Below are 461,373 nucleotides of genomic sequence, written 5' to 3' on the forward strand. Positions count from 1 at the left end.
GAGCATTAGTCAAATTAGGAATTCTAAAAGAAAAAGATGAAGAGATATATAGGGACCCCTACCAAAACAGAAAATTTGAACAATCCCAACCTCTACCATTAACGCAACAACAACAAGAGGCCATTACTCCGATCCTGGATTCGATTGAACAAAAAAGGCATGAAGCATTTGTTATGTTTGGTGTGACTGGAAGTGGGAAAACGGAGGTTTATATGCAGGCAGTGGATACGGTCCTGCAGCAAGGAAAGGAAGCGATCGTGCTTGTTCCTGAAATTGCCCTTACACCACAGATGGTTAACCGATTCAAGTCCAGGTTCGGCTCTGAGGTTGCAGTTATGCATAGCGGACTTGGTATGGGAGAGAAATATGACGAATGGCGAAAAATTCATCGAAAAGAAGTAAGAGTGGTGGTTGGTGCCAGATCCGCTATTTTTGCACCATTCGAGAATGTTGGGATAATCATCATCGATGAGGAACACGAAACAAGCTATAAACAAGAGGATACCCCGCGTTATCATGCCCGTGACATTGCATTGCAAAGGGGCAAATATCATGAGTGCCCAGTTGTCCTTGGCAGTGCCACCCCCACACTGGAAACCTTCGCACGTGCATCCAAAGGGGTGTACAAGCTTCTAACGATGGATAAAAGAATGAGTGAACAAGGAATGCCGGAAGTGGAAATTGTCGACATGAGAGAAGAGTTGCGGGAAGGGAACCGATCCATGTTCTCTAGGAGTCTAATGGAGAAGCTACAATCAAGGCTTGAACGTGGCGAGCAATCCGTTTTATTTTTGAATAAAAGGGGTTATTCATCTTTTGTAATGTGTCGAGACTGTGGATATGTAGTGGAATGCCCCCATTGTGATATTTCCCTGACCTATCATCGTAGTAGCAATCAATTGAAATGCCATTATTGCGGGTATGAGGAACCTGTCAGGTCCACCTGTCCATCATGTGAAAGTGAACACTTCCGTTTCTTTGGAACAGGGACTCAGAAGGTAGAGGAAGAGTTGACGAAGCTCCTTCCAGAAGCAAGAGTCATTCGGATGGATGTGGATACCACAAGTAAAAAAGGATCGCATGAAAGGCTTTTACAGCAGTTTGGCGACAGGAAAGCCGATATCCTGCTTGGTACCCAGATGATTGCAAAAGGCTTAGACTTCCCCTTTGTAACACTTGTTGGGGTGTTGACAGCGGATACGATGCTCAATATTCCGGATTTTCGTTCCTCGGAAAAAACATTCCAGCTTCTTACACAAGTGAGTGGGCGTGCCGGCAGACACGTACTGGCCGGCGAAGTGGTAGTCCAGACGTATAGCCCGGAACATTACAGTGTGGAGCTGGCAGGAACGCATAATTACTTGGATTTCTATCAAAAAGAAATGCAAGTAAGAAAGCTGCACCAGTATCCGCCTTTTTACTATTTGGCCCTTGTAACCGTGACACATCAAGAATTGACAAAGGTTGTAACGGTCACAGAAAAGATTACCCATTTTTTAAACATGCAATTATCGAAAGAGGCTGTTATACTTGGACCGGTTGCTTCTCCGATTGCGAGAATCAAGGATCGTTATAGATATCAGTGCATTATTAAATATAAAAAGGAACCAAATTTACATGATGCATTAAAAAGAGTGGTGGACAAGTATCAAGCCCAAATGGATCAGGAAAAACTTGCCATCCATATTGATTTGAATCCCTATATGCTCATGTAATAGATGGAGGTAACAAGATTGACTATTTTAGCTATTGTTAAATACCCTGCACCTGTATTGGAGCAGAACTGTGAAGCGGTAACCGTCTTTGATAAAAGGTTAGTTCGACTATTAACCAATATGTATGATACGATGCTTCAGGCGGACGGGGTAGGTCTTGCAGCTCCCCAGATCGGGATAGCCAAAAGAATTGCCATTGTGGATATAGATGATCAACATGGGAAGATCGAGCTGATTAATCCGAAAATAATAGAAGAAGAGGGGGAACAGCTAGGTCTTGAGGGCTGTTTGAGCTTCCCGGATCTTTATGGGGAAGTGAAGCGTTCCAATTATATAAAGGTACGTGCCCAAAACCGAAAAGGTAAGTGGTACGAACTGGAGGCGCGAGGCTTTCTTGCAAGGGCGATCCAACATGAAATTGACCATTTAAACGGTGTATTGTTCACCTCTAAAGTATTGAGATATTTTAAAGAAGACGAGTTGGAAGTAGAAGGGTGATATAGATGAAAAAAATCGTATTTATGGGAACGCCAGATTTTGCTGTCCCTGTCCTGCAACAAATCATTCAAGATGGCTATGAAGTGATTGCGGTGGTCACCCAGCCTGACCGCCCAAAGGGTAGAAAAAAAGTATTAACGCCACCACCTGTGAAAGTGGAAGCGGAGAAACACCGGATCCCTGTTTATCAGCCGGAGAAAATTAAAGAACCTGCAGAATATGAGAAAATCACTTCATTGAAGCCTGATTTGATTGTGACGGCAGCTTTTGGGCAGATTTTACCTAAACCGTTGCTGGATGCTCCTGCATATGGCTGTATCAATGTGCATGCATCCCTACTTCCGAAACTTCGGGGAGGCGCGCCAATCCACTATTCCATCATTCAGGGACATGAGAAGACAGGTGTCACAATCATGTATATGGTAGAAAAGCTGGATGCTGGGGATATGCTGACACAAGTGGAAGTGAAAATTGAAGAGGATGATCACGTCGGGACCTTGCACGATAAATTGAGTGTTGCTGGTTCAAAGCTTCTTTCTGATACGCTCCCGCAATTATTTGATGATAAACTGGAGGCAGTGGTACAGAAACATGAAGAAGCCACTTTTGCTTCCAATATCAAACGAGAGCAGGAAAAGATCGATTGGACGAAAGATGGCGAGGAAATTTATAATCATATTCGCGGTTTGCATCCTTGGCCTGTTGCCTATACAACCATGGAAGGCCAGGTCATGAAAGTCTGGTGGGGTATGAAAGTAGAAGCGGCCAAAGAAGCAGCAGCTGGAACCATCATTGCCATTGAAGAAGATGGATTTATTGTAAAAACAGGCAATACTACAGGTATAAAAATTACAGATTTGCAGCTTGCTGGTAAAAAGCGAATGACCGGAGTGCAATATTTAAACGGCGCAGGAGCTTCTTTATCTGAAGGCACAAAGCTAGGAGACTAAAATGAAAAATGTAAGAGAACTTGCTTTGGAAGCATTGTTGAATGTGGAAAAAAAGCAAGCCTACAGTAACTTATTATTGAACAACTATCTTGATTCAGGGAAGCTGTCCAAAAAAGATGCAGGATTATTCACAGAGATAGTCTACGGTACCATTCAGCGGTCCATCACTATTGATTACTACCTGATGCCATATATCGAAAAACAGAAGAAGTTACAGGACTGGGTGAAAGTGCTGTTAAAAATGACCTTATATCAAATGCTATACTTGGATAAAGTACCAGCCCGCGCAGCCATATATGAAGCAGTGGAAATTGCTAAAAAAAGAGGACACAAAGGCGTGGCCTCTGTTGTAAACGGTGTGCTTAGGTCAATTCAGCGTAATGGAGTGCCAGATCTTGAGACCATGGAGGACGATATAGACCGAATCTCTATTGCAACCAGCCATCCAAAATGGTTGGTGGAAAAGTGGGTGGAGCAATACGGCGTCCATGATACCGAAAGAATGTGTGAGATGAACCTTGTACCTCCACACCAATCCGCCCGGGCGAATACTGCAAAAGCGAAAGTCGAAGAAGTATTGCAAATGTTGACCGATCAAGGGTTCAGTGTGGAAAAAGGGGAACTGGCAGAGGAGAGCATTGTTTCACTAAAAGGAAATATGGCATACTCCAATGCATATAAAAATGGTTATATGACCATTCAGGATGAGAGTTCCATGCTTGTTGCAAAAGCACTGGGTGTTGAGATGGACGACAAGGTCTATGATTGTTGTGCAGCCCCAGGAGGGAAGACCACACATATTGCCGAACTGTTAAAGGGGACCGGTATCGTAATATCCACCGATCTTCATGATCATAAGGTGAAATTGATCAAAGAGCAGGCAGATCGCCTTCATCTATCCAATATAGAAGCACAGGCGCTTGACAGCCGGAAAGCAAAAGAAATATTTAGAGAAGAGCAATTCGATAAGGTGCTTGTGGATGCCCCATGCTCAGGTTTCGGGGTCATTCGCAGGAAACCAGATCTTAAATATACGAAAACGATGGAGGACATCAAGCAATTAGCTTCCATTCAATTGGCTATACTAAAGGAAGTGGCACCTCTTGTAAAAAAAGGTGGAACTTTGGTATATAGTACATGTACAATTGATAAAGAAGAAAATGCTGATGTTGTTCAAGCATTTCTAGAAGAAAACAAGGAATTTGAAATAGATTTCAACATAAAAGATTTATTGCCAGAAAAGCTGAACAGCTATGTTAACGAAGGTATGCTCCAGTTATTGCCTCACTATTTTGGTACGGATGGATTTTTTATTGTTAGATTTAAAAGGCAGGTGTAAAAGATGGAACATAAAACAAAAGAACAGAACAAGCAAGAGGAAGCAACACGTAAACCGTCCATCTATTCTCTACAATTGCACGAATTGGAAGAATGGTTAGTAAGTATCGGAGAGAAAAAATTCAGAACAACACAGATTTTTGAGTGGTTATACCAAAAACGTGTTACTTCGTTTGAGGAGATGTCCAATCTTTCCAAGGGACTAAGGGAAAAGCTTGAAGAGACATATGCGCTCACAACGTTGAAAACAATTGTACAGCAAACCTCATCTGACGGAACGATGAAATTTCTATTTGAATTGCATGATGGTTACTCCATTGAAACGGTTCTTATGAAACATGAATATGGTAATTCCGTCTGCGTGACAACACAAGTAGGCTGCCGAATAGGATGTACGTTCTGTGCCTCCACTCTTGGTGGGTTAAAACGTAACCTCGAAGCAGGTGAGATTGTTGCGCAAGTTGTGAAAGTTCAACAAGCCCTTGATGAAATGGATGAACGGGTGAGCCATGTCGTTATCATGGGAATCGGTGAACCTTTCGATAACTTTGAGGAAATGATGGATTTCTTGAAAATCATCAATCATGACAAAGCACTTAACATCGGTGCCCGTCATATTACAGTTTCAACAAGTGGGATCATCCCGAAGATCTATAAGTTTGCGGATGAAAACATGCAAATCAACTTTGCGGTATCCCTTCATGCACCAAATACGGAGATACGTTCAAGGTTGATGCCGATCAACAGAGCTTACAAACTGCCTGAACTGATGGAGTCCATACGTTATTACATCAAAAAGACAGGCCGACGTGTAAGCTTTGAATATGGTCTATTCGGGGGGGTAAATGACCAAGTAGAGCATGCAGAGGAATTAGCTCAACTCCTAAAAGGGATGAAATGTCATGTAAACTTGATTCCAGTTAACTATGTTCCAGAACGGGATTATGTAAGAACGCCAAAAGAACAAATCAATTTGTTTGAAAAAACCTTGAAAAATCTAGGGGTTAACGTAACAGTCCGTCGTGAGCAAGGCCACGACATTGATGCTGCATGCGGTCAGCTGCGTGCAAAGGAGCGGAAAGAAGAGACGAGGTGACAATTGTTAATGGTCTTTTTAACAGATAGAGGGAGAGTTCGTTCACATAATGAAGACAATGGGGGAATTTTTGTTAATAAAGACGGCACAATGCTAGCAGTTGTTTGTGACGGCATGGGGGGCCATCAGGCAGGTGAAGTGGCAAGTGAAAGAGCTGTAAGCCACATCAAGGAAATGTGGGAGGAGACGATCAACATCTCTTCCCCTGAACCTGCCGAAATCTGGTTGAAGACGTTCATTCTCCAAACCAATCAATCGCTTTTTGAACATGCTAATTCTCATGAAGAATGTCATGGTATGGGAACCACGATTGTAGCTGCTATTTTGGGGGATTCTTTTGTGACCCTTGCACATGTGGGGGATAGCAGAATCTATCTAATTTCAGAAGAGGGTGCCAAGCAATTAACAGAAGATCATACATTTGTTAATGAACTTGTGAAAACTGGGCAGATATCAAAAGAAGATGCAGAGCATCATCCTAGAAAAAATGTTATACTACAAGCTTTAGGGACAGAGAAAACAGTAAAGATTGATATAAAAACCATTACATATGATGACCCTGGATATGTTCTCCTTTGTTCAGATGGCTTGACTGATAAAGTCAATGACCGGGAGATAGTCGAGGTGTTGAACAATGGAAGCCAGGCTTTATCTGCCAAGGCGGAGGAATTGATTAGACGCGCCAACCATTACGGTGGGGAAGATAATATCACGGTAGCCATTTTGGAATTATCTGTCTCCGAAGCTGGGAGTGGGTGATATAGGTGTTAATAGGCAAAAGATTAAATGATCGCTATAAAATTTTGGAAGTCATCGGTGGCGGAGGAATGGCGAATGTTTACCTTGCCCACGACATGATTTTGGACAGAGATGTTGCGGTCAAAGTATTACGATTAGATTTTGCAAACGATGAAGAATTTATTCGCCGCTTCAGAAGGGAAGCACAATCGGCAACAAGCCTGGACCACCCGAATATTGTCAGCATCTATGACATCGGGGAAGAAGACGACATCTACTACATCGTGATGGAACACGTCAAGGGAAAAACCCTAAAGCAATACATTCAACAATATGCTCCTGTGGAACAATATAATGCGGTAGAGATTATGAATCAGCTGACATCTGCCATTTCCCATGCCCATGAAAATGGTATTATCCATAGAGACATAAAGCCTCAAAATATTTTAATCGATGATTATGGGACCGTGAAAGTGACAGATTTCGGTATTGCAATGGCCCTTAGCTCTACTACCATCACACAAACGAATTCACTTTTAGGCTCTGTTCACTATTTGTCACCTGAACAGGCAAGAGGGAGTTTGGCCACAAAGAAATCGGATGTATATGCACTTGGAATCGTCCTGTTCGAATTATTGACCGGTCGACTTCCGTTCAGTGGCGAATCTGCCGTTTCCATCGCGTTAAAGCACCTTCAATCGGAAACACCATCTCCGAAAAGATGGAATCCGACTTTACCACAAAGTATGGAAAATATGGTATTGAAGGCCATGGCGAAGGATCCGCTTCATCGCTTTGCATCTGTAGATGAGATGCAATCGGACCTCATGACGGCACTTGATCCAAGTCGCATGAATGAGCCTAAATTCATCATTCCGGATGATGATGATGATGAAGCAACAAAGGCAATTCCGATTATAAAAGGGAGTCTTGGAAACCTTACGAATGAAGAGGAAACAAGAATCCGACCACCAGAGGAAAAGCCAGTCAAAGAGGAAAAAGGATCACCGCCTCCGAAGCAGAAGAAAAAGAAGAGGAAAAAATGGGTAATCGCCCTTTTGGTTATTCTATTTCTCTTGATAGGTGGAGCGGTCGCGGCATTTACCGTCCTTCCATCCATGCTATTACCGAAAGACGTTACGGTTCCGGATCTGACCGATTATGAATATGACGATGCTGTCAAAGAGCTTATCGATCTTGGTTTTGTTCTAGAGGAACCAAAAGAGGAACCAAGCGATGAGATCGAAAAAGGAAAAGTCACCAGAACGTTCCCTAAAGCAGGGGATGTGGTGAAGGAAGGCAAAGCAATTACCATCTTCAGGAGTCTTGGAAAAGAAGAAGTGGAGATGGAAGACTACACCGGCCTTTCTGTGGAAGAAGCGAGTCAAAGGATAAATGATAAGGACTTTAAGAGAGTTAACGTGGAGGAAGTCCACTCTGATGATGTTCCAGAGGGCAGGGTAATACGTCAGGAGCCTGAAGAGGGTACGATGGTCATTCCGGAAGAGACAGAAGTTAAACTTGTTGTTTCCATGGGATCAAGCCCTATCACTTTGGATAACTATCAAGGATCTTCCATCGATTTTGCTCAAAGACACCTTGCAGGGTTAGGTTTGGTTCCTGATATTTCCAATGAATATAATGATTCCGTTTCAGAAGGAAATATCATCAAGCAGGACCCTCCTCCGGAATCCCAAGTCCGAAGAGGGGATACAATAAAGCTTATTGTTTCAGACGGACCACAGCCAGAGGATAAAACAGTGGATATTCCATTGGAAGTGAAGTATGAACCCGAAGAAGAAGGGGCGGAACAAACGGTTGAAGTTTATGTGGAGGATCTGAATACCACCATGGATGGTGAACCCAAAGAAACCTTCATCATCACGGAAGACATTATTGCTGGGTTTACTGTCACAGTCGCTTATAAGCAACAAGCTAAATATAAAATTGTAGTCGACGGGGAAGAAATCGAAAATGTTACCATCGATTATGACGATATAGAGTAATCAACTAAGGAGTGAGTGTATGCCAGAAGGCAAGATTGTCAAAGCATTGAGCGGTTTTTATTATGTTTTGACTACAGATGGCGATATAACCCAATGTAGAGGAAGAGGGGTTTTTCGAAAAAATAAGATTACCCCTCTTGTTGGGGACTCCGTTGTATTTCAAGCGGAAAACGACCAAGAAGGCTACATTATGGACGTATTGCCTCGCAAGAATGAGCTTGTAAGACCTCCGATAGCGAATATTGATCAGGCGATTCTTGTTTTTTCAGCGTTAGAGCCTGAATTTAGTACGGTTCTTTTGGATAGATTCCTTGTGCTGATTGAATCTAAAGGTGTCAGTCCTTTGATTTGTATTTCCAAGATGGACCTTTTGGATGAAGATGCCAACCTGATGGGATATGCCGCATATTACCGATCCATTGGTTACGAGGTGCTGCTGACTTCCACGAAGGAACCGGAGCAGTTGAAGGAGATACTGCCATACTTGAAAGAGAAGACATCGGTGATAGCTGGTCAATCCGGTGTTGGTAAATCATCTTTACTTAACGTGTTACGCCCAGAGCTGGAATTGAAAACAGACAATATATCATCCCATTTAGGTAGGGGTAAGCATACGACAAGACATGTCGAGCTAATGGAAATCAACCATGGCTTTGTTGCGGATACTCCTGGCTTCAGTTCATTGGAATTCTTGGAGATGGAAGCCGAAGATGTGAAGGATTGTTTTCCTGAGTTCGTAGAAATAAGCCATAATTGCAAATTTCGAGGTTGTACTCACTTGAAAGAACCAAAATGCGCGGTTAAAGCAGCTGTTGAAAACGAAGACATTGCTTCCTACCGTTATAAACATTACGTTTCTTTCGTAGAAGAAATAAAAGATAGAAAGCCGAGGTACTAAAATATGATAAAAATCGCCCCTTCCATTCTGAGTGCTGATTTTGCCCACTTAGGAAAAGACATCCTTGATGTGGACCAAGGAGGAGCAGACTATATTCATATTGATGTGATGGATGGGCATTTTGTGCCCAATATCACCATTGGTCCATTAATTGTGGAAGCCGTACGCCCAATTACAAAGCTTCCATTGGACGTGCACTTGATGATTGAGAATCCTGATGCGTATATCGTTGATTTTGCCAAAGCTGGAGCGGACATCATTTCTGTACACGTGGAGGCATGCCGCCATCTACACCGAACCATCCAGCATATTAAAGCTCAAGGCGTGAAAGCTGGCGTGGTCATCAACCCAGCTACACCAGTAGAAAGCATCATCCCCATTTTGAATAATGTGGATTTAGTGCTTTTGATGACAGTCAACCCCGGGTTTGGTGGTCAGGCTTTCATCCATGATGTACTTCCGAAAATCAAACAGGTTGCTTCCTTAGTGAGGGAAAGAGGATTATCCATCGACATCGAAGTGGATGGAGGCGTCAATCCGGAAACAGCTAAATTATGTGTAGAAGCCGGTGCTAATGTTCTAGTTGCAGGTTCAGCCATTTACAATAAAGAAGATCGCAAGCAGGCAATCTCCTCCATCAGAAGCAATTTGTCATAATTTCTTTATTAGTGATGCAAGCTAATGGTAAATGTGATGGGAGGACTTTGTGATATGAATATTTCGAAGGATGACCAGGCAATTCTTGAACAGGCATTGCATTCCGCATTGGCCAATAGCACGGATTATAATGAAATTGATATGTATGAAAAGCTGCTTAAGAAATTTTCAGCAGTGGAAAATAAAAGCTTGGACGGATTCCGTTATGACTATGACGACTCATCCAGCCTGTAAAAAAGTCTTCGTCATGAAGGCTTTTTTACGTTAAGCTGTTATAAAGAAGAAAAGGGAGAGAAGAAGTTGATTATACATATTGTTGCAGGAGGACCGAGAGACCGGATTCCGGATCTGCACCATTTACATACAGAAAATGTGATATGGGTGGGGGTGGATAGAGGAGTCGCCTACCTGTTAGAGCAGAATATCCAACCAGCAAAAGCTTTCGGAGACTTCGACTCGATTACTAGCCGAGAGCTACATGACATCAAAGAAAAGCTGCCACACGCAGAAGTTTATCCAAGCGAAAAAGATGAAACCGATACTGAAATTGCAGTCAATTGGGCGCTTGAACATGATCCAGAGCTCATCCGGATTTTTGGAGGAACAGGTGGCAGGTTAGATCATTTTCTAGGGAACCTTCAACTATTGTTAAAAGGGATCGAGAGACATACATTGATAGAAATACATGATATTCAAAATCAACTATATGCCCTTAAAGAAGGTACCTACTGTATAACGAAAGATAATTCATTACCATTCGTTTCTTTCATGCCGATCACCCCTCATATTAAAGGCATCACGTTAAAGGGATTCAAATATCCTTTAGAAAAAAAGCATATTCGCTTTGGAGACACACTATGTATTAGTAATGAACTTGAAGTGGAAAGTGGTACTTTTTCATTTGATGAAGGCATATTAATGGTGATAAGGAGCCGTGATTATCATTCATTATCTTAAGACGGTCCCAGCGATCCGCTAATTTGCAACTTGATAAAATAAAAAGGTAAAAGTTCGGAGGAGGGAATGTAATGAAATTTTATACAATCAAGCTACCTAGATTCTTGGGGGGAATAATCCGGGCTATGCTTGGGTCGTTTAAGAAGGAGTAAGGCACCTCGAAAGGGTGCTTTTTTTATAAATGCAACTATGAAATGTATCCCCTAGAGGCTTTGAGTAAGGTGAATGTCCGAACCGAATTTCCAAGCGTCCGAACGGCATACTATTCTTGTCCAAACATTCAAGTCTAATGTCCGACCACCCCTTAAAAATAGGAATCTAATTTCCGAACCCACAAGAACCATGTCTGAACCGTTTAAATATGCTCAAAAAACAAGTATTTCTTGAACAAATCTTTATATATTCCAGTAAAGATTGTACGATAAGATTATTATGTAAACCAAACCACGATCCAAACAAAAGTAAAAAGAGACAGGGCAAACCTCCCTGTCTCTTTCGTATGTGCGCTAGATTAAACGCGCTCCACTTTACCTGATTTTAAAGCTCTTGCAGAAACGTATACACGCTTTGGCTTACCATCTACTAAGATGCGAACTTTTTGAAGGTTTGCACCCCAAGTACGACGAGTAGAGTTCATTGCGTGTGAACGTGCGTTTCCAGAACCAGTCTTTTTGCCTGTGATTACACATTTACGTGCCATGTTCAATTCCCTCCTAACTACAAAGAAACATCATTCAATATTTTCATTAGTAATAAGAAAGTACCTTCTTATTATTGCGAGAAAAACCCTACATAAGGTCTACGTCTGAAGAAGTACCCTTCTGCACCGTTTTTCTTTACCAAAATAATCTCTTGAAAATACTTATATAATTTAACATACTACCCTCCACTTTGCAATAGTTCTAAGGAAAGCTTTCAAGAAAAAAACCTTGACATACATGTTTTTAGCATTCAGTATAATAATAGTATTGTTACAATAGTATCCGCCTGCTTTTAAAATGAATGAATTTATAGTAAAATAGCGAGTAGACTAGGTGATAAATCCAATCGAAGGGGGAACCTTTATGTCCATTGAACTAAAAACATCTTATGGTCAAATAGATATTTCTAACGATGTAGTTGCTACCATCGCTGGTGGAGCTGCAATAGATTGTTATGGAATTGTAGGTATGGCTTCTAAAAGCCAATTGAAAGATGGGTTATCCGAGATACTTAGAAAAGAGAATTTCACAAAAGGCGTCATCGTGCGCCAAGAAGAAGATCAGCTACATATTGATATGTACATCATCGTAAGCTATGGAACAAAGATTTCCGAAGTGGCTCATAATGTACAAACGAAAGTAAAATATACCCTGAATCAAATGCTCGGTCTTTCCGTTGATTCATTAAATATTTTTGTACAGGGAGTTCGAGTTACGAACCCGTAATAAGGAGGAAATATTAGTGTCAGTAAAAGTTCTAAATGGGAAACGTTTTGCACAAATGGTCATCCAAGGTGCAAATCATTTATCAAACAACGCCAAAACAGTGGATGCGTTGAACGTTTTTCCGGTTCCGGATGGAGATACGGGAACAAATATGAATCTTTCCATTACTTCAGGAGCTAAAGAGGTAAAAGCCAATGTTTCTGAGCATATCGGAAAGGTTGGTTCTGCTCTGGCTAAAGGCCTACTTATGGGGGCAAGAGGTAACTCAGGGGTTATTCTTTCTCAATTATTCCGTGGATTCTCAAAGCATATCGAAGCAAAAGAAACCATTACAAGTAAAGACTTTGCACAAGCATTGGAAGCAGGTGTCCAGACAGCATATAAGGCTGTCATGAAGCCTGTGGAAGGAACGATTTTGACGGTGGCAAAAGATGCAGCCAAAAAAGCGGTCGCTGTCGCAAAAAATGAAGAAGACATCATTGTATTGATGGAAGAAACGTTAAAAGAAGCGAATGCTTCCCTTAAACGCACACCGGACCTTCTTCCTGTTCTGAAAGAAGTAGGAGTAGTGGATAGTGGTGGACAAGGACTGGTTTATGTCTATGAGGGATTCTTGGCAGAGCTGAAAGGCCAAAGAATAGAGGATATCGTACCAACTACGACCATGAACGAGCTTGTTAATGCAGAACACCATAAGAGTGTCCATTCCGCCATCAATACGGAAGATATCGAATTCGGCTATTGTACAGAGTTCATGGTCAAGTTTGAAGAGGACAAAGTGAGGGATAATCCTTTCACAGAGGAGAACTTCCGTAACGACTTATCTCAATATGGGGATTCCCTTTTAGTTATAGCCGATGAAGAAATAGTTAAAGTACACATTCATGCTGAACAACCTGGTGATGTTTTGACTTATGGTCAAAAATACGGAAGCCTGATCAACATGAAGATTGAAAATATGAGAGAGCAGCATAGCAACCTACTTTTTGAAGAGGACGCTTATCCTGCCCCAAAACCAGAAGTAAACAAAAAGCGTGAGAAATTTGGAATCATCACTGTTGCAATGGGTGAAGGTATTGCCGAGCTATTCAAGAGCATCGGTGCGAAGGCTGTCATTGAAGGCGGCCAGACGATGAACCCGAGCACAGAGGATATCCTAAAAGCAATCGATGAAGTGAATGCTGATAACGTGATCATCCTACCAAATAACAGCAACATCATCATGGCTGCAAAACAGGCTGCAGAAGTTGCTGAGCAAAATGTGGCAGTTGTGGAAAGCAAAACAGTTCCACAAGGGATGGCGGCTATTCTAGCATTCAATCCTACGGGAGATCTTGCTGACAATGAAGCAACAATGAAGGAAGCTTTGGGTTCAGTTAAAACTGGTCAAATCACCTTTGCTGTCAGAGATACGAACATTGATGGCGTGGAAATCCAAAAAGATGACTTCATGGGAATTGCGGACGGCAAAATTGTCCTGACGAATAAGGACAAAAAAGCGGCAGCAAAAGAACTTCTTTCTACCATGATGGATGATGATGCAGAAATCCTCACTGTTATCTACGGGGAAGATGTGTCTGAAGAAGATGTGGAAGAGCTTGTGAGCGAGCTTGAAGAAACTTATCCAGATGCCGAAGTGGAAGTTCATAATGGCAAACAACCACTATATTCCTTTATCTTTTCGATAGAGTAGGCTACTATAATATTTGAAAACAAAAGAAGGGGTAATACCCTTCTTTTGTATGTGATAAAAGAAATATGAGTAATTAACGACGATAGAATTCAACAAAGGGGAGTGGGCAGACATGAAATATAGAAGTGTGTTTGATATAATTGGCCCAATCATGATAGGACCTTCAAGTTCCCATACGGCAGGAGCCGCGCGTATAGGACGAGTTGCGAGAAGTCTGTTTGGAAGACAGCCTAAATGGGCAAACATCTCGTTTTACGGATCATTTGCAAAAACGTATAAAGGTCACGGTACAGATGTAGCGATTGTAGGTGGCTTACTAGACTTTGATACGTATGATGAGAGAATCAAGACTTCTCTTCAGCTAGCAGATTCTCTGGGGGTCAGCATTTCATTTCATGAAGAAGATGCTATAACCGATCATCCCAATACTGCCAAAGTCGTAATTGGTGATGAAGACGGAGAATTGGAGCTGGTAGGGATATCGATTGGTGGAGGAAAGATAGAGATAACCGAGTTGAACGGTTTTGCTTTAAAGCTATCTGGAAATCATCCGGCCATACTGGTGGTACATGACGACCGCTATGGTGCCATTGCGGGAGTGGCAAATGTGTTAGCGAAATTTGCCATCAATATTGGCCATATGGAGGTTTCACGTAAGGAAAAAGGCAAAAAAGCCTTGATGACGATTGAAGTGGACCAGAATATTGATGATAAGGTAATCCAAGAATTATCTGCATTGCCTAATATCACACAAGTTACAAAAATTGTAGACTAGTTTTCGGAATAATAATGATAGCGCTTTCATTAGGGTGTAGCTCATAGGAGGGAAAACAATGTTTCGTAATGTGGCAGAACTTATTGAAATTGCGGAGAGTACGAATAAGAAGATTTCCGAGATTATGATAGAACAGGAAATGGAGTTTACAGGCAAGAGCAGGGAAGCTATTTTTGCCCAGATGGATAAGAACCTGGAGATCATGGAGCAAGCTGTGGAAAGAGGCCTTGAAGGAGTAAAATCCGTATCAGGTTTAACTGGTGGGGATGCGGTGCTCCTTCAGAAGTATATCGAAAAAGGTAACTTTCTTACAGGGAAGAACATTCTGGATGCTGTCAGCAAAGCGGTTGCCACTAATGAAGTGAATGCAGCCATGGGGACGATCTGTGCCACTCCGACTGCCGGTTCTGCAGGAGTCGTTCCGGGGACACTGTTTGCTGTAAAGAATGTACTTAACCCTACAAGGGAAGAGATGATCAATTTTCTTTTCACATCAGGAGCTTTCGGGTTCGTTGTCGCAAATAATGCGTCCATCTCCGGAGCGGCAGGAGGTTGTCAGGCTGAGGTAGGTTCCGCTTCTGGAATGGCAGCAGCGGCAATAGTTGAAATGGCAGGTGGTACACCTGATCAATGTGCACAGGCAATGGCCATCACCCTCAAAAACATGTTAGGATTAGTGTGTGACCCTGTGGCAGGTCTTGTGGAAGTTCCGTGTGTGAAACGTAACGCCATGGGAGCGGCAAATGCAATGGTTGCAGCAGATATGGCACTAGCCGGAATTACAAGCACGATTCCTTGTGATGAAGTAATTGACGCTATGTACAAGATCGGCCAGACTATGCCTACTGCACTAAAAGAAACTGCACAAGGAGGGTTGGCGGCAACACCAACTGGACGTGAGTTAGAAGCGAAAATATTTGGTGTTCCCTTACAAAAAGGTGACTAATTTATCCGATATTACTGTAACAACCTTAAAAGGTATTGGGGAAGAAACCGCAAATTCCCTGCATGCAATGGGGATATTTTCTGTGGAAGACCTGCTTATGCACTTTCCATACCGATATGAAGATTACCGCTTGAGAGACATATCAGAAGTCAAACATGAAGAAAAGATAACAGTAGAAGGGAAGGTTCATGGCGAGCCTTCTCTTATGTATTTTGGAAAAAAGAAATCAAGGCTTACTTTCCGTTTTTTTGTGGGCCGATTTCTAGTCAAGGCTGTCTGCTTCAATCGTCCCTATTATAAAAATAAACTTTCCATCAATGACACAATCACTATAACGGGAAAATGGGATCAACATCGTCAAACCATCACTGTGATGGAGATCCATTTCGGACCTTTTTTGAAAGAAAGTGAAGTGGAGCCTGTCTATTCGGTAAAGGGCAATATCACGGTCAAGCAAATGCGCAAATTTATCGCAAATGCACTTAATGCCTATGGTGACCAGCTTGATAGTTCCCTTCCGCATTCCTTGCTTCAAAAATATAAGCTTCCCTCGAAGAGTGACTCTGTCAGGGCGCTACATAATCCTGTCAATCAAGATTTATTGAAACATGCGAGAAGGTACTTTGTTTATGAGGAATTTCTACTTTTTCAATTGAAAATCCAAGCCTTGCGCAAGTACAAGCGAGAGCAGACAGAAGGATTGGTACATCATTTTTCAAAAGACGCACTAGATCAATTTATCCACACTCTGCCTTTTCCCCTTACAGGAGCACAGGAAAGGGTATTAGATGAAATTATAGGTGATTTGACATCGCCATTCCGGATGAATCGTCTCTTACAAGGTGATGTTGGTTCAGGTAAAACGGTGGTGGCAGCCATAAGTCTCTATGCGGCCCATCTATCAGGCTATCAAGGTGCATTGATGGTTCCGACTGAAATCCTGGCAGAACAGCATGCGCAATCGTTGACAACCCTTTTTGAAAAAACGCCAGTGAACATAGAACTGTTAACAAGTTCTGTCAAAGGAAAGAGGAGAAGGGAGCTATTGGAAAGACTTCAACAAGGTGAAGTTCATATCCTGGTAGGTACCCACGCATTAATTCAGCAAGAAGTGAACTTCCTGAAGCTTGGGTTGGTAATAACGGATGAACAGCATCGTTTCGGGGTAGAGCAGCGAAGAGTCCTTAGGGAAAAGGGGTCAAACCCTGATGTTCTGTTCATGACGGCTACCCCTATTCCAAGGACGCTTGCCATTACTGCGTTCGGGGAAATGGATGTCTCCATCATCGATGAGATGCCTGCCGGTCGAAAAGCCATCGAAACATATTGGGCTAAGCACCAGATGATTGATAGAGTACTTGGTTTTGTTGAAAAAGAACTGCAAAAAGGAAGACAGGCATATGTAATCTGTCCTCTTATTGAAGAGTCTGAAAAGCTGGATGTCCAAAATGCCATTGATGTTCATGATATGCTTACCCACTACTATCGGGGCAACTGGAAGATAGGCTTAATGCACGGGAGATTAAGTTCGGATGAGAAAGAGAAAGTGATGGAAGCCTTTAGTAAAAATGATGTACAGTTGCTAGTATCCACAACTGTCGTCGAGGTCGGTGTGAATGTGCCGAATGCGACGATGATGGTTATCTATGATGCCGAACGTTTCGGGCTCTCTCAACTTCACCAGCTCCGTGGGCGTGTGGGACGGGGAAGTGAACAATCATATTGTATTCTTCTTGCCGATCCTAAATCGGAAGTGGGAAAAGAACGAATGAAAATCATGACAGAAACGAATGACGGTTTCGTGCTCTCTGAGAAGGATCTGGAGTTAAGGGGGCCGGGGGATTTCTTCGGGAGGAAACAAAGCGGAGTTCCTGAATTTAAAGTGGCAGACATGGTGCATGACTACAGAGCCCTTGAGGTGGCCAGGCAGGACGCTCACAAACTTTTGTACTCTCAATGGTTTTGGGAGGATGAGGAATACAAAGGATTAAGAGAGATGATTGAAAAGTCGGGGATTCTTGATGGCGATAAATTAGATTAACCAAAGCAGAGGCACGTCATGGGATGGCGGACCTCTGTCTTTTTGACTCTTGTAGCGATATTTTTTCCTTGCAATCTCCTTTTTAAGTATATATACTACTATTAGTACCTAGTCATAATAGTTCGGATGGTGTGTTATTTATGAGAAGAAATAAAAAGGAGCGCCAGTTATCTTTAAAGGATAAGATACAGGAGAACCCTTTCATAACAGATGAAGAACTTGCCGATTTTTTTCAGGTAAGCATCCAGACTGTTCGTTTGGATCGCCTGGAGTTAAACATTCCTGAATTGCGTGAGCGAATAAAAAACGTAGCAGCGCGTACACTCGAAAAAGAGGTAAGGTCTCTGCCCCTCGATGAAGTGATCGGTGAAATAATCGACCTGCAGTTGGACGAGAGTGCCATTTCCATTTTTGATGTACAAACCGAGCATGTCTTTAAAAGAAATCAGATTACACGAGGACACCACTTGTTTGCCCAGGCCAATTCATTGGCAGTTGCAGTAATCAATGATGAGCTGGCACTGACGGCAAAAGCGACCATTCGCTTTACAAGGCCGGTAAAACTAGGTGAGAGAATTGTCGCAAAGGCAGTTGTGAGTAAGGTAGATAAAGAAAAAGGAAGAACAACTGTTGAAGTGAAAAGCTCTGTCGGAAGTGAAAAGGTTTTTCACGGAGAGTTCGAAATGTTCCGTTCAACAAGTTCTTAATCAAAGGTAGGTTAAAGCTATGAGAATTGCCATAGATGCAATGGGTGGGGATCATGCGCCGAAATCGATTGTCGAAGGCGTCATGAAAGCCGTGGAGAAATACAATGACGTTACATATACCCTTGTTGGGGACGAAAATAAAATACGACCATTTTTAACAAATGATAAGAATATAAGCATCATACATACAGAAGAAGTCATTTCAGGGGATGAAGAACCGGTCAGAGCGGTTCGCCGTAAAAAGAATTCTTCCATGGTCCTGATGGCCAAAGAAATTAAAGAAGGAAGAGCGGATGCATGTATCTCAGCGGGAAATACCGGGGCTTTAATGACAGCAGGGCTATTGATTGTTGGTCGCATCAAAGGAATTGAGAGACCTGCCCTCTCACCTACCTTACCTACAGTCGATGGAAAAGGGTTCGTGATGCTCGATGTCGGTGCAAATGCAGATGCAAAGCCAGAGCACTTATTTCAATATGCATTGATGGCTTCCATATATGCGGAGAAAGTGCGAGGAGTGAAAGCGCCTCGGGTAGGTCTGCTGAACGTCGGGACCGAGGATAAAAAAGGAAACGAGCTGGCAAAGGCCGCTTTTGAATACATCAAAGAGTCCAATATGGTCCATTTTACTGGAAATGTGGAGGCTCGGGACTTGTTAAATGGGGTAGCGGATGTCGTAGTCACAGATGGATTTACCGGGAATGTTACGTTAAAAGCGATTGAAGGTACGGCATTATCCGTATTTGCCATGCTAAAAGAAGCACTGACAAGTGATCTGAAAAGTAAGATGGCCGCAGCAGTACTAAAGCCGAAGCTGAAAACGATTAAAAATCAAATGGACTATTCCGAATACGGTGGAGCAGCCCTCTTTGGTCTCAAAGCACCGGTTGTAAAGGCACATGGTTCGTCTGATGCGAATGCTGTGTTCAATGCAATCCGACAAACCAGGGAAATGCTTGAAACGGATATGGTCGGAACAATCGCACAAACAATTGAGAAAATGGAATTTGTGACAACACAAGAGAACGGGGGAGAATAATGGGAAAGGTCGCGTTTGTTTTTCCTGGTCAAGGCTCACAAATTGTAGGTATGGCCCAGGAGTTAGCCAAAGACTTTAATGAAGTTCAACATGTGATTGCACAAGCGGATGAAAAGCTTGGCTACAAGCTGTCAACGCTGATGTTCGAAGGTCCTCAAGAAGAACTTACTCTTACTTACAACGCCCAACCAGCCCTTTTGACTTCAAGCATAGCGATTTTGCAGATGCTGAAAAAGGCGGGAATCAAGGCTGATTATGCTGCAGGTCACAGTTTGGGTGAATATTCTGCCTTGGTGGCCGCAGAAGCTATCCGTTTCGAAGATGCCGTTCAAACAGTTCATATGCGAGGGAAGTATATGGAAGAAGCAGTTCCGGCAGGCGTTGGTTCCATGGCGGCTGTATTAGGCCTCGAGGAGCAACTTTTAAAAGAGGCGTGTGAGGATGCATCTAAAGAAGCAGGTCCTGTTCAACTTGCAAATCTGAATTGTCCAGGTCAGATTGTGATCTCAGGTACTACAGAAGGTGTAACTGCAGCCTCTGAAAAAGCAAAGGAGAAGGGTGCAAAGCGGGTTATTCCATTGGTGGTCAGTGGCCCATTTCACTCCAGTCTGATGAAACCGGCTGCCTCCAAGCTTGAAGACACACTATCATCGATTGAAATAAATGATGCAATCATTCCGGTCATAGCAAATGTGGATGCCGGTGAGATGACTAGCGCTGCTGAGATCCCCGTTAAATTGGTGGAACAGCTTTATTCACCTGTAAGATGGGAACAATCGGTTGAAAAAATGATAGACCTTGGGGTTGATACTTTTATTGAAGTAGGTCCAGGAAAGGTGCTGTCAGGCTTAATTAAAAAAGTGAACCGAAAAGTGACAACGATCCCGGTATACGATAACGAAACATTGCAAAAAGCAATCGATCACTTTAAAGAGGGGGACACATCCAATGCTTAAAGGAAAAACTGCGGTTGTAACGGGGGCTTCTCGTGGAATCGGACGTGCTGTTGCACTAGAACTGGCGGAACAAGGTGCCAATGTGGTTGTCAACTACTCAGGAAGTGAAGCAAAAGCACATGAGGTAGTGGAAGCGATCAAAGAGATGGGTGGCGAGGCCATCGCAGTCCGTGCAAATGTCGGTAACATGGAAGATGTGCAAGCGATGATGAAAGAAGCGCTTGCTCAATTCGAAACCATTGATATATTGGTGAATAATGCAGGAATTACACGTGATAACCTATTGATGCGCATGAAGGAAGACGAGTGGGATGATGTGATCAATATCAACTTGAAGGGTGTCTTCAACGCGACAAAAGCGGTAACGCGTCAAATGATGAAGCAGCGTTCGGGAAGAATCATCAATATCGCATCCATCGTTGGAGTAATGGGAAATGCCGGGCAAGCTAACTATGTTGCGGCAAAAGCAGGTGTAATCGGGCTGACGAAATCTACTGCCCGTGAACTTGCTTCACGCCACATTACAGTAAATGCCATTGCACCAGGCTTCATCACAACGGATATGACGGACAAATTAACAGAAGAAGTAAAAGCGGAAATGCTGAAGCAGATCCCCCTTGCACGATTTGGAGAAGCGAAAGACATCGCATCAGTCGTATCTTTCTTAGCTTCCGAAAAAAGTGCCTACATCACCGGCCAGACCCTCCATGTCGACGGCGGAATGGTGATGTAATCACTAAAAAAATCTAAATATAAGAGTTCCCCCTGTTGACTGAAGTGCAGGGTGAGAGACTCCTGCGGGAGGTAGCGTTTGGTTGAGACCCCGCAGGCGAAGCCGAGGAGGCTCAAGCACCGTCCCGCGGAAAGCGAACACCTGGAACGGAAGTCATCTGGAGTGTGAAAGCAATAAACACTAGTTTTTTAAAACCAAATTCACTATAATACTTGAGGGGAGGTGAAAGTTATGGCAGATGTATTAGAGCGTGTAACAAAGATCATTGTTGATCGATTAGGTGTAGACGAGTCCGAGGTGAATCTTGATTCTAAATTCAAAGACGATTTAGGTGCTGATTCTCTTGATGTAGTTGAACTAGTGATGGAGCTTGAAGATGAGTTTGATATGGAAATCTCAGACGACGAAGCGGAAAACATTACAACAGTTGCCGATGCGGTGAACTACATAAAAGCGAACGCTTAATAGCTTTCTTTCTTGTCCCACTCAGTGGGACTACTTTCTTGTCCCACTCAGGTGGGGCTTTTTGTTTTTTCAGGGGATAATTAATCTTATAGATGTCAAATCCGTTACAACTATCCGTAAAAGTTAAAGGATTCTGCCCAAATCTGAAACTTGCTATTTGTATCCTCTTCATAATTTGTTAAAATAGTAATGTTATACAACTTTCATCATCCCAAAGAGAATGTTGCCATCTTAGTGAAAGAAGATTGTATGTTGGAGGCTCCTTTATATGACTAGGAACAGAAGTAGAATAAATGAAATGAAAAATGAAGCAATTAGAAAGAATTTTGCTTTTCTACAAGATAATTTAGGAGTTCAGTTTCAAAATGAGAAACTGTTATATCAAGCTTTCACCCATTCATCCTATGTGAATGAGCATCGGAGAAAACCTTACGAAGATAATGAACGACTGGAATTTCTAGGAGATGCTGTTTTGGAGTTGACTATTTCACAGTTTCTTTATAAGAAATACCCTATGATGAGTGAAGGTCAATTGACAAAACTTAGAGCATCGATTGTTTGCGAACCATCTCTCGTTTCATTTGCAAATGATCTTTCGTTTGGTAAGTATGTATTGCTTGGAAAGGGAGAGGAGATCACTGGTGGACGGGCCAGACCAGCTTTGCTTGCCGATGTATTTGAAGCATTTATCGGTGCCTTATATCTGGATCTTGGACTGGATACCGTATTCCAATTCCTTGAAAAGTATGTATACCCTAAAATTAATGAAGGTGCTTTTTCTCATGTGATGGATTTTAAAAGTCAGTTACAAGAGATGATCCAGCGTAATGCGCTTGGTGTCATCGAATATGAAGTGCTTGAAGAAAAGGGACCGGCGCATAACAGGGAGTTTGTATCCAAAGTCTCCTTGAATAAAGAAGAGATGGGTATAGGAGTGGGCCGTTCCAAGAAAGAAGCGGAACAACACGCCGCTCAGTTTGCTCTTCAGAAGCTGAAACAAGCCAAAAAATGAAAGTGGGCGATCCGAGGGTGCACAGGTGTGCCCATACGGTCGCTTTCCTTTTCCAATTGGCTCTGTTAAAGCATACTGTTGATTTTTGCAGCAACATAGCTGTTGATTGGAGCAATAGGCGAAGACTCCTGAGGGAGATAGCGTTTTAGGGGAGACCCCGCAGGCCCAAGCCGAGGAGGCTCCCCAAACGCCCCTAGGAAAGCGAAGCCTAGTGCGGAAATCAACAGCGGTGTTTAACAGAGCTTTCCATTACATAATTATAGGCAATAACCAACCAAAGAAATTTTTATTAGTGTAGATGAGGTGAGGAGTATGTACCTCAAACGATTAGAAGTAGTAGGATTTAAGTCGTTTGCTGAAAAGATATCCGTTGACTTTGTCCCTGGCGTCACAGCTGTGGTAGGGCCGAACGGAAGCGGAAAAAGTAATATTATAGATGCCATCAGGTGGGTTCTTGGGGAACAATCAGCGAAATCCCTGCGTGGTTCCAAAATGGAAGACATCATTTTTGCCGGGAGTGATAGCAGGAAGGCTTTGAATATGGCAGAGGTGACCTTGACACTTGACAACAGTAACCGCATCCTTCCGATTGATTATATGGAAGTGAGTGTCACAAGGAGAGCCCTCCGTTCAGGAGATAGTGAATTCCTGATAAACAAGCAGACATGCCGTCTCAAGGACATTGTAGATCTGTTTATGGATTCAGGTCTTGGCAAGGAGGCTTTCTCCATCATCAGTCAGGGGAAAGTCGAAGAAATCCTTAGCAGTAAATCGGAGGAGCGCCGCAGTATTTTTGAAGAGGCTGCAGGAGTCCTCAAATACAAGTCCAGAAAAAAGAAGGCCGAAAGTAAGTTGTGGGATACACAAGAAAACCTGAATCGAGTATCCGACATTTTACATGAATTGGAAGGTCAGGTCGAGCCACTGAAAATCCAGGCATCCATTGCTAAGGACTATCTGGAGAAAAAAGAAGAGCTTGAACAGATTGAAGTCGGTGTGACAGTCTATGAAATTGAGGAGTTGCACCAAAAGTGGGAACAGAATTCCTTGGAAGTGAAGAACAGTTCAGAAAAAGAGCTGCACCTATCTGCCGAGCTATCCCAAAAAGAAGCTACCCTTGAAAAATATAAAGATCAAGTAGCTGCTCTGGATGAATCCATCGATTCCTTGCAACAGGCCCTACTTGTAGCAAGTTCAGAACTTGAGAAACTTGAAGGCAGGAAAGAAGTACTCAAGGAACGCAAAAAGAATGCAACTACGAACAGAGCACAATTGGAAAAAACGTCAGTGGAACTTGTCGAATTCATCCAAGCCCAAAAGGAAAAACTTACAACGGAAAGCGGTATGTTGGATGCGCTCCGTAAGGAATTGGTATTAACCGAACAGAACCTGAAAGAAAAGCAGGTCATCAACGAACAGTTCGACCAGAACATCGAAGAGAAAATTGATGCGTTGAAGAGCGAATATATTGAACTGCTAAATAAACAGGCTTCCATTCGTAATGAATTTTCCTATTTGGAACAGCAGGAAAAACAAGAAGGGTTGAAAGTGTCCCGTCTTGATGAGGGCAATCGGAAGTATGTGGAGATGCGCACTGAAACACAAGCGAAAAAGGAAAAGGTGCTCACAGACCAGAAAAAAGTTCAAGAAGAGCTGAATCAAACAGTCGACCTCTACAGGACAGAGCAGGGGGCACTTGAGCAGTACAAGCAATCCTATCAGAAGAAGGAGACCACCTTGTACCAGGCCTATCAATTCCTGCAACAGACCCGTGCAAGAAAAGAAATGTTAGAGACAATGCAAGGAGATTTCACTGGCTTTTTCCAAGGGGTTAAAGAAATCCTGAAGGCCAGGGATGAAAGCAGGCTCACGGGGATCAAGGGGGCTGTTGCGGAGATCATCCAAGTAAAACAGGATGTAGAAACAGCTATCGAGATTGCTCTAGGTAGTGCGACCCAGCATATTGTAGTGGATAATGAACAGAATGCTAGGACTTCCATCCAGTACTTAAAGAAGAATGGTTTTGGCCGTGCGACTTTCCTCCCGATGACAGTCATGAAGCCTCGTACATTATCTGACTATCAATTGAACCAAATCAGCCAGCATGAATCCTTTGTAGGAATAGCGGCCACCCTGGTGGATTATGATCAATCCTTTGAAAATATCGTTTATAATCTTTTGGGGACAATCGTCATAGCGAAAGATTTAAAAGGGGCGAATGCACTTGCTGGAATCCTTCAGCACCGCTTCCGAATCGTGACTCTTGAGGGGGATGTTGTCAATCCTGGTGGTTCCATGACAGGCGGAGCTGTTAAGCAGAAATCGAACTCGCTATTGAGCCGGGGGCGGGAACTTGACTCTATCTCAGCAAAGCTGGAAGAGATGGAAAATAAAACAGCTCTCTTAGAAGATCAGGTAAAGACGTTAAAGAAGAAAATTGAAGAAAAAGAAACACAAGTGATGGAGCTTAAAGTCTCTGGGGAAGACCTGAGATACAAGGAACAGCAAGTTACTAGCCTTCTTAGGGAAGTGGAACTAGAAGAGAAGAACATCAATGAACATTTAAGCTTGTATGATTATGAGAAACAACAACTAACTACTTCGATACAAGGTGCCGGTGACAGAAAAGTAAAACTGGAAACAGAACTGAAAAACGTAGGGGTCCAGATAGTCGCCTTAGATAAGGAAATTGCAGACCTCAACTCTTTGAAAGTGGAGCAGCACGCAACCAAAGAAACTGTTCAACAAGAATTAACACAGCTAAAAGTCGAGTATGCGGGCAAGAAAGAAAAGCTTCTTAATCAGTCAGAAAAGGTGGAGACGTTAGAAACTGACCTTGATCATGCACAAGAAAGGCTGACAGACATACAGGAGGATCTTGCTCTGTTGCAAAGCGAAATGAATGATAATTCTTCCGGGGAACAGAAATTAGAAGTGGCAGCAGAGGAAAAGCTCCAAGATAAAAACACCACCATGAAGTTGATAGCAGAACGCCGTGCAGAACGCTTATCCTTTTATGAAAAAGTAGAGCAAGAGGAACTTGAACTTAAAGACTTGAAGCGTCAGTACAAGCAGCTTGCAGAGGTGCTGAAGGCAGAAGAGGTGAAGCTTAACCGTCTAGATGTGGAGCTAGATAATAGACTTCATCATTTAAGGGAAGAGTATATGCTGTCCTTTGAAGCGGCCAAAGAAGAATATCCACTAGAAATCGATATTGACGAGGCGAGGAAAAAAGTGAGGCTGATCAAGCTTGCAATCGAAGAGCTGGGGACGGTCAACATAGCGGCAATCGAGGAATATGAGAGGGTCAGCGAACGCTATACTTTCCTAAAGGAACAGAAGGATGACCTTCAGGAAGCAAAAGATACGCTATTCCAGGTCATCGGAGAGATGGACGAGGAAATGAAAAAGCGCTTTGAAACGACCTTTATCAATATCCGTGCACATTTTCATGATGTATTCAGATCCTTGTTTGGTGGGGGAAGAGCGGATCTTGTCTTAACCGACCCATCAGATATGTTGAATACTGGTGTCGATATCGTGGCCCAGCCTCCTGGCAAAAAGCTTCAGAATCTTGGCCTTTTATCAGGGGGAGAAAGAGCATTGACGGCCATAGCATTACTATTCTCCATCCTGAAAGTGAGACCCGTGCCATTCTGCATCTTGGATGAAGTGGAAGCGGCTCTTGATGAAGCCAACGTTCATCGTTTTGCCCAGTATTTGAAGCAGTTCAGTGAAGATACACAGTTCATCGTCATTACCCACCGTAAAGGCACAATGGAATTCAGTGATGTCCTATATGGAGTGACAATGCAAGAATCGGGTGTCTCGAAGCTGGTTTCAGTCCGTTTGGAAGAATCAAAAGAACTTGTTCAATAGAGAGGAAGAGAATGGAAAATGAGTTTTTTTAAAAAGCTGAAAGACAAACTTACTAATCAAACAGAGTCCGTGACGGAAAAATTCAGAGAGGGATTAACCAAAACCCGTGACTCTTTTTCTGGTAAAGTAAATGATCTTGTTGCACGCTATCGTAAAGTAGATGAGGATTTCTTTGAAGAATTGGAAGAGATCCTCATCGGAGCGGACGTTGGCGTGAATACAGTGATGGAATTGATCGACGAGCTTAGAATGGAAGTGAAACGCCGTAATATTCAAGATCCACGTGAGGTACAGAGTGTCATTTCTGAAAAGCTTGTGGAAATTTATGAGTCCGGTGAAGATATTTCCCCGACCATCAATTTTCAGCAGGATGGCCTGACTGTCGTACTTGTAGTAGGGGTTAATGGAGTCGGCAAAACCACTTCGATTGGAAAGATCGCCAAAAAGCTGAAGCAGGAAGGCAAGAGTGTCCTGCTTGCAGCAGGAGATACATTCCGAGCAGGTGCGATAGAACAGCTTGAAGTATGGGGGGATCGTGTAGGCGTCGACGTTATCAAGCAATCAGCTGGTTCTGATCCGGCGGCGGTCATGTATGATGCCCTCCAAGCGGCAAAAGCGCGTAAAGTGGATGTACTACTTTGCGATACAGCCGGGCGTTTGCAAAATAAAGTAAACCTGATGAAGGAACTTGAAAAGGTGAAGCGGGTAATTGAACGCGAAGTACCTGGAGCACCACATGAAGTCCTGCTTGTATTGGATGCAACCACTGGTCAGAATGCCCTTAGTCAGGCAAAGATTTTCTCTGAAGCAACGAATGTAACTGGAATTGTGTTGACGAAGCTAGACGGTACAGCAAAAGGTGGAATTGTTCTGGCTATACGAAATGAAATGCGCATCCCAGTCAAATTTGTCGGCTTGGGAGAAAAAGCCGATGACCTGCAGGAGTTCAACGCAGAACAATATGTGTACGGCTTATTTGCAGATATGATGGAAAAAGAAGAAGCACAAGAAAGCTAATAAACGATATTTTTACTGACCGCCCTCTATTATAGACGGGCGGTTTTTTAAATAAGAAAGCATGTGAAACTGTTGATTTCCGTTCCAGGCACTTCGCTTGCCTGGGGGCGGTCCGTGAGCCTTCTTCGGCTTGCGCCCTACGGGGTCTCGCCTGTCCCATCCTCCCGCGGGCGTCTGCGCGCCTTCCACTCCAATCAACAAGGTGACTTCATTCAACTAAGGGTAATGAAAGCCCATTTAATCGAGTTATCTGAAAAACATGAACGTTTCTTAACGTAAATTCTAGCTGTGTATTGGAGCAAATGGCGAAGACTCCAGTGGGGGGAGTAACGGTAGGGTGAGGACCGTGCAACGAAGTGAGGAGGCTCAAGCGCCGTCCTGCGGAGAGCGCAGCCATTTGCGGAAAGGAACAGCGGCGGTCAACCAACAAACTAAAGTCATTTTGTCTAATTTTTTTCATATTCTCGCTTTTTTACCAGGTCAAGAAAAAAACTTGACATTCCCAATCCCACCCTGTAAACTAAGCTATTGTAAAGGCATTTCACTTAACAAGGGAGAGTGAAGAGGATGCTTGAAAAAACAACGAGAATGAACTATCTTTTTGATTTCTATCAGTCGTTGTTAACACCAAAGCAACGAAGCTATATGTCTTTGTATTACTTAGATGATCACTCCCTTGGTGAGATAGCAGAGGAATATAACATAAGTCGTCAAGCAGTGTATGATAACATAAAACGTACAGAACAGATGCTTGAGCAATATGAAGAAAAGCTTTTGTTATTTCAAAAGTTTCAAGAGCGGCAGTCGCTTTTGCAGCAGTTGAAGGAGGAAGTCGAAAAGGCGGATGATCCGTTGAACGGCCAATCCCTTACGGCGCTGATCGAGTCGCTTGAGAAATTAGATTAGGGGGCGGCATACATGGCATTTGAAGGTTTAGCCGACCGTTTGCAAAATACGATTCAGAAGATTCGCGGGAAAGGTAAGGTAAGCGAGCAGGACGTTAAAGAGATGATGCGTGAAGTTCGACTGGCTTTACTTGAAGCGGATGTAAACTTCAAAGTAGTGAAAGACTTTGTGAAACGCGTAAATGAGCGTGCAGTTGGACAAGAAGTCATGAAAAGTCTTACACCCGGTCAGCAAGTTATCAAAGTGGTTAAAGAAGAACTCACCGCACTTATGGGTGGGGAACAAAGTAAAATCGCTGTAAGCAGCCGACCGCCGACCGTCATCATGATGGTAGGTCTTCAAGGTGCAGGTAAAACGACGACAACAGGAAAGCTTGCAAACCTATTGCGCAAAAAGCACAATAGAAAGCCGCTTTTAGTTGCAGCGGATATTTACCGACCGGCGGCTATCAAGCAGCTTGAAACACTTGGGAAACAGCTAAGCATGCCTGTTTTCTCTTTAGGAGATCAGGTAAGTCCAGTTGAAATCGCCAAGCAGGCCATCCAAAAAGCAAAAGATGAGCATCATGATTATGTGCTGATTGATACCGCTGGGCGCTTGCATGTGGATGAGACACTTATGGACGAGCTTAAGCAGGTAAAAGAGCTCTCCAAACCGGATGAAATTTTCCTTGTAGTGGATGCGATGACAGGACAAGATGCTGTAAATGTGGCACAAAGCTTCAATGAACAGCTGGGCTTGACTGGTGTCGTATTAACGAAACTGGATGGAGACACCCGTGGTGGAGCGGCATTATCCGTCAAAGCGGTAACGAATACTCCTATCAAGTACATTGGTATGGGAGAAAAGTTGGATGCCATAGAACCTTTTCACCCTGAACGTATGGCTTCCCGTATTTTAGGTATGGGAGATGTGCTGACTCTTATTGAGAAAGCACAATCGAATGTGGACGAAGAGAAAGCCAAGGAGCTGGAACAGAAGCTGCGTACGATGAACTTTACGTTCGATGATTTCTTAGAGCAGCTGGGGCAAGTGAGAAACATGGGCCCGCTCGATGAAATTCTGGGAATGATACCTGGAGCCAACAAGATGAAAGGCTTAAAAAATGTCCAGGTGGATGAAAAGCAGATTGGTCATGTCGAGGCGATCATACAATCGATGACCAAAACGGAAAAAGAAAACCCGGATTTGCTTAATGCTAGCCGCAAAAAACGGATAGCAAAAGGTAGCGGACGTCCTATACAGGAAGTAAACCGCCTACTTAAACAATTTGAAGAGATGAAAAAAATGATGAAACAGATGACAAGCATGCAAAAAGGGAAAGGCAAAAAAGGCGGCTTCAAATTTCCTTTCATGTAAGCAATCACACCATTTTTTCTCTTAATAAATGAAGTGACAAGAAAAAACACTTTACAAACAAGTAACTACTTGTTATCATACTATCTTGTGTGAAATATTTTCGGAGGTGCTATATTAAATGGCAGTAAAAATTCGTTTAAAACGTATGGGTTCTAAAAAATCCCCATTCTATCGTATTGTAGTAGCAGATTCTCGTTCTCCTCGTGATGGACGTTTCATTGAAACAGTTGGAACTTACAACCCAGTATTGCAACCAGCTGAAGTTAAAATCAATGAAGAACTAGCTCTTAAGTGGTTACAAGATGGCGCGAAGCCTTCTGACACAGTTCGTAACCTTTTCTCTAACGAAGGTATTATGGAAAAATTCCACAATGCTAAATTAGGCAAGTAAGAGGCAAAATGACAGAATTAATCCAAACAATTGTGACGTCGTTGGTAGATCATCCAGAAAATGTAGTGGTTACGGAAAAGGAAACAGGTAATGCCCTCACGTATCAACTTACAGTGCATCAAGATGATTTAGGGAAAGTGATTGGCAAGCAGGGTAGAATTGCTAAAGCAATCCGGACAGTCTTGTTCGCTGCCGCTTCTCACGAGAATAAACGAGTGCAATTAGAGATTATGGAGTAGGGGAGGCTTTAGAGCTTCCCCTTTTCTTATGGTTTAACACTCATTAAAAGCTTTAAGTGTCCCCTCAAAAGGGTACGCTATTGATACATAGAGAACAGTCAAAATTTGCGCGTGGAGGTGCAAGAAATGTCAAAGTGGTTTAACGTAGGTAAGCTTGTCAATACACACGGCATAAAAGGTGAGGTGCGTGTTGTTTCCAGAACGGATTTTCCTGATGAACGTTACAAAAAGGGTAATCATCTCTATTTATTCATGCCAAATGAAAAGGAACCCGTTGAAGTGAAGGTATCATCTAGAAGGGTGCATAAGTCATTTGATCTTCTAACGTTTGAAGGCTACCATAATGTAAATGAAGTGGAGAAGTTTAAAGGTGCCATTGTCAAGGTTCCGGAAGACCAACTCGGGGACTTAGAAGAAGGCGAATATTATTTCCATGAAATCGTCGGCTGTAAAGTTATTCTTCAGGAAAGCATGGAGGAGTTAGGGTTGGTCAAGGAAGTCTTGACTCCTGGTGCAAACGATGTCTGGGTGGTTAAAGCGAAAAAGGGGAAAGACATTTTGATTCCTTATATCGATCAAGTAGTCAAGAAAGTGGATGTTAAGGAAAAAACAATCATCATTGAGCCGTTAGAGGGGCTGTTTTAATATGAAGATTGATATTCTTTCCATTTTCCCTGAAATGTTCAAAGGAGTATTGGAATCTTCCATCTTAAAAAAAGCGGCCGAAAAAGGTGCCGTGGAATATAGCGTAACGGACTTCCGGGAGTTTGCTGATAACAAGCATAAAACGGTGGATGATTATCCTTATGGTGGCGGGGCGGGGATGGTACTGAAAGCCCAGCCCATCTTTGATGCTGTTCTATCCCTTACAGAAGGCCAACCTTCCGTTAAAAAGCCCCGCGTCATCCTTATGTGTCCACAGGGAGAACGCTACACGCAGAAAAAAGCGGAGGAGCTTGCAGAAGAAGAGCACCTGATCTTCATCTGTGGTCATTATGAAGGCTATGATGAACGGATAAGAGAGCATGTAGTGACAGATGAAATTTCCATCGGTGACTATGTCCTGACTGGTGGAGAGTTGGCGTCGATGGTGATCGTGGATAGTGTGGTTCGTCTTTTGCCGGATGTACTAGGGAAGGCGGCATCTCATGAACAGGACAGCTTCAGTACCGGACTTCTGGAACACCCCCATTATACAAGACCTGCTGATTTTCGGGGAATGAAGGTTCCGGATGTCCTTCTTTCAGGAAACCATGCACATATAGAAAATTGGCGGACGAAAGAGTCCTTACGAAGAACTTGGAGCAGAAGGCCTGACCTATTTAATATGTATCCGTTGACGGAAGAGCAGCAGGAGTGGTTGCAAGAAATTAAAAAAGAGGATAAGTCATATTGATTTTATTCTTTCAATATGCTATTATACTCTTTGTGACTTAGCTATTGCTATGTCTAAAAACGATGTTCCGCTGCATCAAACAAGTATGGTATGAGCATCTGTGGAAAAGGAGTAGAAAACTATGCAAAAACTAATTCAAGAAATTACTCAAGAGCAGTTAAAAACTGATCTTCCTTCTTTCCGTCCTGGTGACACTGTACGTGTTAACGTTAGGGTTGTAGAGGGTACACGTGAGCGTATCCAGGTGTATGAAGGAGTAGTAATCAAGCGTCGTGGCGGCGGTATCAGCGAAACATTCACAGTACGTAAGATCTCTTACGGTGTAGGTGTTGAGCGTGCATTCCCTGTACATTCTCCAAAGATTGAGGGAATTGATGTTGTTCGTCGTGGTAAAGTACGTCGTGCGAAACTTTACTATCTACGTGCATTACGTGGTAAAAAAGCGCGTATTAAAGAAATTCGATAATAGAAAGGGGAGCTTGGTGACAAGCTCTCTTTTTTTACTAAAAAAAACTTCAAAAAGGCTATTGGTTTTCCATCTGCGAATACAAAGTATATAATAGAATAAGGCTCTTTTCTCAAAGATTGTTGCTAATTCAACTAGTAAAAAGTCGGCAATTGGACTTTTTACAGCTTGGATACTCTCGATATGCATGAAATATAATTAGTGTTACAGCGAAAAGAGCACGACAGTAAATAATAATAGGGATGGTTTAAAAATACGTAAAAGCAACAAAGTTTACGAAAACAGCCTAGAATAATTAATGGTACATATAGATTCTCGATAACTTACGAGAAACATAAAGGAAACGGCGGAGGAACAAATATGGCACGTTCTAAAAATGAGCTCTGGGAATGGATCAAAGCGTTAGCTATCGCAATAATTTTGGCAGCGGCAATTCGTTATTTCTTTTTTGCTCCGATTGTGGTGGATGGTGATTCCATGATGCCGACTCTTCATGATCAGGATCGAATGATTGTAAACAAAATAGGTTACAAAATAGGTGAACCGGACCGTTTTGACATTGTTGTATTTCATGCCACAGTGGACAAGGACTATATCAAACGTGTCATCGGCTTGCCGGGTGATGAAGTCGAGTATCGGGATGATGTCCTTTATATCAATGGAAAAGCATACGATGAACCGTATCTGGATGAATTTAAGGCGCAATATCCAGATGGTCCTTTGACAGAGGATTTCACATTGGAAGAAAAAACAGGTCACAAAGTCGTACCGGAAGGGCATATCTTTGTACTTGGCGATAACCGCAGGTTCAGTAGAGATGGGCGCCATATAGGTACCGTTCCCCAAGAAGAAGTATTAGGGAAAACAAATATCGTCTACTGGCCAATTTCAGATCTGCGAAGGGTAAAATAAATAGGCTCTTTTCTCAAAGTTTGTTGCTATTTACTTGTAAAAAGTCGGCAAATTAGATTTTTTTTAGCTTAAATACTCTAAAGGTTGCAAGTAGTATTTTAAAGTACTGTAGGGAAAAGAGCACCACAGTAAGGAAAATAACGGGTTATGTATGAATACGAAAAGCAACAAAGTTTACGAAAACAGCCAATAAATATAATATAATAGACAATCAGCTGTTGGTTGGAGCCCAGGGGGGAATTCAAAAACGGCGTTTGTCAGATACTATAAATAGCTTTAATTGTGCAAGGACTTCAGGAGGCAATTTTCATGACAATACAATGGTTTCCAGGGCATATGGCAAAAGCCCGCAGACAAGTGACAGAAAAACTCAAATTGATTGATATCGTATACGAGTTGGTGGATGCGCGTATTCCCGTATCATCCCGGAACCCGATGATCGATGAAATCATCTCCAATAAGCCGAGAATCATTCTTTTGAATAAAGCGGATATGGCAGATGCAAAAGTCACGAGAGAGTGGCTGGACTATTTCAATTTGCCCGGCTCCACTACAAAAGCAATAGCAATTGATTCACAGACAGGTAAAGGGATTCAGCAGATTGCAACCTTATCCAAAGAACTGCTTAAAGAAAAATTCGATAAAATGCAGTCGCGCGGTATCAGGCCAAGAGCAATCAGGGCGTTGATAGTAGGTATCCCTAACGTAGGTAAGTCAACGCTGATCAATAGGCTTGCTAAGAAAAACATAGCTCAAACCGGCGATAGACCTGGTGTTACCAAAGCTCAGCAATGGGTGAAGGTCGGAAAAGAGCTGGAACTGCTTGATACTCCTGGAATTCTCTGGCCAAAATTTGAGGATCAGGAGGTCGGCTATCGCTTAGCAACGACTGGGGCGATTAAAGATACGATAATCAACCTTCAAGATATTGCTGTATTTGCCCTAAGGTTCTTGACGGACGCATATCCGGAGCGGTTGATGGACCGATATGGACTCGAAGAAATACCAGAAGATATCGTGGAACTTTTTGATGCGATAGGCTCTAAACGCGGATGTAAGATGAGTGGTGGGCTAATCGATTATGATAAGACCGCTGAGTTGATTATACGGGAGATCCGTTCCGAGAAACTGGGCAAGCTCAGTTTGGAAAGACCGGAAAAACTTTAGAAAAAGGCTGTTATCATGCAGCCTTTTTCTTTTGGGGAAATGGAGTTAAATACATGGAAAAGAAGTCGATAAAAGAAATAGAGAGAATGCTGGTTGGAATTGAAAGTGAAAAAGACCCTTTCCTTTTATCCATCAGAGAGGACGAGCGGAAAGGCGTCCAAGCCCTTCTGAAAAGGTGGGAAAAGAGAAGATTGGAAAAGGAGCAGCTTCTCGAGCAGTTTGAAGAAATGAAAAAATATGAACTTCTTCATTGGGAAAGAGGGTGCCAGTATATCGCCGGCATTGACGAAGTGGGACGCGGTCCTCTCGCAGGACCAGTGATAGCTGCTGCCGTTATTCTGCCGAAAGATTTTTACCTGCCGGGACTTACTGACTCCAAGAAGCTGAGTGCGCAAAAAAGGGAACACTTTTTCCACTATATTAAAGAACATGCTATCAGCTACGGGATAGGCATAATAGATTCAAAAAGAATTGATGAAGTCAATATTTATGAAGCCACAAAGCTTGCGATGATGGAAGCGGTGGAAAATCTCCACCATATACCTGACCATCTATTGATTGATGCGATGAAGTTGGATCTTGACATGGAGCAGACCTCCATTATAAAAGGGGATGCAACCAGCATATCCATTGCTGCAGCCTCTGTGCTGGCAAAAGAGACAAGGGATACATACATGAAGGACCTTGCACATGAATTTCCGCAGTATGGATTTGAAAAAAATATGGGATATGGTACACAGGAGCATCTTCTTGCTTTACATGAGGTAGGGGTGACCCGAGAGCACCGTCAATCATTTTCACCGGTAAAAGAAATGGTGGACTAAAGAAAAAGGAGTTAGCTATGAATATCTGGCAATTGATCCAGCATAAAGTAACTGCTACACAAAATATGTCTTCATTCAACAGGCCTCCCTCATTAGTTGAAAAAGATACTGGAGTTATGTCAACTGCCTTATCAACGGAGAAATCAGCACCTCCTCAAACAACACAGGAACGCATTCAGGCAATCTTTTCACAAAAAGGGGATAATACGCTTACTGGCACTATTAGAGAACTTGTATCGGTGATAGACCGCCTGCCAACGGTTGATAAGGAGAGAGCCATAGAATTGCTGAAAGTGCTTTCTAACCGGACCGGAATCACGAACATCCCTGAAAAGTTGCAAATGATCCTATCAAGTTTAGCTGATAATGAGACAACCTTACAGACACTAGCAAAAGTGGAAACAAGTCTCCGGAACCTAACCATGCCAACACCTGCACAGCAAAAGCTTATGGAAGTCATTCAACAAATGCAACAGCCGCTAACAATCCATACAAAAAAGGAAGCGTTGCAATTTATCAGGCATGCATTGTCCTTGCTGGGTCTAGACTTTGAAAAAGGTCTAAATGATATGATGCGGCAGGGGCAGCCTTTTTCTGAGGAGAAAGTAGGGCGGTTAAAACCTTTATTGATGAATTATTTACAACAAGTGGAAACTCCTGAAGAGAAAGCGGCGATTACACAGCTCCTTTCCAGATTGACTAGTTTCCAACTGCTTTCAAGGGAAGAAGGTAATCTTCAACATATCTTTTTACCACTCCCGATTAAAATGCATGAAGAAGCGAAGGAATGGTATGTACATCTAAGCTCCAAGAAAAAAGAAGGTATGCTTGATCCGGATTATTGTCGTGTTGTCTTTCTGTTAGATATGCCTGTATTTTCTTCTGTGATGGTGGATGTATTCATCCAACAAAAAGTGGTCAGTATATCCTTACATCATTCCTATCAGGGGATGGAGGAATTGTTAGAAAAAAGCTCATCGCTTCTTAGGAAGAGCCTATCCGTTAAAGGTTTTACTTTAAGCGCCATTAAAGCGGAGTGGAAGGAGCAGGAGAAAAAACCTGGTATACCTGTTGATTTTCTGAAGGCAATTCTTCATCCTAATGAGAAAGGATTGGATGTAAAAATATGAAAGAGCACCTAGACAAGAGGAAAAAAGCAGTTGCTATAAAATATGACCAGGCGAAAACAGTTGCCCCTGTTGTTAAAGCGAAAGGTGCAGGAATTATTGCAGAAAATATTTTGGAAGAGGCAATAAAACATAATGTTCCGGTCCAGGAAGACAAGGCGCTTTTGGAGATCTTGATAGAACTCGAACTGAATGAAACCATCCCTGAAGAGTTATATGAAGTGGTAGCAGAGGTTCTAGCGTATGTTTACAACCTCCATGAAGTAGCCGTAAAGAATGTGAAATAATCCACGTGAAAGTTTTTCAGCATAATGAAAGAAGATTGAATTATCTGTCAAATTGTACACGTTTTTGCGTTATATGTTGGTTTTGTCGACATAATCAGATGTCAATCTATTAATTTTTTGAAAATAGTATAATATTTTTGCAGAAAGGTAGACATTTGTCAGTGCATTTAATAAAATGAAAGCGCAGTCTATTTTTATATAATGTTCTGTTATACATAAGATTGGAGGATGGGAAATGAATATCCATGAATATCAAGGAAAAGAGATCCTCAGAAAATACGGGGTAGCTGTTCCAAACGGCCGTGTAGCATTTACTGTGGAAGAAGCAGTTGAAGCTGCAAAAGAACTAGGAACACAAGTTTGTGTAGTGAAGGCGCAAATTCACGCAGGTGGCCGCGGTAAAGCGGGCGGTGTGAAAGTTGCCAAGAACTTGGATGAAGTTCGTGAATACGCGGGTGAAATTCTAGGCAAAACGTTAATTACTCATCAAACTGGTCCAGAAGGTAAGGAAGTAAAACGCTTACTTATCGAAGAAGGGTGCGACATCAAGAAAGAATACTATATCGGACTTGTTTTAGACCGTGCAACTTCCCGAGTTGTGTTAATGGCATCTGAAGAAGGCGGTACAGAAATTGAAGAAGTGGCAGAGCAAACGCCTGAAAAAATCTTCAAAGAGGTAGTGGATCCAGTTGTAGGTTTAACTGGCTTCCAAGCTCGCCGTATTGCATTTAACATCAACATTCCGAAAGAATTGGTTGGACAAGCAGTTAAATTCATGATGAGCCTATACACTGCATTTGTGGAAAAGGACTGCTCTATCGCAGAAATCAATCCTCTAGTGGTTACAGGTGATGCGAAGGTAATGGCACTGGATGCGAAGCTTAACTTTGATGCTAATGCTCTATACCGTCATAAGGACATCGTAGAATACCGTGATTTGGAAGAAGAAGATGCAAAAGAAATCGAAGCTTCCAAATACGATCTAAGCTATATTTCACTTGATGGAAACATCGGATGTATGGTAAATGGTGCCGGTCTTGCGATGGCAACTATGGATATTATCAAACATTATGGTGGAGACCCTGCTAACTTCCTGGACGTTGGGGGCGGAGCAACTGCTGAGAAAGTAACAGAAGCTTTCAAGATTATCCTTTCTGATGATAATGTAAAAGGAATTTTCGTTAACATTTTCGGTGGAATCATGAAGTGTGACATCATCGCTACAGGTGTTGTGGAAGCAGCGAAACAAGTAGGACTTGAAGTTCCTCTAGTGGTACGTTTGGAAGGTACAAACGTAGACTTAGGGAAACAAATCTTACGTGAGTCTGGCTTAAACATCGTAGCAGCAGAATCCATGGCTGATGGTGCACAAAAAATCGTAGCGCAAGTAGGATAAGAAAGGCAGGGGACATTCATGAGTGTATTCATTAATAAAGATACAAAAGTAATCGTACAAGGTATTACTGGTTCCACAGCGTTGTTCCATACAAAGCAAATGCTTGAGTATGGTACACAAATCGTTGGCGGGGTTACACCAGGTAAGGGCGGCACTGAAGTTGAAGGTGTACCTGTATTCAATACAGTAGAAGAAGCTGTCAAAGCTACTGGTGCAAATGCATCTGTCATCTATGTACCGGCTCCATTTGCTGCAGATGCAATCATGGAAGCGGTAGATTCTGAGCTTGACTTGGCTATTTGTATTACTGAGCATATTCCTGTACTTGATATGGTAAAAGTGAAGCGTTATATGGAAGGGAAGAAGACTCGTCTAGTTGGTCCTAACTGCCCTGGCGTTATCACTCCTGGCGAGTGTAAAATCGGAATTATGCCTGGTTATATCCACACTAAAGGCCATGTTGGGGTCGTTTCCCGTTCTGGTACATTAACGTACGAAGCGGTTCACCAATTATCTCAAGAAGGCATCGGTCAATCTACTGCAGTAGGTATCGGTGGAGACCCGGTTAACGGAACTGATTTCATTGATGTATTAAAAGCATTCAATGAAGATGAAGATACTTATGCAGTTATCATGATCGGTGAAATCGGCGGAACAGCTGAAGAAGAAGCGGCTCTTTGGGTAAAAGAGAACATGACTAAACCTGTTGTCGGCTTCATCGGCGGTCGTACTGCACCTCCTGGTAAACGTATGGGTCACGCAGGAGCAATCATCTCCGGCGGTAAAGGTACTGCAGATGAGAAGATTCGTGTGATGAATGAGTGTGGCATTGAAGTAGCAGATACTCCATCTGTTATGGGTGAAACACTTATTAAAGTCATCAAGGAACAAGGCATTTACGACAAATGTAAAACACATTGATAGATCAGAAAGTGGGATAGTCGAGCAGACTATCCCTATTTCTGTTTAATTAAAAGCGGAAGAGGTGCATCATTTTATGCAATTGTTGAAAGAGAGATTAATAACCCTTCACCATTGTCCCCAACTAAGCTGCAAAACCATAAAACACCTTCTTAGACACGACCCTACGTTAGAAAATCTTTATAAGCACGCCCCATCAGATATTGCTTCCTTTTTCTCCATCAACCACCAACAGGCAGACGCAATCCACCAGTTCATAAGAATAAATAACATGGTTAAACTCCATTCCATTTATAAGGAGCAAAATATCCAACTAATTACCATATTCGATCATGAATATCCTTCACTTTTAAAGGAAATCTACGATCCTCCTCTTGTATTATATCTGAAAGGCAACCAGCATCTATTGAATACTAGGAAGCTAGGGGTGGTAGGTGCAAGGAATATGTCTTCCTATGGGAGAGAGGCACTAGGGTCATTGATACCCCCACTTATAAGAGAGAATTTTACGATAGTCAGTGGGTTGGCAAAAGGGGTAGACATCCATGCACATTGTCTAGCGATGAAAATGAAGGGGAATACGATCGCTGTTCTTGGAAGCGGTATATTCAACATTTACCCCAAAGAGCATAAGGAACTTGCATATTCCATATCTCAACATCATCTCCTCCTTTCAGAATATCCTCCATATACTGCTCCAACAAAATGGAATTTTCCGATGAGAAACCGCATTATCAGTGGATTAAGTGAAGGTGTGATTGTGGTCGAAGCCAAAGAGAAAAGCGGGTCCCTCATAACCGCCGATCAAGCGATGGATCAGGGAAGAGAGGTATTCGCAGTGCCAGGATCAATTCTTTCGGAAACCTCAAAAGGAACGAACTCTTTGATAAAGCAAGGAGCAAAGCTTGTTGCAGATACAAATGATATTCTTGAAGAATTAAATGGCTTTAAATCGGTTAATTAAAATAAAATTCAAATAAATTACACGGAAGTGACAAAAAACTTTCACTTTTTTGATAGAATTTTTGATTTTCACTTTACAAATGAATATATGTCTATATTATTATAGGGTACAATGATATTGCGGATTGTACCTTCTTTAATTCCTACATTTTTTAAACTCACTTTCATCTACAGCACGACAAAAGTTAAGTAAGTCGAGTATATAAAGTACATTCTGTGTCTACATATAATACATAAGGTTTAACGTAATGTTTATGGAATGGGAAACTAGGAAAATAGAATAAATACGAACAGTCCTGTTTGACAAAGTGTTACATAATATTTGATAATGGTGAAGATTTCTAACGGGAATGAATAAAAAAACCTTAACATACCTAAAAAATTAAACATAGAAGCTAAAAACTTTGAGAAAACTCTACACCATGTTTTTTCTAAGAATTTACCCTCTTGAGGAGGATTATTGAATGTCAGATTACTTAGTTATTGTGGAATCACCAGCGAAAGCGAAAACGATTGAACGTTATCTAGGAAAAAAATATAAAGTAAAAGCATCCATGGGACATGTAAGAGATCTACCTAAAAGCCAAATGGGCGTGAATGTGGATCATGAGTTTGAACCAAAGTATATCACCATCCGAGGTAAAGGACCTGTACTGAAAGAACTCAAGACCGCTGCTAAAAAAGCGAAGAAAATCTTTCTCGCGGCTGACCCGGATCGTGAAGGGGAAGCGATTGCTTGGCATCTCGCCCACAGTTTGGATATCGACATCACTTCAGACTGCAGAGTAGTGTTTAATGAGATAACCAAAGATGCCATTAAAGAGTCCTTTAAGCATCCTAGACCAATCAATTTGGATGTGGTGGATGCCCAACAGGCCAGAAGGATCCTTGATCGTCTTGTTGGTTACAATATCAGTCCTTTACTATGGAAGAAAGTGAAAAAGGGTTTAAGTGCAGGTCGGGTTCAATCCGTTGCGGTCAGACTTGTGATTGAAAGGGAACAAGAAATAAATGCTTTTATCCCAGAAGAATATTGGTCCATTAAAAGTTCATTCCTAACAGGCAAGTCCAAGGAATTTGAAGCAAACTTTTATGGTATAGATGGTAAAAAGACGGAACTAAAGTCAGAAGCGGAAGTAAAAGATGTATTAGGTAAGCTGGAAGGCAATTCATTTGAAGTGAAAAATGTTACCAAAAAGGAACGAAAACGAAATCCCGCCCTACCTTTCATCACCTCTTCTCTGCAACAGGAAGCAGCACGTAAGCTGAATTTCCGTGCAAAGAAAACGATGATGATGGCACAACAGTTGTACGAGGGAATTGAGCTGGGTAAAGAAGGAACGGTAGGTCTCATTACTTATATGCGTACAGATTCGACACGTATTTCTGAAACAGCCAAAAAAGAAGCGGTGGAATATATCGAAAAAACCTATGGCAGTCAATTTGTCTCCAAAGAAGAGAGAAAAGAGACGAAAAAAAGCAATGCACAAGATGCCCATGAAGCGATACGTCCAACTTCTACAATGAAGGACCCTCTGTCTATCAAAGAATATCTGTCAAGAGATCAATATCGTCTATATAAATTGATTTGGGAACGATTTGTTGCAAGTCAAATGGCACCTGCCATCTTGGATACAGTAAGTGTGGATCTTATACAAAACAATGTCCAATTCCGTGCGACAGGTTCAACCGTTAAGTTCGCCGGCTTTATGAAAGTGTATGTGGAAGGAAATGATGATCAGCAGGAAGAAAAGGAAAATCTTCTCCCTCCATTGGAGAAAGGGGATACAGTTTTTTCAAAAGATATCGATCCTAAGCAACATTTCACTCAACCACCTCCAAGGTATACAGAAGCGAGATTAGTTAGGACGCTTGAAGAATTGGGCATCGGCAGACCATCAACCTATGCTCCTACGCTTGATACTATTCAAAAGCGGGGCTATGTGGCTTTGGATAATAAACGGTTTGTCCCAACCGAGCTTGGGGAGATTGTTATTCAACTTATCCTGGAATTCTTCCCTGAAATTATTAATGTGGAATTTACAGCGGACCTTGAAACCAACTTGGATAATGTGGAAGATGGGAAAGTTAACTGGGTCGATATCATAGACGGTTTTTATCACGAATTTGCCAAACGTCTTGAAAAAGCAGAACAGGAAATGGAAGAGATCGAGATCAAGGATGAACCGGCCGGTGAGGATTGCGAACTATGCGGTCATGAAATGGTGTTCAAAATGGGAAGATACGGTAAGTTCATGGCATGTTCCAATTTTCCAGATTGTCGTAATACGAAACCAATCGTAAAAGATATCGGTGTACCTTGTCCCAAGTGTGAAAAAGGGAACATTGTGGAAAGAAAAAGTAAGAAGAAACGGATATTCTATGGTTGTGACCAGTATCCCTCTTGTGAGTTCCTCTCATGGGATAAGCCAATCGCCAGAAAATGTCCGAAGTGTGAGTCCTTATTGGTGGAGAAAAAGCTTAAAAAAGGTGTACAGGTACAATGCGTAGAGTGTGACTATAAAGAAGAACCACAAGGATAAGCAGATAGGTAGAGGGGACTGACACACATGCGGTTATGTCAGCCCTTTTTCCTTTGTGATGAAATACCTTGTAGCAACGAATTTTTAAACGTATTTGGAGGAATCTAGTGATGACAACAACAGTTAATGTAATCGGTGCCGGTCTTGCAGGCAGTGAAGCTGCATGGCAGCTGGCTAACAAAGGGATCCAAGTTAACCTGTATGAAATGCGACCGGTGAAACAAACGCCGGCTCATCATACAGATAAGTTTGCTGAGCTTGTTTGCTCGAATTCGCTTCGTGCCAACAATCTGACGAATGCAGTAGGAGTATTAAAAGAAGAAATGCGGATATTGGATTCTGTCATCATACGCTCTGCAGATGACTGCGCTGTACCGGCTGGCGGTGCCCTAGCAGTAGACAGGCATGAATTTGCTGCAAAAGTAACGGAACGTGTCAAAGAACATCCAAATGTGACGGTTTTCAATGAAGAAATGGACCAGATTCCAGAAGGGCCGACCGTCATTGCAACCGGACCGCTGACTTCCAAATCCCTATCCGACCAGCTCCGTTCATTAACAGGAGAAGAATACCTTTATTTCTATGATGCTGCTGCACCGATTATCGAAAAGGACAGCATCAACATGGATATCGTGTATTTGAAATCCAGATACGATAAAGGGGAGGCGGCATACTTAAACTGCCCAATGACGGAAGAACAGTTTGATCGTTTCTACAATGCATTAATAGAGGCGGAGACAGTTCCTTTAAAAGAGTTCGAGAAGGAAATCTTCTTTGAAGGCTGCATGCCGATTGAAGTAATGGCTAACCGTGGAAAGAAAACAATGCTGTTTGGACCTATGAAACCAGTAGGACTCGAAGACCCTAAAACGGATAAACGCCCATATGCTGTAGTACAGCTTCGTCAAGACGATGCTGCTGGGACTTTGTATAACATTGTTGGTTTTCAGACACATTTAAAGTGGGGCCCACAAAAAGAAGTGATCCGTTTAATACCAGGTTTGGAAAATGCGGAAATTGTGCGATATGGCGTGATGCACCGAAACACCTTCATTAACTCTCCAAACCTCCTTAAGCCAACCTATCAATTCAAGGCAAGGGAAGACCTGTTTTTTGCCGGACAAATGACAGGTGTGGAAGGGTATGTGGAGTCTGCAGCATCAGGACTTGTAGCTGGGCTTAATGCGGCGCGTCTCGTACAAGGCCTTGAGCCACTTGTTTTCCCTAAGGAAACTGCTATTGGAAGCATGGCGAACTATATTACTTCTACAAATGCGAAGAACTTCCAGCCGATGAATGCAAACTTCGGTCTCTTCCCGGAGCTTCCAAAGAAAATCAAGAACAAGCAGGAACGTAATGAAGCTCATGCTAGGAGAGCGTTGGAAACAATTCAGAATTTTGTAAAAAATTAATCAAATTAATTGCAAGGGCTACTAAATTGTGATAATATTTAGTAGCCCTTGTGAGGTGATAAGTATGCAAAATGTTAACGTTTCGTTAATTTCTTTTCTGGAATATTTACAAATTGAGAAAAACTATTCAAAATATACTGTTGTATTTTATCAAAAGGATATTGAAGATTTTTTTGATTTTATGAAAGAGGAAGCCATTTCAAGCATCAATGAAGTCACTCATACAGAAGCACGTTTGTATTTGACCAAGCTACATCAAAAGAAATATGCAAGAAAAACGGTTGCAAGGAAGACCTCCAGTTTGCGAAGCTTTTATAAGTATCTGCTTCGTGAGGAAAAAGTGGAGCAAAACCCCTTTACCGTGGTTTCGTTACCAAAGCAGGAAAAGCGTCTACCGCAGTTTTTGTATAGCGAAGAGTTGGAGAAATTGTTTGCTGCTTCCGATCTTTCAACGCCTCTCGGACAGAGGAATCAAGCCTTGCTTGAATTGCTCTATGCTACAGGTATCCGAATAAGTGAATGTTGTCACATACAAGTGCAGGATATCGATTTTCAAGTAGGCACCATCCTTGTTACAGGAAAAGGAAACAAACAACGGTATGTTCCTTTTGGCAGTTTTGCGCAGGATGCATTGAAAACCTATATGGAGGATGGTCGCATATCATTGCTTGAAAAGCAAAAGGCATCAACCCCGACTAAGCATCTATTTCTCAATTTTCGGGGTGACGCACTTACTCCGCGTGGGGTCAGGGTCGTCCTGAACGATCTGGTAAAACAAGCATGCACAACCTTACATATTAGTCCGCATATGCTTCGACATACCTTTGCTACACATATGCTGAATGAAGGGGCAGATCTTCGTGTGGTTCAGGAACTGCTTGGACATGCCAGCCTTTCATCCACACAGATTTACACACATGTGTCAAAAGAACATCTACAAAAGACGTATAATCAATTTCATCCTCGTGCATGAGGATCGAACGGAGGGTCACTGATGTCAACATTTCATGCTACTACGATATTTGCAGTCCAGCATAATGGACAAAGTGCAATGTCAGGTGACGGTCAAGTTACATTTGGAAATGCGGTTGTTATGAAGCATACAGCACGAAAGGTGCGAAAGCTTTTTAATGGGAGGATCTTGGCCGGCTTTGCAGGATCCGTAGCAGATGCTTTCACCTTGTTCGAAATGTTCGAGGCAAAACTTGAGGAATACAACGGAAACATCCAACGCTCTAGCGTCGAGCTTGCCAAAGAGTGGAGAAGTGACAAAGTACTGAGGAAATTGGAAGCAATGTTGATTGTAATGGATGAGTCCAGCATGTTATTGGTATCTGGGACTGGAGAAGTAATTGAACCGGATGATGGGATACTGGCGATAGGCTCAGGTGGGAACTATGCACTTGCTGCAGGCCGTGCATTGAAAAGGTATGCAGGAGAACACATGACTGCACGTGAAATTGCAAAGGCTTCCCTGGAGACTGCAGGAGAGATTTGTGTGTACACTAATGACAATATCATTGTAGAAGAACTATAGAAAAGGCGGTTGTGGACATGAGTACAAAATTGACCCCTAGGCAAATAGTAGATATGCTTGATCAATATATTGTGGGCCAGACGAATGCCAAAAAAGCTGTTGCTGTGGCGTTGAGAAACAGATACAGAAGAAGCTTGCTCAAAGGCAGTCTCCGGGACGAAGTGGTGCCTAAGAACATTTTGATGATCGGGCCGACCGGTGTCGGCAAGACGGAAATTGCCCGCAGGATTGCCAAACTTGTGGGAGCACCATTCATAAAGGTCGAAGCGACGAAATTTACAGAAGTAGGATATGTAGGTCGCGATGTGGAGTCTATGGTCCGTGACTTGGTGGAAACTTCCGTTCGTCTTGTAAAAGAAGAAAAAATGGCAAGTGTCAAAGATAGAGCTTTGGAAAATGCAAACAAACGAATTGTAGAACTCTTAGTACCTGGCAAGCAAAAAAACACCTCCTACAAAAATCCTTTAGAGATGTTTTTTGGAGGCAACGCGCCGACCAATGAAGCGGAGGAGCAGGAAAAACAGGAAGAGGTCTCCATTAAAGAGCAGCGAAGAAGGATGGCCCACCAACTTGCATTGGGGGAGCTTGAGGACCGATATATCACGGTGGAAGTGGAAGAACAGCAGGGCTCCATGTTTGACATGCTTCAAGGGTCGGGTATGGAACAAATGGGCATGAACATGCAGGATGCTCTTAGCAACCTGATGCCAAAGAAAAAGAAAAAAAGAAAGCTCACGGTACGTGAAGCAAGACCGGTGTTGACCCATGAAGAAGCGCAAAAGCTTATAGATATGGATGAAGTGACACAGGATGCAGTGATGCGTGCGGAACAGAGCGGAATCATCTTCATCGATGAAATTGATAAGATAGCCAAAAAGAACAGTGGCTCTTCTGCAGATGTTTCCCGCGAAGGAGTACAACGTGATATTCTTCCCATTGTGGAAGGTTCCACTGTTGTCACCAAGTATGGACAGGTGAAAACCGATCATGTTCTTTTCATATCCGCAGGTGCCTTTCATATTGCCAAACCGTCCGACCTCATTCCCGAACTGCAGGGGCGTTTTCCGATTCGTGTTGAATTGACGAAACTGTCCATTGAAGATTTCGTGAGGATATTGGTGGAGCCGGATAATGCATTGTTGAAACAATATACGGCATTATTGGAAACGGAAGGTATAAAAGTCGAATTTTCTGACGATGCTATTCGTAAAATAGCCGAAGTTGCGTTTCAGGTGAACCAGGATACGGATAACATCGGAGCAAGACGCCTACATACGATTCTCGAAAAACTCTTAGAGGATCTATCCTTTGAAGCGCCAGACATCAATCTCGAAAAGATTGTCATCACCCCGCAGTATGTAGATGAAAAACTAGGAAATATCGTAAAAAACAAAGATTTAAGCCAATTTATTTTATAGAAGTAGATTCTAGGAGGAAATAAGATGCCATTATTACAAAAAACAAGAACAATCAATGCAATGTTACAAAGAGCAGCAGGAAAACCGGTTAATTTCAAAGAGATGTCTGAAACATTATGTAATGTAATCGAAGCTAATGTATTTGTGCTTTCCCGCCGTGGAAAGCTATTGGGATATTCCATCAATCAACAGATTGAAAACGAACGTATGATTAAAATGCTTGAAGACCGCCAGTTCCCGGAGGAATATACAAAGAACCTGTTCAATATCTCTGAAACATCATCCAACCTGGATGTAGAGAGTGAATATACTGCATTCCCTGTAGAGAACAAAGAATTGTTTCAATCAGGTTTAACGACCATCGTACCAATCATCGGTGGTGGAGAGCGTCTTGGTACACTGATTCTTGCTCGCCTGCAAGAACCATTCTCTGACGATGATCTTATCTTGGCTGAATATGGTGCGACAGTGGTAGGGATGGAAATTCTTCGTGAGAAAGCGGAAGAGATCGAAGAGGAAGCCAGAAGTAAAGCTGTCGTACAAATGGCGATCAGCTCGCTATCGTACAGTGAGCTAGAAGCGATTGAGCATATTTTCGAAGAGCTTGACGGAAAAGAAGGTCTGCTAGTGGCAAGTAAAATTGCCGACAGAGTTGGGATTACACGTTCTGTCATCGTAAATGCATTACGTAAACTAGAAAGCGCAGGAGTAATAGAGTCGCGTTCATTAGGAATGAAAGGTACTTACATTAAAGTGCTTAACGACAAATTCTTGTTTGAACTTTCAAAATTGAAATCACACTAATTATTAAAAAGTAGGGTCTGACCATTGGTTGCTAAAATAGCAACTGGTCAGACCCTTTTTTGTTCATTTCAAGAGCTTTTTCTATTCCTTGAAACCTAATAGGTCTATATACCCATAATGAAAAATGAGTCAAATTATCGATTTTTTTTAACAATTGACACATAGACATATGTGTTACCTTAATTTACAATACAAATATACATATTTCGACAAACTTATATAATTCGTTACAAAAGATTTATTTGTGGGGGTACTAATGAAGATTTTTTCGACATCCATCCAAGCATTGGAAAAAGGGATTCAATACTCAGGGGTAAAACATAAAGCGATTTCTCATAATATCGCAAACGTAGATACACCGAATTTCAAGCGAAAAGAAATTACACCGAATTTTGGAGAGACTTTTCAAAAAGCACTAAAGTCACATAAAACAGATGCCAGGCATCAGGATTTCTCGGGGACTACGAATCTCCCATACAAAGCAGATAAAACGTCCCATTCCTATTCGCATAATGGCAATAATGTGGACATCGATAAAGAAATGTCAGACTTGGCTGAAAATCAAATTTATTATTACACTTTGATTGACCAGATGAATGGGAAGTTTCAATCCCTGCAATCCGTGATTAAAGGAGGTAAGGCATAATGTCAATGTTTAAAAGCATGAATATTTCTGCCTCCGCGCTGACTGCACAGAGACTCAGAATGGATGTCATCTCTTCTAATATGGCAAATGTCGACTCTACAAGAGGAACATACCGTAATGGTCAATGGGAGCCATACAAGAGGAAGGTCGTGGAAACTGCAGCAAAAGAGAACAGTTTCCAGTCGTTCTTACAGAAAGCCTCCGGTACAAATAATGGAATTGGCAATGGAGTGAGTATTACGAGAATTAAAGAAGATGATGCTCCATTCCGAGTGGTTTTTGACCCAGAACATCCGGATGCCAATGAAGAGGGTTATGTAGAACTGCCAAACGTGGATCCATTGAAAGAAATGGTGGATCTTATGAGTGCTTCAAGGTCATATGAAGCAAACGTTACAGTTTTCAATGCCTCCAAGGGAATCATGATGAAAACTTTGGAGCTTGGTAAATAAATGGGAGGGTTTTAAATGATTTCCAAGATAACTAACACCAATCAAGTCGTCCAACAGACAAACAGCCTTCAGAAAACGAGCGGTGATGTGCATCAGCAATTTTCGACCTATCTGAAGAACGCAATCAATGAAGTGAACAACTCTCAAGTTGCTTCCAATCAAATAACGACAAAGCTGGTCAACAATGAAGGAGTCGAGCTTCATGATGTCCTGATTGCCCAACAAAAAGCAAGTGTTGCCATGCAATTGACGATGGAAGTGAGAAATAAAGGCGTTGAAGCCTATCAAGAAATCATGAGAATGCAAGTTTAATCACTAGAAAAATAGATGCGGTTATTCACTGCATAATCGTGCTGCAAGATAATAACCGGGGGAATTGACGTAATGAAAGAAAAATTACAAGAGATAAAGATAAAAACTACTTCCTTTTGGAGAGACAGAAATAAAACCCAAAAGACAGCGATAATAAGTACGATGGTCGTATCATTCTTTGCAATATTTTCCATCATTTATTTTTTAACAAAAACGGATATGGCACCCTTATATAAAGACCTGACAGTCCAGGAAACTGGACAGATCAAAGAAGTATTGGACGGAAGAGGAATCCAATCACAAATAACGAGTAATGGTACAGCCATTCTAGTTCCCGCACACACAGTGGATTCCTTAAAGGTGGAACTGGCAGCAGAAGGGGTACCAAAAAGCGGAAGTATCGATTATGGCTTTTTCGGAGAAAGATCAGGGTTTGGCATGACCGATAACGAATTTCAAATCATGAAGCTCGATGCCATGCAAACGGAATTGGCCAATCTAATCAAAGGAATAGATGGGGTTAGAGATGCTCAAGTAATGCTTAGTCTTCCAGAGGAAGGCGTTTTCGTAAGAGAATCCAATCAGGAGGCATCTGCATCCATTGTCATACATAATGAAGCTGGTTATCAGTTTGATCAGAATCATATAAATGCACTCTACCACCTTGTATCCAAAAGTGTTCCGAACCTATCTACGGATAATATCGTCATTATGAATCAAAATTTTGAGTACTTTGATTTGAAAAATAATCAAAATAATGGAAATTCTTTCAACGTGGCAACACAGCTTGAATTAAAAAAAGAGATTGAAAGAGATATCCAAAGGCAAGTGCAACAAATGCTCGGCATGATGATGGGTTATAACAAAGTGGTCGTTTCTGTTACAACCGATATTGATTTTACCCAGGAAAACAGAGAAGAGAATCTTGTCTCGCCGGTTGATTCGGAAAATATGGAAGGTATTGCAGTTAGTGTGGAACGGATCACAGAAACCTACACCGGAAGTGAAGACGCAGCAGGGGGAGTTCCAGGTACTGGAGAAGCAGACATCCCAGCATATGTTGCCGGTGGAGGAAGCGGTAGTGGCGATTATGAACGAATGGAAGAACGAATCAACAATGATGTTAATAGAATCAGAAAAGAGATAGTGGAGAGTCCTTACAAAGTAAGGGACATGGGTATCCAGGTAATGGTGGAACCGCCGATTGCAGATGATCCCCTATCCATGCAGGAAACCACGGTAGATGATATCAGACAGATTTTGAGCACGATTGTGCGTACTACCATTGATAAGAACATGTTAGGGGAAGATCCTCAAAATGCAAATATTGATGATAAAGTCGTGGTATCTGTGCAACCGTTCAATGGAAAAGTGGATATGGAAGAAGCGACTGCCTCCGCTATCCCTATGTGGGTGTATATCGCTGCAGGAATTTTACTCGCAGTAATTCTTCTTTTATTGTTCCTGCTATTGAAACGAAATAGGAATGAAGAAGAAGAAGAGGATATTTTTGTGGAAGAAGAAACGGTCCAGATAAATGTGCCGGATATAAACAATGAAAAAGAATCAGAAAGCACAGCGCGTAGAAAACAACTTGAGAAAATGGCAAAAGAGAAGCCGGATGAATTTGCAAAATTGTTACGCTCATGGCTCTCTGAATAAAGGGGAGATATAAATGGCAAAAGCAGCCCAGTCAAAAGTCTTTTCAAATAAACAAAAAGCGGCCATATTATTGATCTCGCTCGGCCCGGATGTATCGGCTTCCGTATACAAGCATCTATCAGAAGATGAAATCGAGAAGCTGACACTTGAAATTAGCGGTGTAAGAACGGTCGATAGTCACATTAAGGAAGATGTTCTTGAAGAATTTCATCAAATTGCTCTTGCACAGGATTATATATCACAGGGTGGAATCAGCTATGCTAAAACAGTTCTCGAAAAAGCTTTGGGGAAAGAACAGGCCGCAGCGATCATTACCCGCCTGACGTCATCCCTACAGGTGAAGCCATTTGATTTTGCGAGGAAAGCGGATGCATCGCAGATCCTTAATTTCATCCAGACCGAACACCCACAGACAATTGCATTGGTGTTATCGTATTTGGAACCGACAAAGTCTGGTCAGATCCTTTCGGAATTGCCTCAGGAGCTACAGGCGGATATAGCGAAAAGGATAGCGGTAATGGATAGCACCTCTCCGGAAATAATTAATGAAGTGGAACAGATACTCGAACGGAAGCTTTCGACCACTGTTACACGGGATTACACCAATACTGGTGGCATCGATTCTGTCGTGGATGTGCTAAATCAAGTGGATAGAAGCACGGAAAGAACCATTTTGGACTCTCTTGAAATTCAAGACCCCGAACTGGCGGAAGAAATCAAGAAACGCATGTTTGTATTCGAAGATATTGTCACATTGGATAATATGGCCATCCAAAGGGTCATCCGTGATGTGGAAAATGAAGATCTGATGCTTGCGTTGAAGGTCGCAAGTGAAGAGGTCAAAGACATTGTCTTTAAAAATATGTCCAAGAGAATGGTAGAAACGATGAAGGATGATATGGAATATATGGGGCCAGTCCGTCTGAAGGATGTGGAGGAGTCGCAATCCCGTATTGTTGGTATCATCAGGAAGTTGGAAGAAGCAGGGGAGATCGTCATTGCCCGTGGTGGAGGAGATGACATCATTGTCTAGACTTATAAAATCCTCCCGTTTAGGTGATGTGGGAGCCGGTTCGGTATCCATTAAGGTCGCTCCTATCTTTTCAAGGAAGCAATCAGAGGCTCCATCAGAAACTGGAGTAGGCCATAGTATTGATTTTATCAATCAAACGATTGAAAAAGCCAAAAAAGAAGCGGCAAGTATTGTGGAACATGCAACCAAGGAACGTGAAAAGGCTTTCTTGCAGATAGAAAAAGATAAAAAGGATTGGGAAAAAGAAAGAGAAACATGGAAGCAGCAAGCTTACATGGAAGGACATGAGCAAGGATATCAGGTTGGTGAAAAGGAAGCGCTCACCGAATACGAAGCTAGATTGGCAGAGGCGCAAAGAATCATAGACTTAGCAAAAGTGGAGCATCACAACAAATTAGACAGCTCCATAGAGTTCATCGTGACACTTAGCATGAAGGTCGCAGAAAAAGTTCTGGGATGTACGCTGGAAACAGACCCTTCCTTCTATACAAAACTAGTTCAAACCGCATTGAAAGAAGTGAAAGAAAAAGAAGAAATAAGAATTTATGTCAGCCCAACACAATACCCGAATATCCTGCAACATAAACAACTTCTCCAAAATATTATTAACAGTCAATACGATCTTGCCATCTATCCTGAATCTGACTTGGCCGAGGATGGCTGCTGGATTGATTCCTCCGCTGGAAGGATGGAGGTTTCCGTCCAAACTCAACTGGCAGAGATAAAAAATCACTTACTGCAATTGGTAAGGATGGATACAGAGTGATGATTAGCATTGAAGAATTGCTGCAAGAGATAGAAGGCATAAGCCCCTATAAACGCTACGGGAAAGTTAAAAGGGTTATTGGTCTGATGATAGAATCCAAAGGGCCAGAGAGCTCAATTGGCGACGTTTGTAATATTATCATTAATAAGAAGAAAAATCGAATTGTGCAGGCAGAAGTTGTAGGCTTCAGGGATGAACATGTGATTCTGATGCCATTTACAGAAATTCAGGACATCGGTCCAGGATGTATAGTGGAAGCTACAAACAACGCACTAGAGATCCGGATTGGCGAAGAGCTCAGAGGCATGGTGCTAGATGCTTTGGGAAGACCTTTGAACCCTGAGGAGGAATTGCCATTCGGGCTGGGTAAATACCCGACAGACCAAGCGCCGCCAAATCCGATGACAAGGCCTTCCATTTCCGAGGAATTGGAAGTGGGGGTCAAGGTGATCGATGGACTCCTGACAGTCGGCAAGGGGCAAAGGGTAGGTATATTTGCAGGCAGTGGTGTCGGAAAAAGCACCCTTCTCGGGATGATTGCAAAAAATACACATGCTGATCTAAATGTAATTGCTCTTATAGGAGAAAGGGGAAGAGAGGTTCGGGATTTTCTGGAACGAGATTTAGGTCCTGAGGGATTGAAAAGGTCTATTGTCATCGTTGCAACCTCCGATCAGCCTGCCCTAATGCGAATAAAGGGGGCTTACACCGCAACTGCCATTTCCGAATATTTTCGTGACTTGGGATATAACGTGATGTTGATGATGGACTCTGTTACAAGGGTGGCGATGGCCCAGAGGGAAGTAGGCTTGGCTGTAGGAGAGCCACCAACCACAAAAGGATACACACCTTCCGTCTTTTCCATGCTGCCAAAGTTGTTAGAGAGGACTGGGACGAACAAACATGGATCCATCACTGCTTTTTATACGGTGCTTGTAGACGGTGATGACATGAACGAGCCGATTGCGGACACTGTCCGGGGAATCTTGGATGGACATTTTGTTTTGGATAGGGAACTAGCAAATAAAGGCCAATATCCAGCGATAAATGTACTGAAGAGTGTAAGCCGTGTGATGAATAACATCGTTGGACCTGAACATAAGAAAGCAGCAGAATCCATGCGCGAAAAGCTGTCTAAGTATTATCAAGCAGAGGATTTAATAAATATTGGTGCGTATAAACGCGGTAGTTCGAGGGAGATAGATGACGCAATACAATCTTATCCCTTCATCATTCAATACCTGAAGCAAGAAGTAGAGGATAAATGGAGCTTTGCAGATAGTAAGGCGGAACTTACGAAATTAATGAATTAGAGTAGGTGAAAGGCATGGCTGTTAGAAAAGGACGCCTGGAGAAAATCTTAGTTGTAAAAAAAGCAGAGAAAGATCAGGCAAGTTCGGAGTACCAACAAGCGATTTCCACATTTGAAACAGAAGGACAGGCATTATACGACCTATTAAAGCAAAAGGAAAAGCTGGAAGAGTCATTGCAAGGGAAGCTCAAGGCGGGAATACCGATCGAAATTCTCAAGCAACAGCAATTCTTTATGGGGAACTTGGAAAAGAACGTCTTTCATCAACAGAAAAAGGTTAGCCATGCCAGAGCCTTCATGAATTTAAAGGAAGAGAAACTGAAGGAGCATTCCGTGGAATGTAAAAAATACGAAGTGTTGGATGATAAAGAGAAGCTTTTCTGGAAGCAAAATGACCTTAAAGTGGAGGCAACTTATATAGACGAACTCTCCATTCTTCAATATTCGCAACACACAAATAGGTGAAAAAACCATGAAAAAAGACAATCAATTCGAAGAAAAAGAAGAGAAATACACCTTCATGCAAAAACTACTTTACCTTTTTATCATACCACTTCTTTTTACAGTGGTAGTTGTGCTTGGGTATCTGACATACGAAGGCAAGAATGTATTTGAAGTAGCCCAAAGTTTCCTGCCTGAAAAGGAAGAAGTGAATATTTCTATAGAAGGTCAGGTAGAACAGGAAACAACCTCCCCTGAGGAAAATAAGAAAGGAAGTTCTTCTCAAGATGTCATCCTTCTAGAGCGAAAGGTCAGCGAGAAGGAAAGGGAGATAACCAAGCTTGTTTCCCAGTTAGAACAAGCAAACAAGCGGATAGAGGACCTAGAACAGCAGCAACAACAGGTGAGAATTTCCAATCGCGAGTTGGCCAAGTTATATGAAGGAATGTCAACGAAAAAAGCTGCCCAGATCATCATGGAATTGGAGGAAGAGAGGGCACTTCTCATTCTTAAAGAATTGAGTACTTCAAAAACATCCTCTATATTAGGTCAATTGGAACCGAAACAGGCAGCAAGGTTCACTGAACTATTAGCTAAAAATGAATAGAGAAAGGAATGAACGAAGTGAACTTTTTTGTTGCCGGAGATATCGCTGCCATTCATTCAGAACAACTAAGAAAAATGGAGGGAAAGGCGAAACAGGCTTCCATAGAAACAACGGAAAGCTTTAGTTCCACCTTATCACGAAACCTCCTGGATTCATTATTTGCACTATCCAAACCTGAAAACGGAAATATGGATTTGGTGGGAACGGGTAGTGATGAATTACTACTTGAAGTTGAAGACATGGTACAACAAATGGATGAAATCTTGTCTCTGCAACTTTCGATTCTGAATGAAGTACAAGAATTGGAAAGTAAACCAAATCGCTCTATTAATACAGATGGTATTCCAGACGGCTATTATGAATTGCTCGAGGATGTTATGGCCATGGTGAATGTACTTACTACATTGGATAATACAACACAAGGAGAGACAAGGGAGGCGTTTGAATCTTTTGCCCGTCTATCGGAAAGAGTGCTGATGTTTATGAAGGGTTTTCTTCAGACAAAAGAAGAGAAAACAGATCAGTTTGTACTCCCTATGAAAGAGCATAAGAACTTGAAAGAGCTTATGAGTATGATTGAGACAAGGCTTGGTAAGCTGTTGTCGTTTGAAGTTACACAGGGACAGAACTCCACATCTGTAACGGAGAACTCACCCAAACGTCCTGCCTATGCTTCTATTCCCGAAGCGGTTCTGCAAAACGGACCTGTAACAATGAATTTACTACAGCTCCCAAAGCAGACTACGATTCAGTGGACAATCGATACAACAACCAATGAGGCTGCCCGCGAGCAATTGCTTCAAAAACTTGAAGGTATTTTGGCAAAAACCTCAAGTAGACTTGTCAATGGTAATCAGTCCATCACAATCAGATTGGCACCAGAGCATCTAGGAACACTCCATATAAAACTTCAGGAAACACAACATGGACTAATGGCGAAACTGATCGTGCATTCCAAGGCGGCGGCATCCTTGCTTGAAAGCGGGCTGTCAAACCTGAAACAAGCTCTGGTTCATTCGAATGTGAACATGGAAAAGCTAGAGATTGTCTATCAGGACCAAGAACAAAAGTTCACTCAACAAAACAAAGACAACAACGAGGATTCATCCCATACAAGACATTTTTCCAAAAAGGACTCAAACGATGGGGATAATAATCAATCCTTTGAAGATGTACTCTTGGAAGAATTGGAAATAAAAAACGCTGTAGGTGACGGAGAATGACAAATACCATTTCATCTGATCTTTATATCCAAAATAGGCCGGTTGACACATCCAAGCAAAACAATGTCATGGGGAAGGATGATTTTCTTCGCCTTCTGATTGCACAGCTACAAAATCAGGATCCGCTTAATCCGATGGAGGACAGGGAGTTCATTGCACAGATGGCTAATTTCTCCACACTCGAACAAATGGCCAATCTAAATAAGAGTATGGAAGGTTTCATTGATACACAAAACAAAATGAACGTTCTTTCTCTCCAACAATATCTTGGTTCAAACCTCACGTGGCAGCATGTTTACTATGTGGAGGGGGAACCATTTGTCGAACAAAAGAATGGAACGGTGGAGAGTATTTCCATGCAAGACGGTAAAGCAAGACTTGTAATGAATGATGGAACTGAAATTGCAGTGGAACAGATCATAAAAGTGAATCAGCCGGGGGAACAATCTCAGGCAGGAAATTCACAGCTTTTGACTGCTAGTCATCTTATCGGAAAGAAAGTATCGTTTTCTTTTGGTGGGGATAGCTATGAGGACATACCAGTCCAGTCGGTCCTTATGAAAGAAGGAAAAGCGCACCTCATTGTCAACGATGCTCGACTGACAGAAGAGAAGATACCGATGGACTCCATCACTAAAATCACTCAGTAACACTTTTTTTAAAACAGAGGGGGAAAGAGTATGCTACGTTCGATGTATTCAAGTATAGGAGCACTACGTAATTTTCAAACAAAATTAGATGTAATCGGGAATAACATCGCCAATGTAAATACGTATGGCTTTAAAAAGGGAAGAGCAACTTTTCAGGAAATGATGGTACAGCAATTATCAGGTGCAAGTGGGCCAGCAGCAGGAAAAGGTGGAGTCAATGCAAAACAGATTGGTCTAGGATCCATGATCAGTTCGATTGACACTATCCAGACGCAAGGCTCTCTTCAGACAACCGCAAGGCCACTTGACCTAGCACTTTCAGGGGATGGATTCTTCGCAGTAGCTTCCATTGCCGATATTACAAGGGTGAATGTAGATACAAACACATCTTATGGAGATAATCGCATACTTGGCGGTGCCATAAACAACGCAGTAGCGATGAACTACACACGTTCCGGGAATTTCTATCTTGATAACAATGGTTATATTGTTAATTCAAATGGTATGTACTTGATTGGTGAAACTGGAGAGAAGAGGATTCCTAACGATAACATAATGGCCGCTTCGAATGCAGCATTGAATGCTGGAGAAATATTCTTCGGTGAGTACAGGGACTTCCGAAATGTTACGAACAAGTTCCTTGATCTTGCAATGAAGTTCTTGGAAGCACAAAGAACTTTCGAAGATGCAGAGAAAGCTAATACAGAGTCTGGTGGTACAGATCCACAATTGGCTGCTGCAGCCGCTGCAGCCCAAACTGCCAGAAACAATGCAGCAACCCAATTTAATGATTTCAATACTAATATATATGTGGGTGAAAGGGCAGCATTTATTACTTCAGCACGTACAATGAACCAAGGAATTGATAGTTTCATAGCTTCAACAGGTGAGATTGCTTATAGAATGATCGATCCCGTTGTTCAAACTCCTTCTAACCCAATTCCAAATGGAACGACAGCAAATATTAACGACCTTTCAAATCTTGTAAGCTATGCCCAATCAGTGAAAACAAGCTTGGATACAGCATTTAAAACATTTGAGAATTTTGTCGCGAAAGCTGAAATGATTCAACAGCCTACTTGGACGGACTCCTTGAGCGGAAGTCCAGGCCTTATCCAAATACCGCCGAATGCACGAAGCTTCAGTATTTCAGGAGATGGAAAAGTGAATTTCATCGATCAGTTTGGAGACTTGAAAGTGGCTGGGCAGCTGATGCTGGCAAAATTCCCAAATGATGCCGGATTGGAGAGAATCGGAGAAAACCTGTTCCAGCAATCAAACAACTCAGGAACAATGGATAAAAACGGGGACGGAATTCAACTCGAAGAAATGTTCAGACCGGGAGAGAACGGGGCCGCAGCCATCATTTCCGGTACACTTGAAATGTCCAATGTAGACCTATCCGAAGAATTCACCGAGATGATCACTGCTCAAAGGGGATTCCAGGCAAATACGAGAATCATCACGACATCTGATGAAATATTACAGGAGCTTGTCAATCTGAAGCGTTAAGGGGGGAGGGCTAAGTTTAATCGCTTAGCCCATCTATGATGATAAAGCTGACCAAGCTGAATGGGAAAGTGTTTGCAGTCAATGTTTGGCTGATTGAGCAAGTGGAAGAAACACCTGACACCATGATTACCTTGAATAATGGAAAAAAAGTGATAGTAAAAGAGAGAATGCAAGAAGTGATTCTCTTATGCAAAGAGTTCTATGCTCATATGCATCATGGAACACATTTGGAGGCTAAAAAAGATGTTTCGCAATAAATTATTGAATGCCATGATGATTATCCTTCTGGTCATTACACTTTTAGGGGTGGTGGCGCTTGTTACGGTGGATGAATTATATGCAGATGAAAAAGTAGATGAGCCCACGATTGATGAAATTATAAAATACTCGGTGGATTTTGAAGAAATCACCACCAATCTACAAAGCGGAGGCTATATTCGCTTGAAAATGAAAGTTCAAACTGATAGCAAAAAAGCAACATCGGAACTACTGAAAAGGGATTTTCAGGTCAAGAACATAGTCATTCATGAAATTGCTACCAAGTCTGCTTCTGATTTTGATGGTGAAAATGGACTGACACAGTTGGAAAAGGATATTCAAGAGAAAATTAATGAAGTGATGCAGGACGGAGAAATCGTGAAAGTCTATACAACCTCCTTTCTCCTTCAAAATTAATCACCACGAGATCCATGTAAATTAGGAGGTGATGGATTTGTCAACAGAAGTCATGTCACAAAGCGAAATAGATGCGCTTCTCTCTGCTTTGTCAACAGGAGAGATGAATGCAGAAGAACTGAAGAAAGAAAATCAAGAAAAGAAAGTGAAAGTGTATGACTTTAAACGAGCGCTACGATTTTCAAAGGATCAGATAAGAAATCTCACAAGGATCCATGAGAATTTTGCAAGACTTTTAACCACTTATTTTTCAGCACAGCTTCGAACCTACATACAAATAAGTGTAGCATCTGTCGATCAGCTTCCTTATGAGGAATTCATCAGGTCGATCCCGAAAATGACAATCCTGAATGTGTTTGAGGTTGCTCCATTAGAAGGAAGAGTAGTGCTCGAAGTCAATCCGACCATTGCTTATGCCATGTTGGACAGGCAGCTTGGGGGAAAGGGTTCTGGTGTCAAGAAGAGTGATAGTTTAACGGAAATAGAGACAAGGTTGATGACAACATTGTTTGAAGGCGCCATAGAAAATTTCGGAGAAGCATGGGACACCGTGTCTGACATACAACCGTTTCTTTCAGACTTGGAAGTGAATCCTCAGTTCTTGCAACTGGTATCCCCTAATGAAACGGTGATTGTCATTTCGATGAATATCACGATCGGCGAAGTGACAGGCATGATAAATATATGTATCCCCCATGTCGTGTTGGAGCCAGTGATCCCCAAACTCTCTGCACATTACTGGATGGAGGAGAAAAACAAGGTTCGCCAAGATCATGAAATTGCAACCTTGGAGAAAGTTATCCGGACCACTCCTTTGACTGTTACGGCAGAACTTGGCAGTTCGGAAATTACATTTTCAGACCTATTGAATATCAACATGGGTGATGTTCTGGCGTTACATCAAAAAATCGACGAGCCGATTTGTGTCAAAGTGGACAACAAACCGAGCTTCTATGCCCAGGTTGGGCAGGTGAAAAAAAACATGGCAATACAGATCATGGAGAAAATCAAGGAGGGATATGAGAATGATGAGTGATGGGATGTTATCTCAAGATGAGATAGATGCGTTGCTTCGAGGAACAGATAACAACAATGATGAGCCCCTCTTTGTTGATCTTAACATAGAAGAATATCTAACTACGATGGAGCAAGATGCGCTTGGCGAAATAGGAAACATTTCTTTTGGCAGTTCTGCAACGGCCTTATCGACTTTATTAAACCAAAAAGTCGAGATAACGACGCCAAAAGTTTCTTTAGTGGAAAAAAAGCGGTTGGAAAGCGAGTTTCCTGATCCTTATGTGGCGATTCGGGTCAGTTATACAGAAGGATTTACGGGTTCGAATATATTAGTGGTGGAACAGAGCGATGCAGCAATCATTGCGGATTTGATGCTCGGTGGGACCGGGGAAAGTCCTCAATCGGAATTTGATGAGATCCATTTGAGTGCAGTACATGAAGCGATGAATCAAATGATGGGTTCTGCCGCAACTTCCATGTCGACCGTATTTGCAAAAAAAATTGATATTTCTCCTCCATCCGTGATGTTGCTTGATTTTAAAGGTGGCGAGGGTGCAACGGAAATGCCACAGGATGAATTATTGATAAAAGTCGCTTTTTCAATAAAAATCGGGAAGTTGATCGACTCTTCCATTATGCAGATACTTCCCTACCCATTTGCCAAAAATCTGGTGGAGGAGCTTTTGTACCGGGATGACAATTCAGCTGAACCGGCAAGTGCTGAACCAGAAGCGAAAATAGAGGAAAATCATGCTCCTGTTCATACTTTTGAGGAGCAGCATGCAGCACCACCACAATCTTCTTTCTTTCATGAAGAAGAGGCATTGGTGCATGCAGGAGCACCGCAAAGGGAACCTGCCTATGCAGGAGGGGGACAAACAAGGTCCAATGCTCCCGCTAGGCCGCAGCAGCCTGTTAATGTTCAGCCAGCAGTCTTCTCGAATTTCGAAACGACAGCAGTGGAAGAGGCTGAACCGAATAATTTAAACATGCTTCTGGACATCCCACTGCAAGTCACTGTGGAACTTGGAAGAACAAAGCGCTCAGTCAAAGACATTCTGGAATTGTCGACAGGTTCTATTATTGAACTGGACAAACTTGCAGGGGAACCGGTGGATATTCTTGTTAACAACAAACTGATCGCTCAAGGCGAAGTGGTGGTCATTGATGAGAGTTTTGGAGTAAGAGTAACAGATATTGTAAGTCAAACAGACAGAATCAGAAAACTTCGATAGATCCTAGGAGGAAACGACATGAGTAAAAGAATTTTAATTGTGGACGATGCGGCATTTATGAGAATGATGATCAAGGATATCTTGACGAAGAATGGATATGACGTAGTGGGCGAGGCAGCGGATGGGGTCCAAGCTGTGGAGAAATATAAAGAACATCACCCTGATCTTGTCACCATGGACATCACTATGCCCGAGATGGACGGGATAACCGCGTTGAAAGAAATAAAGAGCATTAATCCAAATGCGAAAGTCATCATGTGTTCAGCGATGGGCCAGCAGGCAATGGTCATTGATGCAATCCAGGCAGGTGCGAAAGATTTCATCGTCAAACCGTTTCAAGCGGACCGGGTGATTGAAGCTATCCACAAAACTCTGTCGTAGAGGTGTCTGTTTTGTATGCTACCAAGATATTGCGTATTTTAATTGTGGTCGCCATTCTGTTCATCTTGCCTTCCCATGGTTTTGCTAACAAGAACGTTCAGAAAGAGGGCATCGACGACAGTGTCTTCAATCAGTTTCAAGATCCAACGGGACAATCAGAACAACCGGCAGGGCAATTGGAAACACCTTCGGCTGAACAACAGGATGTTATGGACCATAAACCGCCATCCGTTTCTATTTTTGATTTTATTAAAATGATGTTCGCACTGCTCTTTGTATTGGCCTTACTATACGGAGCTTTGAAACTTATAAATAGCAAAAATAGAGTAGGAAATGGCAGATCAGTTGAAAACATCGGAGGGACAAACCTCGGAAATAATAAATCCCTTCAACTTGTTAAGGTTGGAAACAGTATATTGGTAGTCGGAGTGGGGGACTCTATCAATCTTTTGAAAGAAATTACGGATGAGGAGGAAAGAGAGCAACTCTTACAGTCCTATCAAGATCGGGCTGATAGCGTGACTCTTCGTTCAGATAAGTTAACAGGGTGGATCCAGAAATTAAGAGAAGCAAAGAAATCAAAGAATCAATCGGGTTTCTCCGTGCTTTTACAAGATCAGCTAGGTCAACTATCAAAAGATAGGAAAAAGAAAATGGATCAACTGGATAATAATAAGGGGTTCGGACGATGACGGAATTCATGGACATATTTAGTGGAAATGATGCCTCTACCGTATCTACATCTGTACAGCTTCTTTTATTGTTGACTGTTTTCTCCCTGGCACCTGCCATCCTGATTTTGATGACAAGTTTTACAAGGATTATTATTGTTCTTTCGTTTGTGAGGACGTCCCTTGCGACACAATCTATGCCTCCAAATCAGGTCCTGATTGGATTGGCATTGTTTTTGACATTTTTTATCATGGCACCAACCTTTGCACAAGTAAATGACCAGGCCCTTCAACCTCTATTCAACGAGGAGATTACGTTGGATGAGGCATATGAGCGGGCAAGTATCCCTATGAAGGAATTCATGAGCAAGCATACACGGCAAAAGGACCTAGCGCTCTTCCTTGATTATGCACAAATGGAGAGGCCGGAAAGCATAGAAGATATTCCGCTGACTGTCCTGGTTCCCGCATTTGCCATCAGTGAATTGAAAACAGCTTTTCAGATCGGATTCATGATCTTTATCCCTTTTCTAGTGATTGATATGGTCGTGGCAAGTGTGCTGATGAGTATGGGGATGATGATGCTTCCGCCAGTCATGATTTCCTTGCCGTTCAAGATACTGTTGTTCGTCTTGGTGGATGGTTGGTATCTGATTGTAAAATCTTTATTGCAGACATTTTGAATGAGGTGTAAAAATGAGCCCGGAATTTGTTATATCAATGGCAGAACGAGGAGTATTCACCATCCTTTTAATAAGTGCACCTCTTCTGGTACTGGCTTTAGTTGTGGGCTTAATCGTCAGTATTTTTCAAGCGACAACCCAGATTCAAGAGCAGACCCTTGCTTTTATTCCGAAGATAGTGGCAGTGTTGGTGGGATTGGTCGTTTTTGGTCCGTGGATGTTGTCCAATATGCTTTCTTACGCATTGGAAATATTCAATAACATTCATCGCTTTGTGAGTTAGGCAGATGATAGAATGGTTGAACTATTTTCCCGCATTTTTATTGGTTTTAACGAGAGTGACTGCTTTTTTCGTGACGCTCCCTCTCTTTTCTTATCGGAATGTCCCTTCTACTTTTAAAGTGGGTTTTGGATTTTTCTTTGCACTTGTTATGTCCTTTTCAATGGATCTTCCGATTATCGGAATTGATGGTGCGTATATCCTCCTTGTATTGAAAGAGCTAATGGTCGGATTGTTGATTGGCCTGGTCGCTTACATGGTGCTGGCAGCAATCCAGATTGCTGGAGGCTTCATCGACTTTCAGATGGGTTTTGCTATTGCCAATGTCATTGATCCGCAAACAGGAGTGCAAAGTCCCATCATCGGACAATTCTTTTACATGTTTGCGATGTTGCTGCTATTGGCGGTGAATGGCCATCACATGATGTTGGATGGAATATTTTTCAGTTATGAACTAATATCCCTTACACAGGCATGGATTCCCATTGGGGATGCGGGAGTATTCGAGCTTGTGTTGACGACGGTCAATAGGATGTTCATCATTGCCTTGCAACTTGCCATACCAATTGTCGGTGTCCTCTTTCTGGTGGACGTGGCACTTGGCATCGTTGCACGGACAGTTCCACAGCTTAACGTTTTTGTTGTCGGGCTACCTTTGAAAATTGGTGTAAGCTTTATCACCATCATCTTTTCGCTGACGATATTATTTACGCTTTTTTATAAGCTGTTTGAACTGATGCTTCATACGATGAGAGGTTTAATGGAATTGCTTGGAGGTTTCTAGGATGGCCCAATGGGTGAGGTTGGATTTACAATATTTCAGTGGTGAAAAAACAGAGAAAGCCACACCGAAAAAAAGGCAGGATACCAGAAAGAAGGGCCAGGTTGCAAAAAGTGCGGATGTTAATACCTCATTTGTGTTAATAGCCGTATTTCTGTGCCTGTTGGCTATCGGACCATGGATGAAAGATCAAATCACGACCTTGTTTGTTCAATCCTTCCAGATCTACATGCTAGAGGAAGTGACCATCGATAGGGTGCATACGATTTACTTGGAACTGATCATGCAACTGATTTGGGTAATCGGCCCGATAATGCTTGCCGCCATGTTAGGAGCAATCATTTCCAACTATCTGCAGGTAGGGCCCTTATTTTCAACAGAAGCCATACATATGAAACTCAACAAACTCGACCCTATACAAGGATTTAAACGAATCTATTCGGTCCGGGCCATTGTTGAATTTGTGAAGTCGATGTTGAAAATTGTGTTTGTCGGAGTAATCACTTTTTCGATTTTATGGTTCAGCCTAGAAGATGTTCTTCTTCTTTCTCAAAAGAACCTTCACGAAGCGTTCGCTTTTTTAGGGACATTGACGGTTCGGATGGGACTTTTTGCAGGTGGAGCATTATTGTTTTTATCCATTTTTGATTACTTTTATCAAAAATATGATTATGAGAAAAACATCCGAATGTCCAAACATGATGTAAAAGACGAATATAAAAAAGCGGAAGGGGACCCGCTCATCAAATCCAAAATAAAACAGAAACAGCGTGAAATGGCCATGCAGAGAATGATGCAGGACGTACCCCAGGCCGATGTCATCATAACTAATCCCACCCATTATGCCATTGCATTGAAATATGATGCAGAAAAGGGAGACGCTCCGATTGTGCTTGCAAAAGGTGTAGATTTCATTGCGAAGAAAATCAGGGAAAAAGCAATGGAGCATGATGTTGTTACAGTGGAGAACAAGCCGCTTGCCAGGGCGCTTTATAGCCAGGCTGATATAGGCGACGCCATTCCGGAAGAGTTCTTCCAGGCGGTTGCAGAGATTTTGGCATATGTCTATCGGTTACAGAATCAAGTGAAATGATGGGGAAAGAAAAGGAGAGATAGTAGACTATGTCAGCCAGAGATTTATCCGTATTACTTAGTGTCATCCTTATTATTGCCATGCTTATTATTCCTTTTTATCCTTGGATGCTAAGTATTTTTATCATTATTAATATCTCCCTTGCTTTGATTGTCCTTTTGACAACCATGAATATACAGGAGCCGTTGCAATTCGCCATCTTCCCATCTTTACTTTTATTACTGACATTGTACCGATTAGGTCTAAACGTTTCTACGACAAGATCCATTCTTAGTGAAGGTACGGCGGGTACTGTTGTAGAAACGTTTGGGACATTTGTGGTTGGCGGAAATGTGGTAGTGGGACTTGTAGTCTTTATCATATTGGTGGTTATTCAATTCGTGGTTATTACCAAGGGTGCTGAACGTGTTTCGGAAGTCGCAGCCCGCTTTACCTTGGATGCTATGCCAGGGAAACAAATGAGTATCGATGCAGACCTTAACGCAGGAATGATTTCCGAACAAGTTGCAAAAGAAAGGCGCGAAAAGATTGCCAAAGAAGCAGACTTCTACGGAGCGATGGATGGTGCCAGTAAATTTGTAAAAGGCGATGCCATCGCAGGTATCATCATCGTGTTCATCAATGTCATTTTCGGAATTGTCATTGGTATGGCACAAATGGGTTTAAGCTTTGCGGAGTCCGCTCAAAAGTTTACCCTTCTGACAGTTGGTGACGGTATTGTCTCCCAGATTCCAGCTTTATTGATAGCGACAGCAACAGGTATCGTCGTTACAAGAGCAGCTTCAGAGGGTAATCTTGGTGGGGATATCACGAAACAGTTATTCGCTTATCCACAAATGCTCTATGTAGCAGGGATTACCATCTTGTTATTGGGAATTGCGACCCCTATCGGTCCGTTGCTCACCGCACCGGTTGCTGCTCTCATCATTGTCGGAGGGTATTTGATCGGCAAGAAGCAAAAAGAGGATGTTTATATAGAAGAGGAAACGGAGGAAGAAGTGGTAACCGACGAACTCCGCAGTCCAGATAGTGTAGTGAACTTATTATCGGTAGATCCTGTTGAATTTGAATTTGGCTATGGCTTGATCCCTTTGGCTGACTCCAAACAAGGAGGCGATCTGCTTGACAGGATTGTCATGATCAGGCGTCAACTTGCCCTTGAGCTTGGATTGGTCATTCCGGTCGTCCGCATCCGGGATAATATTCAGCTTCAGCCCAATGAATACCGGTTGAAAATCAAAGGCAATGAAGTAGCAAGAGGGGAACTGCTCCTCGACCACTACTTGGCGATGAGCCCTGGGATGGAGGAAGATAGCATCGAGGGGATCGATACGATTGAACCTTCCTTTGGGTTGCCTGCAAAGTGGATAAGTGATGATATGAAAGACGAAGCGGAGATGTATGGATATACAGTGGTTGATCCTCCTTCTGTCGTTTCCACACATATCACCGAAAAAATGAAACAGCATGCATTTGAACTCCTTGGAAGACAAGAAACAAAGCAGTTGGTAGATCATCTGAAAGAAAGCACCCCCATCCTTGTGGAGGAAGTTACACCATCGCCTCTATCTATCGGGGACGTTCAAAAAGTGCTTGCCAAGCTGTTGAAAGAAAATGTATCAATACGAAATCTACCTATCATCTTTGAGACATTAGCAGACTATGGAAAAATGTCAGCGGATACCGATCTGTTGACAGAGTACGTGCGGCAGGCTCTAAGTAAACAAATCACCAATCAGTATGTGGTAGGAAATGAATCCTTTAAAGTGGTTACTTTATCAGGAAGAGTGGAAAAGCTTATCGCAGATCATATCCAGCAAACGGAACATGGGAATTTCCTATCCCTTGATCCGAACATATCCATGGAAATTGTCCAAAAGGTGGGAGAACAAATGGAACAGTTTTCTGTATATGAACAGACACCGATTCTTTTATGTTCCCCAGCGGTGAGGATGTATGTGAAGCAGTTACTAGAAAGGTATTTACCGCAATTGCCGGTTCTTTCCTACAATGAATTGGAAGCGAGTATAGAAGTGCAGAGCATAGGGGTGGTGAACGTGGAAGGATGAAGGTGAAAAAATATAAAGCAGAAAATATGCAAGAAGCCATGCAGCTGGTTCGTCTCGAACTTGGGGATGAAGCGGTCATCCTAAATTCCAAAGCAGTCAAGACTACTAAATTCTTCGGTCTTCTTTCTAAAAAAAGTGTTGAAGTAATCGCGGCTGTTGATGAGGATGTATCTAAGTCAACTGTGAAAATAAGAAACAATGAATCTCAACATTTCAAAACGGATCAAAAATCTCCGATTAGCAATGATAGAACCCATTCAACATTAACTCAGGATCAATTGCTGGAGGATATCATGGATATGAAAAAAATGATGAAAAGCATGACCAAGGGACATCATAGGGACCCGTCCCTTCCGCCTTTATTTTATGAGCTGGAAGAAAGGGTGGCGCAAAGCGATATTGGAGCTGCCTATGCGGAAGAAATCATGGAAAGAGTCTACCAAAGCTGGCTAAAGCACAAATCGTCTGATAAACGATCGATGCTCGAACTTCTGGAACATGAACTACTTTTTTCATTAGAGGGAATCACCTTCGAGGAAGACCCATATAAAAAGAAATTTGTTTGTCTGGTCGGTCCGACAGGTGTGGGGAAAACGACAACTCTGGCAAAGCTTGCAGCGAATGCCGCACTTAAGCATGGGAAATCAATCGGCTTCATCACCACAGATACCTACCGGATTGCGGCGATCGAGCAATTGAAAACGTATGCCAATATATTGGAAGCACCAATAGAAGTTTGTTACTCTGCCGAGGATTTTAAACTGGCTAAATCTAAACTGTCCAACCTGGATGTCATATTTATTGATACTGCCGGTCGAAATTTTTTAAATGGGGCCTATGTTGAAGAATTAAAGCAAGTACTGGACTTCCAAGAGGAAATGAAAACGTATCTTGTATTGTCACTTACATCTAAAGTGGAAGATATGAAGCAAATCACGGAGCAATTCTGGAGTGTGGGGATTCATCAATTCATTTTCACAAAAAAAGATGAAACAACTTCCTGTGGTGCTATGTACGGGCTTTCAAGAGCATATAAAAAGGGGACGGCATTTGTGACAGACGGACAAAATGTGCCGGAAGATCTTATTCCATTTACGAGCGAACAGTTGATAAGTGCTGTTATTGAGGAAATCAATAATGAATGATCAAGCAAGTCTATTAAGAGAACAAGTGATCCGATCGAGGGAAAGAAAGCTCTCCACAATCAAAAATGAAGCAAAGGCGATTGCAGTCATGAGTGGAAAAGGCGGGGTGGGGAAATCTAATTTTTCCCTTAATTTCTCTTTGACTCTTCAGAAAAAAGGACACAAGGTCCTTCTATTTGATATGGATATCGGCATGGCCAACATTGATATTTTATTGGGCAACACACAAAGGCATAGCATCATCCATCTTTTTGAACCTGGTTTATCCATGGATGAAATTATTCAAAATGGACCGGAAGGCCTTGATTATATTGCAGGGGGATCGGGATTGAATGATATTTTCCATTTCGATGAGCGGAAGCGGAATCACTTTCTTTCCCAACTCCAAGAGCTTTCCTTCCGATATGACTATATTATTTTTGATATGGGAGCGGGCATTACAACAGAAAGTCTTCAACTGATCTTAGCTTGTAATGAAATCATTCTTGTAACATTATGTGAGCCTACTGCGATGACAGATGCCTACTCTGCCCTGAAATTTGTCCACCACCATAATCAAGACATCCCTTTTCAACTGGTCATCAATCGAGCTTTAAATACCAAACATGCCAATAAGACTGCCGGCAGGCTTCAGTCCGTTACCCAGCAATTTCTGAAAAGGGACCTTTTCCACTTAGGATCTTTGCCGGACGATAAATATGTCACCAAGGCAGTCATGGAACAGGCGCCTTTTGTCATCAAATATCCGACATGCCAGGCAAGCAGAGGGCTTGAGGAAATAGCTACCCGTTATTTGAATGAAGGCAACTCTTCTGACACCAAGAACACTTACACATTTATGTATAAGCTGCGTGGCTTGTTTCGTTAGCTTCTAGGAGAGGAGAACGTTTACGATGGAAAAAGTGAAAGTTCTAATAACAGATGATTCCATCTTCATGAGAAAGTTGTTATCGGATCTATTGGATAAACATCCATTGATCGAAGTGGTGGCAACTGCGAAAAATGGAATAGAAGCATTGGAGAAGATCCATGAATATTCCCCTGATGTCGTTACATTGGATGTAGAGATGCCCAGAATGAACGGTTTGCAGGCTTTGGATAAAATAATGCAAGACTACCCTGTACCAATTATCATGCTTTCGAGTACCACTGCAGAAGGATCGTTAAACACCATTATTGCCATGGAAAAAGGAGCAGTGGACTTTGTGGCCAAACCCTCTGGCTCAATATCCTTGGACATTCACAAAGTAAAAGAAGAACTGATCGAGAAAATCCTTCTTGCATCCAAGACAAATGTCCGTGTTTTACATCCGGAAAGGAAAAAAGAGGGGAAAGCACTGTCCAAATTGGTGAAGTATAGTAAAATGGACCTATTGGAAAAATTGGCCAACACCGAACCTTCTTTGGTTTGCGTTGGTACATCCACCGGTGGTCCGAGAGCTTTACAAGCAATATTGACAAAGATGCCCAAGTCGTTTCCTGCTCCTGTATTCATTGTGCAGCATATGCCGAAGCATTTTACAAAATCGCTTGCTAACAGGCTTGACTCCATGAGTGCCATTACCGTGGTGGAAGCGATACATAATCAAACCGTGGAAGCGGGAACAGCTTACATTGCACCAGGAGATTTCCACATGGAAGTAATTAAACACAGAGGGAACTTGGTCATCCAACTTCTTGATTCTGCTCCACTTAAAGGTCATCGCCCTTCTGTTGATGTATTATTTACATCCATCAGCAAGCTTGCGAACCATAAAAAAGTTGCGGTGATTCTAACTGGAATGGGTAATGATGGAACAGCTGGTCTTAGGCAAATGAAGGAAAAGGATGTGGGGTGTACATTGGCACTTGCAGAATCAGAGGGCTCATCCATTGTGTTCGGAATGCCGAAAGCTGCTATCCAGACAGGTTTTGTAGATGAAGTCCTCGATTTGGACGACGTTGCGCAAAGGATTCAACAATACATATATTCATAGGGGTGCAAGGTATGGACTTAAACCAATATTTAGATATTTTTCTAGAAGAGAGCAAGGAGCATTTGCAAACGATCAATAATCGGTTATTGGAGTTGGAGAAACAACCGGAAAACATTGAAATTGTAAATGAGATTTTCCGTTCTGCGCACACCCTTAAAGGAATGTCCGCAACAATGGGGTATGAGGACCTTGCCAGTCTGACCCATCAAATGGAGAATGTGCTCGATATGATTCGTAATAGCAAATTGACTGTCACTGCTAATCTATTAGATGTTATTTTCCGCTCTGTTGAGTACCTGGAAGAGATGGTGATTTCCATTTCAGAAGGAGGGGACGGAAAAAAAGATGTGAAGGATGTGGTCGCTCTCCTTGTTAAAATCGAAAAAGGGGAAGAGTACTTGGCACTGGAAGCATCAGGGGTCAAGGACAGCAATGATCATTCTTTTGACTCCTATGAACTTACAATCATGCAGCAATCAGAAGAACTGGGCTACTTCCCATATGAGGTCACTGTCAGTCTTAGGCAGGATTGCCTTCTGAAGGCTGCCAGAGTATTCATGGTGTTTGAAGTGGTGGAAGGAATCGGGGAAGTGATAAAAAGCAACCCTTCCGTGGAAATGTTGGAAGAGGAGAAATTTGATCACAGCTTCCAGATTACGATGGTCGCAAAAGAAGAGGCAAGTAGCATAGAAGCAAAAATCATGAAGGTTTCAGAACTTGATCATGTGAAAGTTATCAAGCTGGATACTAAATCGCTCTCAACGACAGAAATGGAAAGTCAGACAGAGACAGCCATCCAAGAGGCTATATCGGCCCAGGAAGAAGCAGCTTCAGCAGCCGTCCTTATAAAGAAGCCTGAAGAAAAGGCAACCCCGTCCAAAGGGAATGCTTTATCCAATAAAACCATCAGAGTAAGCATCGATCGTTTGGATGGCTTGATGAATCTATTTGAAGAACTGGTTATCGACAGAGGTAGACTAGAGCAGATCTCCAAGGAACTTAATGAATCAGAATTAACTGAAACGGTTGAAAGAATGTCGCGGATTTCCAATGACCTTCAGAATATCATCTTGAACATGCGTATGGTTCCTATTGAAACAGTCTTTAACAGATTCCCTAGAATGGTAAGGCAATTAGCGAGAGACTTAGGCAAAAAAGTGGATATCGATATTATAGGCGCGGAAACCGAGCTTGATAGGACAGTGATGGATGAAATTGGGGATCCATTGGTCCACCTTTTACGTAACGCGATCGACCATGGCATTGAAACTCCGGAAGTGCGAAATGCAAAGGGGAAGTCTGAGGAAGGAAAAATCACCCTAAAAGCCTACCATAGTGGAAATCATGTTTTGATTGAAATCATCGATAATGGTGCAGGTATTTCGAGAGTGAAAGTACTTAACAAAGCAATAAGTAAAGGGGTCATTGCTGAACAGGATGCAGAAAGGCTGAGTGACCAGGAAGTCTATCAATTGATCCTATCGTCAGGTTTCTCCACTGCGGAAGTCATTTCCGACATATCAGGTCGAGGAGTTGGCTTGGATGTAGTGAAGAACACGATCGAATCACTTGGAGGAAGAATCACGATTGATTCGGCAGAAGGAAAAGGAACGACTTTTTCCATTCAGCTGCCATTAACCCTTTCCATCATCTCTGTTTTATTGACAGAGATTGAAAACGAAAAATATGCGATTCCGCTATCTTCCATCATTGAGACGGCCATTATAAAAAAAGAAGAAATCTTGACAGCTCACAATCAGGAAGTAATTGATTTTAGAGGCAAAATTGTACCGGTAATTCATTTAGATAAAGTTTTCCAGGTGGAAAAAGATAGAAAAGAAGACAATCGACCGGAACTATATTCTCTTGTTCTAGTGAAAAAAGGGGAACGGATAGCAGCATTGGTAGTAGATTCATTTATCGGTCAGCAGGAAGTGGTCCTAAAGGCATTAGGGCAATATCTGAACTCCACATTTGCGATTAGCGGGGCGACCATCCTAGGGGATGGCCAAGTAGCACTTATTGTAGATTGTAACGCGTTGATTAAATAAGCTAGAAGATAGGAGGCAAAGAAGATGCAGGAAACCTTACAGAAGATGAAGCTTATCGTTTTCGAGCTAAAGGGAGAGGAATATGCCATCCCTGTACAGCAAGTACGTTCCATTGAAAAGTTGATGCCAATAACGCGTGTACCCAATGTCGCTCCATATATTAAAGGGGTTATCAATCTTAGAGGAGTCATCATTCCCATCGTAGATCTGCGTTCCCGCTTTGATTTAGAGATAACTTCCCCTTCGGAATCATCCCGGATCATCATTACCGTTATTGAGGATATGGAGGTTGGATTTATTGTGGATGCAGCAAATGACGTCATTGATATAACGGAAGATACAATAGAGCCTGCACCGGATGTTGTTGGCTCTGTGGAGAACAAATATGTAAAAGGTGTTGTGAAAATCGATAAAAGACTTTTCGTATGTCTAGATTTAGATGAAGTCCTCCAACTGGAACAGCTCAAGGGATGAGGGAGGAATAATGAATAATATAGAGAAACTGAATGAATTGGATCTCCTTAAAGAATTGGGAAACATAGGGGCTGGGAATGCTGCGACCGCCTTGTCCCAGCTGCTAGATAAAGAGATAAATATGAATGTTCCACTCGCGCGAATAGTCTCGTTCAACGAAATGATGGACCTCATGGGGGGCTCCGACAGACCTGTTGCAGCTGTATTCTTGCGAATGGAAGGAGAGTTGTCGGGAAGTCTATTCTTTGTCCTTTCCATTGACGATGCCACTAAGCTTGTCAAGCAACTCATACAAGATAATCAGTTAACCGAGCAGAACCTTCCATCCCATGAACTTGGCCTATCCGCTCTTCAAGAGGTTGGAAATATCATATCCGCACATTATTTGACTGCGTTATCAGAATGCATAGGGTTAGTGGTGACTCCTTCAGTGCCACAGGTAACCATTGACATGGTAGGGGCTATTGTTGTCACAGGTCTCTTGGAAATATCCCATTTCAGTGACCATTCTATTTTCATCGATACAGAATTGACGGAAACGACGGATAATCTGGTTCAAAAGACAAAAGGCCATTTTTTCCTTATCCCCTATCCTGATTCGTTCGAGAAAATCCTGGCAGCTTTGGGTGAGAAATAATGCTAGAGCTTGCAACTGTCGTTAAAGTAGGTATTGCAGAAATGGGTATAGTCAAGGCTCCGCAACTTATTCGTACATCAGGTCTTGGCTCCTGTGTTGGGGTTGTTATTTTTGATCCCACCTCTAAAACTGCCGGAATGGTCCATGTGATGCTGCCTGATTCAAGCTTGTCCCGGCTGACAGCTATCAATGTGAACAAATATGCAGATACGGGAATCGTACATCTAGTGGACTCACTCCTTCTAAAGGGGTTGAAGCCTTATAGCATGAAGGCCAAGATTGCAGGTGGGGCACAGATGTTTCAATTCAATAGCCCAACCAGTGAGATGATGAGGATCGGACCGAGAAATGTGGAAGCGGTAAAAGGGAAATTGGCAGCCTTGCATATTCCACTTCTCAGTGAAGATTGTGGAGGAAACAACGGAAGGACCATAGAGTTTAATCCTGAAAATGGGAAATTGATGATAAAAACAGTAAATAAAGGTATTCGTTACATCTAATGCTTTCGGTCTTAGGATTAGGCACTTTTCGAAAACTTTGTTGCTTTTACGTACTTTTAAAACCAACCGTTATATTCCTTATTGTCGTACTCTTTTCCTGCGGTAATAAATTTACTACTGCAATTTTTAGAGTAAGTACGCAGTAAAAGTCCAATTACCGACTTTTTACTAGTTAATAGCAACAATCTTTGAGAAAAGAGCCTAGGATTATATTAGGAGGAAAGCCATGACTACTTCAACTTCAACGAACGATTCCACTTACTGGAATCTGTGGAAAACCAAAAAAGATCCCGACGCTGGAGATTTTCTTGTAAAAAAATATATGCCTCTTGTCCATTACCATGTGCAGCGGATTTCAACTGGCCTTCCCAAAAGTGTGAAAAGGGAAGAATTGAAAAGCTTGGCTTTCATGGGCTTGTTTGATGCTATCGAAAAATTTGACCCTTCGCGGGACCTGAAATTTGATACATATGCTTCTTTTAGGATCAGAGGTTCTATTATAGATGGATTAAGAAAAGAGGATTGGCTGCCAAGGAGTGTAAGGGAGAAGGCAAAACGAATTGAGTCCACTTTGGAGAAGCTTGAACAAAGCCTGATGAGGAATGCGACCTTGGAAGAAGTGGCATTGCATCTCGGTATGCCAGAAGAAGAAGTGGCAACCGTCCTGCATGAGGTATTCTACTCCAACATCCTCTCCATGGACGAAATGCCGAAGGAGAACGATGAAGTGTCCCAAGGCGCATATGTCCTCAAGGACGATAAGACCATCTCTCCTGAGGAGGAACTCATCAAGTCCGAAGCCATACAGCAACTCATCCGTCATATTGAAAGTTTGACAGAGAATGAGCAAATTGTAATCAGCTTGTTTTATAAAGAAGAACTGACACTTACAGAAATTGGACAAGTACTGGGACTTACCACATCCCGTATCTCCCAGATACATTCCAAAGCAATCGTTAAATTAAGGAAGCAACTAGATCCTGTATGGTAAACTGGACATGTAGCCGGCTGTTATTTTAATCATTCAGCCGGCAATTGTAAAAGCTCTTTACTAAAAGATTGTTGCTATTCACCAAGAAAAAGTCGGCAATAGGACTTTTTACAGAATAAGTCGGCAATAGGACTCTTTACTGCTTACATACCCTAAAATATGCAGGCGGCCTTTTTAGTACAACTGGGAAAAGAGCACGACAGTATTACATTTAACGGTGACATCGAAAATACGAAACAATAACAAAGAGTAATTGTAAAAAAGGACTGTGAGAACATGTTAATAATCTTCACCATCGTAAATTTCGCATTAATACTTCTTGCGATTTTTTTTATTATCTTGCTTTACATTAAATTTTCCACCATACAACAGCTTGAACAGGAATATCGACGTCTGCTTCAGGAAGCCGAAGATACTATAAGCAGTTATGTACTGGAAATGAAAGAAGAGAACACTACTTTCCTGAGAAGGCTGAATGAAAATTCCACTGAGACAGAAGACAACAAGATGGAAAGATTTGATGAACGAGAAGACAACCTATCTCCTACGGATGTTAAGGAACTACTTGCACAAGAAAGCCAGGAGATATACGAAGAACCACAACTCGAACAGAAGGCTTTTGAAGATTGGAATATAAAAGATCAGGTGCTGCATCTGCGTAATGAGGGGAAAACATCTGAAGAAATTGCTAGAAAGCTTAACAAGGGGAAGACGGAAATAGAATTACTGCTTAAATTTCGACAATGAAATCTATTTAAAACTTGATTGTAAAAAGTGATTGTGATATATTTATTTTCGGTGTTATAAATTCACACGTTTGCCGATCTAAGCATTGGTGCTGATTCGTCAGTTTTGCTTGGAAATGACGTTGACGGAGGAAAAAAAACCATTAGGAGGAATATAACATGTCAGTAATTTCTATGAAGCAACTATTAGAAGCTGGTGTACACTTCGGTCACCAAACTCGTCGCTGGAACCCAAAAATGAAGAGATACATCTTCACTGAGCGTAACGGCATCTACATCATCGACCTTCAAAAGACTGTTAAAAAGGTTGAAGAAGCTTACAACTTCGTTAAAGAACTTGCAGGTAACGGCGGAACAGTATTATTCGTTGGTACTAAAAAGCAAGCTCAAGATTCTGTGAAGGAAGAAGCAGAACGTTCTGGAATGTACTATGTTAACCAACGTTGGTTAGGTGGAACATTAACTAACTTTGAAACAATCCAAAAGCGTATCTCCCGTCTTAAAGCAATTGAAAAAATGCAAGAAGACGGTACTTTCGAAGTACTTCCTAAGAAAGAAGTTGTAATGTTGAAGAAAGAGCTTGAGCGTCTTGAGAAATTCTTAGGCGGTATCAAGGACATGAAAGGTCTTCCTGATGCATTGTTCATCATCGACCCACGCAAAGAGCGTATCGCTGTTGCGGAAGCAAGAAAATTAAACATCCCTATCGTTGGTATCGTTGACACTAACTGTGATCCAGACGAGATCGATGTTGTAATTCCTGCAAACGACGATGCTATTCGCGCGGTTAAACTATTAACTGGTAAAATGGCAGACGCTATCTTGGAAGCTAAACAAGGCGAAGAGACAGCTACAACTACTGCATAATTTGATTTAAGAAAAAAGGTGATAAGAGGGGAAAGCCTTTTATCACTTTTTTTTGGAAAATATGACATTCGTTATAAAACTATTTACATATCCTAAGGAGGAAATGAACAATGGCTGTTACTGCTCAAATGGTAAAAGAATTACGTGAAAAAACTGGCGCTGGCATGATGGATTGCAAAAAAGCGTTAACGGAAACAAACGGAGACATGGAAAAAGCAATCGATTTCTTGCGTGAGAAAGGTATTGCTAAAGCTGCAAAGAAAACAGATCGTATCGCTGCTGAAGGTCTAACTGCCATCGTAACTAAAGGAAACGAAGCGGTTATCCTTGAAGTGAACTCCGAGACTGACTTTGTTGCGAAAAACGAAGGTTTCAAAACCCTTGTAAATGAATTAGGAGAATTCCTTATCTCCAACAAGCCGGAGTCTGTAGAAGTAGCTCTTGAAGCAAAAATGGACAACGGTGTTGCAGTTTCTGAACACATCAACTCTGCAATCGCTAAAATTGGTGAGAAATTGACTCTTCGTCGCTACACTATCGTAACAAAAACTGACGCAGACGCATTCGGTGCATACTTGCACATGGGCGGACGCATCGGTGTATTAACTCTTCTTGAAGGCACTACTGATGAAGCTGCAGCAAAAGACGTTGCTATGCACATCGCTGCCATCAACCCTAAATACATCTCTCGTGACGAAGTTTCCCAAGAAGAAGCTGACCGCGAGCGCAAAGTATTAACTGAACAAGCTCTAAACGAAGGTAAGCCTGAAAACATCGTAGCTAAAATGGTTGAAGGGCGTCTTGGAAAATACTTCGAAGATATCTGCCTACTAGATCAAACTTTCGTTAAGAACCCTGACATGAAAGTGCGTCAATTCGTAGAAAGCAAAGGCGCTACTGTAAAATCCTTCATCCGTTACGAAGTTGGAGAAGGAATCGAAAAACGTCAAGACAACTTTGCTGAAGAAGTAATGAGCCAAGTTAAAAAATAAGAGGAACAACATATATAAGAGGGGAACACAATATGTGTTCCTCTTTTTAGGAAAAATATTTTATAATGATTCTGTTTAAGTGTAAGTATTAGTCCTAGAGAAAGAACCTAGCTGTTGATTGTCGCCCCGCGGAAAGCGAAGCCATTTGGGGAAATCAACAGCGGAGTTTAACAGATTCGTAAACAAACCCTTTTATTAATGGAGGTTAATATGGCTCAAGCTAAATATCAACGTATCGTACTAAAACTAAGCGGAGAAGCTCTTGCCGGTGAACAAGGCTTCGGCATCAATCCAACCGTCATTAAATCCGTGTCTCAACAAGTAAAAGAACTAACCGAACTTGGTGTAGAAGTAGCGGTTGTTGTAGGTGGAGGTAACATCTGGAGAGGAAAAGTGGGCAGTGAAATGGGCATGGACCGTGCGTCAGCAGACTACATGGGCATGCTTGCAACAGTCATGAATTCCTTGGCACTTCAAGACAGCCTGGAAAACTCTGGTGTTCAGACTCGCGTACAGACTTCCATTGAAATGCGCCAGGTTGCAGAACCTTACATAAGAAGAAAGGCGATTCGCCACTTGGAAAAGAAGCGCGTGGTCATCTTTGCAGCAGGTACAGGGAATCCTTACTTCTCCACAGACACAACTGCAGCATTACGTGCAGCTGAAATCGAAGCGGATGTTATTCTTATGGCAAAGAACAATGTGGATGGAGTGTACAGCGCAGATCCTTCCATTGACGCAACAGCGACAAAGTATGATACTTTATCTTATCTAGATGTTTTACGTGAAGGACTGGCTGTGATGGACTCCACTGCATCTTCCTTATGTATGGACAACGATATACCAATCATCGTTTTCTCCATCATGGAAGAAGGAAATATCAAACGAGTAGTATTAGGTGAAAATATCGGAACGATTGTGAGGGGGAAATAATTATGGCAACTCAAGTTATTGCTCAAACGAAAGACAGAATGGAAAAAGCGGTACAAGCTTATTCCAGAGAATTAGCGACAATCCGTGCAGGGCGTGCTAGTGCTGCATTATTGGACAAAGTAACAGTCGATTATTATGGTGCTCCAACTCCAGTTAATCAATTGGCTTCTATGAATGTACCCGAAGCAAGACTTCTAGTGGTTCAACCTTATGATAAATCTTCATTGGGGGATATCGAAAAAGCAATCATCAAAGCAGACCTAGGATTAAATCCATCCAATGATGGTTCAGTGATCCGTATTTCCATTCCTGCTTTGACTGAAGAAAGACGTAAGGAACTAGTTAAACAGATCAAGAAAATATCCGAAGAAGCTAAAGTGGGAATCCGCAATATTCGTCGTGATGGAAATGATGATCTGAAGAAACTTGAAAAGAACGGTGAGATCACAGAAGACGAATTACGCGGCTATACGGATGACATCCAGAAGCAGACAGATGCGTTTATCGCTAAGGTTGATTCCGTTACAAAAGAAAAAGAAAAAGAAATCATGGAAGTATAAGCGATTTACATGTAAAATAGAAAGATGGAAAGACCCTCTAATGTTTACAGGGGGTTTTTTTGTTAATACTGTTACTATAAATGGACTGAAGCCTTTTTGGTACATCTGTTTATTTTTAATGGAGGATTTTTATGCTGAAGAAAATACAAGAGTGGAGAGGCAAAGAAACCTCTAAATCGCTTAGCTTGAAAGAAGAAATCGAGAAGCACCCCATTCCGGAACATATAGCCGTTATCATGGATGGAAACGGGAGATGGGCAAAAAAGCGTGCACTCCCGAGAGTAGCCGGACATCATGAAGGAATGAAAACCGTAAGGAAAATCACTAAGGCGGCAAATGGCCTAGGTGTAAAAGTTCTGACTATGTATGCTTTCTCTACGGAAAACTGGAAAAGACCCAAGCTTGAAGTGGATTTTCTTATGAAACTGCCAGAAGAGTTCTTAGGGACATTTCTACCAGAACTAATGGAGGAAAATGTGCAAGTCAGGCTTATGGGGAACAAATCCGACCTACCCGAACACACACTGCGTGCGGTTGAAAATGCAATCGAGAAGACAAAGGATAATACTGGACTTATTCTCAACTTTGCATTAAATTATGGGGGGCGTGACGAGATCCTACGTGCCGTCAAAGATGTAGCTGCTGCTATCAAAGATAACGAGCTATCAACCGATCAATTAACAGAAGAGATGTTTTCCGAATATCTTTTCAGCAATTTATTACCAGATCCAGATCTTCTCATACGTACAAGTGGGGAAATACGATTAAGCAATTTCATGCTATGGCAATTGGCATATGCTGAATTTTATTTTACAGACGTACTATGGCCTGATTTTGATGAAAACCACTTATATGAGGCAATTAACAGTTTTCAAATGCGCGGGCGAAGATTTGGTGGTATATAAGAAGGTGTTGGACATACAATGAAACAAAGAATCATTACAGCTGCCATTGCAGCAGCGGTCTTTTTACCAATCGTTATCTATGGGAATTTCCCTTTTGTCATTCTCATCTATATTTTGGCATCTGTCGGTCTATTTGAAGCAATGAGAATGAAGCAGATGTCTATAGCAAGTGTACCAGGTGTACTTTCCTTGCTACTATTATGGTTTCTATTGATCCCTTCGGAAATGGTATCAGGATTGGTTTTAACTAAAATGGAATTTTTGCTTCTTATTTTGCTGTTATTACTTTCCTATACGGTTCTTTCTAAGAATAAATTCACCTTTGATGATGTTGGCTTTTTGCTAATTTCAACATTATATGTAGGGTTAGGATTCTACTATTTCATAGAAATCAGGGAACTTGCTCTTTCTTATGTGTTTTTTGCCTTATTCGTAATTTGGACAACCGACTCAGGGGCATATTTCATTGGTAAGTCAATGGGGAAAACAAAATTGTGGCCTGATATCAGTCCCAATAAGACGGTGGAGGGTTCTCTTGGCGGGGTAATATGTGCGGTTATTGTGGCAATTGCTTTTCAATTAATCGTCGGATTCGAACATTCCATGCTCATTACCATCTTGATTGCATGCCTGCTTTCCGTTTTTGGACAAATTGGCGATTTGGTAGAGTCTGCTTTAAAAAGGCATTACAAAATTAAGGACTCAGGTTCCATTCTACCTGGGCACGGTGGTATCTTGGATCGCTTTGACAGCCTTCTTTTCGTATTACCGCTTTTACATTTTATACATATCTTTCTTTTCTGACACATTTGGTAGAAGAAGGTTCTTGTTTGGAGAGGTGAGTGTTGGTGAGGAAAATCAGTTTATTGGGAGCATCAGGCTCAATAGGGATACAAACAATAGATGTAATAAGACAGCATAACGATCAATTTCAGTTACTGGCCTTCAGTGTAGGCGGCAATATTAAAGTGGCACAAGAATTAATCAAGGAATTTTCTCCTGTTCTCGTCTCCGTCCAAACGAAGGTGGATTGCGAAACGTTAAAACGGCAATTCGCTTCCACACAAACCCGTTTTGTTTATGGAGAAGAAGGGCTGGTCGAAGTGGCGACCCTAAAAGAGGTAGATGTTTTGGTGAATGCCGTGATGGGAAGCGTTGGACTTGTTCCTACATTACATGCCATCGAAAGTAAAAAGGTAATTGCCCTTGCCAACAAGGAGACCCTTGTTACTGCAGGCCATATTGTAATGGCAGCTGCGAGGAAGCATCATGTACCAATCTTACCGGTCGATAGTGAACATTCAGCCATTTATCAATGCCTGCAAGGAGAGCAGGAAAAGAATATCGAAAGTCTCATTTTGACAGCGTCAGGCGGAAGCTTTCGCGACCGGACAAAGGAACAATTGAAGGGGGTAACAAGGGAAGATGCCCTCAATCACCCGAACTGGTCCATGGGAGCAAAAATTACGATCGACTCAGCCACGATGATGAATAAGGGGTTGGAGGTAATAGAAGCCCATTGGCTATTTGATATCCCTTATAATGATATCCAAGTGGTTCTCCATAGGGAAAGTGTCATCCATTCCATGGTGGAATTTCATGATACGAGTATCATTGCACAGTTGGGAACACCGGATATGAGGGTTCCCATCCAATATGCATTGACGTATCCAGACAGGTTGCCACATCCTACTGGGAAACGGCTGAACTTTTTGGAGGTGGGCAAATTGCATTTCGAAAAGATGGACTTTGACCGTTTCCGGTGTCTAGAATATGCCTTTGAGGCAGGTAAAGCAGGCGGTACCATGACTACTGTATTGAATGCAGCAAATGAAGTTGCGGTTGATGCTTTCCTAAACGGAAAAATCGACTTTTTGACCATAGAAACATTTATTGAAAATGCCATGTCAAAACATTCGCTTCAAATGAACCCAGATTTGGAAACCATTAAAGAAGTAGACTTGGAAACACGGCAATATGTTCGTTCACTAATAGATTAGAGGTGGAAATCTAGTGAATACTGTTATCGCTTTTATCATCATTTTTGGGGTGCTCGTGTTTGTTCACGAACTAGGGCATCTTGTATTTGCCAAAAGGGCCGGCATACTTTGCAGGGAATTTGCTATCGGTTTTGGTCCGAAGGTTTTTTCCTTCAAGAAAAATGAAACAGTTTATACGATAAGGCTGCTTCCAATTGGCGGTTTTGTGAGGATGGCTGGTGAAGATCCGGAAACAATTGAAATCAAACCAGGTTATCACATTGGGCTTTTGTTCAATGCCAAAGGGGAAGTCAACAAAGTGGTTGTCAACAACAAAGACAAGCACCCGGATGCAAAAGTCATCGAGGTCGAGCATGCAGACCTTGAAAAGGAACTTGTTATTAGAGGATATGAGTTGAATGAAGAAGAAATTTTGAAAGAATACAAAGTTAGTGAGGAATCCTACTTTGTCATGGATGGCCAGGAAATCCAGAACGCTCCATACAACAGACAATTCGGTTCCAAGACACTTGGTCAACGTACAATGGCTATCTTTGCTGGACCAATGATGAACTTCATTTTAGCCTTCCTCATTTTCACATTCCTGGGTATGGTGCAAGGCTATCCAGTAAATGAATCCGTTATTGGGGAATTAACGCCTGATGGAGCTGCACAGGCAGCTGGACTACAACAAGGGGATAAAGTTGTGGCAATCGATGACACAGGAGTATCAACCTGGGAAGAAGTGGTGAAAATCATTCAGGTCAATCCAGGTGAGGAACTTCAGTTCATGGTGGAAAGAAACGGCCAATCTGTAAACATACCGATTACACCGAAAGCTGAGACCATTGAAGGAGAAACCCGCGGAATCATCGGGGTCTACATGCCAATGGAGAAATCTTTCTGGGGGTCATTCCCTAAGGCTGCTTCAGAAACCTATAACTGGTCGAAAGAGATTGTGATTGGGTTAGGGAAATTGATTACTGGACAGTTCTCATTAGACATGTTATCTGGTCCTGTCGGAATCTATAAATCGACTGAAGTGGTTGCCGAATCCGGTGTGTTCCTATTGATGAGATGGGCTGCCGTCCTTAGCATCAATCTAGGAATCATCAATCTTCTGCCAATCCCGGCATTAGATGGTGGAAGGCTTATGTTCTTCGCTGCAGAAGCAGTCAGAGGAAAACCGGTCGACCGCCATAAGGAAGGGCTTGTGCACTTTATCGGGTTTGCTTTACTTATGCTATTAATGCTAGTTGTAACTTGGAATGACATTCAGAAATTCTTCCTGTAAAATAGAAACATAAGCACATGGACTTGCATCATGAAATGTGGTGCAAGTTTTTTCTATCATTTTAATGCAGTAAAAATAATGTATCTATAGTATTACATTCACCTCCCTGTTGACTTCCGTTCCAGGTGTTCGCTTTCCACGGGGCGGTGGTTGAGCCTCCTCACAACGCTTGGGGGTCTCAACCTACCGCTACCTCCCGTAGGAGTCTCTCACCTTGCTCTTCAGTCCACAGGGGAATATTCCAAAATACATAAAAACTATAAGAAACGGTTATGGGGTGTAGTAAATGAAACAAAGCAATATGCTTATTCCAACACTAAGAGAAGTACCATCAGACGCTGAGGTTAAAAGTCATCAACTACTGCTTAGAGCAGGATATATCCGCCAAAACACGAGCGGTATTTATAGCTTTCTTCCACTTGGGAAAAAGGTGCTAAAGAAAGTGGAAGATATCGTAAGGGAAGAAATGGAGAACGCTGGGGCAGTGGAACTGCTTATGCCGGCGATGCAAGCTGCGGAACTATGGCAGGAATCCGGTAGATGGTATTCTTATGGTCCGGAATTGATGAGGCTGAATGACCGGCACAATCGAGAATTCGCTCTAGGTGCCACGCACGAGGAAGTGATCACAACGCTAGTTAGGGACGAAGTGAAATCCTATAAAAAGCTTCCTTTATCGCTTTATCAAATCCAAACCAAATTCCGTGACGAGAAACGCCCACGTTTTGGACTTTTAAGAGGGCGAGAATTCCTCATGAAAGATGCCTATTCTTTTCACGCAAATGCAGAATCCTTGGATGATACTTACGAAAAGATGTTTACCGCTTATTCCAATATCTTCACAAGACTCGGCCTGAATTTCCGTGCAGTCATCGCTGATTCCGGAGCGATGGGTGGAAAAGATACACATGAGTTCATGGTTCTTTCTGATATCGGAGAAGACACCATTGCCTACTCCAATGAGTCCTCTTTTGCAGCGAATATCGAGATGGCTCCGGTTGTCGCCAACTACGAAAAGAAATCGGACGCTCCTTTGGACAAGGAAAAGGTAAGCACTCCAGGACAAAAAACAATAGAAGAAGTGGCAAGCTTTTTGCAAATGAAGAAATCAGAGCTGATCAAATCCATTGTCTTCAAAGTGGATGAGAAATACGTATTGGTGTTGGCAAGAGGTGACCATGAAATTAATGATGTAAAAGTGAAAAACCTTTACCAGGCATCCGTTGTTGAAACAGCTACAGCTGATGAAGTGCAAAAGGTGATGGGCTGTTCGGTTGGTTCCTTGGGACCTATCGATGTACCGGAATCTGTGGAAATCGTTGCTGATACGGCTGTGGAATATTTGGTCAATGCCGTAACAGGTGCCAACGAAGAAGGAGTCCACTATAAAAACGTGAATCCTTCTAAGGATTTTGAAGTTGCTCAGTATGCAGATCTTCGTTTTATCGAGGAAGGAGACATCTCACCTGATGGACATGGCGTCATCCAGTTTGCGAAAGGGATAGAAGTAGGGCATATTTTCAAGCTTGGTACTCGCTACAGTGAAGCGATGGGAGCGAACTTCCTAGACGAGAATGGCAGAAACCAGCCAATGATCATGGGTTGTTATGGCATTGGGGTTTCCCGTGTCCTCGCAGCCATCGTGGAGCAGTATCACGATGAGAATGGAATCATATGGCCACAAGCAGTTACACCTTTTGAAGTTCATGTGATTCCTGTAAATATGAAAAATGAAGCTCAAGCTTCTTTGGCAGAAGAAATCTATACAGAATTAAGAAATGTAGGGGTTTCTGTTCTGATGGACGATCGCCAAGAACGCCCTGGTGTGAAATTCACCGACTCCGACTTAATCGGGTTGCCTGTTCGAGTAACGGTAGGCAAAAGAGCCGATGAAAAAGTGGTTGAGGTGAAATGGAGAAAAACAGGAGACAAGGAAGAATTAACTGTGGAAGAATTATTACAAAAGCTCCGTTAATCTGTAGTACAATAGAATTGAATAATAAACGAAGGTACCCCCATCTGGCGGTACCTTCCATTATGTCGATAAAGAAAAAAAACCGACCATATAAGTTCAACTATGCAAGGGAAAGGGGACCGAACTTTGCTTGACCAGATGTCTCAAGAGAAAAAAGATAGATTCCGTTTACTACTCCAGCAGCTAGAATTGACAAGTGATGATATTTTTCCTTACTTTGCAGAGGCTGGAATTGAAAAACTGACCGTAGAAAAGACCACTAAAAGATGGCACTTCCACTTTGTATTGGAAAGAATACTGCCAGCGAAAGTATATGACCTTTTTTATGAGAAACTGACAAAAAGTTTTGCACATATTGCAAATGTGTCCTTTTCATTGTCGGTACAGGACCGTTCATTTGAAAACACCTATATCGCGGATTATTGGCCAATCTGTCTAAAAGAGCTGCAAGCATGCTCCCCGCCTTTATTGATGCTTTTAAATGGACAAGTTCCCACTTTGCAAGGAAACAAGCTTTTGCTAAAAGCCAGAAATGAAGCCGAAGCAATCGCGGTGAAAAAAAAGCTCAGTACTACGATCTGTTCCACCTATGAAGGATTTGGTTTCCCAACATTCATACTTGATACAAGCCTTTCACATTCAGAGGAGGAGTATCAGCAGTTTGTGGAGCAAAAGCAACAAGAGGATAAACAGAAGGCTTTGGCTGCAGTTACAGAAATGCAGAAAAAGGATGCTTCTAAGGATGACAATGCAGTCAGCGGACCGGTAATGATCGGCTATACAATTAAGGACGACGCTGAAATTAAGACGTTGGCGGAGATTGTGGAGGAAGAAAGACGTGTAGCGGTACAAGGATACGTTTTTGATGCAGAAACGAAAGAACTGCGTAGTGGCAGAACTTTGTTAACCTTCAAGATTACCGACTATACAAATTCCATCATGGTGAAAATGTTCTCGAGGGACAAGGAGGATGTGCCCCTTTTACAAGCAGTCAAAAAAGGAATGTGGCTAAAGGTTAGGGGAAGCATCCAGAACGATACGTTCGTCCGTGATCTTGTCATGATGGCCAATGACATAAATGAGTTCAAAGGAAAGGAAATAGTGGACACAGCACCAGAGGGGGAAAAAAGGGTCGAGCTGCATTTGCACACCCCGATGAGCACCATGGATGCTGTAAGTTCCATTTCCAACTTGGTGGCACAAGCAAAAAAATGGGGCCATGAAGCCATCGCCGTGACGGACCATGCCGTTGCACAAGCATATCCCGAAGCATATGCGGCAGGTAAGAAGAACGGTGTGAAAATACTATATGGGTTAGAAGCTAATCTGGTGGATGATGGTGTGCCAATTGCCTACAATCCCGCTCATCGTAATCTAGCAGAGGAGACCTATGTTGTTTTTGACGTAGAAACAACAGGTTTATCCGCCATGTACGATACGATTATCGAGCTTGCGGCGGTGAAGGTGAAAGGCGGAGAAATTGTCGACAGGTTTGAATCTTTTGCAAACCCGCATCATGCCCTTTCAGCTACCACCATCAATCTAACAGGCATTACCGATGATATGGTAAGGAATGCGCCGGAAGTGGGAGATGTCTTAAAAGATTTTTCCGAGTGGATGCAAGATGATATTCTCGTGGCGCATAATGCAAGCTTTGATATGGGCTTTTTAAACATCGGATTCCAACGGATAGGCCTTGGCAAAGCCAAAAATCCTGTCATTGATACGCTGGAATTGGGGCGCCTGCTCTTTCCATCCTTGAAAAATCACCGGCTAAACACCCTCTGTAAAAAGTTTGATATTGAATTGACCCAGCATCACCGGGCAATCTATGATGCGGAGGCAACAGGATATCTTTTGGTAAAAATGCTAAAAGATGCTTTTGAAAAAGGAATTACCTATCATGATGAACTGAATGACCATTCCGGTACGACGGATTCCTACAAACGAGCAAGGCCATCACATGTGACATTGCTTGCAATAAATGATATTGGTTTGAAAAACATTTTTAAAATCGTCTCTATCTCGCACATGAACTACTTTTTCCGCGTTCCAAGGATTCCGCGATCTCAGCTACAGAAGCTGCGAGAAGGAATCATTGTCGGCACGGCTTGCGATAAGGGTGAGGTTTTTGAAGGCATGATGCAGAAATCACCGGATGAAGTGGAAGGCATCGCTGAATTCTATGATTATATCGAAGTTCAACCACCAAGCAATTATGCCCACTTGTTAGAGCTCGAACTTGTGAGAGATGAAAAAGCCCTTAAAGAAATTATCACCAATATCGTCAAACTTGGTGAAAAGCTGGAGAAACCAGTAGTTGCGACAGGAAATGTCCATTACTTAAAAGAAACGGATAAAATCCATCGTGAAATCCTTGTACGTTCTCAATCAGGGGCTAATCCGTTAAACAGGCATCAGCTTCCAGATGTCCACTTTAAAACGACGGATGAAATGCTTGCAGCCTTTTCATTTCTGGGTGAAGAAAAGGCGAAAGAGATTGTAGTCACCAACACGCAAAAGATTGCAGGGATGATAGAGGAAATCAAACCGATCAAAGACGACCTTTATACCCCGAAAATCGAGGGTGCTGATGAAGAGATCAGAGAGATGAGCTATTCAAGAGCGAGGAGCATATATGGGGAAGATCTTCCCGAGATTGTGGAAAAGCGAATTGAAAAAGAATTGAAGAGCATTATCGGCCATGGATTTGCCGTAATTTATCTGATCTCCCAGAAGCTTGTTAAGAAATCACTAGATGATGGATATCTGGTTGGTTCACGTGGATCTGTCGGTTCCTCTTTTGTTGCAACCATGACGGAAATTACAGAGGTTAATCCACTGCCTCCGCATTATGTTTGTCCATCATGTAAACTTTCCGAATTCTTCGATGATGGATCGGTTGGTTCCGGATTTGACTTGCCAGATAAAGACTGCCCGAATTGTGGAGAAGCATTTACAAAGGATGGGCATGACATTCCGTTTGAAACCTTCCTTGGTTTCAAAGGGGACAAGGTGCCCGATATCGATTTGAACTTCTCTGGGGAGTATCAGCCGAGAGCCCATAACTACACAAAGGTTCTGTTCGGTGAGGAATATGTTTTCCGTGCAGGTACAATAGGTACGGTTGCTGATAAAACCGCCTACGGTTATGTGAAGGGGTATGCCAATGACCGCAACCTTATCCTCCGTGGCGCAGAAGTAGACAGGCTGTCTTCCGGTTGTACAGGTGTTAGAAGGTCGACGGGTCAGCATCCCGGGGGAATTATCGTAGTACCAGATTATATGGATATATTTGATTTTTCTCCTATCCAGTATCCAGCAGATGACCAGAATTCAGAGTGGAAAACGACCCATTTTGATTTCCACTCCATACATGATAACCTGCTTAAGCTGGATATCCTGGGACATGATGATCCGACCGTTATTAGAATGCTTCAGGATCTTAGTGGCATTGACCCTAAAACCATCCCGACAGATGATCCGTATGTAATGAAAATATTCAGCGGGACGGACTCTCTTGGGGTAACAGAAGAGCAAATCATGTGTAAAACCGGAACACTTGGTATTCCGGAGTTTGGAACCCGTTTTGTCCGTCAGATGTTAGAGGATACGAAACCTTCCACTTTCTCAGAACTTGTACAGATTTCCGGACTATCCCATGGTACGGACGTTTGGCTCGGGAATGCCCAAGAGCTTATCCATAATAAAACTTGCACGCTTAGTGAGGTTATCGGGTGTCGTGATGATATTATGGTGTATCTTATCTATAAAGGGCTGGACCCTTCAATGGCATTTAAAATCATGGAATCTGTCCGAAAAGGGAAAGGGCTGTCAGATGAGTTCAAAGAGGAAATGATCAAGAATGATGTGCCTGCATGGTATATTGATTCCTGTTTGAAAATAAAATACATGTTCCCGAAGGCACACGCCGCTGCCTATGTTCTCATGGCGGTTCGTATCGCCTATTTCAAAGTTCATTTCCCATTGATGTATTATGCTGCGTACTTTACCGTCCGTGCAGACGACTTTGACATCGACACGATGGTAAAAGGGTCTGCCGCAATCCGTAAAGTGGTGGAAGAAATCAATGCGAAAGGCCTGGAAGCATCGCCGAAGGAAAAGTCTTTGCTAACAGTGATGGAACTGGCTCTCGAGATGAGTGAACGCGGATATTCCTTTAAAAAGGTGGACTTGTATAAATCCAGCGCAACTGATTTCTTGATAGAAGGAGATTCCCTTATCCCTCCTTTCAACTCCATTCCGGGGTTAGGGACCAATGCCGCCATCAATATTGTAAATTCAAGGCAGGATGGGGAATTCCTATCCAAAGAGGACTTACAACAAAGAGGAAGAATCTCTAAAACGATTCTGGAGTACCTGGACAACCACGGCTGTCTCGAAGGACTCCCAGATCAAAACCAACTTTCACTATTCTAATGTTTATGGGAATTGAACTGGCTTATTCAATCCACCCTGTTGACTGAGTGGAAGATGTGAGACTCCGGCGGGAGGTAGCGGTAGGTCGAGACCCCCAAGCGTTGTGAGGAGGCTTGAGCATCGCCCCGCGGAAAGCGAACATCTGGAACGAAAGGAAACAGGGAGCTGTATGCTGAAAGGTCCGTCAACCCCTGAAAACACTAGAAAGATTTGCATATTCACAGTGGATATGATATATTTACATTGGAAATGCTATATACAGGTAGTTAGCAGAGAGTGGGGAAACCCACTCTTTCGTATTGTGTTCCCATCTTTCTGGCCACCTTGTTCACTTATGTAATTGGAACAGGAACGTTGGATTTCGTATCAACTGTACATAAGCTTGCTTGTTTATGATTCCCTGCTTATCGGCAGGGTCTTTTGTTCAGATTTTAAACACATCGTCTCGCGCTTGCGAAGGAGGAAAATGATGAGCAAAAATGTGACAGAAACGGTGGAAGAACTTGCTCTTCCTATCGTAAAAGAAATGAATGTTGAATTAGTGGATATTGAATATGTAAAAGAAGGATCCTCTTGGTTTTTACGTGTATTCGTCGATAAAGATGGCGGTATCGACATCGAGGATTGCGGGACTGTAAGTGAGAAACTAAGCGAAAAGCTTGATGAACTAGATCCAATCCCTCACAATTATTTTCTCGAAGTCTCCTCGCCTGGTGCGGAGCGACCTTTAAAGAAAAAGGAAGACCTTGAAAAAGCTGTCGGCAAATATGTAAATATTAAAACCTACGAACCGATTGATGGATTAAAGTCTTTTGAAGGAGATCTTCTTGACTTCGATGGAGATACAATCAAACTCTCCATGACAATCAAAACACGTAAAAAAGAAGTATCCATTCCATATCCAAAGGTTGCGAAAGCACGTTTGGCAGTCAGGTTCTGATAAATTATCCACCTGATAGACCGTCCCATCGCACATTTTATGGAGACTGGTCACTAAAAAATGAAGTATAGGTATATTAAGGGGGACATGGTTGTATGAGCAGCGAGTTATTTGATGCTTTAACCCTGATGGAAAAGGAAAAGGGCATTAGCAAAGATGTAATTATTGAAGCGATTGAGGCTGCACTTATATCTGCTTACAAACGGAATTTCAATCAAGCACAAAATGTACGAGTTGATATGAACCTTGAAACAGGTACAATGCGCGTATTTGCACGAAAAGATGTAGTAGAGGAAGTTTTTGATTCCCGTCTTGAAATTTCCGTTCAAGAAGCACGTCAAATCAATCCGAACTACCAAGAAAACGATGTTGTGGAAATTGAAGTGACGCCTAAGGACTTCGGCCGCATTGCAGCACAGACTGCAAAACAAGTGGTCACACAGCGTGTCAGAGAGGCTGAGCGTGGAGTCATTTATTCGGAATATATCGAACGTGAAGAAGATATCATGACAGGTATTGTTCAACGACTTGATTCCAAGTTCATATATGTGAGCCTAGGGAAAATTGAAGCTTTGCTTCCAGTCAATGAGCAAATGCCTAATGAACATTATAAGCCTCATGATAGAATAAAAGTGTTCCTCACAAAAGTGGAAAAAACCACGAAAGGTCCACAAATTTTTGTTTCCCGTTCTCACCCAGGACTTTTAAAGCGTCTTTTTGAACTTGAAGTTCCAGAAATTTATGATGGTACAGTGGAAATAAAATCCGTTGCGCGTGAAGCCGGAGACCGCTCCAAGATCTCCGTACACTGTGAAAATCCGGAAGTAGATCCGGTAGGCGCATGTGTAGGACCAAAGGGACAAAGGGTGCAAGCAATTGTGAATGAACTTAAGGGAGAAAAAATCGACATCGTACGTTGGTCTAAAGATCCTGTTGAATTCGTTGCCAATGCATTAAGCCCTTCTAAAGTACTGGAAGTTCAAGTTAATGAAGAAGAAAAGGCTACGACAGTCATTGTTCCTGATTATCAGCTTTCGCTAGCAATAGGTAAACGTGGACAGAATGCACGACTTGCTGCCAAGCTAACTGGCTGGAAGATTGATATCAAGAGCGAGTCTGAAGCAGAAGAACTAGGAATCTACCCGAGTCTGTCTTTATCCAAAAACGACACAGATGAGCTCGATGATGATTTCTACGATGAAGAAAATGAGTGATATTAAAAGAAGGTGAACCCGGTGAACAATCGCAAAAAGGTGCCAATGCGTAAATGTGTGGCAAGTCAAGAACTGAAGCCGAAAAAAGAATTGATACGTATTGTACGTTCTAAAGAAGGCGAAGTTTCCATTGATCCTTCCGGTAAGAAATCAGGTAGAGGGGCATATCTTGCAAAAAACAAGGACAGCATCCTCCTTGCTAAAAAGAAAAATATCTTAGCCCGTCACCTAGAAGTAACGATTGATGATTCATTGTATGATGAATTACTTCAACTGGTAGAAACGGAGAACGGCTCAGCACATGAATAATCAATGGCTATCTATTGTCGGTCTTGCCACTCGGGCAAGAAAGACCATAACAGGGGAAGAACTTGTCATTAAAGAAGTAAGGGCAGGAAATGCAAAACTGGTGCTGATTGCCAGCGACGCTTCTGCCAATACCATGAAGAAATTGAATGATAAATGCACGTACTATAAAGTGCCGATAAGAACGGTAGACGATCGGTATGAGTTAGGTCGAGCAATAGGCAAGGATGCGCGAGTGTCTGTAGCCATACTAGATGAAGGGTTTGCAAAAAAACTCCTTACAATGCTCGATTAATCTTTGGGGGTGAATGTATGACGAAATTACGCGTGTACGAATACGCTAAACAAAAGAACGTATCAAGTAAAGATGTCATCACAAAACTAAAAGAAATGAATATTGAGGTATCAAACCATATGGCAACATTAGACGAAGACACTATCCAAAAATTGAACGGTCCAGATAAAAAAGAAGCACCAAAGAAAGCAGCACCACAAAATACTGCTTCTGCACCTAAGAAGCAAAATAACAACCAATCTCAAGGCGGCGGTCAAGGCGGAAAAGGCAAAAACACTTCTTCACCTAAAAAGCCATTTAACAACAGCAATAACAATCATTCCTCTAAAGGGAAAAAGAAACAAAACAATAAACAAAACCAAAACCGTGGACAACAACATGCTCCGCCACAACCTGTGAAGAAAAAAGAAACACCTTCCAAAATTACATTCACTGGTTCCCTGACAGTTGGTGAATTGGCCAACAAGCTAAACAAAGAGCCTTCTGAAATAATCAAAAAGCTCTTGATGCTTGGCGTCATGGCGACCATCAACCAGGATCTTGACAAAGATTCCATCGAATTGATCGCAGGCGAATACAATGTGGAAGTGGAAGAGGAAATTATCTTCGAAGTAACCGATTTTGAGGGCTACGATTCAGAAGATACAGAAGAGGTAATGGAAGAGCGTCCTCCAGTTGTTACGATCATGGGCCACGTTGACCACGGTAAAACAACGCTTCTTGACTCCATCCGTAATACAAAGGTTACTGCAGGTGAAGCAGGTGGAATCACTCAGCATATCGGTGCGTACCAAGTAGAAGTGGAACAAGGCAAAAAAATCACGTTCCTTGATACTCCTGGGCATGCAGCGTTTACAACAATGCGTTCCCGCGGGGCACAAGTTACTGATATCACAATCCTAGTTGTGGCAGCAGATGACGGTGTTATGCCTCAAACAGTGGAAGCAATCAACCATGCAAAAGCCGCAGAAGTACCAATCATCGTTGCCGTTAACAAAATGGATAAAGAAGCTGCCAATCCTGACCGTGTTATGCAGGAATTAACAGAGCATGGACTAGTGTCAGAAGCTTGGGGTGGAGATACTATCTTTGTACCACTTTCCGCTTTAAGTGGAGAAGGCATCGATACATTGCTTGAAATGATCCTTCTTGTATCTGAAGTGGAAGAATACAAAGCTAATGCAAAACGAGCGGCTTCAGGTACGGTTATCGAAGCACAGCTTGATAAAGGTAGAGGTTCTGTTGCTACCCTTCTTGTTCAAAAAGGAACACTCCGTGTTGGAGATCCAATTGTTGTAGGAAACACGTTCGGCCGTGTTCGTGCAATGGTCAATGATCTTGGACGCCGTGTTAAAGAAGCTGGTCCATCTACACCAGTTGAAATAACTGGTCTTAATGAAGTTCCACAAGCCGGAGACAACTTCATGGTGTTTGCTGATGAAAAAACGGCTCGTAACGTTGGGGAAGCACGTGCTCAAAAGCAACTTCAAGAGCAACGCAGCGAAAAAACACGTGTAACACTTGATGACTTGTTTGAACAAATCAAGCAAGGTGAAATGAAAGAAATCAACTTGATTGTGAAAGCGGACGTTCAAGGTTCTGTAGAAGCGATGGCTGCTTCCCTCCAGAAAATTGATGTAGAAGGCGCTAAAGTGAAAATCATCCATACTGGCGTTGGTGCCATCACGGAATCTGATATCATTCTTGCCTCCGCATCCAATGCGATTGTCATTGGTTTCAACGTTCGCCCAGATGCTGGTGCGAAACGTACAGCAGATGCTGAAAACGTTGATATCCGTCTTCACCGTATCATCTATAAAGCGATTGAAGAAATTGAAGCGGCAATGAAAGGCATGCTTGACCCCGAGTTTGAAGAAAAAGTGATCGGTCAAGTGGAAGTACGCCAGACGTTCAAAGTTTCTAAAGTCGGAACAATCGCGGGTGCATATGTAACAGAAGGTAAAATCACTCGTGATTCCAGCATTCGTCTAATTCGTGACGGGATCGTTATTTTTGAAGGAGAACTTGATACACTCAAGCGTTTCAAAGATGATGTTAAAGAAGTTGCGACAAACTACGAATGTGGTGTAACAATCAAGAACTTTAACGACATTAAAGAAGGCGACATCATCGAAGCGTACGTAATGCAAGAAATCGAAAGAAAATGATTGGATATATAGAGTGTGACTGTATGATCTATGATGCTCAATCTTTGAAGGAAAAAAGAGCAGTCCTTCAGCGTGTTATGACGAGGTTGAAGCAGAGGTTCAACATATCCATTTCAGAGATTGATCATCAGGACGTATGGCAACGGACGAAGATTGGAATAGTATCCATCTCTTCTTCCAAATCCATCACCGAGAAAGAATTGCAAAAAGTGCTCGACTATCTGGATTCATTTCCAGAGATAGAGCGGGCAGAAACTTCGCTTGATTGGCTTTAAAGGGGTGAAAGGTATGACACTCAGATCAAACCGAGTTGGAGAGCAAATGAAAAAAGAGCTTTCCGATATCATTGGTCGTAAAATCAAAGACCCTCGTGTAGGCTTTGTAACAGTAACGGATGTACAGGTTACGGGAGATCTTCAACAAGCCAAGGTATTCATTTCTGTGCTTGGAGACGATGATAAAAGACAAGACACATTGATTGGCTTGGCGAAAGCAAAAGGCTTCATCCGCAGTGAGATAGGACGCAGAATTCGCCTGAGAAAAACTCCAGAGCTTTTCTTTGAATTTGATGAATCCATTGCTTACGGTAATCACATCGAAAGCCTGATACATGAATTGAATAAAAAAGACTCCGATTCTGATGATGAAGAGTAACAGAAAAGGATAGGCAGCAGTTGTCTATCCTTTTTGTTGACTCTAATGATTGCTTGGATTAACTCCCTGTTGATTTGCGTTTCTGGTGTTCGCTATCCGCAGGACGATGCTTGAGCCTCCTCACAACGCTTTGGGGGTCTCAACCAACCATTCCTCCCGCAGGACAAGGAAGGCTTCGGCAGCGATTCATCGCACGAAGAAAATGCTTTAGTATTTTCGAGGAGTCTCACACCTTGCACTCTAATCAACCGGGCGAATATGATTTACTTAATTGAATTGTGATATTCCAACTTTAAGGAAAGGGGTGGCTCACCATGGACGGCATTTTGATATTGAACAAGCCTAAGGGATTCACTTCACATGACTGCGTATTCAAAGTGAGAAAGATATTGAAAACAAAAAAAGTCGGCCACACCGGCACACTAGATCCCGAAGTGACCGGAGTCCTGCCTATCTGCATAGGTAGAGCGACCAAAGTTGTTGAATTCCTAACAGCAGAAGAAAAAACATATATAGCGGAAGTGACCATAGGGACTGCTACCACAACAGAAGATCAGACAGGGGAGGTCGTGGAAGAAAAAAGTGTGGACAACCCGATACCAAAGGAAAAGATACTTTCCGTCCTTCATCAGCTAAAAGGGGAGATTGAACAAACACCTCCAATGTACTCAGCTGTAAAAATAAACGGAAAAAAGCTTTATGAGTATGCAAGAGAAGGGAAGGTAATCGACAGACCTTCACGAAAAGTGACGATTCATGATATCTTCCTAACAAGCGACATTACATATATAGAAGAGAGAGGTCAGGTTCGTTTTTCTTTTCAAGTAAATTGCAGCAAAGGTACCTATGTAAGAACTCTTGCCGTACAAATAGGAGAACTGCTCGGTTATCCAGCGCATATGTCATATTTGACAAGGGTATCTTCAGGAAACTTCACCATTGATCATGCGATCACACTGGAACAACTAAGTGAGCTCGCAGAGAAGGGTGCTGTAGGGGAACATCTATTGCCTATGGAAAAAGCATTAAGTTCATTGCCTAAGTTGGACATTAATGATAAAGTAGCAGAGAAAGTGTATAATGGTGCGGTTTTGCCGTATCCAGAAAATATCGATGAATCGAATGAATACTTCAGTGTGTTCCATGATGATAAATGTTTGGCCATCTATATGAAGCATCCATCAAAGCCAGGCCTGATGAAACCGAAGAAAGTATTTCATAACTAATTGGTGTATGAAGGTTCTGCATGATTAATTTAGATTTAGGTGATAAATGATGAAAGTTGTGTATTTGGAACACCCGCATTCCCTGAAAATAGAAGAGTGTATGCCTGCTACAGTCGCTCTCGGTTTTTTTGATGGCATCCATCTCGGGCATCAAAAAGTGATTAGCGGTGCGTTGAACAAAGCGAAAGAATTAGGAACTGCAGGTGCAGTAATGACGTTGGATCCACATCCATCCGTCGTTTTGAGAAGAACCGTCCAGCATGTCCGCTACATCACTCCTCTTTCTGAGAAAATAAGGCTCCTTGCTTCTTTAGGGGTGGATATCTTATATGTGGTGAAATTCGACATGTCCTTTGCATCGCTAGTACCCCAGGATTTTGTAGATCAATATATTATCGGATTGAATATCAAGCATGTGGTGGCCGGATTTGATTATTCATATGGCAGTCTTGGCAAAGGGACAATGGAGACCCTTCCGTTTCATTCAAGAGGGCAATTCAATCAGACTGTTGTTGAGAAATATACCACTAATGACTTGAAAGTAAGTTCCACTTACATAAGAGAACAGTTGAGAGAAGGGAAAGTGGACGAGTTGCCGCATACTTTGGGAAGGTATTATCATGTGCGAGGGAAAGTGGGGCATGGTGAAAAAAGAGGTCGTACGATTGGATTTCCAACAGCCAATGTCGTCCCGGACGATGACTATGTGATTCCTAAGACAGGTGTTTATACTGTTCGCATGTATGTGAATGATAACTGGGTGAATGGAGTGTGCAACATCGGCTACAAACCTACTTTCCATGAGCAAGAAAATGAGAACCTTCCATCTATCGAAGTCCACCTGTTGGATTTTGATCAACAGATCTATGGGGAAGAGGTTATCATAGAGTGGCATAATTGTATCAGGGAAGAAAAGAAGTTTTCTGGTGTGGATGCGCTTGTTACGCAAATCAAAAAAGACAAGGAGAAAGCAGAAGAGTATTTTCAAAAAAACATACACGATACTTGCTTTTTAACCTAAAAAGAGGTATGCTATTAAACGTACTAAAACCATTGCTTGGCAAGTCGAATCACCAACGCTTGCTCGGTAATAGGGGTTTTTACTATTAAGGAGGTGAATAGGATGGCTATTACACAAGAGCGTAAACAAGAACTTATCAATGAGTTCAAGACTCACGAATCTGACACTGGATCTCCAGAGGTACAGATCGCTGTCCTAACAGAACAGATCAACAACCTAAACGAGCATTTACGTACTCACAAGAAAGATCACCACTCACGTCGTGGTCTATTGAAGATGGTTGGTAAGCGTCGTAACTTACTAACTTACCTTCGTAACAAGGATGTAACTCGTTACCGTGAACTAATCAACAAATTAGGTTTACGTCGATAAGTTTGTCAGAAAAAGCGGGAGAATTCCCGCTTTTTTATTAGTATTTTAGAAGATATTTTCAAAAGTTGCTGTAGGGCGTTTTATTTCGGTAATTTTTTTCCTATACATGCTGGAATTCTATTGATATGTAGTAGTTATTTCGTTCATACTATACATAATACTAAATTTTTTTCACATAGACTGTTTTCTTTAGGAAGAAGAAAGTCAATACATATTGGAAGTTAGAGAGGGGTTAGACGAACTCATGGGACAAGATAAACAAGTCTTTTCTATCGATTGGGCTGGAAGAAACCTGACGGTAGAAGTAGGACAATTAGCGAAGCAAGCAAATGGAGCGGTAATGGTCCGTTATGGAGATACGGCTGTGCTAAGTACTGCAACCGCTTCAAAGGAACCGAAGAAACTAGATTTCTTCCCACTTACAGTAAATTATGAAGAAAGATTATATGCCGTTGGTAAAATCCCTGGAGGATTCATTAAGAGAGAGGGACGTCCAAGTGAGAAGGCTGTATTGGCAAGTCGCTTGATCGATCGTCCAATCCGTCCGCTTTTTGCCGATGGGTTCCGTAATGAAGTACAAGTTATCAGCATCGTGATGAGTGTGGATCAGAACTGCTCTTCCGAAATGGCAGCGATGTTCGGTTCTTCATTAGCACTTTCGGTTTCCGATATTCCTTTCAAAGGTCCTATCGCAGGTGTCACAGTAGGAAGAATTAACGACGAGTTCGTCATTAATCCTAATGTAGAGCAACTTGAAAAAAGTGATATCAACTTGGTTGTAGCTGGAACTAAGGATGCAATCAACATGGTTGAAGCTGGTGCTGATGAAGTTCCGGAAGAAGTGATGTTAGAAGCAATCATGTTTGGTCATAACGAAATTAAACGTTTAATTGCATTCCAAGAGGAAATTGTACAGGCTGTTGGAAAAGAGAAAACAGAGGTCACTCTTTATGAAGTGGATAAAAACCTTGAACATGAAATCCGTGCTCTTGCTGAAGAGAAAATGACAAAAGCTGTTCAAGTCTTTGAAAAGCACGCTCGTGAAGCTGCTATCAAAGAGGTAAAGGCAGAAGTTCTTGATCGCTATGAAGAACAAGAAGTAGAAGCGGATGTTCTGAAGCAGGTCAACGAAATCCTAAGCATGCTTGTGAAAGAAGAAGTAAGACGCCTAATCACAGAAGATAAAGTACGCCCAGATGGACGTAAGAGCGATGAGATCCGTCCGCTTGCTTCCGAAGTCGGCCTATTACCTCGTACTCACGGTTCCGGTCTATTTACACGTGGACAAACTCAAGCATTGAGCATTTGTACACTAGGGGCACTTGGTGACGTTCAAATTCTTGACGGATTGGGAATTGAAGAAGAGAAACGTTTTATGCATCACTATAACTTCCCATTATTCAGTGTGGGGGAAACAGGTCCGATGAGGGGCCCTGGACGTCGTGAAATCGGACATGGTGCTCTTGGAGAGCGTGCCCTTGAACCGGTTATCCCTTCCGAGAAAGACTTCCCGTACACAGTTCGTCTTGTATCAGAAGTTCTTGAATCCAATGGTTCCACTTCACAAGCAAGTATCTGTGCAAGCACACTTGCCATGATGGATGCGGGTGTACCTATTAAAGCTCCTGTAGCGGGTATTGCAATGGGACTAATTAAAAAAGGCGAGCATTATACAGTTCTTTCTGATATTCAAGGCATGGAAGATCATCTTGGAGATATGGACTTCAAAGTTGCTGGTACCGCTAAAGGTGTAACAGCACTTCAAATGGACATTAAGATTGAAGGTCTTTCCCGTGCCATCCTGGAAGAAGCGCTTCAACAAGCAAAAATTGGACGCATGCATATTCTTGACTCCATGCTTGCTACAATTGATGAGTCACGTAAAGAGCTTTCTCCATATGCACCGAAGATTTTGATGATGAGCATTAATCCTGATAAGATTCGTGATGTTATCGGGCCTAGCGGTAAACAAATCAATAAGATTATTGAAGAAACTGGAGTTAAAATCGACATCGAACAAGATGGAACGGTATTTATCTCTTCCATTAATATGGAGATGAACGACAAGGCGAAGAAAATCATCGAGGATATCGTACGTGAAGTCCAAGTGGGCGAAATTTACATGGGTAAAGTAAAACGTATTGAAAAATTCGGTGCATTTGTTGAGCTATTCAGTGGAAAAGATGGACTGGTGCACATTTCCGAACTTGCAGAAGAACGTGTGAAACAAGTGGAAGATGTTGTGAAACTTGGAGAAGAAGTTCTTGTTAAAGTAATGGAGATCGATAAACAGGGAAGAGTGAATCTTTCTAGAAAAGTCCTTCTTAAAGAGAAAAAAGAAAAAAATGAGCAAATGTCCTAATATGGAAGCCTGGTTTGACCGCCGGGCTTTTTGCGGTACCTCCCCATAATAAATTGCATTGTGGGGCAGGTGTCTTTCTGCTTTATTCTTTGTTCTACCTTGTCCACTTCCTACATAAATTTTAAGTAGGAAGGAGTGGGTAAAATGAAGAGAAGTACATTTCAACTGTTGGCATTTGTTATTATTGCATTTTTTACATATAAAACGGTGTATCATCCGTTTCCTGGAGATATCACGGATGCCCTGTCTAGTGACTTGTCTGAAGTGACCAAGAATCGGGATTCGCTGTTTACGGAGATAGAGCAGAAAGCATCGGATTTTGAAATTGCACCTCAGGATGCTAAAATTGACAAAGTTTGGAAGGCGCAACCAGGGTTAAATGGCTTGGAAGTGGATGTGGAAGCCTCTTATAAGAATATGAAGAAAAATGGTGTTTTTGATGAGAAAAAGCTTGTTATGAAGCAAATTCCGCCAAACACCCATCTTCAAGATCTTCCTCCATCCCCAATTTACCGTGGACATCCCGAAAAGCCGATGGCAGCATTTCTAATCAATGTGGCGTGGGGAAATGAACACATTCCGGGTATGCTGGAAACCTTGAAGAATCACGGCGTTCAGGCAACCTTTTTCCTAGAGGGTAGATGGGTGAAAGAAAATCCATCGATGGCCAAAATGATTATAGATGCAGGCCATGAAGTGGGGAATCACTCTTATACCCACCCAAACATGAAAACATTGGGTAGTACTGCAGTCAGGGAACAGCTTATAAAAACCAATGAAGTCATAGAGGCAATTTCCGGGAATAAAGTTACCTGGTTTGCCCCTCCAAGTGGCAGTTATCGTGATGAGGTCGTAAATATCGCCCATGAACTGGAGTTAGGTACCATCATGTGGAGTGTAGACACGATTGATTGGCAAAAGCCTACACCAGATGTTCTTGTCAACAGGGTGATGAAAAAAATCCATCCGGGGGCAATGGTCCTTATGCACCCTACGCCTTCCACGGCAGACAGCTTGGAAACCCTTATTATTTCCATTAAAGATAAAGGGCTCGAACTAGGAACTGTTTCTTCCCTTTTAAGTGAAGAAAGAATCGTTCATCACAACTAGATTTGGCAAACTTGAATAGGAGGATTATCGTTGCTTACTAAACATACATGCTCAAATGGAGTAAGAATTGTATTAGAAAATATTCCACATGTCCGCTCTGTTGCAATTGGAGTGTGGATTGGAACTGGCTCAAGAAACGAAGACAACCTTAATAATGGTGTTTCCCATTTCCTTGAGCATATGTTCTTCAAAGGTACAGAAACAAAAAATGCCCGTGAAATAGCCGAAGCCTTTGATTCCATCGGTGGACAGGTAAATGCTTTTACGTCAAAGGAATATACTTGCTACTATGCAAAAGTAATGGATGAACATTCTTCCTATGCCCTTGGGGTACTCGCGGACATGTTTTTCCATTCGATTTTTGACGAAGAGGAATTAAAAAAGGAAAAAAATGTTGTATACGAAGAAATCAAGATGTATGAGGATGCACCTGATGACATTGTTCATGATGTACTGGCTCGAGCTTCCTATGGTAACCATCCACTCGGATACCCGATCTTAGGTACCGAGGATACTTTATCTGCATTTGACGGGAACACCCTCCGTGAATATATGAAAGAAACCTATACTCCTGACAATGTTGTTATCTCTGTTGCTGGGAACATAGAAGACTCTTTTGTCAAAGAGATAGAAGAACTGTTTGGAAGCTATGAAACCGGACATTCCAAAAGGGAGTATGTCAGGCCTTCGTTTGAAACAGGACGTATCGCCAAAAAGAAAACAACCGAACAGGCTCATCTTTGCATCGGTTATGATGGACTTCCGATTGGCGATAAAGATATCTATAACCTGATTGTCCTGAACAATGTACTTGGAGGAAGCATGAGCAGCCGTTTGTTCCAGGATGTAAGGGAAGAAAGGGGATTGGCATACTCCGTCTATTCCTATCACTCCACATTCCAAGACAATGGGATGCTTACCATCTATGGAGGTACTGGCAGCAACCAACTGGATCTACTATTTGATACGATACAACAGACACTTGAAACGTTTAAGCGTGATGGCATCACTAAAAAAGAGCTTGTAAATAGTAAAGAGCAAATTAAGGGTAGTCTCATGCTGAGTCTGGAAAGTACCAACAGCCGCATGAGCCGAAATGGAAAAAACGAGCTTCTGCTTGGCAGACATCGTTCCCTTGATGACATCCTAGACAGAATCAACACCATTACTGAAGAGTCTGTTAATAACTTGGCAACCAAGATTTTTACTGATGACTATTCTGTGGCATTGATCAGCCCAAGCGGTGAAATGCCGAAGTCAATAAAAGGATAAAGCAATATTTATGCCTGCCAATTTCCCTTGGCAGGTTTTATTTTGGACACCTCCTAATATAAATAATACGGGAGGTGTTTTTTTTATGAGGCTTAGTGAAATGAGCGGCAAGGAAATAGTAGATGTAAAACGAGCGGAGAGGTTAGGGATCCTTGGACACACAGATTTGGAGATCAATGAGAACACTGGGGAAATCCGCTCGCTCATTATCCCATCATTGAAATGGTTCGGCTTGAAAAAAGAAGGCAGTGACATCCGGGTGCCGTGGAATCATATTAAGAAAATAGGTACAGATATGATTATTATCGATATACCTGAAGAGGAAGAGTGAACGACTTGGCGCGAGCTGGGTCGTTTTTTTATGTGGGGCAATATTCGACCGAATGCATGAATTCCCATGTCCTTCGGTCAAATAAAAGACCTTTAAAATTCCGAACCCATGAAATTCCCCCCCCACTTCCCAAACTCTTCCCTTTCTCCCCTGATATAAGCACAGATTTTCATTGGGTTACATAAGATGTGGAAGTAAGAAAAACTTGAGCCAGATTTACAAACTTTCACGAAGTAGAAGAAGGTGAACAATTTATGCTGACCGGTTTGCACATAGCTGTCATTGGCGGTGATGCAAGGCAGCTGGAAGTGATACGTAAGCTTATAGAGCTTGACGCAAAGCTTTCGCTTATAGGATTTGATCAATTGGACCACGGCTTTACAGGTGCTTCAAAAGAGCAGTTGAATGAAGTGGATTTCACTACAGTCAGTGCCATCATCCTTCCTGTGCCGGGAACGAACCTGGAAGGACAGGTGGATACGATTTTTTCCAATGAAAAAATTGTACTGACAGAGGAGATAGTAAAAAACACTCCTGAGCATTGTACCATTTATTCAGGTATTACCAACCCTTACTTGAATCAATTGGTAGCCAGTACAAATAGAAAACTAGTTCAATTGTTTGAACGCGATGATGTTGCCATCTATAATGCAATCCCTACTGTAGAAGGTACCATCATGATGGTCATTCAGCATACGGATATTACCATTCATAATTCGAAGGTAGCAGTCCTTGGACTAGGGAGAGTCGGTATGAGTGTTGCCCGCACATTCTCGGCACTCGGGGCAAAGGTTCGGGTAGGAGCAAGAAAATCAGAACACATCGCACGTATTTTTGAAATGGGTGTAACGCCATTTTATCTGAACGAATTATCATCGAACGTTTCCGATGTAGATGTATGTATTAATACCATCCCTCACCAAATCGTCACCTCGGATGTGATTTCCAAAATGCCTGCTCATACCCTGATCATTGACTTGGCATCGAAACCTGGAGGCACCGATTTCCGCTATGCCGAGAAAAGAGGAATAAAAGCGTTATTAGCTCCAGGACTTCCTGGGATTGTCGCCCCGAAAACGGCAGGCCAGATCGTGGCAAACGTATTGGCACAATTACTTAAAGAGGAAATGGAAGGGAGAAAGGGGAATTAACCATGCAATTAAAAGGAAAAAGATTAGGCTTTGGGTTAACAGGTTCTCATTGTACCTATGATGCAGTAATCCCTGAAATACAGAAACTGCTTGATGCTGGTGCAGAAGTCAGGCCAGTCGTAACCTCTACGGTCCAAAACACGAACACTAGATTTGGTCAAGGAGAGGATTGGATCAAGCTGATAGAAGACATGACCGGACATAAGGTAATCGATTCTATTGTAAAAGCAGAGCCGCTTGGTCCGAAAATTCCATTGGACTGTATGATCATTGCACCTTTGACAGGTAATTCGATGAGCAAACTGGCGAATGCATTGACGGATTCCCCTGTCTTGATGGCAGCAAAGGCAACACTAAGAAATCATAATCCCGTAGTACTTGGTATCTCTACTAATGATGCCTTGGGATTAAACGGATTGAATTTAATGAGACTAATGGCTACAAAAAATATCTACTTTATACCATACGGACAGGACGCACCTGAGAAGAAACCAAATTCAATGGTTGCCAGAATGAGTATGTTGATGCCGACTGTTCTGAATGCAATGGAGCATAAGCAAATCCAACCAGTTATCGTAGAAAGATATAAAGACGATTTATAAAAAAATTGCCGGGAAGAGAAGAAAAGTAAGAATTTCTTCTCTTCTTTATTTCAGTAATATGTTAAAATAAAAAATTATGAATCAAAATAAGCTATTTTCGTAAACTTTGTTGCTTTTACGCACTTTTGAACCAACCGTTATATACCTTTTTGTCGTGCTCTTTCCCCGCACGACAAATATATTACGTGCATATCTAGAGTTGGTATGCAGTAAAAAGTCCAATTGCCGACTTTTTACTCGTGAATAGCAACAACCTTTGAGAAAAGAGCTAATTAAAAATGGAGAGGTGCTTAATAGATGAGTGGTTTACATGTAGCAGTAGTAGGCGCAACAGGAGCAGTAGGACAACAGATGCTTCATACATTAGAAGAAAGAAACTTCCCGGTCAAGAAGCTTACGCTATTATCTTCGGAGCGCTCTGCAGGTAAGAAGGTACTTTTTAAAGGTGAAGAAGTTACTATTGAAGTTGCAACACCCGACAAATTTGAAGGTGTTCATATAGCATTATTCAGTGCAGGAGGAAGTGTATCCAAGGAGCTTGCACCGGAAGCCGCGAAACGTGGCGCCATTGTCGTGGATAACACAAGTTATTTCCGTATGGATCCAAATGTCCCATTGGTGGTTCCAGAAGTAAACGAAGAGGCCATCAAATCTCATAATGGGATCATTGCCAACCCAAATTGCTCCACTATCCAAATGGTGGTTGCACTAGAGCCGATTCGTAAATCCTATGGACTGAATAAGATAATTGTCAGCACGTATCAAGCTGTGTCAGGAGCTGGAGCTGCGGCGATTGAAGAACTTGAATCCCAATCACAAGCAATTCTGAATAACGAAACATTCACTCCTAATATTCTTCCTGTAAAAGGTGATAAGAAACACTACCAAATTGCTTTCAATGCGATTCCGCAAATTGATAAATTTGAAGACAACGGTTTTACTTTTGAAGAATTGAAAATGATCAATGAAACGAAAAAGATCATGCACGACCAAAATCTTCAGGTTGCAGCAACATGTGTACGACTACCAGTTGTAACAGGACATTCAGAGTCTGTATATATTGAAGTAGAAGACGAAAATGTGACTGTTCAAGATGTTAGAAGATTGTTGGAAAACGCGCCTGGTGTGGTACTGCAAGATAAACCGGAAGAACAAGTCTACCCGATGCCGGCTGATTGTGTCGGTTCTAACTATGTATTTGTAGGCAGAATCAGACAGGACCTGGATAACAAAAAAGGATTTCACCTCTGGGTGGTATCCGATAACCTGTTAAAGGGTGCCGCATGGAATTCCGTTCAAATTGCAGAAAGCCTAGTGAAACTTGGAGTAATCAACCAATAATAATCACAAAGAATAAGGTCTCTAAAAAGGACCTTTTCTTTTCGGCTGTATTTTTTGATGCCACCATTCTTCAATCTTGAACAGTGTGTGCCATTCCTAAAGGGGCTGGTACTATTTTCTGCACAGCTTTCGTATGTATTAAAGATGTTTCTAAACCGGATGAGGTGTCGATATATGAAAATAATTGTTCAGAAGTTTGGTGGGACGTCAGTCAGGGATGAGGCAAGCAGACTTGCTGCAGTCAAACATATTAAAAAGGCTGTTGATGAGGGATACAAAGTGGTTGTCGTGGTGTCTGCAATGGGGAGAAAAGGGGAGCCTTATGCGACCGATACACTACTCAGCCTAGTAGAAACTGGAAATGATTGCGTTTCAAAACGGGAGATAGATATGCTGTTATCCTGTGGGGAAATCATCTCTTCCATTGTTTTTAGTAACCTCTTACAAAACCATGGAATCTCTGCAACCGCCCTAAATGGTCCTCAAGCAGGGTTCCGTACAAATAATGATCACACAAATGCCCGTATCATAGAAATGAAGTGTGATAGGCTCTTAGAAATGGTAAAATTATATCAAGTGGTGGTAGTTGCAGGCTTTCAAGGTGAAACGAAGAATGGGGACATTTGTACAATCGGGCGTGGAGGAAGTGATACGTCCGCTGCTGCTTTGGGCGCTGCCATTCAAGCGGAGTGGATCGATATTTTTACGGATGTAGAGGGTGTTATGACAGCAGATCCCCGCATTGTAAAAGATGCCTCCCCTTTACCTGTTGTCAGTTATAATGAAATTTGCAATATGGCATACCAAGGAGCAAAGGTCATCCATCCTCGAGCTGTCGAGATTGCCATGCAATCCAAGATACCGATACGGATAAGGTCAACCTATTCCAATTCAACCGGGACGCTTGTAACTTCGCTTGATAAATTAGGAAAGGGTGCGGATGTCAAGGATCGCTTGATAACTGGAATTGCGCATGTCCCTAATGTGACACAAATAAAAGTGTTTGCTAAAGAAGGCGATTATGGGATACAAACGGAAGTTTTCCGGGCCATGGCCAACGAACAGATAAGTGTCGACTTTTTCAACATATCGCCGACAAGTGTCGTTTACACGGTAACAGACGAAAAGAGCGAAAAAGCGATAAATGTCCTAAAGAAGTTGGGATATGATCCGAAAGTAAACCGTCACTGTGCGAAAGTGGCAACAGTGGGAGCGGGAATGACAGGGGTTCCTGGCGTTACATCCAAAATCGTTACTGCTCTTTCAGAACTAGGGATACAAATTCTTCAATCGGCAGACAGCCACACGACAATTTGGGTGTTGGTGAAACAGGAAGATATGATACGTGCAGTGAACGCTTTACACAAAGCCTTCAGTCTGGCGAGAAAACAAGTAACCATCCTACACCCAATCTCAGAAGAAGGAGAGAAAAAAGTACATGATTAACTTTGGTAAAGTGTCAACAGCGATGGTGACACCGTTTGATAATAAAGGAAATATCGACTTTGAGAAAACAACTCAATTAGTAAACTATCTTATAAAAAATGGTACGGATTCCCTTGTTGTCGCAGGGACAACAGGAGAGTCTCCAACGCTATCAACGGAAGAAAAGCTTGCACTTTTCTCACATGTCGTCAAAGTGGTGGAAGGTAGAATACCGGTAGTTGCGGGTACCGGAAGCAATAATACTCGTGCCTCCATCGATCTGACAAAGAAAGCAGAAGCCGCCGGAGTGGATGCCATCATGCTGGTAGCCCCTTATTACAGCAAACCTAGCCAAGAAGGATTGTATCAACACTTTAAAGCGATCGCAGCGGAAACGTCCTTGCCTGTGATGCTATATAACATACCAGGGCGTTCTGTTGTAAATATGTCAGTGGACACCATTGTGCGCTTGGCGGCAGAGAAGAACATCATGGCCATGAAAGAAGCAAGCGGTAACCTGGATGCTATGACAGAAATAATCGCAAACACTCCGGATGACTTTGTGCTTTATAGTGGGGATGATGGATTGACCCTCCCTGTATTATCCATCGGAGGTAACGGAGTGGTATCCGTCGCATCCCATGTGTTAGGAAATGAAATGCAAGCAATGATCCGTGCATTCGAATCAGGAGAGTATGCAAATGCTGCAAAACAGCATCAAAGGCTACTTCCGATAATGAAGGGATTATTCAGCGCACCAAGTCCTTCACCAGTAAAAACCGCCCTTCAGTTAAAAGGATTGGATGTTGGTGGGGTAAGACTGCCGTTGGTTCCCCTAAATGAAGAAGAGAGAAACACGTTAGCAGCCCTTTTACGTACAATTTAACTTTTCATGAATGGTCAAAGCGCTTTTGTGCGCCTTGGCCTTTTTGTTTGCACTTTTCTCCAAATGCCAGTTATTATAATATTTCTTGTATTCCAATTCTTGCATACGTTATAATTATTTCAAATGACATGGAGCGGTTATTAATTTGGCACTTGTAAGCTGAACATTTAATAAATCTCTGGAGGATGCAAAAAAAACGTGCATTATCGTCATATTTCATTTTTACATACATGTAGGAGGTAAAAAAGTGAATACACCACAGATAGAGAAATTAAAAGTTTTTGCCCTCGGGGGGATCGGGGAAATTGGGAAGAACATGTACGTATTGGAAGCCGATGATTCCATCTATATCATGGATACAGGGGTTATGATCCCAGAAGACGGAATGCTTGGAATTGATATGGTTATTCCTGATGTTACATATCTTTCAGACAACAAAGAAAAAATCAAAGGAATATTCCTCACCCATGGACACGAAGAACATATGGGCGGTTTGGCATATATCCTAAGAAAGTTGAAGGCCCCTGTTTACGGTACAAGGCTGACATTGGCACTTGCCAAAGAGCTTGTTAATGGGCTTGGCTCCCCAGGTCATATAGAGTTCAAAGAAGTAGATGAAAATACCGTACTTGAACTCGAACATGCCACAGTCACCTTCTTCAGGACAAATCATAGCATTCCGGATTCTGTCGGCTTATGCTTTCATACTTCACAAGGTGCAATCGTACATACAGGGGACTTTAAGTTCGATCAGTCCCAGCTGTCACAGAATACCGATCTTGGTAAAATAGCGGAAATTGGAAATAAAGGAGTGCTTTGTGTCTTATCCGATAGCACTAATGCTGAAAAGCCAGGTTATACCATTTCGGAATCTGTAGTAAGGCAGGAAATTGCAGACGTAACTTATAATGCCAAGGGACGTGTATTTGCTGCATGCTTGTCAACAAATGTCGTACGGATCCAACAAATTGTTCAAGCAACCATCGACAGCAATAGAAAACTTGTTGTTGTTTCCCACCCGACAGACCGTAACTTCAATATTGCAACGGAATTGGAGTATCTGCACATTCCTGATGATCTGCTTATACCTGTCAATGAACTAGGAAGCATTAATGATGATAAGGTGGTCGTTTTGACGATCGGGACGCATTCCCAACTGATGTCTTCCCTTTTGAAGATGGCAAGGGGTACCCATAAGCATGCGCAAATCAAACCACATGACATCGTGATGATTGCCGCATCCCCATCGCCAGGAACCGAACTGACGGTTGCTAAAGTGATAGATAAACTATACCGTGCGGGAGCAGTTGTGATCTATGGTCAGAAAAAGATCCATTCTTCCGGACATGGTTGCCAGGAAGAGCTAAAGCTGATGATGAATCTCCTCAAGCCTCAATATGTCATCCCTATTCAAGGGGAGTTTAAGATGCAAAGGGCGCTTTCAAGAGTTGCAGAAAGCGTTGGAATAGACAAAGATAACATCTTTTTATTGAATAAGGGTGAAGTGATTGAATTTAATAAGGGTGTAGGAAAATATGCCGGTAAAGTCTATGCAGGGAATGTCCTTATTGACGGACTGGGTGTAGGAGATATCGGGAACATCGTATTACGGGACCGCCGATTATTGTCCCAGGATGGAATCATGGTGGTGGTGGTGTCCATCAGTAAGAACCAAAAAAGAATTGTCGCAGGTCCAGAAATTCTTTCAAGAGGCTTTGTGTATGTGCGCGAGTCGGAAGAGCTGTTGGATAAAGCAAATTCCATCGTAACGGAGATATTGGATAATGCTGTGAAGGAACAGGTTTTGGAATGGTCTAGTTTGAAGCTTAAGATTAGGGAATCCTTGAATCAGCATCTGTATGAGAAAACAAGACGTCGTCCGATGATACTTCCAATTATCATGGAAGTATAATATCGTCAAAATGAACCGCAATGGGATATAGTGCCCATTGCGGTTTTTATATACATTGGTTCAACTCCTGAAGACTTCCGTTTTAGGTGTTCTTATCGCAGGGCTGTGCTTGAGCCTCCTCACATCGCTTCGGTGGTCTCAAACTACCGCTACCCTCCGCTTGAGTCTCACACCATGCACAGTAATGTTCAAGGGGAGTCAAAAGAACTGTTGAGTTACGAATGAAATATGTACTGACGTCAATACTAGAGAAGAATACACAATTTATTTAGGGACGGAAGGAGATCATCATATGCCTGATTTTACATACCAGTCATCTGAACAACCTCAGCAGGAACCGAACAAGCAAGATGCAGGTAAGGATTCCTTGGTCAATAAAATCCAACAACTTGGTCAAACAAATGTAGCACAAATGCCTTCGGATTCAAAAATACATTGCTTGACAATCGTGGGTCAAATTGAGGGCCATGTCCAATTGCCGCCTCAAAACAAAACGACCAAATATGAACATGTCATTCCGCAAATTGTTGCTATAGAGCAAAATCCGAACATTGAGGGGCTGCTTGTCATTTTGAATACGGTTGGAGGGGATGTGGAAGCGGGTCTGGCTATTTCGGAAATGCTAGCTTCCTTATCTAAACCTACCGTTTCTCTTGTACTTGGCGGAGGCCATTCTATTGGTGTGCCAATCGCTGTGTCTTGTGATTATTCTTTCATAGCCGAAACGGCCACAATGACCATCCATCCTGTTCGATTGACAGGTTTGGTTATTGGGGTCCCGCAAACGTTTGAGTATCTCGATAAAATGCAAGACCGTGTTATTAATTTTGTCACCAAGAACTCAGGTATTACAGAGGAAAAATTCAAGGAGCTTATGCTTTCCAAGGGGAATCTTACTCGTGATATCGGTACCAATGTTGTCGGTGCGGATGCGGTGGAGTATGGATTGATCGATCAGGTGGGCGGTGTAGGAGAAGCCATCAAAAAGCTGAATGCCCTTGTGGAAGCGAACCAGGATAAATCAGAAGAAGGGAAGATGCTACAATGATTCTCTATACAACCATGCCCCAGGAGTTGATTTTCCCTGTGGAAAATGGAGAATTTGAAAAGCAACGGGTGGTAGATTTTAATGGAGTGTCACTAATGGTGCAACAAACAGATATGAATGCCTACCAGATTGTACGTAATTTGAGTACAGACCCTGCACACTATTTGAACAGTGAGTATTCTCCAGGACAAACCATTAATTTTCTGTAACACCCTTTCAAGAGTTTGGGCTTATGATATAATACAAGCAACAGAGGAAAAAGCAGCCAGTATTTGTTGGCTGCTTTCTTCTTCTCATTATGGTCAGATAGGTGAGAATAATGTCAAAGCGAAAAAAGAGACAAAGAAAAACCAAAAATCGGGATGAATGGAAACGGACGGTCACCTTTGAAGTGATGGGGTTACTGTTGCTTGCCATTACATGTATAGCAATTGCCAAGCTTGGTATGGTCGGGCATACCTTTGTATTATTGTTTCGCTTTTTTAGTGGAGAATGGTACATGCTAATGCTCCTCGGGCTTTTGATCCTGTCTGGATATATCATCTGGAAAAGAGAGCTACCCACTTTTTTCTCAAGGCAATTGGTCGGTGTATATGTCATCATGATGTCTGTGTTGCTACTTAGTCATGTTACGCTATTTAGAATGCTTTCTCGTGGGGGCTCCTTTGCAGATCCCTCAGTAATCGGCAATACTTGGGAGCTTTTCTGGTTAGAAGTAAACGGAGAAACGAGTACGACAGACCTTGGTGGCGGAATGATGGGGGCTATATTATTCGCTCTGTTTCATCTTCTCTTTGATGCAAGGGGTGCCCAGTGGATAGCCATGATCTTCATTGTAATCGGCATCATTTTGGTGACGGGGAAATCCTTGAATGACACTGTCATAAAAGTTGCTGTGGGGCTGTTTACTTTTGCAAAAAATCAGTGGTTGGCTTTCATGGACGACATGAAAGGCTGGAAAGAAGACAGCAATAAACGCAAAAAAGAAAAGCAAGCGGAAGATAAAAAGCAAAAAGAAGAGAAAAAGGCAACAGCAGCAGAAGAAGTCATGGTCATGGAAAATGAATCTGTGGAAGAGATCATTTCTCCACCTATCATTTCCTCTTTTAATGATAGAGAAGAGGTTATGTTTCAGGAAGAAAAGCAATCATCAACGTCCAATGCACAGGACGGAGAAAATCAGGAAGATTCAGGCGAGCTAATTGCAGGCCCTATGGCATTTACAGAAGTGGAAAACAAGGAATATGTCCTTCCTTCCCTTGAGCTGTTAAACAAGCCCATCACGAATCACCAGACAACAGAGCACGAAAATATATACCAGAACGCAAGAAAACTAGAGAAAACTTTTGCAAGTTTCGGAGTGAAAGCAAAAGTGACAAAAGTACACCTTGGTCCTGCAGTGACGAAATATGAGGTGTATCCTGATGTTGGAGTGAAGGTCAGTAAAATAGTGAATCTAAGTGATGATTTAGCACTTGCACTTGCAGCAAAAGATATACGTATCGAGGCGCCGATACCCGGTAAATCTGCCATCGGGATCGAAGTGCCAAATAATGAAGTTGCAATGGTATCACTACGTGAAGTATTGGATACAAAACAAGCCGAAAAGCCGGATGCAAAGTTGCTTATCGGATTGGGACGTGATATATCAGGGGATTCCGTTGTTGCGGAGCTCAATAAAATGCCACATCTACTTGTTGCCGGAGCGACAGGTAGTGGAAAGAGTGTGTGTATTAATGGTATCATCACAAGTATTTTGGTCCGTGCAAAGCCACATGAAGTAAAAATGATGATGATTGACCCAAAAATGGTGGAATTAAACATGTACAACGGGGTTCCCCACCTTCTAGCACCTGTTGTGACCGATCCAAAAAAGGCTTCACAGGCTTTGAAAAAAGTCGTTAATGAAATGGAGCGGCGCTATGAGTTGTTCTCTCATACTGGCACAAGAAATATTGAAGGCTATAATGACTACATAAAAAGACATAACCAGGATGAAGAAGCAAAACAGCCATCCCTACCATACATTGTCGTTATTGTCGATGAGTTAGCCGACCTGATGATGGTGGCATCATCAGATGTGGAGGATTGCATTACAAGACTCGCACAAATGGCTCGTGCTGCAGGCATACACCTAATTATTGCAACGCAACGACCATCAGTTGATGTCATTACAGGAGTAATTAAAGCGAATATCCCATCAAGAATTGCTTTCAGCGTATCATCTCAAACGGATTCCAGAACTATTTTGGACATGGGGGGAGCGGAGAAGCTACTTGGCAGAGGGGATATGCTGTTCCTGCCTGTAGGTGCCTCCAAGCCAATAAGAGTTCAAGGTGCTTTCCTTTCCGATGAAGAGGTAGAGCGGATTGTGGATTTTGTCATCGATCAGCAAAAAGCACAATATCAGGAGGAAATGATTCCTCAAGATATTAACGAAGACGTGGAAGAAGTGGACGATGATCTTTATGATGATGCCGTTCAGCTCGTATTAGAAATGCAGACAGCTTCCGTATCAATGCTACAGCGCCGTTTCAGAATCGGGTACACAAGGGCTGCCAGGCTCATTGATGCAATGGAAATCAGGGGAGTCGTCGGTCCATATGAAGGAAGTAAGCCACGAACAGTGTTGGTATCGGGGAATCAAAATGAAGATGTAGGATCTTAACGATAGGCTCTTTTCGTAAACTTTGTTCCTTTTACGAATTATTAAACCGTCCGTTACCTTCCATACTGTCGTGCTCTTTTCCCTGCTGTACTGAAGAAATTACTTGCACCTTTAGGGTCTGATAGCAGTAAAAAGTCCAATTGCCGACTTTTTACAGGTAAATAGCAACAATCTTTGAGAAAAGAGCCTAACAATAAAAATGCAGTTGGCAGTAGGGAGCTTTCTCGACTGCCTCTTTTTTCGACAAAAAGAATTAAAAACTTTATTTTCTATTTATTTTACCCTCGAAAAGTGTTATATTATTTTGGATTAATAGGAAAACATGAAAAATGTTTTGTAAACGGTTAATGGGGGATCAGTTATGACGATTCGGTCAGACAGCAGGCATTTATATTTACTGGTTGTAGACAAATTGAAGCAAGATATTGAGAACAAGGTGTATAAAGAAAAAGAGAAATTACCTTCCGAATTCGAATTGTCTCGACGCTTAGGGGTAAGTAGAGCTACATTAAGAGAAGCTTTACGTGTACTCGAAGAAGAAAATATCGTAGTAAGAAGGCATGGGGTAGGTACATTTGTTAATTCCAAACCGGTCTTCTCCTCTGGAATTGAACAATTGAATTCTGTGACAGAAATGATTTCACAAGCGGGTATGAGACCCGGAACAGTTTTCTTGACATCTACCATTGAAACGCCATCCGAAGAAGAACTAACAAAGTTCAATAACCCTGCAATCAAGGAGGTCCTTCATTTCGAGAGGGTACGAACTGCCAACGACCTTCCGGTGGTATATTGTATCGATAAGATTCCGACGACCATTGTCGAGGACTATCAATCTTATAAGAATGAATCCTTATTGAAACTCCTCGAGAAGGAAGCGGGCAGATATATTTCCTATGCGGTCACACATATCGAACCACTTGGATATCATGATAAAATTTCACCAATTCTAGAATGTGAACCTGAAACAGCACTGCTTGTATTGAAACAAATGCATTATGATCAGAATGACGAACCTATTTTGTATTCGCTAAATTATTTCAGGGCTGATAAATTCAGTTTCCATGTATTGAGAAAGCGCCCATAAAGGACAAGAACACCACAAGCTTCATTGCTTGTGGTGTTCTTGTCATGGATCATAATTTTATTATGTAAACCTTTGCCTTCAGGATACCCTCCAACTTGAAAAACTTACTAATTAAGCGTTATATTGGGTTTAGGACTATTTTTTGATTGATAAAGAAAGAATAGTACTGTCTATATTTTTATACGTTTAAATAATATGATGAAATATCGCAAACCTTATGTGACGTGAAGGAGGAGATGTCGTGAAGCTAGTCGATGAAAGAACGTATAGTTTAAATGGTTTAACGGTACACACTATACCGACTGAAAAATTCAAGACGAATACATTAGTTCTAAAAGTAAAAGCGCCATTGTCAGAAGAGGATGTCACAGTGAGGGCGCTTTTGCCATATGTATTACAAAATGGTACAAAATCACACCCGCAACCCTCTCAATTCAGGGCTTATTTGGACGAATTATATGGAGCAAGCCTTGCTGTCGACCTTAGTAAAAAAGGGGAAGACCACATCATCACGTTCCGTTTGGAAATAGCCAACGAAAAATTTCTGAGAGATTCCACCCCACTGCTTGAAAAAGGGATTGAGTTGCTCAGTGAAGTGCTCCTGCATCCTGTCATGGAAGAGAATGCCTTTAAGGCCTCCACGGTAGATAAAGAAAAGCGTGCATTGAAACAGCGAATACAATCCGTTTATGATGATAAAATGCGTTATGCCAGTCAGCGCCTAGTAGAAGAGATGTGTTCTGAAGAGCCTTATCGTCTACCCGCTAACGGGGAAAAGGATAAAGTGGACAGTATTACGTCACAATCTTTGTTCGACTATTATCAGAACATGCTTAAGACGAATGATATCCACCTTTATCTTGTAGGGGATATTAAGGAAGAAGAAGTAGATGGTTATGTGAAAAAGTATTTTCAAATTCCCGATCAGGTAAACAAGGTAACATCAAGCATTTCTGAACCAACTACGATTCGTAAAGATCCGAACGAAGTAATAGAGAAGCAGGATGTGAAACAAGGGAAATTAAATATAGGGTACAGGACAAACGTGACATTCAAGGATGATCTCTATTATGCCTTACAAGTTTTTAATGGTATTTTCGGTGGTTTCTCTCATTCCAAATTGTTTATCAATGTGAGGGAAAAGGAAAGCTTGGCCTATTATGCAGCTTCAAGAGTTGAGAGTCATAAAGGACTGCTTCTGGTCATGTCGGGCATTGATTTCTCCAATTTTGAAAAAGCAGTCACCATCATCCATCAACAGATTGAGGCGATGAAGAAAGGTGAATATAGCGAGTCGGAAATCTCCCAGACGAAGGCAGTCATAAAAAACCAAATTCTTGAAACAATTGATACAGCCCGTGGATTAATCGAAGTGCTCTACAATAACGAAGTTTCAGAAGTAGATAAACCTGTCGATGCATTTTTGGAAGGTGTGGAAAATGTTACAAAGGAGCAGATCCAGGAAGTGGCAAGACTGGTGGAGCTTGATACTATCTATTTCTTGACTGGGAAGGAGGCGTAACATATGGAAAAGATTGAATTTAACCAACTAGCGGAAACTCTGTACCATGAGACCTTGGATAATGGGTTAGAAGTATACCTTTTGCCTAAAGATGGCTTTCATAAGACCTATGCCACGTTTACAACGAAGTATGGTTCCATTGATAATAAATTCGTACCGATTGGTGAAGACGATTTTATAACGGTTCCCGATGGTATCGCTCATTTTTTGGAACATAAACTATTTGAAAAAGAGCATGGGGATGTATTCCAGGATTTCAGCAAGCAAGGGGCATCTGCCAATGCTTTCACTTCCTTTACAAGGACTGCCTATCTTTTCTCCAGTACATCCAATGTGGAAAAGAACCTTGAAACATTGATGGACTTTGTGCAAGCTCCCTATTTTACAGAAAAAACGGTAGAAAAGGAAAAAGGCATCATTGGTCAAGAGATCACCATGTATGAGGATAATGCTGATTGGCGTGCCTATTTCGGATTGATTGAAAGCATGTTCCATCATCACCCTGTGAAAATAGACATTGCCGGGACCATCGATTCGATATCCAAAGTAACGAAAGACCTTTTATATACTTGCTATGAGACGTTCTACCATCCAAGCAATATGCTGTTATTCATAGTTGGGCCGATGAATACGGAAGAAATGATGGGGTTCATCAAGGATAACCAAACCAAAAAGACATTCAAGGAGCAGGAAGAAATAAAGCGTCAATTTGATGACGAGCCTGCTACTGTCAGTGAGAAAAAGAAAGTGCTCAAAATGAACGTTCATACTTCTAAATGCATGATAGGAATTAAAGAATCCAACCCGACGAAACAGGGGGAGGACCTTTTAAAGCATGAACTTACGGTGAATATCCTCTTGGATCTGCTCTTTGGCAAAAGCTCTGATCATTATCAGAAATTGTATGATGATGGTTTAATCGATGAGACTTTTGCTTATGATTACACCGGTGAAAATGGTTTTGGATTTGCCATGCTTGGAGGAGATACCTCCGAGCCGGATAAGTTGGCTGAAAGAGTACAACATATCCTGCTTGAGTTTGACCCAACCTCCATTAAAGAGGAGGAGTTAGAACGGATTAAGAAAAAGAAAATCGGTTCTTTCTTACGGGCTCTTAACTCTCCTGAGTTCATTGCAAACCAGTTTACGCGTTATGCATTTAATGACATGGACCTTTTTGAAGTAACCCCTCAGCTTGAGAAAATAACACTCGAGGACCTTAATAGGGTAGCCACTGAATTTATTAAAGAAGAGGCTTTTACAATCTGTCAGGTTGTGCCAAAATAAAAATAATACGAGGGAGTGCGGTCCTTGATGGAACCGGCTCCTTTATTTTAGTGTAAAAAGGGATGAGGTCAATGAGTGGAACAGCATTAATTATAGGGGCGAGTGGGGATATCGGGAAGGAAATAGCCAAAACACTTTTAGCGGAAGGGTATACTACCTATCTCCACTATAACCGGGATAAAAAGACAATCCTCGAATTGGTGGAGGAGTATGGCGCAGATAAAATAACGCCTATTCAATCCGATTTAACAGAAGATATGGGTGTCCAGTTAATAAAAGAGAGTGTATTTTCTACTATTGATACCATTGTTTATAATGCAGGATTTACCTATTATGGACTTATGACAGATATTGATGAAAAAACAAAGAGAAAGATGGTGTCGCTTAACATAACATCATTATATTCAACCGTTCAGGCTTTTTTGCCGGAGATGCTTAGTAATCGAAATGGAAAAATTGTCGTCATCTCTTCCATTTGGGGGGAAGTAGGAGCTTCATGTGAAGTGCTCTACTCGATGACGAAAGGTGCCCAAATTTCATTTGTGAAAGCACTGGCAAAAGAAGTGGCTCTAAATGGCGTAAGGGTGAATGCCATCGCACCCGGAGCAGTATCAACAAAAATGCTTGAATCCTTTTCAGAGGAAGAAAAGAAGGAAATAAGTGCTGAAATCCCCATGGGCAGGTTGGCTCTACCGCGTGAAGTTGCAGATTCTGTCAGCTTTCTCTTGTCTGAAAAGTCTTCCTACATAACCGGTCAGGTGTTAGGGGTTAATGGCGGTTGGAATTAGTAGGCAATGCATAAATTGAAAAAGACCTTCACATACTAACTCTTGAACATATTGGAAGGAGGAGTTAATATGTCAGTACTTGAAAACTGGGAACAATGGAAAGGCTTCTTAGGAGATCGATTGAACCATGCAGAGCATGAAGGAATGGACAATGGTGCCATTTCTCAACTTGCGTATGAAATTGGTGACTATCTTGCAAAAGAAGTGGAAGCAAAAAATCCACAGGAAAGAGTGTTAGCGGATCTTTGGAAAGTGGCTAGTCCTGAAGAGCAACATGCGATTGCCAATATGATGGTTAAATTGGTTCAAAACGATTCAACGCATTAAGAGAGGCCACAACCTCTCTTTTTTGTTTGCCCTGTTTTTGAAGTCCTGTATAACCCCTGTAGATTTCCGTTCCAGCTGCTCGCTTAACCAAAGGGTGGTGCTTGAGCCACCTCACGACGCTGGGGAGTCTCACAACTTGCACTCCAATCTACAAGGGAATGTTAAAGAAGTCCAAATTTCAGAGGATCGCAAGGAATTGCTTTCTTATTAAGGGATTATTGGATATTATAGAAGTAACATATGACAGGACGAAACGTACTGAAAGGGTGGAGGGGTTTGATGGAGAAAAAAGAGTGGTATTTAGAATATGAGATACATATCAACAGGCCGGGGTTATTAGGTGACATTGCATCCCTTTTAGGTATGTTATCCGTTAACATTGTCACAATCAATGGAGTGGATGATGCAAGGAGGGGAATGTTACTTTTAAGCGATTCAAATGAGCAAATAGTCCGTCTTGAATCTATATTGAATACAATGGATAATATAACTGTTACTAAGCTAAGAGAGCCAAAATTAAGAGATCGTTTGGCGGTAAGACATGGAAGGTACATTCAGCGAGATGCGGATGATAAGAAAACCTTCCGATTCGTCCGGGATGAACTGGGGCTACTGGTAGATTTTCTGGCAGAGCTTTTCAAACAAGATGGACATAAACTAATCGGAATCAGAGGGATGCCACGCGTGGGTAAGACAGAGTCCATTGTTGCTTCGAGCGTCTGTGCCAATAAAAGATGGCTCTTTGTTTCCAGTACTTTGCTTAAACAAACCATCCGGAGTCAATTAATCGAAGATGAGTACAATGTGGACAACTTATTCATTATTGATGGAATAGTATCAACTAAAAGGGCGAACGAAAAGCATTGGCAGCTTATCCGCGAAATAATGCGTATTTCTGCTGTAAAAGTGGTTGAACATCCTGATATTTTCGTGCAAAATACAGAATATAAGCTTGATGATTTCGACTATATCATTGAACTCAGAAATAATGAAGATGAGGAAATCACTTACGATGTGGTTCAACCAAATAATATGTTTGAAGAGAATCCTTTTGGGGGCTTTGATTTCTAAATAACGTTGGAAGGTGTAAGTATTGACAGAATTAGGTAATAGGTTAAAGCAAGCAAGAGAAGAGAAAGGCATGTCACTGGAGGATTTGCAAACAGCGACGAAAATACAGAAAAGATACTTGATTGGTATTGAGGAAGGCAATTACGCCATCATGCCAGGTCAATTCTATGCACGTGCTTTTATTAAGCAGTACTCCGAAGCAGTAGGGTTGGACCCCGAGCTTATCTTTGAAGAATACAAACAGGATATCCCTGCAAATGAAAAAGATGAGATTCCTCCATTATCGAGAGTGAAAACTAGAAAGCAAGTTCCGACAAAAAATAACAAGGTACTAAATTTTATACCAAAAGTATTTATGTTCTTGGCTTTTGTGGCTGTGGTAGCCATTCTCTATATCCTTTTTCAGAACTGGGGAGTGGGAAATTCCACTGATACGCAAGAAGACAACAATCGAGGAGTAGTCTATGATCCTGCTACTACCGATAATGGCGGTGAAGGGGAAGACACCAACGAAGAAAATGTGAACGAGGAAGAACCTGCAGAAGAGCCAGAAGAGGAGCAGGTAGAATCTTCAACCGGCACACTGACAGAGGTTTCTTCAAACCGACCTACTGCTACGCTGGAACTGAAGGATACTGATACATTCGAAGTGGAACTTTCAGCAAAAGGCGGAAACACATGGGTAGGAATCAGCAATTCAGAAGGTGAGTCCTTTCATAGCAAAGAATTGGTTGATGGAGAAACGGAGACATTCAATCTTTCTGAAGAAAATGAAGTAATTTTCAATGTTGGCTGGGTCCCTGCCACTGAAATTAAAATTAACGGCAAAGCATTTGAGTTCCCTTTTCCGGTAGATGAAGTGACAACTCAGAAAGTCACTATTAAATTTGTATCAAATGGACAACAATAAAGTCATCAGGATGATGGCTTTTTTTGTACAGATTTCCCTATCGTTAGACAAACCTGTATATTTTATGTATAGTGGAAAAGCAATATTGAATGCTGGAGGAATGATTGTGAATTTACCTAACAAAATAACTGTTTCAAGAATCCTAATGATACCTATTTTTATGGTACTCATGCTTGTACCTTTCAATTGGGGAGACTTCTATCTCGGAGATCACTCAATCCCATACGCACATCTTCTGGCAGCACTAATATTTATCATTGCATCCATTACCGATTGGGTTGATGGTTATTATGCTAGAAAATTAAATATGGTGACAAACCTCGGGAAGTTCCTTGATCCTCTTGCAGATAAGTTGCTCGTTTCTGCAGCACTTATTGCGCTTGTTGAGCTTCAATTGGCTCCAGCGTGGATCGTTATAGTCATCATAAGCAGGGAGTTCGCTGTTACCGGATTGCGTTTGGTACTTGCAGGTGAGGGGGAGGTTGTCGCTGCAAATATGCTTGGGAAAATTAAAACATGGGCACAGATCATTGCTGTTTCTGCTTTATTACTACATAACCTGCCATTTGCACTTATCGGTTTCCCATTTGATATGCTTGCACTTTGGGTAGCGATGATCTTCACGGTAGTTTCCGGCTGGGATTATTTCTATAAAAACAGACAGGCTTTTATGAATTCCAAGTAAAATCGGACCTTTTGTAAGAGGCTATTTTCGTAAATTTTGTTGCTTTTACGTATTTTTAAACCGTCCGTTATATTCCTTACTGTCTTGCTCTTTTCCCTGCAATACTAAATCTGCTACTTGCATGTTTAGAGTAAGTAAGCTGAAAAAAGTCCAATTGCCGACTTTTTACTGTGAATAGCAACAATCTTTGAGAAAAGAGTTTTGTAAAAAGAGCTTTAAAAAGGGGAGAGTTCCATGATTAAAAACGCAGAGATTATTGCTGTAGGTTCTGAATTGCTGCTCGGGCAAATTTGTAATTCGAATGCACAATTTCTTTCAAAACAGCTTGCCGAACTTGGGGTGGACGTGTATTACCACACTGTAGTGGGAGATAATTCTTCAAGATTGATGGATGCTATCAAAACAGCCAAACAACGTTCCAATCTCTTGATCTTCACTGGAGGTCTTGGACCAACGAAAGACGACCTAACCAAAGAAACGATTGCAAAAGTGTTAGACAAACAATTGGTAATGGATGATGAAGCAATGTCCAACATAGCAGCTTACTTCAAGAAATCAAAGCGAGTGATGAGCGAAAATAATAAAAAGCAAGCTCTCGTATTGGAGGGCTCTGCCATCTTGGCGAATGATTATGGAATGGCTCCGGGAATGGCGCTTAGTGACGGGTCTCATACTTATATGCTATTACCTGGCCCTCCCAAAGAGCTCCAACCGATGTTCTCCGTTTATGGAAGAGAGTACCTGCTAGAAATTCTAGGTGTAAAAGAACAGATTGTTTCCAAGGTTCTCCGTTTTTTCGGGATTGGCGAGTCCCAGCTTGAAACGGATATTTTAGACCTCATAGACAAGCAGACTAATCCTACTATCGCACCGCTTGCAGGGGACAACGAGGTGACATTAAGACTTACAGCAAAGCATCATTCCATCGAGGAGGCTAACCGTCTTATTGATCAATCCGAAAAGGAGATCTTGGATCGAGTCGGTGAATTCTTCTTTGGATACGATGAAGATACCATCTACTCTGTTCTATTTAATAAAATCCAAGAGTCCAAGTACACACTAAGCAGTGCAGAGAGCCTGACTGGAGGGTTATTCTCTGAAAGGATGACAAGCTTCACTGGTGCCTCTGAAGTAATAGAAGGTGCTGTTGTCAGCTATACCAATGGTGTAAAGGATAATGTGCTCGGCGTTAACAAACAAACACTTGAAAAAGATGGAGCGGTAAGTGAGCAGGCTGCAAAAGAAATGGCACTTGGAGTGAAGAAATTACTGCAAACGGATATCGGTATCAGTTTCACTGGGGTTGCAGGTCCAGGAACAATGGATAATCAACCTGTCGGCACAGTGTTTATCGGAATAGCTCTACCAAATGATGAAACCATCGTTCATGAAATCCATTTAGCAGGGACGAGAGATGGCATAAGACATAGATCAGCAAAATATGGCTGTCACTATCTATTGAAAGAATTGTTCAAGTAGTTGAGGGGAACTTCAACTACTTTTATTATTTTGGCTCTTTTCACAAAGTTTGTAGCTATTCACTACTTACACACTCTAAAATTTATAAGTAGTATTTTTAGTACAGCAGGAAAAAGAGCACGACATTAAGTAATATAACGATTGATTTAAAATGCGAAGAAGCAACAGTTTACGAAAACAGACTTTACTTTTGGGGGTTAAACTGGTTGACAGAACTCCATCTTTGGACATGAACCCGAAAACTTCGGACATTTTAATCTGCAACCAAAAGCAAGCGGCCAACCCAATTTAAACAACATCCAATATTTTCGCTCATACAAATAGTTCATCCCCAAAAGTGAATTTTGTATTTTCAATAAAACATTAGTTGGAAAACCAGAATTTTCTCTTATGGAAAATTCATTTTTTATCTTCCTTTTTGGATGTAAAAAAACCGAATGGATGTTCGTTTTTTAGTTGCCAAACGAATTAAAAAAGGGTATAGTAAGAGTAGTTGATAGATACTAATCATTTAGTTTAATAGATAAGAGGAGGAAATTGTGTGAGTGATCGTAAAGCTGCATTAGATATGGCGTTAAAACAGATAGAAAAGCAATTCGGTAAAGGTTCCATCATGAAGTTGGGGGAACAAACGGAACGAAAAATCTCTACTATTCCGAGTGGGTCATTGGCTTTGGACGTTGCCTTGGGGGCCGGTGGATATCCGCGAGGAAGAGTGGTAGAAATATATGGACCGGAATCTTCCGGTAAAACAACTGTGGCACTTCATGCCATTGCTGAGGTACAGCAACAAGGTGGACAAGCTGCATTTATTGATGCCGAGCACGCATTGGACCCTGTTTATGCCCAAAAGCTTGGTGTAAACATTGATGAGCTTCTTCTCTCACAACCAGATACTGGTGAACAAGCATTGGAAATTGCAGAAGCACTTGTGAGAAGTGGTGCGGTTGACATTATCGTTGTCGATTCTGTTGCGGCCCTAGTACCTAAAGCGGAAATAGAAGGGGAAATGGGTGATTCCCATGTCGGTCTTCAGGCACGTCTTATGTCCCAAGCCCTTCGTAAACTTTCGGGTGCCATCAATAAATCCAAAACCATTGCTATTTTCATCAACCAGATTCGTGAAAAAGTCGGGGTAATGTTTGGAAATCCTGAAACGACCCCTGGTGGCCGTGCGCTGAAATTCTATTCTTCCGTGCGACTTGAAGTGCGTCGTGCTGAGCAATTGAAACAAGGACATGATATTGTCGGGAACAAAACAAAAATTAAAGTCGTTAAAAATAAAATCGCTCCTCCTTTCAAAGTAGCTGAAGTGGATATCATGTACGGTGAAGGAATATCCAGAGAAGGTGAAGTAATTGATATGGGATCCGATCTTGATATTGTTCAAAAGAGTGGATCATGGTACTCATATAATGAAGAAAGATTAGGACAAGGTCGCGAAAATGCGAAACAGTTCCTAAAGGAAAATAAGGATGTCCTAAAAGAAATCCATCAGCAAATCCGTGATCATCATGGATTAGATAAAGAAATCAATGCTCCTGCGGAAGAAGAAATGGATCAAGAAGAATTAGATTTTTAATAAATCCCCCAAGGCCCTGTATTTCATTACAGGGTCTTGTTGTTTAATAAGCTATCATATTTCATTAAAAAACATAAAAAACAGGTTTAGTTTACCAAAATGGCCATATCCTTACCAGGACAGGCTTGACAATAATTTTTCACAGATTTACAATTAGTATGTATAATTTACATTTTGTTAGAATTTTAGAGCTATAAAAAAGCAAAAGCCCTTGAGCTGTATATTGACAAACATTGTTACAATGTACATGCCGACAATGAAATCTAGCAAGAAAAAAGTTCATAGCAAGAGGAGGTGTAATGATGGATTATATGCCAATTATTATCTCCGCTTTGCTTGCCCTAATCGTCGGTGTAGTTGTTGGCTTTTATGTTCGTAAATCCATAGCCGAACAAAAGATTGCTGGCGCCAGAAGTGTCGCGGATCAAATTGTGGAAGATTCCAGACGCGAAGCTGAATCGCTTAAAAAGGAAGCACTTTTGGAAGCGAAGGACGAAATTCACAAACTTCGAACTGAAGCTGAACGTGATATTCGAGACCGTAGAAGCGAACTGCAAAAACAAGAAAATCGTTTAATGCAAAAAGAAGAGAATCTTGATCGAAAAGATGAATCGCTTGATAAACGTGAGGTTGCATTAGAAAGGCGTGAAGATTCTTTAAACGATAGACAACAGCATATTGAAGAATTAGAAAGCAAAGTGGATGATATGGTGCGCAAGCAGCAGGAAGAGCTGGAACGCATTTCAGCATTGACGCGAGAAGAAGCCAAAAATATCATTTTGGATCGTGTTGAGAACGAATTGTCCCACGACATTGCTCTGATGGTCAAAGAAAGTGAAAACAGAGCAAAGGAAGATGCGGATAAAAAGGCGAGGGAGATTCTCTCATTAGCCGTACAGCGTTGTGCCGCTGACCATGTGGCTGAAACAACAGTATCCGTCGTTAACTTACCTAATGATGAAATGAAAGGTCGAATCATCGGTCGTGAAGGTCGTAATATTCGTACCCTTGAAACACTTACTGGTATTGATTTAATTATTGATGATACACCAGAGGCAGTTATTTTATCAGGGTTTGATCCAATCAGACGTGAAACTGCACGCATCGCTTTGGATAAGCTGGTCCAGGATGGACGTATTCACCCTGCACGTATTGAGGAAATGGTTGAAAAATCAAGACGTGAAGTGGATGAGTACATTCGTGAAATGGGTGAACAGACTACTTTTGAAGTAGGAGTACACGGTTTACATCCAGATCTTATCAAAATTTTAGGACGTTTGAAATTCCGTACAAGTTATGGACAAAATGTTCTGAAACACTCCATTGAAGTAGCGTTTCTCGCAGGTCTTATGGCTGCAGAGCTAGGTGAGGATGAAACCCTTGCCCGCCGCGCAGGTCTTTTACATGATATAGGGAAGGCTGTCGACCATGAAGTAGAAGGAAGCCATGTTGAAATTGGTGTCGAGTTGGCAACGAAGTATAAAGAGCATCCTGTTGTCATCAATAGTATCGCATCTCACCATGGGGATACAGAACCGACTTCCATTATTGCGGTCTTGGTTGCTGCAGCTGATGCGCTATCAGCCGCAAGACCAGGAGCTCGTAGTGAGACGTTGGAAAACTACATCCGTAGACTTGAAAAACTCGAAGAGATCTCAGAAAGCTATGAAGGTGTTGAGAAATCTTTCGCGATTCAAGCAGGACGTGAAGTGCGTATTATGGTGAAACCTGATACCATCGACGATCTAGAAGCTCATCGACTAGCACGGGACATCAGAAAACGCATTGAAGAAGAACTGGATTATCCAGGACATATCAAAGTAACGGTCATCCGTGAAACAAGAGCCGTAGAGTATGCTAAATAAAGTGGTGCCTTGCACCGCTTTATTTTTTTTGCTATATGACATTTAAATTAACGAAGCGCGAATAATGTAATGAAGTTTTACCTGTAAATTGGAGTGCAAGTTGTAAGACTCCGACTGAAGGTAGCAGTAGGTTGGGACCCAGCAAAGAAGTGAGGAGGCTCCAGCACCACCCCATGGAAAACGAACACCTGGAACGGAAATCTACAGGATTAATTAGATTACCCTATTGTATAGTACTTCGTTTATTTGCATCCTCCGTCTACATATGTAAAACTTAAATAGGAAAATGATTGTTAGAAGGGATTAGTGAACGTGAGAATTTTATTTATTGGAGATGTAGTAGGGTCACCAGGCAGAAAAATGGTGAGTGAATACCTACCTAAATTAAAAAGTAAATATAGACCAGCAGTGACCATTGTAAATGGAGAAAATGCTGCAGGAGGAAAAGGTATTACGGAGAAAATCTATCAGGGCTTCTTGAAGGCCGGTGCCAATCTTGTCACTCTTGGTAACCATACATGGGATAACAGGGAGATCTTTGAATTTATTGAAGGGGCCAAACATATGATTCGCCCTGCTAATTTTCCTAGTTCAAATCCTGGAAAAGGTATTGCATACCTTCCATTTGAAGGGAAGGAGCTGGCAGTCATCAATCTTCAAGGTCGTACATTTTTGCCTCCCATAGATTGCCCATTTAATAAAGTGGATGAACTGGTGGATGAAGCCAGAAAACGTACACCATTTATATTTGTTGATTTTCATGCAGAAGCGACAAGTGAAAAACAAGCAATCGGCTGGTATTTGGATGGAAGAGTGACTGGTGTGGTTGGTACACATACTCATGTACAGACAAATGATTATCGGATTCTACCAGAAGGCACCGCCTATATTACAGATGTTGGGATGACTGGACCATATGATGGTATCTTGGGAGTGGAAAAAGAGGCGGTGCTTAAACGCTTCACAACTGCCCTGCCAGTAAGATTTGAAGTGACAGAAGGAAGAGCACAACTAAACGGTGTTCTAATTGATGTGGATATGAAAACAGGCAAAGCTAAAAAAATCCAACCGCTAATGATAAATGAAGATCACCCATTCTTTGATTAAAGCAGTAGTCTGAATTTTTAGATGCTTATCTGACAACCTAAGGAATACATCGGGCTTCTCCTGAATATAGTAGGAATGAAATTATTAACAATTCATTCATCTATGGATCTTTCACCATATACTGTAAATGTTAAGGAGGAGCTAGAAATGGAGATATTAAAGGTTTCAGCTAAGTCAAACCCAAATTCTGTAGCAGGGGCTTTAGCAGGGGTTTTAAGAGAGCGTGGAAATGCCGAGATTCAAGCGATAGGTGCCGGTGCACTCAACCAAGCTGTGAAGGCGGTGGCCATTGCACGCGGGTTTGTCGCACCAAGTGGGGTGGATCTGATTTGCATCCCGGCTTTTACGGATATTTTAATTGACGGAGAAGAGAGAACGGCAATTAAGCTCATCGTCGAGCCAAGATAAAGATGAAAAATAGTTTCTTACTAAGCCTGTTTGCTTGTTTTTGCAAACAGGTTTGTTTATGGTTATTTCAGTTCCAAGTTGGATTTGAAATGGATCAAATCAATATAAAATTGCGAATAGGGTTAATATCAATTGGTAAGACAGTAGTGGAGGGATTATTTTTGAAAATATTTGATGCCCATTGTGATGTGTTATGGAAAATGTGGGAGAATAGGGAGCTATCTTTTAAAGATAGTGAAGAGTTGCATGTGACCTGGGATGGTTTAAAACAGGCGAATGCGAAAGTGCAATGTTTTGCTGTATATGTCCCAGAGAAGGTGAGGATGGAATCTGCTTTTAATGTGGCTCTCGAAATGATAGATCTTTTTTATGAAAAGATTTTACGGAGATTCCCTAACATGAAACTGGTAACCACTAAAAAAGAAATAGCTGAATTGCAACAAGGGCAGGTTGGTGCCGTCTTGACCTTGGAAGGGTGCGACGCCATAGGAGCTGATGTTGAAAAGCTGCGGATTCTGTATCGGTTGGGTGTGACTTCCGTCGGTTTGACTTGGAATCATGCAAATCCTGTTGCAGATGGCATACTGGAAGAAAGAGGTGCAGGCTTATCCTCTTTTGGTCGGAAAATTGTCAAAATGAACAATGACCACTTTATTTGGACAGATGTTTCTCATTTATCTGTTAAAGGTTTTTGGGACGTGATGGAAGTTGGGGATTATGTGATAGCTTCCCATTCCAATTGCAAGGCCGTGTGTTCAAATCCAAGAAATCTATCAAATGACCAGATTCAAGCGCTCATCCAGAAAGATGCTGCAATTGGTGTCACGTTTGTTCCTCAGTTTTTATCGGGGGGAAAGGATGTCAAGATAACGGATGTTATCAGACATTTAGAGCATTATTGTTCGTTAGGGGCTGTGCACCATATTGGCTTCGGTTCAGACTTTGATGGGATTGATCATACTGTTCATGATTTAGGACGGTACGAAGAGTATTCCAACCTAGTAAACAGTTTATTAAAATACTATTCTGAAACAGAGGTAAAGGGATTTTTGTTTGATAATTTCTATTCCAGATTTCCGCGATAATAAGGTAAATACTAGGTTTCTCAAAGGTTCTAGCCGCACTGCTGAAATATCCAAATTTTTCGAAAGAAATTTATTCAAAGACTTGTATTTTTAAAAAAATAGGTCTACAATGAAAGCGTTTAGTACATATCCAGCGGTTTTTATCCGTGTCATGATCTTATATATTTAATAGTTAATTTCTAGTTATATGATGGGAATAGTGCTACAATAAATATCGTACAATATTCTGATAATGAACGTAATTAAAGGGGTGTAAGGCACATGATCAATCAACTTTCATGGAAAGTTGGAGGGCAACAAGGGGAAGGTATTGAAAGTACTGGTGAAATATTCTCCATCGCATTAAATCGTCTAGGTTATTATTTATATGGCTATCGCCATTTCTCTTCACGTATTAAAGGTGGGCATACGAACAATAAAATTCGTGTTAGTACCACTCAAGTTCGTTCGATCTCTGACGACCTTGATATATTAGTAGCATTTGACCAAGAGACCATCGATGTGAACTATCATGAATTGCGCCAAGGTGGCGTAGTAATTGCGGATGCTAAGTTCAAACCTAGCATACCAGAGGATGGGAAGGCTACATTATATGCAGTTCCGTTCACGGAAATTGCTTCGGAATTAGGCACTTCGTTAATGAAGAACATGGTGGCAGTCGGAGCATCAAGTGCCATTCTTGATCTGGACGCGGAATCCTTCCGTGAAGTCGTCCAGGAGATATTCGGGCGTAAAGGTGAATCCATTGTTGAAAAAAACATGGAAGCAATCCGAGCAGGTGTTCAGTTTGTAAAAGAGCAAGCTGAGAACGTGGAAACAATGCAACTTGAAAAAGCGGATGGCAATAAACGCCTCTTCATGATCGGGAATGACGCCATCGCTTTAGGTGCAGTGGCTGCAGGCTCTCGCTTCATGCCGGCATATCCTATCACTCCTGCTTCTGAAATCATGGAGTATCTAATTAAAAAACTGCCTAAATTCGGTGGTACTGTCATCCAGACAGAAGATGAAATTGCAGCATGTACAATGGCTATCGGTGCCAACTATGCAGGTGTCCGCACATTAACTGCATCTGCAGGACCGGGACTATCTCTTATGATGGAAGCAATCGGGTTATCTGGTATGACAGAAACACCTCTAGTAGTGGTAGATACGCAACGTGGAGGTCCAAGTACTGGCTTACCGACTAAGATTGAACAATCTGACCTTATGGCTATGATCTATGGTACTCATGGGGAAATCCCGAAAGTGGTCATGGCACCAAGTACAGTCCAAGAGGCTTTCTACGATACAATTGAAGCATTTAACATTGCAGAAGAGTATCAAGTGCCGGTAATTCTCTTGACTGACCTGCAATTGTCTTTAGGAAAGCAATCTGTGGAATCATTAGATTACAAAAACATCGAGATCAGACGTGGCAAGCTGGATATCAACCAAGAGATACCTGCGTCTGATGGAAAAGCATACTTCAAGCGTTATGAAGTAACAGAAGACGGCGTTTCTCCACGTGTCATCCCAGGCATGAAAAATGGTATCCACCACGTAACCGGGGTAGAGCACGAAGAGACGGGTAAACCTTCTGAAGTTGCAGCAAACCGTCAAGCTCAAATGGACAAGCGTCTAAGAAAATTAAACAATTTAAAATTCAATACACCAGTACACGTGAATGCAAAACATGAAGAAGCAGACGTATTGCTAGTTGGATTCAACTCGACCCGTGGAACCATTGAAGAAGCGATGGAAAGACTGGAATTGGATGGCATTAAAGCCAACCATGCGCAAGTTCGTCTGATACATCCGTTCCCGACTGATGAAATCGCACCTCTTGTCAAGGCCGCGAAAAAAGTAATTGTTGTGGAGTACAACGCTACAGGTCAGCTTGCCAGCATCTTGAAAATGAATGTAGGCGAGCATGAAAAGATCAGTAGCCTCTTGAAGTATGATGGAGATCCATTCCTACCGAAAGAAATCCACACAAAATGCAAGGAGTTGTTATAAATGGCAACGTTTAAAGATTTTCGTAATAATGTAAAACCTAACTGGTGCCCAGGTTGTGGAGACTTCTCTGTACAAGCTGCCATCCAACGGGCTGCTGCAAATGTTGGTTTAGAGCCAGAAAACCTTGCAGTTGTCTCAGGTATCGGCTGTTCTGGTCGTATTTCAGGTTATATCAACTCTTATGGCTTCCACGGTATCCATGGACGTTCACTGCCAATTGCACAAGGTGTGAAAATGGCGAATAAGGATCTTACTGTTATCGCATCCGGTGGAGACGGAGATGGATTTGCCATCGGACTTGGACATACTATTCATGCAATTCGTCGTAACATCGATGTTACATATATTGTAATGGATAACCAAATTTACGGATTGACAAAAGGTCAAACATCACCGCGAAGTGAAGTTGGCTTTAAGACTAAGTCAACTCCACAAGGGTCCATCGAGTCTTCACTTTCTGTAATGGAGATGGCTTTGACAGCTGGTGCTACATTTGTTGCCCAAAGCTTCTCTACTGATCTGAAAGATCTTACTTCCTTGATTGAGCAAGGAATCAACCATAAAGGATTCTCTTTAATCAACGTGTTTAGTCCATGTGTGACATATAACAAAGTAAACACATACGACTGGTTTAAAGAGAACCTGACTAAATTGGCTGATATTGAAGGATATGACGCTCACAATAAAGTGTCTGCCATGCAGACATTAATGGAGCATAACGGACTTGTAACAGGTCTGATCTATCAGAACAAAGATCAGCAATCCTATCAAGAGCTAGTGCATAATTACAGTGAAGAACCACTTGCAAAAGCAGATCTTCAATTGGATGAAGCACAATTTAACGAACTAGTGAAAGAATTCATGTAACAATCAGAAAGTCCTGGCATATCTGCTGGGGCTTTTCTTTATTTAAGGTGAAGAACACGGCGTATAAGAATTTTAGCTGTTGATTGTAGCCCAGTGCGGAAATCAACTACGGTGGCTAATGGAGATTTCTATCAAAATGTAAACGCTTACTAAATAGCTTAAAAAAATTCTATATTTTTTTCTGACATAATCAGTTGTCCGTCACCAGTGGACAATGCGGTTTACACAAACCCTTATAGATGATACACTCTTACTAGTATTCATGATTATTAGTTAAATATTTATAAGGGAGTGTTCTCTGTGAATGGAAAAATGAAGGCGATAGTGAAGCACCATCGAGGATATGGTGCTGAACTTCAGATGATAGATATACCTAAAATTAAAGATGATGAAGTATTGATAAAAGTGAAAGCTACATCTATCTGTGGGACAGATGTGCATATTTATACATGGGATGAATGGTCCCAAAGCCGTGTAAACCCTCCATATGCATTCGGGCATGAATTTGCGGGTGAAATCGTGGAAGTCGGCGAAAAAGTAACCAATGTACAGTTGGGCGACCAGGTTTCAGCTGAAACTCATATTGTTTGTTATAAGTGTCCACAATGTTTGACAGGTGACTACCACATTTGTAAAGATACGAAAATTATCGGAGTTGACACGCAAGGTTGTTTTGCGGAGTATGTGGCACTTCCTGCGGTCAATGTTTGGAAAAACCCTAAGGATATGCCTTATGATGTGGCTTCTGTCCAGGAACCAATGGGTAATGCTGTTCATACAGTTCTTGCAGGTGATGTAACAGGGAAATCCGTTGCAGTTATTGGTTGCGGCCCAATTGGAATTATGGCGGTCGGTGTAGCAAAAGCAGCCGGGGCTTCTCAAGTGATTGCCATTGACTTGAACGAATATCGCCTAGACCTGGCAACAAAAATGGGTGCGACTACCGTTATTAATGCAAAAGAGGCAAACCCTGTCGAAGAAGTAATGAAGTTGACAGAAGGACATGGAGTAGAAGTGGTTTGTGAAATGTCCGGTCATCCGATTGCGATGAACCAAGGCTTCAAAATGATTACAAACGGCGGGAGAGTTTCCATATTGAGCCTGCCTGTGCGTCCGGTGGAGTTGGATATCACTAATGATATCGTGTTCAAAGGTGTTACTGTACAAGGTATTACAGGAAGAAAAATGTATTCAACATGGCAGCAGGTATCAAGTCTTCTTAAATCAGGACAAGTGGATGTCAAGCCGATGATCACGCATCACTTCCCACTTGAAGATTTCGAAAAAGGCTTTGATTTAATGATTTCAGGTCAATGTGGTAAAGTTGTTTTACACCCATAAAAGAAATTAGGAGGGGTTTATATGAAAGGTTTTGAATACCTACAAGAAGAACTAGATCAAATGAAAGAACAGGGTACTTTTCGTAAATTGGTACCTTTGGAATCAGATCAAGGCTCCAAGGTAGTTATTAATGGAAAAGAAGTGATTCAACTTTCTTCCAACAACTACCTAGGGTTGACAACTCATCCACGCCTGGTGAAAGCTGCTTTGGAAGCAGTAGAAAAATACGGAGCAGGTACAGGTTCAGTTCGTACAATTGCTGGGACTTTTACCATGCATGAACAGCTGGAAGAAAAGCTGGCAAAATTCAAGCATACAGAAGCTTCCCTTGTTTTCCAATCCGGTTTTACCACGAACCAGGGTGTGCTTTCTGCCATTCTTTCTCCAGAAGATGTGGTTATTTCTGATGCTTTAAACCATGCTTCGATCATTGACGGTATCCGTCTTACAAAGGCTGCACGTAAAGTGTACAAGCATGTGGACGTGGAGGACCTAGAACGAGCATTGAAGGAATCCGGTGGGTACCGCAAGCGTCTTATCGTGACAGATGGTGTGTTTTCTATGGATGGAAACATCGCTCCTCTAGATAAAATAGTGGAACTTGCTGAAAAGTATGATGCACTTGTGATGGTGGATGATGCACATGCTTCAGGCGTTCTTGGTGAAAACGGCCGTGGTACGGTTAATCATTTTGGCTTGGATGGCCGTGTGCACATCCAAGTGGGTACATTGAGTAAAGCTATAGGGGTTCTGGGTGGATATGTAGCGAGCTCCCGTTCCTTGATTGATTATCTGATCCATAAAGGACGTCCGTTCCTATTCAGTACATCACACCCACCGGCTGTTACAGCTGCTTGTGATGAAGCCATCCAAGTGTTACTTGAAGAACCCGAACTGATTGAAAAGCTTTGGGATAACGCGAAATTCTTTAAGGATGGATTAGTGAAACTTGGGTTTGACACTGGTGAGAGCCAAACACCTGTAACTCCGGTTATTGTTGGAGATGAAGCACTTTCTCATAAATTCTCTGATAAACTATTGGAATACGGGGTCTTTGCACAAGGTATCGCATTCCCGACGGTTGCCAAAGGGATGGCGCGTGTACGTACAATCGTGACGGCACAACACTCTAAAGACGAGCTTCAAGAAGCATTGGATATTTTTGAAAAAGCTGGTAAAGAGCTTGGGATCATCTCCTAATAGAAGGAACAACAAGAGAGACACGTGAAGGAGTGTCTCTCTTGTTATGTGTTAGAAATATGTAGATTTATGTAATCTTCTCCATAATTATTGTTTAAGAAGCCATAAAATAATATACTATGTTAATGTGTAGGGTTTTATGCGCTCTACTTTTTCTGGAAAGGAGCTATCACAATGAATGAGAAACAAAGAGTGGAAGCAGGACAAGTAGCTGCAGGGAATTCATCGGACAAAAAATCCGAGAAGGATTTCAGCAAATACTTCGAGTCCGTTTATGCACCACCTTCTCTGAAAGACGCGAAGAAGCGCGGAAAAGAAGAAGTTGCTTATCAGGACTTTTCCATTTCCGAGGAGTTTCAAGGTCTTGGAGACGGAAAGAAATTTTATATACGCACTTATGGCTGTCAAATGAATGAACATGACACAGAAGTGATGGCCGGGATTTTTCTAGCCTTAGGCTATGAACCGACATATACAGTGAATGACGCCGATGTGATCCTATTGAATACCTGTGCAATTCGTGAAAATGCGGAAAACAAGGTATTTGGTGAACTCGGTCACCTGAAAACTTTAAAAAAATCAAGACCTGGTCTTCTGATTGGTGTATGTGGCTGTATGTCACAGGAAGAATCAGTGGTAAACAAAATTCTAAAAACTTATCAACAAGTGGACATGATCTTTGGTACCCATAATATTCACCGTCTTCCAAACATTTTAAAGGACGCATATATGTCCAAAGAAATGGTGATTGAAGTTTGGTCCAAAGAAGGCGATGTTATTGAAAACCTGCCAAAAAACCGTAAAGGTGAAATCAAGGCTTGGGTAAACATCATGTACGGCTGTGATAAATTCTGTACGTACTGTATTGTCCCTTACACACGTGGTAAAGAAAGAAGCAGACGTCCCGAGGTTATCATTCAAGAAGTTCGTCACCTGGCGGCCCAAGGATATAAAGAAATCACATTACTTGGGCAGAACGTAAACGCATATGGAAAAGATTTTGAAGATATGAAGTATGGGCTAGGAGATCTGATGGATGAAATCCGCAAAATTGATATCCCGCGTATTCGCTTTACCACAAGTCACCCAAGAGATTTTGACGATCGCTTGATTGAAGTGTTGGCTAAAGGCGGCAATTTACTAGATCATATCCATCTTCCGGTCCAATCCGGAAGTTCCGAAGTGTTGAAGTTGATGGCACGTAAATATGATAGAGAGCGTTATCTTGAACTTGTTGGGAAAATAAAAACAGCAATGCCGAACGCTTCTCTCACTACTGACATCATTGTCGGATTCCCTAACGAAACGGAAGAGCAGTTTGAAGAAACGATGACCCTCTACCGTGAAGTGGAATTTGATACGGCATACACGTTCATCTATTCACCTCGTGAAGGTACACCCGCTGCAAAAATGGTGGATAATGTACCGATGGAAGTGAAGAAAGACCGTCTTCAACGCCTGAATGCACTAGTAAATGAAATTTCTGCAAAGAAATTAAAAGAATATGAGGGTCAGGTTGTAGAGGTATTGGTAGAAGGTGAAAGCAAAAAGAATCCGGATGTGTTAGCTGGATATACAGATAAAAGTAAACTAGTCAACTTCAGAGCCCCTAAATCTGTGATCGGGAAAATGGTCAAAGTAAAAGTGGTCAAGGCAAAAACCTGGACATTGGATGGAGAATTGGTCGAAGAAGTTGCAGAAGAAGCACTGGAGGTATAAAAAATGGCGAAATATACAAGAGCAGACATAGTAGAAAGAGCAAAAGAGCTGGCACAAATGATTGCAGACACAGAAGAAGTGGAGTACTTCAAGCGTGCAGAAGAACAAATCAATGAAAACCAGAAAATTAAAGAGATGGTTGCAAGTGTGAAAAGCTTACAGAAGCAAGCAGTAAATTTTCAACACTACGGAAAGACTGAAGCATTAAAGAAAACAGAAGCGAAGTTGGACGCTCTTTTAGCGGAAATGGATGAGATTCCAATCGTACAAGAATTCAAAACTTCCCAAACGAATGTGAATGACCTTCTTCAATTGGTTTCTTCCTACATCTCCAAAACTGTGACAGATGAAATCATCGTTGCGACTGGCGGAGACGTTCTTCGTGGTGAAACGGGATCTTATGTAAAAAACACCACATACGGCGGAAGCTGCTCATAATTTAAGAATCTAGTTGACATTAGGTTCTTTCAACAAGCCTAGTAGCATGGATGTTATATCCATGCTATTTTTTATTGTCTTTGCCCGTTACAGCTTGCTTTTGATTTTTTCAAAAAATAGGCACATATCCAGAAAAGCTTGCATACAATGAACTATACGTTAATGTGTAAGAAATCATCTTGTTCCGTTTTAGATTCAAGGAAAACACAATTGTCATTTAAACCGCATAGGATGAAATGAAGATTGTAATGAGGAGGGTGTATGCTCGCATGTCTGAATACAGAGAAATTATCACAAGAGCAGTAACTGGCAAGGGTAGAAAGTTTACGCAATCCAAACATACGATAAGTCCCTCGCATCGTCCTACGAGCATTCTAGGATGCTGGGTCATAAATCATACGTATGATGCGAACAAAGTGGATGATACAGTAGAAGTGATAGGTCGCTATGACTTAAACGTGTGGTTCTCTTACAGCGAAAATACCAAAACGGAAGTAGTAACAGAAACAGTTTCCTATAAGGATGTTGTTAGACTGAAATATAAAGATGACAACAGTTTAGGCGATGACCACGAAGTAATCGCCCGCGTCCTTCAGCAACCGAATTGTTTAGAAGCCAGTATTGATGATTCTGGCGCTAAAATCAATGTACAGGTAGAGAGAGAGTTCCTGACAGAAGTTATCGGGGAAACGAAAGTGACGGTCGAAGTGCATCCAGACACATTAGCGGACGATACGGACTGGGATGTAGATGATGAAGATGAGTTTGAAGATCTCAACCCAGACTTCATCGTCGACGGATACGAGGAATAAGAAGAAAACCGGGAAGCGGGAGTGCTTCCTGGTTTTTTTGTGCTTAAATATAAGTATATAACTCTGTTTTTTTCCGCCCGCAGGAGCTTCGCTATCCTGCGCTCGGCCCGGAAGTCTCCTCACTACGTTCAAGGCCACTGAAAAAGTACATTATTTTAGTAATCTGTTTTATACCGCTGTTGATGTTCGCCCTGGTGGGGCTCAAGAATGTCGCTATCCCCCCGCTGGAGCATTCGCCTATTGCTCCAATCAACAAGTTGGCTTTTTCTGCGATAGAAGAAAGAAATGCCAGGGACAGTTTTTGCCTGGTTTTTCTTATGCGCAGTTTTTCCCTTCTCACCTCACTCGACAAAATATGATATAATAAAGCAGCAAAAAACAATAGTTGGGGGATTTTTGATGGCTTCTTATACGCCTATGATACAGCAATATTTACGAGTGAAGGCAGACTATCAAGATGCCTTTTTATTTTTTCGCCTAGGCGACTTTTACGAGATGTTTTTTGAGGATGCAACCAAAGCATCCCAAGTACTTGAAATTACCTTGACTAGCCGCGACGGTGGAGGAAAAGAAAGAATACCGATGTGCGGTGTTCCCTACCATTCGGCTCCAAATTATATAGATCAATTGATAGAAAAAGGCTACAAAGTGGCTATTTGTGAACAGGTCGAGGACCCGAAACAGACAAAAGGGGTCGTAAAAAGGGAAGTGGTCCAATTAATCACACCGGGAACGGTTATGGAAACAAAAGGTCTATCTGATAAACAGAACAACTTTTTGACTACTGTCACTTATTTCGAGGACGAAACTTTTGGATTGGCATATGCCGACCTTTCCACAGGTGAATTACATACGACGATCATCTCCGGTCCTCTGCAGCAGCTGGTGAATGAAGTGTATTCCATTGGTGCAAAGGAAATTGTTGTTTCGGAGCAATTCCCCGTAGATGTATTACAAATGATCAAGGAAAGAATGATTGTCACGTGCTCCCATGAGGAAGCGGTGGACATTCCGCCCGAATTTCATCTTATAGTAGACAACATAGAACAAGAAAAGCTGTTAATCACAGTAGGCAGGCTGTTGCACTATCTGAAAAGAACCCAGAAACGCAGTCTGGACCATCTTCAGCCCGCTAGATTCTTTGAGTTGGACCAATCGATGAAAATAGATCTTTTCTCCAAAAGGAATCTGGAGTTGACGGAAACCATCCGTTCCAAAGGAAAAAAAGGTTCTTTGCTCTGGCTGTTGGACCAGACTGTTACCGCCATGGGAGGCAGGTTGTTAAAGCAATGGGTGGACAGGCCTTTGATTAATCCGGCAAAAATCGAGCAGCGTCATCAAATGGTGGAAACACTCATACAGGAGTATTTTACAAGACAAGAGATAAGGGACTTGTTGAAAGAAGTATATGATCTTGAGAGATTAGCAGGAAGAGTCGCATTTGGTAACGTGAATGCACGGGACCTAGTACAATTACGTAAATCACTTTCCCAGATTCCTCATTTGAAAACACTTGTGGAAAAACTGCCAATGGACTCTGCCGGCATTTTAGACAATATGGATGAGTGCAGGGAGTTGACGACGCTTCTGCATGAAAGTCTTATCGAACAGCCATCTATATCGGTTAAAGAGGGCAACATGATGAAGGACGGGTATCATGAAGAGCTTGATAAATACAGGGATGCCAGACGGAATGGGAAGACCTGGATAGCGGAGCTGGAGAAAAGGGAGCGGGACTTGACGGGGATTCGCTCTTTAAAAATAGGATATAACCGAATTTTTGGTTATTATATTGAAATAACAAAAGTGAATATCGCTTCTCTGCCGGAAGGCCGGTATGAAAGAAAACAAACGCTTGCCAATGCAGAGCGTTATATAACAGAAGAGTTAAAAGAAAAAGAAACTCTGATCTTAGAGGCAGAAGAAAAGATTGTCGCTTTGGAATACGAGTTGTTCCTTCAACTACGCGAAGAAGTAAAGGCTTTTATCCCGAGGTTGCAGAAACTTGCGAAAGCAGTCAGTGAAATGGATGTATTGCAATGTTTTGCCACGATCAGTGAGGAAAGGTTCTACACGAGGCCTACTTTCAATGAGGAAAGAAAGGTGTATATCACGGAGGGACGCCACCCTGTCGTGGAAAAAGTGATGGACGCCAATGAGTATGTACCAAATGATACGTGGATGGATAAGGAAAGTGAAATGTTACTTATCACAGGTCCAAACATGTCCGGTAAAAGTACGTATATGCGCCAAGTGGCTTTAACGGCTATTCTTGCTCAGATAGGCTGCTTTGTTCCGGCAAAGGAGGCATCATTGCCGATTTTTGATCAGATATTTACGAGAATAGGTGCTGCAGATGATTTGATCTCTGGTCAAAGTACATTTATGGTCGAAATGCTAGAAGCGAGAAATGCCATTGTGTATGCAACGCAGAACAGCCTGATTCTTTTTGATGAAATAGGACGAGGTACCTCCACTTATGATGGGATGGCACTCGCACAGGCCCTTATAGAATATATTCATGATAAAATCGGGGCAAAAACGCTATTTTCTACGCATTATCATGAGCTGACCTCTTTAGATAGGGAACTAGACAAGTTAAGGAACATTCATGTCAGCGTCGTAGAACAAAATGGAAAAGTGGTATTCTTGCATAAGATGAAAGAAGGCCCAGCTGATAAGAGTTACGGAATTCATGTAGCAGAATTAGCTGAACTGCCGAAAGAGCTGATTCTTAGAGCGCAATGTATTTTGGAAAAGCTGGAAAGTCAACCTAAGGTGGAACTAAAGGAAGTTGCTTCTGCACAAGAGGCTGTAGAAATAAAAGAACAAGATCCTCTGGCCCAGCTTTCCTTCTTTGACCTAGATAATGGGGAAAAGCAGACCGAAAGAAAATCCAAGGGAGAGAAACTAGCCCTTGAGAAGCTTAAAAAGATGGAATTATTGGATACGACGCCACTGGATGCACTGAACAAATTATATGAAATTCAAAAACTGTTGAAATCGAAATCGTAGAGGAAGGAGGAAATAGAATGGGGAAAATTGTCCAATTAGATGAAAGTTTGGCCAATAAAATAGCAGCTGGTGAAGTAGTAGAACGACCTGCTTCGGTTGTAAAAGAGCTGGTGGAAAACGCAATAGATGCCAATTCCACCATTATCGAAATTGAGTTAGAAGAAGCAGGACTAACAAAAATCCGCGTCTTGGATAATGGCGATGGAATTGAACAGGACGATTGCCTGACAGCCTTTCAACGCCATGCAACAAGTAAAATAAAGAATGAAAATGACCTATTCCGCATCAGAACACTAGGATTCAGGGGAGAAGCGCTGCCGAGTATCGCTTCTGTTTCTCTGTTTGATATCACAACAAGTACAGGGGAAGGTCCAGGCACGCACCTGAGCTTCAAGGGTGGAGTGCTCGAAAAGCATGAGCTTTCCAGCAGCAGAAAAGGAACAGACATTGTGGTCCAGCATCTCTTTTTCAATACTCCTGCACGTCTAAAGTATATGAAAACCATCCATACCGAACTTGGCAACATTTCTGATATGGTAAACCGGCTTGCTTTAGCGCATCCTTCTATTTCCTTCCGCCTTAGCCATAATGGGAAAAGAATGTTGGCCACAAACGGTAGTGGAGATAGTTTGCATGTGCTTGCTGCAATTTATGGGATGAACATTGCCAAGAAAATGGTGCCGATCCGTTTTGAATCATTGGACTTTGAAGTGAAGGGATATATCGCGTTGCCAGAAGTGACAAGAGCTTCCAAGAACTACATTTCCACAATTATAAATGGTCGGTATGTCAAGAACTTTACTGTGGTCAGGGCAATCCAGGAAGGGTATCACACACTTCTTCCTATTGGAAGATATCCTATTGTTTATCTGGAAGTGGATATGGACCCGCTTTTAGTCGATGTCAATGTCCACCCAGCCAAGCTCGAAGTCAGGCTCAGCAAGGAAGATGAACTATACCGACTTATTGCAGATGGCGTCAAGGGAGAATTTCAGCATAAGCAATTGATACCATCCAATGTGCCGAGAAAACAGGACATCTACACAACGGAAGTGAAGCCTACCCAGGAAACATTCAATTTGGAGCAGAGTCGTCCAACTGATATAACTTTCCCTGTCAGAGAGGAAAAACCCACTCTTTTCGATCAAGAAAGGGAAAACGAAGAAAATGCATCAGTGCTGAATGACCCTTCTACTCCGTTAAAGATCTTTACAGAAAAAGAGACATTCTTACCCACTGCATCTGATGTTCCCGCAGAAAATGAAGAAGGGGAAGTTAAACCTTCTTTACATGAGGAAGTGGAAGATCACATAAGGGAGAATACCTCAAAGATAGAGCCGAGGATTCCTGCTCTCTATCCAATTGGTCAGATGCACGGGACCTATATTGTGGCACAGAATGAGAATGGCTTGTATTTAATTGACCAGCATGCCGCACAAGAACGGATCAATTATGAATACTTTTATCAAAAACTCGGAAGGGAAGAGAGAACTCTGCAGGAGCTTCTCGTTCCTTTAACCATTGAATGTTCCTTGGAAGAGTATCTTTTCTTGGAAGAAAATACGAAAGTTTTCGAGGAAGTAGGCATATGGCTTGAGCCGTTTGGTCATCAGACTTTCATTGTAAAAGCACATCCGGTTTGGTTTCCTAAAGGCGAAGAGAGGGAAACCATTGATGAAATGATTAACCTTGTTAAAGACAAAAGAAGAATAAACCTTGCTGATCTGAGAGAAGAAGCAGCCATTATGATGAGCTGTAAAGCTGCCATCAAGGCGAATCACCATTTGAGGCAAGATGAGATTTCAGCCTTATTAAATACGTTGAGAGAGGCGGAAAATCCTTTTACTTGCCCACATGGCAGACCGATCCTCATTCATTTTTCGTCTTATGAGTTGGAAAAGATGTTTAAACGGGTAATGTAAAAAACAAAAAAGTTTTTTATCAACAAGGTTGAGCCCATAAGTAAATGGGTATAATGATATCTTGTGATAAAGATTAATTGAGAGAGTGAGTGAGTGTTGGGAGAGAAACAAAAAATTATCGTGATCATCGGACCGACAGCAGTCGGGAAGACCAAAACGAGCGTGGAATTGGCCAAGGCGTTAAACGGAGAAATCATCAGCGGGGATTCCATGCAGATATACAAGGGTATGGATATTGGTACCGCCAAGGTGAGTAAGGAGGAAATGCAAGGAATTCCTCATTACTTGATTGATATCAAGGAACCAACCGATGCCTATTCCGTTGCTGAATTCCAACAAGATGTCCGTAACCGAATCGACGAGATTGCCTTAAGGGGGCATATTCCCATTATTGTTGGTGGGACGGGTCTTTATATCCAGTCTGTTTTATTTGACTACCAATTTTCCGAAAGTGGCAAGGACGAAGAAGTTCGAAGAGATTTAGAGAAAAGATGTGAAGAGGTAGGTTTCGAAAAGCTTCATGCCGAGCTCGCGGAAATCGATCCGAAAAGTGCTGCGAATATCCATCCTAATAATGTGCGACGGGTCATTCGTGCGTTGGAAATCTTTCATACAACAGGGAAAACTATGTCTGAGTATCAAGAAACACAGCAGCCTGAGCCATTATATGATGTGGCACTTATTGGACTTACGATGGAACGGGAAGAATTGTACGATCGAATCAATCTCAGAGTGGACATGATGGTAGAGGAAGGCTTGTTTGAAGAAGTACAAGATCTTTATGACAAGGGTATCCATGATTGTCAGTCCATCCAAGCTATCGGGTATAAGGAATTGTATGCATTCTTTGATGGGAGAGTTTCAAAAGAACAGGCAATAGAAGATTTGAAACAGAATTCAAGAAGATATGCCAAACGTCAGCTCACATGGTTCCGAAACAAAATGGATGTTACATGGTTTGATATGACGTATGGAGATTTTGAACAAAAGTTATCACAAATTTTTACGTTTATTGCAGGAAAGCTTCAACTTGAAGCGAATAAGTAAGGAAGATAGAGATAAGAGGAGGACGAAAAAATGAAGCAATCGATTAATATCCAAGATCAAGTTCTAAATCAATTAAGAAAAGATGGAACAAGTGTAACGGTATTCTTGCTGAATGGGTTTCAACTTCGCGGATTAATTAAAGGGTTTGATAATTTCACTGTGCTTCTGGAAACGGAAGGGAAGCAACAGTTGATTTATAAACACGCCATCTCTACTTTTTCTCCATCTAAGAATGTACAAATTGAAACAGAAGCATAAAACCAGCCTAAGGCTGGTTTTTTATTTTTACCGTTTTTCCATTTAAATCAGGCTCTATTTCCAAGAGTTTGTTGCTATATACTAGTAAAAAGTCGGCAATTGGACTTTTTGCAGCGTACATACTCTAAAAATGCATTAGAAAAATTATTAATGCAAGGAAAAGAGCACGACAAAAGGAATAGAACGGTTGGTTTAAAAGTACGTAAAAGCACAAAGTTTACGAAAATGGCCTAAAATAAACATATAGCTCCTCTATTTACATATATTTAGTAAATAAATGGAGAAATTCTCTCCATTTGTTTTTGTTCCAAAATAATGGTCAGGAAAAGGAATTATTTCTCGGGAAAGCGCATAATATGACAGGTTTGTCAATAGTTTGTTGAAAATATAAGAAACTTGTAAAAGAAAATCGAATAAAGGAAATGGAAGTGTTAAAAAAAAGAGAGTGTGTCTTTATTACATCGAGATATGTCGGATTTTGGTACGGAAATGAGGTGGACGCTCTTGGATCAATCCATGACAAATCAAAACGGGAAAATAAATATTGTATTGAATGGACAGAAAAAACCTTTGAAAGTGACTCATGTACAAACACAGGTAGAGCCTTATACTCCCGCTAATCATACTATTCTACAAGAAATAGAAAGAGAGCTTGGGGAGCTAGTCGGCCTTCAGGAAATGAAAAAAGTGGTCAAGGAAATCTATGCGTGGATCTATGTGAATAAAAAAAGGGAAGAAGCTGGACTGAAAATAGAAAAACAAGTGCTTCACATGATGTTTAAAGGAAATCCCGGTACAGGAAAAACGACAGTTGCAAGATTGATTGGTAAGTTGTTCTGTGACATGAATGTGCTTTCAAAGGGACATCTGATAGAAGCGGAGCGGGCGGATTTGGTTGGGGAATATATAGGGCATACCGCTCAAAAGACGAGAGACCTAGTAAAGAAAGCGCTTGGAGGGATCTTATTTGTGGATGAAGCCTATTCATTGGCGCGAGGAGGGGAGAAGGATTTCGGCAAGGAGGCCATTGATACACTTGTAAAGCATATGGAGGATAAGCAGCACGACTTCATCCTTATACTTGCAGGCTATCAACGGGAAATGGAGGAATTCCTGAGAACCAACCCAGGGTTAATATCACGATTTCCCATTATTGTCGATTTCCCCGATTATACTGTGGATGAGTTAATGGAAATCTGTCAACGGATGCTTAAAGATCGTGAATATCTCCTAAGCAAAGAGGCGGAATGGAAATTGAGGGAGCATCTGAATCAAATGAAAAGTGTGTTGATGCCATCCGCTTTCAGTAATGGCAGATATATTAGGAATATGCTTGAAAAGTCCATCAGAACGCAGGCGATGCGGCTGTTAATGCATGACAGATTTGATAGAAGTGAATTGATGACAATTGAAGCAAGAGATCTTTTATTAAAGTGGTAATAATAGAAATAGCAGCCCGGTGGCTGCTATTTTCTGGTTATCCAATATTTTTTCCTATTTGTTCCAAATCCTCCTTGATGGCATCTGCGGTCAGTTGCCCAGACAGGGTCACCATCGGAACACCACCGCCGGGGTGAGTGGATCCACCAGTGAAATATAGATTGCTCAAAACTTTGCTGCGGCACGGAATCTTGAAGCCGCCATTCTTTTTCCGGTCTGTAACCACTCCATAAATGGATCCACCGTTAGCTCCATATAAATTTTGTAAATCATTTGGAGTAAAGGAGTATTCGAATTCTATGGAATCCTTTAACCCGCCAAGTCCCATTCTTTCCAACTTGGTAAGGACTTTTTCGCGGTAAATATCTTTATATTCCTCCCATGTTTCCCCTTCCTTCAGAGGAGGAACATGTGTTAGAACGAACAAATTCTCTTTGCCCTCAGGTGCTTGGGTAGAGTCCGATTTAGAGGAAACCCCTAAATAGATCGTTGGATCCTTTGCAGGCAGTCCTTTGTTGAATATGGTCTCAAACTCCACTGCAGGATCTTTGGAAAAGAAAAAGTTATGATGTGCCAACTGTTCATATTGTCTTTTCACTCCTAGTAAGAGGACCAGGCCAGAGACCGTGGGAGAATATTTTACCAGATCGTTTGCTGCCCGCTCAGCCATAGGAACACCTTTCAAGAGAGTTTTATACGCCGGAATCGCTTCAAGGTTGGAGACGACGAAATCGGCAAGGATTTCCTCCCCATCTTCCAACAGCACCCCTGTAGCTTTGCGACCGTCAGTAAGAATTTTCCCGACCGATGCATTCAGTTTATAATCTACCTTCAGTTCGTCAAGGAGCTTCTGCATCGCTTCGGCAATTTTATACATTCCGCCCTTCACATAGTAAATACCAAGCCCTAGCTGTACATGCGTGAGTTGGGAAAGTACGGCAGGTGCGTGGTAGGGGGATGAGCCGATGTACATGATCATAAAATTGAAAAGCTGCTGTAAATGCTTGTCCTCAAAGTATTTCTTTGTGATCTGATCCATGGATTTCATTGGATCCATGCCGATAAGTTCCTTAAGATTATGCAATGCACGCAGTTCTGCTAAACCGGATAGGCTCTTTTTATAAAAACTCTTCAAGCTGTATTCATACATCCTGCTGCAATAGTTCAGGTATTCAAAAAATCCGTTTGCATCTTTTGTAGAGTGCTCCCTGATCTGCTCAAGCATTTTAGGGAGGTCGCTTGTCACATCGATCGTCGTACCATCTTCAAAAAATGTTTTCCACTGAGGTTCGATTCTCTCGATCTTGATGTAATCATGAAGGTTGCGATTTGCGCTCGCAAATAATTGCTCCAACACCCATGGCATCGTCAAGATGGACGGACCGGTATCGAAGGAATAGCCTTTCCCGGAACGAATATTCATTTTGCCTCCTAGCCGCTCGCCCTTTTCAATCACTTTTACTTCATTTCCGTCTGCGGAAAGACGGATCGCGGCAGATAGGCCACCAAGGCCGCCGCCTATTACTACTACTTTCTTTTTCATTTTTTTCCTCCTTATGAAAACCTGGCAGTTTGACTAGACTGTCTAATATTAGTTTTCATGAATGGTTTTTAATTTTTTATTTTGCCCTTTTTTTCCATTTTCATAACTATACTGATTATTTATTGGAGGACTTAACATGGTATGGTTCACAACGTTGATGACACTGTTACTGGGAAGAATCCTGTTTTTTCACATTCCTACTTTCCGCGTACATAATGGACAGTTAGAACATTTAAAGAAAGTGACCGTCATTATTCCCGCTAGAAATGAAGGGGGGAATCTCCCGGCACTTTTACAGTCCTTACAGCCGTATCGTAAAAAAGTAAAAGAAATTCTTGTAGTGGATGATCATTCGACAGATAACACTACGGAAGTGGCGAGGTACTTTGGTGCGAGAGTGATAAAATTAAAAGAACTCCCGGTAGGATGGTTTGGTAAATCATTTGGTTGTTGGAATGGTGCATTACAGGCTAAAGGTGACATTCTTCTTTTTCTGGATGCTGACACGGTGATCAAGGAAAATGGTTTAGAAAATATGCTGGCTGTCTACAAGGGCATGGGGGAGGTTATCTCTGTTCAGCCGTTCCACATTATAAAAGAAAGGTATGAAAGTTTATCTTCCTTTTTTCATCTAGTGATTATGGGATCTCTCGGTGCTTTTCATCTTTTACAAAAGTGGACTTCTGTAAAAGGTGCTTTCGGGCAATGTATGCTCATTCACCGGCAGGATTATTTTAAATACGGTGGACATGAGGCGATACAAGGGGAGTTGATGGAAAACATGGCGTTTGGTTTCATCGTTCAGAATCACGGAGGGAAAGTACGTTGCTTCAGTGGTTTAGGTGCAGTACAGATGAGGATGTACCCGGAAGGAATGGGGGATTTGTGGAGAGGTTGGAGTAAGAGCTTTGCAACCGGGGCCTCAAGAACAAGTATTATGTATTTGCTTTTAGTTTCTTTATGGCTAGGGGGATTAATGACATTTCTGACAAGTTATCAATCCATTCCGATAGAGCTATATATAGGGGTTTACATACTAATAGCGTTACATATTAAGAGAACTTTGTCGACGGTTGGTATGTTTGGGTGGGGAACGGCTTTACTTTTTCCTTTTCACCTACTGTTCTTTATTATGCTGTTTGCTTACTCTTGTTTTCAGACCTTTTTCAAAAGAAACGTTTCTTGGAAGGGGAGGAAAATCGATTTATAGGAGCGTGACGGTGGGATGTTGATGGAACTGGGACCACTCACAGGAACCATAGTGAACATTGTGGCATGGCTCTTTATTCAGCTTGGGATAGCCTACCTTGCTCTAAAAATACCAAAAGAATGGATATCCAATGAGAATGCATGGTTTCGAGAAAAAAGATGGGAAAGTGCCGTATACGCCCTAATTAAAATAAAAAAGTGGAAAGATCGACTTCCAGAGGCTGGCGACATTTTTAAGAGCGGTTTTTCGAAAAAGAGGTTAGAAAGCATGAACAGAGACTATCTCCGCCTGTTTGTAGTGGAAACAAGAAGGGGGGAACTGACACATATCCTGGTGATGCTTCCTGGAGTGCTGTTCTTTCTATGGAATCCCCTTTATGTAGGTTGGATAATGGTATGTTATGGAATTCTAGTTAACTTGCCGTTCGCTTTGTTGCAACGATATAACAGACATCGTTTATTAAATATAATCAACAAACAAAAACAGGAGGCTGTTACCCCTCCTGTGGATCGTTCGCTTGCTGTAATAAAAACAACAGATATTTAAGCTTGAGTTTGCAAGCTTCTATTAGGCAATTTCCATTTATAGGTGTACGATAATACGCGTAAAGTGACAATTCCTATAAATAAGATATAAAGGTGGATTGGAGAACTTGCGATACCAAATGCGATGATGAGGCCTGCTAGGATGGCCCATGCTGCATAAATTTCTGCTCTCAATACAAGCGGTTTCCTGCCTGCAAGCAAGTCGCGGATAATACCACCACCACTTCCTGTCAGAACTGCAGCGACTACTACCGCACTGATTGGGTGGTTCATGCTGGTTGCGTATAATGCCCCTTGGATGGCAAATGCGGCAAGTCCGATGGCATCAAAAAAGTTGCCCCACTTCCGCCAATGCTTTAGTAGGTTGTTTGGAAAAAGGAAGACTGCTGTCATGGCGACGAGGGCTACCTGAAAGAGCATCCCTTGTTCCCACAGTGCAGAGATAGGAACCCCTATCAAAAGATTTCGCACCGCTCCTCCACCAAAAGCTGTCACTATCCCTAATATATAAACACCGAGTATGTCATACTCTTCTTCCATGGCGACTATCGCCCCGCTTATTGCGAATGCGATGGTCCCAATAATGCTGAAAACTTCCCAAGTCATGCGATCACACTCCGTTACTAGGTCAAACATTAAAAGCCTTCCTGATTTTATATAGAAATCAGTAGGAATGCAATAGTTTTAAAGGATTTAATAGAGAAAAAACGTATATTTTGATATGATTATAAGAACTTGTTCAACTTTACATTCATTTTCTATAGAAAAAGGGGTTACGCATTTGAACGAAACACTGAACAAAGACAAAGAACGGGTCATTCTGGTAGGTTGCCAACTGCCAAAAGATGATGACCAAACATTTTTTTATTCGATGGATGAACTGTCATCCCTCACGAAAACAGCCAATGGGGAAGTTATTGTCTCACTTACCCAAAAGAGGGAAAGGGTTCACCCCGCTACATATATAGGTAAAGGGAAGATAGAAGAACTTATCCAGCTTGAGGAAGAGTTGGAACCTGAGATTATTATATTCAATGGGGAATTGGCACCGAGTCAAAACAGAAACCTTTCCAAAGTGCTGAATGCCAGAATCATAGATCGCACTCAGTTGATTTTAGACATTTTCGCCCAGCGTGCTAAATCAAAAGAAGGTAAACTCCAAGTGGAACTTGCTCAGCTTCAATACCTACTGCCACGTCTTGGTGGGAAGGGTGTGGAATTGTCCAGGCTAGGAGGGGGAATTGGAACAAGAGGACCGGGTGAAACGAAATTAGAGTCGGATCGGAGACATATCAATAGAAGAATTGTGGATATCAAGACACAATTATCCTCCATCGTCAGTCACCGTGAACGATACCGTGAGCGTAGAAAGCGTAACCAAGCTTTTCAACTTTCACTGGTGGGATATACAAATGCGGGTAAATCCACCATTTTCAACCGTTTGACTGAAGCTGGGACTTTTGAGGAAAACCTCTTGTTCGCCACACTTGATCCCACAACAAGAAAAATCATGCTGCCCTCAGGCTTTCACGCCCTTTTAACAGATACAGTAGGATTCATTCAGGACCTACCGACCTCCCTTGTTGCGGCGTTCCGCTCTACACTCGAGGAGGTAACAGAGGCGGACTTGATTTTGCACGTGGTAGACAGTTCAAGTCCGGATCATGTTAATCATGAGAAGACAGTGGATAAATTGCTGAAGGAGCTTGGAGTAGAAGGAGTTCCGGTATTAACAATCTATAATAAAAGGGATCAAACGACCGAGGGGTTTACACCAGCATATAATGAAGAGATGTTGCATATAAGCGCCCTCGAAAAGGAAGACATAAAAAGGTTGACTGACAAAATTGAATCATTAATAAAAGTGCAAATGGATCCCTATCATATTAATGTCCCTTCATCAGAAGGAAAATTGATTGCACAATTGAAGCAAGAAACAGTCTTGACAAAATTGGACTTCACAGAAGAGGAAGAAAGTTATACGGTGGAAGGCTATTATTTTAATAACTCAAAATTGGCTTCCGTGATTCAACAAAGAATGAAGAAATAGAGGAGAATACAAATGTTTCATTTATTACAGCATGGGGAAGTCATTGAACCGATTGTACGTAAGATTGAAGAGACGCTCCAAGAAAGCTTTCATCAGGTAGATGCAAATGTAGAAACGAACCAATTCCGCGTATTAAAAAGCTTTCAGGGAAATCGGGTAAGTGATTCTCATTTCATTCCATCAACCGGTTACGGATATGATGATATAGGACGAGATACATTAGAGAAAATCTATGCAGAAGTATTCGGCGGGGAAGCGGGGCTTGTGCGACCTCAAATAATTTCCGGAACTCATGCGATCTCCATTGCTCTGTTTGGAGTGTTGCGTCCGGGAGACGAATTGCTTTATATAACAGGAAAGCCATACGACACCCTTGAAGAAATCGTAGGAATCAGGGGCAGTGGTGTTGGGTCTCTAAAAGAGTACAACATAGGCTACAAGACCATCGATTTAAAAAATAATCGTGGAATAGATTGGGAGAGCGTCAGTAACGCCATCACTCCTTCTACAAAAATGATTGGCATACAACGTTCAAAGGGCTATGCCACTCGTCCTTCCTTCACAGTGGAAGAAATAAAGGAAATGATCCGCTTTGTAAAGGAAATCAAGCCAGATGTGGTAGTGTTTGTAGACAACTGTTACGGGGAATTTGTAGAGCTTTTGGAACCTTGTCATGTTGGAGCCGATTTGATGGCAGGATCACTGATAAAAAACCCTGGTGGAGGAATCGCCAAAACAGGTGGGTATATCGTTGGGAAAAAAGAACTGGTGGAAGCCTGTTCCTACCGGATGACTTCCCCTGGAATCGGTGCAGAAGCCGGTGCGAGCCTATATAGCCTACAGGAAATGTATCAAGGCTTCTTCCTTGCTCCCCATGTTGTGGGACAGGCGTTGAAAGGTGCAATGTTCACTGCCGCCTTGTTGGAGGAGCTTGGAATGAATACTTCCCCGAGTTGGGATGCGCACCGCACTGACTTGATCCAATCTGTACAGTTTGATGATAAAGAGAAGATGATTGCCTTCTGTCAGGCGATTCAATATGCTTCCCCTGTCAATTCTCACGTTACGCCATATGCCAACTACATGCCTGGATATGAAGATGATGTCATCATGGCTGCGGGAACATTTATCCAAGGTGCTAGTATTGAACTGACTGCTGATGGTCCAATAAGGGCGCCTTATGTTGCGTATGTCCAGGGTGGACTTACATATTCACATGTTAAGATTGCGGTTTGTAGTGCTGTGGATCATTTGATTAGTAAGGGATTATTAGATAAATAAAAAAAATTTGTTATGAGCCTTGGGGATCCCGGGCTTTTTTTATGACAAGTGAGGGTTGAAGAGACAATTTTGAGCGGAATATTGGGTTGAGGGGTGCAGCATTAGTGGGATGAGAACAATCTTGGGTGTGATTCTTGGTTGAGATTGTCATTATGAGGAGGATGATGACAATCTCGAATGTGATACTGGGTTGAGATTGTCATTATGGGTTGTACGAGAACAATCTCGAGTATAATTCTTGGTTGAGGTTGTCATTATGAGGGGGATGAGGACAATCTCGAATGTGATACTGGGATGAGATTGTCATTATGGGTTGTATGAGAACAATCTCGAGTATGATTCTGGGATGAGATAGTCATTATGAGGGGGATGAGGACAATCACGAAGGTGATACTGGATTGAGATTGTCATCACGGGTTGTATGAGAGCAAGCTTGAGTAAGAACTAATAAACGGTATGTTTTTAAATGTGCGGAACAGGTTATAGATAAAAGGGACATTAATAATCTTCATACATACTTGTCGCAAGCCGCATTTCACACCTTTATTCCTTAGAATTATAGTCTTATTTAAAAATGATGTCAGAAAACCTAACATAATCTTGACAGATTATCTAACATCGCATAAAATAAGAGTAACTTCATAGGAAATGATGAAAGGAGGATTTGTAGTGAGTGACAATATCAGACGTTCAATGCCGTTATTTCCAATAGGAATTGTCATGCAACTAACGGAATTGTCAGCTCGACAAATCCGTTATTATGAAGAAAATGAGCTTGTGTTTCCAGCACGTTCAGATGGAAACCGCCGACTATTTTCCTTCAATGATGTAGATACCTTATTAGAGATCAAAAACCTCATTGAACAGAAGGTCAATATCGCGGGGATCAAACAGTTAATGGCAGTCAAGCAACAACAGATAGCTCCTTCGCAGGAAGTGACAAAAGAGGCTGCAAAACCAGAGTTATCAGATGACCAGCTACGCAAACTGTTACGTGCGGAAATGATGCAAGCCGGAAGATATAATCGAACGAGTCTTCGTCAAGGAGACATGTCCCGATTTTTCCATTAATTATTTTGAGTTTTTTGGTAAGTTTTTATTAAAACTATAATAGTAAAAATTTCGAGGAGGAACTTATTTATGGCTAAGTACACACACGAGGATATTAAACGTATTGTGCAAGAGGAAAATGTAAAATATATCCGTCTTCAATTTACGGATATTCTGGGAACGATCAAAAATGTGGAGATTCCAGTAAGTCAATTAGAAAAAGCATTAGATAATAAAATGATGTTTGATGGATCTTCCATTGAAGGTTTCGTACGTATCGAAGAGTCCGATATGAACCTTTACCCAGACCTTGACACTTTCGTTGTATTCCCTTGGACTTCTGAAAAAGGTAAAGTTGCTCGCTTCATCTGTGACATTTACAATCCAGATGGAACTCCATTTGAAGGAGATCCTCGTGCTAACCTAAAGCGTATGCTAAAAGAAATGGAAGACCTAGGATTCTCTGATTTCAATGTTGGTCCTGAGCCAGAGTTCTTCCTATTCAAGTTAGATGCAAAAGGCGAACCTACATTAGAACTAAATGATAAAGGTGGTTATTTTGACTTAGCTCCAACGGACCTTGGTGAAAATTGCCGTCGTGATATCGTTCTTGAACTAGAAGAAATGGGTTTTGAAATTGAAGCGTCCCACCATGAGGTAGCTCCAGGGCAACATGAAATTGATTTCAAATATGCAAATGCCATTACAGCTTGTGATGATATTCAAACGTTCAAGCTTGTTGTAAAAACGATTGCTCGTAAGCACGGTTTACATGCGACATTCATGCCTAAACCATTATTCGGTGTGAACGGTTCAGGTATGCACTGTAACCTTTCCTTATTCCAAAATGGCGAAAATGCGTTTTACGATCAAAATGGCGACTTGGAATTGAGTGAAAACGCTAGACACTTCATCGCAGGTATCATCAAGCATGCAACAGCGTTTACAGCGGTAACAAACCCTACTGTTAACTCTTATAAGCGTCTTGTACCTGGATACGAAGCACCTTGTTATGTTGCATGGTCCGCCCGTAACCGTAGCCCATTGATCCGTATTCCGGCATCCCGGGGAATCTCCACTCGTGTAGAGGTTCGTAGTGTAGACCCTGCAGCTAACCCTTACCTTGCAATGGCTGTATTACTGCAAGCTGGACTTGACGGCATCAAAAATAAATTGGAAGCACCAAAGCCGATCGACCGCAACATCTATGTTATGAACAAAGAAGAGCGTGTGGCTGCTGGTATCGCAGACCTTCCTGCAACACTTGCTGCTGCACTTGAAGAATTAAAATCAAATGAAGTTATCCAAGCTGCTCTAGGTGAGCATTTACTTGAGCACTTCATTGAAGCAAAAGAAATCGAGTGGGATATGTTCCGCACCCAGGTTCACCCATGGGAAAGAGATCAATATCTAACTCAATATTAATAAGCGAAACCCCTTGATACGATTGGTATTGAGGGGTTTTTAAATTAATTGGGTTTATTAGCTGAAATCGAATTTTTATGGGCGCACCCATGAAATACCCATAAAATAAGTTACCGTCATTTCTACATAATATAAGGTTGAGATCGTGGCGGTGATAAGATTCTTCTAGGGCGAGTTTTATTCTGATTTTGAAAATTACGATGAAATACTTAGTTATTTACAATGCTTTTCCTTATGGTGATAGTTTTTTTAGAAGTGAATGTCTTAGGATTTCCAAATAAATCCTCGCAAAGTACAGCTGAGCTGAGAATCAAGTGTTTTATTAATATGAATCAAACCTTCTTATAAGTCGATGTCATTCCAAGTAAGAGCAGCTACTTCTCCTTTTCTCATTCCTGTTTCTAATAGCATTTTGAAGAAGAACCAGTATGTGTACCCATATTTGGAATAACCTCGATAGTAACAATACAATTGTTGTTGGTATTGTGCTGTTAGTTGCTGGTGTGCCGAACACTGTGAACAATACCTCAAATTCAGCAAAAGGAAATTTAAAAACATAGGATTGTTGATTCCTTGAGTTCTATTAATCAATCAAGATTCCTCTAATGCGAAACGGGAGAAGATGGCCAAGCAACATGGAATCAGAAATTACAAGGGTACTGCAGCACAGAACCCGAAATTGCTGAGTAGTTTGAAAAAATAAGGATAAGCCCTTCTTTAACTAGAAAGGCTTATGTCGACGTATATATTCTTGAAATTTTTAGGTAATCATTACGCTATTTGTAATACCTTTTCTATCAAGTAGTTGACAACACCATTTTGATATTCTAGTTAAAAGAGTGTAGTACCTGGACCTGACGGAAGTGTAAAAGTTGGTGGAGTAGTTGGTGTTTGACAACGATTAGGGTTCACGTCACACGTGTTACCGTTTTGATCTACAATAATAGGTCTGGTAACTGTAGCGGTAGTGCGTAATATAATTTTAAATAAAATTCCTTCAATTAGGGTAATTCCTGCAGCGTCGAGAACCGGTACTCCCGGTTGGACAAATATCCCCTCTACTTCTAGTGGGGTTTCTTGCAACACATCCTGAGGACAAGCTCCAGGACAATCTGTGTGTGCTTGGAAAGGTAAACTTGTATTAAGAATAATAGGTGCAATACCTAATACAGAAATGGTAATTGTTGCAGGAACAAGCCCAATGTTAACCACCTTATCTTGAATAATTCTGGCATTTTGGGTTATTTCACTCAAATTTGGAACGACATTAATAGAAACAATATCATCGAGAACTCCTAATCCAGCAAATGCTGTTATTGGAAGCGTTATTTCTGCAACCTTTTGTACCATTTTTGAACATACAACGGAATTAACCAACGTACAGGTGCTATTTACTGGCGCCATACTTGTATGGTTAGTAAAGTTGCAAGAACAAGCTGAATCTTTAGATCCACAGCTTTTACATTTTTTTGTATGTTCACAATTTGAAGACTTCTTCTTATATTCATAATAAAATGACATTAAATTTCCACCCTTTCAATTAGCTATTATTAAACATGCAGTAAACCTGCTGCTTAATAATAGTGTATTACCTAATGGGATTTTGGTACATGGATAAAAACCCATTTTATGTATATGGATAAGCATATAGTGAATTTGTAGGATTTTTAATTAAAAAATCTCAGAGAAAATGTGCAACAAAAAAAGCCTGAAAGTCGTTAAGGCAATATACGACTTCAGGTTAAGTCTTTTAATATTGTGAGGGGGCATTTTGTTGTCATATTAGAATATGTAAATGTAGAAATAAAGTGAAAGTGAATAGCATTTAGATTATAAGTAGTAAGGTTGGAGTTTTTACTACTGGTGGTGCATATTCAAAGTGGTATTGACATCCATGTAATCAAATTAATAAAACGCTTAAAATTGGAAAGTCCACACTGTTGGTAAAAGATTCAATTGTCTTAATTCTCTTCTAATGTATCAGCAAACGGTATTAATTATATAACCTAATTGTACAACAAACTATATTATCGATTTTACCCATATTTGTTTAATTGGTCGATCAAGCTTTTTCTCCAAAACTAAGCTGAAGGAACTAAATCAAAATTTAATCGGGAGTACAAAATGTAGTCGGCAGATTAAAATAATAAAATTCTCTAGTTGATCGCAGTGGAAGGATCGAAGACTCCTCGAAAATGCTTACGCATTTTCTTCGTGTGATGAATTGCTGTCGAAGTCTTCATTGTCATGCGGGAGGAAAGGACATGGAAGACCTCCCAGTAGCCCGAGGAGGCTACCGGACTGCCCGCGGAAACGAAGCTCCTGCAACAAAGATCAACTCTTCCAACAGATAGCCTAACTAGTTTATAGTTTGTCAACAGTGTGAACCTTTGCACATACTCGTGTAAAGGTTTTTTATGTTTTGTGATTTTTGTTCTGTCATAATATCCCTTTTAATCAAATATGCTTTAGTAGTAAGTGTACAAAGGAGTGGCTATATGGCAAAAGTGAATCATCCTACCGTAACTGCTGAAATGATAGAAAAGTATTATGAGTGCAATAAACAGAAGAAAGAAATAGAGAAAGAGATGGAAGAGCTGAAGGAACGATTTCATCTTTATTTTGACAAGAGCTTTGGAGCGGATGAAAAAGCTGAAGTGATTATGGGAGGGTACAAGCTGCAAAGACAGGTCAGGGTATCAGAAAGGTATTCGGATGAAACGGTCCTTAAGCTTGAAGCTCTGAGCATGAATGAATTAATAAAGACTGTCAAAAAGCCTGACGATGCAAAAATCAAAGCCGCCATAAAGCTGAACCTTCTAAAAGAAGAGGATATAAAAGGCTGTTTGGTTTCCACATCATCATTGGCTATATCAGTAAAGCCACTTACGCCAAAATAATTGAGAGGGGGATTGTACTATGACAGAACAAAGACAAATCAGACCGGTTTCTAAAGGTGCATGGTTCCGAATAGTGTTTCTGGCATTTGCTCTTCTTAACCAATTGTTGGTCGTTTACGGGAAATCACCGTTACCTTTTACGGAAGCGCAGTTGGAGCAATTATTTAGTATAATCTGGACTTCTGTGGCGGCGGTTATTGCATGGTGGAAGGACAATGACTGGACAGAAAAAGCTAGAAGTAGGGTGAAGTAATGTATATGTGGGACCGAGGTGACATCACCTTGGTTTTTGTTATTTAATTTGAAAGTCAAAATGCCTAAATGGAGGTGAATAGAATGAAGATATTACTTTTTGCAGATCCCGGAATTGACGACTCATTAGCAATTATCTATGCATTGCTTCATCCTGAAATAGATCTGATGGGAATTGTGACAGGGTATGGAAATGTCTCAGTGTTCGATGCAACAAGGAACGCTGCCTATCTATTGGAACTGGCAGGAAGGTCTGATATTCCGGTAATTAGGGGAGCTTCCCAACCCCTAAGTGGGATTCATACAACCTTTTACCCCGAGATTCACGGACCTCAGGGGCTGGGACCAATAATACCGCCAGAGGATTTTCAAGCTGATGTTAGTCCATTTGAGCTCATGTTTGAAATTATAGAGAGGAATATAGAAGACATTGTAATTGTGGATGTGGGGAGACAAACCACCCTTGCTTTCGCCTACAACCTCCGACCTGAACTTATGGAGCAGGTAAAGGAGGTGTACCTCATGGGGGGAGCATTCATGGTTCCCGGAAATGTGACAGATGTTGCGGAGGCGAACTTTTGGGGTGATCCCATTGCCACTTCGGCTATCTTGAACAAGGCGAAAAAGGTATACATTACCCCACTCAATGTAACAAATAGGGCCATAGTGACAAGGGATATTGCGACATTCATTTTTAATCATACGAGCAGCCCCTACAAATATTTGATTCCAGCCGTCACTAATTATTATGCTGCATTCTACGACCAGGTGCTGCCAGGTATAGATGGTTCGCCAGTGCATGATGCATTCACTCTTTACTATCTAATAAACAGGGATAAAACATATACAATCAAGAGAGATGTAAGGGTTGCGATTGTGGACGGAAGCAGAGGGCAAAGTATAGCAGATTTAAGGATGGTCTATAAAGAGCCTGAACTTGAACATTATATAGTGATGGATTTTGATTATAACCATTTTATTGCTGACTTTATAAGGGTTAACTTGGCAGACGGGAGCCAACTTTCTTAATTTCATAGATTGTCACCTGAATAAATTACTGTGAAATGATTATTATAAGGACATAGTATTTCGATGGGGTGACAATACAATGGATTTAAATTGGATTTGGAAAGCTATTTTGATAACAATCATTGGCACATTCTTATTAAGGATTGCAGGTAGAAAATCCATATCCCAAATGACTTTGGCCCAAGTGGTAATTATGATTGGTATAGGTTCCTTGTTAATTCAACCTTTAGCAGGAAGGAGTATTTGGGTGACATTCGGGGTGGGGATCACACTTGTGGTAACACTTGTGTTGATGGAGTTCTTGCAACTAAAATCAGACATTTTTGAGAAGTTGATTACTGGTAAGGCGAAAATACTGATAGAAAATGGAAACCTAAATGAAAAAACTTTGAAAAAATTAAGGTTTACCATTGATCAATTGGAGATGAAACTTAGACAAAATAGTATTTCTAGTATAAGTGATGTAAAGTGGGCCACACTCGAACCGAACGGACAAATAGGGTTTGAATTAACAGAACAAGCAAAGCCGATAACAAAGAAGGATTGGAATCTCCTCTATCAGGAAATCCAGCTCTTAAAAATAATGATTGACCCCACAATCAAACCAAGTCGAATAAATAATGAGAAAGAGGGAAATTTATTTACCGAAGTGAAAAATGGAAAACATGAACTTAAATAACGTCCAAGCGAAACACTTGATTAACCAAATAAAATTTTCTTAAGGAAATATTAATAAGAAAAAAAGCCGATGGTCGGCTTTTTTTAATGGATATTACGGTACACACCAATCACTTTACCAAGAATACTCACATTGCGAACAATGATTGGTTCTAATGTGGAGTTTTCAGGTTGTAATCGGATATAATCTTTTTCTTTAAAGAAACGTTTAACGGTAGCTTCATCCTCTTCGGTCATTGCCACTACGATGTCCCCATTGTTAGCGGACTGTTGTTGGCGAACAATAACGTAGTCCCCATCAAGGATCCCTGCTTCTATCATACTGTCTCCCATAACCTCAAGCATGAAAACCTGCTCGTCAGGTGCAACATAGCGGTCAGGAAGTGGGAAGTAGTCTTCCACATTCTCAATGGCTGTAATCGGTTGTCCGGCAGTTACTTTACCGATGATTGGTACATTGACTGCAGAAATCTTCGGTACAAGTTCATCTTCCATAATTTCAATGGCTCTTGGTTTCGTTGGGTCCCGGCGAATGAGCCCTTTGCTTTCAAGTCGTGCAAGATGACCGTGAACAGTGGAACTGGAAGCAAGTCCAACCGCTTCACCAATCTCACGGACGGATGGTGGATATCCCTTTGCTTGGACTTCTTTTTTTATGTAATCCAATATGTCCTGTTGCCTTTTTGATAGTTTCATATTCCGCACCTCTATCATTTATATTGTTATCAGTATAGCATCTTTTCATCAAAAATACAAACATAAGTTCGAATTATTGACAAGAATATACGTTCGCTTGATAATTATAGTAGGCTATCATCGTATACTTTGTCGCTTTTTCGTATTTTCAACTAGCCGTAATAATCCTTACTGTCGTGCTCTTTTCTCAGCGGTACTGAATAGACTACCTGCCTATTTTAGTAAAAGTAACAATAAAAGCTCCAATTGACGACTTTTTATTGTTGAATGGCAACAATCTATGAAGGAAAGAGCCAAATAGTTTAAAAGAATGGTGGAGGAAAACGTACATGAAGGGAATCATATATTGCCGTGTGAGTACCAAAAAAGACACACAAGAAACTTCGCTAACCCGTCAAAGGGAAGAATTAGTATCTTTAGCGGCAAATCGAGGTATTGAAGTTATCCAAGTAGTGGAAGAACAAGCGAGCGGCTATGACTTGGATCGTGAAGGGGTTTTCCAAATAATCGAGCTTATTTCAAGTGAGCATGTTGATGTGCTGCTAATTCAGGATGAAACAAGGCTTGGCAGAGGAAATGCCAAAATCGCATTTTTACATTGGTTGCGGAAACATGAAATAAAGATATTTTCAATAACAGATAATGGAGAATTGAGATTATCTGATTCTGATTCAATGGTGATGGATATTGTGGCCATTGTAGAGGAATACCAAAGAAAGTTACATAATTTAAAAATAAAACGGGGCATGCAACGGGCAGTTAAAAGTGGATATGATCCTACCAAAAACCTCACAAACCTACACATGAGCCCTGGAAGGGATAAAATTGATGTGCCTATAGAAGAGATTGTGAGGCTACGAAAAAACAAGCTGACTTTTCATGAAATCGCTGCCACTTTAAGAGGCCTTGGGTATGATGTGTCTAAGGCGACTGTAAACAGACGGTATCGGGAATATATAGAAGAGAGCGACACCGGTTTGCTTGTAAAAAAAGAACCGCTCTAGTAAGATAAAAGCATATCTTCACAAGGAAGAAAGAAGGAGTTTTCTATGCTATCAAAAGAAAAAATCGCAAGAATTAACGCACTCTCCAAAAAGGCCAAAAGCGAAGGTCTTACGAAGGAAGAAACAGCAGAACAACAAAAGCTTCGTCAGGAATATATCAAGACGTTCCGTGCTTCCATGGAAAATACTCTCCAGGGGGTAACGGTTGTGGATCCGGAAGGAAATGATGTCACGCCTGAAAAATTGAAAGAAACAAAAAAGAATTTAAAGCATTAAACGCTTTTTTTCAGAACATTGGAACATACTATCTATGATAAAATAGAATTTTTCCAATAAAAATAAGTATAAAAGAGAAAGGGTGGAAAAGATGACACAACAAATAGATCAACTTTCCATTAACACAATTCGTACACTATCTATCGATGCAATTGAAAAAGCAAATTCCGGCCATCCAGGTATGCCTATGGGCGCTGCGCCAATGGGATACTCTTTATGGACAAAGTTCATGAATCACAATCCAAAGAATCCAAATTGGTTCAATAGAGACCGTTTTGTACTATCTGCGGGTCATGGTTCCATGCTGCTTTATAGCCTTTTGCATCTAGGCGGATACGATGTATCCATGGAGGACTTGAAAGAATTCCGTCAGTGGGGAAGCAAAACTCCCGGTCATCCTGAAGTTGGACATACTCCTGGGGTAGACGCCACAACTGGTCCTCTTGGACAAGGTATTGCAATGGGTGTTGGCATGGCAATGGCAGAGCGCCACCTTGCAGCTACATATAACAAAGAAGGCATGGAATTGGTAAATCACTTTACATATAGCATTTGTGGAGATGGTGATTTAATGGAGGGTGTTTCCGGAGAAGCAGCTTCCCTGGCATCCCATCTCAAATTGGGCCGATTCATTGTCCTTTATGATTCCAATGATATTTCACTTGATGGTGATTTAGATCGTTCCTTCTCTGAAAGCATTGAAATGCGTTTTAAAGGATATGGCTGGCAGTATATCCGCGTGGAGGATGGAAACAACTTAGAGGAAATCTCAGCGGCAGTGGAAGAAGCACAGAGTGATCTGTCTCGCCCAACAATGATCGAAGTGAAAACAACTATCGGTTATGGTTCACCAAATCGTTCAGGTAAATCTGATGTTCATGGTGCTCCACTTGGATCAGATGAGTTGAAATTGACGAAAGAAGCATACAAATGGACTTTCGAGAACGACTTCCATGTTCCAGAAGAAGTATATACACATTTCCGTGAAACAGTAGCTGAAAAAGGTGCTAAAGCGGAAGCGGAATGGAATGAGCTGTTTGATGCGTATAAAGCTAAGTATCCTGAGCTTGGAAAACAACTAGACGCAGCGATGAAAGGTGAGCTTCCTGAAGGTTGGGATTCTGAAATTCCAGTTTATGAAGAAGGAAAAAGCCTGGCTTCCCGCGCATCTTCTGGAGAAGTTCTAAATGCCATTGCAAAACAAGTACCTTACTTCTTTGGTGGATCGGCTGACTTGGCTGGATCAAATAAAACAAATATTAAAAATGAAGCAGATTTTACTGCTGAAGATTACAGTGGCCGCAATATCTGGTTTGGTGTACGTGAATTTGGAATGGGTGCAGCCATGAACGGTATGGCGCTACACGGTGGTTTGAAAGTGTATGGAGGTACATTCTTTGTATTCTCTGATTATCTGCGTCCTGCTATTCGATTGGCAGCTCTTCAACAACTGCCTGTCACATATGTGTTCACACATGACTCCATTGCTGTTGGAGAAGATGGACCTACCCATGAGCCAATCGAACAGCTTCCATCATTACGTGCAATGCCTAACCTAAGTGTCATTCGTCCTGCAGATGGAAACGAGACGGCAGCTGCATGGAAAGTTGCACTGGAATCCGAGAAAACACCGACGGCTCTTGTGTTGACTCGTCAAAACCTTCCAACGATCAAAGGAACGGATGAGACAGCTCTAGAAGGCGTACGTAAAGGTGCATATGTCATCTCCAAAGCTGGGAAAGACATAGCGGATGCCCTTATCCTTGCAACTGGATCCGAGGTTGGTCTTGCTATTGAAGCGCAAAAAGCATTACAGCAAGATGGCATTCATGTTTCTGTTGTCAGCATGCCGTCATGGGATCGCTTTGAGCAGCAATCTCAAGAATACAAAAACTCTGTATTACCTAAAGACGTAAAAAAACGTCTGGGTATTGAAATGGCAACTCCACTTGGGTGGGAACGCTATACTGGAGACGAAGGGGATATCCTAGCTATCAACGGATTTGGAGCTTCAGCACCTGGTGAGCGCATTATGAAAGAATACGGATTTACTACTGAAAATGTAGTTGCTAGAGTGAAAGCACTACTTGATAAATAATGGTTGTGTAAAATAGAAAGAGAGCAATGCCTCATCACGGCATTGCTTTCTTTTTTTGCATTTCGACAACATCCGCTAAAAATAGCCCCTTGCCAACTACACTATAAGACAAAACTCTTCCTTAAGATTCACTATAATAAAAAGAAAGAAGTGATAGGAGGGTTTCGTTTGCGTCAATACATGATCTATTTAATAGAGGAAGAAGTAGCCAAGCATTATTCCGGTAATGAATTAAAGCTTTTTCAACTCTTTCAACAATACGAACAAGAGGAACCACTTCATTCTATAATCAAACAACAAGTGGATTATGTCACCATCCCAATTCCCACCTTCCCGCTTCAACAGTCTTTGGAACATGCACTCAAAAACAGCGCTGGCTACAAACGAGTGGCCTATCAGCATCAAATAGAAAAAGTTGACTCAACTGCAAAGCTTTCCATCTTTGAAAAGTATTTAAAGCTCTCCTCCACAGGTTCTTTTGAAGCAGAAGCCATTTTCTTTGAAATCATCAGGAAACAGGCACCATACTTCCTTGCAATTGACACCAGCTCCAATCGTTATGGTTGGTTGCAACCAATCAAACAAAGAAAATTTGTTTGATTGGTGGAGAAATCTATCGGAAAATGTTGTATAATAGGTTCTAGTTTAGTACACTACATTGGTAGACCTAGTTTTGAGGAGGAAATTTTTGATGGCAACATGGATTTGGATTCTTTTTGTAGTTCTAGCACTAATTGCTGGGGTTGCACTAGGATTTTTCATCGCTCGTAAGTACATGATGACTTACTTAAAGAAAAATCCACCAATTAATGAGCAAATGCTTCGCGTGATGATGATGCAAATGGGAATGAAACCATCCCAAAAGAAAATTAATCAAATGATGTCTGCGATGAATAAGCAAATGAAATAAATGAGAAGGCACTCCAGTGATGTGGGTGCTTTTTCTTTTGGTTCGGGGGATGTGATGTGGTATCTGTGTGCAACGGATGCAGCGCGGAATGAGGAAGAAAAGAGGAAACGCGTGAGTAGGGGTTGTATGTCCCGAAACTGAAGACAATAAGCGAATTCGGTCGTCATAGTCCTCGAATGCATCCCGAAACCGAAGTCGTCAAAGAAATCCAGTAGTCATAGAATCGAAGCTGATCCATATCAATAACCCTTAACTATCCCTACAAAAATAAATCCCTATAAAAAAAGTATCTTCCTAAATATTTGAATATTTGCTAAACTGTTATAGTTGAAGACTGCAGTACATACATTTGAAAAGGCTATTTTCGTAAACTTTGGTGTTGGATGTACTTATCAACCAACCGTAATATTTCTTACCCGCATGCTCTTTCCCGGCTGTAAAGAATTAACTACATGCCTGGTTTAGAGTATATAATTGCCGCCTTTTTACTGAGAAATAACAACAATCATTGAGAAAAGAGCTTTTGAAAAAGAATGAGAGAGAAAAATCGGGGGAAAGACCATGAGTATTTTTAAAGACCTTTGGTGGTTTTTTAAACAGGAGCGCAAGTCATATTTACCAGGAGTGCTTCTACTTGCAATAGTCGCATTTCTTGAGCTTATTCCACCCAGAATAGTGGGAATGACGGTTGACCATATTGTGGATGGGACGCTAACCAGAGAGACCATTGTAACATTGATGTTGGTACTCCTTGGTACTGCCATTATCGTCTATATTTTACGCTATATGTGGAGGATCTTGATTTTTGGTCCGGCAGTGAGGCTAGCCAGATTACTCCGCAATAATTTGTATGAGCATTTTACGAAAATGTCCGCAAGTTTCTATCAGCGTCGACGTGTTGGTGACTTGATGGCTCATTCCACCAATGACCTTCAAGCGATCCAACAGACTGCGGGTGCAGGAGTTTTAACACTTGTTGATTCATTAATGACGGGTGGATTCGTTTTAATCGCCATGGCAGCTACAATAAGCTGGAAGCTGACGTTGATATGCCTCATTCCACTTCCTTTCATGGCTCTGGCAACAAATTACTACGGGTCTTTGTTGCACAAAACGTTTCATAAAGCCCAGGCTGCCTTTTCATCGTTAAATGATAAGGTACAGGAAAGTGTGAATGGAATTAAAGTGGTAAAAACTTTCGGGCAAGCAAAAGAGGAAATTGAAGAATTTGAAAAACAAGCAGAAGATGTAGTGAAAAAGAATGTGACGGTAGCTAAAATAGATTCTCTATTTGACCCTACTATCGGGTTGATCATCGGTATTTCCTTCTTTCTTGCCATCGCTTTTGGTTCGAGATATGTCATGATGGGGGAAATGACAATCGGGGAATTGATTGCATTCACTACCTATCTTGGCCTCTTGATCTGGCCGATGCTTGCATTTGGCTGGCTTTTCAATATCGTGGAACGAGGTAGGGCCTCTTATGATCGTGTCTCCGCCCTAATGCGAGAAGAAGTGGATATCATGAATGCTAACGACGCAAGTGAAACAGTCCCTACTGGAGATATTCAATATAATGTTCAAGCCTTTACCTATCCTACAAAAGAGGAAGCCCTTCTTGAAGATATTCATTTTCATTTAAAACAAGGAGAAACATTAGGGATTGTTGGAAAGACTGGTAGCGGTAAAACCACACTGCTGAAAATGCTGATCAGGGAGTATGATGGTATCCAAGGTAATATCTTTGTTGGCTCCAATCCTATAACTAAATATTCCTTGGAAGCGTTAAGAAAAGCAATTGGTTATGTGCCACAAGATCATTTCCTGTTCTCAGCCACAATCGCAGATAACATCGCTTTTGCGGTACCGGAAGCATCGTTTGAAGAGATTATTCAGGCAGCCAAATTGGCAAATATTCATGAGGATATCATCCAATTCACAGACGGTTATCAGACGATGGTGGGGGAGCGCGGTGTTTCCTTATCTGGTGGACAAAAGCAACGTTTGTCCATAGCCAGGGCACTGCTGATGGATCCGGAGATTTTAATTCTCGATGATTCTTTATCTGCAGTGGATGCCAAAACGGAGGAGAGCATCCTGCATGCTTTAAAGGAAAATCGACAGGGCAAGACAACGATTATTACCTCTCATCGTTTAAGTGCCATTCAACATGCACAAACAATCATCGTATTAGAAAATGGCCATATTGTGCAGAAGGGTGCGCATGGACAACTAATGGAAGAAGAAGGATGGTACAGGGAAATGTATCATCGACAAGCATTAGAGTCCCTTGTGGAGCATGGGGGTTAGAAGATGAACAATCAGACAATAACGGCAAAAGAACAAAGGCAGGTCCTTAAGAGACTTTTAGGATATGCCAAACCACATACCAAACAATTTATTTTTGCATTCAGTTTACTCGTCCTCGCCACCATTGGGGAAATAGTAGGTCCCTTGATCATCAAGGTGTTCATTGATGATTATTTAACACCTCAAGTGATGGAAAATGGCCCGATTGTTACACTTGCATCTTTATATATTGGAATTTTAATTGCAAAAGTGATCATAACTTATTTTCAACTTTTGAAATTCCAAGAAATATCATTGAAAATTATACAAGAACTCAGGATAGACATTTTCGCAAAGGTACAGACTCTCGGGTTGAAATTTTTTGATAAAACTCCTGGAGGAAGTATTGTTTCAAGGGTTACCAATGATACCGAAGCGATCAAGGATATGTTTGTGAGTGTCATTTCAACATTTGTTCAAAATGGCGTGTTTCTAATCGGAATATTTATTGCTATGTTCTTGTTGAATGTACAATTGGCCATTTTCTGTTTGCTAATCATCCCCATCATTTTCGCAATCATGGCAACTTACCGCCATTTCAGTTCCAGGTTTTATGCGGATATGCGAGAAAGACTCAGTCAACTTAACGCCAAGCTGAATGAATCTTTGCAAGGGATGGCTATCATTCAAGTATTCCGACAAGAAAGAAGGCTTCGGAAGGAGTTCGCGGATATCAATGAGGCACACTATCAGGCTGGTGTGAAGAATATCAAGCTTGACGGGCTTCTGTTGCGTCCGGCCATCGATTTTGTTTATGTATTATCTTTAATATTAGTGTTGAGTTATTTTGGTATTTCCTCTATAGGGAATGTCATCGAAATTGGAGTACTCTATGCGTTCGTTAATTACTTAGGTAGATTCTTTGAGCCAGTGAATCAAATGATGATGAGGCTTTCCATGTACCAACAGGCCATCGTTTCCGCATCAAGGGTATTTCATCTTCTGGATGAAAAAGAGCTTGCCCCAACAGCAGAAAAATCGCTAAGTTCTCCGGCTATCACAGCTGGTGAGATAGAATTTAAGAATGTGACTTTCTCATACGATGGCAAGCGTGATGTATTAAAAGATATATCTTTCACAGCGAAGCCTGGGGAAACAGTAGCGTTGGTTGGTCACACCGGTAGCGGGAAGAGTTCCATTATCAACCTTTTAATGAGATTCTACCAAATAGAAAAAGGAGAAGTCCTTATTGATGGATTTCCACTAAAGTACTTTGATGATCAGGAGCTTCGTAAAAAGATGGGGCTTGTTCTGCAGGATCCATTTCTTTTTTATGGTACAATCAGCCATAACATCCGGCTTCATGATCCCACCATTTCAAATGATGAAATTATAGCAGCGGCAGAATTCGTGCAGGCAGACTCGTTTATTGAAAACCTGCCAGAACAATATGAACAGCTGGTAGTGGAAAGAGGGGCAACTTTCTCAAGTGGTCAAAGGCAGTTGGTTGCTTTTGCAAGGACCATTGCAACCAAACCTAAGATTCTAGTATTAGATGAGGCCACCGCAAACATAGATACAGAAACAGAAGAAGCAATCCAGACGGCACTTGAGAAAATGAGGAAAGGGCGAACGACGATAGCGATTGCTCATCGACTTTCTACCATACAAGATGCCGATCAAATTCTGGTCCTTCACCAAGGAGAGATTGTGGAGAGAGGAACACATCAGGAATTATTGAATCAAGAAGGTTTATACTACAAGATGTTTCTTCTCCAAAACGGCCATCCTGATAAAGTGGAGGATGCGGTCATTCACCCTTGAAAAGAGTCAACACGGCCTATTTTTAGGCCGTGTATTTTTTATGGTATAAACTCAAAAACAACCCCCTCCTCACCATGAGAAGGGGGTCAGTAAACCAAGCTATAAGCTCACTTTATTCCTATGTATTATTTGGGGACAATTATATGGTTATACTTGTTTAGAAGCGTGTCCAATTCCTGGCTGAGCTTTAGCGTTTTAGAAGAAGACATTCCGTATTTTGCCACAATGTCAATGAGTTCCGTTCGCTTTTTTTCAATTAGATTTAATAGTTCTTGTTTAGTAGCCAAAGTTGAGTATCCTTCCTTCTTCCAATTCGTAACATCATTATACTAGAATTTAGGAGGCAATACAAAGGAAAATTTCAAGTTAATGGGACTTTAATAATTGTCAAACTAGTGAAAAATAACTAGGCAATACTGTCACGGTTTCGTCATAGATTATTATAAAGCGGGGGTATGTTTTCGAACGTTTTCTGTTACTATATTAATTATAATTGAATAGGAGTAGTGATACTATGTCTGCAGATGTTACGCTTTTTTTGGCGTTTGGGGCGGGTTTTTTATCGTTCATCTCCCCTTGTACGCTACCAATTTACCCTGCTTTTCTCTCCTATATAACAGGTGTGTCGGTAGGAGAATTGAAAGACGAAAAGGGTATGTTGCGTAGCAGGAGTATTTTACATACAGTGTTCTTCTTATTGGGCTTTTCCATCATCTTTATCTGGTTAGGATTCAGTGCATCATTCTTGGGGCAATTCTTTGTCCAGTACAATGATTTAATCCGCCAGATTGGAGCCATCCTGATCATCTTTTTTGGACTTGTCATACTTGGGGTATTTCAGCCTAAATTCCTGATGACAGATAAAAAGCTCTCCTTTAAGAATAGACCTACCGGGTACATTGGTACAGTATTGATAGGTATGGCTTTTGCCGCAGGATGGACACCTTGTACAGGTCCGATTCTTGTGTCTGTCATGGCTTTGGCAGCAGCAAATCCAGGATCCGGTGTATTATACATGACTGCTTATGTATTGGGATTTGCAATTCCGTTCTTCATCCTCTCTTTCTTTATTGGAAAATTGTCCTGGATCAGGCGCAATCATGTCTTAATCATGAAAGTCGGAGGATATACCATGATTTTCATGGGTATTCTGTTATTCTTTGATTGGTTGACCAAAATAATAGTGTGGCTGACGGCAATTACCGGAGGATTTACAGGATTTTAAATTGTGTGATATTTTAGTTGATTCTTATGTCTGAAAAGAGTAAAGTTAAAATTGGGAATAAAGGAAATTTAAAACTTTTTTATAGGACATAAGGAGGACTCTGCGGTGGCTAACGTTTTAGTAGTGGATGATGCAAAGTTTATGAGGCTAACAATTGGAAACATTTTAACTAAATCTAACCACACTGTTATCGGTGAAGCAGAGAATGGAAGAGATGCAGTTTCACTCTATCGGGATCATCAGCCTGATCTCGTTACAATGGATATTACCATGCCTGAAATGAACGGAATTGAAGCTGTTCGTGAAATAGTGAAGGATTTTCCGAAAGCGAAAATTATCATGTGCTCAGCAATGGGGCAGCAGCGCTTGATTGTGGAAGCGATTGAAGCAGGTGCAAAAGATTTCATCGTAAAGCCCTTTGATGAAAGCAGGGTTTTGGAAGCAGTTAAAAGAGTCATGGGATAACACAATGAACTATCTTCTCCTTATTTGGGAGGGGGTAGTTTATTTTTATAAGGGGGAAGTTGTAAAAGCCAAGATATGACTTTTAAAATTTCTCTTTTTCGGTATAATAGTAAGAGGTTAAAAGTTGTGAAAACAGAGGATGATTAAAGTGAATACAGTACTATCTACGATTTTCGCAGTATGTATGGCCCTTCTTGTATTGTTTATCAGGATGAAGGCTGCGAAAAAACCTTCTTCAGTGAAAAAAATTGTATTGCCTCCCATTTTCATGAGTACAGGTGCACTGATGTTCCTATTTCCTGAATTCCGAGTTTCCCCGCTACAAGTCTTGGAAGCTTTGACAGTTGGAGCGATCTTTTCGATATTTCTAATTAAAACCTCCAAATTTGAGATGAAAGATAATGACATATACTTAAAGCGTTCGAAGGCATTCGTTTTTATTTTACTTGGACTATTGGCTATAAGGGTTGTTTTGAAGCTTGTTCTGAGCACTCAAATTGATATCGGAGAGTTGACCGGGATGTTTTGGTTGCTTGCTTTCGGCATGATTGTTCCATGGAGAGTTGCAATGTATATCAAATACAAGAAGATAGAGAGTGGAGCCATTCCTCCAACGATAAAAACCTCGGTATAACAAACCGAGGTTTTTTCCTTAGAATAAATGCTGATATGGTGCGCGATCAATATTGAGGTGTTCCAGTTTTTTTATAAGAAACTTATGGTCTCGTTTCGGCGTGGCGAGGATATAGCCGCGAATAACATGTTCTCTCGTTATTTCGTTTGCTTTTTCCCTATATGCTATTTCGCCAATTTTTCCTGCTATCTTCTGTCTAGCGATATCACGAAACAGTTCCGGTACAGGTGAGACGAGCTCCTCTAACAGGAGTTTAAGATCTTCCGGCCACATATGACGGGTTTCTTTCAGATAGAAATCCTGCCAGTCCAATTCCGATTTCCCATCTTCTTTTGGAAGCCGTTTAAGGAATTTGCGAAACATAAAAAATCCACCGATGGCCAATAATCCGACCATTGTGACAACCCAAAATAAAATTAACCATAAAAACCATCCGGTTAACATGTTCTTATCCCTCCGAACTCGTTAACATTCTTGTATTATTATAACCGAAACTATTATAATTGCACTAGTAAATGAAAAATCAGAGAGATTTTCATATAAAAAATGACAAAGTTTTGACGGAGGTGCGACGATGAAAAAGATTGGTGCCGTTATTGGCAGCATGGGAAAAACCGAGGTACTCTCCCAAAGAGTCTGCCCTAAATGTAATAGAGAAGTAAAGCGCGTCCGCATGCAAATTATTGGCGGAGAAAATAAAGGGCAATGGCAAGAATATGAAAATGAATGTGATTGCCGACTGGCGGCTGAAACCATGCAAGCAGAGAAACGCAGAAAGCATAAATACTTTGAGCAATTCTGCATTATTCCGAGAGAACTTGCAGATGCCACTTTGGAAAACTTCAAGGTGGAGTATTCCAGCCAAGGGGAAGCTTTGGCAAGTACAATTGACTTTTTCGACCAGTTTAGCGGAAGAGAAAACCTGTATTATTTTGGCCGGACAGGAAGAGGGAAAACACATTTGGCAGTAGGGTTGTATAAATACTTCAAGGAAAATAATATTACAGCGATGTTTTTTGATGTACCTAAGCTAATGGATACAATTGTTGCCTCTTGGGACAGTGATTCAGGGTATTCAGAAAGCAGGTTCATGAAGGCCATTGCCGAGGTGGATGTACTTATCCTGGATGATCTTGGAGTGGAGAGGGTGAGCGAGTGGGTGGATCAGACCATCTATTCGATTTTGAATCAGCGACAAGGCAAGAGTATTGTTTTTACCTCCAATATTCATCCTGGAGATCTGACTAAGCGTTATGGTGAAAGAATTGCTGACAGAATAAAAAATAAGATGAGTCAAAATCAGTTGATATCGATCGTAACACCTGAAAGTTATCGCACCAAGGATTTGACTATGTTTAAAGACTAGGCTAGTATGCTGTTCACTAGAAAGACTAAATACGAACGCTCCTAAAATGAAATACATTTTAGGGGCGTTTTTTATTAATTGGCTATTTTTGTTAGTGATATAATGGTAGAATAATTCTAAATAGATAGAAAATAATAGGGGGTTATTGATATTGAAGCAGGTACAGCAGTTAAAAAAGGAAATGGCTAATGTAATCATTGGAAAAGACGATGTAGTGGAGTTACTATTCATTTCTTTACTAAACAAAGGGCACGTGTTGCTAGAAAGTGTTCCAGGAACAGGGAAAACTATGCTCGCAAAAAGTTTTGCTAAGACGATGGACGCAAGTTATAAACGGATTCAATTCACTCCCGATGTGCTACCAAGTGATGTAACTGGGATCCAGTTTTTCAACCCAAAGGAACAGAACTTTGAATTGAGACCAGGTCCAATCATGACCAATATCCTCTTAGCGGATGAAATCAATCGTGCCACTCCTAGAACGCAATCGAGTTTACTTGAAGTGATGGAGGAGCGGCAGGTTACCATTGACGGGGAAACATTACCGATACCCGGTCCATTTATGGTACTTGCTACTCAGAATCCGATTGAATCTCAGCAAGGAACTTTCCCATTACCAGAAGCGCAAATGGATCGATTCTTTATTCAGATTGACCTGGGCTACCCATCCATGGAGGAAGAGAAAGAGATCATGAACAAATACCGTTTGGATGAGCCAATCAAACAGATGACTTCTTTCTTTTCCAAAGAAGAAATCCTGGAACTACAGGAACATGTCAAGCAAGTGAAGGTTTCGTCTGTTGTGGAGGACTACATACTTGAAATAGTACATATGAGCAGAAACCATGAAGAAATAGAACTCGGTGTCAGCCCACGTGGGACGTTGGCATTGATGCGGGCGGCACAGGGGGCAGCCTTTGTCCAAGGAAGAGAGTATGTTACACCTGAAGATGTCAAGAAAATGGCCCCTTTTATACTTAGCCATCGACTGGTTCTTACCATGGAAGGGTCGCTCAAAAAGACCAATAAAGAAATTGTTAAAGAAGTGCTGGCAAGGGTTGTTGTGCCTGTGGAGGCGACAATCTAGGAATGAAAAGGTGGAACCAACAAGTTGATAATCTGACCCATCACATTTACTTTCGTACTGTGGCATTTCTTATCATTGCCATCGGTTTACTTACTGGACACCCTATCCTTTTCTTTATGGGAACGATGTATTTTATTTATTTCGTTGTTTCGTATTATTACTTGGATAAGGTGGGGGGAAAGCTTCTTTTTACAATAGTAGAAGAGAAGATTAAGCTTTTTCCGGGAGAATCAGGAACAATCAGACTTAAAATTGCACAACCATCTAGGCTACCAATATTTTTAGGGAAGATACTCTTGGTAGCTGATAATAATATTGATTTTCAGAATGGGGACCGTAGAACAAGGATAAGCCAAATTAAAATACCATTCTCCCTGCTGGGGAGGAGTGAAGTGGTAGTGGAGGTTCCCTTTATTGCGAAAGAACGAGGTGTTGCTAGACTTCACCAAATTGAACTTCAAATTTCTCATTTTCTTGATATTGGAAAGGTGTATCTTCAAAAGAGTGATGTGACAAAATTCGAGGCTCTTGTTTACTCGGAACAATTGAAAGTATCGGGGCTGGAAAGAATTGTACCTAGAAACCAAGGATCCTACCCTACAAGATCTTCCCTCTTTGAGGATGCAAGTGCAATTATTGGTACACGCGACTATGCAAATGGAGATGCATTCAACCGAATACATTGGAAAGCATCTGCCAGGGTTTCCAGTCTCCAAACTAAAGTACATGAAAAAACATCACAGTTCTCCTGGTTAATCGTGTTTGATATTCGTTCAGGGAATCTGGAAGAACGGATAAAGGGTATTACCAACTTAGTTCATCATGCTACAAAACACCATATTCCTTTCTCATTGCTTGTTAATATAAAAAAAGTCGGGACACCAAGTTATTATGAACTTCCTTATGGGGAAGGAAAGAGGCATCTCCAATCAGCATTAACCATCTTAGCTAGGTTGCAGGGGAACAGTGTATCGATTGGGATGCCGACATTTGAAAGAATAACCTATCAACACGCTGCAAACTCACCATATGTGATTTTATGTGGGGAAGAGGAGCGTATGAAAGGATGGCGAATGCCTCCTGCTACCAATGTTTATTGGCTAGATGTCACGGAATCTCATAGCTCATTGAGATTATGGCATTCGGTGATTGGAAAGGAGGCAGCAAATGGCTAAAATTTGGAGAAACAGCATTCATCTATTGATTGAACTAAATATATTCTATTTCTTTATTGTTCTGATGTATTTGGATTCTGGTACACTTCCTTCTTTAATTGGGGTGTTATTACCATACGGAGTTGCTCTTGCCATCTATATCTTGCTAGCGGAGAAATTACCTAGCACATACGTGGGAATTATGTTAATCGCACCTGTGTTAGCTGTTTTCCCATATTTAGCATTTTACAGTTTTGGCCTTTCAATTATAATCGGTTTTTTTATCAGCTTTCGTGCTTTTATGTATTTTATAGAGGAAAGAGCCATATCAACTTTTACGCTATTGATCATCTCGTTTCTTTGGATGCCATTCATCTATAGTGGAGGGGTATTGGTCGACTATCCTCATGGTTTAGTATTAATGGGGCTATTCGGAGGACAATTATTTCTAGTTATTCTCCTATATAGTGGAAATGTGGTTATGAATCTTAAAGGTAATAGTTATATGCAGAAAAGGGTAATCGGAGCATCTGTAACTCTTTTTTCCGGCATTCTCCTTGTCTCAGCTCTATTTGCCACAGTAGGAAAGACTGTGATTTATTTTGTGTTCTCATGGGTTGGGCATGGAGTAAGTTTCGCATTCGATTTGTTGGCAAGGCCCTTCTTCTTTCTTTTAGGGCTTCATGATTGGCAACGTAAAGGTCTAGGTCAGAATGATGAAGGAATAGTTGAAATGGGAGAGAAAAATGAAGAGGAATTGGGCGAATTGGTAAAACAATCGGATAGCATTTTTAATAATCCGGTAGTTATTGCCGTTGGGGTAATCCTCTTCCTTTCCATTCTTTACTTAATGCTTAACAAACAAAAAGTCACAAAAAAACAACGTGAACTTCCAACAGAACAGCAGTTTACTTCCACCATGACAAAGATGGGTAGAGAGTTTTTCAGCGGCAGAAGAAAACAAAAGCCACCCGAAGATGAAGTAAGGAAGCTTATGTTTGATTTGGAGCAATTGGCATTAAAAAAGAATCGTGGCCGTCTTCCGAATGAAACATTGGAGGAATGGTTAAACCGGGAGACCACATTTAAGGAAAGCTTCATGGAGTTGTATGCCAAGGTACGATATGGTGAAATGAAACTCACACCTTCTGAAGTAGAAACCTGCAGGTCCATGGCGGAGGAAATCCGAAAAGTGATGAAGCAATGGAAAAAAGCGAGTTAAATATCATTTACTGAAGTGTATCCATTACTGGGTACACTGTTTTTTGTGGGAAAACCCATTGGAGTGAATGGATTCCTTTACCTTTCCATAATTATCCTCCATCAAATTCGGCCGTATTTCTTCATAATCAGCGATTATCCCGCTTCTGCTGGAATTAAACGTAGGTCAATATTATTGGTAGCGTTTACACTCACTATCTGGCTTTCATACGGACTAATTGCCCCAACACCCTTGATATACATTCTCTACATGTTACGATTATAAACGTTGTTATAAACGAACGGACAGACGGGGGCGATTAGATGTTGAACGAAAAAGTGATTGGATTTATCGGAGCAGGATCGATGGCAGAAGCGATGATTTCAGGCATCGTTGCAAGTGAAATTATCCCTGCAAAAAACGTGGTAGTAAGTAATAGATCAAACATTGACAGATTAATGGAACTTGAGGATAAATACGGTGTTCGTGGTGTTATGAAGCAAGACCTTAATATAAACGAACTAGACATTATTGTACTTGCCATGAAGCCGAAAGATATAGAAATTGCATTAGCTTCATTAAAAGATCAACTAAATTCTTCACAATTATTGCTTTCTGTATTAGCTGGTGTATCTACTAGCTATATGGAAGAGGGGTTAAACCCAGGTCAGCCTGTTATTCGCGTCATGCCGAACACATCAAGCATGATTGGTGAATCGGCAACAGCCATATCAGCAGGGAAGCATGTCGCGATGAATCATATAGTAGATACTAAAGTCATCCTAGAAACAATTGGCAAAGTATACACCATTGAAGAAGAGCAAATGGACGTTTTCACAGGAGTAGCCGGAAGTGGTCCAGCATATTTCTATTATTTAATGGAACATATGGAGAAAACAGCGAAAGAGGCAGGGTTAGATGAAGAGGTAACACGTGATGTCGTTGCTCAAACCATTCTCGGTGCTGCGAAGATGATGCAGACAAATAATGAAGAACCTGCTTCGTTAAGAAAGAAAGTGACTTCTCCAAACGGTACCACGGCAGCAGGACTAGAAGCTTTAAGTGACAATGGTGGTGGAAAAGCCATTTCAGCTGCGATCAAAGGTGCGGCAGAACGTTCGAAAGAGATCAGTGCAGAAAAGGAAAAAGAACTAGTACTACAGTAAGTTTTAAAACTATGTTTATAACAGGAGTGATTGAATGACCCCCGATAATAAGACAAAACGGGTAGTAATAAAAATTGGAAGCAGCTCATTGACAAGTTCTCACGGTGAAATCAGTAGAAGAAAACTAGAAAGGCTTGTTGATGAAGTGGCTCAACTGAAAGACCAAGGCTATGAAGTTTTATTGGTATCTTCAGGAGCAGTGGCAGCTGGATATAGAAAGCTAGGCTGTCTGAATAGACCAACAAGTTTACCGGAAAAACAAGCAGCAGCGTCCATTGGACAAGGCTTGTTGATGGAGGCATATAGCGAACTGCTCTTATCAAACGGTTACGTTGCCTCTCAAATCCTGATTACAAGAGAAGACTTTTCAGATGAAAATCGCTACAATAACGCGCGCAACACCGCGAATGTTCTTTTAGAGCGTGGTATTGTACCGATCGTCAATGAAAATGACACCGTCACGGTAAACAGATTAAAATTTGGTGATAATGATACACTTTCCGCTAAGGTAGCAGGACTTGTGGATGCAGATATGTTGTTAATTTTATCTGATATCGACGGATTGTATGATGCAGATCCGCGCAAGGATCCGGATGCCACTCTATTACGCAAAGTGGAAGAAATCACGCCTGAAATTGAAGCTGCAGCCGGAGACTCAGGTAGCTCTGTCGGTACCGGCGGAATGAAGTCCAAAATTGATGCCGTTAAGATTGCCATGGCATCTGGTATCCCTGCGTTCTTAGGTAAAGCGGGAGTACCAAACATTTTACTACAAGCAGTGGAAAAAGAAGCAACCGGAACGTATTTTGAGTCAAAGGATTCTACAGTAAACTTGAACCACAAAAAGCAATGGATCGCTTTCAACTCAGGTCCAGAGGGAGAAGTAGTACTAGCAGAAGGTGCGGACATTTCCATGCTGGGCAAAAAGAGATTGTTACCGTCTAGCATCAGTAAAGTGAAAGGGTACTTTCAAGAAGGATCCGTCGTGAGAATTCTGGACTTTGAAGGAAACAGAATTGGACTTGGAGTGGTAAACTACTCCTCCGAACAACTAAGAGAGTATGATCAAACCCAAGATAAATATGAAGAAGAAGTTGTGAAAAATGATGACTTAGTATGTCACTTAGAAGCATCCATACCGGTTGGGATATAAAACGTGCGTAGACTCCGACGGGAGATAGCGTTTAGCGGAGACCCCGCAAGCGCCCCGTGGCAAGAGAAGCCAAGTGCGGAAATCACCAGCAGATTGAACGTATAAAAAAACTAGGAGGAATTTGATGTCTTTATTAGTAGAGACAAATGTAGAAACACAAGCAAAAGAAGCGAAGAAAGCGACAAAGGTTGTCAGTCTTTTATCAACAGAAGAAAAGAACAGTATTCTTAAGCATATCGCTAACACCCTAGAAAGCAATGTATCACATATTCTTGAAGCCAATAATAAGGATTTGGACAAAGGACGCGAAAAAGGCTATACAGAAGCATATATGGACCGTCTGGCACTATCTGAAGACCGAATCGCAGATTTTGCAAATGGCCTAAGAGAAGTAGCAGAACTTGAGGATCCTGTTGGAGACATCCTTTCAGATTGGACATTGGAAAATGGCCTTCAAGTGGAAAAAGTCCGCGTACCACTTGGAGTGATCGGCATGATCTATGAAGCACGTCCGAATGTGACAGTTGATGCGACTGGACTAGCATTGAAATCTGGTAATGCGATTGTATTAAAAGGCGGTTCTTCTGCCATCAACTCCAACCAGGCGATTGTAGATGTTATTCATAAAGCGTTAAAGACAACATCTATTCCAGAACAAGCTGTGCAATTTATCGCAAGTACAGATCGTAAAGCAACGCAAGAGCTGTTTACGATGAAGGAGCATATCGATGTATTGATTCCACGTGGAGGAGCATCTTTGATTAATGCAGTCGTAGAAAATGCCACAGTACCAGTCCTCGAGACAGGGGTTGGGAATTGCCACCTTTATATTGATAAAGATGCAGATGTCGAGAAAGCATTATCCATTGTCGTCAATGCCAAAACGGACCGTCCGGCGGTTTGTAATGCAGCAGAGACCTTGATTGTGCATGAGGCTTGGTTCACCGCCAACCAAGATGCGTTAGTCAATATGTTTGAGGAAAGTGGCATTGCGGTTCATGGAGATGACAAAGTTCTTGAAATGATCCCAGGAGCTGTAAAAGCAGGTCTTGAAGATTGGACGAATGAATATTTAAGCTTGGATATTGCAGTAAAAGTGGTAGCTGACCTAGATGAGGCTATCGACCATATTGATGAGTATGGAACGAAACATTCAGAAGCCATCGTTACGGAAAACAAAGAAACTGCGAGTAAATTTTTGAAACTTGTAGATGCAGCTGCTGTTTATCATAATGCATCCACACGTTTCACAGATGGTGGAGCTTTAGGGTTCGGTGCAGAGATTGGGATATCCACTCAAAAACTTCATGCTCGTGGTCCTATGGGGTTACCTGCATTAACAACGGTTAAATTTCAAATGACTGGTAACGGTCAGATTAGATGATCCTTTAATAGGGCTTACCTCAAATACGGGGTAAGTCCTTTTTTATTTTACTACTGAAAAAGAGGGAAGATATGCTAATTGATAGAATTAATGCATATACAGATAGAAAAGGGGTTCATGTTATGGAAAACACAGTAGGAAAAATTCTTCAAATTCTGGGATTTATCGTGGTTGGCGTAGGTGTATTGCTTGCAATAATTTTTGCATCAGAAACAGGTAGTATAGGTATGGCCATATCAGCTTTGTTTACTTCTTTTGTAGGCGGAATGGTTTTGATCGGGATTGCTGAAATTATCCGTTTGCTTGAAAGAGTGGTCCAAAAGGTTAATCCATTTCCAACAGTGGCCCAATCTATTAAGTCAGGAGTAGAGGTCACCAATCAACCAGTAGTGTTAACGGAAGAAAACAAAGAAGAAATAAAAGCATTTCTTCAAAATAATGACATCCAATACGAACGAATTATATCGACCCCTAGAGAGGATTTCTTCATCGTCGTCTTAAAGTACGAAGCCATGTTAATAGAGCTTGGTGGATTTCAGCCAAAGTTGATCAGTAAAGAAAAATGGCCTGGTGATTTGAAGAAATGGTACGAATCCAAGGAAAACAATAGGTGAAGAACATCAATTAAGACCGTGAACCATAACTAACGGTCTTTTTCATTTATAATCGTAAACTCTTTTATCTCTCAACTGTATTTTCGAATAAATAGATGTCAACTAATCTATCAGCCCTATCAAAGTAAAAATAATAGAATATAATGAATTAGTTTTAAAGAAAGGGGGGAAACAGATGGCACAAAAAACATTTAATAACCGCAGTGCAGCCACTTTACAAATGGCTCTCCTTGTGCGTCAAGGAAGCAATCCAGCTAATTTTGCAGGAGAAGTAGTATTCACACTAGCTCCAGGACAGTCAAGAACCATTTTCTACGGAAGTGATGAAGATCCATTCCTGAATGGGATTGTGATGTCGACTAATTTCAATGGAGATATTTACAGTAAAACTCAAATCGTCACAGTAAGAGGAACTCAGTTTGATAATCTATTGAACTTTAATAGCATTATCGACATTTTACCAATCTCTACAGACTATGTAATGTTTGGTCGTAATCCTGAAATGATTATGCAAGATAGAAACATGACCCCATAGAAAAAATGAATGGTAGGACTTGTTCCTATCATTCATTAATTCAATAATTGTGTGCTAGTCAATTATATTACTGTATATCAGGACTCCCTCCATTGCCTGTATGAAGTCTTCTTTTGCCTTGTCACGCCATTTTTGCTCAGAAGGGTAAAACATTTCTCGATAACGCGATTCTAAAATTTCCACTGAGGTATCATTATTACTCCCTTTCTGTATCAGCTGATTCTCCATTATCGTCCTCTTTACTGAATCGATGGAAGACCACAAGCCAGTCCCCATAGTTCCGAATTCGAAAGTAGTGGAATACAATTTTTTAACAGGGGCTATTTCGTCCTTGAGCATTGTGAAGTACTCAGGAACGTCACCATTAGTTACATAGAATTCATCAGAGTCAGGGGTGAAGACAAGCGGATAGTTAAATGTTGGTTAAGAACGGTCAACCACAAGTCATGCTTGTTATTCTAGCATGTTGCCAACACCTAAAAACATTGGCGAAGGGTACTCAAACTCCACTGATTAGGAGGGAATACAAAATGTTTGTATTCGTCTTTAATAAACACGGCGAAGCGCTAATGCCGTGCAAACCAAAAAAAGCACGACTTCTTTTGAAAGAAGAGACAGCAAAAATCATACTTAAACACAAAAAAACCAATTACTACCCCTAAAATTGCCGCAATGATATAGCTGACATTTTAATAATTTTTCATTACATGTGACATAATAGGCGGTCCCGCTGCCACACCGATAAATCATGATGAACTGTAAGCTTCTTTATTTAATTATTATTCATATATCATTTTTCTCGTCATTCCGCCATCCACTGTCAGGTTCTCTCCTGTAACAAAATCGTTCTCGCTGTCTGTAAGATACAAGCATGCCTTCGCTATGTCCGATGGCTTGCCCACTCTTTTGGAAATGCTATTTTCGCATATTTTGTTGCTTTTTCGGAATGTGTAATTTTCCGTACTAAACGTTGCTGTCGTGCTCTTTTCCTGCATTTAAAAGGGGAACTGCATTCTATTTTCAGAGCAGAAAGGAGGTGAAAAGTCCAAATGCCGACTTTTTACTAGCTTTTAGCTGCAATCTTTACGAAAAGAGCCTTAAAGTTTAACAGAAGCTGCAGCTCGAAAGGTTTGCAGAGAAAAACGGGGCTTACAGTTCATAATCTTGTCTAGATAGTTTGAAGACACTTAAATGTTTTGCTGTTAGCTAATTGTTTTTTTTAGGCGAGCCTGCCGACATTTTTGATTCAGCACCATTTATTTTCTAATATACACATGCTATTGAAAATACCTATATTGGGTGGGCGTGTCGATATCTTGAAAACTTTTTCCTTCATTAAATTCAACCGTCAACCCTTTACTATTATTTTTTAGGATACTGCGTGCACCTTCGTCTCCATTTAATTGATATAGTGCAGGAAAAAGTGTGGAATTAAATAGAACAGGGGGACATAGTACTCCATTAGAAGATGAAGCAACGTAATTGGGCTTTTCTTTTTTGTATAGAGAAATAATATGGTCTATTATCTCTCTCGTAACAAACGGCTGATCTGCAAGTATTATCATGACTGCCTCGGCCTGCATTTTCTGTGCAGTTTTTAATCCACATTTTAATGATTCAGCCTGACCCTGTGCTGATTCTTTACACCTTGTATGTATCCAATTTTTTTTAAAATGTTCAAGAAAAAAGTAGGAGGGCAGCCATGAGAGAGAGTCATGTTCATTTGTAACAACAACAATACTATCTAAACTTGATGAAATAGCAGTTTCTAAAGCAATACTTCCAAGTGGTCTATCACCCAAAGGAAGAGAAAGTTTTGGACACCCCATTCTTTTGCTCTGACCTGCTGCTAGGTATATTCCGAAAATCATTGTGATTCCTCTTTCTAAGAGTTTTGATTAAGTCCGCAAGAATGCTAATAGCTATTTCCTCAGGTCCTTCAGCACCAATTGGGAGGCCTACAGGGGAGTGGAGGAAATCAGGGATATCCTGCCCCTCTAAAAGGCGCAATGTTCGTTTTCTTGGACCCAGCACACCTAAATATTGTATTTTTTTCGTTATAGCTGTTTGAAGAATCTCTTGATCTTTTTGAAAATTGTGCGTCATAATAATAACGAAATCGTCTGGAGAAAAAGAAAAATCTCTTAAAAATGTACTTGGAAATTCTAAACTTATTTCATCAGCATCTGGGAAATAAGTTCTGCTGCAGAATGCTGGGCGCCAATCGTTAATAATGGTATGAAATCCATTTTTCGCTGCTAAGTTAACAAGCGGCCTTACATCTTGTGTTGCCCCAAATATAATAAGACGCGGTTTCGGGTTAAATACTTGGAAAAAATATCTGTCTTTCATATTCTCTATATAACCAGTTTCTTTTTTATGTTCAGAAAATAAGTTCTTTAGCTGAGGGAGGATTTCTCCATTCCATTCCCCAAAGCAGTCCTCTTTTTGTGTAAGGAAAATATAGTCTAAAACCGTCCCATAGTTTGATAACCTTTTTACATGAAGTATAGGCATTCTTTGGTTTAAGTAGTTTTGAACCCTATTAAGATGTTTTTCGAGCTGAGCATCTACTTTCTCCAAGAGGACGGAGATAGTTCCATTACATCCGCTGCCCGTTCCCCAGATCAAGTCGTTCTTTGATTTCATATCGTATACAATGGTGCGGGAGGAATTTGTATTTAGTACGTCAGCGGCATTTGCTGCTAAATCATTTTCAAAACAACCTCCGCTTAAAAGCCCTGTCTGGGTGCCATCCTCCATCATCATCATCATAGCTCCTTCCTTTCGATAAGAGGAGCCCTCGACATTTATTATAGTAGATAACACTTTTCTTTGTGCGGAATCCTGAAGTGAATTCAATATATGGAAAAAGTCATTCATTTTTTTCATCTCCCATGGACACTAGTCAGTTTGAAATTAATTTTTTTTAATAACTACGTGATCTCCATTTGGGAGCTGAAGAATATTTGCTAAAAATGCCTCAGCAATAGAAGTGGAAATCGATTCCAATTCTTTTTCATCTTTTGCTAACAAAGAGAGAGGCGAACCGCCTAAGTACCGGTTTTTATCAATAGATATATATGCCAGTATTCCTTCTGATTGTCCTTCATCTTTTCCCATTAATTTATCCTCCTGTTTTTTTATTCAATAAGCTGGGATTTTTTTTCACCGTCTCTAATAAAGGAGTAAGTAAAATGGTTTCTTTAAGAAGATCAAAGTTATTGATAATAGGGACTATTGCTATAATGATTTTTCCATCTGTCGGGTTTTGAACACTATAGATCTTCTTCTGGCCGAGTCTTCGTGCAGATTCAAATAATATAGCCTGACGTTGTCCGCCATTTAAAAGAGGAATTTGAAAGTGATCATGATTGGGATGAATAATGGCAGCAAGACCTTCCTCGGCAAACCACTTTTTCGCTTCCCCTTTTCCCATTAAATTGGAGACAAACATACCATCTACGTATAATTCAGAACCCTTTATTTCAATTTTCCCCTCCGTTACTTTGGCTATATCTCTCACTTTTTTCCGTGCGGTTAAATACTTTAATAAATAGAATAAGATAAGCCCAATTAAAGAACCACTTACGACTTCGATCCAGGCAGAAACATCGAAAAGCTCTTGTAATAGTTGAATCGTGAGAGCAGCAGCAAAGGAAACGAGTAATGAGATATAGTTGCGCGCTTCAAATATTTTGGATATTCCGTCTATGTATGCATCACCTCGTTTTGCAAATTCCTCTCCTTCAAGATCCAAAAGACTTTCTCTTTCTACCTTTCGAACATCACGAAATTGTTGTATTGCTAAGCCAAGAAACGTAACTGCAGTAAAATTCTTTGTCATTAATGCTGGAATGATAAACGCACCAAATGCAGCAGCAAGTCCTCCTGTAACAATATGTATTAAATAGCCGTTTGGATAATTAGGGTACTGTCTGTAATCTAAAATTATGTACAAAATTCGTGCTAAAGTTCCTATTGCAGTCGCTGTTATAATAAGGACTAACATTTCAGGGGTTATGACGTCGTTGTTATTTGGCATTATCGAAGAACTCCTTACAAAGCAATTTGATAATAGGGTTTGTCGGATGAGAATTTTTATACGAAATTTAATTTTTTTCCATGTAAGGTATATTTTCCTTATTTTAACGAATGAAGCAAGTCACTAAAAACAATACTAAATTAATAATTAATCTTTTCTTAGGAACACTAAGATTTAGCAATATGTTAATAAAGGTGGCATTAATTGATGAGTTCGAGTATTGGAAAAAGCATTTATCGTAAAGAAGCACTGGAAAAGGTTACCGGAGCAGCAAAATATACAGATGATTATTCAACTACAGGGATGTTACATATTAAGCTAGTAGTTAGTTCGTATGCCCATGCTAAAATTAAATATATCGATACAACTAAGGCGCAAAAAGCACCCGGCGTTCGAGCGATACTTATTGGACAGCCGTTTCCACTGGCTGGAGAAGAAATTAGAGATCGGCCTCCTATTGCTTTTGAAAAAGTTCGGTATCATGGGGAACCAGTAGCTGCTGTCATAGCTGATAGTCCCGTTCAAGCCAAAAAAGCAGCGGAATTAATTGAAGTTTCGTATGAACCTCTGCCAGCTGTGAATTCTCCTAAGGAAGCGCTCCTTCCGGGTGCCACGTTAATCCATGAAAATCTGACAGGTTACCAAAGAATCCAACATGTCTATCCAGAGCCGAATACTAACATTGCAGACCGTACAAAAATACGAAAAGGGAATATATCACAAGGATGGAAAGAGAGCAGTGTAAGTGTAGAGGCGAGCTTTTCCTTTTCTCCTTCTGACCATATTGCTATGGAAACAAGATGTGTCATAGCGGAGATTCGACCAGATGGATGTGTGTTGATTTCTACTTCATCTCAAGCCCCCTTTAGGGTAAAAAAACTGATTAGCGAGTATTTTAATTTAGATATAGGTAAAGTTATTGTGACTACTCCTCTGGTTGGGGGAGGGTATGGCGGAAAAGTTGCAGTCCAACTGGAACTTATTGCATATATGGCAACACTAGCGGTAGGCGGCAGACCAGTCAAACTTGTCAATACACGGGAAGAAGACATGATTACATCACCGATACATATTGGCCTTGATGCGAGTATTAAGCTTGGTTCGACTGAGGATGGGAAAATAACCGCTGCAGAAATATTGTATATGTTTGATTGTGGGGCATATTCCGATAAAGGAACTACGATTAGCCGGGCTGCAGCTGTAACTTGTACTGGACCCTATCATATTGAAAATATTTGGTGTGATTCCCTTTGTGTTTATACAAATCATCCTTACGCAACAGCTTACAGAGGTTTTAGTCATTCTGAGCTATTATTTGTTTTTGAGCGAGCTATGGATATGCTTGCTCAAAAACTTGGAATAGACCCTTTAGAGTTAAGAATGAAAAATGCAATTATGCCCGGTCATACAACGGCAACACAAATATATCTTAATCAAAGTACGATTGGAAATTTACCTAATTGCATCGAACGCTTAAAACAACTGATGAACTGGAAAGAAGGACAAATTACCCAAGTAAGCAAGCGGAAAATCAGAGTAAAAGGAGTCAGCTGTATATGGAAGACATCGACCATTGATACTGGAGCAAGCTCAGGTGTATTGTTGACATTTAATGAAGATGGAAGTGTGAATATAATTTCAGGTGTTGTTGAAATAGGGACGGGCACAAAAACGGTATTAGCTCAGTTATTATCGGAAAAACTTAAACTGGACATTAATAAAATTCATGTAAAGATGGAAGTTGATACACAAACAACACCAGAGCATTGGAAAACGGTTGCTAGCCGCAGTACCTTAATGGCAGGAAGAGCGTTATTGAATGCTGCAGATGACGTAATTAAGCAATTAAAAGATGTCTCCTCAAGAGTGCTTATGTGTTCTCCTGAAGATTTAGAAGTAGGAAACGAAATGGTCTATGTCCGTGATGAGCCGGATATATTTATTCATGTCAAAGATGTTTGCTATGGATATAAATATCCAAGCGGGTATTCTATTGGAGGGCAGATAATTGGAAAAGGTCAATATACGTTAAGACATTTAACTCATATCAATCCTGAAACTGGTGCTGGAAAACCTGGACCAGAATATTCAGTAGGTGCACAAGGAGTAGAGGTAGAGTTTGATACAAGAGATTATACATATAAAGTGTTGAAAGCATACTCTGTCATCGATGTAGGGAAAGTACTAAATACTAAAGCAGCACATAGTCAAGTGATGGGTGCTATGAGCATGGGTTTAAATTTTGGCAGCAGTGAAACGTTCGTATTTAGTAAAGAGGGTAAAGTTCTTAATCCCCGGCTACGTACATATTTACCGTTTCGATATGGTGATCATCCGGAATATATCGTTCATTTTCTAGAAACACCTCATATCGATGGTCCTTTTGGAGCAAGAGGTTTAGGGGAACAAGGATTAATTGGCATGCCCGCAGCACTTGCTAACAGTCTATCGACTGCAGCTGGAGTAAATCTAAATAAACTGCCGCTTACTCCCGAATTAATCTGGAAGGAAAAGAAGATGGTGGATTAAATGATCTCGTATGATTTTGAATATTACAAACCAACATCTATTGAAGAAGCGACTCAATTATTTCAATCATTGGATGAGCAAGGAAAAGAACCCATTTATTTTTCAGGTGGTACAGAAGTGATCACACTTGGAAGAGATAATAAAATTACTACTGGTGCTGTCATTGACATTAAGGCGATTCCAGAGTGCCTTGTAATAAAAAAGGAAAAAAATAAGCTTATTTTAGGAGCTGCACAAACATTAACGAAAATTCGCGAATTGCAATTATTTCCTTTATTAAGCAAGGCAATTATTGAAATTGCAGATCATACTGCCCGAAATAAAATTACATTGGGCGGAAATATATGTGGAAACATTATTTACAGAGAAACGGTGTTACCGCTTTTACTAACCAATAGTAAAGTAGTGATAGCGAGTCATACAGGCTTAAAACGGCTGCCGATAAATGGAATATTTAATCAGACACTTAAATTAGAAAAAGGAGAATTACTAATTCAAGTAATTACAGAGCAAAGTGAAATTGATTTGCCCTTTCGTATAGTAAAAAAACGAAGACAATGGGATGTTGGATATCCGCTGTTAACAATTGCTGCTCTAAAAAAGAAGGAACAAATAAAATTGGCATTTAGCGGATTATGTTCATTCCCTTTTCGAGAAAAGAAAATAGAAGAAAGTATAAACAATCTTCATTTATCCAAGGAAGCAAGAATAGAAGATGCAATAAAACATGTACCAATACCTATATTAGATGATGTCCACGGATCTGCTGAATACCGATTGTTTGTTTTAAAAAATTCTTTAAGTGACTTATTGGATGCATTGGAAGGAGAAAAAAATGACCAAAGCTGAAATATCGCTGACTATAAATGGCGAGGAGCGTACGGTGTATGTGCGATATGCGGATACATTATTGTCTGTTCTTCGGGAGAAGCTTGATTTAACAGGAGCAAAACCAGGTTGTTTAAACGGTGATTGTGGTGCTTGTACGATTGATGTAGAAGGAGAATCGATGAAGTCATGTTTAATGCTTGCTGTAGAAGCAGTTAATAAAAAAGTAACAACCGTGGAAGGACTTCAAAACACTCCGATTCAATTACAGTTTGTTGAAAAATTCGCTTTTCAGTGTGGATATTGCACACCAGGATTCATTATGAATTGTCACACATTAATTCAAAAGCATCCGAACGCAGATAATCTGGTTATTAAGGATTATTTAGAATCGAATATTTGCCGTTGTACAGGATATAAAGAAATTGAAGAAGCAATTAAGTCCGTATTATCTAATTCCCCCTAAATGCTGAATGGTGCATCGATGTTCTAGTTAGTAAAAATTAATAAATTGTATATATGTAAGCGATCGTTGACATACTAAAAAGTATTTTCAAAAACGTTTTTTTAGGAGGAATTACCTATGCAGCAAAACCAACAAGCACAGCAAGCAGCTCAACAAGCACAGCAAGCCATCAAACAGGCACAACAGTCTATTCAACAAGCGACACAACAAGCTAATCCTCAAGCTATTCAACAAGCTCAACAGCAGCTGCAGCAAGCTACTCAACAATTGCAACAAGCTCAAAGTAGTGCTCAACCAGCACAACAGCATCAATTCCAGCAGGTTCAACAGCAACTAACGCAGGCTACCCAACTACTGCAACAAGCCCAACAACTACAGAATCAACAACAATAGATTTCATCTAAATCAAAGGGGTGATATCATAGCATATTAAACGGTGGTGTCACCCTTTTTTAATTTTTGAAGCAAAAAAGAGAGTTGGATCCTGTAAAAAAGAATGTATAGCCAACAATAGAGTTTATGATTAATATTCGATTTTTCTTCCTTCTATCGTGAAGATCTGCCTGGATATCTTTTAAGAACGATTAACTTATAAATAATTCGACGGAAAAGCAAAACCTCCTGCCGGTGTCTGACCCCGGCAGGAGGTTTTTTTCTTATTTCACCTGGAAACTAAAAAAAGGATAATTTCCTGTATAATGAAATTAACTTTAAAAAAAGAAGGTTGTTTTAAGATGCTGGATATACTTTTGTTTATTTTCTTGATTGTCCCCCTTGTGCACTTTATTCATGAAAGCGGGCATGTTTTTATGGCTAGAATCTATGGTGTGAAAGGAACCATGTGATTGGGGCTGGTCCTAAACTAGGGGATCTAACTATTTTGGGTGCGGGTATCCGCTTAAATATGGTTCCATTTTTAGGTGCTCATTCCACCAGTAGTGATGCCGGTCAGCTTACCTATGACAAAATCGCCTGGATATCATCAGGAGGACCCATCTTTAACATTTTATCCATCGTAAACTATCAACCATTTAGAATTCAGCTTCTATACGGAAGCTATGAATACAAACAAGAAGTAAAAATCGGAGTCGATTTAGGGGCAAAACACATTGGAATCGCCATTCAAAGCCAAAATCAGGTGTTAGCCAAAGGTGAAATCGAATTACGAGATGATATAAAAGCAAACTTAGAATCTCGTAAAACCTATCGAAAAAGTAGATGCAATCGAAAGACTCGATACCGAAAAGCTCGGTTTCTAAATCGTACTTCTTCTAAGAAAGAAGGATGGTTGCCTCCTTCTATTCGAAACAAAATCGATCATACTTTTCGCTGGATCGTTCGCTTTTCGAGTCTATTACCAAACCCCAAACTAATAATTGAAGTAGGTAAATTCAATGTTCAAAAAATGATCAATCCTGCTATACAGGGTATAGAATATCAACAAGGTGATTTATTCAGCTATCATGACGTTCGCTATTTTGTATTTACGAGAGATAACTACACCTGTCAAGTGTGTAAAAAGAAAGGGAAAATCCTGAACACACACCACATTGTTTATCGTAGTCACGGTGGAACAGATAGAGCTAATAACTTAATTTCTGCTTGTACCGATTGTCATACACATGAAAATCATATTTTTACGGACCAACAGGCTATTGAAGTTTGGAAGCAACTTTCTAGTGAATACTTTGAGAAGTTCTTAACAAATGAGTTGTCATTTCAAGAATAAAAAAGAGCCCGAATGATTGAGCTTTTTAAAAAGGTTGAAATTAAACTAACAAATGAAGAGGCAGATGATAAGTTTGAGAGTTATTTGTCTTAATATAAGAAAAATTGGAAGGCTTATGCAGATGTAATAGAGGTTTTAGACAAATTAAAAGAGCAGGGTTATCCATTAGGTATTATTAGTAACGGGGACTAACAACAACAAGTAAAAAAACTACAACGTATGGGAGTAGATAAATACTTCAACTTCATTATTACCTCAAGCGAAGTAGGTATATCAAAACCAGACAAATCGATTTTTATAGAAGCTTCTAAACGTGCAAACAGCCTTATTGAAAACTGCTACTATGTAGGAGATAGATTAGATACTGATGCGTTAGGTAGCAAAATGTCTGGAATGATAGGTATATGGTTAAATCGAGTAGATAAACAACAACATCCAGAAATAATTGTGATTAGTTCTTTCCAAGAATTATTAAAGTTATTTAGATAAATTAATATTTAATCACGATCTTACGATCGGGCGCGATTGTTGAACAACACAGACAGAAAATGATCAAACTTTATTTCAAAGCTACAACTGGTACAATAAAGCAAAAATGTACTGGGGGGGTCAGTCACAAATAATATTTTAAAAAGTTAATTTAGAAATGAGTGGATGGATAGCTTGATACTCTTAGGATTAACTTGGTAGTTAATCAAACGTTTGTTTAATTTCTGCTATTTTGGGATAGTAACCTAAAGGAGAAGAGAAAGGAAGAAACAGAATTTTTCGGGAGACAATTAAAAAGCATATACTATAGAATAAAAGGCGATTCAGTTCACAAGATTTTTTTCCATATGGTGTATGGAGAAATTAGTCCCTGCGGATGAGTGAATTTTGGCTTGAGATGTAAGAATCCACACCACAGTAACTCCAATATCTTGAACCCGATCCTGATTATTGCTATATTTGCTTTAAACACTACTTTTTGTTAAACCAACAAAGAAAGTATAAGGTGATATAACTGAGTTTTCAGTGAAGAGGTGGAAAGAATGCTAAAGGATCGTTATTCAAGACAAGAATTATTTCGTCCGATTGGAAAAGAAGGACAGCAGTCTATAAAACGGAAGCATGTCTTGTTAATCGGTGCTGGAGCGCTTGGGGCTGGAAATGCAGAAGCTCTTGTTCGGGCAGGAATTGGCAAACTTACCATAGTTGATCGGGACTATGTAGAGGCAAGCAACCTTCAAAGGCAACAGCTTTATAGTGAAGACGATGCAAGAAGACGTCTACCAAAAGCGATTGCAGCTAAAAACAGATTAGAAAAATTGAATTCATCTGTAAAAATAAACGCGGAAATCATTGATGCATCTCATGTTGAATTACTCGCTTTAGCTGCATCAGCAGACTTGATAATCGATGCAACAGATAATTCTGAGACCCGTTTTGTAATTAATGATGTGGCACATAAATTATCAATTCCGTGGATTTACGGGGCATGCGTTGGGAGCTACGGTATGACTTTTACGGTGGTGCCTGGAGTTACTCCTTGCTTTAATTGTTTGTGGAGTAATGTGCCAATGACTGCTGGGCAAACATGTGATACTGCTGGGATTATCAGTTCTTCTGTCAATATGGTTGTATCCTATCAAACCGCGGAAGGTCTTAAAATTTTAGTAGAGGATTTCAAAGCACTAAGTGGCAGACTTGTCACTTTTGATCTTTGGGAAAATACCCATTCTGCTATAAAGGTAGACAAAATAAAAAAGGATGACTGTCCTACATGTGGAAAAGCACCAGTTTATCCATACTTATCAAGGGCAAACATGATGAAGGCAGCTGTGTTATGCGGCCGTGACACTGTTCAAATTCGCCCTCCAAGCAAAAAGCGTGTAAATCTTGATGATCTACATACCATTTTTTCAGGCCAGGGATTGCCCGTTCAATACAATCCTTATTTACTTAGTGTAACATTTAATCCGCACCGAATGGTCGTTTTTCAAGACGGTCGCGTGTTGATTCACGGCACAAATAATATAGCGGAAGCAAAAAAAACGTACCACCGCGTTTTTAGCTAGATGGGATATATATGAATAGTAAATGGAAGATCGGAATATTCATTCTATTGCATTTATTATGTGGTTGTGTTCCGAAACAAGAAGCGGTAACGATTTCTGCCGCAGCTAGTTTAAAAGATAGTTTAGAAGAAATTAGGGAAATGTTTGAAGAGAAGTTTCCGGGTCCGAAGATTGTTTTCAATTATGGAGGATCTGGCATGCTGAGTAGACAGATAGAGCAAGGGGCACCGGTAGATGCCTTTTTGTCGGCTTCAAGTGAGCACATGAAAGCATTGGTTGAAAAAGAACTGGTGTGGGAGAGGGACAACCAAGATACCCCATTGATCTTAAATACTCTCGTAATAGTTTCGCATAAAGAGGGGTTTCATAAAAACGTAAATGATGTACTTAATAATAAAGGTCGAATCGCTATCGCAACCCCTGAAACAACACCTGCAGGTAAGTATACAAAAGAAGCACTCCAAAAATCAGGACTGTGGGATGTGGTGCAAAACAGACTAGTTTATGGAAAAGATGTTCGACATGTGCTTACGCTTGTTGAACAACAAAGCGTGGTTGCAGGATTTGTGTATGGTTCCGATGCTATATCCTCCCAAAGCGTCGAAGTAATTGGACAAGTCGATACATCGCTTCATACACCTATTGAGTATTTTGCGGCGGTAGTAAGAGAAAGCGAAAAACAAGAGCGAGCAAGCCAATTTGTCGATTTTTTATTTTTACCTAAAAGCCAAGAAGTGTTCGCCCGGCATGGGTTCTTACTTTCAGATAGTAGAAATGACAATTAAGAGGGTGACGCAATGAATCAAGTTTTTTGGTTTCCAATCCAATTATCATTGTGGGTGTCTTTTATTGCAGCCGCGGTAGTGTTGGTTTTAGGAATTATACTCGGCAGATTATTTGTAACAAAAAAATTTAGAGGCAAGCTTTTTTGGGAGACGATTTTTATTTTACCTCTCGTTTTGCCTCCTTCAGTGATTGGATTTTTCCTTATTATAATTTTTGGACTGAATAGTGTCGTTGGCAGAACGATTGAAAAGATTGTAGGGAGTTCGGTTATGTTCACCCCAATGGCAGCCGTTTTAGCCGCCATTGTTGTGGCTTTCCCCCTTATGTTTCAATCGGCGAAAGTAGGTTTTTCGTCGATTGATCGAGATATTGAAGGGGCGGCGAAAATCGATGGAGCATCAGAAAGCATGATGATGCTTTTTATTATGATTCCGCTCGCTAGTCGAGCGCTCCTTACTGGAGGAATATTAAGCTTTACACGGGCACTCGGTGAATTTGGTGCGACGCTAATGTTTGCGGGGAATATTCCAGGTAAAACCCAGACTATTCCAACCGCAATCTATGTAGCAATCGAATCCGGGGAAACGAAACTTGCTTTTACTTATGTTTTTTTTAGTGTGGCGATTGCATTTGGACTACTAAGCATCACAAATGGAATAACAAAACGAGGAGAAATATAGTTTATTATTTTTCTCGATTGAAATCTCCATTTTTACCGCCGGATTTCTCTTTTAAAAACGTAGGGCCAATGATCATTCCTTTATCAACCGCTTTACACATATCATAAATCGTTAATGCACAGACAGATGCTGCTGTTAAAGCTTCCATTTCCACACCTGTACTGCCTTTTGTTTTGACGGTTGCATAAATGGAGAGATGATATTCCTGATCAATCTTTTTCCAATCAAACGTCAAATCAATCCCACTTATCGGAATCGGATGACACATAGGGATGATTGTTGATGTTTGTTTGGCTGCCATAATACCAGCAACTTGAGCAACAGCTAACACGTCTCCTTTTTTCATAGTCTGTTCTGTAATACTTAAGTAAATCTCTTCATTTACTATAATGCTAGATTGTGCAGTTGCTGAGCGGTTGCTCACTTCTTTTTGTGTGATATCAACCATTTTGGCTCTTCCTTGATCATTAAAATGTGTGAATTTTGACATAGCAAGCACCTCTTTGTCATGTTGTATAATACCAATTGAAGCTATTGTAACATGTTATCATAATCTAAAGAATCTATTTAGAAAGGAGCTACATTTCAACATGGTTGATAAAAGAAAGCCAATTCCTGTGAGAGATGCTGTATCCAAAGTTGTCGAACTTGCTAAAACTGGATCCACAGAACGAATCAATATAAATGATGCGCATGGGCGGATACTAGGTGAAGATATTATAGCTGTGCATCCTGTTCCTCCTTTTGACCGTTCACCTTATGATGGATTCGCTATACGAGCAATTGATTCAAGAGGGGCAAGTCTGGACAATCCACAAACCTTCACTGTAATTGAAACAATTGGAGCAGGTTCAGTTGCTTTAAAGCAAGTAAATGAATTTGAGGCTGTGCGGATCATGACAGGAGCAAAAATCCCTGATCAATGTGATGCAGTAGTCATGCTAGAATTAGCTTCGGAAAAAACCGAGAACGGCTTAGAAAAAATGACAATTAAGCGATCTTTTAAGTCAGGGGACAATATCTCGTTTAAAGGAGAGGACACCGAAGCTGGCACCGTACTGATTCGTAAAGGTCAAAAAATCAATCCAGGCGTGGTTGCTTTATTAGCGACTTTCGGCTATGAAACGGTCGAGGTGGCAAAGCAGCCAATAATCGGCGTTTTTGCAACCGGTTCGGAACTTTTGGATGTAGGTGAAGAGTTGCAACCAGGCAAAATCCGTAATAGCAATGCATATATGGTGGCAGCACAAATTGAACGAGCCGGAGCAAAGGTTAAAATGCTTGGAACGTTAGAAGATGATCTTGAAAGCAGCTATCAATCCATAAAACATGCGCTAAAAGAAGTGGATATGTTAATTACAACAGGCGGGGTTTCAGTAGGGGATTATGATTTTTTACCAGCTATCTATGAAAAGCTTGATGCACAAGTATTATTTAATAAAGTGGCTATGCGTCCTGGCAGTGTCACAACGGTGGCGCATATAGATAGAAAGTTTTTGTTTGGGTTGTCAGGCAATCCTTCTGCATGCTATGTAGGATTTGAACTTTTTGTACGTCCAGTAGTTAATATTCAGCTATATGTCGATAAGCCACATCTACTCCCAGTTCAAGCAAGATTGTCGGAAGACTTTCCAAAACCGAATCCGTTTACTCGCTTCGTAAGGAGTAAGTTGAGCTTTGAGGGTGAATCGCTAACTGTTGCGCCAAGTGGATTTAATAAATCGAGCGCAGTGACATCACTTGCTGCAACAGATTGCATGATCGTGCTACCTGGAGGAACACGAGGCTTTCAAAAAGGGGACTTAGTAAAAGTGGTTCTGCTAGAGTCAACCGAGGGAAGTGAATGGCCTTGGGAGTGACACCTCCAATTTTACAGGTTGTTGGATTTAAAAACAGCGGAAAAACGACGGTCGTTTCCAACATGATTCAGTTCGCAAGTGAAAATGGATTTAAACTGGGTTCGATCAAGCATCATGGTCATGGAGGGCCTCCTGATCTACCAGATGAATGGAAGGATAGTGATCGACATCTTCGCGCAGGTGCTTTAGTAAGTGTAGTGGAAGGAGAAGGCAAACTCCATCTCGTAGCCCAAAAAGCAGTCTGGCAGCTTGAGGAAATATTGTTCCTTTATCAAGCGATGAATGTTGATGGCATTTTAGTAGAAGGTTATAAGAAAGCACATTATCCAAAAATCGTCATGTTGCACCAAAAAGAAGATTTGGTGTTGCTTGAAGAATTGGAAGATGTTGTAGGAGTAATTCACGATTACTCCATTCCAAAAATCGACCTGCCTTCTACGTCATTTTTATTTACAGAAAAAGAGCTTTACTGCCACTGGTTTTTGGATTATTTAAGGAGGTGATACGAATGTTTGTGATTACAGAAAAACCTATTTCTATTGAAGAAGTAACAAATAAAGTTGTTCGTCGGGATGCAGGTGCGATCGTCAATTTTATTGGGACAGTTCGTGAATTTACGAAAGGCCGACGAACCATTTCATTGCATTATGAAGCATATCCTTCGATGGCGCAAAAGCAGTTGCAAAGAATTGGGAATGAAATTGAGGAAAGATGGCCGGATGCAAAGGTAGCCATTTCTCATCGTACTGGTAATCTCAACATTTCAGATATAGCAGTCGTAATAGCAGTTTCGACTCCTCATCGAAAAGATGCTTATGAGGCAAATGAATATGCCATTGAACGGATTAAGCAAATCGTACCTATTTGGAAAAAAGAAAAGTGGGAAGATGGGGAAGAGTGGATTGGTGATCAACTTGAAAAAACTGCTTATCCAAAAGGTCAACCTGAAGAGGTGAAAGAGCAATGATAAAAATACAGTTTTTTGCACACTTACGTGAAAAAGTTGGTCAAGATCAGCTGATGTTAGATTTCAAAAAAATAAGTGTAAAAGATTTACTGGAGGTGTTGGCAAATTCGTATCAGCTACAAACAGACACGTTCATGGTAGCGGTAAACGAAGAATATGCAGATATTGAAGACGTGATACTAGAAGGTGATACCGTTGCCCTTATTCCTCCTGTAAGTGGTGGGTAAAAGAGATTGAAGAAAATTAATAACGGAAATAAAAATCTTGTTGGCATTATTCTAGCAGGCGGCGAATCAACGAGATTTGGTACCCCAAAAGCATTTGCAACCTATAAGGATAAGCCTTTTTACCAACATGCAATAGATGCTCTCACTCCATATGTCGATCAAATTGTAATCGTAAGTCATCCTTCGATTCGTCCACTTTTTGATGATCAGGAAGAATGTAAAGTGATTGAAGATATCGAACCTTATATTGGGAAAGGGCCTTTGTCTGGATTGTATTCGGCGATGCATCAATTTCATGCCTCTTGGTATTTTGTATTACCGTGTGACATGCCTTGTTTTGATAATATCGCTGCTAAAAAGCTCCTATCTATGATGGACGATCGTTTTGACGCGATTGTTCCTCAAATCGCTGGTAGGCTTCATCCCCTGTCAGCGGTGTACCATAGACGGTCTTTCCACCATTTGGAAATGCAATTAGCAACAGGAAATTACCGGTTAATTAATTTTATTGAACGATTGTCAGCACCCATTTTAACCGAACTACAACTGGAGTTAGATGAACGATCTTTTCAAAACATAAATGATTGGAACGCTTATAAGCGATTAGGTGAAGGGAAGCATATTCGCGAATGAAGTTAGAAAGGAGGGACAGACATGAATCCTATAAAAGACAGTTTAACAAGACCTTTGCGGGACATTCGAATATCCGTAACAGATCAGTGTAACTTCCGCTGCTCTTACTGCATGCCGGCTGAAATATTTGGTCCTGATTTCGCTTTTCTACCAAAAGACGAGTATTTATCATTTGATGAAATTTATGAACTGGTTCGCTCCATGGGTGATTTAGGTGTTGAAAAAGTACGCCTAACGGGTGGAGAACCTTTGTTAAGAAAAGATTTACACGAACTTATCGCAAAGTTATCCCTGATTGACTCCATTAAAGATATTGCCTTGACAACGAACGCCTTGTTGCTTCCGAAATATGCCAAAAAGCTAAAAGAAGCGGGACTCGACCGTGTCAATGTAAGTATGGACGCTATTGACGAAGAAGTTTTTAAAAAGATGAACGGTCGATCTGTCAGCGTAAAGCCAGTGTTAAAAGGAATCGCTGCGGCTCAAGAAGCAGGACTTGAAGTGAAAATCAATATGGTGGTGCAAAAAGGCGTCAATGATGACCAAATCGTCCCGATGGCTTCTTATTTTAAAAATAAAGGGATTACTTTACGTTTTATTGAGTTTATGGATGTTGGGAGCACAAACGATTGGAAACTCTCATCTGTTGTTACGAAAAAAGAAATCGTAGAGATACTTGGCAAGCATTTTACAATAGAGCCGCTTGACGAATCATATTTTGGAGAAGTCGCTAGTCGGTACGGCTATGTTGGTACGAACACAGAGGTTGGAATCATCCCGTCTGTATCTGATTCATTTTGTTCCACATGTACAAGAGCGAGGATATCAGCAGATGGAAAGCTGTATACCTGTTTATTTGCGACAGAAGGCTTTGACTTAAAATCCCTTATGCGAAACAATCTTTCGATGGATGAGGTGAGCAACACCATTTCTGCCATCTGGAATAAACGCAGAGACCGCTATTCAGATGAACGAACCGAGAAAACAGCAAAAAACAGAAAAAAAATTGAGATGTCGTACATTGGTGGGTAAAAGAAATCAAATAAAAGGTGTGGTCCATAAATGCTTGCAGATCATCGAAAAAAATCCCCTAACAAAATTGCGTGCAAGGTGATAACGGTCAGCGATACAAGAACCAGTGAAACGGATAAGAGTGGAAAGAAAATAAAAGAACTTCTTACGCATGAAGGGCATGGGTGCGAATTTTATGAAATTGTGCCCGATGAACGTTTATTGATTAACAACGCTATTCAAAATGGGTTACAGGACCCAAAAGTGGAAGCAGTCATTGTTAACGGTGGCACGGGTATTTCAAAAAGAGATGTAACGATTGAAGTCGTTCAAGCATTACTCGAAAAAGAGCTGGTCGGTTTCGGCGAGATTTTTCGTTATTTAAGCTACACGGAAGATATCGGATCTGCAGCAATTTTATCTCGTGCCACTGCCGGAACTGCTATGGGAACTGTCGTCTTTGCCCTACCAGGTTCGACAGGTGCAGTCAAATTAGCCATGGAAAGACTTATTCTCCCGGAGATTGGTCATATTATTATGGAGCTTAATAAACATTGAGGTGATGAGAGTTTCGAGTTATTTCTTGCTCGAACTTTCATCATTTATATAGGCTCTTTTCGTAAAGATTGTTGTTTGTAACCAAGTGAAAAATTGGAAATTGGATTTTTTACATTTAAATGCTCCAATTGTAGAAAGAGAATATCATTTTACTTAAGGAAAAGAGCACGATGGCAACTATTATTACGTCATATAGATAATTATGAAAAAGAAACAGAGTATGCGAAAACAGCTTTTATATAAGTTAACAGAAAGGACCTCTAATTGTGGACAAAAAAAACGTAATTTCCAGAAAAATTCTACGTGTTGAAAATGGAAAAGCTGGATGGAAAGATGATATTGTCGCGACCGAACAAGCCGTTACGATCAAATTAAACGGGGATGAATTTGTCACAATGGTTTGCTCCCCAGAATACATAGAAGATATGGCAATCGGTTACCTGGCATCAGAGGGCATTATTCGAAAGTTTGATGACATTGAAAAGTTATGGATCGACCATAAAAATGGATTTGTACATATACAATCTGCAAACATCAATCCCTTATACCAAAGGCTTCAAAACAAACGCTATATCACATCTTGTTGCGGAACGAGTAGACAAGGTTTCGTGTTTGCCAGTGATGCAATGTCAGCTAAAAAAATGTCTTCACGCAATATTCAACTGACACCACAAGACTGTTTTCGCTTAATGAATGATATGCAAAATAGCGCTGCTACCTTTAAAGAAACTGGAGGGGTACATAATGCAGCGCTGTGTGACGTAGATGGCATCGTACTAAGTCGAATGGACATTGGCCGACATAACGCATTAGATAAAATCTATGGCTACTGTTTAAAAAATAAAATTTCTGTACAAGATAAAATTCTTGTTTTCAGTGGTCGTATGTCATCCGAGATTTTGCTCAAGGTCTCTAAAATTGGTTGTGAGATTGTTTTGTCTAAATCAGCTCCAACTGAACGTGCACTTGAACTTGCTGAAGAGTTGGAAATCACGACAGTAGGTTTTATAAGAAATCGATCGTTAAATGTGTATACTTGTCAAGAGAGAATAATTATAGAATAAAAGAATAAGTGCTAGTTTAAGTATACGAGTATATCGTCGATAGAGATGGAAAGAAGTGATAAAGCCCCTCCTGTTCAACAGAAGGGGCTTTATATATTTTTTCAGTTAACCAATTTGATTATTTCATCATTACGATTTTCCTTTTCTTTCTTAGATGAAAGGTCGTATTTTTTTAACAAGTGAAATAACTCGTTTAATTCTAGCTGATCAGGCTTTGTTCCAAGAAAATCTCGACACTTAGAATATAGATCGGATGGAAGGAATGTCTTTTGTGACTCTAGCTTGTTCCCTACGTCTTCTAAAGAATGATCTAGTTTACACGAACTCATAAAATACCTCCTTGTCTTAGTTTGGTTACTCAAGTGAAATTTCTTCAATGTATAAAATATAAACACAATCTTTCATTACTGACAAGTCTTTCTAACTAAGAAAACAATCCTATATGTTTTTTAGTTTTTATTTAATAAGGTCAATTCCAAATTTTATAAAAACTATTATAAATATATTGAAAAAAACCTCAATACAAGTTATTATTTATTTAGTCATAAATCTGTAACATTTAAAATATGAGATAGCGATCCTGTCGTCATTTTTAAGTGTTTAGACACTGTAAGCGATTACTATTGGTATGAAAGTAGCGAAACCTGCTTGAGACTAATCGTCGTGCTTTTTTTGGGAAACATTTTTTCCTAAAAGAGAGTAGCGTCGTTTTTTTTTGTTTTTTTTAGAAAAGAAGGAGTGAAGAACATGGGAAAAGTGAAAGGTAAGACAAAGAATCGTTGGCTGATTGCATTAGCAGCGGTTGGTATTCATATTTCAATAGGTTCCGTTTATGCTTGGAGTGTCTTTACGAACCCAATTAGAGAACAACTCGGATGGGATTTAAGTTCTGTTTCTTTGACATTCAGTATCGCCATTGTTTTTTTAGGTCTTTCTGCAGCTTTTATGGGTCATTTTGTTGAAAAGCATGGTCCACGGAAATCGGGTATAGTCGCCGCATCATTTTTTGGATTCGGTCTTGTAGGTGCGGGATTTGCTATTAATTTAGAATCAATTGGACTTTTATACTTTACATATGGGGCTTTAGGAGGAATTGGCCTTGGTATCGGTTACATTACCCCGGTATCTACCCTCGTTAAATGGTTCCCGGATCGTCGCGGGCTAGCAACAGGGCTTGCTATAATGGGTTTTGGGTTTTCTGCCATGCTTGCAAGTCCAATAATGGCTAATTTAATAAGTACGGTTGGAATTGCGAATACGTTTATCACTTTAGGGATTATTTATTTTGTTATTATGATAGCGTCCTCTCTTTATATCGAAAGGCCACCTGCAGGTTATATGGAAAATGTGCAGAAGGATGGAAAGAAAGCAGCAACAGATCATATTCAATTAACTGCTAATGAAGCAGTTAAAACAAGGAAATTTTGGTATTTATGGATTATGCTCTTTATTAATGTCACTTGTGGTATCGCTGTTTTATCTGTTGCATCACCGATGGCACAAGAAATTGCCGGTCTTTCAGCAGCCGCTGCAGCAACTATGGTTGGTTTGATGGGTGTCTTTAATGGCTTAGGAAGAATTGGTTGGGCTTCTATTTCCGATTATATGGGCAGACCAAATGTCTACACAGCGTTCTTTATCATTCAAATTGTTTCGTTCTTTGCACTTCCAAATATCACCCATGCAATTATGTTCCAAGTCGTATTATTTTTAATTTTGACATGTTATGGTGGTGGTTTTGCTTCGGTTCCGGCTTACATCAGCGACTTGTTTGGCACAAAGCAGCTTGGCGCAATTCACGGGTATATTCTTACTGCTTGGGCTTTAGCAGGTTTAGCTGGGCCAATTCTTGCAGCATGGATTCGCGAAACAACAGATAGTTATGCAGGTACATTATTTATCTTTGGATTTATGTTTATTGCAGCACTTATTGTCTCACTTGTGATTAGAATTGATATTAAGCAAGCTAAAGAGAAAAACGATGTAAAAGGCTTAGCGAGTTAAGCAATTTGACATATTGTGTTACTCGAACTACTCTTTTAGTAAGAAAAGATAAATGAGGGTACAAAACATGAATAAATACGAGGCGGAATTCAGTAATTTAGTACGTTCTTTCCGAAAAAAACATATGGGCAAAGGTCCAAGTAAAATTAGTACAACATTTTGCAAAAAGTGGGCAATATGTGAGATGGAAGGAAACCTTTCACCTGTTGAGAAATTCATTGCAACCGCAGATGAAGGAAAGCAAATGCTACGGGCAGCAAGAACGGAAATGGTTAAAGACATGTACCGTAAAAACCGACCAGTAGAAATGGAAGAGTTTTTGGAGTGTAAGTTCCTGGAATTGTTTGTTGATATAGATATTGAAAGAGACTTTGGAATTTCAGTTTTTGTTTTTGACGAAAATATTGAAGAGAAGTTTTCAAAATGAGTTTGTGATGAAAAAGTTGGTGTAATGGCTCCACTTACTGCACTCTTTATGTGGAAATACCCATTGAAGGTGCACCGGATAAGCAAACACTTCACCATAATTATTGGCTAGGCACTTAGTAGCGATCCTGCAAAAGACCCAACCACCATTATCTTTCTCAAAATCTGAGGACATAGCGGTGGTTTTTTTATGGAGAAACCATAAAGATTAGTTAGAAGATATTTTAGGGAGTGATTATCGTGGGTAGTACAAAACACCAAGGTCCTATTAAAGCAACGAAAATGCCACAACCTAAACATTGGGTGAGTCCAATCCCTTTTGGGTTAGGAAAAGTAAAGCCTAAGCATATAAGAGATTCAATGAAGATTGCATGGGACAACAAAGATAATATTGGTTATGCAACACGGATTTTAACCCAAGGTGTTTGTGATGGTTGTGCATTAGGGGTATCAGGTATGTTTGATCAAACTTTAAAAGGTCCTCATATGTGTACAACAAGATTAAATGTGCTGCGTTTAAATACAGCACCTGCTATAAATGAAGAGATTTTACATGCGGATATTGATGAATTGCGAAACTATGACAGTACAGAACTTAGAAAATTAGGGCGTATTCCATATCCTCTAATTCGTCGCAAAGGTGAAAGAAAGTTTTCGCGCTTAACTTGGAATGAAGCCATGGATGTGATTGCTAACAAAATGAAGCAATTAGACCCAAGGCAGTATGCGTTTTATCTTACCTCAAGAGGGATTACGAATGAGTCTTATTATGTAGCTTCAAAAGTGGCTCGTTTCTTAGGAGCAAACAACATTGATAACGCAAGTCGGATTTGTCACTCACCAAGTAAAACGGGGTTAAAACGTTCTATTGGAGTAGGGGCATCCACATGTAATTATCAAGATTGGTTTGGAGCAGATGTCCTTTTATTCTGGGGAAGTGTGGCTTCAAATGCTTCGCCAGTTTCAACTAAGTATATGTTAGAAGCTAAGAAACGTGGAGCAAAGATAATCGTTGTTAACCCTTATAAAGAGCCGGCAATGGACGAATACTGGGTACCTTCCAACATGGAGTCTGCCTTATTCGGTACAAAAATTGCAGATGACTTCTATCAAGTGAACATTGGTGGCGATATTGCCTTTATGCACGGCATCATGAAACACTGGTTCGAGATGGAAGAAAAAGAGCATGGCTCAGCGATTAATCATGGATTTGTAGAGGAACATGTAAATGACTATGAGGAACTGAAGACCCATGTCGATTCTCAATCTTGGGATGAAATCATTAGGTCATCAGGGATTACCAAAGAAAGAATCATAGAATTATCGGACCTATTAGCAAACAGTAAAAATGCTGTATACGCTTGGGCCTTAGGGTTGACCATGCATGCTTTCGCATCTGATAACATTTCACAAGTAGCTAACCTTGCTCTTCTTCGTGGACATTTAGGACGTAAATATAACGGATTAATGCCGTTCCGTGGTCACTCCTCCGTGCAGGGGTCGGGTGAAATGGGAGCAGATCCGTTTGTCTTACCCGGAGGAGATTTCGTGGAAGATAACATTAAGCGAATGGAACAAATTTGGAAGTTTGATATTCCGAGATGGCAAGGAGATGTTGTCGGAATTACGTTGGAAAACATCGTTCTACCGAATGATCATGAACGAAAAATTAAGCTCTATTATATGTCCGGCGGAAACTTCTTGGAAACGATGCCTGATCCGACATTCATTGGTAAAGCCTTGTCTGAATTAGATATTCGTGTTCACCAAGATATCATTCTTAATACGTCGACTTTAATTGATGCAAAAGAAGCGGTTATTGTCCTTCCAGCTCAAACACGTTATGAGCAAGAAGGGGGAGGCACTTCTACATCAACCGAGCGGATGGTGTACTTTTCCCCTGAAATCCAAGGGAATAAGAACCATATCGAAGAGGCTCGTCCAGAATGGAGAATTTATATTGACCTTGCCAAGCGTGTCAAGCCTGAGACTGCTCATTTAGTTGATTTCAAATCTGGGCAGGAGATTCGCAATGAAATAGCCATTGCAAACCCTAATTATGAAGGGGTTCAACACTTGAAAAAACAAGGCGATGTCTTTCAATGGGGCGGAGCATGGCTCTGTGAAGATGGAATTTGCCCTACTTCTGATGGCAAAGGAAAACTAATTTCAGTTGATATTCCTGACCTGGGTAAGAAGGAAGGCCAATTCTTCCTTACTACACGTCGGGGGAAGCAGTTTAACTCAATGGTTTATAAAGAAACAGACCCATTCAATAATGCAGGGCGCTACGATGTTTTAATTAATATAAAAGATGCCCATGAGTTAAGTATTGCCGAAGGAGAAGGTATTGTTATACACAACGATTTCGGTGTATTCCAAGGAAAAGCAAAATATGCTGATATCTCACAAGGTAATTTAGGCGTTCACTTCCCAGAAGGAAACTTCTTATTACCAAAGGGTAGATATGAAAAACTTGCACTTATCCCGGACTACAATGTCGCGGTTAAAGTAGAAAAAGCAGACCGGTATAATGCACGAAAAGACACCAAGTATTTGGAAAAGAGAATAAAAGATTTAGAGATGACTATTGAATAATCGTGACACTGTAATTGTTGGTAAAGCAACAATTACAGTGTTTTTTTCTGAACAATATTCTTGCTTCGTTTTTGACGTTCCCCCTATCCGGAGTATGAAACGGATTAGGTTAATATAACACATGCTCTATAAGGGGTCCTACCAACAAAACGCGATTATCTTAACTATGAAAAACAGGAGTATTTAAAGTATTCGAAGAAGAAAAATTGGGTGAATAGCTACTTTGAATACTTGATATCTTAACTCAGTAAACAATGTATTCAACGTATTGAATGTAGTGATGCCTTGACATTGAGATTCCATCGGCATATCAGGACAAAGAGGGAAAGCTCCAAATTCGGGATTTAACAAAAGGAGCATTCCTGTTAGAAGGATTTTCGGGGACTTGAACAAAAAAGAGCCCTCTTGGTATGATACGGGGTGTCAAATCGTGCACCGAATTGACCCCTAACTTAGGTAACCAAGGAGGACTCCAACATGGATTTTAAACAAAATCAGAAGATAAATCAAGTCACCGAAAATACACTTGTAGTCGGAATCGATATTGCAAAGCGGAAACACTTCGCCTGCTTTGTCGATGACCGTGGGCGTGTGCTTCAAAAATCTTTTTCGGTATTACAGTCTAGCGACGGTTTTGATCGTTTTTACGAGCGTATTTTGGCTGCCATGAAAGAATACGAAAAGACGGAGGTCATTGTCGGGATTGAACCTACCGGCCATTACTGGCTTAATCTAGCCTATTTCCTTGAGGAACGAGGCATTCCCCTGGTGATGACCAATCCTATGCACGTTAAGCGGTCAAAAGAATTGGATGACAACTTGCCAACCAAACATGACCGTAAAGATGCGTTAGTTATCGCTCGCCTGATTAAAGATGGACGCTTCAGTTATCCTCGTATCCTAAAGGATGTGGAGGCTGAACTCCGTGTGGGTTCAACGTTCAGAAGCAAGTTGACAGAGGAACTGGGTGCCGTCAAAAACATGGTCATTCGCTGGCTGGATCGCTATTTTCCTGAGTTCACCCAGGTCTTTCCGACATTCGGAAAGATGGCAATGGCTGTCCTGGAGTGCACACCATTTCCGGCCGATCTTCATCAGAAACAACCGGATGAAGTATTGGCACTTTACCGTAAGGTCGAGGGGCTCAAATCCCCCCAAAGGCCGAAAGCCATACGACTGATAGAACTCGCTTCAGACTCGATCGGGGTAACAGAAGGACGGGAGATGGCCCGTATGGAAATTGCCACACTCGTTCGCCGTTACCACCAGTTAGAACAAGAGATTGAAAGCATTACGCAGCACCTGGTTGAACTTATCCAAACATCAGTAGAATACGAATGGCTCTCAACGGTTCCTGGACTTGGAGATACCACGATTGTCGATTTACTAGCTGAAATCGGAAGCTTTTCTCACTATGAAGATCCACGCCAACTAATCAAACTCGCGGGATTGACATTACGGGAAAATTCCTCCGGCCAGCACAAAGGACAAAAGCGAATCTCCAAAAGGGGCAGAAGAAAGCTTCGTTCCCTCCTATTCCGAGTGATGATGCCGATGATTCGCCATAATGAAGCTTTTAAAAGGCTCCATGATTACTACACAAACCGTAAGGATAATCCGTTACGCAAGAAGCAATCCATCGTGGTCCTATGCGGAAAACTCTTAAAAGTTCTCCATGGAATCAGCACGAAGCACAAAGCGTTTGACGCAAAGCGAATGATGAGGGATATTCCTAGTCTCGCAGAGGCTATGTAAAGTCCTGCATCCCCTTTAAAGACCTAGACAACAGGATGACACGGAGAAGCTGGCACTATTTTTTCCATTCGACCTCGAGTCCCTAAAGGAGCTTCGCTAGCCTCTGCCTTATGACTAGACCGAACGAAGGAATGTAGGCACACTGATGCCCAGAGACATGGGAGGGTACGTCATCATAAGCTACGCAGAGATCCATTGTGCATCGTATATCCAATGATCACTACTTTACCATCATTACCCAGTAGTGACCGCGTAGCGTACCCACCAAATGTAAGAGAATCACAAATTTATTAATATCTGTTAGGGAGTATGTCGAAAAATATTTTTTTGACATCCCACCAACGGGTCAAACCGTTGATATATCAATATTTATAGAGGGAGGGAAAGACCGTACAATCTTTATTGGAAAAAGCCTTATGACATTCCTTAAAGGTCACTTCGAGCGTTATCAGGAGATTAAGAAGCAGTTAGGTCACGAATTCAATCCAAATGATTTGATCTTCTTCAATTCAAGAGGTGATTATCTGAAACTTCGTGAGTTGCATCGTGCCTATAAGAATGCCATTAAACGAGCGGGACTTAAAAATGCACGTTTTCACGACTTGCGCCACTCACATGCTTCGATTTTACTTAAAAAAAATGTCCATCCTAAAGTCGTCAGTGAACAATTAGGTCATGCTAAATCGAGTATTACATTAGAAATTTACAGTCATGTTGCTCCTTCCCTTCAGGAAGACGCTGCTCATGCATTTGATGAAGAATAAAAGAAAAAATGCCATTCGACACTCAAATGGCACTCAGAAGAAGAAGGGATAAACTGAAGACTAGGGCATTCAGTTTGAATGAAAGTCTTCATCCCTTGATATGTATAATTTGGCGGGACTGCGTGGGAATCGAACCCACCTGGGACGGCACGCGCCCCACAAGCGGTTTTGAAGACCGAGACAAGCACCAGCATTGCAATCAGCCCCACATGGCTAGTATCATTTTACTTTTTGCGATGAAAGAATGCAATAGGAAATAAGCTTTAAAATAGTAGAAACGTTTGTTCGCTTGTGGTACGATTATTTATATAAATTAGAAAATTATGCAAATGAAGTCAGGTGAAACGAGTAATGATAATATCGAAAGATTCTATTATAAGTGATATATTGCAAACATTGTCTCCATATTTTTTGGATAAAGTAATAAATATTACACCTATTAATCGTGGTTACCTTAATCTGAAATGGAAAGTAACCACACAGGAAGACACTTATCTAGTCAAGCAATTTAATCAAGATAGATTAAAAAAATATGACCTGGACGATCTTTTGTATGCATTAAAACAGCAAAAAAGGTTGTATAATATGAATTTTCCATGCCCAAGTATTTTTTTTGCTATGGAAACTCCCCTTTGGCAAACTGATGGAGGAGAAATATTTATGGTTATGGAGTTTTGCCCAGGAGAAACAAAACCTTATGGAAACCTAAATAGCGAAGAGATGTATCATTTTGGCAAAAGCACTGGTAGAATGCATGCCATCCTAAATAAAGGTGCAACAGGAAATGGGATGAGTGCAGAGTTTATTCCCCCTAGTATAGAACAGCGAACGATACATTGGTTGAAGGTTGAGGAAGAGGCCAATTCCAAAGGGAAAAAAGATTTATTGCCTTTTATAAAAAAACAACGCCTATTAACGGAACAAATCGATTTAAATAAACTCGGGCTGGCGGACACCGGATGGGCGCATAGAGATTTATTTTTGGATAATGTTTTGTTTCACGAAGGCAGGGTCTCAGCCATCCTGGATTTTGACCGCCTGCGATATGATTACCCTAAACTAGATGTCGCAAGAGCGGTGATTTCAAGTGCTTTAATTAATAATAATTTTAATGTTGAATTGGTATCTTGTTACATGGCAGGTTACAAAGAAGAAATAACATGTAATGATTCTTTTCTGATAGAAGGACTTCGACTGCTTTGGTATATGGAAAGCACATGGTGGATAGATGCGGAAATGGATAAGCACGTTGGCCCACCAATTAGGTTTTTAGAAGAAATGAAATGGTTGCAAGAAAATTATCATGAATTAGAGGCTATATTAATGGATTAAAAAGAAGGAGGGAGAGAGAGTTGAAGTTAGAGAAAGAAACGCAATACATAAGAGGAATCACATTAAAGAGAGAAACCATTCCCACATTCGATCGTTTCCCTTTCAACCTGCCGGTAATAAAAAACTTGGACACCCTTCACCTACATCCTAATGTCACCTACATCATCGGGGAAAATGGAATGGGGAAATCCACCTTACTTGAGGGGATTGCTATTGCTTTGGGCTTTAATCCTGAGGGAGGGACGTTAAATTTTAACTTTACAAGCTACGACTCCCACTCGGATTTGGACAACTATTTACGTGTGATAAAAGGTGCAGAGAGACCGATGGATAGCTTTTTCTTTAGGGCGGAGACCTTCTACAATGTTGCAACCAATATTGAGGAAATGGATCGGCAAAGAGGAGGAGGAAGAAGGATCATTGATTCTTTTGGAGGGAAATCACTGCATCAACAATCGCACGGAGAATCTTTTTTTGCTGCATTTGTGGAGCGTTTTCAAGGAAGGGGTTTATATATACTCGATGAGCCGGAAGCCGCTTTGTCTCCTTTGAGACAAATGTCCATGCTTGCCAGAATAAACGAACTGGTGCAAGAAGGATCACAATTCATTATCTCCACTCACTCCCCAATTGTCATGGCTTTTCCTGAGGCAAAAATTCTTGAGTTGAAGGAAGATGGGATGTGTGAAACTTCGTTGGAAGAAACACCACACTATACAATCATGAAACAATTCTTTGATGATAGGGAAAGGATGCTGTATCACTTGTTTCAGTCTAATTGAATTTTAAAGGAGGTAGTCAAATGATTGTAATCGGGCTGGACTTGGCTGGTCCAAGTAATCATAAAGATACAGTGCTTACGGTATTTAAAAAGAGTAAGAATCATTTAACTTTCCATAAAATGATTTCAAATATAAGCGACGAAAAAATTTTGAACGAAGTAATTGAATTAAGTAGAATAGATGAGGTTGTTATCGGAATAGATGCTCCATTATCTTATGAAGATGGTGGTGGAGACAGGACAAGTGATAAAGAGTTACGAAAATATATTGTTTCCTTAGGGATGAAGTCTGGTTCCATCATGACGCCGACATTTACTAGAATGGTATATTTGACGTTAAGGGGAATCAAGCTTACGAGAGAGATAGAGAAACTGAAGACGATTTTTCCCATCTATATAGTTGAAGTACACCCCGGAGCGGCAATGGGGGCGAGGGTATCTAAAATAGAAATGGAATACGTTCTTACATATAAGCAGAATCTTTCATCACGGGAGTATCTTAAGAATTGGTTTAACCAACAAAATGTAATTGGCCTACCAACAGGTGTGGAAAAAGAAAGTCACTCCATTGATTCTTGTGCAGCTGCATTAGCAGCGTGGCACTGGGCGGACCAATCGCTTAAACCAAAATGGATTTTTCCTTCCATACACCCCTTGCATCCGTATGATTATTGTTGTTAAGACAAATGCTGAATTTTTTAAAGGGAGTCAGTGATTTATATCGAAATTAAATAATGGTGAATTTATCCAAAAGGAGCGGATGTTAATATGATTCAAAATTCCATTGCAACATTTAAGTGTGAAGTGATTCAAAGAAAATTACAGTTGGTTGGCCAGTGTGCAACAGGAAACTTTCCTCAGTCCTTTCCAGATGTTGCGATCAATGTACAAAAAGACTTTGAGAATAGAAGGAGCGAAGTGAGGAATGTAGTAGATCCCGAGGTGATTTTTAGCCCTTATCTATCCAACAACCTTGTGGCTACTTATTTTGCATGTGTGGAAGTGAAGGAATTTGATTCCATTCCTAACGGGATGATCGCAATTGATATTCCCATGACAACCTATGCAAAGATAAGCTGTTCAAATAAAACGATTGATAGGGGTTATGAAAGAATCTTTTCTTGGATGAAGGATAATGGATACCGACAAGTAAGTGTTGAGAAGGCTTTACCAATCGAAATTTTCTATTATGAAGATAATGTAGAGGAAGAAATCGTAGAATTATATATTCCTATAGTCGATTAAATGAGGGGGTAATGATTTGAAAACACTAGTAGGTGAAATAGTGACCATTCCTTCTTATCGTGCGATGGGGTTAAAGTGGGAAGGTTCCTATGCGGAAGTGCCAAAACTAAAAGAAGTGATCTTGCAGATGAGTAATAGAGTCAATGAACTTCGTTTTGTAAAAAACCCTGAAACACAATTAGGGTTATCTTATCATCTAAGGTCTGATGGGTTTGTTCATTACTCTGTTTTTGTAGTGGATAATCAACAAGAGTTACCGTCTGGAATGGTCCAAATAACCGTACCAGAGATGACCTATTTAAAGGTAACGCACCCAAAAGGAAAAGATATTGGTGCCACCTATACGGAAATTTATCAATGGTTTAAAGAGTGTGACTATCGACCTCTAAAAGAAAAAGGCATAGAATATTACGATGATCTTCCAATCAAGCATGAGAGGTATCCTGTGGATAGAGATTTGGAAGATCCGCATTTTGATATTTTAATCCCAGTTTTACAGAAATCATAATTATTAAAAACGATGCCAATAGCTGGTGTCGTTTTTTTTGTGAAAAAACCTCTAAATAGCCGTTGCATTAATTTGGAAATAGTAATATACTACATTACAACACTAATGTACTATGGTTGAATGGAGGTGTAACATTGATTCTTAATACGGATGGTACAAAACCGATCTATGTACAAATCGCCGAATGGCTTGAGACGGAGATCCTGAACGAAAATTTCCTACAGGATCAAAAAGTGTATTCACAATATCAACTAGCTGAAATTTTTAATATAAATCCCGCAACTGCAGCAAAGGGTCTTACATTATTGGTGGAAGATGAAGTCTTATACAAGAAGAGGGGGCTCGGCATGTTTGTAACAGAAGCAGCACAAGCTATCATCCTGACGAAAAGGCGAGAACATACGTTGAAAAGACTAGTTTCTGAATTGGTATTAGAGGCTGAGCAACTAAATGTAGGGATTGAAGAGTTGCTAGAAATGGTGAGTACGGAAAGTAAACAAAGCAAGGGGGAGTAATGGATGAAAGTAGTGGAATGTGAGGGCTTGGTTAAGGAATATGGTCGTTCAAGGGCACTAAGTGATCTGAGTTTCCAAATTAGTGAAAATAAGATAACGGGGTTGATCGGCAGAAACGGTGCAGGAAAAACGACCCTTTTGAAAATAATGGCTGGTTTTCAGAAGCAGACATCTGGAGCGATGAAAGTCTTTCATGAAGAACCATATAATAGCTTATTCGTGTCAGCAAATAGTATTCTTGTAGATGATCAGATGGCATTTCCAGTTGCGTTAAATTTGGGAGAGGTCTTGGAGGCATGTGCAGCATTTTATCCAAAATGGGATGAAGAGCTCGCTTTGAGACTATTCGAATACTTTACCTTTCGCAAAGCTTACCATCATAGTGAACTATCCAAAGGAATGAAGAGCACCTTTAACATGATTGTTGGATTGTCATCACGATGTGCGCTGACTATGTTTGACGAACCTACAACTGGAATGGACGCCTCGGTTCGCAAAGATTTCTATCGTGCCCTCCTGAAAGATTATATCCTCAACCCACGAACCATTATTGTCTCCAGTCATCACCTGGAAGAGATAGAAGACCTTTTAGAGGATATCTTATTGCTTAAAAATGGAGAAAAACTGCTACACATGCCTGTGGCTGAAATCAAAGAATACGCGATTGGCGTACAGGGAAAAGTGAGTGTTCTTGCAGAGTGGTTAGAGGATAAAGATGTCCTATACAGTAAAACGATCGGTACAGAAATGATTTATACGGTTATTGAAAACAACTATACAGAAAAAATCAAGCAAGATGCAAGAAAGCTAGGATTTAAGCTTACATCCGTTTCTTCCAACGATGTATGCATCTATTTAACTAGTAATGAAAGAGGTGGGATTGATGCAGTCTTTGAGTAAGGTCACACTTGGTCAAGTCGTAAAAAAACAATTCTTATATAAACTAAGTGCCTATTCTGGAGTATACATCTCATTGATCATTTTACAAGTCATAGCCATATTGTTTTCTTGGAACGGAGTAGGAATGTCTGGTGGAGGATCTAATCAGGTAAGCTACAATCTGCATTATTATTCTGCCAATCTAGTATTTGTTTTCACAATGTTGTGGATGTTTATTGTATCCATAATCATCACATCGAAAGCTAACAGGAATGAGGACTTTTCTTTTTTGTCAAATAGGCTGAGTAGTGACTTGTCCAATATCCTCTTTGTTAGTGTAGCAAGTGTTATTGGAACACTTACAGCATTTTTATCATCTTATCTGTTAAAAGTCATTGTATTGTATATGCCTAAATTCGATTCTTTCTATCATTCACCTGATTCTATAAATATGGGAAGCTTGCTACTAATCGGAATCCTTACGGCGTTTTTATATCTGATCATGTGCGGGGCAGCAGGATATTTAGTTGGTACTCTGATAAGGGTTTCAAGTCTTTTTAAAGTACTAGTCCCAGTTATTTTAGTAGGTTACCTGTTTTTCGGAGGGTTTATAAGTGAAGTTAGTGGGCTATTAACCCTTGTCGAATTCTTTTATCTAGAATCTTCCTTTATCAATTTTTTTATTAAAGTAATGTTGACCACATTAGTGCTCTTTTGTAGTGCAGCTGCCATCTTCAGCAGAATGGAGGTTCGACAATGAGTAGTCTTGGAAGTATTTTTAGCTTGTTTGTCTTCATTGCAGTCCTGGTGGTTATCTTGTTATTTTTCAGGAGAGGTTTAAGAATAGTTAAGAGTTCAACATCGATCAAGAAAAACTTCTGGATACTTGGTGGGTATGTTCTTGTTTTACTATTTGCAACAGTGATCTTCTTCTTTCAGGAAGACCGATTTTTAGAGGTAAATGAGCAATCAATTGATGAAAATGGATATATATTATTTGACCGTCTTATGAATAAAGAAAAAATTGAAGAACATTATCTTACAAGTAGGCAAAAACATTCCTTGTATGAGAAGGATTTGTTTCTAAATGGCGATACAAGTCTTTTTGATTACTCAATAATACTGGAAAAAACAGATGCTTTACAGGGTGAAATGGAGGTCATTCTATATAAAGGATTATTTGAAATCAATGAGTTTGATTTTTCCGACGAGCTGCCTGCCCCTTTAACATCTTATTCTAACGGTACGTTAGAGTTGGAACCTGCTCCATTTTTTGAAAAACACATTGCCTATATGACTCTAGAATTTCCATTGGTACAATTCATTGAGAATAGATGGTCCATGCAAGGTTCCAGTAGTTCATCAAGAGATTACATCATTCATATAAAAGTCCCTCAAGATGTTAATGTATCGTGGAATGAGGACCTAATGTATGTTACAGAAATAAAATAATTCAAAAGTAAAACAAGCATGAAGAAATTCATGCTTGTTTAGCTGTTTTTATCATCAGTTCTTTTCTTAGCAATATAAAAAGCCAGTAAGACTAGTGGAATGGCAATAAAGATAGGTATATTAATGTGACTTTGAGTAACAACTGCCAGCAATAGAAGTACCCCTATACCAATAATAATGTATAAACATCCTCTTCCGAACGTTTCCATGACATAAAAACCTCCATTTAACTGTAAAAGTTGCATTTAATTTAATATATGAAAGCAAAGACTTAGGGCAACCCATATATCTTTCACGTAATAATCAATAATTAACTGAAAAATTCAACATTCTCCTACAATAACCGACAAAAAACATTGGCATCTTAGGAATATTATAGTAGGTATGCGTTACAACTGGAAAGGAGGTGAAGCGATGAATGTGCGACACATGTCAATTCTTCCCCTTCTCTTTCTATTGATTCTTCTTGTGCCAACTATGGTAAATGCCGAAAAAGGTGGCAATAAGTCTGAGGAAAATGGGAAAGCAGCTCCGAAAAATGTGGTTATTCCTGAAGTGAACTCCGCTAAGAATCCTGCTAAAGGAAAAGTTGAATCTCTTCCTAAGGAGAATGCAAGAGTTGAAAATCAACAGGCAACTAAGGTACAAAAGCCTGAAGTACCATTACCACAAAAGAAAAAGCAGCCTGAACAAAAGTCTCAAACCTCAAAAGAGTTACCGACACAGGCAAATAAGAAAGCCAATGAAGCTCAGTTAAGGAAAACTGAGAAAAAACAGGAGAAAAGGAAGAATCCAAACCCTATCTCGCCTATACATAAAGAAGATGAATCCAAAAAGCCATCTGTACTTGTGAAAATGGAAGTAAATCCTACTCTCGAAAGTAAAATTCGAGATGACCAAGGACAGAAAATATCAAAGAGTAGCTCACATGATACTAAAGGAAATTCCTATTCAAATTTTGAAAGAACGGATAATGCAAGCTCAGTGGATAGAAAAAATTCACCGTGGGAGGATCTTCCGGTGCAATTTCCTAGATCTGAACCAACGGAATTTTTCATATCCCAGAATAATTCAGCAGGAATAAGTAATGCAAAAGGAAGTTCGGCTGATTCGAAGGTATCTTCAAAATCTATGATTGATCTTTTAACAGGCTCTTTGGAGGAAATTCGAATGAATTTCCTGCAACCTTATGTGATGAGGCAACATATTTATCGAAACCAGTGGGTTAACGCGCCACCAGCACCACCACCGGAAAGTGCTCTTTTTTTCTAACAATATATAAAACTATATGAAATGGAAAAGGGAGCGAATTAATAATGAAAATCAACTTTTTAAATGGTAATACTGTCGTGAAATCTTTAGTTTTAGCAGGTGTACTTTCTTTAGGATTTGGAGTTGGAATGGGTGAAGCTGCCGGAAAAGAAAACAAGCCAAATTCGGCACAAAAAGTTGAAGTCCAAGCGAAATCTGAAAAGGAAGGGAAAGTGAATCCTTCTGCTGAAAATAAAGCTAAGTCACAAGCAAGCAAAAATGCTAGCGATCAAGCGAAAGCTAATGCTTCTGCTAACTCTGCGGTACATTATTCCACTAAAGAAAAAGTGGAAGAGCCTAAAGAAGCACAGCCGGTTATGGATGAAGTTCAGGAAGAACCTGTAATGGAAGAAACGGTGGAAGTGCAAGAGGAGCAAAAAGCAAACAAGGGCCGTTCTATGGCAAGTGAAAAAGCCAATGAACAAGCGAAATTGAATGCTGCGCCTAATGCTGCTGTACACGGTAATGCTGAAGAAGTAGTGGAAGAGGAAACTACGGAAGAAGCGACAGAAGAAGTGACTGAGGAAACTACGGAAGAAGCAACTGAAGAAGTGACTGAGGAAACTACGGAAGAAGCAACTGAAGAAGTGACTGAGGAAACTACAGAAGAAGCAACTGAAGAAGTGACTGAGGAAACTACGGAAGAAGCAACTGAAGAAGTGACTGAGGAAACTACGGAAGAAGCAACTGAAGTAGTAGAAGAGGAAACTTCTGAAGAAACAACAGAAAAAGTGAGTCCTTCTGTTGAGAATAAACAAAACGCTAATGGAAGTAAAAATGCTAACGAAAAAGCAAAAGAACATGCTGCGCTTCAATCTGCGGTTCGTATTATCGTTGAAGAAGAAACAACGGAAGAAGATAATGAAGTAGAATAATTAACTAGTAGACTCCAGGTTTTTTATAAACCTGGAGTCTTTTTTATAGAAGTTTAGTTGCTACCCTAAGGCAACTAACTAATTTCCTAAATCACTGTCACATTTTTTCACAGCGTGCATATACTTTCCATTGTGTGATAAAAATTTTGAAAGGAAGTTTGATCAATGAAAGAACTAATCTTAAAAGACGGAAATCAATTTGCAGAATATAAACTAGAAACATTTTCAACCGATTTCAAAGTAATTGAAGTAAATGTTTCAGATTCAACCGAATCTTTACCTGCGATGGTAAACCCGGTAAAACTTAATTTCTAATGTTTCTTAAATGGCTGAATATCTTGCAATCCTACATAAAGTAGTGGCAAGAAGGGGGAAGCGTGCCGACAATGGTCACGCTTCTTTTGTTTTGTATTTTCGCAGGACATTTCAAGTTTTGTGAAATGCTTGTTATAATTATAGGTAAAGACAGGATTATTGGAGGACCACTTTGGATTTATATTGTACAAAACATAAAAAGGTGTTAGTGGAGCGCTATCACAGGACATCCCAGAAAATTGAATCGTATTGTGTGGATTGTGAAATGGAGGCAAAATATCAAGCGCAAATACAGAACAGTAGCCATATTCGAAGAAAAATAGTGAAAAAGCTAAGTGGCAAGCTGTGGGCGTTATTGATGGTTGGTATGCTGATTATTTTATTTTTGCCGGTACACATGATCATTAAGTTTATGCTTTGCTTCCTCTTACTATTAATAACGTTAAAGCTTATTTTTGATCCGTTTCTATCACAGCCCCCGGGAGACCGGAAACCCGACTGGGATGATATTCGAGCTAAGGCGCTGAATCAGAGCAGTATTCAGGCAAATGAGGTCGCCAATGTCAAAAGACAGTGGAAAAAAGGTTTTTTACAAGAACATCGAAATAAAGCTTGGACAGAGGAAGATTGGCAGCAATATCTCAATCAGCATTATAAAAAAGAATAATCTTTAGGACGTCCACCTATACAAGCATAAACAGGCTATCATACGCTATCAAAAAGGGAGTGGCGGAGATGGCTTGTTTTATTAACAATGTGGTGATCAAGAACGTAAATGGCGGAGTTGTGAACTTTGGGAATATATTTAAAGCATGCCCGATAGCAGAAGAAACCGGTGTAACGGGTTCGGGTTCAGGTAACCTTGGACAATGCATCAAGACCCATACAAAGATTAGTGTAGTCAATGTATGCGGGAAGAAAAATGTCCAAATAAATGATGAAATAGGTGAGGGGTTTGACTAATCATTACACGATTGGGATGGCAGGGCATATCGATCATGGAAAGACCACTTTGACAAAAGCGCTGACCGGAGTGGACACGGACAGGCTGAAAGAAGAAAAGGAGCGGCAAATATCTATTGAACTTGGATATGCACCTTTACAAATGGAGGATGGTTCCATTTTATCCATTATAGATGTACCAGGACATGAGCGATTTATTCGCCAAATGATTGCAGGCGTAGCTGGAATTGACCTTGTCATTTTAGTGGTAGCTGCAGATGAAGGAGTCATGCCCCAGACGAAAGAGCATTTAGAGATATTGAAGTTTCTGCAGATCAAAAAGGGAATCATCGCCATTACCAAGAAAGATAAGGTGGAAGAAGAACTATTGGAACTGGTGGAGGAAGAAATCTTGGACGAGCTTGAAGGGACCATATTTCAGGACGCTCCAGTTGTCTTCCTTAACAGTATAAAAAAAGATGGAATGGAAGAATTGAAACAAGTCATCATAAATGAGTTGAAGAATCTCCAGGTAAAGCATGAAGTCGGTAATTTTCGCCTGCCGATTGATCAAGTTTTCAGCCTGAAAGGTCAAGGAACGGTTGTAAGGGGAACGATAATGGAAGGCGTCATTCAAAACGATGAAACGCTGGAAGTACTACCCTCTGGATTGTTAGTGAAAGCAAGGCAGCTTCAGGTCCATAATGCAAAAGTCCAAAAGGCAAAAGCTGGGCAGCGAGTTGCAGTGAATCTCCCTAATATCAGTACAACAGAAATTAAGCGCGGGGATGTACTGGTGCATTCACATACATATGAGACAACAGATACAATTGATGTATCCTTGCAATTTGTGAAAAAACTCCAACATCCAATCAAGCAAAGAAGCTTGATAAAAGTTCATATAGGTACAGCGGAAGTGTTAGGGAGAATTGTTTTTTTTGACAGGAATGAATATGAAGGGGAATATTCGGAGGAAGTGCTATGCCAGATCCGACTGGAAGATGAGATTACCGCTAAGAGAGGCGACAAGTTTATTATCAGAAGGCCTACTCCCGTGGAAACGGTTGGCGGAGGATGGATTATTCAAGCAAAAGGTTCCAAGTATAAGTTCGGGAAAGAAACGTTACATAGACTTCAAAAAGTAAAAGAAGGAATTCCGGAACAAAGAGTCAAACAAGCTTTGGCCAAACATTACTTGCTAGAAATCAAAGGCATTCAAGCAGAAACAGGATTAACCAATAAAGAAATGGAATCATTAATTGAATATGGAAAAATAATCCAAATAAAGAAGGGGCAATTTACTGGTTCTGACATTGTATTAGATCTGAAAGAAAGATTAATTAATTACATACTATCTTTCCATCAGACTTACCCTTTGAAAGCCGGTGTATCAAAAGCGGAACTCCTATCAAGCCTGATGAATTCTTTTCCGAGTGATCTTGTGGAATATGTAATAGAAATCCTTCAAGAAGAAGGAATCATACAGCGGAGAGAAAGCTTAATAAATAGCGTGGAGTTTAAACCGCATTTTCCTAAAGCTTGGAAAAAAAGAATGGAGCAGGTTGTTTCAAGGCTGGAGAGTGATGGTCTTACCCCAAAGCTTTTTGTGGAATATGGACGAGAGGCGGGGCTTCCCGAAAAAGAACTTCATGAACTGCGCTACTATTTGATCTATCAAAAAGAGGCTTATGAATTGAGTGATAAGCATCTAATCAGTGTAAAGAATCTCGTGGATTCCGTAGGGACATTAAAGAAGAAATATCCACAGGAATTGGCGCTGGGTCAGGTAAAGGACGAACTTGGAATGTCACGAAAATACTTAATACCGTATGTGGAATTGCTCGATTCATTAGGAATTACGCAGAGGATAGATAAAAAACGCTATTGGACATAATCAAAAACGGAGCAGCGATCATTACATCAGCTGGCTCCGTTTTTATTTACATAGATCCATTTTTCTTTTTTTTCTGTAACGGCCCCGATGATAGCAGCTTGGATATTTTTCTCATGGAGCATGGAAATGTAATGTTTCGCCTCAGATTTCTGCATGCTTATCAGTAACCCACCCGATGTGATGGCATCACACAAAACCATCTGTTCATGAAGAGAAACGGAATCATGGTATAGGACATCATTCTCCAACCATTGATGATTGGATTTGGAACCGCCTGGTATGACTCCTTCTTCGGCGAGTTCATATGTTCCTGATAGTACTGGAACAGCCTGCAAATCTATATGTAAGCTCACATCACTTCCACGGGCAATTTCACTTGCGTGGCCAAGCAACCCAAAACCGGTAACATCGGTCACAGCGTTGGGATTGAATTGTTGAAGGCTCTCTGCAGCATGCCTGTTCAGTGCAGCCATCGTCTCTGAAACGAGGGAGATCTGTTGCACAGTAGCTTTTTCCCGTTTAATAGCTGTGGTTAGGATTCCCACTCCAATTGGTTTCGTTAATACAAGGACATCCCCTGGAGACGCACCTGAATTCTTCCATATTTTGTCCGGATGGGCAAAACCGGTTACAGATAATCCGTATTTCGGTTCTTGATCATCAATGGAGTGTCCTCCGACAATCACTGCGTCCGCTTCCTTCACTTTATCCATTGCTCCTGAGAGAATGGACTGTAGTATTTGAGGTCCTAATTTCTTGATAGGGTAGCCTACGATGTTCAAGGCTGTTTTGGGTGTACCTCCCATTGCATATACATCGCTAAGGGCATTGGCGGCAGCGATTTGTCCGAACATATATGGGTCGTCTACAACCGGTGTAAAATAGTCGAGCGTCTGAATCATGGCAATCTCATCGGTTATTTTATAGACCCCTGCATCATCAGATGTGCTATATCCTACCAGGAGGTTTGGATCTGGTTTATTTACAGGTAAATCACGCAAAACTTGCGCGAGGTCACTCGGACCAAGTTTGCATCCTCAGCCAGCTTTTGTCGATAATGATGTTAAACGGATTTTTTCATGTTCACTCATTTCAGCCACCTCCTGTCTATTCAGTATATTCCTCTCGAGATTTGTTTTCCAGTGATAAAGATTTGAATTTTGCGAAAAGATAAAAGTTGTACTATGATAGATGTATTGACCGGGAGGGAAATCTTGGTCATCGTAGTGAACAACTTGCATAGGAGGAAAAATCATGAGAAATTTCAAGGTATCCATCGAATTTTGCATGCAGTGAAACTACGCGCCAAAAGCCGCGAGTTTCGCGGAATCATTATTTTCCCATTTCCGAACGGATATTTCCTCCATGGAGCTGATTCCAAGCTCTGGTGGAAAATTTGAAGTGACGGTAAATGGAGAAACAATCTTTTCTAAAAAAGAAACAGGTGTGTTTCCAAAAGCGGAAGACATCATTGCTCAATTGGAAGGCAAGTAAGAGAGGAGGGGGGACCCTTCTCTTTTACCTTTTTATTAGGATATAATAGGAGAATAACCGACCGGAAAAGGTGAAAATATGAAAGAATTACTTCGAAGCATTCCCCCTATACATGAACTGCAAAATCAACCTGCATTTATGCAATTAAGCAAAAAGTATGATGTTGATAAAACAGTTATGACCTCCATTTTGAGAAAGGCAATAGAGGGGCTTAGAAATCAAATTATTGCGGAGGATCTAGAGGGTACAAATATCACATCTAGAATATGGAATCAAACGGAACTGGTATTGAGTAGTAAAAATAAGTCAAGACTGTTGCCCGTTATCAATGCAACTGGGACGATCTTACATACAAATCTAGGGCGTGCAAGGCTAAGCCGAAAAGCAATTGACAGGGTTGTGGAAGTTGCCTCCAATTACTCCAATTTGGAATTTGATATAGATTCGGGCAAGCGAGGCTCCAGGCACGATATAGTAGAAGCTCTAATTAGGGAAGTGACGGGTGCGGAAGCGGCGATGGTAGTGAACAACAACGCCGCTGCAGTGTATTTTATCCTGAATGCTTTTGGCAAAGGGAAAGAAGTCATTGTCTCAAGAGGTCAGTTAGTGGAAATCGGCGGTTCTTTTCGAATTAGCTCCATCATGGAAGAGAGCGGTGCGAAGCTTATAGAGGTCGGTACCACCAATAAGACACACTTAAAGGACTATGAAAATGCATTGTCTGATGAGACGGCCATGGTGCTTAAAGTACATACAAGCAATTTTAAAACAATTGGATTTACCCAGTCCGTTTCAACCGAACATCTAGTGGGTTTAAAGGAAGGTAGGGATGATTTGATCCTCTATGAGGACCTTGGTAGCGGAGTTCTATACGATTTCACAGAAGCTGGTATTGGCGATGAACCGGTAGTACAAAAGGTCTTAAAGACAGGTGTCGATATCGTATCCTTTAGCGGTGATAAATTGTTGGGTGGACCGCAGGCCGGTATCATCGCAGGGAAAAAGGAGTATATTGATACATTGAAAAAACACCAGCTTGCAAGGGTGTTAAGAGTGGATAAAATGAGCTTTGCTGCACTTGAGGCAACACTAAAAGCTTATGCCATGAACAAAGCAAAAGAGATCCCAACTATTAGAGACATGCTACTATCTGTGGAAGAGATCAGAGAAACAGCAACTTTGTTCCTTGATTCCATTGAAGGTTTGGAGATATTTGAATGGGAGATGACAGAAGTCGAATCAATGATAGGAGGTGGGACCATGCCAGGTGTTACACTACCCTCCATTGCGATTAAGGTGCATACGGATAATCTTTCCGCACAATCTCTAGCCGACGAATTAAGAAGGGGTACCCCAAGTGTGGTGGTCCGTCGCCAGGATCAGTGTGTTCTCCTGGATTTCCGAACCATCACACAAGGGGAGGTAGCCAAGCTTGTTGAAGCTTTCCGTAAAGTGGAGCTTACATATCGTGACTAGAATTATGTTTTTGACGGGTGTGTTGACGGTTTTTCACTTTATGAGAACCGCTTAATGGAGCCGGTTGCCCTGACTGATTATCTTTAGGTTGGTTTCTGACCATATCCTTGTGGCTGTTTTTGTTCATAGTGTATCTCCTCCTTTACCTATAGTTTTAGAAAATAGGGCAGGTTTATGCTCTTATCTCTGAGGTATATTTTTCTTGAAAAAGGGCAGTATAGGTAGAGCTATTATTTACTTTGATTTGAAGGAGCGAATAGATATGCCATATCATAAAGACAAACAGCAGGCTTTTCAAGCAGCCCAACAAGGAACAGAACAAGCAAGAGATGTGTACGAAGCGATTGTAAGAAATGATCCGAATTACGGGCACGATTTTAAACGTCTTGAAAATGAAGTGAATGAAGCGATGGAGCAGATCAATAATGCACTTGAAGTAGCTTCAGAAACGCAGCGTCCTCAACTGATGCAATTTCAAGCGGATCTGCAACGGCTGATGCAACAAGGTGACGGGAACACGTTGGAATAGATGCTTGACGTGGTTAGGCCAATCTTGAACCTCCATTTAGGTTTAGGATTGGCTTTTTTGTTTGTAAAATATAAAAATCAACCCCAGCTTTTTGGAGTTGATTTTACGTCCGGTTATTGATTCTTTTTACGCTTCTTATTATTTTGCTTCTGAGCTTCCGTCAGCGGTTCATTGGATAACTCTTCATTGTACCCTGCACCAATTCCTTGCCCACTCGCACTGTTCATGCCTTCAATGATATGGTTCGATTTTCTTTTTGCCACTTTGCTTCACCTCCATTTATAGTTTCTCCTGAGGTTTCAACAGCATGTATTTGTGGAATATTATGAAAGATAAGTGTAACTTATGTGATTTGATAACTTTATTGATATTTACTTATGAGAAATGTTGTATTAAGATAATATTGTAAGGACTATTCGGTGGGAGAAACAACTCGAAAATTGTCTCAAAGAAAAACAACCGCAAACGCTTTCTACACAAATGAAAGCTTGTTTTTCAATGCCTATTAATTGTTCATAGCGAGGTCCTATTAAACTATGAGTAGCAGGGGGTAATACATATGACGAAGCAAGATGTTTTTAATGCCCGCACGTCATTTGATGTGAACGGCAAAACGTATCATTACTATTCTTTGCAAGCGCTTGAAAAAGCAAACATTGGTAACGTGTCACGGTTACCATACTCCATTAAAGTATTATTAGAATCCGTTCTACGCCAAGTAGACGGCCGTGTCATCACAAAAGAGCACGTTGAAAACTTAGCAAAATGGGGAACAGACGAGCAGAAGGACGTGGATGTACCATTCAAGCCTTCTCGTGTAATCCTTCAAGACTTCACAGGAGTTCCAGCGGTGGTTGACCTTGCGTCTTTACGTAAAGCCATGGCTGACGTTGGTGGAGATCCTCAGAAAATCAATCCTGAAATCCCGGTTGATCTTGTAATTGACCACTCTGTACAAGTTGATAAAGCTGGTACGGCTGACTCTTTAGACTTCAACATGAAGCTTGAGTTCGAACGTAATGCTGAGCGTTACAAGTTCCTAAGCTGGGCAAAGAAATCATTTGACAACTATCGTGCGGTTCCACCGGCAACTGGTATCGTTCACCAAGTTAACTTGGAGTACTTGGCAAACGTGGTTCACGCTGTGGAAGAAAATGGCGAGTACGTAGCCTTCCCTGACACGCTTGTCGGAACAGACTCCCATACAACCATGATCAACGGTATCGGTGTTCTTGGATGGGGTGTAGGTGGTATCGAGGCGGAAGCAGGAATGCTTGGCCAACCATCATACTTCCCAGTTCCTGAGGTTGTTGGGGTTAAATTGACAGGCGCTCTGCCAAACGGTACCACTGCAACTGACTTAGCATTGAAAGTAACGCAAGTATTGCGTAAACATGGTGTGGTTGGTAAGTTTGTTGAATTCTTCGGTCCTGGAGTTTCTGAGCTACCACTAGCAGACCGAGCAACTATCGCCAACATGGCACCTGAGTACGGAGCTACTTGTGGATTCTTCCCGGTTGATGAAGAGTCTCTAGATTACATGCGCTTAACAGGACGCAGTGAAGAGCAAATCAAATTGGTTGAAGAGTATTCCAAAGCAAACGGCTTGTTCTTCAGTCCTGACGCTGATCCTATCTACACGGATGTAGTAGACATCGACCTTGGAGAAATTGAACCGAACCTTTCTGGGCCTAAGCGTCCACAAGACCTTGTGCCACTATCCATGATGAAGGAAACATTCCACAATGCGTTAGTTGCTCCACAAGGTAACCAAGGCTATGGTTTAACTCCTACTGACATTGCTAAAGAAGTAGAAGTGACATTGGCTTCCGGTGAGAAAACGACAATGAAAACAGGATCTATTGCGATTGCATCCATTACTTCCTGTACAAATACATCCAACCCATACGTATTGATCGCTGCTGGTTTAGTTGCGAAAAAAGCGGTGGAATTAGGATTGGAAGTACCAAGTTTCGTGAAAACATCCTTAGCGCCTGGTTCCAAGGTTGTGACAGGATACTTACACGATTCCGGACTTCAACCATACCTAGATCAATTAGGTTTCAACATTGTAGGTTACGGCTGTGCGACATGTATCGGTAACTCAGGTCCATTAGCTGACGAAATCGAAGAAGCAGTAGCAGAAAATGACTTGCTTGTTACTTCTGTACTTTCTGGTAACCGTAACTTTGAAGGACGTATCCATCCACTTGTAAAAGGTAACTACCTTGCATCTCCACCACTAGTTGTGGCATATGCACTTGCTGGTAATGTGGACGTTGATCTTCAAAACGATGTAATCGGAAAAGACAAAGACGGCAACGATGTATTCTTCAAAGACATCTGGCCTTCCATGACAGAAGTGAAAGAAGTTGTAAAATCAACGGTAACTCCAGAGCTATTCCGCAGAGAATATGAGCATGTATTCGATGACAACAAGCGATGGAATGAAATTCAAACTTCTGATGAAGCATTGTACTCATGGGATAATGATTCCACATACATTCAGAACCCGCCATTCTTTGAAGGGTTGACTCCTGATGCGGGTACAGTAGAACCTCTTACTGGTCTACGAGTAGTTGGAAAGTTTGCTGATTCTGTAACAACAGATCACATTTCACCGGCTGGTTCCATCGGAAAAGATACGCCTGCAGGTAAATACCTACAAGCAAACGGTGTAACTCCTCGCGAGTTTAACTCTTATGGTTCCCGTCGTGGTAACCATGAAGTAATGATGCGTGGTACATTTGCAAACATCCGTATCCGTAACCAGATCGCTCCAGGAACAGAAGGCGGCTGGACTACTTATTGGCCAACTGGCGATGTAATGTCCATCTATGATGCTTGCATGAAGTACAAAGAAGAAGGCACTGGCCTAATGGTCATCGCCGGTAAAGATTATGGAATGGGAAGCTCCCGTGACTGGGCTGCTAAAGGAACAAACCTACTTGGAATTAAAACAGTTATCGCGGAAAGCTTCGAAAGAATCCACCGTAGTAACCTTGTTCTTATGGGAGTGCTACCTTTACAGTTCAAAGATGGCGAAAGTGCGGAAGTACTTGGCTTGACTGGTAAAGAAACGTTTGAAGTAGCTGTTGACGAAACAGTAAAACCACGTGACTTTGTAAAAGTTACTGCTACAGACGAAGAAGGAAACAAAACAGAATTTGACGCATTGGTCCGTTTCGATAGTGAAGTAGAGATTGACTACTACCGTCACGGTGGTATCTTGCGTATGGTATTGCGCGACAAACTAAAAGCATAATTGTATGTATGAAAAGCTGGTCTCTTATGGGGCCAGTTTTTTCTTGCCTAAAAAGTGTAATAAAATTGACAAAGGTAATCGTAATTAATTCATCCAATTATGGTTAAATGGAATTATCAACAAGCAAAGGAGAACGGAATGGAAGCCATTCAATTAGGTCCACTTGTTTTAAAGAAGTCCTATATAGTTCTTCTTTTTTCATGCTTACTTGCATATTTATATATATCCATGTACCTTAGGAACAAGCCCGATATGTTAAAGACAGTGGAGAATCACTTAATATCCGGCATGTTATTTTGGATAGTCGTATTTAAATTTAGTATTATTATTTTCAGGCCGTCCATCATTTGGACAAATCCCTATGGATTATTGTTTTTTACAGGGGGGACTAATGGAGTTTACCTGGCAACAGTGGGAACCATCCTATTTTTATATTGGAAGCTTCATCGATCGGACATACATATTATAACTTCTACGGTTATCATTGTTCCAAGCATTCTTATTGTCATTGCAGGATATTTTGGAATTTTGGCGATTTTATAAAGGTGGGATAGTAGATGAAAAAAATTATAGCTATTGTATTTCTTGTTGCTTTAAGCGGTTACGCTATATTCCAGGTGTTCGCGGAAAAAGATCCGGATGTTGGCACGCAACCTGGTGATAAGGCAAGAGACTTTGAACTGAGTACTTTAGCGGGAGGCACTGCAAAGCTATCTGAATTCAAGGGGAAAAAAGTGATTGTAAATTTCTGGGCAACCTGGTGTGGCCCATGTCGTGCAGAAATGCCAGAGATGCAGAAATACCACACCGAGAATGAGGATGTTGTCATGCTGGCGGTAAATTTGACGGACCGGGAGCCTGATCTTGAAACGGTAAAAGAGTATGTGGAAGAAGGTGGTTATACGTTTCCGATTCTCTTGGATGAAGAGGGTGTTTTCAGACACTACCAGGTAATGACGATGCCTTCTACTTTTTTCATCGATTCAGAAGGCGTGATTTCCTATATGCACCTTGGACCAATGACATACGAGTTGATGGAAGAACAGGTTGGAAAAATGAATTAGTGCAAATGAAAGGATTCCATATAGATTGGAATCCTTTTAATATTTCCATCGAAAATGACCTGTGATGGGAGAGGTGAAGGAGGTGAGTTTTATTTCAGACGCAAATGGATATGTATTGTGAATGAGATACGGAATTCCATCTTTAGTACGTTTGTCCGATACTATTCCAACATGATCAAAATCACCACCAAGAAAGACTACAATGTCGCCCGGCTGCCATTGTTCTAAATTTTCGATATCCCCCTTGATGATCTCTGTTGTCAATGGTTCTGCAAACCGTCCGAAAAAAACGGATTGATTTGGTACACGCCTGAAATCAATGTTGGGATCTGGTGTGCCGCCAACTCTTGGATAAAGTTCAGTATTCTCCCTAATATCTTTATCTAAAAGATCTTTAAGGTTTATTCCTGCTCCCAACAGTCCACGCCACACTACATCTGTACATACCCCTTCAGTATCCGGCGGGTAACCCCCATCATAATACACACTTTTATATGGTGTTCGCTGTTCCACTTCTTTTCTTGCAGTGAAAACAATATCAAGGTGGTCTGGGATTCCGTTCTCGTTCTGATCCACTTTGGATATAGTGGCAGGAACCTCTAATTTTTTCGTGAAAGGCATAGGCACATTAACACCTAAATAGTCCAAGATTATCCCATCCCGAAAAAGTAATGATAAACAAATAACGAAGGTGATTAATCCCAAAATCAATATCCCAGCTTTCCGTTTCATTTTTTACCTCCAGGTCATATCGCTCGGTTTTTGATTTGCTTCATATGATGTTTATCGTGATCAACAAACATTTTCAAAAAAGATTCAGGAGTGAATTTGCGCTTTTTTTTCCCTATCGTAAATCGTACTCCTTGGTTTAAGTTCTCCAGATTTCTTATTAATTCCTTCCTAGTGAGGACAAATTCCTTTATGAGAGCTTCCGTGTCATTGAAAATCATTATTGCCTGTATCGCTTTTTCATTATATTCATCATGATCAGGGAAGTCAGGCAAGACTCCACCTTCTTTCATTTCAGGTACCATCTTTTCCAACAAAAAAAGATCCCAATAATAAATGTGCCCGATGATTTCTTTTACCGACCATTTCCCTTTACATATTGGAGAGATTAATTCATCCTCGTCTTTTGATCTAAACGAACGAAAAAATTCCATATTGCTTTCATAAGCTTGATAAGTTGATGTAGATAATATCAATAAGAAACCCTCACTTTTTAGAATATTCACACCTTTAAATCTTAACGTAGATTTATGAAAGATACAAGAACGTATATTCGACCTTTGTGGCTATATATATCAGTTTTCAATTTTCAGAATATGGATATAAACATATTAAACAACCTTCTTAATACACTCCGTTTATCTGTCATCGGCAAATTTTTAATCAAATTCTAACTAATTCGTCAGAAAGTTATCATAATTTTAGAGTATTTTGGACATTAATACTATTACAATAACAAATAAGTAGGTGAGATGATGAGAAGAATCCGTAAACGTTCTTTTGAAGAGCTTGTTTTGGAAAATAAGCAACTTCTTTTAAAAGATGAAGAAGCATTACGCAAAATCGAGGACCGCTTGGAAGAAAAGATGTTAAATAAAGCGGCAGAATAACTTTCAAATATTTCTTGTTATGAATATCCCTCTATCTTGAGATATTAAAGGTAGGAGGGATGTTTTTATGAGTAATCCAAAAGGAAGCAGAAAGCACTTTATGCCAAACCATATAGGAACTCAGCCACAGGAGGCTGGAGGCAATAAAGGCAAGCAGATGCAAGATACTTCAGGTAAACACGCTCAAGTGATTCAAACAAAGGGTGAGTAATATATCCAACTATTTCAAGTGTTAATGTAGCGTCTGTTGCAAACAATACAACTTGTAGTAACTTTTCATTCGATAAAGGGAGGCGTTTTGTTATGGACCAAAACAAACAACATCGTGCAAACCCGGATGATCGCAGTGATAATGTAGAAAAACTACAAAGCATGGTGCAGAATACAATAGAGAATATTGAGGAAGCACATGATTCCATGCAATTTGCCAATGATGAGGAAAGAGCTCGCATTGAAGCAAAAAATCATCGTCGTGAAGAAAGCATTGCTGCTTTCAGGGCTGAAATCAAAGACGAAGCCAGCAGTCGCGAAAACGGTTATAAGTAACATGCTACAAGGCGGGCATATATACTGTGCCCGCTTTTTGCCAGGCTTTTTTATGTGGAAAAATATTCTTTTGTGTTATCATAATTAGACACATCCAAGTAAATGGGGGAGTAGAGTAAAAATGCTAGTATCTAATAAGGAAATAGAAGTGCGTTACGCAGAAACAGACCAGATGGGAGTAGTTTATCATGCAAACTATCTCGTTTGGATGGAGCTTGGACGAACACAGCTAATAAAGGATTTGGGGTTTTCCTATGCTCAGATGGAACAGGATGGGGTCATTTCACCTGTCATCGATATAAATGTTACCTATAAAAAACCTCTTCGCTATGGGGAAGTGGCGACCATACATACATGGATTGAGAGCTATGATGGCTTCCGGGTTGTTTACGGCTATGAAATACGCACTCCAAATGAGGAGGTAGCGTTGTTGGGAAGTTCCTCACATGTATGCGTCAAGAAAGAAAACTTCAAACCGATCATCATTCGTAAAAAATATCCGGAGTGGCACACTGCATACGAAAATGCGAAAAAGCAAGGAGAATAAATCATGGCGTTTGGGATCAATCGTGGGGAACTACAGGAATGGAAAGCAAAAGTGAAAAGCGGTGAAATGGCATTCATCACCCACTATTGGATTCATCCTCGTTTTGATGGAATTACTACTGTGACGAAAGCTGGATGCTGTGATATTAGAAAACTGATTGAGTGGGGGAAGCAATATGGCTTGAAAGAGCAATGGATACATAAGAGGGAAGAGTATCCCCATTTCGATCTAATCGGCGAAACTCAGCTGGAGATTTTGAAAAAAGAAGGGCAATGGGAACAGATTCATCGTTTTTTTGATACATAAAGAAAGAATCAGGGGTTATGCCCCTGATTCTTTCTTTTTTGTCTTTATTCATAATCAAATTTTGGTTCGTTTAATTCTTCGTCAAATTTGATATGGAGATCATGCCCGTCAAAATACCATGCTTCTTTTTCTTCCACAAAGAATGTAATGCCGTCTTTTACTATGGTAGCAGCCGGCTGGTCGGGATCTTCTTTTACAATGCCCAATGAAAATCCTTTCTGGACCGTACTGCAGCCACCATAACGGACGTGGAAACGAATGTTATCCCCTTTTTCTAAATGCAATTCTTCTTTATACCATTCCAATGCTTTATCTGACATGGAAATATTCATAATAGCAACTCCTTTTTGTCTCATAGATTGTATTACGTTACCTTGAAAAAGGAATGATGCTTCCGTTTGAACGCAATATGTATATACAACCTTTATTATAACTGAATTCCACAAGTGCAACCAAATAAAACCACTTAGAGAAAATGCAATGGATTTACCTTCTACTATATGTTTTATCAAATAGAAGGATTCCATTCTGCAACTGTTTGGAAACAGATTGCTCAAAAAATCAAGAAAAAAGCATCGGTCCATTTTGGTGGCCGATGCTGGTTATTCAATTATTTATTTCATCTTCCTTTAACCATTGATACATATGATCCAACATTTCTTTGTTTTTGGCTTCTGCCTGTGAATAACCGAATGAAGCGGCATCCTTCAATGGGACCACATGGTATCTGGTTGGATCCACTTGCGAAACATATGTGGGGATAAAATCATCTACTTTAATGTCAATTTTCTTTTCCTTACCATCCACAAATTTCTCTACATGAAGTTGCAAGATCCCTCCGATATCTTTATAATCATCCTTTTGTCCAGACAGGAAATTCCCCAGTGAGTAGACAACAAACATCTTCTTGCCATCCGGTCTTTCGATGAATTTCATCGGCTGTAGTACATGGGGGTGGTGGCCGATAACGATGTCTACACCAATTTCTGCAAGGAAATCTGCCAGTTCTTCCTGTTCTGAGTTAGGGAAAAGAATATACTCTACTCCCCAGTGCATGGCAACCACCACGACATCAGAATTTTGTTTGGCTTCCTCAACGTCCCTTTTTATCGCCTCACGATCGATCAGGTTTACAAAGAACTCCTTCCCTTCCGGAATTGGAATTCCGTTCGTACCATATGTATAGGACAAGAAAGAGAATTCAATGCCATTTTTGGAAATGGTCCGTAATCTTGCTTTATCCTCATTACTCTTATAACCACCGACATATTCCATTCCGATTGTTTCGTAATGGTTGATTGCGTTCATAATCGCCTTTTCCCCACGATCTAATGTATGATTGTTGGCGATACTGACGATATCTACACCTGCTTCCTGCAGGGCATCTGCTACTTCGAAGGGACTGTTGAAGCTTGGATAATTGGATAACCCAATTTCTGTTCCCCCGATGATGGTCTCTTGATTGGCGATGGAAATATCGGTTTCTTGCAGGTGGGACTTAACACGTTCCAGCATCGGATTGAAGTTGTATGAATTTTCTCCAGTTTTTGCTGCATTATAGACGGTACTATGAATGAGGAGGTCCCCTACCGCAGAGATAGTCGCTTCTGTTCGAAAAGCTTTTTCCGTTTTTATGAGTTCTTTCGACTTATGTTGTTTGATGTCGGTTGCTGTGAATTCCTTTTGGTCCTCACCTGTCATAAAACCTTCGTAATGCTTGAAAGTAAGTAGCGAAAAAAATAGAGCCAAACCTAATATAATGATGATTGGTAATAAATATTTTGATTTTGAGTTCATGATAATAGACCCCTTATTTATATTTTTACTCTTCCAACATAATACATAATTTTTGCATTTTTCATCGAATTATGTCGAATGCACAAAAAATAAAGGATTTTTTGTTTTGACTCTCGAAATAGTAGGTGATATAGATTATGAAGAGGGGGAACCAACTTGCTAACTTTTAAAAAACCTGAAGTGGAACAATTTTTCAAAGTGTTTAATATTGAAGATTTCGCCTTGAGCCCTGATGAAACACAATTAGTTTATAGCACAAATCTGACTGGATTCTATAATGTCTGGGCAATGGACCTTCCAAATCAATATCCTTATCCGCTTACGTTCAATAATCAGAGCTGCCATGGACTGAAATACGATCCAAATGGAACATACATATTGGCAAGTTTTGACCAGGACGGCAACGAGCTTACCCAGTTCTATGCACTTCCTACCCGTGGAGGGGAATTACAGGATGTGAGGGTGGAAGAGGACCATCGCCATATGTTTCCCAAATTCTCTAAGGATGGAAAGAGGATCTATTATACAAGTTCAAAGGGCAATAAAACGTACTTGAACTGCTATTGCTATGACCTTGAGACAAAGGAAGAGCGCCTGTTGGTAGAGGGAGAGGACGCATCCACCTACTTGATTGATGTATCTGGAGATGAGGAGAGTTTCATCACCCTTAAACAGTTTGCCAATACACATACATTGGCGTATTTGTTACATAATGGGGAAACTATTCGATTGACTCCTGAAACAGAGAAGCAACACACCGTTGACAGTGCACTTTTTACCGATTCCACTTCCATTTACCTTGTAACTGATTATGGGGAAGACAACGGTTATCTAGCGCACTTTGACGTGGCGACAAAAAAGTTTACCAAGGTTTCCGATAATGATATGCATCTGGGTAACATATATCTAGACAAAAAAGGATATCAACTGTATCTCGTTTCATCTAAAGGAGTGGAGGATAAGCTTTATACTTTTTGCCTTGAGAAAAAAGAGTGGAACGAAGTGAATATTCCAGTTTCCATTATTGATAAAATAGTGATTGGGAAAAGTGGAGGCGTCTATCTATTGGGGAAAACAGCTTCCAAGCCTGCCAATATTTATAAGCTGGAAGGAGACAGCTGGGTGGCTTTAACCAATAACCGCGTACCGGCTGTAGGGGATGAGGATCTATCTGAGCCGGAGATCCTAAGCTACCCCTCATTTGATGGTCTGGAAATAGAAGCATTATTCTTCAAGGCGAAAGAAGAAGTTTCAAACGGTCATGTGGTGCTTTGGCCACACGGTGGACCTCAAGCATCGGAACGCAAATTTTTCCGCTCTTATTTCCAATTTCTTATAAATAGGGGGTATAGCATATTTGCCCCTAACTTCCGCGGTTCCTCCAACTACGGATTAGCTTATATGAAGATGGTGGAAGGAGATTGGGGTCACGGGCCAAGACTCGATAATATTCACGGTCTTGAATGGCTGATCGAAAAAGGATATGCAGATAGAGATAAGATTTTCCTTATGGGAGGAAGCTATGGCGGATACATGGCCTTGCTACTTCATGGTCGTCATCCCGAATATTTTAAGGCGGTCATTGATATCTTCGGAGTGAGCAACTTGTTTTCCTTTATTGATTCTGTACCAGATCACTGGAAACCAGTGATGAAGCAATGGGTGGGAGATCCAGTGGAAGATAAAGAAAGACTGACAATAGACTCACCTATTACCTACCTTGACACAATGACAAAGCCGATGCTGATCATCCAAGGTGCCAATGATCCACGTGTGGTTAAACAGGAATCCGATCAAATTGTGGAAGCACTTCATGCAAAAGGGAGAGAAGTGGAGTATCTAGTCCTAGATGATGAAGGTCACGGCTTCTCTAAAAAAGAAAATGAAATAAAAGTATTTAGCGCGATATTGAATTTCCTTGAGAAGCATGTGTAGGAGTTAATGAGATGGAGTCAGACTTTAATGGTCTGGCTCTTTTTTAGTTGTTTTCTAATACATTTTTTGATAATGCCCATAAAGTTTGATCGTTCCTTTTCACTGCAGTCACTCGCTTTCTGAGGAGCGTGTGCTTGAGCCTCCACACAACGCTCGGAGGTCTCAATCTACCGCTACCTCCCGCCGGAGTCGACTGCTTTCCGCTCAAATCCACTCGCTTGTATTTATTTTTTTAAAATGCTACAGACTTTGAAACAACCTTTTTTGATAAAGGTTAACATACCCTGCAGTCCTAGACTTCTCTACGCCTCAAGAAGTATTTTCCAAAATTCTCTTTTTATTTGCTTCCTAAGCGCATATAATCAATTTTGTGAGTTGGAAATTAATTCTTATTTTTCTAAATTGAGGGGAGAACATACGATGTCGATGATGGAATTTATACTTAAGAGAAAAATTGCAGTTGGACTATTGGTTGTATTTGTATTTATGATCGGTCTCTATTCACTGAACAAATTAGATCAGGAATTGCTGCCTCCGATTTCTTTTGATATGACGATTGTGCAGGTCGATGCTGGTGAGATGCCCGTATTGGATGTAGAAGATAAAATCACAAAACCGATAGAACAGATTTTGAGCGGTTTAGATGGTGTGGACTCACACTCTTCCGCTTCCTATACTGGAAAGTCATCCATTACCGTGATGATAGAAGAGGGAAGAGGGGATGAAGTACATAAGAATATTGAGGCGGCAGTTGCTCCACTATCAACCCAGCTTCCTGGAATTCAATATATTAATAGCTTCCAAATGACAACAAGTCAAGAATACGAGTTTTACATGGATATTTCAAATGGCAACATGGAGGAGATAACTGCTTTTGCCAAAAATGTGGTGGAGCCTAGGCTTGAGGCATTGCCAGAAGTAAGAGATGTAAAGTTTGATGGGTTGGAAGAGAATGAGGTTATCATACAATTTAAAAATGACGAGCTGACTGAATCTGGAGTGGACTCCCAGCAAATCATCCAAACTATCCAACAATCCAACCTAATAACTTCCTTTGGGGAATTGACAGAAGAAGCGAACGGGCCAATCTTAAGGTGGAATACTTCTTTAGTGAATGTAGAGGATATGGAAAAAATCCTTATTCCTACGATTTCTGGTGTAAAAGAATTGGGAGAACTTGCTGATATAAAATTACAGGTTCGTGATATGGCCTCTGGTGTTTGGAAGGATGGAAGCCAGGATGTGATACTGGTCCAAATCGGCCGGGTCTCAGATATTACTCAAATTGAAATGGCTGAGGCAGTCCGTGCGGAAGTGGAGATAATAAGGCAAGAAGGACTTGTTGAAGGCTTTGCTTTTGAAGAGATAGTCACTCAAGCCGACTATGTTAGTGAAGCGGTGGATGGAGTATCCAGTAACATTCTGATTGGGGGATTATTAGCCATCATAGTGTTGTTCTTGTTCCTTCGAAATGTAAGAGCAACCATCATTATCGGAATCTCCATCCCTTTATCGATTTTACTTGCTTTTGCAAGCATGTGGGTACTGGGTTATAGCATTAATATGTTGAGTTTGATCGCATTAGGGCTTGGAATCGGCATGATGGTGGATGCTTCCATAGTTATCTTAGAGTCTATCTATCGTAAAAAGGAACAAGGACTGAAGAGTCGTGAAGCCGTTTTGGTTGGGGTAAAGGAAGTGGCATCGGCGGTATTCGCCTCGATGTTGACCACCATTGTCGTGTTTTTGCCAATCGGTTTGTTAGGTGGAGAAGCAGGGAAGTTCATGATCATATTATCCGTGGTGGTCATTGTCACATTGGTAAGTTCCGTGGTCGTTTCCTTTGCGTTGATCCCATCCCTTTCAGAGAATTTTTTAAAGTTGACAACAAGACAGAAACAAAAAAGAGAAAGCAGAATCATACAATCCTATGGTGGCTTTATACAGTGGCTGACCAGGAGAAAACGTAGGCGTTACGGTGTTATTTTCCTGTTCATCCTTATGTTTGTCGGATCACTGGCTTTAGTGACAAAGGTTCCGATGACCATCATGCCTGACATGTATAATCGCTACTCAGAAATAATGGTGTCCTTGGATAAAGGAGTAACTCCTGAACAGAAAAATGAGATTGCAGAGGCGATTAATTCCAAGCTGGAGGATATACCTGATGTGAGGGAAGGCTTTGTTCTGGATCAAATCGAATTTATGTTCTTGCTAATCAATATGACCCCTGAAGAAGAAGCGACGCTAGAGCAAAAGGAAGTAAATGAGCGCATACTCGCAGGGTTGCTTGAGTTGAAAGAAGAATATCCTATTGTGGATGTCGCTTCCGTCATGAGCGCAGGAGCAAGTTATCCAGTTCAGATTGAAATAAGCGGAGAGGATCTCGATGGGTTGACTTCTCTTTCTGCTGAGATGGTGAGTGAGTTGAGAGAAATTGAAGGTATCATTGGAACTACCACTTCTCTTGGAGCCATGATAGATGAAGAGCAGATCGTTTTGGATGAAAAGAGCATGAGGGAGGACGGGATTACTCCGTTACAGATTTTAGGAGAATTGAACAGTCTTACTTCTTCCATTCCAATTGGTGCTTTGCAGGATGAAGCCGGAACACCAATCGTGATTGCACCTAATGAAGTATTTAATAAGAAGTCTGATTTACTGGACATGGAAATTTCCACTCTAGACGGTGCGAAAAAGCTATCCAATTATATAAGCTTTGAGCAGGTGAAAGTACCAGCGCAAATCGACCATAAAGATGGAGAGCGGGTTGTTAAGGTACTTGCCAATATCGAAAATCGTGATCTTGGCTCGGTCAACAGGGACGTGCAGGAAGTGATTGACTCATTTGAAACACCAGTTGGGTATACTGTCTCGGTTGGCGGCAGTCTTGAGACGCAACAAGAGGCCATACAGGATATGCTTGTCATTTTGGCGATTGCCATTTTCCTGGTGTATGTCGTAATGGCAGTACAGTTCAATCACTTGCTGCATCCGGTAATTGTCATGACCATCATCCCGATGACCTTTACAGGTGTGATTTTAGGATTACTGTTGACGCAACGAGAACTAAGTATCATGTCTGGAATGGGTGTCATCATGTTGATTGGGATTGTACTTAATAATGCCATCCTTCTTATTGACCGAGCCAAGCAGTTGAGAGCGGATGATTATGGGGTTGGGGAAGCAATAGTGGAAGCAGGTATGAACCGTATCCGGCCAATCTTCATGACAACGTTGACTACTGTTGGAGGGATGCTGCCTCTTGCCATTTCTACAGGTGCAGCGAGTAACTATCAGGCACCTTTGGCCACAGTGGTCATAGCTGGATTATTGTTTTCAACTTTGATAACTCTTGTACTGATCCCATCCGTTTATATGCTGTTCCATGATCTTGGTATAGGGATACGTAAAGTGTTTAAGCGAAATAGAAACAAAGAATCAGAGGAAGTAACTACATCTAAAAAAGTTGGTTAAATAATTTCAAGCATCCTTATCATAAAGAGATAAAGGGTGCTTGTTGCTTTCTTTCCAATATATATCTTACATTTCTGTGTTCCTTTCCTCCAGCTTCCACTTTCTATAAAGAAGGACGACATTGAATAATAGCAGCTAGGAGAACGATTACTAAAAACAACAAAACATGTTAATCATATCAGTGAAAATCATGGCTGCAATAAATGCCCCTAAAGAAAGTGGCAGAGTCCATAAGTTACGTATCAACTTACGTCTGGAGCTAAGTTTGTAATAGCTTAAAGCAAATCCTTTATCCACTTTTTTCTTATTTTTGTAAACCCTCTTCAAAATAACACTCGTAACCAATCCAACAACCATAAGAATAACCACATAAATCATTAGAATTTTATTGATAGATTAGTAAGTAATTCATTATTCATTTTAGTTACCCCTTTCCTTTAGTTTTTTCTATTATATGGTAACATAGAAACTATTAAATCATGAATCAAGGTGGTGTCCATACATATGAAAACTCTCGTTTGTTTCGGTGATAGTCTGACTGCAAGGCATGAAGGAAAGGACAACCCTCGTCTAACTGAAAAACTAACCTTTCAACTCCCTGACTATAATGTCATCAATGCAGGTGTGTCAGGTCATACAACAAAGGACGCACTAGTCAGAATTAAAAAGGATGTATTGGCATTCAACCCTGATCTAGTAACGGTCCTCTTTGGATCAAATGATGCTGCCACACATAAAAAAGTGGCACTTAATACTTATAAAGAGAATCTGTTAAAGATTACTCGCCTGATCGGACCGGAAAAAACCCTACTCTTCTCCCCTCCACCAGTGGATGAGAATCTACAACCAAACCGGAAAAATAGTGAACTGGCTAAATATGCAAATGTGGTGAGATGTGTTGCAGAAGAAACCGGCAGCCACTTTTTAGATTTTTATATTGATCTATATTCCAGACCAAATTATGAAGAGCTGCTAGTTGGCATATTGAATGATGGTCTGCATTTTGGTGAAGCGGGTTATGACATTTTATCCAAGCTAATTTCGGATAAAATTCATGAGATAGATTCTAAGGGAGAAAGGCATTTTGATTAAGGCGGTTATATTTGACCTTGATGGAACCCTGTTGAATAGGGATGTTTCGGTGAAAAAATTTATTGATGATCAGTATGAAAGGTGCAAGAAAGCTCTTGGACACATCCCAAAAGATAAATATATGGATAGATTCATTGAGTTGGATGCAGGGGGGTATGTCTGGAAGGATAGAGTCTATCAGCAGCTCGCTAAAGATTTTCTGATAGAGGCATTGACTTGGGATGAACTTTTGGATGATTATGTCCAGCACTTTCCATACCACTGTACCCCTTTTGCTAAGGTAGAAGAAACACTTATAAAACTTGCTGAAGATAATCTTTCTTTAGGAATGATAACAAACGGTTTTGAAGCTTTTCAAATGAACAATATAAAAGCATTGGGCATCGAATCCTTTTTCCAATCTATATTAATATCTGAGCGTGAAGGAATAAAGAAGCCCAATCCTGAAATTTTTTTAAGGTCTGCTCAATTGCTTCAAGCCTCGACGAAGGAATGCTTATTTGTTGGGGACCATCCCGAGAATGATATAAATGCTGCAAAAGCTGTTGGAATGACTACCGTATGGAAAAAAGATTCATATTGGGACCAAGTGGATGCCGATTACATCATTGAAGATCTCGTTATTTTGCCTGGAATTGTTAGATCAATAATGAAAAGTGACTGTCGGAAGGGATAAAAGAAGATGATGATATACGAAGAGAAAATTTTGAAGGTTATGCTTATGTCTTTAGACAATAAAAGGGTATTAGATGAGCATTACAGAGACAGATTATTGGAATCCATGATGTCACACATCGGCTCTGCTGATCCTGTATTAAGGGATCATCTCATTTCTTCAAATTTTGCAAAGTTAATAGGGGACCGGATTATCCCCCAAAGAGAAATGGCTAGCCTGTTGGATAGATGTTTGAATCAGGACCATTTATTTTTTAAAATCGGCGAAATAAATACAGATTCAGTATTTACACGCTCTTTTTCCTCTTTGGTCGTTGCATTAATATTAAACGTAGATCGTAAAACATCTTTTATCGATAATAACAAAATTCAAGAAATAACTGAAAAGATAATTACATACTTGCATGAGGAAAAGGATACACGTGGATATGTAGAGGAAAAAGGGTGGGCACACAGTATTGCACATGGAGCCGATATGCTTGCTGCACTCGTAAAGCATCATCATTTTCATATGGAATCACTTCCTAAAGTGCTGAAAGCTATTCAGGTATGTCTGTTAAAAGGAACGGTCTTTAAAGAAGAGGAAGATGAGCGGCTGATTTTTGTTGTGGAAGCATTATTGGGAAGAGGTATGGAGCAACATGCTCTTAAAAGTTGGTTAAATAATCTAACTTTAACTATGGAGAGGGAAATGACAGAACATGGACAAACGTTACTCAATTACCAGAATAAAATAACGATGACTAATTTTATGAAGTCCCTTTATTTCAGATTGACGCTGCTTCAAGCTGATACGCATTTGCTTGAATGCTTAGAGAATACAATTCATTACTGGTTTAAAAAATCTTATGATCAAGAGTAGGTGTTAGGTTGATTTATCAAGGGAACTTATACAAGCTAAGGACGAAAGGCTAATACATAAATGGCTGTCCAATTCGAAAGTATTGGAGTTCTATGAGGGGCGGGATGTATCGTTTACTATGGAAGAAGTTAAGATGAAATTCTTCGACAGAGATGATGAAGTGAAAAGGTGTATGGTTGTCTACCAAGGAAAAGAAATTGGTTATATTCAATATTATCCTATCACTCCTGATACAAGTAACTTATCAGACTATCAGGGGTTGGAAGGGGTATATGGACTGGATCAGTTTATTGGAGAATCTGAATTCTGGAACAAAGGGATAGGTCCCTTGCTCGTCACCTCCATGGTGGACTATCTTTTTAGCGAAAAAAAGGCTGGTCGCATTATTATGGATCCGATGATATCCAATGTAAGGGCAATAAAGTGTTATGAAAAATGCGGCTTTCGAAAAGTAATGGTGCTTCCTAAGCATATGCTGCATGAAGGAAGATATAGGGATTGTTGGTTGATGGAGTGTAATCATGAAGGAAAAGCCGCTCCGCTTTTAAAAGCTGAAAAGTCGAGCGGCTAACCCTACAAAGCTATTATTCTCTATTCTCAAAGTAACCAAGCAATTTTCCTCACTATGGTTAGTCTTCTCGGCTGTCATGTCTCCATAGGAATGATCGCCGATACGCGTTTCTTTTTCGCAGAATTGTACTACTTCCTCACCGTTTTTCTTCATCCCATACAAGTATTCCAGGTTTGGTTCATCCTTAAACACGACCCTATAGTGTCCGTGATAGACATCTTTATTAATCAAGTATTTGGGTTCTATATAGCCCTGCAGGTCAATATCCCGTTGGGAGTAACCCATTTCTGACAGATGAGCAGGTATATGCTTCTCAACATAGTATTTGTTAATCGGATTTCCGTTGCTCAGCACATAAAGAAATGCATTTGGGATCCCGATAATGATGACGAAACCGGTTACGATTACGATTGAAACTTTCTTTGACGGCAACGTGGAGCACCTCTTTCTTTCATTCAAAACTAGATTATTATCGCCTGAACGGTAAGGAACAGATAATACATAAGGGGAAGTAGCGTTGTGCTAAATCCAATTTTTCTAAGAGGACGTTTAAATTGAAGGGATAATCCAATAAGCCAAACAACAAAGAAGAGTAAATACCAAGGGTTGTATGTTGGAGTTTCAGTTTCAGCGATTCCTGGTCCTGCTAGCCATAAGGAAAATAATAATACATATAAACCAGACATTACATTCCATAATACAAGGGCAAAAATCTTCATATTATGACTCTCCTCTCGTAAATAAGTTTCCTTTTGTGTAATTTTACACAATTATACAAGGGGTGTATACACCTTTTTGAAACCTTGCCTTTCTTATAATTGAACTAGGTTTTGGACACCATTTCTTCTGTTTGAAATTAGTTGTCATTCCTGTGATTTTCCATTAAACTAAAAATTCATTCTATTCCAAATAAAGGAGTGTTTAATGATGACCAAATTAGGACTTGTACGCCACGGAAGTACTGCTTGGAATAAAGAGCGGAGAGCACAGGGCAGTGCCAACATCCCTCTTGATCAGGATGGAATCAGAGATGCAGAATTGTTAGCGAAAAGAATTAAAAGTGAAGGCTGGGATGTCATATACTCTAGTGATCTATTAAGAGCAAAACAGACAGCTGAGATTGTGGCAAGAAACCTAAATGTAAACGAGGTATTCCTGGATTCCAGGCTCCAAGAGGTTAACGGCGGTCAGATTGAAGGTACCACCGAACCAGAAAGAATAATAAAATGGGGAGAAAATTGGAGAGAGCTGGACTTAGGGATCGAATCGAAAGAAATGGTGCTGAAAAGAGCCCTCTCCTTTATTGAAGATGTTACGGAAAAACATCCGGACAAGAATGTTTTGGTGGTCAGTCATGGTGCCTATATAAGACACCTTCTTGGAGAATTGGTGAAAGATCTTAAAATGGAAGACCACCTGGAGAACACCTCTGTCTCGACTGTAAAAGTTAGAGAAGGGCTTTGGGAATGTGAATTGTATAACTGTACCAAGCACCTTGGAGCGAAATAAAAATGGGTTCACGCCTTATGCACACGATAATAGCGTACGAGATTGCCTCTAAACTGCACATAAAGAAAATAGGTTCTTTTCTTTTGGGTGCGATTGCACCTGATGCTGTTTCTCCTAAGGATCTTTCCCATTTTTATAAAGGGAAAACGATTGACTATACACGGACCATTGATCATAAAGCATTTCTTCAAAAGTATGAGGATCATCAAAATATTTCATTCATCCAGGGCTATTATACCCACTTAGTTGCGGATGAGATATGGCTGACGGGCTTCTTTTTGCCATGGTTGAAAAACCGTATGGAGATTGATTCATCCATTTTTGAGAGATATCACAATGACTTTAAGCTCCTAAATGCAAAGTTGATGAATCATTATAGAATTAATGGGGATAAAATGAAAGATAGTTTTGTTAAGGGACAACCGCTAAATCTTGATGAAGTGTCTACCGAGCAGCTAACTAACTTTTTACCATATGTTGAACAAGATATGAAATCTTTACTTAGCGAAGATCCGCTACAAGTATTTACCATGGAAATGATGATTGGGTATATGGAAACGTCCATCGACAAAGGGTGTCAAGCCATCAAGCAAACAACTAATTGGAAACTCTTGCTATCATCATGCTGAATTAGGTATAATGAGAATATACGTTCGCATTGCGTAAAAGGGGGCATATTTCTTGATTAAGACGGAAGAAGATATCCTGAATCTCATTCAATCAGATGATTGGATGATGGAAATCATAGAGGCTGCAATGGCACTAGATCTCCCCGATTGGTGGGTGTGTGCAGGGTTTGTACGGTCAAAAGTGTGGGACGCCTTGCACGATTATACCAACAGAACGCCAGTGCCGGATATAGATGTCATTTATTTTGACGGTAAGGATCTATCAGAGGAGAAAGAAAAACAGTTGGAAAGACGACTTTTGCAACTGTACCCACAAGCTCCTTGGTCGGTTAAAAATCAGGCAAGGATGCATGTGTTGAATAACGTACCACCCTACATAAATTCCATTGAAGCAATGTCTAAATTTCCTGAAACGGCTACGGCCATCGGCGTGAAGTTGAATGGAGACAATAATTTGGAATTAGCAACTCCTTGTGGAATACAAGATTTAGTGAACCTGTCAGTAAAGCCCACTGCTACGTTTCAAACATCTTCTGAACGAGTAACTATCTATGAGAAACGATTGAGGGAGAAAAATTGGCAAGAAGTTTGGCCAAATATAACGGTTTTCCATGCGGAAGGAGTAAAATCATGACAGGATTAATACACCACATAGAGCTGTATGTGTCTAGCTTGAAGAAAACGAAAGAGTTCTGGGGGTGGTTGCTAGAAGAATTAGGCTATAAGCCTTATCAGGACTGGGATAAGGGACAGAGTTGGAAGTTAGGGGATACATACATCGTATTTGTCCAAACGGAGGAACGGTTTCTGGATATTCCTTATCACCGATGCAGAGTTGGCCTTAATCATCTAGCCTTTCATGCATCATCAAGGGTGCAGGTAGATTACCTGACAGAACAGCTAAAGTCTCAAGGAGTAAACATGCTATACATGGATAAGCATCCTTATGCGGGTGGAGAAAACTATTACGCTGTGTTTTTTGAAGATCCCGATCGGATTAAGGTGGAGCTTGTAGCACCTTCAGAATAAAGCTTAAAAGGAGGTGTTTTAGATTGTTTATCACATTGCTATTGATAGGGATTGCTGTAGGAATCGGAACCATCATTTCCTATTTGGGACAAGTAGTAAAGCAGAATAAAAGAATCATAGAGTTGTTGGAAACGAAAAATACAGGAGAGAATTAAAATGACGAATATAAGCATGTATACGATGTGTCTTGTAATCGATGGCCAAAAAGTTCTTTTGATAAATAGGCCACCTGACAAAAGATTTCCCGGTCATATCGGCCCTGGTGGGAAAGTGGACTTCCCAGAAAGCCTGACAGAAGGTACTATACGAGAAGTGCGTGAGGAAACGGGGCTTGAGATAAGTAATCTTATTTACAAAGGCTTAGATGAATATGTGGACGAAATGAATGATGAAAGATACATGGTCTTTAACTACATAACGAACACCTTTAAAGGGCAACTTTTAGACTCCCCACCAGAGGGGGAATTGAAATGGGTGGACATTTCAAAAGCTATGGAACTGCCTATGCAAGATTGGTTTAAGGAAAGATTTCCTCTATTTTTTGAAGAGGGTACTTTTGAAAAACATATCGTTTGGGATGATAAGGAAAAGAAAGCAATAAAAGCAGTGGTAACCAGGCATTAGGAAAACAAAAAAAGCATTCGATCATAACACGAATGCTTTAGGATGCCTTTTTCTTTTTTAAGGATAACCAAGTAATTTTCGGTTCCGTCTTCCGGATGATCCTTCCAATATTGGCCCGGTGTTTAAAAATGACAAACGCCGTAAGCAGAGACACAGCTATTATGAGTGGAAGATCCCCATAAAGAATGCTATAGATGGTTGTAACCACTCCGGTCAGCATGGAGGATAGAGATACATACTTCGTCAAGAACAAGAACAGGAAAAAGCAGAATAACATAAGTAAGAACATAAGCGGATTGGCAAACAATAACACTCCGCCAGATGTTGCTACAGCCTTTCCACCACGAAATTTTGCGAAAATCGGATAAACATGTCCGACTACGGCGCATGCACCTGCAAGTAGCGGATGAATGTCAGCTCCAAGAAGAAATGGCAAGGATGCAGCGACTGTTCCTTTCAAAATGTCACAAATGGTCACAATCATTCCGGCTTTAATGCCTAGTGTCCGGAATGTGTTCGTTCCACCAAGGTTTCCGCTTCCATGTTCGCGGATGTCGATTCCATAGCCCACTTTCCCAACAACAAGTGCAAAGGGAATGGAACCGATGAGGTAAGCAAGTATAATAATAAGTAGTTCAGTCATTCATTAAACCCCTTTATGTAATAGGCTCTTTTCTCAAAGGTTGTTGCTATTTATTAGTAAAAAGTCGGCAATTGACTTTTTACAGCTTAGAAATATTAAAATAGGCATGCAGTCTATTCCTTTCAGCCATGAAAAGAGCAAGACAGTAAGGAATAAAACGGTTGGTTTATAAATGCTTAAAAAGCAACAAAGTATGAGAAAACAGCCATGTAATAATTCCTATCTTTAATATATGTTAATTTTAACAGGAAGCAAAGGATTTATTGCAACTTATCACGAATTTTTTATGAGTAAGTCTTAATATCAGGGTATGAGAAGTTGTTAAAGTGCTCTTAAACGGGTATAACATATAAGAAATGAAATATTTATGTGTCGCTGTTGATTTCCGCGCCAGGCTTCGCTTTCCGAGGGGCGCTGCTTGAGCCTCCTCACAACACTTCAGGGGTCTCAACCTACCGCTACCTCCCGTCGGAGTCTCCGGCTTTCGCTACAATCATCAGCAATGTAATATCTTTAGATGAAGGTAGTTTTAAAACAAATATTTTAGATGAAGGGGAATGATAACATGAATATGGAAATACCTAGCCGTGAAGAAATCGGGAAAATATTGAAAAAGAGCAAGCGAATCGCAGTAGTGGGATTGTCGGATAATCCTTCCCGTACCTCCTATATGGTATCTAAAGCAATGCAGGATGCTGGCTACGAGATTATTCCAGTCAACCCGACAGCCAAGGAAGTACTCGGGGTAAAAGCTGTACCTTCTTTGAAAGATGTTGAGGGGCATATTGATATAGTCAACGTCTTCCGTCGATCCGAGCATCTATATGGGGTTGCCGAGGAGTTTTTGCAAGTGGATGCAGACGTCTATTGGGCACAGCTTGGGCTTGCAGATCAAAAAACGTATGAATTATTAAAGGAAAAGGGCTATACTGTCATTATGGATCGTTGTATTAAAGTGGAACACGCTTTAACAAAATAGGTCGACTCGTCCTTGTTTTTATTTTTTAAAACAAGGATTTTTATTCTTTTTATTAGGCTCTTTTCTCAAAGATTGTTGCTGTTTACTAGTATTAAGGCGGAATCGGACTTTTTTACAACTACATACTCTAAAATATGTAGTATTTTTAGTACAGCGGGGAAAATAGCACGATAGAAAGGAATATAACGGGTGATTTATACATACGAAAATCAACAAAGTTTACGAAAACAGCCTTTTATTACAATTTAAGTCAGATTATATTGGCTTATGCTTAACAACTCTATACAATAGAACATAGACAAGTTTCAAATGTATGATAATATATAAACGAATATTTGTTGTTCCTAAACAACAAATCCGTTTACTTAACAGTTTTACCTATACATAAAGATTTATTGGCAGTAGCAGTGAAAGGGGTATGTTTTTGGTGGCAAAAAATACGATTGAATATAACGATGATGCGATACAGGTATTAGAGGGTCTTGAAGCTGTACGTAAACGTCCGGGTATGTATATAGGAAGCACGGACAGCAGAGGTCTTCATCACCTTGTATACGAAATCCTTGATAATTCCGTCGACGAAGCGTTGGGTGGATACGGGGATCATATCATTGTGACAATACACAAAGATAATAGCATAAGCGTGAAGGATAAAGGCCGTGGTATGCCTACCGGAATGCATAAGATGGGAAAACCTACCCCCGAAGTAATTTTAACCGTATTACACGCAGGAGGAAAATTTGGTCAAGGTGGATACAAAACGAGTGGGGGACTACATGGTGTAGGTGCCTCAGTTGTGAATGCTTTATCGGAATGGTTGGTTGTAACGATCAAGCGAGACGGGATTGTTTATGAGCAACGGTTTGAAAATGGAGGAAAGCCGGTAACCACCCTGGAAAAAATCGGTACAACGAATCAAACAGGGACTACCATACATTTCAAACCGGATACAACCATTTTCAGTACCATAACGTATAACTTTGAAACATTGTGTGAACGTCTTCGAGAATCAGCCTTTTTGTTAAAAGGTTTGAAAATAGAACTTAACGATGAACGGAACTCTGTCAAGGAAGTATTTCATTATGAAAGCGGAATTGAAGCATTTGTTTCCTACTTGAATGAGGAGAAGGACTCCCTACATAATGTCGTATCATTTGAAGGTACACAAAATGGAATCGAAATTGATTTCGCATTTCAATTTAACGATGGATATTCAGAAACGATTTTGTCGTTTGTTAATAACGTGAGAACAAAAGATGGTGGTACACATGAAGCCGGTGCGAAAACGGCCATGACCCGAATCTTTAATGAGTACGCAAGAAAAGTGAGCCTACTCAAAGATAAGGATAAAAACTTGGATGGTTCTGATATTCGTGAAGGACTTTCTGCCATTATTTCTGTGCGCATTCCTGAAGAACTATTGCAATTTGAGGGTCAAACAAAAGGGAAACTTGGTACGAGTGAGGCACGATCTGCAGTGGACAGCGTAGTGTCCGAGCATCTGGCATATTTCTTAGAGGAAAATCCGGAAACAAGCTCCATGCTAGTCAAGAAATCAATTAAAGCCTTCCAAGCCCGTGAAGCAGCACGTAAAGCAAGGGAAGACGCCCGAAGCGGGAAGAAGCGTAAGCGTTCGGACGCGATGTTGAGCGGTAAATTGACTCCTGCTCAATCTCGTAATCCTCAGAAAAACGAAATTTACCTGGTGGAGGGGGACTCTGCAGGGGGTTCAGCAAAACAAGGCCGTGATCGCCGTTTCCAAGCCGTTTTGCCACTTCGGGGAAAAGTAATCAATACCGAAAAAGCCAAACTGGCAGATATCTTCAAAAACGAAGAGATCAATACGATTATCCATGCAATAGGCGGAGGAGTTGGACCGGACTTTTCGGTGGATGATATCAACTATGACAAAGTTGTCATCATGACAGATGCGGATACGGACGGGGCGCACATTCAGGTGTTGCTGCTGACCTTCTTCTATCGCTATATGAAGCCGCTTATTGAAGCTGGAAAAGTGTTCATTGCACTTCCTCCTCTATACAAAGTGAGCAAAGGTACTGGAAAGAAAGAGGTATTGGAATACGCATGGTCCGATGAAGAACTACAAGGAGCCATCCAAAAGATTGGGCGTGGCTACACGATCCAGCGTTATAAAGGTCTTGGTGAGATGAATGCGGACCAACTCTGGGAGACCACGATGAATCCTGATACTCGTACCCTTATTCGTGTACGAATCGATGATGCAGCCCGTGCAGAACGTCGTGTGACTACACTTATGGGAGATAAGGTGGAGCCAAGACGTAAATGGATCGAAAGCCATGTAGCTTTCGGACTTGAAGAAGATCCCAACATTCTAGAAAATGATAACTTGTTGGTCGCAACAGAGGAGGTATAACAGATGACACAGACAGAGAAATTTCACGACCTACCCCTAGAAGAAGTTTTAGGCGACCGATTTGGACGATATAGTAAATACATTATCCAAGAGCGTGCATTGCCAGATGCACGTGATGGGCTTAAGCCGGTACAACGTCGTATTTTATATGCTATGTATGCAGAAGGAAACATCCACGATAAACCGTTTCGTAAATCAGCTAAAACAGTCGGTAATGTAATCGGTAACTATCACCCACATGGAGATTCCTCCGTTTATGATGCCATGGTCCGTATGAGTCAGGACTGGAAGGTTCGCAATATGCTAATCGAGATGCACGGAAACAACGGTAGTATTGATGGGGATCCTCCAGCAGCAATGCGTTACACAGAAGCAAGGTTATCACCGATCGCGTCCGAACTTTTGCGGGATCTTGATAAAAAAACAGTGGAATTCATCCCGAACTTCGATGATACTTCACAAGAGCCGGTCGTTCTTCCAGCGATGTATCCAAACCTTTTGGTAAATGGTTCCACCGGAATTTCTGCTGGTTATGCAACAGACATTCCACCTCACCACCTTGGAGAAGTGATCGATGCGACTATCATGCGCATCGACAACCCATCTGTTAGTGTTGATGAGTTAATGACCGTCATCAAGGGGCCGGATTTCCCTACTGGCGGTATTATTCAAGGAGTCGAAGGAATCAAGAAAGCCTATGAAACTGGCAAAGGAAAAATTATTGTCCGTGGTCTTGCGGAGGTGGAAGATATCCGTGGGGGCAAGAAACAGATTGTCATTACAGAGGTGCCTTACGAAGTAAACAAAGCAAATCTCGTCAAAAAAATTGATGAACTGCGCTTTGACAAAAAAGTGGATGGAATCGCCGAGGTACGCGACGAAACCGATCGTACCGGTTTACGTGTTGTCATTGAGTTGAAAAAAGAAGCAGATGCAAGTGGTATTTTAAATTATTTATATAAAAATACAGACTTGCAAATCACCTTCAACTTCAACATGGTTGCCATCTATAAAAAGCGCCCGACATTAATGGGATTGCCACACTTCTTGGATGCATACATCGATCATCAAAAAGAAGTAATCTCCAACCGTTCCCGTTTTGAGCTAGCCAAAGCGAAAGAGCGCCAGCATGTTGTGGAAGGCTTGATGAAAGCTCTATCGATCCTGGATGAAGTGATAGCAACCATCCGTGCTTCGAAAGACAAACGGGACGCAAAAGATAACTTAATTGCCAAATTCACGTTTACGGAGCCCCAAGCAGAAGCCATTGTTTCTTTGCAGCTATACCGTTTAACCAATACAGATATCACAGCATTGCAAGCGGAAGCAGATGAACTTGCCAAGAAGGTGGCGGAACTAGAAGCAATCCTTGCAAGCGAGAAAAAGCTGTTCTCTGTCATAAAATCGGACTTGAAGCGCGTGAAAAAGCTTTATACGAATGACCGCCGCTCGAGAATCCAAGAACAAATAGAGGAAATCAAGATCAACCTGGAAGTGATGATCCCATCTGAGGATGTCATCGTGACAGTCACGAAGGATGGATATGTGAAGCGTACAAGCTTGCGATCTTATTCTGCTTCCAATGGCCAGGATTTCGGGATGAAAGAAACCGATAGAATCATTTCCAAGTTGGACATTAACACAACCCAAACATTGTTATTGTTCACAAACAAGGGTAACTACTTGTATCTACCTGTCCATGAACTGCCGGATATCCGTTGGAAGGACATGGGCCAGCATGTAGCAAATATTGTTCCAATTGATAGAGATGAATCCATTATCAAAGCGATTCCGGTCAGCAACTTCGAGGAACCTAAATTCTTGTTGTTTGTCACCCGGAACGGAATGGTCAAGAAAACAGAGCTGAATGCATATAAAGCCCAGCGTTACTCCAAGCCGCTGATGGCAGTAAACCTAAAAGGTGATGACCAAGTAGTGGATATACACCTTACAGATGGAGCTCAAGATATCTTTTTGGCGACGAGAAGCGGATATGGACTGTGGTTTACAGAAGAAGAAATCAATGTCGTAGGAGCCCGTGCAGCTGGGGTGAAAGGCATTAATTTGAAAGATAGTGATTTTGTTGTGAGCGGCTTAGTATTTGAGAAAGAATCAAAGGCCATGTTGTTTATCGCAACCCATCGCGGTGCCGTAAAGAAATTGAAAATTACCGAGTTTGATAAAGCCACACGTGCCAAACGTGGTCTGGTTATGCTGCGAGAAGTGAAGAATAATCCTCACCAGATAGCAGCGGTAGAGTTAGTGGAACCTTCAAGTTTCATCTATGTTCAAACAGAAAAAGGAACCGTGGAGAAGCTTGCAGCCGCCTCGTACCGTAATAATGACCGCTATTCAAATGGATCCTTCGTTCTGGATCAACAGGAAGCTGGAGATGTAGTGGAGATGTGGGTGGAGACGGAAGAGGAAGTAGAAGGTAAGTAACTTGGAAATATTGATAGATGTACCGCTTTTCTGCGCTAAGGTTTAGCGTGGAGAGGCGGTTTTTTTGATTATAAGGAAGGGTGGTTTGTGATATTTATATTAAGTTGGTTTACTGGAGTTATATTATGTTAACTTATTAAAAGATTCAAATCTTTAAGTTGTAGAACATTTAACTGAAGTGGTCGAAGTAAGCTTGGGAAAGGTAGAAGTAGATCCGGGAAATGTAGAAGGTCGCAGTTTTAAGGTAGAAGGCCAAGACTATACGGTAGAACAGTTTAAAAAGTGACTAGATTCTCCAGTTAAAAAATGTTTCTGTAACAAAAGAGAATAAAATAACTGATATAATTGGGAGTATATCATGCAGCCAGAAAAGTTCAAACATGCCTGTAAGCAAAAATATCTTTTATAATGGCCTAGTAATATAGTTGAGAAAGAGAGGGGATGGATTATGAAACCAGTATTACTAGTTGTAGATGTGCAAAAAGGATTTGATGATCCAGCATGGGGCCAACGCAATAACCCTGATGCAGAAGATAAAATGTTAGAACTTATGAGAGTTTGGCGAAAAAAAGAGTTTCCTATAATTCACGTCCAACATGTATCTCAAGACCCCAATTCTAAACTTCATCCTAGCAGCCCCGGATTTGCATTAAAACCGGGATTCGAACCTTTGGAAGACGAATATTTTATCCGTAAGAATGTGAACAGTTGTTTTATCGGAACACAATTGGACAGCTATCTAAAGAAAAATGGGTATCAAACATTGATTGTAATTGGTTTGACCTCCAATCATTGCATTTCCACTACAGTAAGAATGGCTGGAAATCTCGGATATAGAACGTATGTTTGTTGTGACGCTACAGCTGCATTTGAAGCTGTTTCCTATGATGATATGAAGCTAACAGCAGAAGAAGTGCATCGCCATGCTTTATCTGCATTACACAAAGAATTTGCTGAGGTAGTTTCATCTAATGAAGTTATTAATATGATGAATCAGCAAACAGTATATAAATAATGAAAAACAACGCCGGCAAAACGTGGCGTTGTTTTTAAGTAACTAAGAAAAGATAATAGAAAAATCTCCATAACATATTATGTAAACTGATTTGTTAATTTAATGGAGAGTATATAGTCGACTTTAAGGTTGATTTTAAAAGCAAAATAACTATTTGCTACATAATTTGTTATAAAGTAATGAATGAAATAAAAAAATGGATTGAATCTATAGAATTACAATACTGGCTTGATAAAATTGATTAATGATCAATCAAATAAGCTATATCATAATTTTTCAATTTTCGTCTCACTATCATAAGTTTACTCTGTTTTTGATACAAAATAACTAATTTTATATAACTTCCTATAATAAGTATTATGTTAACCGGAATATTAATTAAAAAAGAGAGTACTTTCACTCTCTTTTTTTTAATCTTTATAAGATTGATTAATAACAATTATTCATTACATCTAAAAATACTTTTAAACTCCTCTTCAAACCTTTTATCTTTTTTAAGCCAGGTTTTGTAGGTATACGGACTTATTCCGATTTTTTCACTAGTGAGCTTAACACAACCATTTACTTTTAATAGCTCTAAAAAACGCTTTCTTCGCTTCAACACAGCTTCTTTAGTAACTCTTATAGCTCTATCTTTCAACTCATCGTAGGGTAATATTTCTTTTTTGAATTCATTAAACTTCCTTTGTAGAAACATGGTTTTGTCCTTGTAGATCCAGTTAGAGAAAATTTGTATAGATTTTCTTCCTGAAATGAATAGACGATAATGAGATTTTCTATCTTTTAAAAAAGGAGTTAATTTTTGCTTTTCAAGCACATTCATCAATTCACACAGAAATAGTTCCGAACCACCAACAAATGTAACAACGTATTTTTCGTAATTAATATTTCCATCCCCATCAAAATACCCTCTAACAAAATGACTCATATATTTTTCTGGTACGTAAGGAAATTCCACAGTCTTTGATTTGTTTGGTGTTAAACCATGGATATTCATCAGATCATCTTTAATGATTTTGCTGTTTATATTAAGGAAGTGTACACCATTTTTATATTCACCTATTGGATGATTGGACTCCATTTCATCCCTTATTTGTTCAAGAATCTCGACTTCCTTTTGAGCGAAGCTTACTGATTGTCCTTCTCCACTTATAACTCCATCTGCTAAGAAAAAACCCAAGATATATGCCATGTTCGGTGACCAGTACTTGAAATAATCTTCATTAATATGATATTTCCTTTTCCAATGTCCCCTTGGCCGCAGTTCTACATTATTTTTCTTAAGAATTTGTGTAATTCTTCGGCTTGAAACATTCCCCGCGATTGCGATATCAGTGGTACTCATTCCATCATTATACATTTGAATAATTTCTGGGAGATCTAAGGTGATTTTTCTACTTGGCATCTGCTTCATATTTTCCTCTTCCTCTCCTATAGATTTAATAGATCTAATTACCTATATTCATATTATACGAACATTTGTTCTTATGCGCAATTAATAGCACTTTCCCCTCTATATAAAAGAAAAAAAAACGCCCATCATTGAGCAGTTCTCTCCATAGCCATAAAATCGTTCCGTAAACCAAACAGCCCTGCCTACCTTTATCCAGATGCTTTACGCAACTAAGAGAACTGATGGTGTTGTCAATCGAACCATTTCAGATAAAGAAAAGGTATTAATGGATACCAAAGAAAAAAACAAAACCCCTTTCTCTTACTTAGAAAGGGGGCCTACTTATACATCCTCACTTGGCAACACTTCATAAGCCATTTTACGAATGATTTCCTCATGCTGCGGATACTTTTCCATTAAATTCGATTGTGTAAACATCTCAAAATCCTTGAATTCAAAACCAGGTGATACCATGCAACCAACTAGTGCATAGCTGTCTGGGAAATCTACTGTAGACCCGAAAATGGAGTTTTTAGGAACCAGTATTTGTGGTGTCTCCCCTCTTTTTATATCTAAACCTAGCTTATGTTGTACATACTCGCCACTTTCTGTGATGACATGTATGGTTAAAGAGTTCCCCCCATGGAAGTACCATAATTCATCCGATTTTAAGCGATGAAAGTGTGAAATATTTTTATCAGTGAGTAAGAAATAAATACTCGAATACAGCTTCCTCTTTCCTTCAAAAGACACACTTAATTCAATATCTGTAATATTCTCCTCTGAAAGGTATGTTTGCTTGTAAAAGCCACCTTCAGGATGTGCTTCAAGTCCTAACGCTTCTATCCATTCATTCACTTTATCTAGGCTCATTATTTTCACATGCTCCTTTTCTCTTTTTTACAGCTAAATTATAGCAAACAAAACAAAAACCCAACAGAATTATTGGGTTTAGTCTTCTCTATTCTTTTTATCATGAATGGTTAGTTCATCCGAAAATTCCGTTTGTAATTCCATTGGCTGGGCTGCCCTCTTCGTTCTCTTCCTAGGACGACCAGGGAATATATTTTTGACCAGGTATAGGTGAAAGAACACTTCAAACACAGTGATGGTTAATGCGGCGATGGCAGATGGCAAGAGGAATCCTGCACTTAAATTGGTCAGGATATGCACTATAAATGCTATAGTAGCAAAGTTAAATACAAAGTCAAAGACAGCAGCAAATGTATAATTGGTTCGAGGTAATACCATATTATCCCCCACAAAATAAGAAACACTGACAAGTATCACAGTCGTCAAGAGAATATCTAGGAAAGAGATTGCAGCAAACTGATTCAAGAAAAAGGATAAGGTTAAAAAACTAACGATAAACTTGATCAATATAGGCATAAAATGCTTCATATACTTCACTCCTTTTCCTTTGTAGATTGCTCGATGAAAAGGTGTTTTATACAATAGACTATTTTCGTAAACTTGATTGCTTTTACGTACGTATTTTTAAACCAATCGTTATTTTACTTACTGTTGTGTTATGCAATGCCAAATATACTTTATGCATAACTAGAGTATGCAACAGTAAAAATTCCAATTGCCGACTTTTTACTAGTGAATAGCAACATTCTTTGAGAAAAAACAAAAAAGCCCCCCGTTATTAAAACGAGGGGCCCTCCTTATCCTGCCATATCGCGGTTGCGAAACCCTACAAAACCAACAATCGTAAGAACGATGGCAATCAGTGTGAGGACTGAAATGGTCAGATAGTTGATTTCTTCCACTGGAAGTTGTGGAATGTGTCCATATGGAGAAAGGTTTGCCATCCATTCAGGTAGCTTCAGCATGCCACCAAGATAAACAACAAAGAATGAATAGCCTAGTATAAGCCAAGTGAGACCTGTCAGTTTCGGCTTTAAGCCAATTGTAGCAACTCCGATACCAGTCATAATCCACAAAGCAGGCAAATAGACCAACCCGGCCTTTAAAAACGACTGTAAGGATATTGGGTCGTCCATGACTGAATCTGCTGCCACCCATAAGCCCAGTATAGCTAGAAGCAACATCACAAAACCAAAAACCAAAGACAAAGTCAAGTAGCTTCCTAATAACCTGGAACGAGAAACAGCTCTCGCAAGGATATGCTCAGTATGCCCCCTTTTCTCCTCCCCTTTAAGCTTCAATAAAAACATAATGGGAGGAATGGTGCAAATCATGGAGATAATGGCCATAAGCATGGTCATAAACTGTTCGGTCAATGTGAATCCTTCAACCGGTGGAAGCATCTCAGCGATCATTTCATTACTTGAAAAGAAAGACTCCAGATCTCCCAGGACGGAACCATAGGAAGCGCCCAAAATGAACATCCCAATCGCCCATGATATAATTCCTGTCCGCTGAAGCCTGAATGCCAAGCCAAAAGGGCTTTTTAAAAAGGTTGAAGCGTGAGTCTTTCCAGGCTTGGTAGCAATAAAACCAGAGCCTAAATCCCTGATAGCATGTAAGGAAAGTGCAACTAGAGCTATTAGAGCAGCTATACCTAATGTAAGTAAAATCGGCCACCAATAGTTGTTTACATAAACTTCTGTTCCAAGTATCCAGCCAAGTGGCGAGGTCCAAGATAATGCTTCATTACTTACGTCCCCTATTGCTCGAATCAAATACGCTAAACCCAGCACGGAAAAAGACAAGCCGATGGTCCCTCTTGAATTTGCCGAAAGTTGTGCAAACAAGATTGTTATAGCAGTAAACAGAATCCCTGTTGCTCCAAGCGCTCCCCCATACAAAAGAGAACCATTCAAACTCATGCTCTCAATTCCTAAAGAGAATAAACTGAAACCAATAATTAGAGCGAGCAGTAGATTTATACAAACCAAAACAATTATTGTAGCGGTCACATTTGCCAGTCTTCCGACAGGTAAGGAACGGATTAACTCGACGCGACCTTCCTCCTCATCATTTCGTGTATGTCTTGTAACGAGGAGGATGCTCATGATGGCAACCACGATAGCTGTAAATAAAAGCATCTGGTGCGCCATCATCGGACCTTCTGTATAGTTTTCCAACCCATAGCCTTTCCCGACCATGGCGGTCATGGCAGGATTCTTCATGGTTTCAGCAATTGCTTGTCTTTCTTGGTCATTCGCATATAACCCCGAAAAAGATGTGGCGGTTAATATCGTTATCAATGTGATTGAAACTAGCCAGATTGGAATACGTACCTTATCCCGCTTCAACATGAAGAGGATCAGGCTACCCGTGTTACTAAAACGTTGCTTCCACATCAAGCTTCCCCTCCCGCTCCTGAAATGGGAGTGTTTCCGCCTTCATAATGACGCATAAACAAATCTTCCAGTGTTGGAGGAGAGCTCTCCAATTTCACCAGTCCATACTGGCTTACATGTTTCATCACAGTATCGAGTTCTTCTGAATCCACCTGAAAAGATAAAGTAGAATCTTTTTGTTCAATTTCATGTACACCTTTCAACAAACCTAAACCTTCTATCGTTTGTTTCGTTTCAATCAAAAGATTTGTTCTAGTTAAGTGTCTCAGCTCATGTAATGTGCCTGTTTCTATGATCTTTCCTTGGCGGATGATTCCAACACGATCGCAGAGCTTCTCTACCTCAGAGAGTATATGGCTAGATAAAAGTACACTTTTTCCGGCATCCTTTGCCTCCATTACACATTCCTGAAAAACCATTTCCATTAATGGATCAAGACCAGAAGTTGGTTCATCCAATATATATAGATCTGCATTTGAGGCAAATGCAGCAACTAAAGCTACCTTTTGTCGGTTCCCTTTAGAATAGGTTCTACATTTTTTGGAAGGGTCCAATTTGAATTTTTCCATCAGCTCTTCCCTTTTCCCTTTATCGCTCCCCCCGCGAAGTTTCATGAATAGGTCAATTACCTCTCCCCCAGTTAAGTTCGGCCATAAAGTCACGTCACCAGGTACATAAGCAATTCTTTTATGGATCTCGACAGCATCCTTCCACGCATCAAGTCCAAATATCTTGGCTTCCCCATGTGAAGCTTTTAGAATGCCCAATAAGATACGAATGGTGGTGGACTTCCCCGCTCCATTTGGTCCGATGAACCCATATACCTCCCCGCTATTTACATTTAAATTAACCCTGTCCAACGCAGTAAATTTCCCGAAAGTCTTACTCAAGTTCTTTGTCTCTAAAATGGTCATTGAAGACCCTCCTCTTCCATATCTGGTTAAACTTAAAAATATGAAATATTTTAACTTATACAGTTCATAATATATATAATATTATCCTTTGACAAGAGTTTATGAAATATTCTATTTGTTTTATTACATATTTTTATTTAAAATAAAGAGGAGGTGAAGGAAATGGACGGTTTTCAACGACGGAGAGAACAAAAGAAGCAAGATATCTTAGATGCGGCACTGACACTTTATATGGAATACGGCATTCAAAAAGTATCCATTTCAGAAATTGCGCATAACGCAAATGTTTCGCAAGTAACGATTTATAATTACTTTAAAAGCAAACATAAATTAACAAGTGAGGTGTTTGGATATTACATAAACAAAACTTCCGATGACTTTGAAAAACTCATTCATAGCGATATACCATTCCCGGAAAAAATCAAACAGATTATCTTTAATAAGAAAGAAATCTCCAAGCAGATACATGAAGAATTTTATCTCTTTATGATGAAAGAATATTCGGCTGAAGGGAATATCATCGAGAAAATCTATGTGGAAAAGGCTTTGCCCTATTTTTCCAAACTGTTCAAAGAAGGAAAGGAACAAGGATATGTGGACCCTAACCTCTCCCAAGAAGCGATTTTATTCTATGTACAGATGCTGAAGGATTATATGCAACGGGAAGATGTGTATCAGAAAGTACTACCACTGACAGAAGATATAACCAATATCTTTTTTTACGGGATTATCGGGAAAAAGGACTAAAAAACAGGCTCCCTAAGTTAGGTGCCTGTTTTTTTGTGTTTTATCTTTTTATGATGACCTCATCAATAATCCCATAGTCTTTTGCTTCCGAAGCAGTCATAAAATTATCCCTGTCGGTATCCCGCTCAATTTTTTCAATTGGCTGTCCAGTATATTCGGCAATCATCTTGTGCAGATCGTCCTTTAACTTTAAGATTCTACGGGCGGATATTTCAATATCCGTCGCCTGCCCTCTTGCACCCCCGAGTGGTTGATGAATCATAATTTCGCTGTTCGGTAAGGCCATCCTCTTCCCTTTAGTTCCCGCCATTAGGAGCATCGCGCCGAAAGAAGCGGCCATTCCGATGCAAATGGTCCTTATATCCGGCTTAATATAGTGCATTGTATCAAGGATGGCAAATCCCGATGTAGTGGAGCCGCCTGGGCTGTTGATGTAGATGGATATCTCCTTATCTGGATCATCTGCGGCAAGAAATAAAAGCTGGGCAACTACACTGTTAGCGATTTGATCATTGATCTCATCCCCAATCATGATGATCCGATCCTTCAACAGACGGGAATAGATGTCGTAGGAACGCTCTCCTTTATTGGATTGTTCAATTACATAAGGTATGGTGGTCATTTTTTCTTCCTCCTTTTGTTATGCTGCACACTTAAATACATTACTTGGAGGTGGAGTAGAGAGTGATTGATTTATACCTATAGCTTCCGTTACTGTTGCAAATAGTGTAGGCAAAGCCTTTATCAAAGAACTTGGATCTTCATCCCGGAGACTGTCCTGGAATAACACCGGAAGGATTTCCCTTTCTTTCTCGTTCCAGAAGTTTTCGATAAAATCACTTTTAGTCGTTTCCTCATTTTCCAGTCGTTTTCTAGAACGGTGTAAAGAGGATTTAATGGCACCCTCAGTTGTTCCTAAAAGGTTTGCTATCTCTAAAGCCTGATAATCAAACGCTTCTTTCAGGAAGAATATGATGGCTTGTTTTGGTGTCATATTCTTTAAAAGGAATTCTGTCGTGATGATTGCTTTTTCCATATGAGGAATTGAAGACGTTTGCTCGTCCGGGACCTCCTGCAAGACTTCATTTTGTCTCTTACGTACAATATCAATCCACTTGTTGTAAGCAATCTTTTTTAGCAACCGATTACTTATAACCGCGGAATTACTGTAATGTTGAATTGTTTTGGTAATGGCTTCTTGAGCAAGATCACTCCCGTCCCATTCATTTTTTGTGAGAAAAATGCAATACCTAAGCAAATTTTGATATTTCTCATATAGTTCCTCATCATAGAAGACTGTTGATTTACACTGATCTCCTTCTGCATTTTTCATACTGAATCACTCCTTTACTCCACTCTATTATCTAAACGTTTCATACGCCCCTGAAGATACGGGGTAATTTTAAAATCTTTTAGAAAATCTGTAAACATACTGTAAAGAAAAATACCCCCACAATTTCTACGTTATTCATTAATATTATATATACAATACATAACCAAGTATCATTATGTTCATGGGAGGTAACTATGCAAACATATGTAAAGGATTCTTTATTAGAATGGAAGGAAGATATGCTTAAGCAAAAAAAGGAGATAGATGATGAATATGAAAAAGTAAAATCCGATCTCCAGCTATACTCCATAAAGTTCAGTATCACAAAACAAGTGATACAATCTACCATAAATGATGAAATCATTGAAAATATCAAAGAGTCCTATCACAGACCTTATGAAGAAAAGTTCCATGAACTTAAACAATACATAAAAGAATTAGATGAAAAGCGTAAAGTGTTTCAAATGTTTGTAGATAAGATAGATAAAGTAAGTGATACAGAATTGGTGGAAAAATAGAGATACTTAGGCTGTCTGGAATTTCAGTTCGATTTGAAATTCCGACAGCTCTTTTTCTTTATTGTGGCTTTACCATTTTACTTGGATCTACAAAGGCATCGAATTCATCTTCTGTAAGCAACTCCAATTTAAGTGCAGCCTCTTTTAAAGTGGTCCCCTCAATATGTGCAAGTTTGGCGATTTGCGCTGCTTTTTCGTATCCTATATGGGGATTCAAGGATGTCACCAGCATTAGAGAGTTTTGAAGGTGCAACGCAATCTTTTCAAGATTAGGTTCCATTCCGCTGACACATCTATCGTTGAAACTATTCATGCTATCTGTCAAAAGCGTGACAGACTGAAGGAAATTGTAGATGATGACTGGCTTGAACACATTCAATTCGAAATTCCCTTGGCTTGCAGCAATTCCAATCGTGACATCATTGCCCATTACTTGCGTTGCAACCATTGTCAGTGCTTCACTTTGGGTAGGATTGACTTTGCCTGGCATAATGGAGCTTCCGGGTTCATTTTCCGGAATGATTATCTCCCCGATTCCGCTTCTTGGACCACTAGAAAGCCACCTGACATCATTGGCTATCTTCATTAAATCAGCGGCAAGTGCTTTTATTGCTCCGTGTACATATACAACTTGATCATGACTTGTCAGTGCATGAAATTTATTTGTTGCAGAAGTAAAACTTTTCCCAGTAAGCTGTGTAATCTCTTCCGCCACCATTTCCCCGAATTTTGGGTGCGCATTTATACCTGTACCTACTGCTGTTCCTCCAATTGCCAGTTCTTTCATATGAGGGAGGCTTTCTATAATCATCATCTCATCTTTTTCAAGCATATAATGCCATCCGCTAATCTCTTGGCCCAGTGTCAGTGGGGTCGCATCTTGTAAGTGTGTTCTTCCTATTTTAATGACATCCTTAAATTCCTCTGACTTTTGAAGCAAGGTCTCTTTTAGTCTAGTTAGAGCTGGAAGGAGTCTTTCCTCCACTGCTAATACGCCAGCGATGTGAAGGGCAGTGGGGAACGTGTCATTGGAGCTTTGTGACATATTGACATCATCATTTGGATGAATCTTTTCATTTAGTTTTTTTTCATTCAAAAGCTGGTTTGCTCTATTGGCAATCACTTCGTTTACATTCATATTGGTTTGTGTCCCACTACCTGTTTGCCACACAGCTAAAGGGAACTGATCATCCCATTTTATATCGATTATCTCGTCTGAGGCTTCTGTGATCGCTTGGGATTTTACGGTGGATAGCTTGTTTAACTTTTCATTACTTTTGGCTGCTGCTTTTTTTAATAGCGCAAAAGCGTAAATAATCTCTAATGGCATCTTCTCAGTACCAATAGCAAAATTTTCGATGCTCCTTTGAGTTTGTGCCCCCCATAGTTTATCCTTTGGAACCTTTATCTCTCCCATTGTATCTTTTTCAATTCGGTATTCCATATATGTACTCCCCTTTCTATTCATTACTTACTATTTACCTCTATTGTTAAAAGAAAAACGTAGGCTTTTCAGATAAGTATTTCTTTAAGTGCACAAAAATAACCTGCCTCTCATTTGAGAAACAGGTTAGCTAATTAGTTTGTAACTTCTTCTTTAATTGCATCCACTCTTTTGCTGACTTCTTCTTCTGTTAGATCGTGTTCTGTAATATAGCGGTTTCTTGGGTGTACACGGCATTCATGTGAGCAACTGCGCAGGTATTTGTGTTCGTTTTCTTCTGAGCTCAAGATCTTTTTATTACACTCAGGGTTTGCACAGTTTACATAACGCTCGCAAGGTTCACCGCTAAAATGATCTTTACCAACCACCACATGCTCTTTCTGGTTGATAGGAACACTGATCCGCTCATCAAATACGTAGCATTGTCCATCCCATAGTTCTCCTTGCACTTCAGGATCTTTCCCGTAAGTGACGATTCCCCCATCCAACTGGGATACATCCTCAAAACCTTCTTCAAGTAACCATCCGGAGAACTTTTCACAACGCACCCCGCCAGTACAATACGTCAGGATCTTTTTGCCTTCAAATTCCTTTTTATTTTCTTTGATCCATTGAGGAAGCTCCTTGAACGTGTTGATGTCAGGTTTTATTGCCCCACGGAAATGCCCTAGATCGTACTCATAATCATTGCGAGCATCGATTACAACCGTATCTTCACTTTGTAGTGCTTCCAACCATTCTTTCGGTTTTAAGTGTTTACCTGTTGTTTTACGGGGATCGATATCATTTTCCAATCGTAAGGTCACCAATTCTGGACGATAGCGGACCTTCATCTTTGGGAAAGTGTGTTCGGATACTTCATCTACTTTATACGTAATGTCTGAGAACAATGGATGTGCATTCATATGTGCTATATAAGCATCTGTTTGCTCTACCGTCCCTGAGACTGTACCATTGATTCCTTCTTTTGCAATTAAAACACGACCTTTTATACCTAGGTCATTACAGAATTCTAGATGTTGCTGAGTGATCTCTTCAGGATTCTCAATATCCACATATTTATAATACAATAATACTCTATAGTCTTGACTCATCATTATCACCAATACCTTTATTAAATTTATCTATTTACATAGTTGACATAATTGTTTCTATATATAAGAAGTTACAACATATTACTATATCAAAAATATTAGGAATGTGACAAGTTTTTATTACTATAACGCAAAGTGGTTGTTTTAATTCCTATGTTATTGCTTAAAATGTATTGATTAAATTAAGAAAGGTGTCATTAGGGATTATTTTCATCGGGATCCCATTGGGAATAAGCCGGAACATCTATTGGAAGTAGAGGATTTTGGTATTGGAGATTAAAACATAAGAAGAGTAGCATCTAAGCTGCTCTTCTTATATTTACATGGAGGTTATTTTATTGAACCTATATAGGACAGAGATTCTACATCTACAGAATCATAGGAACCATCGAGTATTTTTCTTATATCCTCAAGCATCGTCTGCAGATCAACATCTTCTCCTTTCTTACCGGAGAATGCTTCTGCAACAAAGAAGGGTTGGGTTAAGTATGCTTCTAATCTTTCCCCTCTTTTATACGTTTGTATCTCAGTATCAGGGAGTAGTTTCATTCCTCTTACTTGAACAAGTGAGCGTAATTCACGGTATCGTCTTAGAAGCTTTTGCGAGCGTTGTTGTATGGATAAGTGGTGTTGATCTAGGTGGGCACCTTCTAATACGGATGAGGTGGATTGTAAGGGATTAATTGCCGGATATTTATATCTTGCTGCAAGATCTGCATCAAATTGCCATATTGTTTCTAATGGTCCATAAGGAAGTTCTTCATCTACAACTTGCCCACTTAAATCTAGAAGGAATGTTGTAACTGTAGTCATCCCTACCATCTCTAACTTATTATGAAGGTCTTGGATGTTCCCATTTGCTACATGGCCACGATCTGCAGCAAAAACTATTTCTATATTTGGTCCAAGTTCCATGATTTTTTGATAAGCTTCTTCTATTGAATTAACAGTATAATCGACATAGTCAAGGATATCGTCCACTTCGGGATGTTCTCCCTTAGGTGTGAGCATGAGGGTATTGTATCCCTCTCGTTTAAGCCGATAATACAATTCTGCCAACACGACAAGTTGCCCCATACCTGGTCGTGCTACAAGCCCATTGGTGCCTCCTTTAGTCAATGGAGCCAACAAATCGATCGCTTTTATTTTCGTTTCAATCATGTCAACCTTCTCCCCTCTCAGTATCAATTCATCCAAGCTACACTCTGCTAATTCTGTTAACGCAATAATGGTGCGAACCTCTGCTCTTCCAACTGGGATTTTCCCTGTGCACAGATTTGAAACCGTGGCGGGTCTTAAACCAACCGATTTGGCCGCACTTGTGAGGTTTGGTACCTTTCTACGCAATAAAGCAACATTCAATCTCACATTTTCCATTATTTACACCTCCTGTTACTTTATAGAGTAAATGATTTTATCTTATAAGGCAATATTCATTTACGTTTAAAGGTAATTATTTTTACTCTTGTTAAAAACCACTTGGATTGTAACTTATCGGAGGCAGATTGTAACTTTTTCCGAAGTTATTGTAACTTTCTTACCGGTTATTGTAACAATAAGGAAAAACAACAAAAAAAGAGCAGCACCCAGCTGCTCTCAGACTGTTGACCAATCCAATTTATTTTTAAAAATGCATATAATTGTTGATTTGCGTTTCAGACGCTTCGCTTTCCGCGGGCGGTCCGGGAGCCTCCTCGGGCTACGCCCTGCGGGGTCTCCCATGTCCCTTCCTCCCGCAGGAGTCTGCGCGTCTTCCACTACGATCAACATGGTTACTGCATACCTTGAAGATTAGAATAAATTTATCTACACACTGAGAGCACAGCACCCAGCTGCTCTTTCCTCCTCAAAAAGCCTTATCAAACATCCAACTCCATATCCGTTGATTCTTTACTGTTATAAACGGAAGTATCCAGATCATTCGTCACCTTACTTGTCAGGACACCAGCGGTCATACTACCACTTACATTCACTGCTGTACGACCCATATCAATAAGTGGTTCAACAGATATCAACAAACCAGCAAGTGCAATTGGTAAGTCCATTGCTGATAACACGAGTATAGCTGCGAATGTTGCACCGCCTCCTACACCTGCAACCCCAAAGGAACTGATAGCTACTATGACAATCAACATGAACAAGAAGGATGGATCTAGAGGGTTAATACCCACGGTTGGAGCAATCATGACTGCCAGCATGGCCGGATAAACACCGGCACAACCGTTTTGACCGATGGATAATCCAAATGAGCCGGCAAAATTGGCAATTCCATCTGAGACACCGAATTCCTTCGTTTGCGTCTTGATGTTTAATGGTAACGCTCCTGCACTTGTTCTAGATGTGAAGGCAAACGATAGAACCGGAATCGCTTTACGGACATATGTCAAAGGATTCAAGCCTGCAATTGCTAAAAGAATCAAATGGATACCGAAAACAATTGCCAATGCCACATAAGAGGCAGCTACAAATTGCCCTAGTTTCGCAATGGCTCCATAATCACTCGTTGCGGTCACCCTTGTCATTAATGCTAAAACCCCATACGGAGTTAATCGAAGAATCAGTGTAACGACTCTCATTATGATGGTATAGAATGTATCTACTATTTTAGCGAAGGATTCCGCCTGCTCCGGGTTCTTACGTCTGACCCCCAAATAGGCAATCCCGATAAATGCGGCAAAGATGACTACTGCTATTGTAGAAGTGGAACGTGCACCGGTGAAATCAAGAAACACATTTGATGGAATGAAGTCTAGCATCTGTTGTGGGAATGTTTTGGATGCAAGGTCCCCTGCTCGCTGCTCCATCTGTTCCCCTCTGGCTGTTTCCGCTTCTCCCTGCTCAATCTGAATTGCTTCCAAATCGAAGACAAGCGTGGTACCGATACCAACTGCCGCTGCTACAGCTGTCGTACCGATCAAGATACCAATGATCAATCCGCTGATTTTTCCGATGTTGCTCTTTAAAGTAAGTCTTGTGAAAGCGGCAATGATACTGATGAAAACTAAAGGCATGACAATCATTTGAAGAAATTTCACATACCCTGAACCCACAATGTTGAACCAGTCGATAGAACCGGTCAACACTTCTGAACCCGATCCATAAACAAACTGGAGTCCAAGTCCAAAAACAATCCCAATCCCTAATGCGGAGAAAACACGCTTAGAAAAAGAGACGCCTTTCTTTTGCATCGTATAAAGCCCAAAGCACAGTAAAAGTAATAAAATAATATTAAGTACAATAAACAAAGTATCCATACTCTCTCCCCCTTCTTCCATAATTAAATACTTTAATCCACTAAAACATCCCTGTCAAGTAGGAATTGGATAATGAAGAATATCTTTCCATGGGAAAATTATTCTTTGATACATTTTATGGGGCTAATTTTCATACATGCCCTAAAAAAAAAAAAGAGGCTGTCCTTTTTATGGGACAACCCTTCATGTATTACTGTTCCTCCTCCACCATTCCTTCGAATGCGGCGGATACTTTATCAAATTCTTCGTCTGTTTCAATTTCAGAGAGTTCTCCATCTTCCTCTACTTTAAGGAAGAAAATATCGACATCTCCTGTTGTTTCTTTCTCGATTTCCTCTACAAAACCGACTGCAACATAGATAGACCCTTCCACTTCCATCGTACCAAGTACTTCAAGTTCCTGTTCCTGGTCATTTTCATCTGTCACAATAAAGATATCTCCTACTTCTACCTTGTCCATAATGCTATCTCCCTTCCATAATTGATTGCCTTAGTAAGTCATTCCCTATCTACCCTAATATATACTTCATATGGGACGTACTAATCTTACCATATTGTGCTAATCTATTAATAGGGGAAGAAAATAAAAACGAGCCTCCAACACTAAGATGGAAGCTCGTTTTTTAGTGTGTTTTTAAAGGAACAAGCCACAACTGCCGTAACTTAGTATAAGAAAGTTTTAAACCACCACTCCTGAAAGTGGGTGTTCGCAAAAACATTCCTGTCGTCCTCTATCCATGGAGGCATGACATTCCTGCTTTTATATAAAACTCCCTAGCTAAGTATAAAGGTTAAAACTTTGTTATGGTTACGTACATCGTAGCTTGTTTCCCTATAGTACAGGAGAACGAGAAAAAATGCAAATGGTTTTAGTTAAAGCACAGTCTTGTAATGTTCGCCGCAATATGCAAGCACAGCCTGCTCTTCCTCTTCTTCCATTTCAAAATCCAACGCTTTATTGCTATTCTCTTCGTAGAACTGGTATTGTGCAATTCTGGACCCTGACTCATCCACAGCGTAAATCACCTTTAAATAGACTCCTTGCTCGGTATATAATTCATCTTCTTCATCAATATTTAGTTCCAGGAAAAATTCGTATCTATCTCCCTCAATGATTCCTGTAGGGTCTTTTAGCTTTTCCGCTTCATGTCCTTTAATGTTCATGTTTTATGTCTTCCTTTCTATCTCTTGAAATTCTTATTGGGAAACTCTTTTTTACGTGCTTTTTCTTTTCGCGCTTTGAGAATGTTTTTTTGGCGCTCTTCCTCATAATCGTCACGATCTGGAATACTGACACCCTTAAATACTATCTTTTCTATAGGCGTGCCTATCCCTTTTTCTATCATATGAAGAAAATCCACATCTCTTGGAGCATAAAGTGTATAAGCTTCTCCAGTTCCTGACGCACGTCCAGTACGCCCGGTACGATGGATATAAGTTTCTAAATCCTGGGGGATATCATAATTATAAACATGTGTAACGCCTTCTACATCAAGGCCACGGGCAGCCACATCTGTGGCGACCAGGTATTGTAGCTTGGCTTCTCTGAACCATTTCATCGCTCTGTTTCGTTTGGATTGAGGAATGTCACCGTGCAATGCTTCACATTCCACTCCTTGTTGTTTGAGGACTTCCGTTAGTTTTTGTACCCTCGCCTTCGTCCGGCAGAAGATAATAGCTAGATAAGGATTTTGCTCTTTGATCAAGTGGATCATTGTACCCTCTTTACGGCGGTCAGTCGTTTCAACAGCATAATGGTTTATTGTATCTACTGTCACTTGCTTTTCTTTTATTTCAATATATTTTGGTTCCTTCATATATTTCTTCGCGAGTGCGTGTATTTGATCCGGTATGGTGGCGGAGAACAGCATTGTCTGACGGGAAGAAAACGTTTCTGCTGTAATGGTGTCAATATCGGGAAGAAATCCCATCAATAGCATCTGATCGGCTTCATCAATAACAAGCATGGAGATGGTGGAAAGATCTATGGTTCCTCTTCTCACATGATCCAATAATCGACCTGGTGTTGCCACGACGATATGTTGTGCACCTTTCAGCTTTTTTAGTTGTGATTCTACATCTTGACCACCGTAAACGGCGAGAACATTCAGGTCATCTATGTTTTCCTTCAGTTTTTTTATTTCTTTTGTAATTTGATGGGCCAGCTCCCGTGTCGGTGTCAGGATCAATGCCTGTGTGTCGGGATTATTCACATCCACTTTTTCTAATACGGGCAATACAAAAGCTAGTGTCTTCCCTGTTCCTGTTTGTGCCTGGGCGATTACATCATGGCCTTGAAGCACTGAAGGGATGGTTTTTTCTTGGATCGGGGTTGGAGTATGTATTCCTAGGGATTTTAATGTATGATTTATCCCTTTACGCACTCCTAATTGTATAAAATCAGTCACTCTTATCACGTCTCTTTTCTGGTTTAAAGCTTGAAATAGCTCCAATTACTATACCATATTTTTAAAGCAAGCATACATAAAAACCGATCCACTAACAAGATCGGTTTTTACCATTCTATCCAATTTCATTTAAACCAACCCTTTTCCTTGGATTGGGTGATCGCTTCAATTCGGTTCTTTACTTCTAGTTTATCTAGTATGGTAGAGATGTAATTTCTAACTGTTCCGGATTTGATGCTCAGTTCATTGGCAATTTCTTGTGTATTCTTCCCATCAGCAACCAGTTCGAGTACCGCTTTCTCTCTCTCTGTAAGAGGATTTTCTTCACCGTAAAAATCATCCATCAGTTCAGGGGCATATATTCGCCTTCCCGACATGATGCTTCGTATCGAGTTAGCCAGTTCTTCACTTGGGCTGTCTTTCAATAAGTAACCAGTAACTCCCGCTTTTAATGCTCTTTGAAAATACCCTGTTCTAGCAAATGTAGTCAATATGATTATTTTACAACCCAGACCTTTTAGCTCTTCTGCTGCTTCCAACCCGGTTTTTTCAGGCATTTCTATATCCATGATACAAACGTCCGGCTTTAACTTATGAAAAAGTTCCACTGCTTCGTCTCCATTGCCTGCCATTCCGACAACTTCCATGTCATCTTCCAAATCCAGTAACGAACCTAAGGCACCTAACATCATCCGTTGGTCTTCTGCTATTACTATACGTATCATACATGCTCCTCCTGTTCCCTCTGATTGACCATTTTGGGCACCTTTATGATAATAGTTGTTCCCTTGTCACCCTCAATTTCCATCAAGCCATTTACGAATTCCAACCGTTCCTTCATTCCAAGAAGGCCGCTTCCTTTGACGATGTCGTTTTCCTCCATCATGCCGATTCCATCATCCTTAATGATAACCCTAATCTCATCACCAAGCTGTTCCAGTGAAATGTGACAGATGGATGCCTTACTATGTTTAACGACATTGGTGACGGCCTCTTTCAGGCACATGCTCAATATGTTTTCCAGAAATAAGGAGTTATTCTTTAATGGCAGATCATGCTCCAATTTAAGCTCTATTTCTGCAGCATCAAGTATCTGCCTTATTCTAATGAATTCCTCTTTCAACCGGATACCTCTCATCTGCGAAACCATCTGTCTCACTTCATTCAAAGCGGTCCTTGCTGTCTGTTGTACATCTTTTAGCTCTGACTTAGCTTGTTCAGGATTTTTGTTTAAAACCTTCCTTGCAAGATCGCTCTTCAGGCCAATTAATGAAAGTTTCTGACCAAGCGTATCGTGTAAATCTCTAGCAATCCGTTGTCTTTCCTCTTGAATGATCAGTTCCGAAATTCTTTTATTTGCCACATCTAGCTGTTCTTCCAGCTGGTCTTGCTTTCGCTTGTTATATAAATTGAACGGAAGTAATATTACTGCGATCCATATGATGACAACAAAAGGAATTTGCTGTAAAAACAATTCATCCCTCATAACAACATTTATATTGATTGCAACTGTGGTAGCTATTAAATGGATGATATATAAAACGATGAATGCTATTTTATTTTTAATCTTTCCATTGTAATAGGCAATGTAGAATGCGAAATAAATAAAATGAAACAAGATCGTCATAGTGATGGAGATCGCAATTAACAGGCAAGTCCATAAATAAACTGGCCACTTATTAGAGATGAAAGCAAATCTGTATGCAACAAAAAATAAAATCGTTAAAATAAAACCGATTATGACCTCCGTTGTAGAGGATGATTGAAATATAAAATAGAAAGGGAGAATACTAAAAACACTCCAGATATACGGAGAGATCCCTGACCCTTTTTGGAAAATAGAAAACCTTTTTCTCATATTGGACCCTCATTTTTCTAGGCTCTTTTCTCAAAGATTGTTGCTATTCTCTAGTAAAAAGTCGGTAATTGGACTTTTTATTGATTAGAAACTTTAAAAAACGCAGTAATTAATTTAGTATTGCAGGGAAAAGAGCCCGACAATGACGAATTATAACGGTGATTTTATTAAAACGTAAAAGTAACAAAGTTTACGAAAAGAGCCTTCTTCTTTGTTGTACAACTATTTTAACACACTTAAAAGGAAAGTTATGTAAGTTTTTAATGTTTTCATTATCCAAGTTATTTTACTTCATTTTCAAGCGGGAGACACAGTCATATGTGTCATGCCACAATGATGACAAATGTCATGGGAAACAAAAACGGGAATTCATCATGGAAGATAAAAACCCGTATCGTATCATTATTTAGTTTGGTGGATTCTTATCAAATCGTTTATTCATCAATATATTTAATGCTGCCATCCCATCACTTGGACAGCCGTTCAAATGGTTGATCGGAAACAAGGAGAAGAAGATAAAATAGAATGAGAAATAGGTAAATTGGTAGAAAAAAATGCTCGGCTGGAGAACTCCATTTAGAATAAGTGTGTTCAAGATAAAAATGGACAAGATGTTAAAAATGGATCCTCCCAGGTAGACGAGTATTTTTTCTGGCTTTGTGGCTTTTTTACCTAGTGAAATATATTCACACCATCCATCATAGAAATATAACTTCCTGATACGGATGGAACCTATATTGAATAGAACGTTTCCAGTACCGATATGGACAATGACCTTGCCGCCAAAAATCTTTGCAAAGAAGTAATGACCCATTTCATGGATAATGGTCACCATAGGCAGCACCAGAAAAAAAGAAAAGAAAAATTTCCATAAATCATTGAAGCCGAACAATAGAAGCACGTCCTTTAACGAAGTAATAGAACTAAATAGTCCTACCATACCCGTTTTTCAAAAATCAAACTAAAAAATGAGAAAAAAGTTGAAACTAAGCCAATCTCCCCATTTCCCTCCAATAAAAAAACCAGATCTATGAAGATCCGGGCAGACTGTTGACAAACTATATACTAGTTAGGTTATCTGTTGGAAGAGTTGATTTTCGTTACAGGAGCTTCGCTTTCCGCGGGCAGTCCGGAAGCCTCCTCGGCTACGCCCTGCGGGGTCTCAAGATTGTCGCTATCCCCCCGCAGGAGTCTTCGCCTATTGCTCCAATCAACAGCTGGAAACCATAAAAAAGATAAGTTTTTGGGTTTTTCAATGGCCTTAGCTACGCCCTGCGGAGTATTCCATGTCCTTTCTTCCCCCAGGACAAGGAATACTTCGACAGCAATTTATTTTCGAGGAGTCTTCGCTCCTTCCACTGCAATCAACTTAAGATTTTCATTATTTTAAGCTTTGTCTACACACTAACCGGATCTAAGTAGATCCGGTTTGGTGCCGAGGTTTTGGTCAATAGGCCATTTTGGATTTGATATTTTGTAGACAGCTGTTGTAAAAGTCGCTTGCTAATTTGAATTGGTCATTTTGGTAATAATACTTCGCCAACATCTCGGTGTATTTATTTGCATACCTTTCGTTGCCTGCACTTTTGAAGTAAGGGAGCACTTCATTTAAGATGTAATCTTCTATCTTGTCGCTCTTATCCAAAAGATAAAGGTGGGTGGTAAAATGTAGGATGTATTCTTTCAGGTTGATTCTCTCAGCTAAAGAAAGGCCCTGCTCTGCCCACTCCTTAGAAATTTCTTTTTGGTTCAAGAAATAGTACTCTTCTACTAGGCCAAGAATTGAAAATACACTTCTCTCTTCTTCCTTCTTTAATTTCAATGATTCTAAGTAATAAAATATAGCCTCTTCAGATTGTTGCAAATAGGATTTAATTTCCCCAAGATTATTTAATGCCATCGATTCTAGATATCTATCTTGTATGCTTTCCCCAATATTCTTGGCAGACAGATAGTGTTTTTCTGCGAGTTCAAAACGCTTGGAATAGATGTAGTTAATCCCTAAAATCACATGGCATTCTGCTGACCTTTTATTATGATATAGACCTTGGTAAATAGCCAGGGCCTCTTCAGCATAATAGATGGATTCAAACGAATCGCTTGTTTTAAGCTTGGTCAATGCAATCTGGTAATACAATTCTGCTTTATCTTCTTCTGAAATGAATGGGAGCTTGTTGGATAAATTAAGGGCATGTTCAAGTGCAAGTGTGGATTGTAGAAAATTATCAGTCCTATAATAAAAGATTCCTAATGTTTTAAAATGAATATATTCTATAGAGGGGTTCAAACTTGTAGATAATACATCAATCTGTTTGTATGTAGGCTCATAAAGCTTCTTATCATTAATCAACATGAAATATTTCAATTTAACCACAAGATAAAACAATAAGATCTCTTCGGGTAGGTTCTCCTTATCCATGCTGAATTGATCATTTAAATAGATATATTTCTCTTTTGCGCCTTTTTTATCTTATTTTACCGTACAATCATAAATGGAGTACAGCACCTCTTCGAGTGGAGACGTGATACTTCTAGTGTAATCTACTCTTGACCTTTGGTACAATTCACCGGTTAAATCAGCAGTGCCGACGATTCTATTATCTTTACTAGAATTCAGAGAAGATTTGTCCAGTGATAGACTCATCGTATGATTGTTTATATTACTCATCGCAAACTCCCTTTGTGTGAATTATAAGAATATTTTACCACCTTATTCAGCATATTTATACTACTTTCCATCAATTTCTATGTTTTTTCTTACATTTATATAATAAATAGTGTAATAGATGTCCAACTTTAGTCCATAAGTTTCCATGGGCATTTATGAGATTTCCATGTCACAATTTCGCCGAAACTTTGCCATAAAGATGTCATAAACAAATGCCATTACCCGGTTTTGCTTATTCCTTATAGGGAATATACTAGAAAGAGAGTTTGCTTCAAACTTAATATTGTGAAGTATTGAGCAAACTGTTGTATAATGTGAGAGGGCATAAATTAACGAACTATGTTGAATGTGTTTAAAAGGAGTGAGTATGGATGTTGGAATACGATCCGGTCTTATATAGTCGAATATTAACCGGTATTACATTGGCTGTTCATGTCATTTTCGCGACTATCGGTGTAGGGGTCCCCCTCATGATCTTATTAGCGGAATGGATGGGAATAAAGCGTAACGATGAACATTATCGCCTGCTTGCAAGACGCTGGGCCCGGGGGTTTGTGATAACCGTAGCAATCGGAGTTGTGACAGGAACCGCTATTGGTCTCCAATTGAGTTTGCTCTGGCCTAACTTCATGCAAATGGCTGGCCATGTCATAAGCTTACCTTTGTTTATGGAGACGTTTGCCTTCTTCTTTGAAGCTATCTTTCTAGGAATTTATCTTTACACATGGGATCGTTTTAAAAAGAAAATCTATCATTTATTTATTTTGATACCAGTAGCACTTGGAGCCACTGCTTCCGGATTTTTCATCACAACGGTTAATGGTTTCATGAATGCCCCTAGAGGATTTGATTTAGAAAATGGTGTATTGACAAACATTCGGCCATTAGAAGCGATGTTCAATCCAGCAACCCCAACAAAGGTTGCACATGTGTTATCATCCGCCTATTTGACGACCGCCTTCCTACTTGCTGCAATTGCAGCATTTGCACTACTTAGAGGAAAAGATCATGTTTATCATAAAAAAGCATTGCACTTAACCATGACAGCAGCGGCGGTATTCGCTATCTCCACAGCACTGATTGGAGACTTTTCAGGTAAGTATCTAGCAAAATATCAACCAGAAAAACTAGCTGCGGCAGAGTGGCATTTTGAAACTTCAACCGAAGCACCCCTAATATTAGGGGGGGTCCTGCAAGATGATAATAGTGTAAAATATGCTTTGGAAATTCCATATGCATTAAGTATATTAGCTCATGGCTCTCCCGATGCCGAGGTAATTGGTTTGGAAGAGTTCCCTGAAGAAGAACTTCCCCCCCTGATTGTGCATTATTTCTTTGACTTGATGGTGGGAATAGGAATGTTTCTAGCATTTGTTTCTATTCTGTATGCCTTATTTGCTAGGGTTAGGAAATGGAATGAGTGGAATAGGCCTTTGTTATGGGCCATTGTAGCTGGCGGACCATTGTCCCTCTTGGCTATTGAAATGGGATGGTTCTTCGCTGAACTAGGCAGGCAGCCATGGCTTCTTGTCGGTTATATGACAGTGGAGGAAGGCGCAACAACTTCTGAACATGTAGACCTGATGATTGTATTGTTTGTCCTTCTTTACATCGTCTTATGTACCACATGTGCGACCGTCCTAAGGAAAATGTTCAAAAATAACCCCGTGGAGAAAGAGCTCCGCGACAGGGGCATGGAGTAAGGAGGATGACGGATGAGCTATGAAGTGATTGGAATTACAGTATTGTGGACATTTCTTTATGGATACCTGATTGTTGCCTCCATCGATTTTGGAGCAGGCTTCTTCAGCTATTATTCTACAATCACGAAGAAGGATCACTTGATCAATAAAGTGATTGTCCGTTACCTCTCCCCTGTCTGGGAGGTAACAAATGTTTTTCTTGTATTCTTTTTTATTGGAATAGTAGGATTCTTCCCTTCTACCGCCTATTATTACGGAACGACCTTATTGGTTCCAGGTAGTATAGCCATTGTATTACTGGCCATTCGCGGATCTTATTACGCATTCCATCACTATGGGGAAAAAGGGAACATCTTTTATCAGGCTTTATATGGTGCAACTGGATTATTGATTCCTGCTTCCCTATCTGTTGTACTGACAATCTCTGAGGGAGGTTTTATCTACAAGTACGAAGATACAGTGTGGCTTGATTATGCAGCATTGTTCACCAGTTTCTATTCTTGGGCCGTCGTCATATTGGCAATAGTAAGTGTTCTTTACATCTCTGCTTATTTCCTTGCATACTACGCCAAAACAGCCCGAGATGAAAAAGCATTTGAGGTATTGAGGAAATATGCATTAAACTGGAGCCTTCCGACCATATTGGCCAGTGTTCTCGTATTCTTCGCTTTAAGCGATCATAATCCAGTACATTTTGATAAAATGTTGGAGCTTTCATGGATGTTCAGTCTTTCTTTCCTCTTTTTCCTTGGAGCAGTTTATCTAATGTGGAAAAAGATACATCTTGGTGTGGCATTCATTTTGGTCATGCTGCAGTTCGCAACGGCATTCTTCGGTTACGGGGCATCCCATATGCCGTACCTTCTATATCCGTACTTGACCATTTTTGATGGATTCACTAATGAAGCGATGGCAATAGCTTTAATTACCGCTTTCATTGCCGGGCTTTGCTTACTGATTCCTTCATTATATCTATTGATGCGTTTGTTCTTATTTGATAACAAATACGTCCAGGGAAAAAAATAAGGAGGTTCATTACATGGAAAACTTCTTGATTATGTATGCTTCTCCATTAATTGTCGTTACAGGTATTTTCCTTTTGTTCTTATGGGGAGCTAAGGGGAAGGAAAAATATAAATAAATAAAGAAACAAAACAGCCCTGCCGGTTATATGGCAGGGCTGTTTTTGCTTAAAATGAAATGTAAAAGACGCTACGTCTATACGTCCAAATTCTTATCCTCAGAAACCAGTGTCGGTTTCTTTTTAAGTAACGGAATGATTAGAGACAACAAAGCCACACCTATCAATGTAGCGGAGATAGGACTTTTTACAAAGACCAACCAGTCACCATTTGAGATGGTAAGGGATTGACGCATGGCCTGTTCCATCATGCCTCCAAGAATGAATGCGAGAATAAACGGGGCTGCAGGAAAGGAGAAGATCCTCATCAAAAATCCGGCTACTCCAAATAATAGCAATATATATAAATCAAAAGTATTGAAGCTTATCGCATAGACCCCGATAAGACTGAACATGATGACCAAGGAGATCAACAATGGCCTTGGAACCTTAAGCACCTTGGCTATATATGGGATAAGCGGGAGATTCAATACCAATAAAAACACATTTCCTATATACATACTCGCGATAATCCCCCAGAACACTTCAGGGTTATCTTGCACCAGTAATGGGCCTGGCTGTACACCTAAAACAAGGAAGGCACCAAGAAGGACAGCAGTTGTACCCGATCCAGGAATACCTAAACTAAGTAGGGGAACAAATGCCCCGCCAGTCGCCGCATTGTTTGCTGCTTCGGGTGCAGCAAGACCTTTTATAGAACCCTTCCCAAACTCTTCTGGCTTTTTCGCAATTCGCTTTTCTGTCACATAAGCAATAAAAGATGCGATGGTCGCACCTGCCCCAGGTAGAACACCAAGCAAAAATCCTAAAAACGATTGTCTCGTAACTGGTCCCTTCATTTCTTTGACATCTTCTCTGGATAGCTTCAGGCTTCCGATATTTCCACTCATTCCCCCTGTGCTGTCCTTACGGTTGAAGATCAATATACAAACTTCTGCCAGAGCGAATAGTCCAAGGGCGATCACAAGAAAGTCAATTCCTTCAAGGAGATTGACGTTCCCGAAAGTGAAGCGCTGTGTTCCTGTTTGGGCATCTATTCCGATCGTTACGGCCATGAAACCTAATACTGCAGAAATCATTGCTTTTATTGTGGACCCATCAGACAAACTTGAAATGGCTGTCAGTCCCATCAGCATCAAAGCAAAATACTCTACCGGCCCGAAAACGACAGCGACAGAAGCTAATAATGGGGTAAAAAGCATCAACAGAATAACACTAATGGTACCCCCGGTGAAGGAAGCGATGGCAGCAATGGCCAATGCTTTTCCTGCCTTCCCCTGCTGTGCCATAGGGTATCCATCAAACGCGGTGGCGACTGTACCCGATATTCCAGGTGCATTCAATAGAATGGAGGATGAAGAACCTCCAAATACTGCCCCATAATATACCCCAGCCATCATGACCAATGCCAACGCCGGGTCCATGCTGTATGTGACGGGAATCATGATGGCAATCGCACTGATTGGTCCCAGACCCGGCATCATCCCAATAAAAGTCCCGATAAACACCCCTAAAAATACAAATAAAATACCCTCGATACTAAATGCGACCTGAAACCCGGAAAAAAGACCTTCCATGGAACCCATCTCTTTCACCTCCTAAAATGGTAACACTCCTGGTGGTAAATGAATAAGGAGCAAGTAATTGAACAGAAAATATAAGAGCAACGAAAAAATGATTGCCACTAGTGCACTTACTTTATATTTTTTGTATCCAAGAAACGAGGAACATGTAAAAACAAACGTTGCTGTCATTATGACAAAACCTACTATCTCAAGTAAAAATATATAGATTAAGATAAAACCTGCAACCCCCAGCAGAATATAAAGTTCCTTCTTAGGTATCGTTCTTTTTTGTTTTTCTTGTTCTGTTTCTTCTTTTTTCTGCACGAAAAGTAGAATGGACAATAATAATAGTAGATATCCCAATCCCTTTGGTACGACATCTGCATCGACTAACGCATATGGGTAACTGGGGATCTGGTAGCTTAAAAACAGGTATACTCCTGCAAAGAAGGCTAAGGCCAATCCAAGTTTGCGATTTACCGGTTTTAGTATCATGTAACTCCCCACCAATCCATAGGGGCCGCTCCCTCGTTATGGAGGGTAGCGGTCCACCTATTAATCTTTAATTTCCGAGCCCCAATTCTTCCAATAAGGTTTGCATTTCTTCATTCTCTTTTTTAAGGAATTCTTGATATTCCTCCCCTGTCATGAAAAGCTCATTCCAGCCGTATTTCTTTCTGATTTCATCCCAAGCACCTGATTCATTTAATTTTGAGAACTTATCTACATAGTAGGCAACGGCTGCTTCATCCATGTTGGATGGGCCGAAAAATCCTCTCCAGTTCACGAAGGTTTCATCTATTCCCTGTTCTTTGGCAGTTGGAAAATCTGATAGGACCTCCCCCTCTAAACGCTCTTCTGCTGTTATGCCTAATACCTTGATTTTCCCTGCTTTCACCTGCTCCACCGTTTCTGCGGTGCCGGCGGAATAGACATCCACACTTCCGTTAAGTAATGCCGTCAATGTTCCCCCCTCTTGTTCGGATACATACTTGACCTTGGTGATATCCACTCCAGCTGCTTTAGCTATTTTGACAAATTGGATATGATCCATGCTTCCGGGAGAAGATACACCGATAACCGTGATGCTTGCTGGATCTTTTTTCATATCTTCAAATAACTCATTTAAATTGTTCCATTTAGCGTCAGCCCGTACTGCAAAAGCACCGTAGTCCGCGATAACATTGGCAAGCGGAGTGAAATCTTCATACGTATTTTCTGATTGTCCGTTAAGGGGGACCAATAATAATGGTGGAGAAGAAACGAACAGATGGTGTGGATCCGCCTCTTTCTTCGCGATGTAAGACCAAGCAACAGCACCGCCTCCACCGGGCTTATTGACAACTGGCATTCTCTTATCAATCAATTCCTCCTGCTCAAATGTCTGAGCTACCATCCGAGCGGTTGTGTCCCATCCTCCTCCTGCCCCGGCTGGTGCTACCATTTCTATTGGTTTCTGAGGAGACCAGGTACCATCCGCACTTGTTCCCCCTGTTGAGCTGGAGCAAGCTGCTGTCACGGATAATAACAATGTTAACCCCACTGCACTTGCTTTATTTTTCCATTTTATTTTCATCTACAAACTCCCCTTTGCTATTGTCTTGTATGTGATTGTAAAGAATATTCTTATAAATGTAACCGTTTACAAAATAAGCGGTATAAAAGATATATTGGTTATTTTGTTCATTTTGTTCACGGGAGGTTTTGACAAATGTCCATAAAAAAGAGGTTGCCCTTAGGGAATTCCCTTTAGGACAACCTCTTTATTTAGCATCTTTTACCCTCTACCCGACCTCAATGACTCCAATGTTTCCTTGTAAAAAGAATCGCTGTGTGGAACAAACATACTTTTATCCACATTCATAGTAATCTTACTTCTCTCGCCCTGGGCATTTTCCTTTATCCCTTCCATTGGGACATACGTCTTTTTTCCAAACCATAGTTGGTAAAAGTCCTCTAAAGGAACCATGAAAATCCCACTAACCTCTTCTGCTTGCAGAGTAAAGGACTCTAATGGTATGTACCCCCTTAGCAGATAAACATGGGCATGCTCTCTATCGATAAAACCTTCCAATTCTTTTTCATAAGGGATGACACCCAGGTAAGACAGTTCATCCATACCAACTTTTATACCTATTTCCTCTTCTACCTCCCTGATCCCATCTTCCACGTTTTCATGAGATAACAGATGTCCGGCTGCTGTGATATCCAATAAGCCTGGATAATCCTTTTTTTCCTTGCTTCTCAGTTGAAAATAAAGATATTCTTTACCGTGTATCTCAGCCTTTATCCAGCAGTGAAAAGTCTCGTGCCAATGTCCCTTAATATGTACTTCATCTCTTGATGCAGTGCCCAGATATTTTCTTTCCTTATTGAAAATCTTTAATTGTTCCATTGTCTCATTGTCCTATCCGATAGTATTTTCTTTCAGGTCTCCCTACCATGCCGTATTCTAACTCAGCTTTTGCTTTATTCAGAGAAATCAAGTACTCAAGATATCGCCTTGCTGTTGTTCGGGATGCCCCCATCAGTTCTCCCATTTGTTCGGCTGTCCATCCATCATGGTAATCGCTATCTAGGAGCCCTTTCACTTTTTCCAAAGTTAATTGGTCAATTCCCTTAGGTAGAGAATCCTTCTGTTTTTCTCTTTCCATCGACCCGTTTCTATGAAAAAACTGATCTATAACTGTTTGATCATAGGATTCCTTCTCTTTTATGAAAGCTTTTCTCTCAAGATATGTTTTTATGGCGTGTTGAAACCTTTCAAACGTTACCGGTTTGATTAAGTAATCGACCACTCCATATTTCAGAGCCACTTCTACCACCGCTTTTTCGGTTGCTGCAGTTATCATGATGATGTCCACCTCGGGGAATCTCTTGCGGATGAGCGGTAGCAGAGAAACTCCACTTTCATCAGGCATGAAATTATCCAAGAGGATAAGATCGGTTTCCCCTTTTGCAAGTTGATCCATCGTTTGCGAAGCATTTAGAGCTTTATTAACCACCCTTACTCCTTCGATCTTTTGTAAAAATTGTTCATGAATGCTCGCAACCCGAAAATCATCTTCTGCTATTGCCACGTTTATCATTTCATTCACCCCCATAGGTATTGTTTTTAGGGAGGTATACGGTGAACACCGTTGTATTGTCCGAGGTTCTTTGAACTTCTACCGTTCCACCCAGCTGCTCTACCTCCTTCTTCACAATAGCAAGGCCGAATCCCCTTGGCTGATCAGCTTGTTTGGTACTATATCCTTTCCCGAAGATCAAATCTATTGTTCCTTCTGGAAAACCTGGTCCATTATCACTTATCTCCAAAATTAAGTCGTTTCCATAATCAATAGCGAAAAAGGATACAATACCATCCTCTTTTTCCTCCACGGCCTCCAAAGCATTATCTAGCAAGTTACCAACAATGGCCACTAAACTAGAAAACTCAATTCTAGAAGGTATTACTTGGACTGAACTTTCTTCATCAAGTTGGAGAAATTTCTTTTTTTCTGATGCGACAGCAAGCTTCCCAAGTAGGATGACCTGAAGTTTCTCGTCCTTTATCCTGTCAAATAAGATATCATTTCGTGCCTGATTAACCATATACTCTTTTTGGATCCAATCCAAGGCATCCTGAAACCTTCCTAACTCTAGCATCCCTGATATGACGTAAAGCTTATTTGTAAATTCATGGGTCTGAGCTCGTAATTCTTCCGAATATTTCTTTACCTCTACCAAGGTGTGAAGCAACTTTTTCATATCTGTTTTATCACGAAAGCTTGATACTACACCAACCACAATTTCATTTTCCATAATAGGAATCCTGTTTACGATTACGTCTTTATCAAGTAAGTAGATTTCTTTGTTCTCCTGTGGATGCCCTGTTCGGGCAACCTCCATGATATCAGAATCAGGTACGATGTCGGTTATTTGTTTATGTAGCAGTTCTTCTTCCCGCAGCTCTAAAATATCAAGTGCTGAAGGGTTGACCATGGTAACGTACCCATTAGAGTCAACGGCAATAATTCCTTCCTTGACGGATTCTAGGATGGCATTTCTTTCCCTGTATAAGGTAGCGATTTCATGGGGTTCCAGACCGAGTATATCTTTTCGTATGTTTCTAGCAAGCAAATACCCTCCAACCACTCCGATATTAATTGCCAGCAGAGCAATCAACGATATTTCCGCCAACTTTTCTTCCATTCGGCTTTTTAAATTCTCCATGAGAAAACCGACCGATACAACTCCGATGACCGTTCCTTCATCTGAAATAATAGGAGCTTTCCCTCTGATGGATAACCCTAGTGAACCTGTCGCTTCCGAGATATAAGCTTTCCCTTCTTCCAAGGCCCTTATATTATCTCCCCCCACCATCTTTTGTCCGATTTTATCAATATCAGGATGGGTATAACGAAGGCCTTGAGTATTCCCGATCACCACAAATTGAGCGTCTATCTCCTGCTGAATTTTTAATGTCAGCGGCTGGAGCGCTTCACTCGGATTGTCCGATTCCATTGCTTCTTGTACCTCTGGCATGAAGGATATTGTTTTAGCTATTTGGAGAGCTCGGTTGCCGGTATTCGTTTTAAGCTCATTCATCTCTAAGTAAAAGAACACGCCGCATATTAAAACAATTATGCCAATGAGTAGCGTCACAATGAGGATGATTAGCTTCGTTTGCAGACGTATTGGTTTTATATTTATTCTCATCTAGCTCTCCCCCTGATTTCTTATTATTTTATAATAATTGGTTTTATTATTCTATGTATTTCGATAATTAGGGCGTGGGAAATAATCTATCGTCAAAAACTTCTGAAGTTTTTATAGGATAACGATTAATTTACATGCTTCTTTTTGTTTATTTTTCTGCAATAATAACTTTTGCAAATTGATAAAATTTTTTTAAAATTATTTCCCATCTCCCTGTTTTTCTCAAAAAAAAAGCGACCCGTTTATTGAGTCGCTTTGAATAACTAACATACTGAATCTGTTGGCTTGGGGTTCTTTAACCCGAATAATGGTCTGATAAACAAAGCCACTAGTGTACCGAGCATGGCCATGACCATCCATACCCAACCATGTAAGCTAAAGGAGGCTATGCCGCCAAAGTAGGCGCCAATATTACAACCGAAAGCAAGCCGTGCCCCATACCCCATCAGTAGTCCCCCTATAATGGAGGCACCGGCTATGCCGGGCTTTATTTTCTTAGGCTTAAAGGTACCCTGTGCAGAAGCTGCAATGAATGCCCCGAGTATAATACCAAAGTTCATCACACTTGTAGAGTCCGCAAGAACGGTCTGTGTCAATGCCGCTCCATTTTCTCCGGCAAAATACCCCCAGCTTGTAACATCCACCCCTACTGCCATCAAAGCTTTCCCTCCCCAAAGCGCAAATGCGGAAGTGATGCCCCAAGGGTTCCCACGAATCGCCAGCGTAAGGGCGTTAAGTAGTGCCAATATAATGGCGGCCGCAAATAGTGGCCAAGAACCTCGAACTACTTTCTTCCAACCTGTCGTGGTTGCTAAAGGCTTCATATGTGGCGGCTTCTTTTTCTTTGCAATCTGAACCGTGATCCAATAGATTCCTGCAAAGAGAAGCATTTGAACAACCCAGCCGCCAAAGAACCCTAGTCCTGTAGACTCTGCAAGGGAAATTGGCGGAAGTGCCGGGGTATCTTCCATCCAGAATGTAAAATGATATGCACCAATAACAGAACCTACTATAAAAGAAACCAATGTCAAAATCATGGAGGAGGATCCCCCACCGACTGAATATAATGTTCCTGATGCACAGCCGCTTCCAAGTTGCATGCCGATCCCGAATATAAATGCACCTACTAGTACGCTTATTCCTACAGGTGATACATATCCTGCCGGCGTATTACCTGTAAAGCTGAATCCTGAATTTAGAATGATGGCAAACAAGGTAGTTGCCACTGCTAGCATCAGCATATGCGCTTGCAAGCCTTGAACATTGCCGACGGACATTAATCGTCTGAATGCGGAAGTGAAGCCAAATCTTGCATGTAGCAGTGTCATTCCAAGTGCCACACCGATTATATAGAGTGCCCCCTGTATCCAGTCTGTTGATGCGACTATAGCAACCAGTAAAAGAAACCCGGCTGCCAATCCAAGGGTTAAAAATGGTTTTTGCATGGGGTTTAAATTTGTCACGATGGTTGTCTTCGGTTTTTCCCGATTAACGGTATGTTCCGTAGTTGTAGTTGTATATGCCATACTATAATCACACCTTATCCTATTGTTTTTATCGGAATTTATATTAGTTGTTATAATAACTTTTTTCCTTATAGTTGTAAACCATCAAGCTTTTATTCTATTTTTCTTTAAAAATTTGACTATTTCATCTACTTTTCTATAATTCGATTAATCTATCGAATTCCTTCCATGTTGATTAAATAGTCGAATTGAAATACAATAAATTGAAGATACTATCAAGTAAGGTTGTTCGAAAGGATTGAGTAGATGAAAAAGCCGGTATCCATATTAATCATGGATGTTACAAATTCTTCAAAGAACTGGAACGAAATCACAGGTTACCTAGAGGAAGTGGAAGGAATCACGCAAAAGTGGACAAGAGGATTGCCTAGTGCCAAAGTGAAGCATCGTCTGGGTGACGAAATGGTAGGGATATTCGACCACTTCTCTACGGCATACACTATTGCTTTTTACATCAGTCAACTTTGGAAGTACAGAGGACAACCGCCCTATTTCGGTATTACCTTTGGCACAGTGGAGGAAGACATACAGCATATTGATCTTGATAAATGGAATCATCCTTTAATGGGTCTTGCTCGCAGTGCAAATGATAAAATTAAACATTCTGCTCAGAGGACCTCCATCCTCTTTTTACCTGAGGATGAAATAATGGCCAAGCCCTCCTTGGACATGGCAAACCTGTTGTTGGCCTATCAGCATAAATTAATGAGTGAACAAACCGAGCTACAGCATTTGATAATGAAGCTTTTTGCGATATTGGATGAGCAAAAAGCAATAGCGAAATTAGTAAATAAGTCGCCTTCTACTATCTCTAGCCACTATAAGAAAGGCAATTGTGAGATAATATTGAAAACCCTAAAAACCATCCAGGAAACGCTAGACCAGCTCGAAGCAACTATATTACGGAACAACCCGCATAATATCACAAAAGAATTGACGAAAACGATAAAAAACCAGCTTCAACAGAATATGAACATTATTATCCCTTGAACTGGAAAGTTAGGAGCGGTTTAAATGATTCTCTTGTGCCTTATCTTAGCCCATTTGGTTGCTGATTTTTATTTACAGACAGAGAAAATGGTGAAGGAGAAACGAAAATATTTTAAAATTCACCTGGCCCATCATGCGGTTATATTCTTCCTCTCCCTTTGCATTCTGTTTTTCTTGCAAGGACAAAATTTCTTGAACGAAGTGGTCATCCCCTCGGTTCTACTGGTAATTTTTCATGGTATTATCGACTTTCTTAAAATTTCCTTGCAGGAAAAAAGTGCCAAATCAATCCAAAGAAACTCTTGGAATCTAGGACTGTTCATAGGTGATCAAGCCTTGCATATCTTAACTATTTTGGCAGTTTGCTATTTTACTTTACAGCTAGATTTACATACATGGACCAATGAGCTACTAATTATGCTGAAATTAGTTGATGGAATAAAGCCAGAGCCCGGGCTTATAAACACCCTGCTCTTTGTACTAATCATGTTTATCATTTGTACAACAGTAACTGGCCACTTTATCCGTATCATGCTAGGATCCCTTACCAAGCATATTTCACTATTTGAAGGTAAATATACTTTACGCGATCTGGCCGTTAGCCCTAATAGCGAAAAGAACATGTCGGAAGAATATACCTATATGGTGATGAAACACCAGGATCTTTCCCGCGGTAAAGTCATCGGCTATTTGGAACGCTTGCTTGTGGTAGCGTTGATACTGATGGGGTCCTTTCATGCGGTTGGCTTCATCGTTGCCGCTAAATCTCTTACCCGGTTCAAACAGATGGATGACCGGGACTGGGCCGAGTACTTTCTGCTCGGAACCCTGACCTCCTTTCTTTTGGCGATCATTTATGGGGTCATTTTGAAGATTGTGTTGTTAGGGTAGGGAAGTTATAAAACATTATGAGGACGTCTATACTAGCGATTTCGCGTGACAGAGTTCTACATCATCCTCTGTTCCCATACTTCAACTATCTAGTAGCTGCCCCTCAGCAAAATGAGCACCTCTTTTTTTAATACTTATCTCATCGTTGAAGTTAATAGAGTCTTACAAAAAATGCTAGAAAGCAAGGTGAACACCCTGTCCGATTCTATCAACTTTCATATGATAGAGATAAAGGGGGTGACAATATGTTACGTTATTACCGATATGTCACAAGATTAGGGGAAAACCTGATCCAAGAGAGCGAAGAATGCTTAGAAAGAAAAGCGAAATTGGCTAAGAAAGTCATCAAGCGAGTAGTCCGCCGCTTGGATGATCTGAATGATTGATCCACCGTGAAATGTCACTCCAGGGGAGTCTCCTTCAGGGCTAAATTGAAAAACAGCACCTAACATATAAAGGTGCTGTTTTTTGCTACATATTTTTACTTTGTTGAAGAAGCTTGGATTCTCCCGTTCGCTCCCACTCTTCTACAGTTTCATACGCTTGCTGAGGAGAATATTCTTTTCCGACAAGTACGCTCATCATGATGAACTTTTGAAGAATATGAACCGCATTTATTCCTCTTTTCACATCGTCTAAACCTTCTTTTACTAATAATTCTGTGTACTGAAGCCATTCATCCGGTGTTTTTCCATCTATTACGGTACCCCCATCCCCATCACTATGTTCCTCAGCGGCCTCCGCATCCGCTTTGGTTGGATGGACCGTACCAAACGGATGATTTGGAGGTGCATAGATCGAGTATAGTTTTAGCGGGGTATCTCCGGTATTGGTAAGATTGTGCCAAGTCCCGGCTGGAATCACTATAGCAAAGTCATCCGCTACCATTTTCTCAAAAGTGAAATTATCCTTACTCTTACCCATTTGAACCATTCCCTGCCCTTGTTCCAAGCGCAGGAATTGATCAACATCAGGATGCATTTCTAACCCGATATCTTCTCCGGGATTCAAGCTCATTAATGTAATCTGAAACTGTGACCCCGTCCATAATGCGGTCCGGAAGTTATTATTTTGCAAAGTAAGTTCGTTTATATCTTCTGCAAATGGGTTTGGCCCATAGTCCTTTAATTCAATTGCTCTATGACTGTTTGAAAAATAATATGGATTATAAGTGTTTGCATAAGGCAAGTTACTATTTCTTAAATAGTTATTTATAGGGGGATTCTGCGTATATGCATATGGATATGGATACATTTGTGGACGATAATACATATTTTCAACTCCTTTGAATTTCATTAAATTATCCTATGCCGATTATTTGGGAATGCACGTTGTAAGGGTTGTTTAAATTTTGGGTCAAGAAAAAAATGCGTAAAAAAGCCTATTTCTCCGTAAGAAATAGGCTGCAGTGTGTAGACAAAGCTTAAAATAATGAAATACTCTAGTTGATCGCAGTGGAAGGAGCGAAGACTCCTGCGGGAGGAAAGGACATGGAAGACCCCGCAGGGCGTAGCCCGAGGAGGCTTCCGGACTGCCCGCGGAAAGCGAAGCTCCTGGAACGAAGATCAACTCTTCCAACAGATAACTAATTAGTTTATAGTTTGTCAACAGTCTGAGCCTATTTCTCCGTAAGAAATAGGCTGTAAAATAGTTATTCTTTTTTAAATTCTTTTGTACTTCTTACAGTATCAATCGGTCTGACAAGCTTCTCGATTTGTTCGCGCTTTGGTTCGAGGAACGGAGGTAAAGAAAGCTTCTCCCCTAACGTTTCATAAGGCTCATCTCCCATGAATCCGGGACCGTCCGTTGCAAACTCGAATAAAATCTGCGGTGCAACCCTTGCATATAACGACTCAAAGAAATAGCGATCTACATGTCCGGATGTATTAAAACCGAACCCCTTCAATCTCGCATCCCACTCATCTATAACAGAGCGGTCTTTCACCCGGAATGCAGCATGATGTACAGTACCAAATCCTTGCTGGGCTTGAGGGAGTGTATCATTATGTTCCACAACCAGTCGTGCCCCGTTGCCCCCTTCTCCTACCTCAAATAAATGAGTATCACCGTCTTGAGCAATTGCTTTGAAAAGTAAAACCTTCTCTAATACTTCCTTAAAGAAATCAAAATTGGCAACACGAATGTGGAGAGGCCCTAATCCAGTGATTGCATATTCTAAAGGTATCGGCCCCTTTTGCCATGGTGTGCCCGGCTCCACCCCATTGTTGTTTTCATCTGAAACCAGTTGGTACTGCTGTTCGTCAAAGTCAACGAAAGAAAGGGTTTTTGTCCCAAATTGATCTTTGACACCATCGTGCTTTACATTTAGTCGGTCGAAACGATCCACCCAATATGCTAAAGCATTATCTGATGGAACTCTGAAGCCGGTTCTGAAAATCTCATTTGTTCCATGGCTTCCTTTTGGAATACCAGGGAAATCAAAAAATGTCATGTCCGTTCCGGGGCTCCCCGTATCATCCGCAAAAAACAGATGATATGTTTGGATGTCGTCCTGATTTACTGTCTTCTTAACAAGTCTCATCCCTAAAACATAGGTGAAAAATTCATAGTTTTTTTCCGCGCTGCTGGTTATCGCTGTTACGTGATGGATCCCTTTTAAACCGTTTATCATATATGGTTCTCCCCTTTTTATAAAATAAGGTCATGTTAATTATCTTGAATTCGAGATAATTATACCTTGATGTGTTTTGGATGTCAAATTGGTGGGGAGTAAATTATAGGATAAATGGTGTACCTTATCTTCTTAGTGTTACGGGCGAAAAAAGAGTACAATCGGGCGAACGCTAAAATACCAAAGGTTCGCCCAACTGAGACAGTCCTCCAGCTCCAACTCAATGGCAAACTTCGAAAATGATTCCATACCCTGTCAGCAACTACTCTTCCTCAGGGTATCAAACCAAATGAGCCGTCTCTCCCTTTCTCACTCAAAGCAATTCTCTATATTCCCTTTACCGCACTACAACTCATACTCCCACTCTTCCTTCATCTGCAAATAAAGTACGAGCAGCATATCTTCCAACTCATTATAATGTTTACTCGAAGGGTCAAGGTCAATCTTTGGAAATAAGATGTCTGCCATTTTACGAGTTAAAACGATGCGGTCATCTGTGTTTAATGAGTAAAAACGTTCTGCGTATGTCTTCAAAAGTTTCCATTCTTTTGCTCCTAGGGCTCTCAAAGCCCCTTCTTCCACTAGGCCGCCCTTCGAGCCAAGCCCCTTTTCAGCAATTAGTTTGTCTAGCTTCGATTGCCTTTTTTTCTTTTTCCCTCTTCTTTCATGAACAACAATGGTTCCAGCCACCAGGTCTCCAAGGCGTTTGTGCTTGGAATGGAAAAAGATCATCAACATCCCGACTAGGTAATTGACAGGCAGCATATCTATGATTCGCAGGAAATTTCGTATCAAGCTGGATAGCAATGTAATGCTATGCCCATTATCTTGGATAACGCGGATGCCGAGCGCTTTTTTTCCAAGTGTACGTCCGCCTGTAAAGTATTCTAGTAGGAAGTAGTAGCTCCAATTCAGGACAAACATGAGAATGAGGACTCCTGCAAACAGGTAGGACGGAATATCCGACTCAAAATAATCGAAAAAGCTGGCATTCAGTCCGAATATCAGCGCGATCACAATGAGAATATTGATGGATATCAATATGAGTGAATCGATAATAAAGGCGGCTGCCCTACTGCCTAGGCCTGCTGCATGGAATTGCAGGGATACATATTCAGGAGTTTTGATATCCACTTGTTCTGTGTTCAAGATGATTCCCTCTTTCTATGGATAAATTTAACTAAGAAGTGTTTCTATTTTTCTATAATATTACTATAATGAAGTTGATTGATGAAATCAGACACGAGGTGTAATGGGATGAATGTCAAACAATTTATAAAACAACATCGTGATCAATGGAAAGAGCTTGAACAGCTTGCTACTGACTTACATAAAAGAAAGAATATAACTGGTGAGAATCTGGAAAAGTTCCACCGTCTCTACCAAAAGGCTGCGCAGAATCTTTCATATAGTCAGACCTACTTTCCGGAAGAAGAAGTGACAACGTATCTAAATGGTCTCGTATCCAAATCTCATAATCTACTCTATAAAGATCAGATTACGAGCTGGAAGCAGGCGGGTGATTTTTTTGGACATAAGTTCATTGGACTTCTCTATGAACAATGGAAGTATGTGGTGGTAGCCATGCTTCTATTTACTATTGGAGGGTTAGGTGCATTTTTTGCTGTGTTGCAAGACCCACTTTATGTATATTCCATCCTCTCACCTGATATGGCCCAAAGCATCGATCCAGAAAAGCTTGGTGCGAGTGATGGGATGCAGGATGCGCCTGTGATGTCTGCCAGCATATTGACTAATAACATTCAGGTGGCAATTCTAGCGTTTGCAGGTGGGGTCACATTTGGCCTGCTGACAGTCTATGTATTAATTTACAATGGCATCATTGTCGGAGCCATAGCGGGGTTATTTTGGCATCATAGTATGACGTATGAGTTCTGGGCGTACATCGTTCCCCACGGAATGATTGAATTGACAGCAATTTTTATAGCTGGAGGTGCGGGACTACTTATGGGTTATAAGCTGTTTGTACCTGGAGAATATTCAAGAGGCTACCAGCTGAAAGTGAATGCCAAGCGTTCCGTCCAATTGCTGCTTGGGACCATACCGTTGTTCATTATAGCAGGGATAATTGAAGGTTTCATTACCCCTGCTGCTATTCCATTGGAAGCCAAGTATTTTGTTGCAGGTATGACAGTCATCGGGTTGATTCTTTACGTTGCAATAGGTAAATTCAGATTGCAAAAAGCCCAGTTACAATAGCCCTTTATTGATTGTGTCAATATAATGGGAAACAGCGGCTGTTGCAAGCCTTTCTTCACGGGCCTCCATCATTAGGAGGCCTTGTTTTTCCCACTTCGATTTCTCGCGTTTCTTTATAAGAAGCTGCTGTTGGGCGATACCTTTTATCATGGTTTCTTCAAGGTTATTGGCAGCGGACTTTGCTCTTGTAACTAAAGTTTCGTCTTCGATGCCGATCATAAAGAAAAGGTGCCTTTGTCTGACTCTTTTTAAGTAGATAAGGGCGCTCTCTTCATGTAGAAATGTTTTAACATCACTGAACAAAAGAATGAGGCTCCGCTTCTTCTGTACAAGCTGTAGATATTGAAAAACCTCCGCATAATTGGATTCTGCTGCGTCGATTTGCACGTTGTAGATCGACTGTAATATGGTTTGCAAGTGTTGCATTCCTTTGGCGGGTGGGATATAGGCTTTCACTTTTTTAGAAAAAGCAAGTACAGCGACATAGTCCCCTTTTTGCAGTGCGGCTGCCGCTACTGTAAGAACTGCTTCAAGCGATTTCTCTAAGCGATTTCCTTTTTTCAGCTCTGCCCCCATCATTCTTCCGCAATCCACAAGTATCGTAATATACTTTCCATGTTCTGGTTCATACTCATTCGTCATGATTTCCTGTAACTTTGCAGTTTGGCGCCAGTTAATCTTTCGTGGGTCATCACCGACCACATAGGATCGGATTTTTGCGAATTCTCCGACTCCACTTTTTTGTTTGCGGATAGTAACCCCTTCATGAACCAGAAATTTTTGTGCGTTCTCTAAGTATTGCTTGGTTTCCGTCAAGTCAGGAATCACCTTAACGGAACAGCGTTGCTCCACCGCCATTTGCTTTTGCCACAAACCGATTCGGCTTTTATAGCGTAAAAAGAGTTTCTCCACCTCATAGTCTCCTCTTACCGGGGCATTAGTTTGGTAGGTGAATGACTTCCTGGACCCTTTCTCGACCACACCACTTATTGGAAAAGGTCTTTCAAATGACTGTGGGATCCCATCTTTCCACTCACAATCCATGTCCTGTTCGGATGGATTATCCACCACAATTTGGACAGGATAGGTAATGCCGCGCTCCATCTCTGAAGGTAGAATCCTTGTAACTTTCAATTCATCTTTATTAGGAGAGAATAGAAGGTCCACCAAGGTGAAAAGAACAAAAAATCCATTTAGCAAAAAGATGACAGGCCATGAAATTGCTACAAAAAAGCTTGCAATGATGAACCCTAATGATAGTAAAGCATATAACTGTATAAGTTTTTTTGTCGGCAGAACACCCTTATCTCGGAACAGGAACCGCCCCCACAAGTTCTTCAATGATTTGCTCAACAGTCGATCCCTCCAATTCCATATGAGGAGATAATTGTATGCGGTGTCGTAAGGCTGGTTTTGTGACCATTTTTATATCATCAGGCGTTACATAGTTCCGATTGCTCAAGTATGCCCAAGCCTGCGCAGCTCTTCCAATGGAGATTCCTGCACGGGTACTTGCCCCAAAGCGGATGGAGTCCGACTCTCGTGTCTTTCTGACGATTTGCATAATATAATCCAAGATATTGTCACTAAGTGTGACCTGCTGTATCTCTTCTCTAATCGCAAGGAAAGATTCAATATCCAATACGGGTTGGACGTCAGAGTGGGTAAACTTTTTGCCGATCACCTGTTTTAGGACCTCTGTCTCTTCTTCAAGACCAGGAAAATCAATATTCAACTTGAATAGGAATCGGTCCTGCTGTGCTTCAGGCAACGGGTAAGTTCCCTCATATTCAATCGGATTCTGAGTGGCAACGACAAAAAAAACATCTGGCAATGGATAAGTTTCCCCTTGTATGGTTACTTGCTTTTCCTCCATTGCCTCAAGTAATGCCGCCTGGGTTTTTGCCGGTGTACGATTTATTTCATCTGCAAGCATGATGTTAGTAAAGATTGGGCCTTTTAATGTTTCAAAATTCCCCTCTTTCATATTATAGATAGAGCTTCCTGTGATATCACTTGGCAAGAGGTCCGGAGTAAACTGGATTCTATTGAATGTACCTCCCAATAACGTGGCCAGGGTACGAACCATCTGTGTTTTCCCCGTACCGGGCACCCCTTCCAAAAGTACGTGCCCTCCTGTTAATACGGAAGCTAGTAGAAGTCTTACATTCAACTGTTGTCCAAGTATTCTTTCCTCATATTTTTCAAGAAGAGATGCTAATTCCGGCTTCATCCCTCTTCCACCTCATTTCGTAATGTGTCCAGTTGTTTGGACCAAAGTAAATATTCCTGTTTCGATATCTTTTCTTTTCCTAACATCGTTGTTAATTGATGCAAAAACAAATCTATTTCCTCATTATCTTTCGACTTCCATTTCCTATATAGAATTCCGTCACAATCTTTCCAATCTTTATTGAAAGGAACTCCCCACTTATCTTGCATCGAGTATTTTACATAGTTCGCCTGTGTTAGGAGGGAATGGTGATAAGCATTACCCTTAAGGTGCCATGCTGCCAATGCACGAATGCTCTCATCACTGAACCGGACAGTTTCTTCTCTAGGATGTAGGATCGGACCAAATCTTTTTCCTAGCATCCAAAGCAAAAAGCAAGCCATTAACAAGCTTTGAAAAAGTAGAAGCAAAAACCAATCCTGGTAGACATCAAGGGAGGTTGACCCGATCTCCCCGTGATTGAATTCATCAAAAAGAATATTGGTATAATCCACTCCTTCTTCTTGTAAAAGGCCGAGTATTAAAGGTAGATGGTCCTTTGCCAAAATTTCTCCATTCATAAGCCAGTTAGGTGCCAAGGAGACAATAAGAGACCCGTCCCCGTATGTCCGCTTTACAGCAATAGCACCGTGTAAATCAGAAAGAAGAACCTCATCATCCTCTGACACATCCATTCTGACGGTAGAATAAGTATCTGCAACGTGTCTTTTTTCATGAGAATCAAATACAGTTGTTTCAGGGAGCAATAATTGTACAAATGTGGTTTGTAAATCAAAAAAGCCCCTTGGATTAGTCTTCATTAATAGGATGGTATTTCCTTTTTCCATAAAACTGATATATGCTTCCATCGCTTCAGTGTCGGGTATGAAATATGGTTCAACCATCAGTAACAATTGACGACCTTGGGTTTCTGGAAGTAGTGTGGATGGCTGTTCCCATCTGTCCACGTCGAAGGTTTCATGATCCAAGTAGGTATAGAACGCCTTTATTCCACTAGGAGAGGGTGACTTGGAATCAAAAGGTGCGAATTCCTTTGGTTGTTTGGATAAAATAAAGTAGCTACAGATCAGGAATAATAAGAGTAATAGACCAAGCCATAGCCAACTTTTCTTCTTAGCTGCAGAACTTTTCAAGTGCCTCCCTCCTTCCGACTAGCTTTCATCATCTGTATGATTCATCCATTTCATTGTAAGATCCCGATAGGCTTGATATTCTTCCATATGGACCTTTTGTTTGCCATATGTTGCCCGATCAAATAATAGGGCAAAGTTATAAAAAAGATCCGCTTGTTCTCTATGACCCTTTTTCAATTCCTCATAATACTCCCAGTTCGTTTTCCAAATTTTCGCTTCCAACCATTCTTTTTCATGGAAATATAAGAGCATCCCTAAGAACAAATGGCGTGTTGCCAGGGAATAGTCTTCCATGCCTTCATATTTATTTGCCTCATCGACATGTTGGTGATAAGACCATTCCAATTCATTGCTAGAGCGAAACGGCTGTTTGGCTTTAAAGATCCGGTTCTTTCTGTATCTGCTTATGTACAAGGCCAGGACGACTACCATTCCAATAAGGACAAGCCCTAACAATAGAATCAAAATGTTTCCGGCTGTCCCGCTTGTATCGTCCATGGATGGAAAAAGCCTGGAGAGTAAGTCTGCCAGCCATGCCTTCATTTCATCCCACCATTTTTGCAATGAATTTCTAGTATCAGTATAATAGATCCGATACTCATCCCCGTTTAATATTTCTTCCAGCTTCTCCATTGCTTCTTCTTCCTTCAGCAATGTTCATCACCTGCCCTATAAAACGTCGTCGATCTTAACTAATGTGATAGTCATCAATTAAATCTCTTAAGTCATCCGCATCATGACGAACCTTTAAGTCTAGGTACATAACAGCATATCCGACAGCCATAATGAGCGTCGTCACTAAAGTGGTAAAATTGACGATTAATCCAAGGAGTACGCTGTCTCCCAAGATAGCTTGAAAAGATAGCTGTAAAGCTATTCCGATGGAAAAAGTAATAAAAATGAAAATCATATATAATCCAATCAATTTGAAGGTCCTGCCTTTTGAGAGTCTCCAACTACGGGTCAAACCAGGAGAGTTTCTGTCCAGGACAACCGAACCAAAATAAAAGCTCCATCTTGTAAGTAGTAAAGCTCCAATCAAGAACAAACCTATCCCGATAATTATGGTAAGGATGGTTCCGATAATAAAATCCATAACGATAAATATCATGGAAGAAAAAATACCGGTAAATAATAGCCCAATAAAGATGCCCAGTGCAATCAGCACATAAATAATGGTAGACCCGATCATTGGAAAGAATCGGCTAATAGCCTGCTTGATTAGGGAGGCGATCGTAAAGTCACGATTTTCTTTTAAATGATTTACTCCTATTAAAATTGCAGCTTGAGCAATCGGGTATGTAAATAGAACGATCAGTGATAAAGTGGCAAAACCAAGATCTGCTGCTAGATTGGTAGAGGATGTTTCAGTAATTTCAAAATTGCTCATCATATTTTCATACCAAGTTCCACCGGTCGCCTCTTGTCGCAAGAAGTCTTTACCGGACGCTAAATCAATAATGGCTTGTAATAGATAGATGGGACCAACAAGCATCAATAAAATAATAAAGAAGTCCTTAAACTTATATTTACTTATTTGAAATGTCTGATCTAGGATCTCTCCAAATCCTTTTGGTTTATTCAATTGATTATTCAAAACGTTTCCTCCTCTTACTACCTATTCCATATGTTGTCATATCGATTATTTTACCATTAATCTATCAAATTTCGAGTTTTATTTATGCTCTTTTATAAACCTTCATAAAGTCGGAGATGAACAATTAGTCCTAAGCTGGATACATTTTCCGATAAAATTTATCTATTTAACATACAAAAAAAGCCGTTCTCTCACCTTAGTTGGTGTGAAAGAACGGCTCATTTTGCTTATATTATTTATAAAAAATCTTCTCAACATTGTATTTTGCTCGCAATGTATTGGCTATATATGTTTCGTAAATTTCTCTTTCCATTGGATCTTCAACGATGCATACATCGATCCGATATACTTCATCTCGATGATCTTTTATCGGGGAAACATTGTCTTCAAAATGCTTCTTAATTCGTTGACGAAGCTTCCTTGCTTTACCCACGAAGAGCAAGTCATCATTTATGTTAAAGAACATAAAAATTCCGCCTTGGTCTCTTGGTATTTTATGAAAATCAATAAACCCATTAATAGGTGTTATGATCGGTTCATCTTTTATTCGAATTTGCTGGCGCTCTGTAATGGAAACGCTCGGATTTGGTATAGATATGTTAATCAATATATGTCACGTCCTCTTTTTCAGTAGAGCTAAATGTTAACACAATCAGCTAGTAATAGCTATAGTATCTTTTTACGATTGATCCCCGATTGCCCCATTGATATCGTAGTTGCGGATGTCAAGCTCCATTGGTTCCCCCATTGCAAGTCTTGCAAGCTCTGCACCTAAAAAAGGACCGCTAGTTAAACCGGATGCTCCCAGGCCATTTGCTATTAATACATTTTCATGCGTTGGGACCCTGCCGATAATAGGTAGAAATCCTGGTGTGAAGGGACGGAAACCCACTCTAGTTTCCAGCACAGTCCCATCGGATAGTCCAGGAGCTACCTCCAAGCACTTCCCTAAAATTTCATTCATACCTCCAGCAGTCACCCTGGTGTCAAAACCAGCTTCATCTTCATGCGTTGCACCCATAACTATCCGCCCATTGTCAAAAGTCAAGATATATTGGTTGTTCGGTGGCATTACCACCGGCCAATTCTGAGTATCCTTATTAGAGATTTTCAAGTGGATGATTTGAGCTTTTTGCGGAACGACATCAAAGTGGATTCCAATAGGTTGAAGGGTTTCTTTAGACCAAGCACCCCCGGTCAGGATTACCTGATCGGCTTGTATCTTGTTCTTTCCTACCTCCACCCCTGTTACCAAATCGCCGTACTTCACAAGCCTCGCATCGCCAGAAATGTAGGTTGCACCATGTTTTTTTGATGCGTTTATTAGCGCATTGCGTAAAGCTCTTCCATTTACTTTAGCTCCTCCGCTTACCAGTACGGATCCATATTCCTCTGATAATACTGGGAAAAGCTCTTTTGTTTGAGCGGGGCTCAGCACTGTAACCTCGCCAATTTCCGGTGCTTCTTCTCTTCTTTTTATGGCCCTTTCCGCCATTTTCAAAAGCTTTTCCGGATCTTTATGTAAACTCATCGCCCCAACACGGTTATACCCGGTTTCAGTTTCACCGTCCAGTTGTAACTGTTCTATAAGGGAGGTATAGTATTTCGCTCCTTTTTTAACAAGCGTGTACCAAGCTTTGTTACGTCGCTGGGAAATCCACGGGCAGATGATTCCTGCTGCAGCATCTGTTGCTTGTCCTTTATCAAAGCGGTCCACGACGGTCACATTCACGCCATTTTTGGATAGATGGTAGGCGGTAGAGGCTCCAAGTATGCCCGCCCCGATTATAATAACACTTTTCATCTTTATGCCCCTTTTCTTTATGATATCTTTGATAAGTGTACAGGATTTGGTCTTTGTTCTCAATTCACTAAGTTTCTACAGTCAAAAAATCAATGTGGTTGTCATCTTTTTTTGTGAAAAATACTATCAAGAAGACAAAGGAGTAATGCAGCAACTAGTTCCGTATGAAGAGGAACGGCTATGGTAGGAATTATTTCATCTGTTAAATACAAAGGAAACCAGCTGAATAGATATTTGGTAGCTGCTGTTGTTGTAAGAATGGCCCAAGGCTTTTTAAGAAGAATGATTAGTCGGAGTATAACGAAGAATGTTGCTACTTCAAATAGTAAAGTGAGAGGAATCAATAACATCACATAATAAATTAAAGCGCTTTTTGATTCATAATCAACACTGAAGAGCTGGAAAAGTCCTGCGAATCCAAAAACAAATCCTCCGCCAATAACGAATATAGCAAGAATAACTAGAAACGTCATAGAAATGGCCAGAATGATCTTATCGGTAACGTTCAAATTCGGATCGTTATCGTGTCCCATATTGACAACCCCTTTATTAATCCTATTAATAGGAGTTATTCAGGACTTGGAGAATTCATTCCATAAAAAAGCGATAAGTCTAATTGACTTATCGCTACAGTGTGTTAGACAATCCCTAATAAACTTTAGGTTTGCATTTACTTGTTGATCTTCGTTCCAGGCGCTACGCTTACCTGTTGGGTCTCAAGATTGTCGCTATCCCCCTGCTGGAGTCTTCGCCTATTGCTCCAATCAACAGCTAGAAATTGTAATAAATAAGTTATTCGGTTTTTCAGTGGCCTTTACTACGCCCTGGGCACCTTCCACTACGATCAACTTGAAAACGTTATGAAATTTGCTATGTCTACATATTGAAGCGATAAGTCTTACTGACTTACTGTTACTTCAATGTTTTTAATCTTTTTCAGAATGACCGAAATTGATATTCTTACCGTAGAATATTTCATCCATTTCATTTGTGAGCTTGTTTGTAATTTCATACCGTTCATCATCTGACAGCGTATCTTTGGAATACCCAAATAGGTAATTGTTCAAATCAAACTCTTTTAAACGGCATTTTGTATGGAATATATTCTCCTGATAGATATTGACATCAATCATATCGTACAAGCTTTTCACATCGTTTGGTATGTAGTTTTGTATGGAGTTGATGTCATGATCGATAAACAGCTTGTTACCATTTATATCTCTTGTAAATCCGCGTACACGATAGTCCATGGTCATAATATCCGTTTCAAAGGAATGTATCAGATAGTTTAATGCTTTTAATGGAGATATCTCCCCACATGTTGATACATCAATATCTGCGCGAAACGTACTTATACCTTCTACCGGATGGTATTCCGGATAGGTATGGACGGTAATATGGCTTTTGTCAAGCTGGCATACCACTGAATCCGGCAATGGTCCAGGTGATTCTTCATAGGACTCGTTCGGGACTTCTACCACAGGTCCTTCAGAAACGAGAACAGTAACACTAGCACCTTGTGGAACATAGTCCTGTTTTGCCACATTCAATACATGGGCGCCAATGAGGTCCGCAACATTTTTCAATATTTTTGTCAAACGATCAGCATTGTATTGTTCATCAATGTAATCTATATAGGATTCCCGTTCCTGCTTTGTTTTTGTATAACAAATATCATACATGTTGAAACTCAGGGACTTGGTTAAATTATTAAACTCATGTAGTGTGATCCTTTTTTCTGAAGACAAATCATGATTCCCCCTTCAATTTTTTCTATTATCTATAGTACCCTTTCTCTTATAGAAAAAAACAAATCAACATTTCAGGAAGTTCCTGATCACTTCTTTCTGCTCATGATAAACCGCTTGACCAAGTTGTATCAGTTCTTCCATATATGTTATATCGTCAAACGGTATTTCCTCTCCCAACTCTTTATTAAGCCGGATGTAATTGTCCCCCAAAAGGTGCCTGCATTGATAGGACACAGATTCAGATGATAATTGTAAAGCAAGATCTAAAAGTTTGGGAGTGACCTTCATTGATGGAAAGTGAAAAGGCAGCCATTGTTTCACACCCCAATATTTATTTTTCTGAATGGTAAAATCAATTTTTTGAAGCCCTGTTCCAATAGACAGTATCTCTATGTCTTCTAGTTTCATTTTGAAATATTCCAACCCTTCGGTTATACATACCATTGATGGATTGTTCGCCCACAAACCCCCGTCTATGGAAAGATAGTCGTTCCCAATATTGTTTGGAGGGAAATATACAGGAGCAGAACATGAGGAAAGGACAGCATCCCATAAATGAATGGAAAGATCCTTCGCAGCCTTGTTTCCAAAGTTGGAGCGGTGAACAAATGGCCGGCCATGTGTTAAGTCCACAGCAGGAATTAACAAGGGATTTGTAATGTCCGCCATCCTACGGTTACCAAACGCCTGCATGATAAATCGACGAAGATGCCGATCGCTGTAGATACTTTTAAACAGTCCCACCTTTGCTTGACGGGTGAATATCTTTTTTCCATATACTTTATATCCAGTTAATACATCTTCCATCGGTTTTTTTATTGATATGGATGATGCGATGATGGAACCTGTACTTGTTCCTGCTACAAGGTCCACTAATTCTGAAATCGGTTGGTTGTATTCTTTTTCGATTTCAAGGAGAATGGAAACTGCCAAAACACCCCTGATACCTCCCCCATCAAGACATAACATTTTCATGTACATTACTCCCGCACTCGTTTTCTAATTAGGCTTTCCATCTACAAATAAAAAACTCCTAAGAAAAGGGTATACATGACCTTTTCTTAAGAGTTGAGGATAGTTTGAGAAGATTTCAGAGTATTGGCGTACTTCTTTAAATGTTCTGCTGTAGAAATATCATGTTCGAACAAAGGGATTGTAATAATTTCTTGTTTTTGAAATATAGTATGGATTTGTTTTAAATAGGGACGTTCATTTTTTCTTCTGTTTTCCATAAAAACGCCATCTGCGTGATCCGGAATTACTTTATTTACAAATACGGTTGATACCTCTATGTCATGTTTATATAACATGCCAATAGCTTTTTCCGTTTCAAGGATAGGTAGTCGCTCTGCGTTCAGTACGAATCCATAGGCTGTTTTACTTTGGTCTAGAAGAATATCTCTTACTTTTACGAATTTCTGTTTTCTTACTTGCAGTTTATCGAAGATCGGATCATCAATCGGCTCCCCATCATTTAACAGCTGGGTATAGTTTTGCTGGACTTTCTTTCTCTTATCTAAAAGACCACTGATCCAAACGTTCATCAGTTCAGGCAATGTAAGCAGCCTGATTGTATGTCCAGTTGGAGCGGTGTCAAAAATGATGTGATCATATGCTTCGTATTCTTCCAATACTATGGAAGTTATTTTATCAAAGAGAGCGGATTCATCAGCTCCTGGTGACGCGCTGGCAAGGTCGATTTGCCGGTGCACCTCTTCCACCATTGTCGCCTTTACCAATCCTTTTAAATTTGTTTTCACTTCTTCTATATATCTCTTTGATTCGGTCTGTGGATTGATCTCCAGTAGATGCAGGAATGTACTGACCGCTAATGGTGTATCTTTTGGCTTAACGTGAAATATGTCCCCTATATTATGGGCAGGATCTGTTGATACCAAGAGGACTTTTCTATTGTGTTCAGATAATAATTCTGCGATTGCCGAAGCTGTAGTGGATTTCCCTACTCCTCCTTTACCGCCGATAAATATGATCTTATGGTTTATTAGCTTACTCATACCAATTCCTCCTAACAGCAGCGTATTCCATTAAGCGGAGATTTCTCCATTCCCATTCGAAGATGCCAGTCATGGAACCGTTCAATGACAAATGGATATAGCTCCAGGGTGTAGTAGAAAGCGGGATTTTGGAGTCCCAGCATTTCAGAAAAGCAAAGTAGGGTGAATAAGTCCTCTTCATCCCTCAACTCCCTTGCAATTTCGGTTCTATGGGGCTGTTGTAGGATTTCATCATAGATATCAATGACCTTCTTGAATTTTTCCAGGATGTCCATATTGGGCTCCTTTCTGCTTTTCCTGTTATGAACTGCTCTTTAAAAGATTGTTGCTTACATTCCCGAAAATAAGCAGGTAGTCATTTTAGTACAAAAATGAAAAGAGCACGACCGTAAGGAATATAATGGTTGAATCAAAAATACGAAAAAAATAACAATGTTTATGAAGATAGCCTTCATGAAAGAAAAGAGGATGCCGCAAGTTGCTTCATCCCCTTGGCATATTACATGGAAGGGTCTATCGGAGGTTCTTTATCATTCTTAAAGAATACTCTAAATGCCTCTAAGATGATCCAAAATGCGAACACGAAGATAATCCCACCTAGGATGAATAGAAGCATGTTCGCGTCTGTTTCCCCTAATCCTGACCACTGGAAAACCACTTGCACAAACATGGCATAAAGGGTCATGGAAAAGATGAAAACCATCGGCACAAATGTATAGAAGAAGTTCCTTCCTTGTTTCTTCAGCCATACCGATATTAAAAGGAGACTGACTCCCGCCAATAGCTGATTACTTGTACCAAATAATGGCCAAAGCAAGTATCCACCTGAACCGAACCCATTCGGACCTTTAGGTATTAAAACCAACGCAGCACTCGATACCACCGCTACAGAGGTTGCAACGTGCATTTTAGTCAACGGTTTAAAATTATACTCGCTTCCAATCTCCGTGATGATATAACGCATCAACCTTAAGGAAGTATCTAAGCTAGTCGCTGCAAAACTGACGACAATTACAGTAACGATCGTTCTGGCAATGTCAGCCGGTATCGCGATACCTGTAGCAAGCTGGGCCGCCCCGTTTATGAAGTTGGACATCCCCCCCAAGCTTGCTGCACCGAAGTCGGAGTAAGCAGCCCTGAAATCACCAGCATTTGCAAACAATGTCGCAACAGCGATAATGGAAATCAAGGCAAGAACACCTTCCCCTACAGAACCCAAATATCCGACAAAGCGAGCATCCGTCTCTTTATCCAACTGTTTCGAGGTTGTACCCGAGGCAACAAGACCATGGAACCCTGAGATGGCTCCACAAGCAATGGTGATAAATAGCAATGGGAACCAGGAGACGTCACTTACCTCATTTGTCATCGGGGCAGTAAGTTCCGGACGCAGAACGAGTAACCCTGCATAAAGCATCAATAATCCTACAACCAATTGATGGGAATTGATATAGTCACGTGGTTGCAGAAGCTTCCAAACAGGCAATGTGGATGCAAAATAGCAATATATCAGCAATACCACTATCCAGACAAAAAACGACATCGATACTCCATCCAACCCGAAGATGACGGTGTTATCCGCTCCTCCGAAATATCGGACCAAGTCGATTTGCAATAACGGTACCTTACTTGTTAAAACAGCCGTTCCATACATGACAGCAAGCGCAATCAAGGATGGTAGGAGCATTTTCGCTTTTCTTTTATAAACGGCATAGCCGATCCAAATTGCAATTGGAATTTCGATGAAGATTGGCAGTACCGCTGCCGGGAACTGTATGAAAAGGTTGGAAATAACCCATGCAAACACGGCATTGACCATGAGAACTAATATTAAAATGATAAATAAAAATAGCATCTTAGCACGTTTCCCGATCAAGCGGTCAGTCAACGTACCGATAGATTGTCCTTTGTTTCTGACTGAAAGCACCAAGGTTCCGAAATCATGAACTCCAGCCGCAAAAACGGTACCAAGTATGACCCATAGAAATGCTGGCCCCCATCCCCAATAAAGTGCGATTGCAGGACCTAAAATAGGCGATGCACCCGCAACAGAGGAGAAATGATGCCCCCAAAGGACTACCTTTTTCGTTGGTACAAAATCCACCCCATCATTGTATTTATGGGCAGGTGTTACATAATCTGGATCCAGGCGGTAAATCTTTTCTGCGATGAATTTGGAATAATAACGATAGCCCAAAGCAAAAACGATAAATCCGACAATTGCCAACCATACAGAATTCACCCTAATTCCTCCCTCTTTCTTTATATGTATACATGAAAAGATTACTAATCTGTGAAAGCGTTGTCAATATAGAATTCAGAAAATTCATACTAAATACACTCTAGTTTTAGTAGTAGGTAGTAAAATAGGTAAAAAGTAGCGAGTGACAGATTTTCTCTAATGGAGTCGTATGCACTATTTTATATTGAATATTCCGACAAATGGACTTATAATGTGGAAGATTCATGTAAATCTATATGAATACATAACCAATCAAGGGGAATTTTTGTTGAAGAAACTGTCATTGTTGTTTGCTATGTGGCTCATTTTTAACCTTTTTGCATCCTACGATGTTATTGCAGAAGAAGCAGATGATTTTAAACCGACCATTGTTGCATTGGGAGATTCCATCCCATTTGGTACAAGTCTTCGTGACCGAAACCAAGCATTTCCTAATCCAATTCTAGAGGGAAAAACAACTGTTATTAACAAAAGTGCAACAGGACAAACTTCTTCTCAATAACCGCTTCTGCGACTCTTTAGGATGAATAACCGGTTTGGTTGAGATTTTTATTTGGTTGGTATCTTAGAGAACCAAGGTTCTATCGTTCACAGGTTTCTTTCTAGATTTCAATAACGTTCGACACCATCCCTCAAGACTAGCTTCCAAATAAACGAAAAACCTTGGCAGACATCCACCAAGGTTTTATATCATTCAGAAATGAGTTCAAGCAAATATGTCAGTGTATTTTCATATCTAGAAATGTTTATTAGTTGATTTCTATAATATAATCTTCCATCTATTACCCACTCACCGGTTTTTAACCAATTTATCCTTCGATAACTTGGTGCATAAGGAAAATGGGGAAACAAATAGTCTGAAGTAATTTGTCCCAAAGCCACAATCTGGTCTTCTTTTCGTCTGATAAACACATAATCTCCCTTTTTTATCTCATGACAAAATTGGAACAAAGCAGAGCTTTTAAGATACGGGACATGTGAAGTTTTATAGAGTTGTCGGTGTCGCTTCCATACTTCCTGTTTAGTTTTATATTGTCGGATGTCACCCAATTTCCCATGATGCAGTGTAAGTATTTTTTCATCCAGGAAAACCAAGGGATTAACTGATTTAGAGATTGTGTACACCCAATATTGTGCACTTTCTTCGCCGTCACAGCGCACATCAATGGAGTCTTTATACTTTTCGGTGGTATAAATAAACCGCAAAAAACAACTTATCTCATAATAAATGGGGAGATTTGTTATTCTCCCGACAATGGTTAAATACTTCTCTATAAGATAACTCTGTTTGATCAATTTCTGATAATGAAAAATTCGGGATCCTATAGAATACTTTTTTTTAATACTTTTTGCTTCATTGAATAAGTTTTCAATCGCGAATAGTTCCTGATTAGTATATTTGACATAGTAATTCGGTAAAAGGTAATGAAGCAACTCCCCCATTGATTTTTGACCGAATCCTGGAAGCCTATTGTCGGGACTCGAGTAAAATGCATTTAACCTTTTTTCCATACTACATTCCCCAAATAAAAGGTCTACGAAGCATTGACGGTATCGCTCCATAGATGCTTTTTGTCTTCCAAAAGCCTGTTCTTTAAGAAGTGGCATTTGAAAAGCAGGCAATTGTTCACTAATTGCTTTGAAATGCTCCCAGTTCATGGTTGCAAGGTTTTCCTCTTTAGCAAAGGTTTTGAAAAATTGATACCTGTATTTCTGTTTTTCTACATCCGTTATCCATTCTTCTGCAACTGATTTGAATCGAAATAAGTGATTATCGAGATGTTCGTATTTGGCCATACCCTCGAGAGCACCTGGTACTTTCCATAAAGAATCCAACAACTGCTCTTCTTCTTGGTTGAGTAACAGGATTTTAATCTCTTCCATTTTGAAGATATCCAGATTCTTCAGGCCCCATATTCTTCGTATGTGTTTATAAGCAAGGGAGTGATGATCTTCCATTATCTCCAGCGTGATGGTTATCCTTTCAATAATCGTTATCTTCACTATTTTACAAATGCAAGAAATATGAGTGGAGTCACTATAAAATACTTTATCCCCTACTTTTACATTTTGGACTAGGAACTGTTCAAACATATCTAATTGCGTGGTTATCGTTTTTGATTGTGTATGGACGTTTTCACCACGAATAATCCAAGTAGACATGCTGAACACTCCTCCCCCAATTATTATCCTTTTTTATACTGTATTGCTGATTTCCTAAAACATTCAAAAAAAAAGAGGTGCTCCAGTAGCACCTGCTAGACTGTTGACAAACTCTAATCATCTTTATTTTTGCATTTTCTTGTTGTTCTTCGTTACAGGCGCTTCGCTTTCCAGCGGGCGGTCCGTAAGCCTCCTCACTCCGTTGCGGGGTCTTACCTGTCCCTTCCTCCCGCGGGAGTCTTCGCGCCTTCCACTACGACCAACATGGGTATTGCATATTTCTTTGAGATTATACTTTGTTTACACACTGAGAGGTGCTCCAGTAGCACCTCCTTACATAATAAGCTTCTAAAATGTTCGTTTTATACTAAAATTCTTATGCTTTTTCCGTAGTTTCGAAAAGTGACAAGCATCACAAACTGCATATTTAAAATCGGAATCCAGTCTCTTTCCGCATTTCTTGCATTGTTTGGTCAGCGTTTTCACATCTGTTTGGAGTCGTTCATGCACTTCATCACTGAAAGATTCTCTTACTCTTTCCCAATAAGAGGCTTCCGTCCTTCTGTCCAATCTATATAAGAAGAGTAAATGAAGCCCGATGGATTTATATGATAGCTCGACATTTTCCAGGCTATCTTTATTCATGAACGGTTCGGGCAATACATCCCTTGTTACGATAGCTTCCATTGTTTGCTTCCATTGGTTAACGAGTGTTTGTTCTTTTGTAGAAAACGGTAGATGTAAAAAACCATACAGATCATTTACTGTCAACCTAGCTTCAATAATGGTATCCTCGATCGTTTCATACAGAATCTGTTCTTCATTTAGAGAGGCCTTCTCTGTACCTGCAGGACTTTCAAACTTTTCCCACAGGTCAAAGAATACACCTAGTTTGTTGGAATACTTCTGAAACCGCTCCAATATAGAACTAGTTGGTGCAATCGCAAAGGTGTGTACCTGACGATCTTTGCCGGCTAACAGCTTTTCCATTGCTTTTATGTCTCCCGTAAATGCCACCTTTCCGACATCATACATACCTTTACGGCCGGCTCGACCAGCAATTTGCTTCACTTCCTGTGAAGTCAAACGTCTTCTTCGTGTGCCATCGAACTTTTCATTTTGTAAAAAAACCACTCTTCTAATTGGTAAATTCAAGCCCATTCCAATTGCATCTGTAGCAACAATCACGGTTGTTTCCCCATCGAGAAAGCGTTGCATTTGCTTCTTTCTTGTTTCAGGAGGCATACTTCCATAAATCATGCTCACTTGATGGCCGTTGTTTTGAAGCACGGATGCCGTCTCTAGGACCCTTTTGCGGGAGAAGCATACAAGGGCATCGCCTCTTTTTGTATCCGATAGGGTAAACGGTCGATTCTCCACTTGGAGCGGTGTGTCCCTTGTATATTCGTTTATCTCTATAGCAGTATCGCCAAGTAGCTGCAGGACCATTTCCTTCATACTGAAGCTACCGACAATGTGCACTTCATCCGCGTTAGCTTTTGTAATGGCTTTATACCAAGAAAAGCCCCTGTCCTTATCTGCAATCATTTGAGCCTCATCAATCACAATCACTTCATAGAATTCTTTTTCATAAAACATTTCAACTGTACTAGAGAAATGGGAGGCCCCTGGTGACAGCTTCTCTTCTTCCCCTGTTTTAAGGGAGCATGGAACCCCATCGGAATTTAATGTATCGTAAACCTCCAAGGCCAATAGCCTCAATGGAGCAAGATAGAGACCGCTTTTTGCTTCTTTCATTCTCTGTAGGGCCTGAAAAGTCTTTCCCGTGTTTGTTTCGCCTATATGTATAACGTATCGGGTGCTCCTACCATTGGATGGAATATACTCCCTTCCGAAGATATCTTCTAGCATCCTTTCCTCTTCTTCTTGCTTTCTTTGAATTTCTGCCAGAATCTCTTCTTCTTTACGTTTACGGTCATTGATATCCCTTATTAAATATTGCACATGAACTTCGAGGTTGAAAGGTTGTTCTGCAAGTTCAAGCAAATCTGTGACAAATTCCTCTTGTAGTTGTTCCATATAGTCATTGACCAATAAGTAGAAAGAGTTTGCAATTAATTTTCTAAGCTTAGATACCGTAAATTCTTCCGTTGTGACGGTTGCATACTCAGATAACATCTCGTTTGGAAGGTCTTTCATTATGAGCCCAGGGAGAAACCCGAACAGGTAATCCGTAATCCTTTTTTCATAGAAAAAATAATACGTTTCATACTCCAAGTACTCCTCATAATAATCAAAGCTTTGATGGACAGCACCTGTCAGCTCGCTAAAGAAATCCTTCATCGTAGGATAGTCAGATGCATTCATTGGTCCAGCCTCTTTTAACACATCTTCCCTTCTATAGGAATCTGTTTCCTCAAACTTTGGGTTATTCTGTAAGTCCTCTTTCACCTTCTTGGCAACAAAGTGTCTGACATATAAGAAGTAGTTGGATTGATTTTCTTCCACTATCTTATGAGCAGCCTGATCAACCGTATCTGTAACAGCATCCATTCGTAATTGCAAGCGCTTTTCTTCCATCCTTTTCTGAAAATGCTCACGAGCCTGTATGTATTTCTGTTCCCAAACGGAAGGATCTGAATTAGATGAATTATGCAACCACTCCACTGCATCAAAAGGGTTATATTCCCTCATCTCGTTTTTAAATAGTTGGTTGATAATTTTCTTATCTAGCCCTTCTACTTCAAAGCCTCTCTCACTCAATATTTGTTTTTTCTCTTTTCGGGCAACATCATTTGTTACCTTATTAAGCCATACGTTGTACCAAATTTGTTCCACGTAATGCTTCCGATCCTCCATATATTCTACAAAGGTCGGCAAATCTTCTTTCGTTTCAAAATATTGCTGTATGTCTTCCTCAATTTTAAATTTTGTTCGATCCAAGGAAGTGGAGTGAATAATAGTCAATTTGTCCATGTGGAAGTCTCCTTTATAAATGTGTGTTTAGAGACTTTAGATGTTAGTTTTAATCTGAGTCTAAAAGCTCTAGTATTTGCTTCGCTGGTATAGCAAGTCCCTTATTCTCCTTTGATGTAGCATATACCACCCCTACCACTACACCATTTTTCGTAATGACAGGGCTCCCACTGTTTCCGGAATGCACTGGAACATCAATAATTAAAACATCCGAAAGTAGAGATGCACGTACCATTTCACCAGAAGTGCCTTCATTTACAACGAAAGTATGTGCGAGGGGATTTCCAATGATATAAATAGGTTGATTTGCTTCAATCAGTTGATCGCTTAAAGGAAGTGAAGGGAGATTTTCTTTCTGTCCACTAACTTTTAACAAAGCGATATCATTATCAGTATCCTTTTTGAAAATCTCTGCTGAGTAAAATTCTCCATTTGAAAAGGAAACCTGTATTAGCTCCATTTTATCAATTACATGAAGATTTGTAACAATTATTCCATCAGGTTCGATGAGAAATCCAGTTCCTTTTCTACCGTTTCCGTTAATTGTTACTACAGCTTCCTTCCATGTTTGTATATCACTATCTTTTGATAATTCATTGGATTTTAACAAAAATTGTATAGATGGGACGTTTACGATACGGGGAAAGATGCCCCATATATTCACTAATAGGGCCAATATGATAAAAAATGTAATATACTTTATTGTCTTTTGACGTTTCTGTTTTTTTCTTTTTTTAATTGCTAATTCTTCTTCGGTAATTTGAAAATCCTCCAATGAAGGCTCCTCAAAGTCCTTTAATTCACCGTCATCTATTTTTTTCACAATTTCACCTCTTATCTCAACTTGGTGTTTCATGCAACATATCATAAGAATATTCCCTTGTCACGGTTCGCATCTCATATTTTTAAAATAGAGTAAATTATAGGAAAAAATAGTTGTTGACAATTTATCATACCGAGCATATAATTTATCTTGAAGTTATAAATCTCGAATTAAAGATATTTATTAAAAGGGAATTTAGGAGGAATAATTTATGGCTAAAACAGTATGGAATGTTGACAAATCTCACAGCACAGTGGACTTTTCGGTGAAACACATGATGTTCGCTACAGTTAAGGGTGGATTTCATGAATATGATGCAACAATCGTCGCAGATCCAACAGATTTAACAACAGCGGATATCGAGTTTACTGTGGATGTAGCAAGTATTGATACACGTAGCAGTGATCGTGATGCTCACCTTCGCTCTGCAGACTTCTTCGACGTGGATAACCATCCGAAAATGACGTTTAAGGCGACAAACATTGAAAAAACGGACGAAGACGAATACAACGTTACGGGAGAACTTACCCTTCACGGTACAAAAAAATCAGAGACCTTCTCTGTTGTTTTCGAAGGAACTGGCCAAGACCCATGGGGAAATGAAAAGGCCGGTTTTGCAGTAGAAGGCAAAATTAAGCGCAGCGACTATGGCTTAACATGGAATGCTCCACTTGAAGCTGGCGGCGTGCTGGTTGGAGATCAGATTAAAATTGCATTGCAACTTCAAGCTGCTAAGGGCTAAGGATAATCTAAAATACTAAAGGGAATTGCCACATAAGCAATTCCCTATTTTTTATTTATTCACTTCTTCCCAAATTAAAACCTCAACTTGCAAGCATGTTATGGAGGAAAAATCAGTTGAAAAAGAATGATCCATATACTGTTTAATCCGTTCAGCAAATTCGTCTACCGTGTTAACTTGTTGTAGTGCATCTACCATTTTTTCTATCTCATGTTGGTACCTGTCTTCCCCAGCTCCCATTGCAAGTAGATACATCGGGTCCCATTCATTAACGATCTTGGTGACGATTTCTTTTTTTCTTTGCATGGATACACTGATATAACCCTCCATTAATAACACCTGCCCGTATTTAGTTTGAAAGAGCTTCGTAGAATTTGTTAGTCAATTCTATCGTGTATCTGCTTCCGCCTCTGTCGATAACATCCTCAATCAGCATTGCGGTTAACAATGTCGGGTCTTTCTGATCATAAGAAACCCAAAGGCCATTCTCCAACCTTTCTTCTTTCTTGATTTCAGCTGTACCAGTCTTCCCGGCAATTTCACGGCCAGGGAGGTTCGCCACACTAGATTTTCCTTCTGTTACAGTTTTTCTGAGATTGTCTTGAAGCAGTTTAGCATTTTCAGGGGACACGATATCCTTCCATTCTTCGGATGACTCTTCCTCAAGCAATAATGGCTTCATCATCGCTCCGTCATTGACCACTCCACCATAAATGCTAGCTAGGTGCACAATGTTCAACAAGATTTCCCCTTGTCCATACGCAGTATGTGCCAATAGGACCTCATTATCAAAGGAGCCGGTGTTCGAAATTTGAGAATCGGATGGAGATGGATATGCGAAAGGAAGTTCTTCCCCAATACCTAATTTCGTCAATCCCTCTTTAAAATCCTCTATTCCAATGTCTAAAGCGGCTTTAGCAAAGTAAATATTGTCTGAGTTGTTCAAACCACTAACTAGATCCACTTTCTTATCGTCTTCATATACCCTTGTCACTTTACTTCCTCCGATATCCCATTGTTTGTCAGGGATATCATATTGGTGGTTAGGGTCAAGCTTGCCGCTTTCCAGACCGATAATGGCAGTTAGGAGTTTCATGGTGGAACCTGGGGAATAGGTGTATGGGAAACGATTTAGGTTTGAATCAATTCCCAATTTAGTAAACCTATCCTCTTTACTCTGTGTGGGACCCATCGTGAAATAATTGGGATCATATGCCGGCGTACTAACTAAGCTGAGTACTTTCCCTGTTGTAGGATCAATGACAGTCGCAAGACCGGCATCATCCTTCATAGTCTCATAGAGTTTAGCCTGCATGTCGGCGTCGATAGTCAAAGTGATATCTTTTCCACGAACGGGTTCAGTTCTTGCTATTGTTTTTTTCGATCCGTCTTCTTTTATTTGGGTTACTTCCATGCCTTTTATGCCTCTAAGTTGTTGTTCATATATACCTTCAATACCCTTTACTCCAAGTCTATCACCAGGTATATATCCTTCATACTCTTCTAATTCTTCAGCATTGATTTCCCTGATATAACCTACCAAATGGCCTGTTGCCTCTGCATAGGGGTAGACTCGCTCAATTGATCTATTATTCCCCACACCTTCAAATTCATTTACAATTTGCCAAATTAAAGATTGATCTTTCTCACGAAAATCTTTAATTACCATTGCATAGTGGGGTTGAGCCCAACTTACAGTATATTCTTTAATTATATCTTCTTCTGACATATCAATCATTTGAGCTAGTTGTGTTAGATCCTTATCAGCATCGAATTTTTCAGGAGTAATATGAAGATTCATCACTTCCTCATTTGCAGCAAGCTTGTTCCCCTTACTGTCTAAAATTTCTCCACGAGTTGCATTGGTGTAATCTATAACAAACTCATCTGTCAAATCATATTCTGGAAAAATAAAACTGGGTTCCCACTGGATATACCAATGCTCGTTTTCTTCTTCATCCAACACCTTGTCCATAACAATGTTCACTTCGTAATCTATTTCTCTAGCAAATGTATCATAAGTGATCTTACCTGGAATGGTGACGGTCTCTTGTTCTTCCCATTCAACTTCCTGATCCAACAATTCAACTTGTAGATTTTCCATTTCAAAAAGCTCATAAACCTCTTTATGTTTTTCTTCAAAAAGTTGCTGTGGTACATTCTCTTTTGAAGCCGATTGGAGATATTCCTCATACATACTTGAGAAATCTTGTTCCTCCCACGTGGTAATGTAGTCGTTTAATACATCATAAGGATTGACGGGTTCTTTTTGACACCCGGCTAGTATAAACAACATGATTATCATCAATAATATCTTTTTCATTGAAGCCCCCATCCTTTCTTTATCTCTTAATTTTAAGAATACATGAATTTCCAAATCGATTAAAGGAAAAAGATTCAATGATTTCTTGGAATACCTAGCTTGTAGCTAGGATTTATAATTTTTAGTGTCTAATAATAATTATTTCCAATGACTTCTTGGCACATGAAGACAATTATAACTTCAAAAATGGCTCAAGATGGTCTTCATCCACCTTATTATGACCATCTCAACTTCAATAATCGCTCCAGATGGTCTTCATCCACCTTATGAAGACAATTTCAACTTCAATAATCGCTCAAGATTGTCTTCATCCACCTTATGAAGACAATTTCAACTTCAAAAATGGCTCAAGATGGTCTTCATCCACCTTATGAAGACCATCTCAACTTCAATAATCGCTCCAGATGGTCTTCATCCACCTTATGAAGACCATCTCAACTTCAATAATCGCTCCAGATGGTCTTCATCCACCTTATGAGGCCCATCTCAACTTCAATAATTGCTCAAGATGGTCTTCATCCACCTTATGAGGACAATCTCAACTTCAATAATCGCTTAAGATTGTCCTAATCCACCTTATGAAGACCATCTCAACTTCAATAATCGCTCAAGATTGTCTTCATCCTCCTTATGATGACAATTTCAACTTCAAAAAAAGCTCGTGGTTGTCTTCATGTCGATTGATATATGGTAAGATCTCTCTCCTCCTCGGCATATTAAAATTAATCACTAAATTATAAACGAATGTCACCATCCACTTCTTCCCCAAAAACAAAAACCTCTACCCAAAAAAGGTAGAGGCTTCAATGTGACTATTTTCCAAACCACGTATCTGCAAGTATCTGATACGATCTTAATCTAGCTTGTTGGTCATACACATGTGTATTCACAATTATTTCATCCGCTTGTGTTTCTTCCAAAATTGCTTCAAGCTTTTTCCTTACTGTTTCTGCATTACCTGTAACTGTATATTTCAATTGTTGTGCAACCACATTTTTCTCATACTCACTCCAAAGAGAGTCCATATCTTCCACTGGTGGCTTCAACTGACCTGGGTTGCCACGAATCAAATTAAGGAACTGTTGCTGAATCGATGTCGCTAAGTATTCCGCTTCCTCATCACTATCAGCAGCAATTACGTTCACTCCAATCATGGCATATGGCTTTTCCATATGCTCAGATGGTTTAAAAGAACTACGATAGATTTGAAGTGCAGGCAGCGTATAGTCTGGGGAAAAATGACTGGCAAAAGCAAAAGGCAGCCCTTGGTCTGCAGAAAGCTTTGCACTAAAGCCGCTTGAACCAAGCAACCAAATAGGAACATCCAATCCTTCTCCAGGTACCGCTTTTACCTTAGTGGTTCCATCTGGGTGAAAATAGGAACGTAATTCCGCTAACTGGTTAGGAAAATCCTCTCCTCCTGTTCTGCGCTCTCGTCTAAGTGCGGCAGCAGTCAGTTGATCACTTCCTGGTGCACGGCCGAGCCCGAGGTCGATTCTCCCAGGATACAAGGATTCCAACGTCCCGAACTGTTCTGCAATGACAAGCGGAGCATGGTTTGGTAGCATAATGCCACCGGAACCAACTCTTATTGATTTTGTTGCACCTGCTATATGTCCGATCACGACAGAAGTAGCAGAGCTTGCGATTCCTCGCATATTATGGTGCTCGGCAAGCCAATATCGGGTAAATCCTAGACTTTCCACATGTTTTGCAAGTTCCACACTATTTTTAAAAGATGTTTGAGCATTACTTCCTTCCACAATCGGGGCCAAATCCAAAACAGATAATGGTTTATGGCTATTACGAACAGTCATTATATATTCTCCTTTCTTACTTTGGAGCTTTTTCGAACTCATCTTTTATTTTCACAAGAAGGTCTTGTTTGGTTAAAAGTTCATAAGCAGTTGTTGCCATGGATTTTGCACCAAGGATCATTGCTTCTTTTCCTTCCTCACTCAATGCTGCATCCCGGAATTCAGTGGTATGGCAACTATATAACTCATTACAGATTTTTATATACGGATGAATGGACGGCACTACCAGACTTACATTTCCCATATCTAAGGAGCCAGATCCATCTCTATTTTCAACAATCTCTCCGGTGTCCACTCCAAGTGATATCAGCTGTTCTGTAAAGATATCTGAAAGTGTTTCATTGGTCACCATGTTATCGTAGGATAGTTCATAGTTGGACACTTTCATTGTTGCACCGGTCATCATCGCAGCGCCTTCTGCTATAGATTTCACTTTTTCTACCAATTCATTCACATAGCTGCGTGTTTTGGCGCGAACGTAGAATTGAGCGACAGCATAATCTGGCACTACATTTGCAGCTTTTCCGCCTTCAGGAATGATTCCATGAATACGGGTATCGCTGGTAACATGTTGTCTCAGTGCATTGATTCCATTAAAAGTCTGAATAACTGCATCCAGTGCATTAATTCCTTTTTCCGGATTAGCGGCAGCATGTGCCGGTTTCCCAAAGAATTCAAATTGTATCGCATCCATCGCAAGCGAGGACCCGCTCTTTACATAGGAATGCAATGGATGGACCATCATTGCTACATCTAATTTATCAAAGACACCCTGGTCAGCCATTGTCACTTTACCGCCCTTGGTCTCTTCGGCAGGAGTACCATATACAATAACTTTGCCTCCAGTTTCCTGTAATACTTTACTTGTAGCAATCCCGGCTGCTATACCCATCGTACCAATTAAATTATGACCGCAAGCATGTCCTATCTCAGGTAGGGCATCATATTCACACATAAATCCGATGGTTGGACCCGGTTTCCCACTGTCAAAAACAGCCTCAAAAGCAGTTGGCAACCCACATATCCCTAATTCTATATCAAATCCATGCTCTGAAAGTTTGTCTGAAAGAACTTTGGCCGATTTGAATTCCTCATGTCCAAGCTCAGGATTTTCACCTATATAATTACTGATCTCGTAAAAATCACTTTTATATGAATCAAGGAAATCTGTTATGATGTGCTTCATTTGTTTTTCCCCTTTGGAAAATTTATTTAGTGAATGGAAATATAGTAACATGAAGTTTCTTCAAATAATAATATTTTGCCTCAAAAAAGGGAGCTCCTATCCTATAGGTAACTCCCTCGGCATTATACTCTTCTCATTTGAAAGACATCCAATCCATTTTTCCACATTGTCTGTAATAACGCCACCTTAGGAGACAGTCCTGGGTTTGTTGCCTGGCCTTTCCCTATTCGCTCTAACTGGTTGCTATACCATGTCAATTCTAGCATGGCGGTTTGGTCCACCAGTTTTATTCCTGTCTTTCTTGGTTTTAGTTTAATAGATTCGCGTTCACCTTGTAATAGCTCCTTAGGGAGATGTGGATAGACGGCCATGGGGCGAGCCAACCCTACCATGGCTGTTGCCCCTTCAAGTATTGCTTCCTCCATTCCACTTAACGTCCTGAATCCTCCGGTGACAACAAGCGGTGCTTTTGATACCTTCCTGGCTTTTGTTGCAAATTCAAGAAAGTACGCTTCCCTTCTTTTAGAGCTCTCTTTTATATTTAGCCCTGTCATTTGCGGACTTTCATAGGAACCCCCTGATATTTCAATCAAGTCTATACCCAGTTGATCCAATGTTTTGATAACCTGTAGTGCTTCTTCCTCTGAAAAACCAGCCTTCATAAAGTCTGCAGAATTAAGCTTGACTCCTATCGGGAAAGAGTTTCCAACTTCTTTTCGAACTCCTTTAAAGATTTCCAACAGAAACCTCATCCGGTTTTCGAGTGCCCCCCCCCACTGGTCTGTTCTTTTATTATGTCGAGGTGATAAAAACTGACTGATGAGATAACCATGGGCACCATGAAGCTGAACACCCGTGAATCCTGCTTTCTTGGCAATTTTAGCCGTATTGGCAAATCGTTGGATTATGTCAATTATCTCTTTTTCTTGCAGCTCCCTCGCCACAGGGAAGTAGCGTTGAAGTTTTGGATCAAATTCCACTTTGGACGGGGCAACAGCTTCTTTTACGATTCCTTTAAATACCTGTTTGCCTGGGTGATTGATTTGCATCCAAAGGTGAGTTCCATTCTTTGTTCCTGCATTAGCCCAACTCTTTAACAAATCTAGATCTTTTTCATTTTCCACTACGACGTTTCGAGGCTCACCAAGTGCTCGTTTGTCAACCATGACATTACCTGTCACTACAATACCTGCTTCACTTTCTGCCCATGTTTTATATAGACGAACCAGTTTTTTTGTCGGTCTGTTGAGTTTATCGGACATTCCTTCGCTCATGGCTGCTTTAAAGAATCTGTTTTTTATTTCAACCCCATTTGGTAGCAACAATTTGTCCTGTAACTGAGCCATTCTTTTACCTCCCCTATGCTTGTACTTACATGAATAAGAAAAAAATGGTTGGAAGACACTCCAACCATTCGCTATATTTGTTAAGTTAGTATCTTAACGCTCCTGCACCTGCGATAATCAAAATAATGAAAAGCACCACAATCAGTGCAAATCCTCCACCATAACTGCCACCTGACATACAATTCCCTCCTTCACGTAGACTACTATACAATCTATGCATGAAACTCGTCCTACGTATAGGCTAAGGAATATTTATTCAGCGGATTATGCCCAATTACCTTGGCGGAACAAAGGTATTCTTTCTCCATCTTGGGTAATCCCGTCAATATCCATGTCACTTGATCCAATCATGAAATCAACGTGGGTAATGCTCGAATTTGCCCCTGCTGCTTCAAGTTCTTCTTCTGACATCTGTTTGCCACCTTCGAGAGCGAAAGAATAAGCATTTCCAATTGCCAAATGATGAGAAGCATTTTCATCAAATAACGTGTTATAGAAAATAAGATTTGTATTTGAAATAGGTGATTCATGTGGTACAAGTGCAACTTCTCCTAAATATTGTGAACCCTCATCTGTTTCAATCAACTTTTGTAATGTTTCATAACCTTCCTCTGCCTCAAAGGAAACAATTTTTCCATTTTCAAAAGTGATGGAAAAGTTATCAATCATGTTTCCACCATAGTTTAGTGGTTTGGAGCTTCTAACCGTACCTTTCACACCTGTCTTCAGAGGAGTGGTGAATACTTCTTCAGTTGGCATGTTGGCTATAAAGGCGACCCCATTTTCGTTAATGCTTTCAGGGCCAATCCAAACATGCTTTTCAGCTAACTCGATCGTTAAGTCTGTTCCTTCTGCTTTGTAATGTAGGGATTTAAACTTTTTGTTGTTAAGGAATTCCACTTTTTCACTAAGTTTTTCTTTGTGGTCCATCCACGCTTGGACAGGATCCTCAAGATTTGCTCTTGTTGCATGAAAAATAGCTTCCCATAATTTTTCTTCTTGTTCTTGTTCAGTCAAATTTGGGAAGACTTTAGCTGACCAACCTTTAGATGGAACTGCCACTATGGACCAACTTATTTTATCGGCCATAATCATTTTCCGATAGCCTTTGGTTGCTTCACCTGCCGCCTTTTGTAAATTTGCAATTTTGGAAGCATCTACACCTTTTAACAAGTCTGGGTTTACGGACGTGATAGCAAGCATTGCAGCCCCTTCTTCGTATGCTTTCTCAAGCATTTCCGCTCTCCAGCTAGGGAAATATTCAAATGATTCGTCCGGTGCTATATCATAACGGATTCTTGTCACTTGCTCATCGGCCCATTCAATCTGAACTAGTTTTGCTCCTGCTTCATATGCTTTTTTGGCAACAAGTCTAACGAAAGGTGCTGTCGCAATGTCAGCGTTTACAATAAGTGTTTGACCTTTTTGTACATTAACACCGACTTTAACGGCAAGTTCAGCGTATTTTTCCATGGTAGATAGATTACTCATTATTTATACCCCCTAAAAATTTTCCTGTGTTCCCAAAAAATATCATGTTCACTAGGATTTGTCTAGTTTTCTAATGTAAAGAGGCAGTAACCATAGTTGGTCCTGCCTGAAGGTTGCAATTACTGTTGATCTCAGCAACATAAATTCTTCTTTTACTTATTCAAAACCGAATTAACTCTAGGTAGTTTTGAGCTGAATAGTGTGATGCCATGTTTGAATGCAGCTAGACCATAGAGCATGCTGCTCCAGTCGATTAGGGTTACTTTTGTAGGATACCAGCGGTTTGGTTGCTCAAGATGCCACCAGGATATGCGGTGTAATCCGTATTTGTAAGCAGCTTTGAACTTTTCTTCATCCTCTTTATCCTCAGAGTTAGAGTACACATCATATGGGATGTGTAGGGAATATTGTGCATACAGGTCATAAATACCAGCAGGATATACCGGTAGATAGCCCCCAATAATGTAAGACGAGGCAATATTGTGTGGGGCATCATTGATTCTGTCAGCATGATAACCTCCGAATAGCCCGTCATTCGGGCCAGCACCATACCCCCAAATATAAGATGGAACATCCTCAAGCTCTTTCCACTTCATTCTGTCGGCAAGACAAGCATTCTTGTAGTATTCCTGATAAGTTGTACTTTCTGCATACTCAGGAACTAGATAATAAGGAAACTGATGAACAAATGATGATAAAAACGCCCCGGGATGATCGTTTAGAACGGCTAGTCCACGAAACTCTTCTTGGGGAAGTTCCTTGATTTTATCTTCTTCAAAATTGTTCAACCAAAGTGCCTCGATGTTTTCATCCTGTGGTTTCCCCAATAAAGCAAGGTAAGAGACCATTACATATTCATTATAAGCCGGTAGCGGGGCAATCCCTTCCCCGTCCTTTGATATCATGTTAATGACACCCTTATCTTTATCTGCAACAACGATACTCCAATTGATAGAGTAAAGAAGTTTTTCTGCCATCTCCAGGATTTTTGGCTCTTTTTTAGCAAAATGATTTCCTGCAAATAGTGCACCCGTCAGGAGAAGGGTCGTATCGATTGTAGAAAACTCCGAATCCAGGTTTTCTCCTATTTCCATATCTACAAAGTGGGCAAAGAAACCAGATTTTTCATCTCTGGCAACCTGGCATCCCTCTATTTCCCCGGATACCCCTTGCAAGGTTATTAGAGCCTTAGTAGAGGCATTTTCATCCCAACCTTCTAAATCAGCAATAGCGAGGCTGATCAGACCGACACCAGTGGCAGCAATGGAGCAGCGAAAATCAGGATTTTCTCCAAGGGTCATATATCCATCTGCATATAAACCGGTTCGTTGATTTCGCGAAGCTTCAAATAGTGCATAAGAATCAAAAAACTGACGATCAAAAAACTCTTTTACTTTAGTTGGTAGATATTTATATTCGTTGGTTGGCATCTCTTTTGCCCCTTTCATCCAGTTAATTGGAAGAACCTTGTATATTTCATGCATATGTATTAATTGTGCAATTAAATACCTTACTGAAAATGATATAATTATCATACAAAATTTTTTGTTGTGTGAAAATAAACAAAACTTTATTAGTTGGATGATTCATCGATTTTAATAGAATGGAGAGAGTGTGATGCCCATTATTCATGGGGTTTTCCATGACATTTCCCCACATTGGGACGTAGAAAAAGCAAAAGGTTTAGACACGCTTGTTTATGTGACAGAAGGGAAAGTTCATTACCAGGTAGAAGATAGGCTTATGCAAATGACCAAAGGAGATCTTTTATTCATTCCTTCCATGTACATTAGGTCCTGGAAAAACGATAAAAACGAAGGACATCGTAAATATACCGTCGTTTTTGAGAAAAGAGAGACAGCCTATCAAAATTTTATAGAAAATGAGATTGTTTTATTCAAACCACGTAAGTCAGCTTATTATGAACAACGACTGACTTTTTTAAATGAGCAGTGGCTTAGTAAAAGAGTTTTTCACGAAGAATTGTCTCAGAATATTTTATTGGAACTTCTCATCATGATTGCTCAGGAGAAAGCAGAATGGCATACTTCCCCTGTAAAAGAATCTTCAGTCCGAGACATGCAAGAATATATTCTTCAGCATTATCGCAGGAACATTACAATAGAAGAATTGGCAACTTTAATTGGGGTGACTCCGAATTATGTAACAGTTTTGTTTAAAGAAGTGATAGGAATCACACCGATCCAATACCTTCATCAGACTCGAATCAATAATGCTTGGAATTTAATTAGTACAACAAAAATGACGATTAAGGAAATCGCTGATCACTTAGGATATTGTGATCAATCGTATTTTAATAGGATGTTTAAAAAGTGGATGGGTATACCCCCTTCGCAAGTAAAGAAGACATAAGAAAAGCATAGAGATTAGGTCTCTATGCTTCAGTGTGTAGACTAAGTCATTTGAAGTTATAGTTTCCCCGTTGATCGCAGTGAAAGGAGCGTAGACTCCTGCGGGAGGAAAGGACATGGAAGACCCCGCAGGGCGTAGCCCGAGGAGGCTTCCGGACTGCCCGCGGAAAGCGAAGCTCCTGTAACGGAGATCAACTGTTATAGGTAATAACCAAACTAATCTATAGTTTGTCAACAGTCTGAAGCATAGAGATTAGGTCTCTATGCTTTTTCTCTTGTCGATTTTGTTTCCGAATTGACTGCTTCACGAAATGCTGTTTGAAATTTTCTTGTATATGGACCAGGCTTTCCTTCAGAAAATGTGACGCCATCAATTTTTATGATAGGCATGACTTCACTGGTTGTTGATGTAAGGAATACTTCATCAGCCGCCATCAGTTCCTCTTTATGGAAGGATTCTAGTTTATAGTCCCACCCGTTCGCATCCATGATTTCTAACAGCTTCGTTCTCGTAATCCCATTCAAAATCAAGTTATTGGCTGGATGGGTCTGGAGAATCCCCTCTTTGACAATGAAGATATTAGAAGAAGAACCTTCCGTAACAATCCCGTCTCTAATAAGAATTGACTCAAATGCCCCCGCCTCGCTTGCTTTTTGCTTGACCATAATATTGTAGAGTAAGTTTAGGCTTTTTATATCGCATCGAAGCCATCTTAAGTCCTCGGCAGTTATGGTTTCCACTCCCTTTGATTGAGCGTCCTGTACATTTTTAAAGGGAAGGGGATATGCAACGAGTTGTGGAGTTAGTGTTTGATCATAATGGTGTGTCCTGTTAGAGACTCCTCTTGAAATCTGGAGGTAGAGTCCTCCATTTGTCATGTTATTACATTCTATAAGCTCAAGTAGTTTCGTACTTAACTGTGCAGGCTCCTTCTGCATCTTTATTCCAATTTCAGAAGCACTTCGATACAATCTTGTAATATGTTCTTTTAAGGTAAATGGAACTCCCTCGTAAATGTTGACAACCTCATATACCCCATCGCCAAACTGATACCCTCTGTCTTCAATATCCACTTTTGCTTCATTTCTTTCCACAATCTCATCATTCATCAATACTTTCATTTTTCAGTACCTCCAGTTGCGTTATTTAATCAAAATAAGTACTACAGGGCAATGGTCACTTCCCATAATATGAGAATGGATTTCAGCACCCTTCAACGAATCACGTAATTTATCGGAAACAATGAAATAATCAATGCGCCAACCGATATTTCTCTCTCGAACCTTATTCATATATGACCACCAAGTGTATTTGTCTGTCAAATCAGGATGAAAGTGGCGGTATGTATCGGTAAAACCTTCTCCTAGCAATCTGGTCATCTTACCTCTTTCTTCTTCAGTAAAGCCAGAATTGTTGCGGTTGGATTTAGGATTTTTTAAGTCGATATCAGTGTGTGCTACGTTCAAGTCGCCGCATAAAATGACGGATTTCTCCTGATCAAGCATTTTTATGTAAGCTAAGAAGCGGTCCTCCCAATCCAGTCTGAAAGGGAGTCTGGCCAAATCTCGCTGAGAGTTTGGAGTGTACACGTTCACTAAGAAAAAATCCTCATACTCAAGTGTGAGGATCCTTCCTTCTGGTTCACACTCTTCGACCTTTTCCTGATTCAATCCATAACACACTTGCAGTGGTTTAATTTTAGTGAAAACAGCTGTGCCTGAATATCCTTTTTTGATTGCATAGTTCCAATATTGATAATACCCTGGGGTATCTAAGTCGATTTGTCCCTCTTGAAGTTTCGTTTCCTGAATGCAGAAAATATCCGCATCCATCTCATTAAAGTAATCCATGAATCCTTTTTTAACACAAGCTCTAATTCCATTCACATTCCAAGATACTAGTTTCATAGGTGCACGTAATTCCCTTCTAAACTATTACTATATTTAGCCCAGTATATCAAAAAGAACCGCTATTCAAAAAGAAAAGCGATTCCAACCCTGGTACCTACACTTGGAATAGATGAAATTTTAATCCATAAGGGTCACTTACCATCATACTCTTCTCGCTAAACTCCTTCGTTATGGTGCAGTTATTTTCGATTAAGACTCCCTTTGCATCCTCAATGTTATCAACAGCAAATTCAAAAAATACGGAATCAACATGACCCTTATTATGATTCTCAATATAAAAATTCATCCCGTTCATAGTAAATAGTGTTTCAGAATCTGTACTTTTCTCGGTTTTAAAACCTAGAATCCGGTGATAAAATTGTATAGCTTTTTCATACTCCTTCACTTGAACAGCAATGTTATTTGTCAATTGATATGGTGATCGCTCATTGATTTTTTTACTTGGTTTATAATCTTCGTATCCTGATGGAAGCAAATCAAATAACGGCCATACGGAACAGAAATCATCTCCAGGTCCGAAAAAGGAGCTTGCATGACGGTATATAACCCCATTGTCATCCTTTGAAAAAACCGTCACGCCTGGGTAAAACCCTTCATCCACAACAAACCCCATGTCTTCTTTGAACGTTGTTCCTTTTGTGGAGACAACCGGGAAGATCCAGCTTCTTTCTGCTGCGAAATTTTCCTGAATTTCTGGTGCATCAGGTGTAGAAACGACAAAAGCTGCCTTCCTGCGAATATGATGGTAAACACTATTAAATCCGTCTGCCCACATCGTGCAATAGTTACAGCTTTTCCCCATATTGTGAACCACGAATAATTCATTTTTATCTTCAAACAACTCTTCCAAGGTTACCCTTCCATTATGAAAAGAAGAAAACACATAATTATCGACTTTCTCTTTTTCTATATTGCGTTTCATTTCTGCCAATTGCTTTTTCTTTTCAAGTATTTCCTTCTCGAGTTGTTGAATTTCTGTTAACATTTCCGTTTGGTTCAATACGACCACTCCTTTTTATAATTGAAGAAATTTGTCAAAAACATACACTGTTATTTACCTTGTGAATCAATTAAGATGTTAATAACATTATGTATGGAGGGGAGGGATGGAATGTATTTATTGAGAGTAGTTTTGATGTTTGCTATTTTCCTATTGACTGTCCAGATTCATGTGGACCATTCCACTCCCAATAATATTCTAGCTATCTATGAGAAATCCTTTTATTTTGAGATGGAGAATGCCCCATTGAATGAAAAACTTGATGACGATGGCATTTCGGGGACAGTGTCTTACCATAATCCTAATAGAAAAACCTTCATCTCCCTCATTCCAGAACAACCTTATACCAAATTGAATTTCCACCTTGTGACTGTTTTTTACCAGGGGAGCTATATTTGATGTGATGATGATCTGCCTCATTCTGATCCACCAAAATAATGAAGGAGGAATGTGATCATGTTATGGGTTCGCATCATAGCCATCAGCTTTTTTTCGTTCACATCAATAAGTCTCTTGTTATTTCAGGGAATTGAGTTTGTGAAAGCATTCAGTGATTTCTTTCATCATAGATAAATGGTAAGTAAAGGCCAGGTTCCATTGGGACCTGGCCTTTTGTATAAATTAAAATTAAATTTTCAAAAAACACAAAATATTTAAGGTGGTCCTTCATATAATAATACAACTACTACTTACCCCCATTTCATGTAAAGGAGAGATGTATATGAGAGAAGCTCCTAATTACGGAGAATTTTACCCAAAGTCATTGATTCCAATCAATAAGGATGATCTTGTGATTTTTCTAGAAAAAGTGACGGATTTAGAGTGTTGTGATAATTATAGCCATTGGTTGATTGCCCTCGAAGGTAGAGCAATGGGGTCGGGAGAAGATTATTACCATTGGCAAGTAGTGGTGTTCCCGGCAGAAATAGGTGGGGGTTTTGATTATAAGCATCCCCTATATGTTTCTACCTTCTTCTTATCCATTGATGAAGCCATTGACTACACCGCTGAAGTGGAACGGATTGCCAGTGACGGGCAGCTTTATACCATCGCTGGATAAGGAAGAAAAGTATAAAAAAGAAAAACACCATGTTTTTCTTTTTGTAAATGTTTGTGAAAGAATATACATAAAAACCTTCGTCCCCTCCTTCTGTACTCCTTTCTTTACCAATTCCCACAAAAAAGCCCACCGCTAATGCGGTAGACTTTTAAGCTAAACGGAACACTATTCCATGACCGCCTTTAGGATATTCCCATTTAATATTCTGATGAGGACAACCTATTCGGCAGCTTCCACACTCATGACATCCCTCATAACCTACATGCATTCTAATATTCTCCCATTTGTAAATTTCCGCAGGGCAAAAAATAGTACAAATTTTATCGGGACATTTAGTCAAACATATGTCTTCATCCATCACGGTCAAGTGAGATTTGGTATCGGCGTTGAAACGAACAAGATATTGTTTTTCTTCGATAGACTGACCCTTTTTCTGTTCACTCATTATTTCATCACCTTCCATGCCCTGTATGCGTCTCGGGCTAGTTTGAGTTTTTCTTTTGGTGAGCCAAGATCCTTCCATATCTTTTTCTGCTTCTCCCATTTCGATTTACCATCAACTGTAAACATCTGGCTGGCTGCACGGTTGACCATCGGGATGTACTGGTCGAAGTACTGTGGAAACTTATTAAAGTGATGGGTGGAATCCTTGTATTTTTTCATATCCTGACCAACAAAGCTCTTCATGAGGTTGACCCTATATTGATCCAGCGTTCGTTCGGAAAAATCTCCGACTGACATGGCTTCAAGAATAGTGGCGGCCGCTAACCTTCCGGAGGTCATGGCAAGGTTCGATCCTTCACGGTGGATGGCATTCACGAGCTGTGCCGCGTCCCCTACCACTAATACCCCATCAGCCACGATACGTCCCATTGATTTCAATCCACCTTCAGGAATCAGATGGGCCAAGTATTCAACAGGTTCCCCGCCAGCAAGATACGGTCGGACCATTGGATGTGTCTTCACATACTCCAACAGTTCATATGGTCTTATTTTATGCTCGATTAATCCAGATAGAAGTGTTCCGACCCCGATACTTAAAGTGTCTTTATTGGTATACAGAAATCCTGTACCAAGAATACCTCTCGTGGCATCTCCCAAAAGCTCAATGGTACAACCTTGGTTCTTTTCCAGATTAAAGCGGTCTTCAATTACCTTACTGTCTAGTTTAATGATTTCCATTGTGGCAAGGGCCACTTCATCAGGCCGGTATTCCTTGTGGAAACCAAGCGATTTACCGAGTAAGGAATTCACTCCATCTGCAAGGACCACTACATCCGCATAGACCTCACCGTCAGGCCTATCCGTCCTTACCCCCACCACTTTTCCGTTTTCAACGATACACTCTAGTACCACCGTTTCATTAACAAGTAATGCTCCCTGCTCCACCGCTTTACCTGCAAACCATTGATCAAACTTTGCCCTTAGGACGGTAAAATTATTATATGGTTCCTGTGCCCACTCTAGGCCTTTGTAACCGAATGTAACGGCTGATTCCTTGTCCATCATCATAAAACGTTGCTCGACAATTGGCCTTTCAAGCGGGGCTTCTTTATGAAATTCTGGAATAATATCCTCCATCATCTTTCTGTATAAAACTCCGCCCATTACATTTTTAGACCCAGGGTATTCCCCTCTTTCCAACAAAAGAACATTCGCACCGCCCTTAGCGAGTTCATATGCACAAGAGATACCCGCTGGCCCTGCCCCAACCACGATACAATCAAACTTTTCCGGCATATTAAACCTCGACCTCCTCTCCGTGTAAAGCTTTATGAAATTCCTTTACTAGCAAAGGTACGATTTCGAAAGCATCACCGACGATCCCATAATGACAAGAATTGAAAATGGCCGCATCAGGATCTTTATTAATGGCGATAATTATTCCTGAATTCTTCATTCCCACAATATGCTGGATGGCACCGGAGATACCTATGGCAAAATAAATCTTTGGTGTTACCGTTACTCCTGTCTGTCCGACCTGATGATGGTGCCCGATCCAGCCCGCTTCTACTACATCACGGCTCGCACCAACCACTCCTCCAAGCGTTCTTGCAAGTTGATGGACAAGTTCAAATCCTTGTTCACTTCCAAGACCTTTTCCTCCTGCCACGACAATATCCGCTTCATCTATTCTTATTTTCTTGGTGGTTTCCCTTACAATCTTTAAAACTTTTGTCCGCATATCTTCTTCTTTTATATCAATTTGCTCTGGAACTAACTTACCGTTGCGACCCTTCTCAGGTTGCAGAGCTTTCATCACTTTCGGACGGACAGTCGCCATTTGTGGTCGGTACTTTTTACAGAGGATGGTCGCCATGATATTGCCCCCGAATGCCGGACGGCTTGCCAAAAGGAGTCCTGTATCCTCTTCCACATCCAGTTCGGTTGTGTCAGCAGTTAAGCCCGTTGGAAGATCTGTCGCCACGGCACTTGCAAGATCTTTTCCGGTCGATGTGGCCCCGTACAGAATGATTTCTGGCTTGTACTTTTCACTGCAATGAAGTAATGCTTTCATAAAAGATTCAGTACGATAGAGCTTAAAGATCGGTTGATCATATACATAAACCGTGTCTGCTCCATATTCAAAAATTGTATCAGCAAGTCCTGTCACATTTTCACCAATCATTATGCCAGCAAGCTCCACCCCACGTTTGTCCGCAAGCGTTCGCCCGGCCCCAAGCAGTTCCAAGGAAACCGGTGCAATCTTCCCTTCATTTTCTTCAATGAAAACCCAGACCCCGCTATAATCCTCAAAACTCACTTTGATCCCCTCATTTCTGTAAACAACTCTTTCTTTTCCAACACCACCGAAAGCAACTGTTGTACCTGTTCGTCCGAGTTGCCCTCAAATAGCTTTCCACCCTCTGGTTTGGGTGGGGCCCAAACTTTTGCAACAATGGTTGGGGAGCCCTTTAAACCTAGCTGTTTCCGGTCGATATCCTCTAAATCATTAACAGACCAGATGACAGGTTGATAGCGTGCAGCCTTAAGCATATTTGGAAAAGTAGAGTATGGAACTTCGTTAATTTCCTTTTCTACGGAAAGCAAGCAAGGCAGTGTAGTCTTTACGACTTCATGACCATCTTCAAGTTTCCTATGAACCACCATATAGCCATCCTCTTTTTGGATTTCGACGACTTTATTGACAGACGTCAATGGGGGGATATCAAGACGCCGGGCAATGCCGGGCCCTACTTGTCCTGTATCACCGTCAATGGTCATTTTCCCACAGATAATTAAATCGATCGGTTTGATTTCACTGATTTTATTGATTGCCTTTGTCAGTGCGTAACTGGTTGCTAACGTGTCCGCTCCGGCAAAAGCTCTGTCTGAAATCATATACCCCTCATCCGCACCAATCTCTATACATTTCCTAATGGCTTTGACTGCTGGTGGTGGACCCATCGTGACGACCGATACACATCCTCCATGTTTATTTTTCAGGCGGACAGCCTCTTCTACCGCGTGGGCATCATAAGGATTTAATATCGCCGGTGCACTTGCTCGGTCCATCGTATTCGTTTTCGGATTCATCTTAATTACTTTCGTATCGGGTACTTGCTTTATACAGGCAACAATGTGAAGCAAATCTATTCCCTCCTGCCCTCTTAATCTATTTGGTGAATAAGTTCATGATGAGTAATGTATATTCGTCCCACTACTATTACTATATAAAGTTATTTAAGAGAAAATACCGATTTTTATAGATTTGTTGACAAGCTGGTGCAAAAGAAAAAACATTACTCCTCAATTGTGGGGAGTAATGTCTGGTTTTTGTGAATGGCTGTTTTCGTATACTTTGTTGTTTTTCGTATATTCAAGTCATCCCTTATTTTACTTACTGTCGTGCCCTTTCCCTGTTCAAAATTATGTAAGCAGTGAAAAGTCCAAATGCCAACTTTTTCACATGGGAATAGCAACGATCTTTGAGAAAAGAGCCTTGTTAATCTACCTGTACTTCTTCTGCTGGGTTATCGTACTGATCGAACATCTGCATAATTTGAGATTCAGTATTTCTGTCTATGGAAAGAGTGGGGAGTTCGTTCTTATGAAAAAATGCTACATTGGAAGTCTCGATACCTGAACGCGCTTCACCTCCAATAATTTCACATGCGATAAATATTTTATATACATGATAAGGAGATGGCGGATGAGGATGGCACTTCTTGTCCAGCACAGCCAGTAACTTTGTAGCTTTTACATGAAAACCGGATTCTTCAAACACTTCTTTTATTGCAACTTCTGTAGGAGAAAACCCAATATCTGCCCATCCGCCGGGAAGCGACCAACCTTTATCTTGCCTCTCCTTTACAAGCAGTAGCCTTCCCTCTTTAAAAACAACTGCACGTATATCTACTTTTGGAGTTTGGTAACCCGTTTCATTGGCAAACAAGTCCCTTATTTTCTTTTTATCCTCACCTGTCTGCTCTGACATCATTTCTACACTCATATCCCTTAATTGTTCAAAACGTTCTATATCATAGATATCCTTAGAGTATGTTAAGCCTGCCTGTGCTATTGCTTGTATTTGTTTTGCCCAATCCATCCATTTGTCTGACATATCGAAACTCCTTCCTTTTTTGACTCTAAACCTACTTCTCTATTTTTTTGAATAACCCTCTATTAAATAGTTAAATTCTATACTTAGAAAGAAAGCTTAAAAATTCCTTCTGAATGGAATGCTCATACTTTATCAGTGCATACGTTTGTGCCCCGGGAAGACTTATGTTGCGACAGTCTACTTCAAGAAACCTACCTTCTAACAACTCTCTTCTTACAGTTGATTTAGGCAAAATCGACATGCCCAGCCCCTCAATAATAAACCGTTTAGTTATATGAGTCTGAGATACTTTCATCATTTTCGAAAAAGGATATATTACTTTTATCTGTTGACATAATTCATCCCAGTAACCTGGATGGTTATGTGTCAATAATGTATGGTGTTGGAACATGTCTTCTTCCTCTAAAGGATTGCCCGTTTCAGAATCAAATCCATCATGCGGAACCACAAGAACCAATGGGTCATCATAAAGAAGATAGCAGAACAAGTCCCTATCCCTTTTTGGCAGGCAGGAGAAGCCAATATCCACTTCCTCCCCTTCCACGGCCTGTTCAATATTAATTGATTCAATAATCCGAACGTTAATCTCTATAGTGGGATGTGTTTCTAGAAACTTTTTTAAAACGTAAGGTAGAATGGTATCTGCAATTATTGGTGATATGCCAATTGTTAATTGGGAGGTGAAACCCTGTTGAAAGGTATGAAGATCTTCTATTCCCTCCTCATGAAGGGAGAGTAATCTCTTCGCGTGTTTCAAATACTTCCTTCCTGCCTCTGTCAGGATCACTTTTCTTCCATAACGCTCAAACAGGTCTGCTCCGACTTCTTTTTCCAATTGCTTAATATGTACAGTTACTGTTGGCTGTGAAATATAGAGAAGTTCTGCTGTTTTTCTAAAATTATTGTTTTCTGCAGCAATTATAAAGGTTCTAACCCAGTTAAGGTCCAATAGAATTCACTCCTGATTATTTTTATTAATCAATTCATTTAATAATATTTAATATTCATAATCATTCTTATTTTATAGAATAAAGATAACAAAAGAAAGGGTGATGGATAATGAGTTTTCAAAAGGGGTTAAAGGGTGTCATAGCTGCGGAAACCCGGATTAGTGAAGTGGATGGTTCTAATGGTCGTTTAGTATATCGAGGATATGAGATTAGAGACTTCTCAACTACTTATTCTTTTGAGGAGATTGCTCATCTATTATGGTTTGGTGAGCTGCCTTCTAGTGAACAGTTAAAGAAGTTTAAATCCAATTTTGCATCCTACAGGTCTCTCTCTTCTACTATGAAAAAGGTTTTGTATATTCTCCCGGAAGAAATGGATATGATGAGTGTGATTAGAACGGTATTGTCAAGTGCAGGGAACCCATCGATGACGTGGAAGCCAACGGTTGAAGAGGCAATGAAACTCACAGCAATTGTACCTACAATCATCGCCTATCGAAAAAGGATATTAGATGGAAAAGAAATTATTCCTCCTAGTGAAGAAAATGGGCATGTCGAAAACTATTTGCATATGTTAGATGGGGACAAAGCTAGACCAGAGCATATACGTGCATTAGAAACTTATATGATCTTAACAATGGAACATGGGATGAATGCCTCCACCTTTTCTGCAAGAGTAACTGCATCTACCGAATCGGACCTGGTATCTGCGGTGACTTCTGCGGTCGGGACAATGAAAGGGCCACTTCATGGCGGGGCTCCCTCAGAGGTACTATTATTGTTAAATGAATTGAAAGAAGTAAAGGAAAAACATTCTTACTTGCGAGATAAAATTTTAGCAGGAGAAAAGTTAATGGGTTTTGGACATCGAGTATACAAAACTCATGATCCCCGCTCCATCGCACTAAAAGAAACATTATTAAGGCTTGTAGGAAAAGATGAATGGCTTGACTTGGCATTAGAGGTAGAAAGTGCGGCAGTGGAAGTGTTAAAAGAGCTTAAGCCAGGAAGAGGATTATATACAAATGTGGAGTTTTATGCTGCAGCCATTATGAAAGCTATTAATTTTAATGGTTCCCTATTTACGCCAACTTTTACAGCAAGTCGAATGGTTGGCTGGACCGCACATGTTTTAGAACAAGCAGAAGATAATATGATTTATCGGCCGATGTCGAGGTATGTAGGGAACTAGTTTTTATCTGGCGCCTTTTAGAGATAAGGCGCTTTATTTTTTCTGAAAATTACTTGTTTACATAACAATATTATAATCTATTAAATTGATAATGAAGACACTTTTAACGACAAATACACCTTGAAATTGTCTTCATCGCTTCAACGAAGACACTCCCATCAAAAAATCCAAGTCTATTGTGTCTTCATCCCCCCTCATTAGTAGGTTCTTCCTGATTCTCATACACTCCTCCAATCCCTCACCTCAAAAAAGCCAGAACCCTCATAAAAAGGTTCTGGCTCCAACAAGCATCCACCGCTTCATTTACTCACAGCAATCATCCGAGCAATAAGATGTTTCACTTTTGTTTTTGGACTCAAAATTTTGTAATTTCGGCTTTTCATTTTCCTCTTCCCATACTTTGGCCAAAGCTTCTGCGAATACTTCCGGAGGCTGGGCTCCGGATATGGCATACTTGCTGTTTAACACAAAGAACGGGACTCCCTGAACGCCAATCTCTTTTGCTTCCCTTTGATCAAAACGAACATCTTCTTCAAAGGCATTCCCTGCTAACACATCTTCTACTTCTGCAGCATTCAACCCTAAGCTTACCCCTAATTCCTTTAAATAGCCTTTATCGCCAATATGCTTGGATTCAGTAAAATGAGCTTTAAGAAGACTTTCTGTTGCTTCTTTCGCTTTACCTTGAGTCTCCGCATATTTTGCTAGGCGGTGTGCATCAAACGTGTTAGTTGGAATGGATGTATCAAAGTGAAATTGCAACCCGACCTCAGACGCCTGTTTTGCAACTCCTGCACTCATCCGCTTTGCCTCTTCCACAGGCATTCCGTATTTTTTAGCAAGTATTTCATATAAGTTCATATCAGTATCACGCTTTGCATTGGGATCTAATTCAAAGCTCTTGAATTCGATATCTATTTTATCTTTGTGTGGGAAATCTTCTAATGCTTTCTCCAATCTTCGTTTACCGATATAGCAGAAAGGACAAACATAATCAGACCAGATTTCTATTTTCATCGTTGCACCTCTTTTCCTGAACTAGTATGTATTATCATATCATAATGTGCGGAAAAGCTCTTACAATATGCATGCTTCAACAGACTACCCGTACGAGTTGATGTATTTCTATAATAACTTTGTGAGTTTAGACATAAAACGAGACCTTTCATCCAATAAAACAGACCTCTCAACGTGCCCATTGACAGTCTAACCTCCAACCTGATGGATGAACTCCCTGCATAATGCTTCAGAGTCTACCCTCACGCTTACATAAGGAGGCTTTGTATTCCGGGTTGCTTCTACCGGTATTCCAAGCCAAAGAATTCGATTGTCAATCATAACAAAAGGAAAGCTTACTTCACCAGATACTCTCGAAACTCTTACCTTACATTTCTTAAGTGTGTTTTCCCACTCTTCGGGAAGGCCAGCTTGATCGGGTAAACCTATTAAAATCAAGGTGTGTGCTTGTTTCATATCTTCCAAAACTCTTTCCCATTTTCTGGCATGCTGCCACTGAACCCTGTGGTGTTGATGCTTAATCCAAGTTCCTATTTCATGTGGATGTACCTGGAGTTGAGATTTTTCCTGAAACTCAACTAGCTTTCTGATCATTTTTTTGGAAGATACATTTCTTTTAATAAAGTGAGTGTCACTGATATGAACAAACTTGCCTTTGGTTCTTGTTACGGCAACGTTCAAGAGACGCTCACTTTCTTTCCCTATTAACAACATCCCTGGTCTCTCAAGAGGATAGCTATCAACCGAGTCGAAAATGATGACATCCCGCTCGCTCCCTTGGAAGCGATGAACCGTAGCTGCCATGATATCCGCCGTTTCTTTTTCATGTTGATATAAGTCTTGTAGCAGGATGTCCATCCATTGTGCCTGTGCTCGATATGGAGAAATATAACCGATTGATCGTGCTCCATCCATATATGCTTCATGAATCAATTGAAATGATTGTAGTAGGTGCCAAAGATTTATGCGGGATTTGCTGATATTTTCTACAAAAGCATGCTCTCCAGTAAAACTGGTACTTAAAAGTATTGACGCTTTATCGGGAAAAGGTCGCTGTCTTGCTATATGAATTCTAGCTCTCGAGACACTTGGATGATCACCTACAAGAGAGTGATAAATATATTTATTTGTAAAAGAGGATATGTCAGGGTGCATCCTACGCTGTTCTTGTAGTAAAAATAATTGGGGATGCAATTCTGATGAATGCACACTATCCGCAACTCCTGTACGGTGGAAGACATCCTCTCTTAACCATTTTCCCACTAGTTCATGTCTTGCAGATGCAATAGGAGGAAGTTGTTTAAAATCTCCACAAATAATAATATTTTTAGCCATAGATGCTGCAAAAGCAGCTTGTGGAACATACGCCATACTAGCTTCGTCCAAAATGATAACATCATAATCCTTTTCATATATTGCAGGATCCATGGCCGCTTTGGCCAGTGTAGTTCCGGTAATGTAAGCATCCTGTAAAAATTCCAATTCCTTGTGACGAATTTTCTCCAGTATTCTCGCAACCTTCGATTCAAGTTTCAGTAAGCTTTCAGAATCCCGCTTACTGAAAGATTTGGATAAATCCATTTTTAAATACTTTCTTTCTTCTATCACTTTATCCCTTTCTTCTGCAAGCCTCGGGTCTCGGCTTTGCAGTATCTGTGATGAAGTGATGGCTGGAAGGTCTGACAACAGTTCACTGTTATGGGATCCGTACCTAAGCACATCTCCTTCCGTGTATCGTTCTTTTTTGGAAAGGAACGATGAAATTTCTCGCATAAGTACGTCTACAGATTGATTGCTGTGAGAAAGTAGCAAAACTTTTTTCTTTTTAAAATATTTATTTGCGGCAACCCTGGCCAAGGTATAAGTCTTTCCAGTTCCGGGAGGCCCCCATACAAAGGTGACAGGGTTGTATTTTGAGCGAAGAATCAATTCATGAACATTGCTTTTAATGATATCCGTTGGATGGTTTGTCACATTAACCGGATTCATCAACCTATTAATACGTGCCCTTTTTTTCTTACTTTCTTTTATTTCATCCAGCCTTTGGATCAGCTGGTCCAGTAATTCCCATGGATCATGAAAAAGATATGCTTCTGTAATCATGTCCCCTAACGATTCTTGAAATGAAATGATGACGTTTTTCCCTTCAGAAGAAAGAATCTTCCCTTCTGTATTTATTCCACCCCACTCCACTTTCACTTGCGAACCCACAGGGATTCGTACAGAAGTATTGGTCTCGAAAAAATATGTGAAGGTGTTATCTTTCGTCACAAGATGACCATTTTTAATAAGATACTTTGTGCTTCCATATTTCTTTAAATGTTGTATTTCAGCCTGTAAAGCTTTTTTCCACTCTTTTATGTATGATGAGGTCTTCATTCAGCTCTTCCTTTAGTAATTTGTGAATTTTCATTTCCAAACTATATCACAAACACAAAAAAAATAAAAAAGCCAAGGATTCTGGCAACCTAGAGTTGCTGAATCCTGGCTATCTTATTTGTAAAAACTTACTACGTTCTTTAATACTTTCTTATCCTGCTTGCTAATTTTCTTGGGTTTAATAGGAGCAACCGCAGTTTTATCAGCACTTTCCAGTGTGGAAATTTCAAGATAAAATGGGTTGGAGGTTTTGTCCCCATCTAGATACCCTTTAAGGATTTTCACTTTAGTAGTAGAACCTTTCAAAAGTTCTTCATAGTCCCATGTAATATTATTTTTGTAGGTTTTATCCATTCTTTCTTTTAATCCAAGCGCTTCTGAAACAGCATCCTCAGCAGTGCCCAAAAAAGTATCAGATCTTTTCAATCCTCTTTTTTTGATCCCATCTCCAGCTTTTGCTTGGAACAATAGACATGACATATAGGTCATCCTCTCTGTGTGTCGGCTTCACACCTTTAGACGGTGAATCTTAACACCAGGATACCAAAGGAACTTACCTTATCTTTATAGTGTAACCCCTTAAGCCAATTTCTACCACCATTTTCTATAATTATACGCTATCAACTGAAAATATATTTACAGATTAAGTGGGAAAATGCGCAGGTTTATGAGATAATGAAAAAATGATTAGAAATTCCAAATGGAAAGAAGGAACACTAATGAAACAAAAAAACAAGTTCCAAGACAATGAGAAAGTCATTCTAAAAAGCACTGGCGAAGAAGTTACCATCTTAAAATTCAACTATGTCCCCAATTTAAAAAGATACTCCTACACAATAAAAGAAAACCCTAAAACTTTTTATTTTGAAGAAGAGATTAGACCTAGTTAAACTTACAAATTAACATGATGTAACAGAAGAAGTCTTGCACACCCTGCTTAGGTTTCTTTTTTTGTTATTTTTATTTCTTAAACGGGTAACGATAATAAAATACCCTTTGGAGGAATGAAAATGATATTTGTATATGTAAGTATTGGTATACTAATTGTTTCAGCCTGCTTAATGATTTTCTCCGTTATTAAATTCAAGAAAAAAACACAACCGACCTTCTCTTTTTTCAGCTCGGTTGGGGAAAGAATGCAGGAAGAAAACAATGCCATACAAGAGCAAGTGGAACAAATGAAAAACAAACAAGAAGCCATCAAAAATGATATCGATTGGAAAAAGTCGGTTTTCACTTTTACACTGGCTGAAATAAAAAAGCTGCCAAATATTTTTAAAAGTAGTTCCAAACAAAAGTTAAATGAGTATGAACGTGGTTTATAGTAAGACTAAAATGAAACCGACCAGCATGGTCGGTTTCATTTTGTAAACAAAGCTTAAAATAATGAAATTCTCTAGTTGATCGCAGTGGAAGGAGCGAAGACTCCTGCGGGAGGAAAGGACATGGAAGACCCCTGCAGGGCGTAGCCCGAGGAGGCTTCCGGACTGCCCGTGGAAAGCGAAGCTCCTGCAATGAAGATCAACTCTTCCAACAGATAACCTAACTAGTTTATAGTTTGTCAACGGTCTGAAACCAACCAGCATGGTCGGTTTCAGACTGTTTGTTTAGAGGGCTGTAAATTTTTCTTCATGATAATCTATCTCAGTGCGCAATCTGTCCTTGTGATATATTGCATTGATTTCTCCACCTATAACAAGGGCGAGTCCAGTTAAAAATAGCCAAAGCATAAGAATAATGACTCCACCTAGACTTCCGTAAGTTGCTGAATAATTACCAAAACTACTTACATAAAATGAAAACCCGATGGAAACCATTTGCCAGATAATAGTTGCCACAATCGCGCCAGGAAAAAGCTCCTTGAGCGTTTTATTCACATTTGGTGCAATTCTATAGAGTGTAGTAATAATGGTAAAAATAACGAAAAATGCGATAATGAACCTCAGTACATTAAGAATGATAGCAGTGCTTCCCGGAATATTTATTATATTTTCCAGTTGACCGATAATGATTCCTCCGAACACGGGAAGGAAAAAAGCAATCAGAAAGGCAAATATCAAACCGATGGTGAGCCCGATGGATAGTAATCTTACAAGGTAGAAAGGTCTGGTTTCTTCTACGTTGAAAGCTTGGTTCATGGCGCCGATAAATGCATTCATCCCATTTGATGCTGACCAGATGGTCCCTAATATTCCAACAGTCAATAATCCTCCATTAGGTTTGTTCACGAAATCATTTATGTTCTCTTCAAAAACCGAAACAGTTTCTGGAGGCATTATAGTTTGAAGAAATTCAATGACTTTCTGTGGATCAATGTTTAGATACGGAATAATAGAAAGTGCTAAAACCAGTAAGGGGAACACTGAGAGCATGTAGTAGTATGCTTGTTCTGCCGCTAGTCCTGTTGCTCTGTCTTTTTTCATTTCGTTTCCTAGTCTTTTTAAAAATCTAATAAGGCGGCCCATTAATTTCCCCTTCCTTTCCGGGTGGCTATTTTCTTAATAATGGTAGTGTACAGCATCTGAAAGAACCACCGGACTTGATGATTTCAGAGATATCCACTTCTAGGACTTCATATCCCCTTTTTCTAAGCTGTGCATTTACATTTATGTTACAGGGAAGACTGAAAATCTTTTTGTTCCCAATGGAAAGGACATTGGTCCCCATCGTGAATTGTTCCTCCTTGGTTACTTCGATCAATTCATACCGTTTGGATAAAAATTCGATTTCCTGTTCTCTTAGCGCAGGAGTGTAAATCAACGCTTCCGTTGGGGAGATGACGTTGAATACACAGTCAAGATGGAGGTAAGATTGTTTGATAGGAATTGGATACACCGTATATTCAGGAAGTGCACTACTTATCTTATCCAAGCCTTCAGAACTTGTCCTCCCGCTTATTCCCACATAGACAATATCACGGTCAATCATCACATCTCCGCCCTCCACACTATGGCCGGATAACGCGGTAAAGGAAGAATGGTTTTCCCCTAACCATGATTTAAGGATTTCTTCCTCCCCAGTTCTGATATCACTTCCCATATGGGAGATAAAAACAGTGTCACCTAGCGTAAATCCGATATCTCTGGTAAATACTTGTTCAGGCAATGTATCGGAAGGTGGAAGACTGTAAACATCAATTCCATTGGCAAGCATTGTTTGAACGAAAGTACGGTGTTGCTTGGATGCCAATGTCTCATCAATGTTGTCTTCGGCGTAATGTTTTTGGGTTTCGTTAATAATTTCGCTGATACTCATATGTGTCGGTGGGCAAACAACCACCTTCTTTAATTCACCGAATTCACTTGTGCATGTATGTCTTATCGCATGATTGGTTTGTTCAAGGTTTATCGTCAATTTAAAATCCTCCGATCAACTTATATGTATGTTCTATGATGTGTATTCCCTCAACCGAGAATTGACTAAACCTTTTTATATAATAAAAAGCAAATCTAATTATAGTAATTAAATTTGCTTTTCAATATTATTTATTTACTTTCCGATAAACATCTGTGTCCAATAGTTACCTTCTTCAACATATCCAACACCGATATGTGTAAACTCACCGTTTAATATATTCTTACGATGACCTTCACTATTCATCCAAGCCTGAACGACTTCTTCAGGAGAACGTTGGCCCATTGCAATATTCTCTCCAGCTGTATTGTAGGAGATCCCATAATCCCTCATCATATCAAAAGGAGATCCGTGTGTTGGACTTGTATGTGAGAAGTAATTGTTTGTTTGCATATCCTTCGACTTGTCACGTGCCACATTACTTAAAGAAGCGTCAGCTTTGAGATCTGAAAGGCCATTCTTACGGCGTTCAGCATTCGTAAGCTCAATTACTTTCATTTCTGTTTCAGAAATACCTTCTGTGGATTCTTCAGCTTGTTGCTGATTATCTTCAGTAGGTTCTTCAGCTGGCTGGTTTTCTGGAGGTGCGGCTTGCTCATTTTGTGGTGCTTGCCTTTGTTCAGGCTGACCTTGAGGTGCTTGTCCTTGTTCAGGTTGACCCTGAGGTGCTTCTTGCTGGAATTTATAGATAGCAAACGGTCCCTGCTGTTGGAACTTTTCAACATGCGGAAACTCTTCACTTGGAATAGAAGTGCTAAACGAGTTTTGATCAATCGTTAAGTATCCGTTGTTAATTTCTTGGACATCGGCGCTTTGACCCTTCCCTCTTGCATCATTTCTAACATGAGTTATTCCGTTACCATAGCCATTACCGTTGAATGCCGTGTTGTTATTATCCATATTATCGTTTGCAGTATTGTTATTACAACCTACCATCAAAGATAATGCAAAGGCAGTGATAGTCGTGATTTTAATAAATTTTTTCATGGTACATCTCCTTTTCATCGTTAATACTTCCTTAGTTTTGCTTTTTTAGTGGAAAGTATTATTGGTAAAAAAGATGAAAAAGAGATATTCTCTGGAAACGGTTATTGTTCGATTAACTTCTCCAACACTTCTTGTATACGTAACCCTTGATCAAATCCGACTACTTTTGCTTCCTGCTTGTTTAACTTTTTTACAAATTCTTCGACTAATGAAATGTTTGAAGGTACCAATAAAGACTCATCTAGTTCGGTCCATCCCTCCCCTTTGGTAGCAATGTTCACTTGCCTCCAGTTTATTAATGACAAGCTTTGTTTCGAACCGTGAATCGTAAAGGCTATTTCTTCTTTTTCAGCCTGCCCTACAAGACCATCGATAAGTACTTGCACTCCATTTTCAAGTTTCAACGTCGCAATTACTCCTTGCTCGCTAAGTTCAGGGTTCTCAGGAAAATCGATGGAGCTGGAAACTTCTTTTACTTGTCCAAAAAAATGGAGGATTAATTGTAGATAATGGGGAGATATTTCCCTTATAAAACCACCCTGTAGACGGCTATTTATCCAGTTTGTCTGTTGCCAAGGTCTTGGCCAGCGCTCAAAATGCATTTTTAGAGTAATACGTTTTATTTCTCCGAAAGCATTTTCACTTAACTTTTTATCAATGGTGGCATAAGCTTGTTCATAAACAAGCGGAAAATGCATGGCATGTAACAACCCTGATTTTTCAGCAGCAGATAGCATCTCTAGTGCTTCTTGCTCGGAATTGGCCAATGGCTTTTCACAAAGCACATGCTTATTATTCTGAAAAGCCGCCATGACCACTTGATAATGGACAGCAGGTGGAACTGCTATATAGACAAAATCAATTTCTTCGAGTCGTAGTAATTCATGAAAGTCTGAAAAACAATGGGCACCTTCACAATGTTGTGCTGTTTCTTGTATAAGTTCTTGATTAAAATCACATAGTGCTATTATATGGATGTTTGAGTGTTTTTTAAATTCTGAAATCAGTCGTTGGCCGACTACTCCTAAACCGACAATTCCTACATTATAAATACTTTTCATGTTTTTCCCCCTATAAAAAACAGCTTTCTGTGTGAAAGCTGTCAGTGTGTAGACAAAGCTTAAAATAATGAAATTCTCAGTTGATCGCAGTGGAAGGAGCGCAGACTCCTGCGGGAGGAAAGGACATGGAAGACCCCGCAGGGCGTAGCCCGAGGAGGCTTCCGGACTGCCCGCGGAAAGCGAAGCTCCTGCAACGGAGATCAACTCTTCCAACAGATAACCTAACTAGTTTATAGTTTGTCAACAGTCTAACAGCTTTCTGTGTGAAAGCTGTCTTGTTCAACAAGGTTTACCTTTAGTCAGCCAATACACGGATAAATTCTCTCATATAATCGGGAAGGTCTGGTGGTCTTCGGCTGGAGACGATGTTGCCGTCCACGATTACCGCTTCATCTACCCATTCTGCCCCTGCATTCATCATATCATCTTTAATGCCTGGAGTACTGGTAACTTTCTTTCCTTGGAGAATCTTAGCAGAAATGAGTACCCAGCCGGCATGACAGATTTGGCCAATTGGTTTCTGTTGATCATTCATCGTGCGAACCATAGCAATTATATCATCATATCTTCTTAGTTTATCAGGGGACCAGCCCCCAGGCACCAGAATGGCGTCAAAATCGTTTGGGTCGGCATCATGAAAAGAGATGTCGGATTGAATGGGCACACCATATTTTCCGACATAAGTAGTGCCCGCCTTTTCACCAGCAATAACGACCTCAGCTCCTTCTTCACGCAAGCGCAACACAGGATACCATAGTTCTAAATCCTCAAATTCATCGCTGACTAATTGAATCACTTTTTTGTTATGTAAAGTCAAATGAAAAACCTCCTTCACAATGGTATATTTACATTGTGAAGGAGGGCTGGCGGTTTTGCAAATTCTAAAAAGCATAACTACATTAAATATGCTGTTCAGCTAAAGCAAGTTGATTTTTCACTTGTTCAAAAGATGTTCCGCCTTCACTTTTACGAGCACCCACAACATGTTTTGGTTGAAGGATCTCAAAAATGTCTTCCGTAAACAAAGGAGAAAATTGTTGATATTCTTCTATGGAAAGCCCGAGGAGATATTTATCCTGGTTGATGGCGTAAAGAACAATTTTGCCGATAATTTCATGAGCCTGTCTAAAGGGAAGCCCTTTTGTCACCAGGTAATCAGCAATATCTGTTGCGTTCGAGAAATCCTGGGAGACAGCTGCAAACATATTCTCCTGATTCACAGTCATCGTTTCAATCATTGGCGCAAGTAGTCTTAATGAACCATCAAGCGTTTTTACTGTATCGAACATTCCCTCCTTGTCTTCCTGCATATCCTTGTTGTATGCCAGTGGAAGTCCTTTTAAGACAGTCAATAATCCAACAAGATTTCCATACACTCTTCCGGTTTTGGCGCGAAGGAGTTCAGGTACGTCCGGATTTTTCTTCTGTGGCATGATACTTGACCCTGTACAGAAAGAATCGTCAAGTTCGATGAATTGAAACTCCTGACTCGACCAGACAACCAATTCTTCCGAAAGGCGTGATATATGCGTCATGATCAATGATGCATGAGAAAGGAATTCTACAATGAAATCACGATCACTGACGGCATCCATGCTATTTGGGTAAACTCTTTCAAACCCTAATAAGGATGCGGTCTGTTCACGGTCTATCGGAAAGGTTGTGCCGGCCAATGCCCCTGCCCCTAACGGTGACCAGTTGATTCGCTTTAAGCTATCCTGCAACCGTTCCTTGTCTCGTTCCAACATCCAGAAATAAGCCATGAGGTGATGGGCAAAAGATACAGGCTGGGCACGCTGCAAATGGGTATATCCAGGAAGAATGGTATGCATATTTTCTTTTGCCTTGAATAAGATGGATTTTTGGACATCAGTCAATAACGAAATAATACTTTGTGTTTGCTTTTTCAAATATAAGTGCATATCTGTTGCCACTTGGTCATTACGGCTTCTTCCGGTATGAAGCTTCCCTCCCACCGGTCCAATTTCATCAATTAAAAACTTTTCAATATTCATATGGATATCTTCATGGGCAACGGAGAATTCCAATTCTCCTGCCACTATCTTTTTTTCGATCATTTTTAATCCATGTTTGATTGTGACCGAGTCTTCCTCAGAAATGATGCCGCAATCGCTCAGCATTTGTACATGAGCTATGCTTCCTTGTATATCTTCAAGTGCGAGTTCTTTGTCAAACTCGATGGATGCTGTAAACTCTTCGACTAGTTTGTTTGTCTCTTTTGTAAAACGTCCGCCCCAAAGCTTTGACATGTTGTTTCCTCCTCTTCATGTAGGCTTGCTAGCTTGTTTATTTCGTTCCAGTCATTTATAGGCTCACTTTTTCTTTTTTATGGATCTCTGCATACACTTTTGTCGGCAAGCCCCATAGTTTGATGAAGCCGACTGCAGCATTGTGGTCGAACATATCCCCTTTGGAATAGGTTGCAAGCTCTTCATTATAAAGACTAAATGGAGATTGTCGTCCTACAACTGTGTGATTCCCTTTTTGAAGTTTCACTCGAATCTTACCTGTTACATTTTTCTGAGTTTCCTCAATGAATGCTCCCAGGGCATTCACTAATGGAGAAAACCAAAGCCCTTCATAGATGACCTTTGCCATTTGTTCATCAATGGACGTTTTAAATTGGGTTACCTCTCTTGGAAGAGTCAGGAATTCAAGCTCTTTGTGTGCTTGAATTAGAATGAGGGCTGCCGGGTTTTCATACACTTCACGGGATTTGATTCCGACGAGACGATTTTCAATATGATCGATTCTTCCGACCCCGTGTTTTCCACCAAGCAAATTCAATTCTTCAATTAGATCTACAAGTCCCATCTGTTTATCGTTTAAGGCAACAGGTACCCCTTGATTAAAAGTGATTTCCACATATTCAGGTTGGTCTGGAGTAAGCTCAATTGGATTAGTCCAGTCAAATGCAGCTTCAGGTGCTTCATTCCATGGATTTTCCAATACACCCGCTTCACAAGCTCTTCCCCAAATATTTGCATCAATGGAGAATGGATTTTCCAAATTCACCGGAATGGGAATATTATGTTTTACCGCGTATTCAATTTCCTCATCTCGAGTCATCCCCCACTCACGTACAGGTGCAATGACTTTCAGTTGCGGATTCAAAGCTTGGATGGATACTTCAAAGCGAACTTGATCGTTCCCCTTTCCCGTACAACCATGTGCCACTGCTACTGCTCCCTCTTCTTCCGCCACCTGAACAAGCAGCTTGGAGATGAGTGGACGTGACAAGGCAGATGACAGAGGATATTTTCCCTCATACATTGCATTTGATTTCAGTGCAGGTACAATATAGTCATTTGCTAACATCTCTTTTGCATCCACCATAATTGCTTTGATTGCACCAACATCCAATGCCTTCTGTCTGATGGACTCAAGATCTTTTCCTTCACCAACATCCAATCCTAGGGCAATGACATCATACCCATATTTCTCCTGTAACCATTTAACTGAAACGGAGGTATCAAGTCCTCCGGAATAAGCTAATACCACTTTCTCTTTACCCATTAAAAGTTCCTCCTCTGGTATAAAAATCTAAGATGTTGTATTTTTATACATTTTATTGTAAAAAAAATTAGTTACCAAGTAAAGCCTTCAATATAGCCTTTTGTGCATGAAGTCGGTTTTCGGCTTCATCGAATACTACTGAATGTGGGCCATCTATAATATCTGCAGTAACTTCTTCCCCACGATGGGCAGGTAGGCAATGCAGAAAGATGAAATCATGTTTCGCGTGCTTGCAAAGTTCCTTGTTTACTTGAAATGGTGCTAATGCCTTTAGGCGTTCTACGGTTTCAGCTTCTTGCCCCATACTGGTCCAAACATCCGTCACTACCACATCTGCATCCTTGATCATCTCTTCTGGACATTCACCAACCATAATGGAAGCCCCAGTTAAAATTGCCTCATTCTTCATATTTTCAATAATAGAAGCCTCCGGTTCAAAACCAGTAGGGCATGCAATGGAAATGTCCATTCCAACTTTAACAGCACCTTCTATCAGTGAATGGGACATATTATTGTTTGCATCTCCCAAATAGCAAAGCTTCAATCCTTTCAGCTTCCCCTTATGTTCCTGAATGGTTAACAGGTCTGCCAACACTTGTGCAGGATGGTGGGAGTCTGTCAGACCATTGATTATTGGTACAGTGGAATGATGCGAAAACTCTTCCAGGATGTGATGTTCGAAGGTACGGATCATCAACCCATCCACATATCTTGAGAGAACTTTCGCCGTGTCAGAAGGAGATTCCCCGCGCCCCAATTGAATATCTTTGGAACTTAAGAATATCGCATGGCCACCGAGTTGCAGCATTCCCACCTCAAATGAAACTCTGGTTCTAGTGGATGATTTTTCAAAAAGCATGGCAAGTACTTTCCCTTGTAAATAAGGATGGGCTCTTCCTTCTTTTTGATATTTTTTAAGTTTTATAGCTTCTTCCAACAAATATTGGATATCATTTTGCGTAAAGGATCCAATTGTCAAAAAATGAGGTTGACTCAATTGATAGGTATCCTTATTTGTTTCCCATTTTAGTACACTTTGCATAAATATTCAACCTCTCTTTTTCTGTTTTTTAAATATTTTTTTATGGTTTGATAATTTTGCTCTATAGGTTGGTCCAACAGGTTTGCTTGATGAGCCGTCTCTAGACATGTAAAAGTTTTTATTCCATGCTTCGTACACAATGCTCGATAAAAGGCTCCTTCACGTGATTGATCTCTTCCTTTTGTTGGGATGATGATCGCCGCAGCCAAAGATTTTTTCTTTAAGGTGGAATTGATTTCCTCTTTTAGGACTGTTGTCACAGCAATTCCGTTTTTACTCAAAAAGTCTGCCGTCCCTTTTGTTGCATATATACTTATGCATTTTCTTTGTAGTTCCATAAGTAATGGGAGCGCCTGTTGTTTTTCACGATCAGCTATAGAACAAAAAACGGATTTTCCCTCCCCGGTTTTCGTAAATGGACTTTTGTTGCCGGAAAACAAGGCTTTATTCATTGCTTCTTCCACTGACAACCCCATTCCGATGATTTCTCCGGTAGACTTCATTTCCGGTCCGAGTACATGATCGACGTCCTTTAACTTGGAAGCAGAGAAAACAGGAGCTTTTACAGTCCAGAAGCCAGGTTCCTCTTTTAATCCTATCTGAGGGAGCTTTTCACCTAATTGTGCCCTGACTGCAATCTCTATCATAGGTACATCTGTTACTTTACTTACAATAGGCACAGTCCTTGAAGCTCGTGGGTTGACTTCCAACACATAGATACTGTCTCCGGAAAGAACAAATTGAATATTGGCTATCCCGATGATTTGAGCTTTCTTACAAATCCGTTTTGTGTAATCAACCAAATTTTCTTTCTTATGTTCTGTTAATGACAGGGGAGGAAAGACGGAAAGGCTGTCACCGGAATGAACACCAGCTTTTTCAATATGTTCAAAAATTGCCGGGATATATACTTCTTCCCCATCGGATATAACATCCAACTCGCATTCAAGACCCGGCATGAAGCTGTCAACTAACAAAGGCCAGAGCGAATCATCCGTTTTATGCATGTGGATGAATTCATCCAACTCTTCTTCATCATATAGTGTGTACATGGATTGGCCTCCGATGACATAGGACGGTCGCACCAATACCGGAAAGCCGATCTCCTCTGCAGCAGCCTTCAATTGATGTGGCTGATCCACCATCTTACCTTCAATGTGTGGGATACCTTCTGTTTCCAGCAGGTTGTAAAAATGGGCTCGGTCCTCAAGCTGATCAATGGCACGCCTGCTGGTTCCTGCTATTATTACTCCCTCACGTTCCAAGCCTTCCGCCAAATTAATAGCAGTCTGACCTCCAAATTGTATAAAGACAAGGTCGACATTTTCTTTGAGGATGATTGGTAGAATATCTTCTACTGTAATTGGTTCAAAGTATAATTTATCAGCTATGGAAAAGTCCGTACTTACTGTTTCAGGATTATTGTTGACCACGATTGTGTCATATCCTGCTTTTTTTAATGCTTTCACCGCGTGTACGGAACAATAGTCGAACTCAATACCCTGCCCAATCCGAATCGGCCCGGAACCGATGACAAGAGCTTTCTTGTTCTTGCTTACAATCACCTCATCGCTCCCGTTATAGGTGGAATAGTAATAAGGAGTGATTGCTTCAAATTCTGCAGCACAAGTATCAACTAGTTTATAAGATGGTTTCACTTGATGCTCTTTCAATAACTCTTTCAATTCTTCATTAGTACATCCCAGAAGAACACAAAGTCTTTCGTTACTTATGTTTTGACTCTTAGCCTTCTTTAGCAGATCGTAGGGTAGATTCGCCAATGTTTTATCAGATAACTGTTCCTCCAATAAAACCATTTGCAGTAGTTTATTCAGGAACCATTCATCAATGGATGTCATTTCATGGATAGAACGGACAGACAACCCTTGCATCAAGGCATGCGTGATGGCAAATAGTCTCATATGTGTAGGTTCACGGAGTAGTTCCATCCATGTCGTTTCACTCATTTTATCCATGAACGGATGCGTTATCCCATGTACCTTTATCTCCATAGATCGTAGACCTTTATTCAAAGCCCCTTCAAATGTACGGTCAATTGCGAGTACCTCGCCGGTTGCTTTCATCTGTGTACTGAGGTTAGTATCCGCTTCTGGGAACTTGTCAAAAGGAAATCTTGGAAGTTTCACTACTACATAGTCCAAGGCGGGCTCAAAAGACGCAAAAGTGCTCCCTGTGATAGGATTTTTGATTTCGTCTAGATGGTAACCGATGGCACACTTTGCAGCGATTCTGGCAATCGGATATCCCGTAGCCTTCGAAGCAAGTGCCGATGAACGACTAACCCGCGGATTCACTTCAATAATATAGTAATTATCTGATTGCGGGTCCATAGCAAATTGAATATTACAGCCTCCCACAATCTTTAAGCTTCTTATAATTTTCAGACTTGCATTTCTCAAAATTTGATATTGTCTATCCGTTAAAGTTTGTGAAGGAGCCACTACAATGGAGTCTCCTGTATGGACCCCAACTGGATCGAGATTTTCCATGTTGCACACGATAATGCACGTGTCATTGTCGTCACGCATCACTTCATACTCCACTTCTTTCCACCCTTTGATACTTTTTTCTACTAACACTTGATGTATAGGGCTTAGGTTCAATCCATTTACCAATAACGATTCAAGTTCCTGATCGTTATGGGCGAATCCCCCACCCTCTCCCCCCAATGTGTAGGCAGGTCTTATGATAATGGGATATCCTATTTCTTTTACAAATTGGATTCCTTCCTCAAATGAATGGACTATTTGTGATTCAGGAATCGGTTCATTAAGTTCCATCATCAACTTACGGAATTTCTCTCTATCTTCCCCTTGTTGTATGGATTTTACAGACGTACCAAGAACCTGAACATTGTTTTTCTCAAGGATACCTTTTTGGTAGAGCTCCACAATCAAATTTAAGGCTGTTTGACCACCAAGGGTTCCAATAATCCCGTCAGGCTTCTCCATGATGATTATTTTCTCCAAACATTCAACCGTCAATGGTTCCATATACACCTGATCTGCAATATCAGAATCTGTCATGATAGTTGCAGGATTATTGTTTACTAGAACCACTTCGATGCCCTCTTCTTTTAGAGCCAGGCACGCTTGCGTCCCTGCATAGTCAAATTCTGCAGCTTGACCGATGACGATGGGTCCCGAACCGATTACTAACACTTTTTGTATTTCGTTAATGAATGGCATATGTCATTACTCCCGTTTTTTCGTTGATGAGTTTCATAAATTGCGTAAACACATAATTGGTATCTTGTGGCCCCGGGTGTGCTTCCGGGTGGAATTGGACGCTTAAGACAGGAAGTTCTTTGTGCTGAAGCCCTTCCAAGGTCCCATCATTGATATTCTTATAGGTTATTTCAAAAATTTCTTTATCTATGGAGTCTTCACGGACGTTATAGCTATGATTCTGCGAAGTGATATATACCTTCCCAGTGGCAATATCTTTAACAGGGTGGTTTCCGCCTCTATGTCCAAATAGTAATTTGCTGGTCTTTGCACCAAAGCTGAGTGCCAGCAATTGATGACCCAGGCATATTCCGAGTGTTGGATATGCTTCTGCTATTTTTTTGATTTTAGGAAGTTGGTCTTTTAAGTTTTCTGGATCCCCAGGTCCGTTACTCAATAGGACGCCATCTGGGCTGAGGGATTGCAATTTTTCATAGCTAGTTGTAAAAGGTAACACTGTTACCCGACAACCAGAGAAAAGTAAAGCATCCAAAATGGATTTTTTATAGCCGTAATCCATTAAAGCGATATGCGCTCCTGTTCCTGGATAGGTTTTCTGGATTTTGGTGGACACAAGCCCTACCCAATTCTCCTCCACTTCCACATTTGGAAAGTCTTTCACAGAGTCTGTGATAAATCCTTTAACTGATCCACGTTTACGTATTGTTTTCACCAGTTCTCTTGTGTCAACATTACTTAACCCACTGACGCCCATTTTCACCAGCAGTTCTGGAGCATCTCCAACGGAGGCATAGTGATTAGGCACTTGACATGCCTCTCCCATCACAACACCTTTGGCATATATGGTTTCCGCTTCATGATCATGAGGGTTTATACCGTAATTTCCTATCAAAGGATAGCAGAAAACAATAATCTGTCCTGCATAGGAGGGATCTGACATGATTTCTTGATAACCGGTCATACTCGTATTGAAAACCACTTCCCCAATCGCTTCTTCCTTGTTCCCCACTAATACGCCCGGGAAGACCTCCCCCGTTTCAAGTATCAAATATCCATTATCCATGCTGCTCCTCCTCATAATGCTGTAATACCTTGGTGAATTTCTGAACAAATACATCCACTTCATCTTTTGAAACCGTGAGAGGTGGAAGAAGTCTTATCACATTTGGTCCGGCGCTTAATAGTAGTAGCTTTTCTTTCAATGCTATTTTCACCAGCTCGCTAGCTTCACCATCTATTAAGATTCCAATTAACATGCCCCTACCCCTGATTTCTTTGATAAATGAATGATTATCTTTTAAGTCCTCAAGTTTTGATAGTATATAGTGGCTTTGCTCTACGGCATTGGTTATAAGGTCGGTCTCACTTAGAACTTTTACTGTTGCAGTACCTGCACAGCTTGCTAATGGATTCCCTCCAAAGGTACTTCCGTGCATGCCTGGCTGAAAGGCTTCGCCGACATTTGCTTTTGCCAGCATGGCTCCAATCGGAAATCCAGAGCCCAATCCTTTAGCAAGTGTCATTATATCCGGCTCTATGCCGTATTGTTCATATAAAAAAAGGCTTCCTGTGCGTCCCATACCTGTTTGCACTTCATCCACGACCAGCAGGATTCCAGCTTCCTTACAGATAGAGGACAATTCTTTGATCCAATTGTCGTCAGCTGGTATTACCCCTCCTTCACCTTGTAGAAGTTCCAGCATTACAGCTGTTGGAGAAATTTCTTTGATGGCATGGAGTGCTTGATCATCATTGTAAGGTAAGTGAATGAACCCCTCTAGCATAGGTTCAAAGCCAGCCTTTATCTTTTCCTGACCGGTCGCGGCTACTGTAGCAAGTGTTCTTCCGTGAAAACTTTGCTCGAAAGTCACAATGCTTGCCTGTTTGCTACCATTTTTTCTAGCAAAAGAACGAATAAGCTTGATGGCAGCCTCGTTCGCCTCGGCCCCACTGTTACAGAAAAACACTTGATCAAAACAGGATTTGTCAACCAATAGCTCGGCAAGCTCTTCCTGTTTTGGAATTTGATAAAGGTTAGAAGTATGCCATATTTGGGTGATCTGTTCTTCAAGAGCCGCTTGAATCGTAGGTGGACAATGTCCAAGATTGCATGTGGCGATTCCACTAGTGAAGTCTAGGTACTCTTCTCCTGTTTCAGACCAGACAAAGGTCCCTTTTCCCTTTTGAATGGATAGTGGGAGCCTATTGTATGTATTCATGACAGATGATTGATTCAAAGTAGATTTAGACACTTTTCTCCATAACCTCCTCCAGATGGAATGTAGTACCCACTCCGGTCTTTTCTAGAGCGAATTGGGTTAAAGCCTCAGGTGTCGCTCCGTTTATGATTCCAACCTTGCTTACACCGTTTACTAAGCAGGATATCGCTGCATTAACTTTCGGGATCATCCCTCCGGTAATGTGTTCTTCTTTTATTAAACTGGTAACTTGTGTATCTGATAAATCAGTAGCAATGACTTTCCCTACTTTCACACCATCCACATCTGTTACCAGACATAACGTAGATTTAAAAGCACATGCAATCGCAGCAGCTGCAAGATCCGCATTTATATTATAGTGCTGTCCATGATTATCCACAGCCACTGGGGAAATGATCGGGATCACTCCCTGCGCCATAACCGCTATCAGTAATTGTTTATTCACCTCTTCGATTTCTCCGACAAGCCCTAATTCCTCTGCATTGGAAATGGGCTTTGCCATCAGAAACTTACCATCCACTCCGCTCAAGCCTAGTGCATTTCCTCCCGCTTTCATCACCTGACGAACAAGATGCTTGTTCATGCTCCCGGATAAAATCATTTCCACCACTTCCAATACAGGTTCCGTCGTCTTTCTCAACCCATTTACGAAAATGGTTTTCACCTTAAGCGCAGAAAGCAGAGTGGAGATGGATGGACCTCCACCATGTACGATGATCGGTTGGATATCATGTACGTTCTTTAATTCTACAAGTTCCTTAAAGAAGGAGGAGGGAAGTTTCTCAATGGTACTGCCGCCACATTTGATGACAAGATTTTTCATCATGTATTTCCCCTCCTTTTATGTTCGATATGAAGCATTAATTCGCACGTAGTCGTAGGATAAATCACAGCCCCAGGCTGTTGCTTGATGATCACCCGCAAACAGGTCAACCATTATTTCAATTCTTTCATTTTTAAGATAGTTTTTTGCATCTTCTTCACTGAATAGTACCGGCATCCCTTTTTGGACAACTTCGATTGGCCCTATTTTCACTTGGATTTCTTCCGTGTCAATTTTCACTCCGCTATAGCCTACTGCGCTAACGATTCTACCCCAGTTAGGGTCCTCTCCATACACCGCCGTCTTGACTAGGCTTGAGCCAACGATGGTTTTGGCAATTACTTGTGCCTCATGAACGGTATCAGCACCTTTTACATGTACTTCTATTAATTTGGTCGCTCCTTCCCCGTCCCGTGCAATCTGTTGTGCAAGAGATTGACATACCAGTTGAAGACCTTCTTTGAATACCTGGTATCCTAGGTCATTTTGATGCAACTCTTCGTTTCCTGCCATTCCGTTTGCAAGCACCAATACCATATCATTTGTACTTGTATCCCCATCCACCGTAATCATATTGAACGTATCCGTCGTAACTTCTTTTAAAGCTTGACTTAACGCGTTTGGGTTTATTTTTGCATCTGTAGTGACAAATCCTAGCATTGTCGCCATGTTTGGGTGTACCATTCCCGACCCCTTGGCAGCACCTGCTATGGTGATGGTATTGCCACCTATTTGAATTTGGAAACAAACATTTTTCGTAAAAGTGTCTGTAGTCAGGATGGCTTCTTCAAAGGATGAAGCATCTAAGGTGGAATCAATAGCTGATATCGATACCACTCCTTCTTCTATTTTTTCCATTGGGAGCTGCTCTCCGATGACTCCCGTAGAGATGATGGCAATTTTATGTTCCTGCAGGTCCGTCTTTTCAGCAAAAACTTTTCTCATTATATATGCATTTTCTAAACCGGTTTTTCCTGTACAAGAATTGGCATTTCCCGAATTCACCAAGATTCCCTGAAGGGTTCCATCCTTTGCGATGCTTTCTTGGGTAACCTTTAATGGAGCTGCCTGGAATTGATTTGTTGTATAAACTGCTGCCGCATTTGCTGGCACAGTACTATATATCCACCCTAGGTCTTTTCTCTTTCGCTTTATCCCACAATGCAACCCACCCGCAGTGAAGCCTACAGGGGTGCAGATGTTTCCTTCTTTCTTCTCAATCCACATTTCTGTCTTTGTTAAAGTTTCCACTTTCATTAGCTCACCTCTTTTTATGGATTATCCTAGCCTTATGGATAGACAGGTGTGATAGTCAGTCCTGTATTCTCATTCCACCCGTTCATTATGTTCATGTTCTGCACTGCCTGACCCGAAGCGCCTTTCATCACATTATCAATTACGGAAACTATCATTATTCTATTTGTCCTTTCATCAACTTTCACTCCAACATCGCAATAGTTGGAACCAGAGACTTCTTTGGTTGCTGGCCATTGATCTACCTGCCTGATCCGAATAAAATATTCGCCTTGATAAGACTCCTGATACAATTTCTGTGCTTCTTCAGTGGTCAAACGTTCGACTAAATCAGCATATATTGTACACATGATACCTCTAGACATCGGGACGAGGTGTGGGGTAAAAGTGATGGTAGCAGAATCACCGGAATAGGCATGAATCACTTGTTCCATTTCCGGGATATGCTGATGACTTCCAAGTTTATATGCCTTTACATTTTCATTCACTTCACAATAATGGGTACCCATGGAGGCTTTCCTTCCTGCGCCGGTAACCCCGGACTTTCCATCTATGATGATGGAATCCGTATGGATCAACTTTTGCTTCAATACAGGGGCCAGGCCGAGCAACGTGGCTGTCGGATAACAACCTGGATTTGCAATAAATGTAGAGGTTTTGATTTCTTCCCGAAAAAGTTCAGGCAGTCCGTAAGTAGATTTTTGCAAAACCGACTCAGGTGCTGATGAATATTTATACCACTTGTCGTATAATCCAGAATCTTTCAAACGATGGTCGCCTGAAAGATCGATACAAGGAATCTGCTTCTCTATAAAATGATGAATCAAGTTCTTGGCTACTCCAGAAGGTGTAGCAAAAAAGAACAAGTCTGCCTTTCCCATCATCTCTTCTATATTAATTTCCTCGAGCCTTGTCTCTGCAATACTTTGTAAATGAGGGTATTGTTCTGTTATCATTTGTCCGCTCGTTGAGTGGGACGCCATAAAACTCAATTCCACTTCTGGATGCGATTGTAGAATCCTTATTAGTTCTGCTCCGCTATACCCGTTCGCCCCTATAATTCCAACCTTCAATTTCTTCATCCTCTCCATGGATTTATAATATGAATTATTATAACTACGTATGTATAAAAATACAACAAGTTTTTTGAAAAAGAAATAAAAAATGACCACAGAAGCTAGATACTCCTGTGGTCAAATAATCCTTCTCTATTTACCGAGTGCTATAATTGTCTTTGCCAATAGCTCTGTTCTCTCCGTCAGGGAGGGAATCTCAAGGTATTCCTTCTCACTATGGGCATTCCCACCAACCGGTCCCATGCCATCAACCGTAGCAATCCCCATTGCAGCAGTAAAGGAAGCATCCGACCCGCCACCTGTGGCAGTATCTTTTACCTCCAGACCAATCTTTTCCCCCACTCGTTCAATGACGTGGAACAAGGATTCCGTCTGTTCTGTCTTTTCCATGGGCAGCCTATTCATCTCCCCAATAAGCTCCACCTCTGTCCCTTTGACATCCGAAGAAGCACAGATTTTCTCCAATTTTCGCTCGATAGGTTTTGCCTGGTCCTTTTCTGTTATCCGAATGTCGACATGTGCAACGGCACTATCGGAGACAGTATTGACGGATGAACCACCTTGAATTAGACCCACATTTACACTGATCCCTTTAGAGTGGTCATTAAGCGCATGCAATTGAATAACTTTATGCGCTAATTCTTCAATCGCACTCCTTCCTTTTTCCGGTTCAATCCCGGAATGTGCTGCCCGGCCTTTTACACTTATTGTGTATTTTCCTTTTCCTCTTCTTGCCGTTACAAGTGACCCGTCTTTTCTTGCTGGCTCCATAATAAGTGCATACTTTTTACCATGTGCCTTGCTTTCAATTAGGGCCTTGGAGGAAGGGGAACCTATCTCCTCATCACTATTCAACACGAGGACAACATCACGATAAGCATTAGAACGTGTATGAATCAATGCTTTCATGGCATACAGGATGGAAACTTGACTGGCCTTCATATCAATTACACCAGGTCCATAAGCCCTGTTACCTTCCACCCTGAACGGACGTGCCTCTACAGTTCCATTGGGAAACACAGTATCCATATGTGCCACTATGATAACTTTTGGGTCTTTTGCCATGGGATGCTGAATGACCAGATGATTCCCATACTCCTCTTCCTCTAACACTTGGACCGAGAACCCGATGGATCTGTATTCTTTTGATAATATAGACCCTATCTTATCTATTCCTTCCTTTGAAGTGGAACCACTATCAATATTCACTAGTTTCTCCAATAGTTCTAGCATTGCTGTTTGGTTGTTCAGTAAAAACTCTTGCATCTAACTCTCTCCTGACATATGTAACGCATTATACTTCTCCATTTATTTACGTATATTTTTTCATCTCCTCCATTATACCTTTTCTACTATTTTAGTCCTATATTTCCTTTATTCTACCTATTTCAAAATTTCAAACCTAATTTCTTCAACTATAATAATTTCAGAAAAAACAATCTATTATACATTACTAAGGTTTTGTGTTATATTATTTTTTGCGATGAGCTGAATTGTGTAAGTCGACGGACGCGCTCATAGAGCAAGGCATGAATGTGGTCATGCTGTCCCTCGCCTCAATACGCAGGAAGGCACCTTTATAGGTGCCTTCTTTTTTTGTGTGCTATACTGTTTACATTCTTATAGAAAGAAGGAATTACATATGATACGTTTTGGAATCATCGGAACGAATTGGATAACAGAGTCTTTTATTTCTGCAGCACAAGAACTGGCAGATTTCCGTTTAGCAGCTGTTTTCTCCAGAAAAGAAGAGACAGCAAAGAAATTCGCCAATAAATTTGGAGTATCCACTATTATTACTGACTTAGAAGAATTTGCTAAGAGCGGTGAAATAGATGCTGTATATATAGCAAGTCCAAACTCCTTTCATGCTCAACAAGCAATAGCTTGCATGAATAAAGGAAAGCACGTCATTTGTGAGAAGCCAATAGCTTCTAATACAAAAGAATTACTTGAAATGAAAGCAGCAGCAGAAAGAAACAATGTGGTCCTTATGGAAGCCATGAAAACAACCCTTTTACCAAACTTTCTAGCAGTAAAGGAAAACCTACATAAGATCGGGAAAATTAGACGATACAGTGCAAGCTATTCTCAATACTCCTCCCGCTATGATAAATACAAAGAAGGCATCGTACTAAATGCTTTCAAACCTGAATTCTCCAACGGCTCGCTCATGGATATAGGAATTTATACCATCTATCCGATGGTGGTATTGTTCGGTAAGCCAAACCGTTTGCATGCAAAATCTCATATGCTGGAATCAGGTGTTGATGGACAAGGAAGCATCCTATTCCAATATGACGAAATGGATGCCACTGTCACTTACTCGAAAATAGTAAATTCCTACCTCCCTACTGAAATTCAAGGGGAAGAAGGAACGATCATCATCGATAAGATCCATACTCCTGAAAAAGTAAGCATAAAGTACAAAGATGGATCGGAAGAAGAAATTACTGTCTCTCAAAATACAAAATCTATGTTTTATGAAGCAGAAGAGTTCATTCGTTTAATCAAGTCTGGTGAAAAGGAATCCTCTATTAATTCTTTAGGCAATTCCCTTACTACGATAAGATTGTTAGAGGAAGCCCGTTCCCAAATAGGCCTGATCTACCCCGCCGATCAATAAATATATTTACTAGTTTCCGAAGGGACCGTCTTTTAAAAGGATGGTTCCTTTTTTTTGTCCATAAAAATGCCTCTATCAATATTTATAGATTTCCGCCCATTTTTATAAAATCTAGTAAATTGGTCTTTTATTAGAGGACATTTGTCCACTCCCTTCTCTAGTAACTACATACAATATGGTAGATAAGAAAAAGGGGGTGTTAGAAATGGCAGACAGTAATGAGATGAAACGAGATATTTCAAAACTAACACAGGCAACTACCAACATGATGCTTCAAAATGTTTTAAAGAAACACAATGTCCAACTAAGTGGGAAGAATTTCTCGAAAGAACAAAAAGCGCAATTAAAAAAATTGGTTTCAGACATCCAAGATTCCTTTGGGAAATTGGAAAAACTTCAAAAAGAAGAAAAATAAAAAACAAAAACAAAAATAAATTTTAAATTAAATGGGGGATTTTCATTATGAGTAAAGATTGGTTATTTGGTGGAAGAAGCTGCGGTAATGATAAGGGATGTGGCTTTGACCACAGGGGTTGGAACGCTCTTGAAGCAGGATGCAGACATCCACTTGACAACGACGGTGTAGCGCAAGAAGCGGACCAAGTAAACAAAATGATTCAAAAATCATTCGAGCAAATCATAATTAAGGATTCTTGCGATGTAGAAGTAACAACTACTGATACTAAGATCGCAGTTTCATTACAAGCTGCTATTCAAGCTGCTATCGCTCTAGTAATCAGTGTTAGCATTGCTGACAGTAACAAAGCGGAGCAAGTTATCCAAGAATTGCTTCAAAGCTCCAAATCCGTTCAAGTAAATCACCAACAAACGTATATCCAGAATTCTCGCGGGGTACGCGTAACTACTACTGACACAGATCTAGTCTTAAACATCCAACTACTTCTTCAACTATTGATTGCCCTAGTTGTATCTGTAGACATTTTATAATACTGTAGAAGTCTTGCCCGCTTCACGATCGTCTTTTAAAATGAAACGAGTCATGGACACCTTCCTTCTTATCTAAGACGGGATCGGCCGCCTCCTGTTCCTGTCATAGCAAAAAAGTTTCGCCTCCTTGTATTACCCGTCTCACACCACACCTACAAATAGTTCGTCGAAGAAGAGGACCTTTTAAGGTCTTCTTTTTCATCGTTTTGAATCTAGTTATTTGCCTAGTTTTACATAAAATGCGCGCAAAATATAGACTCTCTCATAAGATACCGTATCCCGGAAACTTAAAGAAAAGAAAAAGGAGTTCACTTATGAGAGAGAATAATAAAGGCCTGCTTCCACACCCTAAAATCTTTTATCAAACTGCGGTAAGTACATCCAATCAGCAGGAGTATCGAAAAAATTATTTAAAAGAAATCTTGAAGCTACAGGAAGAAACCAATGATCAATTTGCTGCAACCGTCACAGATTTAAACAAAAACCTTCAGCAGGGATTGACGGACCAAGAAAAAAACTACGAGCATATACTCGGTAAGTTAAATGTTCATGATAATGTTCATCAAAAGATAACGGAAAGTTTGACCGACCATGATGATTACTTCCAGCAAATAACGGACAAATTGAATACACAGGATATCAATCAACAGCAATTCCATAATCAGTTGAAAGTCCAAGCAAACATAAGTGATGAACTACATGAAAGTATCATGTCAACCGAAGCCTGCAACATGCAAATAAAGAAGAGATTAGATAGTCTAGAGATATTAGTCGAAGAAGAAATGCATTTAAGCCAGGCAACCCTAGACCAACTAGCCTTCCAGGAGGATTTGACAAGAGGCATTCATAATAAGCTCGAAAAGTATGAAGAACTCTATGAAGATATTCAGACTCGATTATCAAAACAAGAACACTTTTATCTCGAGATTAACGAAAAGCTCCAAATACAAGAGATGTTCCACAAGTCTGTGATGGATCGACTAGACAGTCAAGACGCGGTTTCACAAAAAATGTCTGCCCAGATGGATATGTTAAAACAGACACTAGTGGAAAAATTGGAAGCAGCCATACTTTCCATTGATAGTAAATATAAACAAACGCTTCAATATTTGGCCGGTATGATTGGCATAAAGGAAAGAATCATCCAAAAGCCAACACAAGAAATATTAAATAAAGAGCAAAACAAAGTGGAAGTAAAACAGGAGTAGCATCATAGCTACTCTTCAGTGTGTAGACAAAGCTAAAAATAATGGAATTCTCTAGTTGATCGCAGTGGAAGGAGCGAAGACTCCTGCGGGAGGAAAGGACATGGAAGACCCCGCAGGGCGTAGCCCGAGGAGGCTTCCGGACTGCCCGCGGAAAGCGAAGCTCCTGCAACGAAGATCAACTCTTCCAACAGATAACCTAACTAGTTTATAGTTTGTCAACAGTGAGGAGTTGCATCATAGCTACTCTTTTTTTAATTTGATTTTTCTGAAGATTCATAATAATATTTAATTAGTTTATACTTTTTATTGGAGGTTATGATAATGGCAGAGCTAGTACATAAAACAATAGGAGAACTAATGGACGAAACCGTCTCACAATACCCAACAAAAGAAGCTGTCGTATATCCTGAAACCGGTCTACGCTACACCTACAAGGAATTCCAAGAAGCCTGTAACAGGGTTGCCAAAGGGTTTATGAGTTTAGGCATAAAGAAAGGCGACCATATCGCGGTTTGGGCTACTAATAAACCAGAATGGCTTGTTGCCCAATATGCCAGTGCAATAATTGGTGCAGTCCTAGTAACAGTAAATACAAGCTATCAATCCAAGGAATTGGAATACCTATTAAGACAATCCGATTCTACAACACTATTGTTAATGGATGAATTTAAAGGTGTCAGCTACTTGGACATGCTTATGGAGCTTTGTCCTGAGCTTCAGAAAAGCACTCCCGGAGAACTGAATGCGAAAAAACTACCGAATTTGAAGAATGTTGTCTTTATGGGAGACCAAAAACATCCAGGGATGTTCATATGGAATGATTTACTGGAAAAATCGCTCCTTGTTTCCGATCAAGCATTAGAGGAACGTCAAAAAAGTACCCACTATGATGAAGTCATCAACATGCAATACACTTCTGGAACTACCGGTTTTCCAAAAGGAGTCATGCTTACGCACTCCAACATTATCAACAATGCGATCAATGTCGCAGAGTGCCAGCGACTTACTTATGAAGATAGGATATGCATCCCTGTTCCGTTTTTCCATTGCTTTGGTTGTGTGATGGGGACCTTGGCCGCAGTGGCTACTGGAGCAACCATGGTGCCACTGATCCTGTTCGACCCTTTAGAAGTATTAAAAGCGGTAGAAATGGAAAAATGTACGGCCTTGTATGGGGTCCCTACCATGTTCATCGCTGAATTGAACCATCCGGAATTTATTAAATATAATCTTTCAAGCCTAAGAACAGGTATAATGGCAGGATCTCCTTGCCCAACAGAAATCATGAAAAAAGTGGTTCATGATATGGGGGCTAAAGAGATAACGATTGCGTACGGTCAGACAGAGTCCTCTCCGGTGATTACACAGACTCGTCCATATGACAGTATTGAAAGACGCGTTTCCACAGTTGGAAGCGCTTTAGAAAATGTGGAAGTGAAGATTGTAAATCCGACTTCAGGAGAAGTAGTTCCAAATGGTGTCCAAGGTGAACTTTGTACCCGGGGTTATCTTGTCATGAAGGGATATTATAAGATGGAGGATCAGACTCGCGACACTATCGATACGGAGGGCTGGCTCCATACAGGGGATCTTGCGACGATGGATGAGGAAGGATATATAGTCATTACGGGTAGATTGAAAGATATGATTATTCGTGGCGGTGAAAATATATATCCTCGTGAAATAGAAGAATTCCTTTACACCCACCCTAAAGTTTTTGACGTCCAGATTGTTGGGGTCCCGGATGAAAGGTTTGGAGAACAGGTGGCCGCTTTCATAAAAGTTAAACCAGGGGAAATGTTGGACAGCCAAGAAGTGAAAGATTATTGTACTGGGAAAATATCTAAATATAAGATTCCTTACTATGTAGAGATTGTTGACGAATATCCGATGACCGCTTCAGGAAAAATACAGAAATTCAAACTAAAGGAACATGCGGTCAAGACCTTGGTGAATCAATAAATAGTTAAGGGAAGAGGCTCAGTGCCTCTTCCCTTTCACTATTTCTCCAATGACATTCACTGCTTTTTCCATATCTTTTCTATTTACATCATAATGAGTGGTAAGGCGTACAAGAGTTGGCCCAAACGTCACTGCCAATACCCCCTCCTCTTTTAACGCTTCCACAAATTCACTGGCATTCATGTTCAATGCTGAAACATCGAGTACGACGATATTGGTATCAACAGAATTAACAACTTCCAATCCTTCATATTTGATAAGGCTTTCCGCTAAAAAACTGGCATTGACGTGATCCTCCACTAGTCTTTCCGTCATCTTTGTCAGAGCAATCAATGCCGGGGCAGCAATGATTCCAACCTGCCTTAATCCACCGCCAAGCCTTTTTCTCCACTTTCTCGCTTTCTTGATAAACTCCTCTGGTCCGGCAATGATCGATCCCACAGGTGCCCCTAGTCCCTTTGAAAGGCAGATTTGAACGGTATCGCAATACTGGGTAAACTCTTTGATGGAACATTCTGCACTTGCTGCGGCATTGAAAAGACGTGCACCGTCCACATGGACAGGAACGAAATATCGTTGTGCCACCTCATATATCTCCTTCATATTTGAGGAAGGTACCACTGCTCCACCAGCACGATTATGAGTATTTTCTATACAAATAAGTCCCGTTTCTGGAAAATGCTGATCTTCCCCACGAATTGCAGCTTCGATATGTAAAGGATTCATCACCCCTTTTACTCCTTGTATCGTTCTCGTCTGAACCCCGGCCAATGCTGCAACTGCTCCAGATTCATAATAAAAAATATGAGATTCAGTTTCTAACAAAATCTCATTTCCAGGACGGCAATGAGTCAATACCGCTATCTGGTTCCCTTGAGTACCACTCGTAACAAATAATGCAGCTTCTTTACCAAGAATCTCAGCGGCTTTTTCCTCTAGTAGGCTTACTGTCGGATCCTCACTATATACATCATCACCGACTTGCGCTTCATATGCGGCTTTTCTCATCTCTTCTGTTGGCTTTGTTATTGTGTCACTTCGTAGGTCAATCATTTCTCATGTCACCTTCCCCTTTTTATTATAGTTTACCAGATTGCGATTTATTTCGCATTCCGTAAAAATAATCTGTCCCCTTCCCTGCTTCCCATGCTATGATTATTTAATCAGTTACTATAAAGGAGCTCCTATCATGCAGGCACAAAAAATGAGAGTAGATACAGCGAAACCTGAAAACACAACCGTTTATCCCATCCTATACATTATTGGACTAGTACACTTGCTAAATGATGCCCTACAATCTGTAGTCCCAGCTCTGTTCCCGGTTCTGCAAAATTCCATGGGGCTTACCTTTACACAGCTTGGTTTAATTGCATTTGCGCTGAATGCCACTTCCTCCCTCATTCAGCCTGTAGTAGGGATTTATACGGATAAGAAGCCTTCACCCTATGCATTACCGATTGGGCTAACCTTTTCCTTGTTTGGAATTATCGGGCTTGCTCTTGCACAAAATTTCTGGCTCATAATAGTGTCAGTATTATTCATTGGACTTGGATCAGCCGCTTTTCATCCGGAAGGCTCACGTGTCGCCTATATGGCTGCTGGCAATCGGAGAGGACTCGCCCAGTCCATCTATCAGGTTGGGGGTAATTCTGGTCAGGCGTTAGCCCCATTGATGGCCGCTTATATCCTTTTACCATTGGGGCAAAAAGGGGTGCTATGGTTCACGATAGTCGCGGCAGCAGGAGTTATCCTACTTTTATACATCGCAGCATGGTATAAGCAACAGGTTTTGGAAAAGGCCAAACCTGTTAAAAAGAAAATAGAAATGAAAGTAAAAGCAAAAAAGGAAACCAATGAAAATAAGCGTATCATTATATTCTCCATTTCCTTATTGATTTTCCTTGTGTTTGCACGCTCCTGGTTCCATGCAGGAATGACAAACTTCTATGCTTTTTACGTGATACAGAACTATGGACTGCCGATAGCAGATTCACAAATTTATATTTTTGTATTTTTAGGTGCAGGTGCTATCGGTACGTTCTTCGGTGGTCCATTGGCTGACCGCTTTGGAAAAAGATTGGTCATTTCTCTTTCCATGCTCGGTTCTGCCCCACTTGCCCTGCTCCTTCCATTTGTCGGTCCCACTTTTGCGTATGTTTTGATTGCCATAATTGGATTTATCATTCTCTCGAGCTTCTCGGTGACCGTTGTTTATGCTCAGGAGCTTGTTCCTGGGAGAATCGGATTGGTTTCCGGTCTCATTGTGGGCCTTGCATTTGGAATGGGTGCAGTGGGCTCTGTTGCGCTTGGTGTCCTGGCTGATTGGATCGGGTTGACGAATACGATCCTATTCACAGTCTGTCTTCCATTAATCGGTCTATTGACATTCTTTCTACCAACAGATCAAAAACTTAGGGAAATGCATAGCTGAAGAGAAGAAAGGGTTCCTGTTGACCCTTTCTTTTCTTTTGCCTATACTTGTTTAAGTGTTAGGCTCTGTAAAAGCATAATGTTGATTTTTGCAGCAATATAACTGGTGATTGGAGTAATAGACGCAAGCCGAGGAGGCTCCCCAACCCCCCTTAGGAAAGCGAAGCCTTGTGCGGAAATCAACAGCGGTGTTAAACAGGACCAAGTGTTAAAAGATACCTAGTGAAAATGGTGATAATGATGGATTTTGATATAAAGTCATTGGCCTTTTACTTGATTGAAGTGGAAGGTAGCGGTGAAAGTGCTAAGAAGTATTATAAACCGATGGCAGTTTTAGATGAGGATACATATGAAGAGAGCGCTTTGAAACCTTTCCTTGATGGAGAACTGATGAAAATCACAAAAAGAAAGGTAGATCGACATCCTAAAAATGAGCAAGTCCCCACAAAGATTGGGAGATTCATGGTAGAGCCTGGGTATGACTTAGGTTCCAATCCGAACTATAATCAATTCAATCGAATTAAAAATGCGGAAACACTTGAAATATTTTCACAGGCGGCCGAAGAAATAGCTACCACCTATACGGATACAACTGCTGTAAGAGGCGGGGTTCTAATTGTCGCAAGGGCTAAATTGAATAAATACTTTGATGAACCTTTTGTATTCATATTGAAATGTGACTTCGAACAGAAGGTAGCTTCCATAACGGATGAAAGAACCCTCATTCATAACGTACAGATGGCAATTACCACGAAGAATATGAAGTCCATCCAATACCCCTTCATGATAGAGGATGGGATGGTAGAAGAAAGCGAATTGAAGATTCATCAATCCTCCCACTCGCGTTATTTCGAGGATTTCCTTAAATTTGTGGAATATGGAGAATCGATGCCTGAAATCATCAAAAATCAGGTGATGGGAATGGTTCATCAAGAGATTTCTGAAACATACAAGGATGAAAGTGAAGAAAAAGAGAAAATGGAACAAGCAATGGAAGCATGGGCAACCTCACCAAAACGCGAATTGCAGGAGCGCTGGTCCGATGAACAGGTAATCGAGGCTTCATCAAGCATCATTGAGCAGACACCGGACATCGAACTTAAATTCAAGCTGGATCACATATCTGTTAAAAGCCTACTGGCGGATTTTGGTGAGAATGTCCATATCGCCAAAATTAATGACCGTTATGTCGTCCTTCTTGAAGGTGACTTTCTCCAATTCGAAAAAAACGTGTCTCCTGTTGAGATGCTCAAACCAAGTGAACTGACCATGATCCTGGAAAGGATGAATAAAAAATACAGCAACTGAACTGTTCATGAATAAATGTCAAAGTTAATGAAATGATAAGATCAAATACCTTTTAGGGGTGACCACCAATGGATTGGATGTCCATCATCCGCTATGCATGTTCATTAACAGGAATCATCTGCCTTGGTTTTACGTATAAGCATATGTTGAAAAGTGCGCGTGCCAAGGGGAAAGCAATGGGTAAAGATTAGAGTGAGATGAAGAATGAAAATTTGAAAGGCCAGGGAACTTTAATAAAGTTTCCTGGCCCTATTTATTAAATATAAGAAAGTAAGCTTATAATACTGTTGATTTCCATTCCAGTCGCTTCGCTTACCCAAAGGGCGGTCCGTAAGCCTCCTCACAACGCTTAAGGAGTTTTACCTGTCCCTTCCACTCCAATTAAGAGGGTAGCTTCATTCACCGAAAGAATAACAAATTGCCTATCTAAGTAAAGTGCCTGAAAATAGCAATTAAGCCCCGCGGAAAACGAAGCCATTTGCAGACAGGAACAGCAAGATTAACCAAATATTTAGCTTTAAAAGAACGGACGGTTCTCTTAATTATTTGGTTTCAAACAATTCAATCCATTCGCCGTCCGGACCTGTAAAGAAGATGTATCTCGCCCCGTTTGGCAATGTGGTTATTTCCTTTTCTAGGAATGTAACATCCAATTGCTTTAATCGCTCATATTCCATTTCCAAATTGTCCACTGTCAATGCTATATGATGAACTTTGCCTTCAGGAGGTAGATGATCGTTATAGCCTTGAATGAGCTCCAGTTCCGTTTCATCACTTTCATTAAATCCTAAAAAAGCAAGTTTAATGACCCCATTAGGGTGGTCAAGCTGTCCTTTTAATGAGAATCCCAGTATGTTTGTATAAAAAGCTATGGAAACTTCAATGTCTTGTACCATAATCCCGACATGCTCTAAACGTTTGATTGCCATCTCTGCTCTCTCCCCAGATTTTTTAGTTATTTGTACGTAGCCTCCTGATGTTCTCCACTAAGAAATTTACATATTCCTCATCCTTTACCAGCCAAGCAGCAAAACTCCTTTTAACGAATGTTTCTGCTTCCTGAAAGGATGAAAAGGTCTTTTCCATAAGCTTTTCTTTATTTTCCACTTGCCAGGTTCCGCCTTCCTTCGGTAAAAGAAACAGATTTCCTTTTTCCTTGGAATCATAAAGTACGCCATTCGGAGATTCTTTTACATTGAAGACGTTCTTAGGGGCATCCTGTTTCAGAGGCTCCAAAGGGAATGCCTCTGAAACAAAGAGTTTATATGCCTGCTCGTTTAAATTACAACCTGAAGCCTTGGCATGGCCTCCCCCATCAAATTTCGCAGCCACTTGAGAGACATCCACATCATCATGGATGGTTCTCAAACTGATCCGCTTGCTGCCCATATTGATCATGGCAATGTAATCAAGGTGGGGGTTTTCTTTTCCTAAGGCATTCCCTATCTCTGAAAGGAACGATTCGGCATGGATAATCCCAACCCATTTGTCATCTACGGGCTTTTGTACAATTTCCCGTCGTTTTTTACGTAGATATCTCTCAAGCTTCTGTTCTTCCATATCAAGAATCTGTGTTTCAAAATCATCAAAGTTGAATTTGTCCGCATTTGTAAGCTTCTGGAGCATCCGCTCTACAAAATCATCGATGGAAATCATATAAAGTAGATCGTTCAGTCTCTTGGCTTTTGTATTATTATTACGATCCCATTCCCATGTATCATATTGACGGATCAATTCCACTACTTCATCGAGTGCTTCCCTCCTAGTAATGAGTTCCTTTTCTAGCAGGTACTCATAAAATAGGGAGGTGGCACTTGTTAGCCTACCGTCTTCATATTCCACTGTGACAGCTGCCCAATTATATCCGTTTAAATGGATGGCTGTCTTATGGTGATCGATAAATTGAACCTTGCCTCCTAGCTCTTTGACAAAGTGATCAAGTTTTTTTGCATTATCCTCGTTTACAGAAAGATCAGTTATGTATATTTGATGCTGAGGTGTTGCTTCCTCCATAAAGTCGGCCACCTGGTAATTCAGACTCCCGACTGAATTATAATGGACCTTCACCTTTTCCTTGAAAGCCAGCTTGGCCAAGATTCCACAGCCGACCCCATCTAAATCATTGTGGGTAAATAAATGAATCAATAGTAGTCCCCCTTATCAATTTGGTCCTGCTAGACGAGCGAGACACAGTTGCTTGTCCACCTATGCTTATTACTTTGTATATTCTTCTCCCCAATATTCCTTAATATGAGCATCTCGTCCGGATTCTTTACGTTCTTGTTTATATTTTTCAGGGTTTTTCTCATAAAACTTCTGGTGATACTCTTCCGCTTCATAAAATGCTGTTGCCGGTTTTATTTCTGTTACGATCGGCTTTTGGAAACGTCCACTTGATTGAAGCTCTTCTTTTGTCTTCACAGCAAGCTCTTTCTGATGGTCATTATGGTAAAAAATCGCCGTGCGATACTGGCTACCTCTATCAAAAAACTGACCACCGTCATCTGTTGGGTCTATTTGCGGCCAATATAACTCCAGTAATTTTTCATAAGGAAATAATTCCGGATTAAATTTGATTTGGACCGCTTCATAGTGTCCAGTATTACCTTTCTTTATTTCCTCATATGTAGGATTAGTGACTTCCCCCCCGGTATATCCGGATACTACTTTTTCAATTCCAGGCATCTCATCAAAAGGTTTGACCATGCACCAGAAACATCCACCAGCAAAAGTAGCTAATTCTGTTTTACTATTTTTCATTATGTTACACCTCTCACTCTTACTTATTACTATGCTTGATGGAATTTTACACTATACATGAAGTAGATACAATAACATTGCTTATCGAATACTCAAGATTAACATAACAAAATTATTATATATTCATTATTAACGAAATAATAAAACATTTTCATGATTGCGTTTACAATCATTTACACTTCTATAAGAGTATTGTACGATAATTCTTTGTGAATAAATGAACGATAGGAGTCTGATTAGAGAATGATAGAGCAGTTTTCAAATATGGAGTTATTGAATCAGTTTTGGTTAATACTCTTTTTCCTCATACCCATGGTTTTAATTTCTAGAATGGTGGTAGCGGGAACGCGTTTTTCCCCTATATTAATCATTGTCATTCTTGGTCTTGGAATGGGTTATTTACTTGTGTTTACTGGTGTTGCCACTCCAGGATTGGTTGAGTTCCCATTTGTTGACCTGATGGCCAGAACGACCATCATCGCATTAACCGTATCTTTCTTCGTAGGAGGACAAGAACTTAGGAAAATACTTGGAAACAAAGATTTAGCTGTAGAAGATACTGTAGTGGTTTCTGAAGAAGAAACCTTTCTTGGAACTTCCAGGACACAATTCTTTTATATCGTTCGCGCCTTTTTCCTTTTATTCGGACTTGAAGGCATAACCCGTCTCATCCTTTCAGATGGTACCGGTATGTTTGACAATATTTATCCATTGATAGCGTACATCGGGATTATTGGTTCTATTCTTTTCATTGATAATAAAGCAAAAATTTCGAACAAGCATCAATATATGAAAAAAGGACTATTGGAAATGATTGCGATCATTATCCTATTAGTCATCTCGTATCAGATTGCTATGGCTGTAAAACCAGTTATTGCATTGCCTCAAATATTCTTTGCCATGATGATCGCAGCCGCTTTAGGTGCCATCTTTTACAATTGGAGCTTCGGGCCAACCATTAGAGCACTCCTTGTTGCAGGTATACCGGTTGTTTTGGCAGCAAACTTCATGATCGGGGGATCACGTATAGGGGACGCATTTGCAATCGAAGGAATGAATGCCGTACTTGCTTATGGATTCTTTGGTCAACTTTTCTGGATGTTTGGTGGAATTGCATTGATCATGTTCTTTGCAAGGACAGCAAATGCTCGCAATCTTGCTCCCGGTATGGCCGGGTCCCTTTCTCATTCCGGTTTGACTGGTGCATGTACTGCAGGTGACTTTGGCAAGACTGCTGCAAAGCGTGCTCCAATCATGATCAACATACCGTTTTTTGGGCATATTTTTGTTTTCTCTGTTCTGGCAATCAGTGCAGAGCGTGGAAGTCTATGGGTGTTCCCTTCTTTATTGATCGTTGCAGTGGGAGTTGGATTGACTATTCTTGCCTTAATCAATCTTAGAAAATCCAATGGAGAAGATAAAAAAGAAGTGAAGGCATTGATGCAATTTTCTTTCGGTTGGCAGATGTGTGCGGTATTCGGTGGTTTGGCATTATTGAGCCTAAGTACCATGCCGATTGATTATGCAGCAATGGCGCAGTCGTCTGCAATCTCGCACTTTGGATTATTTGCTGCGATTCAAGGGGATATGTTCGGGGCTGAAGCTGCTGCTTTAATTCCTTTCATTTTTTCCATGCCATTTTTAGTCCACCCCCTTGTTTTCTTCATGTTTGGAAAAGCGATGGAAAATAACGGAGAAATGCCGATCAAACCAGTTTATACGTTGGCTCTGATTGGTGTAATCGGAGTGGCGTACGCCATATTCTTTGTATAAAGTTTGTTGAACTATGCTTAAAGAGGCGCATCGGATCGAATACCGGTGCGCCTCTTTACTATTGCATCTTTTTGTTGTAATAATCCACCGAATACTGAGCGCCTTCACTTACCATTTTATTGTCCTGGATATCTTCTGGATCAGGGTTTCCTGCCTTTTCTATCGGAAGGCTTGTATTTCTATATTTGAGTGGAATGACTTTATTTTTTATACGCTTGGAATATTGGACAACTTTCTCCCTATAAGGCTTATATGCAAGCAACCCGGCACTTGTGAGACTGGCTGCACCTGCTATTAATAACGGCTTTTTTAGTTGACGTGTATTCATAATGTAACGCCTCCTGGTTGTTGATTTTATTTATAGGTTTGATATTCCCTGCTTAGAATTTATTAAACATGGAAGCAAACCCCTAAATAAACCCATGCTTGATCATTACGGCTTTGATTGCCATATAGTCTACATTTTCCGGAAGCTCTTCTTTAATTGGTTTCAATTTTTCTGTGCCTACATTTTCAATGGCTTTGATGATCTCGTTTTCGTGTTCAGCTGGAATGAACGTATCCCACTCTACCACCACCTCTTCTTCTTTGGCGCATTTAAAGAGATGGTTTTGAATGGTGATGAGACTCATATCTCTTCCCTTGGCTATTTCCTTCAAGGACGTACCCTCTTCAAAAAGCCTAAATGAAAACATATGACTGGATTCTCCTTCACCAGGTGTAAGTTTAGCAGATTGTCTGGTGGGGGCTTGGCGGGTTGGTACCGTCTCTATAACTCGATCAGAATCTGAAAAACTAATGATCTCCTTTAAGAACATATCCCCATATTTCTCATACTTCAACACGCCTACTCCTTTAATTTCAAGCATCGATGTTTCATCCTGTGGGATGTGCTTACTCATTTCCTTTAACGTACTATCAGGAAATATAACATATGGAGGAACTCCCTCCTGCGTCGCCAGTTCTTTTCTCAGTCTACGTAAGCGCTCGAAAAGTTCATCGTCTTCTACAATGGAAGTTACTTGTTCTTTCATTTTAAATAAAACTTTTTCTTGTCCTTTGAGAACTGGAACTGCCCTTACCCCTATTTTCACGATAGGATACTGCCCTTCCGTCAGAACCAAATATCCTTCTGCAATCAAGATATTGATTAAGTCTACCAATTCCTTTTCTGTATAAGAACTCATAAGGCCGTAAGTTGGCAATTGGTCAAAACGGAATTGTTGAATCCTCTTATCCTTTGAGCCCTTCAAGACTTTTGCTATCAAGGTTGCACCAAATCTTTCATTCATTCTGTGGATACAACTGAAAATCTTCTGGGCTTCTAATGTGATATCCTGTTCTACATATTCCTGAGAACAATTGCTACATTTTCCACACGTTAGCTCTACTTCCTGTCCGAAATATTTGACAATGTACCCTTGTAGGCAACGTTGCGTATAGCAATAATCCATCATTGCTTGAAGCTTTTGATATTCCTGCTTTTTACGCTCTGGTGATCGCACACTTTCCTCTATCAAAAACTTCTGGATTTGGATGTCGCGAGCATTATATAATAGGATGCATTCACTCTCTTCTCCATCCCTTCCTGCTCGTCCAGCTTCTTGATAATAGGCCTCCACATTCTTGGGCATGTTGTAATGAATAACGAAACGAACATTGGATTTATCGATTCCCATGCCGAAAGCATTTGTCGCAACCATAAGTTTCAGACGGTCATACAGGAATTCTTCTTGGTAACCCTTCCTCTCATCCTCTGATAGTCCCGCATGATACTTACCGATGTGATATCCTTTTTTGGTCAGGTTTGTGTGAATCTGATCTACCTCTTTTCTGGTAGTTGCATAGATAATACCTGATTCTTCCTTGTTTGATTTTAAGAATTTTTCCATATAGGTATCTTTATTTTGACCGCGCAACACAGAAAACGTCAGATTATCCCGTGAAAAACCGGTGACAAATGTGTTCTCTGGTGGAATCTCCAACATCGATTGGATGTCAGCGATCACCTGTCCGGTTGCCGTGGCAGTGAACGCGGAGACAATCGGCATGCCCGGTATTCTTTTTACAAACGTTCCCACTTCCCGGTAACTTGGCCTAAAGTCATGACCCCATTGTGACATACAGTGGGCTTCATCAATCGCCACCATGGATACTTCTACCACTGCAAGGACGTTTTGGAAGTCATAGGAGTCCAACCTTTCCGGAGCTAGATATAGCAGCTTTATCTCTCCCATTTCCACTCGTTGCATCCTATCCCTTATTTCCGCTCCATCTAACGAGCTATTAATATATGTAGCCTCAATTCCCAATTCTACTAAAGAATCGACTTGGTCCTTCATTAGTGAAATCAGAGGGGAAATGACAATCGTCAAGCCTTCAAATAACAGTGCAGGGATTTGATAGCATATGGATTTACCCCCTCCTGTCGGCATCACTCCCAATGTGTTGGATTGATTTAAAATGCTGGATATTATTTTCTTCTGTCCAGGTCTGAAATCCTGATAACCATAATACTTTTGCAAAAGAATTGTGCCTTGTTCGTTCATAGATACACCTCGTTTAAATGGAAATGAAGTTGATGGAGTTTATTAGGAAGTAGTTTACTTGAGGAAGAGGGTGAATTAGCGATGTTTTAAAGGACCCCTTCATTTTAACTGAATATATAAACCTGTGCAACCAAGCTCTTTTAACCTATTACTATATAATAGCTACATTTTCCTTGCATTTTATTATCTGAATGTTTAAAATTTACCTTACAATAGGTTGTCTAACCTCTTTATTTTTTCGTCATTTTGAATGCGCTTACATATCATGGTGACAATCTATTAATTTATTTAAGGAGGAATTTTCATGATTTATGCTAATCCAGGCGAGAAGGATTCAAAGGTCTCTTTTAAAAGTCGTTATGACAACTTTATTGGCGGGGAATGGGTCGCTCCAGTAAAAGGTGAATATTTTGAAAATGTCACTCCTGTAACCGGTAATGTATTTTGCGAGGTGGCCAGGTCCACTTCAGAGGATATTGAATTGGCACTAGATGCTGCACATAAGGCCAAGTCAGCATGGGGACAGACTTCGGTGGCAGAAAGAGCGAATATATTAAATAAAATAGCTGATAGAATGGAAGAGAATTTGGAAATGCTTGCAGTGGCAGAAACGTGGGAGAACGGAAAGCCTGTACGTGAAACAATGGCAGCCGATCTTCCACTTGCCGTCGATCATTTCCGTTATTTTGCTGGGTGCATCAGGTCTCAAGAGGGCTCCCTTGGTGAGATAGATAATGATACGATTGCCTATCACTTCCATGAACCGCTTGGGGTAGTCGGTCAAATTATTCCTTGGAACTTCCCTTTGCTTATGGCTACATGGAAGCTTGCCCCTGCTCTTGCAGCCGGTAATTGTGTCGTTTTGAAACCTGCTGAGCAGACACCAGCTTCCATCATGGTATTGACCGAGTTGATAGCGGACCTCTTGCCTCCAGGTGTGTTAAACATTGTTAACGGATTTGGCGTGGAAGCCGGAAAGCCGCTCGCATCCAGTGATAGAATCGCAAAGATTGCATTTACGGGCGAAACGACAACCGGACGTCTGATCATGCAATATGCTTCTCAAAACATCATCCCAGTAACATTGGAACTTGGTGGGAAATCCCCTAACATATTCTTTGAGGATGTCATGGCCCAAGACGACGATTTCTTTGATAAAGCAGTAGAAGGATTCGTCATGTTTGCCTTGAATCAGGGAGAAGTATGTACATGCCCATCTCGTGCCCTCATTCATGAATCCATCTATGATAAATTCATGGAACGTGCACTCGAGCGGGTTTCACAAATCAAGCAAGGAAATCCACTGGATACCGAAACCATGATAGGTGCCCAAGCATCTTCAGAACAACTTGAAAAAATCCTCTCCTACCTTGAGATCGGGAAAGAGGAAGGTGCAGAGCTGTTGGCAGGTGGAGAACGCAATATGTTGGAGGGCGACCTTGCCAGCGGCTATTATGTGAAGCCGACGGTTTTCAAAGGTAATAACAAAATGCGGATATTCCAGGAAGAAATCTTTGGTCCGGTTGTTTCCGTCACTACGTTTAAAACGCCTGAAGAAGCTTTGGAAATCGCCAACAACTCACTTTACGGCCTTGGTGCTGGAGTTTGGACAAGGGATGTCAACACCGCCTATCGTTTTGGCCGACAAATTGAAGCAGGACGCGTTTGGACTAACTGCTATCATGCCTACCCTGCCAATGCGGCATTTGGTGGATATAAAATGAGTGGAATCGGCAGGGAGAATCATAAAATGATGCTCTCCCACTACCAGCAAACTAAGAATCTCTTAGTAAGCTACAGTCCAAAAAAACTAGGATTCTTTTAAAAATGGAAAAAGTACTGGCTACCGAAGCTGCCCTTGAATTAATCGAAAAGCTGGAAGGCAAACATGGACCTGTACTATTCCATCAATCTGGGGGTTGCTGCGATGGCAGCTCCCCTATGTGCTACCCAAAAGCAGACTTTATGATTGGAGATTCTGATGTTCTCCTTGGCGAAATAGGCGGTGCTCCCTTCTACATGAATAAAAAGCAGTATGAGTATTGGAAGCATACACAGCTCATCATTGATGTGGTTCCTGGAAGGGGTGGCATGTTCTCTTTGGAAGGTCCAGAAGGTGTTCGTTTCCTGACTAGGTCAAAAGTTTTCCCAAAATGAGAAAAGGCGTCCTCAAAATGGACGTCTTGTTTTTTTAAAAAACCGGGCGTTTGCCCGTTTTATTTTGTGCTTTTTAATGACTGTGGTGGTTCTTCCATCCAACCGTTTTTAACCATCAACTTCCCGCCATCTTTGGCATAATCAAATATATCTTTTGCAATCAACGTCATCTTTGTCGGTAGATCCGAGCGAAGGCTGAACGATGTACCAAGTGCATTACTTGTAAGCCCGAAGCTGCTGAGCAGATTTGTCAGATACATCATGAGCTTCTCTGAGTATGGAGATTCCGTTGAGAGGGTAGGATTTCCCCAAGCAACTATTGGTGGCTGAATATCACTTTTTAGAAGTGTATCGCTGAAAATATAACCAACAGGCACCACCATATTTTCTTGCTGAAACAATTCCGTTAGTTCATTTATAAAATTAACTTCTTGGTTGTAATAGGTTTGTACCAAAGTGTGTACTTCTTCATTTTGTTTGTTCGCAAGAAAGTGCTCCAAAAGCCTCGCCAGCATCGTTTTTGTTGATATGTCATCCACAAATTACCTATTTCAGACGATGACAACTGCTTATCCATTCAAACATGACCCTCCCAAGATTCATTTTTTTTAGTATCCTACAAAAATGATTGCTATAGAAAATATGATTTTTTTAAAAATGTAGACAACCCTCTCCCCTCCCATGCATACACATTTAAGTAGAAGACAAGCAAAAGGAAGGGTGGCATGTACATGAGATTTTTTGTTATCAAGAAGAGCTTTCTTATAGCGGTTGCACTTTGTATAATCACAGGAGTAGGTGGATGGTTTGTCGTTAATAAAGGCGTAGTTCCTACCATTGGCAAACCGCCGGCAGAAGAAGAAATGGTATTCAATATGATTACTTCTGAATTTAAGACAAAATTGGAAGACGGTACAGAAATTGAGGCTTACCGTTTTGATCCTGGAACGATTACCGTGCCGCGTGACAAAGAAATAACGCTAAGTATATTTGGAGTCAATGGTAGTGAACATCCTTATTACATCGAAGGAACTGATATTAGTGGGATCATAAAAAAGGGGGAGGAAACATTAATTGATGTTCGATTTGATAAAGCGGGTGTCTACAAACTCATCTGTTCCACCCACTCGCACCACGATGGACATCATAGTCCTCCGATGGTTGCCTATATCTACGTTTATTAAATTTGCATTTGTATAATCTGCTTTAAACCCTCGAAATGACCAGTCAAACGGGTGACTGGTCATTTTTATTTTCATAAATATTGCTTCTATAGTAAATGAATCTTTTGCAACCTCCTCATTTAATGGTATAATTTCAACGACATTAATTTTGGAGGAAACTAATTACATGCTTACAGTTACGAATATAGGATTACGCTATGGCGATCGAAAATTATTTGAAGATGTTAACATAAAATTCACTCCGGGGAACTGTTACGGGCTGATTGGAGCCAACGGTGCTGGAAAATCGACTTTCTTAAAGATTTTATCCGGAGAAGTGGAAGCACAAACAGGCGATGTTCATATGAATCCAGGCGAACGTATGGCCATCTTGAAACAGAACCACTTTGAATACGAGGAGCACGAAGTACTTAAAGTTGTAATCATGGGACATAGTCGTCTTTATGAAGTAATGCAGGAAAAAGATGCTATCTATATGAAAGAAGACTTCTCAGATGAAGATGGCATGCGAGCTGCAGAACTTGAAGGGGAATTTGCTGAATTAAATGGTTGGGAAGCAGAATCAGAAGCAGCAATCCTCTTAAAAGGTCTAGGAATTTCTGAAGATCTTCATACAAAGAAGATGGCTGATATCACTGGTGGCGAAAAAGTAAAAGTACTTTTGGCACAAGCCCTCTTTGGTAAGCCTGATGTGCTTTTACTTGATGAGCCTACCAACCACTTGGACTTAAAAGCGATTCAATGGTTGGAAGAGTTCCTTATCAACTTTGAAAATACAGTCATCGTTGTCTCCCATGACCGTCACTTTTTAAACAAAGTTTGTACCCATATTGCTGATTTGGACTATGGAAAAATACAAATCTATGTTGGTAACTATGACTTCTGGTACGAGTCCAGTCAACTTGCAACGAGATTGGCATCTGATGCGAACCGCAAAAAGGAAGAGAAAATTAAAGAACTACAAGCTTTTATTGCCCGTTTCAGTGCGAATGCATCCAAGTCAAAACAGGCTACATCCCGTAAAAAACTTTTAGATAAAATTTCTTTGGATGATATCAAACCATCTTCCCGTCGTTATCCTTATGTGAATTTCACCCCGGAACGTGAAATTGGAAATGACCTTTTACGTGTAGAAGGCTTGACCAAAACAATTGATGGTGTGAAAGTATTGGATAATGTAAGCTTTATCATGAACAAAGATGATAAAATTGCATTGGTTGGCGGTAATGAAATTTCCAATACCACTCTTTTAAAAATCATCTCTGGTGAAATGGAACCAGATAGCGGAACGTACAAATGGGGTATCACTACTTCCCAGGCATACTTCCCTAGAGATAACTCGTCCTATTTTGAAGGTGTCGATATGAATCTTGTCGACTGGTTACGTCAGTATTCACCAAATGACCAAACTGAAAGTTTCCTACGCGGTTTCCTTGGGAGAATGCTTTTCTCCGGTGAAGAAGTTATGAAAAAGGCAAGTGTGCTTTCTGGAGGAGAAAAAGTTCGTTGCATGCTTTCTAAAATGATGCTAAGTGGATCGAATGTTCTATTATTGGACGACCCAACGAACCACTTAGACCTAGAATCCATCACAGCATTGAACAACGGTTTAATCAGTTTCAAAGGCTCTATGATCTTTACTTCCCATGACCATCAGTTTATTGAGACAATTGCAAACCGCATCATCGAAATCACCCCTAAAGGCTTAGTTGACAAGCAGATGACGTATGATGAGTATTTAGAGGATGCAACTGTACAACAACAGCTGGCAGAACTTAATTCTTAAATTTCAAGCCAAGCCCTTTTTATAAAGGGCTTTTTTAAAATGATGAAACCTTTGAGTGTATACTTCGTATGTAAAAAGAGGGATTTGTTACATTTTTAATGATAGTCATGTATAGTAAATTTAATATTTTATTTTTACAACAGAATGAGGTGTGGGAATATGCCACAGACGAAGTGGTTCAGGATTGGTTATGGCATTATTGTAATACTATTGATTATTTTCTTGGCATCATTGGTTGACTTTATTTTCACACCATTGACGGTGATGATCAGTACACTGTTTGCTCCGATTATTTTAGCAGGTGTACTCTATTACTTGTTAAGACCTTTGGTTAATCTCGCGGCACGTTATATTCCAAGGGCATTAGCGATATTGAGCATATATCTTATGTTCATCGGGTTGATTACATTATTACTTTTCCTCATTGGCCCGACTTTGCAACAACAGGTGAACAGTCTGGTTGAGAACACACCTAAAATAGTTAACGAGATTCAGAAATTCACTGTAGAGCTTCAAGAAAATGAGTATATAGCGAGATTCCAACAAGATGAAAGGTTTTCTCTCGAAGAAATATCCGGGAAAATTGCTGATAATTTGAATGCCTATTTGACAGCTTTTGGATCGAATGTAGTGAATGTCATCAGTGCGATAACTGGATTCCTGATATTATTGGTGGTCATTCCATTCGTCCTTTTCTATATGCTCAAGGATGGCGAAAAGTTACCTGAACAGGTACTTAAAATCATCCCACGCCAGCACGAACGGGAAGGAAGAAATGTCTTAAAGGATATGGATATTGCACTAAGCTCCTATATCCAGGGTCAGATCATCGTTAGTGTGTTTGTCGGTGTTCTGATTTATATCGGCTTCTTAATCATTGGTTTGGAGTATTCCCTAGTGCTTGCCTTAATCGCGATGTTCACCAATGTTATCCCATTCATTGGCCCCTTTATTGGAACGATACCAAGCGTTATCGTTGCTTTTTTCGACAGACCCATCATGGCTCTTTGGGTGCTGCTTGTCGTCATCGTTGTACAACAAGTGGAGAGCAATCTTATCTCTCCCCAAGTAATGGGCAAAAAATTGGATGTTCATCCATTGACAATCATCCTACTATTATTGGTAGCCAGTAAATTTGCCGGCCTGCTCGGCCTTCTTCTTGCGGTACCTACCTATGCGGTATCTAAAGTTATTGTGTTGCATACCATACGTTTCATTAAATTAAGGAAAGTAAAAGTTTCAGAAGATAATCTGTTATAGTGGAAGGATACATTTTAACAAAAAAGTGAGATGATAAAAGATGGCTCAAACGCATACGTTTTCTAAAGGCGAGGAAATCGCCAATTCCATCACGCATGGAATCGGTATATTAACCAGTGTAGCTGCACTTGTGTTACTCATTGTTTACTCTTCCATAAATGGAACAGCCCTTCATGTTCTTACGTTCATCATTTATGGAGTAACCATGCTTTTGCTATACACAGCCTCCACCCTTTTGCATGCCCTGCCAAAAGGAAAAGCGAAGAACGTCTTTGAGATCTTAGATCACTCTTCCATTTACTTTTTCATTGCCGGCAGTTACACCCCCATCACCCTCATTGTGATGAATGGGGCTTTGGGATGGACGCTTTTCGGGATAGTATGGGCATTGGCTATTGGAGGTACGGTGTTCAAGGTCTTCTTTGTAAAAAGATTTGTCTTCGCATCGACACTATTATATGTCCTGATGGGGTGGCTGGCCGTGTTCGGCTGGGGAGAAATCACAGCTAAGGTCAATTCTACCGGTATCGCCTTCCTAGTATTGGGAGGGGTTGTCTACAGTGTGGGAGCCATTTTTTATGTATGGCGCGCTTTCCCTTATCATCATGCGGTGTGGCACTTATTTGTACTAGGCGGCACAGTCTTGCATTTCTTTTTCGTCTTATTATATGTTCTCCCTGTTCAATAGAAAATAGGGTTTCCTTTCAATAAGAAAAACGTCCATTCACTATCTTTTTAAAGATGATTGTCATTAGTACCATATTTATACAGCAAAAAACCCAGATCTAAAAGGTTCTGGGTTTTTTACTTTTTTGAATTTCTTATTCCAGTCAAGTGCGCATTAATATGCTTTACAGTTGGTTTTGCGCATTTGAACTTGCGTGTGACATGACAATGCCTCCTTTTACTTACACAAAATCTAAAAGAACTTAAAGACAAAGATAGGACTTTAAGGGGGGACCACCCAACTTACCAAAAGTCCATCACTTCAATTGTTCATTCATCCCATGCCAAACATAGTACACCTCATCCGCTAGCTTTGCGGCATCTTGCGAGATCCATCCCGCAATATCACGTAATCTCCTTTCCTGTTTAGCCACAGGGACAATTCCCCGTCCCATTTCTAGCATGATTAGAACTATTTCTTTGCCTCTCTTTGCCTCCTCCTCTCTCAACTCCAAAAGACTGGAATTAAATGATTGCCGAATGGAATCATCATCTTGTTCCAATTGAATGGCATCCGTTATCCACTGTTCCCAGCCTTCTAAAACAAGAGCTGTATCTTTCTCCCAATGTGATTTCCAGTCGTTCAAGTTATGATCATAGTAAGCAGAAATCCAGCTTAGTTCCCTGCTATGAAGTACTCTTACTGTATTTCTTTTACCGCTGAAGGCACCACCGATAATGAGTTGCACGTCCAGTCCCCTTCCCTGTTTACCAATCTTAATATATGTCCTTTGCCATGTGAGACAGCAGGTGATTCCCAAAAAGAGGTTGTAGCTTTGAACTTACTGAGCATATACCTGATCACTCCACCATGAGTCATTACCAGAATGTTAGCTGTTTCAAAGGAGGGCTTGTCTCTACCCAACATTTCCGAAACAAATGCGTCCACTCTTTGTTGGAACAATTGCCCGCTCTCACCAGATGGTGTACTATTCAACTCCCAATTATCAAGCCATTTCTGGTAACAAGGATCTTTCTTCAACTCTTCATATTTCTTACCTTCCCAATCACCAAAATTCATTTCTCTTAATCTCGGATCAAGGTTTGGAGATTGGCATAGCTGTAAGTAGTCCAATGTCTCTTGACATCTTATCAGGTCGCTTGAATAGATGGCATCAAATGATAGCCGTTCAAGCTCTTTTTTAAGTAAATCCAACTCATTTATTCCATCTAGTAGAATATTTTTATCCGTGTGACCAAGATACCGTTTCTCCCTGTTCCAATCGGTTATCCAATGACGAATGAGATATAGATCCACATAACGATCAACCCGCATAGTTCCCCTCCTTCAATGGCCGTTCCCAACAAATCGCCATTACTTCCCTTAAAATGTTTCATCATCCAATGGCCATACCACCATGTGAATAAAAAATAGCCAGGCAATAGTACAAGATACTCCGGAAGAAATAGAAACAATGCGGCTATGGGTAAAAATGACACGACTAAATCACTTCTTGTAAGATTCTTCTTCCATTCAAAGGCTAACCCCTCCTGCTGAGCAGTTGGAAAAAGATACATTAGATAGACCGCCATGCCTCTTGAACAGGCAAGGATGACCAAGAAACAAATAATATATTGATAGGACTGAATCAATAGCAAATAAATAAAAACTGCTTTCCATACTATTAAAAACAATAAACTTAATATTCCAAAGCTTCCAACCCGTGGGTCTTTCATAATCTCCCATTTTTTCTCAAGTGTTGCATTGGAGCCAATGGCATCTGCCACGTCCATCCAACCATCCAGGTGCAGGCCTCCTGTGATCCAAATCCAAATGGTCAAAATTAGCAGTGCCAGCATCCAAGTAGGCAAAACACCATGCAGAAAGAAGACAATTAATACTAGAATTCCTCCCAATACCATACCTGTGAGCGGATAACATCTAAGTGCCCATTTACTAGTTTCCTTGTTCCAAGGGCACTCCACAGGCACAGGAATCCTTGTCAAAAATTGGAGGGATAAGCAGAAACCATACAAGCTATTTTTCACAATGACACCTCTGTTCCTTTCCAATACTTTGGGATACCAGCCCTTACCTGTACCGCCACTTCAGCTTGTTTAACAAGATGTTGATGAAGTAATTCCAATATGCCTACATAGGAGCGGACCGTTTTATAACGGGATGAAGGTTCTTCGTTCAGGTCATTGGAAACAACCAACAGAGTCAATCCTTTCTTCCTGGCAAGATTCCCCCACCCTTCAACCTCTGCAACTAGTTCTTCTCTTTTCCTTGGGATCCCATCAAATAGCATGTTACTAAGCCAGATTGTCAGGCAATCCAGTAGTACCACATCGCCATTGCGTGCTTGCATTATACTTCTTCCAACCTCAACTGGTACCTCCTCCACCATCCACTCTTCACCACGTTGCGCCTTATGCATCGCTATTCTCCACTCCATTTCTCTATCACTCTTTCTGGAGGTAGCCAAATATACGAGACGAGTGGTGGGATATTGTTTGTGATGGAATAGAGCCAACCTTTCCGCAAAATGGCTCTTCCCTGATCGAGCCCCTCCGGAGATAAAAATCACCACACGCTCTCCCTCCACTTTTTTAAAATGGCAAGCAATTTGGCATTTTCTTCTTCTGACCGTATAGCAAGCCTAAGGTGGCTGCCTTCCAACCCTTTGAAATTATATGTATGTCTTGCCAAAATGCCATGTTGGAACAAGAAAGAGAAGAGAGTTTCCGTTTTTTGAGGATTTCTATTATCTTGAAGAAGATAGAAATTGACCGATGTGTTGGATAGATAAAAGTCATTCTTGTCTCCAAAGTCTTTCAAATTCCTTGTCTGTCCATCAAGCCAACGGACGGTATGCCCCACAAAATGTTTATCCCTTAATAGAAGCGGAGCGATGGCACTTGCCAAAGCATTTACACTCCAAGGCACCTGAAAGCTCTTCATTTCATTTATGACTGCCTCACTCGCCATCATATAACCTAACCGAAGGCCGGGGATCGTGAACATTTTTGTCAGTGACCGGAGTAAAATAAGATTTGGATATTCTTTTAGCAACGGAGTCAAGGACTCGGATGGGACAAAATCCACAAACGCTTCATCTATAACCAGGAATGTATGATCATGTAGCCCCTGTTCCAGTAACATTTTAATTTCCGTTTTAGGAATGACCATCCCTGTCGGATTGTTGGGTCGACATAGGAAGAGCACATCCAAGTCCGGCATTGCTTTAAGCAGCTGATTCATCGGCAGCCGAAAGTCATCCACAGGCGATGTGATAAAGTCTGTCACCTGTAGATGATAATGCCTACATGCCCGTTCATATTCCGAAAAAGCAGGATGTACGATCCCAGCACTTTTCCCTTCAAAATATTTAGCCGCAAGAAAAATAGCTTCCGCTCCCCCATTGGTAAGAAGGATTCCATCATCATCAATCCTTTCCATCCATGCCAATGCACTAGTGCTGAAAGTATAGTTCGGATCCGGATAACACAACAGCTTTTTCCATTGATCCTCCAATTCACCCTGCAACCATTCAGGTGGCCCCAAAGGGTTAAGATTTGCACTAAAGTCCAAGACTTCCAGGTCTTCTGCTTCCAAAAGTTTCTTCATCAAATCTGGCTGACCGCCATGTTCTGGCCAATTCATCCTCAACCCTCATTTCTGTCCCAATAAAAATAATAATAGAATTTCTAATCCTACAAACACGCCCCAACCACCATGCATATATATAATGGATCTTGGGATATCCTCAGCAACTAGCTTTCTATGAAAATCCCCCATCGTTTTCCTGTTAGATTTAATCCCTTTATAATAATTCACACCACCTAGCTGGATTCCCATTAAACCTGCCGTCATCGCTTCCGGCCAACCGCTATTGGGACTGGGGTGTTTCTTTGCATCCCTCATGGTAATGATCCATCCGGCTTTTCTATTAGATCCTTTTATTAATATAGAAGAAAACCAGATGGACAAAGCTGTCAACCTTGCTGGGATAAAGTTAGCCACATCATCCAGCCTGGCAGAAGCCCAACCGAAATCCAGGAATCTTTCATTCTTATACCCTACCATTGAATCCAAGGTATTGATGGCTCGGTATGCCATGGCAAGAGGGGCTCCACCTAGCATTGCCCAGAACAAAGGGGCGGTGATGCCGTCCACTGTATTCTCCGCTATGGTTTCCACCGTCCCTCTGACGACTTCACTCTCTGACAAGTTCTCTGTATCTCTCCCCACAATCATGCTAAGGGCCTTCCTGGCGTCATCCAGCTTTCCAACTAGAAGTGGGATCAAGACACTTTTCCCTGCATCCGATAATCCCTTGATGGCAATGGTTGTCCATATAAAATAGACCTCCAACATTACACCTGCATAAAAATGAATCTTATAGGAGATTGCTACAAGAAGGAATACAATGCCATAAACAAAGAGGACCACTACCAAAGCCAGAAGGACCCCTTTCCCTTTTCGGCTCCTCCCCCTGTTCAAGGCCTTCTCCAAGAACGAGATGAGTTTCCCCATCTGTACCACCGGATGTGGCAACCTGCGCGGATCGCCTAGGAGCATATCCAGCCCTATCGCTACGACCAATATAAATAAACTTAAATAGAAAACCTCACCTATCATATCTGCTGGCCCATTCTTTTTCGGTATTTCTGTATGGCTTTTGTTACCACTTCATAGACAAGATGTCCAATTCCCTTTCCTATTAAGGTTCCAGACCCAGCATAAGGTGACCTTTCACCTTGTTGGGTGACAGCGAGAACCATGGCATCTGTGGAAGTTCCTGTAGCAATCGTGCCGGTCTTCGGATCTTGCACCTTTAAATCATGTAGCGCCTTTACTTTTGCCTCGGTGGCTGACATCATTGCATTGACCAGCCCACCATCCGTTAAATGTGCATCGATAAAAAGCATGATGTTAATGGTCCCAAGGGTCACCGGTGTCTGACAGAGCTCCGTACTTGTTATATCAACCGCATTTCCAACCCCTGCTGTAACTACTGCCATGAACTCCATTCCCTCGATTTCCTTCTTACTTATCACAACATCCGAAAGTTTGACAGCTGTCATCATCCCGACTGACTGTTCAGTCGGGATTTCCCTTTGCCGCAGCCACCCCCTGATATCTTTTAGAGGATTATCACAGTTATAATCCTTATCTACATGAAAGTTGCAGAAATGTTTCTGCCATTGAATCCCTTCGCCTATCACTCCATTGGAGATGGTTCTTAAGGGCATGATTGATTGGACATGAACGCACCTTTCATCCGCTTCCATTAAAAAATTTTCATGAAATCCCTGCACTTTCTTCTTTACTTCTAATTTTGGCGTCATTAAAAGTTGAGGCTTTGGGACAACTGGATGTGGTCCTGCTTTGATAAATACATCATATACTCTTTCAAGTTGCTCCTCTTTTCGGAGTGTGTCAGAGTCCCCCACCTCCAGAAACCTTCCATTATGTAAAAGTGCCAAACGATCTGCATATAAGGAAGCCACATTCAAATCATGCAAGATGGCAAAGACAGTCAGGCCTTTCGTATGCTGCCACTCTTTGATAAGGTCCAACATATGAAAAGTGTGCTTGATATCAAGATGGTTGGTCGGCTCATCCAACAGGAGAATCTCCGGTTCCTGAGCAAGGGACTTTGCAAGAAGTACCCGCTGCTTCTCTCCCCCGCTCAATTTGCGGAACTGCTTATTTTTGTGCACGGTCACCCCGGTAATATCCATCACCTGCTGCATGATTTCCTTATCTTTTTTGGTAAGGTTCTTAAGCAACCCTTTTTGGTGTGGGTACCGCCCAAGACTAATGATTTCTTCGACAGTATAATCAAATGAAACCTGTAATTCCTGTGTAAGCACCGCCATTTTTTTAGCCTTTTCCAACTTTGTCAAGGAAGAGAGTGGCCTCCCTGAAAGCAACAATTCTCCCTCTACCACCGGAAGCTGCCCTGTCACAAGTTTGAAGAGGGTTGTCTTCCCGCTCCCGTTCGGACCGAGCAACGCAAAGAATTCCCCTTTCTCTATTGTCAGGTCCACCCCGCTTATAATTGGTTTTTCCGGCCGATACCCGCCAACTAGCCGCTTCAGTTCAATCATTTTCCTTCCCCTTCCCAATCCTTTCTCTGATAAGAAGACAAGCAAAGACTGGGGCACCAATCAATGCGGTTATTACACCTATCGGCAGTTCCTTTGGTGCAATGATGGTTCTTGCAAGTAAATCTGCCAATACCAAGAACCCCCCACCTATAAGCATAGAAAAAGGGAGTACGTGACGATGATTTGGCCCAGTCAGTAGCCTCACCAAATGAGGAATCACCAGTCCCACGAACCCGATGGATCCCGACACGGCAACTGCAGAACCTGTCAGAAGCGAAGCACCAAATAAGATGAGTATTTTTCCCCGCTTCACATTCACTCCAATATGATCTGCCGCTTCCTCCCCCAACGCCATCGCATTTAATTCACGATAATGCAGAAACAAAAGAATGGAACCGGCCACCATAAACGGGAAAATAAGTTGTACATGCCCCCAACTTCTCATCCCCACACTTCCGTATAGCCAATAAATGATTTGGGTCATCGCTTCCTTATCACCAAGGGCAATGATCAATGAAATGATCGAGCTGATAAATGCGCTGATGATGATACCTGCTAGGATGATGGTTTCTATCGCCAGCCCCCGGCTGCTCAACCTGACTAGTCCAAAAACAAGGAGCAAACATAACAGTCCACTGACAATGGCCACAACAGGAAGGGTGAAACTTCCCAGCCCTATTATGGTGATGTTGAAAAAAAGCACGGCAACCGCCCCCAATGCAGCTCCGGAGGAAACCCCGATGGTGTAGGGATCAGCAAGGGGATTCCTTAACAACCCTTGAAAAGCTGCACCGGCAAGCGCAAGGGCTGCACCGACAAACAAGGCCAGCAACACACGCGGAAAGCGGATATTCCAAATAATCATTTCTTCATTCTTCGGAATGTCCGGTAGCCAGCCCATCCCAAGTGTATTTTGCGTTAAGATATGCAAGATTGTTGGGATCGGGATGGAGACACTGCTGTTCAATAAACCAAGGAGGGCTGCACCAAGTACAAACCCTCCGCTACCAAGATATAACCAAAATAGTCTATTACTCAAAAATCTCCGGATAGATAAGTTTCGCAAGGTGCTCCACCCCTTCAATCAAGCGAGGTCCAGGCCTTGTAACAGTATCACTGTCCACATCATGTACATTTCCATCTTTGATGGCAGGAACTTCCCCCCACCCAGAACGGGCCAAAACCCCCTCTTTTGGGTTTTCCACATAATAGCCATAGGTAGTGATGATCACATCTGGATTTAGCTGGACAATTTCCTCTTCCGTCAGTTTCACCCAGCCCTCCTGATTTCCTGCAGCGTTTTCCGCTTGTATGGACTCAAGCATTTCATGCATGAAAGTCCCTTGACCTGTCGTAAAGATATCCGGCGCAGGAGAAACCTCTACCCAAACTCTTTTCTTTTCTGTCACTTGCTTTGCTTTTTCTTCCACTGTAAGTAGTCGTTCCTTCATATTGGCAATCAGCGTTTCCGCTTCTGCAGTTGCACCAGTTGCTTTTCCAATCAATTCGATTGTTTCATATACATCCGCAAAAGAGGATTCGCTGCCAATGACAATGACATTTATGCCGGCATCCTTATACTGTTGGAGGATGGTATTATGATTCTGATGATGATAATCCGTTACAAAAATCACATCAGGCATCAGCGTCAAAATCATTTCCGCATTCATGTCCTGGCCGCCCACCTTTTCCACATCGGCGGTTTCCACTGGATAGTTACAATAATCGGACACACCGATCATTTTGTCTCCAAGGCCAAGAGCATAAGCGATTTCCGTATTACTTGGTTGCATGGATATGATGCTTTCAGGCTCTTTTTCAAGGGTGATTTCCTGACCTGAATCGTCCTTTATTGTGACAGGAAAGGCTGAGTTTTGCGATTGCTCCTCACCGCTTGTATTTTCACCGATTGCTGTATCATTTACATTTCCGTTTGTTTCCTTAGTAATGGACCCACATCCTGTTAATATTCCAACAATTAAAATTAATACAAGACCGATGTTTCCCCATTTTTGTTTGATTTGCTCCATCTCTTTTACTCCTCTACTTTTTCTATTGAATAGGTGATTTTCTAAATTTTTTCCGCAACCCCGGCTGATTCAAAGGTCGCCATCTCTTTTACAATGTTTGTTGCTGCCTCCAGGATTGGAAAGGCAAGAGCTGCTCCCGTCCCTTCCCCAAGCCGGAGACCGAGATTTAAGATCGGCTTTTTATCTAGTAGCATGATAGCATGCTGATGACCAGCCTCTTTGGATTGATGACCGATGAAAAGGTATCCCTTTACTCCAGGGTATAGTCTCTGGGCAACCAGGGCAGCCACGGTGCTGATGAAACCATCCACAAGTACAGGGATTTTCCGCTCCGCTGCCGATAAAATGGCTCCAACCATTCCAGCAATCTCAAGGCCACCGACCTTTGATAGCGTATCGATTGGATCGTTCGGGTCAGGATTCCTTTCTTGAAGTGATTGACGAATGACTTGTTGTTTCCATTTCAATTGTTCAACACTTATTCCAGTTCCATTCCCAATGACATCCTCTACATCCAAACCGCTTAAGGCTGACAAGATAGCACTGCTGCTCGTGGTGTTGCCAATTCCCATTTCCCCGATGATCAGACATTTCGCACCGCTTTCGATGACACTTGTTGCCATGTCGCTTCCCACTTCAATCGCCTGCCATGCCTCCTCTCTGGTCATGGCGTCCACGTTCAGGAAGTTAGCTGTCCCATGGCGGATTTTTTTCATGTGAAGTCCTACCCTGTCCACATCTGCTGACACCCCTATGTCGACAATTTCAACTTTTGCACCGATCTGTTTCGCCAATACATTGATGGCCGCTCCCCCATCAAGGAAATTGTGCACCATTTGCACTGTCACTTCCTGAGGGTATGCTGACACTCCCTCGGAAGCTACTCCATGATCTGCAGCAAATACAATGATTCCTGCTGGTGATACCTCAGGAAAATCCTCCTCGGTAATCTGCGCAAGCTGGATGGCGATTTCCTCCACAGCCCCTAAACTTCCTTGAGGCTTGGTCAAGGTGTTTAAATACGCCTCCATCTTCCCCCCTTGCATCAGGTTGATAGGCTTTATATTATAGACTTTCCCCATACGCTTCCCCTGCCTCCTTTTTGCTTAACAACTGAAATTCAAGCATCCTTTCCTTAATCCTTTCCATAGAAAGATGCTTGCTCACAACATCTGCCAATCTATCAAATGACTCTTCTCTTTTTCTATCAAAAGAGAGCCTGTTAGTAATGGGAGAAAGGCCTTTTTTTCGTCGTAATGTGTTCAACAATTCCTCTCTGAAACCGTCATTATGGAAGATCCCGTGGAAGTATGTACCTATAATATTGTCAATTTGCACCCCATCTGTTCGGTCTGCTAACACGACAAACGGCATGACGTCTTCTCCGTCATGGGCTCTAGATACTCCCATGTGGATTTCATAACCCTTTATAGAAAAGTGTTTCCCCTCAAAGGCCAGCATTCCCTCGGAAAGAACGGTTTTCTTTTCCTCTGCCATGTGCGTTTTCATTGGGATGAGCCCAAGACCGGAAACCACTTTTAACGAAGATTCCACCTCATACTCGTCCACAACTACTTCTCCAAGCATTTGATAGCCACCGCAAATCCCGATTACTTGTGTCCTATGTTCTGCCAGAGTCTGTATCCGGTTCCCAAGTCCACTTTCATGCAAAAATAGTAGATCACTTAACGTATTTTTGCTACCAGGGAGGATGACCAAGTCCGGTTTTCCGAGTTCTTCCGCCTTTTGCACATACCTCACATGGCAATCCTCCTCGGAAAAAAGTGGATCCATATCGGTGAAGTTTGAGATATATGGGAAGCGGATCACCGCGATATCCAAATCTTTCGTCTCATCTATAATTTTGGAAAAGCTATCAAGGACGACAGAGTCCTCGGCTTCAATATGTAAACCAGTTACAAAAGGGATCACACCTAATACCGGAACGCCGGTATATACTTCAAACCATTCCAGCCCAGGTTCGAGGAGGGATACATCCCCCCTGAATTTATTGATGACAACGCCGATGACCCTTTTACGATCGTCCTCTTCTAACAACTGCAATGTTCCGACAAGACTTGCAAATACACCCCCTTTTTCAATGTCCCCTACAAGAATGACCGGTGCATTGGTCAACCTGGCAATACGCATGTTCACAAGCTCCCGATCATTGAGGTTCACTTCAGCTGGGCTCCCCGCCCCTTCTATCACGATGATCTCGTATTCCCTTTGAAGGCGAAAATAGCTCTCCGTTATTACTTGTAGACCCTTCTCGTAGAAATCTTGTCGATAAACACCCGCCTTCATGTTTCGCAAAGGCTTTCCATTTACTACAATTTGAGATTGATAGTCGCCGGTAGGCTTGATCAAAATGGGATTCATGTCGGTGGTGGCCACCACACCAGCAGCTTCCGCCTGGACACCCTGTGCCCTGCCTATTTCTTTCCCATCTTTGGTTATATAGGAGTTAAGCGCCATGTTTTGTGATTTGAAGGGTGCGGTTTTATGACCTTCTCTCGCAAATATCCTGCATAATGCCGTTACCACAGCACTTTTTCCCGCATCAGAATGCGTTCCTTGGATCATCAGTGGCGTACCTTTAAACATGAAGTTTTACCTCCAGACACCTTTGAATCCAGTTCTCCACCATCCCTGGGTTGGAGGCAAAATGAATATGCGTATAACCAGCAACAAGGTTTTTGCTAATATACCCATCTGTCCCTTTTCCTTTCATCCCTTTTGTTTCAAAAGCGGCCGTCAGCTCTGTTTCATGATGGAAGGTGGAATAGTGGAACTCATGGCCCCTCGCCACCTCTCCCTCCTTCAAGAGAAAATTCCCATTTAGACCTTTGACATCCCTGTATCCAAGAGCGGCGAGCCTAGGTTGCATTTGCACGATACCTGGAATGACCCCAACCATGGGATAAGTTTCTCCGCCCACTGTCACAAGTTCCTTGCATAAATACATATAGCCTCCACATTCCGCAAAGGTTGGGATCCCCCTTTTCACGACAGCCTGATAGATGCTATCCATGCTTTTTGCATTAAAAGAGAGCCTCGGTGCAAATTCCTCCGGAAAACCTCCACCAAGATATAAACCGTCCACATCATGTGGGACCTCCTCATTTTCCAAGGGAGAGAAGAAGATTAACTCTGCCCCTCTCATTTGCAGAAGCTCCAAGTTCTCTTCGTAATAAAAATGAAAGGCAGGGTCATAGGCGACAGCTATACGGACCCTTTTGTTGGGATATGTAGTAAAAATGGAAGGTTCATTCTGAGTTGGAATCTCGAAAGCTTCTTCAGCCAATTCATATAAGCGTTCCACATCCACGGTACTTGCAACACGCTCACCCAATCCATTAAAAAACCCATCAAGCTCTCCACGTTCAATGGATGGAACAAGCCCTAAATGTCGCTCTGGCATCTCGAATTCAGACTCCCTTGTCATATAACCAATAACAGGGATATTACATTCCGCTTCGACCGCAGCCTTAATCAAATGAAAATGCCCTTCGCTTCCCACTTTATTCGCTATTACACCAACAATATTCACTTGCCCTGAAAGGGCCTGATATCCTTTGACCATTGCAGCCGCACTCCTTGCCATGCCGGAGCAATCCACCACAAGCACCACAGGACTGCCGGTGAGGATGCTTATTTCTGCACTGCTTCCTTCATCAGAAAGCGGATCTTTCCCATCATAGAAGCCCATCACCCCTTCTATGATGGAAATATCGGCACCCTCACTTCCACGAACCAAAACTTCTCTCACACAATCTGGTGAAAGCATCCAACTATCCAGATTCCGCGACTTCCTTCCTGTTACCGCTGTATGGTAAGAGGTGTCGATATAATCCGGACCGCATTTAAAACCCTGGACACAAAGACCCTTTCTTCGCATCGCTGCCATCAAACCAATTGTAATGGTTGTCTTCCCTACTCCGCTGCCTGTTCCCGCTATCAGAATCCTTCTTTTCCCCATTCTTCTCTCACCACCGTCTTCTTAAAATTCCACACCTTTAACTGCCGGGATTCCCTTATCGTAATAATGCTTTTCCGCATGTACGACCGATACCAGATCAGCTGCCGCTTGGACTTGATCAGGTGCGTCTCTTCCGGTTATGACAAGGTGAACGTGCTCAGGCTTATTCCTGATAAGTTCTAAGACCTCTGTCAATGGTAGGACATCATCAACTGGAAAACTCTGAATGGATAAAGCGTTATTCAATTCATCCAAGACAACTATGTCGTAGTCCCCACTCATGACAGCGTCTTTTGCTTTTGGCCAACCGATGCGGAGCGCTTCACGATGCTCCTCTGGAGTCTTTGTCCAGGTGAATCCTATTCCCAGTTGTTTTATCTCTACTCCTAGTTTACTCAGGGAAATCTGTTCGCCGTATGTGCGCTCAGGGGATTTGATGAACTGATAGATCTTCACCTTCATCCCCCTGCCTACCGCTCGAACTGCCAAACCTATTGCCGACGTTGTTTTGCCTTTGCCATCTCCGGTGTACACTAGTGTCAAGCCCCTTTGTTTTGTTTTCCGATTCATAACCATACCTCCTGTTTTTTTGCATAAAAAAACGCCTTTCTGCTAGATGCAAAAAGACGTTTAAAGGTCCATCCAATCCAGATACTCTTTTAAAACTCTTCCACGAGGACTCGCTTTAAATTTGAAAACTGGAGAAAAATAAATGAATGTCACTTTAAGCATTCTTTCCTCGCAGAATCCTTAAAAACAAATAGGCAGGTCTCCTGACTTACGTTTCAAGCACATCACCGACCCTTCCCATGCTGTTGCACAGTGGATAATCTCGGCAATATTCAACGCTTACAGTGGCGGGGTCCGTGCTGGATTTTCACCAGCTTCCCTTTTAACCTTTCTTCACAAAGGCACCTAAATGTTGTATTGTATCAATCAATTATGAAATTTTATATTATTGCATTTACACTATACAAGCTTAAATTAACAACGCATTTATTGTAGCCTATTTTCTTTCGAATGTCTTTAGAAAATTTTGCGGCTTTTGAAAAAAGTTTAATAAATCAATAAAATGTCCTCTCACCAAAAAGGATTTGCAAAGGTATGTTAGCGGTGCTTTTTATGTTTTAGAAAATTTAATATGACTGACAAAAATTATTATCTATGTCTATATGAAACCTTAAATACAATATTTCTCTCCATTATTTTAATGTTTTCTCAGATTTTTTTACGAGAGCTTTTTCCGATACTTTAAGGTTGCTGCTATACTCGATAAACTCAATTTCACATCCAGGACCAATCTCTACTGAATTCCCACGAACAACTCTCGCCCTGGTATATTCTAGCTTAACCACATCACCTTCAATGATATTTGCATGTAATTCTCTACGCAAAGCTTTAATTAACTTATCCAAATGAAGAATAGGCTGCCGATTTCTTGATACAGTAATAACTTCTCCTCCGATTTCCTTCACAGTTGATTTCCCATGTAACGATATTTCAACGTGATCTGCATTTAGTAAACCATCGATAGTAAAGGCTCCATTTAGCTCTGCTTTCTCTACTTCACAATCCCCAGCTACTTTGATTATTCCATCGAGGAGAATGTCGTCGCCTTTTATTGTTTTTTTCACTCGTGTGTGCCCCTTAATTTCCATTTTACGAAAAAATGCTGTTCCGTCTATCGTTAAATCCCCATGGATCTCCATCACCTCTGAAGAAAAATTCCCCTGTACCTTTGTACTTCCATTGATTGCAGCGTGGTGGGCCGTGATATTACCATTTATTTTTGCTGATCCATTACACTCAAAATTTTTACATTCCACATCTCCATGTAATGCTCCATGTCCGTTGATTTCAACCTTTATGAAAGATCCACCAGCAGATTCACTATGACCAGAAAGAATTAAGTCCCCTTTTGCTTTTAGAACCATAATAATACCCTCCCATTATTTAATTTGACTAATCTGTACTATGTTTTTCGAGTTTTTAACTTTATTTGTAAAGGAAGATCTATATTCTACTTTCTCAATATGACATTTCACACCTAGTACAATCTTATTTCCTCTAACTATTTTTGCTTTAGTATGTTCTAGATAAATGTCATCTCCTTCTATTAACTCTGCTTCTAGTGTGTAAGATTGTTTCAAGAAACTTCTACTTTTGATTACTATCTTCTCACCACCAATCTCACCGACCTTACTAGGAGCAACTTGTAAATTCACCTGCAAATCACCAACATTCAACAACCCAGTGATATTAAATCCCCCTTTAAGGTTCATTTTTTCTAGCTCTACATTTCCAGTACTATTGAGAAACCCTCTCATATCAAGGGTATTTGCTTTCATCGACTTCCTAACCTTTAGCTCACCAATGACTTTTATTCTATTACTATTTAATTCTTCATCTATACTTAGTTTCCCAGTTACATGCACCTGCTCCATTGACGCCTTTCCGTTTATACAATACTCCCCAATAATCTTTGTTTCTTGGCAACGAACATCTTCAAAGATTTCCCCTTGACCTATAACTTTTATTTTTTCGTATTCTCCACCAGGATAGCTTCCTTCTCCTATAACCTTTAAGTTTTTATTTGTTTCCTTTATCATTTAAAAACCCCCTGTTACTAAAATATTCAATAGTTCATCTACTTCTGTATCAATATCCAATGATACAGCCACTTTTGTTTTTTCATCTACGTAGAAATCATCAGGATTGGAAACAAGCAACACTGTTACAACTCCCATTTTTCTAAACACCACTAATGAAGCACGTCTTTCCTCTAGCTTCGGAAAGTGGTCATGTAATGTTTGTATGATTTGCTTTCCTTCTTCCCATCCGATCTCTCCCGTCTCCAATGATTTATCTAAAAGATACAAATATAGGGAACTTTGAAAGGAAACCATATCCAATTCACGGAATTGTTCTTCATAAATAGCTACAGCATTTGACGAAACAATGTTTCTCTCTAAAATCTCCTTCCTTGATATGTTAACCTCCTTCTTCTTTGGAGATAATGCATTTGCTAATTCATCCAGTGATAAATTGTCCTTTAACTCTTTGATTCTGTTAATTCTTTCAATCATTTTCTCTCTTGGAAAAAACGTTTCTTGCCCTGTAAATGTCGATTTTCTTATAAACCAATCGTCCGGTATTAACTTTTTTCTCTTCCAGCGATAGAGCTGTCCGTAAGTAATGTCCGTTTGCTCTAACAAGTCTTTTTTAGAGATTAATTCTTCATCCATTGTCTTCACTCCTTAAACGTAATGTAACATAACACTGTTACACTGTAAAGATATAATCTTGTGATATTTTTCAATACCTTATTCACATGAAGCACCTGCTTAATATGAGTAATTCACAACAATCTGGCCTCAAAATGAAAAAGAGCGCTAATCCATGTAAGAGGATAGCGCCCGATTGTTGGACTATGAAACATACCAAAGGTCCCACTGTGAGTAAGTTCTAATTTATTTGCGTAACACATCTGTTTTGCCATCTTAAGTAGGGAAATCTAACGATCCACCATTGAGAAAGAAAATGGATACAACACCGTTAATATACTTGGTGAGAAAGGTTGCTGAAAGTTGACCCTTCAAGACCAATCAACGCCATCCCATGAGGATTGCAACTTTCGCAACAGAACAATTTGTCCGAGATGATACGTATCGTGCATCATGATATTGCTGAGTAAACGTTCAGTAGAGTATCTGTTCGCGGTATATGGAGCTTTTAACTTTTCATCGTCAAGGTTCGCTATGACCGTTTTTAAATTATTCATGACTTCATCAAAGTGTTGTACTGTCTGCGCCCACCCAATTTCGTCTTCTGGATCCCCCGGATTCCCAAAGGTTTTTTCATTGTCTTCTGCCCTATGTGGATTCTCTGTGCCCTTAATTCGGTGGATTACGTCTTCATTCCAAAATATCAAGTGGTTGACAATTTGCCATATCGAATTGCTGATTCCAGAACTAGTCCATGCTGCCTCTGCTGGAGTGACTCCATGAAGCGCCTGATTCATTGATGCAAACCAATCATTCTCATGGTAATGCATGTCTAGTTGTTCTAAAAACACTTTGGTTACAACTTGCATCCTACCAATCCCCTAACTGTTTAGAATAAACTTTCATTAAAGTCTGCTTTCGTAAACTTTGTTTCTTTTCCATATTTCTATATGTACCTGAAAATTCCTCAAAACAACGTTTACTTTGACTTATTCGACTCATCCAGCCTTAATTCCTTCATACTGACAAAAAAGCACCCCATTGACAGACAATCTATCTGTCTACTAAAATGATTTAATTTGAAACGACAGCTTGCTATTCGGCCATGCTTTCGATAATAAATAATATCCACCAACCTACATTTAGGGCGCGATCCTTTATCAAGGTTCAGCGCTCATTACCAAAGCTTTGAATCACGAACCAATTCTCCTAAGCAAAGAAGGTTATGTAAACTATCATCACCTAAACGTGAATAACTATCACAATACGTTTAAAACTTGGAAAATTACCTTTATTGCTTCAATTTTCTTAAATAGAGTAAAAAAATGGCGGGAAAATAACAGATAAATCAAATGCTACTTAGTGATAGTTAGAATTCTAATCAAATCACTGTAAGTTTTCTCCGTTAAGTATAAAACAAACAGCCATTCTATAGAGAACGGTTGGACTAGTTATATTCTTTTATAAATTAGTAAGCGAAATTGATTTCAGCATCAATTTGATGGATTACCGCCAATAAGGTTGTTCCATCTCAGTAACTATACCTGAACGAGGATGCACTAAAAAGTACCTTCCATCCCCTTCAAAATGGTAATCCCCATAACGAATAAAGAACCGCGTATCATCCGTATATATAGGTACAGTATCTCTGTACCTTTCTTCATTATGTACAACAATATTAGATACGTCATACCTACTTTCAAAAACCAATTGTTTAGCCTGTTCAAAAGTGTAGGTCGGTCTGAAAAAAATAAAGAATAATAAAGGAATAAAAAAGAATATAACTAAAGATGGCTTTGTCCATTTACTACTCATTCCCTGTTTCAAAAAATAGTAAGAGATAAAAAAACCAGTCGTCATAAACGGAATTAATAAACCTAAATCGAATACACCCCTGTAAAGAGTAAAATTCAAAAATACTAAGATGCAGAATTCCATAATTGTAGCACCTAAAATATATAGTATAAACTTTTTGTTCTTCCTCATTTTTATCTCCTTGGTTGATTGTATCTATGTCTAATTAACAGTCCTATAGCTTAATACCAATTATTTCATAATCTACAAATTCCTACAATAAGATATTTAAGCTTGCCAATATAAAAAAGAGCGCTGACCCTTGTTCCTGGATTGCGCCCGTTTACGGAAGGTGCTCAACTTTCTCCAACCGTTTGTAAAGTAAAAAATTTACGAAATATCCACTTTTTGAAAGTGCTCAACTGTCGGGAATGGATCATAAAAATGATGGAGCGCATTTTTCCATTCTTGATATTCTTGTGATTTTCTAAATCCGACTGTATGATCTTCTAAAGTTTCCCAACTCACTAATAATAAATACTTCCCCTCAGCTTCCAAACAACGCTGTAATTCGTGGGATAAATAGCCTTTCATCGATGAAATAATTATTGATGCCTTACGAAAAGCTTCCTCATATTCCTGTTCCATACCTTTTTTAACTTGAAGCATGACAGCTTCTAATATCATAAAATCTCCCCTTCTATGTCCAATTATAGAATGAATATTTCACTCTATATCTTCTTTTTATGATTTAAAAAGTCGCTCTTCTCTATTCAAGAAATGTGCCTCTTATATGGAATAAGCTCCTTTGGAGAATTGCTTTACCTTATCTTTGATAGTCTCTAAAGTATCATTCAAAATTTTTAACTATTGAGATTTAATACTTTCCGATAATATTCCCTTAATTCAGCTGAATTATCTTTCCATTCAACTGGATGTCCGTTTACTATTTGGTGAAGTACATCAAGACATCTATGCCATCCTGCCGCTGTATTAATTGCCCATGAACCATCGTTAAAAGTATGGGTAAAGATCATTCGACAACCCTTATCCTCTTCCCACAATGAAATGTTTATCAAATCATCAACTTCACGAAACCCAAATAAATATGGCTTTTCTAACTCTGTGACGGTAGCCGTGTATGTGGTACCTTCACCGTCATCGAAGGTAATCTTACCACCAAGTCTGAGGTCCATCTCCCCTGTTGCAAATGGGTACCATTGGGAGAAATAACTAGGTTTTGTAATGACACGGAAAACCTCTTCTGGGTTTTGAGGGAAAATTCGTTCAAATTTTAATTCATAACGACCGTTTGACTCATGTAGTGTAACATTTTCATTCATCATTTCATCCACCTTTTTTATATTCTCGTAGTCTTGCTAATCACTATATGCTCAGAAAAAACATAAACAATATTTTATAGTACCAAACCAATATATAACTAAAAAAATAATGAAATCAGTTTCGTGTTCTCCGCCCAAAAAAATATAGAATAAGGTAATAGAACAAAAAAGCGCTAGTTAGTGTAATTGCAAGTCTACCTCACTTTTCACCTGATTTACTCATAAATAAAATATGAACCGTTCTTTCAATAATCTCCCATTTTCTAAATTCAAATTTTTGAATAGTAACGGTGTACCGCTTAGCATTAATTTTTTATTAGTTAAACTCCAACAAGCTTCCGATAGCTTAATTGAGTTTTTTCACCCCGAAATTTTCCATATAATTGCTCAAGTTGAGAGATATCTTTTGCAATCATTTCTCTAATTTTTACTTTTTCCTCTTATTATCTAATGTTTTCTTCTTACCCTCCCCTGCTCTTATATGTAGGAGGATTTTTGACCGTATCTAACATAAATAATAATGTAAAATCAGCCTATCATCATGGGAAAGCCCCTCAAAATATTGTTCGAGGGACGATCACTTTGAATGTAATCGCCCCTCTTGGTTAATACAAAAATATTATTTATTAAGTTCGATTGCCTCTTGAATCATAGAAATAAACAAATCTGGTTTAATGTCCTCAACTTTTTTTACCTGTATATGACGCATTTGTTTACCTGTTCCTTGAAGGACACCTCCCTTGTCAGAAAGGTCTGAACCTCGATAAAACCCTAAGTTCACATGCTTTTTAGCAGTGGCTAAATAACATACTAGTCCATTTTGTGCATAACTCGGTTTAGACCATTTAACCTCTTCGATAATTTCTGAAGAAGACTTAAAAACAATCTCCCTTAGGTGGTTAGTTATTTCTTGAATTGGCTCGGTTAACGTTTCAATTAATTTCGTGACCTCAATATTTTCTCTTGTGTTCATGGTTTAACTCTCCTATAGATCGTTTTCAATTAGACGATGAAATGATTTTGTTTGAGCGAATGGTTCAAAACCAATAGACTTGTAAAGCTCAAATGCATCTGGGGAAGTACAAACAACAACTGCGGTTTTTGCCCCCTTATCACTCAACGCATTGAGAGCAAGCTTACAGACTGAACTGGCTAATCCCATTCTCCTGAATTTCGGATCCGTTCCAACAGGTTCCAGTAACCCCACCTTGTTCACTTCATCAAACCAAATCAAACAAGATGCTACGAACTCACCATTTGGGGATTCTATTACCCAATCAAGAGAAGAATCATAAGGATAGATATTCATAACGTTCAAGTAACTTTCTTCAGTGACTCTGGACTTATGAAATGCAGCTTTATGTACTGCCACACGATTTTTTAAGTCCACAGAGCCCATGATATGGCGGCCTTTAAACTTATCTGGCAATTGAACAGAGAATGAACAACTATCCAATGAAATTTTTGTGAGGACTTCTGGATTTTCTGCTAATGGTTTGAATAACGAATCTTCCAGGGCTGAAATAAGATGCGACTCCGTTTCTAAAACAGTCACTTTTTGCTCATTGGTTTTATTAATTTTATTAAACCATTCAATGACATCCTTCGCAACCTCAGGAAAGCTGGGATCAATTTGACATATTAACTCACCTGGTTTTTGAATCCATCCCCAAGCAACCGGATCCCCATCCATTTCCCAAATTGCAGTATCCCAATTATCTTCGCGTCCAGCGTGTCGATAGCGTTGCCAAGCTAGGTCGCCTATATGGTAATTAGGTTCAAGTGACCATATAGCTTGCGTGATTTTCTGCATCCGTTTTAAATCATTTGAATCCTTGTAAGTTCGAATTACAGGTTTACTCAATTATCTAACCTCCTCGATTCTTCATATAGGAAATTCAGAATTGTTTCTCTCTACCCTAGTATTTATTTTAATATAGAAATAATGGCTAAGAAACAATATATTTCATCCGCTGACTTTCCTTTAAAAAGTCGATAAAATCTTAAGAGTCTCTTTCTTCAAAAAGCTTTTCTAGGTCCCTTATGATCAGATCATTCGAGATTCCTGTTTCTCGTTCCAAAACCTGAATTTTTAACTTAACTTCCATTGACGCTTCTGGTTTATTATCCTCTATAACCTTTTTTTCGATGGCGCTACTTGTCACCATAACACTAGCAAAACCAACATTCTCAATTTTTCCTTTTGCGTTCTCTTACCACTTCCTTTTCATACATATATCCTCTGTTTCTAAGTTCACCATGACTTCCTCAGTATTCCGGTCCATTAAAAAAGCGCGTTTCAGAGATACGCGCACACTTACTGAAGAATGAAAATGTGATAAACCCGAGGAAACATATCAACTATAATAATTATTCTCCAACAATAGAAAATCTCCTCTCTTTTCTCCATTGTTTACGCATCTAACTTTCTATATACAAGGGACTTGTAGCACTACCTCAAGGATAAAAAAGTCACATACAAAAAATTCAGTAAACCCACGTACCCAAGATTACAATCTTTAAAGGAGAGCAAAAATGGATCGCTTAGCTTTGGCATATCAAGGGCAGTTGATTGAGGTTAGAAGTCATGAGGGAAGAAATCATAGAGAAATTATAGATGGTGTGAACCAATGTTTCTTCGTACTTCTAGTTCTAAATGAATATTTATTCCGATTGTCATAATCGCCTCTACAACGTCGCTTTTACAAAACCCATTTGTAGAATTATGAAAAGGAGCTGCCAAATAGGCTCCAAAAAATTAGTTTTTAATAAGATTGAGATTTTTTCTTTTTTGGTTTATAAATCTAATCCAAGCAATGAATATACGTGATGACCAGAACGTCATAGTAAGAACCGATAGAGTATTAATCCAACTCCATCTTCTGCTATATTTTACTAATTGAGTATTTCTTTCAAGCCATTCTTGAATTACTGTCATTGGTAAACTGAATAAAAAAACGCTTACTATTGTTTTCAATAGTTTCATTTTATATGTGAATTGACTGTAAAACACACATAATAAGGGAAATATTATATAATCGAATATAATATTTGTTTCAAAAATATTAGCCAAAAACCTATATGGGTATGTAACTAATTTCTTCTTTGTTACAGGGCCATCAATTAAAGTAGTGATAAATGTCTTAAATAAATAAACGAGAAACCAATCTTTTATTGGTCCTTTTCGAAATAATAAAGACCAACCTCCTAAGCCTAAAACAGTTATTATTTGAAGTATAATTTTGTCTTTCATAAATAACGCCTCCTTAAACTATTGTGTCTTTCTTTTATTAATTTATGAGAGTTTTTTTGCAAAAAATTCTTTTTACCTTCCTTTTGTATATTTCCATTGGTATAAATTGTGATAATTTATCAAATTGTTACTTATAACCTTGATAAACGAACAAAAAGAAAGAGCGTGTTTTGAAAAAAGACTGATCAAATCACGCTCTTGATATATTCACTTGGTGCATTCTATTGTAAAGAAGTATACGTAGATGAGTTTAATAACGATCCTTCTCTCTTGACTCTGTCCTGCTGAAGAATATTTCAACTCCCTTGTTGAAGAAACTTTACCGTTAGTTCAAGAAAAATCCACTTTATAATTCTATAATTTACAAGCAAACCCATTACCAACATTATTATTCCAATAGGCAAATACCATCCTTCCCAATCATAAGCAAAGTAGATTAGTACCTCCCACAAATTCCTTGGACCTGATGCTGTCGGGTCACTAGTCGGGAAATGAACGACATAAGGAATCAAACCAATAAATGATAAAAAAACTCCAAAAAAGGTCAATAAGATTGATAGTGTTTTAATATAATTCATCTCCTCTTTCCTAATTGCTCTATATCGAGATATTCATACCTTCTTCAACTAATACTTCCTGACACTTTATACCAATTATTTAATAATCTAAGAATTCCTACAATTAGCCATTTATCATTTTGGACCTTATAAAAACGAGTGCTGATCCTTTTCCTGGATCGCACCCGTTGTTGAAAATTACTAACCATTGACTAGATTTTTCTATTTTTGTTTGGCGTATTCCTAATAAACCACAAATTCCATCTCATAAAAAGAACAGCAATGATGTAGAAAATAAAAGAATACCACAAACTCCAATTCTTATATGTTAGATATCCAAACTTTATTGTTAACCATTCAAAAAAAGTAGAAAATAGTACCCAAAATATTAGATACCCCATAAATTGTAAAAATCTTTTAGGAATATAATTAGAAAAAATAATTCCAAATAGTGGAGATACAATCATTTTAATAATCAATGCTTCAGGACTTATTTTTTGTTCTTGGGCAAAATAATACAAGTCCATTACATGTCCTAGTGATAAATCGACTGTAATCTCAATATATGAAACAATAATCCAAGTAATATACATCTCTTGGCGGGTTAATCTTTTTGGCATGAACCATACAACTACAATTAGAAATATGGCAACTATATACATAAATAACACTAGCATCTCCCCTAGTTAAGTACTATCATAATTATTAACAACTTCAAGATAAAGTAGTCAACTTTGATTAGTTTAACTAGTGTAGCCACTGTATTTGATGCGAAGGTTAATAACAATACTTCTGTTTACGTCTTATAAAATAGTAATTTTCCTCCATTAAAATTAGCTTATGTATTTTTTTACGAATCCAATTAAAAGTGAAAACTGATGTTGCAAAATTTTTAGTGTACTGCGTTATATAAATCACTCCATAATCTGTCCCTAGAATGAAAAATAGGCGCTGATCCCTTTTTCCAGGAAAACGCCTGATTGAAAATCCTTTTTCTATTGAATAGTATCCTTGGAATGCGCAATCAATAGACCTGTTGTATTTTGGTCTTTCTTCTTCAACATTACTGCCTCTTTTACAACGAAATAAGAGCTGCCGTAACGAAAACTCCTTGTTCAGTCACTGCACCCAGTTTGCTGAAAATCATGTTCTTTTCAGACTTGCTTCAAATAGATCTATAATCTCTAAAAATCTCTCAGCTTCTCTAAATGTATGGTCAGCCAAAAGAGGATGAATATTACTTTTTATACGACAACCTTCGATTAACTCTCTAGCTGTTTTCTTGAAATCCCTTAAGGAAGCAACCGATACTTTATTTTGATTTAAAAATTGACTTAAAATAGGTTTAGTTTCTGATTGAGGACGCATGGAGTCCAAATCAACCGCTTGAAACATCAATTGGTCGAAATCGTGGCTAAAATCTCTTGCCTGTTCAACCAATTTTCTTTCCGAAGGATCTAAAAGATGTCCAATAAACTTTGCATGGTCGGCCATAATCTTTAAGAAAAATACATTTTCTTCTATCACAGCATCTGGTTCTGGGGCAAGTTTCCCTTCATTCAGTTCTTTTAAACGATTAGCAAAATATGCTGCCTCTCTACTTATATGATCAACTAACAAAGGGAAATTGTTATGACGGATTTGGCAACTTAAAGTTAAGCCTAAAACTTTTCGTTTGTAGCCCCATATTGCTGCTGCAGCTTGGTAAACCTCACTATTAAAGGCTTGCACTTGACCTAAATCTGAATTTACGTTAAATCTAGCTAGCTTTTCTTCAATACTTTCGAACAATGAAATATACTGTCGAGCTTCTTTGATAAGTTGTGTCTGTTCATAAGTAAAACCCAAGCTTAAAAATAAGGCATGTTCTTTCATAATTCTAGACCAAAATCGGATTTCGTCTAATGACCTCTCAACGATTGGATTTGCCATATTACCCCTCCCAATTTAAACCTACCTTTCTATATATATGTGTGATACTTTGTACTAATTCGTTATTTACCCTATCAATGGTTCAAGTGTAATCGTCTTTTAATTAGGCTATTGTATTGCCAATGTTATTGAACTACAAAAAAAGCCAACACATTTATGTTGACCGTTAAATTTGTTTTAAGTTTTTTTAATATGGTCTAACAAACGCTGTCCCTACTATAAATGGACAGTACAACGATTAACGCAAAGCCTGTTCCTGCACAGCTGCTCACCGTATTACCCTCTTAATAAAATTGTGTATATTTACTACATACTAGCAAGGTATGTTTTTATCTAATTATAGCTTGTGTACTATCCCTATGTGAAAAGCATAAAATTCTTGGGGAATAACGATACATTCTTCATTGTTTATAAACTAGTTCTGCCACTATATCTATGTCTATGTGGAGTTTCACCATCAACTGTAGTTACTCCACTAAATTCATGGAAGTGGCCTCCCTCAGGTACAGAAATCGCTGGCCCTGTTGTCCCACGAATAACATGTCTGTGTGCTGCATCAAACGATGTAAAAATAAAATAACGATGGGTATGTTGAACTCCGCTTGGTGCTTGTTCAGTTGTTCCTACATACCGATGATCATGCCCTACATCAAAAGACGTTACTCCCCTAAATTCATGGGTATGAACAGGTCGCCCATCCCATGTAGTTATAAAGAGATTATGCGAGTGTTCTGAACTACCATCATCAGAATGATACATAAATCCTGTTACTTGTACATTTGTCATTTTTTCAATCCCCCTTTCTATTTACTCTTGTATCTTATGAGCAAAGAGTGGATTCATGTACCTAATTTAGGGAATTTCTTGTTGGGACGATGTTCCGTTCCATCCCAAAAAAGCCAAGCAGTTTGAACTGTACCCCATAAAATAGACAGTTTATTAAAAAGAGACTTAAGCAACAGTTAGTAAGATTAACAATAAATAATATTATGTAATTAATAGTGCCCGATCAATAGCTGCGCAGTATCCGTCTACTACTCATAGTAAGAGTTATTCAACAATCTGGCCCTAGAATGAAAATAGGCGCTAATCCCTTTTTCCAGGAAAGCGCCAAATTGTTGAAGTTCCTCTATATATTGAATAGTATCGTTGGACAACGTTGCTGGAAAATAGTTCTTCTTAAAGATAAGCGCCCTAAAGATTTAAAAGAGATAATGGGTTAATCCTTTATAACTTACTTGCATATTACACTAACTAGTTCCCATAACGCGTCGTTTTCTTTATTTTTCGGTCCAATCCTATTACAATTTTCATATTGAGGCTTAGAACTCCTTTATTTTTTGCATTAAACCCTAATAAAATTTCAGAGGTTACTATTTATTATTTCGTTTGTTAACTTCAATCGTAATGAACTCCGGCAAATAATTGGGTGTACATCCTTTTGATACCATTTCCTCTTTGTAGAGACCCGTTTTCTCACCAAGTTTAATACAACGTGCACGATACTTTTCATCATAAACGCCTATCCAGCCAGCGGTGAAATTCATAGCCCATTGAACTTCCGGTTCTTCCTGCATAATATTAGCTTCTAATGCAGATAGCAAGTCTGCCGTGTTATCAGGCGGTGTTTGTCCGGTCCATCTCGATCGCCCTTGATAATACCAGAAAGCTCGCCTTTGAAGAGCCGAGGGACTATTTTCCCATGACTCCATCAATGCAATGTTCTTCTTGTCTTTGGTGAGCTGATTAGCCATTAACCAATCCATTAAGTTATTTCGTTCATCAAAAGTGTGAGTCTGCATATCCTTATCAAGCTTATTTAGCACATCTTGTGAAAGAAGTTTTTTGTCCATAATTAAGATTGCTAATAGTCTGGGCAAAAACTCTTCGGTTGACCAAAGTTCTATAGCTAGCTCGTGATCTCTTTTAATGTCCCTAGCGATTTTACGTAAGTCGCCTAGCTTCGTTTTACTATTAATCTGAGGTAGAATGTTTTCTGCTTTTGAAGAGCGTTTTATTTCTGTATCTTTGTTTACATTCATTTTATACAACTCCTTTATTACAGCACTGTTTCAAAATATGTCCTTGAAGTTTATTGCAGTGGTGTGTGTGCCTCCAAAGTTAATATTTTTGTTAATCTCGTATTAAAGCTTACTCCACCTATAATAGAATTGCACCCATCTTTATAATAATTATAACATTTACTTCCTTTTAATTGGATACAAAGAGAGCATTCCTTTTATAGAAACGCTACCCATTAGTTGAAAAAGGACGATTACCACCCGTTAGTGAGCCAAGTAAGTTGTTCAATATCATATTCTCATCAATCACTCCAAAATATAATTTCCAACAAATATTGTCTGGATCTTTCCTATATCCTGAGTAACTATACTTATCTTTAGTACCTTTTTTGAAATGAATCCACCTAAAATTTCATTTTTAGCTAGAATGGTATCTACCTCTTGCCTACTATTTACCTTGTGGGTCAACAATTTCTTTAAGTCTCATAAACATTAAGTTCCAACCATGTTCGGACTGATCATGATACTCTCTTAGAGCTAATCAAATATCTGCGGTTGTCCAATTTTTTCTGTAGCAACATCATAAAACTCCCCCTTATGATGATTTAGTGTTCTTTCATATTAGCTTTCAATAACTCGCTCTCCAGAAGATCAAAACTAGCACTCCAAATTTAGAAAGTCCTTTTGCGCTATCATAAGTATCTTTTCTTCATCTGACAAAAAGGGGTCCCTATTTTACTTGGGACACCCTCATGTTAGAAAGATTAATACGAAGATTCTTCGTTGTTTAGATTTAATTGCCAAATTACACCGAATTTATCGGTTACTCGACCATAAAGTTTAGCCCAAAAGGTCTCTTGAAGCTCCATGTCAACAGTTCCACCTTCTTTAAGTCTATTATAAACAGTGAAGCTCTCCACATACTCTTGGGCAACAACATCCACTTTTCCCGTTGAAGTGTCTCTCAGAATCTAATGTTGAAATTAACGAGTCCTTTGGTTACAGGTTCTCTATTGAAGGCATTGATAAACCGCCATCATATCTTGTTTATTTAACTCACGAATACGATTAAAGATTGGAATAGCTGCAACCGCATCGGTACATAAGTTTTCATCCACAACATCACTCACGGTTCCCGTTAACCAAGTTTTTACTTGTATGCCCTCAACAAGTTCATTAAGTCCATCATCATTGATGCCACTAGCATGACAACTCACACATGGGAGGCTTAATTTGAACACGCCATCATGCAGATTATCTTCTGATAGCACTTTTTTCCCTTTACAAAATGGACATGGGAGGCTTTTTTTAATTTTGTTGATTTGAGTAACTAATTTTTTGTAACCAAATGCTTCATAAACATAGGTTAGTTTTTTGTATTTTCCATTTGTGAAATACTTTTCTATGATCGTTTCTCTTGTTTCATTGATAGAAGGGAAATCACAGATCGTCACTTGGTTATTGGTGCTAATGGATTCGATATTGTCTTGTATTGTTTCCCAGAATGGCAAGGCATTTTGTAATACCATTTCATAGCCCGTAAAGCTTGCTTGTTCTAATTCAAACATTTTTAAGGAGACCTGTGTTGTTCTAGGGAGTAATGAGACATCTTCTGTTAATATCATCTCGCCACCTATAATCGATTTCAGTTGGACGAGTGCAGGTATATCGCCTACCATTTGCAATACTTGATTTATCGGCAAATTAATCACTTCTCGAATATCTTTATTTCCAAACTTAAGCGGTTTCTGGTGATTTAACACAGTACCCTCACAAATTGGACATGTAATCCTTTCTTTGGAAGTCTTCATTTGCTCTTTAATGATCGATTTTGAAATAACAATATATCCACCGATGATGGTATTGAATCCTACCCATGTTCTTCGTGCCTTACCTTTCTTATCATAAAATGACTTTTCAAAATAACCGTACCAGAAGGTATGCTTTTCTTCCTCGGACAAGTCATTATAGCTTTTCGTCAGGTCATGCCCGAGTTCATTTTTTATTTCTTCAAATAGAAATTCTATTTTTTCGTATTGGTAAAATTTTAATACTTTCATTATTTCTGGGTAGAATAAGCCATCCCAAAACGGAAGGTTTTTGTCTTGAATCACGAGATCTTTATCAAATATTTCAATCTCAAGTCGTCCTGAGCAGGATGGACAATGATTATCCTTTGAAAAGAAATCAAAGCTTCTAGTATCTTTATTCGTCGGATGCGATGCAATAATATGATTAATGACGCCACCAATTTCATAAAGGAAACTATATTGGCTATACAAATGTCTTTCAAGGTCAATGGCAATCACGGGTGCGATCTTGTTAGAATCGTATTCCCCATAAATCAAACGGGCCATTGATGATAAGCTTTTTAAGATACCACCCTTATAAACATGTTCAGCACTTTTAAAATAGTCGATATGATGTTCTTTTAAAAACGTAATGCCATTTTGAGTTTGGAGTGTTGACGAAATAGGCGATGGTAACAGGATATCTTCCCTATGTTTTGTTTCAAAATATTCACGGTGAGGAACAACATCTAGATGAGTGACAGGCTCATTCTTTCTCTTACCAAAATCAACGATAAAATCAGAAGATTCCATCATATAGCTATTATGTTCAATCATCAAGATAGACACAGTTTCATCTTGTAGAATATCCCTGATACTATCAATGAATTGATTTAATATATTTTGTGATAGACCTTTGGAAGGTTCGTCAAAAATGAATAGTGTGTGAGGTTTTCTAGTATTTGCAAACAGTTCCGAGACTAAATGGACACATTGAAATTCACCTGTAGATAGTGTTTGAGTTTTCCGATTTAACGTCAGATAACCTAGACCGAGCTTAAACAATAAGCTCAAACGTTTATGGGCAATATCTTCATTTGGAAGTTCATCAATAATATCTTCAATAGAGCGATCAAAAATATCTTCAATTTCTTGACTATATTTTGTCATTTTCTTTTTAACATCAAGAAACGTCGCAACAGTTGACCTACTAGTAATAGATTGGTTACGATCTTGTCCTACCTTAACGAGTTTATCCTTTTTGTATTGTATCTGGAAACCTTTAGCAATACATTCATTGACAAGTGTAGATTTACCACATCCAGACTCTCCGGTAATTGTTACCAATCTATTTTTGGGTATATTAATTCCCTCCATTTGAATGTTCCGACAATATAAATCATGAAATTGGTAGTACGCTAATGGCTCTTCCTCATTTTTTTCTATGTAAACGGCTTTAGGGCGAGGTGATTCATCTACGATTTTACCACCATATTTACCACTACCAGGTCCAAAAAATACGTGGGTCTCTGTTGTATCGAGCACTGTATCAGAATGGTCAATTAGCCAAATTTGATTCTTATAGCCTAATTGTTCAATTTGTTCTAAAATTTTCAGTAATGTGTCGTGATCAATACCAACTGAAATTTCATCAATGATAATGACCGTATTTTCACTTACAGCCATGAATTCCGCTAAGTAAAGTCGAGTTAATTCTCCCCCTGACAAGGAACCCATAATTCTATTTAAGGTTAAGTAACCTATATTCATATTGATAATGTTTTTAAGTAGATGTTGTTTTTCTTCACTAATATTTAAATCTACTGAAAGGGAGAGTATCGTTTCCATACTTAAGTTGTTGATATCTGATATACTATGCGGTTTTCCAAGCAAATCGATAGTATACTGCTCCACTTCCTCGTTATAACGCTTTCCATTACACTGAGTACACTCGACATTTTTATTCGTACCACGGCCTTTACACTTGGGACACCAGCCTAATTCATTATTAAAGGAAAAGACCTCTGGAGAAAGATTAAATTTTTCAGCGAGTCTTACGCGTATTTCTGTAAACACGCCAGTATGCGTACCAATGGTAGAGCGTGGATTAGAAGAAATAGATGATCTCCCAAGGAAAAGTACTAAAGGCATTTCTTCCATTTTAATCGCACTGAAATTGGTTTCCATTAAATCTTGAAATAAATACTGATATTCCGCTTTTGGTAATAAGGAAACGAGACGTTTCTTAGACTCTTCACCAATGGTTTTACAAAAAGTGGTTTTACCAGATCCTGATAAGCCCGCAATGCCTAACGATTGATCCGATGGAAGCGCTGCATCTAATATGTTAATATTGTTCGCAATTAATTGATTAATTTTCATTGTTTTCTATTCACCCTTTTCTAACTTAGTATTGCCATTATCGGTAAGCATCCAATTGATTAGGTTGTATGTTTGATCAATCGACAAACGTATTCCCAACCTTTTATCAGATAAAAAAGACGCTTTCCCTGTTCCGAAAAAGCGTAAGATGATGGCGGTTTCAACTCATTAAGTATTTTACTCTAAAATGGTATATTTTAACTATTTTATGCTACATTTACCTCTTATTTGTCCATAAGCGGGATTCCACGATGTTTCGGAAGTGGCATGATAACGTCGCATCCTTTTTGCAGTTTTTCAAATACTTCTTTTGATTTATCCACATCACTTAGAGTGATAAAGAGGTTAACCAGCGATCAATCGGTATGTACCTTCGTTAATATACTACATATTACAAATGGAGGAAAGTATCACATTAGAATAGCTTGCTCTTGAATACATTAATCAACCTTAAATAGGTTGGCTCTCACAGCTAGTTCCAATAAAGCTAAGTTCTTGTTAATATAACTTAATAGTCCCAAAGATTGCTACAAAGCGAAGTAAAATGGAATAGCCGTAACATGCATGACCATTAAGATGCCATACACCACTTAAGCCAAATAAGCTCCCGTTAGAATTAGAAAGTATTTGCAAAATGGAACTGGCTTACCCAGCTCCAGTCCGTATCTTATTAAAATCTTCTACTAATTTACTTTTTAGATTGAATCCACCATAAATTACTAAATGGGTCTACGAAACCAGCCATGTAGCCACCTTCTTCATTTTCCGTGACTTCCATAAGGGATGTTGCCCTTGCTTTAATTGCTTTCTCATAAGTGTCCACAACATTTTCAACATAAATATACATTTGTATAGGAACTAAACCATCATTCTTTATATCTCCACATACTCCTGGACCACAACTGCCATCATAAGATGTATCTGCAAAATAAACAGTACTTTCACCGATTTTCATTTCTGCATGGACTACACCCTCTGTGTCTCCTAACCTGTTAACACTTATTACTTCCGATTGGAAAACCTCCCCAGTAAATTCAATAAATTGTGTTGCATTTAGTACCATAAAATAAGGTACGATTGTTTGATTCACTTGCTGGTTTTTCATAAATATTCACTCCTTTAGAATTAATTTTAACCTTACATTTCTATAGTATAATATTAATGCAAATGCTAATGTTTATTATATTTTTCTTGGAAAAATAGTTATTGTATAATTAAAACCCGTCATGTGCTTTAACTTTAAATTGTAAGTTTTGAAAGGGGATTTTTATGAAAGGTATTGAAATAGCTAAGAAATTGGATATAAGCACCAGTGCATTAAGGCATTATGAATCATGGGGACTGATTCCTGCAGTTGAGAGAGCAGAAAATGGATACCGTATTTATTCGAACGAGCATGAGTTGTATTTTAAATGTATTCGTTCTTTATTACCTGGCTTTGGGATGGACTTAATTAAAAAAGTAATGCCCCTTATCAAAAATGGGGAAATTGTAAAGGCGTTATGGGTAATTAATAAAGCACAAGTTGAACTTTATAAGGAAAAGGAAACTGTACAAAGAACAGTTGAAATTCTAGATTTGAAAAAGTTAACAGAAATTCCTAATTACCGTAATACAAAGTATTTTACTATTGGAGAAGTTGCAAGAGAAACGAATGTATCTGCATCAGCTATTCGGCATTGGGAAAAAGAAGGATTAATTAATCCTGAACGGCACCAAGAGAGTGGATTTCGAATATATAGTCCTTCTGATATTCGGAGAGTTCTAATCATCCGAACTGTTCAAAGAGTTGTTTACTCTTTGGATATTGTTCGTGAAGTATTATCAGACCATGAAAAAAACAACGTTGGTCAGGCTAAGAAAATGGCTTTAAAATCATTAGAATACATTGATTATGCACTTACAGAACAAGTGCGAGGCATAGCATCTATACAATACCTTTTGGATGCTGTCAACAAGGAAAAGAAAGAGTAGAAAATAAATTAGGTATCGTAATTGGAATTAAACTTAAAACAATCCTCCAACAGTGAAAGAGCGTATCTCATTGTAGATACGCTCAGTGTGTAGACAAAGCTTAAAATAATGAAATATTCTAGTTGATCGCAGTGGAAGGAGCGAAGACTCCTGCGGGAGGAAAGGACATGGAAGACCCCGCAGGGCGTAGCCCGAGGAGGCTTCCGGACTGCCCGCGGAAAGCGAAGCTCCTGGAACGAAGATCAACTCTTCCAACAGATAACCTAATTAGTTTATAGTTTGTCAACAGTCTGAGCGTATCTCATTGTAGATACGCTTCCCTTTAAGTACATTATTACATTAAGCCAATTAATATAAAGGGATTACCCCTGGTAAAGAAATCCTTGTTGCTAATTTATTACAATGCTTTAATTTAAGGTTATTTACAAGGAACTAATATAAAAAATATATTAATTAATAATTCCCCGTTCAATTATTTTCACTTTAATATTGGGCTTTATTGAAATTGTAGGATACGTTTCTTTCCATTTTTTATTTTCCCAATAAATATTATGCATTGCAAAAACTCTCCTACCAATACCAAAACCATCGCAGTTAGCTTCAAGTAGTTTTTTTATAACTGTTTCACTTTCGGCTTGTAATTTTTCTGTTAAAACTTTATCAATCATGAAAACCTCATTTTTTTGTTGCAAGTTATCATGAGGATACTCAATAATATCTACATAAAGATTTAAATCAATTTCTACATCAATGCTCCCATTCTTTGGCGCTACTTTTAATTTTCTATCCAATTTCCTAACTTCGATGGTTACAATATTATCGAATGGCTTACTATTATAATTCTCATCGCCAATTGTGAGTGTCATTTTTGCGGATTTACCCTTTTGGTCTGCTAATAGCAAAAATAACATAGATTCTTGAGAATTTAATTTACCACTGAGTTTTCTTTCATTAAACAACGCTGTGCCAGAAACACTAATCTCTTGACTTGTTTTGTCTAATTTTAAATAAGGTATAATAAAATCTTGTCCTTCATCAAACATAATCGGAGTTATATACTCTATAGATTGAACAGGGACATATGAATGTTCCTCTGCATTTTTAAGTAATTCAGTAATATAAATACTAATTCTTGGTTTATTCCCAGGATATAACATTATGTAATCCTTTGCGCTACCTTCTACAATTGCAATTTTTGCGTTTAAAGCACTAAATGGATCCCGATACATACTATCTAGGAACGGATAAACATCCGTTTCAGCAGCTGTTTCACCCATTAGAAACACTTTTAATTTTGAAATATCAATTTGCCCTGGAATTGATTTGTCTAATGCTAATATAGAATCCCTAAAAGACTTACCAACAGCTATTGAATTTAAACGATTTTCGGTTGTTTCTTGGCTTGGTAATAATGGCGCAGATACAGATGTTTGGACTAGTCCTCCTTCTTGATAATCTACACCTACAAGCATTAGTAAAGTTGCTTCTTTTAAAAGCCTATCATCCCAGCAACCAGTCCCTAATACCAAAACTAAAAAGATTATAAGGGTCTTATGGAATCGTTTCATTATTTTCACCTTTCCCCTTAAACAAATAAGAAAGTAATAGTAATAAAATAGGTAGGAATAAAAGGAAACCGAACGTCACATAATTGATAACTCTGCCAATATCATCAATTAATAGATATTGCTCTCTAGGTATGAATGTAAGTGGATACGATATTAACGCTACAACTAAAACAATTGCCTTAAAATTTAATGTTTTAAAAGTGAATTTCACACCATAACTAGCCATATATAGATAAGATGAAGCTGTAGTGATTACTAATAAAACCCAAAATGTAACAAAAATCAAGTCAACTCTCTCTAATAGGGGTGAGGTGAAGCCTTTGGTCATATAAAGGACTGGTTGAGGTATTGTTTTTATTTCATCAGGACTAAAATAAATAGAGCAAGTAAAAACAGTAAAAGAGTAAAGAAAAGTCACAAAGATATTTGCAATACTTGACATGAAATATGCTTTTCTAGGTGCAATCTTGGTGTGTGCGTAGCCAACCATGATCACTTCTAAACCAAGCATTGCTATAATACAGTCTTTAGAAGCAATAAGGATATTTTTGATTCCGTTATAACCTATTGGCAAAATGTATAATATGTTTACTTTTTTGTAGGAGATAGCTACTGAGATAATAATTAATACAATAATAAACGCTGTTAAAACATTAAACCTAGCAATGGGTTGGAGTCCAGCTTTAACCAAGTAAATGATTGGTACTAATAATGTTATAACTATCATCCAATGCGGGGTATAAATGAGAATCCAAGTTTTGATTATCTCACTATATAAAACCAATATGAACGAAAAGATTGTAATAAAAAATAAGATGTATAACGAGTTAAAAATAAATCCAAGTTTCTTCCCAAATAATAACATCTGCATGCTATAGATGGTCTCCATCTTATCCTTGTTTTTTAGCAACATCCAAATGACTGTTATTATTATCTGAATACCTATACCAGCAACTATGACAGATATCCATCCATCCCACTTTGCATTTTTTGAAACTGTATATGGTAGAGATAAGACACTGACTCCTATTTGAGTTTGAATTATTAGTACAAAAAGTTGCCACTGTGAAATTTCATTTTTGTTTGTAATCACTTTTTTGCACACTCTCTATTCAGGCTTCTTATTAGTTAACTTTTCATTTATTATCCAGCTAGGTAGCCTAACTATGCTATCCCTAAATTCTTTTGGATCAAAAGGTGATAAGGGTGATAGATAGGGCTTGCCATACGACTCTAATTGACAGAGGTGTATTATTATGATGGAAAATCCAATGATAATGCCTATAAATCCAAAATAAGCTGCAGCTATCATTAATGGAAACCTCATTATTCTTTTAGACATACTCAATTCATATGTTGGCACCACAAATGAAGCAACTGCTGTGAGAGCTACCACAATTATCATCAAAGTAGAAACTAAACCTGCATTTACAACCGCATCGCCAATTACTAACCCCCCAACAATACCTATTGTAGGGCCTAGAGGATTGGGTAACCTTATTCCTGCCTCTCTTATTAATTCTATTGTGATTTCTAATATTATTGCTTCAACGATTGGTGGATACGGAATTTCTTGAACAGAATCTTTAAAGGCTAATGCTAAATCCCCAGGGATGACCTCATAATGAAATGCAATAAGCGCAATATATAAAGGAGGGAGGCTTAGTGCAATGATAAAACTCAATAATCGGAGTATACGAAAAAAGCTTCCTATTAACCACCTGCTTTGGTAATCGTCTGGAGACTGATAGAATGTGAAAAATGTCACTGGCAAAATATAAGCCGTTGGGCTTCCATCAATAAGTAAGGTAATTCTTCCTTCAAGTAAATTGTTGACTGCCCTATCTACTCTTTCGGTATTCAATACTTGAGGAAAAGGCGAGAAAGTATTATTTTCTAACAATTCTTCATTAAAATAAGTGTAATTGATATTGTCTGTATTTATAATCGATAATTTCCTACTTAGTTTTTCAACTATATCCTTATCTGCTAGTTCTTCGATATAAAGTATAGCTATGCGATCACTAGAAATTTTCTTAGCGCTTTTTATGTATTTTACTACCAAACCAGGGTGATGAACATTGGACCTTATTAAGTTGATATTCGAAGACATTCTTTCAATAAGTCCAATATGGGAACCTCTAATAACCTGTTCGTTTATTGGTTCAGAAATTTCTCTTTTCATCACGTTTTCTACGTGAATAGCGATAATAACCGGTTTGTTTTCTTGGATAATTAAACAATTACCTTGTGTTAAATATTCAATAGCTTCATTAATATCATTTATATTTACAGTCTTATGCAACGATATACTTTCAACAAATTCAACAGATTGATGGTGAGTTAAAGGAGATAGAATATACTTTTCCAAGTCACTATAGTCTACCTTTGATTCAAAATAAACTAGAGTGATTTCTTCATTAAACGTCTTTATAATTAAGTCATCCGTATCATAGGTAAGTTTTTTTAGTAAGGCAATATTAAGTGACATATCTAAATCTACTGTCAGTCCTTGTAGATTATTATTCTTTTGACTGTGTTGTTTTTTTATGGAGAACCTCTTTAAATCCATATTCATCCTGCTTCCTAGAGGGTTATTCGAGGTTATTATGTACTTTATTCAAATTTATATTCGTTCTGAATATCTGGAAACTTAAGGGAATCTATCATTGCTTTCTTCTTCTGGATTAGTTGTACTCATTAATAATTATTTCTTTAACCTGTAGAAATAATTTAATACCTAATACCAATTTCTAAAATATGTTATTCCCTCTCTGTTTTAACCAAAAAAAGCACTGATCCTTGTTCCTGGATAGCGCCCAATACTTGAATATAATAATGTGATCTTTCAATTAAAGGATAACCAACGTTTACTGATGATCAACACAGCCAGCTCCTATTGCCTCGATGATTATTTTTTCATAGTCTATTATTTATTCATTCCGTATTATGATGTGACTGCCCCAAAAGCTCCCTTAGTTCAAAAGTGTATGAAATGAAATGGGATAACACTATTCCCACTCATAACCACCATCAACCAGTTCGACTTTTTCTGGTATTATTTCTTGAAGACATTCTATTTTTGAAAAATATTCATTATTTGAGAAGGCAGTAATATAATCACCATCATGGCCAACCCAAAACACAGTAGAATTCTCAGTAAAAGTTACAATTGGCGTGTTGGCTACCCACTTTAATTTAACAAGTCTGGTTCGGTTCTTTTTAGTCCTTTTTACAGGATAAGGTGACTCATATTCCCTTTCCTCAAATCTGAATACATCTTGTTTTAAGGCCCATAATGATAAGTTCAACATACTGCCATTCCCGTGCAAATAAGGATAATATTCTTTAAATTGCTGAGGGCTGCGGATAATTGCCTTTACAAAGAACGTGTCTTTACGACTGCCCTTTATATAATTGAACTCTATATTCTGCATTATAAACAGTTGTTGTACTCTGCTTGTTGAGAATCAAAATTTGAAAACTAGATTTCAAATCTCTACCCCCACTTTATATATTTTTATAACTATACGTTTTTAGAAAACAAAAGTTATGTTATTCCTGCCCGTTTGTTTAATTCCAATTAAATAATCTAAAAATCCCTTCAATAATATATTTTTTTGGCCATTATAAAAACGAGCGCTAATCCCGTTATAGGAACGTGCCCGTTTAATAAAAGAATCAGTTATTTTTGAAGAAGTGTAATGTTTCTCTAAATGTATTTTTAGCTAATTCTTCATTGTATTTAGAAGAATATGGATCAGTAAATCCGTGTTCACCATAAGCTATATGTACATTTATATTTGGTTTATCTAAAGTTGAAGCTAATTCATCTACATTAAATGATTTTTCCACATTCGGAAAAAATAGTAACACCGGACATTTTGGGTATATATTTACATAGTCCCTAATACGTGAACCATAGAATCCAACAATACCATCAACACATTCTTCTTCACTACACAACCACGCAACCGTTGCCCCTACACTAAATCCAATGATAAATATTTTTGAATACCCATTTTGATTATCTAATAATATATTTTTCACTTTATATAATCCGTTTGCGAAACCTACATTATCCATAAAGTTTTGATAAGCCTTTACCTCTTGAGAATAATCAAAGGATTTTTCTTGTTCTAATAGATTTGGACAAATAACATCAAAATTTTGTTCTATCAGTAATTCACATAAATCAACCATATGTTGGTTAATTCCATATATTTCGTGAACGACAATAATTAATTTATCCGATTTTTTGTTTGTTTTAAGCACCCTATTCCCCTCTTATTGTAAAGAATTATATCAATTCTACCTGCCCCGCTAATTAGTTCGATGTCATATCCTTCCCCTACTCAGAACTGGCCGTTATCATAAAGAAAGACACTTTCCTTAATTTTAGAAATGCGCCTGATTGTGGAGTAAGCTCAAGTTATATCAAAACAAAACAATTATGTATCGATGGAAAATTTGAAACTTATCTTAAAGGATCAACGCAATTAATTTTGTTCATGATTACAATTTAAGCACCGAATTAATAAATTGTGTTTTAGCTTTAGTGTAAAACTCACGATCATTACTAAATTCTTTCACTAATTTTTTTTTAAGGATAGCATATTCATTAAGAAGACGCCGATTAGATTGTAATCGGTCTCGAAACAGTAGATGCTTATCCCACCGTTCATCCCCCTCAAGCAATAGGTGTAGATGTACTTCTCGTTTGTTGTTAGTTACTTTCACAAAAAACCTTTGCCACGGGCGTTGATCTAAATCAGGATGCACGTAATGCCAATTGTAATCAACCAACAATGAAGCTATGTCTTCTACCATTTCGAATGAATCAATCTGGGCCATTAAATCGATGATTGGTTTCGATGGTAAATTCGGAATAGATGTACTTCCATAATGTTGAATTTTAGTTATACCTGAAGGAGAAAGAATATCTAGAAGTAATGCTTTTTCATGCTCACCTTTTTTGATCCATCTTGGATTCGGTTCAACAATGTCTATTGTCTCGGTAGCCCAAACTGGCCATGTGTTCTTATTATGAATATTTTCCATCTTACTCACCCTCAAACTGTTTATATTTAATCATTTGCTAAAATTGTTTTACCTTATGTGACCAGGGTAGTAAAACAACTTAAGTAATCTACTTTTTACTTTATTCTCCATTCATACCTTTTCTCCTTCCCCACAATGGGCATAAATAAAAGAGCGCCATTCTTGTAGAATCGCGCCCGATTACGGAAGATGTAATAATAACTCATCATATCCAACTTATGCTAACTTCATCATCATGACAAATTTCAACTACATATCTTAGCGAAGGACAATAAATCCATTGGTCTAGACCCATACCAATAACATCCTCAATACAATCCAGTATTGTAAATATAGTAGTCTTTACAATTGGGTAATTATATATCCCACGAAAAAGGACGCGAAAAATACAATATAGGCCATTACTCAAACTTTTATATATCCAATATAGCTCATTTTGGACATAATGAAACAATTAAACTAATCCTCCCAATAAAAAATAGCATCCATTACTAAATACTCTCTAGGTTCACGAAAGATTGTTGGAATTTTTGTTTGAAAAGACAAAGGTTGATTCATTTTTTCAGCTTTTAATAGTTCATAATCAAACTCTTTTAAGGCTTGTTTCAACTTCTCTGCAATTGTTTGGAATTTCTCGCTCAAATCTACTAGATTTGGACCACCAAGTAAAGAACCATATGCCCCACCAACTACTTCGTTAGTTTCGATATGTATTGTTTTATACCTTTCATCTTCGCCCAATATGGCTACAGGTGCTAAACGACAAATATCAATAATTATCCCATCTATCTTTATCTCTCGACGACCATACTTCTCTTCAACGACTATAACATCTTCTTTTCGGTAACAAAAAAATTCAACAAAAGAGGCGTATCCACTGCCAAAATGATTCCACTCTGCTTCACATACTAAATTAGGAATACGGTTTATTCGATGAAATAACCGTCGTATATGACCTTCAATTTCTTGCTCATTAATTGTATCATAGGGGAACTTTTTCCCAACGATTTTCCCTTCAATTAAGTCTTGTAATTGTTCATTAGAGAACATACATGAAACACCACTCCGTTTTTCTCCACTATGGCCCGATTCACAACGAAAGAGCACATTTCCTACTCCTGAATTACGCCCGATAGTTTAATAACTACCGCTTAAATGCATCTAAGATTAATGATGGGAAAACAGGCTTTTCCCCTTGATTTCGTGGATCATACTTTTTTGAACGAAAAATAACACCATCGGCTCCATTCCACTCATTATAATGGAATTTACCCTGTTCATCACAATATTCAAGTAAATTAATCTCGAATCCAGCAGTTTCAAACATTTGCTTTAAAGTTTTATAATTGTGTACTATTTTATGACTTGCAGCGGGATGGTCTTTAGGTCCTGGTCCACCAATTTTAACGATATTTTGATATGAATCATCTTGAAAATATGCATCAGGAACTGCACAACGAATATATCCTTTTGGCTTAAGATACTTATAACACATCTTTGCAGCTTCTATACCTTCTTCATAAGTAAGGTGCTCCCAAACGTGTTCTGCCAAAATAGCTGTAATCGAATTAATATCGAATCTGTCATTCCAAGTATCTCTATCTAGTAAATTGAGTTCTTTCTCCTGTGTATGTATCCAATCTGGATTGTTATTATATTCCCCTGCACCAATCACTAACTTAATGTCTTTTTGTTTTATGGCCAACAACTCCCACCTCTTAATTCCCTATTTATTTCTATATTTCTCTTTAGATTATTCAATTATTTTATGCCATGAAAAATAATAGACTTGTTTTCTACAGTTGCTTGTTTAAACTCCCAATCCCCATAAACTTGTATTTCTGAGAATCCTACTTGTTGTAATGATTTATAAAATTCTTCTTGTGTTCGAAATTTCAATTGCATTTTTTCTTGAACTATTACTTCATTTGTACGTGGATTTTTAACAGTTTCATAAAAGGTGTAAACATCTTCTATAAACCCCTCATATTCCGTCCAAATCTCAAGTGGTTCGCCACTTACCTGATTCGTTGCAACATCAGGAGTCTTATCTATTTCCCATTTTTCCCACTCTTTTGCTAATGGGTTACGTGAATCAAAAATAAAAGATCCTCCTGGTTTTAAGGCTCGATAAACATCTGATATGACATGCTGCCAACTTTTATCCGTAAGAAATACTTGAGCAACATTCGCTGTCATAGTAACGGCATCATATGTACTGGTTTGTAAATATGAGCTATCTCCGACTATCCAACTCACATCGCCTGGATACTCTTTATTTTTCGCATGTACAATAGCTTCTTCATTCGGATCAATAGCTGAAATATGATAGTTTGCTTTCGCAAAATGAGATGTCAATCTTCCTGTTCCACAGCCCAGATCTGCAATTTTTTTACATTTAACTTTTTTAAAAGTGCTAAAAAGAACTCATCATCTTTACCCCAGCGATTAATCTGGTCATATACAAGAGGAATCATAAATACCTACTTTCTATTCATACTTATATATTTTTTATCTTTACCAGTACCTGTACATCGGATTACTTTTCATCTAACTAGCTTTTTGCTGAATAAGGAATAGTCTCGGTATCCTGAGCTATCCCTTAATTCCAATTATTTCATAATCTAAAAATTTCTACAATATATAATTCTTCCTCTTTCTAACAGAAACAGCGCTATTCCTTTGTTGTTCCAGGATTGCGCCCTTTTCTTGAATAAAATATACATAATAATATTGAATTAAATAGAGGAAATGAATGAGTTTTTTAGAACTTATTATAGATAGGAAAGAGAAAAGGAGTAAATGAGAAGTGAGTAATCAAATAATCCCATCGTTAATTGCTTTTGTAGTTGTTTCAATTTTATCTCCACTATTAATTGCTGTTTTGAGAAAACTTAGGTTCATTCAACCGATAAGAAAAGAACTTCCTTCAGATCATCAGTTAAAAAAAGGCACTCCGTTAATGTTTGGAATTATTCTTTTTGTAGGAATTATCGTATCAATTCTTTTTTCACCTACTCCATTAATGTATTTCTTGTCCATTACCTACATTCTTTTTAGTTTTATTGGGTTTTTGGATGATTTTTGGAAAGCTTCTCGTCAAGATCCAGGAGGGGTATCAGGTAAGACCAAACTTATTCTTCAATTTATTTTTACTGGCATTTTGCTTTTTTACGTGATCAACGAACTAGGCGTAGACACCAGCATTAATATTTTAAAAAATATTTCCTTGGATCTTCCAATGGTGTTATATGTCATTGTCATTACCTTATTTGTCGTAGGTTCTGCAAATGCCATAAATTTTACGGATGGATTAGACGGTCTTTTAGGAGTTGTTGCAATCCCTACATACTTTTTCTTTTTTATGGTCTCAGACAGATCAGAGGTGCAAATTTTTTGTTTAATTATGATTGGATGTTTACTCGGATTTCTTATTTATAATATATATCCTGCAAAAGCTTTTATGGGGGATACTGGATCATTAGCTATAGGTGGATCGCTTTCATTTCTTGCTGTTCTTGAGAAAGTTGAAATTTTAATCCCCATTTTATTCTTTATATATTTTGCTGAACAACTTTCGGTTATTTTACAAGTTTCCTCATTTAAACTTACTCATAAGCGTATTTTCAGAATGACACCGATTCATTATCACTTTGGCTTAAAATATGGGTGGTCCGAAACTACAATTGTCACGGTTTTTGGATTTATTTCTTGGTTTTGTGCTTTTATCTGTTTAGCTTATTGGAGATTTCTTCTAAATCCATAAATAAAGTTATAATCATTCCAATGAATATTAGAGGTAACCAGGCAATGCACAACGCTAAGAAAAAATACCAAGGTCGAAAATCTGCCACTGCAAAAATTGATGTACTAATCAATACCCCGATAATTACATAAATGAAGATGATCTCCATTTTGTCATCGAACTCCTTTTTAATATTATAAAAAGGTGCACTTGTAGGGGTGCTACATTTAGGCATAATATTAAGATATTTTATGTTAAAACGATCTTCGACTTGAAGATCGTTTTAAGTAGGAACTTCACATACATAGCAACCTGGTATTCAAATACAAAATTAGATAAATTTCTTTGATCCTTCAAATATATGGCCCTATACAAAAAGAGAGCCCTTCTTCAAGAAATGCGCCCTATTGTGGAATTATCCATGTCGTTGAAACGGGTTCACACTTATGAACATTAGAAGTCCGTTTGTAGGAAAGATTTATTCTCCACTAAATTAACTGAGGCTTTTATAATAGAAAATAGTTGCATCTAATTTGCCACTCGCAGATATTCCATAATTAGGAATCCTTCCAGCCTGAATGTAACCTAATGAAGTAGAAGGGTCTCCTTCTCTTGTATCTAGAACCAATAACGACATACCATCCATCTTTGCCTTTTCTTCAATCTTTTGCATTAGTATACGTCCAATACCATTACGTCGATAATTAGGGTGTGTCATTAATTTTGCGATTTCGGCTCTATGACCACCGTTTTGCTTGGTGCATAATTGTAATTGTACACACCCTGCAATTTGATTATTTATTTTTGCGACGAATAGAATTACTTCAGGTCTTAATGCGCTTTCCCAATATTTTGTAGCCTCTGAAAGTTTCAATGGTGGTAAAAAGCCAATTGACGCACCATCTTCTACTGTATGTATCAAAAGTTCTGAAAGCTCATCAATATGTTCTCCAATTGATTTTACTTGTTCGATTTTTACATCATTAACCAACAAAATCACCTCATTTAGTATCTACTTCTTCATTTAACAGGAAAACTGTTGTCTCACAACAACAATGTTAGATATTATTACAAGCGTTATTTTGTACATTACTTCCCGTTTACTCAATTAGCCTTATTCAATTAAATGGCCATAGAATGAAAAATAGGCGCTGATCCTTGTTCTAGGATTGCGCCCAATTGCCGAAGACTCGATTTCAAGATACTATACATTTCTTCAACTATAGCTACTAAATAATTGAGTTAAAATGTTAATAACTTTGACATATAATACTCATCATAAGAGGTTCCATCTATCTTAAGAGAATTTCTTTTTGTACCTTCTATTTCAAATCCACTCTTTATATATAGAGCTACACCTGCTTCATTGTTAGTAACCGCTGTGAGTTCCAAGCGTGATATGTGGTGACTTTTCGCCCACTCATCAACACGTTTAAATAAAGCAGTTCCAACCCCTTGTCCTCTGTATTGTTCTAAAATTCCTACAACAATGTAAGCTGAGTGTTTAGTTCTTTTTACACTTCCGCCAATAGCAATCAAATAACCTATTAGATTTCCTTCTTGTTCTGCCACAAAGATTGTTGAATTGTTTTGCTGTCCAAGACGTTCTAAATGTTTTCGTTGCTGTTCAGGAGTAGTTTTTTTCTTTCTCCAGCTTCCATTAGCATAAAATTTGATTTTGCTTCTACTTCCTTAATGAGATTTATCAAATTCTCTGCATCCTCAATTTCTATCTCTCTAATTAACATAAAATACCCCTTCCCCTTTTCATCAATTCTTACTTTTATTTAATACCAATTATTTCATAATCTTAAAATCCCTACAATAAGCTATTTATCATTTTGGCCCATATAAAGACGAGCGCTGATCCTTGAGGATCGCGCTTTTAAAAGGAAGACTTGATATCAAGATATTTCTCTTTGTTGCGAATTGACCTTATGCTAGTATCTACAATTGCTACAACTGAAATCGGTAAGTATACGATGAATTAAAAATTTTCTTTTAACGATTTATTGCTTCGATATCTTGAACAAGTTCAGGCAGATCATCTTGAAATAAATGCCCGTAGTTCTCGAAGATCCTTGCCTTCGCGTGTGGAAGTTTATAGGCATAGTGTTCAAAATGAGAAAAAGGTACTACTTCATCATTTCGACTATGATATAGATAGATTTGTGAGATTTGAGGTAGTCTTGTAGCAAATTTATCGGAGAGTTCAAATTCTTTAAATAGCCACTCTTTATCCAGGCCCCAGTACGGCGATCCCATCAAAAACAAACCAGAGATGGTTAAATTACAATTTCCTTCTGAGAGATACTTTAGGAGGACAGATCCACCTAGTGAATGGCCGATTAAAATAACGGAACCATTTAACTCAGAAAGTTTCTCTTTTAATACGTTCTCCCATAAATCATAACTCGGGTTTTCAGGATCTGGCATGGCAGGGGAGGAAAAACTGTAATCCGAACTGATCGATTTTTGTAAGTAGGCGATTAGTTGGCTACTTCCCTGTTTCCCTTCCTGGGGTCCTGCGCTGTGAATAAACATTACTTCCTTTTTCAAATAATAACCTCCCTCTATAAAAATCTTTTTGGTTATATTCAATTAAAGCTCTAGTTTGCGGAAGAACTCGCAAACTGCTACTTTTACTCCTGCGTTAACGTGTTCATTAAAAAATCAAATTATTACTATATCCCATCATATACATAACAAGTCCAATTACTGATAGCCCTATTCCAATATAGAATGGCCAAATATTATCTTCTTTAGCTTTTTCGAATGTACGAATTGTAACAAGACCAAAAACTATAGAAATAATCGGTATCAATACATATTTATTACCAAATGTAAACGCAATGCCGCCAATCAACATAGTAAATAAGCCGTAAGGATTTTGCTTAGGTGCCTTTTCAATATATTTTTTATCTTCCAATGAGAGATCTTCACTTTCACGAACATCCATAATATAATTTTTAAACTTAATCAGATAATCAATTAACATAAATATCTCCTTTTTCAAAAAGGATAAATACAATAGAAACTATCACTAATAACTTCATTATCTTTATTCAACAATCCTGCCCTATTGCTTAATACCAATTATTTCAAATATCAGAGATTTACTTAAGATATATTTTACATATTAAAGAAGCTTACCTTGTTGCAGATAAGCTCCAGATTGGTTGCGGGGCAAAGACCATAACGATTATGTTATATATCACTACTATAAATATTAAGGAAGTAATCACTGGGTATGTAGTTTGGAATTTTTTCAGGAGAGTCAAATAAACTACTTCTAGTAAATATGGTGAATCCCACCTCTCCAATATCTAGAAAGGTTTCTAGTTTATTAACATCAAGGTATTTAAATACTAAAGGTTCATCCACCCAATGTTTTGGAGGAATTAAATCTTGCTCTGATAAATCCTTCCCGTGAAAAATGAACACACTCAGACCATTGCAAGCCAGTTCTTCTGCAAGCTTACTTAAAAGATTCAAATTATCTATTGTGTCTATTTTAATTACAGCTCCATCTGATGAAAATTCATAAAATGGAATATTATTTGAAATTAAGGTCTCTTTTTCGTATCCAAAAATCATTGAGTTTAAAACAAAGAAAACAGGAAGACCGAACATTTTTTGGACTAACGAAATTATTAAATCATTTGTGATGTCAGCCATTCCAATAGATATAGATGTAAAAACATCTTTTGGAAAGTCAACACTATTAATTATGCTTTGATCCGAATATTGTACAAAATATTCTTTTTTCAAATTCAGTCCTCCTTCCAAATTTCAGTTCCGTATGAATTGCATTTTTCAACAAACGCACCCTATTCTTATATAAACTATAGTTCTCATTAACTGATATACCTTGATAAAATCACAATGAAGTTTGGGCTTTCCACAAATTCATTTGAATGTACAATTAAGCAGTTTTAATAGTTACTTCTAATTTAATATCCACATTGCCTTGAACTGCACGGCTAATCATACAAGATTTTTCAGCTTTTTCCGCAATCTTTTGTGCCACCTTTTTGTCTCGATCGGAAGCATTTTGTTTCAATACTATTTTTGGTCGATGGATAATTTTTTTATATGTAAATACACCATCTGTCACATCAACGATTGCTTCTGATTCCATCGTTAATCCATCTTTCTCTATCTGACTACGTTCCATCATCGCAGCAAGTGTAATAATATAACATGTTGCTGCTGCCCCAAGGAGCATTTCGTCAGGATTTGTACCAATACCGGGACCGTTCATTTCTTTTGGTATAGAGATTTTTGTCACTAAATGATCGGCTTCGATTTTCCCTACATCATTACGTAGTCCAGGCCAATGCGCCTTTAAATGAAAATGATGCTCTGCCATTTTCATTCCTCCTTGCATTCATTTTTTATTTTGTTAATATATAACAAACAAAGGTCATATAATATAGTCACTAAGTATATTATATGACCTTATATTTTTTACAACAAATGCGCCCTTTTGCTGAAGTATGCTGAAGATCATATTAGACCGATCAGCAATTACCTTTATTGCAGAGAATCCCCCTTTTATTGAAGATTAATAATGTTTATCAGAGCTTCTGAATTAACCGGGACAAATGGCAATTTATCGGTAATTGTCATGGATTGGTTGAAACAAATCTTCATTAGTAGTTCGAACAACAGAAAAATGGTCAACATTGTAGTGGCCATGCAGAATTTTATTATGATGATTTACGATTTGTTCTGCGGTCAGAACATCAGAATCTGTTGTAGAATGTCCGTCACCAACTAATGTTACATCCAAACCATTAACGGTTCCCATTCTTACAGCTGTATCAATACAATGTTCTGTTTTGCACCCCATTATTATGATATGCTTAATCTCATTTTCTTTTAATTTGTTTAAGAGCGGTGTTCCAAAAAAGGCATTGGTAGCACTTTTATCAAAGATCTTGGCAGATGCTGGAACTTGAATCTCTGAATGAATCTCAAATCCAATCCCTTTCCCTTCAGCAACATCCAAATCTCTAATAAAGATAAGCTCTATTCCTAGCGCTAATGCTTTTTCAACGACCAGATTAATGTTATTCAATAATGCATCTTTGTTACGGACTGGATTTTCTTTTACGCTACCATCTATTAGTTCTTGTTGAGCATCAATAATGATTAAAGCTTGTTTCAATAGAAAAACTCCTTTTCATATAAAATTTACCCTGTTCCCCAAACTTTTCTTCAATTGTATTCTTCATAATATCGCCCCCTTTAACTATCTACATTATTTCTTAATAAAACCGTAAAACCCTCTTTTTAATCTGATATTATTTGTAGCTTTTCTCCCTTTGTTATTCAACAATCTGGACCTAGAATGAAAAATAGGCGCTGATCCTTGTTCCAGGATTGCGCCCGTTTACGGAAGATGCTCAACTTTCTCCAACCGTTTGTAAAGTAAAAATTTTACGAAAGTTCCACTTTTTGAAAGTGCTCAACTGTCGGGAATGGATCATAAAAATGATGGAGCGCATTTTTCCATTCTTGATATTCGTATGATCTTCTAAATCCGACTGTATGATCTTCTAAAGTTTCCCAACTCACTAATAATAAATACTTCCCCTTAGCTTCCATACAACGCTGTAATTCGTGGGATAAATAGCCTTTCATCGATGAAATAATTATTGATGCCTTACGAAAAGCTTCCTCATATTCCTGTTCCATACCTTTTTTAACTTGTAGCATGACAGCTTCTAATATCATAAAATCTCCCCCTCTGTGTCCAATTACAGATTGAATATTTCACTCTATATTTTCTTTTTATGATTAATAATCCCTTTAAAAAGTCGCTCTTCTCTATTCAAGAAATGCTCAAGTTTGTGGATTAATGTTCTTCTCTTTTTAACAGGACTGCTCGTTGTTATTTTAATAAACGGAATATATTAGGGAAGTGAAAACTTCCCCCTAAAAACATTGAATTAGCCCTAAATTGCCCTAAGAGTTAAAGAAGGACTTTATTCGATTTCTACAATTTTAGAAACAGGGATTTCAACTTCTGTTCCTAAAACATCATCTGCATCCAAGGAAAAATCAGCAATAGCTTCAAACTCATAAATACCTGGATTTAAATTAGGTATATCTAGCACATTTAAATTTACTCTGTAAGGTTCATTCTTAAATAGTGTAGTGCTCAATAATGGTTCATCCATACCGCCTATATATTTAAAATCACCATCTTGTTGGTAAACATTAAAGAAAAAAATACTCCCACCGTGATATATGTCTTTTTCCGCTTCTTCTCCCGTATAAGTAATGGTGGCATAAACATTAAGAGCATTTTCAGTGTTTTCCACATTTATTGAAACTTTAAAGTCATCTACCTGCTGAGAATCTTTGTTTATATACGATTCACCCTTTACATTTTCCTCACTGTTATTATTATTTCCGCAACCAAATAGTCCAAAAACTAAAATAATTATTAACAGAGGATAGCTTATTATAAATTTCATTTAACAACCCCCTTTATACAAACCTTATTTCAGAAAGCTGCCCTATTGCTTAATACCAATTATTTCAAAAACAAGTGATAAACTCAATCTTTTATTTTCATTCAATATAAAAAATCACGTTCAAATTCGAGCGGGATTTTTCCTCTGCATTTCTGATATCTAATTGTAAGTTTTCCATGATGATTCACCTTTCTAGTATTCTATGCTTTCTACTTTTATTTAGTATATAAATTCATTTCAAATTCTGAAAAGAAAAAAACCAGCCATACTAGACTGGTCTTATTCTTTCATTTTATCTCCTACAAATTGGACATCTGTTCCAACAATTATTTGCAGATTTGATTGGTTTATTTTTATGACCCCTTTGGCCCCATGTTGTTTTAATGAATTTTCTTGTACTTTACTCATATCCTTGATCGTTAACCTGAGTCTTGTTGTACAGTAATCAACCGCAGCAATATTTTCCTTACCACCTATATCATCAATAAAATTATGAGCCATTACAGAATATTTATCTTCACCTGTTTCTTTTTCTTCTATTATATCTTCTTCATCTTCCCGACCTGGCGTTTTTAAATTAAAGGTCCTAATAAGAAAATAGAAAACAAAGAAATAGACTGCACCATAAGCTAAACCGATTATTAAAAGTAACAACGGCTGTTGTGCTATCCCCCAATTCAGGAAAAAGTCGATGGCACCTGCAGAGAATCCGAAACCATGCTTAATATCCAATAAGTAAACAATAACCATGGAGCTTGCTGTTAATAATGCATGTATGACGTATAAAAACGGAGCCAGGAACATGAAAGTAAACTCAATCGGCTCTGTAATACCAGTTAAAAATGCAGTAAAGGCGATACCAATCAGCATTCCTGATACAGCTTTACGTCGATGTTTTTTTGCTGTTGCAACCATCGCCAGCGCTGCAGCAGGCAAACCGAACATCATGACAGGGAAGAAACCGGCCATAAAAATACCAGCTGAAGGGTCACCAGCAAAGAATCGATTTAAATCCCCAGTAGCACCATTATATTCTCCAAATACAAACCATACTAAACTATTAAGTACATGGTGCAAACCTATTGGAATGAGAAGACGGTTCAAGAATCCGAAGATACCAACTCCTACAGCTCCTGCATCTATTATCCACTGACCGATGTTGTTAATAAATTCTTGGATTGGAGCCCAAATGACACCAAATATTCCCGCTAAGATTACCATCACAGTAGCGGTAATAATAGGAACAAATCGTCTTCCTGCGAAAAACCCAAGCCAATCAGGCATTTTAATATCATGAAACTTGTTGTAAAGCAATCCTGCTACAACCCCTGATATTATCCCGCCAAGTACAGCCATATCAATCTCTTCATTGATTGCTTGCGTGCCACTTACTAATACAAGGTATCCTATAGCAGCAGCCAAGGCCGCAGATCCATTATTGTCTTTAGCGAAACCAATCGCTATCCCAATAGCAAATATAAGCGCAAGATTAGCAAATATTGCGTTCCCTGCATTTGCAATAAATTCAATATCCAATAAGTCCTCTTGTCCAATTCTTAATAATATTGCTGCAGCGGGAAGCACAGCAATCGGCAACATTAGTGATTTTCCGATTTTTTGTAAAAAACCAATCATTTTTATCAATCCTCCTTAATCTTTTGTAAGTGCTTGCAACGAAGTAATACTAGCACATCTTGCAAATAGTTGTCTATACCAATATTTCTGGAAAACACTTAATATATTCAATATTTAACGAGAAACAGAGTAAAATTGGTATATACAACTATACATATTCCTGTTAGAATTAACATATAATAGTCGTGAAAGGAGACATACATGAGTTCTTTCTTAAATAGTTATTCCCTGCTTTCCGTCAATCTAATAAATGAGAAAACAATTCAACAAACTGGATTTATTAAAGTTAAAGAAGGAAAAATTTTCGAAATCGGAGCTATGGATCACTATCAAAACACTGAAAATCTGCAGGAAATTCGATTCTCCTCCGATTTGTATGCTGCCCCAGGCTTCATAGACATCCATATACACGGTTTAAACGGAGCTGACACGATGGATGCTACTGAAGAGTCATTGAAAACAATGGCAGCAACATTGCCACAGGAAGGTACAACTAGCTATTTAGCAACAACAATTACGCAAGAGCGATCTGATATTGAAGCAGCCTTACGCACAGTAAATAACTATTTAAAAATAGAGAAGAATGATTCAATAGGCAGTGAATTACTTGGAATACATTTGGAGGGTCCATTTATATCCCCTAAGCGCGCAGGTGCCCAGCCATTAGAACATATTGTGAATCCAGATATCCAATTATTTGAAAGCTGGCAGGTTGAGTCCGAAAACCAAATTAAAGTGGTTACCATGGCACCCGAGCAGCCTAACGGAATAGAATTTGTCCATCATTTAACGAAAAATAAGGTCATCACTTCCATCGGACACTCTGATGCTGTTTATGATGAAATGCTCGATGCTATGGAAGCAGGTGCAGAACATGTTACACATTTTTACAACGGGATGCGCGGCACCCACCATCGTGAACCGGGTGTTGTAGGTGCCGGACTTGCCCATGATGACCTGTTGGTCGAAATGATAGCTGACGGTATTCACGTTCACCCTGCAGTGGTAAAAGCAACCTATCTTGCCAAGGGAGCAGATAAAATTATTTTAATAACAGATTCCATGAGAGCAAAGTGGCTCGAAGATGGAGAATATGAATTGGGTGGACAAAAAGTCGAAGTGGCAAACAATACTGCACTACTTGAAAATGGCACACTTGCAGGAAGTGTTCTAAAAATGAATGAAGCATTAAGAAATATGAAAAAATTCACAGGCTGTACACTAGTAGAAGCCGTCAGAATGGCTTCTTCCACCCCTGCAAAAAGACTTAATGTTTGGGAAAGAAAAGGAAGTATCGAAGTTGGTAAAGATGCTGATATTGTAATCATGAATCAAAATTGCGAAGTCAAGATGACCTTTTGTAAGGGTCAATTAGTTTATAAAGGAGAGTAGGCCCAAATGGATATTATCACCGCTAATACTTATGACGATCTAAGTCAAGTAGCTGCTGAAATTATTATTAATAAAGTTAAACTGAATCCTAACCTTGTAATTGGAATGGCAACAGGAAGCACACCAACAAAACTCTACGAATTTTTAATAAAAGACTATAAGGAAAACGGTACCTCCTATCAAGGTATAACTACTTTTAATCTGGATGAATATGTTGGTTTAGATAAAAATGATTCGAACAGTTATTACGAATATATGAATAGAAACTTATTCAAACATATCAACATCAGTATAGAAAATACTCATATTCCGAACGGAAAAGCAGAAGATCTCGAAATAGAATGCAGAAATTATGAACAAAAACTCCATAACAAAGGTCCTATAGATATCCAAATCTTAGGTTTAGGAGAAAATGGACATATTGGTTTTAATGAACCTGGAACCCGTTTTGACAGCAGAACTCATGTTGTAAAACTTACAGAGTCGACTAGAAAAGCGAATGCACGTTTTTTTGAAACGATGGAAGATGTTCCCTCTCACGCTATCACAATGGGTATAGATTCCATTATGAATGCGAAAGAAATACTACTTTTAGTTTCTGGAAAAAACAAAGCCGAAGCTTATGAACAACTGATGAGTGGTGGCCTTTCAGACTCCTTTCCTGCATCTATCCTAAAAAAGCATCCTTGTGTTAGAATTATTGCAGACAATACGGTTCTTCAAAACTCCAGTATTATTGCTTGAAAGGAGATAAACAGGGTAAATGATAGATAAAAGTTCCCCCATACCATTTTATTACCAGCTAGAATCTTTCATTAAGGATCAAATTAACTCAGGTAATCTTGTTCCTGGAGATACTATACCTTCAGAGAGAGAATATGCCGAAGCGTACGGAATAAGCAGGATGACCGTTAGGCAAGCCATTAATTCACTGGTGACTGAGGGGCTTCTCTATCGTAAAAAAGGAAGCGGCACTTTTGTAGCAAATAATAAAATCGAACAGCCACTTCAAGGCTTGACCTCCTTTACAGAGGATATGAAAAAACGAGGGATGAACCCGACAAGTGAATTGATACATTTTGAAATAGTACCAGCCTCCATTAATATAGCTGATGAACTTCATATCAAAGAACATGCACCTGTATATGAGATAAAAAGGATACGTTTGGCTGATGGTGAACCGATGGCACTTGAGACAAATTACCTCTCTGCCAATTTAGTCAAAGGACTAACGGAAGAAGTAGTAAACACTTCCATTTATGCTTATATCGAAGAGAAGCTAAACCTTGAAATCGCCCATGCAGATCAGATGATTGAATCCATACAAGCTTCCAGTGAAGATGCCAAACTTTTAAAAATTAATAAAGATCATCCAATGTTATACATTAAGCGAAACACATTTTTACAAGATGGCACTCCTCTGGAACTAGTAAAATCCCATTATAGGGGTGACCGATATAAATTCTACATCCAAATGAAGAGAATTGAATAGTAAGGGAGAGGTTTCATGGATACGAGTTATTTATCAGCTGTTCAACAGCTCCTGACAAAAGTGGAGGAAAAAAACAGTATAGAGATAGAGCAGTAGTCCTCTCTCCTTGCTGACTGCTTTGGAAATGAAGGCATTCTACATGTTTTTGGATGCGGCCACTCCCACATGCTCGCCGAAGAAGTATTTTATAGAGCAGGTGGAATTGTCCCAATCAGACCTTTATTTGTGGAAGATCTCATGCTGCATAAGGGGGCTCTACGGTCCTCTGATTTAGAGAAAGATCCCTTGTTCGCAAAAACCTTTCTCCCCTCACAACCATTCCAACCAAATGATGTATTATTGGTTGTCTCCACATCTGGATGAAATCCTGTTCCAATAGATGTTGCACAGTATGGGAAAAAGAAGGGATTGAGGATCATGACTATATCATCTCATGCATATCACACCTTTGCATCTCGTCATTCTACCGGTTTACATTTCTCGGCTGCAGCTGATATTGCTCTTGATAACCTTATCCCCTATAGAAGATGCCTTGATAACATTACATAATCATCATTCAACCAATAGTACAGGACCAGGGTCCACTATCATAAATGCAGCCATCCTGAATTAAATAATTGTTAAATCCGTTGAACTTCTTATTAAAAAAAGGAATGGAGATTCCTATATTTAAAAGAGGGAATGTTGACGGTTCTGAGGAGCACAATAACGAAATGATAAATAAGCTTTAGCTTCGGCTATTCATTTTTAGCTATTTAGATTTAGCTACGCCACCATCATGGAGGGTTCTTTGGTTCATTCCAGATTAATGCAACTTTAGTATAAATCCGAAAGCAACATTCCATATGTAATGCTATCTGTCCATTCACCTTTATTCCAAAAATCCTGAATGAAATGAGCTTCTTTTCTCATACCTATACGTTCACATAATTTTTGTGATGATTTATTTCTTGCATCAAGGTTGGCTTGTATACGATGCACATAAAACTCATCAAATAGCTTTCTGACTAAACCACTGACTGCTTCTGAAGCGTAACCCCTTCCTGAAACTTTGTCAGAAAAGCTATAGCCAATTTCAACAGTATCTTTCATATCTGTGTACCACGCAGATAAATCACCTATTACTTGAGTATGGTCTACTACTACCAAACTTAAAGTTGTATCTTTTGTGAGTACACTATTTTCTAACTTTTTATTGAATTTTTCCTTCATATTTTCATATGTCCATTTATCATGTAAGAGATATCTACATGTATCCTCATTATTGTAAATTTGGAATACATCATGCATGTCTTCACTCCGAAACGTCCTAATTGTTAATCTCTCAGTAAAAAATTCCAAAAAAACTCCTCCTTCGATTGCCTGTTCAGCTAAACTCCCAATTACATAATACCAATTATTTCATAATCGAAAAAATCATAAAATAAGATTTCTCATTCTGGCAAAAATAAAAATTAACGCTGATCTTTGTCCATGGATTGCGCGCGATTGTTGAAGATATTATAAACCCCTATATCTTATTTCTTGGATTATAAGTTCAACAATTTTATCTGAAGGTAGAGTTCCGTCAATCACTATATCTGAATTAGGTTTAATATTGTTTTCCAATTCTAGATAGGCCCCTCTTCCATATTGCAAATAAAATTTTACATCATTACAAACATCGTTAATGGTGCTTTTTGTTTGATTTCTAAGTATTCGTCTCGCCATTGCAACGTCTAAAGGAGTATCTATATAGATAGATAGGTCAATGTATTTCTTCATATTATCGTTCATATATGAAAACGGATAGTCTAGTAATATGTATAAAGGTACTTCTCTAGAGGCTATTATCTTATCAATATCTAAAACCATTGGTTCTACATTCCAAAGGTTATAATCAGCTCCCTTATTCACCCATTGAATAATGTCATCTGGTGCGTCTTCAAAGTCATAATCATCAAAAAACAACTCTTTTGTATCTTCCAGTACTAAGCTCAACTTTTTTGTTATAGTAGTTTTTCCTCCACCAGAAACAGCTGCAATTGAAATTACCTTTGGTTTAACACTCATTCGTGTAAGCTCCTTATTTATCACATTTTTTGTATAGAGAGAAACAATTCTCGATTTCTTCTTTTGAAGAAGCGATAAGAATGTTCTGCATCTTGGATAACCACAAATCTTGTATGTAGAATTTTATCTCTTAACTTATTATAGATGATTTGATTAGACTCTTTAAATTCATCACTTAATTTGGTGCCTTCACCAGCCTCATTTGTTCCACAGTCTAAATAAATTGATTTAATAGGAGTAAGATCACTTTCATCGATAAGTTTTTCTATTTCCTCTTGATTGGCCCAAAATGAAGAAGATATACAAATAATAGTACGGAATAAATGGGGATATTTACAAGCAGCGTAAATCGTGATTAATCCACCAAGTGAGATACCTGCCATCATGCTATTATCACTAATAGTGCGGTAATTACTATCAATGGTTGGTTTTAGTTCATGGACAATAAATTCAACATATTGCTTTCCTTTTCCGCCATACGAAGCACAATTACCGGTTAGTTTCTTTACATATTCTCCACTCTCCCATGGACAATACTCATTTTTCCGTTCTTCAGCGACTTGATCAATGGCTACTATAATAATATCTATATCATTTGTTTCTACATATTTTTCTACATCTAACGAAACACCGCCAATTGCATCCCTATCTTGAAACACATTTTGACCATCATGCATATATAAAACTGGATATCGCTTGCTTTCTGATTTTGAATAATTCTTGGGAAGATAAACCCGAACAAGTCTATTGTTCTTTAATATTGAACTAACCATTTGAAAAGTTTCCAGTTCAACCACCACCTTTTCACCATTTCTTCAATCCATAATCCTGTCCGATTCTTGAACATGTAAAAAGCCTCTTTCTTTATAATTTTGTACGGCTTTCTATTGCTTTAAATATTCATCATAAAGCAAATTCATAGCTTCCATAATTATGTTGTCAGCAACCTGACTGTAAAATCTATTGGGTAAATTAATAGCCCCTACCGCAAAAATGAAAGGATCTTTATTGAAGTCACCGATTATACCAATATCAATCACAACATTATCTAAACCACCTGTCATATGATTTAGATGGTGTGTTGGAATATGGTTTATATCTCATTTTTGCCTAACTAGGCCATTAATAATTGGGGTCCAAAGGAGAGGTTGTGTTTTGTAGCCCTGAAAGATTTGGATTACTATTTCAAGTAATTGATTTAGCTGTCCTTTGTTTTCAATATCTCTCGGGTTTTCAGCAATACTTATTGTCGGAAAATAAGATTGGATTGAATTGTTTAACTTTTCCCAGCCACCACAATATTTTACAATACATTTAGCAACATAGCTATCATGACAAGCAATCATGACTTCAACCGCCTCCCTTAAAGGAAGTGATTTTCTTTTTTGTAAATGAGGATAAAGTTCCTTGCTATCTTCTTCCGGATTAAATGAAATCTCATTAACTAGGTCTTCCCAATTATATGTATTTTCTTCTACCCATTTTGCTACACAAAATGCTATTGATACTTTTGCTGCTGATGCAAGGGGGACTGTGAGTTGACTATTTAAAGCAGTATCATACCTTTGCTCTTTGCTGGAAAATAATATGATTCCTATTTCTCCAGTATCTATTTCTTTCAGTTTATCAATAACTTTATTCAAGCATTTCACCTTACCTAATTTCAAACTTTTGCATAAGAATCTATTAGTTCAATCCATTCATGCCCTTGAGGGTACTGTATATTCAATGACTCTTTTAACCAATCACGGTTGCTAGCATTTAATTTAGGTAATATATTTCCTAAATCGATAACATCTTTCTCTCTAATGACAGAACTTCCACCTTTATAAAGAAGTTGTATTTCTGGTTTTAAAAATGGTATTCCAGATAAAGATTCTAACCCAATATCTTCAATTGGTTTTCTTATTGTGTTGTTTCGTTTGTAAATCCAATCCTTCTCCTCTGTATCCAGTAACATTACTTGAAAAGCCCATGTTGATTCATCTTTTTTCTTAACCCAGATATTATCATAATGAGAGTCTAGCAATTGATTTTTGTTCCAAGGTTTTAACTGACCTTTATATGCTATAAACATTTCCCAATCACTACACAGATGTCTTTGTAAAATTAAGTACTCTGGTCTTAATATAACAATGTCAATATCATCGTGAGCCCTTGTGATTTTCTGTAAATAAATATCTAAAGCCCACCCACCAGCAATCCACCATTGGATAGGAATTATGCTAAAGATATTTTGAATTTCAGTAATAGAAAGAGGTTTCCAGACTTCTTCATTATCTCCCAACTTTTCACCCCATTTTCGTTTTGGATCTATCCATAACAGACTTTTATCTTAATACCAATTATTTCATAATATATAAATTCCTACAATAAGCTATTCTTCATCCAGTCCCAATAAAAATGAGCGCTAATCCTGTTCATGGATCGCGCCCGATTGCTGAAAATGCTCAACTTAATTCCTACAAAAGTTATTTTTCATCCTGCCAAAATAAAAATGAACGCGAATCTATTGTTACAAGATCGCGACCGATTTTTGAAGATGGTATGAAATTAATTACAATGTCTGTTTATATTGTTCTAATGAATCATTGTTATATTCGGGATTATTTAGCAAGGACTTTAAATTCCATAGCAACTCTTTATCGTCCACCTTTGATAGCTGAATATAATTGAAGTTTTCTTTAATGTTATTTATATCTTTCAACCAAATATTAAGTAAATTCAATACCTCCTCTTCGCTATAATTATTCCTTACCAATTCCTTCAATTCTGTTGGTATATGACTATAAATACTTAGTAATTTCACCAGACTACTATATTCTCCATTTTCTGCTCCAATATCTTCTAATGTCCAAACAGATAAAGCCAAACTCCAATGCATTGCTGTTAGATACTCAACCTTTTCATCAATTGTTAACCGGTTATATTTTTGATTAAGCGTGTTTCCAAAATCATACGAATATCTTATTCCGTTATGAACCTCTTCAAAATGCGCTAATCTTGATTCATCCTTATTGTTATATATACTTTGGAACAGAACCAAATTTAAGATTATTGAAACTATAAGTACAAACATAATTAATTTACTTTTCTTCATATTCTCTCCCTATATTTTAATTTTTTTCAAAAACATTTTTTATAACTCAGTATGCTGTGCTGTAATCGCTCCAATTAGTGGAATTGCAATTTTATTGCGTATTGGTGAGTTCAACTCTTAAGTTTTTCAAAATAATTCACCTAAAACAAGTCAGGAATTTCATTCTTTATAATTGCTTTTATAAAATCTTCATAAGGTTTATGTACTACTTTTTGATCTACATCTGTTTTTATAGCTGTAAAATTTTCCCTATCTGAAAACTTTTCAGATAAAGTCATTTGTTGGATAAATTGTTTTGTAAATTTAATTACTTTTTCAGACTCACTATTCTTTTTATTAATTAGATATATGAAGTTTTTTTGTTCATTTGTTTTAAGGTCATTGTAGATTACAGCGTAACCTAAGACATCTATAAGTCCCCTCCCATTAACAATAAATACAGCTGCTTAGACTAGTGGCTACATCTTCCATAATTGCTCCCAGATAATTGAGGAAGATCCTTTGTTTAATCTTGTTTGTTCTTTTCATTATTTTGGATATATATCTTATTTAGTGTAGAGTTGATATTATATAAAATTAAGAAAATAAACCATAACATTAAAAAAGCAACTACTTCTCCAGTAAAAAAAGACACTACTCCAATGATTATAAATGAAATCCTGTACCACCAATCCATTTTCATTATTTAACTCCTTTAAAGATATAAAATCTTTGCTATTATTACTTGAATATATAATCACATTTGAACATTATTGATTAATTCTTATGTAAGGAGCCAACCACACTGCTACAATCGCTCCTATATTCTTGAAGAGCAATCGTTTTAACGTAAATTTATTATCTTCCTTCTCCCCTTAACTGTGTTCCATTTGGAGAAAAGATTAAGTCTAAATAGTATCTCTCATTAACTGAGGAAAAGGAAAGCATATAGCTTTTATCCTTTTCAATAACGTTGTAGACATTTGCATCTTTAAAATAGACTTTAAAATATTCTCTGTTTTCTTCTTTTTCAGCTCCATTATAACCAACTACCCACATCTCCATATATTCACCCTGTTCAATATAATGCTCTTTTTCCATCACATAAAAATCACCAAATGTATGAGAACTATATGCTAAGTGATTTTTACCTTAGGAATTTCCAAGATAAATAAAAATACTTGCAATAACAATTAAGCCGATGAAGATAAAAATCCCTTTCTTTTTCATACTCATTTAATACTCCCCCATCTCCACAATCCTGCCCGCTTGCTTAATTCCAATTATTTCATAATCTAAAAATTCCTTCAATAAGATATTTTCTATGGCCAATATAAAAACGAGCGCTGATCCTTGTTTCTGGATCGCGCCTGTTTTATTGAAAACCGGTTTAATATGTTATCCCTTTATTAGAAAATACATCGACTTCATAATGTTCTAAGTCGTCTTTGGATAAGTTTTCTGTTACATACTTTTTAACTTCGGCTATATCATTTTTTTTTATAAACGTCTATCCAGATAACTGGATCTGTAACGCCTATTTGAGTGCTTTGCACTTCAAATTTATCCCATACAGAATTAACAACTACCTCTGTACTATATGGCTCTTTTTGTGTATACCAAAATAACGCAGACCCTACAATAACACATGCTAAAATTAGTAATCCAAACTTGCTTTTCATACCCATTTTCACTCCCACCGTTAACTATTTCTTGATACCTTGCAACCTATAATACCAAATAAATCCAGTGATTTAAATAACTAAGCTGCTAAATATATCTACTTTGCCTTTAAAAATTTCTATTAACCAATCTGGCTCTATTATGAAAAGTGAGCGCCTATTCTTGTTACAGAATGGCGCCCTTTCGTATTATAAGGTCATCCAGATTGCTTATTTATCTGGTTGGCCTATTTTTTATAGGTTATTCTTTAGGTAGTCGGGGTAGGACGTTCGCGCCCTTGGGACTAATTGATCCCGTCCGTTATACTGTCCACCCCCTACTTGTAGAAACATGTTTGAGGCTGGTTGGGGCTTGGACCCCGCATAACAAGCGAAGCTATGATACTACAAGATAGACAGGGGCTACCGACAAATCTAATAATTGGAGATGTGATAGACTATGGATCCAGTGATTGGCCTGGATGTCGCAAAAGGAGAAAGCCAAGTTCAAGCTTTCCTGGCAAGAAAGCGCCCCTTCGGAAAGAGCTTTAAGTTTAAGCATGATACTAATGGACTGCGAGATTTTTATGTATTTTACAAAGAGGTAGAACGGCAAGCTGACGCTGAACCTGTCATCATTTTTGAATCTACAGGTCATTACCACGAACCGATTTTACAGTATCTTGAGGAGAGAAGGATTACTTATTACTTAGTTAATCCCGTTGTTTCTTACGAAACGAAAAAAAGTAGCCTCCGAAAAGTAAAGTCAGACCCAGCTGATGCGAAACATTTGTGTGAACTGTACTACAAAGAAGACTTAGTAGCCTTTCACAGAAAAAGTGTTCAAACGATGAACTTGAGAAATTTGTGTAGGCAACACGATTCATTAACGCGTAATTATGTTCAACTTAAATTACAATTTCAAACCATTCTTGATCAAGTGTTCCCTGAATATAAAGGTGTTTTTAGTAATTTATATTCGCCTATATCATTAAAGACTTTACTCACTTACCCTACTTCAGATGACGTATTGAAGATACAAACTGATGAAATAGCTAAGGAGATGCATAGTCTAGGAGGTAGAAGATCATTTGGTTGGTTTTGCGAAAAGGCATTGAAGTTAAAAGAGGCAGCAGAACGGAACCCATTTAAGAAAACACTGTATCAAAGCCATTTAGTTACTCTAAAAATGTATATTCAAATGCTTCTTCAACAACGAAAATTTCTCAACGTACTTGAGCAGGAAATTGATAAATTAGCAATGCATTTTGAGGATTATGAGATCCTTCGCTCCATCCCAGGGGTGGGTTCTAAAATTGCAGCTACTCTTATCTCAGAAATAGGTGAAGTCACACAATTTAGTCACCCGAAAAAGCTAGTAGCTTATGCAGGCATTGATCCTCGGATTTACCAATCAGGGAAGTTTACAGCATCTATCAATCGCATCACCAAGAGAGGATCTACAAAGCTACGTCAAACACTCTATACAGCTGTTCAGTGTGGGTTAACAAACAACCGAAATGCGAAACTCCGAGAGTTTTATGACAAAAAAAGAAGTGAGGGCAAGCCTCACAAAGTAGCCATCATAGCTTGCGCCAACAAGCTATTGCATTGGATTTATGCCATCTTAAAACATAAGCAAAAGTATACAGCATAATCCTATACAAATAATCACATCATTTACAAAAACTTCAAATGAAATTATTGAAGTTTCTTTGTCATGCATGTTTTTATTATAACATCTTTAATCTAGTATTATTACTTAAAAAGTGTTGACTTATATTAGCTGGTATAATTGAATTAAATCTAAATCCATTCATTCCGATGGTCTGCAATGAATTTAATATCATTTTGATAATGTTCTAGATGCCCTTCATTTATCATCTTCTGAAAAGCAAGATCACCTTCACTAGCTTTTCTTCTGATTGTGCTACATAACCCTTCTAATCGTAGTAAAACCATCTCTAAATAATCTTCTTCAAATTCTTTACCGTAACCTTCAAAAAACAATTCCACTCTTCGTTTGATACGGTTGGAATGCTTGGATGAATTATAATATTCTTTTTCACCTATTTCAGTAAGATAGAATCTACTTAATGGTACGCAAGTATAAAGAGTATAGGCTATGTCCCAAAGTCGAGGACCAGGTCCAACAACATCAAAGTCAATAATACCTACTGGCCTTTCATTATTGAAAATAATGTTGTACATTGCAAAGTCATTATGGCAAAGTACCTCAAGTGGTTGTGGAGTATTATCTAATGATTGCCAACTATCATCAAATGAAAAGTCACTTACAGAATCATGATAAAAACGAAGCATCTTGGCAATTTCTAATAAGACATCATTAGACCACATATACTTTTTTAATGGATAATTACCAGCTTCTCCTTCTATAAATGATAATATCTCTCTTCCTTTATCGTCAGTACCTATGTATTTAGGTGCATAATTGAACCCTTTGCTTTCTAGATGTTTCAACAGTGCATGAATCCTATTGCTATTTGACTTTAAATCTCGCCTAACTGTATTACCTGAACGAAAAACTTTGGAGACATTTCCACCAGCTAACAATTCCTCATTTGAGGGATTAGACATTTAATACACCGCCTTGTTTTGTTCCATTAAACTAACACGTATAGTTAAATCACTCATCTTGTTAATTCAACTTTTCATCAATTCTTACTTTTATTTAATACCAATTATTTCATAATCTTAAAATTCCTACAATAAGCTATTTATCATTTTGGCCCATATAAAAACGAGCGCTGATCCTTGAGGATCGCGCTTTTAAAAGGAAGACTTGATATCAAGATAATTCTCTTTGTTGCGAATTGACCTTATGCTAGTATCTAAATTGCTACAACTGAAATCGGTAAGTATACGGTGAATTAAAAATTTTCTTTTAACGATTTATTGCTTCGATATCTTGAACAAGTTCAGGCAGATCATCTTGAAATAAATGCCCGTAGTTCTCGAAGATCCTTGCCTTCGCGTGTGGGAGTTTATAGGCATAGTGTTCAAAATGAGAAAAAGGTACTACTTCATCATTTCGACTATGATATAGATAGATTTGTGAGATTTGAGGTAGTCTTGTAGCAAATTTATCGGAGAGTTCAAATTCTTTAAATAGCCACTCTTTATCCAGGCCCCAGTACGGCGATCCCATCAAAAACAAACCAGAGATGGATAAATTACAATTTCCTTCTGAGAGATACTTTAGGAGGACAGATCCACCTAGTGAATGGCCGATCAAAATAACGGAACCATTTAACTCAGAAAGTTTCTCTTTTAATACGTTCTCCCATAAATCATAACTCGGGTTTTCAGGATCTGGCATGGCAGGAGAGGAAAAACTGTAATCCGAACTAATCGATTTTTGTAAGTAGGCGATTAGTTGGCTACTTCCCTGTTTCCCTTCCTGGGGTCCTGCGCTGTGAATAAACATTACTTCCTTTTTCAAATAATAACCTCCCTCTATAAAAATCTTTTTCGTTATCTTCAATTAAAGCTCCCAGATTGCAGAATAATTAAATCGGGAATAAGAGTTAATTTGATTTGATTAATTAAAACTATTTCAACCATATAGACAGGAATAGAGCATTTTTTTTCATTCAATTTTTGGCCATATAAGGACCGTTATCATTTATTCATTCCTTAGATAAAATTTATAAGTTTATTAAATGTATGGACAGAAATGCTGCCCAATTTACAAGTGAGGAGCGACCAACTTTGCTCCTGTTTAATATTTACAATTTTCTCAATAGTTTGTTAATATTATAACAACAATACGTGAGGAGGGTATGTATGGTGAATAACGGCAATGTGAAAAGAGTAGCCAATGGTATCTCGTTCGGGTTGACATTAATATTACTGGTAATATTTATTCTATGGTTGCCCTGGTAACAAACTATAGAGATAACAATTGGGTATATTATCTAGTGCCATTATTATTAGTTTCATTTTTTTTATCTGTAATTGGTATGCCCTTTGATAAGAAAAATGATAAATTTATGATTATTCGGAGCGGCTTTTCCTTGGTAATATCATTTATGCTCATTATATTGATTGGGATCTTCTACGTAGCACCAGTGTTATTTCCTTTTGGAATTCCACCACAATAAGTGCTTTAAAAGTGACTCAGAGATGTAAGGGTCACTTTTAATTATTTTATTCACCTTTCCCCTAAATTTTAATTACCTACACTTTCATTATTCTGTCAAATTATAAACCTGTGAGCAATCTACTAATGCAGCAATCGCTCCATTTAATTTAATAAAGTTCTTCCAGTCATTTAACCCATTCATTTTAAAAAGTTACTACCAAATAGCCAAAACATAGGCATTAAAACCACCAGCAAAAACAAGCCAGTAAACATATACTTTATATATTGTTTTCTATTTACGCCTAGTCTTAATTCCCATAGCCCCAATGTTAGAAAATATAGTCCTACCAAAACTGAAACAATCGGAAGTACGATAATTAAATTAACCATTTTGCCCCCCTTAATACCCCTTTTTAACTCTTATCCCATTCTTAAGTATGAGCGACCCACTATGCTGCAATCGCTCCTATTTAGTTGAATAATTTCTTTATATCAATTTCTCTATAATCATCTGGAATCTTTTCGGCATAGGTTACCTCTAGTGATGCTGCGTCATAGCAACGAATAAACACGGATTTATTCTGGTCTTGAATGAAAATGGCGGAATCAGCTTCTATATTATCAATTTCATTTTTATGAATCCTGGAACCTATTTCGTAAATTTCTCTATACAAACGTATTTGAGGTTTTAGAAAACTATCAATAAAAGTTAGTTCTTCTTGCCGAGTATCTGAGTCTATGTTCACGGAAAGACGGTCGATTTCCCAGTGTGTATCATCTTCTTGTAAAGGTACATTATCTATCCGGAAAGATATTCCATTCTCATTAATTAAAATTACAAAATGGGTGACTTCTTTCCTCTGTTCAATAAAAGCATCCTTTTTATCTCTATACATTCTCAATTCTTTGCTATTAAGTAATTTTCCTAATGTGTCTTTTGAGATTTCAAGGTAGCCATACCTCTTCATTCAGAAAACCTCCTTTTATACATATATTAACATTTGACTTGTTCAACTAACCTGCCCAATTCATTAATTATGAAGAGCGATTATTATGCCGTAATTGCTCCTAGAAATTGAAGTGAAATCCTTCACAAATTTCCAATGCAAAAGATGTTAAGATAATTCTTTTAACCACCCCTCAAACCACTCATTGGGAAGTTTCACTTTAGAAAAATCCAAATGTTGTAGTTCTTGTTAAATATAAATCCCACTGTACAGAAATGTCCTCTATTACGTCAGATACTTTCTCGTCATCAAGTTCAGTCTCAACTGTATAATTCTTATCACACCAATTACAAATTTGTTGATGAGTAAATTGACTTTTTCGATTTACGACATTTTTTAAAATTTCAACTAGGTTTTCCTTGCTTATAACTATATCAATTTCAATGAAATTTGATTCTATCCAACTGCCTTGATATTTACTGACCATCAGTTGCACCCCAGCCTAATACTATGATTGGTATTCTATTTACCGAAACTAAATCAGATTCCTTCTTCAACAATCCTGCCCGTTTGCTTAATTCCAATTATTTCATAATCTAAAAATTTCTTCAATAAGATATTTTCTTTGGCTAATATAAAAACGAGCGCTGAAGATCGATATTCATTATGGAGGCTCTAATAAATTCTCACTTGTTAAAGCTTTTTTGTTAGACAAAAGACAAAAGGGTCATTAGGATTCCAAATGTGCAAATCATCAGCAATGTAGCCCCGAAGCCACAACTCGTCGTTAATTCGTCTAAGGTAAAAGCCTTTCGGAAAATTATCGTCTACAGTTAGTATCTCCGTTGCTATTGTTATGGATCCTGTTGGAGCTTGATGTTGCTGTATAGAAGTCCCCGAATCACCTTCGGGCTGATCCAGATACTCTAGTCTTAGATAAGGTCCCAACTCAAGTGGACACAATTCCAAACCGAGTTCGCTCGCTTTTTTATAGATTTGAGGAGTGGTAGCACCTTCAGGGAAGCCAAGGTAAGCAACAGTTAGTTCAATCGTCTGCAAGCTATACTTTGTTTCAGAAGTCATAAATTTTTCATCAGTTAATAGCCTTTCTCCATACTCATTCAACAGGATAGAGTATTCCTGCAATCTATGTATAAGCTGCTGTTTCGTAAGTCCACCAAGCTCTACCGTTCTCGTAATAATTGGACAATCAGGGTATGTTTTCTCATTTCCTATACGCATTCGTATTCACTCCCTTACAAATTGGTAAAAAGCTATTGAAAAATCGTTATAATTACAGTTTTTCTCCAATTCTATATAGATTCCTTGTTGTACTAATCTGCTCCGTTCGTTCAATTAGCCTTACCCCAGAGTATGGCCCTAAAATACAAAATGAGCCTATTCTTCTTCAAGAATGGCGCCCGTTTGCAGAGGATTAAAACGAATACAGTTCTATTATTTTATCTATGGGTAATTTACTCGGATCACTCATGTCAACAAAATAAGGCAACTGCCATTTTTGAGTTTTCATAGCTTGCTTACTAGTCGGTTTATCCCAGCTAGAATAAACTCTTAATGCCATTTTCCCCTTTGTTGAAATGGACCTAAGAATATCCTGTTTGAAAAGAACTTCTTTTGGAAAAATAAATTGTCCAAACTCACCATCATCTGTAAAAGTAGTTATAACTAATAAATCAGGTGCTTCCTCATATGTAAAGGGTTGGTTTTTATTATTTTCATCTTTTTCCCAAAAGGCAACAAACTGCCCTACTTTGGTGGGGGTTATATTTGCAACCCTGAAACGAACTGTTCTCGAAGATAATCGAAATGTACCAGCACCATACTTAGAGTTTTGTATTTCTTCTTGAATCGACTTTACAGTTAAGTCATTTGGCTCGTATATCATTTTATTTACATAATTTAATGCTGTATAAAAATCATTCATTATTCCACCCCACAAAATTCTTGGCCCGATTCTTGAATAAGCGCTACCTGCTATTAGCTGGTTTTGTTGAACAACAGATACCTAAATTCACTTCCAAGCAAATCTATACTATATCAAGGTTTTTGTTCTTTCATTTGGCTATCAAAACAAATGATAGGCTCCCGGAACTCAACTTATTTCATCTTCACATACTTCATATAGACAAGATTATTGACACCGCTTTTTTTACCACAGCTTAGCTCTTATTGAATCACTTATAAATAAAAATTCGTACGATCATTAAGAAGAAAGTATTTGTTGAACAATCTAGTAATCAAATAAGAAAGAAGATTAATTTAGTGTGGTGGTTTGCCAGTATAGATGTACTGTGTAGTAATGACATGTTAGATTTACGTCATTCTTTTTACAAATATGTTTGAATAATGGCAGTAAACAATAATTAGCTCCTCATAAATTCTGGAAAAAAAATAGAAAGAATAATAAATATAATCTGCCCTACTAAGAGTGCAATGGCCCATAGTATTGCCTTACGTGACGGCGGTAGGCCATCGCGCAAAACTTTAATACCAAGTGGGACTAATGCTATGCAGAGTCCAAGTATTAGGAATGTAGATTCAAATCTTGTGCCTTTAAGCGTACCCAATGGTAAGAAAAACATGGATGCCAAGGCTACCGAGCGAATGAGCCCTAATGTTTGTGATCGATAGGCACCGATTGCCAATAGTATCCATCCAAACATCATCATGCCATTAAAATAACGGACTACGTGGAATGCGTGGTAGGAGTCACTCACTGCGTTTGTTGCAAGATCAAGACTTTGCACATTTACGAGTTGGAAGGCCATATGATCAATGCCGCCATGAAAAACACGTCCTATCAGCCCTAAGATTGTAAACGTACCACCCCAAATGGCTAAGCTAGGATGTTTTATACCGATAAGTCTTACTAAGGTAATGATTCCCGGCCATAGGAAGAGACACCCTAGTACAAAACAACTGTAGGATACTGTGATCAGAACAGGCTGTTCGGAATATGCAATAAGTTGCTCGTCGTAAAAAAAATGAAATTCTATTCTCAGTAGAGTCGCTGCAAGTAATAAGAGAGGTCCAATTATTAAGGATAGGCCTCCAATCCAACGCCCGGGGAACCAAAAAACAGTATTTTCTCTTTCAGATAAATTCTCTGCTGGTGTTTTATGATTCATAAGCATTTCCACCACCTAAAATCCCTCTAATTTGTTGTATTCCTTCTTTAATATTCCAAATTGCCACACCTATTGTGATCAGAGCGAGAATGACCATACTGCTGCCTTGTACTGTGGAATTAAGCACCCCTATTCCTTCTACTTGTGTAGATACTATATGGATACCCCCGTAAATGATTACCATAAAAATAAAGATTGCAATTGGAATTAGGTGGGATACTAGTGCTCTTTTCCCATGCTGCCTTATCTCTTCATACCCGAATATCATGGTGAGGAGTGGGAAAATAATGGAGCGAAAAAGAAACTGAAATAGTTTAATGATGATAAAAAATTCCTATTTGAGAACATACCTGTACCTCCTTTAACTTTGATTTTACTTTGAAAGGAACTGTCTCCCTTTATTAACTTATCTATACTGATTTCAAATAACTCACTTAGTTTAATTAGATTTTGAATATCTGGGTAACCTTTCCCACTTTCCCATTTATAAATGGCTTGTCTGGTAACATTCATTTTTTGTCCCAACTGCTCTTGTGATAGATTTTCCTTATTGCGTATCGTTCTAATTTGTTCGCCAAGTCTCACAGGACATTCCTCCTTCAGATTCATTGTATTGTCCTGCTTAATATTAAGCAATAAACGCTTGATATACATATGTAAACGCTTGGTTTACATGAGGAGGGCACTTAAAAAAATCGGCTTATGTTAAATGTTGTTTTTGTTTTAGGACGAAAAAATGGGAATGTCCTCTTTGGACTTTCCCATTTCTGTTCCATTAAAGCACCTATATATCTCATAGGCTTATATACATTTTGTATCCATCTAAAAATGGCTTCTTGTCTAAAAGAGCTTTTCAAATCAGCTTTGCTAATGATTTTTGTGTTTACTTATGTTTTTATATGCACTATTCTTTGGTTCATCCCACCAAAGAATAGTGCATTTTTGTGTACCATAAATACTTTTTATGCCAGTCAAATAAGCTTACTAACAAATCTTTTTTGGGTTCTGCTAATGAGAATGCCATTAATGCCCTTAACTCAGTTGATAAGTGATAATAAAGTTGTTTACTTTGGAAGGTTGAAACACGCATAACACCGTCTGAAAATTTGAACGGTGTTAGAATAGTTGTTTACAATAAGTGAATTTGATGATGTTTCTGCATAAAAAAGTGATAATAAAGTTGTTTACAAGGTAAGCTACAAGCAAAGTAAAAAACATGTGCTAAACAAATTGTAAATGATAAAGCCAATTTAAATAGCTGGATAATGGGATCTGTTATATCTCAATTTATAATCTCACAATCCGGACGCACATAAGAAGGAATATGTCGCCCAGATAACAGCTACTTATTCGATTTCAATTGTCTATCTTCAATTTTTTTGTGAATTTTTTCTATGGCGTCTTTATCCTTTAAAATTTGGCTCTTATTTTCATTAACTAGTTGTTAAAATGTTTTCTTTTTCACTTATTTTCCTCTTCTCTTTAAATAGCCTGTATTCTCTTTCCAAATCACTAAGACAAAGCTCGTATAACTGAGCATTCTCTGTTTTATATACACCTATACTTAAAAGTTGATTTATAATAAATTCTCTTCTGTTTTGAAGCGCCTCACGTAAAATTTTGCTCATAAAAGGACTCCTCTCCTTTTAATTGATAATAATTATCAATTAAAAGTGTAAAGCCTCAATATGAAAATTCCAATGCACAAAACGTTATAAAATAAGAGAAACTTTCAAATTAGTTCGCCCCTAGATTTGGCCGATAAACACCTTGCGCCGTTCATAGGAATAGAGAATCATCACTATAGATAAGATAGCACATAATTGATACATAGTTGAGTATGAAAATAGATCGGCTATCGGTCCCATTATGACCCCACCAAGTGATACTCCTAAGTCAGCCATTGCGATAAATAACCCGAGTAGCACATTGCGGTTGAACTTAGGTAAAACAAAACTTAAATACGTTGTTAATGTTGGATAGAGAAGCGCCTGAGCTACTCCCATTAAAACAGCACCAACGTAGAAAAATACCGATCCCCCGTCTATGGAATAACTTACACTTTGTGCCCCCATTGCTAAAAGAAACATCGTTCCCATCATAAAGTTAGAGTGCCATTTACCATCGGAAGGGATCTTTTTTCTTAACGTAAATCGAGAGATTACAACAGTTGCCGCCATAAGCATCAGGAAAATTCCAGCATTTCCGTTTTTCATCTGTTGAGCATAAAGAGGTATGAAGACAGTAATTGCTCCAAATACAATCGAACCAACTAACATCAGTACACTACATTTAAATAAATGAGGATTTTTTACTAACTGACCAAATGAATGAAACATATTTACATGCTGTTCAGCATTATTTTTAAGTGACTGGTCTTCAGCTTTATCCATTTTGGCACTATAGCCAAACACACCCGTAAAAATGGCAATTGCTATCATGACAATTGCAAAGTATTCCATTCCCCCTTGCCAGATGCCTAATGCCAATAAAGGTCCAATAATACCTGGTATATACGAAAATAAGGAATAAAGTGAAATTCCCTGAGAACGATCTTTCTCTGGCAGTGCATCAATAATCCCAATCTGTAAGGCCATTGAAAAGAACGCTGTTGAAACCCCTTGTAACATACGAGCTACTAGGTAGCCGCCTAGCCCAGTTACCGTATATAATATTAAAGCGAAACCATTGATAATAAGAATAATACGCAACACTTTTATCGGTCCATGCTTTTGAATGATTTGACCTGCCCATGGTCTAAAAAACATGGTTGTAAACAAATATGCCCCCATAATCAAACCTATTGTTGTATTGGTGGCTCCTAATGCTCCCCCTTGCAAAGGGATAATGACATTGAGTATAGCATTGGCACTGAAATAAAGAAGCACTAACAGATACAAACGTAGAAAAGGCCAAGACATAGCTCCACTCACAGTACTTTCCTCCAAATCTGTACAAAATCTGTTACTTTAAGTAGATGGTTAAAACGTTATCAACGATTGTAATAGCTTTCTTGCATAAACAGACTGAACATCCTTTAATTGTTCAATTCCCACTATTTCTTCAATTTGACCATCCTTAAAGATGATGATCCTGTCGCAAATATAGGCAGCAGCCTGTAAATCATGTGTGATAAAGACGTAACTCATATTGTATATTTTTTTTAATTTCTTAAGTAATTCAAGAACTTGTGTTTGAACGGATACATCTAACGAGCTGATTGCTTCATCTAATATAATACATTTTGGTTCAGTGGAAATGGCCCTTGCAATACACACTCTCTGAACCTCTCCTCCTGATAACTCATGAGGATACTTGTTTCGATAAGAAGCTGGTAAACCAACTTGATTTAAGAGGTTTACAACCTTGTCTTTATTTTCTTTTCTACTATTGTTCTGAATTTTCATTGGTTCCAAGATTGCATCCTCAACCGTATAGAACGGATTAATGGAAGATTTATAGTCTTGAAAAACAGCGCTTATGCTGCCTAGTCTTACTTTTCTGTCTACTACATTCTTTCCATCAAATAAAACCATTCCACTATCAGGTTTTTCAATACCTATTAACAAACGTCCTAACGTGGATTTGCCACTTCCACTTTCTCCGATAATACCAAGACATTCTCCATTCTTACATTCAAAACTAACACCCTTTAGAATGTTCTGTCTCTCTGAAGAAAATAATCCACCTTTTTTGTAGGTTTTCTCAACACTATCGACCTTCAGCAACTAGCATCCCCTCCCCCATTACTTTCTTGAAATGATCACTCAGCGCGAGTCTAGTGGATACTAAATATTTAGTGTACTCATGTTGCGCCTCTTTAAAAATGGTTTCGGTTTTCCCTCGTTCTATAATTTCTCCATCCTTCATCACCATGACATCATCTGCAATTTTCCTTACAACACCCAGATCATGAGAAATAAAGATCATCGAACAACCCATTCTTTCTCGCAATCTAATAAACTGTTCCACTACTTCATATTGCGAGATGGTATCTAGTGCTGTGGTCGGTTCATCCGCAATGATAATATCCGGTTCTAAGACCAGAGCCAATGCTATCATAACTCGTTGCAGCATTCCCCCTGACAACTGATGAGGATATTTGTTCATAATATCTGCCGGGTTTTTCAGCATGACACTTTCCATGGTTCCTGTCATTCTTCGTGCGATTTCATTTCTACTCCAATTGAAGTGTTCAGCAAGTGTTTCTCTTAAATGAACACCAACCACACAAGAGGGATCGAAGGCACTCATCCCATTTTGTAGAATCATGCAGAGGTTTTTCCCCCTCTTCTTTCCCATCTCTTTTGTAGATAATTTGCTAATGTTTTCGCCTTTAAAAAGAATATCTCCTGATTGGTTAAGATAGGACCTGTTTAACCTCATGATCGCTCTACAAGTAACGGACTTTCCACTTCCACTTTCTCCTACAATTGCAAGGCAGCTCCCTGCTTTTAATTCAAATGAACTATCGTGAATAATTTCTTTTCCAGAATTGTTATCCCAAACCTTTAAATTTTTGACTTCTAATATATTCATCATCTAATTAGCCACCTCTTTTTCTTGCACCTTTATTTTCGAAAGTGGTAAATTACCTTTATGCTTGGTTTTGGAGTTTACTAGTTTAGGGTCTAGAGCAACTTGAAGCGAATCAGATAAAAAATTGAATGCCGATACTACAATAACAATGGCTAAACCGGGAGCCAGCATTAACTCTGGTCTCGTAAACATTACTTCCCTTGCTTCATTTAACATCATCCCCCATTCAGCATTTGGGGCCTGAATTCCTAAACCTAAAAATGAAAAACCTGAGATTTGCAAAATCATCGATCCAATAGAGCCACTAGAAATTACTGCAATTTCAGAAAAGGTAACGGGAACAATGTGCTTACAAATTATTGTTATATCACTAATACCTGATGCTTTAGAGAACTTCACATAATCTAGTTCAGCATACTGCATGACAGAAGTTCTGATGACGCGGGCAAACCATGCCCATTTTATCAAGGCAAATGCAAGGAGAATGTTTTCAAGACCCACACCTAAGACCCCAATAATCGCTAGTGCCATAACGTATCCTGGAAAAGATAGCATCGTATCACACATTCTCATAATGACCGCATCGACTTTCCCTCTAAAATAGCCAGCCAGAAAACCTAAGATAGCGCCAATTAAAACAGATATTAACAAGACAACTAACACCCATAATACACTTGGTCGAATTCCATAGATGATTCTGGACAAAATACATCTCCCTAAATGATCATTACCTAATAAGTATTCCCACGAAGGTGAAGCATATCGAAGACTCATGTTGACTTCATTAGGGGCAGATGGCGCAAATAACGGCGCGAAAATACCAACAATAATTGTGACAACAATGATCAATAAAGATATCGTACCTATTTTATCTTTACTTAAGTTTTTCAATATTCTCATTTAAAGATCATTCCTTAACTTAGGATTCATCGCAGCATTTATAATATCGGAGATCGTATTAAACAAAACAAAGGATGCTGCTAATATAAGAACGTATGCCTGTATAATTGGGAAGTCTCTGCTTAGAATTGCTTTAACACTTAGAGTACCTAGCCCTGGCCATGCAAAAACGTTTTCTATAATAACTGTGCTTCCTAATATGATGGGTATAGACATACCAAATATCGAAATGGCAACCTGCAATGAATTTCTTAGAATATGCTTAGTAATTTTCCATTCTGATAACCCAGATGCCCTTCCGTATAGAACGTAATCCTCATGTAAATTATTTAACATAGATGTTCTAACATTTCTAAAATATATACCAGCATAACTAATCGTAATAATAATAACCGGTAGGATATAGCTTTTATAAGATTCCATCCCACTTGTTGGTAGTAAGTCTAATTTAACCGATATGTACCAAATCATAATAGATGCCAGCCAGTATGACGGCATTGCGGTTAAGAAAAACGAAAATCCTCTTACCGATTTATCCAATATTTTTCCTTCATTCAACGCACAAATGACACCTAATATTATAGAAATAAGGATAATAGAAATCGATGAAACCAACGTTAACTTGAATGTATTCAAAAATGCAGGACCTATTAACGACCACACTGGTTTGCTATTAATATATGAATCTCCAAAATCCAACTGTAAGGTAGCATAAAGCCAGTCAAAGTATTGTAAAATAAATGGCTTATCCATCCCAAGCTGCTCTTTTGTTTGTTTTAATAAATCTTCTGTTATCTCTGGGACACCTTGAGCTTGTAATACCACCTCAGCTGGGTCTAAAGGCGATAGATTAATTAAGATAAAGGTCAAAAACGAGATGGTTAAAAGTAAAGGGACTGTAATTAGTATTCTTCTAATGATATAACTTCCCATACATATTCCCCTTTCCATTGAAATAAATAGACTTTAAACGTTTATACTTCCTCAAAAATAAAAAGGGGAAGATTCCCCTTTTTTAAATTCCTATTTAAAGTTCATCAATTCAAATGGTAGCTCAAATTGAGTTTGCTTGAATGATATTCCATTTAAATTTTTGGGGGCTACTACCGTAACACTTCCATTTGTAATAGGAATAAAAATCGCTTCTTCATGAACAATCGTCAAAATATCAGCGTACAATGATTTCCTTGTTTGCTCGTCTGTAGATACCATAACTTGTTCAATCTTCTTGTATAGCTCACCTGCTTTATCAATGCCTTTGGTCGTATGCAAATAAGAAGCTTCAGATGTAAAGGCAGCAATTGTACTTTGTGGGTCATATGCTAGACCCCAAGTTTGATTGAATAATAAATCATAGTCACCAGTTGATCTTCTATTAGCGATGGATGTTGACTCTTCACCAATAATCTCCAGTTGAAGACCAATCTCTTTTAATGAAGCCTGAATAAATTCAGCCTGTGTTTTTTGAGAAGACGAATTACTATCATAAAAGAGCTCCATGACTAATTTTTTCCCATCTTTTGTTCTAACTTCCTCCCCATTCTCTGTTTTCCAGCCATTTTTTTCTAGAATCTCCTTGGCTTTTTTCACATCATATCCGCGCTTCTTTAAGTCAACATCTGCATAATTTACATTAGGTGAAAATAATGTATGGGCCACTGATTCTGTGTCATTAAAAATATCCTTACTAATTGTTTCTCTATCAATCGAGTGCCAAATTGCTTCCCGAACAGCCGTTTCACTTATTGGATTATCAGTTTTACTGCTATTGGCTACTATCATTTTGGTGTTCATCGGTTCACTTCTTACAAGTTGATAGTCTCCGGAATCGACTAATTGGTTCATGGCTTCGACATTGAGGCTGTCGGCGCCGCGATCATCTGTAAATACAAAGTTGACTTCCCCTTTTTGCAAGGCTAAGAAAGTCGTTTCCCCAGCTGGAAGTACTTGGGAGGTAATCTTCTTAATTTTAGGCGGCACATTCCAGTAGTCTTCATTTGCTGTAAAAGTGGCGAATTCATCGGTTTTATGTTCCGTCAGAATATATGGTCCTGTACCGTTAAAACCACTTACGCCATCCTTAGTATCCCCGTTTTTAAAATCTTTGGGTGATAGGAATACATACGGTCTGGTCATAGACAATTCAACCAAGGTTGGATAGTATGCATCTGACAATACTAATTCAACAGTATGCTCATCTACAACATTCACACTTTCTATTTTTGTAGATAACTTAATCCAGGCATGCTTTTCTGCATTATTCTGTACAGCTTCAATATTTTTCTTCACTGCCTCTGCGTTAAACGGCTCACCATCATGAAATTTCACATCTTTTCTTAAAAAGAACGTGTATACTTTTCCATCTTCTGAAACTTCCCACGACTCAGCAAGTAAAGGCTTAATACCGTCTTTAGTGTTCTCAACTAGTGATTCATATACCATCCCTTGTGCTGGCATGGAACCTGTGTAAAAATGAGGATTCATATCATTGATGTCTTTAGCTGATGCATAAATTAATTCGTTTTCACTTTTAGCTGCATCATTTTCCTTTTTTTCACTAGTAGAATTTTCTGCAGAGCAGGCAACTAGAATAGATATAATCAAAAATATCAGACCCACTAACTTACATTTTTTAATTAACAACCTACTTCTCTCCCTTTAGTCTTACTTATTTTTAGACTACTTTATTACAACAAGGTCCCCGCCGTAAAACGAAATCATTACTATTTATATACTATATTAAACAATTAGTTTAAGACAAGTTCTATTTCAATTGCTTTGTGCCTATACTTTTTTCTATTTCACTACAAATCATATTCAGGTCTTCATCAAAACTTTGTACTACAAATGCATCAGATAACAATTCGTTTTCATGAGATTGAGCAACCTCTACAATTTTACTCTCATATGTTTTAATGAATTTATCTATTGTTGGACATTCTGAGTCTAAATATCGTGCGATTCCTTGTATTATTTTTATGCGATAATAATCTTCTTTAGGCATCCTTGGAATATCCAAAAACCCTTCTCTATTCACGAACATTTTTCTGATTGGAACAGCAGAAAAATCGAAAAATCTTCCATTCTCATCTGGTTCTGAAAAAGGATCCACTAATAGTGAGGTATAACGTATATATAACAAGTACTCTTGATGAATAGTTTCTAAGTGATTAAAACTTTCTATATCTTTACGGGATAAGCTTTCCAACCTTACTGGATAGTTATCGTCTGTCATAAATTTTAGTAAATTTATACTTTTTATATTTATTTCTTCTAAAACATTCATTATTTCTTTCCATTGGGATAACATATCACGAATTAAATATTGCGTAATAGGTCCTTCAGGATAAATTTTATATACGTATTTCTTGTTATTTACATCTCCAAAAATCGCATTTAATGAGTAGTCATTCATAAACAGAGGTGGATGTACGTATAAAGAAATATTTCTTGTTTCCGCCTCAAGTGGAGAATCCATGACATCTAGCTCAATACCTAATTGCTCATAAACTTTAGATAGTCTTTCAATATTTTTAGACGAATGGTGCGTCGACCCTATGTATAACTTTTTCTTGACCGCTGTTGTTAAAACATGATTAGACGGTTTTTCGTGCATCCATCGAGTATCACCTAAATATGTAGAAAAACTAATAATTTCCGCATTTGAATTATGTTTGTTCAGATAATTTTTAATTAAGTTATTCGAGCCGAAAGTTGGAGAGATTAAAACAATACACCTTACTTTTTTTAAGAGCGTATCATTGATTTGTTTGATTACTTCTATATAGGCATCTGTGGTTACAGATAAAATAATGGTATCCCATTCCCCCTGTATGGTTTCATACCCTTTAAAAACTTGGTCGAGGTAACATTCACCTTTCATGGCTCGGTGTTTTTCATTTTGAATACTTACACGAATTAGATGATTACTCTGCCCAAGTGCCGTAAAAAATGCCTCTGAGCGAACAGATTCTCTTCCAACAATCCCTATGTAACAATCTAATTGTTCTTTTAAATTTACAGCAAGTTGAATTGATGTAGGACCAGTTCCTAAAATTAAGACTCGCTTAAAATTACTCATAGTATCCTCCCTTTCTCAAAAACAATAACTATACTTTTTTATACAATGCAATATCAAATATATGATCTGGGCGTAATATATTTTCAACCATCTTCCATTTTTGTTCATTAACCTTTTTCATTGGGTAATTAAATAATGATTTCAACCCGTTACCATATCTCATAGCCACCACTACATTTTCATGTGTTAATGTATGTAATTCATCAAGTATTTTATATTTTATTCCAACTGTTGAACTAAAAATAATATGGGTAGCTTCTTTCACAAAATTAAGATCGCCCACTAATGCTTTTTCTAATTTAATATTTAGTCCATTACCTAATTTCTCTGTAACCTTTAAACCGAGCCTAATCGCCTCATCATCAATATCTATACCAACAACCTCTGCTCCAGTTTCCTTAGCTATTAACAATGGTGTCATTGGAAACGAACCTGATCCTATTAATAATACTTTCGATTCAGAATTGACCTGAAAGCTACCAAATTCTCTCTCAATACATGACTCTATATTTTTAAAATAATCGGATACTCCTTCATTTCCATCCAATAACTTTAACGCTCGATATTTTTCCATAATAGCAACACAATGTGATGATTTTTCTCTCAAATCTAACGTAAGCTGATTAAAATCAATGAATTCTTGTAGTAATAGTTGTTCCCATGGTTTGTTATTGCTCTCACTTGTGATGAAATTTGAATAATCATCTATTATTTTCTCTAGATCTGAACAATTATCGATTGTATGATTATATCTTCTAGCTAAATCATCAAATTTTTCTAAAAAGGTATTTAATTCTTCATGAAAAGTTTTTAACTCAATCACTAATGTCACCCCTAATCACTCTAATTAAACATCAATAAAAGCTTTACCTTGTGCAACTATGCTGACGCATCCCTCAATCTTTAAGCTTGTTAACTCCCGTTCATGACAATTAGCAACTACATTAATAAAGCCTCCAGGCTGTCTTATCTTTACAGCAATTTCCCCATTATTCTTCCAAGCTAAATAAGCTCCTAAGGATGCTGTTCCCGAACCACACCCCCTTTCCCATACCATACTATCTAGGTGTGGAACATAAATAAGCGGAGCCAATTCATCAGATTTCAATTTATACAATAAGATGCCAATCAAGTTTGAACCTAACGTAACTCCAAGCAACTTTGCTAAAGATTGAGCCTTTTCCTTTAGAATTTCACTAAAATCATCCACTTCGATCACAATATGTATAAATTCATGATATCTGACAATAACAACATTAAGTTCGCTACCATCAAAATGTATTACTCTCTGTTCTAACTTTTTCGGCAAAGGCATGGTAATTTGACAGTGATATACGTCTAAAAATCTTTTTACTTGACACAGTACTAATTCTTCTGTTCCTGATACCCCTAATATTATTTCTGTTAAATTGTTTTGTTTAAGTCCTCTTTCAGATGCAATCAAGGCTGCTAATGCCATACATGCATTCCCACAAAACTCACCACCAGCCATATGTAGATGTGCGGCAGCTTCATTACTTATCGGCTTTTGTATAAAACCTACTTGTTCCGCGTAGACGCTGTCATATGACATGATTTTTGAAGCAATGTGCTGATACTCATCAATTGGATAATTAGTTTTAATAAGAATTGTCATGTTTTGTGTTGGATTAAATTTTATAAAATCTAATTCGTATTTCATCTAAATTACCTCTAGACATATATTTTTATTCTTGATAATTCTCGTTTCATAAGTATCAAAAGTATTAATCGTAATGATTACGTTTTTCATTCCATGATTGAATTATAACATGACATTCTATAGAGTCAATTCTTAAATTCTTAATAAACGTTGCATTTTTGCTTAATATTTCATAATCTAAAAGAATTCCTACGAAGAAAATATTTCCTTTTCCCTATATAAAAACGAGCGCTGATCCTTGTTCCTGGATCGCGCCCTTTTACTCAACAAATTAGACTTTATGACTTCCTATACTTTTTAATAAGTTTTAAATAAAAGGTACACTTTTTATTTTACCTTTTGGTCAATTGAATTCTATCCTCAACTTGTGGAGGTTCTTCCATCCACCCATTTTTCAACATTATTAATCCACCTTGTTTTGCGAAATTAAAAATATCTTTTGAAAGGAGTGCCATTTTTGCAGGTAAATCTGTACGTAAACTAAAAGCACCGCCAAGTGCATTGCTTCCTAGTCCAAATGTGGTTAACAGGTTGGTATTATACATCATCAATTTATCAGAGAATGGAGAGATAGTTGAATTGGTAGCTTTCCCTGCATGAGTAGCTGGTGGTTCAATGTATTCCTGCCGTAAAAATTCACCTAGTGATGTTTCTACTTTCATTGATAGTTTCATTCCGTTTACAAAATGGTTACGTACCTGTTGGTCTTTTGCAACTTGTGCAAATCCAATCATTAATTGCATCCCCGTTAGGTTTGTCTCAATAGCATGATGTATTAGAGAAATTTCAAGTGTGTTTAAAGATCTTTCATTACTGAGCCAATTTAATCCTGTCATATATTTTTTGTCTTGTACAAACTTCACTTCTTTTGGCATTGATACATAGGGAGGACGAGAAAGAATTCCAGCTTCTAAAAGAATCTGTGTAATTTGATCATACGCCTCTTGTCCTTCATCTGTTAAACGTCTAAAAAACTGTCTTATATCTTCACGGTAAGACATCGTTGAATAAAGTGCATATAAACTAGTTCCTATTTTAGCCATTAAATGCAAATACATTGCATCATACATATAGTCGAATAATTTAGGTGCTTCTTTATTTAAGTCTTTTTCAGTAAAGCCCATTGGAATAACTGCGCCTTCCTGTTGAAAGATATTGCTCACAAACGCTACACTTTCTATAGCACGTTCATAATAATAATGGAGAATTTTCCTTGTTTCTTCATGTTCAGCGTGTTCAAGAAAATATTCAAGAAATCTCATAATCATTGTTTTGTCTTGATACGTCATCCACAAGTTCGCTAATTCTGTGGATGTAATTGGTACTCGGTTTGAACTCCCCATTTAAAAGCCTCCTTATGCAATAAGTTTTCTATATTTTTTCCTATTTTAGATAATTTATTAAACAATCTGGACCTAAAATGAAAATGAGCGCTGATCCTTATTCCTGGATAGCGCCCGATTGCAGAAGTCTTGATTTCAAGATAACTATATATTTCTTCATATATATCTCCATTTACTTTAATAGGAGATATTAGAAAGGTAGATATTTACGACTACTAATACTATTACCGAAAAGCTATATAACGACCAAGCTAATCTTCGGTTACCTCTAGGAACTTCTTTGTTTTTACTGCAATTGCTTATTAGTCAAAAGTAAAAACATTACTATCGAGAATAAAAGCACTTCATTCAATTTTTATAACCCCTCCTTTTTTAACAGCTGTCCGATTGCTTAATACCAATTATTTAACTAAGATTTCATACATTATGTTATTCTTCATTCTCCTCAAAAATGAAAATGAGCGCTGATCCTTGTTCCTGGATGGCGCCCAATTGAAAGCTTTTGTAAAAAAGTGTATTATTTCACTTTACTAAATTTATACTTATTGACTCAAGGAATTTTTACTTATTTGAATTTATTTTCAAACATTATTTTCACTAAAAAAAGAGGCTGCCGAAAATCAGCTTTTACTGGCTTTCTCTGCTACAGCCCCAAGTCATGATTAATTAATCTAAAGGTTTCTTTAACTGTTCTTCATCCACAAGTAAATTACAATATTCTTTTCCATTAATATCAACTGCATTTGCCTCAATAAAGAAATAATCTTTATTATTTACTTGAAAATAAAAATTTGTTTTAGAAGAGAGTGTTTCTATATCTTTTAAGTCTTTATCAAGACTTTCAACATTAATCTTACCGAAACCACGTGGAAAATAACTTGATTCTGTCAAAAGCAAATCCGAATTCACATTAAAGTTATTTAACCTAAAAGTATCGTACTCAGGTTCTTGATACATATAGTAAGATAATACTTGCTTGAACAATATATTAATTTTTGTTAATTGATTATTATTAACCCTAATAAGCTTAAGGGTGATTGCCTCTTTAAGATAATCAATTTTCAAGTCAACAATAGTTTGGTATTCTATCTCTGAAAAGAATTGTTGTAATCTTTTTTCAACATCCACATTAATTGACATAAATAATGCTCCTATCTATTTTTTATATCTCTTAATAAGATTAATTATCGTTGAAATGGAGGATTCTTGTAAAGTTATATGCGTTTCATTAGCATTATTCGAGTAGTTCCCTGCTCTATTCAAAGCTTTATTTCCAACAGACATTCTCCAGTAAGCTTCTTTTCTACCTCCAGATCCTGCTTCCATTAATCTAATTACAATAGTTTGGTTTTTATTTGGAATAGTAATTACTTTTCCTTTACCGTTTTTAGCATTTTTGGTTGAACCACCATATGCTTTAGTAATACTAGAAACTCCTAAATCAATTAAAGCTTGCATTGCTGCTTTTTTTCCATAATGTTTTATTGCATATTGTAATCCAGCTCTTACTATCAATGCAACAATGATGGGTATTGCAGTTGTTTGAGTTATGGAGCTATCAATAATTGTTTCTTCTAAAGTTTCATTATCTATAACCTTAGCAACAACTTTATCCTCGTTCATTTCAATTATTTCTAAAGAATAGTTCTTAGTTGTTGTATGACCGTTTTCATCAGTTGTTTCAATATCTACGTAGTTATCAATATTATCTGCATTGATTAACATATCAGCTTTAATTTCTTCATATTGTGTATCTAGCTTAATATTTACGTTAACAGATTCTTCACTTTCATTTCCATCAATACTTACTGCCTCTACAGAACCTAATTCTTCACTATTAGAAGTAATTGAAGTGTCTACTCCAACTTCATCTAAAGAAATTTGCTCATTAAGACCTGTTTCTTCTGCTTTAACAGATGTGTACGCCGGTAGAATAAATGAAATAACCATAGTAGTGATTAATATTTTTATAAAATATTTCTTCATATTTACCTCCAAGATTTTGTATTATTCAATATATCCATTTCCAAATATGCTATTTTCTTTAGAAATAGAGCTATCAGCAGTATCTAAAAGAAAATGGTATGATTTTTCATACCCTCTCAAATTGCCATTTTTGATCATGTTATGCAGTAAGTAAGCTGTAACTTTAGCAGTTGCAAATGATGAGCCATTACGAACTTCGTATGTATTTTTATTATTAGCTACTTTAACGCCTTCACCTATACTAACAAAATCAATTTTTCCCGTAGAAGAAGTCAAGGATTGAGTTTTGCTTTGAGAAATAGAGCTTATAGAAATCACTTGATTAAGTTTTGCCGGATAATCCACCTCAAAGCCTAAATTATTTCCTGCAGAGGCAATTACCACTATTCCTTTTTCATATGCCTGACTAATCAGTTTTTTTATTTCTGAATTATTCGTCTGAAAGCCTGCACTGATATTTATAATATCTACTTCTTCTTTTATCGCCCACTTTAAACCACCCAACATAGAAGAAGGCTTGCCTATACCATTGTCATTTATAACTTTTACATTGTACACAACCACGTTACTTCTATCTTTTTTACTTAAGGGGTCTACTATTAGGGATGCTATACCTGTACCATGATTATAATTGTCCTCAGTATACTTACTATTGTTATCAATAGCATTATAGGATTTAAAATTTATGTTGCTAAAAAACTTATGATCTTGATCAATCCCACTATCTAGTATCGCCACCTTAACTAGATTACTATTAGATGTGTTAAAGTTTGAATAATAGAATAACAGCATAGATACAGAAAAAAATATTATAAACGATAAAGT

Annotated in this window: 460 protein-coding genes, 1 tRNA gene, 1 other RNA gene, 10 pseudogenes and 1 riboswitch (2 of these 473 cut by a window edge); of the genes and pseudogenes, 270 read left to right on the top strand and 202 right to left on the bottom strand. The window is 39.8% G+C overall.

Going from position 1 to position 461,373, the window contains the following annotated elements:
* The 12 genes from priA to spoVM form a co-directional block, all read left to right on the top strand.
* A protein-coding gene (gene priA, locus MKY77_RS10500; RefSeq protein ID WP_339145764.1) for a primosomal protein N' crosses the window boundary here: on the top strand, positions 1-1,715 show its 3' portion. Its footprint begins 697 nt before the window's first position; the window shows 1,715 of its 2,412 coding nt (coding positions 698-2,412); its start codon lies beyond the left edge, outside the window; its stop codon occupies positions 1,713-1,715.
* Positions 1,716-1,733: 18 nt separating this feature from the next.
* Positions 1,734-2,213: a peptide deformylase gene (gene def, locus MKY77_RS10505; protein ID WP_339145765.1), complete on the top strand. Its 480-nt coding sequence runs from the start codon at positions 1,734-1,736 to the stop codon at positions 2,211-2,213.
* Between the two features lie 5 nt (positions 2,214-2,218).
* Complete coding sequence (gene fmt / locus MKY77_RS10510; RefSeq protein ID WP_339145766.1) at positions 2,219-3,163, top strand: methionyl-tRNA formyltransferase; 945 nt, start codon at positions 2,219-2,221, stop codon at positions 3,161-3,163.
* A 1-nt stretch (position 3,164) separates the two neighbouring features.
* Positions 3,165-4,502, top strand: a complete 1,338-nt coding sequence (gene rsmB / locus MKY77_RS10515; protein ID WP_339145767.1) for a 16S rRNA (cytosine(967)-C(5))-methyltransferase RsmB — start codon at positions 3,165-3,167, stop codon at positions 4,500-4,502.
* 3 nt (positions 4,503-4,505) lie between these two features.
* Positions 4,506-5,597 carry a 23S rRNA (adenine(2503)-C(2))-methyltransferase RlmN gene (gene rlmN / locus MKY77_RS10520; protein WP_339145768.1) on the top strand — a complete coding sequence of 364 codons (1,092 nt, stop codon included), beginning with the start codon at positions 4,506-4,508 and terminating at the stop codon, positions 5,595-5,597.
* Between the two features lie 3 nt (positions 5,598-5,600).
* Positions 5,601-6,356: a Stp1/IreP family PP2C-type Ser/Thr phosphatase gene (locus MKY77_RS10525; protein WP_339145769.1), complete on the top strand. Its 756-nt coding sequence runs from the start codon at positions 5,601-5,603 to the stop codon at positions 6,354-6,356.
* Positions 6,357-6,361: 5 nt separating this feature from the next.
* Entirely contained in the window at positions 6,362-8,341 is a 1,980-nt protein-coding gene (pknB, locus tag MKY77_RS10530; RefSeq protein ID WP_339145770.1) for a Stk1 family PASTA domain-containing Ser/Thr kinase, read from the top strand.
* Between the two features lie 19 nt (positions 8,342-8,360).
* Positions 8,361-9,239: a ribosome small subunit-dependent GTPase A gene (rsgA, locus tag MKY77_RS10535; protein WP_339145771.1), complete on the top strand. Its 879-nt coding sequence runs from the start codon at positions 8,361-8,363 to the stop codon at positions 9,237-9,239.
* 3 nt (positions 9,240-9,242) lie between these two features.
* On the top strand, positions 9,243-9,896 hold the full coding sequence (rpe, locus tag MKY77_RS10540) for a ribulose-phosphate 3-epimerase (RefSeq protein WP_339145772.1): 654 nt from the start codon (positions 9,243-9,245) through the stop codon (positions 9,894-9,896).
* 54 nt (positions 9,897-9,950) lie between these two features.
* Positions 9,951-10,130, top strand: coding sequence for a hypothetical protein (locus tag MKY77_RS10545; RefSeq protein WP_339145773.1), 180 nt, complete (start codon positions 9,951-9,953; stop codon positions 10,128-10,130).
* Between the two features lie 66 nt (positions 10,131-10,196).
* Positions 10,197-10,853, top strand: a complete 657-nt coding sequence (locus tag MKY77_RS10550) for a thiamine diphosphokinase (protein ID WP_339145774.1) — start codon at positions 10,197-10,199, stop codon at positions 10,851-10,853.
* A gap of 71 nt (positions 10,854-10,924) precedes the next feature.
* Entirely contained in the window at positions 10,925-11,005 is an 81-nt protein-coding gene (spoVM, locus tag MKY77_RS10555) for a stage V sporulation protein SpoVM (RefSeq protein ID WP_060665857.1), read from the top strand.
* Between the two features lie 359 nt (positions 11,006-11,364).
* Here the strand turns inward: spoVM and rpmB are convergent, their stop codons facing one another.
* Positions 11,365-11,553, bottom strand: a complete 189-nt coding sequence (gene rpmB, locus MKY77_RS10560) for a 50S ribosomal protein L28 (RefSeq protein WP_010193132.1) — start codon at positions 11,551-11,553, stop codon at positions 11,365-11,367.
* Positions 11,554-11,917: 364 nt separating this feature from the next.
* Between rpmB and MKY77_RS10565 the strand changes: the two genes are divergently transcribed.
* The 125 genes and pseudogenes from MKY77_RS10565 to spoVK all read left to right on the top strand — a co-directional run bounded on the left by MKY77_RS10565 (position 11,918) and on the right by spoVK (position 145,141).
* A complete protein-coding gene (locus tag MKY77_RS10565) occupies positions 11,918-12,280 on the top strand; it encodes an Asp23/Gls24 family envelope stress response protein (RefSeq protein WP_237662012.1) in 363 nt (120 codons plus the stop codon).
* 16 nt (positions 12,281-12,296) lie between these two features.
* On the top strand, positions 12,297-13,973 hold the full coding sequence (locus MKY77_RS10570; RefSeq protein WP_339145775.1) for a DAK2 domain-containing protein: 1,677 nt from the start codon (positions 12,297-12,299) through the stop codon (positions 13,971-13,973).
* Positions 13,974-14,085: 112 nt separating this feature from the next.
* Complete coding sequence (gene sdaAB / locus MKY77_RS10575; RefSeq protein ID WP_339145776.1) at positions 14,086-14,748, top strand: L-serine ammonia-lyase, iron-sulfur-dependent subunit beta; 663 nt, start codon at positions 14,086-14,088, stop codon at positions 14,746-14,748.
* Between the two features lie 58 nt (positions 14,749-14,806).
* On the top strand, positions 14,807-15,694 hold the full coding sequence (gene sdaAA, locus MKY77_RS10580) for an L-serine ammonia-lyase, iron-sulfur-dependent, subunit alpha (protein ID WP_339145777.1): 888 nt from the start codon (positions 14,807-14,809) through the stop codon (positions 15,692-15,694).
* Positions 15,687-17,735: an ATP-dependent DNA helicase RecG gene (gene recG, locus MKY77_RS10585; RefSeq protein ID WP_339145778.1), complete on the top strand. Its 2,049-nt coding sequence runs from the start codon at positions 15,687-15,689 to the stop codon at positions 17,733-17,735. The genes sdaAA and recG overlap by 8 nt, the downstream gene beginning before the upstream one ends.
* A gap of 140 nt (positions 17,736-17,875) precedes the next feature.
* The gene (gene fapR, locus MKY77_RS10590; RefSeq protein WP_339145779.1) at positions 17,876-18,442 is read left to right on the top strand and encodes a transcription factor FapR; all 567 of its coding nucleotides are present in this window, start codon (positions 17,876-17,878) and stop codon (positions 18,440-18,442) included.
* A 19-nt stretch (positions 18,443-18,461) separates the two neighbouring features.
* Positions 18,462-19,481, top strand: a complete 1,020-nt coding sequence (gene plsX, locus MKY77_RS10595) for a phosphate acyltransferase PlsX (protein ID WP_339145780.1) — start codon at positions 18,462-18,464, stop codon at positions 19,479-19,481.
* The gene (gene fabD / locus MKY77_RS10600; RefSeq protein ID WP_339145781.1) at positions 19,481-20,437 is read left to right on the top strand and encodes an ACP S-malonyltransferase; all 957 of its coding nucleotides are present in this window, start codon (positions 19,481-19,483) and stop codon (positions 20,435-20,437) included. The genes plsX and fabD overlap by 1 nt, the downstream gene beginning before the upstream one ends.
* On the top strand, positions 20,430-21,170 hold the full coding sequence (gene fabG, locus MKY77_RS10605) for a 3-oxoacyl-[acyl-carrier-protein] reductase (protein ID WP_339145782.1): 741 nt from the start codon (positions 20,430-20,432) through the stop codon (positions 21,168-21,170). Before fabD ends, fabG begins: the two co-directional genes overlap by 8 nt.
* Positions 21,171-21,401: 231 nt before the next feature.
* Entirely contained in the window at positions 21,402-21,635 is a 234-nt protein-coding gene (acpP, locus tag MKY77_RS10610) for an acyl carrier protein (protein ID WP_010193151.1), read from the top strand.
* A 268-nt stretch (positions 21,636-21,903) separates the two neighbouring features.
* On the top strand, positions 21,904-22,647 hold the full coding sequence (gene rnc, locus MKY77_RS10615; protein ID WP_339145783.1) for a ribonuclease III: 744 nt from the start codon (positions 21,904-21,906) through the stop codon (positions 22,645-22,647).
* 312 nt (positions 22,648-22,959) lie between these two features.
* On the top strand, positions 22,960-26,526 hold the full coding sequence (gene smc, locus MKY77_RS10620; RefSeq protein WP_339145784.1) for a chromosome segregation protein SMC: 3,567 nt from the start codon (positions 22,960-22,962) through the stop codon (positions 26,524-26,526).
* 18 nt (positions 26,527-26,544) lie between these two features.
* The gene (ftsY, locus tag MKY77_RS10625) at positions 26,545-27,543 is read left to right on the top strand and encodes a signal recognition particle-docking protein FtsY (RefSeq protein ID WP_339145785.1); all 999 of its coding nucleotides are present in this window, start codon (positions 26,545-26,547) and stop codon (positions 27,541-27,543) included.
* 567 nt (positions 27,544-28,110) lie between these two features.
* On the top strand, positions 28,111-28,449 hold the full coding sequence (locus tag MKY77_RS10630; protein ID WP_339145786.1) for a putative DNA-binding protein: 339 nt from the start codon (positions 28,111-28,113) through the stop codon (positions 28,447-28,449).
* Between the two features lie 12 nt (positions 28,450-28,461).
* Positions 28,462-29,808, top strand: a complete 1,347-nt coding sequence (gene ffh / locus MKY77_RS10635; RefSeq protein ID WP_339145787.1) for a signal recognition particle protein — start codon at positions 28,462-28,464, stop codon at positions 29,806-29,808.
* A gap of 118 nt (positions 29,809-29,926) precedes the next feature.
* Positions 29,927-30,199 carry a 30S ribosomal protein S16 gene (rpsP, locus tag MKY77_RS10640; RefSeq protein WP_010193419.1) on the top strand — a complete coding sequence of 91 codons (273 nt, stop codon included), beginning with the start codon at positions 29,927-29,929 and terminating at the stop codon, positions 30,197-30,199.
* 8 nt (positions 30,200-30,207) lie between these two features.
* Complete coding sequence (locus MKY77_RS10645) at positions 30,208-30,438, top strand: KH domain-containing protein (RefSeq protein WP_237662025.1); 231 nt, start codon at positions 30,208-30,210, stop codon at positions 30,436-30,438.
* A 126-nt stretch (positions 30,439-30,564) separates the two neighbouring features.
* Complete coding sequence (rimM, locus tag MKY77_RS10650; RefSeq protein ID WP_339145788.1) at positions 30,565-31,083, top strand: ribosome maturation factor RimM; 519 nt, start codon at positions 30,565-30,567, stop codon at positions 31,081-31,083.
* A gap of 1 nt (position 31,084) precedes the next feature.
* Positions 31,085-31,834, top strand: a complete 750-nt coding sequence (trmD, locus tag MKY77_RS10655) for a tRNA (guanosine(37)-N1)-methyltransferase TrmD (protein WP_339145789.1) — start codon at positions 31,085-31,087, stop codon at positions 31,832-31,834.
* 121 nt (positions 31,835-31,955) lie between these two features.
* Complete coding sequence (gene rplS / locus MKY77_RS10660) at positions 31,956-32,300, top strand: 50S ribosomal protein L19 (RefSeq protein WP_237662028.1); 345 nt, start codon at positions 31,956-31,958, stop codon at positions 32,298-32,300.
* Between the two features lie 360 nt (positions 32,301-32,660).
* Positions 32,661-33,212 carry a signal peptidase I gene (gene lepB / locus MKY77_RS10665; protein ID WP_339145790.1) on the top strand — a complete coding sequence of 184 codons (552 nt, stop codon included), beginning with the start codon at positions 32,661-32,663 and terminating at the stop codon, positions 33,210-33,212.
* A gap of 309 nt (positions 33,213-33,521) precedes the next feature.
* A complete protein-coding gene (ylqF, locus tag MKY77_RS10670; protein ID WP_339145791.1) occupies positions 33,522-34,379 on the top strand; it encodes a ribosome biogenesis GTPase YlqF in 858 nt (285 codons plus the stop codon).
* A 53-nt stretch (positions 34,380-34,432) separates the two neighbouring features.
* A complete protein-coding gene (locus MKY77_RS10675) occupies positions 34,433-35,203 on the top strand; it encodes a ribonuclease HII (RefSeq protein WP_339145792.1) in 771 nt (256 codons plus the stop codon).
* Positions 35,204-35,220: 17 nt separating this feature from the next.
* The gene (locus MKY77_RS10680) at positions 35,221-36,333 is read left to right on the top strand and encodes a hypothetical protein (RefSeq protein WP_339145793.1); all 1,113 of its coding nucleotides are present in this window, start codon (positions 35,221-35,223) and stop codon (positions 36,331-36,333) included.
* Entirely contained in the window at positions 36,330-36,617 is a 288-nt protein-coding gene (locus MKY77_RS10685) for an EscU/YscU/HrcU family type III secretion system export apparatus switch protein (RefSeq protein ID WP_339145794.1), read from the top strand. The genes MKY77_RS10680 and MKY77_RS10685 overlap by 4 nt, the downstream gene beginning before the upstream one ends.
* Before the next feature lie 235 nt (positions 36,618-36,852).
* A complete protein-coding gene (gene sucC / locus MKY77_RS10690; protein WP_339145795.1) occupies positions 36,853-38,013 on the top strand; it encodes an ADP-forming succinate--CoA ligase subunit beta in 1,161 nt (386 codons plus the stop codon).
* Positions 38,014-38,031: 18 nt separating this feature from the next.
* Entirely contained in the window at positions 38,032-38,934 is a 903-nt protein-coding gene (gene sucD, locus MKY77_RS10695) for a succinate--CoA ligase subunit alpha (protein ID WP_339145796.1), read from the top strand.
* A 76-nt stretch (positions 38,935-39,010) separates the two neighbouring features.
* Positions 39,011-39,898 carry a DNA-processing protein DprA gene (gene dprA, locus MKY77_RS10700; RefSeq protein ID WP_339145797.1) on the top strand — a complete coding sequence of 296 codons (888 nt, stop codon included), beginning with the start codon at positions 39,011-39,013 and terminating at the stop codon, positions 39,896-39,898.
* 463 nt (positions 39,899-40,361) lie between these two features.
* Positions 40,362-42,440: a type I DNA topoisomerase gene (topA, locus tag MKY77_RS10705; protein WP_339145798.1), complete on the top strand. Its 2,079-nt coding sequence runs from the start codon at positions 40,362-40,364 to the stop codon at positions 42,438-42,440.
* 107 nt (positions 42,441-42,547) lie between these two features.
* Positions 42,548-43,852, top strand: a complete 1,305-nt coding sequence (trmFO, locus tag MKY77_RS10710) for an FADH(2)-oxidizing methylenetetrahydrofolate--tRNA-(uracil(54)-C(5))-methyltransferase TrmFO (protein ID WP_339145799.1) — start codon at positions 42,548-42,550, stop codon at positions 43,850-43,852.
* Positions 43,853-43,916: 64 nt separating this feature from the next.
* A complete protein-coding gene (gene xerC / locus MKY77_RS10715; protein ID WP_339145800.1) occupies positions 43,917-44,825 on the top strand; it encodes a tyrosine recombinase XerC in 909 nt (302 codons plus the stop codon).
* 21 nt (positions 44,826-44,846) lie between these two features.
* Positions 44,847-45,389, top strand: a complete 543-nt coding sequence (gene hslV, locus MKY77_RS10720; protein ID WP_339145801.1) for an ATP-dependent protease subunit HslV — start codon at positions 44,847-44,849, stop codon at positions 45,387-45,389.
* A gap of 17 nt (positions 45,390-45,406) precedes the next feature.
* The gene (hslU, locus tag MKY77_RS10725; RefSeq protein WP_339145802.1) at positions 45,407-46,807 is read left to right on the top strand and encodes an HslU--HslV peptidase ATPase subunit; all 1,401 of its coding nucleotides are present in this window, start codon (positions 45,407-45,409) and stop codon (positions 46,805-46,807) included.
* Positions 46,808-46,831: 24 nt separating this feature from the next.
* A complete protein-coding gene (gene codY, locus MKY77_RS10730) occupies positions 46,832-47,611 on the top strand; it encodes a GTP-sensing pleiotropic transcriptional regulator CodY (protein WP_237662041.1) in 780 nt (259 codons plus the stop codon).
* A gap of 256 nt (positions 47,612-47,867) precedes the next feature.
* Positions 47,868-48,257: a flagellar basal body rod protein FlgB gene (gene flgB, locus MKY77_RS10735; RefSeq protein WP_339145803.1), complete on the top strand. Its 390-nt coding sequence runs from the start codon at positions 47,868-47,870 to the stop codon at positions 48,255-48,257.
* Positions 48,257-48,709 carry a flagellar basal body rod protein FlgC gene (flgC, locus tag MKY77_RS10740; protein WP_339145804.1) on the top strand — a complete coding sequence of 151 codons (453 nt, stop codon included), beginning with the start codon at positions 48,257-48,259 and terminating at the stop codon, positions 48,707-48,709. The genes flgB and flgC overlap by 1 nt, the downstream gene beginning before the upstream one ends.
* Positions 48,710-48,724: 15 nt before the next feature.
* Positions 48,725-49,021: a flagellar hook-basal body complex protein FliE gene (gene fliE / locus MKY77_RS10745; protein WP_237662046.1), complete on the top strand. Its 297-nt coding sequence runs from the start codon at positions 48,725-48,727 to the stop codon at positions 49,019-49,021.
* A gap of 72 nt (positions 49,022-49,093) precedes the next feature.
* Positions 49,094-50,683: a flagellar basal-body MS-ring/collar protein FliF gene (fliF, locus tag MKY77_RS10750; RefSeq protein WP_339145805.1), complete on the top strand. Its 1,590-nt coding sequence runs from the start codon at positions 49,094-49,096 to the stop codon at positions 50,681-50,683.
* Between the two features lie 13 nt (positions 50,684-50,696).
* A complete protein-coding gene (gene fliG, locus MKY77_RS10755) occupies positions 50,697-51,716 on the top strand; it encodes a flagellar motor switch protein FliG (protein WP_339145806.1) in 1,020 nt (339 codons plus the stop codon).
* A complete protein-coding gene (gene fliH / locus MKY77_RS10760; RefSeq protein WP_339145807.1) occupies positions 51,709-52,482 on the top strand; it encodes a flagellar assembly protein FliH in 774 nt (257 codons plus the stop codon). The genes fliG and fliH overlap by 8 nt, the downstream gene beginning before the upstream one ends.
* Before the next feature lie 2 nt (positions 52,483-52,484).
* The gene (fliI, locus tag MKY77_RS10765) at positions 52,485-53,795 is read left to right on the top strand and encodes a flagellar protein export ATPase FliI (RefSeq protein WP_339149786.1); all 1,311 of its coding nucleotides are present in this window, start codon (positions 52,485-52,487) and stop codon (positions 53,793-53,795) included.
* A 14-nt stretch (positions 53,796-53,809) separates the two neighbouring features.
* On the top strand, positions 53,810-54,259 hold the full coding sequence (gene fliJ / locus MKY77_RS10770) for a flagellar export protein FliJ (protein ID WP_339145808.1): 450 nt from the start codon (positions 53,810-53,812) through the stop codon (positions 54,257-54,259).
* Positions 54,260-54,266: 7 nt separating this feature from the next.
* The gene (locus MKY77_RS10775; protein ID WP_339145809.1) at positions 54,267-54,842 is read left to right on the top strand and encodes a hypothetical protein; all 576 of its coding nucleotides are present in this window, start codon (positions 54,267-54,269) and stop codon (positions 54,840-54,842) included.
* Between the two features lie 8 nt (positions 54,843-54,850).
* Positions 54,851-56,065, top strand: a complete 1,215-nt coding sequence (locus MKY77_RS10780; protein WP_339145810.1) for a flagellar hook-length control protein FliK — start codon at positions 54,851-54,853, stop codon at positions 56,063-56,065.
* On the top strand, positions 56,062-56,715 hold the full coding sequence (gene flgD / locus MKY77_RS10785; protein WP_339145811.1) for a flagellar hook assembly protein FlgD: 654 nt from the start codon (positions 56,062-56,064) through the stop codon (positions 56,713-56,715). The genes MKY77_RS10780 and flgD overlap by 4 nt, the downstream gene beginning before the upstream one ends.
* Before the next feature lie 30 nt (positions 56,716-56,745).
* The gene (locus tag MKY77_RS10790) at positions 56,746-58,227 is read left to right on the top strand and encodes a flagellar hook-basal body complex protein (protein WP_339145812.1); all 1,482 of its coding nucleotides are present in this window, start codon (positions 56,746-56,748) and stop codon (positions 58,225-58,227) included.
* Between the two features lie 38 nt (positions 58,228-58,265).
* A complete protein-coding gene (locus MKY77_RS10795; RefSeq protein ID WP_339149787.1) occupies positions 58,266-58,484 on the top strand; it encodes a flagellar FlbD family protein in 219 nt (72 codons plus the stop codon).
* Positions 58,471-58,902: a flagellar basal body-associated protein FliL gene (gene fliL / locus MKY77_RS10800; RefSeq protein ID WP_339145813.1), complete on the top strand. Its 432-nt coding sequence runs from the start codon at positions 58,471-58,473 to the stop codon at positions 58,900-58,902. Before MKY77_RS10795 ends, fliL begins: the two co-directional genes overlap by 14 nt.
* A 37-nt stretch (positions 58,903-58,939) precedes the next feature.
* On the top strand, positions 58,940-59,938 hold the full coding sequence (fliM, locus tag MKY77_RS10805; RefSeq protein ID WP_339145814.1) for a flagellar motor switch protein FliM: 999 nt from the start codon (positions 58,940-58,942) through the stop codon (positions 59,936-59,938).
* Positions 59,928-61,154, top strand: a complete 1,227-nt coding sequence (gene fliY / locus MKY77_RS10810) for a flagellar motor switch phosphatase FliY (protein WP_339145815.1) — start codon at positions 59,928-59,930, stop codon at positions 61,152-61,154. Before fliM ends, fliY begins: the two co-directional genes overlap by 11 nt.
* Before the next feature lie 18 nt (positions 61,155-61,172).
* Positions 61,173-61,535 carry a response regulator gene (locus MKY77_RS10815; protein WP_237662067.1) on the top strand — a complete coding sequence of 121 codons (363 nt, stop codon included), beginning with the start codon at positions 61,173-61,175 and terminating at the stop codon, positions 61,533-61,535.
* A 29-nt stretch (positions 61,536-61,564) separates the two neighbouring features.
* On the top strand, positions 61,565-62,227 hold the full coding sequence (locus tag MKY77_RS10820) for a flagellar biosynthetic protein FliO (protein ID WP_342515716.1): 663 nt from the start codon (positions 61,565-61,567) through the stop codon (positions 62,225-62,227).
* Positions 62,224-62,889 carry a flagellar type III secretion system pore protein FliP gene (gene fliP, locus MKY77_RS10825; protein ID WP_339145817.1) on the top strand — a complete coding sequence of 222 codons (666 nt, stop codon included), beginning with the start codon at positions 62,224-62,226 and terminating at the stop codon, positions 62,887-62,889. Before MKY77_RS10820 ends, fliP begins: the two co-directional genes overlap by 4 nt.
* Before the next feature lie 13 nt (positions 62,890-62,902).
* The gene (gene fliQ, locus MKY77_RS10830; RefSeq protein ID WP_237662072.1) at positions 62,903-63,172 is read left to right on the top strand and encodes a flagellar biosynthesis protein FliQ; all 270 of its coding nucleotides are present in this window, start codon (positions 62,903-62,905) and stop codon (positions 63,170-63,172) included.
* A 4-nt stretch (positions 63,173-63,176) separates the two neighbouring features.
* Entirely contained in the window at positions 63,177-63,953 is a 777-nt protein-coding gene (fliR, locus tag MKY77_RS10835; RefSeq protein ID WP_339145818.1) for a flagellar biosynthetic protein FliR, read from the top strand.
* A 1-nt stretch (position 63,954) separates the two neighbouring features.
* Positions 63,955-65,043: a flagellar biosynthesis protein FlhB gene (gene flhB, locus MKY77_RS10840; RefSeq protein ID WP_339145819.1), complete on the top strand. Its 1,089-nt coding sequence runs from the start codon at positions 63,955-63,957 to the stop codon at positions 65,041-65,043.
* A 29-nt stretch (positions 65,044-65,072) separates the two neighbouring features.
* Positions 65,073-67,112, top strand: coding sequence for a flagellar biosynthesis protein FlhA (gene flhA, locus MKY77_RS10845; protein WP_339145820.1), 2,040 nt, complete (start codon positions 65,073-65,075; stop codon positions 67,110-67,112).
* Entirely contained in the window at positions 67,109-68,257 is a 1,149-nt protein-coding gene (gene flhF, locus MKY77_RS10850; RefSeq protein ID WP_339145821.1) for a flagellar biosynthesis protein FlhF, read from the top strand. Before flhA ends, flhF begins: the two co-directional genes overlap by 4 nt.
* Positions 68,250-69,125 carry a MinD/ParA family protein gene (locus MKY77_RS10855; RefSeq protein ID WP_339145822.1) on the top strand — a complete coding sequence of 292 codons (876 nt, stop codon included), beginning with the start codon at positions 68,250-68,252 and terminating at the stop codon, positions 69,123-69,125. The genes flhF and MKY77_RS10855 overlap by 8 nt, the downstream gene beginning before the upstream one ends.
* Before the next feature lie 25 nt (positions 69,126-69,150).
* Positions 69,151-70,233 carry a chemotaxis response regulator protein-glutamate methylesterase gene (locus MKY77_RS10860; RefSeq protein WP_339145823.1) on the top strand — a complete coding sequence of 361 codons (1,083 nt, stop codon included), beginning with the start codon at positions 69,151-69,153 and terminating at the stop codon, positions 70,231-70,233.
* Positions 70,234-70,244: 11 nt separating this feature from the next.
* A complete protein-coding gene (locus MKY77_RS10865; RefSeq protein WP_339145824.1) occupies positions 70,245-72,284 on the top strand; it encodes a chemotaxis protein CheA in 2,040 nt (679 codons plus the stop codon).
* Between the two features lie 24 nt (positions 72,285-72,308).
* Positions 72,309-72,758, top strand: coding sequence for a chemotaxis protein CheW (locus tag MKY77_RS10870; protein WP_339145825.1), 450 nt, complete (start codon positions 72,309-72,311; stop codon positions 72,756-72,758).
* 10 nt (positions 72,759-72,768) lie between these two features.
* Positions 72,769-73,395 (top strand): chemotaxis protein CheC, encoded by a 627-nt coding sequence (locus tag MKY77_RS10875; protein ID WP_339145826.1) that lies wholly within the window; start codon positions 72,769-72,771, stop codon positions 73,393-73,395.
* Complete coding sequence (locus tag MKY77_RS10880) at positions 73,395-73,895, top strand: chemotaxis protein CheD (protein ID WP_339145827.1); 501 nt, start codon at positions 73,395-73,397, stop codon at positions 73,893-73,895. The genes MKY77_RS10875 and MKY77_RS10880 overlap by 1 nt, the downstream gene beginning before the upstream one ends.
* Before the next feature lie 226 nt (positions 73,896-74,121).
* The gene (locus MKY77_RS10885) at positions 74,122-74,886 is read left to right on the top strand and encodes a FliA/WhiG family RNA polymerase sigma factor (RefSeq protein WP_339145828.1); all 765 of its coding nucleotides are present in this window, start codon (positions 74,122-74,124) and stop codon (positions 74,884-74,886) included.
* 276 nt (positions 74,887-75,162) lie between these two features.
* Positions 75,163-75,633: a hypothetical protein gene (locus tag MKY77_RS10890; protein ID WP_339145829.1), complete on the top strand. Its 471-nt coding sequence runs from the start codon at positions 75,163-75,165 to the stop codon at positions 75,631-75,633.
* Positions 75,634-75,791: 158 nt separating this feature from the next.
* The gene (rpsB, locus tag MKY77_RS10895; RefSeq protein ID WP_060665922.1) at positions 75,792-76,499 is read left to right on the top strand and encodes a 30S ribosomal protein S2; all 708 of its coding nucleotides are present in this window, start codon (positions 75,792-75,794) and stop codon (positions 76,497-76,499) included.
* Positions 76,500-76,609: 110 nt separating this feature from the next.
* A complete protein-coding gene (tsf, locus tag MKY77_RS10900) occupies positions 76,610-77,491 on the top strand; it encodes a translation elongation factor Ts (RefSeq protein WP_226681295.1) in 882 nt (293 codons plus the stop codon).
* A 210-nt stretch (positions 77,492-77,701) separates the two neighbouring features.
* Positions 77,702-78,424, top strand: coding sequence for a UMP kinase (gene pyrH, locus MKY77_RS10905; protein ID WP_339145830.1), 723 nt, complete (start codon positions 77,702-77,704; stop codon positions 78,422-78,424).
* 2 nt (positions 78,425-78,426) lie between these two features.
* Positions 78,427-78,984 carry a ribosome recycling factor gene (frr, locus tag MKY77_RS10910; RefSeq protein ID WP_339145831.1) on the top strand — a complete coding sequence of 186 codons (558 nt, stop codon included), beginning with the start codon at positions 78,427-78,429 and terminating at the stop codon, positions 78,982-78,984.
* Between the two features lie 131 nt (positions 78,985-79,115).
* A complete protein-coding gene (locus tag MKY77_RS10915) occupies positions 79,116-79,889 on the top strand; it encodes an isoprenyl transferase (RefSeq protein WP_339145833.1) in 774 nt (257 codons plus the stop codon).
* 18 nt (positions 79,890-79,907) lie between these two features.
* A complete protein-coding gene (locus tag MKY77_RS10920) occupies positions 79,908-80,693 on the top strand; it encodes a phosphatidate cytidylyltransferase (RefSeq protein ID WP_339145834.1) in 786 nt (261 codons plus the stop codon).
* Between the two features lie 44 nt (positions 80,694-80,737).
* Positions 80,738-81,889: a 1-deoxy-D-xylulose-5-phosphate reductoisomerase gene (gene dxr / locus MKY77_RS10925; RefSeq protein WP_339145836.1), complete on the top strand. Its 1,152-nt coding sequence runs from the start codon at positions 80,738-80,740 to the stop codon at positions 81,887-81,889.
* 13 nt (positions 81,890-81,902) lie between these two features.
* Positions 81,903-83,162 (top strand): RIP metalloprotease RseP, encoded by a 1,260-nt coding sequence (rseP, locus tag MKY77_RS10930; protein WP_339145837.1) that lies wholly within the window; start codon positions 81,903-81,905, stop codon positions 83,160-83,162.
* 286 nt (positions 83,163-83,448) lie between these two features.
* The gene (locus MKY77_RS10935; protein WP_339145838.1) at positions 83,449-85,137 is read left to right on the top strand and encodes a proline--tRNA ligase; all 1,689 of its coding nucleotides are present in this window, start codon (positions 83,449-83,451) and stop codon (positions 85,135-85,137) included.
* A 138-nt stretch (positions 85,138-85,275) separates the two neighbouring features.
* Positions 85,276-89,577, top strand: a complete 4,302-nt coding sequence (locus MKY77_RS10940; RefSeq protein ID WP_342515717.1) for a PolC-type DNA polymerase III — start codon at positions 85,276-85,278, stop codon at positions 89,575-89,577.
* A gap of 469 nt (positions 89,578-90,046) precedes the next feature.
* Positions 90,047-90,517, top strand: coding sequence for a ribosome maturation factor RimP (gene rimP / locus MKY77_RS10945; RefSeq protein ID WP_339149788.1), 471 nt, complete (start codon positions 90,047-90,049; stop codon positions 90,515-90,517).
* 95 nt (positions 90,518-90,612) lie between these two features.
* The gene (nusA, locus tag MKY77_RS10950) at positions 90,613-91,731 is read left to right on the top strand and encodes a transcription termination factor NusA (RefSeq protein ID WP_339145840.1); all 1,119 of its coding nucleotides are present in this window, start codon (positions 90,613-90,615) and stop codon (positions 91,729-91,731) included.
* Between the two features lie 21 nt (positions 91,732-91,752).
* Positions 91,753-92,040, top strand: coding sequence for a YlxR family protein (locus MKY77_RS10955; RefSeq protein ID WP_339145841.1), 288 nt, complete (start codon positions 91,753-91,755; stop codon positions 92,038-92,040).
* A complete protein-coding gene (locus MKY77_RS10960) occupies positions 92,033-92,332 on the top strand; it encodes a YlxQ family RNA-binding protein (protein WP_339145842.1) in 300 nt (99 codons plus the stop codon). The genes MKY77_RS10955 and MKY77_RS10960 overlap by 8 nt, the downstream gene beginning before the upstream one ends.
* Positions 92,333-92,349: 17 nt before the next feature.
* Positions 92,350-94,500 (top strand): translation initiation factor IF-2, encoded by a 2,151-nt coding sequence (infB, locus tag MKY77_RS10965; RefSeq protein ID WP_339145843.1) that lies wholly within the window; start codon positions 92,350-92,352, stop codon positions 94,498-94,500.
* The gene (locus MKY77_RS10970; protein WP_148986460.1) at positions 94,497-94,775 is read left to right on the top strand and encodes a DUF503 family protein; all 279 of its coding nucleotides are present in this window, start codon (positions 94,497-94,499) and stop codon (positions 94,773-94,775) included. Before infB ends, MKY77_RS10970 begins: the two co-directional genes overlap by 4 nt.
* Before the next feature lie 13 nt (positions 94,776-94,788).
* On the top strand, positions 94,789-95,154 hold the full coding sequence (rbfA, locus tag MKY77_RS10975; RefSeq protein ID WP_339145845.1) for a 30S ribosome-binding factor RbfA: 366 nt from the start codon (positions 94,789-94,791) through the stop codon (positions 95,152-95,154).
* Positions 95,155-95,468: 314 nt separating this feature from the next.
* On the top strand, positions 95,469-96,380 hold the full coding sequence (gene truB / locus MKY77_RS10980) for a tRNA pseudouridine(55) synthase TruB (protein ID WP_339145846.1): 912 nt from the start codon (positions 95,469-95,471) through the stop codon (positions 96,378-96,380).
* Between the two features lie 49 nt (positions 96,381-96,429).
* On the top strand, positions 96,430-97,401 hold the full coding sequence (gene ribF, locus MKY77_RS10985; RefSeq protein WP_339149789.1) for a bifunctional riboflavin kinase/FAD synthetase: 972 nt from the start codon (positions 96,430-96,432) through the stop codon (positions 97,399-97,401).
* Positions 97,402-97,503: 102 nt separating this feature from the next.
* The gene (gene rpsO / locus MKY77_RS10990; protein WP_047970912.1) at positions 97,504-97,773 is read left to right on the top strand and encodes a 30S ribosomal protein S15; all 270 of its coding nucleotides are present in this window, start codon (positions 97,504-97,506) and stop codon (positions 97,771-97,773) included.
* A 244-nt stretch (positions 97,774-98,017) separates the two neighbouring features.
* Positions 98,018-100,135 (top strand): polyribonucleotide nucleotidyltransferase, encoded by a 2,118-nt coding sequence (pnp, locus tag MKY77_RS10995; protein ID WP_339145848.1) that lies wholly within the window; start codon positions 98,018-98,020, stop codon positions 100,133-100,135.
* A gap of 144 nt (positions 100,136-100,279) precedes the next feature.
* A complete protein-coding gene (locus tag MKY77_RS11000) occupies positions 100,280-101,245 on the top strand; it encodes a polysaccharide deacetylase family protein (protein ID WP_339145849.1) in 966 nt (321 codons plus the stop codon).
* A gap of 30 nt (positions 101,246-101,275) precedes the next feature.
* Positions 101,276-102,517, top strand: coding sequence for a pitrilysin family protein (locus tag MKY77_RS11005; protein ID WP_339145850.1), 1,242 nt, complete (start codon positions 101,276-101,278; stop codon positions 102,515-102,517).
* Between the two features lie 85 nt (positions 102,518-102,602).
* Complete coding sequence (locus MKY77_RS11010) at positions 102,603-102,848, top strand: YlmC/YmxH family sporulation protein (protein ID WP_010193298.1); 246 nt, start codon at positions 102,603-102,605, stop codon at positions 102,846-102,848.
* 254 nt (positions 102,849-103,102) lie between these two features.
* On the top strand, positions 103,103-103,999 hold the full coding sequence (dpaA, locus tag MKY77_RS11015) for a dipicolinic acid synthetase subunit A (protein WP_339145851.1): 897 nt from the start codon (positions 103,103-103,105) through the stop codon (positions 103,997-103,999).
* Between the two features lie 2 nt (positions 104,000-104,001).
* Positions 104,002-104,601, top strand: coding sequence for a dipicolinate synthase subunit B (locus MKY77_RS11020; protein ID WP_339145852.1), 600 nt, complete (start codon positions 104,002-104,004; stop codon positions 104,599-104,601).
* Between the two features lie 297 nt (positions 104,602-104,898).
* Entirely contained in the window at positions 104,899-105,942 is a 1,044-nt protein-coding gene (gene asd, locus MKY77_RS11025; RefSeq protein ID WP_339145853.1) for an aspartate-semialdehyde dehydrogenase, read from the top strand.
* 174 nt (positions 105,943-106,116) lie between these two features.
* Entirely contained in the window at positions 106,117-107,388 is a 1,272-nt protein-coding gene (dapG, locus tag MKY77_RS11030) for an aspartate kinase (protein ID WP_339145854.1), read from the top strand.
* On the top strand, positions 107,381-108,253 hold the full coding sequence (dapA, locus tag MKY77_RS11035) for a 4-hydroxy-tetrahydrodipicolinate synthase (RefSeq protein WP_339145855.1): 873 nt from the start codon (positions 107,381-107,383) through the stop codon (positions 108,251-108,253). Before dapG ends, dapA begins: the two co-directional genes overlap by 8 nt.
* Positions 108,254-108,500: 247 nt before the next feature.
* Positions 108,501-110,165 (top strand): ribonuclease J, encoded by a 1,665-nt coding sequence (locus MKY77_RS11040; protein WP_339145857.1) that lies wholly within the window; start codon positions 108,501-108,503, stop codon positions 110,163-110,165.
* A gap of 292 nt (positions 110,166-110,457) precedes the next feature.
* Positions 110,458-111,213: a ClpP family protease gene (locus MKY77_RS11045; RefSeq protein WP_339145858.1), complete on the top strand. Its 756-nt coding sequence runs from the start codon at positions 110,458-110,460 to the stop codon at positions 111,211-111,213.
* Entirely contained in the window at positions 111,210-111,422 is a 213-nt protein-coding gene (locus MKY77_RS11050) for a YlzJ-like family protein (RefSeq protein ID WP_339145859.1), read from the top strand. Before MKY77_RS11045 ends, MKY77_RS11050 begins: the two co-directional genes overlap by 4 nt.
* A 110-nt stretch (positions 111,423-111,532) precedes the next feature.
* Positions 111,533-113,881, top strand: coding sequence for a DNA translocase FtsK (locus MKY77_RS11055; RefSeq protein ID WP_339145860.1), 2,349 nt, complete (start codon positions 111,533-111,535; stop codon positions 113,879-113,881).
* Between the two features lie 361 nt (positions 113,882-114,242).
* Positions 114,243-114,968: a GntR family transcriptional regulator gene (locus MKY77_RS11060; protein WP_339145861.1), complete on the top strand. Its 726-nt coding sequence runs from the start codon at positions 114,243-114,245 to the stop codon at positions 114,966-114,968.
* Between the two features lie 241 nt (positions 114,969-115,209).
* Positions 115,210-116,490 (top strand): pitrilysin family protein, encoded by a 1,281-nt coding sequence (locus tag MKY77_RS11065; protein WP_339145862.1) that lies wholly within the window; start codon positions 115,210-115,212, stop codon positions 116,488-116,490.
* 3 nt (positions 116,491-116,493) lie between these two features.
* Positions 116,494-117,777: a pitrilysin family protein gene (locus MKY77_RS11070; protein WP_339145864.1), complete on the top strand. Its 1,284-nt coding sequence runs from the start codon at positions 116,494-116,496 to the stop codon at positions 117,775-117,777.
* 71 nt (positions 117,778-117,848) lie between these two features.
* A complete protein-coding gene (locus tag MKY77_RS11075) occupies positions 117,849-118,565 on the top strand; it encodes an SDR family oxidoreductase (RefSeq protein WP_339145865.1) in 717 nt (238 codons plus the stop codon).
* 69 nt (positions 118,566-118,634) lie between these two features.
* On the top strand, positions 118,635-118,892 hold the full coding sequence (locus MKY77_RS11080) for a DUF3243 domain-containing protein (RefSeq protein ID WP_339145867.1): 258 nt from the start codon (positions 118,635-118,637) through the stop codon (positions 118,890-118,892).
* A gap of 279 nt (positions 118,893-119,171) precedes the next feature.
* Complete coding sequence (locus MKY77_RS11085; RefSeq protein ID WP_339145868.1) at positions 119,172-119,963, top strand: DUF3388 domain-containing protein; 792 nt, start codon at positions 119,172-119,174, stop codon at positions 119,961-119,963.
* A 22-nt stretch (positions 119,964-119,985) separates the two neighbouring features.
* Entirely contained in the window at positions 119,986-120,873 is an 888-nt protein-coding gene (locus MKY77_RS11090) for a RodZ domain-containing protein (RefSeq protein WP_339145869.1), read from the top strand.
* A gap of 103 nt (positions 120,874-120,976) precedes the next feature.
* Positions 120,977-121,558 (top strand): CDP-diacylglycerol--glycerol-3-phosphate 3-phosphatidyltransferase, encoded by a 582-nt coding sequence (gene pgsA / locus MKY77_RS11095; RefSeq protein ID WP_339149790.1) that lies wholly within the window; start codon positions 120,977-120,979, stop codon positions 121,556-121,558.
* 234 nt (positions 121,559-121,792) lie between these two features.
* On the top strand, positions 121,793-123,037 hold the full coding sequence (locus MKY77_RS11100) for a competence/damage-inducible protein A (RefSeq protein WP_339145870.1): 1,245 nt from the start codon (positions 121,793-121,795) through the stop codon (positions 123,035-123,037).
* A 541-nt stretch (positions 123,038-123,578) separates the two neighbouring features.
* Positions 123,579-124,619: a recombinase RecA gene (gene recA / locus MKY77_RS11105; RefSeq protein ID WP_237662144.1), complete on the top strand. Its 1,041-nt coding sequence runs from the start codon at positions 123,579-123,581 to the stop codon at positions 124,617-124,619.
* Between the two features lie 302 nt (positions 124,620-124,921).
* Positions 124,922-126,484 carry a ribonuclease Y gene (gene rny, locus MKY77_RS11110; RefSeq protein ID WP_339149791.1) on the top strand — a complete coding sequence of 521 codons (1,563 nt, stop codon included), beginning with the start codon at positions 124,922-124,924 and terminating at the stop codon, positions 126,482-126,484.
* Positions 126,485-126,796: 312 nt separating this feature from the next.
* On the top strand, positions 126,797-127,591 hold the full coding sequence (locus tag MKY77_RS11115) for a TIGR00282 family metallophosphoesterase (protein WP_339149792.1): 795 nt from the start codon (positions 126,797-126,799) through the stop codon (positions 127,589-127,591).
* Between the two features lie 147 nt (positions 127,592-127,738).
* Positions 127,739-127,999: a stage V sporulation protein SpoVS gene (gene spoVS, locus MKY77_RS11120; protein WP_009330666.1), complete on the top strand. Its 261-nt coding sequence runs from the start codon at positions 127,739-127,741 to the stop codon at positions 127,997-127,999.
* Between the two features lie 161 nt (positions 128,000-128,160).
* Complete coding sequence (locus MKY77_RS11125; RefSeq protein WP_339145871.1) at positions 128,161-129,084, top strand: dipeptidase; 924 nt, start codon at positions 128,161-128,163, stop codon at positions 129,082-129,084.
* Between the two features lie 261 nt (positions 129,085-129,345).
* Positions 129,346-131,096, top strand: a pseudogene (locus MKY77_RS11130) (2-oxoacid:acceptor oxidoreductase subunit alpha).
* Positions 131,083-131,949 carry a 2-oxoacid:ferredoxin oxidoreductase subunit beta gene (locus MKY77_RS11135; RefSeq protein WP_237662148.1) on the top strand — a complete coding sequence of 289 codons (867 nt, stop codon included), beginning with the start codon at positions 131,083-131,085 and terminating at the stop codon, positions 131,947-131,949. The pseudogene MKY77_RS11130 and the gene MKY77_RS11135 overlap by 14 nt, the downstream one beginning before the upstream one ends.
* Positions 131,950-132,249: 300 nt before the next feature.
* Positions 132,250-133,290 (top strand): L-threonine 3-dehydrogenase, encoded by a 1,041-nt coding sequence (gene tdh, locus MKY77_RS11140; protein WP_339145872.1) that lies wholly within the window; start codon positions 132,250-132,252, stop codon positions 133,288-133,290.
* Between the two features lie 21 nt (positions 133,291-133,311).
* Entirely contained in the window at positions 133,312-134,490 is a 1,179-nt protein-coding gene (locus MKY77_RS11145) for a glycine C-acetyltransferase (protein ID WP_339145873.1), read from the top strand.
* Positions 134,491-134,664: 174 nt separating this feature from the next.
* A complete protein-coding gene (gene miaB, locus MKY77_RS11150) occupies positions 134,665-136,209 on the top strand; it encodes a tRNA (N6-isopentenyl adenosine(37)-C2)-methylthiotransferase MiaB (RefSeq protein ID WP_339145875.1) in 1,545 nt (514 codons plus the stop codon).
* Between the two features lie 3 nt (positions 136,210-136,212).
* The gene (locus MKY77_RS11155) at positions 136,213-136,647 is read left to right on the top strand and encodes a RicAFT regulatory complex protein RicA family protein (RefSeq protein WP_339145876.1); all 435 of its coding nucleotides are present in this window, start codon (positions 136,213-136,215) and stop codon (positions 136,645-136,647) included.
* A gap of 269 nt (positions 136,648-136,916) precedes the next feature.
* Positions 136,917-137,459, top strand: a complete 543-nt coding sequence (gene cotE, locus MKY77_RS11160; RefSeq protein ID WP_339145878.1) for an outer spore coat protein CotE — start codon at positions 136,917-136,919, stop codon at positions 137,457-137,459.
* 399 nt (positions 137,460-137,858) lie between these two features.
* Positions 137,859-140,474, top strand: a complete 2,616-nt coding sequence (mutS, locus tag MKY77_RS11165) for a DNA mismatch repair protein MutS (protein ID WP_339145879.1) — start codon at positions 137,859-137,861, stop codon at positions 140,472-140,474.
* 17 nt (positions 140,475-140,491) lie between these two features.
* Complete coding sequence (gene mutL / locus MKY77_RS11170) at positions 140,492-142,396, top strand: DNA mismatch repair endonuclease MutL (RefSeq protein WP_339145880.1); 1,905 nt, start codon at positions 140,492-140,494, stop codon at positions 142,394-142,396.
* 96 nt (positions 142,397-142,492) lie between these two features.
* Complete coding sequence (miaA, locus tag MKY77_RS11175; protein ID WP_339145881.1) at positions 142,493-143,443, top strand: tRNA (adenosine(37)-N6)-dimethylallyltransferase MiaA; 951 nt, start codon at positions 142,493-142,495, stop codon at positions 143,441-143,443.
* 30 nt (positions 143,444-143,473) lie between these two features.
* Positions 143,474-143,701 carry an RNA chaperone Hfq gene (gene hfq / locus MKY77_RS11180; protein WP_010193436.1) on the top strand — a complete coding sequence of 76 codons (228 nt, stop codon included), beginning with the start codon at positions 143,474-143,476 and terminating at the stop codon, positions 143,699-143,701.
* Between the two features lie 468 nt (positions 143,702-144,169).
* Positions 144,170-145,141 (top strand): stage V sporulation protein K, encoded by a 972-nt coding sequence (gene spoVK, locus MKY77_RS11185; RefSeq protein ID WP_342515718.1) that lies wholly within the window; start codon positions 144,170-144,172, stop codon positions 145,139-145,141.
* Positions 145,142-145,178: 37 nt separating this feature from the next.
* Here spoVK and crtI read toward each other — a convergent pair whose 3' ends face one another.
* Positions 145,179-146,684 (bottom strand): phytoene desaturase family protein, encoded by a 1,506-nt coding sequence (crtI, locus tag MKY77_RS11190; RefSeq protein ID WP_339145882.1) that lies wholly within the window; start codon positions 146,682-146,684, stop codon positions 145,179-145,181.
* Between the two features lie 136 nt (positions 146,685-146,820).
* On the opposite strand from crtI, the gene MKY77_RS11195 reads away from it, so the two are divergent.
* Together MKY77_RS11195 and MKY77_RS11200 are read left to right on the top strand one after the other, a co-directional pair.
* On the top strand, positions 146,821-147,894 hold the full coding sequence (locus MKY77_RS11195; RefSeq protein WP_339145883.1) for a glycosyltransferase family 2 protein: 1,074 nt from the start codon (positions 146,821-146,823) through the stop codon (positions 147,892-147,894).
* Positions 147,895-147,909: 15 nt separating this feature from the next.
* Positions 147,910-148,440: a glycosyl-4,4'-diaponeurosporenoate acyltransferase gene (locus MKY77_RS11200; RefSeq protein WP_339145884.1), complete on the top strand. Its 531-nt coding sequence runs from the start codon at positions 147,910-147,912 to the stop codon at positions 148,438-148,440.
* Here MKY77_RS11200 and MKY77_RS11205 read toward each other — a convergent pair.
* Positions 148,437-149,045 (bottom strand): trimeric intracellular cation channel family protein, encoded by a 609-nt coding sequence (locus MKY77_RS11205; RefSeq protein ID WP_339149794.1) that lies wholly within the window; start codon positions 149,043-149,045, stop codon positions 148,437-148,439. The genes MKY77_RS11200 and MKY77_RS11205 overlap by 4 nt on opposite strands.
* Positions 149,046-149,220: 175 nt before the next feature.
* On the opposite strand from MKY77_RS11205, the gene hflX reads away from it, so the two are divergent.
* The 4 genes from hflX to glnA all read left to right on the top strand — a co-directional run bounded on the left by hflX (position 149,221) and on the right by glnA (position 154,245).
* The gene (gene hflX / locus MKY77_RS11210) at positions 149,221-150,489 is read left to right on the top strand and encodes a GTPase HflX (RefSeq protein ID WP_339145885.1); all 1,269 of its coding nucleotides are present in this window, start codon (positions 149,221-149,223) and stop codon (positions 150,487-150,489) included.
* 12 nt (positions 150,490-150,501) lie between these two features.
* On the top strand, positions 150,502-151,770 hold the full coding sequence (locus MKY77_RS11215) for a methionine gamma-lyase family protein (RefSeq protein ID WP_339145886.1): 1,269 nt from the start codon (positions 150,502-150,504) through the stop codon (positions 151,768-151,770).
* A gap of 669 nt (positions 151,771-152,439) precedes the next feature.
* Positions 152,440-152,841, top strand: a complete 402-nt coding sequence (locus tag MKY77_RS11220) for a MerR family transcriptional regulator (RefSeq protein WP_339145888.1) — start codon at positions 152,440-152,442, stop codon at positions 152,839-152,841.
* 69 nt (positions 152,842-152,910) lie between these two features.
* On the top strand, positions 152,911-154,245 hold the full coding sequence (gene glnA / locus MKY77_RS11225; protein ID WP_339145889.1) for a type I glutamate--ammonia ligase: 1,335 nt from the start codon (positions 152,911-152,913) through the stop codon (positions 154,243-154,245).
* An 831-nt stretch (positions 154,246-155,076) separates the two neighbouring features.
* Here the strand turns inward: glnA and MKY77_RS11230 are convergent.
* Positions 155,077-155,766, bottom strand: coding sequence for a hypothetical protein (locus MKY77_RS11230; RefSeq protein WP_339145891.1), 690 nt, complete (start codon positions 155,764-155,766; stop codon positions 155,077-155,079).
* A 977-nt stretch (positions 155,767-156,743) separates the two neighbouring features.
* On the opposite strand from MKY77_RS11230, the gene MKY77_RS11235 reads away from it, so the two are divergent.
* The 4 genes from MKY77_RS11235 (at position 156,744) to MKY77_RS11250 (ending at position 159,105) form a co-directional block, all read left to right on the top strand.
* Positions 156,744-157,145 carry a hypothetical protein gene (locus tag MKY77_RS11235; RefSeq protein WP_339145892.1) on the top strand — a complete coding sequence of 134 codons (402 nt, stop codon included), beginning with the start codon at positions 156,744-156,746 and terminating at the stop codon, positions 157,143-157,145.
* Positions 157,146-157,164: 19 nt separating this feature from the next.
* Entirely contained in the window at positions 157,165-157,398 is a 234-nt protein-coding gene (locus MKY77_RS11240; RefSeq protein WP_339145893.1) for a phage holin, read from the top strand.
* Between the two features lie 83 nt (positions 157,399-157,481).
* On the top strand, positions 157,482-158,426 hold the full coding sequence (locus MKY77_RS11245) for a nucleoside hydrolase (RefSeq protein WP_339145894.1): 945 nt from the start codon (positions 157,482-157,484) through the stop codon (positions 158,424-158,426).
* Between the two features lie 79 nt (positions 158,427-158,505).
* Complete coding sequence (locus MKY77_RS11250; protein ID WP_339145895.1) at positions 158,506-159,105, top strand: DUF421 domain-containing protein; 600 nt, start codon at positions 158,506-158,508, stop codon at positions 159,103-159,105.
* A gap of 83 nt (positions 159,106-159,188) precedes the next feature.
* Here the strand turns inward: MKY77_RS11250 and lexA are convergent, their stop codons facing one another.
* Positions 159,189-159,800, bottom strand: coding sequence for a transcriptional repressor LexA (lexA, locus tag MKY77_RS11255; protein ID WP_010193459.1), 612 nt, complete (start codon positions 159,798-159,800; stop codon positions 159,189-159,191).
* A 329-nt stretch (positions 159,801-160,129) separates the two neighbouring features.
* Here lexA and MKY77_RS11260 point away from each other — a divergent pair, with 329 nt between their 5' ends.
* From MKY77_RS11260 to MKY77_RS11290, 7 genes are all read left to right on the top strand, one after another.
* Positions 160,130-160,804: a recombinase family protein gene (locus MKY77_RS11260; RefSeq protein WP_339145896.1), complete on the top strand. Its 675-nt coding sequence runs from the start codon at positions 160,130-160,132 to the stop codon at positions 160,802-160,804.
* A gap of 45 nt (positions 160,805-160,849) precedes the next feature.
* The gene (locus MKY77_RS11265) at positions 160,850-161,080 is read left to right on the top strand and encodes a DUF896 domain-containing protein (protein WP_339145898.1); all 231 of its coding nucleotides are present in this window, start codon (positions 160,850-160,852) and stop codon (positions 161,078-161,080) included.
* Positions 161,081-161,171: 91 nt separating this feature from the next.
* The gene (gene tkt / locus MKY77_RS11270; protein ID WP_339145899.1) at positions 161,172-163,178 is read left to right on the top strand and encodes a transketolase; all 2,007 of its coding nucleotides are present in this window, start codon (positions 161,172-161,174) and stop codon (positions 163,176-163,178) included.
* A 168-nt stretch (positions 163,179-163,346) separates the two neighbouring features.
* Positions 163,347-163,778 (top strand): sporulation inhibitor of replication protein SirA, encoded by a 432-nt coding sequence (sirA, locus tag MKY77_RS11275; protein ID WP_339145900.1) that lies wholly within the window; start codon positions 163,347-163,349, stop codon positions 163,776-163,778.
* 91 nt (positions 163,779-163,869) lie between these two features.
* A complete protein-coding gene (locus MKY77_RS11280) occupies positions 163,870-164,088 on the top strand; it encodes a YneF family protein (protein ID WP_339145901.1) in 219 nt (72 codons plus the stop codon).
* Between the two features lie 561 nt (positions 164,089-164,649).
* Entirely contained in the window at positions 164,650-166,398 is a 1,749-nt protein-coding gene (locus MKY77_RS11285; RefSeq protein WP_339145903.1) for an ABC transporter transmembrane domain-containing protein, read from the top strand.
* Positions 166,399-166,401: 3 nt separating this feature from the next.
* Complete coding sequence (locus tag MKY77_RS11290) at positions 166,402-168,201, top strand: ABC transporter transmembrane domain-containing protein (RefSeq protein ID WP_339145904.1); 1,800 nt, start codon at positions 166,402-166,404, stop codon at positions 168,199-168,201.
* Between the two features lie 125 nt (positions 168,202-168,326).
* Here the strand turns inward: MKY77_RS11290 and MKY77_RS11295 are convergent, their stop codons facing one another.
* Positions 168,327-168,488 (bottom strand): aspartyl-phosphate phosphatase Spo0E family protein, encoded by a 162-nt coding sequence (locus MKY77_RS11295; RefSeq protein ID WP_339145906.1) that lies wholly within the window; start codon positions 168,486-168,488, stop codon positions 168,327-168,329.
* 227 nt (positions 168,489-168,715) lie between these two features.
* On the opposite strand from MKY77_RS11295, the gene MKY77_RS11300 reads away from it, so the two are divergent.
* From MKY77_RS11300 to MKY77_RS11310, 3 genes are all read left to right on the top strand, one after another.
* Entirely contained in the window at positions 168,716-169,426 is a 711-nt protein-coding gene (locus MKY77_RS11300; protein WP_339145907.1) for a cytochrome c biogenesis protein CcdA, read from the top strand.
* Between the two features lie 105 nt (positions 169,427-169,531).
* Positions 169,532-169,891, top strand: coding sequence for a response regulator (locus MKY77_RS11305; RefSeq protein ID WP_064101016.1), 360 nt, complete (start codon positions 169,532-169,534; stop codon positions 169,889-169,891).
* A gap of 139 nt (positions 169,892-170,030) precedes the next feature.
* Positions 170,031-170,525, top strand: coding sequence for a cytochrome c biogenesis protein CcdC (locus MKY77_RS11310; RefSeq protein WP_339145908.1), 495 nt, complete (start codon positions 170,031-170,033; stop codon positions 170,523-170,525).
* Between the two features lie 18 nt (positions 170,526-170,543).
* Here MKY77_RS11310 and MKY77_RS11315 read toward each other — a convergent pair whose 3' ends face one another.
* Positions 170,544-170,969 carry a DUF2621 family protein gene (locus MKY77_RS11315; RefSeq protein ID WP_339145909.1) on the bottom strand — a complete coding sequence of 142 codons (426 nt, stop codon included), beginning with the start codon at positions 170,967-170,969 and terminating at the stop codon, positions 170,544-170,546.
* A gap of 130 nt (positions 170,970-171,099) precedes the next feature.
* On the opposite strand from MKY77_RS11315, the gene MKY77_RS11320 reads away from it, so the two are divergent.
* The 9 genes from MKY77_RS11320 to MKY77_RS11360 all read left to right on the top strand — a co-directional run bounded on the left by MKY77_RS11320 (position 171,100) and on the right by MKY77_RS11360 (position 180,185).
* Entirely contained in the window at positions 171,100-171,891 is a 792-nt protein-coding gene (locus MKY77_RS11320; RefSeq protein ID WP_339145911.1) for an ATP-binding protein, read from the top strand.
* Positions 171,892-172,042: 151 nt separating this feature from the next.
* Positions 172,043-172,978 (top strand): MoxR family ATPase, encoded by a 936-nt coding sequence (locus MKY77_RS11325; RefSeq protein WP_339145912.1) that lies wholly within the window; start codon positions 172,043-172,045, stop codon positions 172,976-172,978.
* Positions 172,979-172,980: 2 nt separating this feature from the next.
* Complete coding sequence (locus MKY77_RS11330; protein WP_339145913.1) at positions 172,981-174,153, top strand: DUF58 domain-containing protein; 1,173 nt, start codon at positions 172,981-172,983, stop codon at positions 174,151-174,153.
* Entirely contained in the window at positions 174,146-175,354 is a 1,209-nt protein-coding gene (locus tag MKY77_RS11335) for a hypothetical protein (RefSeq protein ID WP_339145914.1), read from the top strand. The genes MKY77_RS11330 and MKY77_RS11335 overlap by 8 nt, the downstream gene beginning before the upstream one ends.
* Before the next feature lie 302 nt (positions 175,355-175,656).
* The gene (gene proC / locus MKY77_RS11340; protein WP_339145915.1) at positions 175,657-176,499 is read left to right on the top strand and encodes a pyrroline-5-carboxylate reductase; all 843 of its coding nucleotides are present in this window, start codon (positions 175,657-175,659) and stop codon (positions 176,497-176,499) included.
* Positions 176,500-176,533: 34 nt separating this feature from the next.
* Positions 176,534-177,652: a glutamate 5-kinase gene (proB, locus tag MKY77_RS11345; RefSeq protein WP_339145916.1), complete on the top strand. Its 1,119-nt coding sequence runs from the start codon at positions 176,534-176,536 to the stop codon at positions 177,650-177,652.
* Positions 177,653-177,776: 124 nt separating this feature from the next.
* Positions 177,777-179,036, top strand: a complete 1,260-nt coding sequence (locus MKY77_RS11350) for a glutamate-5-semialdehyde dehydrogenase (protein WP_339145918.1) — start codon at positions 177,777-177,779, stop codon at positions 179,034-179,036.
* A 122-nt stretch (positions 179,037-179,158) separates the two neighbouring features.
* A complete protein-coding gene (locus MKY77_RS11355; RefSeq protein ID WP_339145920.1) occupies positions 179,159-179,650 on the top strand; it encodes a hypothetical protein in 492 nt (163 codons plus the stop codon).
* Positions 179,651-179,825: 175 nt separating this feature from the next.
* A complete protein-coding gene (locus MKY77_RS11360; RefSeq protein ID WP_339145922.1) occupies positions 179,826-180,185 on the top strand; it encodes a hypothetical protein in 360 nt (119 codons plus the stop codon).
* Positions 180,186-180,239: 54 nt separating this feature from the next.
* On the opposite strand, the gene MKY77_RS11365 is transcribed toward MKY77_RS11360, so the two are convergent.
* A complete protein-coding gene (locus tag MKY77_RS11365; protein ID WP_339145924.1) occupies positions 180,240-180,524 on the bottom strand; it encodes a DUF2817 domain-containing protein in 285 nt (94 codons plus the stop codon).
* A 230-nt stretch (positions 180,525-180,754) separates the two neighbouring features.
* Here MKY77_RS11365 and MKY77_RS11370 point away from each other — a divergent pair, with 230 nt between their 5' ends.
* Positions 180,755-180,847 (top strand): hypothetical protein, encoded by a 93-nt coding sequence (locus MKY77_RS11370; RefSeq protein WP_339149795.1) that lies wholly within the window; start codon positions 180,755-180,757, stop codon positions 180,845-180,847.
* A 117-nt stretch (positions 180,848-180,964) separates the two neighbouring features.
* On the opposite strand, the pseudogene MKY77_RS11375 reads toward MKY77_RS11370, so the two are convergent.
* The 5 genes and pseudogenes from MKY77_RS11375 to MKY77_RS11395 all read right to left on the bottom strand — a co-directional run.
* A pseudogene (locus MKY77_RS11375) lies at positions 180,965-181,132 on the bottom strand (SDR family oxidoreductase); the annotation flags it as partial.
* Between the two features lie 330 nt (positions 181,133-181,462).
* Positions 181,463-182,056 carry an NTP transferase domain-containing protein gene (locus MKY77_RS11380; protein WP_339145926.1) on the bottom strand — a complete coding sequence of 198 codons (594 nt, stop codon included), beginning with the start codon at positions 182,054-182,056 and terminating at the stop codon, positions 181,463-181,465.
* On the bottom strand, positions 181,980-183,068 hold the full coding sequence (locus MKY77_RS11385) for an XdhC family protein (RefSeq protein ID WP_339145928.1): 1,089 nt from the start codon (positions 183,066-183,068) through the stop codon (positions 181,980-181,982). Before MKY77_RS11385 ends, MKY77_RS11380 begins: the two co-directional genes overlap by 77 nt.
* Before the next feature lie 36 nt (positions 183,069-183,104).
* Positions 183,105-183,308 carry a hypothetical protein gene (locus MKY77_RS11390; protein ID WP_339145929.1) on the bottom strand — a complete coding sequence of 68 codons (204 nt, stop codon included), beginning with the start codon at positions 183,306-183,308 and terminating at the stop codon, positions 183,105-183,107.
* A gap of 4 nt (positions 183,309-183,312) precedes the next feature.
* Positions 183,313-184,230, bottom strand: a complete 918-nt coding sequence (locus tag MKY77_RS11395; RefSeq protein WP_339145930.1) for a YIEGIA domain-containing protein — start codon at positions 184,228-184,230, stop codon at positions 183,313-183,315.
* 207 nt (positions 184,231-184,437) lie between these two features.
* Between MKY77_RS11395 and MKY77_RS11400 the strand changes: the two genes are divergently transcribed.
* From MKY77_RS11400 to modB, 10 genes and pseudogenes are all read left to right on the top strand, one after another.
* Positions 184,438-186,759, top strand: coding sequence for a xanthine dehydrogenase family protein molybdopterin-binding subunit (locus MKY77_RS11400; protein ID WP_339145932.1), 2,322 nt, complete (start codon positions 184,438-184,440; stop codon positions 186,757-186,759).
* Positions 186,760-187,608, top strand: coding sequence for a xanthine dehydrogenase family protein subunit M (locus tag MKY77_RS11405; protein ID WP_339145933.1), 849 nt, complete (start codon positions 186,760-186,762; stop codon positions 187,606-187,608).
* Positions 187,595-188,053, top strand: a complete 459-nt coding sequence (locus MKY77_RS11410) for a (2Fe-2S)-binding protein (RefSeq protein WP_339145934.1) — start codon at positions 187,595-187,597, stop codon at positions 188,051-188,053. Before MKY77_RS11405 ends, MKY77_RS11410 begins: the two co-directional genes overlap by 14 nt.
* Before the next feature lie 117 nt (positions 188,054-188,170).
* Positions 188,171-188,446 (top strand): hypothetical protein, encoded by a 276-nt coding sequence (locus tag MKY77_RS11415; RefSeq protein ID WP_339145935.1) that lies wholly within the window; start codon positions 188,171-188,173, stop codon positions 188,444-188,446.
* Between the two features lie 305 nt (positions 188,447-188,751).
* Positions 188,752-188,898 (top strand): hypothetical protein, encoded by a 147-nt coding sequence (locus tag MKY77_RS11420; protein ID WP_342515719.1) that lies wholly within the window; start codon positions 188,752-188,754, stop codon positions 188,896-188,898.
* A complete protein-coding gene (gene iscB, locus MKY77_RS11425; protein WP_342515720.1) occupies positions 188,895-189,782 on the top strand; it encodes an RNA-guided endonuclease IscB in 888 nt (295 codons plus the stop codon). The genes MKY77_RS11420 and iscB overlap by 4 nt, the downstream gene beginning before the upstream one ends.
* A 111-nt stretch (positions 189,783-189,893) precedes the next feature.
* Positions 189,894-190,271, top strand: a pseudogene (locus MKY77_RS11430) (HAD-IA family hydrolase); the annotation flags it as partial.
* A 542-nt stretch (positions 190,272-190,813) separates the two neighbouring features.
* Complete coding sequence (locus MKY77_RS11435; protein ID WP_339145938.1) at positions 190,814-191,839, top strand: MoeB/ThiF family adenylyltransferase; 1,026 nt, start codon at positions 190,814-190,816, stop codon at positions 191,837-191,839.
* An 11-nt stretch (positions 191,840-191,850) separates the two neighbouring features.
* A complete protein-coding gene (modA, locus tag MKY77_RS11440; RefSeq protein WP_339145939.1) occupies positions 191,851-192,624 on the top strand; it encodes a molybdate ABC transporter substrate-binding protein in 774 nt (257 codons plus the stop codon).
* 12 nt (positions 192,625-192,636) lie between these two features.
* Positions 192,637-193,305 (top strand): molybdate ABC transporter permease subunit, encoded by a 669-nt coding sequence (gene modB / locus MKY77_RS11445; RefSeq protein WP_339145940.1) that lies wholly within the window; start codon positions 192,637-192,639, stop codon positions 193,303-193,305.
* 4 nt (positions 193,306-193,309) lie between these two features.
* Here the strand turns inward: modB and moaC are convergent, their stop codons facing one another.
* Positions 193,310-193,795, bottom strand: coding sequence for a cyclic pyranopterin monophosphate synthase MoaC (gene moaC, locus MKY77_RS11450; protein WP_339145941.1), 486 nt, complete (start codon positions 193,793-193,795; stop codon positions 193,310-193,312).
* A 100-nt stretch (positions 193,796-193,895) separates the two neighbouring features.
* On the opposite strand from moaC, the gene glp reads away from it, so the two are divergent.
* The 8 genes from glp to fdhD all read left to right on the top strand — a co-directional run bounded on the left by glp (position 193,896) and on the right by fdhD (position 199,624).
* Entirely contained in the window at positions 193,896-195,164 is a 1,269-nt protein-coding gene (gene glp / locus MKY77_RS11455; protein ID WP_339145942.1) for a gephyrin-like molybdotransferase Glp, read from the top strand.
* Positions 195,161-195,667 (top strand): molybdopterin-guanine dinucleotide biosynthesis protein B, encoded by a 507-nt coding sequence (mobB, locus tag MKY77_RS11460; protein WP_342515721.1) that lies wholly within the window; start codon positions 195,161-195,163, stop codon positions 195,665-195,667. Before glp ends, mobB begins: the two co-directional genes overlap by 4 nt.
* 5 nt (positions 195,668-195,672) lie before the next feature.
* On the top strand, positions 195,673-196,131 hold the full coding sequence (locus MKY77_RS11465; RefSeq protein WP_339145945.1) for a molybdenum cofactor biosynthesis protein MoaE: 459 nt from the start codon (positions 195,673-195,675) through the stop codon (positions 196,129-196,131).
* Complete coding sequence (gene moaD, locus MKY77_RS11470; RefSeq protein WP_339145946.1) at positions 196,128-196,358, top strand: molybdopterin converting factor subunit 1; 231 nt, start codon at positions 196,128-196,130, stop codon at positions 196,356-196,358. Before MKY77_RS11465 ends, moaD begins: the two co-directional genes overlap by 4 nt.
* Before the next feature lie 6 nt (positions 196,359-196,364).
* Complete coding sequence (locus MKY77_RS11475) at positions 196,365-196,991, top strand: molybdenum cofactor guanylyltransferase (RefSeq protein ID WP_339145947.1); 627 nt, start codon at positions 196,365-196,367, stop codon at positions 196,989-196,991.
* 21 nt (positions 196,992-197,012) lie between these two features.
* Positions 197,013-198,023, top strand: coding sequence for a GTP 3',8-cyclase MoaA (gene moaA, locus MKY77_RS11480; protein ID WP_339145948.1), 1,011 nt, complete (start codon positions 197,013-197,015; stop codon positions 198,021-198,023).
* Positions 198,024-198,053: 30 nt separating this feature from the next.
* Positions 198,054-198,560, top strand: a complete 507-nt coding sequence (locus MKY77_RS11485; protein ID WP_339145950.1) for a MogA/MoaB family molybdenum cofactor biosynthesis protein — start codon at positions 198,054-198,056, stop codon at positions 198,558-198,560.
* 284 nt (positions 198,561-198,844) lie between these two features.
* Positions 198,845-199,624 (top strand): formate dehydrogenase accessory sulfurtransferase FdhD, encoded by a 780-nt coding sequence (gene fdhD / locus MKY77_RS11490; RefSeq protein ID WP_339149796.1) that lies wholly within the window; start codon positions 198,845-198,847, stop codon positions 199,622-199,624.
* Between the two features lie 101 nt (positions 199,625-199,725).
* On the opposite strand, the gene MKY77_RS11495 is transcribed toward fdhD, so the two are convergent.
* The gene (locus tag MKY77_RS11495) at positions 199,726-199,953 is read right to left on the bottom strand and encodes a hypothetical protein (protein WP_339145951.1); all 228 of its coding nucleotides are present in this window, start codon (positions 199,951-199,953) and stop codon (positions 199,726-199,728) included.
* A gap of 418 nt (positions 199,954-200,371) precedes the next feature.
* Here MKY77_RS11495 and MKY77_RS11500 point away from each other — a divergent pair, with 418 nt between their 5' ends.
* The 5 genes from MKY77_RS11500 to MKY77_RS11520 all read left to right on the top strand — a co-directional run bounded on the left by MKY77_RS11500 (position 200,372) and on the right by MKY77_RS11520 (position 207,171).
* Positions 200,372-201,628: an OFA family MFS transporter gene (locus tag MKY77_RS11500; protein ID WP_339145952.1), complete on the top strand. Its 1,257-nt coding sequence runs from the start codon at positions 200,372-200,374 to the stop codon at positions 201,626-201,628.
* 67 nt (positions 201,629-201,695) lie between these two features.
* Positions 201,696-202,055, top strand: a complete 360-nt coding sequence (locus MKY77_RS11505; RefSeq protein WP_339145953.1) for a DUF2294 domain-containing protein — start codon at positions 201,696-201,698, stop codon at positions 202,053-202,055.
* Between the two features lie 239 nt (positions 202,056-202,294).
* Entirely contained in the window at positions 202,295-204,652 is a 2,358-nt protein-coding gene (locus MKY77_RS11510) for an FdhF/YdeP family oxidoreductase (protein ID WP_339145955.1), read from the top strand.
* A gap of 477 nt (positions 204,653-205,129) precedes the next feature.
* The gene (locus tag MKY77_RS11515) at positions 205,130-206,407 is read left to right on the top strand and encodes an IS110 family transposase (protein ID WP_342515391.1); all 1,278 of its coding nucleotides are present in this window, start codon (positions 205,130-205,132) and stop codon (positions 206,405-206,407) included.
* 371 nt (positions 206,408-206,778) lie between these two features.
* The gene (locus tag MKY77_RS11520; protein WP_342515729.1) at positions 206,779-207,171 is read left to right on the top strand and encodes a tyrosine-type recombinase/integrase; all 393 of its coding nucleotides are present in this window, start codon (positions 206,779-206,781) and stop codon (positions 207,169-207,171) included.
* A 110-nt stretch (positions 207,172-207,281) separates the two neighbouring features.
* Here the strand turns inward: MKY77_RS11520 and MKY77_RS11525 are convergent.
* Positions 207,282-207,378 (bottom strand) — tRNA-Sec (locus tag MKY77_RS11525).
* A 144-nt stretch (positions 207,379-207,522) separates the two neighbouring features.
* Between MKY77_RS11525 and MKY77_RS11530 the strand changes: the two genes are divergently transcribed.
* The 9 genes from MKY77_RS11530 to MKY77_RS11570 all read left to right on the top strand — a co-directional run bounded on the left by MKY77_RS11530 (position 207,523) and on the right by MKY77_RS11570 (position 213,883).
* Positions 207,523-208,503, top strand: coding sequence for a phosphotransferase (locus MKY77_RS11530; RefSeq protein ID WP_339145956.1), 981 nt, complete (start codon positions 207,523-207,525; stop codon positions 208,501-208,503).
* A gap of 20 nt (positions 208,504-208,523) precedes the next feature.
* Positions 208,524-209,285 carry an AAA family ATPase gene (locus tag MKY77_RS11535; protein ID WP_339145957.1) on the top strand — a complete coding sequence of 254 codons (762 nt, stop codon included), beginning with the start codon at positions 208,524-208,526 and terminating at the stop codon, positions 209,283-209,285.
* Positions 209,286-209,305: 20 nt separating this feature from the next.
* Positions 209,306-209,965 carry a DUF429 domain-containing protein gene (locus MKY77_RS11540; protein ID WP_339145958.1) on the top strand — a complete coding sequence of 220 codons (660 nt, stop codon included), beginning with the start codon at positions 209,306-209,308 and terminating at the stop codon, positions 209,963-209,965.
* 87 nt (positions 209,966-210,052) lie between these two features.
* Complete coding sequence (locus MKY77_RS11545; RefSeq protein WP_339145959.1) at positions 210,053-210,529, top strand: GyrI-like domain-containing protein; 477 nt, start codon at positions 210,053-210,055, stop codon at positions 210,527-210,529.
* A gap of 16 nt (positions 210,530-210,545) precedes the next feature.
* The gene (locus MKY77_RS11550; RefSeq protein ID WP_339145960.1) at positions 210,546-211,037 is read left to right on the top strand and encodes a GyrI-like domain-containing protein; all 492 of its coding nucleotides are present in this window, start codon (positions 210,546-210,548) and stop codon (positions 211,035-211,037) included.
* A gap of 134 nt (positions 211,038-211,171) precedes the next feature.
* Positions 211,172-211,552, top strand: a complete 381-nt coding sequence (locus tag MKY77_RS11555; protein WP_339145961.1) for a GntR family transcriptional regulator — start codon at positions 211,172-211,174, stop codon at positions 211,550-211,552.
* Positions 211,553-211,555: 3 nt separating this feature from the next.
* Positions 211,556-212,452 (top strand): ABC transporter ATP-binding protein, encoded by an 897-nt coding sequence (locus MKY77_RS11560; RefSeq protein WP_339145962.1) that lies wholly within the window; start codon positions 211,556-211,558, stop codon positions 212,450-212,452.
* Positions 212,436-213,191 (top strand): hypothetical protein, encoded by a 756-nt coding sequence (locus MKY77_RS11565; protein WP_339145963.1) that lies wholly within the window; start codon positions 212,436-212,438, stop codon positions 213,189-213,191. Before MKY77_RS11560 ends, MKY77_RS11565 begins: the two co-directional genes overlap by 17 nt.
* Positions 213,188-213,883: a hypothetical protein gene (locus MKY77_RS11570; protein WP_339145964.1), complete on the top strand. Its 696-nt coding sequence runs from the start codon at positions 213,188-213,190 to the stop codon at positions 213,881-213,883. The genes MKY77_RS11565 and MKY77_RS11570 overlap by 4 nt, the downstream gene beginning before the upstream one ends.
* Positions 213,884-213,921: 38 nt before the next feature.
* Here MKY77_RS11570 and MKY77_RS11575 read toward each other — a convergent pair whose 3' ends face one another.
* Positions 213,922-214,092 (bottom strand): hypothetical protein, encoded by a 171-nt coding sequence (locus tag MKY77_RS11575; RefSeq protein WP_339145965.1) that lies wholly within the window; start codon positions 214,090-214,092, stop codon positions 213,922-213,924.
* 247 nt (positions 214,093-214,339) lie between these two features.
* Between MKY77_RS11575 and MKY77_RS11580 the strand changes: the two genes are divergently transcribed.
* The 6 genes from MKY77_RS11580 (at position 214,340) to selB (ending at position 219,220) form a co-directional block, all read left to right on the top strand.
* Positions 214,340-215,155, top strand: coding sequence for a hypothetical protein (locus tag MKY77_RS11580; protein ID WP_342515722.1), 816 nt, complete (start codon positions 214,340-214,342; stop codon positions 215,153-215,155).
* Between the two features lie 44 nt (positions 215,156-215,199).
* Positions 215,200-216,069: a hypothetical protein gene (locus MKY77_RS11585; RefSeq protein WP_339145967.1), complete on the top strand. Its 870-nt coding sequence runs from the start codon at positions 215,200-215,202 to the stop codon at positions 216,067-216,069.
* A gap of 165 nt (positions 216,070-216,234) precedes the next feature.
* Complete coding sequence (locus MKY77_RS11590; RefSeq protein WP_339145968.1) at positions 216,235-216,384, top strand: hypothetical protein; 150 nt, start codon at positions 216,235-216,237, stop codon at positions 216,382-216,384.
* 265 nt (positions 216,385-216,649) lie between these two features.
* Positions 216,650-217,051: a hypothetical protein gene (locus MKY77_RS11595; RefSeq protein ID WP_339145969.1), complete on the top strand. Its 402-nt coding sequence runs from the start codon at positions 216,650-216,652 to the stop codon at positions 217,049-217,051.
* Between the two features lie 68 nt (positions 217,052-217,119).
* Positions 217,120-217,347, top strand: coding sequence for a spore germination protein (locus tag MKY77_RS11600; protein ID WP_339145970.1), 228 nt, complete (start codon positions 217,120-217,122; stop codon positions 217,345-217,347).
* Positions 217,340-219,220 (top strand): selenocysteine-specific translation elongation factor, encoded by a 1,881-nt coding sequence (selB, locus tag MKY77_RS11605; protein ID WP_339145971.1) that lies wholly within the window; start codon positions 217,340-217,342, stop codon positions 219,218-219,220. Before MKY77_RS11600 ends, selB begins: the two co-directional genes overlap by 8 nt.
* 26 nt (positions 219,221-219,246) lie before the next feature.
* Here the strand turns inward: selB and selD are convergent, their stop codons facing one another.
* Positions 219,247-220,320: a selenide, water dikinase SelD gene (selD, locus tag MKY77_RS11610; RefSeq protein ID WP_339149798.1), complete on the bottom strand. Its 1,074-nt coding sequence runs from the start codon at positions 220,318-220,320 to the stop codon at positions 219,247-219,249.
* Between the two features lie 154 nt (positions 220,321-220,474).
* Here selD and MKY77_RS11615 point away from each other — a divergent pair, with 154 nt between their 5' ends.
* Together MKY77_RS11615 and selA are read left to right on the top strand one after the other, a co-directional pair.
* Entirely contained in the window at positions 220,475-220,714 is a 240-nt protein-coding gene (locus tag MKY77_RS11615; RefSeq protein WP_339145972.1) for an Rdx family protein, read from the top strand.
* A 78-nt stretch (positions 220,715-220,792) separates the two neighbouring features.
* A complete protein-coding gene (selA, locus tag MKY77_RS11620; protein WP_339145973.1) occupies positions 220,793-222,190 on the top strand; it encodes an L-seryl-tRNA(Sec) selenium transferase in 1,398 nt (465 codons plus the stop codon).
* On the opposite strand, the gene MKY77_RS11625 is transcribed toward selA, so the two are convergent.
* Positions 222,174-222,317 carry a small acid-soluble spore protein P gene (locus MKY77_RS11625; RefSeq protein ID WP_010193529.1) on the bottom strand — a complete coding sequence of 48 codons (144 nt, stop codon included), beginning with the start codon at positions 222,315-222,317 and terminating at the stop codon, positions 222,174-222,176. The genes selA and MKY77_RS11625 overlap by 17 nt on opposite strands.
* Before the next feature lie 135 nt (positions 222,318-222,452).
* Here MKY77_RS11625 and MKY77_RS11630 point away from each other — a divergent pair, with 135 nt between their 5' ends.
* Positions 222,453-222,719: a hypothetical protein gene (locus MKY77_RS11630; RefSeq protein ID WP_010193531.1), complete on the top strand. Its 267-nt coding sequence runs from the start codon at positions 222,453-222,455 to the stop codon at positions 222,717-222,719.
* 113 nt (positions 222,720-222,832) lie between these two features.
* Here MKY77_RS11630 and sspO read toward each other — a convergent pair whose 3' ends face one another.
* Entirely contained in the window at positions 222,833-222,982 is a 150-nt protein-coding gene (gene sspO, locus MKY77_RS11635; RefSeq protein ID WP_064100993.1) for a small acid-soluble spore protein O, read from the bottom strand.
* Between the two features lie 296 nt (positions 222,983-223,278).
* On the opposite strand from sspO, the gene acnA reads away from it, so the two are divergent.
* The 3 genes from acnA (at position 223,279) to MKY77_RS11650 (ending at position 227,048) form a co-directional block, all read left to right on the top strand.
* On the top strand, positions 223,279-225,984 hold the full coding sequence (gene acnA / locus MKY77_RS11640; protein WP_339145974.1) for an aconitate hydratase AcnA: 2,706 nt from the start codon (positions 223,279-223,281) through the stop codon (positions 225,982-225,984).
* Positions 225,985-226,083: 99 nt separating this feature from the next.
* Positions 226,084-226,527: a hypothetical protein gene (locus tag MKY77_RS11645; RefSeq protein WP_342515723.1), complete on the top strand. Its 444-nt coding sequence runs from the start codon at positions 226,084-226,086 to the stop codon at positions 226,525-226,527.
* A 14-nt stretch (positions 226,528-226,541) separates the two neighbouring features.
* Positions 226,542-227,048, top strand: coding sequence for a TlpA disulfide reductase family protein (locus MKY77_RS11650; RefSeq protein ID WP_339145976.1), 507 nt, complete (start codon positions 226,542-226,544; stop codon positions 227,046-227,048).
* Between the two features lie 36 nt (positions 227,049-227,084).
* Here the strand turns inward: MKY77_RS11650 and MKY77_RS11655 are convergent, their stop codons facing one another.
* Complete coding sequence (locus MKY77_RS11655; RefSeq protein WP_339145977.1) at positions 227,085-227,780, bottom strand: DUF1287 domain-containing protein; 696 nt, start codon at positions 227,778-227,780, stop codon at positions 227,085-227,087.
* 14 nt (positions 227,781-227,794) lie between these two features.
* Positions 227,795-228,253, bottom strand: coding sequence for a DinB family protein (locus MKY77_RS11660; RefSeq protein WP_339145978.1), 459 nt, complete (start codon positions 228,251-228,253; stop codon positions 227,795-227,797).
* Between the two features lie 279 nt (positions 228,254-228,532).
* Between MKY77_RS11660 and MKY77_RS11665 the strand changes: the two genes are divergently transcribed.
* The 5 genes from MKY77_RS11665 to MKY77_RS11685 all read left to right on the top strand — a co-directional run bounded on the left by MKY77_RS11665 (position 228,533) and on the right by MKY77_RS11685 (position 230,066).
* Complete coding sequence (locus tag MKY77_RS11665; protein WP_082153446.1) at positions 228,533-228,667, top strand: FbpB family small basic protein; 135 nt, start codon at positions 228,533-228,535, stop codon at positions 228,665-228,667.
* A 67-nt stretch (positions 228,668-228,734) separates the two neighbouring features.
* Positions 228,735-228,878 (top strand): acid-soluble spore protein N, encoded by a 144-nt coding sequence (locus MKY77_RS11670; protein ID WP_010193544.1) that lies wholly within the window; start codon positions 228,735-228,737, stop codon positions 228,876-228,878.
* A gap of 92 nt (positions 228,879-228,970) precedes the next feature.
* Positions 228,971-229,213: a small acid-soluble spore protein Tlp gene (gene tlp, locus MKY77_RS11675; protein WP_237662257.1), complete on the top strand. Its 243-nt coding sequence runs from the start codon at positions 228,971-228,973 to the stop codon at positions 229,211-229,213.
* 121 nt (positions 229,214-229,334) lie between these two features.
* Positions 229,335-229,760, top strand: coding sequence for a thioesterase family protein (locus MKY77_RS11680; RefSeq protein WP_339145980.1), 426 nt, complete (start codon positions 229,335-229,337; stop codon positions 229,758-229,760).
* Positions 229,761-229,763: 3 nt separating this feature from the next.
* Entirely contained in the window at positions 229,764-230,066 is a 303-nt protein-coding gene (locus MKY77_RS11685; RefSeq protein WP_339145982.1) for a hypothetical protein, read from the top strand.
* A 44-nt stretch (positions 230,067-230,110) separates the two neighbouring features.
* Here MKY77_RS11685 and MKY77_RS11690 read toward each other — a convergent pair whose 3' ends face one another.
* Complete coding sequence (locus MKY77_RS11690; protein WP_339145983.1) at positions 230,111-230,398, bottom strand: HesB/YadR/YfhF family protein; 288 nt, start codon at positions 230,396-230,398, stop codon at positions 230,111-230,113.
* 274 nt (positions 230,399-230,672) lie between these two features.
* On the bottom strand, positions 230,673-231,863 hold the full coding sequence (locus MKY77_RS11695; RefSeq protein ID WP_339145984.1) for a CapA family protein: 1,191 nt from the start codon (positions 231,861-231,863) through the stop codon (positions 230,673-230,675).
* Positions 231,864-232,019: 156 nt separating this feature from the next.
* On the opposite strand from MKY77_RS11695, the gene MKY77_RS11700 reads away from it, so the two are divergent.
* The 6 genes from MKY77_RS11700 (at position 232,020) to MKY77_RS11725 (ending at position 240,475) form a co-directional block, all read left to right on the top strand.
* Positions 232,020-233,798, top strand: a complete 1,779-nt coding sequence (locus MKY77_RS11700; RefSeq protein ID WP_339145985.1) for a S9 family peptidase — start codon at positions 232,020-232,022, stop codon at positions 233,796-233,798.
* A gap of 420 nt (positions 233,799-234,218) precedes the next feature.
* Positions 234,219-237,275: an efflux RND transporter permease subunit gene (locus MKY77_RS11705; protein ID WP_339145986.1), complete on the top strand. Its 3,057-nt coding sequence runs from the start codon at positions 234,219-234,221 to the stop codon at positions 237,273-237,275.
* Positions 237,276-237,779: 504 nt separating this feature from the next.
* Positions 237,780-238,367: a GDSL-type esterase/lipase family protein gene (locus tag MKY77_RS11710; RefSeq protein ID WP_339145987.1), complete on the top strand. Its 588-nt coding sequence runs from the start codon at positions 237,780-237,782 to the stop codon at positions 238,365-238,367.
* Complete coding sequence (locus MKY77_RS11715; RefSeq protein WP_339145988.1) at positions 238,360-239,043, top strand: HAD-IA family hydrolase; 684 nt, start codon at positions 238,360-238,362, stop codon at positions 239,041-239,043. Before MKY77_RS11710 ends, MKY77_RS11715 begins: the two co-directional genes overlap by 8 nt.
* 6 nt (positions 239,044-239,049) lie before the next feature.
* On the top strand, positions 239,050-239,904 hold the full coding sequence (locus MKY77_RS11720) for a DUF2785 domain-containing protein (protein ID WP_339145989.1): 855 nt from the start codon (positions 239,050-239,052) through the stop codon (positions 239,902-239,904).
* A 28-nt stretch (positions 239,905-239,932) separates the two neighbouring features.
* Positions 239,933-240,475, top strand: a complete 543-nt coding sequence (locus MKY77_RS11725; RefSeq protein WP_339149799.1) for a GNAT family N-acetyltransferase — start codon at positions 239,933-239,935, stop codon at positions 240,473-240,475.
* On the opposite strand, the gene MKY77_RS11730 is transcribed toward MKY77_RS11725, so the two are convergent.
* Positions 240,449-240,907 carry a DUF3139 domain-containing protein gene (locus tag MKY77_RS11730; protein WP_339145990.1) on the bottom strand — a complete coding sequence of 153 codons (459 nt, stop codon included), beginning with the start codon at positions 240,905-240,907 and terminating at the stop codon, positions 240,449-240,451. The genes MKY77_RS11725 and MKY77_RS11730 overlap by 27 nt on opposite strands.
* A 29-nt stretch (positions 240,908-240,936) precedes the next feature.
* Positions 240,937-241,194, bottom strand: coding sequence for a hypothetical protein (locus tag MKY77_RS11735; protein WP_339145991.1), 258 nt, complete (start codon positions 241,192-241,194; stop codon positions 240,937-240,939).
* A gap of 208 nt (positions 241,195-241,402) precedes the next feature.
* On the opposite strand from MKY77_RS11735, the gene MKY77_RS11740 reads away from it, so the two are divergent.
* From MKY77_RS11740 to MKY77_RS11765, 6 genes are all read left to right on the top strand, one after another.
* Positions 241,403-241,984, top strand: coding sequence for a histidine phosphatase family protein (locus MKY77_RS11740; protein WP_339149800.1), 582 nt, complete (start codon positions 241,403-241,405; stop codon positions 241,982-241,984).
* A 2-nt stretch (positions 241,985-241,986) separates the two neighbouring features.
* The gene (locus tag MKY77_RS11745) at positions 241,987-242,613 is read left to right on the top strand and encodes a zinc dependent phospholipase C family protein (protein WP_339145992.1); all 627 of its coding nucleotides are present in this window, start codon (positions 241,987-241,989) and stop codon (positions 242,611-242,613) included.
* Positions 242,614-242,716: 103 nt separating this feature from the next.
* The gene (locus MKY77_RS11750; RefSeq protein ID WP_339149801.1) at positions 242,717-243,247 is read left to right on the top strand and encodes a nucleotidyltransferase family protein; all 531 of its coding nucleotides are present in this window, start codon (positions 242,717-242,719) and stop codon (positions 243,245-243,247) included.
* On the top strand, positions 243,241-243,642 hold the full coding sequence (locus tag MKY77_RS11755) for a VOC family protein (RefSeq protein WP_339149802.1): 402 nt from the start codon (positions 243,241-243,243) through the stop codon (positions 243,640-243,642). The genes MKY77_RS11750 and MKY77_RS11755 overlap by 7 nt, the downstream gene beginning before the upstream one ends.
* Positions 243,643-243,665: 23 nt before the next feature.
* Complete coding sequence (locus MKY77_RS11760; RefSeq protein WP_339145993.1) at positions 243,666-243,797, top strand: hypothetical protein; 132 nt, start codon at positions 243,666-243,668, stop codon at positions 243,795-243,797.
* A gap of 1 nt (position 243,798) precedes the next feature.
* Positions 243,799-244,266, top strand: a complete 468-nt coding sequence (locus tag MKY77_RS11765; protein WP_339145994.1) for an 8-oxo-dGTP diphosphatase — start codon at positions 243,799-243,801, stop codon at positions 244,264-244,266.
* A gap of 37 nt (positions 244,267-244,303) precedes the next feature.
* On the opposite strand, the gene plsY is transcribed toward MKY77_RS11765, so the two are convergent.
* On the bottom strand, positions 244,304-244,909 hold the full coding sequence (plsY, locus tag MKY77_RS11770) for a glycerol-3-phosphate 1-O-acyltransferase PlsY (RefSeq protein ID WP_339145996.1): 606 nt from the start codon (positions 244,907-244,909) through the stop codon (positions 244,304-244,306).
* Positions 244,910-245,474: 565 nt separating this feature from the next.
* Here plsY and MKY77_RS11775 point away from each other — a divergent pair.
* The 4 genes from MKY77_RS11775 to MKY77_RS11790 all read left to right on the top strand — a co-directional run bounded on the left by MKY77_RS11775 (position 245,475) and on the right by MKY77_RS11790 (position 251,740).
* Positions 245,475-245,888, top strand: a complete 414-nt coding sequence (locus tag MKY77_RS11775; RefSeq protein ID WP_237662275.1) for a CoA-binding protein — start codon at positions 245,475-245,477, stop codon at positions 245,886-245,888.
* A gap of 427 nt (positions 245,889-246,315) precedes the next feature.
* A complete protein-coding gene (gene parE / locus MKY77_RS11780; protein ID WP_339145997.1) occupies positions 246,316-248,283 on the top strand; it encodes a DNA topoisomerase IV subunit B in 1,968 nt (655 codons plus the stop codon).
* Between the two features lie 3 nt (positions 248,284-248,286).
* Positions 248,287-250,725, top strand: a complete 2,439-nt coding sequence (gene parC, locus MKY77_RS11785) for a DNA topoisomerase IV subunit A (protein WP_339145999.1) — start codon at positions 248,287-248,289, stop codon at positions 250,723-250,725.
* 448 nt (positions 250,726-251,173) lie between these two features.
* Positions 251,174-251,740: a cysteine hydrolase family protein gene (locus MKY77_RS11790; protein ID WP_339146001.1), complete on the top strand. Its 567-nt coding sequence runs from the start codon at positions 251,174-251,176 to the stop codon at positions 251,738-251,740.
* A 439-nt stretch (positions 251,741-252,179) separates the two neighbouring features.
* Here the strand turns inward: MKY77_RS11790 and MKY77_RS11795 are convergent, their stop codons facing one another.
* The 5 genes from MKY77_RS11795 to MKY77_RS11815 form a co-directional block, all read right to left on the bottom strand.
* Positions 252,180-253,154, bottom strand: a complete 975-nt coding sequence (locus MKY77_RS11795) for an LAGLIDADG family homing endonuclease (RefSeq protein WP_339146002.1) — start codon at positions 253,152-253,154, stop codon at positions 252,180-252,182.
* A gap of 321 nt (positions 253,155-253,475) precedes the next feature.
* Entirely contained in the window at positions 253,476-254,006 is a 531-nt protein-coding gene (locus tag MKY77_RS11800) for a cupin domain-containing protein (RefSeq protein WP_339146004.1), read from the bottom strand.
* Between the two features lie 78 nt (positions 254,007-254,084).
* A complete protein-coding gene (locus MKY77_RS11805; RefSeq protein WP_339146005.1) occupies positions 254,085-254,534 on the bottom strand; it encodes a DUF2512 family protein in 450 nt (149 codons plus the stop codon).
* A 269-nt stretch (positions 254,535-254,803) separates the two neighbouring features.
* Complete coding sequence (locus tag MKY77_RS11810) at positions 254,804-256,408, bottom strand: ABC-2 transporter permease (protein ID WP_339146007.1); 1,605 nt, start codon at positions 256,406-256,408, stop codon at positions 254,804-254,806.
* Positions 256,408-257,322, bottom strand: a complete 915-nt coding sequence (locus MKY77_RS11815; RefSeq protein ID WP_339146009.1) for an ABC transporter ATP-binding protein — start codon at positions 257,320-257,322, stop codon at positions 256,408-256,410. Before MKY77_RS11815 ends, MKY77_RS11810 begins: the two co-directional genes overlap by 1 nt.
* A gap of 162 nt (positions 257,323-257,484) precedes the next feature.
* Between MKY77_RS11815 and MKY77_RS11820 the strand changes: the two genes are divergently transcribed.
* Entirely contained in the window at positions 257,485-258,069 is a 585-nt protein-coding gene (locus MKY77_RS11820; RefSeq protein ID WP_339146011.1) for a TetR/AcrR family transcriptional regulator, read from the top strand.
* 40 nt (positions 258,070-258,109) lie between these two features.
* On the opposite strand, the pseudogene clpP reads toward MKY77_RS11820, so the two are convergent.
* Positions 258,110-258,703, bottom strand: a pseudogene (clpP, locus tag MKY77_RS11825) (ATP-dependent Clp endopeptidase proteolytic subunit ClpP); the annotation flags it as partial.
* A gap of 6 nt (positions 258,704-258,709) precedes the next feature.
* Positions 258,710-259,402, bottom strand: a complete 693-nt coding sequence (locus MKY77_RS11830; protein ID WP_339146012.1) for a sigma factor-like helix-turn-helix DNA-binding protein — start codon at positions 259,400-259,402, stop codon at positions 258,710-258,712.
* A 194-nt stretch (positions 259,403-259,596) separates the two neighbouring features.
* Here MKY77_RS11830 and MKY77_RS11835 point away from each other — a divergent pair, with 194 nt between their 5' ends.
* Entirely contained in the window at positions 259,597-259,920 is a 324-nt protein-coding gene (locus MKY77_RS11835; RefSeq protein ID WP_339146013.1) for a hypothetical protein, read from the top strand.
* A gap of 58 nt (positions 259,921-259,978) precedes the next feature.
* Here the strand turns inward: MKY77_RS11835 and fumC are convergent, their stop codons facing one another.
* From fumC to MKY77_RS11900, 13 genes and pseudogenes are all read right to left on the bottom strand, one after another.
* The gene (fumC, locus tag MKY77_RS11840) at positions 259,979-261,364 is read right to left on the bottom strand and encodes a class II fumarate hydratase (protein WP_339146014.1); all 1,386 of its coding nucleotides are present in this window, start codon (positions 261,362-261,364) and stop codon (positions 259,979-259,981) included.
* A 134-nt stretch (positions 261,365-261,498) separates the two neighbouring features.
* Positions 261,499-262,458 carry a rhodanese-related sulfurtransferase gene (locus MKY77_RS11845; protein ID WP_339149803.1) on the bottom strand — a complete coding sequence of 320 codons (960 nt, stop codon included), beginning with the start codon at positions 262,456-262,458 and terminating at the stop codon, positions 261,499-261,501.
* Between the two features lie 330 nt (positions 262,459-262,788).
* Positions 262,789-263,835 carry a hypothetical protein gene (locus tag MKY77_RS11850; RefSeq protein ID WP_339146015.1) on the bottom strand — a complete coding sequence of 349 codons (1,047 nt, stop codon included), beginning with the start codon at positions 263,833-263,835 and terminating at the stop codon, positions 262,789-262,791.
* 482 nt (positions 263,836-264,317) lie between these two features.
* Complete coding sequence (locus tag MKY77_RS11855; RefSeq protein ID WP_339146016.1) at positions 264,318-265,712, bottom strand: L-cystine transporter; 1,395 nt, start codon at positions 265,710-265,712, stop codon at positions 264,318-264,320.
* Between the two features lie 190 nt (positions 265,713-265,902).
* Complete coding sequence (locus tag MKY77_RS11860) at positions 265,903-266,172, bottom strand: DUF1292 domain-containing protein (protein WP_339146017.1); 270 nt, start codon at positions 266,170-266,172, stop codon at positions 265,903-265,905.
* Positions 266,173-266,352: 180 nt separating this feature from the next.
* Positions 266,353-266,541, bottom strand: a non-coding RNA gene (gene ssrS / locus MKY77_RS11865) — 6S RNA.
* Between the two features lie 44 nt (positions 266,542-266,585).
* The gene (locus tag MKY77_RS11870) at positions 266,586-266,876 is read right to left on the bottom strand and encodes a DUF6509 family protein (protein ID WP_339146018.1); all 291 of its coding nucleotides are present in this window, start codon (positions 266,874-266,876) and stop codon (positions 266,586-266,588) included.
* 134 nt (positions 266,877-267,010) lie between these two features.
* Positions 267,011-268,129: pseudogene (locus MKY77_RS11875) on the bottom strand (DEAD/DEAH box helicase); the annotation flags it as partial.
* A 116-nt stretch (positions 268,130-268,245) separates the two neighbouring features.
* Entirely contained in the window at positions 268,246-268,845 is a 600-nt protein-coding gene (locus MKY77_RS11880) for a response regulator transcription factor (RefSeq protein WP_237662296.1), read from the bottom strand.
* On the bottom strand, positions 268,842-269,978 hold the full coding sequence (locus MKY77_RS11885) for a sensor histidine kinase (protein ID WP_339146021.1): 1,137 nt from the start codon (positions 269,976-269,978) through the stop codon (positions 268,842-268,844). Before MKY77_RS11885 ends, MKY77_RS11880 begins: the two co-directional genes overlap by 4 nt.
* A 406-nt stretch (positions 269,979-270,384) precedes the next feature.
* Positions 270,385-270,870 (bottom strand): hypothetical protein, encoded by a 486-nt coding sequence (locus tag MKY77_RS11890; protein ID WP_339149804.1) that lies wholly within the window; start codon positions 270,868-270,870, stop codon positions 270,385-270,387.
* Positions 270,871-271,425: 555 nt separating this feature from the next.
* The gene (locus tag MKY77_RS11895) at positions 271,426-272,397 is read right to left on the bottom strand and encodes a tetratricopeptide repeat protein (RefSeq protein ID WP_342515724.1); all 972 of its coding nucleotides are present in this window, start codon (positions 272,395-272,397) and stop codon (positions 271,426-271,428) included.
* Between the two features lie 51 nt (positions 272,398-272,448).
* Positions 272,449-272,646, bottom strand: a complete 198-nt coding sequence (locus tag MKY77_RS11900) for a hypothetical protein (RefSeq protein WP_342515725.1) — start codon at positions 272,644-272,646, stop codon at positions 272,449-272,451.
* A 371-nt stretch (positions 272,647-273,017) separates the two neighbouring features.
* On the opposite strand from MKY77_RS11900, the gene MKY77_RS11905 reads away from it, so the two are divergent.
* Together MKY77_RS11905 and MKY77_RS11910 are read left to right on the top strand one after the other, a co-directional pair.
* Entirely contained in the window at positions 273,018-274,349 is a 1,332-nt protein-coding gene (locus MKY77_RS11905; protein WP_339146024.1) for a cytochrome ubiquinol oxidase subunit I, read from the top strand.
* A 12-nt stretch (positions 274,350-274,361) separates the two neighbouring features.
* A complete protein-coding gene (locus MKY77_RS11910; protein ID WP_339146025.1) occupies positions 274,362-275,375 on the top strand; it encodes a cytochrome d ubiquinol oxidase subunit II in 1,014 nt (337 codons plus the stop codon).
* A gap of 192 nt (positions 275,376-275,567) precedes the next feature.
* Here MKY77_RS11910 and MKY77_RS11915 read toward each other — a convergent pair whose 3' ends face one another.
* From MKY77_RS11915 to MKY77_RS11945, 7 genes are all read right to left on the bottom strand, one after another.
* Positions 275,568-277,076, bottom strand: a complete 1,509-nt coding sequence (locus tag MKY77_RS11915; protein WP_339146026.1) for a tripartite tricarboxylate transporter permease — start codon at positions 277,074-277,076, stop codon at positions 275,568-275,570.
* Between the two features lie 12 nt (positions 277,077-277,088).
* Positions 277,089-277,550 (bottom strand): tripartite tricarboxylate transporter TctB family protein, encoded by a 462-nt coding sequence (locus tag MKY77_RS11920; RefSeq protein ID WP_339146027.1) that lies wholly within the window; start codon positions 277,548-277,550, stop codon positions 277,089-277,091.
* A gap of 67 nt (positions 277,551-277,617) precedes the next feature.
* Positions 277,618-278,631 carry a tripartite tricarboxylate transporter substrate binding protein gene (locus MKY77_RS11925; protein WP_339146029.1) on the bottom strand — a complete coding sequence of 338 codons (1,014 nt, stop codon included), beginning with the start codon at positions 278,629-278,631 and terminating at the stop codon, positions 277,618-277,620.
* 201 nt (positions 278,632-278,832) lie between these two features.
* The gene (locus MKY77_RS11930) at positions 278,833-279,450 is read right to left on the bottom strand and encodes an NUDIX domain-containing protein (protein ID WP_339146030.1); all 618 of its coding nucleotides are present in this window, start codon (positions 279,448-279,450) and stop codon (positions 278,833-278,835) included.
* Positions 279,451-279,454: 4 nt separating this feature from the next.
* Positions 279,455-280,144, bottom strand: a complete 690-nt coding sequence (locus MKY77_RS11935) for a response regulator (protein WP_339146031.1) — start codon at positions 280,142-280,144, stop codon at positions 279,455-279,457.
* Position 280,145: 1 nt separating this feature from the next.
* Positions 280,146-281,756 carry a sensor histidine kinase gene (locus MKY77_RS11940; protein WP_339146032.1) on the bottom strand — a complete coding sequence of 537 codons (1,611 nt, stop codon included), beginning with the start codon at positions 281,754-281,756 and terminating at the stop codon, positions 280,146-280,148.
* 263 nt (positions 281,757-282,019) lie between these two features.
* Positions 282,020-283,282, bottom strand: a complete 1,263-nt coding sequence (locus MKY77_RS11945; RefSeq protein WP_339146033.1) for a YeeE/YedE family protein — start codon at positions 283,280-283,282, stop codon at positions 282,020-282,022.
* Between the two features lie 246 nt (positions 283,283-283,528).
* On the opposite strand from MKY77_RS11945, the gene MKY77_RS11950 reads away from it, so the two are divergent.
* From MKY77_RS11950 to MKY77_RS11960, 3 genes are all read left to right on the top strand, one after another.
* Entirely contained in the window at positions 283,529-284,272 is a 744-nt protein-coding gene (locus MKY77_RS11950) for a hypothetical protein (RefSeq protein ID WP_339146034.1), read from the top strand.
* A 24-nt stretch (positions 284,273-284,296) separates the two neighbouring features.
* Positions 284,297-285,163 (top strand): DUF3307 domain-containing protein, encoded by an 867-nt coding sequence (locus MKY77_RS11955; protein ID WP_339146035.1) that lies wholly within the window; start codon positions 284,297-284,299, stop codon positions 285,161-285,163.
* 245 nt (positions 285,164-285,408) lie between these two features.
* On the top strand, positions 285,409-285,549 hold the full coding sequence (locus MKY77_RS11960) for a hypothetical protein (protein ID WP_339146036.1): 141 nt from the start codon (positions 285,409-285,411) through the stop codon (positions 285,547-285,549).
* Positions 285,550-285,634: 85 nt separating this feature from the next.
* On the opposite strand, the gene MKY77_RS11965 is transcribed toward MKY77_RS11960, so the two are convergent.
* From MKY77_RS11965 to MKY77_RS11975, 3 genes are all read right to left on the bottom strand, one after another.
* On the bottom strand, positions 285,635-286,435 hold the full coding sequence (locus MKY77_RS11965) for a cupin domain-containing protein (protein ID WP_339146037.1): 801 nt from the start codon (positions 286,433-286,435) through the stop codon (positions 285,635-285,637).
* A gap of 379 nt (positions 286,436-286,814) precedes the next feature.
* On the bottom strand, positions 286,815-287,795 hold the full coding sequence (locus MKY77_RS11970) for a ring-cleaving dioxygenase (RefSeq protein WP_339146038.1): 981 nt from the start codon (positions 287,793-287,795) through the stop codon (positions 286,815-286,817).
* Positions 287,796-288,140: 345 nt separating this feature from the next.
* Positions 288,141-288,944: an RDD family protein gene (locus MKY77_RS11975; protein ID WP_339146039.1), complete on the bottom strand. Its 804-nt coding sequence runs from the start codon at positions 288,942-288,944 to the stop codon at positions 288,141-288,143.
* Positions 288,945-289,052: 108 nt separating this feature from the next.
* Between MKY77_RS11975 and MKY77_RS11980 the strand changes: the two genes are divergently transcribed.
* Positions 289,053-290,015, top strand: a complete 963-nt coding sequence (locus MKY77_RS11980; protein ID WP_339146040.1) for a stage II sporulation protein M — start codon at positions 289,053-289,055, stop codon at positions 290,013-290,015.
* Here MKY77_RS11980 and MKY77_RS11985 read toward each other — a convergent pair.
* From MKY77_RS11985 to MKY77_RS12045, 13 genes are all read right to left on the bottom strand, one after another.
* On the bottom strand, positions 290,007-291,368 hold the full coding sequence (locus tag MKY77_RS11985; RefSeq protein WP_339146042.1) for a DUF58 domain-containing protein: 1,362 nt from the start codon (positions 291,366-291,368) through the stop codon (positions 290,007-290,009). The genes MKY77_RS11980 and MKY77_RS11985 overlap by 9 nt on opposite strands.
* On the bottom strand, positions 291,319-292,248 hold the full coding sequence (locus tag MKY77_RS11990; RefSeq protein ID WP_339146044.1) for a MoxR family ATPase: 930 nt from the start codon (positions 292,246-292,248) through the stop codon (positions 291,319-291,321). Before MKY77_RS11990 ends, MKY77_RS11985 begins: the two co-directional genes overlap by 50 nt.
* A complete protein-coding gene (locus MKY77_RS11995; protein ID WP_339146045.1) occupies positions 292,245-293,381 on the bottom strand; it encodes a DUF4350 domain-containing protein in 1,137 nt (378 codons plus the stop codon). The genes MKY77_RS11990 and MKY77_RS11995 overlap by 4 nt, the downstream gene beginning before the upstream one ends.
* 18 nt (positions 293,382-293,399) lie before the next feature.
* Positions 293,400-294,035: a DUF4129 domain-containing protein gene (locus MKY77_RS12000; RefSeq protein WP_339146046.1), complete on the bottom strand. Its 636-nt coding sequence runs from the start codon at positions 294,033-294,035 to the stop codon at positions 293,400-293,402.
* Positions 294,036-294,069: 34 nt separating this feature from the next.
* Positions 294,070-294,978: a hypothetical protein gene (locus MKY77_RS12005; protein ID WP_339146047.1), complete on the bottom strand. Its 909-nt coding sequence runs from the start codon at positions 294,976-294,978 to the stop codon at positions 294,070-294,072.
* Between the two features lie 232 nt (positions 294,979-295,210).
* Entirely contained in the window at positions 295,211-295,585 is a 375-nt protein-coding gene (locus MKY77_RS12010) for a nucleotide excision repair endonuclease (protein ID WP_339146048.1), read from the bottom strand.
* A 72-nt stretch (positions 295,586-295,657) separates the two neighbouring features.
* Complete coding sequence (locus MKY77_RS12015; RefSeq protein ID WP_339146049.1) at positions 295,658-296,782, bottom strand: FAD-binding oxidoreductase; 1,125 nt, start codon at positions 296,780-296,782, stop codon at positions 295,658-295,660.
* 101 nt (positions 296,783-296,883) lie between these two features.
* Positions 296,884-297,315: a YrvL family regulatory protein gene (locus tag MKY77_RS12020; RefSeq protein ID WP_339146050.1), complete on the bottom strand. Its 432-nt coding sequence runs from the start codon at positions 297,313-297,315 to the stop codon at positions 296,884-296,886.
* Between the two features lie 393 nt (positions 297,316-297,708).
* On the bottom strand, positions 297,709-298,530 hold the full coding sequence (gene speD, locus MKY77_RS12025) for an adenosylmethionine decarboxylase (protein ID WP_339146051.1): 822 nt from the start codon (positions 298,528-298,530) through the stop codon (positions 297,709-297,711).
* 66 nt (positions 298,531-298,596) lie between these two features.
* Positions 298,597-299,508, bottom strand: coding sequence for a CBASS cGAMP-activated phospholipase (locus MKY77_RS12030; protein ID WP_339146052.1), 912 nt, complete (start codon positions 299,506-299,508; stop codon positions 298,597-298,599).
* Positions 299,509-299,594: 86 nt separating this feature from the next.
* The gene (locus MKY77_RS12035; protein ID WP_339146053.1) at positions 299,595-300,548 is read right to left on the bottom strand and encodes an ArsA family ATPase; all 954 of its coding nucleotides are present in this window, start codon (positions 300,546-300,548) and stop codon (positions 299,595-299,597) included.
* Between the two features lie 11 nt (positions 300,549-300,559).
* On the bottom strand, positions 300,560-300,823 hold the full coding sequence (locus MKY77_RS12040) for a cory-CC-star protein (protein ID WP_047968696.1): 264 nt from the start codon (positions 300,821-300,823) through the stop codon (positions 300,560-300,562).
* 224 nt (positions 300,824-301,047) lie between these two features.
* Complete coding sequence (locus MKY77_RS12045) at positions 301,048-302,790, bottom strand: carbon starvation protein A (RefSeq protein WP_339146054.1); 1,743 nt, start codon at positions 302,788-302,790, stop codon at positions 301,048-301,050.
* A 169-nt stretch (positions 302,791-302,959) separates the two neighbouring features.
* Between MKY77_RS12045 and MKY77_RS12050 the strand changes: the two genes are divergently transcribed.
* The gene (locus MKY77_RS12050) at positions 302,960-303,292 is read left to right on the top strand and encodes a hypothetical protein (protein WP_342515726.1); all 333 of its coding nucleotides are present in this window, start codon (positions 302,960-302,962) and stop codon (positions 303,290-303,292) included.
* A 188-nt stretch (positions 303,293-303,480) separates the two neighbouring features.
* Here the strand turns inward: MKY77_RS12050 and MKY77_RS12055 are convergent, their stop codons facing one another.
* From MKY77_RS12055 to MKY77_RS12065, 3 genes are all read right to left on the bottom strand, one after another.
* Positions 303,481-304,953, bottom strand: coding sequence for a hypothetical protein (locus tag MKY77_RS12055; protein ID WP_339146057.1), 1,473 nt, complete (start codon positions 304,951-304,953; stop codon positions 303,481-303,483).
* A gap of 348 nt (positions 304,954-305,301) precedes the next feature.
* Positions 305,302-307,890, bottom strand: coding sequence for a helicase-related protein (locus tag MKY77_RS12060; RefSeq protein ID WP_339146059.1), 2,589 nt, complete (start codon positions 307,888-307,890; stop codon positions 305,302-305,304).
* Positions 307,891-307,939: 49 nt separating this feature from the next.
* Complete coding sequence (locus MKY77_RS12065) at positions 307,940-308,713, bottom strand: serine protease (protein WP_339146060.1); 774 nt, start codon at positions 308,711-308,713, stop codon at positions 307,940-307,942.
* 211 nt (positions 308,714-308,924) lie between these two features.
* Here MKY77_RS12065 and MKY77_RS12070 point away from each other — a divergent pair, with 211 nt between their 5' ends.
* Positions 308,925-309,455 carry a YceI family protein gene (locus MKY77_RS12070; protein ID WP_339146062.1) on the top strand — a complete coding sequence of 177 codons (531 nt, stop codon included), beginning with the start codon at positions 308,925-308,927 and terminating at the stop codon, positions 309,453-309,455.
* A 51-nt stretch (positions 309,456-309,506) separates the two neighbouring features.
* Here the strand turns inward: MKY77_RS12070 and MKY77_RS12075 are convergent, their stop codons facing one another.
* From MKY77_RS12075 to MKY77_RS12110, 8 genes are all read right to left on the bottom strand, one after another.
* A complete protein-coding gene (locus tag MKY77_RS12075) occupies positions 309,507-309,785 on the bottom strand; it encodes a DUF1871 family protein (RefSeq protein ID WP_339146063.1) in 279 nt (92 codons plus the stop codon).
* A 19-nt stretch (positions 309,786-309,804) separates the two neighbouring features.
* Complete coding sequence (locus tag MKY77_RS12080) at positions 309,805-311,778, bottom strand: penicillin-binding transpeptidase domain-containing protein (RefSeq protein ID WP_339146064.1); 1,974 nt, start codon at positions 311,776-311,778, stop codon at positions 309,805-309,807.
* 812 nt (positions 311,779-312,590) lie between these two features.
* On the bottom strand, positions 312,591-313,595 hold the full coding sequence (locus MKY77_RS12085; RefSeq protein WP_339146065.1) for an LLM class flavin-dependent oxidoreductase: 1,005 nt from the start codon (positions 313,593-313,595) through the stop codon (positions 312,591-312,593).
* A gap of 16 nt (positions 313,596-313,611) precedes the next feature.
* Positions 313,612-314,781: a M20 family metallopeptidase gene (locus MKY77_RS12090; protein ID WP_339146066.1), complete on the bottom strand. Its 1,170-nt coding sequence runs from the start codon at positions 314,779-314,781 to the stop codon at positions 313,612-313,614.
* A 122-nt stretch (positions 314,782-314,903) separates the two neighbouring features.
* A complete protein-coding gene (locus tag MKY77_RS12095) occupies positions 314,904-316,127 on the bottom strand; it encodes an NADH:flavin oxidoreductase/NADH oxidase family protein (protein ID WP_339146067.1) in 1,224 nt (407 codons plus the stop codon).
* 85 nt (positions 316,128-316,212) lie between these two features.
* Entirely contained in the window at positions 316,213-316,305 is a 93-nt protein-coding gene (locus MKY77_RS12100) for a YjcZ family sporulation protein (protein ID WP_230501511.1), read from the bottom strand.
* Between the two features lie 86 nt (positions 316,306-316,391).
* Positions 316,392-317,618: an aminopeptidase gene (locus MKY77_RS12105; protein ID WP_339146069.1), complete on the bottom strand. Its 1,227-nt coding sequence runs from the start codon at positions 317,616-317,618 to the stop codon at positions 316,392-316,394.
* 152 nt (positions 317,619-317,770) lie between these two features.
* Positions 317,771-319,048 carry a hypothetical protein gene (locus tag MKY77_RS12110; RefSeq protein WP_339146071.1) on the bottom strand — a complete coding sequence of 426 codons (1,278 nt, stop codon included), beginning with the start codon at positions 319,046-319,048 and terminating at the stop codon, positions 317,771-317,773.
* Between the two features lie 187 nt (positions 319,049-319,235).
* On the opposite strand from MKY77_RS12110, the gene MKY77_RS12115 reads away from it, so the two are divergent.
* On the top strand, positions 319,236-319,991 hold the full coding sequence (locus MKY77_RS12115; RefSeq protein ID WP_339146072.1) for an AraC family transcriptional regulator: 756 nt from the start codon (positions 319,236-319,238) through the stop codon (positions 319,989-319,991).
* Between the two features lie 260 nt (positions 319,992-320,251).
* On the opposite strand, the gene dat is transcribed toward MKY77_RS12115, so the two are convergent.
* The 3 genes from dat to MKY77_RS12130 form a co-directional block, all read right to left on the bottom strand.
* Positions 320,252-321,112, bottom strand: a complete 861-nt coding sequence (gene dat, locus MKY77_RS12120; RefSeq protein ID WP_339146073.1) for a D-amino-acid transaminase — start codon at positions 321,110-321,112, stop codon at positions 320,252-320,254.
* Positions 321,113-321,133: 21 nt separating this feature from the next.
* Positions 321,134-321,898, bottom strand: a complete 765-nt coding sequence (locus MKY77_RS12125) for an exodeoxyribonuclease III (protein WP_339146075.1) — start codon at positions 321,896-321,898, stop codon at positions 321,134-321,136.
* A 97-nt stretch (positions 321,899-321,995) separates the two neighbouring features.
* Positions 321,996-322,901, bottom strand: coding sequence for a DUF899 family protein (locus tag MKY77_RS12130; RefSeq protein ID WP_339146077.1), 906 nt, complete (start codon positions 322,899-322,901; stop codon positions 321,996-321,998).
* Positions 322,902-323,012: 111 nt separating this feature from the next.
* On the opposite strand from MKY77_RS12130, the gene MKY77_RS12135 reads away from it, so the two are divergent.
* Both MKY77_RS12135 and MKY77_RS12140 read left to right on the top strand, forming a co-directional pair.
* The gene (locus MKY77_RS12135; RefSeq protein ID WP_339146078.1) at positions 323,013-323,300 is read left to right on the top strand and encodes a hypothetical protein; all 288 of its coding nucleotides are present in this window, start codon (positions 323,013-323,015) and stop codon (positions 323,298-323,300) included.
* A 322-nt stretch (positions 323,301-323,622) separates the two neighbouring features.
* Positions 323,623-323,961, top strand: a complete 339-nt coding sequence (locus MKY77_RS12140; protein ID WP_339146079.1) for a hypothetical protein — start codon at positions 323,623-323,625, stop codon at positions 323,959-323,961.
* Between the two features lie 148 nt (positions 323,962-324,109).
* On the opposite strand, the gene MKY77_RS12145 is transcribed toward MKY77_RS12140, so the two are convergent.
* The 6 genes from MKY77_RS12145 to MKY77_RS12170 all read right to left on the bottom strand — a co-directional run bounded on the left by MKY77_RS12145 (position 324,110) and on the right by MKY77_RS12170 (position 329,474).
* Positions 324,110-324,424: a 4Fe-4S dicluster domain-containing protein gene (locus MKY77_RS12145; protein WP_148986245.1), complete on the bottom strand. Its 315-nt coding sequence runs from the start codon at positions 324,422-324,424 to the stop codon at positions 324,110-324,112.
* Complete coding sequence (locus MKY77_RS12150) at positions 324,406-325,701, bottom strand: FAD-dependent oxidoreductase (protein WP_339146080.1); 1,296 nt, start codon at positions 325,699-325,701, stop codon at positions 324,406-324,408. Before MKY77_RS12150 ends, MKY77_RS12145 begins: the two co-directional genes overlap by 19 nt.
* 1 nt (position 325,702) lies before the next feature.
* Positions 325,703-326,725 carry an electron transfer flavoprotein subunit alpha/FixB family protein gene (locus MKY77_RS12155; protein WP_339146081.1) on the bottom strand — a complete coding sequence of 341 codons (1,023 nt, stop codon included), beginning with the start codon at positions 326,723-326,725 and terminating at the stop codon, positions 325,703-325,705.
* Positions 326,722-327,552 (bottom strand): electron transfer flavoprotein subunit beta/FixA family protein, encoded by an 831-nt coding sequence (locus MKY77_RS12160; protein ID WP_339146082.1) that lies wholly within the window; start codon positions 327,550-327,552, stop codon positions 326,722-326,724. Before MKY77_RS12160 ends, MKY77_RS12155 begins: the two co-directional genes overlap by 4 nt.
* Positions 327,553-327,907: 355 nt before the next feature.
* Positions 327,908-328,525 carry an NUDIX hydrolase gene (locus MKY77_RS12165; RefSeq protein WP_339146083.1) on the bottom strand — a complete coding sequence of 206 codons (618 nt, stop codon included), beginning with the start codon at positions 328,523-328,525 and terminating at the stop codon, positions 327,908-327,910.
* Between the two features lie 70 nt (positions 328,526-328,595).
* Positions 328,596-329,474 (bottom strand): LysR family transcriptional regulator, encoded by an 879-nt coding sequence (locus MKY77_RS12170; protein ID WP_339146084.1) that lies wholly within the window; start codon positions 329,472-329,474, stop codon positions 328,596-328,598.
* 110 nt (positions 329,475-329,584) lie between these two features.
* On the opposite strand from MKY77_RS12170, the gene MKY77_RS12175 reads away from it, so the two are divergent.
* Positions 329,585-330,667, top strand: a complete 1,083-nt coding sequence (locus MKY77_RS12175; protein ID WP_339146085.1) for a citrate synthase/methylcitrate synthase — start codon at positions 329,585-329,587, stop codon at positions 330,665-330,667.
* Positions 330,668-330,970: 303 nt separating this feature from the next.
* On the opposite strand, the gene MKY77_RS12180 is transcribed toward MKY77_RS12175, so the two are convergent.
* The 3 genes from MKY77_RS12180 to MKY77_RS12190 form a co-directional block, all read right to left on the bottom strand.
* A complete protein-coding gene (locus MKY77_RS12180; RefSeq protein WP_339146086.1) occupies positions 330,971-331,684 on the bottom strand; it encodes a DsbA family oxidoreductase in 714 nt (237 codons plus the stop codon).
* A 189-nt stretch (positions 331,685-331,873) separates the two neighbouring features.
* Positions 331,874-334,063, bottom strand: coding sequence for an AAA domain-containing protein (locus MKY77_RS12185; RefSeq protein ID WP_339146087.1), 2,190 nt, complete (start codon positions 334,061-334,063; stop codon positions 331,874-331,876).
* Positions 334,064-334,177: 114 nt separating this feature from the next.
* Positions 334,178-334,543, bottom strand: coding sequence for a hypothetical protein (locus MKY77_RS12190; RefSeq protein ID WP_339146088.1), 366 nt, complete (start codon positions 334,541-334,543; stop codon positions 334,178-334,180).
* A gap of 239 nt (positions 334,544-334,782) precedes the next feature.
* Between MKY77_RS12190 and MKY77_RS12195 the strand changes: the two genes are divergently transcribed.
* Positions 334,783-334,953, top strand: coding sequence for a hypothetical protein (locus MKY77_RS12195; protein WP_237662356.1), 171 nt, complete (start codon positions 334,783-334,785; stop codon positions 334,951-334,953).
* Positions 334,954-335,073: 120 nt separating this feature from the next.
* A complete protein-coding gene (locus MKY77_RS12200; protein ID WP_339146089.1) occupies positions 335,074-335,388 on the top strand; it encodes a hypothetical protein in 315 nt (104 codons plus the stop codon).
* A gap of 282 nt (positions 335,389-335,670) precedes the next feature.
* Here MKY77_RS12200 and MKY77_RS12205 read toward each other — a convergent pair whose 3' ends face one another.
* The 15 genes from MKY77_RS12205 to MKY77_RS12275 all read right to left on the bottom strand — a co-directional run bounded on the left by MKY77_RS12205 (position 335,671) and on the right by MKY77_RS12275 (position 353,891).
* A complete protein-coding gene (locus tag MKY77_RS12205; protein ID WP_339146090.1) occupies positions 335,671-336,528 on the bottom strand; it encodes a YihY/virulence factor BrkB family protein in 858 nt (285 codons plus the stop codon).
* Positions 336,529-336,553: 25 nt separating this feature from the next.
* A complete protein-coding gene (locus tag MKY77_RS12210) occupies positions 336,554-337,417 on the bottom strand; it encodes a dimethylarginine dimethylaminohydrolase family protein (protein ID WP_339146091.1) in 864 nt (287 codons plus the stop codon).
* Between the two features lie 135 nt (positions 337,418-337,552).
* The gene (locus tag MKY77_RS12215; protein ID WP_339146092.1) at positions 337,553-338,422 is read right to left on the bottom strand and encodes a CAP domain-containing protein; all 870 of its coding nucleotides are present in this window, start codon (positions 338,420-338,422) and stop codon (positions 337,553-337,555) included.
* Between the two features lie 83 nt (positions 338,423-338,505).
* Positions 338,506-339,465, bottom strand: coding sequence for a Gfo/Idh/MocA family oxidoreductase (locus tag MKY77_RS12220; RefSeq protein WP_339146093.1), 960 nt, complete (start codon positions 339,463-339,465; stop codon positions 338,506-338,508).
* 295 nt (positions 339,466-339,760) lie between these two features.
* Positions 339,761-340,282, bottom strand: a complete 522-nt coding sequence (locus tag MKY77_RS12225) for a type 1 glutamine amidotransferase domain-containing protein (RefSeq protein WP_339146094.1) — start codon at positions 340,280-340,282, stop codon at positions 339,761-339,763.
* 82 nt (positions 340,283-340,364) lie between these two features.
* Positions 340,365-341,735, bottom strand: coding sequence for an argininosuccinate lyase (argH, locus tag MKY77_RS12230; RefSeq protein WP_339146095.1), 1,371 nt, complete (start codon positions 341,733-341,735; stop codon positions 340,365-340,367).
* Positions 341,736-341,790: 55 nt separating this feature from the next.
* Positions 341,791-343,002, bottom strand: coding sequence for an argininosuccinate synthase (locus tag MKY77_RS12235; RefSeq protein ID WP_339146096.1), 1,212 nt, complete (start codon positions 343,000-343,002; stop codon positions 341,791-341,793).
* A gap of 67 nt (positions 343,003-343,069) precedes the next feature.
* Positions 343,070-344,044 carry an ornithine carbamoyltransferase gene (argF, locus tag MKY77_RS12240; RefSeq protein WP_339146097.1) on the bottom strand — a complete coding sequence of 325 codons (975 nt, stop codon included), beginning with the start codon at positions 344,042-344,044 and terminating at the stop codon, positions 343,070-343,072.
* Positions 344,029-347,253, bottom strand: coding sequence for a carbamoyl-phosphate synthase (glutamine-hydrolyzing) large subunit (gene carB, locus MKY77_RS12245; protein ID WP_339146098.1), 3,225 nt, complete (start codon positions 347,251-347,253; stop codon positions 344,029-344,031). The genes argF and carB overlap by 16 nt, the downstream gene beginning before the upstream one ends.
* Complete coding sequence (locus MKY77_RS12250; protein WP_339146099.1) at positions 347,240-348,316, bottom strand: carbamoyl phosphate synthase small subunit; 1,077 nt, start codon at positions 348,314-348,316, stop codon at positions 347,240-347,242. Before MKY77_RS12250 ends, carB begins: the two co-directional genes overlap by 14 nt.
* Complete coding sequence (locus MKY77_RS12255) at positions 348,309-349,505, bottom strand: acetylornithine transaminase (RefSeq protein ID WP_339146100.1); 1,197 nt, start codon at positions 349,503-349,505, stop codon at positions 348,309-348,311. Before MKY77_RS12255 ends, MKY77_RS12250 begins: the two co-directional genes overlap by 8 nt.
* On the bottom strand, positions 349,498-350,298 hold the full coding sequence (argB, locus tag MKY77_RS12260) for an acetylglutamate kinase (RefSeq protein WP_339146101.1): 801 nt from the start codon (positions 350,296-350,298) through the stop codon (positions 349,498-349,500). Before argB ends, MKY77_RS12255 begins: the two co-directional genes overlap by 8 nt.
* Positions 350,299-350,313: 15 nt before the next feature.
* The gene (gene argJ / locus MKY77_RS12265; RefSeq protein WP_339146102.1) at positions 350,314-351,552 is read right to left on the bottom strand and encodes a bifunctional glutamate N-acetyltransferase/amino-acid acetyltransferase ArgJ; all 1,239 of its coding nucleotides are present in this window, start codon (positions 351,550-351,552) and stop codon (positions 350,314-350,316) included.
* A gap of 32 nt (positions 351,553-351,584) precedes the next feature.
* Positions 351,585-352,631 (bottom strand): N-acetyl-gamma-glutamyl-phosphate reductase, encoded by a 1,047-nt coding sequence (argC, locus tag MKY77_RS12270; protein WP_339146103.1) that lies wholly within the window; start codon positions 352,629-352,631, stop codon positions 351,585-351,587.
* A 126-nt stretch (positions 352,632-352,757) separates the two neighbouring features.
* Positions 352,758-353,891 (bottom strand): M20 family metallopeptidase, encoded by a 1,134-nt coding sequence (locus MKY77_RS12275; protein WP_339146104.1) that lies wholly within the window; start codon positions 353,889-353,891, stop codon positions 352,758-352,760.
* 376 nt (positions 353,892-354,267) lie between these two features.
* Here MKY77_RS12275 and MKY77_RS12280 point away from each other — a divergent pair, with 376 nt between their 5' ends.
* The 5 genes from MKY77_RS12280 (at position 354,268) to MKY77_RS12300 (ending at position 359,369) form a co-directional block, all read left to right on the top strand.
* On the top strand, positions 354,268-355,251 hold the full coding sequence (locus MKY77_RS12280; protein ID WP_339146105.1) for a Gfo/Idh/MocA family oxidoreductase: 984 nt from the start codon (positions 354,268-354,270) through the stop codon (positions 355,249-355,251).
* 205 nt (positions 355,252-355,456) lie between these two features.
* A complete protein-coding gene (locus MKY77_RS12285; protein ID WP_339146106.1) occupies positions 355,457-355,666 on the top strand; it encodes a hypothetical protein in 210 nt (69 codons plus the stop codon).
* Positions 355,667-355,713: 47 nt separating this feature from the next.
* Positions 355,714-356,199 carry a spore coat protein gene (locus MKY77_RS12290; RefSeq protein WP_339146107.1) on the top strand — a complete coding sequence of 162 codons (486 nt, stop codon included), beginning with the start codon at positions 355,714-355,716 and terminating at the stop codon, positions 356,197-356,199.
* A gap of 314 nt (positions 356,200-356,513) precedes the next feature.
* Positions 356,514-357,407, top strand: coding sequence for a hypothetical protein (locus MKY77_RS12295; protein ID WP_339146108.1), 894 nt, complete (start codon positions 356,514-356,516; stop codon positions 357,405-357,407).
* A gap of 321 nt (positions 357,408-357,728) precedes the next feature.
* Entirely contained in the window at positions 357,729-359,369 is a 1,641-nt protein-coding gene (locus MKY77_RS12300; RefSeq protein WP_339146109.1) for an AMP-binding protein, read from the top strand.
* Positions 359,370-359,387: 18 nt separating this feature from the next.
* Here MKY77_RS12300 and ltaE read toward each other — a convergent pair whose 3' ends face one another.
* Positions 359,388-360,422, bottom strand: coding sequence for a low-specificity L-threonine aldolase (ltaE, locus tag MKY77_RS12305; protein ID WP_339146110.1), 1,035 nt, complete (start codon positions 360,420-360,422; stop codon positions 359,388-359,390).
* A gap of 136 nt (positions 360,423-360,558) precedes the next feature.
* Between ltaE and MKY77_RS12310 the strand changes: the two genes are divergently transcribed.
* The 3 genes from MKY77_RS12310 (at position 360,559) to MKY77_RS12320 (ending at position 363,298) form a co-directional block, all read left to right on the top strand.
* The gene (locus MKY77_RS12310) at positions 360,559-361,800 is read left to right on the top strand and encodes an MFS transporter (protein WP_339146111.1); all 1,242 of its coding nucleotides are present in this window, start codon (positions 360,559-360,561) and stop codon (positions 361,798-361,800) included.
* A 239-nt stretch (positions 361,801-362,039) separates the two neighbouring features.
* Positions 362,040-363,107 carry a DUF3900 domain-containing protein gene (locus tag MKY77_RS12315; protein ID WP_339149805.1) on the top strand — a complete coding sequence of 356 codons (1,068 nt, stop codon included), beginning with the start codon at positions 362,040-362,042 and terminating at the stop codon, positions 363,105-363,107.
* Between the two features lie 68 nt (positions 363,108-363,175).
* Positions 363,176-363,298, top strand: a complete 123-nt coding sequence (locus MKY77_RS12320) for a hypothetical protein (RefSeq protein ID WP_339146113.1) — start codon at positions 363,176-363,178, stop codon at positions 363,296-363,298.
* A 351-nt stretch (positions 363,299-363,649) separates the two neighbouring features.
* Here the strand turns inward: MKY77_RS12320 and MKY77_RS12325 are convergent, their stop codons facing one another.
* The 3 genes from MKY77_RS12325 to msrA all read right to left on the bottom strand — a co-directional run bounded on the left by MKY77_RS12325 (position 363,650) and on the right by msrA (position 365,867).
* Complete coding sequence (locus tag MKY77_RS12325; RefSeq protein ID WP_339146114.1) at positions 363,650-364,036, bottom strand: VOC family protein; 387 nt, start codon at positions 364,034-364,036, stop codon at positions 363,650-363,652.
* 22 nt (positions 364,037-364,058) lie between these two features.
* Positions 364,059-365,252: an oligoribonuclease gene (locus MKY77_RS12330; RefSeq protein WP_339146116.1), complete on the bottom strand. Its 1,194-nt coding sequence runs from the start codon at positions 365,250-365,252 to the stop codon at positions 364,059-364,061.
* A 69-nt stretch (positions 365,253-365,321) separates the two neighbouring features.
* Positions 365,322-365,867 (bottom strand): peptide-methionine (S)-S-oxide reductase MsrA, encoded by a 546-nt coding sequence (msrA, locus tag MKY77_RS12335; protein WP_339146117.1) that lies wholly within the window; start codon positions 365,865-365,867, stop codon positions 365,322-365,324.
* Between the two features lie 243 nt (positions 365,868-366,110).
* Between msrA and MKY77_RS12340 the strand changes: the two genes are divergently transcribed.
* Entirely contained in the window at positions 366,111-367,640 is a 1,530-nt protein-coding gene (locus MKY77_RS12340) for a hypothetical protein (RefSeq protein WP_339146118.1), read from the top strand.
* A 58-nt stretch (positions 367,641-367,698) separates the two neighbouring features.
* Here the strand turns inward: MKY77_RS12340 and MKY77_RS12345 are convergent, their stop codons facing one another.
* Together MKY77_RS12345 and recQ are read right to left on the bottom strand one after the other, a co-directional pair.
* Positions 367,699-367,968, bottom strand: a complete 270-nt coding sequence (locus MKY77_RS12345; protein ID WP_339146120.1) for a hypothetical protein — start codon at positions 367,966-367,968, stop codon at positions 367,699-367,701.
* Between the two features lie 82 nt (positions 367,969-368,050).
* Positions 368,051-370,189 carry a DNA helicase RecQ gene (gene recQ / locus MKY77_RS12350; protein WP_339146122.1) on the bottom strand — a complete coding sequence of 713 codons (2,139 nt, stop codon included), beginning with the start codon at positions 370,187-370,189 and terminating at the stop codon, positions 368,051-368,053.
* Positions 370,190-370,493: 304 nt separating this feature from the next.
* Here recQ and adh point away from each other — a divergent pair, with 304 nt between their 5' ends.
* Both adh and MKY77_RS12360 read left to right on the top strand, forming a co-directional pair.
* Positions 370,494-372,014, top strand: coding sequence for an aldehyde dehydrogenase (adh, locus tag MKY77_RS12355; RefSeq protein ID WP_339146123.1), 1,521 nt, complete (start codon positions 370,494-370,496; stop codon positions 372,012-372,014).
* A gap of 2 nt (positions 372,015-372,016) precedes the next feature.
* Positions 372,017-372,346 carry a DUF779 domain-containing protein gene (locus tag MKY77_RS12360; protein ID WP_339146125.1) on the top strand — a complete coding sequence of 110 codons (330 nt, stop codon included), beginning with the start codon at positions 372,017-372,019 and terminating at the stop codon, positions 372,344-372,346.
* Between the two features lie 59 nt (positions 372,347-372,405).
* Here MKY77_RS12360 and MKY77_RS12365 read toward each other — a convergent pair whose 3' ends face one another.
* A complete protein-coding gene (locus MKY77_RS12365; RefSeq protein WP_339146126.1) occupies positions 372,406-372,885 on the bottom strand; it encodes a DUF3231 family protein in 480 nt (159 codons plus the stop codon).
* 192 nt (positions 372,886-373,077) lie between these two features.
* Here MKY77_RS12365 and MKY77_RS12370 point away from each other — a divergent pair, with 192 nt between their 5' ends.
* The 4 genes from MKY77_RS12370 (at position 373,078) to MKY77_RS12385 (ending at position 377,264) form a co-directional block, all read left to right on the top strand.
* Positions 373,078-373,530, top strand: a complete 453-nt coding sequence (locus MKY77_RS12370) for a cupredoxin domain-containing protein (RefSeq protein WP_339146128.1) — start codon at positions 373,078-373,080, stop codon at positions 373,528-373,530.
* Positions 373,531-373,696: 166 nt separating this feature from the next.
* Positions 373,697-375,316 carry an ATP-binding cassette domain-containing protein gene (locus tag MKY77_RS12375; protein ID WP_237662389.1) on the top strand — a complete coding sequence of 540 codons (1,620 nt, stop codon included), beginning with the start codon at positions 373,697-373,699 and terminating at the stop codon, positions 375,314-375,316.
* 159 nt (positions 375,317-375,475) lie between these two features.
* Positions 375,476-376,576 (top strand): AI-2E family transporter, encoded by a 1,101-nt coding sequence (locus MKY77_RS12380; protein WP_339146129.1) that lies wholly within the window; start codon positions 375,476-375,478, stop codon positions 376,574-376,576.
* Between the two features lie 40 nt (positions 376,577-376,616).
* Positions 376,617-377,264, top strand: coding sequence for a hemolysin III family protein (locus MKY77_RS12385; protein WP_339146130.1), 648 nt, complete (start codon positions 376,617-376,619; stop codon positions 377,262-377,264).
* Between the two features lie 295 nt (positions 377,265-377,559).
* Here MKY77_RS12385 and MKY77_RS12390 read toward each other — a convergent pair whose 3' ends face one another.
* From MKY77_RS12390 to MKY77_RS12470, 17 genes are all read right to left on the bottom strand, one after another.
* Positions 377,560-377,991 carry a bifunctional adenosylcobinamide kinase/adenosylcobinamide-phosphate guanylyltransferase gene (locus MKY77_RS12390; RefSeq protein WP_339146131.1) on the bottom strand — a complete coding sequence of 144 codons (432 nt, stop codon included), beginning with the start codon at positions 377,989-377,991 and terminating at the stop codon, positions 377,560-377,562.
* Entirely contained in the window at positions 377,943-378,578 is a 636-nt protein-coding gene (locus tag MKY77_RS12395) for a histidine phosphatase family protein (RefSeq protein WP_339146132.1), read from the bottom strand. The genes MKY77_RS12390 and MKY77_RS12395 overlap by 49 nt, the downstream gene beginning before the upstream one ends.
* On the bottom strand, positions 378,530-379,291 hold the full coding sequence (gene cobS, locus MKY77_RS12400) for an adenosylcobinamide-GDP ribazoletransferase (RefSeq protein WP_339146134.1): 762 nt from the start codon (positions 379,289-379,291) through the stop codon (positions 378,530-378,532). The genes MKY77_RS12395 and cobS overlap by 49 nt, the downstream gene beginning before the upstream one ends.
* Positions 379,288-379,836 carry a bifunctional adenosylcobinamide kinase/adenosylcobinamide-phosphate guanylyltransferase gene (locus MKY77_RS12405; RefSeq protein ID WP_339146135.1) on the bottom strand — a complete coding sequence of 183 codons (549 nt, stop codon included), beginning with the start codon at positions 379,834-379,836 and terminating at the stop codon, positions 379,288-379,290. Before MKY77_RS12405 ends, cobS begins: the two co-directional genes overlap by 4 nt.
* Positions 379,830-380,909, bottom strand: coding sequence for a threonine-phosphate decarboxylase CobD (gene cobD / locus MKY77_RS12410; protein WP_339146136.1), 1,080 nt, complete (start codon positions 380,907-380,909; stop codon positions 379,830-379,832). Before cobD ends, MKY77_RS12405 begins: the two co-directional genes overlap by 7 nt.
* 9 nt (positions 380,910-380,918) lie before the next feature.
* A complete protein-coding gene (cbiB, locus tag MKY77_RS12415; protein ID WP_342515342.1) occupies positions 380,919-381,851 on the bottom strand; it encodes an adenosylcobinamide-phosphate synthase CbiB in 933 nt (310 codons plus the stop codon).
* A gap of 32 nt (positions 381,852-381,883) precedes the next feature.
* Complete coding sequence (locus tag MKY77_RS12420; RefSeq protein ID WP_339146138.1) at positions 381,884-383,362, bottom strand: adenosylcobinamide amidohydrolase; 1,479 nt, start codon at positions 383,360-383,362, stop codon at positions 381,884-381,886.
* Complete coding sequence (locus MKY77_RS12425) at positions 383,355-384,428, bottom strand: iron ABC transporter permease (protein WP_339146139.1); 1,074 nt, start codon at positions 384,426-384,428, stop codon at positions 383,355-383,357. The genes MKY77_RS12420 and MKY77_RS12425 overlap by 8 nt, the downstream gene beginning before the upstream one ends.
* Positions 384,394-385,392 (bottom strand): ABC transporter substrate-binding protein, encoded by a 999-nt coding sequence (locus MKY77_RS12430; protein WP_339146140.1) that lies wholly within the window; start codon positions 385,390-385,392, stop codon positions 384,394-384,396. The genes MKY77_RS12425 and MKY77_RS12430 overlap by 35 nt, the downstream gene beginning before the upstream one ends.
* A gap of 41 nt (positions 385,393-385,433) precedes the next feature.
* Positions 385,434-386,474, bottom strand: coding sequence for a nicotinate-nucleotide--dimethylbenzimidazole phosphoribosyltransferase (cobT, locus tag MKY77_RS12435; RefSeq protein ID WP_339146141.1), 1,041 nt, complete (start codon positions 386,472-386,474; stop codon positions 385,434-385,436).
* Positions 386,458-387,999 (bottom strand): cobyric acid synthase, encoded by a 1,542-nt coding sequence (locus MKY77_RS12440; protein WP_339146142.1) that lies wholly within the window; start codon positions 387,997-387,999, stop codon positions 386,458-386,460. The genes cobT and MKY77_RS12440 overlap by 17 nt, the downstream gene beginning before the upstream one ends.
* Entirely contained in the window at positions 387,992-389,374 is a 1,383-nt protein-coding gene (locus MKY77_RS12445) for a cobyrinate a,c-diamide synthase (protein WP_339146143.1), read from the bottom strand. Before MKY77_RS12445 ends, MKY77_RS12440 begins: the two co-directional genes overlap by 8 nt.
* A 21-nt stretch (positions 389,375-389,395) precedes the next feature.
* A complete protein-coding gene (locus tag MKY77_RS12450; protein WP_339146144.1) occupies positions 389,396-389,944 on the bottom strand; it encodes a cob(I)yrinic acid a,c-diamide adenosyltransferase in 549 nt (182 codons plus the stop codon).
* Positions 389,945-390,119: 175 nt separating this feature from the next.
* A riboswitch (cobalamin riboswitch) is annotated at positions 390,120-390,308 on the bottom strand.
* 268 nt (positions 390,309-390,576) lie between these two features.
* Positions 390,577-391,308 (bottom strand): polymer-forming cytoskeletal protein, encoded by a 732-nt coding sequence (locus MKY77_RS12455; RefSeq protein ID WP_339146145.1) that lies wholly within the window; start codon positions 391,306-391,308, stop codon positions 390,577-390,579.
* A gap of 15 nt (positions 391,309-391,323) precedes the next feature.
* Positions 391,324-391,983, bottom strand: coding sequence for a hypothetical protein (locus MKY77_RS12460; RefSeq protein WP_339146147.1), 660 nt, complete (start codon positions 391,981-391,983; stop codon positions 391,324-391,326).
* A complete protein-coding gene (locus tag MKY77_RS12465; protein ID WP_339146149.1) occupies positions 391,984-392,619 on the bottom strand; it encodes a YhbD family protein in 636 nt (211 codons plus the stop codon).
* Between the two features lie 350 nt (positions 392,620-392,969).
* The gene (locus MKY77_RS12470; protein ID WP_339146150.1) at positions 392,970-393,467 is read right to left on the bottom strand and encodes a DinB family protein; all 498 of its coding nucleotides are present in this window, start codon (positions 393,465-393,467) and stop codon (positions 392,970-392,972) included.
* 289 nt (positions 393,468-393,756) lie between these two features.
* Between MKY77_RS12470 and MKY77_RS12475 the strand changes: the two are divergent.
* Positions 393,757-393,971, top strand: a pseudogene (locus MKY77_RS12475) (hypothetical protein); the annotation flags it as partial.
* 133 nt (positions 393,972-394,104) lie between these two features.
* Here MKY77_RS12475 and MKY77_RS12480 read toward each other — a convergent pair.
* From MKY77_RS12480 to MKY77_RS12545, 14 genes are all read right to left on the bottom strand, one after another.
* Positions 394,105-394,584: a hypothetical protein gene (locus MKY77_RS12480; protein ID WP_339146151.1), complete on the bottom strand. Its 480-nt coding sequence runs from the start codon at positions 394,582-394,584 to the stop codon at positions 394,105-394,107.
* 198 nt (positions 394,585-394,782) lie between these two features.
* Entirely contained in the window at positions 394,783-395,079 is a 297-nt protein-coding gene (locus MKY77_RS12485; protein ID WP_339146152.1) for an antibiotic biosynthesis monooxygenase, read from the bottom strand.
* Between the two features lie 176 nt (positions 395,080-395,255).
* Complete coding sequence (locus MKY77_RS12490) at positions 395,256-395,735, bottom strand: SRPBCC family protein (RefSeq protein ID WP_339149806.1); 480 nt, start codon at positions 395,733-395,735, stop codon at positions 395,256-395,258.
* A 619-nt stretch (positions 395,736-396,354) separates the two neighbouring features.
* Entirely contained in the window at positions 396,355-396,708 is a 354-nt protein-coding gene (locus MKY77_RS12495) for a DUF1801 domain-containing protein (RefSeq protein ID WP_339146153.1), read from the bottom strand.
* Positions 396,709-396,720: 12 nt separating this feature from the next.
* Complete coding sequence (locus MKY77_RS12500) at positions 396,721-397,599, bottom strand: GNAT family N-acetyltransferase (RefSeq protein WP_339146154.1); 879 nt, start codon at positions 397,597-397,599, stop codon at positions 396,721-396,723.
* A gap of 139 nt (positions 397,600-397,738) precedes the next feature.
* Complete coding sequence (locus MKY77_RS12505; protein ID WP_342515343.1) at positions 397,739-397,903, bottom strand: hypothetical protein; 165 nt, start codon at positions 397,901-397,903, stop codon at positions 397,739-397,741.
* 590 nt (positions 397,904-398,493) lie between these two features.
* On the bottom strand, positions 398,494-398,988 hold the full coding sequence (locus MKY77_RS12510; protein ID WP_339146155.1) for a CBO0543 family protein: 495 nt from the start codon (positions 398,986-398,988) through the stop codon (positions 398,494-398,496).
* 769 nt (positions 398,989-399,757) lie between these two features.
* Entirely contained in the window at positions 399,758-400,207 is a 450-nt protein-coding gene (locus MKY77_RS12515) for a CBO0543 family protein (protein WP_339149807.1), read from the bottom strand.
* 481 nt (positions 400,208-400,688) lie between these two features.
* Entirely contained in the window at positions 400,689-401,477 is a 789-nt protein-coding gene (locus MKY77_RS12520; protein ID WP_339146156.1) for a DUF2935 domain-containing protein, read from the bottom strand.
* 408 nt (positions 401,478-401,885) lie between these two features.
* Complete coding sequence (locus tag MKY77_RS12525) at positions 401,886-402,263, bottom strand: YmaF family protein (RefSeq protein WP_339146157.1); 378 nt, start codon at positions 402,261-402,263, stop codon at positions 401,886-401,888.
* A 587-nt stretch (positions 402,264-402,850) separates the two neighbouring features.
* On the bottom strand, positions 402,851-403,519 hold the full coding sequence (locus MKY77_RS12530) for a DNA alkylation repair protein (RefSeq protein ID WP_339146158.1): 669 nt from the start codon (positions 403,517-403,519) through the stop codon (positions 402,851-402,853).
* Positions 403,520-404,262: 743 nt separating this feature from the next.
* Positions 404,263-404,442, bottom strand: coding sequence for a VOC family protein (locus MKY77_RS12535; RefSeq protein WP_339146159.1), 180 nt, complete (start codon positions 404,440-404,442; stop codon positions 404,263-404,265).
* Positions 404,443-404,508: 66 nt separating this feature from the next.
* Positions 404,509-407,670 (bottom strand): ATP-binding cassette domain-containing protein, encoded by a 3,162-nt coding sequence (locus MKY77_RS12540; RefSeq protein ID WP_339146160.1) that lies wholly within the window; start codon positions 407,668-407,670, stop codon positions 404,509-404,511.
* A 688-nt stretch (positions 407,671-408,358) separates the two neighbouring features.
* Positions 408,359-408,775: a hypothetical protein gene (locus MKY77_RS12545; RefSeq protein WP_339146162.1), complete on the bottom strand. Its 417-nt coding sequence runs from the start codon at positions 408,773-408,775 to the stop codon at positions 408,359-408,361.
* Positions 408,776-408,939: 164 nt separating this feature from the next.
* Between MKY77_RS12545 and MKY77_RS12550 the strand changes: the two genes are divergently transcribed.
* Positions 408,940-409,644 (top strand): MerR family transcriptional regulator, encoded by a 705-nt coding sequence (locus MKY77_RS12550; protein ID WP_339146163.1) that lies wholly within the window; start codon positions 408,940-408,942, stop codon positions 409,642-409,644.
* Between the two features lie 449 nt (positions 409,645-410,093).
* Here MKY77_RS12550 and MKY77_RS12555 read toward each other — a convergent pair whose 3' ends face one another.
* From MKY77_RS12555 to MKY77_RS12600, 10 genes are all read right to left on the bottom strand, one after another.
* On the bottom strand, positions 410,094-411,212 hold the full coding sequence (locus MKY77_RS12555; protein ID WP_339146165.1) for a Ger(x)C family spore germination protein: 1,119 nt from the start codon (positions 411,210-411,212) through the stop codon (positions 410,094-410,096).
* Positions 411,196-412,305 (bottom strand): GerAB/ArcD/ProY family transporter, encoded by a 1,110-nt coding sequence (locus tag MKY77_RS12560; protein WP_339146167.1) that lies wholly within the window; start codon positions 412,303-412,305, stop codon positions 411,196-411,198. Before MKY77_RS12560 ends, MKY77_RS12555 begins: the two co-directional genes overlap by 17 nt.
* Positions 412,306-412,320: 15 nt before the next feature.
* On the bottom strand, positions 412,321-413,790 hold the full coding sequence (locus MKY77_RS12565) for a spore germination protein (protein WP_339146168.1): 1,470 nt from the start codon (positions 413,788-413,790) through the stop codon (positions 412,321-412,323).
* A gap of 433 nt (positions 413,791-414,223) precedes the next feature.
* Complete coding sequence (locus tag MKY77_RS12570) at positions 414,224-414,649, bottom strand: hypothetical protein (protein WP_342515344.1); 426 nt, start codon at positions 414,647-414,649, stop codon at positions 414,224-414,226.
* Between the two features lie 244 nt (positions 414,650-414,893).
* Positions 414,894-415,487: a dienelactone hydrolase family protein gene (locus MKY77_RS12575; RefSeq protein WP_339146170.1), complete on the bottom strand. Its 594-nt coding sequence runs from the start codon at positions 415,485-415,487 to the stop codon at positions 414,894-414,896.
* A gap of 240 nt (positions 415,488-415,727) precedes the next feature.
* Positions 415,728-416,273 carry a GrpB family protein gene (locus MKY77_RS12580; protein ID WP_339146172.1) on the bottom strand — a complete coding sequence of 182 codons (546 nt, stop codon included), beginning with the start codon at positions 416,271-416,273 and terminating at the stop codon, positions 415,728-415,730.
* Positions 416,274-416,732: 459 nt separating this feature from the next.
* Positions 416,733-417,323, bottom strand: coding sequence for a hypothetical protein (locus tag MKY77_RS12585; protein ID WP_339146174.1), 591 nt, complete (start codon positions 417,321-417,323; stop codon positions 416,733-416,735).
* Between the two features lie 94 nt (positions 417,324-417,417).
* Positions 417,418-417,981, bottom strand: a complete 564-nt coding sequence (locus MKY77_RS12590; RefSeq protein ID WP_339146175.1) for an SAM-dependent methyltransferase — start codon at positions 417,979-417,981, stop codon at positions 417,418-417,420.
* Positions 417,982-418,034: 53 nt separating this feature from the next.
* Positions 418,035-418,661: a class I SAM-dependent methyltransferase gene (locus MKY77_RS12595; RefSeq protein WP_339149808.1), complete on the bottom strand. Its 627-nt coding sequence runs from the start codon at positions 418,659-418,661 to the stop codon at positions 418,035-418,037.
* The gene (locus tag MKY77_RS12600) at positions 418,628-418,750 is read right to left on the bottom strand and encodes a hypothetical protein (protein ID WP_342515345.1); all 123 of its coding nucleotides are present in this window, start codon (positions 418,748-418,750) and stop codon (positions 418,628-418,630) included. The genes MKY77_RS12595 and MKY77_RS12600 overlap by 34 nt, the downstream gene beginning before the upstream one ends.
* A gap of 332 nt (positions 418,751-419,082) precedes the next feature.
* Between MKY77_RS12600 and mraY the strand changes: the two genes are divergently transcribed.
* On the top strand, positions 419,083-420,039 hold the full coding sequence (mraY, locus tag MKY77_RS12605) for a phospho-N-acetylmuramoyl-pentapeptide-transferase (protein WP_339146176.1): 957 nt from the start codon (positions 419,083-419,085) through the stop codon (positions 420,037-420,039).
* Positions 420,040-420,511: 472 nt separating this feature from the next.
* On the opposite strand, the gene MKY77_RS12610 is transcribed toward mraY, so the two are convergent.
* From MKY77_RS12610 to nagE, 11 genes and pseudogenes are all read right to left on the bottom strand, one after another.
* On the bottom strand, positions 420,512-421,009 hold the full coding sequence (locus MKY77_RS12610; protein WP_339146177.1) for a GNAT family N-acetyltransferase: 498 nt from the start codon (positions 421,007-421,009) through the stop codon (positions 420,512-420,514).
* A gap of 251 nt (positions 421,010-421,260) precedes the next feature.
* Positions 421,261-421,611 (bottom strand): annotated as a pseudogene (locus MKY77_RS12615) (GNAT family N-acetyltransferase); the annotation flags it as partial.
* A 14-nt stretch (positions 421,612-421,625) separates the two neighbouring features.
* Positions 421,626-421,766 (bottom strand): hypothetical protein, encoded by a 141-nt coding sequence (locus MKY77_RS12620; RefSeq protein ID WP_339146179.1) that lies wholly within the window; start codon positions 421,764-421,766, stop codon positions 421,626-421,628.
* 253 nt (positions 421,767-422,019) lie between these two features.
* Positions 422,020-422,577 carry an alpha/beta hydrolase gene (locus MKY77_RS12625; RefSeq protein ID WP_339146180.1) on the bottom strand — a complete coding sequence of 186 codons (558 nt, stop codon included), beginning with the start codon at positions 422,575-422,577 and terminating at the stop codon, positions 422,020-422,022.
* A gap of 106 nt (positions 422,578-422,683) precedes the next feature.
* Positions 422,684-423,016 carry a cell division protein FtsK gene (locus MKY77_RS12630; RefSeq protein ID WP_339146181.1) on the bottom strand — a complete coding sequence of 111 codons (333 nt, stop codon included), beginning with the start codon at positions 423,014-423,016 and terminating at the stop codon, positions 422,684-422,686.
* Positions 423,017-423,225: 209 nt separating this feature from the next.
* Positions 423,226-423,789, bottom strand: coding sequence for a hypothetical protein (locus MKY77_RS12635; protein WP_339146183.1), 564 nt, complete (start codon positions 423,787-423,789; stop codon positions 423,226-423,228).
* A gap of 154 nt (positions 423,790-423,943) precedes the next feature.
* The gene (locus MKY77_RS12640) at positions 423,944-424,390 is read right to left on the bottom strand and encodes an OsmC family protein (RefSeq protein ID WP_339146184.1); all 447 of its coding nucleotides are present in this window, start codon (positions 424,388-424,390) and stop codon (positions 423,944-423,946) included.
* Between the two features lie 243 nt (positions 424,391-424,633).
* Complete coding sequence (locus tag MKY77_RS12645) at positions 424,634-425,191, bottom strand: isochorismatase family protein (RefSeq protein ID WP_339146185.1); 558 nt, start codon at positions 425,189-425,191, stop codon at positions 424,634-424,636.
* 272 nt (positions 425,192-425,463) lie between these two features.
* Positions 425,464-425,760 (bottom strand): antibiotic biosynthesis monooxygenase, encoded by a 297-nt coding sequence (locus MKY77_RS12650; protein ID WP_339146187.1) that lies wholly within the window; start codon positions 425,758-425,760, stop codon positions 425,464-425,466.
* A 251-nt stretch (positions 425,761-426,011) separates the two neighbouring features.
* Entirely contained in the window at positions 426,012-426,506 is a 495-nt protein-coding gene (locus MKY77_RS12655; RefSeq protein ID WP_339146189.1) for a hypothetical protein, read from the bottom strand.
* A 279-nt stretch (positions 426,507-426,785) separates the two neighbouring features.
* A complete protein-coding gene (nagE, locus tag MKY77_RS12660; RefSeq protein WP_339146190.1) occupies positions 426,786-428,141 on the bottom strand; it encodes an N-acetylglucosamine-specific PTS transporter subunit IIBC in 1,356 nt (451 codons plus the stop codon).
* 201 nt (positions 428,142-428,342) lie between these two features.
* Here nagE and nagA point away from each other — a divergent pair, with 201 nt between their 5' ends.
* Genes nagA through MKY77_RS12675 form a run of 3 tightly spaced genes read left to right on the top strand, consistent with a single transcriptional unit; the run spans position 428,343 to position 431,025 of the window.
* A complete protein-coding gene (nagA, locus tag MKY77_RS12665; RefSeq protein ID WP_339146191.1) occupies positions 428,343-429,533 on the top strand; it encodes an N-acetylglucosamine-6-phosphate deacetylase in 1,191 nt (396 codons plus the stop codon).
* Positions 429,534-429,539: 6 nt separating this feature from the next.
* On the top strand, positions 429,540-430,277 hold the full coding sequence (nagB, locus tag MKY77_RS12670; RefSeq protein ID WP_339146193.1) for a glucosamine-6-phosphate deaminase: 738 nt from the start codon (positions 429,540-429,542) through the stop codon (positions 430,275-430,277).
* Between the two features lie 19 nt (positions 430,278-430,296).
* Positions 430,297-431,025, top strand: a complete 729-nt coding sequence (locus MKY77_RS12675) for a GntR family transcriptional regulator (protein ID WP_339146194.1) — start codon at positions 430,297-430,299, stop codon at positions 431,023-431,025.
* Between the two features lie 816 nt (positions 431,026-431,841).
* On the opposite strand, the gene MKY77_RS12680 is transcribed toward MKY77_RS12675, so the two are convergent.
* The 10 genes and pseudogenes from MKY77_RS12680 to MKY77_RS12725 all read right to left on the bottom strand — a co-directional run bounded on the left by MKY77_RS12680 (position 431,842) and on the right by MKY77_RS12725 (position 437,838).
* Positions 431,842-432,366 (bottom strand): GNAT family N-acetyltransferase, encoded by a 525-nt coding sequence (locus tag MKY77_RS12680; protein ID WP_339146195.1) that lies wholly within the window; start codon positions 432,364-432,366, stop codon positions 431,842-431,844.
* 159 nt (positions 432,367-432,525) lie between these two features.
* On the bottom strand, positions 432,526-433,077 hold the full coding sequence (locus MKY77_RS12685; RefSeq protein ID WP_339146197.1) for a hypothetical protein: 552 nt from the start codon (positions 433,075-433,077) through the stop codon (positions 432,526-432,528).
* Between the two features lie 20 nt (positions 433,078-433,097).
* Positions 433,098-433,874, bottom strand: coding sequence for an alpha/beta hydrolase-fold protein (locus MKY77_RS12690; protein WP_339146199.1), 777 nt, complete (start codon positions 433,872-433,874; stop codon positions 433,098-433,100).
* A gap of 87 nt (positions 433,875-433,961) precedes the next feature.
* Positions 433,962-434,720, bottom strand: a pseudogene (locus MKY77_RS12695) (serine hydrolase).
* 20 nt (positions 434,721-434,740) lie between these two features.
* The gene (locus MKY77_RS12700; RefSeq protein ID WP_339146200.1) at positions 434,741-435,364 is read right to left on the bottom strand and encodes a hypothetical protein; all 624 of its coding nucleotides are present in this window, start codon (positions 435,362-435,364) and stop codon (positions 434,741-434,743) included.
* 270 nt (positions 435,365-435,634) lie between these two features.
* Positions 435,635-436,177, bottom strand: coding sequence for a hypothetical protein (locus MKY77_RS12705; RefSeq protein ID WP_339146201.1), 543 nt, complete (start codon positions 436,175-436,177; stop codon positions 435,635-435,637).
* Positions 436,178-436,317: 140 nt separating this feature from the next.
* Complete coding sequence (locus MKY77_RS12710) at positions 436,318-436,455, bottom strand: hypothetical protein (protein WP_342515346.1); 138 nt, start codon at positions 436,453-436,455, stop codon at positions 436,318-436,320.
* A gap of 227 nt (positions 436,456-436,682) precedes the next feature.
* Positions 436,683-436,859, bottom strand: a complete 177-nt coding sequence (locus tag MKY77_RS12715) for a hypothetical protein (protein WP_339146203.1) — start codon at positions 436,857-436,859, stop codon at positions 436,683-436,685.
* Between the two features lie 155 nt (positions 436,860-437,014).
* Positions 437,015-437,260, bottom strand: coding sequence for a hypothetical protein (locus MKY77_RS12720; protein WP_339146205.1), 246 nt, complete (start codon positions 437,258-437,260; stop codon positions 437,015-437,017).
* 386 nt (positions 437,261-437,646) lie between these two features.
* Positions 437,647-437,838, bottom strand: a complete 192-nt coding sequence (locus tag MKY77_RS12725; RefSeq protein WP_342515347.1) for a hypothetical protein — start codon at positions 437,836-437,838, stop codon at positions 437,647-437,649.
* Positions 437,839-438,277: 439 nt separating this feature from the next.
* Here MKY77_RS12725 and MKY77_RS12730 point away from each other — a divergent pair, with 439 nt between their 5' ends.
* Positions 438,278-439,474, top strand: a complete 1,197-nt coding sequence (locus MKY77_RS12730) for an IS110 family transposase (RefSeq protein WP_339146208.1) — start codon at positions 438,278-438,280, stop codon at positions 439,472-439,474.
* A gap of 149 nt (positions 439,475-439,623) precedes the next feature.
* On the opposite strand, the gene MKY77_RS12735 is transcribed toward MKY77_RS12730, so the two are convergent.
* The 25 genes and pseudogenes from MKY77_RS12735 to MKY77_RS12855 form a co-directional block, all read right to left on the bottom strand.
* Positions 439,624-440,415 (bottom strand): phosphotransferase, encoded by a 792-nt coding sequence (locus tag MKY77_RS12735; RefSeq protein ID WP_339146210.1) that lies wholly within the window; start codon positions 440,413-440,415, stop codon positions 439,624-439,626.
* A gap of 307 nt (positions 440,416-440,722) precedes the next feature.
* Positions 440,723-441,280: an alpha/beta hydrolase gene (locus tag MKY77_RS12740; protein WP_339146211.1), complete on the bottom strand. Its 558-nt coding sequence runs from the start codon at positions 441,278-441,280 to the stop codon at positions 440,723-440,725.
* 840 nt (positions 441,281-442,120) lie between these two features.
* A complete protein-coding gene (locus MKY77_RS12745; protein WP_339146213.1) occupies positions 442,121-442,312 on the bottom strand; it encodes a hypothetical protein in 192 nt (63 codons plus the stop codon).
* Between the two features lie 80 nt (positions 442,313-442,392).
* Positions 442,393-442,890 (bottom strand): hypothetical protein, encoded by a 498-nt coding sequence (locus MKY77_RS12750; RefSeq protein ID WP_339146215.1) that lies wholly within the window; start codon positions 442,888-442,890, stop codon positions 442,393-442,395.
* A gap of 199 nt (positions 442,891-443,089) precedes the next feature.
* Positions 443,090-443,356 (bottom strand): hypothetical protein, encoded by a 267-nt coding sequence (locus MKY77_RS12755; protein WP_339146217.1) that lies wholly within the window; start codon positions 443,354-443,356, stop codon positions 443,090-443,092.
* Positions 443,357-443,562: 206 nt separating this feature from the next.
* Positions 443,563-444,111, bottom strand: coding sequence for a helicase (locus tag MKY77_RS12760; RefSeq protein WP_339146218.1), 549 nt, complete (start codon positions 444,109-444,111; stop codon positions 443,563-443,565).
* 193 nt (positions 444,112-444,304) lie between these two features.
* Complete coding sequence (locus tag MKY77_RS12765) at positions 444,305-444,814, bottom strand: MepB family protein (RefSeq protein ID WP_339146219.1); 510 nt, start codon at positions 444,812-444,814, stop codon at positions 444,305-444,307.
* Positions 444,815-445,253: 439 nt separating this feature from the next.
* Positions 445,254-446,018: a hypothetical protein gene (locus tag MKY77_RS12770; protein WP_339146220.1), complete on the bottom strand. Its 765-nt coding sequence runs from the start codon at positions 446,016-446,018 to the stop codon at positions 445,254-445,256.
* On the bottom strand, positions 446,008-446,145 hold the full coding sequence (locus MKY77_RS12775) for a hypothetical protein (RefSeq protein WP_339146221.1): 138 nt from the start codon (positions 446,143-446,145) through the stop codon (positions 446,008-446,010). The genes MKY77_RS12770 and MKY77_RS12775 overlap by 11 nt, the downstream gene beginning before the upstream one ends.
* A 137-nt stretch (positions 446,146-446,282) precedes the next feature.
* Positions 446,283-446,603 carry a helix-turn-helix transcriptional regulator gene (locus MKY77_RS12780; protein WP_339146223.1) on the bottom strand — a complete coding sequence of 107 codons (321 nt, stop codon included), beginning with the start codon at positions 446,601-446,603 and terminating at the stop codon, positions 446,283-446,285.
* A gap of 757 nt (positions 446,604-447,360) precedes the next feature.
* Positions 447,361-447,483, bottom strand: a pseudogene (locus MKY77_RS12785) (FbpB family small basic protein).
* Positions 447,484-447,520: 37 nt separating this feature from the next.
* Positions 447,521-447,646 (bottom strand): annotated as a pseudogene (locus MKY77_RS12790) (Fur-regulated basic protein FbpA); the annotation flags it as partial.
* A 120-nt stretch (positions 447,647-447,766) separates the two neighbouring features.
* On the bottom strand, positions 447,767-448,951 hold the full coding sequence (locus MKY77_RS12795) for an MFS transporter (protein ID WP_339146225.1): 1,185 nt from the start codon (positions 448,949-448,951) through the stop codon (positions 447,767-447,769).
* A gap of 48 nt (positions 448,952-448,999) precedes the next feature.
* Entirely contained in the window at positions 449,000-449,746 is a 747-nt protein-coding gene (locus MKY77_RS12800) for an ABC transporter ATP-binding protein (RefSeq protein WP_339146226.1), read from the bottom strand.
* The gene (locus tag MKY77_RS12805; RefSeq protein ID WP_339149809.1) at positions 449,730-450,557 is read right to left on the bottom strand and encodes an ABC transporter ATP-binding protein; all 828 of its coding nucleotides are present in this window, start codon (positions 450,555-450,557) and stop codon (positions 449,730-449,732) included. Before MKY77_RS12805 ends, MKY77_RS12800 begins: the two co-directional genes overlap by 17 nt.
* Before the next feature lie 3 nt (positions 450,558-450,560).
* A complete protein-coding gene (gene opp1C, locus MKY77_RS12810) occupies positions 450,561-451,457 on the bottom strand; it encodes a nickel/cobalt ABC transporter permease (RefSeq protein ID WP_339146227.1) in 897 nt (298 codons plus the stop codon).
* A complete protein-coding gene (opp1B, locus tag MKY77_RS12815; RefSeq protein WP_339146228.1) occupies positions 451,458-452,390 on the bottom strand; it encodes a nickel/cobalt ABC transporter permease in 933 nt (310 codons plus the stop codon).
* Positions 452,391-452,480: 90 nt separating this feature from the next.
* On the bottom strand, positions 452,481-454,094 hold the full coding sequence (nikA, locus tag MKY77_RS12820) for a nickel ABC transporter substrate-binding protein (RefSeq protein WP_339149810.1): 1,614 nt from the start codon (positions 454,092-454,094) through the stop codon (positions 452,481-452,483).
* A gap of 127 nt (positions 454,095-454,221) precedes the next feature.
* Entirely contained in the window at positions 454,222-455,538 is a 1,317-nt protein-coding gene (locus tag MKY77_RS12825; protein WP_339146230.1) for an opine metallophore biosynthesis dehydrogenase, read from the bottom strand.
* A 28-nt stretch (positions 455,539-455,566) separates the two neighbouring features.
* Positions 455,567-456,361 (bottom strand): nicotianamine synthase family protein, encoded by a 795-nt coding sequence (locus tag MKY77_RS12830; RefSeq protein WP_339146232.1) that lies wholly within the window; start codon positions 456,359-456,361, stop codon positions 455,567-455,569.
* A 24-nt stretch (positions 456,362-456,385) separates the two neighbouring features.
* Entirely contained in the window at positions 456,386-457,219 is an 834-nt protein-coding gene (locus MKY77_RS12835) for a diaminopimelate epimerase (RefSeq protein WP_339146234.1), read from the bottom strand.
* A 332-nt stretch (positions 457,220-457,551) separates the two neighbouring features.
* Positions 457,552-458,562, bottom strand: coding sequence for a DUF3231 family protein (locus tag MKY77_RS12840; protein WP_339146235.1), 1,011 nt, complete (start codon positions 458,560-458,562; stop codon positions 457,552-457,554).
* A gap of 666 nt (positions 458,563-459,228) precedes the next feature.
* Complete coding sequence (locus MKY77_RS12845; RefSeq protein WP_223489269.1) at positions 459,229-459,702, bottom strand: hypothetical protein; 474 nt, start codon at positions 459,700-459,702, stop codon at positions 459,229-459,231.
* Positions 459,703-459,717: 15 nt separating this feature from the next.
* A complete protein-coding gene (locus MKY77_RS12850) occupies positions 459,718-460,548 on the bottom strand; it encodes an SAR2788 family putative toxin (RefSeq protein ID WP_339146239.1) in 831 nt (276 codons plus the stop codon).
* Positions 460,549-460,569: 21 nt separating this feature from the next.
* Positions 460,570-461,373 carry the 3' portion of a S8 family serine peptidase gene (locus tag MKY77_RS12855; RefSeq protein WP_339146240.1) on the bottom strand. The gene runs 21 nt beyond the window's last position, so only the last 804 of its 825 coding nucleotides appear in the window; its start codon lies off the right edge, out of view; it ends in the stop codon at positions 460,570-460,572.

Source organism: Sutcliffiella sp. FSL R7-0096 (assembly GCF_038595065.1).
Lineage (GTDB): Bacteria > Bacillota > Bacilli > Bacillales > Bacillaceae_I > Sutcliffiella_A.

Bases quoted from the DNA above. Each gene is read 5' to 3' on its own strand.
- fmt (WP_339145766.1), top strand. From the start codon at position 2,219: ATGAAAAAAATCGTATTTATGGGAACGCCAGATTTTGCTGTCCCTGTC.
- rsmB (WP_339145767.1), top strand. From the start codon at position 3,165: ATGAAAAATGTAAGAGAACTTGCTTTGGAAGCATTGTTGAATGTGGAA.
- rlmN (WP_339145768.1), top strand. From the start codon at position 4,506: ATGGAACATAAAACAAAAGAACAGAACAAGCAAGAGGAAGCAACACGT.
- rsgA (WP_339145771.1), top strand. From the start codon at position 8,361: ATGCCAGAAGGCAAGATTGTCAAAGCATTGAGCGGTTTTTATTATGTT.
- rpe (WP_339145772.1), top strand. From the start codon at position 9,243: ATGATAAAAATCGCCCCTTCCATTCTGAGTGCTGATTTTGCCCACTTA.
- MKY77_RS10545 (WP_339145773.1), top strand. From the start codon at position 9,951: ATGAATATTTCGAAGGATGACCAGGCAATTCTTGAACAGGCATTGCAT.
- spoVM (WP_060665857.1), top strand. From the start codon at position 10,925: ATGAAATTTTATACAATCAAGCTACCTAGATTCTTGGGGGGAATAATC.
- rpmB (WP_010193132.1), bottom strand. From the start codon at position 11,553: ATGGCACGTAAATGTGTAATCACAGGCAAAAAGACTGGTTCTGGAAAC.
- MKY77_RS10565 (WP_237662012.1), top strand. From the start codon at position 11,918: ATGTCCATTGAACTAAAAACATCTTATGGTCAAATAGATATTTCTAAC.
- sdaAB (WP_339145776.1), top strand. From the start codon at position 14,086: ATGAAATATAGAAGTGTGTTTGATATAATTGGCCCAATCATGATAGGA.
- sdaAA (WP_339145777.1), top strand. From the start codon at position 14,807: ATGTTTCGTAATGTGGCAGAACTTATTGAAATTGCGGAGAGTACGAAT.
- fapR (WP_339145779.1), top strand. From the start codon at position 17,876: ATGAGAAGAAATAAAAAGGAGCGCCAGTTATCTTTAAAGGATAAGATA.
- plsX (WP_339145780.1), top strand. From the start codon at position 18,462: ATGAGAATTGCCATAGATGCAATGGGTGGGGATCATGCGCCGAAATCG.
- fabD (WP_339145781.1), top strand. From the start codon at position 19,481: ATGGGAAAGGTCGCGTTTGTTTTTCCTGGTCAAGGCTCACAAATTGTA.
- fabG (WP_339145782.1), top strand. From the start codon at position 20,430: ATGCTTAAAGGAAAAACTGCGGTTGTAACGGGGGCTTCTCGTGGAATC.
- acpP (WP_010193151.1), top strand. From the start codon at position 21,402: ATGGCAGATGTATTAGAGCGTGTAACAAAGATCATTGTTGATCGATTA.
- rnc (WP_339145783.1), top strand. From the start codon at position 21,904: ATGACTAGGAACAGAAGTAGAATAAATGAAATGAAAAATGAAGCAATT.
- smc (WP_339145784.1), top strand. From the start codon at position 22,960: ATGTACCTCAAACGATTAGAAGTAGTAGGATTTAAGTCGTTTGCTGAA.
- ftsY (WP_339145785.1), top strand. From the start codon at position 26,545: ATGAGTTTTTTTAAAAAGCTGAAAGACAAACTTACTAATCAAACAGAG.
- MKY77_RS10630 (WP_339145786.1), top strand. From the start codon at position 28,111: ATGCTTGAAAAAACAACGAGAATGAACTATCTTTTTGATTTCTATCAG.
- ffh (WP_339145787.1), top strand. From the start codon at position 28,462: ATGGCATTTGAAGGTTTAGCCGACCGTTTGCAAAATACGATTCAGAAG.
- rpsP (WP_010193419.1), top strand. From the start codon at position 29,927: ATGGCAGTAAAAATTCGTTTAAAACGTATGGGTTCTAAAAAATCCCCA.
- MKY77_RS10645 (WP_237662025.1), top strand. From the start codon at position 30,208: ATGACAGAATTAATCCAAACAATTGTGACGTCGTTGGTAGATCATCCA.
- rimM (WP_339145788.1), top strand. From the start codon at position 30,565: ATGTCAAAGTGGTTTAACGTAGGTAAGCTTGTCAATACACACGGCATA.
- trmD (WP_339145789.1), top strand. From the start codon at position 31,085: ATGAAGATTGATATTCTTTCCATTTTCCCTGAAATGTTCAAAGGAGTA.
- rplS (WP_237662028.1), top strand. From the start codon at position 31,956: ATGCAAAAACTAATTCAAGAAATTACTCAAGAGCAGTTAAAAACTGAT.
- lepB (WP_339145790.1), top strand. From the start codon at position 32,661: ATGGCACGTTCTAAAAATGAGCTCTGGGAATGGATCAAAGCGTTAGCT.
- ylqF (WP_339145791.1), top strand. From the start codon at position 33,522: ATGACAATACAATGGTTTCCAGGGCATATGGCAAAAGCCCGCAGACAA.
- MKY77_RS10675 (WP_339145792.1), top strand. From the start codon at position 34,433: ATGGAAAAGAAGTCGATAAAAGAAATAGAGAGAATGCTGGTTGGAATT.
- MKY77_RS10680 (WP_339145793.1), top strand. From the start codon at position 35,221: ATGAATATCTGGCAATTGATCCAGCATAAAGTAACTGCTACACAAAAT.
- MKY77_RS10685 (WP_339145794.1), top strand. From the start codon at position 36,330: ATGAAAGAGCACCTAGACAAGAGGAAAAAAGCAGTTGCTATAAAATAT.
- sucC (WP_339145795.1), top strand. From the start codon at position 36,853: ATGAATATCCATGAATATCAAGGAAAAGAGATCCTCAGAAAATACGGG.
- sucD (WP_339145796.1), top strand. From the start codon at position 38,032: ATGAGTGTATTCATTAATAAAGATACAAAAGTAATCGTACAAGGTATT.
- dprA (WP_339145797.1), top strand. From the start codon at position 39,011: ATGCAATTGTTGAAAGAGAGATTAATAACCCTTCACCATTGTCCCCAA.
- topA (WP_339145798.1), top strand. From the start codon at position 40,362: ATGTCAGATTACTTAGTTATTGTGGAATCACCAGCGAAAGCGAAAACG.
- xerC (WP_339145800.1), top strand. From the start codon at position 43,917: ATGCAAAATGTTAACGTTTCGTTAATTTCTTTTCTGGAATATTTACAA.
- hslV (WP_339145801.1), top strand. From the start codon at position 44,847: ATGTCAACATTTCATGCTACTACGATATTTGCAGTCCAGCATAATGGA.
- hslU (WP_339145802.1), top strand. From the start codon at position 45,407: ATGAGTACAAAATTGACCCCTAGGCAAATAGTAGATATGCTTGATCAA.
- codY (WP_237662041.1), top strand. From the start codon at position 46,832: ATGCCATTATTACAAAAAACAAGAACAATCAATGCAATGTTACAAAGA.
- flgB (WP_339145803.1), top strand. From the start codon at position 47,868: ATGAAGATTTTTTCGACATCCATCCAAGCATTGGAAAAAGGGATTCAA.
- flgC (WP_339145804.1), top strand. From the start codon at position 48,257: ATGTCAATGTTTAAAAGCATGAATATTTCTGCCTCCGCGCTGACTGCA.
- fliE (WP_237662046.1), top strand. From the start codon at position 48,725: ATGATTTCCAAGATAACTAACACCAATCAAGTCGTCCAACAGACAAAC.
- fliF (WP_339145805.1), top strand. From the start codon at position 49,094: ATGAAAGAAAAATTACAAGAGATAAAGATAAAAACTACTTCCTTTTGG.
- fliG (WP_339145806.1), top strand. From the start codon at position 50,697: ATGGCAAAAGCAGCCCAGTCAAAAGTCTTTTCAAATAAACAAAAAGCG.
- fliJ (WP_339145808.1), top strand. From the start codon at position 53,810: ATGGCTGTTAGAAAAGGACGCCTGGAGAAAATCTTAGTTGTAAAAAAA.
- MKY77_RS10775 (WP_339145809.1), top strand. From the start codon at position 54,267: ATGAAAAAAGACAATCAATTCGAAGAAAAAGAAGAGAAATACACCTTC.
- MKY77_RS10780 (WP_339145810.1), top strand. From the start codon at position 54,851: ATGAACGAAGTGAACTTTTTTGTTGCCGGAGATATCGCTGCCATTCAT.
- flgD (WP_339145811.1), top strand. From the start codon at position 56,062: ATGACAAATACCATTTCATCTGATCTTTATATCCAAAATAGGCCGGTT.
- MKY77_RS10790 (WP_339145812.1), top strand. From the start codon at position 56,746: ATGCTACGTTCGATGTATTCAAGTATAGGAGCACTACGTAATTTTCAA.
- MKY77_RS10795 (WP_339149787.1), top strand. From the start codon at position 58,266: ATGATAAAGCTGACCAAGCTGAATGGGAAAGTGTTTGCAGTCAATGTT.
- fliL (WP_339145813.1), top strand. From the start codon at position 58,471: ATGTTTCGCAATAAATTATTGAATGCCATGATGATTATCCTTCTGGTC.
- fliY (WP_339145815.1), top strand. From the start codon at position 59,928: ATGATGAGTGATGGGATGTTATCTCAAGATGAGATAGATGCGTTGCTT.
- MKY77_RS10815 (WP_237662067.1), top strand. From the start codon at position 61,173: ATGAGTAAAAGAATTTTAATTGTGGACGATGCGGCATTTATGAGAATG.
- fliP (WP_339145817.1), top strand. From the start codon at position 62,224: ATGACGGAATTCATGGACATATTTAGTGGAAATGATGCCTCTACCGTA.
- fliQ (WP_237662072.1), top strand. From the start codon at position 62,903: ATGAGCCCGGAATTTGTTATATCAATGGCAGAACGAGGAGTATTCACC.
- fliR (WP_339145818.1), top strand. From the start codon at position 63,177: ATGATAGAATGGTTGAACTATTTTCCCGCATTTTTATTGGTTTTAACG.
- flhB (WP_339145819.1), top strand. From the start codon at position 63,955: ATGGCCCAATGGGTGAGGTTGGATTTACAATATTTCAGTGGTGAAAAA.
- flhA (WP_339145820.1), top strand. From the start codon at position 65,073: ATGTCAGCCAGAGATTTATCCGTATTACTTAGTGTCATCCTTATTATT.
- flhF (WP_339145821.1), top strand. From the start codon at position 67,109: ATGAAGGTGAAAAAATATAAAGCAGAAAATATGCAAGAAGCCATGCAG.
- MKY77_RS10855 (WP_339145822.1), top strand. From the start codon at position 68,250: ATGAATGATCAAGCAAGTCTATTAAGAGAACAAGTGATCCGATCGAGG.
- MKY77_RS10860 (WP_339145823.1), top strand. From the start codon at position 69,151: ATGGAAAAAGTGAAAGTTCTAATAACAGATGATTCCATCTTCATGAGA.
- MKY77_RS10865 (WP_339145824.1), top strand. From the start codon at position 70,245: ATGGACTTAAACCAATATTTAGATATTTTTCTAGAAGAGAGCAAGGAG.
- MKY77_RS10870 (WP_339145825.1), top strand. From the start codon at position 72,309: ATGCAGGAAACCTTACAGAAGATGAAGCTTATCGTTTTCGAGCTAAAG.
- MKY77_RS10875 (WP_339145826.1), top strand. From the start codon at position 72,769: ATGAATAATATAGAGAAACTGAATGAATTGGATCTCCTTAAAGAATTG.
- MKY77_RS10880 (WP_339145827.1), top strand. From the start codon at position 73,395: ATGCTAGAGCTTGCAACTGTCGTTAAAGTAGGTATTGCAGAAATGGGT.
- MKY77_RS10885 (WP_339145828.1), top strand. From the start codon at position 74,122: ATGACTACTTCAACTTCAACGAACGATTCCACTTACTGGAATCTGTGG.
- MKY77_RS10890 (WP_339145829.1), top strand. From the start codon at position 75,163: ATGTTAATAATCTTCACCATCGTAAATTTCGCATTAATACTTCTTGCG.
- rpsB (WP_060665922.1), top strand. From the start codon at position 75,792: ATGTCAGTAATTTCTATGAAGCAACTATTAGAAGCTGGTGTACACTTC.
- tsf (WP_226681295.1), top strand. From the start codon at position 76,610: ATGGCTGTTACTGCTCAAATGGTAAAAGAATTACGTGAAAAAACTGGC.
- pyrH (WP_339145830.1), top strand. From the start codon at position 77,702: ATGGCTCAAGCTAAATATCAACGTATCGTACTAAAACTAAGCGGAGAA.
- frr (WP_339145831.1), top strand. From the start codon at position 78,427: ATGGCAACTCAAGTTATTGCTCAAACGAAAGACAGAATGGAAAAAGCG.
- MKY77_RS10915 (WP_339145833.1), top strand. From the start codon at position 79,116: ATGCTGAAGAAAATACAAGAGTGGAGAGGCAAAGAAACCTCTAAATCG.
- MKY77_RS10920 (WP_339145834.1), top strand. From the start codon at position 79,908: ATGAAACAAAGAATCATTACAGCTGCCATTGCAGCAGCGGTCTTTTTA.
- MKY77_RS10935 (WP_339145838.1), top strand. From the start codon at position 83,449: ATGAAACAAAGCAATATGCTTATTCCAACACTAAGAGAAGTACCATCA.
- MKY77_RS10940 (WP_342515717.1), top strand. From the start codon at position 85,276: ATGTCTCAAGAGAAAAAAGATAGATTCCGTTTACTACTCCAGCAGCTA.
- rimP (WP_339149788.1), top strand. From the start codon at position 90,047: ATGAGCAAAAATGTGACAGAAACGGTGGAAGAACTTGCTCTTCCTATC.
- nusA (WP_339145840.1), top strand. From the start codon at position 90,613: ATGAGCAGCGAGTTATTTGATGCTTTAACCCTGATGGAAAAGGAAAAG.
- MKY77_RS10960 (WP_339145842.1), top strand. From the start codon at position 92,033: ATGAATAATCAATGGCTATCTATTGTCGGTCTTGCCACTCGGGCAAGA.
- infB (WP_339145843.1), top strand. From the start codon at position 92,350: ATGACGAAATTACGCGTGTACGAATACGCTAAACAAAAGAACGTATCA.
- MKY77_RS10970 (WP_148986460.1), top strand. From the start codon at position 94,497: ATGATTGGATATATAGAGTGTGACTGTATGATCTATGATGCTCAATCT.
- rbfA (WP_339145845.1), top strand. From the start codon at position 94,789: ATGACACTCAGATCAAACCGAGTTGGAGAGCAAATGAAAAAAGAGCTT.
- truB (WP_339145846.1), top strand. From the start codon at position 95,469: ATGGACGGCATTTTGATATTGAACAAGCCTAAGGGATTCACTTCACAT.
- ribF (WP_339149789.1), top strand. From the start codon at position 96,430: ATGAAAGTTGTGTATTTGGAACACCCGCATTCCCTGAAAATAGAAGAG.
- rpsO (WP_047970912.1), top strand. From the start codon at position 97,504: ATGGCTATTACACAAGAGCGTAAACAAGAACTTATCAATGAGTTCAAG.
- pnp (WP_339145848.1), top strand. From the start codon at position 98,018: ATGGGACAAGATAAACAAGTCTTTTCTATCGATTGGGCTGGAAGAAAC.
- MKY77_RS11000 (WP_339145849.1), top strand. From the start codon at position 100,280: ATGAAGAGAAGTACATTTCAACTGTTGGCATTTGTTATTATTGCATTT.
- MKY77_RS11010 (WP_010193298.1), top strand. From the start codon at position 102,603: ATGAGGCTTAGTGAAATGAGCGGCAAGGAAATAGTAGATGTAAAACGA.
- dpaA (WP_339145851.1), top strand. From the start codon at position 103,103: ATGCTGACCGGTTTGCACATAGCTGTCATTGGCGGTGATGCAAGGCAG.
- MKY77_RS11020 (WP_339145852.1), top strand. From the start codon at position 104,002: ATGCAATTAAAAGGAAAAAGATTAGGCTTTGGGTTAACAGGTTCTCAT.
- asd (WP_339145853.1), top strand. From the start codon at position 104,899: ATGAGTGGTTTACATGTAGCAGTAGTAGGCGCAACAGGAGCAGTAGGA.
- dapG (WP_339145854.1), top strand. From the start codon at position 106,117: ATGAAAATAATTGTTCAGAAGTTTGGTGGGACGTCAGTCAGGGATGAG.
- dapA (WP_339145855.1), top strand. From the start codon at position 107,381: ATGATTAACTTTGGTAAAGTGTCAACAGCGATGGTGACACCGTTTGAT.
- MKY77_RS11045 (WP_339145858.1), top strand. From the start codon at position 110,458: ATGCCTGATTTTACATACCAGTCATCTGAACAACCTCAGCAGGAACCG.
- MKY77_RS11050 (WP_339145859.1), top strand. From the start codon at position 111,210: ATGATTCTCTATACAACCATGCCCCAGGAGTTGATTTTCCCTGTGGAA.
- MKY77_RS11055 (WP_339145860.1), top strand. From the start codon at position 111,533: ATGTCAAAGCGAAAAAAGAGACAAAGAAAAACCAAAAATCGGGATGAA.
- MKY77_RS11060 (WP_339145861.1), top strand. From the start codon at position 114,243: ATGACGATTCGGTCAGACAGCAGGCATTTATATTTACTGGTTGTAGAC.
- MKY77_RS11070 (WP_339145864.1), top strand. From the start codon at position 116,494: ATGGAAAAGATTGAATTTAACCAACTAGCGGAAACTCTGTACCATGAG.
- MKY77_RS11075 (WP_339145865.1), top strand. From the start codon at position 117,849: ATGAGTGGAACAGCATTAATTATAGGGGCGAGTGGGGATATCGGGAAG.
- MKY77_RS11080 (WP_339145867.1), top strand. From the start codon at position 118,635: ATGTCAGTACTTGAAAACTGGGAACAATGGAAAGGCTTCTTAGGAGAT.
- MKY77_RS11085 (WP_339145868.1), top strand. From the start codon at position 119,172: ATGGAGAAAAAAGAGTGGTATTTAGAATATGAGATACATATCAACAGG.
- MKY77_RS11100 (WP_339145870.1), top strand. From the start codon at position 121,793: ATGATTAAAAACGCAGAGATTATTGCTGTAGGTTCTGAATTGCTGCTC.
- rny (WP_339149791.1), top strand. From the start codon at position 124,922: ATGGATTATATGCCAATTATTATCTCCGCTTTGCTTGCCCTAATCGTC.
- spoVS (WP_009330666.1), top strand. From the start codon at position 127,739: ATGGAGATATTAAAGGTTTCAGCTAAGTCAAACCCAAATTCTGTAGCA.
- MKY77_RS11135 (WP_237662148.1), top strand. From the start codon at position 131,083: ATGGCAACGTTTAAAGATTTTCGTAATAATGTAAAACCTAACTGGTGC.
- MKY77_RS11145 (WP_339145873.1), top strand. From the start codon at position 133,312: ATGAAAGGTTTTGAATACCTACAAGAAGAACTAGATCAAATGAAAGAA.
- miaB (WP_339145875.1), top strand. From the start codon at position 134,665: ATGAATGAGAAACAAAGAGTGGAAGCAGGACAAGTAGCTGCAGGGAAT.
- MKY77_RS11155 (WP_339145876.1), top strand. From the start codon at position 136,213: ATGGCGAAATATACAAGAGCAGACATAGTAGAAAGAGCAAAAGAGCTG.
- cotE (WP_339145878.1), top strand. From the start codon at position 136,917: ATGTCTGAATACAGAGAAATTATCACAAGAGCAGTAACTGGCAAGGGT.
- mutS (WP_339145879.1), top strand. From the start codon at position 137,859: ATGGCTTCTTATACGCCTATGATACAGCAATATTTACGAGTGAAGGCA.
- mutL (WP_339145880.1), top strand. From the start codon at position 140,492: ATGGGGAAAATTGTCCAATTAGATGAAAGTTTGGCCAATAAAATAGCA.
- hfq (WP_010193436.1), top strand. From the start codon at position 143,474: ATGAAGCAATCGATTAATATCCAAGATCAAGTTCTAAATCAATTAAGA.
- spoVK (WP_342515718.1), top strand. From the start codon at position 144,170: ATGTCGGATTTTGGTACGGAAATGAGGTGGACGCTCTTGGATCAATCC.
- crtI (WP_339145882.1), bottom strand. From the start codon at position 146,684: ATGAAAAAGAAAGTAGTAGTAATAGGCGGCGGCCTTGGTGGCCTATCT.
- MKY77_RS11195 (WP_339145883.1), top strand. From the start codon at position 146,821: ATGGTATGGTTCACAACGTTGATGACACTGTTACTGGGAAGAATCCTG.
- MKY77_RS11200 (WP_339145884.1), top strand. From the start codon at position 147,910: ATGTTGATGGAACTGGGACCACTCACAGGAACCATAGTGAACATTGTG.
- MKY77_RS11205 (WP_339149794.1), bottom strand. From the start codon at position 149,045: ATGACTTGGGAAGTTTTCAGCATTATTGGGACCATCGCATTCGCAATA.
- MKY77_RS11215 (WP_339145886.1), top strand. From the start codon at position 150,502: ATGTTTCATTTATTACAGCATGGGGAAGTCATTGAACCGATTGTACGT.
- glnA (WP_339145889.1), top strand. From the start codon at position 152,911: ATGGCTAAGTACACACACGAGGATATTAAACGTATTGTGCAAGAGGAA.
- MKY77_RS11230 (WP_339145891.1), bottom strand. From the start codon at position 155,766: ATGTCATTTTATTATGAATATAAGAAGAAGTCTTCAAATTGTGAACAT.
- MKY77_RS11235 (WP_339145892.1), top strand. From the start codon at position 156,744: ATGGCAAAAGTGAATCATCCTACCGTAACTGCTGAAATGATAGAAAAG.
- MKY77_RS11240 (WP_339145893.1), top strand. From the start codon at position 157,165: ATGACAGAACAAAGACAAATCAGACCGGTTTCTAAAGGTGCATGGTTC.
- MKY77_RS11245 (WP_339145894.1), top strand. From the start codon at position 157,482: ATGAAGATATTACTTTTTGCAGATCCCGGAATTGACGACTCATTAGCA.
- MKY77_RS11250 (WP_339145895.1), top strand. From the start codon at position 158,506: ATGGATTTAAATTGGATTTGGAAAGCTATTTTGATAACAATCATTGGC.
- lexA (WP_010193459.1), bottom strand. From the start codon at position 159,800: ATGAAACTATCAAAAAGGCAACAGGACATATTGGATTACATAAAAAAA.
- MKY77_RS11260 (WP_339145896.1), top strand. From the start codon at position 160,130: ATGAAGGGAATCATATATTGCCGTGTGAGTACCAAAAAAGACACACAA.
- MKY77_RS11265 (WP_339145898.1), top strand. From the start codon at position 160,850: ATGCTATCAAAAGAAAAAATCGCAAGAATTAACGCACTCTCCAAAAAG.
- tkt (WP_339145899.1), top strand. From the start codon at position 161,172: ATGACACAACAAATAGATCAACTTTCCATTAACACAATTCGTACACTA.
- MKY77_RS11280 (WP_339145901.1), top strand. From the start codon at position 163,870: ATGGCAACATGGATTTGGATTCTTTTTGTAGTTCTAGCACTAATTGCT.
- MKY77_RS11285 (WP_339145903.1), top strand. From the start codon at position 164,650: ATGAGTATTTTTAAAGACCTTTGGTGGTTTTTTAAACAGGAGCGCAAG.
- MKY77_RS11290 (WP_339145904.1), top strand. From the start codon at position 166,402: ATGAACAATCAGACAATAACGGCAAAAGAACAAAGGCAGGTCCTTAAG.
- MKY77_RS11300 (WP_339145907.1), top strand. From the start codon at position 168,716: ATGTCTGCAGATGTTACGCTTTTTTTGGCGTTTGGGGCGGGTTTTTTA.
- MKY77_RS11310 (WP_339145908.1), top strand. From the start codon at position 170,031: ATGATTAAAGTGAATACAGTACTATCTACGATTTTCGCAGTATGTATG.
- MKY77_RS11315 (WP_339145909.1), bottom strand. From the start codon at position 170,969: ATGTTAACCGGATGGTTTTTATGGTTAATTTTATTTTGGGTTGTCACA.
- MKY77_RS11320 (WP_339145911.1), top strand. From the start codon at position 171,100: ATGAAAAAGATTGGTGCCGTTATTGGCAGCATGGGAAAAACCGAGGTA.
- MKY77_RS11330 (WP_339145913.1), top strand. From the start codon at position 172,981: ATGAAAAGGTGGAACCAACAAGTTGATAATCTGACCCATCACATTTAC.
- MKY77_RS11335 (WP_339145914.1), top strand. From the start codon at position 174,146: ATGGCTAAAATTTGGAGAAACAGCATTCATCTATTGATTGAACTAAAT.
- proC (WP_339145915.1), top strand. From the start codon at position 175,657: ATGTTGAACGAAAAAGTGATTGGATTTATCGGAGCAGGATCGATGGCA.
- proB (WP_339145916.1), top strand. From the start codon at position 176,534: ATGACCCCCGATAATAAGACAAAACGGGTAGTAATAAAAATTGGAAGC.
- MKY77_RS11350 (WP_339145918.1), top strand. From the start codon at position 177,777: ATGTCTTTATTAGTAGAGACAAATGTAGAAACACAAGCAAAAGAAGCG.
- MKY77_RS11355 (WP_339145920.1), top strand. From the start codon at position 179,159: ATGGAAAACACAGTAGGAAAAATTCTTCAAATTCTGGGATTTATCGTG.
- MKY77_RS11360 (WP_339145922.1), top strand. From the start codon at position 179,826: ATGGCACAAAAAACATTTAATAACCGCAGTGCAGCCACTTTACAAATG.
- MKY77_RS11365 (WP_339145924.1), bottom strand. From the start codon at position 180,524: ATGCTCAAGGACGAAATAGCCCCTGTTAAAAAATTGTATTCCACTACT.
- MKY77_RS11370 (WP_339149795.1), top strand. From the start codon at position 180,755: ATGCCGTGCAAACCAAAAAAAGCACGACTTCTTTTGAAAGAAGAGACA.
- MKY77_RS11380 (WP_339145926.1), bottom strand. From the start codon at position 182,056: ATGATTTTCGGAATATACCTAGCAGCAGGTCAGAGCAAAAGAATGGGG.
- MKY77_RS11385 (WP_339145928.1), bottom strand. From the start codon at position 183,068: ATGAATGACTTTTTCCATATATTGAATTCACTTCAGGATTCCGCACAA.
- MKY77_RS11390 (WP_339145929.1), bottom strand. From the start codon at position 183,308: ATGGGAAAAGATGAAGGACAATCAGAAGGAATACTGGCATATATATCT.
- MKY77_RS11395 (WP_339145930.1), bottom strand. From the start codon at position 184,230: ATGCCAAATAACAACGACGTCATAACCCCTGAAATGTTAGTCCTTATT.
- MKY77_RS11400 (WP_339145932.1), top strand. From the start codon at position 184,438: ATGAGTTCGAGTATTGGAAAAAGCATTTATCGTAAAGAAGCACTGGAA.
- MKY77_RS11405 (WP_339145933.1), top strand. From the start codon at position 186,760: ATGATCTCGTATGATTTTGAATATTACAAACCAACATCTATTGAAGAA.
- MKY77_RS11410 (WP_339145934.1), top strand. From the start codon at position 187,595: ATGACCAAAGCTGAAATATCGCTGACTATAAATGGCGAGGAGCGTACG.
- MKY77_RS11415 (WP_339145935.1), top strand. From the start codon at position 188,171: ATGCAGCAAAACCAACAAGCACAGCAAGCAGCTCAACAAGCACAGCAA.
- MKY77_RS11420 (WP_342515719.1), top strand. From the start codon at position 188,752: ATGAAATTAACTTTAAAAAAAGAAGGTTGTTTTAAGATGCTGGATATA.
- MKY77_RS11435 (WP_339145938.1), top strand. From the start codon at position 190,814: ATGCTAAAGGATCGTTATTCAAGACAAGAATTATTTCGTCCGATTGGA.
- modA (WP_339145939.1), top strand. From the start codon at position 191,851: ATGAATAGTAAATGGAAGATCGGAATATTCATTCTATTGCATTTATTA.
- modB (WP_339145940.1), top strand. From the start codon at position 192,637: ATGAATCAAGTTTTTTGGTTTCCAATCCAATTATCATTGTGGGTGTCT.
- moaC (WP_339145941.1), bottom strand. From the start codon at position 193,795: ATGTCAAAATTCACACATTTTAATGATCAAGGAAGAGCCAAAATGGTT.
- glp (WP_339145942.1), top strand. From the start codon at position 193,896: ATGGTTGATAAAAGAAAGCCAATTCCTGTGAGAGATGCTGTATCCAAA.
- MKY77_RS11465 (WP_339145945.1), top strand. From the start codon at position 195,673: ATGTTTGTGATTACAGAAAAACCTATTTCTATTGAAGAAGTAACAAAT.
- moaD (WP_339145946.1), top strand. From the start codon at position 196,128: ATGATAAAAATACAGTTTTTTGCACACTTACGTGAAAAAGTTGGTCAA.
- moaA (WP_339145948.1), top strand. From the start codon at position 197,013: ATGAATCCTATAAAAGACAGTTTAACAAGACCTTTGCGGGACATTCGA.
- MKY77_RS11485 (WP_339145950.1), top strand. From the start codon at position 198,054: ATGCTTGCAGATCATCGAAAAAAATCCCCTAACAAAATTGCGTGCAAG.
- MKY77_RS11495 (WP_339145951.1), bottom strand. From the start codon at position 199,953: ATGAGTTCGTGTAAACTAGATCATTCTTTAGAAGACGTAGGGAACAAG.
- MKY77_RS11500 (WP_339145952.1), top strand. From the start codon at position 200,372: ATGGGAAAAGTGAAAGGTAAGACAAAGAATCGTTGGCTGATTGCATTA.
- MKY77_RS11505 (WP_339145953.1), top strand. From the start codon at position 201,696: ATGAATAAATACGAGGCGGAATTCAGTAATTTAGTACGTTCTTTCCGA.
- MKY77_RS11515 (WP_342515391.1), top strand. From the start codon at position 205,130: ATGGATTTTAAACAAAATCAGAAGATAAATCAAGTCACCGAAAATACA.
- MKY77_RS11530 (WP_339145956.1), top strand. From the start codon at position 207,523: ATGATAATATCGAAAGATTCTATTATAAGTGATATATTGCAAACATTG.
- MKY77_RS11540 (WP_339145958.1), top strand. From the start codon at position 209,306: ATGATTGTAATCGGGCTGGACTTGGCTGGTCCAAGTAATCATAAAGAT.
- MKY77_RS11545 (WP_339145959.1), top strand. From the start codon at position 210,053: ATGATTCAAAATTCCATTGCAACATTTAAGTGTGAAGTGATTCAAAGA.
- MKY77_RS11560 (WP_339145962.1), top strand. From the start codon at position 211,556: ATGAAAGTAGTGGAATGTGAGGGCTTGGTTAAGGAATATGGTCGTTCA.
- MKY77_RS11565 (WP_339145963.1), top strand. From the start codon at position 212,436: ATGCAGTCTTTGAGTAAGGTCACACTTGGTCAAGTCGTAAAAAAACAA.
- MKY77_RS11570 (WP_339145964.1), top strand. From the start codon at position 213,188: ATGAGTAGTCTTGGAAGTATTTTTAGCTTGTTTGTCTTCATTGCAGTC.
- MKY77_RS11575 (WP_339145965.1), bottom strand. From the start codon at position 214,092: ATGGAAACGTTCGGAAGAGGATGTTTATACATTATTATTGGTATAGGG.
- MKY77_RS11585 (WP_339145967.1), top strand. From the start codon at position 215,200: ATGAAAATCAACTTTTTAAATGGTAATACTGTCGTGAAATCTTTAGTT.
- MKY77_RS11590 (WP_339145968.1), top strand. From the start codon at position 216,235: ATGAAAGAACTAATCTTAAAAGACGGAAATCAATTTGCAGAATATAAA.
- MKY77_RS11595 (WP_339145969.1), top strand. From the start codon at position 216,650: ATGGAGGCAAAATATCAAGCGCAAATACAGAACAGTAGCCATATTCGA.
- MKY77_RS11600 (WP_339145970.1), top strand. From the start codon at position 217,120: ATGGCTTGTTTTATTAACAATGTGGTGATCAAGAACGTAAATGGCGGA.
- selA (WP_339145973.1), top strand. From the start codon at position 220,793: ATGAAAGAATTACTTCGAAGCATTCCCCCTATACATGAACTGCAAAAT.
- MKY77_RS11625 (WP_010193529.1), bottom strand. From the start codon at position 222,317: ATGAACAAAAACAGCCACAAGGATATGGTCAGAAACCAACCTAAAGAT.
- MKY77_RS11630 (WP_010193531.1), top strand. From the start codon at position 222,453: ATGCCATATCATAAAGACAAACAGCAGGCTTTTCAAGCAGCCCAACAA.
- acnA (WP_339145974.1), top strand. From the start codon at position 223,279: ATGACGAAGCAAGATGTTTTTAATGCCCGCACGTCATTTGATGTGAAC.
- MKY77_RS11645 (WP_342515723.1), top strand. From the start codon at position 226,084: ATGGTTAAATGGAATTATCAACAAGCAAAGGAGAACGGAATGGAAGCC.
- MKY77_RS11650 (WP_339145976.1), top strand. From the start codon at position 226,542: ATGAAAAAAATTATAGCTATTGTATTTCTTGTTGCTTTAAGCGGTTAC.
- MKY77_RS11655 (WP_339145977.1), bottom strand. From the start codon at position 227,780: ATGAAACGGAAAGCTGGGATATTGATTTTGGGATTAATCACCTTCGTT.
- MKY77_RS11665 (WP_082153446.1), top strand. From the start codon at position 228,533: ATGAGAAGAATCCGTAAACGTTCTTTTGAAGAGCTTGTTTTGGAAAAT.
- MKY77_RS11670 (WP_010193544.1), top strand. From the start codon at position 228,735: ATGAGTAATCCAAAAGGAAGCAGAAAGCACTTTATGCCAAACCATATA.
- tlp (WP_237662257.1), top strand. From the start codon at position 228,971: ATGGACCAAAACAAACAACATCGTGCAAACCCGGATGATCGCAGTGAT.
- MKY77_RS11680 (WP_339145980.1), top strand. From the start codon at position 229,335: ATGCTAGTATCTAATAAGGAAATAGAAGTGCGTTACGCAGAAACAGAC.
- MKY77_RS11685 (WP_339145982.1), top strand. From the start codon at position 229,764: ATGGCGTTTGGGATCAATCGTGGGGAACTACAGGAATGGAAAGCAAAA.
- MKY77_RS11690 (WP_339145983.1), bottom strand. From the start codon at position 230,398: ATGAATATTTCCATGTCAGATAAAGCATTGGAATGGTATAAAGAAGAA.
- MKY77_RS11695 (WP_339145984.1), bottom strand. From the start codon at position 231,863: ATGAACTCAAAATCAAAATATTTATTACCAATCATCATTATATTAGGT.
- MKY77_RS11705 (WP_339145986.1), top strand. From the start codon at position 234,219: ATGTCGATGATGGAATTTATACTTAAGAGAAAAATTGCAGTTGGACTA.
- MKY77_RS11710 (WP_339145987.1), top strand. From the start codon at position 237,780: ATGAAAACTCTCGTTTGTTTCGGTGATAGTCTGACTGCAAGGCATGAA.
- MKY77_RS11720 (WP_339145989.1), top strand. From the start codon at position 239,050: ATGATGATATACGAAGAGAAAATTTTGAAGGTTATGCTTATGTCTTTA.
- MKY77_RS11735 (WP_339145991.1), bottom strand. From the start codon at position 241,194: ATGAAGATTTTTGCCCTTGTATTATGGAATGTAATGTCTGGTTTATAT.
- MKY77_RS11740 (WP_339149800.1), top strand. From the start codon at position 241,403: ATGACCAAATTAGGACTTGTACGCCACGGAAGTACTGCTTGGAATAAA.
- MKY77_RS11745 (WP_339145992.1), top strand. From the start codon at position 241,987: ATGGGTTCACGCCTTATGCACACGATAATAGCGTACGAGATTGCCTCT.
- MKY77_RS11750 (WP_339149801.1), top strand. From the start codon at position 242,717: ATGATGGAAATCATAGAGGCTGCAATGGCACTAGATCTCCCCGATTGG.
- MKY77_RS11765 (WP_339145994.1), top strand. From the start codon at position 243,799: ATGACGAATATAAGCATGTATACGATGTGTCTTGTAATCGATGGCCAA.
- plsY (WP_339145996.1), bottom strand. From the start codon at position 244,909: ATGACTGAACTACTTATTATTATACTTGCTTACCTCATCGGTTCCATT.
- MKY77_RS11775 (WP_237662275.1), top strand. From the start codon at position 245,475: ATGAATATGGAAATACCTAGCCGTGAAGAAATCGGGAAAATATTGAAA.
- parC (WP_339145999.1), top strand. From the start codon at position 248,287: ATGACACAGACAGAGAAATTTCACGACCTACCCCTAGAAGAAGTTTTA.
- MKY77_RS11790 (WP_339146001.1), top strand. From the start codon at position 251,174: ATGAAACCAGTATTACTAGTTGTAGATGTGCAAAAAGGATTTGATGAT.
- MKY77_RS11795 (WP_339146002.1), bottom strand. From the start codon at position 253,154: ATGAAGCAGATGCCAAGTAGAAAAATCACCTTAGATCTCCCAGAAATT.
- MKY77_RS11800 (WP_339146004.1), bottom strand. From the start codon at position 254,006: ATGAGCCTAGATAAAGTGAATGAATGGATAGAAGCGTTAGGACTTGAA.
- MKY77_RS11805 (WP_339146005.1), bottom strand. From the start codon at position 254,534: ATGAAGCATTTTATGCCTATATTGATCAAGTTTATCGTTAGTTTTTTA.
- MKY77_RS11810 (WP_339146007.1), bottom strand. From the start codon at position 256,408: ATGTGGAAGCAACGTTTTAGTAACACGGGTAGCCTGATCCTCTTCATG.
- MKY77_RS11815 (WP_339146009.1), bottom strand. From the start codon at position 257,322: ATGACCATTTTAGAGACAAAGAACTTGAGTAAGACTTTCGGGAAATTT.
- MKY77_RS11820 (WP_339146011.1), top strand. From the start codon at position 257,485: ATGGACGGTTTTCAACGACGGAGAGAACAAAAGAAGCAAGATATCTTA.
- MKY77_RS11830 (WP_339146012.1), bottom strand. From the start codon at position 259,402: ATGAAAAATGCAGAAGGAGATCAGTGTAAATCAACAGTCTTCTATGAT.
- MKY77_RS11835 (WP_339146013.1), top strand. From the start codon at position 259,597: ATGCAAACATATGTAAAGGATTCTTTATTAGAATGGAAGGAAGATATG.
- fumC (WP_339146014.1), bottom strand. From the start codon at position 261,364: ATGGAATACCGAATTGAAAAAGATACAATGGGAGAGATAAAGGTTCCA.
- MKY77_RS11845 (WP_339149803.1), bottom strand. From the start codon at position 262,458: ATGAGTCAAGACTATAGAGTATTATTGTATTATAAATATGTGGATATT.
- MKY77_RS11850 (WP_339146015.1), bottom strand. From the start codon at position 263,835: ATGGAAAATGTGAGATTGAATGTTGCTTTATTGCGTAGAAAGGTACCA.
- MKY77_RS11855 (WP_339146016.1), bottom strand. From the start codon at position 265,712: ATGGATACTTTGTTTATTGTACTTAATATTATTTTATTACTTTTACTG.
- MKY77_RS11860 (WP_339146017.1), bottom strand. From the start codon at position 266,172: ATGGACAAGGTAGAAGTAGGAGATATCTTTATTGTGACAGATGAAAAT.
- MKY77_RS11870 (WP_339146018.1), bottom strand. From the start codon at position 266,876: ATGAACATTAAAGGACATGAAGCGGAAAAGCTAAAAGACCCTACAGGA.
- MKY77_RS11880 (WP_237662296.1), bottom strand. From the start codon at position 268,845: ATGATACGTATAGTAATAGCAGAAGACCAACGGATGATGTTAGGTGCC.
- MKY77_RS11885 (WP_339146021.1), bottom strand. From the start codon at position 269,978: ATGAGAAAAAGGTTTTCTATTTTCCAAAAAGGGTCAGGGATCTCTCCG.
- MKY77_RS11895 (WP_342515724.1), bottom strand. From the start codon at position 272,397: ATGGATAAGGAGAACCTACCCGAAGAGATCTTATTGTTTTATCTTGTG.
- MKY77_RS11900 (WP_342515725.1), bottom strand. From the start codon at position 272,646: ATGAGTAATATAAACAATCATACGATGAGTCTATCACTGGACAAATCT.
- MKY77_RS11905 (WP_339146024.1), top strand. From the start codon at position 273,018: ATGTTGGAATACGATCCGGTCTTATATAGTCGAATATTAACCGGTATT.
- MKY77_RS11910 (WP_339146025.1), top strand. From the start codon at position 274,362: ATGAGCTATGAAGTGATTGGAATTACAGTATTGTGGACATTTCTTTAT.
- MKY77_RS11915 (WP_339146026.1), bottom strand. From the start codon at position 277,076: ATGGGTTCCATGGAAGGTCTTTTTTCCGGGTTTCAGGTCGCATTTAGT.
- MKY77_RS11920 (WP_339146027.1), bottom strand. From the start codon at position 277,550: ATGATACTAAAACCGGTAAATCGCAAACTTGGATTGGCCTTAGCCTTC.
- MKY77_RS11925 (WP_339146029.1), bottom strand. From the start codon at position 278,631: ATGAAAATAAAATGGAAAAATAAAGCAAGTGCAGTGGGGTTAACATTG.
- MKY77_RS11930 (WP_339146030.1), bottom strand. From the start codon at position 279,450: ATGGAACAATTAAAGATTTTCAATAAGGAAAGAAAATATCTGGGCACT.
- MKY77_RS11935 (WP_339146031.1), bottom strand. From the start codon at position 280,144: ATGATAAACGTGGCAATAGCAGAAGATGATTTTCGGGTTGCGAGCATT.
- MKY77_RS11940 (WP_339146032.1), bottom strand. From the start codon at position 281,756: ATGAGAATAAATATAAAACCAATACGTCTGCAAACGAAGCTAATCATC.
- MKY77_RS11945 (WP_339146033.1), bottom strand. From the start codon at position 283,282: ATGGCATATACAACTACAACTACGGAACATACCGTTAATCGGGAAAAA.
- MKY77_RS11950 (WP_339146034.1), top strand. From the start codon at position 283,529: ATGAAAAAGCCGGTATCCATATTAATCATGGATGTTACAAATTCTTCA.
- MKY77_RS11955 (WP_339146035.1), top strand. From the start codon at position 284,297: ATGATTCTCTTGTGCCTTATCTTAGCCCATTTGGTTGCTGATTTTTAT.
- MKY77_RS11960 (WP_339146036.1), top strand. From the start codon at position 285,409: ATGTTACGTTATTACCGATATGTCACAAGATTAGGGGAAAACCTGATC.
- MKY77_RS11965 (WP_339146037.1), bottom strand. From the start codon at position 286,435: ATGTATTATCGTCCACAAATGTATCCATATCCATATGCATATACGCAG.
- MKY77_RS11970 (WP_339146038.1), bottom strand. From the start codon at position 287,795: ATGATAAACGGTTTAAAAGGGATCCATCACGTAACAGCGATAACCAGC.
- MKY77_RS11980 (WP_339146040.1), top strand. From the start codon at position 289,053: ATGAATGTCAAACAATTTATAAAACAACATCGTGATCAATGGAAAGAG.
- MKY77_RS11990 (WP_339146044.1), bottom strand. From the start codon at position 292,248: ATGAAGCCGGAATTAGCATCTCTTCTTGAAAAATATGAGGAAAGAATA.
- MKY77_RS12015 (WP_339146049.1), bottom strand. From the start codon at position 296,782: ATGAAAAGTGTTATTATAATCGGGGCGGGCATACTTGGAGCCTCTACC.
- MKY77_RS12020 (WP_339146050.1), bottom strand. From the start codon at position 297,315: ATGGGACACGATAACGATCCGAATTTGAACGTTACCGATAAGATCATT.
- MKY77_RS12030 (WP_339146052.1), bottom strand. From the start codon at position 299,508: ATGAAAATGTTATGTCTTGATGGGGGAGGTATCAGGGGTGTTTTGGCA.
- MKY77_RS12035 (WP_339146053.1), bottom strand. From the start codon at position 300,548: ATGAGTAAGCTAATAAACCATAAGATCATATTTATCGGCGGTAAAGGA.
- MKY77_RS12040 (WP_047968696.1), bottom strand. From the start codon at position 300,823: ATGGACATCCTGGAAAAATTCAAGAAGGTCATTGATATCTATGATGAA.
- MKY77_RS12050 (WP_342515726.1), top strand. From the start codon at position 302,960: ATGCACTATTTTATATTGAATATTCCGACAAATGGACTTATAATGTGG.
- MKY77_RS12055 (WP_339146057.1), bottom strand. From the start codon at position 304,953: ATGTCTACTTGGATTATTCGTGGTGAAAACGTCCATACACAATCAAAA.
- MKY77_RS12060 (WP_339146059.1), bottom strand. From the start codon at position 307,890: ATGGACAAATTGACTATTATTCACTCCACTTCCTTGGATCGAACAAAA.
- MKY77_RS12070 (WP_339146062.1), top strand. From the start codon at position 308,925: ATGGCTAAAACAGTATGGAATGTTGACAAATCTCACAGCACAGTGGAC.
- MKY77_RS12075 (WP_339146063.1), bottom strand. From the start codon at position 309,785: ATGGAGGGTTATATCAGTGTATCCATGCAAAGAAAAAAAGAAATCGTC.
- MKY77_RS12080 (WP_339146064.1), bottom strand. From the start codon at position 311,778: ATGAAAAAGATATTATTGATGATAATCATGTTGTTTATACTAGCCGGG.
- MKY77_RS12085 (WP_339146065.1), bottom strand. From the start codon at position 313,595: ATGACTGTTCGTAATAGCCATAAACCATTATCTGTTTTGGATTTGGCC.
- MKY77_RS12090 (WP_339146066.1), bottom strand. From the start codon at position 314,781: ATGAAGCACATCATAACAGATTTCCTTGATTCATATAAAAGTGATTTT.
- MKY77_RS12095 (WP_339146067.1), bottom strand. From the start codon at position 316,127: ATGGCTCAGTTACAGGACAAATTGTTGCTACCAAATGGGGTTGAAATA.
- MKY77_RS12100 (WP_230501511.1), bottom strand. From the start codon at position 316,305: ATGTCAGGTGGCAGTTATGGTGGAGGATTTGCACTGATTGTGGTGCTT.
- MKY77_RS12105 (WP_339146069.1), bottom strand. From the start codon at position 317,618: ATGAGTAATCTATCTACCATGGAAAAATACGCTGAACTTGCCGTTAAA.
- MKY77_RS12110 (WP_339146071.1), bottom strand. From the start codon at position 319,048: ATGCCAACCAACGAATATAAATATCTACCAACTAAAGTAAAAGAGTTT.
- MKY77_RS12115 (WP_339146072.1), top strand. From the start codon at position 319,236: ATGCCCATTATTCATGGGGTTTTCCATGACATTTCCCCACATTGGGAC.
- dat (WP_339146073.1), bottom strand. From the start codon at position 321,112: ATGAAAGTATTGATGAATGATGAGATTGTGGAAAGAAATGAAGCAAAA.
- MKY77_RS12125 (WP_339146075.1), bottom strand. From the start codon at position 321,898: ATGAAACTAGTATCTTGGAATGTGAATGGAATTAGAGCTTGTGTTAAA.
- MKY77_RS12135 (WP_339146078.1), top strand. From the start codon at position 323,013: ATGTATTTATTGAGAGTAGTTTTGATGTTTGCTATTTTCCTATTGACT.
- MKY77_RS12140 (WP_339146079.1), top strand. From the start codon at position 323,623: ATGAGAGAAGCTCCTAATTACGGAGAATTTTACCCAAAGTCATTGATT.
- MKY77_RS12145 (WP_148986245.1), bottom strand. From the start codon at position 324,424: ATGGAAGGTGATGAAATAATGAGTGAACAGAAAAAGGGTCAGTCTATC.
- MKY77_RS12150 (WP_339146080.1), bottom strand. From the start codon at position 325,701: ATGCCGGAAAAGTTTGATTGTATCGTGGTTGGGGCAGGGCCAGCGGGT.
- MKY77_RS12165 (WP_339146083.1), bottom strand. From the start codon at position 328,525: ATGTCAGACAAATGGATGGATTGGGCAAAACAAATACAAGCAATAGCA.
- MKY77_RS12175 (WP_339146085.1), top strand. From the start codon at position 329,585: ATGAGTTTTCAAAAGGGGTTAAAGGGTGTCATAGCTGCGGAAACCCGG.
- MKY77_RS12180 (WP_339146086.1), bottom strand. From the start codon at position 331,684: ATGAAAATAGAAATCTGGTCTGATTATGTTTGTCCTTTCTGCTATATC.
- MKY77_RS12185 (WP_339146087.1), bottom strand. From the start codon at position 334,063: ATGAAGACCTCATCATACATAAAAGAGTGGAAAAAAGCTTTACAGGCT.
- MKY77_RS12190 (WP_339146088.1), bottom strand. From the start codon at position 334,543: ATGTCATGTCTATTGTTCCAAGCAAAAGCTGGAGATGGGATCAAAAAA.
- MKY77_RS12195 (WP_237662356.1), top strand. From the start codon at position 334,783: ATGAAACAAAAAAACAAGTTCCAAGACAATGAGAAAGTCATTCTAAAA.
- MKY77_RS12200 (WP_339146089.1), top strand. From the start codon at position 335,074: ATGATATTTGTATATGTAAGTATTGGTATACTAATTGTTTCAGCCTGC.
- MKY77_RS12205 (WP_339146090.1), bottom strand. From the start codon at position 336,528: ATGGGCCGCCTTATTAGATTTTTAAAAAGACTAGGAAACGAAATGAAA.
- MKY77_RS12215 (WP_339146092.1), bottom strand. From the start codon at position 338,422: ATGAAAAGGAGATGTACCATGAAAAAATTTATTAAAATCACGACTATC.
- MKY77_RS12220 (WP_339146093.1), bottom strand. From the start codon at position 339,465: ATGAAAAGTATTTATAATGTAGGAATTGTCGGTTTAGGAGTAGTCGGC.
- argH (WP_339146095.1), bottom strand. From the start codon at position 341,735: ATGTCAAAGCTTTGGGGCGGACGTTTTACAAAAGAGACAAACAAACTA.
- MKY77_RS12235 (WP_339146096.1), bottom strand. From the start codon at position 343,002: ATGGGTAAAGAGAAAGTGGTATTAGCTTATTCCGGAGGACTTGATACC.
- argF (WP_339146097.1), bottom strand. From the start codon at position 344,044: ATGCAAAGTGTACTAAAATGGGAAACAAATAAGGATACCTATCAATTG.
- carB (WP_339146098.1), bottom strand. From the start codon at position 347,253: ATGCCATTCATTAACGAAATACAAAAAGTGTTAGTAATCGGTTCGGGA.
- MKY77_RS12250 (WP_339146099.1), bottom strand. From the start codon at position 348,316: ATGGATAATGGATATTTGATACTTGAAACGGGGGAGGTCTTCCCGGGC.
- argB (WP_339146101.1), bottom strand. From the start codon at position 350,298: ATGATGAAAAATCTTGTCATCAAATGTGGCGGCAGTACCATTGAGAAA.
- argJ (WP_339146102.1), bottom strand. From the start codon at position 351,552: ATGAAAGTGGAAACTTTAACAAAGACAGAAATGTGGATTGAGAAGAAA.
- argC (WP_339146103.1), bottom strand. From the start codon at position 352,631: ATGAAGAAATTGAAGGTTGGAATTATAGGGGCGAACGGGTATAGCGGA.
- MKY77_RS12275 (WP_339146104.1), bottom strand. From the start codon at position 353,891: ATGCAAGAGTTTTTACTGAACAACCAAACAGCAATGCTAGAACTATTG.
- MKY77_RS12280 (WP_339146105.1), top strand. From the start codon at position 354,268: ATGATACGTTTTGGAATCATCGGAACGAATTGGATAACAGAGTCTTTT.
- MKY77_RS12285 (WP_339146106.1), top strand. From the start codon at position 355,457: ATGGCAGACAGTAATGAGATGAAACGAGATATTTCAAAACTAACACAG.
- MKY77_RS12290 (WP_339146107.1), top strand. From the start codon at position 355,714: ATGAGTAAAGATTGGTTATTTGGTGGAAGAAGCTGCGGTAATGATAAG.
- MKY77_RS12295 (WP_339146108.1), top strand. From the start codon at position 356,514: ATGAGAGAGAATAATAAAGGCCTGCTTCCACACCCTAAAATCTTTTAT.
- MKY77_RS12300 (WP_339146109.1), top strand. From the start codon at position 357,729: ATGGCAGAGCTAGTACATAAAACAATAGGAGAACTAATGGACGAAACC.
- ltaE (WP_339146110.1), bottom strand. From the start codon at position 360,422: ATGATTGACCTACGAAGTGACACAATAACAAAGCCAACAGAAGAGATG.
- MKY77_RS12310 (WP_339146111.1), top strand. From the start codon at position 360,559: ATGCAGGCACAAAAAATGAGAGTAGATACAGCGAAACCTGAAAACACA.
- MKY77_RS12315 (WP_339149805.1), top strand. From the start codon at position 362,040: ATGGATTTTGATATAAAGTCATTGGCCTTTTACTTGATTGAAGTGGAA.
- MKY77_RS12320 (WP_339146113.1), top strand. From the start codon at position 363,176: ATGGATTGGATGTCCATCATCCGCTATGCATGTTCATTAACAGGAATC.
- MKY77_RS12325 (WP_339146114.1), bottom strand. From the start codon at position 364,036: ATGGCAATCAAACGTTTAGAGCATGTCGGGATTATGGTACAAGACATT.
- msrA (WP_339146117.1), bottom strand. From the start codon at position 365,867: ATGAAAAATAGTAAAACAGAATTAGCTACTTTTGCTGGTGGATGTTTC.
- MKY77_RS12340 (WP_339146118.1), top strand. From the start codon at position 366,111: ATGATAGAGCAGTTTTCAAATATGGAGTTATTGAATCAGTTTTGGTTA.
- MKY77_RS12345 (WP_339146120.1), bottom strand. From the start codon at position 367,968: ATGAATACACGTCAACTAAAAAAGCCGTTATTAATAGCAGGTGCAGCC.
- recQ (WP_339146122.1), bottom strand. From the start codon at position 370,189: ATGAACGAACAAGGCACAATTCTTTTGCAAAAGTATTATGGTTATCAG.
- adh (WP_339146123.1), top strand. From the start codon at position 370,494: ATGATTTATGCTAATCCAGGCGAGAAGGATTCAAAGGTCTCTTTTAAA.
- MKY77_RS12360 (WP_339146125.1), top strand. From the start codon at position 372,017: ATGGAAAAAGTACTGGCTACCGAAGCTGCCCTTGAATTAATCGAAAAG.
- MKY77_RS12370 (WP_339146128.1), top strand. From the start codon at position 373,078: ATGAGATTTTTTGTTATCAAGAAGAGCTTTCTTATAGCGGTTGCACTT.
- MKY77_RS12375 (WP_237662389.1), top strand. From the start codon at position 373,697: ATGCTTACAGTTACGAATATAGGATTACGCTATGGCGATCGAAAATTA.
- MKY77_RS12380 (WP_339146129.1), top strand. From the start codon at position 375,476: ATGCCACAGACGAAGTGGTTCAGGATTGGTTATGGCATTATTGTAATA.
- MKY77_RS12385 (WP_339146130.1), top strand. From the start codon at position 376,617: ATGGCTCAAACGCATACGTTTTCTAAAGGCGAGGAAATCGCCAATTCC.
- MKY77_RS12395 (WP_339146132.1), bottom strand. From the start codon at position 378,578: ATGCGGGTTGATCGTTATGTGGATCTATATCTCATTCGTCATTGGATA.
- cobD (WP_339146136.1), bottom strand. From the start codon at position 380,909: ATGAATTGGCCAGAACATGGCGGTCAGCCAGATTTGATGAAGAAACTT.
- MKY77_RS12420 (WP_339146138.1), bottom strand. From the start codon at position 383,362: ATGATTGAACTGAAGCGGCTAGTTGGCGGGTATCGGCCGGAAAAACCA.
- MKY77_RS12430 (WP_339146140.1), bottom strand. From the start codon at position 385,392: ATGGAGCAAATCAAACAAAAATGGGGAAACATCGGTCTTGTATTAATT.
- cobT (WP_339146141.1), bottom strand. From the start codon at position 386,474: ATGGGGAAAGTCTATAATATAAAGCCTATCAACCTGATGCAAGGGGGG.
- MKY77_RS12440 (WP_339146142.1), bottom strand. From the start codon at position 387,999: ATGTTTAAAGGTACGCCACTGATGATCCAAGGAACGCATTCTGATGCG.
- MKY77_RS12445 (WP_339146143.1), bottom strand. From the start codon at position 389,374: ATGGGGAAAAGAAGGATTCTGATAGCGGGAACAGGCAGCGGAGTAGGG.
- MKY77_RS12450 (WP_339146144.1), bottom strand. From the start codon at position 389,944: ATGAATCGGAAAACAAAACAAAGGGGCTTGACACTAGTGTACACCGGA.
- MKY77_RS12455 (WP_339146145.1), bottom strand. From the start codon at position 391,308: ATGGTTCTAAAAGCAAAAGGGGACTTAATTCTTTCTGGTCATAGTGAA.
- MKY77_RS12460 (WP_339146147.1), bottom strand. From the start codon at position 391,983: ATGATAAAGGAAACAAATAAAAACTTAAAGGTTATAGGAGAAGGAAGC.
- MKY77_RS12465 (WP_339146149.1), bottom strand. From the start codon at position 392,619: ATGGATGAAGAATTAATCTCTAAAAAAGACTTGTTAGAGCAAACGGAC.
- MKY77_RS12470 (WP_339146150.1), bottom strand. From the start codon at position 393,467: ATGCAAGTTGTAACCAAAGTGTTTTTAGAACAACTAGACATGCATTAC.
- MKY77_RS12480 (WP_339146151.1), bottom strand. From the start codon at position 394,584: ATGAGGAAGAACAAAAAGTTTATACTATATATTTTAGGTGCTACAATT.
- MKY77_RS12485 (WP_339146152.1), bottom strand. From the start codon at position 395,079: ATGATATTAGAAGCTGTCATGCTTCAAGTTAAAAAAGGTATGGAACAG.
- MKY77_RS12490 (WP_339149806.1), bottom strand. From the start codon at position 395,735: ATGAATGAAAATGTTACACTACATGAGTCAAACGGTCGTTATGAATTA.
- MKY77_RS12495 (WP_339146153.1), bottom strand. From the start codon at position 396,708: ATGAACACAAGAGAAAATATTGAGGTCACGAAATTAATTGAAACGTTA.
- MKY77_RS12505 (WP_342515343.1), bottom strand. From the start codon at position 397,903: ATGGTGACAAGTAGCGCCATCGAAAAAAAGGTTATAGAGGATAATAAA.
- MKY77_RS12510 (WP_339146155.1), bottom strand. From the start codon at position 398,988: ATGAAAGACAAAATTATACTTCAAATAATAACTGTTTTAGGCTTAGGA.
- MKY77_RS12515 (WP_339149807.1), bottom strand. From the start codon at position 400,207: ATGTATATAGTTGCCATATTTCTAATTGTAGTTGTATGGTTCATGCCA.
- MKY77_RS12520 (WP_339146156.1), bottom strand. From the start codon at position 401,477: ATGGCAAATCCAATCGTTGAGAGGTCATTAGACGAAATCCGATTTTGG.
- MKY77_RS12525 (WP_339146157.1), bottom strand. From the start codon at position 402,263: ATGACAAATGTACAAGTAACAGGATTTATGTATCATTCTGATGATGGT.
- MKY77_RS12530 (WP_339146158.1), bottom strand. From the start codon at position 403,519: ATGAATGTAAACAAAGATACAGAAATAAAACGCTCTTCAAAAGCAGAA.
- MKY77_RS12540 (WP_339146160.1), bottom strand. From the start codon at position 407,670: ATGAAAATTAATCAATTAATTGCGAACAATATTAACATATTAGATGCA.
- MKY77_RS12545 (WP_339146162.1), bottom strand. From the start codon at position 408,775: ATGAAAAACCAGCAAGTGAATCAAACAATCGTACCTTATTTTATGGTA.
- MKY77_RS12550 (WP_339146163.1), top strand. From the start codon at position 408,940: ATGAAAGGTATTGAAATAGCTAAGAAATTGGATATAAGCACCAGTGCA.
- MKY77_RS12555 (WP_339146165.1), bottom strand. From the start codon at position 411,212: ATGAAACGATTCCATAAGACCCTTATAATCTTTTTAGTTTTGGTATTA.
- MKY77_RS12565 (WP_339146168.1), bottom strand. From the start codon at position 413,790: ATGAATATGGATTTAAAGAGGTTCTCCATAAAAAAACAACACAGTCAA.
- MKY77_RS12570 (WP_342515344.1), bottom strand. From the start codon at position 414,649: ATGCAGAATATAGAGTTCAATTATATAAAGGGCAGTCGTAAAGACACG.
- MKY77_RS12580 (WP_339146172.1), bottom strand. From the start codon at position 416,273: ATGGAAAATATTCATAATAAGAACACATGGCCAGTTTGGGCTACCGAG.
- MKY77_RS12585 (WP_339146174.1), bottom strand. From the start codon at position 417,323: ATGTTCTCTAATGAACAATTACAAGACTTAATTGAAGGGAAAATCGTT.
- MKY77_RS12600 (WP_342515345.1), bottom strand. From the start codon at position 418,750: ATGATTCCTCTTGTATATGACCAGATTAATCGCTGGGGTAAAGATGAT.
- MKY77_RS12620 (WP_339146179.1), bottom strand. From the start codon at position 421,766: ATGTTAATTAGAGAGATAGAAATTGAGGATGCAGAGAATTTGATAAAT.
- MKY77_RS12630 (WP_339146181.1), bottom strand. From the start codon at position 423,016: ATGTTAATTGATTATCTGATTAAGTTTAAAAATTATATTATGGATGTT.
- MKY77_RS12640 (WP_339146184.1), bottom strand. From the start codon at position 424,390: ATGGCAGAGCATCATTTTCATTTAAAGGCGCATTGGCCTGGACTACGT.
- MKY77_RS12650 (WP_339146187.1), bottom strand. From the start codon at position 425,760: ATGATATTAGAAGCTGTCATGCTACAAGTTAAAAAAGGTATGGAACAG.
- MKY77_RS12655 (WP_339146189.1), bottom strand. From the start codon at position 426,506: ATGAAATTTATAATAAGCTATCCTCTGTTAATAATTATTTTAGTTTTT.
- nagE (WP_339146190.1), bottom strand. From the start codon at position 428,141: ATGATTGGTTTTTTACAAAAAATCGGAAAATCACTAATGTTGCCGATT.
- nagA (WP_339146191.1), top strand. From the start codon at position 428,343: ATGAGTTCTTTCTTAAATAGTTATTCCCTGCTTTCCGTCAATCTAATA.
- nagB (WP_339146193.1), top strand. From the start codon at position 429,540: ATGGATATTATCACCGCTAATACTTATGACGATCTAAGTCAAGTAGCT.
- MKY77_RS12675 (WP_339146194.1), top strand. From the start codon at position 430,297: ATGATAGATAAAAGTTCCCCCATACCATTTTATTACCAGCTAGAATCT.
- MKY77_RS12685 (WP_339146197.1), bottom strand. From the start codon at position 433,077: ATGAGTGTTAAACCAAAGGTAATTTCAATTGCAGCTGTTTCTGGTGGA.
- MKY77_RS12705 (WP_339146201.1), bottom strand. From the start codon at position 436,177: ATGAAGAAAAGTAAATTAATTATGTTTGTACTTATAGTTTCAATAATC.
- MKY77_RS12710 (WP_342515346.1), bottom strand. From the start codon at position 436,455: ATGACTTTATCTGAAAAGTTTTCAGATAGGGAAAATTTTACAGCTATA.
- MKY77_RS12715 (WP_339146203.1), bottom strand. From the start codon at position 436,859: ATGAAAATGGATTGGTGGTACAGGATTTCATTTATAATCATTGGAGTA.
- MKY77_RS12725 (WP_342515347.1), bottom strand. From the start codon at position 437,838: ATGAAAAGCAAGTTTGGATTACTAATTTTAGCATGTGTTATTGTAGGG.
- MKY77_RS12730 (WP_339146208.1), top strand. From the start codon at position 438,278: ATGGATCCAGTGATTGGCCTGGATGTCGCAAAAGGAGAAAGCCAAGTT.
- MKY77_RS12735 (WP_339146210.1), bottom strand. From the start codon at position 440,415: ATGTCTAATCCCTCAAATGAGGAATTGTTAGCTGGTGGAAATGTCTCC.
- MKY77_RS12745 (WP_339146213.1), bottom strand. From the start codon at position 442,312: ATGGTTAATTTAATTATCGTACTTCCGATTGTTTCAGTTTTGGTAGGA.
- MKY77_RS12750 (WP_339146215.1), bottom strand. From the start codon at position 442,890: ATGAAGAGGTATGGCTACCTTGAAATCTCAAAAGACACATTAGGAAAA.
- MKY77_RS12755 (WP_339146217.1), bottom strand. From the start codon at position 443,356: ATGGTCAGTAAATATCAAGGCAGTTGGATAGAATCAAATTTCATTGAA.
- MKY77_RS12760 (WP_339146218.1), bottom strand. From the start codon at position 444,111: ATGCGTATAGGAAATGAGAAAACATACCCTGATTGTCCAATTATTACG.
- MKY77_RS12765 (WP_339146219.1), bottom strand. From the start codon at position 444,814: ATGAATGATTTTTATACAGCATTAAATTATGTAAATAAAATGATATAC.
- MKY77_RS12770 (WP_339146220.1), bottom strand. From the start codon at position 446,018: ATGAATCATAAAACACCAGCAGAGAATTTATCTGAAAGAGAAAATACT.
- MKY77_RS12805 (WP_339149809.1), bottom strand. From the start codon at position 450,557: ATGAATATATTAGAAGTCAAAAATTTAAAGGTTTGGGATAACAATTCT.
- opp1C (WP_339146227.1), bottom strand. From the start codon at position 451,457: ATGAGAATATTGAAAAACTTAAGTAAAGATAAAATAGGTACGATATCT.
- opp1B (WP_339146228.1), bottom strand. From the start codon at position 452,390: ATGGGAAGTTATATCATTAGAAGAATACTAATTACAGTCCCTTTACTT.
- MKY77_RS12825 (WP_339146230.1), bottom strand. From the start codon at position 455,538: ATGAGTAATTTTAAGCGAGTCTTAATTTTAGGAACTGGTCCTACATCA.
- MKY77_RS12835 (WP_339146234.1), bottom strand. From the start codon at position 457,219: ATGAAATACGAATTAGATTTTATAAAATTTAATCCAACACAAAACATG.
- MKY77_RS12840 (WP_339146235.1), bottom strand. From the start codon at position 458,562: ATGGGGAGTTCAAACCGAGTACCAATTACATCCACAGAATTAGCGAAC.
- MKY77_RS12845 (WP_223489269.1), bottom strand. From the start codon at position 459,702: ATGTCAATTAATGTGGATGTTGAAAAAAGATTACAACAATTCTTTTCA.
- MKY77_RS12850 (WP_339146239.1), bottom strand. From the start codon at position 460,548: ATGAAGAAATATTTTATAAAAATATTAATCACTACTATGGTTATTTCA.